Annotated in this window: 434 protein-coding genes, 7 tRNA genes and 2 pseudogenes (2 of these 443 cut by a window edge); 246 read left to right on the forward strand and 197 right to left on the reverse strand. The window is 53.5% G+C overall.

Annotated features, from left to right (window positions below):
• Positions 1 to 649: the 3' portion of an ATP-dependent Clp endopeptidase proteolytic subunit ClpP gene (gene clpP, locus RHJ80_RS10670; RefSeq protein WP_149819305.1), read on the forward strand. It extends 41 nt beyond the left edge of the window; the window shows 649 of its 690 coding nt (coding positions 42–690); its start codon lies beyond the left edge, outside the window; its stop codon occupies positions 647 to 649.
• Positions 650 to 681: 32 nt separating this feature from the next.
• Positions 682 to 2004 (forward strand): ATP-dependent protease ATP-binding subunit ClpX, encoded by a 1323-nt coding sequence (gene clpX, locus RHJ80_RS10675; RefSeq protein ID WP_302677609.1) that lies wholly within the window; start codon positions 682 to 684, stop codon positions 2002 to 2004.
• Here clpX and RHJ80_RS10680 read toward each other — a convergent pair.
• Positions 2001 to 2720, reverse strand: coding sequence for an SDR family oxidoreductase (locus RHJ80_RS10680; protein ID WP_310800957.1), 720 nt, complete (start codon positions 2718 to 2720; stop codon positions 2001 to 2003). The two genes, clpX and RHJ80_RS10680, sit on opposite strands and share 4 nt — an antisense overlap.
• A 163-nt stretch (positions 2721 to 2883) precedes the next feature.
• Between RHJ80_RS10680 and RHJ80_RS10685 the strand changes: the two genes are divergently transcribed.
• The 5 genes from RHJ80_RS10685 to RHJ80_RS10705 all read left to right on the forward strand — a co-directional run bounded on the left by RHJ80_RS10685 (position 2884) and on the right by RHJ80_RS10705 (position 11916).
• The gene (locus RHJ80_RS10685; protein ID WP_310800958.1) at positions 2884 to 7581 is read left to right on the forward strand and encodes a translocation/assembly module TamB domain-containing protein; all 4698 of its coding nucleotides are present in this window, start codon (positions 2884 to 2886) and stop codon (positions 7579 to 7581) included.
• Positions 7582 to 7669: 88 nt separating this feature from the next.
• On the forward strand, positions 7670 to 9952 hold the full coding sequence (locus RHJ80_RS10690) for a cache domain-containing protein (protein WP_310800959.1): 2283 nt from the start codon (positions 7670 to 7672) through the stop codon (positions 9950 to 9952).
• Between the two features lie 9 nt (positions 9953 to 9961).
• The gene (ubiE, locus tag RHJ80_RS10695; protein ID WP_310800960.1) at positions 9962 to 10639 is read left to right on the forward strand and encodes a bifunctional demethylmenaquinone methyltransferase/2-methoxy-6-polyprenyl-1,4-benzoquinol methylase UbiE; all 678 of its coding nucleotides are present in this window, start codon (positions 9962 to 9964) and stop codon (positions 10637 to 10639) included.
• 196 nt (positions 10640 to 10835) lie between these two features.
• The gene (locus RHJ80_RS10700; protein ID WP_310800961.1) at positions 10836 to 11327 is read left to right on the forward strand and encodes a universal stress protein; all 492 of its coding nucleotides are present in this window, start codon (positions 10836 to 10838) and stop codon (positions 11325 to 11327) included.
• A complete protein-coding gene (locus tag RHJ80_RS10705) occupies positions 11284 to 11916 on the forward strand; it encodes a tRNA isopentenyl-2-thiomethyl-A-37 hydroxylase MiaE (RefSeq protein WP_310800962.1) in 633 nt (210 codons plus the stop codon). The genes RHJ80_RS10700 and RHJ80_RS10705 overlap by 44 nt, the downstream gene beginning before the upstream one ends.
• Before the next feature lie 2 nt (positions 11917 to 11918).
• Here the strand turns inward: RHJ80_RS10705 and RHJ80_RS10710 are convergent, their stop codons facing one another.
• Positions 11919 to 12608 (reverse strand): hypothetical protein, encoded by a 690-nt coding sequence (locus tag RHJ80_RS10710; RefSeq protein WP_310800963.1) that lies wholly within the window; start codon positions 12606 to 12608, stop codon positions 11919 to 11921.
• Between the two features lie 198 nt (positions 12609 to 12806).
• Here RHJ80_RS10710 and rpe point away from each other — a divergent pair, with 198 nt between their 5' ends.
• The gene (rpe, locus tag RHJ80_RS10715; RefSeq protein WP_206200153.1) at positions 12807 to 13502 is read left to right on the forward strand and encodes a ribulose-phosphate 3-epimerase; all 696 of its coding nucleotides are present in this window, start codon (positions 12807 to 12809) and stop codon (positions 13500 to 13502) included.
• Here rpe and thiO read toward each other — a convergent pair.
• Complete coding sequence (thiO, locus tag RHJ80_RS10720; RefSeq protein ID WP_310800964.1) at positions 13499 to 14605, reverse strand: glycine oxidase ThiO; 1107 nt, start codon at positions 14603 to 14605, stop codon at positions 13499 to 13501. The genes rpe and thiO overlap by 4 nt on opposite strands.
• Positions 14606 to 14781: 176 nt before the next feature.
• Between thiO and RHJ80_RS10725 the strand changes: the two genes are divergently transcribed.
• The 7 genes from RHJ80_RS10725 (at position 14782) to hmpF (ending at position 24909) form a co-directional block, all read left to right on the forward strand.
• On the forward strand, positions 14782 to 15291 hold the full coding sequence (locus RHJ80_RS10725; RefSeq protein ID WP_310744543.1) for a TIGR02652 family protein: 510 nt from the start codon (positions 14782 to 14784) through the stop codon (positions 15289 to 15291).
• 2 nt (positions 15292 to 15293) lie between these two features.
• A complete protein-coding gene (gene thiL / locus RHJ80_RS10730; protein ID WP_310744973.1) occupies positions 15294 to 16280 on the forward strand; it encodes a thiamine-phosphate kinase in 987 nt (328 codons plus the stop codon).
• A gap of 221 nt (positions 16281 to 16501) precedes the next feature.
• Complete coding sequence (locus RHJ80_RS10735; protein WP_310744544.1) at positions 16502 to 19921, forward strand: phycobilisome rod-core linker polypeptide; 3420 nt, start codon at positions 16502 to 16504, stop codon at positions 19919 to 19921.
• 250 nt (positions 19922 to 20171) lie between these two features.
• The gene (rpaB, locus tag RHJ80_RS10740) at positions 20172 to 20915 is read left to right on the forward strand and encodes a response regulator transcription factor RpaB (protein ID WP_149821735.1); all 744 of its coding nucleotides are present in this window, start codon (positions 20172 to 20174) and stop codon (positions 20913 to 20915) included.
• A gap of 18 nt (positions 20916 to 20933) precedes the next feature.
• Positions 20934 to 21734, forward strand: coding sequence for a hypothetical protein (locus tag RHJ80_RS10745; RefSeq protein ID WP_206200157.1), 801 nt, complete (start codon positions 20934 to 20936; stop codon positions 21732 to 21734).
• A 5-nt stretch (positions 21735 to 21739) separates the two neighbouring features.
• Positions 21740 to 22936, forward strand: a complete 1197-nt coding sequence (locus RHJ80_RS10750; protein WP_302678286.1) for a homocysteine biosynthesis protein — start codon at positions 21740 to 21742, stop codon at positions 22934 to 22936.
• Between the two features lie 287 nt (positions 22937 to 23223).
• Positions 23224 to 24909 carry a pilus motility taxis protein HmpF gene (hmpF, locus tag RHJ80_RS10755; protein WP_310800965.1) on the forward strand — a complete coding sequence of 562 codons (1686 nt, stop codon included), beginning with the start codon at positions 23224 to 23226 and terminating at the stop codon, positions 24907 to 24909.
• A gap of 3 nt (positions 24910 to 24912) precedes the next feature.
• Here hmpF and RHJ80_RS10760 read toward each other — a convergent pair whose 3' ends face one another.
• Positions 24913 to 25965 carry a tetratricopeptide repeat protein gene (locus RHJ80_RS10760; protein WP_302677594.1) on the reverse strand — a complete coding sequence of 351 codons (1053 nt, stop codon included), beginning with the start codon at positions 25963 to 25965 and terminating at the stop codon, positions 24913 to 24915.
• Between the two features lie 181 nt (positions 25966 to 26146).
• Between RHJ80_RS10760 and RHJ80_RS10765 the strand changes: the two genes are divergently transcribed.
• Entirely contained in the window at positions 26147 to 28141 is a 1995-nt protein-coding gene (locus RHJ80_RS10765; RefSeq protein ID WP_286625052.1) for an elongation factor G, read from the forward strand.
• On the opposite strand, the gene RHJ80_RS10770 is transcribed toward RHJ80_RS10765, so the two are convergent.
• A complete protein-coding gene (locus tag RHJ80_RS10770; protein ID WP_206200162.1) occupies positions 28138 to 28986 on the reverse strand; it encodes a glycosyltransferase family A protein in 849 nt (282 codons plus the stop codon). The genes RHJ80_RS10765 and RHJ80_RS10770 overlap by 4 nt on opposite strands.
• Before the next feature lie 100 nt (positions 28987 to 29086).
• Here RHJ80_RS10770 and RHJ80_RS10775 point away from each other — a divergent pair.
• Together RHJ80_RS10775 and RHJ80_RS10780 are read left to right on the forward strand one after the other, a co-directional pair.
• Positions 29087 to 29159 (forward strand) — tRNA-Glu (locus tag RHJ80_RS10775).
• Between the two features lie 96 nt (positions 29160 to 29255).
• A complete protein-coding gene (locus RHJ80_RS10780) occupies positions 29256 to 30419 on the forward strand; it encodes a pyridoxal phosphate-dependent aminotransferase (RefSeq protein WP_310800966.1) in 1164 nt (387 codons plus the stop codon).
• Here the strand turns inward: RHJ80_RS10780 and RHJ80_RS10785 are convergent.
• The 3 genes from RHJ80_RS10785 to RHJ80_RS10795 are packed head-to-tail and all read right to left on the reverse strand — an operon-like array spanning position 30416 to position 33323.
• The gene (locus RHJ80_RS10785; RefSeq protein ID WP_310800967.1) at positions 30416 to 31018 is read right to left on the reverse strand and encodes a Uma2 family endonuclease; all 603 of its coding nucleotides are present in this window, start codon (positions 31016 to 31018) and stop codon (positions 30416 to 30418) included. The genes RHJ80_RS10780 and RHJ80_RS10785 overlap by 4 nt on opposite strands.
• Before the next feature lie 44 nt (positions 31019 to 31062).
• Positions 31063 to 31959, reverse strand: a complete 897-nt coding sequence (locus RHJ80_RS10790; protein ID WP_310800968.1) for an ROK family protein — start codon at positions 31957 to 31959, stop codon at positions 31063 to 31065.
• Complete coding sequence (locus RHJ80_RS10795) at positions 31956 to 33323, reverse strand: LCP family protein (protein ID WP_310800969.1); 1368 nt, start codon at positions 33321 to 33323, stop codon at positions 31956 to 31958. Before RHJ80_RS10795 ends, RHJ80_RS10790 begins: the two co-directional genes overlap by 4 nt.
• Positions 33324 to 33514: 191 nt before the next feature.
• Here RHJ80_RS10795 and obgE point away from each other — a divergent pair, with 191 nt between their 5' ends.
• From obgE to dnaN, 5 genes are all read left to right on the forward strand, one after another.
• Positions 33515 to 34525: a GTPase ObgE gene (gene obgE / locus RHJ80_RS10800; RefSeq protein WP_310800970.1), complete on the forward strand. Its 1011-nt coding sequence runs from the start codon at positions 33515 to 33517 to the stop codon at positions 34523 to 34525.
• A gap of 38 nt (positions 34526 to 34563) precedes the next feature.
• Positions 34564 to 37092: a CHAT domain-containing protein gene (locus tag RHJ80_RS10805; protein ID WP_310800971.1), complete on the forward strand. Its 2529-nt coding sequence runs from the start codon at positions 34564 to 34566 to the stop codon at positions 37090 to 37092.
• A gap of 2 nt (positions 37093 to 37094) precedes the next feature.
• On the forward strand, positions 37095 to 38366 hold the full coding sequence (locus tag RHJ80_RS10810; RefSeq protein ID WP_315863379.1) for a HAMP domain-containing sensor histidine kinase: 1272 nt from the start codon (positions 37095 to 37097) through the stop codon (positions 38364 to 38366).
• A 66-nt stretch (positions 38367 to 38432) separates the two neighbouring features.
• Positions 38433 to 40001: a murein biosynthesis integral membrane protein MurJ gene (gene murJ / locus RHJ80_RS10815; RefSeq protein WP_206200170.1), complete on the forward strand. Its 1569-nt coding sequence runs from the start codon at positions 38433 to 38435 to the stop codon at positions 39999 to 40001.
• 96 nt (positions 40002 to 40097) lie between these two features.
• Positions 40098 to 41207 carry a DNA polymerase III subunit beta gene (gene dnaN / locus RHJ80_RS10820; protein ID WP_310800972.1) on the forward strand — a complete coding sequence of 370 codons (1110 nt, stop codon included), beginning with the start codon at positions 40098 to 40100 and terminating at the stop codon, positions 41205 to 41207.
• Here the strand turns inward: dnaN and RHJ80_RS10825 are convergent.
• Positions 41204 to 41836 (reverse strand): CPP1-like family protein, encoded by a 633-nt coding sequence (locus RHJ80_RS10825; RefSeq protein WP_149819363.1) that lies wholly within the window; start codon positions 41834 to 41836, stop codon positions 41204 to 41206. The two genes, dnaN and RHJ80_RS10825, sit on opposite strands and share 4 nt — an antisense overlap.
• Positions 41837 to 42454: 618 nt before the next feature.
• On the opposite strand from RHJ80_RS10825, the gene bchL reads away from it, so the two are divergent.
• Genes bchL through RHJ80_RS10840 form a run of 3 tightly spaced genes read left to right on the forward strand, consistent with a single transcriptional unit; the run spans position 42455 to position 45141 of the window.
• Positions 42455 to 43300, forward strand: coding sequence for a ferredoxin:protochlorophyllide reductase (ATP-dependent) iron-sulfur ATP-binding protein (gene bchL / locus RHJ80_RS10830; protein WP_149819367.1), 846 nt, complete (start codon positions 42455 to 42457; stop codon positions 43298 to 43300).
• Positions 43301 to 43344: 44 nt separating this feature from the next.
• On the forward strand, positions 43345 to 43725 hold the full coding sequence (locus RHJ80_RS10835; protein ID WP_206200172.1) for a DUF5331 domain-containing protein: 381 nt from the start codon (positions 43345 to 43347) through the stop codon (positions 43723 to 43725).
• 33 nt (positions 43726 to 43758) lie between these two features.
• Positions 43759 to 45141: a ferredoxin:protochlorophyllide reductase (ATP-dependent) subunit N gene (locus tag RHJ80_RS10840; RefSeq protein WP_310800973.1), complete on the forward strand. Its 1383-nt coding sequence runs from the start codon at positions 43759 to 43761 to the stop codon at positions 45139 to 45141.
• 53 nt (positions 45142 to 45194) lie between these two features.
• Here the strand turns inward: RHJ80_RS10840 and RHJ80_RS10845 are convergent, their stop codons facing one another.
• The 7 genes from RHJ80_RS10845 to RHJ80_RS10875 form a co-directional block, all read right to left on the reverse strand.
• Positions 45195 to 47489 (reverse strand): AMIN domain-containing protein, encoded by a 2295-nt coding sequence (locus RHJ80_RS10845; protein ID WP_310800974.1) that lies wholly within the window; start codon positions 47487 to 47489, stop codon positions 45195 to 45197.
• Between the two features lie 94 nt (positions 47490 to 47583).
• Positions 47584 to 48306: a pilus assembly protein PilO gene (locus tag RHJ80_RS10850; RefSeq protein ID WP_310800975.1), complete on the reverse strand. Its 723-nt coding sequence runs from the start codon at positions 48304 to 48306 to the stop codon at positions 47584 to 47586.
• On the reverse strand, positions 48303 to 49004 hold the full coding sequence (locus RHJ80_RS10855; protein WP_310800976.1) for a PilN domain-containing protein: 702 nt from the start codon (positions 49002 to 49004) through the stop codon (positions 48303 to 48305). The genes RHJ80_RS10850 and RHJ80_RS10855 overlap by 4 nt, the downstream gene beginning before the upstream one ends.
• Positions 49005 to 49015: 11 nt before the next feature.
• Positions 49016 to 50095 carry a type IV pilus biogenesis protein PilM gene (gene pilM / locus RHJ80_RS10860; protein ID WP_225901572.1) on the reverse strand — a complete coding sequence of 360 codons (1080 nt, stop codon included), beginning with the start codon at positions 50093 to 50095 and terminating at the stop codon, positions 49016 to 49018.
• A 273-nt stretch (positions 50096 to 50368) separates the two neighbouring features.
• Positions 50369 to 50950 (reverse strand): L,D-transpeptidase, encoded by a 582-nt coding sequence (locus RHJ80_RS10865; RefSeq protein WP_310800977.1) that lies wholly within the window; start codon positions 50948 to 50950, stop codon positions 50369 to 50371.
• A 29-nt stretch (positions 50951 to 50979) separates the two neighbouring features.
• Positions 50980 to 51411 carry a hypothetical protein gene (locus RHJ80_RS10870; protein WP_310800978.1) on the reverse strand — a complete coding sequence of 144 codons (432 nt, stop codon included), beginning with the start codon at positions 51409 to 51411 and terminating at the stop codon, positions 50980 to 50982.
• Between the two features lie 170 nt (positions 51412 to 51581).
• Positions 51582 to 52811: an acetate kinase gene (locus RHJ80_RS10875; protein WP_310744549.1), complete on the reverse strand. Its 1230-nt coding sequence runs from the start codon at positions 52809 to 52811 to the stop codon at positions 51582 to 51584.
• Positions 52812 to 52933: 122 nt separating this feature from the next.
• On the opposite strand from RHJ80_RS10875, the gene RHJ80_RS10880 reads away from it, so the two are divergent.
• Positions 52934 to 54631 (forward strand): phospholipase D-like domain-containing protein, encoded by a 1698-nt coding sequence (locus RHJ80_RS10880; protein ID WP_310800979.1) that lies wholly within the window; start codon positions 52934 to 52936, stop codon positions 54629 to 54631.
• A 27-nt stretch (positions 54632 to 54658) separates the two neighbouring features.
• Here RHJ80_RS10880 and RHJ80_RS10885 read toward each other — a convergent pair whose 3' ends face one another.
• Together RHJ80_RS10885 and RHJ80_RS10890 are read right to left on the reverse strand one after the other, a co-directional pair.
• Positions 54659 to 55171 carry an adenine phosphoribosyltransferase gene (locus RHJ80_RS10885; protein ID WP_310800980.1) on the reverse strand — a complete coding sequence of 171 codons (513 nt, stop codon included), beginning with the start codon at positions 55169 to 55171 and terminating at the stop codon, positions 54659 to 54661.
• 49 nt (positions 55172 to 55220) lie between these two features.
• Positions 55221 to 56525 (reverse strand): NCS2 family permease, encoded by a 1305-nt coding sequence (locus RHJ80_RS10890; protein ID WP_310800981.1) that lies wholly within the window; start codon positions 56523 to 56525, stop codon positions 55221 to 55223.
• Positions 56526 to 56920: 395 nt separating this feature from the next.
• On the opposite strand from RHJ80_RS10890, the gene RHJ80_RS10895 reads away from it, so the two are divergent.
• The 7 genes from RHJ80_RS10895 to RHJ80_RS10925 all read left to right on the forward strand — a co-directional run bounded on the left by RHJ80_RS10895 (position 56921) and on the right by RHJ80_RS10925 (position 64926).
• Positions 56921 to 58630, forward strand: a complete 1710-nt coding sequence (locus tag RHJ80_RS10895; RefSeq protein WP_310800982.1) for a hypothetical protein — start codon at positions 56921 to 56923, stop codon at positions 58628 to 58630.
• Positions 58631 to 58647: 17 nt separating this feature from the next.
• The gene (locus RHJ80_RS10900) at positions 58648 to 59439 is read left to right on the forward strand and encodes a prepilin-type N-terminal cleavage/methylation domain-containing protein (RefSeq protein WP_206200185.1); all 792 of its coding nucleotides are present in this window, start codon (positions 58648 to 58650) and stop codon (positions 59437 to 59439) included.
• A complete protein-coding gene (locus RHJ80_RS10905; protein ID WP_310800983.1) occupies positions 59417 to 59923 on the forward strand; it encodes a GspH/FimT family pseudopilin in 507 nt (168 codons plus the stop codon). Before RHJ80_RS10900 ends, RHJ80_RS10905 begins: the two co-directional genes overlap by 23 nt.
• 12 nt (positions 59924 to 59935) lie before the next feature.
• Complete coding sequence (locus RHJ80_RS10910) at positions 59936 to 60583, forward strand: prepilin-type N-terminal cleavage/methylation domain-containing protein (protein WP_310800984.1); 648 nt, start codon at positions 59936 to 59938, stop codon at positions 60581 to 60583.
• A gap of 186 nt (positions 60584 to 60769) precedes the next feature.
• Positions 60770 to 61276, forward strand: a complete 507-nt coding sequence (locus RHJ80_RS10915) for a DUF6790 family protein (RefSeq protein WP_310438535.1) — start codon at positions 60770 to 60772, stop codon at positions 61274 to 61276.
• A gap of 120 nt (positions 61277 to 61396) precedes the next feature.
• Positions 61397 to 64699: a carbamoyl-phosphate synthase large subunit gene (gene carB / locus RHJ80_RS10920; RefSeq protein ID WP_310800985.1), complete on the forward strand. Its 3303-nt coding sequence runs from the start codon at positions 61397 to 61399 to the stop codon at positions 64697 to 64699.
• Entirely contained in the window at positions 64693 to 64926 is a 234-nt protein-coding gene (locus RHJ80_RS10925) for a DUF370 domain-containing protein (RefSeq protein WP_149819402.1), read from the forward strand. Before carB ends, RHJ80_RS10925 begins: the two co-directional genes overlap by 7 nt.
• Before the next feature lie 14 nt (positions 64927 to 64940).
• On the opposite strand, the gene RHJ80_RS10930 is transcribed toward RHJ80_RS10925, so the two are convergent.
• The 5 genes from RHJ80_RS10930 to RHJ80_RS10950 form a co-directional block, all read right to left on the reverse strand.
• A complete protein-coding gene (locus RHJ80_RS10930; RefSeq protein WP_206200189.1) occupies positions 64941 to 65432 on the reverse strand; it encodes a spore coat U domain-containing protein in 492 nt (163 codons plus the stop codon).
• Positions 65405 to 67669: a fimbria/pilus outer membrane usher protein gene (locus RHJ80_RS10935; protein ID WP_310800986.1), complete on the reverse strand. Its 2265-nt coding sequence runs from the start codon at positions 67667 to 67669 to the stop codon at positions 65405 to 65407. Before RHJ80_RS10935 ends, RHJ80_RS10930 begins: the two co-directional genes overlap by 28 nt.
• Positions 67670 to 67679: 10 nt before the next feature.
• A complete protein-coding gene (locus tag RHJ80_RS10940; RefSeq protein WP_310800987.1) occupies positions 67680 to 68450 on the reverse strand; it encodes a fimbria/pilus periplasmic chaperone in 771 nt (256 codons plus the stop codon).
• A gap of 1 nt (position 68451) precedes the next feature.
• The gene (locus RHJ80_RS10945; RefSeq protein WP_206200192.1) at positions 68452 to 69027 is read right to left on the reverse strand and encodes a spore coat U domain-containing protein; all 576 of its coding nucleotides are present in this window, start codon (positions 69025 to 69027) and stop codon (positions 68452 to 68454) included.
• A 182-nt stretch (positions 69028 to 69209) separates the two neighbouring features.
• Complete coding sequence (locus tag RHJ80_RS10950) at positions 69210 to 69749, reverse strand: spore coat U domain-containing protein (protein ID WP_206200193.1); 540 nt, start codon at positions 69747 to 69749, stop codon at positions 69210 to 69212.
• A gap of 448 nt (positions 69750 to 70197) precedes the next feature.
• Here RHJ80_RS10950 and RHJ80_RS10955 point away from each other — a divergent pair, with 448 nt between their 5' ends.
• The 6 genes from RHJ80_RS10955 to RHJ80_RS10980 all read left to right on the forward strand — a co-directional run bounded on the left by RHJ80_RS10955 (position 70198) and on the right by RHJ80_RS10980 (position 73409).
• Positions 70198 to 70584: a hypothetical protein gene (locus RHJ80_RS10955; protein WP_302678312.1), complete on the forward strand. Its 387-nt coding sequence runs from the start codon at positions 70198 to 70200 to the stop codon at positions 70582 to 70584.
• A 116-nt stretch (positions 70585 to 70700) separates the two neighbouring features.
• Complete coding sequence (locus RHJ80_RS10960) at positions 70701 to 71012, forward strand: IS630 transposase-related protein (RefSeq protein WP_399384605.1); 312 nt, start codon at positions 70701 to 70703, stop codon at positions 71010 to 71012.
• A 318-nt stretch (positions 71013 to 71330) separates the two neighbouring features.
• Positions 71331 to 72341, forward strand: coding sequence for a sulfate/molybdate ABC transporter ATP-binding protein (locus tag RHJ80_RS10965; RefSeq protein WP_206200194.1), 1011 nt, complete (start codon positions 71331 to 71333; stop codon positions 72339 to 72341).
• Between the two features lie 70 nt (positions 72342 to 72411).
• A tRNA-Gln gene (locus tag RHJ80_RS10970) sits at positions 72412 to 72483 on the forward strand.
• Between the two features lie 17 nt (positions 72484 to 72500).
• A complete protein-coding gene (locus RHJ80_RS10975) occupies positions 72501 to 73283 on the forward strand; it encodes an HAD family hydrolase (protein ID WP_310800988.1) in 783 nt (260 codons plus the stop codon).
• A gap of 54 nt (positions 73284 to 73337) precedes the next feature.
• Positions 73338 to 73409: transfer RNA gene (locus RHJ80_RS10980), tRNA-Lys, on the forward strand.
• A gap of 6 nt (positions 73410 to 73415) precedes the next feature.
• Here the strand turns inward: RHJ80_RS10980 and RHJ80_RS10985 are convergent.
• From RHJ80_RS10985 to RHJ80_RS11005, 5 genes are read right to left on the reverse strand one after another with little or no spacing between them, the layout of a single operon-like run.
• A complete protein-coding gene (locus RHJ80_RS10985; protein WP_206200196.1) occupies positions 73416 to 74261 on the reverse strand; it encodes a PspA/IM30 family protein in 846 nt (281 codons plus the stop codon).
• 51 nt (positions 74262 to 74312) lie between these two features.
• Positions 74313 to 75092, reverse strand: a complete 780-nt coding sequence (gene fabI, locus RHJ80_RS10990) for an enoyl-ACP reductase FabI (protein WP_206200197.1) — start codon at positions 75090 to 75092, stop codon at positions 74313 to 74315.
• Positions 75093 to 75149: 57 nt separating this feature from the next.
• A complete protein-coding gene (locus tag RHJ80_RS10995; RefSeq protein ID WP_149819425.1) occupies positions 75150 to 76223 on the reverse strand; it encodes an aromatic ring-hydroxylating dioxygenase subunit alpha in 1074 nt (357 codons plus the stop codon).
• A gap of 39 nt (positions 76224 to 76262) precedes the next feature.
• The gene (locus RHJ80_RS11000) at positions 76263 to 77306 is read right to left on the reverse strand and encodes a photosynthesis system II assembly factor Ycf48 (RefSeq protein ID WP_310800989.1); all 1044 of its coding nucleotides are present in this window, start codon (positions 77304 to 77306) and stop codon (positions 76263 to 76265) included.
• The gene (locus tag RHJ80_RS11005; protein ID WP_310800990.1) at positions 77296 to 77631 is read right to left on the reverse strand and encodes a rubredoxin; all 336 of its coding nucleotides are present in this window, start codon (positions 77629 to 77631) and stop codon (positions 77296 to 77298) included. The genes RHJ80_RS11000 and RHJ80_RS11005 overlap by 11 nt, the downstream gene beginning before the upstream one ends.
• Positions 77632 to 77976: 345 nt before the next feature.
• Between RHJ80_RS11005 and sfsA the strand changes: the two genes are divergently transcribed.
• The gene (sfsA, locus tag RHJ80_RS11010) at positions 77977 to 78702 is read left to right on the forward strand and encodes a DNA/RNA nuclease SfsA (protein WP_310744555.1); all 726 of its coding nucleotides are present in this window, start codon (positions 77977 to 77979) and stop codon (positions 78700 to 78702) included.
• Here the strand turns inward: sfsA and RHJ80_RS11015 are convergent.
• Both RHJ80_RS11015 and RHJ80_RS11020 read right to left on the reverse strand, forming a co-directional pair.
• Positions 78699 to 79052: a VOC family protein gene (locus RHJ80_RS11015; protein WP_310800991.1), complete on the reverse strand. Its 354-nt coding sequence runs from the start codon at positions 79050 to 79052 to the stop codon at positions 78699 to 78701. The two genes, sfsA and RHJ80_RS11015, sit on opposite strands and share 4 nt — an antisense overlap.
• Complete coding sequence (locus tag RHJ80_RS11020; RefSeq protein ID WP_206200202.1) at positions 79052 to 79588, reverse strand: phycobiliprotein lyase; 537 nt, start codon at positions 79586 to 79588, stop codon at positions 79052 to 79054. Before RHJ80_RS11020 ends, RHJ80_RS11015 begins: the two co-directional genes overlap by 1 nt.
• Positions 79589 to 79772: 184 nt before the next feature.
• Here RHJ80_RS11020 and RHJ80_RS11025 point away from each other — a divergent pair, with 184 nt between their 5' ends.
• From RHJ80_RS11025 to RHJ80_RS11035, 3 genes are read left to right on the forward strand one after another with little or no spacing between them, the layout of a single operon-like run.
• Entirely contained in the window at positions 79773 to 80096 is a 324-nt protein-coding gene (locus RHJ80_RS11025; protein ID WP_206200203.1) for a DUF2605 domain-containing protein, read from the forward strand.
• Positions 80097 to 80132: 36 nt separating this feature from the next.
• Entirely contained in the window at positions 80133 to 80414 is a 282-nt protein-coding gene (locus RHJ80_RS11030; RefSeq protein WP_149819439.1) for a DUF2973 domain-containing protein, read from the forward strand.
• Positions 80383 to 81591 (forward strand): GTPase, encoded by a 1209-nt coding sequence (locus RHJ80_RS11035; protein WP_310800992.1) that lies wholly within the window; start codon positions 80383 to 80385, stop codon positions 81589 to 81591. Before RHJ80_RS11030 ends, RHJ80_RS11035 begins: the two co-directional genes overlap by 32 nt.
• Here the strand turns inward: RHJ80_RS11035 and RHJ80_RS11040 are convergent.
• The 5 genes from RHJ80_RS11040 to RHJ80_RS11060 form a co-directional block, all read right to left on the reverse strand.
• Positions 81588 to 83864 (reverse strand): ComEC/Rec2 family competence protein, encoded by a 2277-nt coding sequence (locus RHJ80_RS11040; RefSeq protein WP_310800993.1) that lies wholly within the window; start codon positions 83862 to 83864, stop codon positions 81588 to 81590. The two genes, RHJ80_RS11035 and RHJ80_RS11040, sit on opposite strands and share 4 nt — an antisense overlap.
• 110 nt (positions 83865 to 83974) lie before the next feature.
• Positions 83975 to 84265, reverse strand: a complete 291-nt coding sequence (locus RHJ80_RS11045; RefSeq protein ID WP_302678315.1) for a DUF1816 domain-containing protein — start codon at positions 84263 to 84265, stop codon at positions 83975 to 83977.
• 179 nt (positions 84266 to 84444) lie between these two features.
• Positions 84445 to 85125 (reverse strand): 16S rRNA (guanine(527)-N(7))-methyltransferase RsmG, encoded by a 681-nt coding sequence (gene rsmG, locus RHJ80_RS11050; protein WP_310800994.1) that lies wholly within the window; start codon positions 85123 to 85125, stop codon positions 84445 to 84447.
• Complete coding sequence (locus tag RHJ80_RS11055; protein ID WP_310744558.1) at positions 85112 to 85420, reverse strand: hypothetical protein; 309 nt, start codon at positions 85418 to 85420, stop codon at positions 85112 to 85114. Before RHJ80_RS11055 ends, rsmG begins: the two co-directional genes overlap by 14 nt.
• Before the next feature lie 163 nt (positions 85421 to 85583).
• Entirely contained in the window at positions 85584 to 87344 is a 1761-nt protein-coding gene (locus RHJ80_RS11060; protein ID WP_310800995.1) for an iron uptake porin, read from the reverse strand.
• Positions 87345 to 87653: 309 nt separating this feature from the next.
• Between RHJ80_RS11060 and radC the strand changes: the two genes are divergently transcribed.
• Positions 87654 to 88403, forward strand: a complete 750-nt coding sequence (gene radC / locus RHJ80_RS11065) for a DNA repair protein RadC (RefSeq protein WP_302677555.1) — start codon at positions 87654 to 87656, stop codon at positions 88401 to 88403.
• Between the two features lie 43 nt (positions 88404 to 88446).
• On the opposite strand, the gene RHJ80_RS11070 is transcribed toward radC, so the two are convergent.
• On the reverse strand, positions 88447 to 89352 hold the full coding sequence (locus RHJ80_RS11070) for a polyphosphate kinase 2 family protein (protein WP_310800996.1): 906 nt from the start codon (positions 89350 to 89352) through the stop codon (positions 88447 to 88449).
• A gap of 203 nt (positions 89353 to 89555) precedes the next feature.
• Here RHJ80_RS11070 and RHJ80_RS11075 point away from each other — a divergent pair, with 203 nt between their 5' ends.
• Together RHJ80_RS11075 and RHJ80_RS11080 are read left to right on the forward strand one after the other, a co-directional pair.
• Entirely contained in the window at positions 89556 to 89975 is a 420-nt protein-coding gene (locus tag RHJ80_RS11075; protein WP_206200210.1) for a hypothetical protein, read from the forward strand.
• Positions 89976 to 89988: 13 nt separating this feature from the next.
• Positions 89989 to 91164 (forward strand): hypothetical protein, encoded by a 1176-nt coding sequence (locus tag RHJ80_RS11080; protein WP_310800997.1) that lies wholly within the window; start codon positions 89989 to 89991, stop codon positions 91162 to 91164.
• 7 nt (positions 91165 to 91171) lie between these two features.
• Here RHJ80_RS11080 and RHJ80_RS11085 read toward each other — a convergent pair whose 3' ends face one another.
• The 7 genes from RHJ80_RS11085 to RHJ80_RS11115 form a co-directional block, all read right to left on the reverse strand.
• On the reverse strand, positions 91172 to 91753 hold the full coding sequence (locus tag RHJ80_RS11085) for a DUF1997 domain-containing protein (protein WP_310800998.1): 582 nt from the start codon (positions 91751 to 91753) through the stop codon (positions 91172 to 91174).
• Between the two features lie 72 nt (positions 91754 to 91825).
• Complete coding sequence (locus RHJ80_RS11090) at positions 91826 to 93469, reverse strand: iron ABC transporter permease (protein WP_310800999.1); 1644 nt, start codon at positions 93467 to 93469, stop codon at positions 91826 to 91828.
• A gap of 53 nt (positions 93470 to 93522) precedes the next feature.
• The gene (gene nadC, locus RHJ80_RS11095; RefSeq protein ID WP_206200214.1) at positions 93523 to 94389 is read right to left on the reverse strand and encodes a carboxylating nicotinate-nucleotide diphosphorylase; all 867 of its coding nucleotides are present in this window, start codon (positions 94387 to 94389) and stop codon (positions 93523 to 93525) included.
• Positions 94379 to 95398 (reverse strand): anthranilate phosphoribosyltransferase, encoded by a 1020-nt coding sequence (gene trpD, locus RHJ80_RS11100; protein ID WP_302678320.1) that lies wholly within the window; start codon positions 95396 to 95398, stop codon positions 94379 to 94381. Before trpD ends, nadC begins: the two co-directional genes overlap by 11 nt.
• Before the next feature lie 38 nt (positions 95399 to 95436).
• Positions 95437 to 95790, reverse strand: a complete 354-nt coding sequence (locus RHJ80_RS11105; protein WP_310453513.1) for a hypothetical protein — start codon at positions 95788 to 95790, stop codon at positions 95437 to 95439.
• A 96-nt stretch (positions 95791 to 95886) separates the two neighbouring features.
• Entirely contained in the window at positions 95887 to 97383 is a 1497-nt protein-coding gene (locus RHJ80_RS11110) for a cobyric acid synthase (RefSeq protein WP_310801000.1), read from the reverse strand.
• Positions 97383 to 99062 carry an alpha/beta fold hydrolase gene (locus RHJ80_RS11115; RefSeq protein WP_310801001.1) on the reverse strand — a complete coding sequence of 560 codons (1680 nt, stop codon included), beginning with the start codon at positions 99060 to 99062 and terminating at the stop codon, positions 97383 to 97385. Before RHJ80_RS11115 ends, RHJ80_RS11110 begins: the two co-directional genes overlap by 1 nt.
• A gap of 370 nt (positions 99063 to 99432) precedes the next feature.
• Between RHJ80_RS11115 and RHJ80_RS11120 the strand changes: the two genes are divergently transcribed.
• On the forward strand, positions 99433 to 100182 hold the full coding sequence (locus RHJ80_RS11120) for a DUF928 domain-containing protein (RefSeq protein WP_310801002.1): 750 nt from the start codon (positions 99433 to 99435) through the stop codon (positions 100180 to 100182).
• On the opposite strand, the gene RHJ80_RS11125 is transcribed toward RHJ80_RS11120, so the two are convergent.
• The 3 genes from RHJ80_RS11125 to RHJ80_RS11135 form a co-directional block, all read right to left on the reverse strand.
• Positions 100174 to 101022, reverse strand: a complete 849-nt coding sequence (locus RHJ80_RS11125; RefSeq protein WP_310453514.1) for a fatty acid desaturase — start codon at positions 101020 to 101022, stop codon at positions 100174 to 100176. The two genes, RHJ80_RS11120 and RHJ80_RS11125, sit on opposite strands and share 9 nt — an antisense overlap.
• A gap of 107 nt (positions 101023 to 101129) precedes the next feature.
• Entirely contained in the window at positions 101130 to 102512 is a 1383-nt protein-coding gene (gene hemN, locus RHJ80_RS11130; RefSeq protein WP_302678321.1) for an oxygen-independent coproporphyrinogen III oxidase, read from the reverse strand.
• Positions 102513 to 102550: 38 nt separating this feature from the next.
• Positions 102551 to 103282: a biliverdin-producing heme oxygenase gene (locus RHJ80_RS11135; protein WP_310801003.1), complete on the reverse strand. Its 732-nt coding sequence runs from the start codon at positions 103280 to 103282 to the stop codon at positions 102551 to 102553.
• A gap of 274 nt (positions 103283 to 103556) precedes the next feature.
• On the opposite strand from RHJ80_RS11135, the gene acsF reads away from it, so the two are divergent.
• A complete protein-coding gene (acsF, locus tag RHJ80_RS11140) occupies positions 103557 to 104621 on the forward strand; it encodes a magnesium-protoporphyrin IX monomethyl ester (oxidative) cyclase (protein ID WP_310801004.1) in 1065 nt (354 codons plus the stop codon).
• A 2-nt stretch (positions 104622 to 104623) separates the two neighbouring features.
• On the opposite strand, the gene RHJ80_RS11145 is transcribed toward acsF, so the two are convergent.
• Positions 104624 to 104926, reverse strand: coding sequence for a DUF3181 family protein (locus RHJ80_RS11145; RefSeq protein WP_149819480.1), 303 nt, complete (start codon positions 104924 to 104926; stop codon positions 104624 to 104626).
• Between the two features lie 328 nt (positions 104927 to 105254).
• Here RHJ80_RS11145 and RHJ80_RS11150 point away from each other — a divergent pair, with 328 nt between their 5' ends.
• The 4 genes from RHJ80_RS11150 (at position 105255) to RHJ80_RS11165 (ending at position 111440) form a co-directional block, all read left to right on the forward strand.
• Entirely contained in the window at positions 105255 to 107663 is a 2409-nt protein-coding gene (locus RHJ80_RS11150) for a dynamin family protein (protein WP_310801005.1), read from the forward strand.
• Positions 107664 to 107750: 87 nt separating this feature from the next.
• Positions 107751 to 109247: a dynamin family protein gene (locus RHJ80_RS11155; RefSeq protein WP_310801006.1), complete on the forward strand. Its 1497-nt coding sequence runs from the start codon at positions 107751 to 107753 to the stop codon at positions 109245 to 109247.
• 160 nt (positions 109248 to 109407) lie between these two features.
• Entirely contained in the window at positions 109408 to 110349 is a 942-nt protein-coding gene (locus tag RHJ80_RS11160) for a diguanylate cyclase regulator RdcB family protein (RefSeq protein ID WP_310801007.1), read from the forward strand.
• Between the two features lie 2 nt (positions 110350 to 110351).
• Positions 110352 to 111440 carry a patatin-like phospholipase family protein gene (locus tag RHJ80_RS11165; protein ID WP_310801008.1) on the forward strand — a complete coding sequence of 363 codons (1089 nt, stop codon included), beginning with the start codon at positions 110352 to 110354 and terminating at the stop codon, positions 111438 to 111440.
• 30 nt (positions 111441 to 111470) lie between these two features.
• Here RHJ80_RS11165 and RHJ80_RS11170 read toward each other — a convergent pair whose 3' ends face one another.
• The gene (locus RHJ80_RS11170; RefSeq protein ID WP_149819488.1) at positions 111471 to 111890 is read right to left on the reverse strand and encodes a photosystem I reaction center subunit II PsaD; all 420 of its coding nucleotides are present in this window, start codon (positions 111888 to 111890) and stop codon (positions 111471 to 111473) included.
• Positions 111891 to 112270: 380 nt separating this feature from the next.
• Between RHJ80_RS11170 and RHJ80_RS11175 the strand changes: the two genes are divergently transcribed.
• Positions 112271 to 112915, forward strand: a complete 645-nt coding sequence (locus tag RHJ80_RS11175; protein ID WP_310801009.1) for a YqiA/YcfP family alpha/beta fold hydrolase — start codon at positions 112271 to 112273, stop codon at positions 112913 to 112915.
• Here the strand turns inward: RHJ80_RS11175 and RHJ80_RS11180 are convergent.
• The gene (locus tag RHJ80_RS11180; protein WP_310801010.1) at positions 112884 to 113864 is read right to left on the reverse strand and encodes a methyltransferase domain-containing protein; all 981 of its coding nucleotides are present in this window, start codon (positions 113862 to 113864) and stop codon (positions 112884 to 112886) included. The genes RHJ80_RS11175 and RHJ80_RS11180 overlap by 32 nt on opposite strands.
• A gap of 232 nt (positions 113865 to 114096) precedes the next feature.
• On the opposite strand from RHJ80_RS11180, the gene ribBA reads away from it, so the two are divergent.
• Complete coding sequence (gene ribBA / locus RHJ80_RS11185; RefSeq protein WP_225901720.1) at positions 114097 to 115740, forward strand: bifunctional 3,4-dihydroxy-2-butanone-4-phosphate synthase/GTP cyclohydrolase II; 1644 nt, start codon at positions 114097 to 114099, stop codon at positions 115738 to 115740.
• A 54-nt stretch (positions 115741 to 115794) separates the two neighbouring features.
• On the opposite strand, the gene RHJ80_RS11190 is transcribed toward ribBA, so the two are convergent.
• From RHJ80_RS11190 to RHJ80_RS11200, 3 genes are read right to left on the reverse strand one after another with little or no spacing between them, the layout of a single operon-like run.
• On the reverse strand, positions 115795 to 116373 hold the full coding sequence (locus tag RHJ80_RS11190; protein ID WP_302678331.1) for a 4'-phosphopantetheinyl transferase superfamily protein: 579 nt from the start codon (positions 116371 to 116373) through the stop codon (positions 115795 to 115797).
• A 10-nt stretch (positions 116374 to 116383) separates the two neighbouring features.
• Positions 116384 to 116821, reverse strand: a complete 438-nt coding sequence (locus RHJ80_RS11195) for a hypothetical protein (protein WP_225901575.1) — start codon at positions 116819 to 116821, stop codon at positions 116384 to 116386.
• Between the two features lie 60 nt (positions 116822 to 116881).
• Positions 116882 to 117916, reverse strand: coding sequence for a Gfo/Idh/MocA family protein (locus tag RHJ80_RS11200; protein ID WP_149819497.1), 1035 nt, complete (start codon positions 117914 to 117916; stop codon positions 116882 to 116884).
• A gap of 143 nt (positions 117917 to 118059) precedes the next feature.
• On the opposite strand from RHJ80_RS11200, the gene queC reads away from it, so the two are divergent.
• The 5 genes from queC to RHJ80_RS11225 all read left to right on the forward strand — a co-directional run bounded on the left by queC (position 118060) and on the right by RHJ80_RS11225 (position 123036).
• The gene (gene queC / locus RHJ80_RS11205) at positions 118060 to 118761 is read left to right on the forward strand and encodes a 7-cyano-7-deazaguanine synthase QueC (protein WP_206200233.1); all 702 of its coding nucleotides are present in this window, start codon (positions 118060 to 118062) and stop codon (positions 118759 to 118761) included.
• 125 nt (positions 118762 to 118886) lie between these two features.
• Complete coding sequence (gene dnaK, locus RHJ80_RS11210; RefSeq protein WP_206200234.1) at positions 118887 to 120803, forward strand: molecular chaperone DnaK; 1917 nt, start codon at positions 118887 to 118889, stop codon at positions 120801 to 120803.
• Between the two features lie 205 nt (positions 120804 to 121008).
• Positions 121009 to 121173 (forward strand): hypothetical protein, encoded by a 165-nt coding sequence (locus tag RHJ80_RS11215; RefSeq protein WP_011057571.1) that lies wholly within the window; start codon positions 121009 to 121011, stop codon positions 121171 to 121173.
• Between the two features lie 10 nt (positions 121174 to 121183).
• Positions 121184 to 121483 carry a TMEM165/GDT1 family protein gene (locus tag RHJ80_RS11220; protein WP_206200235.1) on the forward strand — a complete coding sequence of 100 codons (300 nt, stop codon included), beginning with the start codon at positions 121184 to 121186 and terminating at the stop codon, positions 121481 to 121483.
• A gap of 125 nt (positions 121484 to 121608) precedes the next feature.
• The gene (locus RHJ80_RS11225; RefSeq protein ID WP_310801011.1) at positions 121609 to 123036 is read left to right on the forward strand and encodes a mechanosensitive ion channel domain-containing protein; all 1428 of its coding nucleotides are present in this window, start codon (positions 121609 to 121611) and stop codon (positions 123034 to 123036) included.
• Between the two features lie 5 nt (positions 123037 to 123041).
• Here RHJ80_RS11225 and RHJ80_RS11230 read toward each other — a convergent pair whose 3' ends face one another.
• From RHJ80_RS11230 to RHJ80_RS11250, 5 genes are all read right to left on the reverse strand, one after another.
• A complete protein-coding gene (locus RHJ80_RS11230; RefSeq protein WP_310801012.1) occupies positions 123042 to 123416 on the reverse strand; it encodes a YraN family protein in 375 nt (124 codons plus the stop codon).
• 5 nt (positions 123417 to 123421) lie between these two features.
• Complete coding sequence (locus RHJ80_RS11235) at positions 123422 to 124702, reverse strand: glutamyl-tRNA reductase (RefSeq protein WP_310801013.1); 1281 nt, start codon at positions 124700 to 124702, stop codon at positions 123422 to 123424.
• Between the two features lie 103 nt (positions 124703 to 124805).
• Entirely contained in the window at positions 124806 to 125771 is a 966-nt protein-coding gene (locus RHJ80_RS11240) for an Rpn family recombination-promoting nuclease/putative transposase (RefSeq protein WP_302677531.1), read from the reverse strand.
• A 3-nt stretch (positions 125772 to 125774) separates the two neighbouring features.
• Complete coding sequence (locus tag RHJ80_RS11245) at positions 125775 to 126728, reverse strand: Rpn family recombination-promoting nuclease/putative transposase (RefSeq protein WP_310801014.1); 954 nt, start codon at positions 126726 to 126728, stop codon at positions 125775 to 125777.
• Between the two features lie 36 nt (positions 126729 to 126764).
• Positions 126765 to 128066, reverse strand: coding sequence for a valine--pyruvate transaminase (locus tag RHJ80_RS11250; RefSeq protein ID WP_206200242.1), 1302 nt, complete (start codon positions 128064 to 128066; stop codon positions 126765 to 126767).
• A 145-nt stretch (positions 128067 to 128211) separates the two neighbouring features.
• Between RHJ80_RS11250 and RHJ80_RS11255 the strand changes: the two genes are divergently transcribed.
• The 12 genes from RHJ80_RS11255 to uvrC all read left to right on the forward strand — a co-directional run bounded on the left by RHJ80_RS11255 (position 128212) and on the right by uvrC (position 141579).
• Complete coding sequence (locus tag RHJ80_RS11255) at positions 128212 to 129498, forward strand: efflux RND transporter periplasmic adaptor subunit (RefSeq protein ID WP_206200243.1); 1287 nt, start codon at positions 128212 to 128214, stop codon at positions 129496 to 129498.
• A gap of 9 nt (positions 129499 to 129507) precedes the next feature.
• A complete protein-coding gene (locus tag RHJ80_RS11260) occupies positions 129508 to 129927 on the forward strand; it encodes a VOC family protein (protein WP_315863380.1) in 420 nt (139 codons plus the stop codon).
• A gap of 55 nt (positions 129928 to 129982) precedes the next feature.
• On the forward strand, positions 129983 to 131476 hold the full coding sequence (locus tag RHJ80_RS11265; protein WP_206200244.1) for a leucyl aminopeptidase: 1494 nt from the start codon (positions 129983 to 129985) through the stop codon (positions 131474 to 131476).
• Positions 131458 to 132300, forward strand: a complete 843-nt coding sequence (locus RHJ80_RS11270) for a methyltransferase domain-containing protein (RefSeq protein ID WP_310801016.1) — start codon at positions 131458 to 131460, stop codon at positions 132298 to 132300. The genes RHJ80_RS11265 and RHJ80_RS11270 overlap by 19 nt, the downstream gene beginning before the upstream one ends.
• Positions 132301 to 132324: 24 nt before the next feature.
• On the forward strand, positions 132325 to 133059 hold the full coding sequence (locus RHJ80_RS11275) for a 16S rRNA (uracil(1498)-N(3))-methyltransferase (protein WP_310801017.1): 735 nt from the start codon (positions 132325 to 132327) through the stop codon (positions 133057 to 133059).
• A gap of 56 nt (positions 133060 to 133115) precedes the next feature.
• The gene (rpsL, locus tag RHJ80_RS11280) at positions 133116 to 133520 is read left to right on the forward strand and encodes a 30S ribosomal protein S12 (protein ID WP_149819523.1); all 405 of its coding nucleotides are present in this window, start codon (positions 133116 to 133118) and stop codon (positions 133518 to 133520) included.
• Between the two features lie 71 nt (positions 133521 to 133591).
• Entirely contained in the window at positions 133592 to 134062 is a 471-nt protein-coding gene (gene rpsG, locus RHJ80_RS11285) for a 30S ribosomal protein S7 (protein ID WP_149819525.1), read from the forward strand.
• A gap of 74 nt (positions 134063 to 134136) precedes the next feature.
• Positions 134137 to 136212 carry an elongation factor G gene (fusA, locus tag RHJ80_RS11290; protein WP_206200247.1) on the forward strand — a complete coding sequence of 692 codons (2076 nt, stop codon included), beginning with the start codon at positions 134137 to 134139 and terminating at the stop codon, positions 136210 to 136212.
• A gap of 17 nt (positions 136213 to 136229) precedes the next feature.
• Positions 136230 to 137459 (forward strand): elongation factor Tu, encoded by a 1230-nt coding sequence (tuf, locus tag RHJ80_RS11295; protein ID WP_149819529.1) that lies wholly within the window; start codon positions 136230 to 136232, stop codon positions 137457 to 137459.
• Between the two features lie 99 nt (positions 137460 to 137558).
• A complete protein-coding gene (gene rpsJ, locus RHJ80_RS11300) occupies positions 137559 to 137873 on the forward strand; it encodes a 30S ribosomal protein S10 (protein ID WP_149819531.1) in 315 nt (104 codons plus the stop codon).
• 30 nt (positions 137874 to 137903) lie between these two features.
• Positions 137904 to 139679, forward strand: coding sequence for a PDZ domain-containing protein (locus tag RHJ80_RS11305; RefSeq protein WP_310801018.1), 1776 nt, complete (start codon positions 137904 to 137906; stop codon positions 139677 to 139679).
• A 13-nt stretch (positions 139680 to 139692) separates the two neighbouring features.
• Positions 139693 to 141579 carry an excinuclease ABC subunit UvrC gene (uvrC, locus tag RHJ80_RS11310; protein ID WP_310801019.1) on the forward strand — a complete coding sequence of 629 codons (1887 nt, stop codon included), beginning with the start codon at positions 139693 to 139695 and terminating at the stop codon, positions 141577 to 141579.
• A 52-nt stretch (positions 141580 to 141631) separates the two neighbouring features.
• On the opposite strand, the gene RHJ80_RS11315 is transcribed toward uvrC, so the two are convergent.
• The 4 genes and pseudogenes from RHJ80_RS11315 to RHJ80_RS11330 all read right to left on the reverse strand — a co-directional run bounded on the left by RHJ80_RS11315 (position 141632) and on the right by RHJ80_RS11330 (position 143847).
• Positions 141632 to 141703: transfer RNA gene (locus RHJ80_RS11315), tRNA-Gly, on the reverse strand.
• Between the two features lie 53 nt (positions 141704 to 141756).
• Positions 141757 to 142089, reverse strand: a complete 333-nt coding sequence (locus RHJ80_RS11320; RefSeq protein ID WP_310801020.1) for a P-II family nitrogen regulator — start codon at positions 142087 to 142089, stop codon at positions 141757 to 141759.
• A 40-nt stretch (positions 142090 to 142129) separates the two neighbouring features.
• Positions 142130 to 143175: pseudogene (locus tag RHJ80_RS11325) on the reverse strand (sodium-dependent bicarbonate transport family permease).
• Positions 143176 to 143514: 339 nt separating this feature from the next.
• Positions 143515 to 143847, reverse strand: a complete 333-nt coding sequence (locus tag RHJ80_RS11330; protein WP_315863381.1) for a YnfA family protein — start codon at positions 143845 to 143847, stop codon at positions 143515 to 143517.
• A gap of 54 nt (positions 143848 to 143901) precedes the next feature.
• Between RHJ80_RS11330 and RHJ80_RS11335 the strand changes: the two genes are divergently transcribed.
• The 5 genes from RHJ80_RS11335 to RHJ80_RS11355 all read left to right on the forward strand — a co-directional run bounded on the left by RHJ80_RS11335 (position 143902) and on the right by RHJ80_RS11355 (position 148802).
• On the forward strand, positions 143902 to 144891 hold the full coding sequence (locus tag RHJ80_RS11335) for a succinate dehydrogenase/fumarate reductase iron-sulfur subunit (protein ID WP_310801021.1): 990 nt from the start codon (positions 143902 to 143904) through the stop codon (positions 144889 to 144891).
• A gap of 57 nt (positions 144892 to 144948) precedes the next feature.
• Complete coding sequence (locus RHJ80_RS11340) at positions 144949 to 145107, forward strand: chlorophyll a/b-binding protein (RefSeq protein ID WP_206200252.1); 159 nt, start codon at positions 144949 to 144951, stop codon at positions 145105 to 145107.
• A 3-nt stretch (positions 145108 to 145110) separates the two neighbouring features.
• The gene (locus tag RHJ80_RS11345; RefSeq protein ID WP_206200253.1) at positions 145111 to 146184 is read left to right on the forward strand and encodes an ABC transporter ATP-binding protein; all 1074 of its coding nucleotides are present in this window, start codon (positions 145111 to 145113) and stop codon (positions 146182 to 146184) included.
• Between the two features lie 94 nt (positions 146185 to 146278).
• Positions 146279 to 147250: a solanesyl diphosphate synthase gene (gene sds, locus RHJ80_RS11350; protein WP_011057594.1), complete on the forward strand. Its 972-nt coding sequence runs from the start codon at positions 146279 to 146281 to the stop codon at positions 147248 to 147250.
• 190 nt (positions 147251 to 147440) lie between these two features.
• Positions 147441 to 148802 carry an LCP family protein gene (locus RHJ80_RS11355; RefSeq protein WP_302678341.1) on the forward strand — a complete coding sequence of 454 codons (1362 nt, stop codon included), beginning with the start codon at positions 147441 to 147443 and terminating at the stop codon, positions 148800 to 148802.
• Here RHJ80_RS11355 and RHJ80_RS11360 read toward each other — a convergent pair.
• Positions 148799 to 149455 (reverse strand): ATP-dependent Clp protease proteolytic subunit, encoded by a 657-nt coding sequence (locus RHJ80_RS11360; RefSeq protein ID WP_310438546.1) that lies wholly within the window; start codon positions 149453 to 149455, stop codon positions 148799 to 148801. The genes RHJ80_RS11355 and RHJ80_RS11360 overlap by 4 nt on opposite strands.
• A 106-nt stretch (positions 149456 to 149561) precedes the next feature.
• Here RHJ80_RS11360 and RHJ80_RS11365 point away from each other — a divergent pair, with 106 nt between their 5' ends.
• From RHJ80_RS11365 to RHJ80_RS11395, 7 genes are all read left to right on the forward strand, one after another.
• Positions 149562 to 150401: a prohibitin family protein gene (locus RHJ80_RS11365; RefSeq protein WP_206200257.1), complete on the forward strand. Its 840-nt coding sequence runs from the start codon at positions 149562 to 149564 to the stop codon at positions 150399 to 150401.
• 130 nt (positions 150402 to 150531) lie between these two features.
• Complete coding sequence (lysA, locus tag RHJ80_RS11370; protein ID WP_310801022.1) at positions 150532 to 151884, forward strand: diaminopimelate decarboxylase; 1353 nt, start codon at positions 150532 to 150534, stop codon at positions 151882 to 151884.
• Positions 151885 to 151904: 20 nt separating this feature from the next.
• The gene (gene cdaA, locus RHJ80_RS11375; RefSeq protein WP_310453607.1) at positions 151905 to 152783 is read left to right on the forward strand and encodes a diadenylate cyclase CdaA; all 879 of its coding nucleotides are present in this window, start codon (positions 151905 to 151907) and stop codon (positions 152781 to 152783) included.
• Between the two features lie 16 nt (positions 152784 to 152799).
• The gene (gene uppS, locus RHJ80_RS11380; protein WP_310801023.1) at positions 152800 to 153555 is read left to right on the forward strand and encodes a polyprenyl diphosphate synthase; all 756 of its coding nucleotides are present in this window, start codon (positions 152800 to 152802) and stop codon (positions 153553 to 153555) included.
• A 58-nt stretch (positions 153556 to 153613) separates the two neighbouring features.
• Complete coding sequence (gene upp, locus RHJ80_RS11385; RefSeq protein WP_310438548.1) at positions 153614 to 154276, forward strand: uracil phosphoribosyltransferase; 663 nt, start codon at positions 153614 to 153616, stop codon at positions 154274 to 154276.
• Between the two features lie 3 nt (positions 154277 to 154279).
• Positions 154280 to 155185 carry a homoserine kinase gene (gene thrB / locus RHJ80_RS11390; RefSeq protein ID WP_310801024.1) on the forward strand — a complete coding sequence of 302 codons (906 nt, stop codon included), beginning with the start codon at positions 154280 to 154282 and terminating at the stop codon, positions 155183 to 155185.
• A 52-nt stretch (positions 155186 to 155237) separates the two neighbouring features.
• On the forward strand, positions 155238 to 156308 hold the full coding sequence (locus RHJ80_RS11395; protein ID WP_206200262.1) for a RuBisCO accumulation factor 1: 1071 nt from the start codon (positions 155238 to 155240) through the stop codon (positions 156306 to 156308).
• Positions 156309 to 156315: 7 nt separating this feature from the next.
• Here the strand turns inward: RHJ80_RS11395 and RHJ80_RS11400 are convergent, their stop codons facing one another.
• Together RHJ80_RS11400 and RHJ80_RS11405 are read right to left on the reverse strand one after the other, a co-directional pair.
• Positions 156316 to 158544, reverse strand: coding sequence for an AAA family ATPase (locus RHJ80_RS11400; RefSeq protein WP_310801025.1), 2229 nt, complete (start codon positions 158542 to 158544; stop codon positions 156316 to 156318).
• A gap of 16 nt (positions 158545 to 158560) precedes the next feature.
• Complete coding sequence (locus RHJ80_RS11405) at positions 158561 to 159691, reverse strand: polysaccharide biosynthesis/export family protein (protein WP_310801026.1); 1131 nt, start codon at positions 159689 to 159691, stop codon at positions 158561 to 158563.
• Between the two features lie 111 nt (positions 159692 to 159802).
• Here RHJ80_RS11405 and RHJ80_RS11410 point away from each other — a divergent pair, with 111 nt between their 5' ends.
• On the forward strand, positions 159803 to 160525 hold the full coding sequence (locus RHJ80_RS11410; protein WP_302677513.1) for an ABC transporter ATP-binding protein: 723 nt from the start codon (positions 159803 to 159805) through the stop codon (positions 160523 to 160525).
• A gap of 27 nt (positions 160526 to 160552) precedes the next feature.
• Complete coding sequence (locus RHJ80_RS11415; protein WP_310438552.1) at positions 160553 to 160837, forward strand: DUF427 domain-containing protein; 285 nt, start codon at positions 160553 to 160555, stop codon at positions 160835 to 160837.
• Here the strand turns inward: RHJ80_RS11415 and RHJ80_RS11420 are convergent.
• Together RHJ80_RS11420 and glmM are read right to left on the reverse strand one after the other, a co-directional pair.
• Complete coding sequence (locus RHJ80_RS11420) at positions 160791 to 161723, reverse strand: methylenetetrahydrofolate reductase (RefSeq protein WP_302678348.1); 933 nt, start codon at positions 161721 to 161723, stop codon at positions 160791 to 160793. The two genes, RHJ80_RS11415 and RHJ80_RS11420, sit on opposite strands and share 47 nt — an antisense overlap.
• Before the next feature lie 55 nt (positions 161724 to 161778).
• Positions 161779 to 163149, reverse strand: coding sequence for a phosphoglucosamine mutase (glmM, locus tag RHJ80_RS11425; protein ID WP_310801027.1), 1371 nt, complete (start codon positions 163147 to 163149; stop codon positions 161779 to 161781).
• Positions 163150 to 163336: 187 nt separating this feature from the next.
• Between glmM and rfaE1 the strand changes: the two genes are divergently transcribed.
• The gene (gene rfaE1, locus RHJ80_RS11430; RefSeq protein WP_310801028.1) at positions 163337 to 164359 is read left to right on the forward strand and encodes a D-glycero-beta-D-manno-heptose-7-phosphate kinase; all 1023 of its coding nucleotides are present in this window, start codon (positions 163337 to 163339) and stop codon (positions 164357 to 164359) included.
• Here rfaE1 and RHJ80_RS11435 read toward each other — a convergent pair.
• A complete protein-coding gene (locus RHJ80_RS11435) occupies positions 164356 to 166041 on the reverse strand; it encodes an N-acetylmuramoyl-L-alanine amidase (protein ID WP_310801029.1) in 1686 nt (561 codons plus the stop codon). The two genes, rfaE1 and RHJ80_RS11435, sit on opposite strands and share 4 nt — an antisense overlap.
• Before the next feature lie 551 nt (positions 166042 to 166592).
• Between RHJ80_RS11435 and RHJ80_RS11440 the strand changes: the two genes are divergently transcribed.
• Both RHJ80_RS11440 and RHJ80_RS11445 read left to right on the forward strand, forming a co-directional pair.
• Entirely contained in the window at positions 166593 to 166817 is a 225-nt protein-coding gene (locus tag RHJ80_RS11440; RefSeq protein WP_149819579.1) for a replication restart DNA helicase PriA, read from the forward strand.
• 68 nt (positions 166818 to 166885) lie between these two features.
• Positions 166886 to 167164, forward strand: coding sequence for a hypothetical protein (locus tag RHJ80_RS11445; protein ID WP_149819581.1), 279 nt, complete (start codon positions 166886 to 166888; stop codon positions 167162 to 167164).
• Here RHJ80_RS11445 and RHJ80_RS11450 read toward each other — a convergent pair.
• Together RHJ80_RS11450 and RHJ80_RS11455 are read right to left on the reverse strand one after the other, a co-directional pair.
• Complete coding sequence (locus tag RHJ80_RS11450; protein ID WP_310801030.1) at positions 167161 to 168363, reverse strand: anion transporter; 1203 nt, start codon at positions 168361 to 168363, stop codon at positions 167161 to 167163. The genes RHJ80_RS11445 and RHJ80_RS11450 overlap by 4 nt on opposite strands.
• The gene (locus RHJ80_RS11455) at positions 168364 to 168537 is read right to left on the reverse strand and encodes a hypothetical protein (RefSeq protein WP_149819585.1); all 174 of its coding nucleotides are present in this window, start codon (positions 168535 to 168537) and stop codon (positions 168364 to 168366) included.
• Positions 168538 to 168810: 273 nt separating this feature from the next.
• Here RHJ80_RS11455 and RHJ80_RS11460 point away from each other — a divergent pair, with 273 nt between their 5' ends.
• Both RHJ80_RS11460 and RHJ80_RS11465 read left to right on the forward strand, forming a co-directional pair.
• The gene (locus tag RHJ80_RS11460; protein ID WP_149819587.1) at positions 168811 to 169116 is read left to right on the forward strand and encodes a DUF3155 domain-containing protein; all 306 of its coding nucleotides are present in this window, start codon (positions 168811 to 168813) and stop codon (positions 169114 to 169116) included.
• Between the two features lie 245 nt (positions 169117 to 169361).
• A complete protein-coding gene (locus RHJ80_RS11465; RefSeq protein ID WP_310801031.1) occupies positions 169362 to 170207 on the forward strand; it encodes a transglutaminase family protein in 846 nt (281 codons plus the stop codon).
• Here the strand turns inward: RHJ80_RS11465 and cax are convergent.
• Both cax and RHJ80_RS11475 read right to left on the reverse strand, forming a co-directional pair.
• Entirely contained in the window at positions 170204 to 171271 is a 1068-nt protein-coding gene (gene cax, locus RHJ80_RS11470) for a calcium/proton exchanger (protein WP_206200275.1), read from the reverse strand. The genes RHJ80_RS11465 and cax overlap by 4 nt on opposite strands.
• A 97-nt stretch (positions 171272 to 171368) precedes the next feature.
• Positions 171369 to 172808: a DUF3084 domain-containing protein gene (locus RHJ80_RS11475; protein WP_206200276.1), complete on the reverse strand. Its 1440-nt coding sequence runs from the start codon at positions 172806 to 172808 to the stop codon at positions 171369 to 171371.
• A 102-nt stretch (positions 172809 to 172910) separates the two neighbouring features.
• On the opposite strand from RHJ80_RS11475, the gene xth reads away from it, so the two are divergent.
• Positions 172911 to 173696, forward strand: a complete 786-nt coding sequence (gene xth, locus RHJ80_RS11480) for an exodeoxyribonuclease III (protein ID WP_310743072.1) — start codon at positions 172911 to 172913, stop codon at positions 173694 to 173696.
• On the opposite strand, the gene surE is transcribed toward xth, so the two are convergent.
• The gene (gene surE / locus RHJ80_RS11485) at positions 173682 to 174485 is read right to left on the reverse strand and encodes a 5'/3'-nucleotidase SurE (protein WP_206200278.1); all 804 of its coding nucleotides are present in this window, start codon (positions 174483 to 174485) and stop codon (positions 173682 to 173684) included. The two genes, xth and surE, sit on opposite strands and share 15 nt — an antisense overlap.
• 173 nt (positions 174486 to 174658) lie before the next feature.
• Here surE and RHJ80_RS11490 point away from each other — a divergent pair, with 173 nt between their 5' ends.
• The 11 genes from RHJ80_RS11490 (at position 174659) to RHJ80_RS11540 (ending at position 187119) form a co-directional block, all read left to right on the forward strand.
• Positions 174659 to 174895, forward strand: a complete 237-nt coding sequence (locus tag RHJ80_RS11490) for a hypothetical protein (protein ID WP_149819600.1) — start codon at positions 174659 to 174661, stop codon at positions 174893 to 174895.
• Between the two features lie 182 nt (positions 174896 to 175077).
• Positions 175078 to 175659, forward strand: a complete 582-nt coding sequence (locus RHJ80_RS11495) for a thioredoxin family protein (RefSeq protein ID WP_310801032.1) — start codon at positions 175078 to 175080, stop codon at positions 175657 to 175659.
• A 118-nt stretch (positions 175660 to 175777) separates the two neighbouring features.
• Positions 175778 to 177811 (forward strand): BamA/TamA family outer membrane protein, encoded by a 2034-nt coding sequence (locus RHJ80_RS11500; RefSeq protein WP_206200280.1) that lies wholly within the window; start codon positions 175778 to 175780, stop codon positions 177809 to 177811.
• An 11-nt stretch (positions 177812 to 177822) separates the two neighbouring features.
• Complete coding sequence (gene lpxC, locus RHJ80_RS11505; protein ID WP_302677502.1) at positions 177823 to 178680, forward strand: UDP-3-O-acyl-N-acetylglucosamine deacetylase; 858 nt, start codon at positions 177823 to 177825, stop codon at positions 178678 to 178680.
• 62 nt (positions 178681 to 178742) lie between these two features.
• On the forward strand, positions 178743 to 179204 hold the full coding sequence (gene fabZ / locus RHJ80_RS11510) for a 3-hydroxyacyl-ACP dehydratase FabZ (RefSeq protein ID WP_149819609.1): 462 nt from the start codon (positions 178743 to 178745) through the stop codon (positions 179202 to 179204).
• 12 nt (positions 179205 to 179216) lie between these two features.
• The gene (lpxA, locus tag RHJ80_RS11515; protein WP_206201699.1) at positions 179217 to 180023 is read left to right on the forward strand and encodes an acyl-ACP--UDP-N-acetylglucosamine O-acyltransferase; all 807 of its coding nucleotides are present in this window, start codon (positions 179217 to 179219) and stop codon (positions 180021 to 180023) included.
• Between the two features lie 27 nt (positions 180024 to 180050).
• Positions 180051 to 180512, forward strand: a complete 462-nt coding sequence (locus RHJ80_RS11520) for a tRNA (cytidine(34)-2'-O)-methyltransferase (RefSeq protein ID WP_149819613.1) — start codon at positions 180051 to 180053, stop codon at positions 180510 to 180512.
• Positions 180512 to 181012 (forward strand): gamma-glutamylcyclotransferase family protein, encoded by a 501-nt coding sequence (locus tag RHJ80_RS11525; RefSeq protein WP_310801033.1) that lies wholly within the window; start codon positions 180512 to 180514, stop codon positions 181010 to 181012. Before RHJ80_RS11520 ends, RHJ80_RS11525 begins: the two co-directional genes overlap by 1 nt.
• Positions 181009 to 182262: an HlyD family efflux transporter periplasmic adaptor subunit gene (locus RHJ80_RS11530; RefSeq protein ID WP_310801034.1), complete on the forward strand. Its 1254-nt coding sequence runs from the start codon at positions 181009 to 181011 to the stop codon at positions 182260 to 182262. Before RHJ80_RS11525 ends, RHJ80_RS11530 begins: the two co-directional genes overlap by 4 nt.
• Positions 182263 to 182265: 3 nt before the next feature.
• Positions 182266 to 184473 carry a glycosyltransferase gene (locus tag RHJ80_RS11535; RefSeq protein WP_310801035.1) on the forward strand — a complete coding sequence of 736 codons (2208 nt, stop codon included), beginning with the start codon at positions 182266 to 182268 and terminating at the stop codon, positions 184471 to 184473.
• 402 nt (positions 184474 to 184875) lie between these two features.
• Positions 184876 to 187119 (forward strand): glycosyltransferase family 2 protein, encoded by a 2244-nt coding sequence (locus RHJ80_RS11540; RefSeq protein ID WP_310801036.1) that lies wholly within the window; start codon positions 184876 to 184878, stop codon positions 187117 to 187119.
• On the opposite strand, the gene RHJ80_RS11545 is transcribed toward RHJ80_RS11540, so the two are convergent.
• The 3 genes from RHJ80_RS11545 to RHJ80_RS11555 form a co-directional block, all read right to left on the reverse strand.
• Positions 187116 to 188369 carry a hypothetical protein gene (locus RHJ80_RS11545; protein ID WP_310801037.1) on the reverse strand — a complete coding sequence of 418 codons (1254 nt, stop codon included), beginning with the start codon at positions 188367 to 188369 and terminating at the stop codon, positions 187116 to 187118. The genes RHJ80_RS11540 and RHJ80_RS11545 overlap by 4 nt on opposite strands.
• A 218-nt stretch (positions 188370 to 188587) precedes the next feature.
• Positions 188588 to 189172 carry an RdgB/HAM1 family non-canonical purine NTP pyrophosphatase gene (gene rdgB, locus RHJ80_RS11550; protein ID WP_310801038.1) on the reverse strand — a complete coding sequence of 195 codons (585 nt, stop codon included), beginning with the start codon at positions 189170 to 189172 and terminating at the stop codon, positions 188588 to 188590.
• A 3-nt stretch (positions 189173 to 189175) separates the two neighbouring features.
• Complete coding sequence (locus tag RHJ80_RS11555; protein WP_310453618.1) at positions 189176 to 189829, reverse strand: retropepsin-like aspartic protease; 654 nt, start codon at positions 189827 to 189829, stop codon at positions 189176 to 189178.
• Positions 189830 to 189891: 62 nt separating this feature from the next.
• On the opposite strand from RHJ80_RS11555, the gene RHJ80_RS11560 reads away from it, so the two are divergent.
• Positions 189892 to 190476: a Uma2 family endonuclease gene (locus RHJ80_RS11560; RefSeq protein ID WP_310801039.1), complete on the forward strand. Its 585-nt coding sequence runs from the start codon at positions 189892 to 189894 to the stop codon at positions 190474 to 190476.
• A 1-nt stretch (position 190477) separates the two neighbouring features.
• On the opposite strand, the gene RHJ80_RS11565 is transcribed toward RHJ80_RS11560, so the two are convergent.
• From RHJ80_RS11565 to speA, 8 genes are all read right to left on the reverse strand, one after another.
• Positions 190478 to 190882 carry an NIL domain-containing protein gene (locus RHJ80_RS11565; protein ID WP_206200291.1) on the reverse strand — a complete coding sequence of 135 codons (405 nt, stop codon included), beginning with the start codon at positions 190880 to 190882 and terminating at the stop codon, positions 190478 to 190480.
• A gap of 1130 nt (positions 190883 to 192012) precedes the next feature.
• The gene (locus RHJ80_RS11570) at positions 192013 to 193530 is read right to left on the reverse strand and encodes a CapA family protein (protein ID WP_310801040.1); all 1518 of its coding nucleotides are present in this window, start codon (positions 193528 to 193530) and stop codon (positions 192013 to 192015) included.
• A 96-nt stretch (positions 193531 to 193626) separates the two neighbouring features.
• The gene (locus RHJ80_RS11575; RefSeq protein WP_206200294.1) at positions 193627 to 194097 is read right to left on the reverse strand and encodes a CBS domain-containing protein; all 471 of its coding nucleotides are present in this window, start codon (positions 194095 to 194097) and stop codon (positions 193627 to 193629) included.
• Positions 194098 to 194099: 2 nt separating this feature from the next.
• Positions 194100 to 194531 carry a chorismate mutase gene (gene aroH, locus RHJ80_RS11580; RefSeq protein WP_149819637.1) on the reverse strand — a complete coding sequence of 144 codons (432 nt, stop codon included), beginning with the start codon at positions 194529 to 194531 and terminating at the stop codon, positions 194100 to 194102.
• Between the two features lie 30 nt (positions 194532 to 194561).
• Positions 194562 to 195386 (reverse strand): signal peptide peptidase SppA, encoded by an 825-nt coding sequence (gene sppA / locus RHJ80_RS11585; protein ID WP_149819639.1) that lies wholly within the window; start codon positions 195384 to 195386, stop codon positions 194562 to 194564.
• A gap of 60 nt (positions 195387 to 195446) precedes the next feature.
• Complete coding sequence (locus RHJ80_RS11590; protein WP_310801041.1) at positions 195447 to 196565, reverse strand: S-layer homology domain-containing protein; 1119 nt, start codon at positions 196563 to 196565, stop codon at positions 195447 to 195449.
• Positions 196566 to 196614: 49 nt separating this feature from the next.
• On the reverse strand, positions 196615 to 197001 hold the full coding sequence (locus RHJ80_RS11595; protein ID WP_206200297.1) for a hypothetical protein: 387 nt from the start codon (positions 196999 to 197001) through the stop codon (positions 196615 to 196617).
• An 8-nt stretch (positions 197002 to 197009) separates the two neighbouring features.
• Positions 197010 to 198923, reverse strand: a complete 1914-nt coding sequence (gene speA, locus RHJ80_RS11600; RefSeq protein ID WP_206201700.1) for a biosynthetic arginine decarboxylase — start codon at positions 198921 to 198923, stop codon at positions 197010 to 197012.
• Positions 198924 to 199079: 156 nt separating this feature from the next.
• On the opposite strand from speA, the gene accC reads away from it, so the two are divergent.
• The 7 genes from accC (at position 199080) to RHJ80_RS11635 (ending at position 204678) form a co-directional block, all read left to right on the forward strand.
• The gene (accC, locus tag RHJ80_RS11605; RefSeq protein ID WP_286625194.1) at positions 199080 to 200441 is read left to right on the forward strand and encodes an acetyl-CoA carboxylase biotin carboxylase subunit; all 1362 of its coding nucleotides are present in this window, start codon (positions 199080 to 199082) and stop codon (positions 200439 to 200441) included.
• Positions 200441 to 201511 carry an undecaprenyldiphospho-muramoylpentapeptide beta-N-acetylglucosaminyltransferase gene (gene murG, locus RHJ80_RS11610; RefSeq protein WP_310801042.1) on the forward strand — a complete coding sequence of 357 codons (1071 nt, stop codon included), beginning with the start codon at positions 200441 to 200443 and terminating at the stop codon, positions 201509 to 201511. The genes accC and murG overlap by 1 nt, the downstream gene beginning before the upstream one ends.
• A gap of 10 nt (positions 201512 to 201521) precedes the next feature.
• Positions 201522 to 202016, forward strand: coding sequence for a low molecular weight protein-tyrosine-phosphatase (locus RHJ80_RS11615; protein ID WP_206200300.1), 495 nt, complete (start codon positions 201522 to 201524; stop codon positions 202014 to 202016).
• Entirely contained in the window at positions 202016 to 203041 is a 1026-nt protein-coding gene (gene purM / locus RHJ80_RS11620; protein ID WP_310801043.1) for a phosphoribosylformylglycinamidine cyclo-ligase, read from the forward strand. Before RHJ80_RS11615 ends, purM begins: the two co-directional genes overlap by 1 nt.
• A 79-nt stretch (positions 203042 to 203120) precedes the next feature.
• Positions 203121 to 203795: a Uma2 family endonuclease gene (locus RHJ80_RS11625; RefSeq protein ID WP_310801044.1), complete on the forward strand. Its 675-nt coding sequence runs from the start codon at positions 203121 to 203123 to the stop codon at positions 203793 to 203795.
• A 28-nt stretch (positions 203796 to 203823) separates the two neighbouring features.
• Positions 203824 to 204486, forward strand: a complete 663-nt coding sequence (locus RHJ80_RS11630) for a Uma2 family endonuclease (RefSeq protein ID WP_310801045.1) — start codon at positions 203824 to 203826, stop codon at positions 204484 to 204486.
• A 3-nt stretch (positions 204487 to 204489) separates the two neighbouring features.
• Positions 204490 to 204678: a nucleotidyltransferase substrate binding protein gene (locus RHJ80_RS11635; RefSeq protein WP_206200303.1), complete on the forward strand. Its 189-nt coding sequence runs from the start codon at positions 204490 to 204492 to the stop codon at positions 204676 to 204678.
• 114 nt (positions 204679 to 204792) lie between these two features.
• Here RHJ80_RS11635 and RHJ80_RS11640 read toward each other — a convergent pair whose 3' ends face one another.
• Positions 204793 to 205860 carry an AI-2E family transporter gene (locus RHJ80_RS11640; RefSeq protein ID WP_310801046.1) on the reverse strand — a complete coding sequence of 356 codons (1068 nt, stop codon included), beginning with the start codon at positions 205858 to 205860 and terminating at the stop codon, positions 204793 to 204795.
• A 175-nt stretch (positions 205861 to 206035) separates the two neighbouring features.
• Here RHJ80_RS11640 and RHJ80_RS11645 point away from each other — a divergent pair, with 175 nt between their 5' ends.
• The gene (locus RHJ80_RS11645; RefSeq protein WP_399384608.1) at positions 206036 to 206716 is read left to right on the forward strand and encodes an NnrU family protein; all 681 of its coding nucleotides are present in this window, start codon (positions 206036 to 206038) and stop codon (positions 206714 to 206716) included.
• Between the two features lie 73 nt (positions 206717 to 206789).
• Positions 206790 to 208676, forward strand: coding sequence for a chloride channel protein (locus RHJ80_RS11650; protein WP_310801048.1), 1887 nt, complete (start codon positions 206790 to 206792; stop codon positions 208674 to 208676).
• Here the strand turns inward: RHJ80_RS11650 and cobA are convergent.
• From cobA to RHJ80_RS11665, 3 genes are all read right to left on the reverse strand, one after another.
• Positions 208650 to 209417 (reverse strand): uroporphyrinogen-III C-methyltransferase, encoded by a 768-nt coding sequence (gene cobA, locus RHJ80_RS11655; protein ID WP_310801049.1) that lies wholly within the window; start codon positions 209415 to 209417, stop codon positions 208650 to 208652. The two genes, RHJ80_RS11650 and cobA, sit on opposite strands and share 27 nt — an antisense overlap.
• A 53-nt stretch (positions 209418 to 209470) precedes the next feature.
• Positions 209471 to 210112, reverse strand: coding sequence for an L-threonylcarbamoyladenylate synthase (locus RHJ80_RS11660; RefSeq protein WP_310801050.1), 642 nt, complete (start codon positions 210110 to 210112; stop codon positions 209471 to 209473).
• Between the two features lie 89 nt (positions 210113 to 210201).
• Positions 210202 to 210642: a DUF29 domain-containing protein gene (locus tag RHJ80_RS11665; protein ID WP_302677472.1), complete on the reverse strand. Its 441-nt coding sequence runs from the start codon at positions 210640 to 210642 to the stop codon at positions 210202 to 210204.
• Between the two features lie 139 nt (positions 210643 to 210781).
• On the opposite strand from RHJ80_RS11665, the gene RHJ80_RS11670 reads away from it, so the two are divergent.
• Positions 210782 to 211186, forward strand: a complete 405-nt coding sequence (locus RHJ80_RS11670; RefSeq protein WP_149819669.1) for a hypothetical protein — start codon at positions 210782 to 210784, stop codon at positions 211184 to 211186.
• Between the two features lie 296 nt (positions 211187 to 211482).
• Positions 211483 to 212733, forward strand: coding sequence for a hypothetical protein (locus tag RHJ80_RS11675; protein WP_302678368.1), 1251 nt, complete (start codon positions 211483 to 211485; stop codon positions 212731 to 212733).
• A gap of 6 nt (positions 212734 to 212739) precedes the next feature.
• Here the strand turns inward: RHJ80_RS11675 and RHJ80_RS11680 are convergent, their stop codons facing one another.
• The gene (locus RHJ80_RS11680; RefSeq protein WP_206200310.1) at positions 212740 to 214143 is read right to left on the reverse strand and encodes a BCD family MFS transporter; all 1404 of its coding nucleotides are present in this window, start codon (positions 214141 to 214143) and stop codon (positions 212740 to 212742) included.
• A 309-nt stretch (positions 214144 to 214452) separates the two neighbouring features.
• On the opposite strand from RHJ80_RS11680, the gene RHJ80_RS11685 reads away from it, so the two are divergent.
• Together RHJ80_RS11685 and RHJ80_RS11690 are read left to right on the forward strand one after the other, a co-directional pair.
• On the forward strand, positions 214453 to 215664 hold the full coding sequence (locus RHJ80_RS11685; protein ID WP_206200311.1) for an MFS transporter: 1212 nt from the start codon (positions 214453 to 214455) through the stop codon (positions 215662 to 215664).
• A gap of 78 nt (positions 215665 to 215742) precedes the next feature.
• The gene (locus RHJ80_RS11690; RefSeq protein WP_310801051.1) at positions 215743 to 216279 is read left to right on the forward strand and encodes a DUF2062 domain-containing protein; all 537 of its coding nucleotides are present in this window, start codon (positions 215743 to 215745) and stop codon (positions 216277 to 216279) included.
• Here the strand turns inward: RHJ80_RS11690 and RHJ80_RS11695 are convergent.
• Both RHJ80_RS11695 and RHJ80_RS11700 read right to left on the reverse strand, forming a co-directional pair.
• Positions 216239 to 216970, reverse strand: coding sequence for a peptidylprolyl isomerase (locus tag RHJ80_RS11695; RefSeq protein ID WP_206200313.1), 732 nt, complete (start codon positions 216968 to 216970; stop codon positions 216239 to 216241). The genes RHJ80_RS11690 and RHJ80_RS11695 overlap by 41 nt on opposite strands.
• A gap of 49 nt (positions 216971 to 217019) precedes the next feature.
• On the reverse strand, positions 217020 to 217934 hold the full coding sequence (locus tag RHJ80_RS11700) for an FtsQ-type POTRA domain-containing protein (protein WP_310801052.1): 915 nt from the start codon (positions 217932 to 217934) through the stop codon (positions 217020 to 217022).
• A gap of 127 nt (positions 217935 to 218061) precedes the next feature.
• On the opposite strand from RHJ80_RS11700, the gene RHJ80_RS11705 reads away from it, so the two are divergent.
• Together RHJ80_RS11705 and hisB are read left to right on the forward strand one after the other, a co-directional pair.
• Entirely contained in the window at positions 218062 to 218682 is a 621-nt protein-coding gene (locus RHJ80_RS11705) for a hypothetical protein (RefSeq protein ID WP_206200315.1), read from the forward strand.
• A 6-nt stretch (positions 218683 to 218688) separates the two neighbouring features.
• A complete protein-coding gene (hisB, locus tag RHJ80_RS11710; RefSeq protein WP_206200316.1) occupies positions 218689 to 219321 on the forward strand; it encodes an imidazoleglycerol-phosphate dehydratase HisB in 633 nt (210 codons plus the stop codon).
• Here hisB and RHJ80_RS11715 read toward each other — a convergent pair.
• Entirely contained in the window at positions 219318 to 220145 is an 828-nt protein-coding gene (locus RHJ80_RS11715; protein WP_206200317.1) for a pentapeptide repeat-containing protein, read from the reverse strand. The two genes, hisB and RHJ80_RS11715, sit on opposite strands and share 4 nt — an antisense overlap.
• Before the next feature lie 110 nt (positions 220146 to 220255).
• On the opposite strand from RHJ80_RS11715, the gene ftsH3 reads away from it, so the two are divergent.
• From ftsH3 to menD, 3 genes are all read left to right on the forward strand, one after another.
• Positions 220256 to 222094, forward strand: coding sequence for an ATP-dependent zinc metalloprotease FtsH3 (gene ftsH3, locus RHJ80_RS11720; RefSeq protein ID WP_206200318.1), 1839 nt, complete (start codon positions 220256 to 220258; stop codon positions 222092 to 222094).
• Positions 222095 to 222149: 55 nt separating this feature from the next.
• Positions 222150 to 222220, forward strand: a tRNA-Gly gene (locus tag RHJ80_RS11725).
• 162 nt (positions 222221 to 222382) lie between these two features.
• Complete coding sequence (menD, locus tag RHJ80_RS11730; RefSeq protein WP_310801053.1) at positions 222383 to 224071, forward strand: 2-succinyl-5-enolpyruvyl-6-hydroxy-3-cyclohexene-1-carboxylic-acid synthase; 1689 nt, start codon at positions 222383 to 222385, stop codon at positions 224069 to 224071.
• An 11-nt stretch (positions 224072 to 224082) separates the two neighbouring features.
• On the opposite strand, the gene RHJ80_RS11735 is transcribed toward menD, so the two are convergent.
• Positions 224083 to 224442, reverse strand: coding sequence for a hypothetical protein (locus RHJ80_RS11735; RefSeq protein ID WP_206200320.1), 360 nt, complete (start codon positions 224440 to 224442; stop codon positions 224083 to 224085).
• 437 nt (positions 224443 to 224879) lie between these two features.
• Between RHJ80_RS11735 and RHJ80_RS11740 the strand changes: the two genes are divergently transcribed.
• A complete protein-coding gene (locus RHJ80_RS11740; protein ID WP_310801054.1) occupies positions 224880 to 227642 on the forward strand; it encodes an SMC family ATPase in 2763 nt (920 codons plus the stop codon).
• On the opposite strand, the gene RHJ80_RS11745 is transcribed toward RHJ80_RS11740, so the two are convergent.
• Positions 227639 to 227776 (reverse strand): hypothetical protein, encoded by a 138-nt coding sequence (locus RHJ80_RS11745; protein ID WP_024125599.1) that lies wholly within the window; start codon positions 227774 to 227776, stop codon positions 227639 to 227641. The genes RHJ80_RS11740 and RHJ80_RS11745 overlap by 4 nt on opposite strands.
• Before the next feature lie 325 nt (positions 227777 to 228101).
• Here RHJ80_RS11745 and RHJ80_RS11750 point away from each other — a divergent pair, with 325 nt between their 5' ends.
• Both RHJ80_RS11750 and RHJ80_RS11755 read left to right on the forward strand, forming a co-directional pair.
• The gene (locus RHJ80_RS11750; protein ID WP_310801055.1) at positions 228102 to 228842 is read left to right on the forward strand and encodes an FHA domain-containing protein; all 741 of its coding nucleotides are present in this window, start codon (positions 228102 to 228104) and stop codon (positions 228840 to 228842) included.
• Between the two features lie 207 nt (positions 228843 to 229049).
• Complete coding sequence (locus tag RHJ80_RS11755) at positions 229050 to 229376, forward strand: 2Fe-2S iron-sulfur cluster-binding protein (protein WP_181495070.1); 327 nt, start codon at positions 229050 to 229052, stop codon at positions 229374 to 229376.
• Positions 229377 to 229505: 129 nt separating this feature from the next.
• On the opposite strand, the gene glmS is transcribed toward RHJ80_RS11755, so the two are convergent.
• Positions 229506 to 231386 (reverse strand): glutamine--fructose-6-phosphate transaminase (isomerizing), encoded by a 1881-nt coding sequence (gene glmS / locus RHJ80_RS11760; RefSeq protein WP_310801056.1) that lies wholly within the window; start codon positions 231384 to 231386, stop codon positions 229506 to 229508.
• Between the two features lie 39 nt (positions 231387 to 231425).
• On the reverse strand, positions 231426 to 231731 hold the full coding sequence (locus RHJ80_RS11765; RefSeq protein WP_310801057.1) for a hypothetical protein: 306 nt from the start codon (positions 231729 to 231731) through the stop codon (positions 231426 to 231428).
• Between the two features lie 347 nt (positions 231732 to 232078).
• On the opposite strand from RHJ80_RS11765, the gene RHJ80_RS11770 reads away from it, so the two are divergent.
• Entirely contained in the window at positions 232079 to 233572 is a 1494-nt protein-coding gene (locus tag RHJ80_RS11770) for a UDP-N-acetylmuramoyl-L-alanyl-D-glutamate--2,6-diaminopimelate ligase (protein WP_310801058.1), read from the forward strand.
• Positions 233573 to 233613: 41 nt separating this feature from the next.
• Positions 233614 to 235086: a helicase C-terminal domain-containing protein gene (locus RHJ80_RS11775; RefSeq protein ID WP_310801059.1), complete on the forward strand. Its 1473-nt coding sequence runs from the start codon at positions 233614 to 233616 to the stop codon at positions 235084 to 235086.
• Here the strand turns inward: RHJ80_RS11775 and larE are convergent.
• Entirely contained in the window at positions 235058 to 235870 is an 813-nt protein-coding gene (larE, locus tag RHJ80_RS11780) for an ATP-dependent sacrificial sulfur transferase LarE (protein WP_302679171.1), read from the reverse strand. The genes RHJ80_RS11775 and larE overlap by 29 nt on opposite strands.
• Before the next feature lie 153 nt (positions 235871 to 236023).
• Between larE and psb30 the strand changes: the two genes are divergently transcribed.
• Complete coding sequence (gene psb30, locus RHJ80_RS11785; RefSeq protein WP_149819710.1) at positions 236024 to 236164, forward strand: photosystem II reaction center protein Ycf12/Psb30; 141 nt, start codon at positions 236024 to 236026, stop codon at positions 236162 to 236164.
• 19 nt (positions 236165 to 236183) lie between these two features.
• Here the strand turns inward: psb30 and recJ are convergent, their stop codons facing one another.
• A complete protein-coding gene (recJ, locus tag RHJ80_RS11790; RefSeq protein ID WP_310801060.1) occupies positions 236184 to 238472 on the reverse strand; it encodes a single-stranded-DNA-specific exonuclease RecJ in 2289 nt (762 codons plus the stop codon).
• Between the two features lie 136 nt (positions 238473 to 238608).
• Between recJ and RHJ80_RS11795 the strand changes: the two genes are divergently transcribed.
• On the forward strand, positions 238609 to 240198 hold the full coding sequence (locus RHJ80_RS11795) for an iron uptake porin (RefSeq protein ID WP_310743833.1): 1590 nt from the start codon (positions 238609 to 238611) through the stop codon (positions 240196 to 240198).
• On the opposite strand, the gene RHJ80_RS11800 is transcribed toward RHJ80_RS11795, so the two are convergent.
• Positions 240195 to 241139, reverse strand: coding sequence for a GTP-binding protein (locus RHJ80_RS11800; RefSeq protein ID WP_206200329.1), 945 nt, complete (start codon positions 241137 to 241139; stop codon positions 240195 to 240197). The genes RHJ80_RS11795 and RHJ80_RS11800 overlap by 4 nt on opposite strands.
• A 109-nt stretch (positions 241140 to 241248) precedes the next feature.
• On the opposite strand from RHJ80_RS11800, the gene RHJ80_RS11805 reads away from it, so the two are divergent.
• Together RHJ80_RS11805 and RHJ80_RS11810 are read left to right on the forward strand one after the other, a co-directional pair.
• Positions 241249 to 241989 carry a DUF561 domain-containing protein gene (locus tag RHJ80_RS11805; RefSeq protein WP_206200330.1) on the forward strand — a complete coding sequence of 247 codons (741 nt, stop codon included), beginning with the start codon at positions 241249 to 241251 and terminating at the stop codon, positions 241987 to 241989.
• Complete coding sequence (locus RHJ80_RS11810; protein ID WP_310801061.1) at positions 241967 to 242971, forward strand: RsmB/NOP family class I SAM-dependent RNA methyltransferase; 1005 nt, start codon at positions 241967 to 241969, stop codon at positions 242969 to 242971. The genes RHJ80_RS11805 and RHJ80_RS11810 overlap by 23 nt, the downstream gene beginning before the upstream one ends.
• Here RHJ80_RS11810 and RHJ80_RS11815 read toward each other — a convergent pair.
• Positions 242875 to 244002 (reverse strand): hypothetical protein, encoded by a 1128-nt coding sequence (locus RHJ80_RS11815; protein WP_302678381.1) that lies wholly within the window; start codon positions 244000 to 244002, stop codon positions 242875 to 242877. The two genes, RHJ80_RS11810 and RHJ80_RS11815, sit on opposite strands and share 97 nt — an antisense overlap.
• A 38-nt stretch (positions 244003 to 244040) precedes the next feature.
• Between RHJ80_RS11815 and glgP the strand changes: the two genes are divergently transcribed.
• The 18 genes from glgP (at position 244041) to RHJ80_RS11905 (ending at position 267659) form a co-directional block, all read left to right on the forward strand.
• Positions 244041 to 246632 carry an alpha-glucan family phosphorylase gene (gene glgP, locus RHJ80_RS11820; protein ID WP_310801062.1) on the forward strand — a complete coding sequence of 864 codons (2592 nt, stop codon included), beginning with the start codon at positions 244041 to 244043 and terminating at the stop codon, positions 246630 to 246632.
• Between the two features lie 12 nt (positions 246633 to 246644).
• Positions 246645 to 246950: a nucleotidyltransferase domain-containing protein gene (locus RHJ80_RS11825; protein WP_206200334.1), complete on the forward strand. Its 306-nt coding sequence runs from the start codon at positions 246645 to 246647 to the stop codon at positions 246948 to 246950.
• On the forward strand, positions 246944 to 247426 hold the full coding sequence (locus tag RHJ80_RS11830) for a hypothetical protein (protein ID WP_310744596.1): 483 nt from the start codon (positions 246944 to 246946) through the stop codon (positions 247424 to 247426). Before RHJ80_RS11825 ends, RHJ80_RS11830 begins: the two co-directional genes overlap by 7 nt.
• Before the next feature lie 59 nt (positions 247427 to 247485).
• Positions 247486 to 248616 (forward strand): efflux RND transporter permease subunit, encoded by a 1131-nt coding sequence (locus RHJ80_RS11835; RefSeq protein WP_310801063.1) that lies wholly within the window; start codon positions 247486 to 247488, stop codon positions 248614 to 248616.
• Positions 248613 to 249467, forward strand: coding sequence for a hypothetical protein (locus RHJ80_RS11840; protein WP_206200338.1), 855 nt, complete (start codon positions 248613 to 248615; stop codon positions 249465 to 249467). The genes RHJ80_RS11835 and RHJ80_RS11840 overlap by 4 nt, the downstream gene beginning before the upstream one ends.
• Positions 249468 to 249479: 12 nt before the next feature.
• The gene (gene rppA, locus RHJ80_RS11845; RefSeq protein WP_310801064.1) at positions 249480 to 250166 is read left to right on the forward strand and encodes a two-component system response regulator RppA; all 687 of its coding nucleotides are present in this window, start codon (positions 249480 to 249482) and stop codon (positions 250164 to 250166) included.
• Positions 250159 to 251511 (forward strand): two-component system sensor histidine kinase RppB, encoded by a 1353-nt coding sequence (gene rppB, locus RHJ80_RS11850; protein WP_310743093.1) that lies wholly within the window; start codon positions 250159 to 250161, stop codon positions 251509 to 251511. Before rppA ends, rppB begins: the two co-directional genes overlap by 8 nt.
• A gap of 52 nt (positions 251512 to 251563) precedes the next feature.
• Positions 251564 to 251890 carry a hypothetical protein gene (locus tag RHJ80_RS11855; protein ID WP_310743094.1) on the forward strand — a complete coding sequence of 109 codons (327 nt, stop codon included), beginning with the start codon at positions 251564 to 251566 and terminating at the stop codon, positions 251888 to 251890.
• A gap of 69 nt (positions 251891 to 251959) precedes the next feature.
• On the forward strand, positions 251960 to 253090 hold the full coding sequence (locus RHJ80_RS11860) for an efflux RND transporter periplasmic adaptor subunit (RefSeq protein ID WP_310801065.1): 1131 nt from the start codon (positions 251960 to 251962) through the stop codon (positions 253088 to 253090).
• 124 nt (positions 253091 to 253214) lie between these two features.
• Positions 253215 to 255680, forward strand: a complete 2466-nt coding sequence (locus RHJ80_RS11865) for an ATP-binding cassette domain-containing protein (protein ID WP_310801066.1) — start codon at positions 253215 to 253217, stop codon at positions 255678 to 255680.
• Between the two features lie 160 nt (positions 255681 to 255840).
• Positions 255841 to 258027, forward strand: coding sequence for an amylo-alpha-1,6-glucosidase (locus RHJ80_RS11870; protein ID WP_302678388.1), 2187 nt, complete (start codon positions 255841 to 255843; stop codon positions 258025 to 258027).
• Between the two features lie 78 nt (positions 258028 to 258105).
• Entirely contained in the window at positions 258106 to 260823 is a 2718-nt protein-coding gene (locus RHJ80_RS11875) for a bifunctional acetate--CoA ligase family protein/GNAT family N-acetyltransferase (protein WP_310801067.1), read from the forward strand.
• 61 nt (positions 260824 to 260884) lie between these two features.
• Entirely contained in the window at positions 260885 to 262021 is a 1137-nt protein-coding gene (locus RHJ80_RS11880; RefSeq protein ID WP_310744600.1) for a 5-(carboxyamino)imidazole ribonucleotide synthase, read from the forward strand.
• A gap of 12 nt (positions 262022 to 262033) precedes the next feature.
• The gene (locus RHJ80_RS11885; RefSeq protein ID WP_310801068.1) at positions 262034 to 263569 is read left to right on the forward strand and encodes a hypothetical protein; all 1536 of its coding nucleotides are present in this window, start codon (positions 262034 to 262036) and stop codon (positions 263567 to 263569) included.
• A gap of 1 nt (position 263570) precedes the next feature.
• Positions 263571 to 263864 carry a DUF2103 domain-containing protein gene (locus RHJ80_RS11890; RefSeq protein ID WP_310801069.1) on the forward strand — a complete coding sequence of 98 codons (294 nt, stop codon included), beginning with the start codon at positions 263571 to 263573 and terminating at the stop codon, positions 263862 to 263864.
• Positions 263865 to 263867: 3 nt separating this feature from the next.
• Positions 263868 to 264875 (forward strand): ABC transporter permease, encoded by a 1008-nt coding sequence (locus tag RHJ80_RS11895; protein WP_310801070.1) that lies wholly within the window; start codon positions 263868 to 263870, stop codon positions 264873 to 264875.
• 132 nt (positions 264876 to 265007) lie between these two features.
• Entirely contained in the window at positions 265008 to 265370 is a 363-nt protein-coding gene (locus RHJ80_RS11900; RefSeq protein WP_310801071.1) for a single-stranded DNA-binding protein, read from the forward strand.
• A gap of 54 nt (positions 265371 to 265424) precedes the next feature.
• Entirely contained in the window at positions 265425 to 267659 is a 2235-nt protein-coding gene (locus RHJ80_RS11905; RefSeq protein ID WP_310801072.1) for a transglycosylase domain-containing protein, read from the forward strand.
• Here the strand turns inward: RHJ80_RS11905 and RHJ80_RS11910 are convergent.
• Complete coding sequence (locus RHJ80_RS11910; RefSeq protein ID WP_206200349.1) at positions 267656 to 268726, reverse strand: ABC transporter ATP-binding protein; 1071 nt, start codon at positions 268724 to 268726, stop codon at positions 267656 to 267658. The genes RHJ80_RS11905 and RHJ80_RS11910 overlap by 4 nt on opposite strands.
• Before the next feature lie 267 nt (positions 268727 to 268993).
• Positions 268994 to 269461: a DUF4079 domain-containing protein gene (locus tag RHJ80_RS11915; RefSeq protein ID WP_206200350.1), complete on the reverse strand. Its 468-nt coding sequence runs from the start codon at positions 269459 to 269461 to the stop codon at positions 268994 to 268996.
• Between the two features lie 251 nt (positions 269462 to 269712).
• On the opposite strand from RHJ80_RS11915, the gene RHJ80_RS11920 reads away from it, so the two are divergent.
• Positions 269713 to 270648 (forward strand): DUF1517 domain-containing protein, encoded by a 936-nt coding sequence (locus RHJ80_RS11920; protein ID WP_310801073.1) that lies wholly within the window; start codon positions 269713 to 269715, stop codon positions 270646 to 270648.
• Between the two features lie 3 nt (positions 270649 to 270651).
• On the opposite strand, the gene RHJ80_RS11925 is transcribed toward RHJ80_RS11920, so the two are convergent.
• Both RHJ80_RS11925 and purC read right to left on the reverse strand, forming a co-directional pair.
• Positions 270652 to 271635, reverse strand: a complete 984-nt coding sequence (locus RHJ80_RS11925) for a glucokinase (protein WP_310801074.1) — start codon at positions 271633 to 271635, stop codon at positions 270652 to 270654.
• A 13-nt stretch (positions 271636 to 271648) separates the two neighbouring features.
• Positions 271649 to 272380, reverse strand: coding sequence for a phosphoribosylaminoimidazolesuccinocarboxamide synthase (purC, locus tag RHJ80_RS11930; RefSeq protein ID WP_310801075.1), 732 nt, complete (start codon positions 272378 to 272380; stop codon positions 271649 to 271651).
• A 140-nt stretch (positions 272381 to 272520) separates the two neighbouring features.
• Here purC and RHJ80_RS11935 point away from each other — a divergent pair, with 140 nt between their 5' ends.
• On the forward strand, positions 272521 to 273327 hold the full coding sequence (locus tag RHJ80_RS11935; protein ID WP_310801076.1) for a helix-turn-helix domain-containing protein: 807 nt from the start codon (positions 272521 to 272523) through the stop codon (positions 273325 to 273327).
• A 10-nt stretch (positions 273328 to 273337) separates the two neighbouring features.
• Entirely contained in the window at positions 273338 to 276829 is a 3492-nt protein-coding gene (locus RHJ80_RS11940; protein WP_310801077.1) for an AAA-like domain-containing protein, read from the forward strand.
• On the opposite strand, the gene RHJ80_RS11945 is transcribed toward RHJ80_RS11940, so the two are convergent.
• Positions 276826 to 277146, reverse strand: a complete 321-nt coding sequence (locus RHJ80_RS11945) for an MgPME-cyclase complex family protein (protein WP_011057339.1) — start codon at positions 277144 to 277146, stop codon at positions 276826 to 276828. The genes RHJ80_RS11940 and RHJ80_RS11945 overlap by 4 nt on opposite strands.
• 132 nt (positions 277147 to 277278) lie before the next feature.
• Between RHJ80_RS11945 and RHJ80_RS11950 the strand changes: the two genes are divergently transcribed.
• From RHJ80_RS11950 to RHJ80_RS11980, 7 genes are all read left to right on the forward strand, one after another.
• Positions 277279 to 278184, forward strand: a complete 906-nt coding sequence (locus RHJ80_RS11950) for an Rpn family recombination-promoting nuclease/putative transposase (RefSeq protein ID WP_310801078.1) — start codon at positions 277279 to 277281, stop codon at positions 278182 to 278184.
• 3 nt (positions 278185 to 278187) lie between these two features.
• Complete coding sequence (locus tag RHJ80_RS11955; protein WP_310801079.1) at positions 278188 to 279093, forward strand: Rpn family recombination-promoting nuclease/putative transposase; 906 nt, start codon at positions 278188 to 278190, stop codon at positions 279091 to 279093.
• Between the two features lie 3 nt (positions 279094 to 279096).
• Complete coding sequence (locus tag RHJ80_RS11960; RefSeq protein WP_310801080.1) at positions 279097 to 279978, forward strand: Rpn family recombination-promoting nuclease/putative transposase; 882 nt, start codon at positions 279097 to 279099, stop codon at positions 279976 to 279978.
• Between the two features lie 3 nt (positions 279979 to 279981).
• Positions 279982 to 280887, forward strand: a complete 906-nt coding sequence (locus RHJ80_RS11965; RefSeq protein ID WP_310801081.1) for an Rpn family recombination-promoting nuclease/putative transposase — start codon at positions 279982 to 279984, stop codon at positions 280885 to 280887.
• A gap of 3 nt (positions 280888 to 280890) precedes the next feature.
• Positions 280891 to 281832 carry an Rpn family recombination-promoting nuclease/putative transposase gene (locus RHJ80_RS11970; protein WP_310801082.1) on the forward strand — a complete coding sequence of 314 codons (942 nt, stop codon included), beginning with the start codon at positions 280891 to 280893 and terminating at the stop codon, positions 281830 to 281832.
• 129 nt (positions 281833 to 281961) lie between these two features.
• On the forward strand, positions 281962 to 282699 hold the full coding sequence (gene fabG / locus RHJ80_RS11975) for a 3-oxoacyl-[acyl-carrier-protein] reductase (RefSeq protein ID WP_206200359.1): 738 nt from the start codon (positions 281962 to 281964) through the stop codon (positions 282697 to 282699).
• A gap of 25 nt (positions 282700 to 282724) precedes the next feature.
• The gene (locus tag RHJ80_RS11980) at positions 282725 to 285454 is read left to right on the forward strand and encodes a valine--tRNA ligase (protein WP_310801083.1); all 2730 of its coding nucleotides are present in this window, start codon (positions 282725 to 282727) and stop codon (positions 285452 to 285454) included.
• A 148-nt stretch (positions 285455 to 285602) separates the two neighbouring features.
• On the opposite strand, the gene RHJ80_RS11985 is transcribed toward RHJ80_RS11980, so the two are convergent.
• The 3 genes from RHJ80_RS11985 to RHJ80_RS11995 are packed head-to-tail and all read right to left on the reverse strand — an operon-like array spanning position 285603 to position 287851.
• Positions 285603 to 285959 (reverse strand): ribulose bisphosphate carboxylase small subunit, encoded by a 357-nt coding sequence (locus RHJ80_RS11985; RefSeq protein ID WP_206200361.1) that lies wholly within the window; start codon positions 285957 to 285959, stop codon positions 285603 to 285605.
• A gap of 30 nt (positions 285960 to 285989) precedes the next feature.
• Positions 285990 to 286370 carry a RuBisCO chaperone RbcX gene (rcbX, locus tag RHJ80_RS11990; RefSeq protein WP_206200362.1) on the reverse strand — a complete coding sequence of 127 codons (381 nt, stop codon included), beginning with the start codon at positions 286368 to 286370 and terminating at the stop codon, positions 285990 to 285992.
• Positions 286371 to 286423: 53 nt separating this feature from the next.
• Positions 286424 to 287851 (reverse strand): form I ribulose bisphosphate carboxylase large subunit, encoded by a 1428-nt coding sequence (locus RHJ80_RS11995; protein WP_149819787.1) that lies wholly within the window; start codon positions 287849 to 287851, stop codon positions 286424 to 286426.
• A 412-nt stretch (positions 287852 to 288263) separates the two neighbouring features.
• On the opposite strand from RHJ80_RS11995, the gene ylqF reads away from it, so the two are divergent.
• Both ylqF and RHJ80_RS12005 read left to right on the forward strand, forming a co-directional pair.
• Entirely contained in the window at positions 288264 to 289112 is an 849-nt protein-coding gene (ylqF, locus tag RHJ80_RS12000; RefSeq protein ID WP_310801084.1) for a ribosome biogenesis GTPase YlqF, read from the forward strand.
• A 28-nt stretch (positions 289113 to 289140) separates the two neighbouring features.
• On the forward strand, positions 289141 to 290658 hold the full coding sequence (locus RHJ80_RS12005; RefSeq protein ID WP_310801085.1) for a hypothetical protein: 1518 nt from the start codon (positions 289141 to 289143) through the stop codon (positions 290656 to 290658).
• Between the two features lie 13 nt (positions 290659 to 290671).
• Here RHJ80_RS12005 and bchI read toward each other — a convergent pair whose 3' ends face one another.
• Positions 290672 to 291739 (reverse strand): magnesium chelatase ATPase subunit I, encoded by a 1068-nt coding sequence (bchI, locus tag RHJ80_RS12010; RefSeq protein WP_310801086.1) that lies wholly within the window; start codon positions 291737 to 291739, stop codon positions 290672 to 290674.
• Between the two features lie 341 nt (positions 291740 to 292080).
• On the opposite strand from bchI, the gene RHJ80_RS12015 reads away from it, so the two are divergent.
• From RHJ80_RS12015 to rsmI, 3 genes are read left to right on the forward strand one after another with little or no spacing between them, the layout of a single operon-like run.
• The gene (locus RHJ80_RS12015; RefSeq protein WP_206200366.1) at positions 292081 to 292566 is read left to right on the forward strand and encodes an RNA-binding protein; all 486 of its coding nucleotides are present in this window, start codon (positions 292081 to 292083) and stop codon (positions 292564 to 292566) included.
• 18 nt (positions 292567 to 292584) lie between these two features.
• Complete coding sequence (gene cbiT, locus RHJ80_RS12020) at positions 292585 to 293187, forward strand: precorrin-6Y C5,15-methyltransferase subunit CbiT (protein WP_310801087.1); 603 nt, start codon at positions 292585 to 292587, stop codon at positions 293185 to 293187.
• Positions 293187 to 294032 carry a 16S rRNA (cytidine(1402)-2'-O)-methyltransferase gene (rsmI, locus tag RHJ80_RS12025; RefSeq protein ID WP_310801088.1) on the forward strand — a complete coding sequence of 282 codons (846 nt, stop codon included), beginning with the start codon at positions 293187 to 293189 and terminating at the stop codon, positions 294030 to 294032. Before cbiT ends, rsmI begins: the two co-directional genes overlap by 1 nt.
• On the opposite strand, the gene cofG is transcribed toward rsmI, so the two are convergent.
• From cofG to RHJ80_RS12050, 5 genes are all read right to left on the reverse strand, one after another.
• Positions 294013 to 294960 carry a 7,8-didemethyl-8-hydroxy-5-deazariboflavin synthase subunit CofG gene (gene cofG / locus RHJ80_RS12030; protein WP_302677417.1) on the reverse strand — a complete coding sequence of 316 codons (948 nt, stop codon included), beginning with the start codon at positions 294958 to 294960 and terminating at the stop codon, positions 294013 to 294015. The genes rsmI and cofG overlap by 20 nt on opposite strands.
• A 58-nt stretch (positions 294961 to 295018) precedes the next feature.
• Positions 295019 to 295252 carry a hypothetical protein gene (locus tag RHJ80_RS12035; RefSeq protein WP_149819801.1) on the reverse strand — a complete coding sequence of 78 codons (234 nt, stop codon included), beginning with the start codon at positions 295250 to 295252 and terminating at the stop codon, positions 295019 to 295021.
• An 11-nt stretch (positions 295253 to 295263) separates the two neighbouring features.
• The gene (locus RHJ80_RS12040) at positions 295264 to 295509 is read right to left on the reverse strand and encodes a ferredoxin-thioredoxin reductase variable chain (RefSeq protein WP_302677416.1); all 246 of its coding nucleotides are present in this window, start codon (positions 295507 to 295509) and stop codon (positions 295264 to 295266) included.
• A 119-nt stretch (positions 295510 to 295628) separates the two neighbouring features.
• Positions 295629 to 296621, reverse strand: coding sequence for a CHAD domain-containing protein (locus RHJ80_RS12045; protein WP_206200371.1), 993 nt, complete (start codon positions 296619 to 296621; stop codon positions 295629 to 295631).
• A 203-nt stretch (positions 296622 to 296824) separates the two neighbouring features.
• Positions 296825 to 297427 carry a superoxide dismutase gene (locus RHJ80_RS12050; protein ID WP_149819807.1) on the reverse strand — a complete coding sequence of 201 codons (603 nt, stop codon included), beginning with the start codon at positions 297425 to 297427 and terminating at the stop codon, positions 296825 to 296827.
• Between the two features lie 192 nt (positions 297428 to 297619).
• Here RHJ80_RS12050 and RHJ80_RS12055 point away from each other — a divergent pair, with 192 nt between their 5' ends.
• From RHJ80_RS12055 to folP, 3 genes are read left to right on the forward strand one after another with little or no spacing between them, the layout of a single operon-like run.
• Positions 297620 to 299098 (forward strand): phosphoglucomutase/phosphomannomutase family protein, encoded by a 1479-nt coding sequence (locus RHJ80_RS12055; protein WP_310801089.1) that lies wholly within the window; start codon positions 297620 to 297622, stop codon positions 299096 to 299098.
• A gap of 35 nt (positions 299099 to 299133) precedes the next feature.
• A complete protein-coding gene (locus RHJ80_RS12060; protein ID WP_310801090.1) occupies positions 299134 to 300567 on the forward strand; it encodes an MFS transporter in 1434 nt (477 codons plus the stop codon).
• On the forward strand, positions 300564 to 301406 hold the full coding sequence (gene folP / locus RHJ80_RS12065; protein ID WP_310801091.1) for a dihydropteroate synthase: 843 nt from the start codon (positions 300564 to 300566) through the stop codon (positions 301404 to 301406). The genes RHJ80_RS12060 and folP overlap by 4 nt, the downstream gene beginning before the upstream one ends.
• Here the strand turns inward: folP and RHJ80_RS12070 are convergent.
• Complete coding sequence (locus tag RHJ80_RS12070; RefSeq protein ID WP_206200374.1) at positions 301403 to 302002, reverse strand: hypothetical protein; 600 nt, start codon at positions 302000 to 302002, stop codon at positions 301403 to 301405. The two genes, folP and RHJ80_RS12070, sit on opposite strands and share 4 nt — an antisense overlap.
• Positions 302003 to 302164: 162 nt before the next feature.
• On the opposite strand from RHJ80_RS12070, the gene RHJ80_RS12075 reads away from it, so the two are divergent.
• Positions 302165 to 303124, forward strand: coding sequence for an ARPP-1 family domain-containing protein (locus tag RHJ80_RS12075; protein WP_302678413.1), 960 nt, complete (start codon positions 302165 to 302167; stop codon positions 303122 to 303124).
• A gap of 3 nt (positions 303125 to 303127) precedes the next feature.
• Here the strand turns inward: RHJ80_RS12075 and RHJ80_RS12080 are convergent, their stop codons facing one another.
• From RHJ80_RS12080 to RHJ80_RS12090, 3 genes are read right to left on the reverse strand one after another with little or no spacing between them, the layout of a single operon-like run.
• Entirely contained in the window at positions 303128 to 303598 is a 471-nt protein-coding gene (locus RHJ80_RS12080; protein ID WP_206200376.1) for a hypothetical protein, read from the reverse strand.
• Between the two features lie 11 nt (positions 303599 to 303609).
• On the reverse strand, positions 303610 to 303903 hold the full coding sequence (gene gatC / locus RHJ80_RS12085) for an Asp-tRNA(Asn)/Glu-tRNA(Gln) amidotransferase subunit GatC (RefSeq protein WP_302678414.1): 294 nt from the start codon (positions 303901 to 303903) through the stop codon (positions 303610 to 303612).
• 10 nt (positions 303904 to 303913) lie between these two features.
• Positions 303914 to 304435 carry a photosystem I assembly protein Ycf3 gene (locus tag RHJ80_RS12090; RefSeq protein WP_149819824.1) on the reverse strand — a complete coding sequence of 174 codons (522 nt, stop codon included), beginning with the start codon at positions 304433 to 304435 and terminating at the stop codon, positions 303914 to 303916.
• Positions 304436 to 304713: 278 nt separating this feature from the next.
• Here RHJ80_RS12090 and RHJ80_RS12095 point away from each other — a divergent pair, with 278 nt between their 5' ends.
• Genes RHJ80_RS12095 through RHJ80_RS12105 form a run of 3 tightly spaced genes read left to right on the forward strand, consistent with a single transcriptional unit; the run spans position 304714 to position 307331 of the window.
• Entirely contained in the window at positions 304714 to 305568 is an 855-nt protein-coding gene (locus RHJ80_RS12095; protein ID WP_302678415.1) for a universal stress protein, read from the forward strand.
• Between the two features lie 15 nt (positions 305569 to 305583).
• Entirely contained in the window at positions 305584 to 306207 is a 624-nt protein-coding gene (locus RHJ80_RS12100) for a DUF4129 domain-containing protein (RefSeq protein ID WP_310801092.1), read from the forward strand.
• Positions 306204 to 307331, forward strand: coding sequence for a DUF4350 domain-containing protein (locus tag RHJ80_RS12105; RefSeq protein WP_310801093.1), 1128 nt, complete (start codon positions 306204 to 306206; stop codon positions 307329 to 307331). Before RHJ80_RS12100 ends, RHJ80_RS12105 begins: the two co-directional genes overlap by 4 nt.
• A gap of 5 nt (positions 307332 to 307336) precedes the next feature.
• On the opposite strand, the gene RHJ80_RS12110 is transcribed toward RHJ80_RS12105, so the two are convergent.
• Complete coding sequence (locus RHJ80_RS12110; protein WP_310801094.1) at positions 307337 to 307663, reverse strand: 2Fe-2S iron-sulfur cluster-binding protein; 327 nt, start codon at positions 307661 to 307663, stop codon at positions 307337 to 307339.
• 189 nt (positions 307664 to 307852) lie between these two features.
• On the opposite strand from RHJ80_RS12110, the gene psbB reads away from it, so the two are divergent.
• The 4 genes from psbB to RHJ80_RS12130 all read left to right on the forward strand — a co-directional run bounded on the left by psbB (position 307853) and on the right by RHJ80_RS12130 (position 312325).
• Complete coding sequence (psbB, locus tag RHJ80_RS12115) at positions 307853 to 309385, forward strand: photosystem II chlorophyll-binding protein CP47 (protein WP_206200382.1); 1533 nt, start codon at positions 307853 to 307855, stop codon at positions 309383 to 309385.
• Positions 309386 to 309404: 19 nt separating this feature from the next.
• Positions 309405 to 309503: a photosystem II reaction center protein T gene (locus RHJ80_RS12120; RefSeq protein WP_011057371.1), complete on the forward strand. Its 99-nt coding sequence runs from the start codon at positions 309405 to 309407 to the stop codon at positions 309501 to 309503.
• A gap of 146 nt (positions 309504 to 309649) precedes the next feature.
• Positions 309650 to 311056: a histidine phosphatase family protein gene (locus RHJ80_RS12125; RefSeq protein ID WP_310801095.1), complete on the forward strand. Its 1407-nt coding sequence runs from the start codon at positions 309650 to 309652 to the stop codon at positions 311054 to 311056.
• Between the two features lie 3 nt (positions 311057 to 311059).
• Entirely contained in the window at positions 311060 to 312325 is a 1266-nt protein-coding gene (locus RHJ80_RS12130) for a dihydroorotase (protein ID WP_310801096.1), read from the forward strand.
• Here RHJ80_RS12130 and fumC read toward each other — a convergent pair.
• From fumC to RHJ80_RS12150, 4 genes are all read right to left on the reverse strand, one after another.
• The gene (gene fumC / locus RHJ80_RS12135) at positions 312277 to 313680 is read right to left on the reverse strand and encodes a class II fumarate hydratase (RefSeq protein WP_310801097.1); all 1404 of its coding nucleotides are present in this window, start codon (positions 313678 to 313680) and stop codon (positions 312277 to 312279) included. The genes RHJ80_RS12130 and fumC overlap by 49 nt on opposite strands.
• 232 nt (positions 313681 to 313912) lie before the next feature.
• Positions 313913 to 319645 carry a DEAD/DEAH box helicase gene (locus tag RHJ80_RS12140; RefSeq protein WP_310801098.1) on the reverse strand — a complete coding sequence of 1911 codons (5733 nt, stop codon included), beginning with the start codon at positions 319643 to 319645 and terminating at the stop codon, positions 313913 to 313915.
• Between the two features lie 2 nt (positions 319646 to 319647).
• The gene (locus RHJ80_RS12145; RefSeq protein ID WP_310801099.1) at positions 319648 to 321000 is read right to left on the reverse strand and encodes a hypothetical protein; all 1353 of its coding nucleotides are present in this window, start codon (positions 320998 to 321000) and stop codon (positions 319648 to 319650) included.
• A gap of 17 nt (positions 321001 to 321017) precedes the next feature.
• Positions 321018 to 322682, reverse strand: a complete 1665-nt coding sequence (locus tag RHJ80_RS12150) for a hypothetical protein (RefSeq protein WP_310743857.1) — start codon at positions 322680 to 322682, stop codon at positions 321018 to 321020.
• Between the two features lie 686 nt (positions 322683 to 323368).
• Here RHJ80_RS12150 and RHJ80_RS12155 point away from each other — a divergent pair.
• Both RHJ80_RS12155 and hisH read left to right on the forward strand, forming a co-directional pair.
• The gene (locus RHJ80_RS12155; protein WP_310438607.1) at positions 323369 to 323980 is read left to right on the forward strand and encodes a cation diffusion facilitator family transporter; all 612 of its coding nucleotides are present in this window, start codon (positions 323369 to 323371) and stop codon (positions 323978 to 323980) included.
• 65 nt (positions 323981 to 324045) lie between these two features.
• Complete coding sequence (gene hisH, locus RHJ80_RS12160) at positions 324046 to 324663, forward strand: imidazole glycerol phosphate synthase subunit HisH (protein WP_399384610.1); 618 nt, start codon at positions 324046 to 324048, stop codon at positions 324661 to 324663.
• Positions 324664 to 324712: 49 nt separating this feature from the next.
• Here the strand turns inward: hisH and RHJ80_RS13225 are convergent, their stop codons facing one another.
• The 9 genes from RHJ80_RS13225 to RHJ80_RS12200 form a co-directional block, all read right to left on the reverse strand.
• The gene (locus tag RHJ80_RS13225) at positions 324713 to 324805 is read right to left on the reverse strand and encodes an IS630 transposase-related protein (protein WP_206201705.1); all 93 of its coding nucleotides are present in this window, start codon (positions 324803 to 324805) and stop codon (positions 324713 to 324715) included.
• A 279-nt stretch (positions 324806 to 325084) separates the two neighbouring features.
• Positions 325085 to 325453, reverse strand: coding sequence for a DUF2887 domain-containing protein (locus RHJ80_RS12165; protein WP_310801101.1), 369 nt, complete (start codon positions 325451 to 325453; stop codon positions 325085 to 325087).
• 30 nt (positions 325454 to 325483) lie between these two features.
• Positions 325484 to 326143: a Na(+)/H(+) antiporter subunit B gene (locus RHJ80_RS12170; protein WP_149819856.1), complete on the reverse strand. Its 660-nt coding sequence runs from the start codon at positions 326141 to 326143 to the stop codon at positions 325484 to 325486.
• Positions 326140 to 326670 carry a DUF4040 domain-containing protein gene (locus tag RHJ80_RS12175; RefSeq protein ID WP_206200390.1) on the reverse strand — a complete coding sequence of 177 codons (531 nt, stop codon included), beginning with the start codon at positions 326668 to 326670 and terminating at the stop codon, positions 326140 to 326142. Before RHJ80_RS12175 ends, RHJ80_RS12170 begins: the two co-directional genes overlap by 4 nt.
• A complete protein-coding gene (locus RHJ80_RS12180) occupies positions 326663 to 326941 on the reverse strand; it encodes a monovalent cation/H(+) antiporter subunit G (protein WP_181496944.1) in 279 nt (92 codons plus the stop codon). Before RHJ80_RS12180 ends, RHJ80_RS12175 begins: the two co-directional genes overlap by 8 nt.
• Positions 326942 to 326955: 14 nt before the next feature.
• On the reverse strand, positions 326956 to 327216 hold the full coding sequence (locus RHJ80_RS12185; RefSeq protein WP_181495024.1) for a hypothetical protein: 261 nt from the start codon (positions 327214 to 327216) through the stop codon (positions 326956 to 326958).
• Positions 327213 to 327602: a Na+/H+ antiporter subunit E gene (locus RHJ80_RS12190; RefSeq protein ID WP_310801102.1), complete on the reverse strand. Its 390-nt coding sequence runs from the start codon at positions 327600 to 327602 to the stop codon at positions 327213 to 327215. The genes RHJ80_RS12185 and RHJ80_RS12190 overlap by 4 nt, the downstream gene beginning before the upstream one ends.
• Positions 327599 to 329023: a cation:proton antiporter gene (locus RHJ80_RS12195; RefSeq protein WP_206200392.1), complete on the reverse strand. Its 1425-nt coding sequence runs from the start codon at positions 329021 to 329023 to the stop codon at positions 327599 to 327601. Before RHJ80_RS12195 ends, RHJ80_RS12190 begins: the two co-directional genes overlap by 4 nt.
• A gap of 9 nt (positions 329024 to 329032) precedes the next feature.
• Entirely contained in the window at positions 329033 to 329374 is a 342-nt protein-coding gene (locus RHJ80_RS12200; RefSeq protein WP_149819866.1) for a cation:proton antiporter subunit C, read from the reverse strand.
• A gap of 312 nt (positions 329375 to 329686) precedes the next feature.
• Here RHJ80_RS12200 and RHJ80_RS12205 point away from each other — a divergent pair, with 312 nt between their 5' ends.
• From RHJ80_RS12205 to RHJ80_RS12215, 3 genes are all read left to right on the forward strand, one after another.
• Positions 329687 to 331288 carry an NAD(P)H-quinone oxidoreductase subunit 4 gene (locus RHJ80_RS12205; RefSeq protein WP_310438608.1) on the forward strand — a complete coding sequence of 534 codons (1602 nt, stop codon included), beginning with the start codon at positions 329687 to 329689 and terminating at the stop codon, positions 331286 to 331288.
• A 127-nt stretch (positions 331289 to 331415) separates the two neighbouring features.
• A complete protein-coding gene (locus RHJ80_RS12210) occupies positions 331416 to 331643 on the forward strand; it encodes a Calvin cycle protein CP12 (RefSeq protein WP_011057657.1) in 228 nt (75 codons plus the stop codon).
• An 11-nt stretch (positions 331644 to 331654) separates the two neighbouring features.
• Entirely contained in the window at positions 331655 to 332518 is an 864-nt protein-coding gene (locus RHJ80_RS12215; RefSeq protein ID WP_310801103.1) for a fructosamine kinase family protein, read from the forward strand.
• 84 nt (positions 332519 to 332602) lie between these two features.
• Here the strand turns inward: RHJ80_RS12215 and RHJ80_RS12220 are convergent, their stop codons facing one another.
• The 4 genes from RHJ80_RS12220 to RHJ80_RS12235 form a co-directional block, all read right to left on the reverse strand.
• Positions 332603 to 333484 (reverse strand): DUF4388 domain-containing protein, encoded by an 882-nt coding sequence (locus tag RHJ80_RS12220; RefSeq protein ID WP_310801104.1) that lies wholly within the window; start codon positions 333482 to 333484, stop codon positions 332603 to 332605.
• 22 nt (positions 333485 to 333506) lie between these two features.
• Positions 333507 to 334097, reverse strand: coding sequence for an ATP/GTP-binding protein (locus RHJ80_RS12225; RefSeq protein ID WP_310801105.1), 591 nt, complete (start codon positions 334095 to 334097; stop codon positions 333507 to 333509).
• Positions 334098 to 334114: 17 nt separating this feature from the next.
• A complete protein-coding gene (locus tag RHJ80_RS12230) occupies positions 334115 to 334510 on the reverse strand; it encodes a roadblock/LC7 domain-containing protein (protein WP_310801106.1) in 396 nt (131 codons plus the stop codon).
• 91 nt (positions 334511 to 334601) lie between these two features.
• Entirely contained in the window at positions 334602 to 335156 is a 555-nt protein-coding gene (locus RHJ80_RS12235; protein ID WP_149819878.1) for a protoglobin domain-containing protein, read from the reverse strand.
• 197 nt (positions 335157 to 335353) lie between these two features.
• Here RHJ80_RS12235 and lepB point away from each other — a divergent pair, with 197 nt between their 5' ends.
• Both lepB and RHJ80_RS12245 read left to right on the forward strand, forming a co-directional pair.
• Entirely contained in the window at positions 335354 to 336001 is a 648-nt protein-coding gene (gene lepB, locus RHJ80_RS12240; protein ID WP_310801107.1) for a signal peptidase I, read from the forward strand.
• Positions 335998 to 337737 (forward strand): FAD-dependent oxidoreductase, encoded by a 1740-nt coding sequence (locus RHJ80_RS12245; RefSeq protein WP_310801108.1) that lies wholly within the window; start codon positions 335998 to 336000, stop codon positions 337735 to 337737. The genes lepB and RHJ80_RS12245 overlap by 4 nt, the downstream gene beginning before the upstream one ends.
• Here the strand turns inward: RHJ80_RS12245 and RHJ80_RS12250 are convergent.
• The 3 genes from RHJ80_RS12250 to rpsN all read right to left on the reverse strand — a co-directional run bounded on the left by RHJ80_RS12250 (position 337734) and on the right by rpsN (position 340091).
• The gene (locus RHJ80_RS12250; protein WP_206200397.1) at positions 337734 to 339371 is read right to left on the reverse strand and encodes an acetolactate synthase large subunit; all 1638 of its coding nucleotides are present in this window, start codon (positions 339369 to 339371) and stop codon (positions 337734 to 337736) included. The genes RHJ80_RS12245 and RHJ80_RS12250 overlap by 4 nt on opposite strands.
• An 86-nt stretch (positions 339372 to 339457) precedes the next feature.
• Complete coding sequence (locus RHJ80_RS12255; RefSeq protein ID WP_206200398.1) at positions 339458 to 339745, reverse strand: 4a-hydroxytetrahydrobiopterin dehydratase; 288 nt, start codon at positions 339743 to 339745, stop codon at positions 339458 to 339460.
• A 43-nt stretch (positions 339746 to 339788) separates the two neighbouring features.
• On the reverse strand, positions 339789 to 340091 hold the full coding sequence (gene rpsN, locus RHJ80_RS12260) for a 30S ribosomal protein S14 (RefSeq protein WP_011057663.1): 303 nt from the start codon (positions 340089 to 340091) through the stop codon (positions 339789 to 339791).
• A gap of 98 nt (positions 340092 to 340189) precedes the next feature.
• Here rpsN and cysS point away from each other — a divergent pair, with 98 nt between their 5' ends.
• Together cysS and pyrE are read left to right on the forward strand one after the other, a co-directional pair.
• Complete coding sequence (gene cysS / locus RHJ80_RS12265; RefSeq protein ID WP_302678434.1) at positions 340190 to 341656, forward strand: cysteine--tRNA ligase; 1467 nt, start codon at positions 340190 to 340192, stop codon at positions 341654 to 341656.
• Positions 341657 to 341670: 14 nt separating this feature from the next.
• The gene (pyrE, locus tag RHJ80_RS12270) at positions 341671 to 342240 is read left to right on the forward strand and encodes an orotate phosphoribosyltransferase (RefSeq protein WP_310801109.1); all 570 of its coding nucleotides are present in this window, start codon (positions 341671 to 341673) and stop codon (positions 342238 to 342240) included.
• Here the strand turns inward: pyrE and purB are convergent.
• From purB to ftsH, 4 genes are read right to left on the reverse strand one after another with little or no spacing between them, the layout of a single operon-like run.
• On the reverse strand, positions 342237 to 343532 hold the full coding sequence (gene purB / locus RHJ80_RS12275) for an adenylosuccinate lyase (RefSeq protein WP_310801110.1): 1296 nt from the start codon (positions 343530 to 343532) through the stop codon (positions 342237 to 342239). The genes pyrE and purB overlap by 4 nt on opposite strands.
• Positions 343533 to 343584: 52 nt before the next feature.
• Entirely contained in the window at positions 343585 to 344673 is a 1089-nt protein-coding gene (locus RHJ80_RS12280; RefSeq protein WP_310801111.1) for an LOG family protein, read from the reverse strand.
• 31 nt (positions 344674 to 344704) lie between these two features.
• On the reverse strand, positions 344705 to 346849 hold the full coding sequence (locus RHJ80_RS12285; RefSeq protein WP_310801112.1) for an ATP-binding protein: 2145 nt from the start codon (positions 346847 to 346849) through the stop codon (positions 344705 to 344707).
• A 14-nt stretch (positions 346850 to 346863) separates the two neighbouring features.
• On the reverse strand, positions 346864 to 348792 hold the full coding sequence (ftsH, locus tag RHJ80_RS12290) for an ATP-dependent zinc metalloprotease FtsH (RefSeq protein ID WP_310743119.1): 1929 nt from the start codon (positions 348790 to 348792) through the stop codon (positions 346864 to 346866).
• Positions 348793 to 348928: 136 nt separating this feature from the next.
• On the opposite strand from ftsH, the gene RHJ80_RS12295 reads away from it, so the two are divergent.
• The gene (locus RHJ80_RS12295) at positions 348929 to 350728 is read left to right on the forward strand and encodes an aspartate kinase (RefSeq protein ID WP_310801113.1); all 1800 of its coding nucleotides are present in this window, start codon (positions 348929 to 348931) and stop codon (positions 350726 to 350728) included.
• Positions 350715 to 351629, forward strand: a complete 915-nt coding sequence (locus RHJ80_RS12300; RefSeq protein WP_310801114.1) for a DMT family transporter — start codon at positions 350715 to 350717, stop codon at positions 351627 to 351629. The genes RHJ80_RS12295 and RHJ80_RS12300 overlap by 14 nt, the downstream gene beginning before the upstream one ends.
• Here the strand turns inward: RHJ80_RS12300 and RHJ80_RS12305 are convergent.
• Positions 351619 to 351978, reverse strand: coding sequence for a hypothetical protein (locus tag RHJ80_RS12305; protein ID WP_206200407.1), 360 nt, complete (start codon positions 351976 to 351978; stop codon positions 351619 to 351621). The genes RHJ80_RS12300 and RHJ80_RS12305 overlap by 11 nt on opposite strands.
• 78 nt (positions 351979 to 352056) lie before the next feature.
• On the opposite strand from RHJ80_RS12305, the gene prmC reads away from it, so the two are divergent.
• Positions 352057 to 352932, forward strand: a complete 876-nt coding sequence (gene prmC / locus RHJ80_RS12310; RefSeq protein WP_206200408.1) for a peptide chain release factor N(5)-glutamine methyltransferase — start codon at positions 352057 to 352059, stop codon at positions 352930 to 352932.
• Here the strand turns inward: prmC and RHJ80_RS12315 are convergent.
• Entirely contained in the window at positions 352929 to 353192 is a 264-nt protein-coding gene (locus RHJ80_RS12315; protein ID WP_149819902.1) for a DUF3493 domain-containing protein, read from the reverse strand. The genes prmC and RHJ80_RS12315 overlap by 4 nt on opposite strands.
• 107 nt (positions 353193 to 353299) lie before the next feature.
• Between RHJ80_RS12315 and RHJ80_RS12320 the strand changes: the two genes are divergently transcribed.
• Positions 353300 to 353878 carry a M23 family metallopeptidase gene (locus RHJ80_RS12320; protein ID WP_206200409.1) on the forward strand — a complete coding sequence of 193 codons (579 nt, stop codon included), beginning with the start codon at positions 353300 to 353302 and terminating at the stop codon, positions 353876 to 353878.
• A gap of 19 nt (positions 353879 to 353897) precedes the next feature.
• On the opposite strand, the gene RHJ80_RS12325 is transcribed toward RHJ80_RS12320, so the two are convergent.
• Positions 353898 to 353971, reverse strand: a tRNA-Asp gene (locus RHJ80_RS12325).
• 63 nt (positions 353972 to 354034) lie between these two features.
• Here RHJ80_RS12325 and RHJ80_RS12330 point away from each other — a divergent pair.
• Complete coding sequence (locus tag RHJ80_RS12330) at positions 354035 to 354421, forward strand: HEAT repeat domain-containing protein (RefSeq protein WP_310801115.1); 387 nt, start codon at positions 354035 to 354037, stop codon at positions 354419 to 354421.
• On the opposite strand, the pseudogene RHJ80_RS12335 reads toward RHJ80_RS12330, so the two are convergent.
• Positions 354374 to 355178: pseudogene (locus tag RHJ80_RS12335) on the reverse strand (IS630 family transposase). The gene RHJ80_RS12330 and the pseudogene RHJ80_RS12335 overlap by 48 nt on opposite strands.
• A gap of 131 nt (positions 355179 to 355309) precedes the next feature.
• On the opposite strand from RHJ80_RS12335, the gene RHJ80_RS12340 reads away from it, so the two are divergent.
• Positions 355310 to 355642 (forward strand): endonuclease domain-containing protein, encoded by a 333-nt coding sequence (locus RHJ80_RS12340; protein WP_206200410.1) that lies wholly within the window; start codon positions 355310 to 355312, stop codon positions 355640 to 355642.
• A gap of 198 nt (positions 355643 to 355840) precedes the next feature.
• On the opposite strand, the gene RHJ80_RS12345 is transcribed toward RHJ80_RS12340, so the two are convergent.
• Complete coding sequence (locus tag RHJ80_RS12345) at positions 355841 to 356383, reverse strand: single-stranded DNA-binding protein (RefSeq protein ID WP_310801116.1); 543 nt, start codon at positions 356381 to 356383, stop codon at positions 355841 to 355843.
• Between the two features lie 73 nt (positions 356384 to 356456).
• Between RHJ80_RS12345 and RHJ80_RS12350 the strand changes: the two genes are divergently transcribed.
• From RHJ80_RS12350 to RHJ80_RS12360, 3 genes are read left to right on the forward strand one after another with little or no spacing between them, the layout of a single operon-like run.
• On the forward strand, positions 356457 to 357755 hold the full coding sequence (locus tag RHJ80_RS12350; RefSeq protein WP_310801117.1) for an FAD-dependent oxidoreductase: 1299 nt from the start codon (positions 356457 to 356459) through the stop codon (positions 357753 to 357755).
• 38 nt (positions 357756 to 357793) lie between these two features.
• Positions 357794 to 358369, forward strand: a complete 576-nt coding sequence (locus tag RHJ80_RS12355) for a DUF3365 domain-containing protein (RefSeq protein ID WP_310743121.1) — start codon at positions 357794 to 357796, stop codon at positions 358367 to 358369.
• 12 nt (positions 358370 to 358381) lie between these two features.
• Complete coding sequence (locus tag RHJ80_RS12360) at positions 358382 to 358858, forward strand: DUF3122 domain-containing protein (RefSeq protein ID WP_310801118.1); 477 nt, start codon at positions 358382 to 358384, stop codon at positions 358856 to 358858.
• Here the strand turns inward: RHJ80_RS12360 and RHJ80_RS12365 are convergent.
• The 3 genes from RHJ80_RS12365 to RHJ80_RS12375 are packed head-to-tail and all read right to left on the reverse strand — an operon-like array spanning position 358855 to position 361871.
• Positions 358855 to 360330 (reverse strand): anthranilate synthase component I, encoded by a 1476-nt coding sequence (locus tag RHJ80_RS12365; RefSeq protein WP_399384613.1) that lies wholly within the window; start codon positions 360328 to 360330, stop codon positions 358855 to 358857. The two genes, RHJ80_RS12360 and RHJ80_RS12365, sit on opposite strands and share 4 nt — an antisense overlap.
• Positions 360228 to 361130, reverse strand: a complete 903-nt coding sequence (locus RHJ80_RS12370; RefSeq protein ID WP_310801120.1) for a CbiQ family ECF transporter T component — start codon at positions 361128 to 361130, stop codon at positions 360228 to 360230. The genes RHJ80_RS12365 and RHJ80_RS12370 overlap by 103 nt, the downstream gene beginning before the upstream one ends.
• A 9-nt stretch (positions 361131 to 361139) precedes the next feature.
• Positions 361140 to 361871 carry a PspA/IM30 family protein gene (locus RHJ80_RS12375; RefSeq protein WP_302678449.1) on the reverse strand — a complete coding sequence of 244 codons (732 nt, stop codon included), beginning with the start codon at positions 361869 to 361871 and terminating at the stop codon, positions 361140 to 361142.
• Between the two features lie 238 nt (positions 361872 to 362109).
• On the opposite strand from RHJ80_RS12375, the gene RHJ80_RS12380 reads away from it, so the two are divergent.
• Positions 362110 to 362424, forward strand: coding sequence for a pentapeptide repeat-containing protein (locus RHJ80_RS12380; protein WP_310438619.1), 315 nt, complete (start codon positions 362110 to 362112; stop codon positions 362422 to 362424).
• Here the strand turns inward: RHJ80_RS12380 and RHJ80_RS12385 are convergent, their stop codons facing one another.
• Positions 362425 to 363525, reverse strand: a complete 1101-nt coding sequence (locus RHJ80_RS12385) for a histidinol-phosphate transaminase (RefSeq protein WP_310801121.1) — start codon at positions 363523 to 363525, stop codon at positions 362425 to 362427.
• Between the two features lie 114 nt (positions 363526 to 363639).
• Here RHJ80_RS12385 and RHJ80_RS12390 point away from each other — a divergent pair, with 114 nt between their 5' ends.
• Positions 363640 to 364581 (forward strand): DnaJ C-terminal domain-containing protein, encoded by a 942-nt coding sequence (locus tag RHJ80_RS12390; protein ID WP_149821452.1) that lies wholly within the window; start codon positions 363640 to 363642, stop codon positions 364579 to 364581.
• A 1-nt stretch (position 364582) separates the two neighbouring features.
• Here RHJ80_RS12390 and panB read toward each other — a convergent pair whose 3' ends face one another.
• On the reverse strand, positions 364583 to 365368 hold the full coding sequence (gene panB / locus RHJ80_RS12395; protein ID WP_190278113.1) for a 3-methyl-2-oxobutanoate hydroxymethyltransferase: 786 nt from the start codon (positions 365366 to 365368) through the stop codon (positions 364583 to 364585).
• Positions 365369 to 365484: 116 nt separating this feature from the next.
• On the opposite strand from panB, the gene RHJ80_RS12400 reads away from it, so the two are divergent.
• Together RHJ80_RS12400 and RHJ80_RS12405 are read left to right on the forward strand one after the other, a co-directional pair.
• Positions 365485 to 367008 carry an AAA family ATPase gene (locus tag RHJ80_RS12400; RefSeq protein WP_310801122.1) on the forward strand — a complete coding sequence of 508 codons (1524 nt, stop codon included), beginning with the start codon at positions 365485 to 365487 and terminating at the stop codon, positions 367006 to 367008.
• Positions 367009 to 367053: 45 nt separating this feature from the next.
• On the forward strand, positions 367054 to 368340 hold the full coding sequence (locus RHJ80_RS12405) for a homoserine dehydrogenase (RefSeq protein ID WP_255521468.1): 1287 nt from the start codon (positions 367054 to 367056) through the stop codon (positions 368338 to 368340).
• Here the strand turns inward: RHJ80_RS12405 and cysW are convergent.
• From cysW to RHJ80_RS12435, 6 genes are all read right to left on the reverse strand, one after another.
• The gene (gene cysW, locus RHJ80_RS12410) at positions 368337 to 369176 is read right to left on the reverse strand and encodes a sulfate ABC transporter permease subunit CysW (protein ID WP_302678453.1); all 840 of its coding nucleotides are present in this window, start codon (positions 369174 to 369176) and stop codon (positions 368337 to 368339) included. The two genes, RHJ80_RS12405 and cysW, sit on opposite strands and share 4 nt — an antisense overlap.
• On the reverse strand, positions 369163 to 370014 hold the full coding sequence (gene cysT, locus RHJ80_RS12415) for a sulfate ABC transporter permease subunit CysT (RefSeq protein ID WP_206200424.1): 852 nt from the start codon (positions 370012 to 370014) through the stop codon (positions 369163 to 369165). Before cysT ends, cysW begins: the two co-directional genes overlap by 14 nt.
• On the reverse strand, positions 370014 to 371060 hold the full coding sequence (locus RHJ80_RS12420) for a sulfate ABC transporter substrate-binding protein (RefSeq protein WP_310801123.1): 1047 nt from the start codon (positions 371058 to 371060) through the stop codon (positions 370014 to 370016). The genes cysT and RHJ80_RS12420 overlap by 1 nt, the downstream gene beginning before the upstream one ends.
• Positions 371061 to 371145: 85 nt before the next feature.
• A complete protein-coding gene (locus RHJ80_RS12425) occupies positions 371146 to 371472 on the reverse strand; it encodes a hypothetical protein (RefSeq protein ID WP_190278112.1) in 327 nt (108 codons plus the stop codon).
• A 123-nt stretch (positions 371473 to 371595) separates the two neighbouring features.
• Entirely contained in the window at positions 371596 to 375576 is a 3981-nt protein-coding gene (locus RHJ80_RS12430) for a magnesium chelatase subunit H (protein ID WP_310801124.1), read from the reverse strand.
• A 128-nt stretch (positions 375577 to 375704) separates the two neighbouring features.
• Positions 375705 to 376370 (reverse strand): ABC transporter ATP-binding protein, encoded by a 666-nt coding sequence (locus tag RHJ80_RS12435; protein ID WP_310801125.1) that lies wholly within the window; start codon positions 376368 to 376370, stop codon positions 375705 to 375707.
• A gap of 25 nt (positions 376371 to 376395) precedes the next feature.
• Between RHJ80_RS12435 and RHJ80_RS12440 the strand changes: the two genes are divergently transcribed.
• Positions 376396 to 377283 (forward strand): Sll0314/Alr1548 family TPR repeat-containing protein, encoded by an 888-nt coding sequence (locus RHJ80_RS12440; RefSeq protein WP_226971971.1) that lies wholly within the window; start codon positions 376396 to 376398, stop codon positions 377281 to 377283.
• Here RHJ80_RS12440 and RHJ80_RS12445 read toward each other — a convergent pair.
• Positions 377280 to 378269, reverse strand: coding sequence for an FkbM family methyltransferase (locus RHJ80_RS12445; protein WP_310801126.1), 990 nt, complete (start codon positions 378267 to 378269; stop codon positions 377280 to 377282). The genes RHJ80_RS12440 and RHJ80_RS12445 overlap by 4 nt on opposite strands.
• A gap of 389 nt (positions 378270 to 378658) precedes the next feature.
• Between RHJ80_RS12445 and RHJ80_RS12450 the strand changes: the two genes are divergently transcribed.
• Complete coding sequence (locus RHJ80_RS12450; RefSeq protein WP_206200430.1) at positions 378659 to 379399, forward strand: TerC family protein; 741 nt, start codon at positions 378659 to 378661, stop codon at positions 379397 to 379399.
• On the opposite strand, the gene ndk is transcribed toward RHJ80_RS12450, so the two are convergent.
• A complete protein-coding gene (gene ndk / locus RHJ80_RS12455) occupies positions 379374 to 379826 on the reverse strand; it encodes a nucleoside-diphosphate kinase (RefSeq protein WP_302677370.1) in 453 nt (150 codons plus the stop codon). The genes RHJ80_RS12450 and ndk overlap by 26 nt on opposite strands.
• A gap of 55 nt (positions 379827 to 379881) precedes the next feature.
• On the opposite strand from ndk, the gene RHJ80_RS12460 reads away from it, so the two are divergent.
• A complete protein-coding gene (locus RHJ80_RS12460) occupies positions 379882 to 380679 on the forward strand; it encodes a PhzF family phenazine biosynthesis protein (RefSeq protein WP_310744626.1) in 798 nt (265 codons plus the stop codon).
• On the opposite strand, the gene cobO is transcribed toward RHJ80_RS12460, so the two are convergent.
• The 4 genes from cobO to RHJ80_RS12480 form a co-directional block, all read right to left on the reverse strand.
• Positions 380676 to 381278, reverse strand: a complete 603-nt coding sequence (gene cobO / locus RHJ80_RS12465; protein WP_206200433.1) for a cob(I)yrinic acid a,c-diamide adenosyltransferase — start codon at positions 381276 to 381278, stop codon at positions 380676 to 380678. The two genes, RHJ80_RS12460 and cobO, sit on opposite strands and share 4 nt — an antisense overlap.
• Before the next feature lie 3 nt (positions 381279 to 381281).
• A complete protein-coding gene (locus tag RHJ80_RS12470; protein ID WP_302677368.1) occupies positions 381282 to 382229 on the reverse strand; it encodes an RNA polymerase sigma factor, RpoD/SigA family in 948 nt (315 codons plus the stop codon).
• 355 nt (positions 382230 to 382584) lie between these two features.
• Positions 382585 to 384420, reverse strand: a complete 1836-nt coding sequence (locus RHJ80_RS12475; protein ID WP_310801127.1) for an SPFH domain-containing protein — start codon at positions 384418 to 384420, stop codon at positions 382585 to 382587.
• Between the two features lie 71 nt (positions 384421 to 384491).
• The gene (locus RHJ80_RS12480) at positions 384492 to 384812 is read right to left on the reverse strand and encodes a hypothetical protein (protein WP_206200436.1); all 321 of its coding nucleotides are present in this window, start codon (positions 384810 to 384812) and stop codon (positions 384492 to 384494) included.
• Positions 384813 to 385161: 349 nt separating this feature from the next.
• Between RHJ80_RS12480 and RHJ80_RS12485 the strand changes: the two genes are divergently transcribed.
• Together RHJ80_RS12485 and RHJ80_RS12490 are read left to right on the forward strand one after the other, a co-directional pair.
• Entirely contained in the window at positions 385162 to 386703 is a 1542-nt protein-coding gene (locus RHJ80_RS12485) for a bifunctional pantoate--beta-alanine ligase/(d)CMP kinase (RefSeq protein WP_310801128.1), read from the forward strand.
• 58 nt (positions 386704 to 386761) lie between these two features.
• A complete protein-coding gene (locus RHJ80_RS12490) occupies positions 386762 to 387115 on the forward strand; it encodes a hypothetical protein (RefSeq protein WP_310801129.1) in 354 nt (117 codons plus the stop codon).
• 44 nt (positions 387116 to 387159) lie between these two features.
• Here RHJ80_RS12490 and RHJ80_RS12495 read toward each other — a convergent pair whose 3' ends face one another.
• Positions 387160 to 387381, reverse strand: coding sequence for a DUF4327 family protein (locus tag RHJ80_RS12495; RefSeq protein ID WP_024123956.1), 222 nt, complete (start codon positions 387379 to 387381; stop codon positions 387160 to 387162).
• A 268-nt stretch (positions 387382 to 387649) separates the two neighbouring features.
• On the opposite strand from RHJ80_RS12495, the gene RHJ80_RS12500 reads away from it, so the two are divergent.
• The 4 genes from RHJ80_RS12500 to recF are packed head-to-tail and all read left to right on the forward strand — an operon-like array spanning position 387650 to position 391205.
• Complete coding sequence (locus tag RHJ80_RS12500; RefSeq protein WP_310438630.1) at positions 387650 to 388858, forward strand: amidohydrolase; 1209 nt, start codon at positions 387650 to 387652, stop codon at positions 388856 to 388858.
• Positions 388859 to 388865: 7 nt separating this feature from the next.
• Entirely contained in the window at positions 388866 to 389519 is a 654-nt protein-coding gene (locus RHJ80_RS12505; protein WP_310801130.1) for a response regulator transcription factor, read from the forward strand.
• Between the two features lie 47 nt (positions 389520 to 389566).
• A complete protein-coding gene (locus tag RHJ80_RS12510; protein WP_310801131.1) occupies positions 389567 to 390055 on the forward strand; it encodes a DUF427 domain-containing protein in 489 nt (162 codons plus the stop codon).
• A 10-nt stretch (positions 390056 to 390065) separates the two neighbouring features.
• Positions 390066 to 391205 carry a DNA replication/repair protein RecF gene (gene recF / locus RHJ80_RS12515; RefSeq protein WP_206200442.1) on the forward strand — a complete coding sequence of 380 codons (1140 nt, stop codon included), beginning with the start codon at positions 390066 to 390068 and terminating at the stop codon, positions 391203 to 391205.
• Here recF and RHJ80_RS12520 read toward each other — a convergent pair.
• Both RHJ80_RS12520 and RHJ80_RS12525 read right to left on the reverse strand, forming a co-directional pair.
• Positions 391144 to 391530, reverse strand: coding sequence for a hypothetical protein (locus RHJ80_RS12520; protein ID WP_206200443.1), 387 nt, complete (start codon positions 391528 to 391530; stop codon positions 391144 to 391146). The genes recF and RHJ80_RS12520 overlap by 62 nt on opposite strands.
• A 7-nt stretch (positions 391531 to 391537) precedes the next feature.
• Positions 391538 to 391843 (reverse strand): cell division protein SepF, encoded by a 306-nt coding sequence (locus tag RHJ80_RS12525; RefSeq protein ID WP_149821405.1) that lies wholly within the window; start codon positions 391841 to 391843, stop codon positions 391538 to 391540.
• Between the two features lie 237 nt (positions 391844 to 392080).
• On the opposite strand from RHJ80_RS12525, the gene RHJ80_RS12530 reads away from it, so the two are divergent.
• The 5 genes from RHJ80_RS12530 to RHJ80_RS12550 all read left to right on the forward strand — a co-directional run bounded on the left by RHJ80_RS12530 (position 392081) and on the right by RHJ80_RS12550 (position 395292).
• Positions 392081 to 392857 (forward strand): energy-coupling factor ABC transporter permease, encoded by a 777-nt coding sequence (locus RHJ80_RS12530; RefSeq protein WP_310801132.1) that lies wholly within the window; start codon positions 392081 to 392083, stop codon positions 392855 to 392857.
• Positions 392850 to 393155, forward strand: a complete 306-nt coding sequence (locus RHJ80_RS12535) for an energy-coupling factor ABC transporter substrate-binding protein (protein WP_206200444.1) — start codon at positions 392850 to 392852, stop codon at positions 393153 to 393155. The genes RHJ80_RS12530 and RHJ80_RS12535 overlap by 8 nt, the downstream gene beginning before the upstream one ends.
• 7 nt (positions 393156 to 393162) lie before the next feature.
• Positions 393163 to 393951 (forward strand): cobalt ECF transporter T component CbiQ, encoded by a 789-nt coding sequence (gene cbiQ / locus RHJ80_RS12540; protein WP_310801133.1) that lies wholly within the window; start codon positions 393163 to 393165, stop codon positions 393949 to 393951.
• 1 nt (position 393952) lies between these two features.
• Positions 393953 to 394813, forward strand: a complete 861-nt coding sequence (locus RHJ80_RS12545) for an ABC transporter ATP-binding protein (protein ID WP_310743128.1) — start codon at positions 393953 to 393955, stop codon at positions 394811 to 394813.
• Positions 394814 to 394929: 116 nt separating this feature from the next.
• On the forward strand, positions 394930 to 395292 hold the full coding sequence (locus RHJ80_RS12550) for a response regulator transcription factor (RefSeq protein ID WP_206200447.1): 363 nt from the start codon (positions 394930 to 394932) through the stop codon (positions 395290 to 395292).
• A gap of 2 nt (positions 395293 to 395294) precedes the next feature.
• Here RHJ80_RS12550 and RHJ80_RS12555 read toward each other — a convergent pair whose 3' ends face one another.
• Both RHJ80_RS12555 and RHJ80_RS12560 read right to left on the reverse strand, forming a co-directional pair.
• Positions 395295 to 396557: a phospholipid carrier-dependent glycosyltransferase gene (locus RHJ80_RS12555; protein WP_310801134.1), complete on the reverse strand. Its 1263-nt coding sequence runs from the start codon at positions 396555 to 396557 to the stop codon at positions 395295 to 395297.
• Position 396558: 1 nt separating this feature from the next.
• The gene (locus RHJ80_RS12560; RefSeq protein ID WP_310445732.1) at positions 396559 to 397713 is read right to left on the reverse strand and encodes an HhoA/HhoB/HtrA family serine endopeptidase; all 1155 of its coding nucleotides are present in this window, start codon (positions 397711 to 397713) and stop codon (positions 396559 to 396561) included.
• A gap of 128 nt (positions 397714 to 397841) precedes the next feature.
• On the opposite strand from RHJ80_RS12560, the gene RHJ80_RS12565 reads away from it, so the two are divergent.
• Positions 397842 to 398702, forward strand: a complete 861-nt coding sequence (locus tag RHJ80_RS12565) for a prephenate/arogenate dehydrogenase (protein WP_225901722.1) — start codon at positions 397842 to 397844, stop codon at positions 398700 to 398702.
• Here the strand turns inward: RHJ80_RS12565 and RHJ80_RS12570 are convergent.
• From RHJ80_RS12570 to RHJ80_RS12585, 4 genes are all read right to left on the reverse strand, one after another.
• On the reverse strand, positions 398679 to 399170 hold the full coding sequence (locus RHJ80_RS12570; protein WP_310801135.1) for a phosphate-starvation-inducible PsiE family protein: 492 nt from the start codon (positions 399168 to 399170) through the stop codon (positions 398679 to 398681). The genes RHJ80_RS12565 and RHJ80_RS12570 overlap by 24 nt on opposite strands.
• Positions 399171 to 399172: 2 nt before the next feature.
• Positions 399173 to 399928 carry an MBL fold metallo-hydrolase gene (locus RHJ80_RS12575; protein WP_310801136.1) on the reverse strand — a complete coding sequence of 252 codons (756 nt, stop codon included), beginning with the start codon at positions 399926 to 399928 and terminating at the stop codon, positions 399173 to 399175.
• A gap of 10 nt (positions 399929 to 399938) precedes the next feature.
• Positions 399939 to 401423, reverse strand: a complete 1485-nt coding sequence (locus RHJ80_RS12580; protein ID WP_310801137.1) for a serine/threonine-protein kinase — start codon at positions 401421 to 401423, stop codon at positions 399939 to 399941.
• Positions 401424 to 401522: 99 nt separating this feature from the next.
• Positions 401523 to 401595, reverse strand: a tRNA-Thr gene (locus tag RHJ80_RS12585).
• Positions 401596 to 401836: 241 nt separating this feature from the next.
• Here RHJ80_RS12585 and RHJ80_RS12590 point away from each other — a divergent pair.
• The 5 genes from RHJ80_RS12590 (at position 401837) to RHJ80_RS12610 (ending at position 406640) form a co-directional block, all read left to right on the forward strand.
• Entirely contained in the window at positions 401837 to 403081 is a 1245-nt protein-coding gene (locus tag RHJ80_RS12590) for a protein kinase domain-containing protein (protein WP_310801138.1), read from the forward strand.
• Between the two features lie 31 nt (positions 403082 to 403112).
• Positions 403113 to 403784: a DUF1614 domain-containing protein gene (locus tag RHJ80_RS12595; RefSeq protein ID WP_206200455.1), complete on the forward strand. Its 672-nt coding sequence runs from the start codon at positions 403113 to 403115 to the stop codon at positions 403782 to 403784.
• 69 nt (positions 403785 to 403853) lie between these two features.
• On the forward strand, positions 403854 to 404306 hold the full coding sequence (gene ndhN / locus RHJ80_RS12600; protein WP_149821379.1) for a photosynthetic/respiratory NAD(P)H-quinone oxidoreductase subunit N: 453 nt from the start codon (positions 403854 to 403856) through the stop codon (positions 404304 to 404306).
• 130 nt (positions 404307 to 404436) lie between these two features.
• On the forward strand, positions 404437 to 404697 hold the full coding sequence (locus RHJ80_RS12605; RefSeq protein ID WP_310801139.1) for a TM2 domain-containing protein: 261 nt from the start codon (positions 404437 to 404439) through the stop codon (positions 404695 to 404697).
• A gap of 137 nt (positions 404698 to 404834) precedes the next feature.
• A complete protein-coding gene (locus tag RHJ80_RS12610) occupies positions 404835 to 406640 on the forward strand; it encodes a DNA polymerase III subunit gamma/tau (protein WP_310801140.1) in 1806 nt (601 codons plus the stop codon).
• On the opposite strand, the gene RHJ80_RS12615 is transcribed toward RHJ80_RS12610, so the two are convergent.
• Entirely contained in the window at positions 406561 to 407019 is a 459-nt protein-coding gene (locus tag RHJ80_RS12615) for a DUF309 domain-containing protein (protein WP_310801141.1), read from the reverse strand. The two genes, RHJ80_RS12610 and RHJ80_RS12615, sit on opposite strands and share 80 nt — an antisense overlap.
• Before the next feature lie 71 nt (positions 407020 to 407090).
• On the opposite strand from RHJ80_RS12615, the gene psb29 reads away from it, so the two are divergent.
• The 4 genes from psb29 to ruvC are packed head-to-tail and all read left to right on the forward strand — an operon-like array spanning position 407091 to position 410176.
• Complete coding sequence (gene psb29 / locus RHJ80_RS12620) at positions 407091 to 407759, forward strand: photosystem II biogenesis protein Psp29 (protein ID WP_310801142.1); 669 nt, start codon at positions 407091 to 407093, stop codon at positions 407757 to 407759.
• Positions 407746 to 408492 (forward strand): HAD family hydrolase, encoded by a 747-nt coding sequence (locus RHJ80_RS12625; RefSeq protein ID WP_310801143.1) that lies wholly within the window; start codon positions 407746 to 407748, stop codon positions 408490 to 408492. The genes psb29 and RHJ80_RS12625 overlap by 14 nt, the downstream gene beginning before the upstream one ends.
• Positions 408493 to 408503: 11 nt before the next feature.
• Positions 408504 to 409691, forward strand: a complete 1188-nt coding sequence (locus RHJ80_RS12630) for an NAD(P)/FAD-dependent oxidoreductase (RefSeq protein WP_310801144.1) — start codon at positions 408504 to 408506, stop codon at positions 409689 to 409691.
• A gap of 5 nt (positions 409692 to 409696) precedes the next feature.
• Positions 409697 to 410176 carry a crossover junction endodeoxyribonuclease RuvC gene (gene ruvC / locus RHJ80_RS12635; RefSeq protein ID WP_206200461.1) on the forward strand — a complete coding sequence of 160 codons (480 nt, stop codon included), beginning with the start codon at positions 409697 to 409699 and terminating at the stop codon, positions 410174 to 410176.
• Here the strand turns inward: ruvC and RHJ80_RS12640 are convergent.
• A complete protein-coding gene (locus tag RHJ80_RS12640; RefSeq protein WP_310801145.1) occupies positions 410126 to 410395 on the reverse strand; it encodes a hypothetical protein in 270 nt (89 codons plus the stop codon). The genes ruvC and RHJ80_RS12640 overlap by 51 nt on opposite strands.
• Positions 410396 to 410507: 112 nt before the next feature.
• Between RHJ80_RS12640 and RHJ80_RS12645 the strand changes: the two genes are divergently transcribed.
• Positions 410508 to 412553 carry a flavin-dependent dehydrogenase gene (locus RHJ80_RS12645; RefSeq protein ID WP_310801146.1) on the forward strand — a complete coding sequence of 682 codons (2046 nt, stop codon included), beginning with the start codon at positions 410508 to 410510 and terminating at the stop codon, positions 412551 to 412553.
• A gap of 28 nt (positions 412554 to 412581) precedes the next feature.
• Entirely contained in the window at positions 412582 to 413007 is a 426-nt protein-coding gene (locus tag RHJ80_RS12650; RefSeq protein ID WP_255451674.1) for a hypothetical protein, read from the forward strand.
• A gap of 14 nt (positions 413008 to 413021) precedes the next feature.
• Here the strand turns inward: RHJ80_RS12650 and RHJ80_RS12655 are convergent, their stop codons facing one another.
• Positions 413022 to 413531, reverse strand: coding sequence for a hypothetical protein (locus RHJ80_RS12655; RefSeq protein ID WP_310743872.1), 510 nt, complete (start codon positions 413529 to 413531; stop codon positions 413022 to 413024).
• A 281-nt stretch (positions 413532 to 413812) separates the two neighbouring features.
• On the opposite strand from RHJ80_RS12655, the gene RHJ80_RS12660 reads away from it, so the two are divergent.
• The gene (locus tag RHJ80_RS12660) at positions 413813 to 414271 is read left to right on the forward strand and encodes a PepSY domain-containing protein (protein WP_310743873.1); all 459 of its coding nucleotides are present in this window, start codon (positions 413813 to 413815) and stop codon (positions 414269 to 414271) included.
• Between the two features lie 157 nt (positions 414272 to 414428).
• On the opposite strand, the gene RHJ80_RS12665 is transcribed toward RHJ80_RS12660, so the two are convergent.
• Positions 414429 to 414917, reverse strand: a complete 489-nt coding sequence (locus tag RHJ80_RS12665; protein WP_310801147.1) for a HEAT repeat domain-containing protein — start codon at positions 414915 to 414917, stop codon at positions 414429 to 414431.
• A gap of 247 nt (positions 414918 to 415164) precedes the next feature.
• On the opposite strand from RHJ80_RS12665, the gene RHJ80_RS12670 reads away from it, so the two are divergent.
• On the forward strand, positions 415165 to 415785 hold the full coding sequence (locus RHJ80_RS12670; protein ID WP_310801148.1) for a MarC family protein: 621 nt from the start codon (positions 415165 to 415167) through the stop codon (positions 415783 to 415785).
• Between the two features lies 1 nt (position 415786).
• Here the strand turns inward: RHJ80_RS12670 and RHJ80_RS12675 are convergent, their stop codons facing one another.
• A complete protein-coding gene (locus RHJ80_RS12675) occupies positions 415787 to 417064 on the reverse strand; it encodes an ATP-binding protein (protein ID WP_310801149.1) in 1278 nt (425 codons plus the stop codon).
• On the reverse strand, positions 417027 to 417707 hold the full coding sequence (locus tag RHJ80_RS12680; RefSeq protein ID WP_310743876.1) for a response regulator transcription factor: 681 nt from the start codon (positions 417705 to 417707) through the stop codon (positions 417027 to 417029). The genes RHJ80_RS12675 and RHJ80_RS12680 overlap by 38 nt, the downstream gene beginning before the upstream one ends.
• 68 nt (positions 417708 to 417775) lie before the next feature.
• Here RHJ80_RS12680 and RHJ80_RS12685 point away from each other — a divergent pair, with 68 nt between their 5' ends.
• Positions 417776 to 418198, forward strand: a complete 423-nt coding sequence (locus tag RHJ80_RS12685) for a gamma-glutamylcyclotransferase family protein (RefSeq protein WP_310743877.1) — start codon at positions 417776 to 417778, stop codon at positions 418196 to 418198.
• Here the strand turns inward: RHJ80_RS12685 and aspS are convergent.
• On the reverse strand, positions 418195 to 420000 hold the full coding sequence (aspS, locus tag RHJ80_RS12690) for an aspartate--tRNA ligase (RefSeq protein WP_310743878.1): 1806 nt from the start codon (positions 419998 to 420000) through the stop codon (positions 418195 to 418197). The genes RHJ80_RS12685 and aspS overlap by 4 nt on opposite strands.
• Before the next feature lie 260 nt (positions 420001 to 420260).
• Between aspS and RHJ80_RS12695 the strand changes: the two genes are divergently transcribed.
• The 3 genes from RHJ80_RS12695 (at position 420261) to RHJ80_RS12705 (ending at position 423606) form a co-directional block, all read left to right on the forward strand.
• Complete coding sequence (locus RHJ80_RS12695; protein WP_206200467.1) at positions 420261 to 420497, forward strand: hypothetical protein; 237 nt, start codon at positions 420261 to 420263, stop codon at positions 420495 to 420497.
• An 83-nt stretch (positions 420498 to 420580) separates the two neighbouring features.
• Positions 420581 to 422329 carry a mechanosensitive ion channel family protein gene (locus tag RHJ80_RS12700; protein ID WP_310801150.1) on the forward strand — a complete coding sequence of 583 codons (1749 nt, stop codon included), beginning with the start codon at positions 420581 to 420583 and terminating at the stop codon, positions 422327 to 422329.
• A complete protein-coding gene (locus RHJ80_RS12705) occupies positions 422329 to 423606 on the forward strand; it encodes an NAD(P)/FAD-dependent oxidoreductase (RefSeq protein WP_310801151.1) in 1278 nt (425 codons plus the stop codon). The genes RHJ80_RS12700 and RHJ80_RS12705 overlap by 1 nt, the downstream gene beginning before the upstream one ends.
• Here the strand turns inward: RHJ80_RS12705 and RHJ80_RS12710 are convergent.
• Genes RHJ80_RS12710 through RHJ80_RS12720 form a run of 3 tightly spaced genes read right to left on the reverse strand, consistent with a single transcriptional unit; the run spans position 423540 to position 425447 of the window.
• A complete protein-coding gene (locus tag RHJ80_RS12710; protein ID WP_310800286.1) occupies positions 423540 to 424301 on the reverse strand; it encodes a BMC domain-containing protein in 762 nt (253 codons plus the stop codon). The two genes, RHJ80_RS12705 and RHJ80_RS12710, sit on opposite strands and share 67 nt — an antisense overlap.
• A complete protein-coding gene (locus RHJ80_RS12715; protein WP_310801152.1) occupies positions 424301 to 425065 on the reverse strand; it encodes a pantothenate kinase in 765 nt (254 codons plus the stop codon). The genes RHJ80_RS12710 and RHJ80_RS12715 overlap by 1 nt, the downstream gene beginning before the upstream one ends.
• Entirely contained in the window at positions 425046 to 425447 is a 402-nt protein-coding gene (locus RHJ80_RS12720) for an AbrB family transcriptional regulator (RefSeq protein ID WP_206200471.1), read from the reverse strand. The genes RHJ80_RS12715 and RHJ80_RS12720 overlap by 20 nt, the downstream gene beginning before the upstream one ends.
• A 423-nt stretch (positions 425448 to 425870) precedes the next feature.
• Between RHJ80_RS12720 and RHJ80_RS12725 the strand changes: the two genes are divergently transcribed.
• The 3 genes from RHJ80_RS12725 to RHJ80_RS12735 all read left to right on the forward strand — a co-directional run bounded on the left by RHJ80_RS12725 (position 425871) and on the right by RHJ80_RS12735 (position 429722).
• Positions 425871 to 427007: an ABC transporter permease gene (locus tag RHJ80_RS12725; protein WP_302677340.1), complete on the forward strand. Its 1137-nt coding sequence runs from the start codon at positions 425871 to 425873 to the stop codon at positions 427005 to 427007.
• Between the two features lie 47 nt (positions 427008 to 427054).
• Positions 427055 to 428230 (forward strand): SpoIIE family protein phosphatase, encoded by a 1176-nt coding sequence (locus RHJ80_RS12730; RefSeq protein ID WP_315863382.1) that lies wholly within the window; start codon positions 427055 to 427057, stop codon positions 428228 to 428230.
• Positions 428231 to 428303: 73 nt separating this feature from the next.
• On the forward strand, positions 428304 to 429722 hold the full coding sequence (locus RHJ80_RS12735) for a hypothetical protein (protein WP_310801153.1): 1419 nt from the start codon (positions 428304 to 428306) through the stop codon (positions 429720 to 429722).
• Here the strand turns inward: RHJ80_RS12735 and RHJ80_RS12740 are convergent.
• The 3 genes from RHJ80_RS12740 to RHJ80_RS12750 all read right to left on the reverse strand — a co-directional run bounded on the left by RHJ80_RS12740 (position 429719) and on the right by RHJ80_RS12750 (position 432388).
• A complete protein-coding gene (locus RHJ80_RS12740; RefSeq protein WP_302677337.1) occupies positions 429719 to 431341 on the reverse strand; it encodes an MBL fold metallo-hydrolase in 1623 nt (540 codons plus the stop codon). The two genes, RHJ80_RS12735 and RHJ80_RS12740, sit on opposite strands and share 4 nt — an antisense overlap.
• Positions 431342 to 431373: 32 nt before the next feature.
• Positions 431374 to 431508 carry a hypothetical protein gene (locus tag RHJ80_RS12745; RefSeq protein WP_255451743.1) on the reverse strand — a complete coding sequence of 45 codons (135 nt, stop codon included), beginning with the start codon at positions 431506 to 431508 and terminating at the stop codon, positions 431374 to 431376.
• Positions 431509 to 431572: 64 nt separating this feature from the next.
• Positions 431573 to 432388: an FAD-dependent thymidylate synthase gene (locus RHJ80_RS12750; protein WP_310801154.1), complete on the reverse strand. Its 816-nt coding sequence runs from the start codon at positions 432386 to 432388 to the stop codon at positions 431573 to 431575.
• Positions 432389 to 432524: 136 nt separating this feature from the next.
• On the opposite strand from RHJ80_RS12750, the gene RHJ80_RS12755 reads away from it, so the two are divergent.
• From RHJ80_RS12755 to RHJ80_RS12790, 7 genes are all read left to right on the forward strand, one after another.
• A complete protein-coding gene (locus tag RHJ80_RS12755; protein ID WP_310801155.1) occupies positions 432525 to 433160 on the forward strand; it encodes a Uma2 family endonuclease in 636 nt (211 codons plus the stop codon).
• Between the two features lie 302 nt (positions 433161 to 433462).
• Positions 433463 to 434161, forward strand: coding sequence for an alpha/beta hydrolase (locus RHJ80_RS12760; protein WP_310801156.1), 699 nt, complete (start codon positions 433463 to 433465; stop codon positions 434159 to 434161).
• A gap of 3 nt (positions 434162 to 434164) precedes the next feature.
• On the forward strand, positions 434165 to 435499 hold the full coding sequence (locus tag RHJ80_RS12765; protein ID WP_310801157.1) for a GGDEF domain-containing protein: 1335 nt from the start codon (positions 434165 to 434167) through the stop codon (positions 435497 to 435499).
• Between the two features lie 91 nt (positions 435500 to 435590).
• Complete coding sequence (locus tag RHJ80_RS12770) at positions 435591 to 438782, forward strand: efflux RND transporter permease subunit (protein WP_310801158.1); 3192 nt, start codon at positions 435591 to 435593, stop codon at positions 438780 to 438782.
• Between the two features lie 58 nt (positions 438783 to 438840).
• Positions 438841 to 439638, forward strand: a complete 798-nt coding sequence (locus RHJ80_RS12775) for an ATP-binding cassette domain-containing protein (protein ID WP_310801159.1) — start codon at positions 438841 to 438843, stop codon at positions 439636 to 439638.
• 174 nt (positions 439639 to 439812) lie between these two features.
• Positions 439813 to 440457, forward strand: a complete 645-nt coding sequence (locus RHJ80_RS12785) for an FHA domain-containing protein (protein ID WP_302677331.1) — start codon at positions 439813 to 439815, stop codon at positions 440455 to 440457.
• A 42-nt stretch (positions 440458 to 440499) separates the two neighbouring features.
• Complete coding sequence (locus tag RHJ80_RS12790; protein ID WP_310801160.1) at positions 440500 to 441918, forward strand: protein kinase domain-containing protein; 1419 nt, start codon at positions 440500 to 440502, stop codon at positions 441916 to 441918.
• Between the two features lie 4 nt (positions 441919 to 441922).
• Here the strand turns inward: RHJ80_RS12790 and RHJ80_RS12795 are convergent, their stop codons facing one another.
• From RHJ80_RS12795 to RHJ80_RS12810, 4 genes are all read right to left on the reverse strand, one after another.
• Entirely contained in the window at positions 441923 to 443062 is a 1140-nt protein-coding gene (locus tag RHJ80_RS12795) for a DUF4335 domain-containing protein (RefSeq protein WP_310801161.1), read from the reverse strand.
• Complete coding sequence (locus tag RHJ80_RS12800; protein WP_310801162.1) at positions 443062 to 443664, reverse strand: DUF3038 domain-containing protein; 603 nt, start codon at positions 443662 to 443664, stop codon at positions 443062 to 443064. Before RHJ80_RS12800 ends, RHJ80_RS12795 begins: the two co-directional genes overlap by 1 nt.
• A 9-nt stretch (positions 443665 to 443673) precedes the next feature.
• Positions 443674 to 443877, reverse strand: coding sequence for a DUF751 family protein (locus tag RHJ80_RS12805; protein WP_149821311.1), 204 nt, complete (start codon positions 443875 to 443877; stop codon positions 443674 to 443676).
• Positions 443878 to 443971: 94 nt separating this feature from the next.
• Positions 443972 to 444610, reverse strand: a complete 639-nt coding sequence (locus RHJ80_RS12810; protein WP_149821309.1) for an HD domain-containing protein — start codon at positions 444608 to 444610, stop codon at positions 443972 to 443974.
• 27 nt (positions 444611 to 444637) lie between these two features.
• On the opposite strand from RHJ80_RS12810, the gene RHJ80_RS12815 reads away from it, so the two are divergent.
• The 3 genes from RHJ80_RS12815 (at position 444638) to RHJ80_RS12825 (ending at position 447404) form a co-directional block, all read left to right on the forward strand.
• Entirely contained in the window at positions 444638 to 445144 is a 507-nt protein-coding gene (locus RHJ80_RS12815; protein ID WP_310801163.1) for an SMI1/KNR4 family protein, read from the forward strand.
• A gap of 133 nt (positions 445145 to 445277) precedes the next feature.
• Positions 445278 to 446624 (forward strand): AAA family ATPase, encoded by a 1347-nt coding sequence (locus RHJ80_RS12820; RefSeq protein WP_310801164.1) that lies wholly within the window; start codon positions 445278 to 445280, stop codon positions 446622 to 446624.
• A gap of 3 nt (positions 446625 to 446627) precedes the next feature.
• On the forward strand, positions 446628 to 447404 hold the full coding sequence (locus tag RHJ80_RS12825) for a hypothetical protein (RefSeq protein ID WP_310801165.1): 777 nt from the start codon (positions 446628 to 446630) through the stop codon (positions 447402 to 447404).
• A gap of 193 nt (positions 447405 to 447597) precedes the next feature.
• Here the strand turns inward: RHJ80_RS12825 and RHJ80_RS12830 are convergent, their stop codons facing one another.
• From RHJ80_RS12830 to RHJ80_RS12855, 6 genes are all read right to left on the reverse strand, one after another.
• Entirely contained in the window at positions 447598 to 448095 is a 498-nt protein-coding gene (locus tag RHJ80_RS12830) for a chemotaxis protein CheW (RefSeq protein ID WP_310801166.1), read from the reverse strand.
• The gene (locus tag RHJ80_RS12835) at positions 448088 to 450877 is read right to left on the reverse strand and encodes a hybrid sensor histidine kinase/response regulator (protein ID WP_310801167.1); all 2790 of its coding nucleotides are present in this window, start codon (positions 450875 to 450877) and stop codon (positions 448088 to 448090) included. Before RHJ80_RS12835 ends, RHJ80_RS12830 begins: the two co-directional genes overlap by 8 nt.
• A 2-nt stretch (positions 450878 to 450879) precedes the next feature.
• Positions 450880 to 453693: a methyl-accepting chemotaxis protein gene (locus RHJ80_RS12840; protein WP_310801168.1), complete on the reverse strand. Its 2814-nt coding sequence runs from the start codon at positions 453691 to 453693 to the stop codon at positions 450880 to 450882.
• A 33-nt stretch (positions 453694 to 453726) separates the two neighbouring features.
• A complete protein-coding gene (locus RHJ80_RS12845; RefSeq protein ID WP_310801169.1) occupies positions 453727 to 454269 on the reverse strand; it encodes a chemotaxis protein CheW in 543 nt (180 codons plus the stop codon).
• A 2-nt stretch (positions 454270 to 454271) separates the two neighbouring features.
• Complete coding sequence (locus tag RHJ80_RS12850; RefSeq protein WP_149821479.1) at positions 454272 to 454634, reverse strand: PleD family two-component system response regulator; 363 nt, start codon at positions 454632 to 454634, stop codon at positions 454272 to 454274.
• Positions 454635 to 454700: 66 nt separating this feature from the next.
• Entirely contained in the window at positions 454701 to 455936 is a 1236-nt protein-coding gene (locus RHJ80_RS12855) for a response regulator (RefSeq protein WP_310801170.1), read from the reverse strand.
• A 268-nt stretch (positions 455937 to 456204) separates the two neighbouring features.
• Here RHJ80_RS12855 and RHJ80_RS12860 point away from each other — a divergent pair, with 268 nt between their 5' ends.
• The 4 genes from RHJ80_RS12860 to RHJ80_RS12875 are packed head-to-tail and all read left to right on the forward strand — an operon-like array spanning position 456205 to position 459271.
• Positions 456205 to 456969 (forward strand): hypothetical protein, encoded by a 765-nt coding sequence (locus RHJ80_RS12860; RefSeq protein WP_310801171.1) that lies wholly within the window; start codon positions 456205 to 456207, stop codon positions 456967 to 456969.
• 33 nt (positions 456970 to 457002) lie between these two features.
• Complete coding sequence (locus RHJ80_RS12865; protein WP_310801172.1) at positions 457003 to 457809, forward strand: hypothetical protein; 807 nt, start codon at positions 457003 to 457005, stop codon at positions 457807 to 457809.
• Between the two features lie 29 nt (positions 457810 to 457838).
• Complete coding sequence (locus RHJ80_RS12870) at positions 457839 to 458561, forward strand: hypothetical protein (protein ID WP_310801173.1); 723 nt, start codon at positions 457839 to 457841, stop codon at positions 458559 to 458561.
• 29 nt (positions 458562 to 458590) lie between these two features.
• Positions 458591 to 459271 (forward strand): hypothetical protein, encoded by a 681-nt coding sequence (locus tag RHJ80_RS12875; protein WP_310801174.1) that lies wholly within the window; start codon positions 458591 to 458593, stop codon positions 459269 to 459271.
• A gap of 55 nt (positions 459272 to 459326) precedes the next feature.
• Here RHJ80_RS12875 and RHJ80_RS12880 read toward each other — a convergent pair whose 3' ends face one another.
• Positions 459327 to 460321, reverse strand: partial view of an iron uptake porin gene (locus tag RHJ80_RS12880; protein ID WP_310801175.1) — the 3' portion only. The gene runs 817 nt beyond the window's last position; the window shows 995 of its 1812 coding nt (coding positions 818–1812); its start codon lies off the right edge, out of view; its stop codon occupies positions 459327 to 459329.

A 460321-nucleotide genomic window follows, 5' to 3' on the forward strand; every position in this document is an offset into this window, starting at 1 on the left:
GCGCTCTCCAGCGCTCAACCTGCCGCCTACCCATGCCAATATTGTGCCGATGGTGGTTGAGCAGTCGGGGCGGGGTGAACGAGCCTTTGATATCTACTCGCGACTCCTGCGGGAGCGGATCATCTTCCTAGGGGGGGGTGCGGGCGATCGCCGCGGCATTGATGATGCGGTTGCTGACTCCATCGTGGCACAGCTTCTATTCCTTGATGCCGAGGATCCGGAAAAAGACATTTACCTGTACATCAACTCACCGGGTGGCTCGGTTACAGCCGGCATGGCCATCTACGACACCATGAAGCACATTCGCCCCGATGTGTGTACCCTCTGCTTTGGCTTGGCCGCGAGTATGGGTGCCTTCTTACTGTCTGGCGGTACCCCCGGCAAACGGATGGCGCTGCCCCATGCGCGGATCATGATTCACCAGCCCCTCGGAGGTGCCCAGGGTCAGGCAGTGGATATTGAAATCCAAGCGCGGGAAATTCTTTACCACAAGCGCAAGCTCAATGAACTTTTGTCACAGCACACGGGGCAACCCATCGAGCGCATTGAAGCTGATACGGAGCGGGATTTCTTTATGTCCGCTGAAGAGGCCAAGGCCTACGGTCTGATTGATCAGGTGGTGACGCGGCAGACCCTCCCTAGCCACTAAGTACACCCTACGTGCAACCCTAGAGGTTCCCTATGGCCAAATATGATACCCACCTCAAGTGCTCCTTTTGTGGTAAGTCACAGGAACAGGTGCGTAAACTCATCGCCGGCCCTGGGGTCTATATCTGTGATGAATGCGTAGAATTGTGTAATGAAATCCTCGATGAGGAATTGGCCACCGTTCCCAATGCGGCGGCTCCCCGTCGAGAGGCTACACCGTCGCGATCGCCCCGCAGCACACCCCGCAGTCGGCCCCTCAGCCAAGTGCCCAAGCCTCGGCAAATCAAGGAATTTCTTGATAAGCACGTGGTCGGCCAGCATGAAGCTAAGAAAATCCTTTCAGTTGCGGTCTATAACCACTACAAGCGCCTGAGTCTTTTGGATGGTGATCAGCGGGGCGATGACAACGTCGAACTGCAAAAGTCCAATATTCTCCTGATTGGCCCGACGGGTTCTGGCAAGACCCTCTTAGCTCAGACATTGGCGAAGCTCCTCGATGTTCCCTTTGCCGTTGCCGATGCCACTACCCTCACGGAAGCCGGCTATGTGGGGGAAGATGTGGAAAATATCCTGCTGCGCTTGCTGCAAACCGCCAATATGGATGTGGAGGAAGCACAACGGGGGATTATCTATATTGACGAGATTGATAAGATTGCCCGCAAAAGTGAAAATCCCTCAATTACCCGTGATGTGTCCGGGGAAGGGGTACAGCAGGCACTGCTGAAGATGCTAGAGGGGACGATCGCCAATGTGCCGCCGCAGGGGGGGCGCAAGCATCCCTACCAAGACTGCATTCAAATTGACACGACGAATATCCTCTTTATCTGTGGGGGCGCCTTTGTTGGTTTAGAGAAAACCATTGAGCAGCGGGTGGGCAAGAAGGCAATGGGCTTTGTCCGCGATGGCGAACCCCTCCCCAAGGAAAAACGCTCTGCGGATATTCTCAAGCAACTGGAACCCCACGATCTGGTGAAGTACGGCATGATTCCAGAGTTCATTGGCCGTATTCCCGTGGTGGCCGTGCTAGAGCCGTTGGATGTGGCCGCCTTGGCAGAAATTCTTACCCAACCTCAAAACGCGCTCCTGAAGCAGTACCAAAAACTCATGCGCATGGACAGTGTGGAGTTGCGCTTTGAACCGGCGGCGGTAGAGGCGATCGCCCAAGAGGCCTACCGTCGTAAAACCGGTGCCCGTGCCCTGCGCGCTATTGTTGAAGAGATTATGCTGGACGTGATGTACGAACTGCCTTCCCGCAAAGACCTGCGCGAATGTACCATCACGCCCGAAATGGTGGAAAAACGCTCCACGGCTGAACTACTCCTGCATCCTTCTTCGCTGCCTACGCTTTCTGCTTAGAAGAAGACGTGGCTATCGGGCATCAAGCTCAACTCAAGGGGAACCGCATGGAGATCCGTTTCTAGGGTAGCGCGAATCAGACGGGCAACGGTGGCCGGTCGCAGCAGTTTCTGGCGATCGATTTTGAGGCTGACGGCATCCCAAAAGGGCGTATCCACACCGCCAAAGTAGAACAGACTAAAGCGAATACCATAGCGCTTGAGTTCTTCGGCCATACACTTGCTGAAGCCCACGACTCCAAATTTCGCAGCACAGTAGGCTGACCCCATCGCCATTGAATGTTTACCGAGGATACCGACAACGGTGCAGATGTGTCCCTGTTGTTGCTCTTTCATGAGTTCGGCAGCCTGTTGGCTGGTGTAAAAGCAACCCTTAAGGTTGAGATCCAACATCTGATCCAGTTCAGCCGCAGTAATTTTTTGATAGGGCTTGAGGAGGCCAGCCCCCGCCGCGTTGATCAATACATCGAGTCGTCCCTGCTCACTGCGGATGGCTTGCATTAATTCGCTCACTTGCGCCGGCTGGGTGATGTCACAGGGCTGAATTTGTACGGTGACTGAGGAGGGAAGCTGCTCTACCAAAGCTTGCAGGCGATCGCTCGAGCGAGCCGCTAAGACCAACTTGGCACCCGTTTCTTGGAGTTGCTCAACAACGGCTTGACCAATGCCACCTGTGGCACCCACCACTAACACCACACGATCTGCTAAGACACTCATTTTGTTACATTTCTTTACGTTCATCCTTTTATCCTAGCGTTTCTTGAATTGCCCAGAACCTACCCATCGCTTGGGCAATCAAATTTAGAAAGACGAGCCTTTGTTCTGCGTATTAGGATTGAGCTGTTAAGCGTCTTGCCTAGGTGTGACGGAGTTGGGATGAATGACGCAGCAACCACAACCCCCCTTTACCCTTTGGTCTCGTCAGTGGGGATGGAGAATGATTGCCTTGGTGGTGCTCGGTGGAACGCGGGCGTGGTGGTTTGTGCACTATGAATTGGCTCCTGAAATTGCCCAACAACTACAACAGCGTCTCAATCGGCCAGTGGAAATTGGCGGCGTTGAGCACGTCGGGCTGAATGTTGTTCGTTTTGGCTCCTCAGCGGTTCCCAGCTACACGTCAGAAGATGGCACTCCCGAGTTGGACAACGCGCTAATCAATGGCATTGAAGTCGCCTTTAATCCATGGCAGCTTCTGACAGGTCAAAAACTAGATCTCGATGTGACTCTCCACCAACCCCAACTCACGGTGGTTCAGGATGCCCAAGGGCGGTGGTGGCGCACAGAAGTTCAGCTGCCAGAGGAGGAGCCGAGCTTTTTTCAACTGAATCAAATCAGGGTGAAGGTGCGGGATGGCTCTGTGCTGGTTCAACCCTTTCGGCGTCCTGCCTACCTGCTGCACCAAATTCATGGCGGATTGACCCTGACGCCCGATCGCCAGAATTTTGCCCTCGAAGGTCAAGCGGAGGGACAACTGGCCGGGGGTGGCCAATGGCGATTGCAGGGGGACTGGAACCAACCCCAAGAATCAGGACAACTGGATTTGCGCTTCAGTAAGATTCCCCTTGGGCTCGGGAATGAGATTCTGCCAGAGACCATTCGTGTCCAAGGCGGCCAATTGGAGGGGCAATTACGGGTTCGTCTGCCTTTACCAGAAACCCCCGAAGTCACGGGTCAAATTTGGTTGCGGGATGGTACTTTACGCACGGCCTTTGTGCCCCAAGACATCAAGGGATTACAAGCCCATGTGCAATTGCAGGGCAATCAGGCAAAGCTGCACTATTTGCGCGGGGCGATCGCCAATGTCCGCTGGCAGGCTCAAGGCACCGTCGGTCTCCGAAGCGGCTGGAACATTGAAGCGCAAGTGCCGAGGTTTGATCTCGCCCCTACCTTAACGGCCTTGCAGATTACGCCACCGGTTCCCCTGCGGGGTCAAGTGGAAGTTCCCACCCTTCGCGTGCAGGGGGATCTGGAGAATCCCCAAGTCATGGGTGAACTGCGCAGCCAAACGCCGCTCCAAGTGGATCAACTGCAACTGCAACAGGTACGGCTGCCGTTTATGGCGTCCCTTGAGCAAGGGGTTAGGCTGATGGAGGTTCGCGCCCAGTTGGTGGATGGCGGTGAGGTACAGGCAACGGTTGGGGTAGAACCCACGGGCGAGTTTCGTGGCCAAGCACAAGTGCAGCAGGTGAATCTGCAGGCGATCGCCCGCCGCTACGATGTGGCTCCGCCCGTGTCCCTAGGGGAGGGGTTTGCACAACTGGACTTTGGTGGTAATCTGCGTACCCCAGAGGCTTGGCAGGCCAATGCCGCCTTTCAACTACCGACGGCTCAGTATCCACTGCGGGGCACCGCCCGTCTGACGCAAACTCAACTGCTCGTTCCGGAGTTTCAAATGCAGTTTTTAGGGGGGCGTCTGCGGGGTCAAGTGCAAGCCGCCGCCGGTCAGTGGCAGTTGCAGGCTCAGGCTGAGAATATTCCCCTACGGCAGTTGAATCAAGAGTTACAAGGTCGTCTCAGTGGGCAGGCGATCGCCCAAGGACGGGTGGATCAACTAACGCTACCAGCGATTCGAGCTAGTGCCAATCTGCAAGTGGATCAAACCCCCACGGGTGATCCGCTGATTGCAGTTGTGAACTGGGATGGTCAGCAATTGCAAGTCCAAGAAGCCACCCTCGGTGCGATCCGCGCCCAAGGCACTATTGGTGTTGATTTAGCGGCCTTACAACCCACTGACATTCAATTGGGCATCCAAGCCAGAAATCTCCCCCTGAGTACCTTAAGCACTTTCTTGGAACCGAATCTCCCCGTTCCCCTCACCCTTGCAGGTACCACGTCCTTTCAAGGCCAACTCACAGGCCGCCTCGATAGGCTCCAGTTTCAGGGGGCACTGCTCACCCAAGGATTGGCGGTGAATGATTTGCGCTTTGCCCCTCAACTCACGGGCACGGTTACCTTGAGCCAACAACAGGGGGCAGCCCTCAATTTACAGGGGGGGGGCGATCGCTTGGCATTTCGTTTGGATGCCGATGGCTTACCCCGCTCACTGCTGGTTCAACGGCAACAGGCGCAACTGATCGGCCAGCGCCAAGGGGAGAGCTTTGATCTGCGTCTGCAGCAGTTTCCTGTGGAATCCCTGCGGTTACGGCTCCCGGAACTCCCCGAAAAAGCCATTCTCGCAGGAGTGGCCTCAGGCAATCTCCAGTTGCAAAATTGGACGAGGGGGCAGGGTAGTTTTACCGTAGAGCGACCGGGGTTAGGGGCATGGCGGGGCGATCGCCTGCAAGCGCAATTCCGTCTGAGTCGCGATCGCCTGACGATTCAATCTGGCCTTTTTACAAAAGGGGAAAGTCGCTATCAATTCACTGCCGATCTCCAGCCTCAACAATTGGGGGCGCAGTTGACGATTGCCCAAGGCAATTTAGCGGATTTAACGGGACTCGCCATCGTCCTCGGGATTGGCCAACCCACCGCTCGGGGGACTGCCGCAGATTTGGGCACACCCACCGCAGGGGAAGGTCTGCAAGTCTCACTGCTCACACAAATTCGCCGCCTTGCCGAAATTGAGATGCTACAAGCCCAAGCGGCTTTGGTGCGGCGGCCGGAGCTGCTGCCCCCCTTGGAGCAACTTCAGGGGACTTTTAATGGCCAAATCAATCTGAGTCAAACCCCGCAGTCGGGTCTGGTGGCCAGCTTTGATCTTAAGGGCGCCAATTGGCAGTGGGGAAATTACGCAGTTGATCAGTTTCTGAGTCGCGGTCGCTTTGCCCAAAATCAACTGGTGCTGACAACCCTCAATCTGCTTGTGAATGGTGGGCAATTAAACGTCAATGGCATTCTTGGCGGTAACCAGCAAAATGCCCAACTGCGGTTAGAGCAATTCCCTGTGAGTCTTGTGGCAAGTCTTTTGCCGCCGGGGGTGGATGTGGAAGGTAAGGTGAATGCCCAAGCGGTGTTGACTGGCTCATGGCAGCAGCCCATTCTCGCCGGTGAGGCGACCCTTGCGGAGGGTCGGTTGAATCAACGTCCCTTGGAGGCAGCGAATGCCACATTCCGCTACGCCCAAAATCGTCTTGCCCTTCAGGCGATCGCCCGCTTGGATACGCCAGAACCGCTCATGGTGACAGGTTCGGTTCCCTTGATCTATCCCCTTGACCCGCGACCCGTGGTGGATCCACAGTTAGCCCTAGATGTGAGTGTCAAGGATGAGGGATTGTCGTTGATCAACCTCTTTACCGATCAGGTGCAATGGCAACAAGGAAGGGGAGTTTTCCAAGCCCAACTGCGGGGAACGTGGGCGGAGCCGATGGTGAATGGCGTCCTGAGTGTGGATGATGCGGTGATTAAAACTCCCGCCTTTGAGGAACCGGTGACTAATCTCAGTGCGCGGGTGCGCTTCGATCGCGATCGCCTGCGGGTGGATGGCATTCAAGGTCTCTTTAGCCAAGGGCAAATTACTATGGCAGGGGTGTTACCGATTCAGACGCCCTTGGTCCCCGATGATCCTGATGCTGCGACCCCCCTCACCGCGTCCTTGCGACGCTTGCAAGTGAATGCCGGCAATATCTATCGCGGCACCGTAGATGGCACCCTCGTGATTACGGATACGCTCCTGAGTCCTGATTTGGGGGGCAGTGTCCACCTCAGCCAAGGCCGTTTGGATTTAGGTGCCATCAATGGTTTGGTCAATGGCAATGGGTTAGCCACTCCTGCTGACAGTCCCTTTGAACCCCTAGCTTTTGATAACTTGGTAATTAATATCTCAGATGCCTTGCGGGTGACGCGATCGCCCGTTCTCAACCTAACGGCCACTGGCAGTTTAACCCTCAATGGGGGTCTCGATAGTCTCCAGCCTGACGGCAAAATTCGCCTCACAGGCGGGCAACTGAATCTGTTCACCACCCTCTTTTTGCTCCAGCGGCGAGCGGATAACTATGTGCTCTTTACCCCCGCCAATGGCTTAGATCCCGAACTCAACCTCACCCTTGCTGCCACTGCCACTGAAGTTTATACCCCCGGCACCGTGACGCGACTCTCCGATGCGGGTTCCCTCACAGCCACCAGTCTGGGAACATTGAACACCATTCGGATCACTGCCCGCATCAATGGTCGTGCCAGTCAATTGCAAACCAATTTGCCTGCGGTGCTTGAGCTATCCAGTACCCCTTCGCGCAGCACGACCGAACTCCTTGCCTTGATGGGCGGTGGTTCAATTGCGGATCTCAACCAAGTGGGGGGAGAAGCGGCGGTGGCCAGTCTTGCCGGATCAGCTCTTTTCAACAACCTACAGGCATTGATTGATCAGGCCACGGGTAACCGCACTTCCTTTCGGATGTTTCCAGCCGTCGTGCCCCCCGATCGCCAGGCCCAAAGCCAAGCCCCAACCCTTGCCCTAGGGGCTGAACTGGGTTTTCAAGTGAACAGTTTTACCTCGGTTTCCCTCTTGCAGTTGCTCACCGCTCCCAGTGATCCGACGCGGTTTAACCTTGGGTTTCAGGTGACAGAGCAGATTCGCCTTGGCGGACAGGTGAGCACCAGTGGTCAGGGCACAGGCTTTATTGAATTCCGTTACCGTTTTTAAGGTCGTCTAAGATCAATGTACTGCCAGCAACGCTCAAGCTTGGAAAGTAGCAATTGCGGCAGTTGCAGTAGCCTCGGTATCAATCTTGATGAAAAATTCCGCTAGAGCCTTATCTCAACGATTCTCGACCGCATGGCAGCGGTTAAGTCTGCGTTGGAAATTTACCTTGGCCTTGGCTCTTGTGGCGCTCTTTCCAGCCGTGATTATTACCGAAGCCCTGATTCAGGTCAGTAATCATAACTTCGATCGTCAACTTGAGCAGCAACTGCGCTCTAGCTTGCAGGATTTGCAGTGGGAAATTGATAACTTGGCCTATGAGTCTCGCATTCAAGCCCTCTTGATTGCCAATGGGATGTATGTGCAGCACGTGGGTCAACCCCTCACCCGTATGATGAATCCCTCCACTATCCGCGATCTGCTTGAGGAGGTGGATCCCACTGAGCGTCCCATGAATCTGATGCTGGTGAGCGATGCTAGTGGTCAGGTACTCGCCCAGCAAACAATGGTCTTGGCTAAAACGGGAGAGGCACTCCTCGACTTGACCCCCGAAACCCATTCCTACTATCGTCTCAGCTCACATCAAGCCAGCAGTATTGCTCACTTACCGATGTTTCAAGTGGCTCGCGATCGCCAGCAGATGATTAGCGGTCTGGTGCTCCTCAGTCGTGAGCAGTTACAAGAACTGGGCTTAGCCCAGCAGGCCAAGATCACATTGCGTCCTCAACCCATTGCAACTCTACCCGCCAAGCAACAGCCAGCCCCTGTGGGTACCTACCCCATTGCCGACGGCAATATTGGCTTACTGGCCTTTGCCGCAAAGCCTCTCTATGAAAACAACCAATTTCAGGGGCTAATTCTGACGGGCATTTTACTCAACAATATGCCGGATCTTGTGGATGCCACCACAGAATGGTCCACGGTAGATACGGTGGCAACAATTTTTGCCCAAGATTTGCGGATTGCCACCAATGTACCTTACACCGATGGTCAGACTCGCGCCCTTGGTACCCGCGTTGCTCGCGAAGTGGCCACTCAAGTGCTCAATCAGGGCAAAACGTTTTTCGGCACAACTGACATTTTGGGTTCTCCCTATGTAACGATCTACAGTCCATTGCAGGACTTTCGCCAGCAGCTCGATTTGCCGCATCCACCGCCCATTGGTATCGCCTTTGTGGGGAAGTCCCAAGCGTGGATTCATACCATGACCACCCAGAAACGGTTGGTGGCCTTTGCCATTACCCTTGGTGCCCTGTTGTTGGCCAGTGTTTGGGCCTATCTCACGGCCAATGCCATTGTCAAACCCATTCAATCCTTGGCGACTTCGACCCGCCGCGTGCAGGCAGGCGATTTGACGACACTGGTGCAGGTGCACTCCCTTGATGAGGTGGGAGAACTGGCCAATGCCTTTAATGCCATGATGCGCCAGTTGCGGATCTCTTTTGAGGAGTTAGCCCAGAAAAACCACTCCCTTGAGCAGATTCGTGATGAACTGCTTGAGGCCAATGAACAGTTTGAGGCGGTACTCAATGCTGTACCGGGTACGATCTCGTGGATTAATGCCGAGGGCATCTATAAGGGGGTGAATCGCAAGTTGGCAGAAACCTTGAATTTGCCACCAGAGGCGTTTATTGGTCGTCCCTTGGGCTTTTTGCGTGAGGATAGAGAGTTGGCAGCCTTTATGCAGGAGTTTGTGGATTCTCCCGATCAATTTGCCTCACGCGTGATCTCCGTTAAGCGCAATGGTCAAACCGCATTTTACCTCGTGGCTTTGCAAAAATACATGCAGGGTACCCATACGGTTGCCGTCGGTATTGATATTAGCGATCGCATTCGCGCCGAGGAAGCACTGCGCATTGCTGAGGAAAACTACCGCAGTATTTTTGAGAATGCCCTTGAGGGGATTTTTCAGGCGTCAACAGAAAATCGGTTTATTCGGGTCAATGCCGCCATGGCCAGAATTTTTGGCTTTGACTCTCCTGAAGAAATGGTGCAGAGCGTCACCAGTATTCGCGACCAAATCTATGTGGCACCCAGCACCCGCGATGAGATTCTGAATCATTTTGCGACTGGAGGAACAACGGGACATTTTGAATTCAAGGCCTATCGGCGCGATCGCCAGATCATCTGGGTCGAATTGGATATGCGGGCGGTCTGGGATGCCGAGGGCAAGATTCTCTACTATGAAGGATTGGTGCAGGACATTACTGAGCGCAAACAGCGTGAGCAAGCGATGCAACAGCAAATCGAAGAGCTAAGGGTGGAAATTGATCACGAAAAACGGCGGCAGCAGGTGGCAGAAATTACCGAAACGGAGTACTTTCAGCAATTACGCCGTGAGGCGAACTATTTGCGTCAGCGTCGCCAGCGCTAAGGCTAAACCATGACCGATATCCAAGCCCTGTTTGAGCGCATTGCCCCCCTCTACGATCGCCTCAATGATCAACTGAGCTTTGGCCTTCACCATGTCTGGAAGCAAATGGCCGTGGACTGGCTCGAACTGCCTGCAGGGGCAACGGCTTTGGATCTCTGCTGTGGCACGGGGGATTTGAGTCGTGTGCTGGCGCGGCGGGTGGGGCGGCAGGGGCGGGTGGTGGGGTTGGATTTTGCGGCAGCACCCTTGGCGATCGCCCGTCAACGCAGTTGCCATTACCCGCAAATTGAATGGCTGCAAGGAGATGCCTTAGCAGTCCCCTTTGGGGATCAAACATTTCAGGGCATCACGATCGGCTACGGGCTACGCAATGTGGCAGATATTCCCCAAGCTCTCAGGGAAATGTTTCGGCTGCTGGTTCCCGCTGGGCGAGTCGCCATTCTTGACTTTAGCCATCCCCAAACCCCCGCACTCCAGCAATTTCAGCAATGGTACTTGCAACAGTGGGTCGTGCCCACCGCCCGTCAGTATGGCTTGGCCGCAGAGTATGACTATTTGTGGCCGAGTATTCAGGCTTTCCCCAGCCCAGCCACCCTCTGTGATCTAATTCAAAACGTGGGTTTTCAGCACGTGAAACACTATCCCCTCTTGGGCGGGCTAATGGCGATTACTGTTGCGCAAAAGTAATCTATGTTACAAAATGTAGGTTTTAGCCCCGTGGGAATCTTCTAAGCTAGAGATAGAGCCTTTTTCTATTTTTTGATGAACAGTTGAGGAGTCAGGAGTGAGATTCGCTTTTAGGAATAGGAATGGGTTTGGGCAGTCTTGAGCAGGACTCCATGACTGTGAAAAAGGCGGTAGGCAAATTGGAGGGCAGGGCGTTATGTACAAAAAAATTCTCGTTGCAGTGGATGACAGTGAACTGGGAGAACAGGTCTTTCAAACGGCGCTGGATTTGGCACAGCACTACCAAGCCCGCATGATGCTGATTCATGTCCTTTCACCCACCAATGAATCCTATCCTGACCCCATCTTTACCACCCCCTTGGCCTCCGGGGTCTATGTGGGACTCCACGAGGAAGTGATGCGTGCCTATGCGGAGCAGTGGGAAAACTTTGAGCAAAAAGGCTTGGATATGCTGCGCAACCTCGCCCAAATTGCCACTGAAAAAGGGGTGCCCACAGAATTTACCCAAGCCTTAGGGGATGCGGGTCGTGCCATTTGTGATCTGGCCAAAGATTGGGAAAGTGATTTGATTGTGCTGGGGCGGCGGGGTCTCAAGGGCTTGAGTGAATTTTTCCTCGGCAGTGTCAGCAATTATGTGCTCCACAATGCCCCCTGTTCTGTGCTCACCGTCCAGCGCCGCCGTGATTGAGACGCCCGTTCGCATTAAGTTCCTTGTGCAACCTACCCGTCCTGAGTGGGTAGAGCAGGCGATCGCTCACTTGGATACGATTTTGCTCGATCACTCCCACTGTGAGCGCAAAGCGGCTGGCGTAGCTATCAATCTCATGTTTCGCTATCCTTCCCACAAGCGATTGGTAGATGCCCTCACCGATATTGCCCAAGAGGAACTCGAGCACTTCCGTCAAGTCAATCAGCAACTGGAACGCCGCCACATTGCCCTTGCCCCCCTCAGTGCACCCCCCTACGCCTCTCGCTTGAATGCCACTGTCCGCCCGCAGGAACCCCAGCGCTTCTTGGATACCCTATTGGTTTGCGCATTGATTGAAGCTCGCAGCCACGAACGATTGCAACTGCTGGCTCAGCACTGCCCGGATCAGGAACTGGCGGAGTTCTTTGCTAGCTTAGTCACCTCTGAGGCACGCCACTATGGCACCTATTGGTACTTGGCCTATGAGTCCTTTGGCCAAGAGGTGGTGGCAGAGCGATTGCAGCAGTTGGCTGTCCTTGAGAGTGAGATTCTCAGCACGCCCTACCCCTTGCCGCGGATTCACAGCTAGCCCTAGATTGCTGGTGGTGTTGCCCCTTGCGCAGTGGTGGGCTGACCGACCGTAAGGCGCACCGTTTGACCAAATTGTTCTAAAACCACTGCGGGTGTGGTGTCATAGGCATCAATCGCACGCACAAGTACATTGCCAGCGATCGTATCCCCCACCTGCACCGTACGGGTGACATTCTCTTTGGGTGAGCGAATAATTGCCTGTAGGCGACCATTTACGGCAGCCACACCAAAAACCTTCACCGCTTGGGCATCCACTGGAGGCGGCAGGGGTGATGGGGTGGGTGGAATGGCGGCAGCGGGAGTACCTGTTCCATTAGCAGCTGTTTGAGGAGAACCGTTACCCGCATTACCCGTAGCGGCGGGCGCACCGTTTGGCGTTTCACCCTTGGGAGCTTCGTTCCTGTTGGGGGGAAGCAGCGGGGCGAAGGGATTGGCACGACCGACATTTGCCAGTCCCTCAACATAGGTTTTAGGGTTGGTAGGAGGAATTAATGCCGCAACCGCAGATGCGGTGACACTGGGGGGTTCGGGTTCAAGGTCTGGGGCAGCTGCTGCCGGTGGCGCCACCGGTTGATCGGGTTGATTGGTGGCGTCTGTTTCAACTTCAGTGACGATAAAGCCACAGCCGCTCATGCCTGAGGCCAGCAACCCAATGGCAATGGTGATGATCGTGGCGCGCTGTTTCAACATTTGGTGTCTCACCTTTGGCTGATGATATTGGTGGTGCAGACGAACTCTATTCTTGCCTACTATAAAATGTACCGTTGGTCTGCAGTGGCTATGCATAGGCACTTGCCAAAGTGGTCTTGGTGGTGGAGAGTTGCTGTGGGGGCGATCGCTCGGTACACTGAAAAACAATTGTAACGTTATTTACGGAATGAATCGGTCATGAGTGCTAAGCCCGTCGTGATTGCTCCCTCCATTCTCTCTGCGGACTTCAGTCGTTTGGGTGAAGAAATCCAAGCGGTGGATCGGGCGGGAGCCGACTGGATCCATGTCGACGTCATGGATGGTCGTTTTGTTCCCAATATCACGATTGGGCCATTGGTTGTTGAGGCAATTCGCCCCTTGACCCAAAAGCCCCTCGATGTGCACTTAATGATCGTTGAGCCAGAAAAATACGTGGCGGATTTTGCCAAAGCGGGGGCGGATATTATCTCTGTCCATGCGGAACACAATGCCTCGCCTCACCTGCATCGCACCCTCTGTCAAATTCGGGAACTGGGCAAGCAAGCAGGTGTCGTGCTCAACCCCTCTAGCCCTCTTGAACTCATTGAGTACGTCCTTGATGTCTGTGATCTCGTGCTGATTATGAGTGTCAACCCTGGCTTTGGGGGCCAGAAATTTATTCCAGCGGTTTTGCCAAAAATTCGGCGACTACGGCAACTGTGCGAAGAGCGCGGTTTAGACCCATGGATCGAAGTGGATGGCGGTCTCAAGGCGGACAATACGTGGCAAGTTCTCGAAGCCGGTGCCAATGCCATTGTGGCCGGTTCAGCGGTCTTCAAGGCACCGGATTACGCAGCAGCGATCGCGGGCATCCGCCATAGCAAACGTCCTAGTCCTGAGTTGGTGACGGCCTAGGCACTGGCTGCCGACGGAGTTTGAAATCGCTGCCACGAAAAGGCTTTCAGGTGGCGATCGCCCGTCCGATGCAAAATCAAGTTGGCCATCAGCTTCGCTGTAATCGGGGCAAGTAAAATGCCATTACGGTAATGCCCCGTGGCCAAGTAAAGATTCGCCGCTGGCCCTTCCCCCAAAATCGGTAAATCATCGGGGGTGGCTGGACGATAGCCCCACCACGTATCAATCACCTCGTAACTGGCCAACTCTGGAATAACGGCGGTGGCACGATTCAGCAGTGCTTGCAGGCCAGCAACCGTAGTTCCCTCTTGGAAACCCACATCCTCACTGGTGGCACCCACCACCACTTTGCCAGAGCGACGCGGCACGAGATAGAGTTGATCGCCAAAGATCACATGGTTCAGTAGGGGTTGCCCCGGCGGTTTTAGGGCTAACATTTGCCCCTTGCGGGGGGTGACGGGTAGGGGAAGTAGGCTTTGTGCCCATGCGCCTGTGGCCAGAATGTAAATCCCCGCAGACCAACGCCCGCGATCGCTCTCCAAGGCTGTAATTTCCCCTTGGGGGGCTTGCTGAAACCGCTGGACACTAATGCCCTCAATCACTTCGATTCCTAGAATGCGAGCGGCACTCACCAAGACCTTAGCCAAGTTGCGCGTATTCACCTGCCCATCTTGGGGAAACCACCAAGCCCCTAGCACACTCTCCGCAAAGCCCGGTTGATAGTTCCCAAGTTCAGATGCATCGAGCCAGCGGCTGTCGGGTTCCATAGGGTGGGCGCGATCGCGCTGCCGCTCATCGGTCACGGGTGCCAAAATACCACAGGGCCAGTAGCCCGCATCCATGCCCGTCAGTTGCTCAAGCTTATCAATCCAACTGGGATAGAGATTGCGGCTCGCCGTACACAAATTCCACATGGCGCCTGCGGGCAAGCCTTCTGCTTGGGGGGCTAACATTCCCGCTGCGGCATGGAGCGCTGCTTCCCGAAACTGGCGGCTGAGAACGGTGGGTCGTGCCCCCCGCAATGCCAATTCGATGGCGATCGCCAGCCCCATGGTGCCGCCACCAATAATCAAAATGTCCCGCTGTTCATCCCCAAGGATCATTCTTGACGCTTCAATCCCAATTTACACATTTCTTTATCTTGGCATCTGCCACCCCTTAAGGGTAGCCCAAACCACCCACTTGAGGGGGAACGGCGCCTTGTTTTCCGCTCCTGAAGTCAACTCGTTATAATAAGGGCGATCGCGGTGGATTTGCTGCCGCTGTGTGGTAACTGTCCATGATCTCATCCGGCTCTCACTACCCGATCTTTGGTCCTGAAATTCGTTGTCCCCACTGTCGGCAAGTCATTCCCGCCCTGACCCTCACCGATACGTACCTGTGCCCGCGCCACGGTCCTTTTGAAGCCGATGCCAAAACGGGGGAATTAATGCACCTGCAATCCGGCCGCATTTGGCGCCTCTGGGACGGCGAATGGTATCGCCAGCACACCCACCCCGACGGGATTCGCTTTGAAATTCACGATGCCCTCGATCGCCTCTACACCCAAGGCTACCGTGCCACCAAAGTCATTATTGCCGAACGCTATCGCGACCTCTTTTGTGCTTACCTAGAGCGGAACACACCTTGGCGTGGTGCCACCGATCCCCAAATGCTGCGCCTCTTTGGTTTGCCCGTAGAGTTTAGCCCCCCCGCTAGCCAAGAGGAGCGCTGGGATGTGATTAACTTTGATCTCGAAAAAGAACCCGGCGCCCCCATTCGCCCCCCCTATTTTCGGATGTTTGATTAGTGATGCTCACCCTCGCCGACTGTGGCGAACTGGAATTGATTGAGCGCCTGCGCCCCTATTGCCACAGGGAATTGATTGGCGATGATGCCGCGGTTTTGTCGCTACCCCCCGGTGAACAACTGATTGTGAGTACCGATGTCTTGGTTGAGGGGGTGCACTTTAGTTTAGGCATGACCGATACCCCTGTGACCATGACGCCAGTGGATGTGGGCTGGCGATCGCTGGCCGCCAATTTATCCGACCTTGCAGCCATGGGGGCATTGCCCTTGGGGTTAACGGTGGGTCTCGCGGCACCGCGCAACTGTCCTGTGGCAACAATTGAGGAGATTTATCAAGGCATGGCCGCCTGTTGTCAGGCCTATGGCACCAGCATTATCGGTGGTGATACCTGTCGCTCTAGCGTTCTCAGTCTCAGCATCACCGTCTTGGGCAGTGCGCCGCCAGAACGGATTATTTATCGCGATCGCGCCCGGGTGGGGGATGTCATTGTCGTGACGGGGGTTCATGGTGCCTCCCGCGCTGGTCTCGAGTGCCTTTTGTATCCGCAGTGGGCTAGTACTGTGTCCGCAGAACTACGGCAAGCGTGGATCCAAGCCCATCAACGCCCTCAACCTCGATTGGATATTGTGCAATGGCTGCGCCAACAGGTGCCCCCGCCGCGTCTGGCTGGCATGGATAGTAGTGATGGCCTCGCGGCAGCTGTCTTGCAACTCTGTCAAGCCAGTGGGGTGGGTGCGATTCTTTGGGCAGAGCAAATTCCGATGGTGGGCTATAGCGATCGCCCGCAGGCCTTGAACTGGGCACTCTATGGCGGTGAAGATTTTGAACTGGTGTTGTGCCTTGCCCCAGACTTGGCTCAAGAACTTTGTAGGGCAGCGGGTGAGCAAGCCGCCATTGTTGGGGAAATGATTCCTGAAAAGAGAGTGCAACTCAAGCTCAATGGTGAATTATTGCCCCTGCAGCCCGATCAACTTTTTCAGCACTTTTAGGCGATCGGTTGAGTGGGCGAATTAGTTGCCTGAAGCAGGCATGGGTGTTGAGGTCGGGCACCGCCGTCAAGGAATATTACAAAAATTCATAAAGCTTAGGGGCGATCGCCGATAAATCCCCATAAATTTATACATTTCTTAAAAAAATACCGAGCTACCCCCGAATCGTTCTAATCTAAGTTAGCGCGTTAACTAAAAGTAAAGGGAGCCTCTTAGTAACCATGGTTGTCAAAGCAAGTGGTGGAAGCTCGGTTGCCCGCCCGCAACTTTATCAAACAGTCCCCGTTTCAACGATTATTCAAGCCGAACAGCAGGATCGCTTCCTGAATCGGGGTGAGCTGGATGAACTCGCTGTTTATCTGCGCTCTGGGGCAAAACGCCTTGAAATTGCCACCACCCTCACCCGCAACGCCGACATCATTGTTTCCCGTGCTGCCAACCGCATCTTTGTCGGTGGTTCCCCCATGGCCTTCCTCTCCCGTCCCCAAACTGCAGAAGCCCCCCAATTCACCACTGGGGCAAGGGGCGAAGCCATTGACATGAAAGAAGCCATGAAGTTGGGAACCGCAACCTATGTGGACACCCGTGGTGGATTCCTAGAGGGCTTGCGCTCCGTCTTTAGTGCCTCTGGTGGTGGTGCACCCGTGGGCTTCAAGCCGATCAACATTGCCCGCTATGGCCCTGCCCGCATGGAAAAATCCCTGCGCGACTTGGATTGGTTCCTGCGCTATACCACCTATGCCATTGTGGCTGGCGATCCCAACATTCTGGCGGTGAATACGCGCGGCTTGCGGGAAATTATTGAGGCTGCTTGCTCCACTGATGCCACCATTGCTGCCCTACAGGAAATGCGGCGGGCGGCTCTTAGCTACTTTGAAAAAGACGCCGAAGCCAAGGGCATTGTGGAAACCTACTTTGAAGTTCTGATCAACGAATTTATTGCCCCTGCCCCCTCCGATAAAGTGCGGCAGCGCAACTCCACGGATCTTCAAGGTCTGCAACTACCCCAGATTTACTTCAATGCCGCCGAACGCCGTCCCAAATTTGTGATGAAGCCGGGGCTATCCGCTGCCGAGAAAAACGAAGTGGTCAAAGCCGCCTATCGGCAAATCTTTGAACGCGACATCTCCCGTGCCTACGGCTTGGGCATCTCTGACCTAGAATCCAAGGTGAAAAATGGCTCCATCTCGATGAAGGAGTTCATCCGCCAACTGGCCAAATCGCCCCTCTATCGCAAAAACTTCTACGAACCCTATATCAACAGCCGTGCCCTCGAACTGGCCTTCCGCCATATTTTGGGTCGTGGGCCTTCGAGCCGTGAGGAAGTGCAAACCTACTTTGCCATTATTTCCAAAGGGGGTCTTCCAGCCTTAGTGGATGCCCTTGTGGATTCCAAGGAATACAGCGACTACTTTGGTGAAGAGACGGTGCCCTATCTGCGGGGTCTGGGTCAAGAGGCTCAAGAGTGCCGCAACTGGGGTGCCCAACAGGATCTCTTCAAGTACAGTGCTCCCTTCCGTAAAGTCCCGCAATTCATCACCACCTTTGCCGCTCAGGATCAGCCGCTGCCGGATCAACACCCCTACGGTGCGGGCAACGATCCCTTGGAAATTCAGTTTGGCGCCATCTTCCCGAAAGAGAAGAAAAATCCCAATGCTCGCCCCCAACCCTTCAACAAAGACACCCGCCGCATTCTCATTACGCGCGGGCCAGGGATCAACAATCAGGTGAGCAATCCCGCAGCGCGTGGGGTCGCCCCCGGCAGCCTAGGGCCAAAAGTCTTCAAACTGGATCAGCTTCCCAGCATCAATGCCCGCATTGGCAAACGCTCGATCGCCACGGGCGGCGACAGCGTCAAATTTGCTGAAAGTTCGACCCAGCGGGTGATTCGTGCCGCTTATCTGCAAGTCTTTGGCCGCGATGTCTATGAAGGGCAGCGCCAAAAAGTGGCCGAGATCAAACTGGAAAATGGTGAAATCTCTGTGCGTGAATTTGTGCGGATTTTGGCCAAGTCAAACCTCTTCCGCAGCCTCTACTGGACACCGCTGTACGTCACGAAGGCGATTGAATATATTCACCGTCGCCTCTTGGGTCGTCCCACCTATGGTCGCCAAGAGATGAATACCTACTTCGACATTGCCTCGAAGAAAGGTCTCTATGGCTTAGTGGATGCGATCATTGACAGCCAAGAGTACAGCGAAGCCTTTGGCGAAGATACGGTTCCCTACGAGCGCTACATTACGCCCCAAGGTCTGGCTCTGCGATCGCTCCGCACTGGCACGATTGGTGAAACTGGCGTACCCCCTGAAAAAGAAGAAACACCTCGCTTTGTCGAACTGGGGGCGGTGACCGAACTGCGAACCGAGCCAGCAATTCAGTTCCGTGCCAATCAAGGGGTGAGCAAGCGCCGCGACCAAACCAAGGTCTTTAAGCTCACAGATCTCAATGACAAGCAAAATCTGCAACTAGTGATTCAGGCGGCCTATCGTCAGGTCTTTGAGCGGGATGTGGCGCCCTACATTGTCCGCGATGAATTTACTGCCCTTGAATCGAAGCTCAGCAACGGCGAGATTACCCTCAAGGAGTTTATCGAGGGCTTGGGTTGCTCGGAACTCTATCAGAAGGAGTTCTACACCCCCTACCCCAACACCAAGGTGATCGAACTGGGCACCAAGCACTTCTTAGGTCGAGCGCCCCTTGATCAAGCGGAAATTCGCCGCTACAACCAAATTCTGGCCACCCAAGGCTTAAAGGCCTTTGTCCAAGCCCTCGTCAGTAGTGCTGAATACGCTGAAGCCTTTGGTGAGGATACGGTGCCCTATCGTCGCTTCCCCACCCTGCCGGCGGCCAACTTCCCCAACACTGAGAAATTGCACAATCAACTCACGAAGCAAAGTGATGCGATTGTCGTGCCCAGCTTCGCACCCGTGAAACCTCGCCTCGATAACACGAAGCTGCCGCTCCTCAGTCGGGCGATCGCCGAGCAAGAGGCCAAAGCGCGTCAAGCGGATCCCAGCAAACCCCGCTTTATCGAATTGGGACGCTCCTTCCGCAATGGCGATGGTCAATCGGTGGAAGTGGGGGTCGGTACCAGCCGTCGCCGTCCTGCTCGCATTTTCCGCATGACCGTGGGTGCCCCTAGTGCTGAAGTGGAACTGCTGATCAATGCCATCTACTGCCAAGTGATGGATGTCTTCAGTGGCCAAGTGCCCAGCCAGTTCCGGCGCCCTGATCTCGAGAGCCGCCTGCGCAACGGTGAAATTACCGTCCGCGAGTTTGTGCGTACCTTGGCCAGCTCGGAGATCTATCGCAACCGCTTCTACACCCCCTATCCCAACACCAAGGTGATTGAATTCCTCTTCCGTCACCTCCTCGGTCGCGCCCCGGCCACCCAAGCGGAAATTCGCCAATACAACAAAATCTTGGCGGATCAAGGCCTCAAGGCTGCTGTCGAAACGATGGTGAATAGCCCTGAGTACAGCCGCTACTTTGGCGAAGATGTCGTGCCCTACAAACGCTTCCCCACCCTGCCAGCGGGCAACTACATTGGCAGTGTCAAGGCCGATGCCGACTTGGTGAAGCAGTCTTGGTCAAGCCTCTCGCCCTCGTTGGTGGGGATTCAGCCAAGCCACCGCGACTAGGGAACGCTGCCACTAACCACTGGTGAATCAATACACTAGCGGATGCTCTTGTAGGGGTGTCCGCTTTTTTTCTCGACAAGACCACGTTAAAATATCTTAAAGATTCTCAATTCTGAAAAATCGGCAAAATCCTGTCCTAGTCAGGGCTGGGAGTCTTTCTATAGCCAGTAAAAAAATGATAGAGTACAAAAAATTCACATTTTAATTTCTTATCCATTACTGTTCTCATTGAGTAGGAGTGTCCGTTACTTTGGAGAGCCACAAAGAAAAGATACTCGTTGTTGATGATGAAGCGAGTATTCGCCGCATTTTAGAAACTCGGCTGTCAATGATTGGCTATACTGTCGTCACTGCTGCCGATGGCGAGGAAGCCCTGACCACATTTCGGCAGGAGCAGCCAGATTTAGTAGTGCTTGACGTGATGATGCCCAAACTCGATGGCTATGGCGTCTGTCAAGAACTGCGCAAAGAATCCGATGTCCCCATCATTATGCTCACTGCCCTTGGCGATGTCGCCGATCGCATTACAGGGCTGGAACTGGGCGCCGATGATTATGTGGTCAAGCCCTTTTCCCCCAAGGAGTTGGAAGCCCGCATTCGCTCGGTGCTGCGACGCATTGAGAAAACTAGCACCTCTGGTATCCCTAGCTCTGGGGTGATTCAGGTGGGCAATATTCGCATTGATACCAACAAGCGCCAAGTCTATAAGGGGGATGAGCGCATTCGCCTCACGGGTATGGAATTTATGCTCTTGGAATTGCTGGTGGGACGCTCGGGGGAACCCTTCTCACGGGGAGAAATTCTCGAGCAGGTGTGGGGCTACACGCCAGAACGCCATGTGGATACGCGGGTGGTGGATGTCCACATTTCCCGCTTGCGGGCTAAGCTAGAGGAAGACCCCAGTAATCCAGAATTAATTTTGACAGCACGGGGAACAGGCTATCTCTTTCAGCGGATTACTGAACCGGGAGAAGCAAGCAACAAAAATTCCTAACTGGCTTGAGGGTGAGCCATGCTTCAAAAACGCTGGCGCTGGTCAGAAGCTGTGGGTCTGGGTCTGACGGTTGTGGCCCTGAGCATTATTGCCTTTATGCAGCAGGATGCCCTGCGTCAGTTACAGGCTCAAACGGGAGAACAATTCACCGATGCCGAATATGAGCGCCAGAATGCCCAGACCATTACACAGATGCGGCTTTTGGCCAACCTACCCGCCTTTGGTTTTGACAATTTAGTTGCCGATTGGGCGTTTTTGCAATTTCTCCAGTTTTTTGGTGATTCCGCTGCCCGCCAAGTCACGGGTTACGACGATGCACCTGCTTTCTTTGCGGTAATTATCGCTAAAGACCCCCGCTTTGCCCCAACCTATCCCTATCTTTCAACGGCAATTACGGTGTATGCAGGACAGCCGCAAACCTCTGTGGCCTTGATGGATCGGGGTCTGGCAGCGATGGATCCTGCCTATCAACCGACAGCTTACTTGGCATGGGTATTTCGGGCGATGGATGAATTGCTCTTTTTGGGCAAGGGGCGAGCGGCAGCAGAGTCCTACGATCGCGCGGCGGCTTGGGCAGAAATGAATCCAGATCCACAAGTCCGTGCCGCAGCAGAGTATTATCGCTCGTTGGCACAAACCCTACGGCGGGATCCCGATAGTCGGATGGCACAGATCAATGCCTGGATTTGGGCACTGGTGAATGCGGTCAGCGATCGCTCGCGACAAACGGCCATCGAGAATATTGAACGTCTAGGAGGTAAGGTCTCACGGCTGCCTGACGGCACTTGGCAAATCCGCCATCCTGAAGATCTGCGGTAACGCCTGTGGAACGCACGATTGCCGAAATCAATGAAAAGATTACAGCAGGCAAAGCCACCGTTTGGACATTGGCAGAACTCAAAGCCCGCCTTGAAAGCTTGAGCATTGCGGAAGCAACGCGCCAAGTGGATGTGATCACGACGGGCACGTTTGAACCCATGGAATCGTCTGGGGCGATGATTAACTTGGGGCCGACGGATCCACCGATTAAACTGCGGCAGTGTTGGCTCGATGGCATTCCTGCCTACAGTGGTTTTGGCGCCGTCGATCTGTACTTGGGGGCAGCCCAATCGCTGGATCCCAATTCCGAAGCGGGCGAAGCCGACAGTCTGCGGGAGCGCGGGGGGGGCCATGTCATTGCCGATTTGATTGCGGGTAAAGCCATTCCCCTACGGGCAGTGGGCTATGTCACGGATTGTTATCCCCGCGCCAGTTTAGAAACGGTGATTAGCAAAGAGACGATCAATCAGTTCTATCTCTATAACCCCCGCAATCTTTATCAAAATTTTATTGTCGGTGTCAATGGGGGCGATCGCCCGCTCTATACCTACCTTGGTCCGCTGCAACCGCAACTGGGGAATGCTGTCTATGCCTGTGGCGGTGCCCTTTCACCTCTATTGAATGATCCCTACTTGCGACTGGTGGGGATTGGCACGCGCATTTTTCTCGGCGGTGGCATTGGTTATGTGGCGTGGGAAGGCACTCAACACTTCCCCTTGCAAAAACGGTTGGCCAACGACACCCCCATTGGTCCAGCAGCCACCCTTGCCCTGATTGGTGATGCCAAACAGATGGATCCCTTTTGGGTGCGGGGCTGCTATTTCAAACATTACGGTGCCTCCCTGATGTTGGGAGTGGGCGTGCCCCTGCCCGTCTTAGATCAAGACGTTATTGCCCGCTGTGCCATTCGTGATGAAGACGTGGTTGCCCCAATTATTGACTTTTCAATTCCCCGCCGCGTGCGTCCCACCTTTGGCATGGTCAACTATGCTCAACTCAAGTCAGGCAAAATCAAAATTGAAGGCAAAACTGTGCGCACTGCTCCCCTGACGAGTCTTTACTTTAGTCAGCGCATTGCCGAAGTCCTCAAAGACTGGATCCACAGTGGTCGTTTTACCCTCACAGAACCCGTTGCCCCCCTGCCGCGCGATCGCGTCTTTTTGCCACAGCAACCTTGGATGCCCGCTGCCAGCGATGATTAATGACATTAATGACTTTTGGCGGGTAGCAACCCTCCTTTCGCTATAATGACCAATAGTTCAACCACCTTGGCCTTGGCAATTCTCCAGTCCCCGACCGAGTGATTCAGGCCACTGCTGAACACTTGCCGATGGGTGTTTAATAAAAATATAGGGTTCTGGATTCCAGCGATCGCGGACAGACGAAAAGTTGCATCCTTCATTCACTTAATTTCGTCATGCGTATTATTACGGTTGTTGTATGTTCTAGTTGTGTGTCAGTCTCAGCGTTAGGGTAGAGGTCAAGGGCTGTGCAGTATCTTGCCGAGGTGATTAAAAAAACGGGTTTCATGGGGACGAAATCCGAGTTGAAGTTGTTGATGCGTGAGCAGTCGGGCTACTGGCACCCTGTCCCCCAAAACGAAGAAACGATTCCCTTTGACAACAGTCGTGACTACGGCAATGGTGTGTTGGTCTTTGTTGAAATGGCCGCCAACCGCCAGATTCAAAACGTGGATGAAGCAACGCGCCGTCTCACCGGTATCTTGCACGGCTTCACACGGATGCGTGAGCGCTTCCAAAGTCAAGAGGAAGAAATTGAGGGCTGGAAGCAATCCCTCTCCTATCAAGCAGAAGCTCTCAATCAACGGGAACAGGAATTTGAGCAGCGCAGAGAAGAACTCCAAGAACTAGAGGCGCAACTGGCCGGCGCTGAAGAGCAGCTAGCACAACTCAACAAATTGCGAGAAGAATTGACCGCCGAGGAACAGCGGATTCAAGCAGAGCGCCAAGCCCTTGAAAATTTACGCCACCAAGTGCACCAAGAGCAGCAGCGCTGGGAACAACTTAAATCAAGCCACAGCGTTGGCCTATCCCCAGAGCAAATTCGCCAAGTGGACTCGATTTTGCGGCAGTTGGCAGAGACCCTCAACAGTGGTGGGCGTCCTCAAATCGCGGAATGTTTTCAAATTTTAGACCAGCAGCAGGCCTTGCTGAGTCAATACTGGCAGCAACTGGAGCAACTGGAGCAGGAGCTGAGTCAACGGCAAGCTGCCCTAGAGGAACAACTGCAAGCCTTCCATGCAAAGGAGGAGACGTGGCGCACCGCCCAAGAACAATTTTGGCAAGACAGTCGGGCGATCGCCCTGCAGGAGGAACTCTGCCGCTACAAACAGTCCGTGCTTGAAAAAGAACGTCACCTCCTTGCCCAACAGGAGGAAATGATCCAGCAAATGCGCCAAGCCATGGTCAGTGATCTCACAGAGGCCGTGGATGTGAATGCCCTGATGAAAATGCCCATGGAGGAACTCGAAAAAGAAGTCGCCAACCGCGGTAATGACCTCAAACGTGCCTCTGCCTTTGTCAACGATCAAGAAGAAGAGCTAAAAATGGCTCTGGAGTCCTTAGCAGAACTGGAGCAAAAAGTCAAAGACGCCAGTGATTTCGATCGCCTGCAACTGGCAGGAGAACTGGAGGACGAACGCCAGCGCTGTAATCTGCTCAATCAGGCGCTTGAAGGACAGCGGCAAAATATCCGTGAAAAAGAAGCGATCTACAAAATCCACAAACAAGTGCTAGAGGCGCGCAAAGATCTCGCCTCCCAACAGGGCATTAGCCTCATTCCCATCCTCAGTGAACTGGAGCGCCAGTTTCAAGAGTACAGTGTGGCTGTCAATCAACTCGCGGAAGAATTGCAGCAGGCCTATACTGATCTCGAAAGTCTGCGCCATGACCTTGAAGAGCGCCGCAAACTGCAACAGCAGCAAAAAGATCAACTCAGTCAAGAAGAACAGGCACTGATTGAAGAGCAACGGTTACTCGCTGCCAAGCGCGGCCAAGCGAATCTACTGCGGGAGATTTTACAGCCCGTTCAAGATCGCCTCAATCACCTGCGCCAAGGCCTAGAGGGACTAAACCAAAATATCCTCAATGGCCGTCCCAGTGCTCTCATTTCTGAATTGCAGCAGGTCGTCATGAATCTAGGGCAGGGGGCTTAGTCGCTAATTGCGCTGCCGCATCGCGTCTCGGACTTTGGTTTCTCCTGCGCGGTTATTTTGCTCACGGTACAGTTTCAAAGCCACTTGATAGGCACTGCGAGCCTCCTGCCGCCGCCCTTGCGCTGCCAAGGCTTTGCCCAAGCGATAAAATCCCTCGGGATCTCTAGGGTTGATCTGCGTAGCTTGACGATAAATTGCCGCCGCTTCAAGGGGGTTGTTCTGCTGCATTAACAACTCGCCAAAGCTAAAGTAGGTGGCTAGCCGTTCGGGTTGCAAAGTGATTAGGCGGCGATAGGTTTGAATGGCTCGCTCGGGTTGATTCGCCGCAACGGCCAGTTCAGCCACCTGTTGTAGCAGATCCGCATCCCGCTGACCCAAGTTAGCGGCGCGATCAATCGCTTGCCAGCCATTGCTAGGATCGCCGGCGGCCAGAAGTGCCATCCCCAAGTTGAGTTGAATCGAGGCATTGCCGGGGGCAAGGCTTGCCGCCTGTTGCAGACTACTGAGGGCTTCAGGAATATTGCGTTGTTGGAGCAGCAAAACGCCTAATCCCTTTTGAGCCGCCCAATTGCGGGGGTCAAGACTGAGGGCGGAGCGGTAGGCCTGTATAGCGCCTTGGGGATCCCCCATGCGGGCGAGAATCACCGCCAGTCCTTCGTAGGATTGGGCATTACGGTTATTCAGGCGAATGGCTTGGCGGTAGGCGGCAGCAGCCCCGTGGTTTTCCCCCATCATCCCCAGACTGTAGCCGAGGGCATAGTAAAAATCAGCGTTTTGTTGATCCAGCTCAATAGCGCGTTGGTAGGCACGGGCGGCTTCGGCAAATTGTCCCTGCTGGGCATAGATGTAGCCAATGGCAGAATGCACGCGGGGATTACGGCTCTCGCTCTGGAGCAGTTGCTGATAAATGGCCAAGGCTTGGGCATAGTTTCCTGCTTCCACTAGCCGTCGCCCTTCTTGCATCAGCGTGCTGACTTGGCTATTGGCGTGTACTGGCGATGCCATCCAAAGGCCAAGACTGGCAATACTAGCCCACAAAAGGGAATTGAAGCGCATCGTGAGTGAGTCCTCCTCGCAAACATTAACCCCAACTTAACGGTTGTTTACAGCTCTCTTAAGAGATACTGCAAATTCCGCCAAGGGCGATCGCCAAGGGTTAAGAGATCTAGTTAAGGCAAACTAAGGCTCTATTCTGGACAATTTTGACCCGAATGGCAAATCAAAAGGTAGGTGTGCGATGGCGAGACGATGCAACATTGCCCTTGTGGGCAGCTACAACAGTGGCAAAACAACCCTTGCAGAAAGCATTTTGCGCCTTACCCACGCCACGAGCAGTAAGGCCAGTAGTCTTCTAGATACCAGCCCTGAGGCTCGCGATCGCCAAATGGGGGTAGAACTGAATGTCGTTCATACCCAGTATGGAGACTTGGAGCTGACGCTTCTCGACTGTCCCGGCTCGGTGGAATTGCTGCAAGAAACCCTCAATGCCCTCGTGGGGGTGGATATGGCGATCGTTGTCTGTGAACCCCTGAGCGATCGCGCCTTTACCCTAACCCCCCTGTTCAAATTCCTCGATGACTGGCAGATTCCCCATATTCTTTTTGTCAACAAGATGGAGCGCGCCCATGACCCCTACATGGAGATCCTCGCGGCCTATCGCCAAGTTTCCAGTCGCCCCTTGGTACCCCACCAGTACCCCATTTGGCAGGGGGATGATCTCTTGGGCTACATTGACTTGGTGACGGAGCAGGCCTATCACTATCATGCGGGGGCAGCGGCGGATTTAGTTCCCTTTCCTTCGGAATTACAAGCCGTTGAACAGGCGGCGCGGGCGGAGCTACTGGAGGCTCTAGCCAACTATGATGACCACCTTTTGGAAGAACTCCTTGAGGATATTGCGCCGCCAGAAAGTGAAATCATGGCGGATCTGCGCTGGGAGTTGGGAGCCGATTTAATTGTGCCCGTCTTTTTTGGCAGTGCGCAAACGGACTACGGTGTGCGCCCCCTATTGGCAGCCCTTGATCGCGAAGCACCCGATGCCACAGAAACTGCTGCCCATCGCCAGATCAATGGTGAAGAACCCCTCGCCCAAGTGCTGAAGACCTTCTATCTACCCCAAGGAGGCGGCAAGCTCTCCCTCGTTCGGGTCTGGCAGGGTACCTTGACCGATGGTATGAGCTTGAATGGGGTGCGCGTGGGGGGTATCTACCGTGCCCAAGGTACACAACTGGAATCCTTGGGACAAGCCACAGCGGGGGACATCGTTCTCTTGGCGCGGCTAGAGGGCATTCGTACGGGTGAGACCCTCAGTATCAATGGTCAGGCGGTGCCTTTGCCCTGTGCCCCCCAACTAGAACCCGTCTATGCCTTGGCCATTACCCCCAGTAAACGCAGTGATGAGGTGAAGCTCACCAGCGCGCTGCAAAAACTCCTTGAGGAAGATCCGGCGCTGCGCTGGGAACAGCATGGCGATACCCATGAAATTATTCTCTGGGGACAGGGTGACATTCACTTGCAGATTGCCCTTGATCGCCTGCGCCGCAAATATAACCTACCGATGCAAACCCATCTCCCCCAAGTCCCCTACAAGGAAACCATTCGCCGCAGCACGAAAAACAGTCATGGCCGCTATAAACATCAAACCGGTGGCCACGGCCAGTTTGGCGATGTCTACCTCGATATTGCTCCCCTAGAACGCGGCAGCGGCTTTCAATTTAGTGAAACCATTGTCGGCGGCGTTGTGCCCAAGCAATATATCCCCGGTGTCGAGCAAGGGGTGCGGGAATTTCTCAACCAAGGACCGTTGGGATTTCCGATCGTGGATGTGGCGGTGACCCTCACCAATGGCTCCTATCACTCCGTGGATAGCTCTGAGCAGGCCTTTCGCCAAGCGGCTCGCCTCGCCATGCAAGCGGGAATTCCCCAGTGTGAACCGCAACTCCTAGAACCCATCATGGCAGTCCAAGTGTGGATGCCCCAAGCTTTTACGGCTAAGGTGATGCAGGCGTTGACGGGGCGGCGCGGTCAGGTTTTGGGCTACAGCAATAAGGAGGGTTGGCCCGGCTGGGAACAGATTGAGGCTTATTTACCCCAAGCAGAAATGCATGACTTTGTGGTGGAGTTGCGATCGCTGACAATGGGCACAGGTGGCTTCCATTGGCAATTTGACCATCTTCAAGAAGTACCGGAGAAACTGGCCGCGACGATTGTCCAGCGCCACAAAAAAGCCTAGGCTACCAGTTGAGCCGCCTTGGCCTGCAATTCCTGAAGTCGTGTGGCCATAATCTGCTGAATCTGCGCCTCCTGCTGGCGATCGCTCGCATCCAGATCATCAGCCACGGTGCCGGGAGCCGCTTGGAATTTCTTGAGTTGACGGTCAAAGAAACTATTGGGAAAGCGGCGGTACTCAACGGTCTGCTGCTGGAGGTGGGCAGTGTGGCAAAACTGGTGCAGCCAATGGGCATAGGCCACATCCTCAGCCCCATAGCGAAATTGGCGAAACACCTCCTCTTCGGGAAAGCCGCCAATAAACTCATGGACTTCGCGGCGCACGGCGAGATTGAGCACCAGCGTTTGCTCGAGGCTTTTGTGCCAGTAGGGATGCAGGCGATCGCGACAATAGACCCCCGTGCGTACCGCCCCAAAATACGCTGGGGCATAGGGTGCGGGTAAAGGCTGATTCAACACCGATAGGGCTAAAAACAGATGCTCAGGGCGGTAGAGATCATCGGCATCACAGAAAAAAATCACCTCCCCTTTGGCCAAGCGCACCCCCATGTTCCGCGCTGCCGCAATCCCAATATTCGTCGGCAAGCCCACCAATTGTAGGGGCACGGCATTCGGCCATCCTGCCGTCGCCACATCACAGGTGTGATCCGTTGAACCATCGCTGATCAGGATGAATTCCCCCGCAGTGGCGTAGGGGAAGTGCTGTTGGAGGTAGCGGCAACTGGCGGCAATGCTCTCAAGGGTTTCCCGAAAGACCGTTTCTCCCCGCTGGGTCACCACATTGTAGGCGGGCATCACAATCGAGAAGGAACGTAGGCCAGCAAGTTCCACAGCAAGTCCCTCAGTCACTCGCCCTCATTTTCTCCCTAGGAGCGGCTGCGATGCAAAAATTTCCCGAGGGGTTGACAAACGCTCAGGGCATTCGCTACATTAACTAATGCTGAGTCTTGCCCCCATCGTCTAGAGGCCTAGGACACCTCCCTTTCACGGAGGCGACGGGGATTCGAATTCCCCTGGGGGTATCCTCCATTGGCAACCTCAACGTGAACGGTCGATATTTGATTCGCCGCTCCCCTGCCAAAGTGCCACAATACGGAAAGTAGTGCAGGAGACAAAGGATGGACTGGGCAACGCGGGTGATGCGGGTCACGCCGTCGGTAACGCTGGCGATTGATGCCAAAGCCAAGGCAATGCGCGCAGCGGGAGAGGATATCTGTAGCTTTAGTGCGGGCGAACCCGACTTTGACACCCCTGCCCACATTCGTGAGGCGGCAAAAGCAGCGCTCGATCAAGGCAAAACCCGCTATGGTCCGGCGGCAGGGGAACCGGCCTTGCGGCAGGCGATCGCCACCAAGCTCAACAACGACAACCACCTGCCCTATCGCGCCGAAAATATCCTAGTGACCAATGGCGGCAAGCAAGCCCTCTTTAACCTGATGCTAGCCCTAATCAATCCCGGCGATGAGGTGATTATTCCTGCCCCCTACTGGGTGAGCTATCCAGAAATGGTGCACTTGGCCAGTGGCACGCCGGTGATTGTGACAACCACTGCGGAAACCGGCTATCGGATTACCCCTGCCCAGCTAGAGGATGCCATTACCCCCAAAACACGGCTCTTTGTCCTCAACTCCCCCAGCAACCCCACGGGCATGGTCTATACCCCCGAGGAAATTCGCGAACTAGCGGCAGTCATTGTGCGGCATCAACTGTGGGTGATCTCCGATGAGATTTACGAGAAGATTCTCTACGATGGGGCTGAACACCTGAGCATCGGTGCTGTCAGTGAGGCGGCCTTTGAGCGAACCATTGTCTGTAGTGGCTTTGCCAAGACCTATGCGATGACAGGTTGGCGTGTGGGCTATCTGGCAGGGGCAACCGATGTCATTAAAGTCGCCACGAAAATTCAGAGCCACAGCACCTCAAATGTCTGTACCTTTGCCCAATACGGTGCCCTTGCGGCTCTAGAGGGAAGTCAAGCCTGTGTGGCCGAAATGGTGGCCGCCTTCCGCGATCGCCGTGCCTGTATCTATGAACGCATTTCTGAGATTCCTCGCCTGCGCTGTCTCAAACCCCAAGGCGCCTTTTATCTCTTTGTGGATATTAGCGAAACGGGTTTAAGTTCCGTAGAGTTTTGCGATCGTCTGCTGGAGGAAGAAAGAGTGGCCACGATTCCCGGTAAAGCCTTTGGCATGGATGATCACATTCGCCTCTCCTACGCCACAGATTTGGCCACCATTGAAAAAGGCCTGACGCGACTGGCAAAATTTGTCGAGCGGCTCTAAATCCACAACTGCGCCATCGGTAGGAGAAACCCCGGCATCACCTCACTGCAATCAACCACCTCAGGGGAGTCCAAAACCACCACTTCCGCTTGGGGACGATAGAGTTCCACTTGACGGTCTTGGGAATTGATCAGCAGCCCCAAGCGCACCCCCAGTCGCCGATACTCCTGCATTTTGGCGCGTAAGCGGTCAATCGCATCCGAGGGCGATCGCAACTCAGCAACGAAATCCGGCACGATGGGGATAAAGCCCGTCAGATCAACGCCCTCTAGGCGGGGGCTAGCAATCCAAGAGACATCTGGGGAGAGTTTGCCGCCCCCCAAAGCTGTAAAGTCATAGCCCGTTGAGGAATCAAAGGCACGCCCCAGTTGCGTTTGCCGGTTCCAAAGCCCCACTTCCACAATCAGCTCAAAATTTTGGGCACCCGTTTGCCCCCCCGTTGGCGGCATGACAATCAATTCTCCAGCCTTGGTCAATTCTAGGCGCAGATCAGGATTATCGCGGCAGAGCTGATCAAACTGCTCTGGGGTCACCTGCACCGTTGCATTGCGGACATTGAGCAGCAGCGGCGAGCTGTCCACGGGTGTCGTAGAAGTCATAACAGTTGGTTCAAGCCGAATAACTTGATCCTAGCGAAGGCGACTTAGAGATGGTCTTTGACGTATTTCCACGCTAGTTTGGCTGCACCGACGATGCCCGCGTGATTGCCAAGGGTGGCTCGCAAACAGTGGAGGTTATTGCGGGAGGTGGGCAGCACCCGCTCTTCCAATTCAGCAATCATCGAGGGAAAAAAGAGGTCACTGGCGGCACTAATCCCCCCACCAATAATCACTGCTTCGGGGGTGAGGACATACACAAGGCTCGCAATGCCAGCGGCTAATTCACGGCCATAGCTTTGCCAGAGGGCGATCGCCTCAGGGTTACCATTGTTGGCCCGCTCTGCCATCTCATGGGGTTCACAGCCCCAGCGCCGCCGCAGGGCTTGGGCAGAAACATGTTGCTCAAGGGAACCGCGATTGCCACTGTTGCAGGGAGGCCCTGTGTAGTCGAGGGTAATCAGCCCCAACTCGCCGGCGGCGCCATCCCGACCGACAAAGAGATCGCCATTGAGGATGATCGCACCGCCGACCCCCGTCCCCAAGGTCAGCAAAATTAGATCCTCAAACTGACTCCCTGCCCCTAGCCATGCTTCTCCGAGGCCGGCACAGTTGGCATCGTTACCAATCACGGTGGGCTTGCCCGTCAACTGTTCGAGGCTGTCGCTAATGGGCACTTCATACCAGTCAAGGTTAATCGCACGGCGGGCAATACGACCAGTGGCATCCACAGGCCCCGGTATCCCCATCCCGATCGCCAGCGCCCGATCCTCCCCATCCAGTTCTTTAATCCCCTGCACAATGGCTTTAATCACCCGTTCTGGAAAGGGGGGCTGAGGGGTCGGCAACGTCAGGGCATTGAGGCAATCTCCCTTGGGACTAAAGCGCCCCATTTTGATGGCAGTGCCACCAAGATCAACACCAATCACGTAGGGTTCACTCACAGAGATTTTGTGGGTCTCAATTGCAGGCGATCGCGGGCATCGTCGCCCAGTTGAATCGTTACATCCGATGCTAACACACCTGTACTCTCCACCCGCACTTCACCAAATCCCAGCAATAGCTGCACCCGCCGCGCTGCCGCCAAATCCCCCTGTTGAGCAATGATCCGTGTCATCGGGAGCGGTTGGGGCAATGGCTCTGCCACCAAAGGATCAGGGTAACCGGCGGTTTGCAGTTGCTGACTCAGACGCATGACCAATGATTCTGGCAGGGTGGTATTTTGAATCGCAATGCGCACCTGGGCAGGGGGGGTCAAACCCGTCTCGCGCGGATCAGCCGTGGGAGTATCGCGGAAATAGTGATCCGTCAGCCAAGCAATCCGTTGGTAATCGGGCAACCAATAGCTCACTTCCACTTCATCGGTGCTGCCATTAAAGTTCCCCGGCAGCATCAGAAACTCCACCCGCGATCGCGGCAAGCTAGTGAGGAATTGCCCCAAGCTCATCAGTTCCTCAACCGTTAAATTGGTATCCAAGTTTTCGCGAATAATACTGAGAAGCTGGGGGGTACGGGCAAGGGTTTCGGGGCGAGCCGTTTGCTCCATTAGTGTCCGCAAAAACATCTGTTGTCGCTGCACGCGGCCAATATCGCCAAGGGCATCGTAGCGAAAGCGCAGAAATTGTAGGGCTTGGTTGCCATTTAGGTGTTGTCGTCCGGGCTGCAAATCAATGTAGAGGCGCTGACTGTCATCCCGATAGCGCATGGCTGTGGGTACATCCACTGTCACCCCCCCAAGGGCATCAATGAGTTTCTCAATGCCTTGAACGTTAATGCGCAAATAGCGATCGATGGGCACATCCCCCAGCAAATCACTCACGGTTTCCGCCGCCAGTGCGGGTCCACCGAGGGCATTGGCTTCGTTAATTTTGGCGTCCCCTCGGCCGGGGATAAAGGTCAGCGTATCGCGGGGAATTGACAACACCACTAACCGTTGCTGCACTGGGTCAAAACGCACGAGTAGCAGTGAGTCCGATAGCCCTTCAACGGAATTCACTAGGGCATGGTAGGTAAGGTTGGGGTCAGGCGGTTCATCTAAGTCGGAGGTTAAAACCTTGGAGCCAATGAGCAGTAAATTCAAGGGTTGATGGAGCCTTGCCCCTGTCCAGCGATCGCCCCGTTGAAACACCTGCCACTCCCGACTGCTGAGCGATCGCTGCATAAGCGGTGTACTCTGACTCAATAGCCCCCAGAGTGCCCCCAAGCTGCCGGAGATTAAGGCAACCCCTAGCCACAACACCAGTCGCCAAAATAAACCCCCTTCTTCAGGCGGAGCGGGTCGTCGTCGGTGTTGCCATCGAATAAACACTATTGCCTCGGCACACTAAAATTCCCTTAAGCCTACCATATAGCCCTTTTCTCCTATGACGTACATGAAGCGTCTTCGATACGGAGTTTCACCCTTTGGAGCCGGTGTCATCCCTGTAAAAAGAACTGTCAACAAGGTGGCAGGATACAATACTCAGATACCCAACCTATACGCAACCGATTGCGGCCAAAATGCAATTTATTGACCTTGCCGAAATTCATGTCAAAGCTGGAAAGGGGGGCGACGGCATTATTGCCTTTCGCCGTGAAAAATACGTGCCTGCGGGAGGCCCCTCAGGGGGGAATGGTGGCAATGGTGGGTCAGTCATTCTCAAAGCGGTACCCCACTTACAAACGCTGCTGGACTTTCGCTATGCCCATGTCTTCAAAGCGGACAATGGCCAACGGGGCGGGCCGAATAACCGTACGGGTGCCTGTGGTGCAGATTTAGTGATTGAAGTGCCCTGTGGCACCATGGTTTGGGATGCCGAAACCGAGGAATTGCTGGGAGACCTCACCACCCCCGGTCAAACGCTGCTGGTGGCTAAGGGGGGCAAAGGGGGTTTAGGGAATAAGCACTTCCTGAGTAATCATCAACGGGCACCAGACTATGCCCTACCGGGGCTAGAGGGGGAAGAACGGCATCTCCGGCTAGAACTCAAACTACTGGCGGAAGTGGGCATTATTGGCCTGCCCAATGCCGGTAAATCCACCCTAATTTCGGTGTTGTCGGCAGCGCGACCGAAAATTGCCGATTATCCCTTTACAACCTTGGTGCCCAATTTAGGTGTGGTGCGCCAACCCAATGGTGATGGAACCGTGTTTGCTGATATTCCCGGTCTCATTGCCGGTGCCCATGCGGGGTTGGGGTTGGGGCATGAGTTTCTCCGCCATATTGAGCGTACCCGTCTGCTGCTGCACTTGATTGATGCCACGGCTGAGGATGTGGTGGCTGCTTACCAAACCATTCGCGATGAGCTAGTGGCTTATGGTCACGGCTTGGGCGATCGCCCGCAAATTATTGCCCTCAACAAAATTGATGCCCTAGAACCTTCCCAAATTGCTGCAGTTCAAGACACCCTTACTGCCTATACCGGTCAACGGGTTTTTGCCATCTCTGCGGTGGCGCGTCAGGGGTTAGAGCCTCTCTTAGATGCCATTTGGCGGGAACTGGGGGTGAGCGTTTCCCATCAGTATTCTTGATTGTGACGGGTGCTGTTGAGGAACCACCGAGGAAAAAAATGAACACCAGAAGAGGCCTTGTCCGGGGCGCGATCGCCCTTGGAAGTAGTCTGATTCTTGGTCTGTGTTCGCCAACTCTAGCCCAGCCATCCCCCCAGCAATTTCAGGAACTCGCCAATCAAATTGATCAACTGCGGGAACAAGGTAATATGCAGGCTGCTATTCCCCTAGCAGAGCGCTTTGTGACCTTAGTGGAAAATACACTGGGCAGCAACCATCCCCTTTTGGCAGCCAGTCTCAACGAATTGGCAAAGCTCCATGTTGAGCAGGGAAATTATGCAGCAGCCCTCCCCCTCTATCAGCGGGCATTGACTATCTACGAGCGTGCTGGCGGGTCAGATCAACCAGAGGTGTCTGCAACACTCAATAACTTGGCCAATCTTTACCGTGCCCAAGGGAACTATGATACTGCGTTGCCAGTGTTTCAGCGGGCATTGGCGATCGCCACCAAAAACCTAGGGTCAAATCATCCCGAAGTGGCGGTGATGCTGAATAATATGGGTGTCGTCTACACCCAGCAAAAAAACTATGCCCAAGCCCATCGGCACTATCAGCAAGCCTTAACAATTTTTGAGCGCACCTTAGGCAAAAAGAATGCCTATGTGGCAACTGTTCTCAATAACCTAGCCGACCTCTATCGCGCCCAAAAAAAATACGCTGCTGCCTTGCCGCTGTACCAACGTGCCCTGCAAATTCGTGAACAAACCTTGAGTGCAGGCCATCCTGACATCGCTAACAGCTTGAATAATTTGGCAACCCTCTACTTCGATCAGGGCAACCATGGGGCAGCGCTTTCCCTCTATCAACGGGCGCTGGCGATCGCCCAATCCCGCCTTGGGGAAAGCCATCCCCATACCGCTGCTGCGCTAGGAAACCTTGCTGCGGTCTATTGGCAACAGGGAGATTTGAGGCAGGCCCTTGCCCTACTGAACAATGTTCAAGAAATCGAAGAAAAGAACCTCACTCAAAATCTGGTCGTTGGCGCCGAGGATTACAAGCGTAGGTATCTGGCTACCTTTGAAGACACGACGAATGCCATTCTCACGCTGCACCTGCAGAGCCTGCCCCAAGATCCTGAGGCCACTGCCTTGGCTCTGACAACACTTTTGCGCCGCAAAGGGCGACTACTGGATTTTCTCAGCCAAAATCAGGCGCGGCTCCAACAGGAACTGTCTGCTGCAGACCAATCAAAGCTGCAGCAATTGATAACCCTGCGAACCACCCTTGCAAGGATGGCCTTTGCGGCAGCAGAACCCGTTGCTGCTTCCCAACTGCAGCAACTGCAGGCGCAGGCCGATGCCCTAGAGTCGGAGTTGAGTCTGCGCAGTCCTGCCTTTCGCGAACTCACTGAACCAGTGACAATTGCTGCTGTGCAACGGGCCATTCCTGCCAATGGGGTGCTAATTGAGTTTGTGCGCTATCGCCCCTATGACTTTAGCAAGCGGCAGTTTAGTGAGCCGCGCTATGGGGTCTATGTGTTGCCGGCTAGCGGCTCACCCAAAGGCAAAGACATTGGTTCTGCAGCCGAAATTGATGCCCAAATACGCCAGATCCGTTTGCGGTTGGCTGACCCCCGTTTGCCCAAATCCGAAGTTCAACGGGCAGCTCAGACTTTGGCAGCGCAGTTAATCACACCCATTCTGCCATGGATTGGGGCGGCCAGCCATTTGCTCATTGCCCCCGATGGTGAGCTCAACACCATTCCCTTTCAGGCGCTTGTGGATGCCCAAGGGCGCTACTTGGTGGAATCCTATCTCATTACCTTGCTCACCTCAGGACGAGAACTGTTGCGTTTGCAATCCGAATCAGAGTCTACCGCTGTGCCTTTGATTGTGGCTGACCCCAGTTTTGATCATTCCTTTGGCAATGCCGTCGCTTCCCCGCCGCTGCGCTCCCTTGACTTGCGGGGGTTGGCCTTTGCTCCTTTGCCGGGGACAGCCCAAGAAGCCCAAGCCCTCAGGGCACTCCTACCCCAAGCACGGCTATTGGTTCAAGGGGCGGCCACCGAAGCAGCGGTTAAGGCGGCGAAGTCCCCAAAAATTCTCCACTTGGCTACCCATGGCTTCTTTCTAGCCCCATCAGGAAACAGGGATATTCTGGAAAACCCCCTCTTGCGATCTGGGTTGGCCTTAGCGGGATTTAACCAACGCCAGAGTGGTTCAGATGTGGATGATGGTGTCCTTACTGCTTTGGAAGTGACCGGCATGAACCTCAGCGGCACAGAATTAGTGGTGTTATCGGCCTGTGATACGGGACGGGGGGAGGTGGTCAACGGTGAAGGGGTCTATGGTCTGCGCCGCGCCTTTACCATAGCCGGGGCGCGATCGCAGGTGAGTACCCTATGGAAAGTGGATGATCAAGTAACCCGCGATATGATGGTGGCCTTTTACCAAAATCTGCGCCGAGGCATGGGGCGCACAGAAGCCCTGCGGCAAGTCCAGCTTCAGCGACTCAAGGATGAATCCCCCTACTATTGGGCGGCGTTTGTTTCCAGTGGTGATTGGTCTCCCTTAGTATTGCCCCGATGACGATGGTTCGTGCCATTCAATACCGCCTTGCCCTGTGGTATGTGGGGGTAACGGCACTCCTGCTCCTCATCTTTGCCACGGGGTTCTTTTTCTATGTGCGGGGAACGCTGATCGAGCGCATTGATGACACCCTCAGCCACGTTGTTGAGGTGGTGAGTCGTTCCCTGATTATTGACACGGGCACGGCGGAAGCCATTGATTGGCAAACCAGTTTAGGCAGTAGTCCCCTTGCGGCACTGGAGGAGGATCACATTGACCTAGAGGGGTTTACTCCGGATCAGCAGTTGGCTTGGAGCACGTTTTCAGAACCCCTTGATCTGCCCTTGCATCTGAATCGGACAGCAGAAACGGTGCAGGTGGGGGAGGATCGCTGGCTACGGCAGATGACGGTGGCCTTAGTGGTGGGCGATCGCCTACTGGGCTATTTGCGGGTCAGCCATCCTTGGTTCGAGGTGACCCAACCGAGTCAAGCCCTACTCTGGGATCTCTTGGTTGGTATGACCATCACGCTGACACTGGTGAGTATTAGTGGCTGGTTTTTGTCACGGCTGGCGATCGCCCCCCTGCAGCAGTCCTATGCTTATTTGAAGCAATTTACCGCTGATGCTTCCCATGAATTGCGCAACCCCGTGGCCCTCATTCAAACCAATGTCCAGGTTGCCTTAGCCACTGCGGATCCAGAAACCCAACGCCAACAACTCCTAGTCATTGAACGCCTTAGTCGCCGCCTCAGTCGCTTAGTGGATGATTTGCTCTTTCTAACTCGTCAAGATAGCGGCATGATTCCCCTGCAGGCCCAGCCCTGTCACCTTGATGCCCTGCTTTTGGGGGTGATTGAGGAGCAAACGCCCTTGATTGAGCAAAAACACCTCCAACTGGCGTTGGAGCTTGCGGATCCCCAGACCTCAGAGACAGAGGCCTATCGTCTGTGGGGCAACCCCGATCACCTGAGTCGCTTGTTAACGAATATCCTCAGTAATGCCGTGCAATATACCCCTGCCGGTGGTCAGATTCAAGTGAGGTTGGATCAGCAGGGCAAATTCTACCGCCTGGTGATTGCCGATAATGGACCGGGGATTCCCGCCAGTGAACTGCCCCGCCTGTTTGATCGCTTTTATCGCCTTCAGGGCACAAAGTCCGAAGGGACGGGTTTAGGGCTGGCGATCGCCCAATCCATTGTCAAAGCCCACCGCGGTCAGATTCAGGTGACTAGCGAAGTCGGTCAAGGCACCTGCTTTACGATTCTGCTGCCAGCGGAAATAAAAGAGATCTAGATCACTGGTACGATCATCGCCAGAGTTATCCCCAAATCCGCCAGTTTTATTAGGATTGCCACCACTGTGGAAAAGAAATCGCGTTCGCTTGCCCATGTTGCCACCATTGTTGCCGTTGCAACGCTGTTGAGTAAAGTCGCGGGACTGGTTCGCCAGCAGGCGATCGCCGCCGAATTTGGTGTTGGCGCCGCAGTGGATGCCTACAGTTATGCCTATGTGATTCCGGGGTTTCTCTTTGTGCTCTTGGGGGGGATCAATGGCCCGTTCCACAGTTCGATCATCAGTGTGGTTCTCAAGCAACCGCCCGAAAAAGCCGCGCCCCTCGTGGAAACCATTACCACCGTTGTGGGTGCCCTATTACTGGTGCTGACCGCCATTTTGATGGTGCTGGCTGACCCCTTAATTCAACTCATTGCCCCCGGTGCCAGTCCAGAGATTCAAGCTTTAGCCGCAGAGCAGTTTCGGATTATGGCACCCTTGGCCGTGCTCTCGGGTTTGATTGGCATTGGCTTTGGTACCCTCAATGCTGCCGATCAGTACTGGTTGCCCTCGATGAGTCCCTTGCTGTCTAGTTTGGCAGTGATTATTGGCATTTGGTTCTTTGCCGATCAATTTGGCCCAGCAGTGCTCGCTTGGGGAACCCTAGCGGGAGGGGTACTGCAATGGCTTGTACAAATTCCTGCCCAATGGCAAGCCGGCATGGGTACATTGCGATTACGTTTTGATCTCAATCGTCCTGAGGTGCGGGAGTTAATTCAACTCATGGGGCCTGCTACCCTATCCTCGGGAATGCTCTTGATCAGCGTCTATATCAGTCTCTTCTTTGCCTCCCAGTTGCCTGTGGGGGCTGCGTCGGCCTTGAGTTACTCCCAACTCCTCTTTCTAACGCCCTTAGGGATTCTCTCCAATGTGATCCTTGTGCCCTATATGCCCATTTTTTCAAAGTTGGCACAACCAGAACATTGGCCGGATCTCAAGGAACGCATTCGCCAGAGTTTGGTACTCACTGCCTTGAGTATGATGCCCCTCGGTGGCATGATGGCAGCTTTGGCATTGCCGGCAGTGCGGGTGGTCTATGAGCGGCGTGCCTTTGATTTTCAGGCCTCCCAACTGGTGGCGGCGCTACTATTGGTTTATGCCATTGGTATGTTTTTCTACCTTGCCCGCGATGTCATTGTGCGGGTCTTTTATGCCCTAGAGGATGGCCGCACACCCCTCTACATCACCCTCTGGGGATTGGGATTTAATGCCCTGTTTTGCTTTTTCTTTACCCAAGCCTTTGGTGCTGTTGGGTTGGCAATGGCCACGGTTGGGGTGAATACCGTATCGTTTATTGCCCTGACTTGGATTTTGCACCGTCGTTTGGGGGGGCTACCTTGGGGGGAGCTAATTGTGCCGTTGGTGGGAATTGCCCTAGCCAGTGTGCTCAGTGGTGGGGCAGGTTGGGGTGCCCTCAAAGGACTGGAATTGCTCTGGGGGCGGGAAGGCTTGGGGGTGCAACTGTTGCAGTTGGCGATCGCCGGCAGTGTCAGCCTGATTGTTTTTGCAGCGGCTATCTCGCCCCTAAATCTACCGGAGCTAGAGTTTTTCCTGAGCAAAGTACGGCGGTTTTTGCCCAAGCGATACCAGTCATAGATTGCATAGTATGCTAGTAGATCGGCCAATAACGAGCCGCGTTTTTTCTTCTCTCCGTTGCCTCTCATCCCATCTGCCTCTGCCGTGGAGTACACCATGAAAGTTGTTTGTTCACAATCAGTTCTCAGTAGTAAGCTCGCCCCCCTGAGTCGCGTTGCCCCGAGCAATCCGTCGCACCCGATTTTGGCGAATATTCTCCTGCAAGCTGAAGGTGGCCGCCTCGGACTCTCCGTCTTTGATCTCAGTTTGGGGATGCAAATCTGGCTGGATGCAGAGGTCAAGGTGCCGGGGGCAATTACTGTTTCTGCTAAGCTCTTTAGTGAGATGGTGGCGCGGATGCCCAATCGCGATATTGAGATTACGGCGGAAGATACGCGGGTGATCCTCGACTATGGCAGCGGTTTCTTTGAGATTCAGGGGATGAGTGCCGAGGAATTTCCTGCTCTGCCCACGTTAGAGGATGTGACACCTGCAACCTTGACCGCAGAGGCATTGCGGCGGGGACTTCAGGGGAGTTTGTTTGCGGCGAGCACTGATGAAACCAAGCAAATTCTCACCGGGTTGCATGTGACCTTTGAGGTCGATCGCCTTGAGTTTGCAGCAACCGATGGTCACCGCCTCGCCGTTACGCTGACTGAACAGCCTGTGCCGGAAGCCCTCTCGCCGATTACAATTCCGGCAAAATCCCTCAAGGATCTAGAGCGGCTGATGGCAAAACAAGACGGGGATGTAGCGCTGCGCTGTGACCCGACTCAAGTGGTGTTTGATATTGGCAACGATGCTCGCATTACCAGCCGTCTGTTGGAGGGGCAGTATCCCAATTACCGCCAACTCATTCCCAAAACCTTTGCGCGCCAAGTCACGGTGGAGCGATCGACCCTAGCAGATGCCCTAGAACGGGTGGCAATTCTTGCGGCTCAAAAGAATAACGTCGTCAAAATCAACATTGATGCCGAGGCTCAAGAACTCAAACTCTCGGCTGAGGCGCCGCAATTGGGCAGTGGCGAAGAGAATGTACCGGCTCAGATTTCTGGGGAGTCGATGGAGGTGGCCTTCAATGTCAAATATCTTCTCGAAGGACTGAAGGTGATGAATAGTTCAGAGGTGCAACTGCAACTCAACGGCGAAACCCAGCCTGCGATCCTCCTCCCCCTTGGGGAAGCCCAGATGAAATACTTGGTGATGCCGATTCAAATTCGCAGTTAGCGCAGGAAATTGCTGGTGAGCCAAAAGGTGACGAAAACGCCAATGCCCACCAGTTGATCCACATTGAGGAAGACCCCCGGCAGACCAAGCTGGTAAATGCCCACGGCGATCACTGCGCCCAATATCAAGGCAAGGAGGGTGATCAAAAAGGCACGGCCAAGGCGTTGTTCCTTGCGTTGCAGCCACACGAGGTTAAAGCCAACCCCCAGTGACAGCACCAATGCCAAGGTATCGGGATTGGCCTGAGACAGCCCGATCGCCATCAGAACGGCATAGACCGTTGAGGTAATGGCAATGCCCCGCAGGTTGGGGGTGTCCAACTGTTGCTGCCACCACTGAAGGGCGGGATGATTCGCAATGCGATTGGGCTTAGCTGGCGCCGGTTCATTGAGTTGCTCAGCATAGCGAATGCGCTCAGGCACTTTGATTTTGCCCTCTTGGCGTTGCCGCAGCCGATCCATCAAAATGGCATCGTAGGCTGCTTCAATTTCGGTACGCTGCCGTTCATCCCCCGGATGAGCCGCTAATAGCGCATCCCGTGCTTCCTTGATTTGCTCGAAAGAAGCGTCTTCCGGCACTTGCAGCTTTTCGTAGGGGTTGTCACTCATGGCAAATTGATCTTTGTTCATTGGCCATTCTTACGGGCGGTATCAACAGCGGACTGAAGGCTACCCTACAGCTTAACGATGCCGCACCTTTCCAAGGAGCTAATTTTGCTCGTTCAGAGAGATGGCAGAGAAAAACGCTGTAGCACAATCGCCTTCCCTCAAATTCTAACCACTTCCTAGGGAAAACGAGAGAAAGTAGCGCTCAAAGGGATACAACCGCCTAAATTGTAACAAATCATTTACTTTCGAGATTTTTAATAATTCTTTACAACGATGCGGGCGATCGCCCCCTAGGAGAAACGTTTCTTTTTTCAAATGTTTTTTGGCGCGATCGCTGGGCAGGTCAATTTTAGCCTTGGGTGCAATCGGTCAGGGAATGACTTGGCGGGGGGAGTTTTTGTATTTTTGTTTAATTTAACTAAAAAACTAACAGCAAAAAATTTAAAGATAACTTCTCAAAGAACCGCCAGTTTCCTGAGAGACTTCCAAAACTTGAAAAAGCGTTTGCTCATCCTCAAATCAGCTGAAATTTTATTACAAAAAGATTATTTTTCTAACCACTGCCGCTTCTAGCGATCGCTGGCCGAGAATAGCAGTTAGGTCATCGTGTCGCTCCATTACTTAGGAGGCAAGGTCAACGTGAAACTCGCAGTGTACGGTAAAGGCGGAATTGGCAAATCCACCACCAGTTGCAACATCTCAGTGGCGCTGGCGCGGCGGGGCAAGAAAGTCCTGCAAATTGGCTGTGACCCCAAACACGACAGCACATTTACCCTGACAGGCTTTCTGATTCCCACCATCATTGACACGCTCCAAGCCAAGGACTACCACTACGAGGATGTCTGGCCAGAGGATGTGATCTACAAAGGCTATGGCGGTGTGGATTGCGTCGAAGCGGGTGGCCCCCCGGCTGGGGCAGGCTGTGGCGGCTATGTCGTCGGTGAAACGGTCAAGCTCCTCAAGGAACTCAATGCCTTCGATGAATACGATGTCATCCTCTTTGACGTTCTGGGGGATGTGGTCTGTGGTGGCTTTGCAGCCCCCCTTAACTATGCCGATTATTGCCTGATTGTCACCGATAATGGTTTTGATGCCCTCTTTGCGGCGAATCGCATTGCCGCCTCCGTCCGTGAAAAAGCGCGCACGCACCCCCTGCGCCTCGCGGGTCTCATTGGTAATCGCACCAGTAAGCGGGATCTCATTGAAAAATATGTGGAAGCCGTGCCCATGCCCATCCTTGAGGTGCTGCCGTTGATTGAGGATATTCGCGTGTCACGGGTCAAGGGCAAAACCCTCTTTGAGATGGCCGAAAGCGATCCCAGTCTCAACTATGTCTGTGACTACTACTTGAACATTGCCGATCAAATTTTGGCGCGGCCTGAGGGGGTGGTGCCCAAGGATGCCCCCGATCGCGACCTTTTTGCCCTGCTCTCCGACTTCTACTTGAATCCCCAAGGGTCAGAACGGTCACTCGCAGCGGTCTAAAACTCCCCTAGAATACTCCACGGATCCCCTTCGCTGGAGTGAGTATGAACCCTGAGCAATTACGGCAAAGCGCACGCAGTAAGTGGCTGGCCTACTACCAAGAAAACCGCCATTGGATTGTCCGCTTGGCGATTTGGAGTACCTATCGCGGTCAACGGCGCCCCTCCTCAAGTTTTATTTTGGGGGTGCTGACGGCTTTGGAACCGCGCTTACTGGATGCTCTACCCGTCATTGTCGAACTCAGCAACGATCCCGATCGCATTATTTCTGCCTTGGGCTTGAACTTCAACCCCGACGAAGAACTGACCAACGGCGATAACCCTGCTCAACTGCTCCCCGAACCTCGCTTACTACCCCCTAAGCCCTTTGTCAGTAATCGGGCTGAAGAACACGGTGAGGAGGCTGCTCAAAGTCATCAAACCTAGTTCCAATCGTTTCTAAATTTGGAGGCTCTCCCTATGACTGCGACTGCTCCCAATGCCCTCAACTTTGAGTGTGAAACGGGCAATTACCACACCTTTTGTCCCATCAGCTGTGTGGCTTGGCTGTACCAAAAAATTGAAGACAGTTTCTTTTTGGTCATTGGCACCAAGACCTGTGGCTACTTTTTGCAGAATGCGATGGGGGTGATGATTTTTGCGGAACCCCGCTATGCCATGGCGGAGCTAGAAGAGGGAGATATTTCGGCGCAACTCAATGATTATGAAGAGCTAAAGCGCCTCTGCCTCCAAATCAAGCGCGATCGCAACCCCAGTGTCATTGTCTGGATTGGCACCTGCACCACGGAAATTATCAAAATGGACTTGGAGGGACTGGCGCCCAAGCTCGAAGCCGAAATTGGCATTCCCATTGTTGTGGCTCGTGCCAATGGTCTGGACTATGCCTTTACCCAAGGGGAAGATACGGTGCTAGCAGCCATGGCCGCCCGTTGTCCCACGCCCACAGCGGTGAGCGATCCAGAGGAACGCAACCCCATCCAGCGCCTTCTCAACTTTGGCAAGAAAAAAGAGGATCTCCAAGCTGAATCCCACCAGTACCACGACCACCCACCCCTTATTCTCTTTGGCTCCCTGCCCGATCCCGTGGTGACCCAACTCACCTTGGAATTAAAAAAACAGGGCATCAAGGTGTCAGGATGGCTGCCTGCCAAACGCTATACCGAATTGCCAGTGATTGATGAGGGCTACTACGTTGCTGGTGTGAATCCCTTCCTCAGTCGTACCGCCACTACCTTGATTCGCCGCCGCAAATGTCAACTCATTACGGCCCCCTTTCCCATTGGCCCTGATGGTAGCCGCGCGTGGATCGAACAGATTTGTACCACTTTTGGGATTCAGCCCCAAGGCCTAGCGGAGCGCGAAGCCGAAACTTGGGAAAAACTGAGCGACTACCTTGAATTGGTGCGAGGCAAATCGGTCTTTTTCATGGGGGATAATCTCCTAGAGATCTCCCTAGCGCGGTTTTTGATTCGCTGTGGTATGCGGGTACTAGAAATTGGCATCCCCTACATGGATAAACGTTACCAAGCAGCTGAGCTAGAACTCTTGACGAAGACTTGTGGCGAGATGGGGCATCCCCTCCCCACCATTGTTGAAAAACCCGATAACTACAATCAACTTCAGCGGATTAAGGCGCTCCAGCCCGACCTTGTGATTACGGGTATGGCTCATGCCAATCCCCTCGAAGCCCGTGGCATCAGCACCAAGTGGTCTGTGGAATTCACCTTTGCCCAAATTCACGGCTTTGGCAATGCCCGTGACATTCTAGAACTCGTTACCCGTCCGCTGCGGCGCAATCAAGCCCTTGCAGGGTTAGGTTGGCAAAAAATGGTGACCCACTAAAAAATGAATCCCCTCTGAACAGACTCAGAGGGGGCAATCCCTACGCAGACGTGTTAGGGTTGCCGTGGAGGTTGGAGAATCTGGTTTTGCAGGTTAGGCGGCATACTCCCCGGTGTTGGCGAGTACTGATAGCCGAACCCCGCATTCTGGGTATCATCAACAATCTTCGGCGTCACCATCACCACCAGTTCATTGCGTTGACGCTGGTTAGCTTCCCGCCGGAACAACCGCCCCAACAGGGGAATGTCTCCTAGGATTGGAATCTTAGTCACCAACGAGCGATCTTGATCTTGGATGATGCCCGCCAGCATCAAGGTTTGGCCATCCCGCAAGCGAATCCGCCCCGACTCCATCCGCCGCTGTGAGATCAGTGTCCCCGTCGAGGGGTTAGTAACCCCCGGAAAGACGACTGCATAGGTGCCACTGGGAACACTCACTTCAGGCGAGAGTTGCAGCGTAATGAAGCCATTATCGTCAATTTGATCGACGGTGACATTAAAAATAACACCCACAGGTCGCAGGATTGGGCGAATCTGTTGAGTCGCGATCGCCCCGCCGCCGCCAGTGGCTTGTTGATCAGCAGTGGATTCAATGCCAGAGAAAATTTCTTGGGTCAAATTGACTTGCGCAGCACTCCCCTCCTGAATGACAAGGGTTGGATTCGTCAAAATTGTGGCGTTACCGGTTTGGATAGCCAACTGAAGCTGGCCAAAGAAGTTACTGAGGGCTTGTCCTACACCTAACCCCGGCACAGCAAACCCCGGTACCCCGACTCCAGGTAAAACAAACTGTTGCGGTGGTGCGGTTTGATCGTTGACGATATTACCAGCACCATCCACCGTCACAGTCCGCTCTGGCCCCAGTAAGAATCGCTGCGGCGGGAAGGCGACGGGGGGTTGAATCACCTGACCACCGGGTACGCCACCGGGGAGTGTCCCCCGTTGCAGGGTTAGCCCTGTAGCATCAAAAATTGCCCCAAAGAGGGAGGAACCAAAGTTGGTGACTAGGTCAGCGTTGGCGGTACGACCCCGCAACAGGTTCACATCAATAAACTTGACATTAACCATCACCTGCCGCTTACGGATGTCAAATTGCTGAATCAATTGCGTAGCAATTTCTACCTTGCGGGGGGTGCCAATCAATGTAATAGTGTTGGTGCGGGGGTCACCCACCACCTCTAGTCCCCGCAGGAGTGAGCTTCGACAAATTTGATCATCAACGCCCCTCGCTGCTTCTGGTACTTGCAGCTGCTCACAGCCGGTTGGCGCCTGAGATGGACCAGTATCTGGCAAGTTTGCACCATACATTTCCAAAAGCTGCACTGCCCCTAGTTGCAGGTCACCCTCACGGGTACTGGTTGTACGGTTGAGAGCGGTTTGGGCGGTTGTTGCAGCTTGGGCACCCCTAGTTCCGCCCCCGATGGTGCCGCCGGTTGCGGCAAGGGAGCTAATTTCCCGTGTCGTTGAACCCGCCCCAAAGACCCGCATCTGATTAAGGCGGATGGTGCGCACGATGCGGTTCTGGGCATCGGGGGGTAAGGCTTGACCCACAAAGATAGTGCGGCCTTGGCGATTGGCTTTGAGATTGGTAACCCGCAGCACATAGTTGAATACGTCTTGAACGGATTCATTCTCGATATCGAGGGAGATGGTGACGCCGCCCGCTTCGCCATTGCCTTCCGGAAAGACAACGTTCATATTGGCGGCACGAGCCAGTAGGGAAAGAACCTCCCGTACTGGAGCCTCCCGCAGCAGTAGGCGGGGAATCCGTTCATTGGTGCCCAGTTGAATCACGTCGGGGTCAGCATTGACTGGGCTAATCAGTATATCGCCAACAGGCGGTGGCACTGGGCGCGGTAGAAAAGGCGGCACCGCACTAGGGCCGGGGGGCATGGCCATGGGTTGACCACTGGGGGCAACCTGAGGGCCCGCGGGGCTTTGAGCCGTAATGAAGTTAATTTGCAGGCCATCGCGTCCTTCGCGGATGACTTCACCAATGGGAGCAGCACTAATGCCATTCACGGTGACGCGGATGGTTTTGGCGTCCAGTTGCACCACCTCGACGGAGGAGATACCGGGGGCGGGGTTGTCTTGGCGGAAGGCACCCCCTTGGGGCAGGCGCAGTTGGCTATTGGGAATATCTGCGATGGAGGCATTGCCGCGATTGACGGTGAAAACTGCTGGCCGTAGATTCCCCTGCACGTTGAAGAGGAGTTGAATGCCGTTGGGCGCTGTTACCAGACGAACTCCCGTGATTTCCGTTGCTGTGGCCCAAGTGGGGGTTTGACTGGCAGCAACAAGGGCGGTTGTGGCCACCCCTAAGCCGAGACGATGTAAAAGCTGACTCACGATGCTTGACTCCTCACGAATGCCACCAAATGTATGAAAAGAGAATGCAACTCACTCCCAAGACACTCTACGCTGCTTTTTAGCTTGCCATGCGCTATTGCTGCTGTTGTTGTTGCGGTTGTCCTTGCTGCTCACCTCCTTGGGGTGGGGGGGCCAAAGCGGCAATTTCCTCAGGGGTTAGGGGTACATAGGCCATGAGCTTAAATGTGGTAATCACTTCGCCGGGCTTATCAGCAACGAGTTCCATCGTCAGGTTGTTAATCACGAGGAAGTTCTGCTGCTGGTCAATTTTTTGCATGATCTGCAAAATGCTGGGAAATGGCCCTTGAATCGTAACGTTGGTTACCTGTTGTTTTAGTTTGGCATTTAATTCGGGGCCAAGGGAGCCATCTTGGACAATTCCTGAAGCTGCACTATCGGGTTCAAATGTGGTCAGTTGGGCGCCGCTGGTCAAGATCAGGCGGTTAATGTCAAGGAGGAGGGTGTCTAGGGCTTCCTGTGTCGCAAAGAGCGATCGCACGTCACGATTTTGCCGCTTGGCACGCTCTAGCCCCGCTACCACATCATTGAGTTGCTTCAGGATCACTTCCCGCTGGGAGAGGTCATTTTCCTGCTGGGCAATTTCCTCCTGTAACTTGGCCGCTTCCTCCAGTTTGGGGGCAATGAGAAGACTCCCCAAGTAAACCGCTGCTCCCAAACCTACCAAGGCAATAAGGACACCACTGACGACGGGTGTCAGGGTAATGCCAAAGACCGTCGGATAATTGGGTGCGGGTTCCTCAATCGGCGGGCCGCCAAAATCGCCAGTTAGGGTCATTCCTGTACCACTCCTTTTTCTTTGAGAAATTGAATGCGCGCCACCAGTCCTTCAACCCCATTGGCAGCCAGTTCATTGAGAAGTTCCGAGGCTGGCACGCTGGCGATCGCCGTCTTGATATTGAAGGAAACCCTTGCGGTTGTCTCTTCCTCACCCTGTTGATTTGCCCGTTCCGCCTTCACCAACTGAGTGGCCTTGCCATCAAAGAAGGGAGAGCGATTTTGCAAGAGCAAAAGAAAGTCACTGACTGCATCAAAGGAGACGGCTGTGCCTTCAATCGTTAGCTCTTGGCCTGTTTGTCCGCCTTGGGTAATCCGTCGAATTTGTACTTCCCCTGGCGTTTGAGTTGCCATATTGCGCATCACCGCCGACCAAGGTTTGACCTGATTAAACACCGTGGCTAGGGCTTTGGTTTCTGCGGCAATCTGTTCCTGCTCTTTTTTAATTTCATCCATGCGTTGCAGGTCTGGAGAAATGGCTGCGAGGCGATCCTGAATGCTTTTTTGTTTAATCGTCAGTTGTTGCAGCCAGAGGTTGGCACCCACCGAGCCGAGGAGAGCTAGCCCCACAAAGAAGAGGGCAGCGACACCACCGATAATAATCGGCACATTACTCATTCCTGCCGCTGCGGTTGTGGTAGCAGCCATGCCCCCCACTTCGGGACGTTCTTTAAGGAGGTTAATCTCAATTGAGTACATCGGGGATGCTCCTAAGCGCCACGCAGACCAAGACCAATCACCGTGCCGAGGGCAGGGCGTTTTTCGAGGGGAATCTCTTCCGGGGTTTGCAGTCCCAGCAAACTAATGGGGTCAACCAAAGTGGTGGCATAGTTGAGCCGCTGACTAAAAAACTCATCCACTTGACCAATACTGGCACCGGGACCGGCAAGCAGCAACTGCGAGACCTCTAGACTTTCCCCTTGGTTGAGGTAAAAGTCAATGGAGCGGCGGATTTCGTCTGCTAGATCGGAGAGCACTCGCAAAATAGCGGCACCACTGGGGTTGAGTGCTCCGGTCACATCCATCGGCTCTAGGGGAACGGTCAGATTCTCAATCAGGTCAACGCCCATCGAAGGCGGCAAGTTCATGGCGCGGCTAATGGCTTCTTGCATCCGTTCTTTGCCAATGGGCACTTTGCGGTTGAACTGGGGAATGCCATCTTTGACGATGCTAATTTCTGTGCCCTCGTCGCCTATATCAATAATCGCTGCTGCTTCGCCCACAAACTGCTGTAGTGAATCCCGCAGGGTACGCATGAGGGCAAAATTGGTCACTTCAAGGGCGGTGAGTTGTAAACCGGCTTGGGTAAAGGCATTGATATAGGCATCGGTCACTTCGCGGGGCGTGCCCACGAGCAAAATTTCTACCCGCTCAATGCCATCTTCATCAAGGGAGGTTCCCAGCTTTTGATAGTCAACATCGGCCTCTTCACGGGGAAAGGGCAGGTACAGTGGGGCTTCCTGCATGAGAACCACTTCCCGCAATTCGTAGTCGGGTAATTCCGCAGGCAGGCGAATCAGGCGAATCACGGCTTCATTCATGGGAATGGCACTGATCACCTCTTTTTGTTTGATGCGCTTATCCTCAATCCCTTGACGGATGGCATCGGCGACGGCGGTGGTGTCAATGATGCGGCCTTCTTCAATGGCGCCTTCACTCAAGGGCACTGAGGCCATAGCGGTCATTTTCAGACCCTGCTTTTGCCGCTGAAGCTGTACGATATTGACCCGCTCTGGGGTGAGTTCAATCCCCAAGCCCTGCTTTGGTTTTGCAAATAGATTTCCCAGCACAATATCACCCACCAGTGAACGGTCAAGTTTGCATTAGCGAGATGGTGTGAAGAGTGAATTTCAGAACGAGGCCACACCCTAACCTGACAGGGTTATGGAAACACCTGTGTTGCTAAGGCGATCATAACCAATGTGCATCGGCTCTTTCCAATGCATTGGTATGGTTTGCAAAGTGGCTTTATGCAAAACTTGAGCGATCGCTCTTGGGGAAAGTCACCAGCGATCGCCAAATAATGATAAATGATGATATTAGTTTTTCTTGATTAAAATCAATTAAGGCCGAACAATCACTCGTGTGCCCACCTCAATTTTTTCAAAGAGGGCGCGAATATCATCGTTGCGCATCCGCACACAGCCATGGGAAACGGCTTGGCCAATCAAAGATTCATTCGTTGTGCCGTGGAAGCCAGCATAGTTGTTATTTCCCATGGGGGCAAAGACAATCAGGCGATCGCCCAAAGGGTTGCGACCCCCCGGCGGAACCAAAACCCCCGTAAAGGGATTACGCCATTGGGGATTGACGACTTTGTGCAGCACTCTGAAATTACCTTGGGGCGTTTCCCAGCCCGGCTTGCCCACGGCCACGGGATAGCTAGCTAATACTTGATCACCTTCATAGAGAAAGACGCGGCGCTCCCGCAAGCGCAAGACAATTTTGCGTTCCAAAGCGGGTAGAAACGGAGTTGCCTCACCAAGGGGGGGAAGTGCCAAGAGCGCTAAGGTGGTCGGCAAGTACGGCTCTGACTCAGAGGCACGGCTCACCTTCAATTCTTCAGCACCCACAGCAGCCATAGGCAGGGTGGCGATCGCCCCCAGTGCTAAACCAAAGGTTTTTCCTCTGACCCAGCCCAACATGAGAACAACTCCGATCTCTCTCAGGATGTTTAGAACAGAATTTGTGTTGGCGGTGCCGGCGGTGGTGCTGCGGGGGGAATGGCAGCCGGACGCGGAGCCGGTGCTGAGCCACCCACTTGAGGCACTCGAATGGGGGTTACCGCGACATACTCAGGGGCAGGCACGATGGCGGCACAGATGATTTTGGCGGTGGGCACACTGGCCTTTGGATCCAAAATCACTGCCACATCCAGACCTTCAACAATTTCCTTGCGGAAGGGGCGCTGACGGTGCTTGCGATCAAACACCACCACAATCTCTTCACCCCAAGGTTGCCGCAGGGTGACATTATCCCCATCAATGTTGGTGACAACGCCCCGCACAGCCTTCACCTGCTTGGCTTCGGCGGGAGAAAGTAAAACAGGGGTACAGGTTGCCATTGCGGCCAAGGCAACAAGAGCGGTACGACGCAGATTCAACACAGTTCAACTCCTGACGTTTTTTTTGTCTTTGGACGATTTAAAGATTGAATACTGAAAACTGAATACTGAGGAGTGAATAATTACCCGCATTCTACGTACGCCAACCTTGGGGCGTCAAGGCTAGAGCATAAATCTTGATGTTTTCTTATGTTTTCTTCAGCAAATTCAGCTTACAGAAGCTGTATGCAGGCGCGAGCGATCGCCCAATCCTCTTGGGTCTGAACCACGAGAACCCGTACGGGAGCAGTTGGCAGCGCAATGTCGCGATCGCCTTTACCCTCTTCGTTAGCTGCGCTATCTAACTCAATTCCCAACCAACCTAGCCCTCGGCAGACATCGCGGCGCACACCGGCGGCATTTTCACCAATTCCTGCTGTGAATACCAACGCATCGAGACCACCAAGAGCCGGCAGAAGGCTCGCAGTGCCCCGTTGCAGGGAGTAGATAAAACAGTCATAGGCCAACTGCGCTTGGGTATTTCCCTGATCAATGGCCGCCAAAACCTGTCGCAAGTCATTACTGACCCCAGAGACGCCCAATAGACCCGATTGGCGATTCACCAGACGATCGAGTTCTTCAACTGTCTTGCCCCGCCGCAGCAGATAGAGCAAAATCCCCGGATCAATGTCGCCACAGCGCGTCCCCATCATCACTCCCGCCGTGGGGGTAAAGCCCATTGTGGTTTCAACGGAAACGCCGCCCTTGACCGCCGTCAGGGAACAGCCATTGCCGAGGTGACAGGTAATTAGGCGCAACGCTGCTAAGGGACGCTGCAATAGGGTGGCCGCCCGTTCACTGACGTATTGATGGCTAATGCCGTGGAAGCCATAGCGTTGAATTCCCGCGGTGGTCAATTCATAGGGAATAGGGTAGGTGCGCGCCACTGCCGGCAATTGCCCATGGAAAGCGGTGTCAAACACAGCAACTTGGGGTGTTTGGGGACAAATGTCGGCCATTAATTCCATTCCCAGTAAGTTGGCTGGATTATGGAGCGGCGCATATTCACTAAATTCGGTAATTGCTGCTTTCACCTGCGCATCCACGCGCACCGCTGCTTGGTAACGGCTACCCCCATGAACCACGCGATGACCAATGATCGTAATCTCTGCAAGGCTTTCTAGGAGCGTTGTCGAGCCATTGGTGAGGGTGTCTAGGAGCGTTTTGAGCCAGTCCCGTAGGCCTGCAATTCCCCCCTCTGGATGGGTTAGGCTGGCTTCGTAGCGCTGGTCGGCAGTTGTGACCTTGAGCCGCGCCACCGTTGGGTCTTGTCCCCAATCGAGCAGGCCTTGCCAAAGGGGAGCGGGGGGTGTGGCAGCCATTGCCGCCATTTCAGGTGCTAACCGATACAAACAGGCTTTGAGGCTACTAGAGCCAGCATTTAACACCAGCACCGTGATCATGGCAGGCCTGCAAAAGCATCGCCTCTATCCTAGCCAAGCGCCCGTGGCAACCGATGCAGCGCAGAACACCTTGAGGCGAAAAAGATAGCCCTAGAATTGGGACAAGCATTGGGGAAGTCAGCGTGTTTTGGCAAAAGCTTAAATGGCGGCGACACGGTGTGTATCTGCTGTTGTTTCTATTGGGGCTGTTGATTGCGGCTGTGGTGCTCACTCAATTGCGATCGCACCCAATTCTCCGCCCTGCCCTAGACCCGCTGCCTCAACATCCGCAAATCGCGGTACACATGAATCACTCCCAAGCCCACAGTTATCAAGAACCCTATCGCCCCTATACCCGTGAAGGGGAAGACCTTGAGGCAATCATGATTGAGCAGATTGCCAAGGCACAAAAGACGATTGATGTGGCGGTGCAGGAGTTTCGCCTACCCAATCTGGCCAAGGCCCTAGTAGCACGGCAGCAGGCGGGAGTGCGGGTACGAGTGGTGATGGAAAATACCTACACTGCGCCTTGGGCAACCTACAGCCCTGCGCAAGTGAGCGCCATGGATCCGAGAATGCGGGAGCGCTACAACGACTGGAAAGCCCTCGTGGATACCAATGGCGATGGCCAACTCAGTGCAGCGGAACTCAGCGATCGCGATGTGCAGACGATTCTCAACGAGGCCAAGATTCCTTGGATTGATGACACTGCCGATGGCTCTAAAGGCAGTATGCTCATGCACCACAAGTTTATCGTTATTGATAATCGCCAAGTCATTGCCACTACTGCCAACTTTACCCTCAGTGATGTCCATGGCGACTTGGGACGACCCGATACCCGTGGCAATGCCAACTCCCTCTTGGTGATTGATAGCCCCGCCGTGGCACGCCTATTTACTGAGGAATTCAACATTATGTGGGGGGATGGTCCCGGTGGTCAGCCCAACAGTCGCTTTGGGGTCAAAAAGCCAGTGCGTCCCCCTCAACGGGTGGTGGTGGGCGATGCCATGGTCACGGTGCGCTTTTCACCAACCCCGCGATCGCAACCCTGGGCGGCCTCTACCAACGGCCTCATTGGTCAAACTCTGAATCGCAGTCGCCAAAAAATTGATATGGCGCTCTTTGTTTTCTCCGATCAGGAGTTGTCCTACGTGCTTGAGGAACGCCACAACCAAGGGGTGAAGATTCGCGCCCTCATTGACTCAGGATTTATCTACCGTGACTTTAGCGAAGCCCTCGATATGATGGGGGTGGCGATGGCCAATACTGCCCAAGCCCGTCAAGGCAACTGTTACTACGAAGCCGGCAACCGCCCGTGGCAAAAGCCCATTCAAACGGTGGGCACCCCCCTCCTACCAGAGGGCGATAAGCTGCACCACAAGTATGGCGTGGTTGACGATCGCACGGTGATTGTGGGTTCCCACAACTGGTCCGAGGCGGCCAACCGCGGCAATGATGAATTCTTGCTGGTCATCGAGCATCCTACGGTTGCAGCTCACTACGAACGGGAGTTTGAGCGCCTCTATAGCAATAGTCGTTTGGGTCTGCCGCAGCATATTCGCGATCGCATTCAGCAGCAGTTGACCGCCTGTGGTGGTAAGATTGCCACCCGACCTGCCCCCTCTTCAGGAAATCGTGCCAGCACGCCGACTACACGGGTGAACTTGAACACGGCCACCGCAGAGGAACTGCAAACCCTACCGGGCGTCGGCCCCAAACTGGCGGCTGAAATTATCCGTGCTCGCGAGCAAAAGCCCTTTCAATCCTTGGCCGATCTAGATGCTGTCCCCGGTGTCGGGCCGAAGCTCCTCGAACGCTTGCGCGATCGCGTGACGTGGTAACGCCCTAGTCAGTCACACTTAATAAACCTAATAAGTTACAAGGGTGGTAATCGGCACATCGGGCAACTTTTGTCGTCCCCCCAAGTCCGTCAGCTCGACGATAAAGGCAAAGCCATGGAGTTCAGCTTGCGCTTTTTGGATCAGACCCGCCGCTGCTGCCGCTGTGCCTCCAGTGGCAATCAAGTCATCAACAATGAGCACCCGCCGACCTGGCTCTACAGCATCTTGGTGCATCTCGAGGCGATCGCGCCCATACTCTAGCTCATACTCCACCGCATAGACCGGCGCACAGAGTTTACCCGGTTTGCGCAAAGGGATAAAGCCAGCCCCCAAGCGATAGGCCAAGGGAGCGCCAAAAATAAATCCCCGTGACTCGATGCCAGCCACATAGTGAATGCCCTCGTTGGCGTGTTTTTCCGCCAATTGATCAATGACGTAGCGCAGCCCCGCCTGATTTTGCAGCAGTGTTGTTAAATCCCGAAACAAAATGCCCGGCTTAGGGAAGTCTGGGACATCGCGAATCAGGGATTTGAGATCCATAGGTAGTGTGTTTCCAATCAGTTCAGAAGCATACTATCTTAGATCTTGTCTAACGCCAAAAGTAGTGGGCAATAAAGATAAGCGCCAATCCCCAGAGGGCAGGATGCACTTCCCGCCCTTTGCCTGCCGCCCATTTCACGATTGGATAGCTAATAAATCCCACTGCTAGCCCCTCACTGATGGAGTAGCTCAAGGGCATTACCAACACCACTAAAAAAGCAGGAATCGCTTCCGTGAGATCAGACCAGGGAATGTCTGGGAGCGATCGCGCCATAAAGACACCGACAAGCACTAGCGCTGGTGCCGTGGCAAAACTGGGAATCGCGGTTGTGATCGGCAAAAAAAACAGTGAGAGCAAAAACAATCCGCCAACCATTAAAGCCGTCAGTCCTGTCCGGCCGCCCACGGCAATTCCGGCTGCCGATTCAATATAGGTGGTCACGGTGGAAGTGCCAAAGAGGGCGCCAACAATTGTCCCCACCGCATCTGCCATAAAGGCTCCCAAAGCGCGGGGGAAATGTCCCTGCTGATTGAGAAACCCCGCCTGTACCCCCACCGCCGAAAGAGTGCCTACGGTGTCAAACATATCGGTAAAAAGCAGTACCAAGGTGACCAAGAGAAAAGACCCCAACTGCTGCGGTTGCAATTGTCCAAAACCCGCCAAGGCTTGACCAAAGAGATGGGACGGCCATTGCGGCCATTGGATCAAGCCCGTCGGCCAAGAGGCAGCCCCCACTAGCCATGCAGCTAAGGCGGTGATCATCACCCCCCAAAAAATCGCCCCCCGCACCCCCTTAGCACAAAGAAAGGCTGTCAAAAGAATCCCAAGGGCAGCGAGGATGGGTGGCCATGTGTCAAAGGTGGTGAGTTTTGTTTTCGTAGCGGCATCAGCGATGATAATTCCCGCATTGCTAAGGCCAATGTAGGCGATAAATAGTCCCACCCCGGCAGCGATCGCCACCTTCAAGGACATGGGAATCATATTTACAATCAGCGATCGCACCCCCGTCAAGGTGAGCAGCACAAAAACAATGCCCTCTAAGAGGACAGCACTCAACGCCAATGGCCAAGGCAGCCCCATTTGCCCCACCACCGCAAAAGCAAAAAAGGCATTGATGCCCATGCCGGGGGCCAACGCAATCGGGTAATTTGCCCAAGTCCCCATCAGCATGCTACCCACTGCCGCAGACACGGCGGTTGCAATCACCAACTCCGCCTGCAAATCTTGTGGTTGCTCGCGAAAAATGGCATTGGAAAGAATTTGTGCATTGACGGGCAAGATGTAGGCCATCGTTAGAAATGTTGTCAGTGCCGCCAGTGCCTCGGTAGGGAGTGAGGTGTGTGCTTGCTGCAAATTACACCAATCCCTAAAGCGTGAGTACCCATGTCTCCTCAAGAGGTTGCTCCTTTGTGCGAGAGTTATTCAAGTTTATTTACGCTTTTATTTACGCTGAAGCCCAGTATGAGTGAATTTGATAAGGCTTGGACTTGTCCCTAACAGAGAGATTCGCCACTTCATATACTGGAGTACTCTTGAAATGGAGCCTTTTGGGGAAAGGTATAATTAGGGAGCAGGACATGGATGTGAGCGAGATTACATCACCTCTCTCAAGTTTGCGGTTAAATTATATCAACTGTGTATAAAAGCCAAAAGTTGAGGGCATATTCAACTCAGCATCAGCAGCAACGAAGTTCTCGTAGTCAAGATATATTGATAGAGCAAAGGTTGGGGCAATAGAGGACAGGCCAATGATGAAAAAACTGGTGCGCTCACTGAAACGTCGCTATCCCCGTCCGGGGTATCGGCGGCGGCAGCGGGGGTTTACTCTGCCTTTGGTCTTGGGCATGGGACTGATCATGATCGTGGTTGCCCTAACCCTGCTCTCGCGATCGCAACTGGATGTGACCACTGCCAGCCTGCAAAAACAAACCCAGCAGGCCTTTGCGGTGGCTGAAGGCGGTATGGCTCGTACCCTTGGCTTACTCAATGGCAACTACCAGATTCTGCTGCGCCGCACCTATAACCCCGCTAACAATACGAACTTTAATCCTGCCCGCCCCTACCTGATCAGTCGCGCAGCGGATGCAACAAAAGTGGGTCAGCCCAATACCACGGGTTTGAATGTTCCTGCTGTAAATGAATGGACAGCGGCGAGCCTTGATTCTGATGCGCCCCCCTGCTTTACCCTCGATAACCTAAGTACGATTGTCCTCAACGGCACAATTGGCACCCCTGTGCAGGGCAATTACCGTATTCTCTCCTATCTCTACGATGCGCCAACGCAAACAGGACACCTGTTGATCGAAGGTCGCTTGCCCAATAACTCGCCGGCGAATGCCTTCATCTTGCAAAAGATGGTGATTACGGATCGCAGCGTGCCCTCCAACTTCCCTGGCCTGCTGGCACAAAGCATTAACCTCGGCAACAATGATGTCTTTGGCACTGTCAACGGCAACGTGATCTGCACCAATCCTGCCAACTGTGTGGTTCCCCAAGCCCAGTGCCGAAATGGCCAGCCGACCCAACAGGGACTGCGCAGTGCCATCGGAGCGCTCAATAACGCGATTATTGAGGGGACGATCGCCATCAACAAGATTAACCTACCGCCTTTTCCTGAAGCACCCAATGCGGTGGGTGATAGTGTTCCCCTGACTACGCTACCCAGTTGGTTGCCATCCAGTCAAATTACCGACTTTCAGCAAGCCCTGCAAGCGGCAGGCGGCTACAGTGAAGGTGCCTACGCCAACTTTCCGATTCCAGGACAAGGCCGAAATCCTCCCCAAGACTCACAGGACATTACAGGTAGAACAACTGACCAAAACTTTCCCCGTCCGGGCGATCGCCCCTACGTTGACCCTGACCCCAACATTCCCTTCTTTATCCCTGATCCCCTACGCCCCGGGGAGCGAATTGTCAACCCAGAGAAAGTCTATTACGCCTATCGCATTCGCAACATTAACCTCAGTGGTAACGAGAGGGTGACATTTAATACGACGAACTATGCCATTCGCCTCTACGTCAGTGGCAACATCTCCCTCAGTGGTAATGCAGGGATTGACAACACCTGTAGCCCCAATAGTTCCACCTGCGGTACCGACGCTAATATGGGACTTCCCAGTGGTGTCGGCACGCCCGATCGCCTACGCATCTATGGCAATCCCCCAGACCCAACCAATGCGATACCTGACCAAGAATTCACCCTTAGCGGTGGCTCCACAGTAGGAAGTGTCTTTGTCTATGCGCCTGATGCGAAGGTAGGCATCAATGGCGGCAGTCGCGAGCCAGATATCTTCGGTGCAGTTTGGGCAAAAACGTGGAATGGTTCTAGCTCCAACAATGCTGAAATCAGGGTGCCCGATCGCCTACCGGAAGCCTTGGGAGGCAACTATGCCAATGCTTCAATTGTTGTGGCACGCACCACCGAAGCGAGCAACTGGAACCGCCTAGCCCAGTACTAAATTCGGAGGTAATGTTGATGACTCGTCGTAAGTTCTATTTCCACTGGCTGGTGCAGCAACGTTCCCAAGGCTTTACCCTTGCGGAGGTCTTGGCTTCCATTCTGGTGATTAGCCTCTTTACCCTAGCGGCGATGCAGGCCATTGTTGTCGCTGCCTTTTTCCAAGCGGATGCCCGTAAATTTGCCGAGGCCAGTCACTGGATTCAAGATGATCTGGAAAATATCAAAATTGTTGCCTACGATCTCTGCCAAACCAAGTTTGCCCAACGCAAGCTGGCAGCACCCGCCCAAGGCAATGACACCACCTTAACACTGGCACTCATTCAATCGGGTGAAAGTGACTACGATCAAGCCATGCCCCCAGAGTATCGCACCGGGGGTGCCTGTCCAGTAACTTCACCCACGGATGGGTTTCGAGTGGGCGATCGCGTTCTCATTGGTTCGGACTCGGGCACACGCCGTATTGTCTCTATGTCAGCCAACACGATTACCTTGGACTCGCCAGTAGGGGGCTATCGGGGGGCGGGTACTCGTGTCTATGCCCGCTGTCGGATTCAAGCCAATGAAACCAATGGCATTGATGGTGGCTTTGGTGCCTACCTGCAAACCTTGATTCCGCCGATGAACAGCAGCAATAATAGTCGCCCCATTGTCAATGACACGTTTACGATGACGCGCACACCCACCACCCGTGCTGAGGCACCTTTCCAAACCCTAGAACTGGCCTATTCTGTGCGCAATAGTAACAACCGCGTCGTTGCTCAACTATCAACCGAGGTGGTGCCCAATGCGTTTTTCCGCTGTCCGTGAGCAGGGCATGACCCTGATTGAAATCCTGATTGTCCTGACGGTGGCAACGATTTTAGCGGTGGCTGTCACGCCGAGCTTTCTCTATTGGCTAGAAACGCAGCGGGTCAACCAAGCTCTTGAAAGCTTAGAGGGGGCACTACGGGAAGCGCAGCGGGAGGCAATGCGGCGCAATCAAGCCTGTCGAGTGACGATTAACACAGGCACCAATCCCACTATCGCGGGGGATCCACCCCAATGTCTGCCCAATGGCTCCCGCCAACTGGAAAATGTAACCCTGCGTCGAGGAACGGGTGCTGCGTCTATACGGTTTGGCTTTCAGGGGCGCACCAGTAGTACAGGCACGATTGTGATTGCCTCCATAAGCCATCCAACCCTACAGCGCTGTTTGGTGGTGTCCTTGGGATTGGGGATTATGCGCACGGGCAATTACCTTGCAACGGACACCACGGGTGCAACTGCCGATAACTGTCAAGCACGCAACTAGAGGGGCACAGATATGCAGGGTTGGCGCAGAAGCGATCGCGGCTTTACATTGACGGAGTTACTGGTGGCGGCTGCCGTTGGCAGTATTGTTGTGGCCATGAGTGGTTGGGCAATGGTGGCTATCCTGCAAAACAATCGTCGTGTTGAAGAGCAGGCAATTACCCGCATGAACCTGAGCCGCGCCCTCGACTTTATCTCCGATGATATTCGCTCAGCCATTCGCATTTCAACCACGGCACCCCCAGATTGGGTCATTCCCAGTGGTGGCTACCAATTGGTGATGTTTGTGGAAAAACCAGCCGACAATCTCGAGGAGCAGGACAACGGCACTTTGGCCAGCACAACCCGTGTGGCCTATTACACCCGTCCCAAGACAAGCAATGTGGTGTGGCGAGGCCCGATGATTCTCTATCGCCAAAAAATTGGTGACTCTACCCCCAATGCGTTGATTGATGGCATTGCCAACACGAGTCCCAACTGCACCAATAACTTGCCGGGCGCTGTTGACAGTGGCACCAACAAAGGAGGGTTTCGCGTCTTCGTTCAGCACAATCGCAATGTCAAGCTCTGCATTGCTGGTTTGGTGGAGTCAACGGGTACGGTTTACCAAGCAGAAACCCTTGCCGCCGTGCGATCCGGATCTGCGACCCCCACTCCCTAGCGGCAGCAGCATTCCTTGAGAGGTACTTTTGGGAACACTGATAGCTTCTCCTCTTCACTCGGATAGAATAGGCTCAAAACGGTGAAAGTTCCTAGGGAACGGGATGACCTCCCCTTTACTTTACGTACCCCCTGTTTGACAAAAGGGTCATCGTTTTTCTATTGCTGCTGTTATAGGGAGGCAACCATGATTTGGCTTTTTTATAGTCTGATGACTATTCTTGGCATTGGTCTGCATTTGTGGCGACAGCCTCACCAGCGTACACGGGCAGGGATCATCCATGTCAGCTTGCTGTACCTACTGGTTATTTTTGTGGGAATTGGGGGGGTGATGAGTGCGTTGGTGCATACGTTTGATGCTGCAGCGACGGCTCGCAAAATTGGCTGGTTACCGGGGAGTCCTTTCCAATTTGAGGTCGCAATGGCGAATCTGGCCTTTGGGATGCTTGGCCTGCTCTGCATTTGGCAACGAGGATTGTTTTGGTCAGCAACAGGGATTGGTTTCTCGGTCTATGTGTTGGGATGTGCCTATGGCCACTACCAACAGATGTTGCTGGGAAATTTTGCCCCCTACAATGCTGGCTGGGGGATTTGGCTTTACGATGTTGGCGTACCGTCGTTGATCTTGACATTGCTGTGGGGCCGCAGTCGCTGGAATGTGTCCCACCCTCATAGGAATGTGAGTAAATCCTAACACCAATCGCCCTCAGAGCTGGTGACCTAGTGATTTTCAACTTAACAGAACAGGCGCGATCTCAAGGGGGAGTGTAGGATAGGGAAGGCGTGATTGAAATCCTTTGGCTGCGTTGTCCCTATGCCTCGTCGTACCGATATTTCAAAAATTCTCATTATTGGTTCGGGTCCGATTGTCATTGGTCAAGCCTGTGAATTTGACTATTCGGGAACCCAAGCCTGTAAGGCGTTGCGCGAGGAAGGGTACGAGGTGATCCTGATTAACTCCAACCCCGCCACCATCATGACGGATCCCGAGACCGCCGATCGCACGTACATTGAACCCCTCACCCCGGAAATGGTGGAAAAAGTCATTGCCGCCGAACGCCCCGATGCCCTACTGCCGACCATGGGCGGACAAACGGCGCTGAACTTGGCGGTGGCTCTGTCAAAATCGGGAGTGCTGGATCGCTATGGCGTGGAGTTGATTGGTGCCAAATTACCCGCCATTGAAATGGCCGAGGATCGCAAGCTCTTTAAGGAGGCAATGCAGCGCATTGGGGTGGGGGTGTGCCCGTCGGGCTTGGCCAATACCCTCGAGGAGGCGCGGGCGATCGCCCAAGAGATTGGGGTTTATCCCCTGATTATTCGACCGGCCTTTACCTTGGGGGGCAGCGGTGGTGGCATTGCCTATAACCAAGAGGAATTTGAAGAACTTGCTGCCGCTGGTCTGGAGGCTAGCCCGGTCTCGCAAATTCTCATTGAGCAGTCCCTGATTGGCTGGAAAGAATATGAACTAGAAGTCATGCGGGATATGGCCGATAACGTGGTCATTATCTGCTCCATTGAAAACGTGGATCCCATGGGTATCCATACCGGGGACTCCATCACTGTCGCACCAGCGCAAACCCTGACGGATAAAGAGTATCAGCGGCTGCGGGATGCTGCCATCAAAATCATTCGGGAAATTGGCGTAGAAACGGGCGGATCAAACATTCAGTTTGCCGTTAACCCCGAAACAGGGGAAGTGATCGTGATTGAAATGAATCCCCGTGTCTCGCGCTCCTCAGCACTCGCTTCTAAGGCAACTGGCTTTCCCATTGCCAAAATGGCGGCGAAATTGGCTGTGGGCTACACGCTGCCGGAAATCCCCAACGACATTACCAAGAAAACCCCCGCTAGCTTTGAACCCACGATTGACTACGTGGTCACCAAAATTCCCCGCTTTGCCTTTGAGAAGTTTCCCGGCTCGCAGCCGGTGCTGACCACCCAAATGAAGTCCGTTGGTGAAGCCATGGCCATTGGCCGCACATTCCAAGAGTCCCTGCAAAAAGCCCTGCGATCGCTGGAAACCGGACGCGCCGGCTGGGGGTGCGATCGCCCCGAAAAACTCCCCAGCCTTGAGCAACTGCGGGGGAAACTGCGCACACCCAATCCCGATCGCATCTTTGCCATTCGCCACGCCTTCCTCTTGGGGATGACCGTTGAAGAGGTTTATGAACTCACCGCCATTGATCCGTGGTTCCTGCGGCAGCTGCAGGGACTCCTAGAAACGGAAAAATTCCTCAAGCGCAGCAAACTAGAGCAACTCACCGCTGATGATCTCTGGCGGGTCAAGCAGCAGGGCTTTAGTGATGCCCAAATTGCCTACGCCACCAAAACCACCGATGATCAGGTGCGTGCCTATCGCCAATCCCTCGGTGTTGTTCCCGTCTATAAAACCGTGGACACCTGTGCCGCCGAGTTTGAGGCCTACACCCCCTACTACTACTCCGCCTATGAGCGGCCGGTGGAGCAAATTAACCCCGATACCGGCGATGTTGAATTACTGCCCCCGCAATCGGAAGTGCTGCCCCCCCGCAAGCCGCGGGTAATGATTCTTGGCTCTGGCCCCAACCGCATTGGTCAAGGGATTGAATTTGATTACTGCTGCTGCCATGCTTCCTACGCGCTGCGGGCGGATGACTATGAAACAATCATGGTCAACTCCAACCCTGAAACGGTTTCCACGGATTACGACACCAGCGATCGCCTCTACTTTGAACCCCTGACGAAGGAAGATGTCCTCAACATTATTGAGGTGGAGCGCCCCGTCGGCATTATTATTCAGTTTGGCGGTCAAACGCCGCTGAAACTCGCCTTACCCCTCCAGCAGTACCTCGAAACCCATGGCGATCGCCTCGGAACGCAAATCTGGGGCACCTCGCCCGACTGCATTGATATTGCCGAAGACCGCGAACGCTTCGAGAAAATCTTGCGGGAGCTGAATATCCCCCAACCCCCCAATGGCACCGCTCGCAGTTACGCCGAAGCCCTGAGTATTGCCCAGCGCATTAGCTACCCCGTAGTGGTGCGCCCCAGTTATGTGCTCGGCGGTCGCGCCATGGAAATCGTCTATTCCGATGCCGAACTGGAACGCTATATGAACGAAGCCGTGCAGGTGGAGCCAGAGCGACCAATTCTCATTGATAAGTATCTGGAAAACGCCATTGAAGTGGATGTGGATGCCATTGCTGATGCCAGCGGTACCGTGGTGATTGGCGGGATTATGGAACACATCGAGCAAGCGGGAATTCACTCTGGGGATTCTGCCTGTAGCTTGCCCACCCAATCCCTTTCTCCTACCGTGTTGGCGACCATTCGCAGGTGGAGTATTGCCCTCGCCAAGGCCCTCAAAGTGGTGGGGCTGATGAACCTACAACTGGCAGTACAAGGGGAGCAGGTCTATATTTTGGAGGCCAACCCGCGGGCATCCCGTACGGTGCCCTTTGTCTCCAAGGCGATCGGCATTCCCCTTGCTAAAATGGCTGCCCGCCTGATGTCAGGCAAAACGCTTGCAGAACTCAATTTCCTCGATGAGAAGATTCCCAACCATGTCGCTGTTAAGGAAGCGGTTCTGCCCTTTGAAAAATTTGCCGGTACCGATACGGTGCTAGGACCTGAGATGCGCTCCACCGGTGAGGCGATGGGGATTGACATGACCTTTGGTGCTGCCTATGCCAAGTCTCAACTGGCGGTCAATCAAAGGTTACCTTTGAAAGGAACCGTTTTTGTATCGATGAGCGATCGCGACAAGGCAGCGATTGTGCCCGTGGTGCAGGAGTTGCAGTCCCTCGGCTTTCGGATTATTGCCACCGAAGGAACCCGCAATGCTCTGCTTGAGGCGGGTCTGAGTAATATTGAACTCATCCTCAAGCTCCATGAAGGGCGTCCCCATGTCCTCGATGCGATTAAAAATGAGCAGATTCACCTGATTCTGAATACGCCTTCGGGTCAGGAAGCCCGTACCGATGCCCAATTGATTCGTCGCACCGCCCTTGCCTACAAGATTCCAATTGTGACGACGATCGCCGGTGCCAAGGCAACGGCTGCCGCCATTAAAACCCTGCAAACCTCAACCCTCGGGGTACGGGCACTTCAGGACTACCATCGGGCGGAATGCTAAACATTGGTTTTGGCAACTATGTCTCGCCGCAGCGACTGCTGGCGATCGTCAGCCCCGACTCTGCCCCGATTAAACGCCTGATTCTCGAAGCACGGCAGCATCATCACCTCATTGATGCCACCCACGGACGGCGGACTCGTGCCGTACTGGTCTTGGATGGGGAGATTGTCGTTCTCTCGGCGCTGCATCCGGAAACCTTGGTGGCGCGACTCAACCCACCCCCCTAGACGCCTCTAAAACATCAAAAAATAATCGTCACCCGCAGTGAGTCGGTGTAGAGGCCGGGGGCAACCCACTGCTGGGCAGGAATGCGACCGTAGATCGTCAGTGTATTGAGGACATTGTTGCCGGGAATAAACGGCCCCCGTTGCTGTGTGCCCCCTGTGCCATCGCCCCAAATGATACTGCGATTAGCATCAAGATAGAGGTTATAGTTCAGGCGATCGCTCCCACTGCTCATTTGTCGCGGTGTAAAACTATTGCTGCTCCCTTGGCTCAGTTGAACCGTTACGGGGCGGTTATTAAAGCGACCAGCCCCACCCCCCACACAGACAAATTGGACTTGACCAGTGGTATCCAGAGGAATGGGCGAAAAAGGATCATAGCTCCCAAAGTTCAAACCGGTCACACTTTGAAACTGACAACCCGTCCCCTGAGCCTGTGCGGCTGCCCAATACCCAAGGCAACTGAGGCCAGTGATGCATCCTATCGTGGCGAGTCGGGCAACGAACATGAGACTTCCCCTACATCAGTAAAGAGATCGTCACTGGGTGGCAGTGTCAGTTGGAACGTACAGCGCAGTTGCTCGTAGGTCACTTCAGCAGTGTAGGTTCCTGCTTCTAGGGTATCAAAGTAAAATTCTCCCCTTGGCGAGAGGGGCGATAGGATTGTTTCCTTGTTGCGTTCTAGGGTGAGTTGTCCCAAATTGGGAATGATTCGCTCACTGCCCCGCAAAATCACCACTCGTCCGACATAGTTGCGACTGGGGCGGACATCAAAGCGGGCGATCGCTCCCCCACGAAAAGGCGGTGCAATCAGTAGCTCGGTGCGGCCAATGGCAAAATCAATGGGAATATCCTGATCCTCGATCCGCAAGGCATTGCCGTAGTAGGGCAGCAAGTCTGGAATCAAAATTTTACCGCGACGATTCGTGCGACCAATTTCCTGATTGCTTAAGTAGGTGCGCACACCCCCCACATTGGGCACATCCACCAAAACAAAACTTCCCTGCACCGGTCGCGTGGCAAAAACTTCACCGCCAATTGTGACGAATCCCCCTTCCACCACCACTTGCGCCTGTCCTGTATCCCCTGCCTGCGCGTAGCCAATTTGGTAGCGGCTCCAAGGGGCATTGTAAGAAAATGTGCCACTGACAAAGGCCCGCTCATTGGCCTGAAGCACCTGTCCCTGATAGCCATAGCCGACGCCCACCGGGAGCGATCGCGAGACGTTGAGGAAAGGAACCCCCTGATTTCCCTGTTGCAGCCAGCCAGTGTTAAGTGTCACTGCATTGTTCAGAAAGTAGTTAAACGTCACACTGATTTGGTTCACTGGCTGATCACTGCCAGAAAGGAAGCGCGAACCTTGCAGGTATAGACTGAGATTGCGGCGGAGTTGCACTTGAGCGAGAATCGTTGCCTGTTGCCGCACCACTTGATCGCGGGGATTGGTAAAAAAGTACTGACCACTGATTGTTACCCGCGACCCCAGATTCAGAGTGGCATTGGCAAAGCCCTCTAACTGCGGGCGATCGTCCCCCAAACCCAAGCCAGTATTGACATAGTTGCCACTGAGGAGGCGCACCCCACCACCAAAGGCCAGCCACCGCCCCGGATAGTTGTAGCCAACAGCAATCCCACTCCCCAATTTTCCCTCAGTGGTACTCACCGCCGCCGCCACATCCAGCGTGCCAATGGGAATCGCCGTACTCAGGTTCAAGCCCGCATTCAAAAGATCGCCATTGCCTTCCAGACGTGCCCCTAGGGTCAAGTTATTCAAAATGCCCTGCCGATAGGCCGCCAAAAATTGCACCTGATCTCCGTAGCTGAAATTCTCCGTGCCAAAATTTTCCCGCTCGGCACCGGCAGCCACAATAAACTCCGATAGCCCAGGGCGCAATAACGTAAACGACTGGACAAAATTACGGCTAAAGACCTGTTGATTGCCCTCAGCATCCTTTATCACAATTCGCAAGCGATTAAAGCCCCCAAAGGCGGGCAAATTTTTGAGAATAAACGGCCCCGGCGGTAACGTCACCTGCCGAATCAGCAAGTTATTCAGGTAAATTTCTGCGCTGCTGGGGGTGGTTACCTCACCCCGAAAGTCAAAGGCGGGTTGGCGAATCAGGTAAGGGCTAAGGCCAAAGTTGCGTTCCCAAACAATGCCCCCCCAAAGGCCACCCCCGCCCAACAGGTCACTGCTGATAAACGCATCCCCTAGGGTCAAAGTTGTGGGATGGCGCCGATGATCCAATCTGAAAGCGGTGAGTCCCCGTTGCAGGTTGCCATCGGCAGTCAACCCCAGCGTTGAGGTGAGGGCATTGCCACCAAAGCTAATCGCCACTTCACTGGCAGCCGTCAGTTGTTCAAAGTTATTCCAAAAAACGCCATAGTTCAGGTAGGCACTTAAGGGTTGGCTATAGCGAATCCCCGGCGGTTCATTACTCGGTTTAAAGTCAATGACCGTTTGTGGCAGTTGGGCTGCTCCCACCTGTAACCGTAGCACTAAGTTGGCATCATCCCGCTGGAATGTAATCTGCGGTGCCAACGACTGCAAGGAGACGTGCTCAATGCCTTGGATGATTTCGCGGCGACCGCCAATCTCCCTCAGACCGGCATTCACTAGATCCTGCAAAGGGATGAGCACATCATCGCCACGCACCAAAACAATCACATCCCCCTTGGTAACGCGATTCACCTCAAGGGTATAAATGGCAGAGACTTCTGCTTGGGCAGAGACTGGAGCAGCCATCAGGAGGCTACTAAGCGCAAACGCCGTTGGGAGTAGAAATTTCAGTTGTAAGGGAGGGGTTGGTGCCCACAGACTGTAATTTGACTTGGCGCACTTGGGCACAGTTGGTTTGTGGTAGAGGAATATTCCTAAAGGGGCGATCGCGATCGGCCAAAACATACACAGAATCTAGCGTCCGCTCGAAAACAACCGTCCCCCGCTCATTCAGCCCCTGTACGGTTATGCCAAGGGTTTGAATGTGAACATTACCACGATTGCGGAGTACAAAACTTAATTTGCCCCCTTCAACCCGACCATTCAAAATTTCGCCTTGGCGCTGGATATTGGCAGGTTGGACAAAAACGGGCAGGCTAAAGGTCTTGATAATGCGAATGGCAGCCCCTTGGGTTTCTGGCACATTGGCTGGGGGCAATTCTGTCACTAGGAGGCGATAGGTTTGCTCTTCAGTGGTTGCCGGTTGCCGTACCCCAACCCGTAAAGTCCGCTGTTCTCCTGGCGGTACCGACAGCAAGACAGGGAAAGCCACGACATTGCCATCGCTTTCCGTTAGCTCCTCTTGGCCATCGGCGGTTTGCTGCCAGCGGCGGACACTAATCTCAAAGTTAATCGGCACCTGCCCCGTATTGGTCAGGGTCAACAATGCCGTTCGCTGACGCGGTGAGAGAAACACCTGCACCGCATTCAGATAAAACTCCGAGGATTGTGCTCCCACCCTTGAAGCCATGCCAAGGGCAATGACTGTGGCCAGCAGGGCAAACCGCCACCCCAATAGAAAGCGCACGCTAGAACGAGACAGTGACTTGAACCGTATCAATATAGGCACCGGGTTTTAGCTGATCTAGAGTACCGGACGGTAAGTTATCTGCTGCGAGAATCCGACCGTAGATGGGGAAGTTTGCAGGAGATGCATTGGGTGCTGTGTACTCGACAGCATTACTGAGATCACAGCCCCAAACTTCACTTCTCGCAGCATCTTTGTATAATCCATAGGGAAGACGAGCATCCGCATTGGCCATCTGGCGCAGAGGAGCAGTACAAGAAGAGCTCGATGAAGCGTTGCTTCCTTCGTCCAGCTTAATAGTCGCTTGAGTCTTAGGTAAGCACTTGACACTCACTTCACCTTGGGCATCCAAGGGCGTTGTTGCGTGGGCACCCAATGGATCATAGGTACCAAAGTTGATATTTTGAGTACCCGTAATTTTGCAGGCTGGGTTGACGTTTGCTTGAATTTGGATATTTGTGGTTTGGGGCGAAGTTTGGGCTTTGGCAGCCTGTGCCATTAACAGAGGCAGTACGCCCCCCGCCGCAGTAAGAAATAGACCGAGAAAAATCCGTTTGAGCAGGAATGAGAAAGTCATCGTCAAACCCCCTTATGAGAACAGCAAAAAGTTTAGACCCCAATTTTTGATGTTACTCTAATACTGAATGTAGCAAACCTTTAGGGATAACTCGCGGTGAGCTTGCAACACATACTAGCAGTAACAATACTACAGCATCCCCCCCTTGCCTACCGTGATTTCACGGAGGTTTTATCTTTCCTTTAGAAAGAAACAATAATCTGAACCGTATCGATATAAGTACCCGGTGTCAGTTGATTCAGAGTCCCTAAAAGTGCAAGAGCTTGACCCGATGGGATGCGACCGTACACGATAATGTCTTTGACGCTAGCATTGGTCGCACTGTAGTCCACATCATTCAGGAAGTTACAGCCCCAAATGTCAAGAGGGGAGTAAGAACTATCCCGATACAAAAAATAAGGAAGGCGAGCGGAGCCAGAAGCCATACGCCGCAGCGGTACAAGACAACTGGACAAAGCAGCAGGATAACTCCCCTGATTCAGCCGAATGGTTGCTTGGGTGCCCGGTAAGCATTGCACACTCACCTGACCTTGGGCATCTAGCGCTTGGGTGTAGTGGGTACCGAGGGGATCATAGGTGCCAAAGTTAATATCCTGAACACCCTTAATCACACAGGCTGCCTTCACCGTCGCCTGAACGTTGATGTTACTGGTTTGAGGTGAAGTTTGAGCATGGGCGCGCTGAGCCGTTAGGAGTGGCAATAGACCACTGGCAGCAGTCAAAAATAAACTTATTGGGTAGAGCTTTAGCCTCAGAAAACAGGGGTGATGCATAAGACTCTTCTCCCAACAGTTCATCAGTATTTTAATTGCTAGAGTGAACCCTACAAATTGCTAATTATGAATTTGGAGAGCACTCAGTCATGACTTGTAGGCCAAGCTTACGCAAGCCTAATGTGAAGGTGTGCGGCGAATTCACAATTGCAGCCGTTAGAGGGACACTGTCAATCTTACACCACTTACAGGACTTATGAACAGAGAATTTTAACTACGCAACAAAAGTTAATCTAAAGATTGGCACCCCCAAGCGTCAGGATCATCGTTGATGGGATGCGATCGCCATCGAAGGCAGTCTCAAAAATATTTTTGTAATGTTGATTGACCCCATTTTACTTGAGTGTATGCTAGTGCCTAGGAAAATTTTGTAGCCCTTTGATTTGGAGTGATTGCTGTGTTGCCAGACTTGCCAAGTTTTGATGCTTTGCTTCAGAGTTTGCGTAATATTGACACCCTAACCGAGTGGGAAATGGCGGTTCTGGGCATTATTGTCATCGTGGTTGGCATTTCTCTAGGGAACTGGGTCTGGCCAAGGATTTTGCAGGGGCTATTTATTCTTCTGTATCTTGGTGTAACTGCTATTCCCCTATTTTTGGTGGCGAACGGTATTCTACACGAGTGGCAAGATGTGGTCTTTAGCTGCTTAGTTATCGGCTTTTTGGGGTCAATCCCGTTACTCCCCTTTTTTGCTATTTCCAGTATTCAGCGAAAAATAGATGGCCTCAAGCAACAGGTGAACACACCACCTGCATCAGCTCCTATTAATTTCGAAAGGGAGTGAGATATTTTCAAGAGGGATAGGCTATACTCAAAGCGTCATGAATCTTACTCACGAACATGAGCTATAGCTTGGACTGACGAGAGCGGGTTGTCTCCTATATCCAGCAAGGTGGCAAAATCAGTGAAGCGACTCAAATCTTTCAGGTGAGCCGCGCCACTATCCATCGCTGGCTGAAGCGAGACGACTTAGCCCCCACAGTTGTCCCCCGTCGTCCTTGGAAACTGGATTGGGCGGCCTTAGCAGCCGATGTTGCTGCCCATCCCGATGACCGTTTAATCGACCGTGCCCAGCGATTTGGCGTCCAAGTTTCCACCATTAGTTATGCCCTCGCCCAGATGGGCATCACCCGCAAAAAAAACAGATGCGTTACCAAGAAGGGTGTGAAGAAGAGCGACAAGCGTATCAACAGCAGCTCAACACATGGGTAGAGAGCCATGGGGAGGAAACGGTGGTGTCTATCGATGAGAGGGGGTATGCAGGGTCAAACAGTTCGATTGATGAGGTGATTCGCAAGTATTGTGCTGGATAATGTCTCATTCTTTATTGGAATAGCTATATGTTTTGAGCCTCAAGGGCAATCCACGGCACCTGTATTCTACTCAGTCTTGACGGTGGGGTAGAGCGGTTGGCACAGGTGGTGCGTTGCCATGCCATTGTCTGAGTATGCGTTTGCCCTGTGGGCAAAGACACAGGGCTTCAAAACTACGGTAATCTTATAGAGAAACTAGAGTATTGCTGGCAGTGCTATGGGCATCACTATTGAAAACGTTTCTAAGTCCTTTGGCTCCTTTCAAGCGGTCAAGCAGGTGGATTTGGATATTGCCAGTGGCTCTTTGGTGGCGCTGTTGGGGCCTTCGGGTTCTGGCAAATCAACCTTACTGCGGCTGATTGCGGGTTTAGAGATGCCCGACACTGGCCGGATTCTGCTCACGGGCAAGGACGCCACCTATCAAAGTGTCCAAGAGCGTAATATTGGCTTCGTCTTTCAGCACTATGCCCTTTTTAAGCACATGACTGTGCGCCAAAATATCGCCTTTGGCCTAGAGCTGCGCAAGGTGCCCCGTGCCAAGATCAAAGCTCGGGTTGAGGAGTTGCTCGAGTTGGTGCAGTTGGCTGGCTTGGGCGATCGCTACCCCTCTCAGCTCTCTGGCGGACAACGCCAGCGGGTGGCTCTTGCCCGTGCCCTTGCCGTAGAACCCAAGGTGCTATTGCTGGATGAACCCTTTGGTGCCCTCGATGCCAAGGTACGTAAGGAACTGCGAGCATGGCTACGCCACCTCCACGATGATGTCCATGTGACAACGGTCTTCGTGACCCATGACCAAGAGGAGGCCATGGAAGTCGCGGATCAAATTGTCGTCATGAACAAAGGCCAAGTGGAGCAGGTGGGCACCCCCGCGGAAATTTACGACCATCCCGCTAGCCCCTTTGTGATGAGCTTTATTGGCCCTGTGAACGTCGTGCGCTCCCGTGTTTTTCAGCCCACCGAAGACACAGCCCCCCACTGCGATATTTTTCTGCGCCCGCGCGACATCATTATTGAGACAAGTCCCAATGGTAACACCGTCCCAGCTCGCATTCACCGCATCATTCACTTGGGTTGGGAAATTCAGGTGGAACTGCGCCTAGACGATGGGCAGGAATTGATGGCACACCTATCGCGAGAGCGATTTGACGAGCTGCGCCTTGAACCCCAACAGCAGGTCTTTATTAAGCCACGGGAGGCAAAGTCCTTTCCCCTGTATTACAGCATTTAGGCACGAAAAAAAATCAGTCCATCCCTTGAACAAACCAAGCCAAACTTGCTATGCTAACAAAGCAACGCAATGGGGTGTCGCCAAGCGGTAAGGCAGCGGGTTTTGGTCCCGCCATTCGGGGGTTCGAATCCTCCCGCCCCAGTTAGGTTTTAGACAGCAATGTCACAAATATTACCCTCATTACTGGCCTTAGATTTTGATGGCGTCCTCTGCAATGGCCTGCGGGAATATTTTCAAACCAGTTGGCAGGTATATCAGCAGGTGTGGCCTGAGCAGCCCCTTGCGCTTTCCCTAGAGGAACTAGAAAGGCAATTTGGTCAATTGCGCCCTGTGATTACGGTGGGTTGGGAAATGCCACTCCTGTTGCGAGCAATTGTTGAAGGCACCTCTACTCAAGAGATTCTCCAAAACTGGCCAAAGGTGCGCGATCGCCTACTTGCTACCTACCATCTCACTGCCACCGATTTGGGAGAACGAGTGGACGGCCTGCGCGATCGCTGGATTGCAACGGACTGGCAAAGCTGGCTGGCACTCCATGACTTTTATGACGGTGTCGTAGCCGCTTTACAACGCTGGCAGACTCAAGGTCAACCCCTCGCCATTGTCACCACCAAGGAGCAGCGCTTTGTTACCTATTTGCTGGAGCAAGCGGGCATTTCCTTTCCCCCAGCGGCGATCTATGGCAAAGAGCAACGGCAGCCAAAGCCTGTGATTCTTGAGGCGCTGCAGTCAACCTATGGCGCTCCCCTGTGGTTTGTTGAGGATCGCCTTGGGGCACTGTTACAGGTTGCGGCTACACCGGCGCTAGGGGAAACCGAACTCTTCTTGGCGACATGGGGCTATACCACTGCTGGCGATCGCGCCCAAGCCGAGGCACAACCGCGCATCCATCTCCTCAGCCGAGAACAATTTTGTGAATTTCCCCACTGGCTTTGCCCCTAACCCCTTGTCTTTCAAGGTGGTTTTCTCTATACTGGAAAAGCTGCGAAACAGCGTGGGTCGCTAGCTCAGCGGTAGAGCACTCGGCTTTTAACCGATTGGTCTTGGGTTCGAATCCCAGGCGACCCATTTGAGTTAACTATCCAGTAGGCGGCGGAGTTCTGCCATATCGTCATCAATAGATTTACTTTGAGAGGATGCACTGGGGCGTGGCGCGTCCTGCACTTCGGGGGTAGAGACGTTGATATTAATATTTAACTGACTGCTCCCACTGGAGGTCTGGGGGAGTGTCCCCGCAGAGGGGGCATCGGGCAATAAGCCCATTTGCCGCTTCATTTCTAGCAGTTCAAATTCCACATCTTGTTTGTTGGCGCTGCTTTGGAGCGCTTGGAATTTACTTTCGAGAGTATCGCCACTCAGTTCAGCGATCGCTTGGGAGCGGGCTTCCATTTGCAGGACTTTATCTTCCATACGCTCAAATGCCGCCATCGCATTGGAGGTACCCACCTTGCTGACCGCTTGATGAATCTGCTCAGAGGCTTTGGCTGCCCGGACACGGGCTTTGAGCATTTCCTTCTTCGTTTTCGCCTCAGAAATTTTGCTTTCAAGGGCGGTCAAGTTGTCCTTAAGGGTTTTTACTTGGACTGCCATTTGATCCACTTGGGCTTTAAGGGCGGCAGCGGTATCTGCAGCAGTTTTCTTACGGTTCAAGGCTTCCAACGCGAGGGCTTCATCTCCTCTACTGAGGGCAAGGCGTGCCCGCTCTTCCCACTGTTGGGAATCCTTAAGATTTTGGGCGTACTGCTGCTCTAGTCGTTTCTGAGCAGCAATGGCTTGAGCAACGGCTTGGCGCAACTTCACCAAGTCCTCGTTCATGTCAATAATTGTTTGCTCAAGGATTTTTTCTGGATCTTCAGCAGCACTGACAATGGCATTGAGATTAGAGCGAATCACCATGCCGACACGATCAAGTAAACCCATGCTTTGCCTCGTCAATAACTCGCTGACTCTACTCTAGCGCATGGCTTTTATTTACATGCCCATGATGCAGTAACCGGCGTCCACATAAAGAATTTGACCAGTGATGCCACTGGCTAGATCGCTGGCAAGAAAGGCTGCTGTGTTGCCCACCTCTGTTTGGGTCACCGTGCGCCGCAACGGAGCTGTGGCTTCCACATGGTGAATCATGTCGAGAATGCCCCCCACTGCTGAGGAAGCCAAGGTGCGAATTGGACCAGCGGAGATACCATTGACACGGATCTTCTGAGGCCCCAATTCTGCCGCGAGGTAGCGCACATTCATTTCTAGGGCTGCCTTGGCAATCCCCATGACATTGTAGTTCGGCACAACCCGTACACCCCCCAAATAAGTCAGGGTAATGATTGACCCGCCGTTGGTCATCAATGGTTTAGCGGCACGGCTGAGAGAGATCAGGGAGTAGGCACTGATGTCGAGAGCGAGATTAAAGCCTTCAAGGGAGACGGCGGAAAAGTCACCACTGAGATCTTCTTTTTGGGCAAAGGCCAAGCAATGAATCAAAATATCTAAGCCACCCCATGTGGATTGAATCGCCGCAAAGGTCTCGTCAATTTGTTGAGGTTGCTGCACATCTAGCGGCAGGAGCAACTTGGGGGCAAGGGGGGCTGTCAGTTCCTCGACCTTTTGCTTCAGCTTTCCCCGCTCGTCGGGAAGATACGTCACTGCCAGTTCAGCACCTGCTGCATGGAGCTGTTGGGCAATCCCCCAAGCAATGGAGCGATTATTGGCAATGCCGGTCACAAGGGCGCGTTTTCCCGATAGGTCTAGGAGCATAGGTACAGCCAGTGTGAATGATCTAACCCTCTGATCGTACCAGAGGGGCTGCTGCCTTTAGCGCCAGCGTAGGACTTGGGTTTTCAAGGGGTTGACAAATTCCCGTCCCTCTTGGGTGGCTTTCTCGTACTCCCGCTTAAGCTGGTAATACCATTTAGCTTGGTAATCGGCCTCTTTGATAAGCGTCAACGGTGGCTTGTACTTTAGGCCTTCGCTTTGCTTGGCCACAATGCGCAAATCTTGGTTGAGAAATTCCCGCGCTAAGGGAGCCAGTAAGGGTTTCAGGGGGGCGAGCCATGGAAAGGTCCAGTAGTAGGTGGCGGTGAGTTCAGTCTCCTGATCGTTAATGGGGGTGAGGGTAATCAGAAAACAAAAGGTGTGGCGATCGCTATAGTTGGTTTCGATGCGAATCCCCGGCAGCCGATAGATAATTTCCACCTCCGGGTGGCCGCCCAGAATATGGTGTGCCCACGACTTGCGCAGGAGGGGATGCCGCCGCATGGTAAAGCCATAGGGCGACGGATCAAAGGTTTTTGCCTTCTCAAAGAGCTTGCCCCGCTTGCGCCACCACCACGCCCCATGGACAAAGGGCGCATGGGAGGGATCCATAAAGTTAATAAACACCTGATCCAAATGTCCCGGAAAGATGAATTTTTGCACCGCTTGAGGTTGGGTCTCAGCGCTAAATCCGGGAACCAGCGGCACCTCGAGGGTCGGTTCACTGACATCACGCTCATTGGCTGGGAAAAAAATCCAGAGATTACCCTGCACCTCGCGCACCGGATAGCTCAACACACCAAAGTGCTTGAGATCCACATCGCTATCACTGGTCAGGGAGGGAATCAGTGTACAGTGGCCATGGGCATTGAAGCGCCAGCCGTGGTAGGGGCACTCCACCTCTTCCCCATCAAAGTGACCATAGTGCAGGGGAATGCCACGGTGAGGGCAGAGATTGCGCAGCGCAAAGGGCTTGCCTGAAGTGGTACGGCAGAAGAGAATAGGCTCCCCTAAAAGCACCTTGGCTTGGCAGCGACCCGGCTTGAGGTCAGCGGCTGGCAGGCCATAGTACCAGATATTGCGCAAGAAACTACTACCCTCATGGAGGGAGAATGAAGTGCTGCTGGAGTTCATAACCAGACTCAACCAGATGCTCGGCAATTATTTTCTACGTTACGCCGAAGCAGCCGTCAAGTCAGTCACATACCGCAGCAAGATCCCCTTCTGGCCAATAATGAACCCTTGATCAGGACTAAAGAAAAGAATTTTATAAAAGTTGGAGGGGACTTTTTTCACGTCCACATCCTGCTGCCACGTTTGGCCACCATCTTGGCTACACAGCAGTACCCCAGCACCCCCTGCTAGCCATACTTCATTGGGTGTGCGATAGGCCAGATCAAGGAAGCCAACACTATTGCGACGCAGGGGACTCAGCAGTTCTCCCCAGTTTTCGGAATTGTCTGGATCAGAGAAGGCAATTTTACCGCCATTGACAATCATCCAGAGCCGACCATCCGGGGTAAAGCCCATATTGTGGACACGGCGCGAGGTGGTGCGATTGTGGGGTTGCCAAGCCGTTTGTCCCGGCTGCCACGTGGAGTAAAAGCTCCCCCGCGAGGAGACAGCCACATACTCCCCAGAGGGCGAACGGTTGAGGTTGCGCATGACCCCAATGGCTTCTTGGACTAATGCTTGCCAGTTTTTGCCGCTGTCTTTGGTACGGTAAATGGCGCCTACATCGGTCATCATTTCCGCAGCGCCGCTGCCAAGGGCTTTCACGAAGCGAGGCGCACCCGGTAGTTTAGGATCGAGGGGAATTTGGTTCCAAGATTGGCCGCCATCGGTCGTGTGAAGTAAAATTGGCGGCTCACCGACAATCCAACCCTCGTTCCCTTGGAAGCTAACGCTGTTGAAGCGATAGTCGGGATTATCTAACACCAGCGTACGGGGTTCCCAAGTTTGACCACCGTCGCGAGTTTCCATCAGTGTGGCATTGGCACCCACCAACCAACCGTGATTACGGTCAATAAAGCTCATATCGAGAATGGTTGAGGTGGTTGGTAGTTGGATGGCTTCCCAAGGGTTGTAGTCCAAGGCGGGGATGGCAAGGGCAGAGGTACTCAGGCTCACCCAGATACAAACGGTCACCAGTAGCCAATGCAGGAACTTGATTCCTTTCATTTTTTGCCAATAACTGTCAATTTGTTTAGCGAACATTATAGAAACTCAACAGAAAAAGAACGGCAAGGGCAAGACCACCAAAAATGAGGATATTTTTTTGGCCGGGGGTGAGGCGATTCACACCCAAGCCGTAGTTCAGATTTTCCTTGAAGCCTGAGGGGGATCCCACAGGTCCAATGTTGCTAAATTGCTTTTTCGGAGCACTGCACACTGGACACCGCCAGTTCACGGGGAGATCAGCAAAGGCTGTCCCCGGCGGAATCGAGCGATTCTCGTCTCCCTTTAAGGGTTCATAGATGTAGCCGCAGGCACGGCACTCAAACCGATCTAAGGGCGCAACATCAGGGGTTTCGGCGGTCATACCTCAGAAATTTTTAAGATTTGCGACATACATCTTAATACTACGGGATTTAGGGGCGTTTCTTGTGATGAGGACAGGGGAGTTTTCAGGACAATACTGCGAAACTCTAAGACATGTAACGAAAGATCAGACCTCTGCAACATAAATATAAAGAAAAGATTAGGAAAGCCAGCCCTGCCAAGAAGTGATGCCATGATAAGGGTATTCAATTGAGGTCAGCCCATATAGACCTTAACCTTAAATCTCCTTTAATATTCCGTAGAATGCTGGCTTCCATATCACCAAGGGGGCTGGCATTTTACTTTTGGGGATAAAATAGAGGCTTGCGCTTTCTATGGGTCGCCTGTGACTCCCACATTGTGTTGGCACTATCCACCGCTCCAAGCAGGAATTCTCTGTCGGCGCTATCAGCGATTTTTTGCGGAGATTGAGTTGACCTCTGGCGATCGCATCACAGCCCACTGCCCGAATACAGGGCCGATGACAGGAATCTGCCAAGTGGGTGCCCCCGTTCAAGTCTCCTACCATGCAGATCCCAAGCGCAAGCTGGCCTATACGTGGGAAATGATTTTCGTTGATGGCACGTGGGTGGGGGTAAATACGAGTTTGCCGAATCGGGTGATTGCTTCCGCATTGGCGGCAGGCATCCTACCGGAACTAGCTGGGTACGGCACTCAGCAGCGAGAGGTGGCCTATGGTCAAGAGCGCAGCCGCATTGACTTTTACTTGGCGGATCATCCCCAACAGCCCCCTGCCTATGTTGAGGTCAAAAATACCACTTGGGCGCAAGGGGGGTTAGCCCTGTTTCCTGATACCGTGACCACGCGAGGCCAAAAGCATCTGCGGGAACTGCAATGGCTACGGCAAACCCAACCTGACACTCGTGTGTGTATGCTCTACTTTATTAATCGCGGTGATTGCGATCGCTTTGCGCCGGGAGACAGTGCCGATCCCACCTATGGACAACTCTTACGCGCCGCCTACAACCAAGGGGTGGAAATTTTGCCCTATCGTTTTGCCATTGAGCCAACGGGCATTCAGTTTTTGGGAACGGCCAAGCTGGTACTCTAGGACACTTGGCTGAGTTCAATCAGATTGCCATCAGGATCTGCGACAAAGATTGCGGCTCGTCCTGAGGCACTGCGCTGCAAGGGAATTTGGGCTGCCACTAGGCGTTGTTCGAGACTGGCTAAATCAGTTACGCCAAGGGCAAAGTGGGGGTTACGTCCCCACCGCTGATCTTGACAGGGATCGACCACCTGCTCCGCTGGGATGAGATGAATTTGCACCGTACCGATTTGATACCAGCGGCCGGGGAATTTCAGGGGGCGATCGACGGGGGTAAGACCTAGCAACCCTTCATAGAAGGCCGCAGCTCGCTGCAAATCCGTGACGTTAATAGCAACGTGGAGAAAGACCATCAGGAATTGGCGGGTTGCGTCACCCCTAGGCGGATTTCTGAGCAAAAGGAGGCCATGCTAAAGCCACCGAAGCGCTTGAGAATACTGGTGCGCAGGCGTAAATTGGGACTGGCAAACCAGAGTCGCTCCTCAGAGTACATGGTTTCGTATTCGGTAATCAGTGTCAGAGCACCATCACTGCCCATACTAAAGCGACCGGCCACAGGAGCTTTTTCGGCATAGCCCATTTCCCGCAGGAGCTTGCCTTCCATCCGTGACCCCTGATCCATGATCGGCACCAATACCGTCGAGCCTTCGTGCTTTTCGGTATCCCATTCCATCGTGCCGTCCCAACTGACCCGTGCACCGCACACTGCCCAAGCCGGATCCATGTCATATTGCTGACACAGGGCAATGACCGCAGGATCATCCACAGACAGTAATTCAATGGTTAACTGAGACTTGCCTGACTCAGTTTGCTTAAAGGCCAAGTGATGACTGGTACGTTGGGAAAACCAGCGGCCAGCACTTTGGGCAAAAAAGTCGCGGATGTCCATACCTGCGCACACTATGTAATGGGGACAAGATCAGTATTTTTGAGTCTTTTTTTAGGGTACACCGTCTCTTCGATTCCTTCCAAACGATCGCGCCGAGGAAAGATGCAGTCAAAGATTAACAATGTAACAATATGTAAACGAGTTTAAGATTTAAGATAGAAGTAGGTCGCCCTCATCAATCTCTATGCTGCACTCAAATTTACCTGAACCTCAACTGCTTAAGGTCTTGCTGGAGCCGCTACTCGAAGATTTTCAGTACTGGTTCACGCGATCGCGATCGCTCTTGCAGACAGAAGTGATTCCCTTCTTGAACGTGGCGGAACAGCAGGCACTCCTTGAACGGGTGGAGACGGCCCTCAGCGATGTGATTGCTACCCAAAGCCTCTTTCGGGCAACGGACGGCCAAGTGGGGGTTGATACACAGGTACTGATGCAGTGGCATACGCTCTTGATGGAGTGCTGGCAGGTTGCCCACCACTATCGCTTATCCAAATCTTGTGACGCTTAAACCATTCTCGGCGCTTGGCTTGGAGGTGCTCTCTTCATGTTGCAGTTGATCTATATTGTTGCCTTTACGGTCTTGGCACTACTGGCCATGGCTAATCTGATTCGCAGTTTGTTGACCCTCGGCATTGAATCACAACGCCAATTTTCACCGCCACGGGTGACCCATCCCGAACTGTTAGATAGCGATGGCCATGTGATTGATGAGCCCCTGTTGGTGATGCGCTCTCTCAGTGTGGAGGATGCCCGTGCCCAACTGGATGCGATCTACCGCGAATCCCCCAGCTACGGTGACGACGCCCGTGGAGAAACCCAAGCCTAAATTCTTAGGCTCCTATGGGCAGTTCCTGAGTCGCTGGTTTCAGGTGGATGCAACGGCGCTGGCGGAGGTCTTGGCTAGGGCACGGCAGGAGTTACCGGCGACGGAGGTCTTGCTGATTGGCAAACCTCAATCGGGGAAAAGTTCGATTGTGCGGGCAATGACGGGTGCCGATGCCAGTATTGTCGGGGCGGGGTTTCGTCCCCATACGCGGCAAACACAGCGCTATGACTATCCCACAGCTGAACTGCCACTGCTCACCTTCACGGATACAGTGGGCTTGGGGGAAACGCCAGCGCAAACGGCTGAGGTGGTGGCGGAATTGGATCACCTGTTGCAGCAAAGTCAACGGGCACGAGTGATTATTTTGACGGTCAAGGTAACGGATTTTGCGGGCGATCGCCTGCACCAAGTGGCAAAGGCACTGAAGAAGGCTCATCCAGAGATTCCCTTTATTTTGGCCATTACCTGTCTGCACGAGCTGTATCCCCCCAACCAAGAAAATCATCCCCCCTATCCCCCAGAGATTCCTGAGGTTAATTTGGCGATCGCCGGCCTGAAGGAACGCTTTGCTGACATTAGCGATCGCGTCATTCCCCTTGACTTTACGTTGGAAGAAGACGGCTACACCCCTGTTTTTTATGGCTTTGAGGCCCTTGCTACAACCCTAGAGGCAGTGCTGCCCAAAGCAGAAGCCCAACTGCTCCGCGAGCTGATCGCCCAATCCCATCTCAGTGATCAACTAGCTCCCCTCTATCGTCAGGTGGGGCGGCGCTACATTGCCCCCTTTGCAGTGATGGCAGGAACCTTGGCGGCAGTGCCTTTGCCCTTTGCCACGATGCCAGTCCTTGTGGGGGTGCAGGTGGTGATGGTGGTGCTGCTGGGGCAGTTGTACGGTCAGACCCTTTCGCCTTCCCAAGCCGGGGGCATCTTGACCACAATTGGTGGCGGATTTGTGGCGCGGTTGGTGGGGCAACAGTTGATTAAATTTATTCCAGGTTTGGGATCGGTGCTCTCTGCCTCTTGGGCGGCGGCCTATACTTGGGCCTTGGGGGAAGCCGCCTGTGTCTATTTTGGCGACGTGATGGGGGGCAAAACTCCCGATCCGCAGCGCATTCAGCAGGTACTCCAAGAAACATTGGCAACCGCACATTTACGCTTGCGCCAAAGCGAGTCCTAAATCAAGCCATCGTTTTGAGGGGCATTGGCCTTCAGGGAGCCATCTGCCTGCCAGCGCACTTCCCCGGCTTCTCCGACCACAAAATAGGGAATTTCTTTCTCCTTTAGATAGCGGGCGATCGCCGGATCAAGGGCATTGTGACTGAGAATAACACTGCGCGGCTTGACAATCTCAAAGAGGCGTGGCGTCAATTTTCGCCCCCACCACCAGAGAACCTGCGGTGACTCCACGGGCGTCACGGCCAGCCAATCGGCTTGCGCGGCATCGCGACTGGGATCACTGACAAAGAGCCACTGACTGTTGCCCATCTCCAAGGTCAAGATAGCCGGATCCGCCCGCAGGACAGTAATTTTCACCTGACCCAGTTGAACGGGTTGCCGCAGGGGAAGCGATTGATGGGGCACCTTGAGGGTGGTCAACATTTCCCGGTAGGCAGGATCACTCTTGGCCGTTGGCACATCCGTAAACTGGCGAATTGGGGTGATCCCATGAATCTCGCGCCAGCCCTGTTGTTGACGGTACTGGCGATCGCTGGCCACCGCCCAATCAATGCGGTTAATGCCCTCTTGAGCCAAGAAAGCCGTTAGCCCTTGGGAATCCCCCCCATTGATCACCACTGTCCCCGCTGGTTGCTGAATCACCAGTGTCGGCACCTGTGTATTGGCGAGAACCGTAGCTTGAAAGAGGGTGTTTTGGCGCAGAATAAAGGGCACGAGAACCAGAGTGACACCAAGGGTAAAGAGCAAAAACCAGCGGCGCCGCCAGCGAGGACTCAGCCACACAAGGACAATCAGGCCGTAGAGAACAACAACTTGCAGCCAACCCAGACTCCCAAGGGCGATCGTTGCCCCCGGCCACTGGCCGATGGTTTGAATCAGCCACAGGAGGAAAGCTGTGGGGTAGTAGAGGAGCCAAGCAAGCGCCGATCCCACAGGCGGAACGAGGAGGCCGACCATTGCACTGATGAAGCCGCCAACCGTCAAGAGAACCAGGGGCAGATGGGCAAGGACATTGGCCAGCAGACCATACACCGGGAAAATACCGAAGATTGCCAAAGAGAGGGGCAGTACCCAAAGGGTGGCCGCGAGGGGTACCGCGACAAGGTTGCGTAGGGGTGTTGGCAACCAATCGAGGCGATCGCTGATCGGTTGAGCACTGACAATGAGACCCAATGTGGCCAGAAAACTTAACTGAAAGCCAATGTCCTCAATCCACAGGGGATTGTAGATCAGCATGGCAGTGGCGATCGCCAGCAGAATCACGAGGGGTTGCCCCTTTTGACCATTCACCAAAGCCACCAGACCCGCCAAGCCCATCAACACAGCGCGAATTGCTGAGGGGGCAAACCCACTCAAACAGGCAAAGAGCACCAAGACCCCAGCCCCCAAACCATAGCGCCACTGCTGCGGCAGGAAACGCGCCACCGCCAAGACAACTGCCAACAAAATCGCCGTATGAAACCCCGAGGTCGCCAGAGCATGGGATAGCCCCACGCGCCGAAAGCTGTCGCGCACCTCAAAGGGAATGGCCACCGCGCGGTTCCCCAGCACCATTGCCGAGACCACAGCACCATAGCGATCGCCCAACCCTTGGGCATGGACTTGGATAATCCGCTGCCGCAGTGCCCACAACCCCCAGGGTGATCCCTGATCCAAAATCGTGACCTTGTTGCCTGCTAAGCCGGCAAAGGTGTGCTGCAATTGAAGCTGTCGCCGAAAGTTAAAGGCACGAAAAAATTCACTGCCCCCCCCACGAGGTAGATAGAGCCGCCCCGAAATCTGGATCCGTTGGCTGGGATGTAGCTTTGCCCCTTCCGCTGCTGGCAGTGTCACATAGAGGCGGCCACTGGCTCTCCCTTGCAGCACCCCACTTTGGGCCGGTACTTGACTGAGATTTTGATAACGCTCCACCCCTAGGAAAAAGCGTCGTCGCCCAGCGCGATTAGGCAGTGGTCTCGTTTCAACACGCCCCTCGACGAGCACCGTTGACGGTAGGTTCAAAGCCTCAAGCCGAGGAACCAAACCACTAATGTCATTCACACTTGGTTGGGGCGTGCGCAGCCACACATAGGCCATTGCCAAGAGGGCAACCCCGGTAGCGATCGCAAAACTTTGACTCGAAGGCAGGCGCAGCCAAATCTTGCCGCCCCAGCGCCGCCCGCTGTAAAGCATCCCTCCTAGAGCCAAGACCCCCAGCCAGCCCCACTGAAAGAGACTGAAAACACACCCCGTAATAAAGGCGATCGCCCAGAGAATCGCATCCGCCTTAGTCATCTTGCTGAACATAGCCCTGTTGGGGTTGGCATCCAGTGGCGCTGTTTAGGAGAAAACTGAGAGAGTGCACTGCCCTCAAAGGGAGAGTTTTAGAACCAGTTTTCAGGTGACTATGTCGTGCCGACACTAAGGGGCACCCGCGTCTTTTTTTCGACCTCAATGGTCACCTTTTCAGGGCGGCAGCGCATCACCGTCACTTCCAAGCCCTCTGCTCCTTCAGCCCTCAGGTCGTCAATGTAGCCCTGCTTCTCCCTTTCCGCTTCAGCTTGGGTCAAAAAAGGGCCAAAGTAGTAGGTGCAGGGGGGTGTTTTCGTGTCTATCTTGACCCACCATGCCAGACCCATGCCATTGACGAGATCGGCGAGCCAGTTTGTAAAACCTGTATTATTATCGCTAAACATTGACGGTATTCCTCCGAAACTTGCCAAATTGCCCCAACCAATCAATTCAATACATCTGTTGGTTTGCTCTCTATTTGTGTATAACTGATCCCCCCCTAAATGTGTATGGCGAAAATTCCAAACCATCAATTGTCATATTTATTTACATCAAGAGTCCCCACGAGGACAAGAGCACTCATTCAACCCTGACGCTGAAGGTAAACGCAGTGGCGCTGGGCATGGCTCAAGGGGGTGGCAAAGGCCTGAATCTCTAGGAGTTGACTGCGGTATCGCGGCAGCAGGGTTCCTAGGGTTTGGGCATCCTCTTTGCTCCACTGACCCCGGTACAGGACTAAAATGCCCCCCAACCGTAATAGGGGCAAACCGTAGGCACAACAACGACGAAGGTTTCCCACGGCTCGCATGAGCGCCAAATCATAGCGGCGGCCATGGGTTTCCGCCCGTCCCCATTCAGGGTGAATGTTCGCTAAATCAACTGTTTGGGGTAGGGATTGCAAAAACTTGACTTTCTTTTGCGTCGCTTCAAGGAGAATCACTGACCAATCGGGGCGGGCGATCGCCACCGGTACCCCCGGAAAACCACCGCCACTGCCAATATCAATGACCTGTTGAATCTTAGTTCCCCAAGGTGTTCCCCCAGTAGGCTGAAGCCATGGCAAAATCCCCCGCAACGAATCCCAGAGGTGCTTCTCCCAGAAATCAGGGACTGCCGTAATCCGCGTCAAGTTGATCCCTTGGTTGGCTGCGAGGATTGCCCTATAGAAGCGTTGGAACTGTTCCTGCTGTTGGGGTGTGGGTTGCCACTGGAGGGTCTCCTGCCAAGGGAATGGCTCAAGCAATAACGGACTAGGACTCGCCATCACCACCACTGGGCAACTCTTTCTTTGCTGTTAGCACCTCCCACGCCGCTTTGAGTCGCTCCTCAAAATCCTTGACATGGCTAGAGACGGTATCAGCATTCGACTTCAGCTCTGCGATCGCCGTTTCAAGGGCTTTTTGTACATCTGCTGGTAGGGCTTTGAGTTGAGCGGCGGCAAACCGTTGCAGAGCAGCAAGGAGAGCTTTTGCCGCTTCGGTGACCTCTTCTGGACTGACGGCTTCTGTTTCAGGTTCGGGAGTCGGGGACTCTGGTGGCGAAACTTGTTCTTCGGACATAGGGCAATGCTCCCAAGTGAGTACTCAACAACCTTAGCAATTATTTTGTGCGCCCCAGAAAAGGGCTGTACCCCTACCTTAGCAGATGCCCTTTTAGAGTGCCCTAACCCCCTAAAGATTTAAAGTGAAACCCCGCCCCATTGGGCAGGGAAGATGCAAGGCATTAGAAGCTAAATGTCGTTCGCACAACCCCCAGAAGCAGCGGTGCGTTGTTACTGTTGCTGTTGGAATTGACCACGGCAATGAGGCCAGGTGTAATTGAAATATTCCGCGAGATCGGAATACGGTACAACCCCTCGATGTGGTAGGAGTTAAAGGTTGCGCCGGGGGCACCCGCCACATTACGAACGCTAATGGTTTGTGGGGGTTGGCCGACAATCAAACCCAGAACATCGCCCTTGCGCCAGATGTCCGGTACAGCAAAGGTGGCGGCCCAGTTTAAGACTTCTGCTTCTCGCCGTGGGCCTGTGAATCCTTGTACCTGATAGACATTGGAGTAGCCGACCCAGCCTGCAATGTTGAATTTTTGAATGGGGCGATAGGTAAACTGAAAGCCAAAGTTATCGGCGGCTGCATTGGCATTACTCCCAATGGGGTTATCAGCCGATCCAATAAAACCATTGCTTCCTGTGCCGCCGGCAACACTAGTACCAAAGGAGCGCACATAGGTAAATCCGAGGGCTAAGTTTTTCACCGGCTGCCAATCCAATTGAGCCAAGGCTGCATAGGCTCCCCCAATCAAACCATTGGTATTCGGGGTATTGCGGTTGGGATTGTTGGCATTGGGCGCTTGATAGCCAAGATTGAGGACGAGGCGCGTGCCCTGTTCTTTATTTTCGAGGAGTGTGTAACGCAGGGTCAGACCGGCACTGTTGCCGCCACCAAAGCGATAGAGGGGGTTAAAGCGACCAAACCGGCTAATGGCTCCCGTTTCATCGGACTGCAAGAGGGGGTTAAAGGTAAAGACATTCTTGTCGAAATTGCCTGCTGATGCATCAAAGGCAAGGAACAGGCGGTTGGTTAGAGGGGTGCGGTAGTAGAGGTCGTCAATGGTGAATTGGCCGCCAGTGTTGGTGTCGTAGCTGAGCCGTGCCATGTTGGTACCGGTAACAGTTCCGTAGTTAGGCATATTGGCCGCCTGAATGCGCACCCGCAGGACATCCTTGCCATAGAAGCTGGTGTCAAAGTTCAGCCGAGCGCGGTAGGTAGCAACGGGATTGTCTTCGATGGTGGGACCGCGATTGGGAACAGCGTTAGCGGCAACGGCTCGGGTGCCCGTGAGGACATTGGACACACTAAAAATTGCGGAAGCGCGTAGTTTAGTGGTGGTGGAAAATTGGGTTGCTTCAAGGTTGGCAACGCGACCTTCCAGATTCGTCACCCGTCCCTTGATCACCGCTAATTCGCTACTAAACTCCTCCGCCAGCCGCTGAAGGGTGGCCAGATCTTCCTTGCTGGCAAAGCGATCGCTCATCACATCGAGGCAGGCATTCAAGGCTGCAGCCATCTCAAAGCGTGTGGCGGCACGGTTGCCGCGAAAGGTGCCATCGGGATAACCGGCAATACAGCCATATTTCTCCACCAGTGAGGCCAAGGCTTGATAGGCCCAGTCCGTGGGGCGCACATCCGAGAGTTGATTCACTGAGGTTACTTGCGGCATTGTCCGCTGTATTCCCAAAGACGGCGCGGGGGCAGGGAGTCCGGGAGCTTGAGCCTCTAAGTCCGCCACTGTTGGCACTTGTGCCACTTGCAAGGGTGATTTTACTGAATGAGTCACTTGTTGCAAGTCATCATCAAGAAATCTAGAGGCACTCACATCACTCGTATGGGGTGTGTCTTGCAACTGATTCGCAGCTAATGCCGCTGACATTCCCCAAGCAGGAGCCAAAGCTAGCCCCAGCCAGACCGCGATCGATCTCGCCATTATTCACTCCTCAATCATGATCAAAGTATCTGCAAGCCTCGATTTATAGGATATTCAAGGGCAATCGGGCGATCGCCCCCAGCACTTCTGAACAGGCAACTCTCACCTGCCCCCTAGGAAAAGTTAGGAGTAGATTCGCAATACGTTCATTGAGGCTGAACAGAGGAAAACGGTTTCTTTACTTTCTTTAGCTTGAACTACTTGCAAATAAAAGTCAACTATTTCTTGCAAATTTCTCTAAACCAGTCCCAACGCTGCCACAAGCAAATCTTGATATGCTTTTTAGCAATTCCCTTGATCGCTGCTGTCATGTCCTACTCCCTCCGTGTTGCTGATCTGCCCGTCGGCGATCGCCCCCGTGAAAAGCTACTCAGCCAAGGTGCCCGCTATCTCAGTTCCGCAGAACTGTTGGCGATTTTACTGGGGACTGGTCAAGGGGCGGGCAAACTCTCAGCCGTGGGCTTAGGACAATTTATCCTCAAACAGTTGGGGGAGCGCAGTGGTAACAGTACCGATGCCGTGAGCCTTTTACGCGACATTACCCCAGAGGAATTGATGGCCATCCCTGGTGTTGGCCCCGCCAAAGCCACGACCATTCTGGCGGCTGTGGAGTTGGGGAAGCGGGTCTTTCAGTCGCGACCGGGGGAGCAAACGATCATTGACAATCCTGCCCTTGCCGCTGCTGTCCTCAGTACTGATCTCATGTGGCAACCGACGGAACGCTTTGCCGTTCTCTTGTTGGATGTGCGCCATCGCCTATTGGGGTCTCATGTGATTACGGTGGGAACCGCCACAGAAACCCTTGTCCATCCCCGTGAAGTTTTCCGTGAAGCGGTGCGTCGCAATGCGAGCCGCCTGATCATTGCCCACAACCATCCCTCAGGAAGTTTAGCCCCCAGTCAAGCGGATCTGGATTTGACAAAACAAATTCTGCAAGCGGGACAAATTATGGGCATTCCGGTGCTTGACCACTTAATTCTCGGCAATGGCGATTACCAAAGTCTGCGGGAAACAACCTCCCTATGGCAAGAGGTTCCCCAAGGGGATGGAGCTGCCTAAGGATGTTCCCAAGCTCCTCGATTTCGGGAGGCAGTGGCAGCCGTTATTCCTCGTCGTCAGGTTCGTTTTCCAGTAATGCCTTGGCTTCCAGTAACTGCTCTTTGTGGGCTTCACTAACAATTGGGTAGTGCAGGTTCAAACTCGCCAACTTTTGATAAATGAAGTGAGCCACCATGAGGCGGGCAAACCACTTGCGATTGGCGGGAATAATGTGCCACGGTGCCCATTCGGTACTGGTGTGGCGAAAGACATCGGCATAGGCCTCTCGATAGTCGTCCCAGTGGGCGCGATCGCGCACGTCATCAATGGAAAATTTCCAATTTTTTTCCGGGCGACTAATGCGCTCCAAAAAGCGTTTTTTCTGCTCTGCTTTGGAGATATTCAGGAAAAACTTGAGGATGAGAATACCATTGCGGGTTAAGTAACGTTCGTAGTGATTAATGTCCTCAAAGCGCTCTTTCCAGATGTGCTTGGTCTTGGTTTCGGGGGGAAGTTGTTGACGGTTCAGCAACTCTGGGTGCACCCGCACCACAAGAACTTCTTCGTAATAGGAGCGATTAAAAATACCAATACAGCCTCGCTCTGGCAATGCGCGGTTGGCGCGCCACAAAAAGTCATGATCCAACTCCTCGGCACTCGGTGCCTTAAAGCTATACACCTGACAGCCTTGGGGGTTAATGCCACTCATGACGTGTTTGATCGTGCTGTCTTTGCCCGCTGCATCCATCGCTTGGAAAATAATCAGCAGCGCATAGATATTCTGGGCATAGAGAACATCTTGGTAAGCGGCTAGCTTCTTAATCCCAGCGGCAAGGAGTTCTTGGGCTTCGACTTTGCTTTTGAGGCCAGCGGTATCGGCAGGATCATAGTCCTGCCAGTGAAATTTCTCCCCCACGGGAACAATGTAGCGATCGGGGTTAATTTGGTCGAGAAAATCTTGGGGAATCATGATCAGGAGGGGTTGCGGCAGAACTGTATCCTAGCCTACATTCTCTCATTGCAGAAAAATCGAAATATCCCCCTTTCGCGGCTATCTTTAACAAATTGTATAAGTCACAGGCAAAACAGAATTCTCTTTGTATGCTGTATCAGTAGGCGAGCGATCGCCCGCCATCGAATCATTTTCTGTCGTTTGCGTTTTGGACAGCCACCGTGGCTCCGATTAAACCTCACAAACTGGATCTCGATGCAAGTTACCCCTGCCCCTGTCGTCGCCAAGGGGAGTTGATGCCGATCGCCCTCACGGAAGCTTTTGGCTGTCGGCGCTGTCAGCAAATTTTTGTCGTCCGTCCCGATGGCTATTCGATTGAGCAGTTGGCCACCACCTATCCCTACAAACGCGCATGGTATTGGACAGGATTGCAGTGGAATCAGTTGCAGCGGGGCTTCTCAGAAAGCTATTGGTATTTTGCGATTGGCCTGAGCTTCTTTTTATTGATGCCTATTCTCCTCTGGCTGCCCTTACTTCTACAATTGTCCTTAAAACCTGAAGGGCTGCTATGGATTATTGCCTCCCTGCTGATTGCACTGACACCGGCATTTCTAGTCTGGATTGCCCTCTCCCGTCGTTGAATGCGCTGCGGCCATGTTGCCTGAGCCGCTAAGGGGGGCGCGGGTCGCCAGTACACACCTCAGCCAAGCCAGCTATGCCCTCCGTCAGGACGCTCTTCGGCGATTGATTGAGGAGTTGGCAACAGCAGAACCCCTCCTGTTGGAGCAAAATACGCTCGATCTTGAATCTAGCCGCGATTTAGCAGTGTCCCAGATTGTTCTTGGCTGGCTACGGCTGACCCATGAGCGCCTGCACCGTATTCGCCAGTGGCTAGAGCACCTCTACCATGCTGCAGATCCATGGCAGCAATCATTGCCAACGCGACCCGAGCGGTTTCAGTATGCCGTGCCCTTGGGGGTGGTGGCCTTGGTCTATGAAGGGCTACCCACTTTAAGTTTGATGCTGGCGGGCATGGCCCTCAAAACGGGAAATGCCCTTGTGCTCTGGAGTGGTGAAAGTAGCCGCTATACTGCTGGGGCGATCGCCAGTCTCATCGAGGCCGCCCTCAGTAAAACCAGTCTGCCCAAAGCCACCATTCAAACCCTCTCCCTGAGTCCAACCAGTTGGCTTGCGGATCCCGTCGCTGTTGATCTCGCCCTTGTCTATGGCCGCTCCCGCTTTGTGGCCGAGCAACGCGCTGCTGCTCGCTGTCCTTTGGTCTCTCTTTCCCTTGGGAATACCTATCTGGTTTGGGATGGTTCGGTGTCGCCAGAGAGTGTCCTCAACTGTATTCAGCACAGCCACCAAGCCAATCCCGATCGCGCCCTTGCCATTGAAAAGGTCATTGTGCTCGGTAATGTCAATCCCTCCCATCTGGCATTTGTGATCAATGAACTCACCCAAGCGGGCTACAAGCAGGGGGTGGATGAGCACTTACACCGCAACTATCCCGAAATTCCCCTCGTGGACGCCAGTGAGTGGCCGCTCCCCTATCTGGATCAACGCTTGGCGTGGCACTACGAAGAGGATCTCACCGCCGCAGTGCATTGGATTCACCAGTATGGCAGCGCCGCCAGTGGGATTATTGCCAGCAGCTACGAAGACTGCCGTGCCTTTTATCAGCAGGTGCAAACTCCCCTTGTTTTTGTCAATCGTCCCCCCCAACTAGAGCGCTTGGATGCCTTGGCCATTGGTGCTGCTGCAAGGGGTTTTCAGCGGGGACTCTTTGGCCTTGGGCAATTACTCAGCACCAAGCAGGTCTATCTGTAGGGAAATTTTAGCTGGAACTGACAGGGACAGGCGTGAGCCAATCGCCACTGCCATTGGTTTCCACTTCCGTGAGCCAGCGTTGATAATCGGCGACAAGGTGTTGACTGAGGCGTTGTTTAATCGTTAACAGAACGCTCTTGAGTAAGCCATTGCCGGTGGCTTCGAGAATCGGGCGCGGTGTGAGATCCAAAGGCGGCGGAATATCCACGCCCACCTGCAAGTCAGCTAGACCAATCAAATCGGTACCGCTAGCCGTTGCTTGGGGAGACAAATAGCCTTGGAGCGCAAGGTGAAAGCGGCGATTAATGTAGTCCACGCCGCGAATTTCACAGCTGAGGGAGCGCAATTGTAAAGAGCCATCGCTATTAGCATGGACAGCCAGATCCACCGTGGGCTGCAAGCTGACCATGAGAAAGTTAAGGGGACGCATCTTGAGGCGAAAGCGATCGCTACCCAAAAATTCCACCCGTGTTGGGTCAGTCAGGGCATACACCAGCCGCTGGGGTTGGCGCAGGTAGTGCTGCAGAAGGGCCGTGGGCGTTGCAATACTGAGGCGCACAGATTGGCTGGCCTTAAATTCTAAGTACATAGCACACCTAGCGAACGTTGTTTCTAATGTAACGAATTATTAAGAAGATTGGTAAACGGTAAACCGAACTCCCTAATCTGCCCAGCGGGTTTGCCGTCCCAGCCAAATGACCGGAATGAGACCGACGACCACCAAGGCCAAAGCACTTAAGGCGGCTTCGGGAAGTCGCTCATCAGAGGCAAAGCGGTAAACCTGTATGGCTAGGGTATCAAAGTTAAAGGGGCGAATCACCAATGTTGCAGGCAATTCCTTCATCACATCGACAAAGACCATCAGGGCAGCGGTAAAAAGGCCGGGCACCATCAGCGGCAAGTGAACCGTGCGCAGAATATTCCAGGGCGATCGCCCCAATGTCCGCGCCACCTCATCCAAGGACGGACGAATCTTCACTAGGCTGGCCTCCACACTGCCCAAGGAAACCGCCAAAAAGCGTACCAAGTAGGCATAGATCAGGGCTGTGATTGTGCCACTGAGAATCAAGCCCACTTCCACCCCCCACAGGTGCTCAGTGACATCATTAATGACGTTATCTAGCCACCCCAAGGGCATGAGAATCCCCACCGCAATCACCGTACCGGGAATGGCATAGCCCATCGCCGCAATCTGTGTTCCCCAACGCACCCAAACCGTTGGCAGCAAGCGATGCCCATAGGCCAAGAGCAGGGCAATGCCCACCGCCAAAACCGCAGAGAGGGTGGCCAAAATCAAGCTGTGGCTGGCGTGTTCTAAAAATTCACGGCTGAGGTGCAGTTGTTGGTAGCTGATGGCCAAGTAGAGGAGCAACCCGCCGGGGAGTAGAAGACCAAAGAACACCGGTAGGGCACAGGCCAGCCAAGCCAAAGCCGCTCGCCAGCCTTTGAGCACGTAGGGAATGGGGCGATCGCTCCCGCGATTGTAATAGCGTGCCTTGCCCCGAGACCATTTCTCCACGAGCAGCAGGGCAAAAACAATCACCACCAAAACAGCTGCCAACTGAGCTGAGGCCACGCGATTGCCCATGCCAAACCATGTGCGATAGATGCCTGTGGTAAAGGTATCCACGCCAAAGTACTGCACAGTACCAAAATCATTCAGGGTTTCCATGAGCGCTAGGCTGGTGCCGGCAGCAATGGCTGGCCGAGCAAGGGGCAACGCCACCGTCCAAAAACTGCGCCAAGGCCCACAGCCAAGGGAACGACTGGCCTCTAAGCTACAGGTGGCCTGCTCCAAAAAGGCTACCCGCGCCAAGAGAAAGACATAGGGATAGAGAACGAGGGTGAGCATGGCGATCGCCCCGCCAAGGGAGCGGATATTGGGAAACCAGTAGTCACCGTAGCCCCAGCCCGTCAGCTCCCGTAGCCACCCCTGAATCGGACCTTCAAAGGCAAAAAACTCCGTATAGGTATAGGCCAAAACATAGGCGGGTGCTGCCAAGGGGGTTAACAGTAGCCATTGCCACCAGCGCACCCCCCAAAACTGACAGTTGGTGACCAGCCAGGCAGTACTGACACCAATGACAATCACCCCTGCTCCCACCCCCAACATTAGCCAGAGGGAGTTGAGTAAATAGTCGGGTAAAACGGTTGTGGCCAAATGGTGCCAAGTGTCACCCGTATTCACAAAGAGTTGACTGAGAATGACCAAAATCGGTACCGCAATGACCACTGCAATCAGTGACACCACTAACTCCCAAGGTTTGAGCTGCACCAACTGCGGCATTCTCATGGATTTCAACATTGGGCAACCTCCCAAAATAGGTACTGACGTTGTGGGCAAGAGGTAGAGAGGACTCAAAGAATGGTCAAACTAAAGTCTAGCCAAGGGGATCGCGTGATTATCGCACTCGTAGAAATGTAGTCCACCCCTGTCAAGGCCACTGCTCGCAAGGTTTCTAGGGTGATATTGCCAGAGGCCTCAATTTTAGTGTGGGGGGCTGCGGCGCGGATCATCGCCACGGCTTGGGTCATCTCTGGAATCGGCATATTGTCGAGCATGATCACCTCTACCCCCAAGGAGAGGGCTTCGCGCACCTGCTCTAGGCTCTCAGTTTCCACCTCAATGGCCAAGGGAAAGGGACTGGATTGGCGGACTTGTTCAACCGCAGCCGTGATGCCCCCCGCTGCCACAATGTGGTTATCCTTAATCATAATTGCATCGTCAAGGCCAAAGCGATGGTTGACACCGCCCCCCACCGCCACTGCATATTTTTCTAACAGGCGCAGTCCGGGCGTTGTTTTGCGGGTATCGACGAGTTGCGTTGGCAAGTCAGCAATTTGCTGGGCGTAGGTACGGGTGAGGGTGGCAATGCCACTGAGGCGCATCAGGCAATTGAGAGCCAGCCGTTCACCTAGGAGTAAGGTTTCTAGGGGAGCTTCAATGCGAGCAACAATTGTCGGCGCCTCACAAAGGGTGCCCTCGGCCTGCTCGTAGGTAAACACTACTGCTGCTGTCAGGCGTTGGAACACCCGCTCCACAATGGGCAGACCGGCAATCACTCCCTGACTTTTGAGACGAATATGGGCTTTTCCTTGGCGATCTTGGAGATGCAGGGCTTGGGTGGTGCGATCGCCCCGACCGATGTCCTCCTGTAACCATTGATCCAAGAGGGGATCCAAGACACACCACGGCGGCAAATAGGCAGACCCCCTAGGACTCATTGGAGAGCGTCACCAATGTCTGTAACTTGTCCCATGCGGCGCCACTGGCCAGAATCGCCTTTGCCCGATCCACCCCTTCCCACCAATCTTGAACGACTGCTGCCACGTAGAGAGCTAAGGCGGCATTGAGCGCCACCACATCCTGCTGAGCCGTTGTGCCTTTGCCCTGCAGAACTTGGGTAAGAATCTCGGCATTGGTCTGGACATCTCCTCCAGCCAGATCCCTCAGGGGGGCACTGGCGAGTCCCAAGGCTTGGGGATCAAGGACTTCTTGGCGCAGCGATTCCTCAGGGCTACTAAACATGACAAGATCGGTCATATTGCCGAGGGTGGCTTCATCCACTCCTTCGCGACCATAGAGGACAATCCCGCGTTGGCGTCCGAGACGTTGGAGGGCGCCGGCCATGGCTTCAAGATAGCGATCGCTAAAGACACCAATCACCTGCCCTGTGGGGTGGAGCGGATTCACCAAAGGACCGAGGAGATTAAAGACGGTGCGAATTTTCAGGGTACGGCGCAGGGGAGCCACGGCTTTCATGGCGGGATGCCAACCGGGGGCAAAGAGAAACGTAATCCCCACTTCCTTGAGCAAAAAGGCGGGATCGCTGTGGGCAAGATTGATCCCAAGGCACTCAAGGACATCCGCTGAACCGACGCGGCTAGAGACGGAACGATTGCCGTGCTTAGCCACTTTGACACCGGCTGCTGCGACAACAAAGGCAACCGCTGTGGAGATATTAAAGGTACCCGCGCGATCGCCCCCGGTGCCGCAGGTATCAATGAGGGGTTCGGCTAAATTTAGCGGTGCAGCGGCGGACTGCGCCAGCAATACCTTGGCCATACCCGTGAGTTCCTCAACCGTCAGCCCCTTGAACTGTAATGCCGTGAGAATGGCACCGGCGAGGGCATCGGGAATTTCTGCTGCCAGCCATCCTTGCATTAACTGGGTGGCCTGCTCTTGCGTCAGGGCTTGGCGATCGAGGAGTTGTTGGAGCAGGTCAGACCACATTGAACCTTAATTGAACCTTGGAGGAGACGAATCGAGGGTTAATTGAGTTGTTGCTGGCGCTGGCGTGCCTGCCAATAGTGCATCGGTAAGCAAAGCAGCGAAGAGGTGGTGAGCAAAAAGGCCAAGAGTGCGGTGATTTTGCACATTTGACCTAAATCAGTGCCTTCTAATGGTACAGCGATTTGCAGACCCCGCGCACCACAATAGACGAGCCAATAGACAAAGATCATGCGCCAGAGGGTTTCACCATAGGCCTCTTGGGGGGAATACTCCCGCAGGGGACATTGTTTTTCCTCTTGATAAGCTGTGTACAAGAGCCAGCTTAAGCCACTCAGGGCGGCGATCGCTGAAACAATTAAGGTTCCCACTGACCAAGAAGCAGCCACTGTCATTGTCCTTTTGCACTCCCTATCATCAGCACATCGTTCCTCAGTCTAGGGGAGTCATTTGCAAGGGATGACAATTGCTAACAATTTGAAATTTTTACATCAACATAATTTACAAATGCTCTCTAGGTTCAGGTGAGCCATCACGGCTTCTGTAAGTTGATCCAGTACAACAGTCCGTTGCTCGGCATAGTGGGGAATGGCTGTGGGTAGGGGGGGTAATTGCCGGCGCGATCGCAACCCATTTAGCCAATGGCGACGCCAAGCACCATTTTCCAATAGCCCATGCAGGTAGGTGCCCCAAAGCGTGCCCGCCGTGTTAACAAGGCCGAGTTCTGAGGCAGAAAAAAGGGGCTGCCAACCGTTGAGATCGCCTGTGTATTCACTTTGGCCTTGGTGAATTTCATAGCCCACGATCGGCTCAGGACCGGGGAAATAAATGGATTGGGTTTGTTGTTGCTGGGTACATTTGCTTACCCCCAATTGCGTGTGCAGCGGCATGAGTCCCAGTCCTTTATAGGTGCCGGGGCAGCCCTCTAAGCCCAGAGGATCGCTGATGGTGGTACCCAAAATCTGCCACCCACCGCAAATACCGAGAATGGTTCCCCCTTGGGCAGCGTAGGCTTGTAGTTGCGCTGCCATCCCCGTTTGCTGTAGGACGTGGAGATCAGCAATCGTCGTTTTCGTCCCCGGCAGGATCACGGCATCGGGTTGCCCCAAGGGACGATGGGGGGGTAGAAACTCAAGGGAGACACTGGGTTCCGCCAGCAGGGGATCGACATCGGTGAAGTTGGCAATACGCGGTAGTCGAATGACTGTAATTTTCAAGTCTGCCCCTTGGCGTTGGGGACGCGGATCCCATAGATCAAGGGAATCTTCGGCAGCGTAGTGGCGCTCGAGCCAGGGAATCACCCCTAACACCGGTACTCCTGTGGTCTCCTCTAGCCATTGCACACCACTGTCAAGGAGCGATCGCTGGCCACGAAATTTATTAATGACAATCCCCTGAATGAGCGATCGCTCAGCAGGATCAAGAAGCATCAATGTCCCGACAATGTGGGCAAAGACGCCCCCCCGATCAATATCCGCCACAAGGATCGTCGGTGCCCCAAGATACGTCGCCACCCGCATATTGGTGAGATCGCGGTGCTTGAGATTAATTTCTGCGGGTGACCCTGCACCTTCACACACAATCCAGTCAAAGCGTTGTCGCAGATCCGCCAAGGCCTCGGTAATCGCCTGCCAACCCCGCTCAAAATAGTCCCGATAGTAGTCTGCTGCTTGGGTGACCCCCGCCACCTGCCCCTTGAGAATCACTTGGGAGGTCATGTTGCCTTGGGGCTTGAGGAGAATCGGGTTCATCGCCACTTCGGGTTCTATCCCTGCCGCCCAGGCCTGCATTGCTTGGGCATAGCCAATTTCACCGCCCTCACGGGTGACGTAAGCATTCAAGGCCATATTCTGTCCCTTAAAGGGAGTGACACGGTAGCCCTGCTGCGCCAGCCAACGACAAATCACCGCTGTGAGGAGAGATTTACCGGCATGGGAGCTGGTTCCCACTACCATCAGGGATTTAGCATTCACAGTCGAGTTGATCATTACTTCGCTGCCTGTGGAACCTTTTCCAACAGTTCTGGGGCTAGGGATTGGGTCAGGTTCAGGCCATGGGTGGGCGAACTCAACGCCATTGCTGCGGCCGGTGTCAGCCATTGCCGTGCCTGTTCATCCCCTAGAAGGTGCAAGCGTAAAAAGGCTAAGCTCAATCCTCGCAGATAGGTGCGCGATCGCGGGGGCATGGCACCGACAAGGGACTGGGGCACAGGCAGCACCGGTTCATTTTGACCCGCCTCACCAATGGTTGAAAAATGGGTGGCATCGTCTATCAACACCAAGTAGCGATCGGGCGTCGTCAGCCATGTAAAGGGATAAATTTGCTCCTCGACCGCTGGGGCGATCGGATCGTCACTGGCAGCCACAAACATAACGGGAATTTTCAACTGCCTCAAGGATTCAGGACTAAAGACAGCACTGGTAATCGGGTTAACAGCAATCACCGCTTGCACACGGGGATCCTGTAGGGAATAGACCTTTGGTGGTAATGCTTGCGCTTGGCATTGGAGCAGCAGTGACACATTAAACGAGTCGAGAACACTTCTTGTGCAATGTCGCCGCAGTTGTTGAAAATCCAACGGTGCCCCCGCGAGGGCGAGAGCCGTGTAGCCGCCAAAGGACTGACCAATCATTGCCACCCGCTCCAAATCTAGCCGCCCTGCCCAAGGATAGAGTTGCTCAGGAAATGTCCCTAAACGATTGAGGACAAACGTGACATCGAGGGGGCGATCCAGAAATTCTTGAGCCGCCACCCTAGGAGTGACATGGCCTATGGCAAAGGACAGCAACTGACGGGTGGAGCTGCCCACATGCTCTAGGGCAATGACGGCAAACCCATGGGAGGCCAGATGTTGACACAAATAGCGATAACTGTAGCGATTGGCTCCCAATCCATGGGAAATGATGACCACTGAAACCCGCTGTCCCGCAGGAACGATGGGTAGATAGAGATCCGCTGCAATGGGGCGGGAATGTCCCGTCAACTGCAACCGCCGAGGCGATGCATCCACTGCTGTCCAAGGCATCTCGAGCCACCGCCAAGGCCCCGGTTGGGGCAGTGATTGCACACTGGCAGGAATAGATTCTGGCTGATTTGCGATCGCCTGTTGACGAACAACATCCAGAATTGTCTCTGTTTCGCGGATTGTATGCTGGAAGTTTTTGAGAATCGCGAGTCCTTCCTTGAGATCAAAGCGGATACTGGGGGAGGGGTAATGGCGCATCACACTCAACGCGGTCAGACCCTTGGGATCAGTGGCAGCGAGAATCAGGGCGGATCGCAGGGCACGGGCGTTTTCTTGGCGGCTTTGGGTTTCGAGAATTCGGCCCGCTTGCACCATCAATTCTTGACCAAGGGGGGAATACAGGAGTTGGGCAACAGCCACCGGCGAGAGGCGCAGCCGTTCTTGTAAGGCCAACCGCAATTGCTGCTGATGCACAGGCGGCAATAACCGTAAATAGCTGGCGAGTTCTGGGGAGGCTTGGCCAGTGGTAGCAAAGCGTTCTAAATCAGCAATGGGGAGCGATCGCTCGAAGGGGCCATAGCGAAAAATAATTCGTTCTGCTGCCGTTGCCGACAGCCCCCTTGATCCCACCAAAAAGATGCTGAGACCCGCCACAACACTGAGGGGGGGCAAGAGAAACCACTTAAGGGAGAGAGTGTTCACAGCGAGGAGTCACGCAACACCACTAGATCAAGAAATTTAGAAAAGTAGTGGGAACAGCGCTCAGCGCAAAAATTCTATAGGTACTTTCCAGTATAGAGATAGCCCTTTGCTAATATGCCTGCTGCTGACATCATGCCCGCGCCACTTCGGAACTGCTAGGGTGCTGTCCTCGTCTTGAAAACTACTCAGGTTGTGAGCCAGCGCAATACCAGTACGTGATGGACATCATCACCATCTCGTTGGCGCTATCACCCCGCAGCCCACACCCAACTCCTATGGTAGTAGTGTGGCAGGTAGGGAAATGACCAAAGATTAACGATAAGCCCCCCTAACACTTCCCGCTACCGCTTTTCATTAAGGATCTTGACCTATGAAACGCCCTATTTTCACGTCACTGCGATATTTCGTTCCTTGGAGCTTGGCCGTACTCATCCTCAATGCGGGTCTGAGTTGGGCGGGATTTACGCCCCCCAAAAACCTATCCCGGCCGGGGAATCGGGAGGGGGCAGCCACCCGCGGCGTCTGTAGAGTGCAAACAGCGGCGAACGAACCGGATTTAATCGCCCTAGTACCAGCAAGTAATATTGGTTTAACGGCAGCCAATCGTCCCACGTTTTACTGGTATTTACCCGCCAATAATTACCAAGCTCTGGAGTTTGCCCTCTTTCAGAACCTTGCCGACGGGACGCAGGTGCAAATTTACAAGCAGCAGTTTCCGATGGCCAATCGCCCGCGCCTAGACAGTATTACGTTGGCGGGTGACGTACCGCCCCTACAGGAGGGGGTGGACTACCGCTGGACGGTGAGTCTCATTTGCAATCCCCGAGATCCTGATCCATCACAGATTCGCTTTGTGGAAGGCTGGGTACGGCGGGTAACACTACCAAGGATCCCGAACAAGCAACTGCCCCAGGTCAGTCCTGTAGAACGCTATAACCTGCTGGCTAGCCATGGCCTGTGGTACGATGCCCTCGAGACATTGGTCAAACTGCGGCAGCAACAGCCAACTGACCCCAAGGTGAATGCCCTGTGGACAGAGTTAATGACCGCTGAGGAGGTTGGCCTCGATCGCCTGAGCAATTTGGCGATCGCCCACCGCAGCCGGCGCAATTTACGGTAACTTAGACAGGGCGGTGGAGGGGGGCAACTGTACCTTGGAGGCAAGCCCCAGTCCTTGGAGTGTGCGAATCACCCACCAAGTGGGATCCACTTCCCACCAGTACCAGCCGGCCTTGGCCACGTGGGGATAGGCATGGTGGTTATTGTGCCAACCTTCGCCGTAGGTGAGGAGGGCTGCCCACCAAAGATTGCGAGAGTTATCATCGGTCTCAAAGCGACGATAGCCCCACTTGTGGGTGGCGGAGTTAATCAACCACGTGCTGTGCCAGAGGAAGACCGCCCGCACAAACATCCCCCACAGCAGCCATGACCAACCCCCAAGGCCATAGAGGAGCAAAGCAAGGGGCACTTGCAGCAGCAAAAAGTAGCGATCCAGCCAGCGGTAAAAGGGATGCCGCACCAAGTCTGGGGCAAAGCGGGCATACTCCTCAGCCTCAAAAAATTGGTGATGGGGATAGACCAGCCAGAGCATATGGCTCCACCAAAAGCCCCGCCGCGCTGAGTAAGGATCTTTGACTTCATCTTCGGTGTGGGCATGGTGCAAGCGGTGACCGGCCACCCAAAAAATGGGACCTCCCTGCATGGCCAAGGCACCCAAAACAGCAATGATGTATTCCAACCACTGGGGCACTTGAAAACTGCGGTGACTCAGGAGGCGATGGTATCCCAAGCAAATGCCGATGCTGCCAAAGAGCCAGTGGAGAAAGATGGTGACCGCCAAGGCTGACCAAGAAAAAAAGAAGAGAGCAACCGCGGCCAAGACATGAACCGTCGTTAAAAAAAGCACAAAGGCCCAATTGAGGCGGGCAGTTTCAGGTTGGAGTTCTAGGGATGATGACATGGGCACTCCTCAACACCGTGTGCAGATTTAGACGCAAGTTGAAATCAAGTTGTAATCTAGAGAATCTGAGCCACCAAGACAATCCTCAGGGCAATCCTCGGCTGAGCCTAAATGGCCTTAGAAAATGTCTTACCAGATTTGTGTTGCAGGTAGGTATCAAAGACGGCAGCCACATTGCGGATGAGGAGTCGGCCTACGGGGGTGACCTCTAGGCGATCGCGCCCTAAATGAATCAGGCCATCGGCAGCCAAGTCCTGGAGTGCGGCCAACTCTGGAGCAAAGTAGGCATCAAAGTCCAGCTGGAACTGGCGAGCGATCGCCCCCTTGTCCAAGGTAAATTGGCACATCAGTGCCATGATGATGGTGCGGCGCAGCAGATCCTCAGGGCGCAGTTGAATCCCGCGTTCTGTAGCCAATTGCCCCGCCGCAATGTCACTAAAGTAGGTGGCTAGATGCTTCTGATTTTGGGCATAGGCCTCCTGCAACATGCTAATTGAGGTCAGACCAAAGCCAATCAAATCTGCAGGGGGCAGGATCGTATAGCCCTGAAAGTTGCGTTTGAGCGTTCCTGCTGCTTGGGCGATCGCCAGCTCATCCGTGGGCTTGGCAAAGTGATCCATGCCAATGTACTGATAACCTTGGCTAGTTAGCGTTTCAATGACCCGCTGCAAAATGGCCAGTTTGGTCGTGCCATCGGGTAGGGTAGCAGGGTCAATTCGCTTTTGGATGGGTTTCAAATTGGGAAGATAGGCAAAGTTAAAGACCGCAATGCGATCGGGGTCAAGGCGCACTGTTTTGGCAATTGTGGTTTCAAAAGATTGCACCGTTTGAAAAGGCAGGCCGTAGATCAGGTCAATGTTGACACTCTCAAACTCAGCAGCGCGGATCCACTCCATCACTTGAAAGAGCCACGCCTCCGGCTGCACCCGATTGACAGCCAGCTGAACTTGAGGATCAAAGTCTTGCACACCAAAGCTAATGCGGTTGAAGCCCAGATCGCGCAAGCGAAAGAGATACTCGCGGTCGATATAGCGGGGATTGACCTCAATGGAAATTTCGGCATCGTTGGCAAATTCAAAGTGGTGGGTGAGCGTCCGCCACAGGGATTCCACTTGGTCAATGGTGAGATAGTTGGGGGTACCGCCGCCCCAATGCATTTGAATCACTGGACGAGTGCGATCCAGCCGTGCCGCCACTTGGGCAATTTCCTCTGCTAAGGCATCCAAGTAGGTTTTGGCAATCGTTTGGCTTTGGGTGACGATGACATTGCAGCCGCAAAAATAGCAGGCGGTTTGGCAAAAGGGAATATGCACGTATAGGGACAGAGGCAGATGCCCTGCGTTACTCCGCAGCAGTTCCCGCTGGAAACAATGGCTATCAAAGTCAGCAGTAAACTCGGCAGCCGTGGGATAGCTGGTATAGCGGGGCAAGGGGCGATCGTATTTTTGCAGCAATGCCCCATCAAATTGAATTGGCTGAACCACACTCATGGATGTTTGCAAGCTCCTAACAAGATCAACAGTGGGCCTTAAACGGCAACAGCTTCAGGACGGGATTGCTCCCGCCGACTGGGCTGATTCTCAATCACCACGGACTGCCACATCTGATCGCCAATGGTGGCTTTTAGCTCTGACTCTAGGGCGTGCATGAGGTGGCAGTTGAGGGTAAAGGCAAAGTTGGCTTCCTTGACAATGCGGGCGATCGCGACCTCATCGAGGCTGAGGCTATCCAAGGTTTCCCGATACCGCTGCTTAAAGGCTTTCTTGTCTTCTGGGGTCGGCAGGGCTGGAAACTCGTAAAAGGCGGTGCCCTTGCCTGCGGGGAGCGCTAACTGGGAACGCACAATTTTACTCAGAGCTTGTCCCCCAGAGAGATCCCCCATATAGCGGGTGTAGGAATGGGCAATGAGCAACAGAGGATCACTTTGGGCGAGGTCATGAATGCGACTGAGGTAAACGCGAGTGGCTGTGAGGGGGGTAATCTGATCGCGCCAATTGTCGCCGTAGTAGAAGGCCAAGTCTTCGGCCAGTTGGCCACTGCGGTTCAGTTCGGGAAAATACATCGCCCGCAGGCGATCGCCCGTAGCACTGGCTAAGGCAGCTTCGAGGTCGGTGTACACAAAGTAGAGATTGGCCAAGAACTGGCGGAAGAGGCTCGGCGTAATCAACCCGCGGACAAAACATTTCATGAAGGCGGTGTGTTCGGCCAAGGTGTGAGCCTCAGCAGTTCCTTCCCGCAGCGCAAGGGAGAGCACGGTCATACCTGTAACTCCTGAAATCAATTTTTAACAATCTTTTTTGAGATGAGTTCATCCTGCCAACGGCGAATGGCCGTGGGCTGAATAGGGGCAGAAAGGCAAACTAAGGGTGAGTATTACTTTTTGACCATATGGGTGTCAAGTGAAACTTCAAAAAACATTACAAAACTGCCTACTTTTGCAAAATCGTCAAGACGGTTATTGACCGTCCTGAGGGATATAGTATAGTAAAACGGTATGACCTACATAGGTTTAGTTCTATAGGAGTGAAAGGCTTATGGTGGCGATCGCCCCCAATCCCGATGCGAGTCAGAGCGTTAAAACCATTCGTGAAAACCTTTTAACCCCCCGCTTTTACACAACAGATTTTGAACACGCAGCAAAACTTGACCTGAGTCGCCAGCAGGAACAACTCGAAGCAATGTTGGCGGAAATGCGGGCAGACTACAACCGCCATCACTTTGTCCGCGACGACGCCTTCAAAGGCACATGGGACACCTTGGATGCAGAGACCCACAAAGCCTTTATTGATTACCTTGAGCGCTCCTGTGTCTCTGAGTTTTCAGGGTTTTTGCTCTTTAAGGAACTCTCGCGCAAGCTGAAGAATCGCAACCCCCTCTTGGCGGAAATCTTTCACCTCATGGCACGGGATGAAGCGCGGCACGCAGGGTTTCTCAACAAGGCAATGATGGATTTTGGCCATGGCATGGACTTGGGCTATCTCTCTAAGGCGCGCACCTACACGTTTTTCCCCCTGCCATGGGTGCTCTACACCGTCTATCTATCGGAGAAAATTGGCTACTGGCGCTACATCATCATCTACCGTCACCTAGAAAAGCACCCCGAACATTCCTTCTATCCCCTCTTTAACTACTTTGAAAGTTGGTGCCAAGACGAAAACCGCCACGGCGATATTTTCAAGGCCTTGATCCACTCCCAACCCCAATTGATTCAAGGCTGGGGTGCCAAACTATGGATGCGCTTTTTCCTGCTGACGGTGTTTGCCACCCATACGCTGACGGTGCATGAGCGTGCCAAATTCTATGAAGCCCTTGGCCTTGATGCCACGGAATTCGATCGCGAGGTCATTGCCAAAACCAATGAGACGGCCGCTCGCACCTTCTCGGTGGTGCTCAATGTCGATCACCCTGACTTTTATCCGCGGCTGCAACGCTGTGTCGAAATCCATAAAAAACTCCAAGCCATTGAAGCCAGCAAGCAACCCAAGTGGCTGAAGGCCTTGCGGAAGCTTCCTCACCAGTTGGCGATCGCCGGCCACCTGTTACGCCTGTATCTCTTGCCCCCCGTCAATGCCCAACAGGAATGGGGCACCGTGCACTAGGGCTAAAGCTCCTCTTGGCGAAAACGGTTGAGCAGTTCTACCAGCAGCTCTTGGTTGGCCTTGGGAATCAGGCGATCGAGGGAAAGGGACTGCTGACCCCCGCCAAGGGGAACTGAAACCTCTTGCAAGACACTCGTGACCTGTGCCGAATTAACCTCCCCCTGCTCTAGGAGGGGCAAAAAGGCTTCGGCGAGGGGGGTTGCCAGCTTGGCATCAGCGAGATACAGATGCCATTTGGCCACATCCATATAGATATCACGGCCAATTTCAGCCGCAAGACGTTCAATTAAGGGGGTACGACTCATTTAGATCACCGCTTTTTCATTCACTCTATTTGTACCAGTCAAGGGGGGCGATCGCTAAAACAGACCGATCATGGGATAGTAATCGGGAAAACACCTGTGGACAAGGATCAGGCTCACCCATAGAAGGCTAATCATTAATTTTTGTTAAGAACTAAAACCCTAACGGTCTTTTCCCTAAGTCCTGAATGCGCTCAAAGCAGCCAAAATCAATGTTTACAGGGAGCGTGTCCTTTTTCTTTTAGGAAAGAGCTGTAGATTACAACAGTTTTTATTCTTTGTGCTACCATAGGCTTCAGTCCTCTTTTAATTGCTCTTAATTGCTGATTGTATGGCTACGGCTATCCCCCCCGGCATTCCCCAAGACATTCAGCCAAGTGAGACCCTACTAGAAAACTTGCGCCAGGATGTCATTCATTTGCTGAAACAGACCGTTGGCATTGTTGAATGCTACAACAGCCTCCATAAAACAGCAGAGAGGGATTCATCTCAAGAAAAAACAGAATTTTCAGGTACAGCAGCGATTCGGCAAGCCCTCACCAACGTTGAGGAAATGGCTCTACGCATGTCCGTGGTCGCCCCCATGAAAGCTGGCAAATCCACGATTATCAATGCAATTGTCGGTCAACCGCTTTTGCCTGCCCGCAATACTGCCATGACCGCTACTGCAACGGAAATCGTTTTAGATACAAACTACCCTGAACCTGTTCTCTTTGTCCCCGAAGAAACCCTCACTTTATTCAAAAAGGCAGCGGTGAAAATCCGCCAAGAATACAATAGGAATCGTGACAACGTTAAAGCTAAGTTACAGAAATATCCTCATCTTGACACCACATTTGAAAACATTATCAGGAATGACGGCACTTTGTTCAAAGAAGAAACAACAGGTGTCGAAAGTGTGCGTGAAGCCCTGCAACTAATGAATGATTTGGTACGTTTAGCCAGCCAAATAGTTCCTGCCTACAACCCTGTAAAGCGGATGCGGGAGCTACCCCAGATCAGAGTAGCACCTTTTACCTCTGAAGGCGAGGCTATCAACACCGCTTTGGGCAACCTTGTGATTATTGACACTCCAGGTCCTAACGAAGCAGGCGAGAACTTAGAAATCAAGAATATTTTTGCTGAACAACTTGAGCGTAGTAGTCTCATTTTGGTTGTCCTAGACTTTACCCAGCTCAAGACCGAAGCGGCTAAAAGTGTTCAAGAAACCGTTCAGGCAATTGCTGAGATTCGTGGTGGAACTGAAAATATCTATGCCCTCGTAAACAAAGTTGATCAACGACGCAGAGGGGATATGACTCCTGCAGAAGTGCGGGAGTTTGTGCAGCAGGAATTTAGAATTCCTAGCTCTCATGTTTTTGAGCTATCTGCCCAACGAGCCTATTGTGCTGCTCGTTTCCTGAAGCAGCATGACTTAGGAGAAGACTGGCGGACTCGACCTGAAGCCAGAGATTTGGCAAGAGAAATTCTTGGGGATGACTGGGAAGAAGACTTAGAAGATATTGACAAAGATGCGTTTACTAAGAAAGCTAGAAAGCAGTGGTATGAACGCTCAGGATTTTATCAGTTTTTCACTAAAGTGATTAGTGAACTCATTAAAATTGCTGCACCGAAAGTAATCAGAGAATCTCTAAACATCACTCACGGCTTTATTCATAAGCTTCTTGAAGACATTAATTTGCGAAAAAGAAGCTATCAAGCAACCCTAGGTATACTTGAGGATGAAATTAAGCAACTAAATCAAGATATTAAGAAAATTGAAAATTCGGCTAATCTGTTGAATATTATCGAGGAGTATCAAAAAGAAATTAAGAATCAGATTGCCAGTGAAGTCTCTGAATTGAAGAACAAGGCAAGAGCAGACGTTAGTCATCTTTTTTCTCAAAAAGAGTATGAGCAGGCTGATGTTCTCAAAAAAGTAATGCTTTTTCTCGCAGACTTTGCACACAAATTAACCAACGACAAGTCTCGTGAGGATCATTTAAGGATTCCTTTTAGCTCAAGGCATGACGCTGAAGATTTTCAGGGAAAAATATTTAACCTAGTTTCACAAGAAGCAGAAAAGTTTTTTGGTGATACCCAGAAAAAGATTGAAAAATTTGTAGGAGAAAAAATCCTTGGATTAAAGAAAGAAATAGAGGAAGAAACTCAGCCTATCCTAGAAAAAGCAAGAGAACGACTCCAGATGACTTTTAATGTGCAATTAAGCCTTCCTGATTTTCAGGTTTCAAAGGCTAGTTTTGGCAATTCTGAACTTCGACCCGAAGCTTTAACTAGGACTGTCAACAAAGTTCGAAAAGTGGAAAAGAGATTTTGGTGGTACTGGTTTTGGCTAATTCCTAAGGAAGTGGATGAAATTTATACAGAGACTATTCAAGAATATGTAGTCTATCTCAATAAAGTCGTTGAGGAAATCAATCGACAAATAGACACCCAAGCGAATCAAATAGAACAAGAGGTTAATAATTATTTAGAAAAAGGTTTTAAAGTAGAAGCAGAACAATACATCGAGTATCTCAGTAGCTATCTCAAGGATTATCGAACAACCCTGATTGAGAGCCAAGAATATCAGAGAAAGTCTGCTGTTGAAAAAGAAGAAGTGATGAAGCAACTAGAGCAGCTCGAGGAGGATGCTCAAAAAGCGAAGTGTGATATTCCAATTTATTCGCGTCGAGTAGAGGAAGTTCTGGAAAATTATGGTTCTTCCTGCGATTCACCAGCAAATTCCTCTAATCAGTGATTAATTCAGCTTTCCTTACCGTACAGTGTCAGCACTTTTTATCTTTTGTGCTAACCTAACCACCAGTACTCCCTGACTGCTGATAATATGGCCACGGCTATCCCCCCCGGCATTGCCCAAGACATTCAGCCAAGTGAAACTCTAGTAGAAGACTTGCGCCAAGATGTCATTCATTTGCTGAAACAAGCCGTTGACATTGTTGAACGCTACAACAACCTTCATAAAGCAACAGGCACAGAATTTTCAGGTACACTAGCGATTCGACAAGCCCTCGCCAACGTTGAGGAAATGGCTCTACGCATGGCCGTGGTCGCTCCGATGAAGGCAGGAAAGTCTACGATTATCAATGCAGTCGTCGGTCAACCCCTCCTACCGGCTCGCAACACGGCAATGACGGCTACTGCAACAGAAATCATTTTAGACCCTAATATTGCTGAACCTATTCTGATGGTTCCCGAAGGGCTGGTCAGTTTATTTCGCGAGACTGCTGATCATATTCACTGGAAATGTCAAACAGATCGCACAGGCGTTGAGAAACTATTGCGCGAGCGATATCCTCATTTGACCCGCACACTAATCAACATTATTAGCAACCCCTTCCTATTCGAGCGACAGATAAAAGGCGTTGAAAATATCCGCACAGTTTTGCATCCCATGAATGACATCGTGCGTTTAGCGAGTGAACTTGTTCCCAACTGTAATGTCATAAAACGAATGCAGGAGTTGCCTCAAATTAGGGTCGCGCCCTTTACCCTTGAGGATCAGCCCATCAATACGACAGTGGGCAACCTTGTCATTATTGACACTCCAGGTCCTAACGAAGCAGGCGAGAACTTAGAAATCAAGAATATTTTTGCTGAACAACTTGAGCGTAGTAGTCTCATTTTGGTTGTCCTAGACTTTACCCAACTCAAGACTGAAGCGGCTAAAAGTGTTCAAGAAACCGTTCTGGCAATTGCTGAGATTCGTGGTGGAACTGAAAATATCTATGCCCTCGTAAACAAAGTTGATCAACGACGCAGAGGGGATATGACTCCTGCAGAAGTGCGGGAGTTTGTGCAGCAGGAATTTAGAATTCCTAGCTCTCATGTTTTCGAGGTATCTGCCCAACGAGCCTATTGTGCTGCTCGTTTCCTGAAGCAGCATGGCTTAGGAGAAGACTGGCGGACTCGACCTGAAGCCAAAGACTTGGCAAGAGAAATTCTTAGGGATGACTGGGAACAAAACTTAAAAGAGATTGACAAAGACGCGTTTACTAAGAAAGCTAGAAAGCAGTGGTATGAACGCTCAGGATTTTATCAGTTTTTCACTAAAGTGATTAGTGAACTCATTAAAATTGCTGCACCGAAAGTAATCAGGGAATCTCTAAACATCACTCACGGCTTTATTCATAAGCTTCTTGAAGACATTAATTTGCGAAAAAGAAGCTATCAAGCAACCCTAGGTATACTTGAGGTTGAAAAAGAAGTGATGAAGCAACTAGAGCAGCTCGAGGAGGATGCTCAAAAAGTGAAGTGTGATATTTCAATTTATTCGAGCCGAGTAGAGCAAGTTCTGATCAGCAGTATTGAAGGTGAATACTGAGTTGACAAATTATTAAATTTTATTGCGGATTCAACTTTCCTTACCGTACAGTGTCAACACTTTTTATCTTTTGTGCTAACCTAGCCCCCAGTACTTCCTGACTGCTGATGATGCCGATTTATTTAAGTCGATTAAAGTAATTTTTTGCGTTGTAGATTCTATGAATTACTTAACCATTGAAGAGCGAATTCCTCTTGCCAATGATCAGCTACTGATTGATCTAGCTAACAGCATTCACACCAATCAGTCTTTGATAGCATATCGCGCCAATCGAGGTTTTTTGGGTAGGCTACTGGATAGTTTAACAGGTCGCACTTACCAGCAAGATACCCTTCTTGCCCAAAACTTGACCCGAGGACAGGAAGCATTACTGAGCATTACCAATGAACTGATTGAAAAGCTGCAATTTACTGAGTATGCCCTTGTCACTACCCAACACTCCCTCCGAGAAACTCGTGAATGTCTTGTCACTACTCAGCACTCTCTTCGAGAAACTCGTGAGGGGCTTAATCACAACACGCAGGCATTGAATAGTTTATTGAATAGTTTAATTGAGACCTGCGATCGCAAGTTTCAAGAGCAAGAGAAACGTATTGCTACCCTTGAACGGCGAGTGACGGCACGGGAAGATTTCGATCGCATTTTCTCTCTCTGGCGAAGTGGCCAAAGCTATCACGATCTCCCTTGGGCTATCCAAATCCTATTTTTAGCCCGCGAAATCTACAACAGTTCCATTGCCTACCTAGAACTTGAACAACAAGTCACTTATTATCGCGACCTACTGGTGAATGAAATTTTGGCGCACCAGCGGCACTACTTACCCAAGCATTTCTTCAGTACCGCAACGCTGCTAAAAGTAACTCGGCAAGCAACAGCACAAGAGGATACAGAGATCGTTTACGACATTCTGGCGAGTTGCCGCTATTCAGACTCCTATCCCTTGCTGCACAATATGTCAACACTATACTGCCAACAGCAGCCTTCCTTTGTCCTTCAGCACCCTCCTTATACCCTAGATGCTAAAGAAGTCATTCAGCGGATTGTTCATGAAACTGCCGCTGCAACGTTGCATTCCCTCCAGTCTCTGAAATCCAAGGAGTGATTATGCTAAACACTGGTTCAAAAGTTGGTTTAGTCCTCACGGGTGGTGGTGCCAAAGGTGCTTACCAAGTGGGGGCACTGCGCTACCTCGCTGAACAGGGATTTGAACCGCACATTATTGCAGGTACCAGTATCGGTGCCCTCAATGGCGCCATCATTGCCAGCTATCCCCAGCAATTGGCTCGGGGTGTGAGCAAGCTCGAGGAGATTTGGCGTGAGATTGGTGCCGCCAATATCATCTCCGCCAACCCCAACTGGCTCAGCATTCTCATCAGCTATGGCATCCAATCTGCCTTACCTGAATTTGGGGGATGGATCAATACTTTTTTGACAGTGACGGGGATTCTCCCCAAATGCTATTCCTTCTTTGACCCGCGCCCGATCGAAGAACTTGTGCACTCCTATGTAAACTACAACCAACTGAAACGGGGTACGGAGCTTTGGGTAACGGTTTTTCCCTCATTGCAAATTCCGGGTCTGGGCTATAACCTGTTGATGACATTGATTGACATGTGTCGCGTTTGGACAGGCACAAAAGCTGAGTGGCTGCGGGCACAGGATATGGATGACCCAGAGACGTTATTGAACTTGCTGCTGGCGAGTGCGGCCGTTCCTTTGGCCTTTCCGCAGCGACAGGTCAATGGTCAAACCTATGTGGATGGGGCACTTCAGGATAATGTGCCCTTGGGAGCGTTGGCGCAGCGGGGCTGTACCCATGCCATTGTCATTCACCTTGAGGATGGGGTGCCCTGGAATCGTTATGACTTCCCTAATTTGACAATCATTGAGATTCGACCACAGACAGTGCTGAATACTTCAAACACGGTTGTACTGGGGAGTCTAGAAAGCTTGCTCGATTTCCGGAGCGATCGCATTGCCGCCCTGCAAGCACAAGGGTATGCCGATGCCAAGGCAGCCATTGAGCCGATCCTCACCCTTGTGCAGAACCTGAGAACCCTGCGCCAAACCCATGGGGAGTTAAAGGCTTCTACGGCAGCACTCTTGAATCCCGATGAGTTAAAAACCTCTACAGCAGCACTGCTCAATCACAACGTTACTTTAAAATCAATACCCCCCATGGTTGATCCATAGGGGGTCATCAGGAGATAGCTCAGCACCGACCTATGGATCGTAGGGCTTCTTGCCGGTGAACTTCAGTTGCGAAGGATTGGGATTTTGGCCAATGGAGCGGGGCACTGAGTTGACGGCTTCACGCCCTTGGTTCACCTTCTCAGGGAAAACACCATCCTTGGGATGGATCAACACCGTTTCACCATCGGGGAAAATGCGGTAGATTTTGTAGTCATTGATTTTGCGGGGACGCAGTTGCTGAGCGGCTAGGGCAAGGCACTGCTCCTTACGGGCAAGGTAAACAAGATTTTCCCCTTCACGCATAACCGCAGCCCCAGCCGTCGGCATTTCAAAAACCTGCTCTTTGGGGCTTGTCCAGGTGATGGCGTATTTCTCTTCGGTGTCCGCTGCGCTGAGGAGGCCGCCAGTGCTGCCACCATAGAGCGGGGGTTGCCCAGTGAGTGTTGTCATGCGTTCGATCCTCAATCTCTCACGTTTTCATTCTTAAGATCGGCCAGATACAACCCTTTTCTTGGATATGGGAACCATAAAGGGGATGCAATCCTCTCCCATAGGGGCTTTCGCAGTTTTGAGCGTTTGCCCTCCTTGCGAAAAGGGCTGTAGCCAGATTCAACGGCATCGTAGCATTGAAATCGCGGTGTTGATGCGAGTTGTGAGAAACTGTAACAGTTCCTTCAAAATAAGGAATTGTTGTTGAGCTGTTTGATCAGTATTCTGAATTATTTTCAATGATCACCCTTGAACAACCTATGGCTAAAGGGCTAATTTGTTAAGATTATTGACAAAGTGCGACAAAAATATGTCCGCTCCTCACAAGGGATTATTGAGCAATGCAATATCTCTACCTCCATGGATTTGCCTCGTCGCCGCGCTCAAGTAAAGCTCAGTATTTTCGCGATCGCTTTGCGGAACTCGGTCAACCGCTACTCATTCCTGATCTCAATCAGGGGGATTTTTTTCATTTGACCTTAAGTCGTCAAATTGACCAAGTAGAAGCGCTGCTCGCCCCAGAGGAACCCGTCACATTGATTGGCTCCAGTTTTGGTGGCCTGACGGCTGCTTGGCTAGCCGAAAAGCATCCCCAAGTGGTGCAACTGTTTCTGCTGGCACCTGCCTTTGAGTTTGCGATCCATTGGCTGCCGCGCTTGGGCGATCAATACCGCCGCTGGCAAGAAACGGGTGTGCTGGAGGTGTATCACTACACGCAAGAGCGCCTGCTCCCCCTTAGCTATGGTTTTGCCAAGGATTTACTAGAGTACGACGATCGCCAGCTGCAGCGGCCTGTGCCTACCCTCATTTTCCATGGTCTTCAGGATGAGGTGATTCCCATCGAAGCCAGTCGTCGCTACTGTGAAGGCCGCCCTTGGGTGAGTCGGGTGGAATTGGACAGTGATCACGCTCTCAAGGATGTACAGCCGGCCATTTGGGGCATGATGTACCCGATTATTTCTCGGCAGTTGAGTTTAGAGCAATAGCGGGAACTTCGGCTCGCACAGCGCGAAACATGCCAAAGCGGCACAGTCCCATGCCAAAGGCAAGCCGCATCAACAGAAAGGTGGGTACTTCCCGCAAAGATTTCACTAGCCCCGGTAGGCCAAAGCGAATCAGCCCCTCTGGTCGCACAATTCCCTGCCAAATTGAATCTAGCCACGAGGGGAGCGTTTCCTGTGTCCAGTCAGCAGTGATCACCTCTCCAGCCACTAAACCCGTTGCGGCAAGGGCTTCGGCAAAGCCTTCAATACTGGCAAAGGCGGGGTGTGCCCATTGATCCAAGAGCTGCCGCATAATGAGCCGCTCCCAGAGGTTCAAGGGGTGCTGGCGATCGTCCCTTTGGTTCCAATCGGCAACCACAAGAATCCCCCCCGGCTTTAGGACACGGAGTAATTCCTTAGCAAACTGCTGTTTATCGGGCATGTGGGGGCCGGCCTCAATTGACCAAACCACGTCAAAGCTGGCATCTGGAAATGACAAGGCTAGAGCGTCATCCACCTGAAACTGCACGTTGAGATCCGCAGGAGTGAGTTCCCGCGCCCGCCGTACCTGTTCAGGGCTGATTGTAATTCCCGTCACGTGAAAGCCATAGTCACGCGCTAGCATACGACTGCTCCCGCCAATGCCACAGCCCACATCCAAAACCGTTGTCCCCGGCGGCAGGCGATCGAGACCCGCCCAGCGCACCATTTCATGGACAAAGTCTACCTTGGCTTGGCGAAAATCCTTGCGACGGGGGGGCGAACCATAGTGGCCAAGGTGAATATGCTCACCCCAGTAAAATTCAAGAATGCCGTCATTGGTCCAGTCGTCATAGGACTCGGCGACAGAGCGGACAGACTCGTACTTGCGAGGAAACAGGAGATAAAGCGCTAACCCTAGGAAGACTAACGCGCCAACAATGATAACCAGTATGAGCAATAGATGAGACATGCAGCAGATTGGCTGGTGAAACCTTTCACTATGATGACGAGGTTTTTAGCATTTCCACAAGGGAAAGAGCCACAGATGGGTTTTCGTGGGAGATCGTACGCTGTTCAATACTATCTTGAAAAGTTGGTGTAATCCTACCTGCTAGTGCTGCGGGCACCCAATCCTCGTGAAAAAGGCTGTAACTTAATAATAAGAAGCCTTAAAAATTCTGGAAGGAACTGCCTTGGCGGATGTGCCTGTGTTTGACTCGATTGAATCTGCGTTGGATGCCCTGCGGCGGGGTGAAGTTATCGTCGTGGTGGATGATGAAAATCGTGAGAATGAGGGGGATCTCATTGGTGCCGCTGAGCGTGTGACCCCAGCCATGATTAACTTTATGGCGGTTCATGCCCGAGGACTGATTTGCCTCGCCATGGAGGGCGATCGCCTCGATGAATTGGATTTGCCCTTAATGGTAACAACAAATACCGATAGCAACCAAACTGCCTTTACGGTGAGTGTTGATGCCGGTGCCCGTTGGGGCGTGACCACAGGCATTTCCGCCGAAGACCGTGCCCGCACCATTCAAGCCCTTATTGACCCGACGACCCAGCCTCAAGATTTACGTCGCCCCGGCCATGTCTTTCCCCTGCGATCGCGCCCTGGGGGGGTTCTCAAGCGAGCCGGCCATACCGAAGCCGCCGTCGATCTGACACGGTTGGCAGGTCTCTACCCAGCGGGGGTCATCTGTGAGATTCAAAATCCCGACGGCACCATGTCGCGGCTGCCCCAACTCATTGAATATGCTCGCACCCACCAACTGAAGATTATTAGCATTGCCGACTTAATTAGCTATCGTCTCCAGCATGAGCGTTTTGTCCGCCGCGAAGCTGTGGCCAAGCTACCGACGGAGTTCGGTGAATTTCAAATCTATGGCTATCGCAATTCCCTCGATCAATCGGAGCACGTCGCCATTGTCAAAGGAGATCCTGCCACGTTTAGCGAGCAACCCGTGCTGGTGCGCGTTCATTCTGAATGTTTGACGGGCGATGCCCTCGGTTCACTGCGCTGCGATTGTCGGATGCAACTGCAAGCGGCTCTGAAAATGATTAACGCGGCAGGACGCGGTGTGGTGGTTTATCTGCGCCAAGAGGGTCGTGGCATTGGCCTAGTCAACAAGCTACGTGCCTATTCCCTGCAAGATTTGGGAATGGACACCGTGGAAGCTAATGAGCACCTCGGCTTCCCAGCGGATTTGCGTAACTATGGCGTTGGCGCCCAAATGCTCAATGACTTGGGAGTGAAGCAGATTCGCCTGATTACCAATAACCCCCGTAAAATTGCTGGCCTCAAGGGCTATGGCCTCGAAGTGGTGGATCGGGTGCCCCTGCTGATTGAAGCGACGCCCTACAACACCCCCTACTTGACGACTAAGGCGGAGAAACTGGGGCATCTACTGCTACAAACTTACCTGATCACAGTGGCCTTTCGCTGGCAGGAGTCGCAATTAGATGCGGGCGATCGCTATGAGCGGTTGGAAAAAATACGTCATCTGGCCGCAGGCGTCCATTTGCTAGTGCGCGAAGAAGCTCGGCCCGTTGCGCAGGCCATCTTTGGACATCCTGACCTGATTGTTCACTTTGGCTTTGACCAACCCCATGTGGCCGATCGCCAGTGGTATCAGCAGCCAGAACATCCCTATGTCTTGGCGGTGCAAACCCTGCTGCGGCAATTTTGCCAATGGCCAACCCTGAAGGGATTTGAGTTTCTCGTGGCCACCGGCAGCGATCCAATGCTCAACCTACCGATGGATCTCGATCGCCAAGCCTACACCCAACAGCCCCCCAGTGAGTGGCAACCTCATCTCATCTATTCATGGTCAGCAGTAGCAGGTTAAAGCGTCGATGAATATCTTGGAGCATCTACGCCGTTTTCAAGTGTGAACATTCATTTATCCCACTACTTCTGGCCAAAAAAAGACACACTGGAGCGGCGTTGGCGTTAGCACAACAACACTGGCAATGGCGCGATCGCCCACGGGGAAACTGACTGCCCAATGTTCTAAAGGCTGAGCCGCCGTCCGCTGCCATACCCCGATCCCCTGAGCCTTGAGCCACGCTTCATAGTATGTCCAAGCCTGTAGAAACGAGCGATCGCTCCCCTCTAATATCCTTTGTTGCAGAGCCGCCCCAAAAAACCGCCGACTAATGGCTGAACGCTGAGGACAGGGGCGCAATATTTCTACATCTACCCCTACAGCCGCCCGGCCACTCACGGCCAACACCGCTAAGTTACCACTATGGCTCCAGTTAAATTCCAAAGCATCCAAATAGGGCTTACCCCCAGCAGTACGCGGTAGAGGCTTCTCGCCAAGATTCGGCTGATAGCGTCGTAAATAGGCGCGCAGGGTAACCTCACGGGGCACATCAGGGGGAAGCGTTAACCACCAAAGATGCAGCGCATGGGAATACAAGGTGAGATTATCGTGTGGCGCCTGCCATTGAGGGGCAACAATCGGGGGTAGGGGCAAATCCCACACATTAGAGACTGAGGCGTTTTTTTAGTGACAATAGGTGAGTGCGGGGATTAATGGGGCTGCGGGGCAGCGGTAACTCAAAATTCGGCCAATTGGGCAGACTGGCACAGGGACAGTGTACAGGGGGTAACCCATGACAGGGTAGAGGCACAGGCATTTGGCAGCGGGCACAGGGGGTAATGTCCCAACAGTCGCTCAAGAGTTGCGTAATCGTCTCCGCCGTGTCCTCAAGAAAGCAGTCTCCTGCCTGACCAGAGATCACATAGACCCAGCAGGCCTCAAAAGCTTGACTGTAGCGATCGCCCTGAAGGACAGGTTGCGGCAGCACCGTATGCGCTCCGCCCCAAATACACAGTCGTTTGCCCAGCTGAAACCAGTAGGCAAGATAGGACTTCACCTTTGCTTGGGCTGCCAAAAAGGCACAACCTTCCAGATCCGTCATTGACACAACCCTCGCTGCTGTACTTACTACCCTAGCGCAAGGAAACGAGGGCGATGCGTGCTAACGAATCAGTGCCGCCAAGGAAGCATCCAACTGTCCCCAACTGTGGCCATCAAGGGCTAACTGCTCAATGAGACTGGCCAAGCGCAACGCTTTGAGTGCCTGCTCCCCACCCACCGAGGGAGGTTGACCACCACGAACACAGTTGACGAAGTGCTCCAACTCGGCATGGAGGGGTTCAATATTGCTCGTATAGACCTTCTCAATGAGACCGTCTTGGCGGTAGAGAACTTGGCCATGATCGGCACTGCACGATGCCGTGGTTTTGCGGTGAATAAGAATCTCGTTTTTTAGGAAATCTGCCTCCGTGAGGGAATTTTTGCAGTGGGCAGCAATGCGTCGTTGTTTGCGGTGGGTGACTTTACTGGCCGTGAGGGTGGCAATAATGCCGTTGGCAAAGCCCAATGTGGCGGTCACGTAGTCCAGATACCCAGAGTTGGCAGAGCGACTGCCGGCGGCCGTTAGGCGCACCACAGGGGAATTGGTGAGTTCCAATAGCAAGTCAATATCGTGGATCATTAAGTCGAGAACCACTGAGACATCATTAGCGCGATCGGAGTAGGGACTCATGCGATCGGCTTCAAGGGCAAGGATTTCCTCAGTGCGCAGAACTTTGCTCAGTTCTTGAAATGCAGGGTTAAATCGCTCAATATGTCCGACTTGGAGGATGCACTGGCACTCCGCTGCTGCGTTGACGAGCGATTCTGCTTCGCTAATACTGGCGGCAATCGGTTTTTCCACCAAGACATGTACCCCGTGGCGCAAGCAGGTAATGCCCACTTCATGGTGGAGACGGGTGGGCACGGCAATACACACCGCCTCAACGTGGGGCAGTAAATCCACATAGTTTTCAAAAAATTTCACCCGATATTTGCTAGCGGTATCAATGCCCCGCTCCAGATTCACGTCAGAGATGCCCACAAGTTCGACATCTTTGAGTAAACTCAAAACACGGGTATGGTGCTGACCCATGTTGCCAACACCGATAACGCCAATGCGCAGTGGTTCGGGCTGGGGACGGACGGCAGAACTCATGTCTAGTTATTTCACTCCTCTACGCAACCGGGGAAAGGCTTGGTGTTGGCGATCGCCCGCCGTAAGTAGCAACTCACAGAATGAACATTTTCAGAAAGATGCTACCACAGCATTGCCAAATGTAAAGGTTTTGATAGACAGCTATGATGACGACACCAAAGGCCGTCGTGTTGCTCTCAGGGGGGTTAGACTCCAGCACGGTGTTATTTCGTGCCAAGGCACTGGGTTATGCTTGCTATGCCCTTTCCTTTGACTATGGGCAGCGCCATCGGCGGGAATTAGAAGCCGCGATCGCCATTGCCACCGCCGCCGGCGTGATTCAGCATCAAATGGTCTCCTTGAATTTGCAGTTGTGGGGCGGCTCTGCCTTGACTGATTTAACGATTGACTTGCCTCGCGATCGCGATCTGGCTACCATGAGCCAAGAGATTCCCATTACCTATGTCCCCGCCCGCAATACGATTTTCTTGAGTGTTGCCCTTGCCTATGCCGAAGCCCTAGGGGCGCAAACGGTTCATATTGGCGTCAATGCCCTCGATTACTCTGGCTATCCCGACTGTCGGCCTGATTATATTGCTGCAATGCAGGAGGTCTATCGCTTGGGTACCAAGCAGGGGCGTGAAGGCCAGCCCATTGAAATTGTCACCCCCCTCATTGAACTCCACAAAAAAGACATCATTCGTCTGGGGAATGAGTACGGCGTTCCTTGGGAAAAAACATGGTCCTGTTACAGCGATGGCCAACAGGCCTGTGGTCGCTGCGATGCCTGTCGATTGCGTTTAGCGGCCTTTGCCGAATTAGGGCTTGTGGATCCTTTGCCCTACGCGGCTGACCACCCTGTGTAGGTTCGGTAAATCCCCCTTTTGCAGAGAGCGGGAGCGATCGCACTATAGGAAGGAGAGAGGGTTAAGCCCAATATGGGTGCTGTGCCCCGCATCGAAGTTAGCCTGCAAAGGGAGTTTTCGTCGCTATGGCAAAAGTTGTCGGAATTGATCTGGGGACCACCAACTCCTGTGTGGCCGTCATGGAAGGGGGCAAGCCCACGGTTATTGCCAATGCTGAAGGGTTTCGGACAACGCCCTCCGTTGTTGCCTACACCAAAAATGGCGATCGCCTCGTGGGTCAAATTGCCAAACGGCAAGCAGTGATGAACCCCGAAAATACTTTCTATTCTGTGAAGCGCTTTATTGGCCGTCGCTTTGATGAGGTGACCCACGAAGCCACCGAGGTCTCCTACAAAGTTTTGAACGTCAATGGCAACGTCAAGCTGGATTGCCCCGCCCTTGGCAAACAGTTTGCCCCCGAAGAAATTTCTGCTCAAGTCCTGCGCAAACTAAAAGAGGATGCTAGCAAATACCTTGGCGAGGAAGTCACCCAAGCGGTGATTACTGTGCCCGCCTACTTCAACGACTCGCAGCGCCAAGCCACCAAAGACGCTGGCAAAATTGCCGGTCTTGAAGTGCTGCGGATCATCAACGAACCCACCGCCGCTTCCTTGGCCTATGGCCTAGATAAAAAAGCCAATGAAACCATCCTTGTCTTTGACCTTGGCGGTGGTACCTTTGACGTGTCCATCCTTGAAGTCGGTGATGGCGTTTTTGAAGTGCTCGCCACCTCCGGGGACACCCACCTTGGTGGTGACGACTTTGACAAGAAAATTGTGGACTACTTGGCTGAATCCTTCCGTGCCCAAGAAGGCATTGACCTGCGCAAAGACAAACAGGCGCTGCAACGGCTGACAGAAGCGGCAGAAAAAGCCAAGATTGAACTTTCCAGCGTCATGCAAACGGAAATTAACCTGCCCTTCATTACTGCAACGCAGGATGGGCCTAAGCACCTCGACATGACGCTCACCCGCGCCAAATTTGAGGAACTCTGCTCTGACCTCATTGACCGTTGTCGCGTACCCGTTGAGCAAGCCCTCAGGGATGCCAAACTCAGCAAAGATCAAATTGACGAAGTGGTACTGGTGGGTGGCTCTACCCGCATTCCCGCCATCCAAGAGCTGGTCAAACGGCTATTGGGCAAAGACCCCAACCAGACTGTGAACCCCGATGAAGTCGTGGCGGTGGGTGCCGCTATTCAAGCTGGGGTGCTGGCAGGGGAAGTGAAAGACATTCTTCTCCTTGATGTCACACCGCTGTCTTTGGGGGTGGAAACCCTTGGCGGCGTGATGACGAAAATTATTCCCCGCAACACCACGATCCCGACGAAAAAATCCGAGGTCTTCTCTACTGCGGTTGATGGTCAAACCAATGTGGAAATCCACGTCCTGCAAGGGGAGCGGGAAATGGCCGCCGATAACAAGAGCCTCGGCACCTTCCGTTTGGATGGCATTCCGCCGGCACCCCGCGGTGTGCCCCAAATCGAAGTCACGTTTGATATTGATGCCAACGGTATTCTCAACGTCACCGCTCGCGACAAAGGCACCGGCAAACAGCAGTCCATTAGCATCACCGGCGCCTCAACGCTGCCTAAGGATGAAGTAGAACGCATGGTGCGCGAAGCGGAAATGAATGCCGCTGCTGATAAAGCCAAACGCGAGAAAATCGAGACCAAAAACCAAGCGGAACAACTCTGCTACCAAGCGGAGAAACAACTATCCGAATTGGCTGACAAAGTCTCCACCAGCGATAAAGACCGCCTCACCGCCCTCATTGCTAACCTGCGCTCGGAAATCGGCACTGAAGCCGAGAAGAAACCCATTGAATCCATTAATTTTGAACGGGTGAAATCGCTGATGCAGGATCTGCAACAAACCCTCTACAGCGTCGGCTCCAGTGTTTATCAAAGTGCGCAGTCCAGTGATGGAACTGGCTCCAGCAGCAGCGGTAGCAGTGGTGGTGGTGACGAAGTGATTGACGCTGAGTTTTCGGAAACCAAGTAGTCCCTTAAATTCGCAACTTTCTGCCAGAACAAGACTCCTCCTCCCCCTAGGTGAAAGCTTAGGGGGTTTCTCATTTTTGTGAGGGGGTATAGTCACAGTTTTTTCGATCACAGGCTTCTTGTGCTAGGGGAAAAATTCCGATAGAATAAAGTTTCTGTCCTTAATTTTTGTTGAGTGCTGAGACCACCCCACCATTGAGGTAAGCATGGCCAAACGCCGCAATCCCAAGAAAGAAAAAGCTCTTCGTAACCAAGCCTATGCTCGCAAGTTTCGCAAGCGTTCTTCGGGTCGCTACAGCCGCCGCCTAAATACGGAGAATCGCCCAGAGACGAAAACCACCGAGACGGTTGAGGAAATGACGGACGCCTAGAGGGCAGTCGGTGATTAAGCGCGCGTTGCCATGGCGAGAGTTCGGGGTTGCGTTTTTAACCGTTTTTTTGGCTGAATTTGCCGATAAAACTCAAATTGCTGTATTTTTCATGGCTGCCCGCGCTGCCTCCCCTTGGTTGGTGTTTTTGGGAGCAGCTTTGGCCTTAGTAACCACTAGTTTGATTGGGGTATTGATTGGTCGCTGGCTATCACAGTACCTCTCGGAACAGCGATTACAAACGCTGACGGGTGGTAGTCTCTTGGCGATCGCCCTTTGGCTATTGTGGGATATGCTGCACCCAAGCCTTTGATGACCAAAATATCGCCACTTAATGGCGCGAGAAAGTTCCTTCAGTTGACGATCGCCCCCTGCTAAAGTGAGGGGGTTAGCTTAGGCACTGTCTAAGTTTGTGAACCCCTGAGGAGACTGTGGAGAATGCCATCCCAAGTCATTGAACTGTGGTCATCGTTCGTTAGTATTGCCGATGCACCGTTGTTTCGCCTTGGGCGGGAAACGATTTCCCTGCGTTGGCTGTTTCAAGTGGTGCTGTTGCTCATCCTCGTTGCCATTTTGGCGCGCTTTTTCAAGGGGGTGCTGAAAAATCAACTCCTACCCCGCCTTGGTTTGGATTTAGGCAACCGTGAGGCCATTTCCACTGTGATGAGTGGTGCCGGGGGAGCACTGGGCTACATTATTGTTTTGCAAGCAGTGGGGATTAATCTCGATTCCCTAGCGGTGATTATTGGTGGCTTGGGGGTGGGGATTGGTTTTGGTTTGCAGGATGTCACCCGCAATCTCATCAGTGGCCTGACGCTCCTGATTGAGCGCAAAGTGCGTGTCGGTGACTTTGTGGAAATTGAAAACATCAGCGGCTACGTTCAGGAAGTCTCGATGCGAGCCACGGTGATTCAAACCTTTAACGGTTCAAATGTGGTGGTGCCCAATACCTACCTTGCCGATAGTCCGGTGCTGAATTGGTACTACGAAACCCATCGCGGTCGTATTGATATTCCCATTGGGGTGGCCTATGGGACAGATCCAGTTTTGGTGACGGAAGTCTTGCTCAATATTGCGCATTCTGAACCAGATGTCCTCAGGGAGCCAGCCCCGCGGGTGATTTTCCGTGAATTTGGCGATTCTGCCCTTAAGTTTGAACTCTGGGTATGGACGGATGCCATTGAGCGGCGAGTGTTCATCAAGAGCAGTCTCAATTTCAAGATTGATTATTACTTTCGGCAGCATAATATCTCGATTCCTTTCCCGCAACGGGACATCTGGATCCGCAATGCGCCAGCGCTCTCTCCCCTCAGTGAGCCAGCCGAAACGGTAGGTATGCCCTTGGCACCGGCAACGCCCTCCTTAAAGTCGCTGCTTCAGCAGGTGAGCTATTTTCAGTGCATGAATGACTTGCAATTACGCTTTCTCATCGAATCGGGCTACCGCAAGCACTTGGCAGCGAAGGAAATTTTGTTCCGTGCTCAGGAGGCAATCAGTAACTTCTACATCGTATTGCAGGGGCAGATGGCGGCGGTCTATGAAGAGAATGGCGAACTCAAGCCGATGATGACGTTTAACCCGGGGGAGCACTTTGGCGAGCTACCACTGATGCTGGGGGTGGCCTGCCCAACAACGATGATGGCAATGACGGATACGGTCTTGTTTGTCCTACCACGGGAGGGATTTGAACAGTTGCTAAAAGAACATCCTTCCCTTGCTGATGATATTGCCGTGGCGATCGCCCGCCGTCAGGATGTGCTGGCGCAACATCAACAGGAGCTTCAGCAACTGAGTCGCCAAGAGTCGGATCAAAGTCGTCCGATTACCTGGATTCGCGATCGCCTGCAAAAACTCCTGAGTTGGTAAAGTCCTCAACCGGTGGCGTCCAGCGTAAATGCGTGCTCCAAGTATTGATGCAGCCGATAGGTACCTGCTTGGTATCGCACCAAGGCCACATCGAAGCGACAGGGATGATCCTGCCACTGGGGCTGACGTTCTAGGAAGGCTTGGGCGGCCAAAATGAGTTTGCGTTGCTTGCTAGGGGAAATCGCACCGAGGCCATCATAATCCCAGTTGCGGGAACAGCGGGTTTTCACTTCGACAAAGCGCACCACTCCCCGCGGATCACAGGCAACAATATCCAGCTCACCCCAAGGGCAAGACCAGTTCTGAGCCAAAATTTGACACTGCTGGGTTTGTAGCCACGCGGCAACTACCGCTTCCCCGCGATCGCCCACGTGGCGCATAGGCCCTAGGCTTCAATGGGTTCGAGATTAAACAAGTCTTGGAGGGTCTGCATAGCGCGTTGACGACTTTCTAAATCCCGCTGTGATTGCAGTTGCACTGTTGGATCATGGAGAATCTTGTTAATAATCGTGCGCGTCATTGCTTCAATGACCCCTTGGTGCTTATCACCAAACTCACTGCCTAAGCGGGAGAGGGCTTTTTCCAGCTCTTGGGTACGGATCGCTTCCATTTTTTGGCGCAGACTGCGGATGGTGGGAATCGTTTCTAGGGCGTGCCACCAAGCCAAAAAGGTCTCTAATTCTTCCTCAAGGATACCCTCGGCCTCTTGCGCCAATTGGCGTCGCGCCTCTTGGTTTTGGGCGACGACTGCTTCGAGATCATCCACATTAAACAGTTGTACGGAGGCCAATTCCGTCACGTTGGCATGGACATTGCGGGGCACGGAAATATCAATGATTGATAGGGGGCGATCGCCCGTGAGCACCGACCCTAAATTCTCGCGATCCAAGAGGGGTTGTGTCGCTGCTGTACCCGTAAAGACCAAATCCATTGCTGCCACAATCGGCAGTAGATCTGTCATCGTAAAGAGTTCAAAGCGTACTTCGGGAAACTGCTGCGCCAGTTCCTTGGCCCGTTCCAAGGAGCGGTTGATAATGCTCATTTCTTTCACCCCTCGGGCAATCAGGTGTTGCACCACCAAGCGGGACATTTTGCCCGCACCGACAATGGCAATGCGGCAGTTCTGGAGATTTTGCAACCGCAGGTCGGCGAGTTCCACCGCCGCTGAGCTAATGGAGACCGCCCCCGTCCCAATGCTGGTTTCTGTGCGTACCCGTTTACCGGCCGCGATCGCCCCCGTAAAGAGGCGATTGAGAATAGACCCAATGGACTTGTACTGCTGCCCTAACTGATGACAGCGCTTCACTTGGGAGAGAATTTGCCCCTCGCCAATCACCAAGCTATCCAGACCCGAAGCCACCCGCATGAGGTGCATCACCGCATCCTGATGCAGCAGGATAAAGAGGTAGGGACGCAGTTGGGGCAGGGGAATATGACTCCACTCACTGAGAAACTGATGCACTTCCCGCACGCCCACCTCAGTGTCACTAGTAACAATGTAAATTTCTAAGCGGTTACAGGTGCTAAGGATGGTCGCTTCCTGAATATGGGCGTAGCCGCATAGATGTTGCAGTGCCCGCTCCCGCACATCCTCTGGCACACTCAATTTTTCGCGCACATCCACAGGGGCGGTTTTGTGACTCAAGCCAATGACAGCAATATTCATAGGAATCGGTTGACGTTCGGCTGCAACTCCATCAATTGTTGTATCAGGATTCTTGAGCCTCCTTCACGCTTGTTTGCAAGTCTTTACTAAAGGAGGATTCTCCCTAACCGAGATTCCTGAGCCAGTCCCTCAGGTCTTCCAGGGTCGCAAAGTCAAGGAGTGCCTCTGCCAAAGTCTCAATCTGGGTGGATGGGAGTTGGCGAATTGCTGCTTCAAGGTCAGCCGGTAAATCCCCAAACCGTCGCCTGAGGAAGCGCAAAACAACCAGTGCTTCTCCCTGCTGTAATCCCTGTTGCAATCCCTGTTGCAATCCCTGTTGCAGTCCCTGTTGCAATCCCTGTTGCAGTCCCTGTTGCAGTCCTTGCTGTAATCCTTGCTCCAATCCCTGCCGTAAGCCCCGTTGTAACCCTTCCTCTTGTGCCTCGGCATAGACCTCTTGGTAAAACCGTGTCCGCTTCAGCTCCTCCGTCGTAAACCCCAGCATGCGCAGCACCTCCTCCCGACTCAGCTTGGTGAACTTGTACAGCACAATGGTAGTGATTAACTCTATTATGGCTTCCAAGTTTGGCGCTCTTTCGGTCTGGCTGCGCTGGGCAAGTAATCGGGCGACTCTGGGCATCTCTGCCTCTGGTACCACCATCAACTGCATCAGGGCAAGGCTCAAGGGCAATTCCGCTGGTGACCCCAGTTCATTCAAATACACCCGCCGCAGGCGATCACTCTTGACCAACACGTCATAGGGTTCAAAGGAAACTTGTTCGGCTTGGCGATGGGGATAAATGACCACCGCTTGCCAATCAGAGAAAGTTTGGCGGTATAGGCGCAGATAGAGAAAAATCTCAGCAAAGAGACGTTCGTAGAGGGTGTTATCGCGCTGAAACTGAACTTCACAGAAATAGACGGTTCCTGAGGGGTCAGGAGGCAGAAAGACGCCATCAATGCGAAAGGCCGTTTGCTTCAGCTCCACAGAGTCAAAGCGGTAGCCCTGCGGGGGATTGATTCCCAAAAGGTCAAACAGTGTCTGGGGCAGCTGGGCAAACAGTTGGTAAAAGAGAGAGTCACGGCGCATGGGCTAGGGGGAGCGCTCTAGCCACGCAGAGACGTGTTCAAGGTCAGTGAAGTCAAGGAGAGCTTCTGCCAACGCTTCAATCTGATGGGGAGGGAGCTGGCAAATGCGCTCTTCAAGACTAGTTGGTAAATCGCCAAACCGCCGTCTTAACTGCCGCAAGACAACAAGTACCTCTCCCTGCTGTAATCCCTGCTGTAATCCCTGCTGTAATCCCTGTTGCAATCCTTGTTGCAGTCCCTGTTGCAGTCCTTGCTGTAATCCTTGCTCCAATCCCTGCCGTAAGCCCCGTTGTAACCCTTCCTCTTGTGCCTCGGCATAGACCTCTTGGTAAAACCGTGTTCGCTTCAGCTCCTCCGTCGTAAACCCCAGCATGCGCAGCACCTCCTCCCGACTCAGCTTGGTGAACTTGTACAGCACAATGGTAGTGATTAACTCTATTATGGCTTCCAAGTTGGGCGCTCTTTCGGTCTGGCTGCGCTGGGCAAGTAATCGAGCGACTCTGGGCATCTCTGCCTCTGGTACCACCATCAACTGCATCAGGGCAAGGCTCAAGGGCAATTCCGCTGGTGACCCCAGTTCATTCAAATACACCCGCCGCAGGCGATCACTCTTGACCAACACGTCATAGGGTTCAAAGGAAACTTGTTCGGCTTGGCGATGGGGATAAATGACCACCGCTTGCCAATCAGAGAAAGTTTGGCGGTATAGGCGCAGATAGAGAAAAATCTCAGCAAAGAGACGTTCGTAGAGGGTGTTATCGCGCTGAAACTGAACTTCACAGAAATAGACGGTTCCTGAGGGGTCAGGAGGCAGAAAGACGCCATCAATGCGAAAGGCCGTTTGCTTCAGCTCCACAGAGTCAAAGCGGTAGCCCTGCGGGGGATTGATTCCCAAAAGGTCAAACAGTGTCTGGGGCAGCTGGGCAAACAGTTGGTAAAAGAGGGAGTCACGGCGCATTGAGAAATGAGGAAGTACTCACCCATGAAGGAGGGCTTAAGCGAGGACATCAGAGTAGGAGCGGCTAGGGAACTCTTGATACACCTGTGTAATGGTGGCGGCTAGTCGTTGCATGCCAAGGGCAATTTCCTCATCACTGGCAGTGAGACTAATACGCAGGCACTCCTGTTTGTGGCGCCACGGCTCGGTCAAGCCGGGGAAAAAGGAGCTGCCGGGAACCACAATCACCCCTGCTCGCTTCAGGTGTTGATATAATTCCCAATCTGTCATGGGTAAATCCCGTAGCCATAGCCACGCGAAAATCGCCCCCTCACCGCGATGCAAAAACCAAGGAAGGTCGTTGGGCAAAGCAGTTCGTAGGGTTTCTTCGAGAACTGTCAACTTGCGCTGATAAAAGGGACGAATGACATTGACGGATACTTCGGCTAGGGCACCATTGGCAATGGCTAAGGCCGCGATCGCCTGACCGTAGCGCGAGGCATGAATACAGGCATTGGTTTGAAAGGCTTCGAGAACACTCAAAATCTCGCGATCGCCAATAGCAATCCCCACCCGCTCCCCCGGCAGTCCTGCTTTTGAGAGGCTGAGGCAGTGGACAATATTGCCGCCAAAAACGGGTGCTAGTTCCGTAAAGTTCAAGCTGGGATAGGGGGGGCCATAGGCAGCATCAATCAACACTGGAACGCCATAGGGGACAGCGAGATCAGCAATTTGCCGCACCTCGACATCCGTGAGCACATTTCCCGTCGGATTGCAGGGACGAGAGAAGATGACGCATCCAGTCGTCTCATCAATGTGGAGTTGTTGAAAGTCGGGACGATACTTAAAGGTGTGATCCGCTTCAAAAATCTCAAGGCGCGGACGATAGGCAACAACGGTATCAGGGGTAAAGCTGACGCCACCATAACCCGTATATTCTGGACTCAAGGGGAGAACGACTTTCTTTAATTCACCGTTGGCGCTAAAGCCCCCAAAAGCATTGGCAGCAAAGAAGTAGATGGCCTGACTGCCGGGGGTGACAAGGACATTGCGCTCCGTCAGGTTCAAACCATAGCGGCGATTAAAATCATCGACAACGGCAGCAATTAGCGGTTCATACCCTTGGCTTGTGCCGTAGCGGCAGACCACTTGGCCAAATTCTGGGCTGGCCATTAGCTCGTGGGTACAGTCGCGCCATAGTTGCTCCACCTCAGGGACAATGAGGGGATTACCTGCACTCAGGTTAATCAGGTCTTGACCGCGATTCAGGCGCAACGTCTCAATAATATCCTTCATGATTGCCCGAACTCCCGTCAGTTGGGACATTTGCTGGCCAATCTGGGAGAGTGCAGGATTCATAGGCAAAGGACATAGACAGTATTGGTTAGGATAGCATCTGCGCTTCTATTAAGGGACAGATGGAACCAATAGACACGGTCAATGCTGCTATTCGGTGGGTCACTGTAACATAACGTTAGAATAGGCCAAGAACTGTAAGGCATTCATGGCAGCGTTTATCCCCTTTGTTGGTAAACCTTCTTCCCCTTGGCGATCGCTCGTGATTGGGGTGATTGCTGCTGGTTTGATTGGCAGTGGTGGCCTACTGCTGTGGCGATCGCGCCAAACGCCCCTTGATCTCGATCGCTACACCGTACCCGTTCAAGACAGTCGCGATTTAGTCGCTCGCATTGCTGCCACGGGCAAAGTGGTGCCTGTGCAAACCGTCAATATCAGTCCAAAACGGGCAGGTCTTCTCGCCGAACTCTACGTCGAGCAGGGCGATCGGGTCAAGGCGGGTCAAATCATTGCCCGTATGGATAACCGCGATGAACAGGCGCAACTGGCTCAAGCCCAAGCCAACCTCGCCGATGCCATTGCCCGTCGCGATCGCGTGGTTGCCGGTAACCGTGCCGAGGAAATTGCCCAAGCCGAAGCCCAAGTGCGAGCAGCCGCCACCCGTGCTCAATTGGCAGAAGAACGCCTGAAACGCAATGAATTGCTCGCGGCTGAGGGTGCGATTCCCCGCGATACCCTTGATGAACTAAAGGCAAACCGGGATAGCGCGATCGCCAACCTGAATGAAGCTCAAAAGCGCCTGCAACTATTACAGCGGGGTTCCCGCACTGAAGAGATCCGTCAAGCGGAAGCGGCCGTGGCTGCTGCCCAAGCCCAAGTCCAAGCCGCCCGTGCTGCCCTCGAAGATACAGTGATTCGCGCTCCTTTTACGGGGATTATTACCCAGAAGTACGCCAATCCGGGAGCCTTTGTGACACCCACCACCACCGCCTCTGCCACGACCTCTGCCACTTCCACCTCAATTGTGGCCATTGCCCAAGGCCTAGAAATTCTTGCCGAAGTCCCAGAAGTGGACATTGGCCAAGTGCTTGTGGGGCAACCCGTTGAAATCCGTGCCGATGCCTATCCGGGGGAAACCTTTGAAGGACGAGTACGCTTAGTGGCACCCGAAGCCGTGGTGGAGCAAAATGTCACTTTCTTTCAAGTGCGGGTCTCCCTTGTTACTGGGTTGCAGAAGCTGCGTTCTGGGATGAATGTGGACTTAGATTTTCTGGGACAAAAAATTAACAACGCTCTGCTGGTGCCGACGGTGGCCATTGCCGTTGAGCGCGGTCAAACGGGTGTTTATGTTGTGGGTGAAGACAATCAGCCAAAATTCCGCCCCGTCACCATTGGCAGTAGCTGGCAAGATCAAACGCAAATTATCAGCGGCCTGAGGGCGGGTGAGCGGGTCTTTATTGATTTTCCGGAACGGCTGCGGCCAAAACAGGAGTAGTCTATGGGCTTGCACCACGTTTCCATCCGCACCGCCAATATTCAGCGGGCGATCGCCTTCTATGAATGCCTAGGCTTCACAATGGATGTCCGCTTTACCACGGGCTATACCCTTGCCTGTTGGCTCAAGGGCTGGCACACCCGCCTTGAACTTCTGCAAGTCCCTGAACCCCACCCTGCTGCTGACCCTTTTCACGATGAGCACTATGTTGGCTACTACCATCTTTCCTTTGATCTCAGTGACTATCCTGACCCCCTTGAAACATGGCTCAATCAGGTGGCGCAAACGTTGCAGGCACAGAATTTACCCTTTGAGCTACTGCTGAAGCCCACTCAGCAAGTGATTGGGTCGCACCTCTATCACGTCGCCTTTATGCGTGACTGCGATGGCTTGCCCCTTGAATTTTTGCAGTGTCTGGGTTCCTGCTGAGGCCTAAACGCCGATAAAATAAGGGGGTTGAGAGATTTTTGGGTCGTAGATAGGCATGCAACTGCAAACAATTACTACAGTCATTCCCGACTGGTCGGGGGACTTACTGGCGATCGCCGTCTTTCAAACGGAAGGCACCCTCACCCTCACCGACCCCTACACGACCCTTGATCAACGCCTCAACGGTCTATTGCAGGAACTGATCAACGAAGGGGAATTTCAAGGCAAGTCCGGTACCTCCCTTCTGATGCGCCTATTGCCCAACTTCCCCATTAAAAAGCTTCTCCTTGTGGGCTTGGGGAATCGCGATGACTTTAACCTAGAGACCCTGCGCCGCACTGCTGCGACCATTGCCCGTACGGCTCGCCGTGAACGTGCAAAAACATTAGGCATGGCACTGCCCCATGAGACTTTAGAGGCGGCGGATGCTGCCCAAGCCATTGCCGAAGGAGTTCTCCTTGCCCTCCACAGTGATGTGCGTTTTAAGTCGGATCCCGAAGCTCGTAAACTCCTGCCCTATCCAGAATCCGTCAGCCTGTTGGGTTTAGGGGAGCAAGCAGCGGCCTTGACCCGTGCCCAGCAGATTTGTGATGGGGTGATTTTGGCGCGCGAACTCGTGAATGCCCCGGCCAACGAAGTGACGCCTGTCACCCTTGCGGAAACGGCTCAGCAATTGGCGGCTACCTACGGCCTCACGGCAAAAATTTTGGAGCGCGATGAGTGTGCCGCCTTGGGTATGGGTGCCTTTTTGGGAGTGGCCCAGGCATCTGATCTACCGCCGAAATTTATTCACCTCACCTACACTCCCGCCGGAAATGTCCAGAAGAAAATTGCCCTCATTGGCAAGGGGTTAACCTTTGATTCCGGTGGCCTCAACCTCAAGACCCAAGGAGGCATTGAAACCATGAAAATGGACATGGGGGGAGCCGCAGCCGTTTTGGGAACCGCCAAGGTCATCGGTCAACTCAAACCCGCTGGCATTGAAGTTCACTTTATTATTGCTGCCACTGAAAACATGATCAGTGGCCGTGCCCTGCATCCGGGGGATATTCTCACCGCCTCCAACGGTAAGACCATCGAGGTCAACAACACCGATGCTGAAGGCCGCCTCACCCTTGCCGATGCCCTGGTCTATGCCGAAAAACTAGGCGTAGATGCCATTGTTGATTTGGCAACGCTGACCGGTGCCTGTATTGTTGCCTTAGGGGATAATATTGCCGGTCTTTGGAGCAACAATTCAGAATTGGCGCAAGCTCTGCAAAAGGCCAGCGATCGCTCCGGTGAAAAGTTCTGGCAAATGCCCCTTGAAAATAAATACTTTGAGGGTATGAAGTCCCAAGTGGCCGATATGAAAAACACTGGTCCGCGATCGGCCGGATCAATTACCGCCGCCCTATTCCTTCAGCAATTTGTCGATCACACCCCTTGGGCACACCTTGACATTGCTGGCCCTGTCTGGACAGAAAAAGAGGATGGCTACAATAATCCCTGTGGGACGGGCTACCCTGTGCGCACATTGGTGGAGTGGCTATGCAGTCTCAGTCCCTAAAACTAGTTAATGTTGGTTGTGGTCAAACTTTCCATCCAGAGTGGCTTAACTTTGATGTGGCACCAGCGGTGGCGGGCGTAAAACGCTGGGATATTCGCCGAGGTTTACCTTTTAAGGAAGAAGAAGTCGATGCTGTTTACTCTTCCCACGTTCTCGAGCACCTGAGTTGCCAAGAAGCAGAAAACTTTCTACGCGATGCCTATAGAGTATTGAAGCCGAATGGTGTTCTGCGGATAGTAGTTCCCGACTTAGAGCAAACCACTCGTGCCTACTTAGCTGAACTCGATGCGTTACGAGATGGCAGGCAAACAGAACCTGCCAACTATGAATGGCTTAAATTAGAGCTTTTAGATCGACTCGTTCGCCATCACAGGGGTGGCGCAATGGCGGCCTATCTCCTAAATCCAAATATTCCCAATCCTGACTTTGTCCGATCTCGCATTGGCCAAGAAGCTGAAGATTTCTTCAAGGTAGTTCAACAACCGCAAACAGCTAAGAGCTTTCTCAAAAAAATACTGAGACCACTGCGTCATCCCCGTGAGTTACTCGCGAAAATTTTAGTTTGGCCAATTCTTGGAAAACGAGGAGTGGATGCCCTTAGTGTGGGGCTGTTTCGCTTAAGTGGTGAAGCGCATCTGTGGATGTACGATGGCTACTCTCTCAAACTCTTGGTTGAAGCTTGTGGTTTTCACGACTGTCGTGTAGTCTCTGCTTTTGAGAGTTGCATTCCAGACTTTTCCCGTTACAACTTAGATGTGGTTGATGGCCAAGTGCGCAAACCCGACTCTCTGTTTATGGAAGCTACTAAGCCTGTCAGTGCTTAAAGAGTTTGACGAGACTCTCATTACATGCGATCGCCCCAGCGGTTAGTCGTCTCACCCTCACAAATCCAAGACCGACAGGTGTGGCTCACTCCTGAGCAAGTCCACTATCTCCGCCATGTCCTGCGCTTAAAAGATAACGATGTCATCTCGATTTTGGATGGCCAAGGACAGCGATGGCGGGGCACGCTTGGTGTGAATGGGCAGACTGTCGAATTATTGGAAGCTGAAAAGCAAGAGACGGAGCTCAGTGTAGAAATTATTCTCTGTCTAGCTCTACTGAAGGTGGCAAACTTTGAGCAAGTGCTGCAACAGGCAACGGAATTGGGGGTCAAGCGTATTATTCCGATTCAAACAGCGCGATCGCTCCTGCAACCCAGTGCCAATAAATACCAGCGTTGGCAGCGCATTCTCCAAGAAGCCGCCGAGCAAAGTGAGCGTCTTTATGTGCCTACCCTCAGTGATCCCCTCTCCGTTGCCGAAATGGTCAGCCTCACCTCCAAGGGCTACATTGCCAGTTTGAATGCCTCACAGCTCCTGTGGGACTGCTTGCCCCAAATGAATCTATCTCAGCCAATTTATCTGGCGATCGGACCCGAGGGGGGATGGACAGCCTCAGAAGTGGAGCAAGTTTTGGCCGCTGGTTGGCAAGCATTTTCCTTGGGGCGGCGTACCCTGAGAGCCGTCACCGCCGCGATCGCCAGCCTGACCTTAGTGAGCCATTACACTGAGAGGCACTGCGCAACGGCACAACAGCATTGACAACGCCACGGCTACCTCGATACACTAGAAGTTCGGTGAAATTAACGTAAGCAGCAATGCCCACCATCCAGCAACTGATCCGCCAAGAGCGGGAACTGTTGAAAAAGAAAACAAAATCTCCTGCCCTCAAAAGCTGCCCCCAACGGCGTGGGGTGTGCACACGGGTCTATACCACAACCCCCAAAAAGCCCAATTCTGCCCTGCGCAAAGTGGCACGGGTACGTCTCACCTCTGGCTTTGAGGTCACCGCCTATATTCCGGGAATTGGCCACAACTTGCAGGAGCACTCTGTGGTCATGATTCGCGGCGGTCGGGTTAAAGATTTGCCCGGTGTGCGCTACCACATTATCCGTGGCACGTTGGATACCGCTGGCGTCAAAGACCGTAAACAAGGTCGCTCCAAGTATGGTGCCAAGCGTCCCAAACCCGGTGAGGCTGCTGCTACCGGCAAGAAGAAGTAATTTCCGTTCTCCTATCTCCTTGAGTCCACCCTTGAAATCTTAAACTTCACTAGAGCAAACAGCAAACACCTATGTCTCGTCGCACTCGCGCTCAAAAACGGCCTACTGCCCCTGATCCCGTCTATAACAACGTGCTGGTGAATATGTTAATCCAGCGGATTATGCTCAATGGCAAAAAATCCCTTGCCAGCCGCATTGTCTATGACGCGATGAAAACCGTACAGGAGCGCACCGGCGAGGATGCTCTGCAAATTTTTGAACGTGCAGTAAAAAATGCAACGCCCCTAGTGGAAGTGAAAGCCCGCCGTGTGGGGGGTGCCACCTACCAAGTGCCGATGGAAGTTCGTCCCGATCGCGGCGTCGCCTTGGCTTTGCGCTGGTTAGTGCAATTTTCCCGCAAACGAGCCGGTCGTTCGATGTCCGCCAAGCTGGCCAATGAATTGATGGATGCCGCCAACGAAACCGGCAGCACCATTCGTAAACGGGAAGAAACCCACAAAATGGCAGAAGCCAACAAGGCCTTTGCCCACTATCGCTACTAAACCGTCACACGGTTCAAGAGTTGGATACAATTATTTAAGAATTCTAACGTAATGCAACAAACAAGGAGGTAGCTGTGGCACGGACGACCCCGCTAGAGCGAGTGCGAAACATCGGGATTGCCGCTCACATTGATGCGGGTAAAACAACCACAACTGAACGTATTCTTTTCTATTCCGGTGTGGTGCACAAAATTGGCGAAGTGCACGAGGGTACCACGGTTACCGACTGGATGGAACAGGAGCGGGAGCGGGGCATCACCATTACAGCCGCCGCCATCAGCACCTCTTGGAAAGACCACCAGATCAATATTATTGACACTCCCGGCCACGTGGACTTCACGATTGAGGTGGAGCGCTCCATGCGGGTTCTCGATGGGGTGATTGCGGTATTCTGCTCCGTCGGTGGTGTGCAACCCCAGTCAGAAACCGTGTGGCGGCAAGCCGATCGCTACAGCGTCCCGCGCATCGTCTTTGTCAACAAGATGGATCGCACTGGGGCAAACTTCTACAAAGTCTATGACCAGATTCGCGATCGCCTGCGGGCAAATGCTGTGCCGATTCAGTTGCCCATTGGTGCTGAAGATCAGTTCAAAGGCATCGTTGATCTGGTGCGGATGCGCGCCAAAATCTACAAAGACGACCTTGGCAAGGAAATCGAAGACACTGAAATTCCTGCCGAGATGACTGAACTGGCGGAAGCGTATCGCACCAAGCTCATCGAGGCAGTTGCCGAAACCGATGATGCCCTCATGGAAAAATACTTTGAGGGGGAAGAACTCACAGAAGAGGAAATCCGCGCCGCCCTACGCAAAGGGACGATCGCTGGCACCATTGTGCCGATGCTCTGTGGCTCCGCCTTCAAAAATAAAGGCGTGCAATTGCTCCTTGATGCCGTGGTGGACTATCTGCCAGCGCCCATTGACATTCCAGCGATTAAAGGTCATCTGCCCGATGGCACAGAGGTAGAGCGGGCTGCCGACGATGATCAACCCCTAGCGGCATTAGCCTTCAAAATCATGTCGGATCCCTATGGCCGCCTCACCTTCGTGCGCGTTTATTCTGGTGTTCTCAAAAAAGGCAGCTATGTCCTCAATGCCACTAAGGGCAAGAAAGAGCGCATTTCTCGTTTGATTGTGCTCAAAGCCGATGAGCGGATTGAAGTAGATGAACTGCGAGCCGGCGATTTAGGAGCTGCCTTGGGTCTGAAGGAAACCTTCACGGGGGATACCCTCTGCGATGAAAGCTCGCCCGTGATTCTTGAATCGCTGTACATTCCAGAGCCAGTGATTTCCGTGGCTGTGGAACCCAAAACCAAGCAGGACATGGAAAAACTCTCCAAAGCCCTGCAAGCCCTCTCTGAGGAAGACCCCACCTTCCGCGTCAGCGTTGATCCTGAAACCAACCAAACCGTGATTGCGGGCATGGGGGAACTGCACCTCGAGATCCTTGTGGATCGGATGCAGCGGGAGTTCAAAGTGGAAGCCAATATTGGCCAACCCCAAGTGGCCTACCGCGAAACGATTCGCAAACCTGTCCGTGCCGAAGGCAAGTTTATCCGTCAAAGTGGCGGTAAAGGCCAGTATGGTCACGTTGTGATTGAAGTAGAGCCTGCCGAACCCGGTACTGGGTTTGAATTTGTCTCCAAAATTGTTGGTGGTGTCGTCCCCAAAGAGTACATTCCACCTGCTGAGCAGGGGATGAAGGAAGCCTGTGAATCGGGGATTTTGGCAGGGTACCCAGTGATTGACCTCAAGGTCACATTAGTGGATGGCTCCTACCACGAGGTTGACTCCTCAGAGATGGCCTTCAAAATTGCTGGCTCCATGGCCATTAAAGAGGCAGTAATGAAAGCCAATCCGGTGCTGCTGGAGCCAATGATGAAGGTCGAGGTCGAGGTTCCAGAAGAATTCCTTGGGACAGTGATGGGAGACCTCATTTCCCGTCGCGGTCAAATTGAGGGACAAACCGTGGAAAATGGCATTGCCAAAGTGACGGCAAAAGTCCCTCTCGAACGGATGTTTGGTTATGCCACTGACATTCGCTCGAATACCCAAGGTCGGGGAATTTTCTCGATGGAATTTAGCCATTACGAGGAAGTCCCCCGTAATGTGGCTGAGGCGATCATTGCCAAAAATAAAGGGAACGCATAGTCTATACGAGGAACAACATGGCACGCGCTAAATTTGAACGAACCAAACCCCACGTTAACATCGGTACGATTGGTCACGTTGACCACGGTAAAACCACACTGACCGCAGCCATCACCATGACATTGGCTGCCCAAGGGAAAGCCCAGGCTCGCAAATACGATGAAATTGATGCTGCCCCTGAGGAAAAAGCCCGTGGGATTACCATCAACACGGCTCACGTGGAGTATGAGACTGAAAAACGTCACTATGCCCACGTGGATTGCCCCGGCCACGCTGACTATGTGAAAAACATGATCACGGGTGCCGCCCAAATGGACGGTGCTATTCTCGTGGTGGCCGCTACTGATGGTGCGATGCCCCAAACCAAAGAGCACATTCTCTTGGCTCGTCAGGTGGGGGTGCCCAGCATTGTTGTCTTCCTGAACAAAGTGGACATGGTGGACGACGAAGAACTGCTGGAGCTGGTGGAACTGGAACTGCGGGAACTCCTCAGCGAATATGAATTCCCCGGTGACGAAGTGCCCATCATCCGTGGTTCGGGTCTAAAAGCCCTTGAAGCCATGACCGCCAACCCGAAAACCCAACGCGGTGAAAATGAGTGGGTCGATAAAATCTACGAGCTAATGGATGCCGTGGATAACTACATTCCTACCCCTGAGCGGGATGTGGATAAGCCCTTCTTGATGGCTGTAGAAGACGTGTTCTCCATCACCGGTCGGGGTACCGTGGCCACGGGTCGGATTGAGCGGGGTCGCATTAAGCTCAACGAAACCGTTGAACTCGTGGGTCTGCGGGAAACTCGCACAACGACGGTCACCGGTATTGAAATGTTCAAGAAGAGCCTCGAAGAGGGGATTGCCGGTGACAACGCTGGTTTGCTCCTGCGCGGTCTGAAAAAAGAGGATGTGGAACGGGGAATGGTGATTGCCAAACCCGGCTCCATTACGCCCCACACCCAATTTGAGGGTGAAGTGTACGTGCTCACTGAAAAAGAGGGTGGCCGTAAAACCCCCTTCTTTGCCGGTTACCGTCCGCAGTTCTATGTGCGTACCACCGATGTGACCGGTACGATTACCTCCTTCACCGCTGATGATGGTAGCGCCGCTGAAATGGTGATGCCTGGTGACCGCATCAAAATGACCGTGGAACTGATCCAGCCCATTGCCATTGAGCAGGGGATGCGCTTTGCCATCCGTGAAGGTGGCCGGACGATTGGTGCGGGTGTTGTCTCCAAAATCCTGAAGTAGTTGATCTTATGGCCGCTAGCCTTTCTGTGGTGTTGGCGGCCTTTTTTGTCTGAATTTTGTCGGATTGTCTCTGAACCTTGACAAGTAAGGAAGATTCCTATGGCTGCTCTACAACAGAAAATTCGTATTCGCCTTAAGGCCTTTGATCATCGCTTGCTCGATACTTCCTGCGATCGCATTGTCGATACTGCAAAAAGAACCGGCGCTTCCCCCGTTGGCCCAATTCCCCTACCCACTCGCCGTCGAATTTACTGCGTTCTGCGATCGCCCCACGTGGACAAGGACTCACGGGAGCATTTTGAAACCCGTACCCACCGTCGCATACTCGACATTTACCAACCTTCACCGAAAACGATTGATGCCCTGATGAAGTTGGACTTGCCGGCGGGCGTAGATATTGAAGTGAAATTGTAAGCGTCGCCAAAGTTCACTACACTGAGGGGTATGACGCATACGATCATTCATCCTTCCCCCTCTGAGTCTTCTCTTCAGCCCCCTGCCATGGCCTACAGAATCAACTGCCAGCAGGGGCACACTCATCTTTTATGGGTAACGCTGCGGCTAACGGCACCGCAAACCGATGTTCTTGATCTGCACTTACCGGTGTGGACGCCCGGTTCTTACCTCGTGCGCGAATATGCGCGGCATCTTCAGGACTTTACGGTAACGGCCGCTGACGGCACTCCTCTTGAGTGGTGGAAGTGTTCTAAAAATCAGTGGCAGGTGGCTTGCACCCCCGGTCAAGAACTGGAAGTGCGCTATGCCATCTATGCCCATGAACTCTCGGTACGCACAAACCACTTTGATAGCAGCCATGCCTACTTCAATCCGGCAGCGGTCTGCCTCTATGTACCAGAATATCGCGATCAGCCCCTAACAGTAACGATTGTGGCACCGCCGGGCTGGCGGGTGACGACTCCGCTTGAACCCTTTGGCGAGGATGGCTTCACCTTTTGGGCAGCAAATTACGATCTGCTGGTGGATAGCCCCTTTGAGGTGGGTACCCACCCTGTTTATGCCTTTGAGGTGGACGGTAAACCCCATGAATTGGCGGTGTGGGGCAAGGGCAATTTTGAGCCGCAGCGGGCGATCGCCGATATGCAGCGGATCATTGCCACCGAGGCAAGTCTCTTTGGCGGCCTGCCCTACGATCGCTATGTCTTTATTTTGCACCTTACCCACAAGGGCTACGGCGGTCTGGAGCATCTCAATAGCTGCTCGTTGATCTTCCATCGCTTTGGCTTTCAGCAAGCGGAGCAGTATCGCCGCTTCCTCTGTTTAGTGGCCCATGAGTTTTTCCACCTCTGGAATGTCAAGCGCATCCGCCCCCAAGCCTTCGAGGTCTTTGACTACGACAGTGAGAATTACACCACCAGCCTTTGGTTTGCAGAGGGAGTGACCAGTTATTTCGATCAACTGATTCCCCTATGGGCAGGATGCTTTGATGCAGAGGCCTATCTTAAACTACTGAGCGAAAGCCTCAATCGCTACCTACATACCCCCGGTCGTTGGGTGCAATCCCTGAGTGCTGCTAGTTTTGATGCTTGGATTAAGCTCTATCGCCCTGACGAAAATAGCATCAATTCGCAGATGTCCTACTACCTCAAAGGGGAGTTGGTGGCACTGTTGCTGGATTTGCGGATTCGCCTTAATTTTAATCACCAGCGATCGCTCCTCGATGCCCTGCGGCGGTTGTGGCAGCAGTATTGCGAGACAGGTCAGGGCTATACCCCCGATGAGCTGTGGGAAACGATTGAAACCGTTGCCGATGAAAACTTGGCGGCATGGCGCGAGCAGTTCATTGAGGGAACCGTAGAACTCCCCCTTCAGGAGTGGTTGGGCAAAGTCGGGCTGGAACTAGTTCCCCAAGACGCGCTGCCCTATACGGGACTTCAGTTCAAGCAGGAACACGGCGCTCTGCAAATCAAGGCAGTGCTGCGGGACTCCCCGGCTGAACAGGCAGGCTTGGTGGCTGGGGATGAAATCATTGCCCTCAATGGGTGGCGCGTCAAGGCGGAGGACTGGTCAGAGCGATTGCGGGAATACTCAGTGGGAGAGACGATTCACTTGACATGGTTCCATGATCAGCAATTGCACTCAGGAACATTGATGTTGGGAGACCCTCAGCCCCGCTATCAGGTGCAGTGCCGTGCCGATGCCACGCCGAGTCAGCGGGCACATTTGGAGGCTTGGTTAGGAGCCACAGCGGCAAAGCTCTAGGGGAGGTGGCAGCATGCTTCAGCCCTTGATTCAGGATCGCGATCGCTTGGAACAGATCTTGCGGCAACTGCCCTTGACTCCCGGCGTTTATTTTTTCAAGGACAAGACGGATCAAATTCTCTACATTGGCAAGTCCAAACGCCTGCGATCGCGGGTGCGCTCCTATTTTCGTGAGCCAGCCCAACTGGGGCCGCGCCTTGAATTAATGGTCTATCAGGTGGCGGACATTGAATTCATCGTCACCGATACGGAAGCCGAGGCCCTTGCCCTCGAAGCCAATTTAATCAAGCAGCATCAGCCCCACTTCAACGTTCTCCTCAAGGATGACAAGAAATATCCCTACGTCTGTATTACGTGGTCAGAACCCTACCCCCGCATTTTCATTACCCGCAAACGCCAATTGGGTAATGTCGGCGATACTCGCAGTGATTCCCCCAAGGATCGCTACTATGGCCCCTATGTCGATAGCTTTCGCCTGCGCCAAACCCTTGCCCTTGTGAAGCGGCTTTTTCCGCTGCGGCAACGTCCCCGCCCCCTCTTTAAGGATCGCCCTTGCCTCAACTACGATATTGGTCGCTGTCCGGGGGTCTGCCAAGCCCTGATTTCACCGCAGGAGTATCGGCAAACGCTGCACAAGGTGGCCATGATCTTTCAGGGACGCACAGGGGAACTCGTGGCACAGCTCCAAGCACAAATGGCGCAAGCGGCGGCGGATCTGAATTTTGAACTGGCGGCACGACTACGGGATCAAATTCGTGGCCTTGAGCATTTAGGAGTGGATCAAAAGGTGTCCTTGCCGGACGATACGGTGTCACGGGATGCCATTGCCCTTGCCCTCGGCGATCGCCATGCTGCCATTCAACTCTTTCAAATTCGTGCGGGTCGCTTGGTGGGACGCTTGGCCTTCGTTGCCGATGCCCAAAGTGGCACTGTGGGCACGATTTTGCAACGGGTGCTTGAAGAACACTATGCCCAAGTGGATGATGTAGAAATTCCCAGTGAAATTTTGCTGCAATATCCCCTACCTGAGGCGGATCTGCTGCGCACATACCTGAGCGAAAAGAAAGGCCGCGCCGTCACCCTCACTGTCCCCCAGCGGCAGGCAAAAGCAGAACTCATTGCCATGGTGCAACGCAATGCAGAATTAGAATTGGCACGCATTCAACAGGCCAGCGATCGCACCCAAATGGCTCTTGAAGATTTAGCCCAACTCCTTGGCCTTGACACCCTGCCCCACCGCATTGAGGGCTACGACATTTCCCACATTCAAGGGTCTGACGCCGTGGCCTCACGGGTTGTCTTTATTGATGGCTTGCCCGCCAAGCAGCACTATCGCCACTACAACATCCGCAACCCTGAAGTAAAACTTGGCCACTCCGACGACTTTGCCAGTCTTGCCGAGATTCTCCGCCGCCGCTTTGCCCCCTACCTTGAGGGCAAGGGTGACCCTCCAGAGGCTGATGACTGGCCAGATATTGTCCTCATTGATGGCGGCAAGGGGCAACTGTCCGCCGTGGTTCAGGTGTTGGAGCCACTCCTAGACGATCTCACCCTTCTCAGCTTGGCCAAACAGCGGGAGGAGATTTTCCTACCCCACCACCGCCAGCCTCTGCCGACCGATCCAGAGCAACCGGGGGTGCAATTGCTACGCCGCGTCCGCGATGAGGCTCACCGCTTTGCCCTGAACTTCCACCGTCAAAAACGCGCCCAACGCCAACGGCGATCGCAGCTTGATCAAATTCCCGGCTTGGGCTATCAACGCCAAAAGGAACTCCTCGCCACCTTTCGTTCCATTGACTACATCCGCATAGCCACGCCCGAACAGTTGGCGCAGGTACATGGGGTCGGCCCCCGTCTAGCGGAAAAAATTTACCGCTATTTTCATGCTGATACCGATTAGCAAAGAGCTAAGTGCTTTTCAAAAGAAGAGGGCGATCGCTTGCTATTTCAAAAGCGGGTAACGCGATTCGAACGCGCGACATCAACCTTGGCAAGGTTGCGCTCTACCACTGAGCTATACCCGCAACAGATTCTTAGCTTAAAAAATTAGGGGGCGTCTTGTCAAGCCCCAGAAATTTCAGCAACCCTCAGGACCACAAAAGCTGTGGGCGTACAACACTTCGGCATCGTAGATGTAAGCAATGCCTGCATAGTCGTTGAAAAACTCGACTGCCACCCGATCCACAATTTTTTCGGCCATTTCCCGTGTCTGGGTGAGTACCTCAAACTTGATATTGGCTTGGGTATCGGAAACGCTGGGTTGACCAGAGGAGCGCACATTGCGACTCCCTTTGCCGCCGGTTTCCATCACGGTGTAGCCAGTCGCCCCGGCCTCATCAATGATTTGGGCAATTTTTTTCAAGAGAATCTTCTCGGTCACAATCACGAGCTGCTTTGCTGGCTTGGCCATTCTGAGTTCCTCCTTGAGTGAAATTGGCGCGTTTGGGTCACTAGCTGCCGCCCATGATTGCTTGGACAAGGCCAAGGTAAAGCGGAATTCCTAGGCCGATGGCAATGGGAGTCCCGATCGCGGTGGAAGCACCAATATAGGCGGAAGGGTTAGCGGAGGGAATCCCTGCCCGTAATGTTGGCGGCCCAGAAATATCGGAACTAGAGCAGGCAATCACGGCTAGAATCACCACACCCCCAAGGCTAAAGCCAGTGACATAGTGGGCAATCATTCCCAAACCAAAGGCAATCAGGCCATGAACGAGGGGCGCCACCACGGCATAGACCACATACCATGAGCAACTTTACGCAACTCACCCAAGCGTGACCAAGCCTCCATCCCCATAACGAGCATCAACACCGAGAGTAAACCGCGAAACAGAGGGTTGTAAAAACTCTCATAGACACTGTCGGGACGGGTAAAGATGCCCAAAGCAACACCCAGCAGCAGTGCCGAAAGGGCTGCTCCTTGCAGACTTTCTTTGACAATCGGCCAGATTCTGACTCGTTTGCTTTGTTGACTGCGGTACTCACTGGCACTGCTGGGGTACTCACTCGTGCTCCCAGCATAACCTGTGGCGCTCCTTGCACCCGCATAGGCACCAACGGCACTGAGGGAAGCCGGCGCCTTTTTCTCCTGTTTTTTCTTGAGGTAAATGCTGGCAACGACAATGGCTGTCACCAGAGCCGGAATATCCATGAACGGATACAGTGCGGCTGCCCAAGGTTCATAGCTAATTTTCTGCGCCTCCAGAGCCGTTAGCGCTGCTGCCATGGTCGAACCACTCACAGCCCCAAATAAACCTGCGGTAGCGATCGCGTCCACGGTTTTGACCTTCGGAAGCTTTGCTAAGGTATAACGGCCAATAAATACAATGAGAATCCCCATCGCCACAGCAAAGAGTGCTGGCAAGAGCATCTCCTGTAGGTTGGAACTGCGAATCGCAATCCCACCGCTGAGGCCGACTTTCATTAGCAACATAAAAATAATGAACTTATAGATGGCATCGGGAATCTGAAGTTGACTGCCCAGCGCTGCAATGACCATGCCCCCCAGCAAGAAGCCAAGGGTAGGCGACTGTAATTGCTTGACAAAATCTTGCAAAAACTGACCGAGAAAATCCACAGTACTATTCCTCCTTAATTATTAGGGGCTATCCATGGGGCTGTAGATGTTGAAGTTGATAGAAGACTATTTGGGCGATCGCCACCCCTGCATCCGTCGGTCAACGGCGCAAATATAGTCTTTTATCTATTCAAGCTTTTTGATTTGCTTGCCTTACTCTATAGTAAATTCTTCAGTAACACACACATTTAATAAACATTACTTTCAAATAGATTAAATAAGCCCAGCTTATAGAGTGACCTTGGGGCGATCGCGACGCTGTCAATGGCTTCTTGGCGCGTACATGATAATCAGCGTTCCTAGGAGGGCAACCCCAGCACCGAGCAAATCAAACTTATCGGGGCGCACCTTATCAATTCCCCAACCCCAAAACAGAGCCACCAGCAGGAAAATGCCACTATAGGCAGCCTGAACACGACCGAAATGCGCAGGTTGCAGCGTCGGTACCATGCCATACATAAAAAGGACGATCGCCCCCGCTAAGGCATACCCAATGCTTTTATGCTCCCGTAGCCACAGCCAGACAAGATAGGCTCCCCCCAGCTCTAGGAGGCCTGTGATCAGAAAGTAAAGTAGGGATTTTGCAACTTTCATCATCGCCGCAGTGCTTGCTATACACTGGAAACTACACTGGGCTGACGCCAGCATATGACAATTCAGTTGACGATTCGTCGCCAAGCACCCAACAAGAGCGCCTATTGGCAAACCTTTGAACTAGAGATTGATCCTTCCCTCACCATTCTTGATGCCCTCATTCAAATCAAGGGATACCACGACGGTAGCCTCAGCTTTCGCAAGAATTGTCGAAACACCATCTGCGGCAGTTGCGCGATGACCATTAATGGTCGTTCTGCCCTTGCCTGTCAACAAAGTATTCGCGCCGAGTTGGCCAATAGTCCTGTGCCCAACCAAATTGCGATCGCTCCCTTGGGGAATTTGCCTGTCCTCAAAGACCTTGTCGTGGACATGAGCGATTTTTGGCAAAAACTTTCAGCCGTTAATCCTTATGTGAGTACAGCGGCACGGCAAGTGCCTGAGCGGGAGTTTCTGCAATCCCCCAGCGATCGCGCCAAACTCAATGCCTCTGGCAACTGTATTCTCTGTGGTGCCTGCTACGGTGCCTGTAATGCGGTGGAAGTGAATCCCGACTTTGTTGGCCCCCATGCCCTTGCCAAAGCAGCTCGCCTTGTGGCTGATACCCGCGATAGCGAAACTGACCAACGCCTAGACCAATACAACACTACCACCAGTGGCGTGTGGGGCTGTACCCGTTGTTTTAATTGCAACACCGTGTGTCCCGTGGGCGTACAACCCCTCGATCGCATTAGTGAGATCAAGCAGGCCATTTTAGCCCGCTCAACAGGGGCAAGCCGCAATGAAGAGCGACCCCTCCGCCATCGGCAAGTGCTCTTGGAACTGGTGAAAGAAGGCGGCTGGGTGGATGAGCGACAATTTGGCCTCCAAGTAGTGGGCAATCGTTTTCGAGATCTCAAGGGTGTGGCAAGCCTTGCTCCCTTGGGCTGGCGGTTATTGCGACGGGGTAAGTTTCCGCTGCGATTTGCAAAGTCTGCTGGTCAAGCCCAAATTAAGGCAGTGATCACCGCCCTACAGCAGAAACAGCCGTCTTCTAAAATGTGAGTACAAAGTGAAGGCTCTATGCCAAGCTAAAGAAGTTGTTTTGCATACCTAAACACCATGAGTGAACCAACACCTGATGATTTGACCCCGCAATTTGGTTGGTCGCGCTATGCGGAGCTGATCAATGGCCGCTTTGCCATGGTTGGCTTTATTGCCCTGCTGGTGCTGGAGTGGGTCACTGGCCAAGATTTCTTTACGTGGGTGGGCTGGCGATAGGTTGTGGCGGCAACACTGCGCTTAGAGGGAGTCACGCGGCGATTTGCTCCAGGAGTGGGAATTGGTCCACTCTCTCTAACTGTGCCCGCAGGGGCGCTTTGGGTGATTGTCGGGCCTTCGGGTTGTGGTAAATCTACCCTGTTGCGGCTTATTGCTGGCTTGGAGCAGCCCACCAGTGGGGAGATCTCCATTGGCGATACCTGTGTCAATGGCCTGAGTGGGCGCGATCGCGATGTGGCAATGGTCTTTCAGAACTATGCCCTCTATCCCCACATGACCGTGGCCGAAAACCTTGGCTTTGGTCTGAAAATGCGCGGTGTTGATCCGGCCACACGGCAGCAACGGATTCTTCAAGTGGCTAAGCTACTGGGGATTGAGTCCCTGCTGCAGCGCAAACCCCGTCAACTCTCCGGTGGTCAGCAACAGCGGGTGGCCTTGGGAAGAGCCTTGGCGCGATCGCCCCAAGTGTTTCTCCTCGATGAACCCCTCTCCAACCTTGATGCCCAATTGCGGGAACAAACCCGTGCTGAACTGAAACAATTGCATCAACAACTGGGCATTACCACCCTCTATGTCACCCATGATCAAGTGGAGGCCATGACCCTTGGCGATCGCATTGTGGTGCTGGATCGCGGTCAAATCCAGCAAATTGGCACCCCTGCTGATCTCTACGACAAACCCGCCAATACCATGGTGGCGCGATTTTTGGGCACTCCGCCGATGAATTTACTGCCCGCTCGCTGGGATGGCAGCCGCCTGTGGCTAGCGCAGCAGCCCTTGCCCTGTCCAGACACCCCCCATTGGCCGCTAAAAAGTGAACAACCCCTCACCGTGGGCATTCGCCCAGAGCATTTGTCTATCAGTGAGAAGGGCTTGGGGGCGATCGCCACCCTCGTTGAACCCCTAGGCCGCGAAGCCATTGTCCGCTGTCGCCTCATGGATAGTTCCCAAGAACTGCTGTGGTTAGCCCCTAATCACCAAATCCCTCAAATGGGTGACCCTCTCCAGTTGCAGGCTCGTCATCTTTATCTGTTTGACCCTACGAGCGGGGTGGCTCTCAATTTTGAGCCTAGCTGAAAATTCATCGGAACCCTTACCCAAGATTGGAGGGTTCGCTTAGAATACAACTAGGATTCTGTAAAATTTCGTAACTTCTGCGGCCAGCCCGTCCATGACTTCGGTAACCTCTCTTTTTTCACCTGTCGAAGCGGATCTCTGTGTACTAACGGAGAACCTGAAGGCACTAATTGGAGCACAACACGCCGTACTCTCTGCTGCCGCCGAACATCTTTTTGCTGCCAGTGGAAAGCGCATTCGACCCGCCATTGTCTTTTTGGTGTCGCGAGCCACGCTGCCCGATCAGGGGATTACCCCGCGGCACTGCCGCTTAGCAGAAATTACGGAAATGATTCATACCGCCAGTCTCTTTCATGATGATGTGGTGGATCAAGCGCAACTACGGCGCGGTGTGCCCACGGTTAACAGTGTTTTTGGCAATCGGGTGGCTATTCAAGCAGGAGACTTTCTCTTTGCCCAAGCCTCTTGGTACTTAGCGGATTTGGATAACCTGCAAGTGGTGAAGCTCCTCTCCCAAGTGATCAAAGACTTTGCTGAAGGGGAAATTCGCCAAGGCTTTAACCGCTTTGACACCAGCATTACCCTAGACGACTATCTACTGAAAACCTACTACAAGACGGCTTCCCTCATTGCCAACAGTGCCAAGGCGGCAGCGGTTCTCAGTGAAGCGCCGCCAGAAACCATCGAGGCCATGTACACCTACGGCAAAAATTTGGGTCTAGCCTTTCAAATCGTCGATGACATCCTTGACTTCACCCGCTCCACCGCAGAACTAGGGAAACCCGCTGGCTCAGATCTGCGGGATGGCAACCTAACTGCACCGGTTCTCTTTGCCCTACCCAAAGCGCCCTACTTGCATACCCTCATTGAGCGAGAGTTTAGTGAAGAAGGGGATTTGGAAACCGCCCTCAACCTAGTGCGCCAAAGTGGTGCCATTGAAGACGCCCGCAATTTAGCCAAGGAATATGCCCAAGCGGCTCTACCGGCGCTTGAAGTGCTGCCTCCGTCGGAACCGCGTCAGGCCCTCAGCCAGTTAACAGATTATGTCCTTGAGCGGCTCTACTAAGCTGCCAGCGGCAAAATTTCCAATGCCCAGCGCATAAATCTCAGGAATGGGCCGAAAAATAGAAACAAGCCTTGCTTGGGGCAGTTCAATAGGTATAAGTGCGGGATCAGTAATCAATCCCCTACACTAAAGACAGGGATTGCGTCCACCCGACTAGCCCACGATTGGTTTTTATTTCGGGAGTGAGTTTGTGGCAAGAGGCGTTCAACAGCGTAAATCGGTGAGTTCTACTGTGGGTGGTCGGGGAAGGCAAAAAGTATCTCAAAAAAGCAGGGGTCAGCGATCGCGCCCTTCGCCATGGCGTACCCTAGGCTGGATTGCTGCCTTTAGTGGTGTGTCCTTGGTTTCTGCCTTTGCGGGCATGACATTTGTTTTGATGTCACCCTTTCAGGGCACGAACCATCGTGGCCAACGGGATCCCTCTTGGCTGGAAATGATGACACGGGGGTTCCAGTATGGCATGAGTCGGCCAGTGAACCTCTTGGTACTGGGGGTGGATAATGTCTTGGATGCCCCTGAAGGTTCTCCGAAACGGTTCCGTGGTCGCACGGATACGATGCTGCTGGCGCGGTTTAACCCTGAAAATGGCACGATTACGGTCTTGAGTATTCCCCGTGATACCCGTGTGGAAATTCCCGGACATGGCATCGACAAAATTAATGCGGCCAATGTTTATGGAGAGGTCGATCTAACGGTGCGGGTGGTCAGCGAAATCCTCAACTATACCCCCATTGATCGCTACATTCGCATTGATACAGATGCATTTCGAGAATTGGTGGATCTGGTGGGCGGTGTCGAGGTCAACGTGCCCAAGCGGATGGTTTATACCGATCACACCCAAAAACTTTACATTGATCTTCAACCGGGGCTGCAAACCCTGAACGGGGAGCAAGCAGAGGGCTTTGTTCGCTTTCGTTACGATGAACTGGGGGATATTGGTCGTGCCCAGCGGCAGCAAATGCTGATCAAGGCGCTGCAAAAGAAACTGGCCAATCCCGTCATGCTGACCCAGGTGCCGAAAATCTACAGCGTCCTGCAAAAATATGTGGATACGGATTTAACCTTTGCCGAACTGATGGCGATCGCCCAATTTAGTTTGCGCATTGAGCCAGACAACCTGCGTTTGATTCTGCTGCCGGGACGCTTTAGTGGTGATGGCTATGAGGTCAGCTACTGGCTTCCTGACTATGACCGCATTGATCGGGTGGTTGCTGAGCACTTTAGCGATCGCCCCTCAAAGCTGGTTGACCATACGTGGCGTGAAACAGGGACGCTACGCATTGCGCTGCAAAATGCCTCCGGTAGCAGTGACGCTGCCCAAGACATGGCGGATTTCCTCGCCCACCACGGCTATACCAATGTGATCATCAGTGAAGAGTGGTATCAGCAAACCCCCGAAACAGAGATTGTGGCACAGCAAGGGGATATTGGGGCTGCGCAAATGATTCGTTCTGTCCTTGGCATGGGGCGAGTATCCGCCAACTCCACGGGGGTGCTGTCTTCGGATATTACGATTCGCATTGGCCGCGACTGGGCAGCCGTCTTGCACTAGGTGAGAGTGGCGGGCAGTTTCTTGGTCACCGCTTCGGGTTCGAGGATGCGGTCAATAATGCCGTATTCCTTGGCCATTTGCGGCGTCATATAAAGCAGCCGATCCATATCGCGGGTAATGCGTTCGGGGGGTTGACCGGTATTTTGCGCCAAAATCTCCACCATCATTGCCTTATTGGCCAGAACCTCCTTGGCACGAATTTGAATATCGGTGGCCTGTCCTTGGGCATAGCTCTTGGTTTGGTGCAGAACAATCGTGGCGTGGGGTAAACTGGCTCGATACCCCTTTGTCCCCGCTGAGAGCAACATGGCGGCCATCCCCATCGCTTGACCAATGCAGATCGTATGCACAGGGGGCTTAATGTAGCGCATGGTGTCGCAGATGGCAAAGGCTTCTGTTTCAAAGCCAATGGGTTCGCCATCGTAGCGGGAGGTTCCCGTCGAGTTAATGTAAATGCGGATGGGTTTTTCGGGATCGTCGTATTGCAGATAGAGCAGTTCGGCAATGATCAGTTCCGTAACCGCTGGCACCAAAGGCATGCCGAGATAGACGATCCGCTCCTTCAACAGCAGTGAAGGGAGATCGGGGGGTGGGGTGCGATAGTAGGCATCACCATAGTAGGCCGCTTGGGCAGCAGTAAGGGGCAACCGCATAGGACGCTCAGCAAATGACAGACTATCTGTACTCTAGCAAGGAATTGCCTTCCGGATCGGCGGGAAGCACCGCCTATAATCAAAGCAGAAATTCAATTCTTGGGTCATGAATCAACTCCTCAGTTCGCGGCTCACCTCCTCAGTGGTGGCGATCGCCATTGTCTTGCTGGTTGTCCTTTTGAATGCCGTGGTGATTATTAATCCTGGCCAAGCAGGGGTGCTGAGTATTTTGGGTAAAGCTCAGGATACTCCCCTCCTCGAGGGCATCCACTGGAAACCGCCGTTTATTGCCAGTGTGGATGTCTATGACGTAACTGTACAGAAGTTTGAAGTGCCAGCGGAAAGTGCCACCAAAGATTTGCAGGACATTACCGCCAGTTTTGCCATCAACTTTCGCCTAGACCCCATGGCCATCGTGGATGTGCGCCGCACCCAAGGGACCCTAGAAAATATCGTCGCCAAAATCATTGCTCCCCAGACCCAAGAGGCCTTCAAAATTGCTGCTGCCCGTCGCACGGCGGAGGAGGCTATTACCAAGCGGGATGAACTTAAGGAGGATTTTGATCATGCCCTTGGCGATCGCCTAGCCAAGTACCACATTCTCGTACTGGATACCAGTGTCGTTAACCTTGACTTTTCGGAGGAATTTTCCAAGGCCGTCGAGGATAAGCAAATTGCTGAGCAGCGGGCACAACGGGCGGTCTATATCGCCCAAGAGGCGGCTCAACAGGCGCAAGCGGAAATTAACCGTGCCCAAGGGAAAGCGGAAGCCCAACGCCTCCTTGCCGAAACCCTCAAAGCTCCGGGTGGCCAGTTAGTGCTGCAAAAGGAAGCGATCGAAGCATGGCGTGAAGGCGGTGCCCAAGTGCCCCAAGTGATTGTGATCAACGGCCAAGAAGGGCTACCCCCCTTTTTCCTCAATTGGACAGGAACAGCAGCAAAATAGCTGAGGGACGGTTCGATGAACTACAGGCTCAGCAGAGACTCAACAGATGAAGGGAGCGATCGCCCAAATCCCCCTAGAATTGAGAATAGCGATTTGTCCTTTTATCTTTGATTTCTCGCGATACTGACCCATGATCTCCACCCCTCTTGCTGCCAATCAACAAATTTTACCCCTGACTGCGCAAACCAATGCCCGAGGCCATCTCACCATTGGTGGGTGTGATGTGGTGGAGTTAGTGGCTCAGTTTGGCTCTCCCCTCTACATCCTTGATGAATTCACCTTTCGCACCGCCTGCCGTCAATACCAAGACACCCTCCAGCAGACCTACGGTGGTGAATTTTTGGTGCTCTACGCTTCAAAGGCTTGGAACTGCTTGGCCACCTGCGCCCTTGCCTACAGTGAAGGCTTGGGGATTGATGTGGCCTCCGGGGGTGAACTCTACACTGCCTTGAGTGCCGGCGTCCCCGCCAGCCACATTTACTTCCACGGTAATAACAAGGCCCCCCAAGAACTCCTCTATGCCCTTGAGGTCAATTGCACGATTGTTGCCGATAACTGGCTAGAACTAGAGCGCCTTGCTGCCTACGTTGAGGAGCATGATCTCTCGACCCCACCGCGCGTCATGTTGCGGTTGACACCGGGGATTGAATGCCACACCCACGAATATATCCGCACTGGACATCTAGACAGCAAATTTGGCTTTGACCCGCAACAGTTTCCAGAGTTGCTTCAGTTTGCTAAGGCGCATCCCGAACTGGACTGGGTCGGACTCCACGCCCACATTGGCTCACAGATTTTTGAGGAACAACCCCATTTAGACCTCTGTGATGTCCTTGTGGATTGGCTGGCTCAAGCCCGTGAAGCGATGCTACCCATGCGCGAACTGAATGTGGGGGGTGGTCTTGGCATTCGCTACATCGAGTCCGATAACCCACCGGCGATCGCCCACTGGACAAAGGCCATTAGTCATCAACTGAGCCAAGCCTGTCAGCAACGCCATCTTCCCTTACCCAAACTCATCTGTGAGCCGGGTCGCTCCATCGTTGGACCTGCGGCAGTGACGGCCTACACGGTGGGCAGCCGTAAGGTGATTCCTGAGCTACGCACCTATATCGCTGTCGATGGGGGGATGTCCGATAATCCACGACCGATTACCTATCAGGCGCAATATACAGCCCTGTGTGCCAATCGCATGACCACTGCCGCCACAGAAACCGTGCGTGTTGCCGGTAAGCACTGCGAATCGGGCGATATTCTGCTGCCCCAAGTCACCCTACCCCCCCTGCAAGCCAATGATATTTTAGTGGTGGCCAGTACGGGTGCCTACAACTACAGCATGGCCTCCAACTACAATCGTGTGCCCCGGCCGGCGGCGGTGGTGGTCTGTGAGGGGGAAGCCAACCTGATCCTGCAACGGGAAACCTACGCTGATTTGGTGGCCCATGATGTCTTGCCCCTGCGATTGAGCACCCCCGCCCCCTAGGAGGTGACGAACACGATGGGATGATAAGCCTCCTAGGTAACTTGTCGTGGCTGCTGCTGTCCTCGCAGACACTGGCCAAGGTGCGAACAGTCGTGGATGTGGTTTTGGTCTTGACCCTAACCTACGCTATTTTGCGGGTTGTGGCCGAGCGGCGAACCCTCTGGATGATACGGGGCTTTATCTTCCTCCTTTTGGCAACCTCCCTCAGTCGTGCCATTGAGCTACAGTTTTTGAGCTTTGTGCTGCACAACTTAGTGATTGGCTCTGCGGTGGCCTTAGCCGTTATTCTGCAATCGGAAATTCGCATTTTTCTGGAACAGTTGGGACGAGGACAGTTTTTCGGCTTTATGCAGCCCGTGGCCGAGTCGAGCCTGACCAATGATGCCGTTGATTTGATTGTGACGGCCGTGAAGGGATTATCTCAAGATCGTACGGGGGCACTCATTCTGCTGGAAACCCATACAAAGCTCAGCCCCCAAGATTTTACCCATGCAGGGATCGCCCTCAATGCCCGCCTTTCACCGGAACTCATTACCTCAATTTTTCAGGTGAGTTCCCCCCTGCACGATGGCGCAATTTGGGTGCGGGGGGCTGAAGTGATTGCGGCAAAGTTGATCCTGCCCCTTTCGGATCGCACGGGGCCTTGGCAGTTGGGCACTCGCCATCGCGCCGCCCTAGGGATTACCGAACGCATTAGCCACTGTGTCTGTGTAGTGGTCTCTGAGGAAACGGGGTCAATTTCCCTTGCCTTTAAGGGGGAGCTTCAACGTCCCCTCACAAGCAGTAAACTAGGGGAATTGTTGCGGCAATATGTGCAGGATCAAGGGACGGGAACTTCACAACCCCGTCAACGTCGGCACAGCTTAAAATTTTGGAAGACTGTATGGCCACTGCGCTAATTTCCGCCAATAGGATATGTCCATGACGCTACAGCCCCATTCACTCATTGAGTTACCCGAAGATCTAGATCGCGATCGCCTACCTCGCCATGTGGCGGTGATTATGGATGGCAATGGCCGCTGGGCAAAGCAGCGCAATTTACCGCGAATTATGGGACACCAACGCGGGGTGGACACCCTCAAGGATCTGCTGCGCTGTTGCAAAGATTGGGGCATTGAAGCCCTGACCGCCTACGCCTTCTCCACAGAAAACTGGGGGCGCCCCCTGCCGGAGGTGGATTTTCTGATGACCCTCTTTGAGCGAGTGTTGCGGCGGGAACTGGCGGAAATGGTTGCCGAGGGCGTGCAAATTCACTTTGTGGGTGACTTGGCGTGTTTGCCGAACTCCCTACAAGCGGAAATTGAGCGAGCGATGACCGCTACGGCCAATAACCAAAAAATTAAATTTGTGGTGGCAACCAACTATGGTGGGCGACGGGAAATTATCCACGCTTGCCGTTCGATTGCAGCCCAAGTGAAAGCGGGACGCCTGGACCCCGCCGATATTGATGAGGTACTCTTTGAACGCCATTTGTACACGGGCGGCCTACCGGATCCCGATTTATTGATTCGCACCAGTGGCGAGATGCGCGTCAGTAACTTTTTGCTGTGGCAGGTGGCCTATTCAGAAATTTACGTCACCAAGACCCTCTGGCCGGATTTTGACCGCGCTGCTTTCCATGAGGCGCTCCGGGATTACCAACAGCGACAGCGGCGATTTGGCCGTGTCTAAAGGGGACGATTTCAGTGGAGAATAGGAAAGCTCGCCGGGTACGTATTGGAGCGATACTGTGACCCCCCAATTGCGCATTTATGTCCCCCCTCATCCCCTCATTCAACATTGGCTAACGGTGGCTCGCGATCGCAACACGCCCACCCCTCTGTTTCGCGTAGCCATGACGGAGCTAGGTCGCTGGTTGGCCTATGAGGCGGTACGGGAATGGTTGCCAACGGTGGAAACAGTGGTTGAAACGCCCCTTGCCCCCTGTGCAGCGCTGGTGGTGAATCCGCAAGTACCCGTCGTGGTGGTACCCATTCTGCGGGCGGGTTTGGCCTTGCTCGACGGTGCCCAAGGGGTCTTACCGACAGCAAAGACGTACCACTTAGGGATTGTGCGGGATGAGGCCACCCTTGAACCCAGTTGCTATCTCAATAAGTTGCCCCCGCAGTTTGACCCGCAAACCCGTGTCCTGATTAGTGAGCCGATGCTGGCAACGGGAGGTTCAATCATGACAGCAATGCAGGAACTGGTGCAGCGGGGGATTGACCCAGCCTTGGTGCGAATCATTTCCGTGGTCACTGCGCCGCCAGCTTTGCAGAAACTCGGTGCCCATTTTCCCGCAGTGCAAGTCTATGCAGCCACGATTGATGAGACAGTGAATGAGCAGGGCTTTATTGTGCCTGGCTTAGGGGATGCGGGGGATCGCGCCTTTGGTACCGGGGAGGAAGTGTAACCGATGATGACAGTGGTGACTGTGCCAGCAACAACGGCTAATTTGGGTCCGGGGTTTGATTGCTTAGGAGCCGCTCTGACCCTCACCAATACGTTCACCTTTTCCTTGAGCGATCGCCCCCATGTCAATGTGCGGGGCACTGAGGCAGCCGGTGTCAGCAGTAGCTCCGACAATTTGGCCTATCGTGCCTACCACCGTCTCTATCAATATCTAGGGCGTGAAGCCCCACCTGTGTATTTAGAGATTGATCTGGGGGTTCCCCTCGCACGGGGCCTCGGCAGTTCAGCAACCGCAATTATTGGCGGCTTAGTAGGGGCAAATCGGCTGGCGGGCTTTCCCCTCAGTCATACCGAGGTTCTGGAATTGGCCATTGAAATGGAAGGCCACCCCGATAATGTGGTGCCGGCCTTGCTAGGGGGCTGTCGTCTTGCTGTCCAAAGGAGTGCAGGGGGATGGCATTGGCTAGAGATTCCTTGGGATCAGGATGTGGTGCCGATTGTGGCGATTCCAGACTTTGAGCTAGCCACGGAAACAGCGCGGCAAGTGCTGCCCCCCCACTGTACCTACGGTGATGCAGTTTTTAATATCAGTCACCTTGGTGCTCTGCTGCGGGGTTTGGAAACGGGTCAACGGGAGTGGCTGCAACTGGCCTTGGGCGATCGCCTGCATCAACCCTACCGCCAAAGTCTGATCAAAGGCTATACCGACCTCCACAGGGCGGCTCTTGAGGCGGGTGCCCACGGTTTGGTCATTAGTGGCGCAGGACCCACGCTTTTAGCCCTCGGGGATCCCGTTACCGCTTCCGCCATTGCCACTGCCCTCAAGGAGACTTGGGCAAAGTTTGATGTGCAGGCACGGGTGGAGGTGCTGGCCATTCAACGCCAAGGGACAACGGTGCGCGATCGCTAGGCAATCTTAGGCAATTGTATAGCATGCTTCCCTGTCAATAGGAGGTGATTAAATGAGTCAAGAACAGGATGCCCTGACAACGGAAGTGCTGCAACGCCTACGCCGCAAGGAGGGCACTTGGCAGGATTGGGGAGCCGGATGCCAGCAACTGCAAAAACAAGGGCTATCTCCCCAAGCGATTTTTGAGGCCACGGGCATTGAACCCATCCACCAAAATCAACTGATCATTGCCCTGCAAGTGAGTCAGAGCCTACGGGACGCCCCTGAATCTGTGCGTGCCTATTTTCAAACGCGGGGCAGCGATCTGCTCTATGAACTGCGGGTCTTATCAGCGGGCGATCGCCTTGCAGCAGCCACACTCATTGTTGAGAAACAACTGGATGTCACTGCGGTTCATGAGGTCTGCCGTGCCCTCAAGGCCGTGAGCTATCAAAAGGATGAGAGTGCAGGTTTTGGTGAGAGTGTGGGCGATCGCATTGGTCGCTACTATTGGCAACTGGCGCGGCAGCAACGCGATTTGGCCCAGCGATCGCGCCTCATTGCCCAAGGCTTTCGCTTTGTTGAATCCGCCACAGGTCGCCAAGCGCTTGAAAAACTGCTGACGGACTTTACCGTGGTTCCCGCTGCTAGCCAACCCCGACTCCCCCTTTACCGCTTGGATTCCGCTGAAGACCTGCCCTACCTCGTTCCGGTCGCAGGAACAGCCCCGCTCGCTGCTGCAGCCTTTAATCAAGTGCCCCAGTTAACTTCTACAGGCGCCTTGCAATTAGTCGCTGTTCCTCAACCCATGACCCTCGTGGCTCTCCCCAGTTGGCAGGTTCTCCTGAATGCTGTTGACCCAGTCGCGGTGCTTTGGCCAGTGGCAGACCTACCCGCAGAATTACCGCCCACGCCTGAGGGACTCCCCATTGAACAAGTGCTCCTGATAGTGGATCGTGGTCTTCCAGAATGGGATCGCGATCGCTATCTGTTGATTGCACCTGCGGCCAGCGATCCTGTCCAACTGGCTTGGTTTCCTGAACCCCCTACAGCGCCAATTCTTGGCCAACTCCTGCTCGTCTTACGCCCCCCCCAAGTGCTGGATGAGAGTATCAACAAGGAACTTTGGTTCTTTGAGGAATAGCTTAACTTTAGGCGAGATTCACCACAACGCCCAGAGCGCTACCACGCCCCAAACTGTAATCTGCCAAGGCTAGTCGTACAGGCTGCTGGGGTGCTTTCAGATTCACTACCACAAGGGTCTGATCCACCAGTCCCGACCAGAGTTTGGCATCAGCAAAGTTGGCCAAGGGGGGTGTATCCACAATCACCAGATCAAAATAGTTTTTCAGGTGAGCCATGAACTGTTTGAGCGTGTCTTGGCTGAGGAGCCGCATCGGCTGTTGCCGCAACTCACCAGCGGTTAAAATTGCCAGACCGCGCCGCGCCTGAGCAACGCTATACCAGTGCCGCCGATGAATTAACCAATCCGCCAAGCCCTGTTCATTCGTCAGGCCGAGATAGCGGTGAATCTGGGGTCGCCGTAAATCCCCATCAATCAGCAGAACCCGCTGCCCCGTGCCTGCGGCAGCAAGGGCAAGATGCAGAGCAACGGTGGTGCGCCCATCAGTGGGTAGGGCTGAAATCACGGCTAACGAATGCCCCAAACCCACGGCCTGGAGGTTGGCAAACACATGGTGAAAGGTTTCCTGAAACTTCACCCATTCCCCGACAAAGGGTAGGACTTGAGTCACCTGCCACAGCCCTGAATTGCCCTTCACCGCGCGCTCTAAGCGGAGATTGGTTTGGGGGGTTGCCTTGGGAATTTTGCCAAGGAGGGGCAAGCCGAGGGCATCTTCCACTTGGGCTGGACTGACAAACGTATTGGCGGCTGCATCTGCAACATAAGTAGCCAGAACCCCCAACACAAGGCTGGCGATCGCCCCTAGCACCAACAGCAGTAAGCGCGGGAAGGTGGGTTGGACAGCGGGATTCTCTAAATCCGTCAACACCTGCCACGCAAAGTGATTCTGCGCCAGTTGTAGTTGCACTGCCTGTCGGGCTTGATTGAGCATCTCAAGGGAGAGGTTGGCCGTCCGAATCTGATGTTCAAGGCGATCAATGGCGGGGAGTTGGCTACTCAGTTGTTGTAATTGTTGGGCAACCGCCGCTTGGGGAGCCGCAAGCTCAGCATCATAGCGCCGCTGGTTTTCGTATTCAATCCACGCCGTAATGTAGTTGGTAATCAGCGTTTGTGACACTGTTCCCTGAAAGCCTAGGGCCGTGGGGTTGTCCACTTGATATTGCTCACCAATCACTTGGCGGGCGATCGCCTGCAATTGCTCCACCAAAACTCGCCGCTGTTCCTCAAGAGCTTGGATAACGGGTGTCCCTTCCCGAAAAATGGCTAGATTCTTGGCAATTTCTTGATCCAGTTCTTGAATGCGTGCCAGTTGTTGCTGATAAGCAGGGGAGGTACTTAAGTTCGCTGCTGCTAGGGCTTCTGCGGGTGTCATCTTGAGTTGTTCTTGAAACCCTTGAAAACGACCGTAGGCTTCCACGGCCTTCAGGCGAGCCGCTTGGCGCAGGCTATGGATTTGGCGATACTGTTCTGTTAAAAAGCGCAGTTGTTCTGAGGGTTGCAGGCTCGTGCCTTGGGGTTGGCTGGCTTGGAGTTGCTGCTGGAGTTGCTCTAATTCTGTAAGGTGCTGATTGATGTCTTTGTCCAGTTGCTCTAGGGTGCGATTGAGTTGTTCTTGGCGATCGCGCTGACTGTAGTCAACAAACGCCTCTGCCACGGCCTTTAATACTGCGGTCACGATTTCTGGCTGGCGATCGCGATAGGCCACTTCTAGCACTTTTGTTTGGGTCGGCAGTTGCTCTGTGGCGGAACTAACCACTGGTCGAATTTCCAGATGCTCAGCTAAGACCCGCGTGGTCAGATGGGGATACTGCTGTTGTAGTTTCTGGGCAATGGGAGCTAGTACTTTGTCACTTTCTAGAACGAGAATCTGTGACCCCACATCCACTGGAGGGGGTGTGGTTGGCGGCGGGGAGGGGAGGGTACTGGCAATGCCATCACGGGGGGTCAGGGTTGGCGCAGGCTGTGGTTCCTTCACTGGTTCCATCAGGAGGCGAAAATAGGCCTCGTACATTTCGGGTTGCCAGAAAACATACCCCCCCATGACCAAGAATGAGAGTAAAACCGTTCCTGACAGTAGTCGCCACCGTCGCCGACAGCGATCGCTAAAAGCTTGCAGCCCACCCTTTTGAGAACTCTTTCTGGTGCTGAACCGTGATGGATTTCGCTGGCGATCGCCCGCAGGACGCGCTTCGCGATCAACGACCCGTAAATTGGGTATCTTTTGTGGGAGCGACATCAGTAGTACGCCATTCCTAATCAAATATGTTAACTAAGTTGAGGAACACTCCTAAGGTTCCTAAGGCGCCGATAGGACGCAGGGCATTCCCAATCGTATCCCCCACCTGCGTCAGCGCTGACCGTTCCACCACAATCACATCCCCCTGTTGCAACACAGGATTATTGTTGGCATTGGGTTGAGCCGCCAAGCTAAAGGGAATCCGTCGCCGACTGACCGTACCATCGCGATTCAGCCGCACCAGCGTCACCCTAGACATATTGGCACGTTGCACATTGAATCCGCCAGCCGCCCCAATTCCCTGAGTGAGCGTGGCATTCGCTGGCACTTCCACCAAGCCCGGTCGCAATACTTCGCCCACAACCTGCACCCGAATCACCTGTGGCGAAAACGTCGCAGAGGCCACCCGTACGGCTTCAGCCGCATTCACTTCCTTCGCCTTGGGCACCACAATCACATCATCACTGCGCAGCGTGATATCTTGGTTCGCATCCCCCGACTGAATCATCTCCCAAAGATTAATTCTGGTTACGGCTGTTTGGCCATTCCCCAGTTGGCGGCGTATCTCAATGTTGCGAATATCCGCCTCTTGGGTAATTCCACCGCTTTGAGCGAGGACTTGGCTCAGGCGAGGCCATGTTAAGCCACCGGAAAGGCCGATACCGGGGGCAGAAGCTGATACAGAAGTAAAAGGAACAACATAGGAGCCTGGACGGCTCACCTCACCTGCCACTAAAATCTTCATGGGGCGCGGCGTCTGCAATGTAACCGTTACTGCTGGAAAGCGCATGACTTTACTATAGGCGTTCAGAATCACCTGCTCCGCTTGGGGGAGAGTTAAGCCGCCCACCATGACGCGCCCTGCCAAAGGTAGGGTGACTGAGCCATCGAGATTAACAGTGAATTGTCGCTGACCAGTAACACTGGCTGGCAGGTTGACCACTTCAATGAAAAGCACATCCCCTGCACCCAGGAGATAGTCCTGAAGGGGGTTAATGCTGGTAAAACTATAGGAGCTTGGGCTGACGGGCATGGGTTGAGCAGTGGCCGAGCGGGGTACCATCAGTGTTGCCCCAAGGGTGAATCCACTGGCGATCGCCAGGGTGATGACGGTGTTGTGTAGCCTTGGCAATGATTTGCACCCCATGGTTCATTCTCCTCACTCACTTGTTTGTTCTACCATACGCCATCTATTCGCCACCAAGGTTATGAAAAAAGGCTTTAGAATGAGTGCAAATGGCCTTGTCACCTCATTGTAATGCTGAACCCGCCGCTCATTTGCCTAGAACAGATTTCTAAAGTGTATGGCCAAGGGGAAACGGAAGTTCACGCCCTTAGGGAGGTGAATCTCAACATTCAGCGGGGAGAGTACTGTGCAATTATGGGGGCTTCGGGGTCAGGGAAGTCCACAATGATGAATATTATTGGCTGTTTAGATCGCCCGACCTCTGGCCGCTACTTTCTCGATGGCCAAGATGTGGCACACCTCAGTGATGATGAACTCGCCCATATTCGCAATGCCAAGATTGGTTTTGTCTTTCAACAGTTTTACTTGCTGGGGCAGCTAACGGCACTGGAAAATGTGATGCTACCCATGGTCTATGCCCAAGTTCCCCCCAAGGAACGGCGCGATCGCGCGATCGCTGCATTGGAACAGGTGGGGTTGGGTCACCGCCTTGAGAATCGTCCCAATCAACTCTCGGGAGGACAGCAACAACGGGTGGCGATCGCCCGCGCCATTGTCAATCAGCCGCTACTCCTGCTCGCCGATGAACCTACCGGTGCCCTTGATAGCCACACCACGGCGGAAATTCTTGCTATCTTTGGGCAACTCAATGCGGCCGGCATGACGGTAATTATGGTGACCCATGAACCCGATGTGGCGGCTGTCACGCACCGCATTATTCAGTTTCGTGACGGTCAAATTCGTTCCGATCGCCCCAATGTGCCTAGCCCGCTGACGGCACCTGCTTTATCTTAAGAAGGGGAACGACTGAGAAAAAAAGCAATGGCAAAAGCAGTTTGGAAAGGCGCGACCTTGGCCGAGAGCGATCGCTATGAAGTGGTCGAAGGCAATGTTTATTTTCCGCCAGAGGCACTCAATCCGGCCTATTTTCAGCCCAGCGATACCCACACCGTTTGTGGTTGGAAAGGCACAGCCAGCTACTACCACGTTGTTGTCAATGGTGAGGTGAATCGTGATGCGGCATGGTACTACCCCGATCCCAAGCCGGCGGCAGCCAATATCAAGGGCTATGTGGCGTTTTGGCGCGGGGTGCAGGTGACGCGCTAAGGGGAGCAATTCCCGCTCGGTTGAGAATTTCGGGAATCAAATCCTCACGGCGCACCGCCATTAAGTGCACCCCCTGGCAGAGTTCCCGCGCCTGTTGTACCTGCTCGGCAGCAATAGTTATCCCTTCATCGAGGGGATCAGCGGCAGCGGCAAGGCGATCAATAAGGTGCTGGGGAATCAGTGCACCGGGCACAGCGCGATTGATAAACAGGGCATTTTTGGCCGACTTGAGGAGAAAAATTCCAGCAAGAATGGGTCGCCCACAGCCCGCCGCAATCTGATCCATAAACTTGGCTAGCCGCTCAAAGTCAGTAATTAACTGCGTTTGGAAAAATTGAGCACCCGCTGCCAATTTGCGTTCAAACCGTTGTTGCAGTCCTGACCAACTGGCAGACTGAGGATCAACCGCTGCCCCGGCAAAAAATTGCGTCGCTCCATCGGCTAGGGGGCGATCCTCGCTATCCACCCCTTGATTCAGTTGGCCAATGACGCGCAATAGCCGCACAGACTCCAAATCAAAGACGGGTTTGGCTTGGGGATGATCGCCTGCTTTGACGGGGTCGCCCGTGAGTGCCAAAATGTTGTGCAAACCTAAAGCAGCAATGCCCATGAGATCCGCTTGCAGGGCAATGCGGTTGCGATCGCGACAGGCGATCTGGCAAATGGGTTCAAACCCCTGCTGTTGCAACAAATAGGCGGCTGCCCAAGAACTCATGCGCAACACAGCGCGACTGCCATCGGTGACATTGACCGCATGAACCCGCCCCTTGAGATGGGCTGCTTGGCGCAACATCGTACTGGCATCCCTACCCTTAGGGGGGCAAACCTCTGCGGTGATGAGAAACTCACCCTGCTCACAGGCAGCTTGAAAACGCGAGACTGACAAGGAAATGGCTAGAGCGCGACTAGGCAATTATCATACAAGCTAGTGACGCCTGTTCCTAGGCCGCTAAATAAGCAGTCACCGTCTGCACCAAGGTCTCTGTCCAATAATCAGCAACACTTTGCTGCTCGGCTTCCACCATGACGCGGATAACGGGTTCTGTCCCAGAGGCACGTACCAAGACTCGCCCGCGATCGCCCATATCCAGTTGCGCTTTGGTAATCATCTGTTGCAAAGGCTCACATTCTTGCCAGTGGAGTCGTCGCTGTCGATCGTCAACACGGACATTGCGGAGAATTTGCGGGTAGGCGGTAAAACTTTGGTCTCGCAGTTGTGCCAAGGATAGACGGGAATCCTGAACTAGGGTTGCTAAATGAACCGCTGTGAGCAAGCCATCCCCCCCCACCCCATAGTGACGGCAGAGGATGTGTCCCGACTGTTCTCCCCCCAGCATGGCACCGTGGCGCAGCATCTCTGCATGGACGTATTGATCGCCCACTGCTGCCCGCACCAGTTGTCCACCCCGCGCTTGCCAAGCTCGCTCAAAACCGAGATTCGACATCACAGTGGCGACAATCAAATCCTTGGGGAGTTGTGCCTGCGACTGAAGCCGTTGTCCCCAGAAGTAGAGAATGTGATCGCCATCAACCACCCGCCCTTGGCTATCCACCGCCAGCACGCGATCGGCATCGCCATCAAAGGCAAACCCCATAGCGGCACGGGTTTCACGGACAGCCTGTTGTAATGGTTCTAAATGGGTGGAACCGCAGTTGACATTAATGCGATCGCCATCGGCGCGATCGTGGAGGGCAATCACCTCAGCCCCTAGGGCATGGAACACCGTCGGTGCCACCGCCACCGCAGATCCCCAAGCCAAATCCAACACCACCCGCAGTCTCCGCAGCGGTTGACGATCCTCAAGGGGCGCTTGCACCGCATGGCGATAGCGCTGAAGCAATTCGGGACGATGATGCAAATGCCCCCAGTGCTCCGTATGGGGCAAGGATAGGCCAGCATTTAGGTGGGCTTCAATTTCTTTTTGCAGATCAGAGCTGAGCTTGCTGCCATCGCTGCCAAAAATTTTAATGCCGTTATCGGCGGGGGGATTGTGACTGGCGGAAATCATGGCGCCACCGATGGCTTCTGTGGTGGCCGTTAGGTAGGCAATACAGGGGGTCGGGCACAGGCCCACATTCCACACTTCAAAACCAGCGGCGGTTAAGCCGGCGGCCAAGGCTGTGGCCAACATATCACTGGAGTTGCGGGAATCTTGACCAATGATAAAAGGGCGTTGGGGTGCATCCGTCCTTTGTCGCAGCACTTCTCCCACCCAATATCCCAAGCTCAAGGCCAAGTTGGGGGTTAGCAACTCCCCTGCCCGCCCACGAATGCCATCGGTGCCAAACCGAATCAGCTGCTGCCCAGTCATAGTTGATTCCTCACGCCACACCAATACTCCCTCCCTATTTTCTAGTCGATTTCCTGAGCTATGCAGGAGACGATTCTTAACATTTATTTACCATTTCTGGACGATATCCTCTCTGTGAACCTTGCCCTGCGCATGGGTGTCCCCCCACAGGAGTATTCTGGATCAGCGGGAATTGAGGCAAAGCCAAATGTTACCACCCGACCTGCGCCAGCAATTGCAATCGTCCCAAGGGCGACTCCTACACCTTTTGGAGTCCTTTTCCTCAGCACGGGTACTGGTGGTGGGGGATCTCACCCTCGATGAATTCCTCACGGGTCAGGTGGAACGCCTCTCGCGGGAAGCCCCTGTTCTGATTTTGCGCCATGAATTTACTCGCCAAGTGCCCGGCGGCGGTGCCAATGCCATCTACAATTTGGCCAAGTTGGGTGCTCAGGTGCAGGCGGTTGGTCTGGTGGGTGTAGATCCGCAGGGGGAGGCGCTTTGTAGCATTTTTCAAGGGGCAGGGATTGATACGCGGGGCATCTTTAAGGATGGCGATCGCCCCACCGTGACGAAAACCCGTATTTCTGGCCATGCTCGCCAGTCGGTGACGCAGCAAATTGTGCGCGTGGATCGCAAGTCCGATGATCTGCCTGTCCCAGCCCTTCAGGAGGCGCTAGCGGCCTTTATTCGTCAGCAGGTGGGGACTGCCGATGCCGTGGTTTGCTCCGACTATGGCGATGGTGTCTTTACACCCCCTGTGATTGCGGCTGCCCTAGAGCATGAGCGCACGATTGTTGATACCCAACGGGATTTAGCTCGCTATCGCGGTGCTTTCCTATTTACGCCAAACCTGCCAGAAGCAGAGGCAGCGGTGGGCTACCCAATTCGCACAGAGGCGGAGGTACTGCGAGCTGGGGAAGACCTGCTGGAGTTGACGGCGGCTAAATATATGCTGATTACGCGGGGGGATGCTGGTATGAGTCTCTTTAGTCGCGAGGCGGCGCCCTACCATTTACCCGCCTTTAACCGTACGGATGTCTTTGATGTCACTGGCGCAGGCGATACCGTTGTTGCTGCTTTAACCCTTGCCCTTGTGGCGGGTGCCAGTCTTTGGGAGGCGGCAGTTTTAGGCAATTTGGCCGCCAGTATTGTCGTACGTCAGTTTGGCACAGCCACCACATCCACTGCCGAGATGGCGGCAGCCCTTCACCATTTGCTGGAAGATTAATCCCGCGTCGCCTGCTGTAACCACTCCAGAATGCCTTGGGCAAGGGTGCGGGCAAGCTCAGCTTGGGCTTGGGGGTTAACAATCCACTCAAACTCCTCCGGGTGAATCATAAAGCCCAGTTCCAGCAGCACCGCAGGGGCAATTGTCGGACGAGTCAGGGCAAGGTTATTCCAAAACACACCGTACTGCTGCCGCCGCAGTCGCTGACTGAGATACCCCTCTAGGAAAACGGCAAGGTCATGGCTTTGGGGATGATACCAAAAGGCGCCAATCCCTTGGGTATTACGGGCATCGCCAGCATCGGGGAGAGCATTGTAGTGCAAGCTGAGGGCAAGGGTGGGTTGGGCTGATTCAATGGCGAGAAGGCGATCGGGCAAGTCCAGATCAATATCCTCTGTGCGCGTCAAAATGACTGTTGCCCCAAGGCGTTCTAGCTCGGGTGCCAGTTTTTGGGCCAGTGCCAATGTGACGACCTTCTCTGGGGTACCATCTGGGCCGCGTGCTCCCAAGTCCTCAGGCCCGCCATGGCCGGGATCAAGGAGAATTTTAATCCCCCGCAGGGGTTGTGTCCCCCGTTGGAGTTGGGGTGGATGACGCAGTTGCAGCACCAGCCGATTGCCTTCATAGGCCACACGATAGCCCCACTGTTGGCGATGATGCAGCGTCAAGCGATACTCCACCCGGTCTTGATCAAGGGGGTACCAGTCAAGGCGCTGGATGACGGGATCGGCATCGAGGCGAATGATGTCGGTTTGGGGAATCGTGTTGTGGAGCGTCAGGGTGAACTGGCGATCGCCCTGCTGAATCGAAATCGGTACGGGCACATCCAAAGGAAAGCTGATTTCTGTCCAACCCGCAAGCTGACGGCTGGTAATACTGCGGATGGTGGCTGTTGTCGGCAGAGCACTGGAGAGGAACCGCACTTCATTGGCGCGGATCCAACCCCCATAGTCCAAATGCAGCCAATCCCCCGTTTGTCCGCGTACCTGTGCGCGTGTTCCCACTGGCAGGGGCGTCAGCCGTGAATAATCAGTGCTAGGGCCAGTGCGGGCTACCCCCCCAAGGGAGCGGGTGACTTCCACAACTGGTAATTGCGTTGGCTCAGCCACACGAATGCGGGCACCGGGTTGGCGCTGGCCTGCAAATTGCCATTGAATCGGGCCATAGTCGCCCACTTCGGTGAGCTGGAGGCAATTGCGATAGAGAGAAGGGCGAGCAGTGACCACCTCCGCTTGATGAATCAGCGCAGCCAGATTAGAGGGCAGTTGCACTTGGGGCGGTAGGGGTTCTAGGGGCAGAATGCGCTGACCCACTTGGACTTGCACGGCGCGATCGCTGGGGGCAGCAGCGGTAAAGCAAACAATTTCATTGGGCAGGCGCACTAAATCGGCTGTTGGCTCTAGGGGTTGTAGGGTGGTCGGTACTTGGGGCACCGTGCGGGTGATGGCAAAGTCAAGGCGTTGATCTCCTGCTTGCAGGGTGATGTGATTCAATCCGGGTTGCAGGGGAAGACTGGGGGCAAAGTGTCCCGCTGGCGAGCGATCGCCAACGACCTGCCCATTGAGGGTAACGACAACTTGCGGCGGTGCTGTACCAATAAAGAAAATCCGGGGTGCGCTTGTAGTGTGCTCTCGCGGCGGATAAACCACCTGCAGAGAACCCTGTGCTACTGCTGAGGTCATTGAGCCAACGAAACATCCACTTAATAGACCAAGGCTGAACCACTTCACTGGCTACCCCCATGCACTCAACTTCTTAATATTTTCTTCAGATTATTACTATTGAGTTGTCAATGATCAGAGTTACAAACCATTACATTAAGTAAACATCGCTGAATAGAAATGCAAGTAAGGTAGATGCCTTTCTTTTCCAAAGCAGGGAGGGCGTAAAGAGAATGTAATACTTTTCGAGGGCAGTTTTGCCTAGCTTGATCTTCTTCAATCTTTGTGAAAAGGGCTGTAATAAAGGTCAATCACCTCTCAGAAAAGCGAAGCAAGTTTCTCTAAGGCCATTTGTAGAATTCCTTGATCCCCGTCGAATTAGCATATTTTTTAACATTGGGATCATTGCCATCGCTAGAAAATCCATCCATAATAAAAAGTGTCCTCTCATAAACTCCCTTAATGTTGCGCAATACTATTTGTTGAGTTTTGTTGTTTTGAAACGCAGATTTGCGCAACGCCTTTTATCACAAGTTCCTACACGCCAAAAAGAATTTAAGGATTATTTAACTATGGTTACCATGCAAACGATTCACTGTCCTCACTGTGGTAAATTAGCCCTTCGCCAACGCTATGGCTCCGTGAGTCACACCCAGTGTCCCCACTGTGATTACGTCCTAACGATGTGCGATCGCACAGGACGGGTGTTAGAGGCCTACACGCCTGAAATTACCCATGTGGGTCAGTATGGCGCCAACCTCACCTGCACCATAGAGCGAACACGGGCACTGTGCTAGCAAGAATTCATTAGAAGAATCTAAAGATTGATGAGGAAAATCCTGAGAGTTGTTAAGATAGTTTACATATGGCTATCTTACTTCTACTGGTACTGGCATTGGTGCTGTGGTCGGTGCGACTCCTCCACGGTGCCTATCGCCTCCGGGATTTTTCCTTACTGCTGGCCAGTGGCCTCGTGGCCATCTCAGCGGGAGGCGTGATTTTTGTCTATAGCCTGATGAATGGCTGTGTCGGCTATCTCAGTCAAGGGCAGCCCATTCCTGAATCCGATGCGCCTGTCATTATGTCTGATGTGGCCTACTTTGAGAGTGCCTCTGGAGCAACGACCCCAACCTTTAGCCCCTAGGTCTGACTCACGATCCAAACGTAGGCGATCGCCAGCGTCAACACTGTGAGCGGTGCACCAAAGCGCAAGTGCTGCCAAAAGGAAAACCGCTGTCCTGAGCTAGCAGCGGCCTCAACTGTAATTAAATTAGCCACAGCACCAAAAAGCGTAAGATTGCCCGCGAGGGTACTTGTGGCTGCCAGTAGGTACCAGAGTTGATCGGCACCTTTGGGGATAAACTGTGCGAGCAGCAGCACCGTGGGCACGTTAGAAATTAAATTTGACAGCAGTGCTGTAATCACCACGAGGGGCAAGGGCTGATTTACCCAAGGGCGCAAAACAGCTAATAAATCAAAGTTTTGAATACAGCGGGTAAGAATAAATAGACCCGCAAACAGAACCAATAGTGACCAATCCACCTGAGCAAGGATGCGCTCTGGCTTCACCCGACGGGTGACCAGTAAAGCTGCTGCCGCCAAAAGAGAGGATTCTGCCAAGGGAAAGCCGAGCAGAAAGGCCAAAAACATCAGCCCAGAGACAATCAGTGTCTTGTGCAGTAACCCTTTTTGCACCTGCACCGGTTGGAGCGTAGCCAATGTACAGGGTTGGCGCGATCGCACCTCCGGATAGAGCCACCCCAACCAAGCCACTTGCAGCCCTAACCCCAGCACTGCGACGGGAACCATCACTTGGGCAAACGGCAGATATCCTAACTCGGAAAACGATCCCACGAGGATATTTTGGGGGTTGCCGCTGAGGGTGGCCACAGAACCGATATTCGTTGCCGCTGCGATCGCCAGCAGATAGGGCACTGGATTTAAGCCCAAAACATGGGTAATGCGCAGGGTTAAAGGCGTCGTCACAAGGGCAAGGGTGTCGTTGAGAAAGACCGCCGATAGCATTCCCGTCGCCACAGCGAGAAACACCAACAACCCCAAGGGACTGCCACTAAAGCGCACCACCGTCACCATCGCTATTTGAAAAAAGCCGCTCAAGCCCAGATAAGCATTGACAATCATCATGCTGAGCAAGAACACGATGGTTTGGGGATCAATGGCTTGCCATGCAGTGGGTAGATCAATCGCCCCTAAGGCAATCAAAAGAGCCGCACTCACAAGGGCGATCGTTGCGCGATTCATACATAGCCCCGGCACCCCCCCAAGGGCTAAGGCACCGTAGCTGAGGGCAAGGATCAGAAGTTGCAGGAGAGACCGCAGCACCTACTGTTGGGTTTGAATTTTCTTGGCCTCTAGGGCATCGAGCAATTCCCCAAGCGCCGCCATGTCATCACCGTCATATTCTCGCTTCCACAACAGTTGGGAAATTTGGTTTTCAATGGCTGAGGTTAACACTTGGGTTTCGAGCACCCGTTGCACTAAGCGTTGGATCATCATAGGGGTTCAGCAGCTTAGACAGTCGTTCTCTAGGGTAGCCCATTGGCTGTGGGGCAAATGGAAGGAACCACTTTCTCAAGTGGCACAATTTGCTATAGTGGGGTCACTGGGATCAGCAAAGCGTTGATCCTAAGCTGGGGATCGTTGTCCCGTCAATAAATCGTGTTTCGATAAATTAAGGAAAGTTGAAATTCTAGGATACACCAGATATACTAAAGGGCGACTTTTGTAAACTCAATAACAGTTCTTTGAAGGCAAAGGAGGTAAGGCAACTTGGCCAGAAGACGGAAGCGGAAGAGCCGGCGGCGTCTCGAAGGACGCAAAATCCTTGAGTGCGTACCTCAATATAGCATCGAAAGTGGCGAAGATAAACCTGTGACAGCGGCACGAAAATTTATTCAAGCCAAGGGGATCACCCCACCCGCTTTACTTCTTGTTAAGCGGAATGAGCACACCACCGATCGCTACTTCTGGGCAGAAAAGGGCTTGTTTGGTGCGCAGTACGTTGAAGAAAACCACTTTTTATTCCCTAGCCTAAGGGAACTGGCAGAAGAGAAAATGGCAGCCACGACTCGTTAGGCTGTTTTTTTTACAAACATCTGTTTTATTGAGGAGTCAGGATCTGTTCTTGACTCTTTTTGCTTTGGTAGTGAGAGGAGCTAGGGTGTGGTCTAAAGATTTGATCTTTTTACGCCATTTACTTATGGCAATTTGGAAACTGTCCCCTACAATAGAAATAGCGGAGACGCACGTTTCCGTTCACTCCTCACACCACACCCCGCCTGGACAGTTATTGGTTCGGGCGGCTTCCTTTTAGATAGGAAATGGAATACCGCATTTATCATCAAACTAGCTACACCTACAGCGCCCCTGTTGCCCTTGCCCCCCATGATTTACGCTTGATCCCGCGTAGTGATGGCCACCAACGCCTGCGATCGATCTCCCTCCAAATTTTACCAACTCCCCAAGGCCAAAGTACTGTCCTCGATGTCCATGGCAATCACATTCAACGCTACTGGTGGTCACCACAGCCCACCACCTCCCTGATGATTCAGGTCACCTCTGAAGTAGAAACCTATTGCGACAACCCCTTTAACTATCTGCTTGACTCGTGGGCAGTCACCCTCCCTTTTAACTATCCGCAGCGACTGGCAACTAGCTTGCATCCCTATCTATCACCGTCAGTGGATCCTGTTGCCTATGAATTGGCTTGGCAAATTTTAGCCAGTGGCGATGGTAGTGTCCTCACATTTCTCAGTGACCTCAATAACAAAATTTACCGTACCTGTCAGCACCAAATTCGTGAAACCGGTGCCCCTTGGCCCCCCTGTGTGACTTGGGCAAAACAAATGGGTTCCTGTCGCGATACGGCCGTCTTGTTTATCCATGCCTGTCGGGCTGTGGGCTTAGCGGCGCGGTTTGTCAGTGGCTATCAGGAAGGAGACTTGGATAATCCTGAACGGCACCTCCATGCTTGGGTAGAAGTGTATTTGCCGGGGGCAGGCTGGCGCGGCTATGATCCCACCCACGGCCTAGCGGTGAGCGATCGCCACATTGCCCTTGTGGCTGCCGCTGATCCGACGGATGCTGCCCCCATTCAAGGTACCCTGCGGGGACAAGGGGTGACCTCAACCATGACCTATCAACTACAGATTCAGCGCCTCTCCTAGGTATGGAAGAAAAAGGCGGTGCCGAGAATCCCATAGGTGGCCAACAGCAGCGCCCCCTCCAGCCAGTTGGAGCGGCCATCTAGGCTAATCACATTAGCAATCACGACCGCAATAATCACCGTCACCACTTCAAAAAGACTAAAGTTTAAATCCATCGGCTGACCAATAAACTGGCCAATCAGCACCAGCACAGGTGCCACTAAGAGCGCCACCAAGAGGGATGAACCCAAGGCGATGGACACGGACAAATCCATATTGTTTTTCAGGGCAACCCCCACCGCAGTCACATATTCCGCTGCACCGCCCACCAACGGCAAGAGGATGACCCCAGTAAATAGGGGCGTTAGACCCAAGCCCTCCGTTGCTGCTTCAACTGCGCCGACAAAAATTTCTGACTCAAAGGCTACGCCAATCGTGGCAATCATTAGAACCGTGATCCACAGGGGCAGGTTCGGCTTTTCATGGTGCCCCGCTTCGTCCCCCAGTTCCACCTGACTGACATCGTAAAGATAGCTGTGGGTTTTCAAAGAAAAGAGTAACGTTAGTCCATAGACCAGAATCAGAATGATTGCGGCCACCACTGACATTTTGGAAATTGCGGTTGGCGGCACACTGCTAGAGGTGTAAATGACCATTGCCGGTAGGAGAATCGCGGCGATCGCCACCGTCATCGAGGAAGCATTCACCCGTGCCACCACTGGGGCAAAGGATTGCTCCTTGTAGCGAATGCCCCCCAGCAGCATGGATAACCCCATCACCAGCAAAAGGTTCGCCATCAGGGTGCCCGTAATACTGGCTTTGACAATATCTACTAAACCCGCTCGCAGCGCCACAATAGCAATAATCAGTTCCGTTGCATTCCCAAAGAGGGCATTCAATAGGCCACCGATCGTCGGCCCCGTGGCAAGTGCCACCTCCTCTGTTGCGGTGCTCAACCAAATCGCCAAGGGCACGATCGCCAGTGCTGCCAAAATAAAGACGGTGAGGGCACCCCATGCCAGTTTTTCAGCAGCAATGGAGAGGGGGATAAACACCAAAAAACCAATCGAAACCAGTCGCTTCATGGGGGCACCCCTTACATGGTGAACGGAGAAAAATCTCCTCTATCCTAGCCTGCGGTTTGATGAATCCAGCCCAATTCGCGGGAAATGATGCTGATGCCTAACCACTGCGCAGGATCACCCGCTGATTTTGACGGGCGACAAGGGAAAGGGTGAGAGGGCCAGCGGTATAAACAGAGGTGGGGGTAACTGCACTAATATCAATCGTCCCTTGGTGATCTTTGAGGTCGAGGACAAATTTCACCAGTTCAATTTGGCGAAAGGAGCCAACACTGCCAGTGACCGGATCGGGGAGGACACCCGAGGCGATCGCCCGCTGATTACTGACCGTAAACAACTGATCCAAGCGTTGCAAAATTTGCTCATCGGTCATCTGGCTCGGATCCAAGGAAATGGTAGCCAGATTCTCACCCTCGCGGAAAACCTCCTGATTGCGCGCCACTTGGGGCACTACAAGAATGTTACTTTCCCCCTGTAGATAATTGGCCGCAGCTAAAATGCGCACCACATAGGGCTGGCCATCACTAATTTGGCTGCGCAGGCGGTTCACGTCTTCGGTGGTAATTTGAATCACCTGATCCGTCGGTTTGAGGTTCTGGGGACGATTCAGGACAATGGCATTGCGCCGCGCCTCCCGCAGGAGTTCTTCAATAACTTGGGTGGCCTGAGCCGGATCCTTGACATGTTGAATCACCGCAGAGGCCAAGACTTGCCCCGTGCGAATGGCGATCGTCCCCCGCCGTAATCCTAGCAAAAGGATGCTCACGTTTTCCTCAAGGCGTTGGCGACTGGCCTCAAGGGCAGCAATTTCCTGCTGAAGCGTGCGCTGTTGATTGCGTAACACCTGCTGCTGCTGATTGGCAACGGCCAGTTGATCCTGAATGCGATCAATCTCTGCTTGGAGACGATCCTTTTGACCTTCCACCTCGGCAAGGCGCTGTTGAGCCGTGCGAATGGCAGTTTCTAGGGCTGCTTTTTGGCTAGCCACATCCTCGAGGCGGCCTTGGATGGCTTGTCGCTCCCGTTGCAAACGCTGAATTTCTTGCCGCAGGCGTGCCCCTTGGGCTTCAAAGTTTTCGAGGTCTTTTTGGGCTTGGGTGTAGCGGTCTTGAAGTTGCTTGAGTTCTGCTTCTGTGAGGGTTTGACGATTGACGGCCTGCTCTAGGACTTGGTTGGTTTGACTAAGGCGTTGGCGAATGTTGGCCAGTTCAATTTGGGATTGTGCCAGTTCCGCCTCAATTTCATCCTTTTGGGCACGGGTTTCGGCGAGTTCTTGTTCAGCCGCCGCTTGTTGACGGCGAATCGTATCAATGCGCAGCACGCCATCGCGCAATTCACGGCTGAGGGCAAAGAGGATGGCAAGGGTGGAGGCAGAAATTAAACTCCCTGTGAGAATGGTAATCAGGACAGCTGTCTGTCGAGGCCGCAAATTAAACCAGCTCAATCGGGCTTTGCCCACTTTTGAGCCAAGGCGATCGCCCACCGTCGCGATCGCGCCCCCAAGAATAATCACGGCCAAGACCAGAACATACCCAGCCATATTTCGGGTACTGCTGCCACTCCCCAACTATACTTTCTACAGTATGTGCCGATGCTGCCCCCTATAACGGTTTGGGCAAATCACTTTGACCGAAATCAACCGATGCCAAAAATTGCTACTTGGAACGTCAACTCAATTCGCACTCGCCTTGACCATGTGTGCCACTGGTTAGACACCACTGGAGTGGACTATCTCTGTCTTCAAGAGACCAAAGTCACAGATGCTGAGTTCCCGCGTCAGCCCTTTCTGGATCGTGGGTATCAAGTTTATTGTAGTGGCCAAAAGGCCTACAACGGGGTGGCCATTCTCAGTCGTCAGCCTCTTGCGGGTGTAGAAGCAGGCTTTGCCCCCCAATTACCCAGTCACAGTGAGTTGGATACGCAAAAACGACTGATTCGCGCCCAATTAGCTCCTGATGTCACCTTGGTAAATGTCTATATTCCCAACGGTGGAGAGTACGACAGTGAGAAATACCACTATAAGCTGCACTGGTTAAAAACCCTCCATGTCTATCTCGAGCAGCTCACTGCCCAAGGGGAGGTGATTCTCTGTGGTGATTTTAATATTGCCCCAGAAGATAAAGACCTTTTTGATGCCAGCGATCGCGCCACAAAAGTGGGAGCCACCGATGCCGAACGCAACCTTTTAGCGGCCATTCGCGACCTTGGCTTCCACGATGCCTTTCGCCACTTTACCGAGGAGCCTGGGCACTACTCTTGGTGGGATTATCGGGCGGGTGCCTTTCGCCGCAATCATGGCTGGCGTATTGATCACCTCTACCTTACCCCCGCTGTCAAAGCCCGGGCCTGCAACTGTCACATTGATATTGCCCCGCGGCGCTTACCCAAGCCCAGTGATCATGCACCCGTGATCCTAGAGATTGAATAGAGGCTGTACAGTGGGTTGGCGCAGCCACTCGGTTAAACTCTGCACCCCTTGACCGTAGGTGAGATCAAAGGTCAACGGCGTAATACTAATCAGATTTTGGGCAATGGCTTCCACATCCGTGGGGGCTTGATTGGGGTCTTGGGGATATTCTTCAACCACTTCACCAGCGAGCCAGTAGTAGGTTTTGCCGCGAGGGTCAATGCGCTTCTGGAACAGGTCATGGTAGCGCCGAATCCCCTGTCGTGTAATGACAACGCCAGCAATTTCACTGGCAGGCAGCGCCGGTACATTCACATTGAGGAGCATCTTTGGGGGCAGGGGGGCGGTTTCCAGCGCCTTGAGGAGACGACTGGCAAAGTCAGCGGCTGGCTGAAAGTCATGAACTGTGAAACTGGTGAGGCTAATGGCAATACTGGGAATTCCCTCAATCACCCCCTCCATGGCAGCAGACACCGTGCCGGAGTAAAGAATATCCGTGCCGAGGTTGGAGCCTTGGTTAATCCCAGAAACAACAAAATCTGGGGGTTCCTCTAGGAGGGCACCAAGGGCGAGTTTGACACAGTCAGAGGGGGTACCGGAGCAGGCCCACGCCTTAATACTGGGGTGAAAGCGATCGCTAACGACTTCGGCGCGAATCGGATCAAAGACCGTGAGGCTATGCCCTGTAGCAGAGCGTTCGCGATCCGGACACACAACCACGACTTCATGGCCAGCGATCGCCAGCGTATCTGCTAACGCCCGAATACCGGGGGCAAAGACCCCATCATCATTAGCAATGAGTAACCGCATTTCCTGCCCCCTGAATCGTGAAGTATTGGCAAAACATTACAGTTGATTGCAAATCGCAACACCCTCCCTGAGAAATGTTAACCTCTAAAAGGGTTAAGTGACGCACCCCACCCTGCCGAACAGTTTGAACGCACCATTCCTGACATGACCGCTTTTGGGGATTGACAGGATCTATGGAACGCCTACTGAACCATCAGTTGAAGGAGAACACTGTGTCTGTGCATCAAAGTCATCCGCTACTCCGCGAAGACCTCAGCGAATACGTTGCCCATTTGCAACTGCACATGGCACTCCAAGCGCGCAATTTGGTGCCTGCCCTGAAACACACCAGCGACAGCCGCGAGCAACTTCTCCATCAAACCCAAGCCACCTTTGAGAAGCACGTCTCCCGTCAAAGCTATATTGGCTAAAGCAATTTTTCTCTGTGCTCAAAAATTAAAACCGATGATATCTAAGCAGGAGTGATCTTGCTGCTTTTTGCGTTCGTTGGGGGAGTTGCTCCTCTCACCACTTTGAGGAACGATCGCAACAGAGTACACTAGGGACGATATTGCTATTTGTAACACTCTTGCCAGCGTTCTCAGGAGGTTTTATGGCGCGGACAGAGTCCACGATGCTTGCCCTTGGTACTGTTGCTCCCGATTTTCAGCTGCCCGATGTGGTGAGTGGGCAAACGATTTCCCTCAGTCGCTTTGCCGATAAGAAAGCCCTACTGGTGATGTTTATTTGTCGCCACTGCCCCTACGTAAAACACGTCCAAGAGGAACTGGCGAAGCTGGGGCGCGACTACAAAGACACAGACTTAGGGATTGTTGCCATTAGTGCCAATGACGCTGCCAACTATCCCGATGATGCCCCAGAGTCCCTGAAGGCGATGGCCACTGAACTAGGGTTTACATTTCCGCTTTGTTACGACGAGAGCCAAGAAACGGCCAAGGCTTACACGGCAGCCTGTACACCCGACTTCTTCCTCTTTGATGGCGATCGCAAGCTTGTGTATCGTGGACAGCTCGATGATAGCCGCCCCCAGAATGGCTTACCGGTGACTGGGAAAGACTTGCGTGCAGCCATTGATGCCGTGTTAGCTGGTCAAACCCCCAGCGAAGATCAAAAACCGAGTCTCGGCTGTAATATCAAGTGGAAAGCGGGGAATGAACCCGCCTATTACGGCTAATGTTGGAAAGGCAAAGAGAGGGGCACTTTTATTGCCACTTCTGAGTCATTAACCTACTGTTATAGGAATGCCAATGGGTTTGGCTGTGTTGACGCGATTTGTTTTTTAGGTGTGAGCAGTGAATAACCAACTTTTTTCGCCAGTGCGAATGCAGCCAATGGGGGCTGCCCTGAAAACGGTAGCAGTGGCAATGGCAACCGTGGCGATCGCCCTCGGTTCTTTGCATCCCAGTCGTGGCCAAGAAGCCCCGCCGCCTGAAAACCAACCTGCGGAAACTCCAGCATCCCCAACGCCACCAGCGGCAGAGCCTGTGCCTGAAAGCCCTCCCGCAGCAACCCCAGCACCGCCCACCCCGCCACCTGTGAGCCAGCCCCCCGCTGATGAACCTCAAGTTCTCATTGCCGAAGTGGTGGTTGAAGGCGCCACACCCGAACTTGAGCAATTGGTGTATCAAGTCATTCGCACTCGCCCTGGCAGTACCACCACCCGCACGCAACTACAAGAGGATACCAACGCCATCTTTGCCACGGGCTTTTTTGCTGATGTCAATGCCGTCCCCAGCGATACTCCCCTCGGTGTGCGGATTACCTTTGTCGTGCGCCCCTATCCAGTACTGCGAGCCGTTCAAGTAGCGGGCAACCAAGTGCTCACCCCAGAAAAAGTCAACGAGATTTTTGCACCGCAAATTGGTCGCACGCTCAATCTAAGAGAGCTACAGTCTGGCATTGAGCAAATCAACCGGTTCTATAGGGACAATGGCTATATCTTGGGGCAGGTGGTTGGTACACCCCAAGTCGATCCCGATGGGGTTGTGACATTGCAGGTGGCTGAGGGTGTGGTTGAACAGGTCACCTACCGCTTCCTGAATAAAGAAGGAGAGCCGACAAAACAGCGTACCCGTGACTTTGTGATCAGCCGTGAAATGGACACCCAGCCCGGCGTGGTTCTCAACCAAAATACCGTGCAAGCAGATTTGCGACGCCTTTTTGAATTGGGACTCTTTGAGGATGTGCAAGTTGCCCTTGAACCCGGTCAAGATCCCCGCAAGGTTAACTTGATTTTGAATATCAAAGAGCGCAATACGGGCAGTATTTCTGCTGGGGCGGGCTATAGTTCCGCTGCGGGGCTATTTGGCACAGTGGCATTCCAACAAAACAACCTCTTTGGTCGCAACTGGAAATTTGGTGTTGAAGCCCAAGGGGGGACGGAAGGGGAGTTTCTCTTTGACATTAACTTTACCGATCCTTGGATTAAGGGGGATCCCTATCGCACCTCCTACACCGTGAGTGCCTTTAACCGCCTGACAGTGCCCACCACCTTCACCAACGGCCCAATTGATGTTCGCTTGCCCAATGGTGACTTTCCGCGGATTAACCGCTTGGGGAGTGCCGTTTTCTTTACGCGACCCTTTACGAAGGATCGGGATCAGATACGCACCGCTTGGACCGGTTCCTTGGGGCTGCAATATCAGCGGGTTACCTCCCTAGACAGTGGTTTTAGCCGCTTTAATACGGATGCTTCAGGCAACTGCTTAACCTTTCCAGACAATGGTGTTTGCCGTGGTTTTAATGACCTGTTTACGGTGCAGGCGGCAATTCTGCGAGACCTGCGCAATGATCCGCTGCGGCCAACGAGTGGTCAGGTGATTCGCTTAGGGGTGGATCAGTCAATCCCTGTGGGGGCAGGCAACATCTTAATGAACCGGGTGCGCGGCAGTTATAGCTTCTATATCCCCGTGAAGTTTCTGCGCATTGAGGGGCCACAAACCCTTGCCTTCAATATCCAAGCGGGCAACATTTTTGGCGATTTGCCTCCCTATGAATCCTTTACGATTGGGGGTGCTAACTCAGTACGTGGTTGGGAAGAGGGGGCGATCGGCTCCGGGCGCGCCTTTGTGCAAGGAACAATAGAGTATCGGTTCCCCATTTTTAATATTGTTGGTGGCGCCCTCTTTGTGGATGGAGCCAGTTTGCTCGGTACCCAACGCAGCGTACCCGGTCAGCCGGGGATTGTGCGCGGTAAACCCGGAGAGGGGCTAGGCTACGGGGCAGGGCTGCGGGTGAATACCCCCCTAGGCAATATCCGCATTGACTTTGGCTGGAACAATGAAGGGGGCAGTGCCTTCAGCTTTGGCATTGGCGAGCGCTTCTAGGAGAAATACCCATGGTAACGACCTCTGTACCAACGGCACCGACTGCAACTGCACAGCAAACTCTTGGAAAGGCTGCCCAATGGTCAGGGGTAGGTTTGCATTCTGGTCAATCAGTTGAAGTGACCTTGAAACCCTCACCCGCCAACACGGGGCGACAGTTTGTGCGCCTTGATCTGGAGAGACAGCCCGTGATTCCTGCTCAGATTGATGCGGTTCAATCCACTCAGTTGGCAACGGAGTTGGTCGCCAATGGCGCCAGTGTGCGCACGGTTGAACATCTCTTGGCAGCGCTGGCGATCGCTGGTATTGATAATGTCAGGATTGAGATCACAGGCTCTGAGGTGCCGGTGCTCGATGGCTCGGCGCAACCTTGGTTAGAAGGCATTCAAAGGGTCGGTGTTGTCCCTCAGGAGATTCCTCGGCCAGCAGTCATCTTGAAGGAACCTGTCACCATTTACGAAGGAGCAGCCTTTGTCAGTGCCATTCCTGCTCCTGAGCTACGCCTCACCTATGGCATTGACTTCCCCTATGCGGCGATTGGTCGCCAGTGGTGTAGTTTTACCCCTTCAGAACTAGCGGTGGCCGTTGCCCCTGCCCGTACCTTTGGTTTTGCTGAACAAGTGGAGTATCTGCGCAGCCAAGGCCTGATTCAGGGGGGCAGTTTAGAGAATGCTCTGGTGTGCAGTGCCAGTGGTTGGGTCAACCCGCCGTTACGCTTTGCCGATGAACCCGTTCGCCACAAATTACTCGATCTTTGGGGAGATTTAGCCCTCCTAGGGACACCCCCCATCGCGCATTATGTCGCCTATCGGGCGAGTCATCATCTGCATACCCAATTGGCACGGGCGATCGCCCAACAGATGGTTTAGTCGGCAACCATTCTCCCCTATGATTTGTGTATGTCTTTGATGTGAAGCTGGCCCCTATCCCTATGCCAACGTTGACTGACTCCCCACCCACCACTGTGCTGACGGTTACTGATCTTCAGCAGTTGCTTCCCCATCGCTATCCCTTTCTGCTGGTGGATCGGATCATTGACTATGTTCCAGAAAAGTATGCCGTGGGGCTGAAAAACGTCACGATCAACGAACCCTTTTTCCAAGGGCACTTTCCCGGTCGCCCAATTATGCCGGGGGTGCTCATTGTGGAAGCCCTTGCCCAAGTGGGAGGGGTTGTCCTGATGCAGATGAACTGGGCAAAGGATAAGCTTTCCGTGTTTGCGGGCATTGATAAGGTGCGCTTTCGCCGTCCCGTCGTCCCCGGCGATCAGTTAATCCTGCGGGCCGAGCTTCTTGTTGTCAAGCAGCAGCGCATCGGCAAAATGCAAGGACGGGCTGAGGTGAATGGTCAATTGGTCTGTGAGGGCGAGATGATGTTCTCGCTGGTGGACTAGTCACAATCAATGATGCAAACACTGATCCATCCTACTGCTGTCATTCATCCCAGTGCCGAGCTACATCCCACAGTTCGGGTCGGCCCCTATGCCGTGATTGGTGAACAGGTGCGCGTTGGTGCCCATACCGAAATTGGTGCCCACGTGATTATTGAAGGGCCAACGGAGGTGGGTGTAGGTAATCGTATCTTTCCGGGAGCGATCATCGGCACGGCTTCTCAGGATCAAAAATATACGGGTGCCAATAGTGCCCTACGTATTGGGGATTACAACACCATTCGCGAGTTCGTGACGATCAACCGTGCCAACGGCGAAGGGGATGCCACAATTATTGGTAACCACAATCTGTTGCTGGCCTATGTCCATGTGGCCCATGATTGTGTGATTGAGGATCAGGTGGTAATTACGAATGCGGCCTCGATCGCGGGCCATGTTTGCATTGAATCAAAGGCTCGCATTGGCGGTATGGTGGGCATTCATCAGTTTGTCCATATTGGTCGCTTGGCAATGGTGGGAGCCATGGCACGGGTAGATCGGGATGTGCCCCCCTATATGCTGGTGGAAGGTCATCCGGCGCGGGTTCGTGCCCTCAATCAAGTGGGGCTGCAAAGAGCTGGGGTGACGGAGGCAGAAATGCGCAACCTCAAGGAAGCCTTTCGGATTCTTTATCGGCGGGACTTGCCCCTTGCCCAAGCGATCGCCCAATTAGCAACCCTACCCCCTTCTGAGCATTTAGAGCATCTACAGCGCTTTTTAACCTATGCCCGCGAAGAGGGACGGCGCGGCTTAACCCCCAGTGGCCGGGCGACAACGGATTAAGTCTCTAGTTGCCACCGACTCAACGCCATGCCTGCTGTGGTGCTTGTCCATCCCCAAATTCCCCCGAATACAGGCAATATTGCCCGCACCTGTGCTGCCACCCACACACCGCTGCATCTGATTGAACCCTTGGGCTTTGAACTCAGCGATCGCTACCTCAAGCGAGCTGGTCTTGATTACTGGCCCTATGTCACCTTGCACTGCCACCCCGACTGGCCGACGTTCCTCAAAACCACCCATAGCGGGGGGCGTCTGATTGCCTTTGAGCCTTCAGCCCAACAGATTTACTGGGACTTTAGCTTTGCTGAGAGTGATTGGCTGATCTTTGGCAGCGAACCCGATGGCATCCCCGCCGAAGTCTTAGCGACCTGTGACGCCTTTTTGAAAATTCCCATGTGGCAGCCGGCGGTGCGCAGTTTGAATCTCTCGGCTTCGGTGGCGATCGCCCTCATGGAAGTTTACCGCCAACTCTATTCCTCAACTGCTTGATGACCGAATCACTCCCCCTTGATGATTCCCATATTTTAGACAACGGCTGTATCTGGTACTTTGCCTACGGCAGCAACCTCTGTACCGCCCAAAAAAAACGTCGCATCGGTACCGTCCCCACTGCTGAAGTTGCTGAACTGCGGGGCTATCGCCTTGTGTTCAATAAACGCAGTAATGATGGCACTGGCAAAGCAAATGTTGTCCCTGATCCTCACCGTTCTGTTTGGGGTGTGATTTATCGCTGCACAGAAGCAGACATTGAACGCTTAGATTTTTACGAAGGTGTTAAGTGGGGACATTACCGCCATGAATTTGTTAGAGTCATAACGTCCACGGGTCAGGCGATAACAGCTCTGACTTATGTGGCAGGGGAGGATTTTATTGATGAAACCCTGTGGCCTTCAGCCGACTATTTAGAGACAATTCTCCAAGGGGCAAAGGAGCATGGGTTTTCTGTTGAGTATGTTGCTGAGCTGTGGCAGTGGAAAAACCGAATATGAATACCTCATCATCTTCCCGTGCAGTTGCCACCAAACCCCCACAAACTGAGAAACGGCGCCGCATTTTTCGGATAGTGCGGATTGGCTTGGGGGTGACGCTCATTGGCTTAGCTGTGTATGTCCTGTGGTGGCGACAGCGCAATGTGGTCAGTCGTGTCGGCTACCTCAATGGCACAGTGATTACCCTCTATGCCACGATCCCCGGCACCCTAACCCTAGAAGACTTGCGCCCCGGCGAACGCCTGAATGCCGGTACGGAAATTGGGACGATTCGCAACGATCGCAATCCCCAACTGGAAACCGATCGCCAGAATCTTGAAACTCGACTCAATGTCGCCCTTTCCCAGCAGCAGGGACTGCAACAGAAACGCAACAGCCGTATGGCTCTGATTTCTCAACTCGATCGCTATCAGCAGAGTCAGCAAACCCTTGAAGTTCGCTTTGCCCAAGAGGCAGTGCAGCGTACCCTAGGGGAACTGCGCCAAGCCCAAGAAGCTCTGGCCATTGCCCGCATTGAAGCCGATCGCTATACCAGCTTAGTGGAAACAGGGGCTGTGGCGCGCCAACTCGCCGATGAAGCCATTTCCCGTGCCAAGCAAGCAGCGAAATTTGTTGAGAGTAAACAGGCCGAACTGCGCCGCCAACAAACAGCCCTACAAGCGGCTCGCCAAGGATTGCAACTGGATGCTTCGCGTACCTTTAGCTTTCCCCAAATCCGTCTCATTGATTTAGAAACTGAACTGATTGATATTGATGTTGAACTTTTGGCAGTGGCCACAACGATTGCCGAGCTACGCCGTGAAATTGCCAATATCAAACAGCAACTCTCCCTGCAACGCCTTGCCCCCGTGAAAGTACCGACGACCGCAGTGGTTTGGTCAGTGATCCACAAAACAGGGGATTTGGGTATTCCCCTGACCGCAGGGGATCCGATCGTTAAAATTCTCGACTGTAGCGATGTTTGGGCAACGGGCTTGGTGGCGGAGCGGGATAATCCTCGCCTGCGGGTGGGTCAGGAAGCAACAGTGCGCTTATTGGATGGGAGCGATCGCCGGCTAACGGGGATTGTCCGTGCCATTCGCGGCGGGCCAGGTAAAGTCGAAGTGGGTGAAAATGTGGCTGTGCCCCCTCCCGATCTAGTGCGCAATGAACTGGCGGTTGATGTTCAACTCTACAACCTACCAGAGGACTTAACCGCTGAGCGTTTCTGTGGTGTGGGTCAAAGTGTCGAAGTGGTGTTTGGAACCTAAATCATGCGCCTCAAGTCGTTGCAAGCCGATGGCTGGCTCTTGCTCTTAGGCATTCTCGCCCTCCTAGGGGTACTGCTGTGGCAAGTGAACTGGCGGGATTTACTACCGAATCTTGTCGGTTTTTGGCAGGGCGGACAAGCCATCATGCGCCCCCAAGGAACCACACTTGAGGCTTTACTGCTGCCGGCGTTTGTCTGGTTGGCAATCACGTTTCTCCTAAAGGAACTCTCCCCTAAACCGACCTTCTGGTCACGGCTGATTGTCAGTGTGGGTCTTGCCCTATTGGGGATTCGCTATGAACTCTGGCGCCTGTTGAATAGCCTCAACTTGGATGATCCCCTCAATGGCACGATCTCCGTCGTTCTCTTTTTGGCAGAATTGCTGACAGTTCTCAATAGTGTGGCCTTTTTCTTTCACTGTATTTTCTCCATTGACCGCACACCCGCAGCCGATCGCCTGAGTCAAGCCGTGATTCGGGGGGAGTATTTGCCTTGGGTGGATGTGATCTTACCGACCTACAACGAAGGGGTGGATATTTTGCGGCGTTCAGTCATTGCCTGCCAAGCCATGGACTATCCCCACAAGCGCGTCTACTTGCTGGACGACACCCGACGGCCGGCGGTGCGTGCCCTAGCTGCAGAACTGGGCTGTGAATATCGCGATCGCCCCGACAACCGCCATGCCAAAGCTGGCAACATTAACCATGCTCTACCCACGCTCACGGGGGAGTTGATTGCCGTCTTTGATGCGGACTTTGTGCCGAGTCGCAACTTTCTCACCCGCACGGTGGGTTTTTTCCAGGATGCGAAAACGGCAATGGTACAGACCCCCCAACACTTTTTCAATGAGGATCCAGTGACTGTGAATCTAGGGCTAGAGGGGATTCTCAACAACGAGCAGACGCTGTTTTTCCGCTTTATTCAGCCCAGCCGCGATTACTGGGACTCTGTGGTGTGCTGTGGCACCTGTTTTGTGATTCGCCGCCGTGCCCTCGATGAAATTGGTGGCATTCCCACAGACAGTATCACCGAAGACTACATGACAACCATTAAGCTGCAAAGCCTTGGCTATCGCGTCAAATACCTCAATGAAGCCTTGGCGGCGGGGATGTCCCCGGAGACGATTAGTGCCTACATTAACCAACGGCTGCGCTGGGGGCAGGGCACACTGCAAATGCTCTTTTTGGGGGGCAACTTTTTCACTGCCCCTAATCTGCGGTTAACGCAGCGCCTCTCCCATTCCTTGAGTGTCATCTACTGGTTTCTTTCCATTCCGCGGGTGATCTTTCTTTTGGCACCGTTGGCCTTTTTGCTCTTTGGTATTGCTCCCTTGCGAGCAACGGTGAACGAGATTCTTTACTTTTACTTTCCCTACTATCTGGGGAATATCATGGCCTTTTCATGGCTCACCGAAGGTCGCCGCTCCGCTTTTTGGTCGGATGTCTATGAAACAATTATTGCCTTTCCGATGGCGATCACGGTGATTCGCACCCTCATCAATCCGCGGGGCAAAACGTTTAAGGTAACGCCCAAGGGGATTGTGGATCCCCACCGCATCAATGTTAATTGGCCACTCATTCGCCCCCTGCTGGTGATTGCCCTTTTGACGATTGGGGGCTTGATTTGGCGCAGCTCTTCCCTTCAAGAGACGAATGTCAATCCCGATAGTTTGGCGGTGAACATGGTCTGGTCAATCTATAATTTGTCACTTTTGTTGGTGTGTATGCTGGTGGCCATTGATGTACCGCAGCGCCGTTTTACCCGCTTCCTGCGGACTGAACCCTGCGAACTCATTGTTGGGGGCGATCGCTATGTCGGGCAAACTGTGGATATTTCTGAAGAGGGCGCCCGCTTACAAATCCGCCGCTGTGACACTTGTCAGGAAAACCATGCTTCACCGCAGGGATTGCGAACCTACAGTGCCCAATTTCGCCTCTTGCCTCCTAGCGAACTCGCAGATCTATGGCTCTCGGCAGAGCTGCGCTGGCATGATCAGGAGCGCCTGATTCAACTTCAGCAGGGGGCGAGCAGCAACCCTGTCGAAATGCGCATTCGCTTTGTGGATCTATCCTTGGCAGAGCACCGTCGTCTCATCCCCTACCTCTACTGCCAACCGGGACAATGGGATGAAATTCGTGTGCCTGAAATTAAGACCGCTTGGGCAATGATTCAAAGTGTCTTTCGCCTGCATCCCCTTGCCGAAAGTCGCTAGCCCATTGTTGAATTTTTGCTTTAATTTTTCGGTATAGGCTTAGTTTTGCTAAAGCATTGGGTACACTAGAGGTAAGTTCCCTAAATGGATTAGCACCATGGTGAAAAATTACATCTGTCCCATTCTTGCCAAGCCAAAGCGGCCATATTTTTTAGCCTACGAATTCGCTGCAATTATTCTAGGCAGTCAGAAATTTTGCTGATAATTAGTCTTGCATGTAGAAGCATTGTTATTCATCAAATCAATTAACACGACTGCTACATCCAAGATTCATTGATCAAAGCATTGAAAATAGTTGAAATCTAAAGAGTTGCTCACCCGATCGTAATTTTGAGGTCGTGGCGTTGTTCAACTCTGAGTGAGTACAGGATGTAGAGCTTCATCCCAACTGACTGTGTTCCCATGAAGCTACTTGAAACTAACAACCTATCCCCTAGGGTTTCTCAGCCATCGAGGCCGCCTACGCCACAGGCACCTGCGCGATCGCGACGTATTAGCCCTGATCTGTGGCTTTTACTGTTGGGCAGTGGCGCATTTCTGGCCGTCCTGCTGAGTCAACTGGATTGGCAAAACTTTCTACCCAACTTAGTCGGTCTTTGGCACGAAGGGAAAGCGCTGCTGCGGGCTGACGGCACGACGCTTCAAGCACTCCTATTGCCCACACTAGTCTGGATTGCCATTACGTTCTTCCTGAAGGAGATTTCCCCCAAGCCCAATTTTTGGTCGCGTTTAATTGTGGGTTTGGGGCTGACCCTGTTGGCACTGCGGTATATCCTCTGGCGTTTTTTTAACAGCCTCAACCTAGATGATCCCCTCAATGGCACGATTTCGATTCTGTTATTTATCGCTGAACTACTGACCCTAACAAATACCATTTGCTTTTTTGCCCTGTGTATCTTTTCCAAAGACCGCAGCCCTGAGGCCGATCGCCTAAGCCAAGCTGTGATTCGGGGGGAGTATTTGCCTTGGGTGGATGTGATTCTGCCCACCTACAACGAAGGGGTGGACATTTTGCGGCGTTCAGTCATTGCCTGCCAAGCCATGGACTATCCCCACAAGCGCATCTACTTGCTGGACGATACCCGACGGCCGGCGGTGCGTGCCCTAGCTGCAGAACTGGGCTGTGAATATCGCGATCGCCCCGACAACCGCCATGCCAAAGCTGGCAACATTAACCATGCTCTACCCACGCTCACGGGGGAGTTGATTGCCGTCTTTGATGCGGACTTTGTGCCGAGTCGCAACTTTCTCACCCGCACGGTGGGTTTTTTCCAGGATGCGAAAACGGCAATGGTACAGACCCCCCAACACTTTTTCAATGAGGATCCAGTGACTGTGAATCTAGGGCTAGAGGGGATTCTCAACAACGAGCAGACGCTGTTTTTCCGCTTCATTCAGCCCAGCCGCGATTTCTTTAACGCCGTTGTGTGTTGTGGCACCTGTTTTGTGATTCGCCGCCGTGCCCTCGATGAAATTGGCGGTATCCCCACCGACAGTATCACCGAAGATTACCTCACCTCGCTCTATTTGCAGGGGCGTGGTTATCAGATCAAGTATCTGAATGAAGCCCTCTCAGCAGGAATGTCACCAGAAACCATCAGCGCCTATATTAACCAGCGATTGCGGTGGGGACAAGGTACCCTGCAAATACTGTTCCTCAAGGACAACTTTTTTACCATTCCTAACCTAAACTTCCTGCAGCGTTTTTACCATAGCCTTGGCGTGCTCTATTGGCTGCTGTCGATTCCCCGCGTTATTTTTTTGCTGGCGCCCTTGGCCTTTTTACTGTTTGGGCTGGCGCCGCTGCGCGCCACAATTAACGAGGTAGTGTACTTTTACTGTCCCTACTATTTGGGCAATATCATGGCCTTTTCTTGGCTCACCGAAGGCCGCCGCTCCGCCTTTTGGTCCGATGTTTATGAAACCATCATTGCCTTTCCCATGGCCATCACAGTGATCCGCACCCTGATCAGTCCTAGGGGCAAAACCTTCAAAGTCACGCCCAAGGGGATTGTGGATCCCCATCGCATCAATGTTAATTGGCCAGTCATTCGTCCCTTGTTAATCATTGCCGCTCTAATGATGTTTGGTCTCATTCGGCGGAGTTCGCCTTTGCAAGAGACGCTGGTCAATCCCGATAGTTTGGCCATTAACATGGTCTGGTCTAGCTACAACTTTCTCTTGATTTTGGTCTGTGCTCTGGTGGCCATTGATGTGCCGCAGCGACGACATCCGCGGTTCCTGCGTTCTGAACCCTGTGAACTCATCGTTGGGAACAACTGCTATGGCGGGCAAACGGTTGACCTGTCTGAGGAGGGGGCACGAATACGCCTCAATAGGTTGCCGGCGGAGGTATTAGATGACCCCCGAGGGGAACTGCACTTTCTGGCACCGAGCCCTTTGGTCTACCTGCGCTTACCGATCCAACTGCGGTGGTCAAGAATGGTGGCGTTAGGAAAAAACGCCACGGCTGTAGAGATTGGGGTGCAGTTTCTTCCCTTTTCTTTGCCAAAGCAACGTCGCTTTATTCGTTATCTTTACTGTCAACCCGGCCAATGGGATGAAGTTCGTGTGCCTGAGATTAAAACCGCTTGGGCGCTGCTTCAGAGTGTCCTTCGCCTGCATCCCCTCGCCGAGAGCCGCTAACCATTGAGGAGGGTGAGGAGATTTTGAATCGCCATACTGGTAGCGCGAATGACTGCATGGATATTGGCATTTTTGGGTTCCACTTGTAGCAGATAGGCCAAGCTGGATTGGAGATACGTCAGCGCCATCTGAATGTTGGGATCAATGTGCTGGTAGGTTTGGGGCGGGTAGGGCTGACCATAACTGGGATGGGCATAGCCAACGGCGTGCTCGTAGTTGGCCGCTGGATACCCTTGGGAATAGTCATAGTTGGGGTGGGGATAACCCACAGAATGCTCATAGTTGGCCGCTGGATACCCTTGGGAATAGTCGTAGTTGGGGTGGGGATAACCCACGGAATGCTCGTAGTTGGCCGCTGGATACCCTTGGGAATAGTCATAGTTGGGGTGAGAATAGCCGACGGCGTGCTCGTAGTTGGCCGCTGGATGGTCTTGGGTGGCTTCAACCGGTTGTGCAGGCTCAGAGGGGGTTGAAACTGTTGCTGCAACTGCAGGTACTGGTGGCGCTGACGGCAAAATGACGGCGTGATCTTCTTCCTTCTCCGGTTCGCCAGCAGGGGAGGCAATTGGCGTTGATGGGGTGCCACTGGCCTTGGCAGCCATAATTTCCGTGGACTCGAGGATTTGGGTGGGGGCGCTGTCAATGTCTCCCATGCGTTCTCCCCGTTTGTAGGCACTGATCTGACTGGGACTCTCGGCGGTGTCTTTTTCCTCTTTTTTTAGCCACACCAGAAAGTCAGAGGCACTGTAGGTGGCTTCCCCGCCCAAGGTACGAATGGCAACAAAGCCATTGGCCGCATTGACGCTTTGAATGGGATACCAAGTGCCCCGATAGAGAATCATCGCATCCATCCCAAGGGAGTTACCCCCTGTCAGAGCGCCGCGTCGCTTACCCCGTGCCCAGCGGTCTTTCCACAGCACTCCCGCTTCCGTGTATTGGATCACATAGCCTTCGGGAACGGTGCGATGTTCGTAACGTAAACATCCGGGGGTTTGAGCCACGCCGACTTGGAAGATCTCATAATCTACCATTACCTCTTGAATCAGAGGCCGATAGGGGGAGGCATCTCGTACTTCAATGGCAAGGGTTGGGGCATCGGTCTTGACACGAGCAACAATGCCATCCCTGTAGGAAATTAACTGAACTTCATCAAAGGTGGTTTCGACGCGCAGGTGCCGATTCGAGAGCATTCGCGAATTTTTCTGAATCAAGTCTTTAATAAATTGGTCTATTAATTCGCGATCGCCCATAGTTTTTGCTTTGAATCACGGCAAGAAGACTGCCACTGGGCCTAAGGGACGTGCCCCCTTCCTTTCATTATATTCCCTATGAACTTCTTTCTATGAAGGGCATTGCTGAATGCAACTTTGCGACGCTAGACCCGTTCTTGCATAGTGGCCACAGGTTGGTTGAGGAACACTATTGGCGTCAGTGTAGGACAAAAAGCTTGCTGCCAACAACCGTGAATCTACGGATGAAAGGTTTGCAAATACTCCCGCAGCCGCTGCAATGCCTGACCCCGATGACTGACCTGTTGCTTTTCAGTGGGACTCATCTCGGCAAAGGTACGCTGCTGACTGGGCACCCAAAAGATAGGATCGTAGCCAAACCCCCCCCGACCGCGGGGCGCCGTTAAAATCTCGCCTGCACACCGTCCTTCGGTCGTAACGGCAATCGTGCCATCGGGACGCGCGAGGGCAATGACACAAATAAATTCAGCGGCGCGATCGCTGACACCGGCCATTTCCCGTAATAGACGCTCAATACGCTCAGCATCCGTCGCACCGTAGCGAGCCGAGTAGATCCCCGGTGCCCCCTCAAGGGCATGAACGGCTAGCCCCGAGTCGTCGGCGATCGCCCACGTTCCCAGCTCCTGAGCGGCAGTGGTGGCCTTCAAACAGGCGTTGCCCACAAAGGAATCCGCAGTTTCAGCAATCTCAATCGTGGCTGGCAGGGGCAGCAACTCCCCAATCCATGGCTGTAACCAGCCTTGAAACTCTCTGACTTTACCGGCATTGTGACTGGCTAAGACCGCTTGGGCGAGAATGGGCATTTCCTAAGGACGACGCTGCAACTGAATATGATCTTGCCGCAAACTGACATCAAAGTGCTGGAGAAAATCCTGCCCCAATAGGCCAATGGTCATTTCAGGCCCAGCGACAGCAACGGGCACTTGCTTCCGATGAAAACCGCCGACGCTGATGGATTGGACATAGACCACTGGCAGCACCACTTGACCATTCGCGGTATGAAACAGGCGATTATCCACCACTTGAGCGGGGGTAATGCCTAAAGCGCGTGCCATCGATCGCGTAATCACTGTCATACTGGCGCCTGAATCCACTAGCATCTCAAACCGTAACCGTTGATTAAACATCACTGGGATAACGGGAATTCCTCCCTGCCGCCGCAGAATCGGTACGATGCCACTGGGCTGGGTGATCACTGTTGCCATGGGCGGAGCAGGGGTTCGGGGAAGTTGTTGCAGCCGCACCAATTCTTGACGATAGCTAGTAAGGGCTGGCGCCTGTTGGGGATGGGCACGAATGACCTGATCGAGAATTTGCACCGCTGTTGCCCAGTCTTGGCTGGCGATCGCCCGATAAAAACTTTCTGGCAGTGCCACCGCAGGCACCCCCTTGGCCGGGGCAATCAGGAGCATCATCCCCGCCAGCGTTGCCAGTGCCCAATATCCGTGTTGTTGGGTCATAATTTTCTTCGTACCCTAGGATCAATAGTAGCGAGATAAGCGTTGGCTATTCTAGGCTGCCAATGAGCACGCAACCTTCGCCACAACTGAGTCCTGAAGACTATCTGCAACGGGAAACCCAAAGTGGGGTCGTCAAGCACGAATACATCAACGGTCAGATCTACGCAATGGCAGGGGCAAGCGATGCCCATGTCACCTTAGCCTTAAATTTGGCAACTCTGCTACGACCAACGGTGCGCCAACGGGGCTGTCGTCTCTACATTTCAGATATGAAAGTGCGTCTGGAGCAGCGAAATTGCTTTTACTATCCGGATCTTTTTGTTACCTGCGATCCACGGGATCGGCAAACCTCTCTCTATAAATCTTTCCCTTGCTTGGTGATTGAGGTGCTCTCTCCTTCAACAGAGGCCTTTGATCGCGGCGATAAGTTCCTTGACTATCAAAGCCTTGAGACGCTAGAGGAATACGTGCTGGTCAATACTCGTCAGCAGCGGCTAGAGACCTTTCGTCGCAGTACCTCGGGCTTATGGGTTTGGCAGGCCTATTCCCCGCCACAAAATTCGGTTGAACTCAAGAGCATCGCTTGGCAAGGCCACTTGTCTGATATCTATCAAGACGTGACCCTTGAGGAGGAGTTGAGGAGTTGAATTAAAAGTTGGTGTGAATCGCCTCCATCGGACACGCGGTCACACATTGCTCACAGACAATGCAACGGGAGCGGGTAAATTGGAGTTGAAACGTCTCTGGATGGAGCGTCAGCGCCTGAGTGGGGCATACCCCCGTACAGAGGCCACAGTGGACACAGGCCTGCTCATCAATCACAATTTCACGGCTGGCAAGGGAAACCTCAATATTCTGTTGCCGCAACCATTCTAGGGCGGCCTCCATTTGATCAATGTCCCCAGCCAACTCTAGAACCAGTTTGCCCACTTGGTTAGGTGCCACTTGGGCGCGGATGATATTGGCAGCAATGTTAAAGTCCTTGGCTAGGCGATAGGTGACGGGCATTTGAATTGTCCGTCGAGGGAATGTCAATGTGACTCGCTTTTTCACTGGTTGAAGCTTTGCATCGCAGTACAGCCCTTTCCACAAGTATCGCACACTCGCAACGCTGTGAAAGTTAGTGCACAGCCCTTTTCATAGGAATTGAAAATGAAAAACCACTAAATTTTGTTTACTAGTCTATAAACCTAAAAGCCATCTCCAAGGTGAAATTGTTATCCTGCTAGATAGGGATGAGATAGAGAATTTTTATCAAAATTTAATAAATTATTAAAAATGAACATCGCAAAGAAAAACGAATCTCAAATCAAGCTAGAAGGTTCATCCGTTGCTGATGAAATGGCTCTTTTATGGATGCTTGCTGGCTTGATAATCATTTTCTTAAAATTATACTTTTCTCCCATCCTTTCAGTACAGTTGAGTTGTCAGCGCACTGAAACGAAAGATATGACCGCCACTGCCCAGTGCTGAGTTAAAGAATATTGGTTTTGGGGATTGTATAAACGAAATGAAATGTTAGTTGAATACGTCTCAGGGAGTAACATTGAAATCAAAGAGGAAATAGTTCGACGTGGTCACCGACGGAAATATTGCGCTTCTTGGAGCCTAGAGGATCATGGGGGTTCCTCTGTTGGTGGATGGGGTGGGGGAGATTGTGGTGCGATGAAAGCGGCACAAGACTGATTATCAAGATTCCTGTAGTCTAATCGAGAAACCTAGACGTATACCTATAGAAACCGTGATTGGTTACCGAGTGCAATTATATCTATTTTGACTTTGCCTTTGACGGTTAACTTCTTAGCAGTCTCTTATCAGCGATTCTACTATCCTCGTATGTCAGAGTTGTTGAAATATAAGGAAACATTAATCATTGATCGATCTACAAGAAAGATTATATGGGAGAGTCCGAAAACCAAATTTCGCAGAGAATATGACTTTCCCGATATAGAGGCAATGATTGTCCAAAAATATGTCGAAGTGATACAAGGCAGGCATGGCCGTTCTTGGGAACAGAATCATTTCAAGATTTACTTCACTCTTAATGTGCCGGGGCCTCCTCGCAGAGTGCCTCTTTATCAAGGGTGTAACGATGCCATAGCCGAATCCCTTATTACACAAATTCCTAAGTTTCTACCGGTCAAAATTGAGCACCAACAGTTGTCTCACCGACCAGAGGAAGACTAGGATTGGGAATCGGTGCTGACAATTTCACCGAGGCGTTCAATCTGCAAGGGAGTGTTGGGAAAGTCGGCTTGGGTTAAACGGCGAATCAGTTGCACACTGGCAAAGTTTTGATCAATGTGGGGAATCCCCTTGGCATCGAGGCGTACAGGAATGACTTTACCTTGAAGGAAGCGGCCAGAACCGTCGAGTTCAACATCTAGGATTAAGGACTTGCCAAGGGTGCCGTGACTGCTCAGGGTCTGATAGCCGACAAAGTTCCCTAGGGAATAGGCAATGAGGCGGCCTTTATACAATTCAAGGGCACGGGGGACATGGGGGCCATGACCTAAGATTAAATCGGCACCGTTATCAATCATGGTGCGGGCAAACTGAACCACATTGCCGCGGTCTTCGCCATAAAAGTACTCGGTGCGATCGCGGGTGTGAATTTGATCGCTGCCTTCGGCGCCACCATGGAAACTAACAACCACAATATCACCGTTTTGCTTGGCCTTCTGTACAAGAGCGGCACCGGCCTTGAGGTCTTGAATGCGATTTTGGCCGTAGTAGGTGGCAAAGCCAATAAATGCGGTTTTCAGGCCATTGACTTCGAGGTAGGTAATTTGATTGAGATCACCAATGGCGGTCATGCCAGCGGCGTTGATGTGGCGAATCGTATCGCGAAATCCCTGCTCATTAAAGTCGTAGCTGTGGTTGTTGGCAATGTTGAGGACATTGAAACCAGCTTGGCGCAACACCTGTGCATAGCTGGGCGGTGAGCGAAAGGCAAAACTACGACCACTACTGGTGTTTTTGAAGGGATGGGGATGATCGGTGAGGGTACTTTCATAATTGCCAAAGAGGAGATCTGCCCCCTGAAGATAGGGTTTCACTTGGGCAAAGAGCTTTTGTGGATCCGCAGGCAAGCGGTTATTCGGAAAATTGGTGCCAAGGACAATATCGCCAACGGCCTTAATCCGCAGCCGGCGATCGCTCGGGGTGGGTGGGGGGGGCACAAGGGGAACGTCGGGTTCAGGGGTTGTAATGGCTGGACTGGGTTCCGCACTCGGCGGGGCATCGACACTGAGTTGATTTTGCAGGGTAAGGGCAACGGCACTCGTGCCCGCGATCGCCAGTAAACTGAGGGCAAAAGCACTGACCGCTTGATGGGATGGCGTGGTGGCAGGTGTTGTTGGATTTGAGCTTGCCTGCACAGACGGCGCCGCTGGTAAGGTCTCCTGTAAGTCAACGGTCTGTGTCCATTCTGGCCATTCTTCGCCAAGGAGCCGAGCATGGAGCCGTACACGTAGAACGCCTTGGGGCGCCAATTGCTTGAGGCCTCGGCAAACAAACTGAACGCAGACTTGGGGAGGGAGCGATCGCGCCGCTTCAAACATAATTTGTAAACAGTCACCCCGTCGCCGAACGAGGGCACGCACTCCCTTGGCCTGAAGCGTGCGGTTCATCAAATGGGCAATGGCCTCTGCTTGACCCTGCCGTGCCTGCTGCCAAATCAAATCAAGGGAAGCGGTCATGATCAAAGAACCCTCAGGCGATCGCGAGCGAACCTGTGGTTATTCTATGGGAAGTCACCAATCTTGAAAGTTAGTGTCAGGCCAATTTGACAAACGTCACGCAGAAGTTTCTTGGGTATGCAGGGCGCGCAACAGATCATGACGGCTAATAATGCCGACCAATTCTCCTTGGGCATTCAAGACCGGCAGGCGACTAATGTGGTGATTCACCATGAGGCGAGCCGCTTCGGCAATGGGGGCATCCACCCCAATAGTGTGGGGGTTAGGGGTCATCACATCCTGCACCTGTTGGCCAAGGGTTTTCTTGAGGTGTTGATGAAAGGATTCTGGAGACTCAAAGTAAATGATGCTGCCGAGGAACGTAATGTACAACGGTGGCTCGAGAGGCGCTTCGCGCACGATCAGGTCAGCTTCAGACACCAAGCCCACCAATTTGCCCTTATCATCCACCACGGGGAGGCCGCGCACCTGTTTTTCTTCCATCAGGCGAACTGCCTCAGAAATCGGGGCATCGGCACGAATGGTAAAGGGGTTGGGGGTCATGTAGTCACGGACAAGAGCGGTCATAGTTAACCTAGGGAATGAGAGGACAGATGGAGGGGATGGTAGTCGCCGTGCATTGCCAGATCGGGACGGAGGCTCTGGGCATGGCGCAGGTAGGCATGGTAAATCGGTTGATCGGGGTTGGGGGTGTTGAAGTAAATCAAGCAGCGGATACAGCGGGGTAAGCCTCCCTCCACATGCATTTGTTGAACATCGAGGAGAGGAATGTTGCGCCAATGGGGACATTCCCGGGCGATCGCCGCCGGAAAGATTTGATCGAGGTCACGGGTCACAGAGAAGGTCACACTAATCACTTCCGAGAAATCGAGGGCATTGCGCCGCTCAATCTCGCCGAGGAGTTCCAAAACCGCCTCACGGATTGCTGGAATTGAATTTTCAGTGGCGGTAGTTGCTCCACGAATTGCTCGGACGCGCCAGCCCACAGTGTGCTCCTCCATCAAGATATCCGCAAGGGTACTGTATCCAGCTTAGGGGCGATAGAGCCATAGGGGAAGTCCATTGGTGGCCATTTCAAATTCCAACCAGTCGAGACCCGCTTGCCACGGAAAGGGGAATCGTTCCTGCTGACGCGGAAACAGCCGAGCCAAGGGCGACTTGGGTTCTTCGATGGTTTGCACCTTGGTTTTGTCGGGGTCAAGTCCTGCCAATTCCGCTAGCCAGCGACGGGCATCCTCCTCGGTTCCCAAGCGATCCACCAGTCCGAGAGCAAGGGCCTGTTCACCGGTAAAGACACGGCCATCGGCAAAACTGCGTACCGTTTCCACATCGAGGTTACGGCCTTCGGCCACGGTTTGGACAAATTGGTGATAGCTGGTGTCAATGAGGTCTTGGAGAATGCGGATTTCTTCCTCAGTGAGGTCGCGATCGAAAGCAAGAATGTCCTTGTAGGGGCCAGACTTGATCACCTTGAATGAGACCCCCACCTTGTCGAGGAGCCGTTGCAAATTGTTGCCCCGCAGGATGACGCCAATACTGCCCGTAATGGTGCCGGGGTTGGCCATGATGTGCTGTGCCCCCATACCGATATAGACCCCGCCAGAGGCAGAGATATTGCCAAAACTGGCAACGATTTTCATTTTCGACTGCAAACGCTTGAGGGCCGCATAGATTTCTTGGGAATCCCCCACGGTTCCGCCGGGACTGTCAATGCGCACCAGTAGTGCCGGATAGCCCCGTTCTTCAATGGTTTTCAGGGCTTTGAGGACACGACGGCGAGTACCCCCAGCGATCGCCCCCGTAATTTCGAGGCGGGCAATTTGACGATGGTAACCACGGGATAAGGGCCAAGGCATAGGCAGCAATCAGTTCAGCAAATCGTAACAATTGACTCGGATTTCTAATCTAGCAAGGTTCTAGGAGGCAGAGGGCGGTGCTTGCTTCACCATCGCTGCTGAGAGTCCCTCGGTACCGTTGCCGATATACCACAGGGCTGCTGCGGCTTCGGCGCGGGTGACGGGTTTTTGGGGCTGGAGCAAGAGGGTTTCTCCCCAAACGCGGCGAATGTTTGAGAGATCCCCCGCGAGATAGTCAGCGGCCACGGCATTGACGGCGGGCGGAGCAATCCGTTGACTGTCCTTGAAGCCCCATGTTTGCTGAATGCGGTCAATCGTGCTGGGACTGAGCCGCCCCTGTTGATCGAGGGGCACTTTCCACTGCAACAGCGTTTCGCGAGTAAGGGGAGCATTGGGGCGAAAGAGGGTACTAGTATCGCCGGTGAGGGGGCTGGGCAAAAATCCTGCCATCGCCAGTCCCTGAATATAGGGAAAGTCGGGATGATCACGGGGCACATCTTGGAAAATGGGTGTGTCGTTGCGGCTGCCCAAGCGGATTTGGCGTGCGGGGCGATCGGCATAAAAGCGGTTGTAGGTGGTCACCAACCAACGCACAAACTGAGCACGACTGATGGGGGTATTGGGTTGCAGGCGATCGCCCGTGGTGCTGAGAACCCCCAGTTCTGCCAAGTCACGAATGGCCGGCTGTAGGGGGGCAGGGGCGTCCTCTAGATCAGCGAACGTTTGGGGGGAGGAATGGGTGGGCTGGGGAGACGGTGTGGCCGTGGTGCTATTGACGGCTGTGTAGGCCACGGTGAAGGTTGTCAGGTTATTTTCTGGCACCGTGTTGATGGTGACGCTCACTTCCAGTTCAGCACTGCGCCCCTTGAGGGTGATCGTATTGTCGGCTACCTGTTGCTCCACCAGTTGCCAGCCCGACTGTTGAAATTGTTGGCTATAGAATTGCTGGATGGCGATCGCCGGCGCGGGTGCTTGCCAGCGGGTTTCCGTCGTCTGGGGTGACCCCGCTTGCGGCTGATTGGCTACAAGCATCGCATTAGGAAACCGTAAATTCTCTGGTAGCGTTGTCGTCGGTTCTGGCGTGGGTGCCTTCCCTGCCCATTGATCAGCATTGGGGTCAGCAGCAAACCAACTTTGTAGCCCACTGCCCTCACAACTGCTGAGAAGCAGGGCACTCAAGAATAAGATCCATCCCAATTGGCGCGATCGCTTCAACGTTCTTCGACCCTCAGCTTGCTACCGTTTCACTCAGCACTGATTTCAACCGCCATAGGAGGAAAGTCTGCCCCAACTCTAGAGGCAGTGGTGTTACCCCCTCAATACAGGACTGTACCCAGCCCTCTCCCCACGACCATTCTTGCCAGCCCTCAATGGCCTGCCGCAGCACCAATACCAGTCGCTCTGCTGTGAGTAGTTCCACGCGATGTTCCAGTTTTAACCACAGGAATTCACTGGTGAAGGTATCCCCCACTTGCAGGCGATCGCCCGTCGTCTGGATCTGTAGGGGCCACAACCACCGCCGTAACTGTGCTGGCTGCGTCAAATACTCCCGCAGTTGGTCTGCCGTGGCCGGCACCTCAATGCGCAAATGGCTTGACTGAAATGTTCCCAGCATCGCTTTCCCTAAGAGGATAGATACGTGTAGCTGCGCAAACTCCGCTCATAGTTTTCTAGCAGGTGCTGCGCTTCTGCCAATGTAATTTGCTGTTCTGCCAGCGCTGCCTCAGTGCGACGGCGAATTTTTTCTAACAGGGCATCCCCTTGGTACTGCACATAACCGAGGACTTCTTGCATTGTATCGCCCCGCACCAAGTGCTCAATTTCATAACCCTTGGGAGTTAGACGGATATGGACGGCATTCGTATCCCCAAAAAGATTGTGGAGATTGCCCATGATTTCCTGATAGGCACCGTTGAGAAAGAGACCAAGGTAGTAGGGTTCCCTTGGGCGAAAGGGATGGAGTTCCAAGACCGATTTCACATCCCGCAGGTCAATAAATTGGTCAATTTTGCCGTCGCTGTCGCAGGTCAGATCTGCAAGGATGCCCCGTTCTGTGGGTTCTTCATCGAGGCGGTGGATTGGCATGATTGGAAACAGTTGATCGATCGCCCAGCTATCAGGCACCGACTGAAACACCGACAGATTGATGTAGTAAATCGAAGCCATGATTTTCTCAAGATCTTCGAGATCGTCGGGCACATATTCCTGCTGGCGAGCAATGCCGAGGATTTTGGCACAACAGGCCCAAAAGAGACTTTCTGCCCGTGCCCGCTCTGGCAAACTCAAGTAGCCAAAGTTAAAGAGACTGATGGCCTCCCCCTTGAATTGCAGGGCGTCGTTGTAGGCCTCTTGGTAGTTGTTCTCATCAATTGTTTGGTAGGTATCGTAGAGGTTGCGGATAATCAGGTGCTCGTCCTCCGTGGCGGGTTCGGGGGTAATTTTGGGCACTTCACTGACCCCCAAGACATTGAAAATCAATACCGATTGATGGGAGGCAATGGCGCGGCCACTCTCACTGATGAGAATGGGATCGGGAATGCCCCGCTGCCGACAGGCGTCCTTAATGCCGGCCACGACATCACTGGCGTAGTTTTGCATGCTGTAGTTTTTCGAGGCATGGAAATTGGTTTTGGAGCCGTCGTAATCCACCCCTAAGCCACCGCCCACATCAAGGTATTGCATATTGGCACCGAGGCGCACCAGTTCACCATAAATTTGCCCCGCCTCACGAATCGCATCCTTAATGACGCTAATGGCAGAAATTTGCGAGCCAATGTGAAAGTGCAACAGTTGCAGGGAATTGAGCATCCCCGCTTCTCGCAGTTGTTCGACTGCCGTTAAAATCTCTGGCACGGTGAGACCAAACTTGGCGCGATCGCCCGCAGAAGTGCCCCAGCGCCCCACCCCTTGGGTACTGAGTTTTGCCCGCACGCCCACAATGGGTTCAATGCCCAAAGCCTGACTGACAGCAATCACTTCCGCGACTTCTTCGGGCTGTTCAAGGACAATGATCGGGGTGTGGCCAAGGCGACGCGCCAGAATAGCCGTTTCAATGTAGCCGCGATCCTTATAGCCATTGCAGATTAGCAGTGCCCCCGGTGTATTGAGCATGGCCAAGGCAATCAGCAATTCCGGTTTTGATCCTGCCTCTAGGCCAAACTGATGGGACTGGCCAAAGCGCACGAGGGCTTCAATGATGTGGCGTTGTTGATTGCACTTAACGGGAAAGACCCCCTTGTAGGCTCCCTGATAGCCATAGCGGGCAATGGCGCGGGCAAAGCAGGCATTCAGTCGCTCAATGCGATCCTCAAGGATATCGGAAAACCGCAGTAGCAGGGGGAGGCCAATGTTGCGCTGTTGGAGCGCCTGCACCAATTCATAGAGATCCAATGACCCACCGCGATCGCCCTTGGGAGAAACGGTGACATGACCCGCAGCATTAATTCCAAAGTAGGGTTCGCCCCAGCCCTGAATGCGGTAGAGCTGCTCGCTGTCCTCAATTGTCCAATTACTGGTTTTCGTAACGGTCAAGGCCATCGTGGGTGACACAGCAGCCATAGTGCGCTCCCAAATAAAACCCTGCTGATCCTAACTTGTTTTTGCCAGTGGCACCAATGCAATTGCCGTCGCCTTTTCGGAAGCGTTCGGCTGGCATGGTAGCATTAGGGATCGCTTCCCCTACCGTTGACCGCCATGGCCTTTACGAAAATTTTGATTGCCAATCGTGGCGAAATTGCACTGCGGATTCTGCGTACCTGTGAGGAATTGGGCATTGCAACGGTTGCCGTCTATTCCACCGTAGATCGCCATGCCCTGCATGTGCAATTGGCCGATGAGGCGGTGTGCATTGGCGAAGCCCCCAGTAGCCGCAGCTATCTCAATATTCCCAACATTATTGCTGCTGCCCTCACCCGCCATGTCTCGGCGATTCACCCAGGCTATGGCTTTTTGGCGGAAAATGCCCGCTTTGCCGAGATCTGCGCCGACCACAAAATTACCTTTATTGGGCCGAGTCCCGCTGCCATGCGTGCTATGGGGGATAAATCCACCGCCAAAGCGACGATGCAACAGGTGGGGGTGCCGACAATTCCCGGCAGTGATGGACTGGTGCAAGATGAGGAAACTGCTCGGGCGATCGCCCGCAAAATTGGCTATCCCCTGATGATTAAAGCCACGGCTGGGGGGGGTGGCCGGGGGATGCGCTTGGTGCGCTCTGCTGAAGATTTAGGACGAGCCCTCAGTGCCGCCCAAGGGGAAGCGGAAGCCGCCTTTGGCAATGCCGGCGTCTATCTGGAGCGGTTTATTGAAAATCCCCGCCACATTGAGTTCCAGATTCTGGCGGATAGCTATGGCAATGTCATTCACCTTGGGGAGCGCGATTGCTCTGTACAGCGGCGTCATCAAAAGCTCCTTGAGGAGGCGCCTAGCCCTGCCCTCACCCCCGAACTGCGTGCCAAGATGGGAGCTGCTGCTGTCACTGCCGCCAAAGCCATTAACTACGTCGGTGCCGGCACCATTGAATTTCTCCTCGACGGCCAAGACAACTTTTACTTTATGGAAATGAATACTCGCATTCAGGTGGAGCACACCGTCACAGAAATGATTACGGGGCTGGATCTGATTGCCGAGCAAATTCGCATTGCCCAAGGGGAACCCCTCAGCTTGACCCAAGAGCAGGTTGAGTTGCGCGGACACGCGATCGAGTGCCGCATCAATGCCGAAGACCCAGAGCGCAATTTCCGTCCCCATCCCGGTCGTATTAGTGGTTACTTGCCCCCCGGTGGCCCTGGGGTGCGCATGGACTCCCATGTTTATACCGACTATGAAATCCCCCCCTACTATGATTCGCTGATTGGTAAATTGGTGGTGTGGGGGAGCGATCGCCCCGCTGCCATTGCCCGCATGAAGCGTGCCCTAAGAGAATGTGCGATTATGGGGGTGCCGACCACCATTCCCTTTCATCAGCAGGTGATGGACACACCAGAGTTTCGCAGCGGTATTGTCTATACCAACTTTGTCGATAAGCTCATGACCACATTGGGCTGGAATGTTTAATGCTTGGGCAAAGGAAACTACTGATTGCAGCGAGTGGTACCGGCGGGCATCTCTTTCCCGCACTAGCAGTAGCAGAAGAGTTACCTGAATATGACATCCATTGGTTGGGGGTGCGCGATCGCCTTGAACAGAAATTAATTCCGCCCCAGTACCCCCTGCATACGATCAACTTCGGTGGTGTCCAAGGCAAGACCCCTTGGGCAAGGCTGCGCCCCCTCTGGCAATTTTGGGGAGCTTTTTGGCAAACGCGCCAGTTGTTAAAACAGGGACACTTCCAAGGGGTGTTTACCACCGGTGGCTACATTGCAGCACCAGCTATTTTAGCGGCTCGCAGTTTGGGGCGTGTCGCCCTGCTCCATGAATCCAACGCCCTACCAGGCAAAGTCACCCGCTGGCTGGCGCCTTGGTGTACGCTGGTTGCCTTGGGTACCCCCGCGAGTTTAGCCTACCTCAAATCCAAACGGCTGAACCTACGGGTCACGGGCACCCCGGTGCGTCCCGATATTCTCCATCCCGGCGACTTGGAGTTGCCGATTCCCAAGGAGGTACCCCTGATTCTAGTGATGGGGGGGAGTCAAGGGGCAGTGGCCATCAATCGCCTTGTACGGGAAACGGTTCACCGCTGGCTCGAGGCGGGGGCTTGGGTGGTGCATCTCACGGGCAACAATGATCCCGATGCCCAAAGTGTTCAGCATCCCCACTATCTCGTCTTTCCCTTCTTTGAACCCATGGGATCCCTGCTGCACCGCGCGGATATCGTCATTAGTCGAGCTGGCGCCAGTGCCTTGGCGGAACTAACCCTCACAGGAACCCCAGCGCTGTTGATTCCCTATCCCTATGCGGCTGAAGATCACCAAACGGTGAATGCTGAAGTGCTGGTGAGTGCCGGCGCTGCTGAAATGATCCCGCAGTCGGCATTGACGGGCGATCGCCTCGGACAGATCATTTTAGAATGGCTAGGGCAGCCGCAAAAATTACAAGCCATGGCCGAGAATGCCCGCCAATTGGCGATGCCCAACAGCAGTCAGCAGGTTGCTGATCTCATCCGTACCTTGATTCCCGCCCCCTAGGAAATGTCCTATGCCCATCCGTCTTCTTTTTGTTTGTCTTGGTAATATCTGTCGCTCCCCTGCCGCCGAAGGGATCATGCAAGATCTGATCAAAAAGGCAGGTTTAGAGTATGAGATTCAGTGTGACTCTGCCGGCACCAGCAACTTTCACGTTGGCGATCCACCGGATGCCCGCATGGTAATGACGGCACGGCAACGGGGACTGCACTTGACCCATCGAGCGCGCCAATTTCATGCCGCCGACTTTGAGGAATTTGATCTGATTTTGGCGATGGATCGGGAAAACTACTATGATATCTTGCGCCTTGACCCCGAAGGGAAATACCGCGATAAAGTGCGGTTAATGTGTGATTTTTGCCGTCACCACGATGCGAGGGAAGTGCCCGACCCCTACTACGGTGGCCGTCAGGGGTTTGAGAAGGTGTTGGATCTGCTCACCGATGCCTGTGAAGGCCTCCTAGAGTATCTCAAGGCTCACTACCCCCAACTACAGGAGCAGCATTGATGGACTACCGCAGTGCCGGTGTAGATGTGGCCGCTGGCCGTGCCTTTGTCGAGCAGATTCGCCCCTTGGTGCAACGCACCCAACGACCGGAAGTAGTGGGACGACTGGGAGGCTTTGCTGGGCTATGTCAAATTCCCAAGGGCTATCGTCAACCTCTTTTGGTGTCGGGAACTGATGGAGTGGGCACGAAGCTAAAACTGGCTCAAGCCCTCGATCGCCACGATACGGTTGGCATTGATCTGGTGGCCATGTGCGTCAATGATGTCCTCACCTGTGGTGCTGAGCCGCTCTTTTTCTTGGACTACATTGCCTGTGGTCGTCTGGCGCCAGAGATGATGACCGCTGTAGTGGCGGGTATTGCCCAAGGGTGTGAAGCGGCGGGTTGTGCCCTCTTGGGGGGGGAGACAGCGGAAATGCCGGGATTCTATGCCGAAGGGGTCTATGACCTTGCGGGGTTCTGTGTTGGTGTCGTTGAGCAGGATCAGGTGCTAGATGGCACGCAGGTGCAGGTGGGGGATGTGGTCTTGGGATTGGCCAGTTCTGGGCTGCACAGCAATGGCTTTAGTTTGGTGCGTAAAATTGTTAGCGATCGCCAGCTCAGTTGGCAGGATACCCCCCTTGGCTCCACCCCCCTTGGCGAGCTGTGCTTAGAACCGACGCGCCTCTATGTCCAACCCATTCGTGCTGCTTTGGCGCAAGGGATTCCCATCCACGGCATGGCTCACATCACCGGCGGTGGTCTGCCGGAAAATTTGCCCCGCTGCTTGGGTCAAGGGCAATCCGCACAACTGGATCCTCAGGCTTGGCCGATTCCGCCACTCTTCCACTGGCTAGGGGAAATGGGAGGGGTCAGTTTGGGCGAACTTTTCAACACTTTCAATATGGGGATTGGGTACACCGTGGTTTTACCGCCGTCAGCGGTTGCAGCGGCGCAGGCCTGCTTTGCCGAGTGGGGGGTTGAGAGTTGGCCAATTGGCACCGTTGTTGCGGGCACCAGTGAGGTACTGGGATTACCTGCTGCTTAGTTGATGCGCATGTACCATTCACCATTTCGCTGACGCCTAGAATAAAGGTGCTGGCTGCTATCACGGACGGTTGCGAAAAATGACGGCTCCTCTCCTCACCCTTGAAAGTGGCGATCGCCTGAGCCGCGAGGAATTTGAAGACCGCTATGAGCACTCTCCCCACATTAAGAAGGCTGAACTGATTAACGGAGTGGTGTTTGTGGCCTCACCAATTCGGGTTAGAAACCACGCTCAACCCCATAGCAACATCCTTGGCTGGCTCTTTCACTACAGCATTGAATTTAGCGGCTTCATGGTTTGCGATAACGCCACAGTCCGGCTTGATAACCAAAATGAAGTCCAACCCGATGTGCTATTGCGCCTTGAGGCATCGGCGGGGGGTCAGTCGCGCATTAGTGCTGATGACTACATCGAAGGGGCACCGGAGTTAGTGATTGAAATTGCCTCTAGCAGTGCCGCCTACGATCTCCACGACAAGAAAGACCTCTATTGCCGTTTTGGCGTCAAGGAATATCTGGTGTGGGTGGTCTCAGAACAGGCCTTCTACTGGTATCACCGCGAGCAGGGGAGCTACGTTCAGCAACAGCCCGATCGCGAAGGAGTGCTTCGCAGTCAAGAGTTTACCGGTCTCTGGTTGAATTTGCCTGCCCTTTTACAAGGGAATATGAAAAGCGTAATGATCACATTACAACAGGGGCTAGCTTCCCCTGAATGCCAACGGTTTGCTGAAGCCTTAAAGCGGCAATCACAATAAATTTAGCGTTGCCCCCGGAGGCTACGGAATGACTCAATTGGTTAATATCATCCCCCTTGAAAGTGGCGATCGCCTAACCCGCGAGGAATTTGAATACCGCTATGAGCACTCTCCCCACATCAAAAAAGCGGAACTCATCAATGGAGTCGTGTTTGTGGCCTCCCCAATTAGAGTAAGAAAGCACGCTCAACCTCACGGACACATGGTTGTGTGGCTGGGTACCTATGCGACACTGATGCCCAGTTTGATGATGTGTGACAATGCTACTGTACGGCTGGATGACAGCAATGAAGTGCAACCTGATGTGCTATTGCGCCTCGAAGAATCGGCGGGGGGACAATCACGCATTAGTGCCGATGACTACATCGAAGGGGCACCGGAGTTAGTGATTGAAATTGCCTCTAGCAGTGCCGCCTACGATCTCCACGACAAGAAAGACCTCTATTGCCGCTTTGGCGTCAAGGAATATCTGGTGTGGGTGGTCTCAGAACAGGCCTTTTACTGGTATCACCGCGAGCAGGGGAGCTACGTTCAACAACAGCCCGATCGCGAGGGAGTGCTGCGTAGTCAAGAGTTTGCCGGCCTCTGGCTGAACTTGCCGGCCCTTTTACAAGGGGATATGAAAAAGGTGATGCTCACATTGCAACAGGGGTTGTCAACAAGAAGTGATCACCCCCTCAGTGAAGGATAGATCATGGAACGCTGGCAGTGGCGACTCAAGAGTTATAAAAAAGCGTTTCAGAGGCTTCAGGAAAGGGTGGAACTGTGCCGTACTCGCCCCTTGAGCAATATAGAAAAGCAGGGAGTGATTCAAGGATTTGAGTACACGTTTGAACTGGCGTGGAACCTGCTCAGGGACTATAGCTATTCCAATCAAGAATGAGATATTATCCAGCACAATAACTGTGAATGCGTCAGGACACCTTTGTGAAGGTCAGCGTCAAGGCAAAACGTTTGAGAGCAGGATGGGACGATGACTACCTCGCTCATCTCCTTGCTACTGCCTGAGTATGCGTTTGCCCTGCGAGGATTTCGGAGCAGCCTCACTGCTTGCCTGTAAGGCTTTGAGATCTAGCAAACTGACGATCGTCCCCGTAATCGGAATGGCAAGGAAAATACCGACAATTCCTGCGACTGTTGCCCCTACTAGGAGGGAAAAAAATAAAACCACTGGATTCAGGTTGACGGTGTTGCGCATGACACGGGGCATGAGAATATTTTCTTCCACCTGTTGCAGCAGAATACAGCTAATCAGCACTTGTACACTCAGGGCAATACTCTTGGGCAGCAGGATCAAGCAGATGAGGGAAATGCCCATCGTTGAGCCAATCCCTGGAATGAGATCCAAGCCACCGGCGATCGCCCCAAGGGCAAGGGCATAGGGGGCACGTAACACCAGCAAGACAAGGAATGTGGCGGTACCAAAGAAGAGAGAGAGAAGCAAACGGCCACTAAAGAAGCCCAAAAAGTTCCGCTCTAAGGCTTGGGGCACGCGATCGCGCCACGGATCAGGCAAAAAACTCAGTAGGTACTGCCATAGCCGTTCCCCCTCTAGCAGCATAAAGAAGGTAATCACAGCCAGAATAATGCCGCTGAGCAACAGCGCAAAGACAGACTGCAACTTGCCAAAACCAAACTGCAGACCCGCAAGGGCAAAGTTGCGTAATTCTGACTCCAGTTGCTGGAAATTGATGTCTAGATTCCATCGCGCCAGAAACTGCTGCATCCTCTCAAGGGAGTCAATCCACAGATCAATTTGGCTGGGCAAATTGGTGATCAAGTCCTGCAACTGGCCAATGATCGCCAACCCAAGGGTAATCCCCAAGCCGATTAGAATTGCCAATGTCCCGAGAAACACAATGGTAACCGCCAAACCATGGGGCAAGTAACGCTTGAGCCAGCCCACGGGATAGTTGAGTAAAAACGCCAGAATGGCTGCAAAAAGAAACATCAGTAAGACGTAGGCAAAGTAGTGCAAAAGTTGCACGCCAATCCAGCCAAGAGCAAAGAGCAGCAGCAGGCGCAGTAGGCGGCGGTTTTCGAGGCGATCGAGCCAATTGAACATAGATTGATGTCAGATGCCCTCAACGCCTTGACTATAGCTCATAGGCTGCGTTTTGCGGCTCAGTTACATTACTTTACAAAGCGTCTGACCCTTTGGGATCATGGGATGGGGTTTTAATCGTACGGAGTAGATCGGCGTGGATCAGCACAGTTGGCAAACCAGTTCGCAGTGGATCATGGTGGGGTTATTGCTCTTGTTTGCGATCGCCCACAGTGGATTGGCAAGCTTACGTCCTTGGGCTGAAAAACGCGTCGGTGCCCGCCTTTATCGCATTTTTTTTGCCTTAGTGAGTCTACCCTTAGCGACAATCTTGATTCTCTACTTTTTGGCCCATCGCTACGATGGCGTTCAACTGTGGCAACTCCAAGGGGTGCCGGGGATGGGTGCTCTGGTGTGGAGCCTCTCGGCCCTCTCGTTTCTCTTTCTTTATCCGGCCACATTTAACTTGCTAGAGATTGCCGCTGTGCAAAGGCCAGAGGTACACCTCTACGAAACGGGGATTATTCGCATTACCCGCCACCCGCAGTTATGGGGACAGGTGATCTGGTGTGTGGCGCATACGCTGTGGTTGGGCACGTCCTTTACACTGCTGACCTCCCTTGGGCTGATTGCCCATCACTGCTTTGGGGTTTGGCATGGCGATCGCCGCTGGTACGCACGGCATGGAGAAGCGTTTACTGCCCTGAAAGCCCGCACCTCAATCATTCCCTTCAAAGCCATTTGGCAGGGCAAGCAACAACTGGTGTGGCAAGAATTTTTGCGCCCCGCCTATGGGGGAGTAGCCATCTTTGTCGGTTTGCTGTGGTGGCTACATCCTTACTTTTATCATGTCACGCCGCAAATTTTGCCCTTTTAGCTTCTCCATTGGAAATTCCGCATAATTGAAGATGGAGCTATTTTAAGCAACTTTTTCTCACCGCTTTGCAACAGTGTCCTCCCCATCCTCCCCTCCTTCTCTGACTGCTGAATCTCGCCTCACTCGACTTTTCAATCAATTACAACCGCCCCCGGAAACCGTCGTACTGGTCTTGGCAGTACTCATTGGCGGTAGTGCAGGGCTGAGTGTGCTGCTGTTTCGTTACCTGATTGAGACAATTCATCACATGGCCCTTGAAGACTTGATGGGGCTTATTGGTCGATGGGGCGCTTGGACACTGGCCTGCGTTCCGGCCTTGGGAGGCTTGCTGGTGGGGATCATCCGCTGGTTTGTCCAAGAGTTTAGTCCCAACCTGATGTCATTGATGGGTGCTGTAGAAGCAGGCAAGGAAATTCCCTTCATTCGCCCCATTGCCAAAACCCTTGCGGCGGCGATTTCCCTTGGTACAGGTGCGTCCCTTGGTCCAGAAGGCCCCAGTGTGGAAGTGGGTGCCAACATCGGCATTCTCTTGGGTCAAGCGCTGAAGGTTTCCCGAGAACGGCAAAAGTTGCTCCTCGGTGCAGGGGCGGCGGCAGGGTTGGCAGCAGGCTTCAATGCCCCGATCGCTGGCGTGTTCTTTGCCCTAGAGGTGGTATTGGGCACCACGTTTGAAACAACGGCTGTGAGTGTGGTGCTTTTGGCTGCTGTGATTTCTGCCCTGATTACCCAAATTGGCTTGGGGTCACAACCCGCCTTTGATTTGCCCACCTATGAGGTGCGCAGTTCCCTTGAGTTGCCCTTGTATTTGGGCTTAGGACTGTTGGCCTACGGCGTTGCCATTGTCTATACCCAGTTACTTCAGTGGCTCCCCCAAGTCTTTCAGGGGAAGATTCCACCCATGCAGTTTTTAGGTCGTATTCCCCTAGCGCTGCGTCCCCTAGTGGGTGGCCTCTGCGTTGGCCTTGTGGCTCTGCATTTACCGCAAGTGCTGGGCATTGGCTATGAAACGGTGGAAGCAATTCTCAGGGACGTGAACCTCTCCCTTGGTTTGTTGTTGGTATTGCTGCTAGCCAAAATGGTACTGACAGCAGTGAGTCTTGGCAGTGGCTTGGTGGGGGGCATCTTTGCACCAGCCCTATTTCTGGGGGCTTCTCTAGGAGCTGCCTACGGTAAGGTGTTGCCGATCCTGCTACCCATGTTTGCCAACAGTATTGCTGCACCAGCAGCCTATGCCACAGTGGGAATGGCAACTGTCCTCGCGGCAAGTGTCAATGCTCCCTTAACAGCTATTTTGCTGCTGTTTGAAATGACGCGGGACTACCGCATTATTTTGCCCTTGATGGCAGCGGTGGGCTTAAGTGTCTGGTTGGTGAATAGTTTGAGTGTTCAAAAACGGGGCGAACTGCCCGCATTGGCACCCAGCGCTCAGACCCAGAAGGAGGAGCAGGAGGAAAGTCCCCCCAATCTTTCTGTGGCGGAAGCCATGCAATCGGAGGTGCTGTTTCTGAGCGAAGCAATGCCTGTGGTTGAAGCTGGCTTACAACTGATTGAAAAAAAAGCCTACTGTGCCTTTGTGACCGATAATCAGCAGGACTTGATGGGGTTGATCACCCTTGGGGATATTAATCGGGTGCTGACCCGTTGGGAAACTGATCAGGAAACAACGGCCTATCAAACGCAAACGGTGGGGAGTGTCTGTACGCGGGAGCTATTGCTTGCCTACGGTGATGAACCCCTGAAGGACGCCCTCGATCGCATGGGGGCGCGGGATTTGAGGCAGTTACCCGTGGTGGATCGCAACAATCCGCAACGGGTTTTGGGACTGCTCACCAGAGAGAATATCCGCCTTGCCTATTCTCTGGATCAAACGCGACGTAAGCTTTTGCCCTATTTGGAGCAGGCGATGCTGTCGCTGCCCCTAGAACCCGCTGTTTCAGATCTGGTGGAAACCTCCCATTAGCTGGGAGCGCAGGTGAATGACCTCACCAATCACAATCAAGGCAGGCGTTTGAATCTGTGCCTCGTCATAGGTGGCGATCGCTCGCTCTAGGGTTGTCACCACCACCCGTTGTTGCGGTGTTGTCCCTGATTCAATAAAGGCCAAGGGCGTCTGGGGCGATCGCCCCCCTGCCAGGAGTTGCGGCACAATTTCCCGCAGATGATGGAGTCCCATGTAAATCACAATCGTATCCACCGCCGTAGCCAGAGCCGACCAATTTACACGCGGTTGATAGCGACCAGCAGCCTCATGGCCCGTGACAAAAACCACCGAAGAACTAAAATCCCGATGGGTGAGGGGAATGTGCGCATAGGCAGGTGCAGCCACCCCACTGGTGACCCCCGGCACCACTTCGACAGTAATGCCAGCCTCGACAAGGGCAAGACACTCTTCACCCCCTCGGCCAAAGACAAAGGGATCACCCCCCTTGAGGCGCACAATCACCGCATGGCGCTGAGCCAAGTCAATCAACAGGCGACAAATCTCCGCTTGGGAGAGGGTATGGTTGCCCCGCCGCTTGCCCACATGAATTTTTTCCGCTTGGGGGTTGATCAAGTTAAGAATTTCGGGGCTAATCAGCGCATCGTAGAGCACCACATCCGCCCACTCCAGTAGCGTCTTGGCACGCACCGTCAGTAGCCCCACATCGCCGGGACCTGCGCCCACTAAATATACTTTGCCAATTAATTGCGATGAACTCATTCTTGAATCAAACCTTGTATAACGGTTTCTATCTGCTGAAAAGCTGGAGTGGCTCACTCAACAGTCACCAGTTCTGCTGGCAGCGCTTCCCACCCTTGTCCCTTGCGTACCAGTAGCGGGGGGTCAACGGTGAGATCAAGGATACTCGACATTTGCTGTCCGGGGGGTTCGCCGGTATCAATCATCAAATCCACCCGTTTGTCAAAGGCATCGAAGAGATCTGCGGTATTCACGTAATACGTCTCGTCGTCGGGCAATCGTGCTGAGGTGGAAATAATCGGATTACCCAAGGCGGTCAACAGCGCTTGGCTCACAACGTGGTCAGGTACACGAATCCCTGTGGTTTTGCGTTTGGGATTTTGGACAAGGCGGGGCACCAGTTTGGTAGCGGGGAGCAAAAAGGTGTAGGGGCCTGGGATCAGGCGACGCATGAGGCGATAAGCGGCATTGCTGACATAGGCATACTGGGCAATGTTGGAGAGGGAAGAGCACAAAAAAGTGACGGGTTTATCGTTGGAGAGTTGCTTGAGTTGGCGTACCCGTTGCACCGCTCCTTTGTGGTTCATGTCGCAGCCAATGGCATAGACGGTATCCGTGGGGTAGAGCATGACTGCCCCTTCCTTGAGGGCCTCAACAATTTGGGCGATCGTGCGGGGCTGGGGGTTAACCGGATGAAGCTCAAAAATCGCTGCCATTCAAAGATCCGCAAGGGCACTGCCGCTATAACGTAGTTTTAGTTTAACGGCAATAGCACGGGCGAATGCACCTCATCTAGTGTTTTGAGCTAAGTGTCCGTTTCGGGGAGCCAACTCTGGGTCAAAACCCTCTCTAGGGGATAAGGGCAGGTTTCAGGAAAGGTGCTCAGCGGTAAACCCGTTTGCTCTGCTGCTTGGCGGCGAGCGCGTTCATAGCTTATGGCAAGTTGGCTGGCCGGATAATCCCGCAAGCTCGGACTATCAGCTATGGTCAGCTCAATTTGAGTGCGGGCATCCGTGATCGAATCCAACCAACTATCGGATCGGCGCTGGGGTTGATATTGCCACTTTAAGAGGTGTAGCAGCAGACGAGTTAACTGGCTATTGATGGCGCGCCGTTCACTTTTGCCCAAGTCCTCTACCTCAGCAATGAGATGGGGCAGATCCAACTCTTGCCATCGTCCTTCTCGCAATAATGCCACTGTTTCTGCAATCCACGCACTGTAATCTTGGTCGTACTGCTGCTTCATTGTTCCTAGATAAGGCGTGCCAGCATGATTCTTAGATGCAATTTTCAGAATAGCGGAACTACAAGACGGTACTCGCGGTCTTTAGCTCTAGCACTATGTGGAGTACAGTACACTAGATTCGGTTAGTGGATGGTTCTCAATGAAAAACTCCTTGCGCTATCTCCTGTTTGGCTTGGGTGTGGGGCTGGCGATCGCCCTTGTGCCCCGTTTACCTGTTTTGCACTCTCCCGATATGGTCATGGCGCAGGGAACCAGTCAGACCATTTCCCCCCAAGGGCTGGCGAACCACCTCAAGAAAATCAATGCCAAGATGTACGGTGCCTACTGGTGTCCCGCTTGCATGAAGCAAAAAGAACTCTTTGGCAGCGCTTTCAAAAGTATCAACTATATTGAGTGCGATGCCCGCGGTACCAATGGCCAGCCAGAACTGTGCAAGCAGGCCAATATCCGTGCCTACCCCACATGGGAAATCAACGGTAAACGCTATGAGGGGGTCTATCCCCTAGAGGGTCTAGCTCAGCTTTCGGGGTATCAGGGGCGCTAATGCTCGCGAAGCCTAAAAACTCTTTATGAGGAGAGAACTTGGCACCAATTTTTATCGTCGGTTGTCAATTGATTGTCTTGTTGTTTATCATCAAAAAGTAGTAGGGTGTTTGCGCTAGTCAGCGATCAAAGATACCTAAGTCATTCTTGTGATTAGGATCACGGGAAAAACGTGCTTTCGATCACCAGTTAACGATATGTTGCCTTCTATGATGCAGGTATGTTAGACCCTCTCAATTGTGCCCCTGAATTCCAGCACGGTCGGTAGCGGCGTGGCTTAGGAGCGCATTATCCCCTATGAATACTTGGATAAAGACAAACGACTACCAACTGATTTATGAACACTTGCTGGAATGCGTGCAGCACGAGAGTCCACAGCAAGTCATTGAGCGGTTTCGTGCCCTTTTTCTCATGGGCTATACCTATCCCGATCGCCAGATTCAAGAAGTGATGGATCGGATTGTGACGGGGGCACGGGTGGCAGATAATTTTCGTCCCTTTATGAACCGCTGCTGCCACATTTTGATTAACCGCTGGCAGTCGCGTCCTTTGCTCCAAGGGGCAGTTCCCGAATTTCTGGCTATGCTGCAAACGCCTGTGGCGATGCCGGCGGGGGGTCTGAGCCGGGCACCGATTGTGCGTAAGCTGCGGCTGCTCCTCAAGGATTATTTAGAGAGTGAAGCCTTTCAGAAGCTCCAGCGCATGGTGCAATTTCTGCAAGAAGATGCCCAAGACGTTTCACAGATTCAGCAAAATAGCGATCGCCCCCTTGCTACCTTAATTCGCCGCTATCCCTATCTCTATAACCACTGCTTGGTGGGCGATGACACGACACCCGAAGACCTGCGCTACATTCAAGACTTTCAGCAAAAGGCCACTCAGCAGTTTGAAATGAACCTGAGTCAATACCTCACGAGTGAGTTTCGCCGTGCTCAGGGGCATAACAATATCCCACTGGTGAAAAATCCCACGTTGCTCTCTGCTGAGGAAGTCAGAACCTCGATTCAACATTTTGTCGGTAAGGTGGATGGCCGCCACACCTATCGCGACTTGGCCAGTCAATTTGGACAGCGGCTGCAACGCCTGAAATCCACCCGCGACTTTCGGGATGCCTTCTTCCACTACTTGACGGACACCACAGCGGATGTGGGGCGGGGTCGCTTTCGCCAGCGCTTTTACCAGTATTTGGAAACGCTGCCCCTCTTTCAGCAGCCACAACCTCTGAATGAATTTACGATTGTGCGCACCTGTAGCCAGACCCTCAACTACTTAGTGGTGGATAGCGCCCAAAATCCTAACCATCTGGTTTTTGTTGACTTGCTCAATACCATCGGCACGGCGGCAACGATTGGCTTATTGCTCAAGGTTGTGCTCCTCAGCAAGAAAGTAAAACCCTACCTTGAAAAACGCTTTGCGATCCTGTTTAACCACTATCAGTCCTTTAGTCGCGGCAAGGTACGCTGGCTGGTGAATTGCCTAGAGCATTTTAATATCGCCCATGTCACCCACTTTGGTAAGTTGGATTTTTCCTTCTTTGCCCGCTGGTAGGTGACTCTATTCCAAGTCCTCAGCCAAGACCTTGGCGATCGCCACCTGAGATTGTTGGCGAAATTGACTGACATCCACTCGTTTCAGAAGCAAGACAGCGGCCAGCATTCCCAGCATCGGCAGACAAAAGACAAATCCATAGGCGAGGATCGGCACGCCAAACAGTTGACGCCCAATATCAAGGGCCGTTCCGCCGACAACAGTCGCTGATCCCCGGGCAATAGCCTGCGCTAAGCCCCAAGCGCCAATAAATGTCCCCGCTGTTTCCGCCGCCGTTAAGTCCAGCATGAGACTGAGGGCACCCGTTGTTGTCACCCCAGCGGCAATGCCAAAGAGAAAGAGTTGCAACTGAAAGAGCCACACCTGCTGCGTGACGCCTGAGATGATCAAGAGCAAGAACATCAAGGCCACCCCCCAACAGCCATAGGTGGTGGTGCGGATCTTGCCGAGGCGGGGCACAATCAAAAATCCGGTGAAACTTAGACCCACAAGGGTACCCATGCCCCAGTAGGCATTCAAGCGGGTGGTTTCGGCGATCGTCATGCCAAAAACTTCACCGCCAAAGGGTTCCAGAATCGGTTCCTGAATAAATAAACTCAGGGTCATCAGGACAAGGAAGAGAAAAAAGCGCCACGTTTGGGAGTTGGCCGTGAGAATTTTCAGGGCGCGACCAAGGGTAATGTTTTCCGGATTGTCACAGGCACGGCTGCGCACATGGTAGCGGGAATACTTGGCCTCAACCCCCCAGGTGCTGGCGATCGCGAGGGCAAAGACCACCGTCAAAACCACCAAAAAGAGGCGATTAACACTTTGTTGCAGCAGTTCAATGGGGGGGTCTAGCTCCAACTGCCGCAGCAGCACACTACTGAGAATGGCACCCGCCACAATGCCCACGGTCAACATGGACCAGACAATGCCCACCAATTTGCCCCGATCTTCCTCTTCGGAGACATCCACGAGCAGAGCCGCAAAGGGGGTCGAGCTACTACTGACACAAATGCCATAGGCGGCAAAGAGCAATCCCAATAGGCCAATCCACCCTTGGGTGATGAGACTCCAGCCCGCTTGATCTAAACTCTGCCCCACCTGCCAGATCACTTGAACAATCGCGTAGGTGACCAACGTAAAGGCCAAAGCCCCACCCCAGACATACCCCGTGCGATGATAGCCGCCAATGGGATGGGCATCGGAGAGCTGACCAAACCACACGCGCACCGGTGAGACAAATTGATGCATGGCGATCGTCAGCGTCACCAATGTGGCCGGCACCGCCAGTTCTTTAATCAGGATGCGGTTGAGCACCCCCAACACCAGAATCGACATCATCCCCAGTGCCATCTGAAACAGACCCAAGCGAAACATGACCCACAGGGGCAGCGGCGGGGGTGCAGCGGCAGAACGAGTGGCCATACCTCACTCAACTCACATCACTGATAGAAGATGATAAATGATTTTCAGGGCAAATTTAGATTGCCATCAAGAAGGAAATCGTCAATGATACAACTAGGGCAATCAGTGTCAAAAAGAGCGATCGCTTCAAAGATTCCGTATAAGCAGACATGGGTGGCATCACCTCATCAGTAGGATGTTTTGGGCTGTGTCCAATCGATGGGAAAAGGACTGTATTGTGTTAAGTTGTAGTCTTTTATTGTACTGCCTTTTTCTGGGGGTCAAAACCGTACAGGGCAGGCATCCATCACTTGAGGACGTATCACATCAATGGGGATCAACCTACGCTCACCATTATTCATTGTTTTACTCACAATTGTCATCGACCGTTTGGGTGAGAGTCTGATTTTCCCCATTTTGCCCTTCCTCGTGGAGCGATTTAACTTTGATGCGTTGAGCTTGACGCTGTTATTTTCTGCCTTTGCTGCTGCCCAATTCATTGCTGCTCCCCTTTTGGGTGCCCTCTCGGATCATTGGGGACGTCGCCCGGTGTTGCTGATTTGCATTGCCGGTACGGCCCTGTCCTACATTCTCTTTGCTGTGGCGACGGTTCCTTGGCTGCTCTTTGTCTCGCGGATTATTGATGGTCTCACGGGGGGCGTGGTTTCAACGGCTCAGGCCTATATTGCCGACACCTCTGCTCCAGCAGATCGGGCTAAGAACTTTGGTTTAACGGGGGCAGCCTTTGGCATTGGCTTCATTTTTGGGCCGGCCATTGGCGGCAGTCTAGCAGCCATTGATCTCAAGTTGCCGATTTGGTTTGCAGCGGGCTTGGCACTGGTGAATGTCATCTTGGCCTATTTCATCTTGCCAGAGTCATTGCCCGCAGCCCAGCGATCGCCCCTGACCCTAAAGAGCTTTGCCTTGCAGCAACAGTGGTTGGAGCTATTCAATCAACGCACCCTCCAAGCCTTACTCATGGCCTTCTTTATTTTCAACTTTGCCTTTGCTGGCTTTACCAGTATCTTCGTCCTCTTCTTGAAGCGGCAATTGAGTTGGGGACCTGCCCAAGCGGGGATCATTTTTGTGATTATTGGCGTGGTGAGTACGATTGTGCAGGCGGGCTTGATTCGCTCATTGATTCCTCGCTTTGGTGAGCAGCGCTTGAGCTTGGGGGGATTGCTCCTAGTGGCCTTGGCCTTGTTGGGGATTGCGGCGGTGCCCAGTGCGGGCGGCTTTAGTGCGCCCTTGCTTTATGGGTGTGTGGTGGGTTTGGCCTTTGGCGTGGGAATCATGTTGCCCTCGCTGCGAGGGGTGATCTCCAATCGGGTGCGAGATCAAGATCAGGGGAAAATTATTGGCGCTAGCCAATCACTCCAAAGTGTGGCGGGGATTGCTGGACCGGCATGGGCAGGGTGGGTCTTCGATCGCTGGGGTGGGGTGGCGCCCGCTTGGCAAAGCAGTGTGATGATGGCGATCGCCCTTGGCTTTTTGGCGCTGGGATTGGGCAAGCCCAAGGATGCGACCCCTAGCACTCTCTAAGCAAAATATGTCAAACTGCTAAGCAAAGACCTTTATTCGCCCATTTTTTCAACCTTTGAACCCTCTCGACGCTCACCTATGATGCGGTTGTCTTTTCCTCAGCCTTCTCGACAGCCCCGTTGGCTCCATGCTTGGCGACGATCGCTCCGCTATCACTATTTGCGCTTGATGCGCTCCCACAGTAGCACTGAGAGTATTGCCCGTGGCCTTGGGGCAGGGGTCTTTGCTGGCATGCTGCCCCTGTTTGGGGGGCAAATACTTATTGCCGTCACGGTGGCCCTCCTTGTGCGCGGCAACAAGCCCTTGGCTGCCCTTGCCACTTGGGTGAGCAACCCCTTCACCTATGTCCCCCTGTTTTGGTTTAACTTTCAGGTGGGTTGGTGGCTGATGGGGCAGCCTGCCCTATCTTTTGGTGAGTGGCAATCTTGGGAAAAGCTCCTCGAACAGGGGGGGCAAATGGCAACGATTTTGATTTTTGGCAGTGTTTGGGTGGGCGTGGTTGCCGGACTCCTCACCTACGCCCTGTGTTTGCGACTGCTACCCACCCTGCGACAACGCTTTCGGCGGCGTTCTGCTATGGCTGCTGTAAATTTTCCAAACCGGCCACAACCTTAGCGGATTGCAGGCGATCGCCCTGTTGGATCCTGTCCACCACGTCCATACCATCGGTGACATAGCCAAAGACGGCATAATTGCCATCCAGAAAATCCAGTTGATCAAGGGCAATATAAAACTGGGCTGAGGCCGAATCGGGGAGTTGCGATCGCGCCATGGCCACCGCACCGCGCGTATGATTGAGAACGGGTGAGACTTTGCCCGCTTGGCTATAGGTGGGGGTGTCACTGCCCTGACCGAGAATTTCTAGGGGAATGTAGCGGGGGCGATTGGTCGCGGGGTCAATGAATGAACCCGTGCCGTAGAGTTGCGGCGACACACTGGGGTCTTTGCTCTGGGGATCCCCGCCTTGAACGACAAAGGGTCGGGGTTCACGGACAACGCGGTGAAAAATGGTGCCATCATAGACCCCCCGCTGCACTAAATCCACAAAATTGCCAGCGGTAATCGGGGCAGCATCCCCCTTCACTTGAATCGTAATCGGGCGATCGTTGACTGTCAGTACAACCGTTGCATCGCCATTGAGTCGAGGTAAATTGGCCATAGGGGTTGGGCTTTGTGCTCCTGGAATTGAACTGGTGTCAGCCACTGAGGAGAGTGACGCGCAACTCACCAGCAGAAGCACACCGAGCACCATCACCAACTGTGGCAGAAATCGGGGCAATCTTGTGCCGAACTTCAGGGGTTTCATTGACCAGCCACTCCAAGCTAACCGTTCTATTATGCCGTGCCCTTGCGCCTTAATGACTGCGGGGAAGGGGTTGCTGTGTTGGCTGCTGCCGCAGTTGCACCAAGGGTTCATCGGGGTTCACCAAGTCAATAAAGACCATTTGGCGGGGATCCAAGTACTGAGGTAACTGCTTGAGGCTGGCTAGGGCACTGAGTTGTTTCTTCAATGTGGGACTATGCCACTGCACCACCCCAAGATGAACCGGCGCGAGGGGGGTTTGGACAATTAGATTCTGTTCATTGCGCCAATCTAAACCCGTAATCGGTAAATCCTGCTGCTGGAGAATCTGGTGAATTTGCTGCCACTGCTGCTGGCGATCGCCATCCACAGCCAATGTTTGCGGGCGCGGTGCATCCTTAACGGGTACAAAATACCCCTGCAATTGGAGTGTGGGCATTGGCTTCACGGCACTGGCTTGATAGCTACTCAGGGGGGCAACAAATCCGAGGCCATCCACCAACCAGCGACTGGCAGGCCCTTGCAGCTGCCCGGTTGCACTTATTACCCAGCATTGATTGCAGGTGGCGACTGCGACAGGCTTGCGTTCTTGGACTTCGACAATCAGTGTCGGCGGAAAGAGTTGGCGGGCGATCGTCACCCGTTGCAGAGGCAGCGTCGTTTCTAAGGCATGAATGATCTCCTGTGGCCGCAAACGCAGCAGTGACTCCGGATACTCAAGGGGCAATTGTGCCTGCAACGCTTCCGTTTTCAGCAGTTGATTGCCGCGAATCACCACTTGCTCCGGGCGGCGGATAACCCAGTCCGGCAGCGTCAGTCCCCAAACCAGTCCCCCTGTTAAGGTCAAGAGGACACTGGTACGCCAAAGCCCTGCCAGTTGCCGCCAGCGGCGTTTACTTTGCAATTGGCGGCGCCGTTCCCGAATGGCATCATGAGCCGTTGTCCCCTGAGGGGTGGGATTTACCATGGCCACGGCCTCAGTCTTGAGGAAAATTGGAACTTAGGATCCTGCACGGGCTGTCATTACTTGGTGATAAGATACGCGATGTTGATTGTCCGCTTGACTGCCTCTATCTTAGTAAAGGCTTCGCACCATGCCCCTGAATACATTTGCTCACTGCTCAAGATCATCGCTGCTCCTCGGGGTGTTACTACTGGGGGTACTCCCGCGGGCGGTGTTTGCTCAGAATCAATCTTCTAGCCCCAATGTCCAGATTGTGAATCCCACACCCCCACCCAGCTCTTCAATCTATACCCTTGAGGGGGGCAAGCGCTTGATGGATGAGGCTGCCGCCGCAGTCAATAGCCAAAATTATGCCGTCGCCGCTCGCAAGCTCTTAGAAGCCCGTACGGTGATGAACCAACTCTCGAACTTTTACCAGTCCCTCAACTCTAGCTTTTTGGGGATTGATACTGCGGCTGCCGATAGCAACCGTCGCCGTGCCCTAGAAGCAGCACAACTGCGCGATCAAGCGACTTTTCAACTGGCTTTGGTCTATCGCGCTAATAACCAACCTGAGCTTGCCGTGCCCCTTTTGGTAGAAATTATCCGCAGCCAAAACCCCACCCGTGAACTGGGACAAAAGGCCTATCAGCAATTGCTAGAATTAGGTTTTGTGGATGTGCCCTTTCCGCGTACGGGGGCAATTCCTTCCGGAACGCCTGCGGCGAGTCCACCGCCAGCCACCTCTGCCAATCCCCAACCGCGTCAGTAACGCTTCATGAACGACTCTCTCCTCAGTAATGGCCACGCGCCTCGGTTGCGCCAAGCCACGGTCGATCGCCAGACCAAAGAAACTAGCGTTCACGTTGAACTGGTTCTCGATGGCAATGGTCGAGCGGACAATCACACGGGGATTCCCTTTCTCGATCACATGCTGGATCAGCTTTGCTCCCACGGCCTTGTGGATTTGCGGGTGCAGGCCACAGGCGACACCCATATTGACGACCACCACACCAATGAGGATGTGGGCATTACCTTGGGGATGGCACTCGATCAAGCCTTGGGCGATCGCCGGGGGATTCATCGTTTTGGTCACTTTGTGGCCCCCCTTGATGAAAGTTTGGTGGAAGTTGCCCTAGACTTCTCGGGGCGTCCCCACCTTAGCTATGGGTTGCAGATTCCCACGCAGCGGGTGGGCACCTATGATACGCAACTGGTGCGGGAGTTTTTCGTTGCTTTGGTGAACCATAGCCGCATGACGCTGCATATTCGCCAATTGGATGGCATTAACTCCCACCACATTATTGAAGCGACCTTCAAAGCCTTTGCCCGTGCCCTACGCATGGCGATCGCCATTGACCCGCGCCGCAGTCAGCACATTCCCAGTTCTAAGGGGGTGATCCAAGCTTAGGTGTGGACGTGCCCATCGGGCATAATCGCTCCCGTGAGGCGTGCCCCGGTCAGTTTCACTAGGAGGCGATTGCCTTGGCTCATCTTTGCTCCCCGTAAATCGGCACCCCGCAGATCAGCCCCACTCAAGTCAGCACCAATGAGATTAGCCTCTTGCAGGTCGGCATAGCTGAGATCTGCTTGCAGCAAATTGGCGCGAAAGAGATTGGCGTGGCGCAGGTTAGCACGGTGGAGAATCACGCGGTGCAAAAAGGCATCACTGAGATCGGCATAGCTGAGATTGGCATGGCTGAGATTGCGCCCCTCAAAGTCCTTTTCGCTCAGGTTGGCTCCCTGTAAATTCACCCCCGACATATCCTTGTGGGGAGGCGTCGTGCGGGGTGGTTCTGGGGGCGGGGGCGCGGCTGTGCGTTGGCGCTGATAGGTGCCGTAGGTGTGGTTGTGGTGTTGGCTATAGGTCTGGTGCGTCGTTTGCTGCGGCTCACGGGGCGCATGATAGCTGCGATAGGTGTAGGGATTGGATTGATAGCGTGGGGGTGGCGGCGAGGAACGATAGGTTTGCCGCTGGCTAGCAGTCCGCTGGGAGGTTTGGCTGCCGTGTCGGGCAATATGCTGCCGCAGTTGATCCCGCGCTTCATTAAACTGCTTAATTTTCTCTTGTGCCTTCTCGATTAGCCGTGTGTTGTCCTTCGGGATGCGATCGGGATGCCAAATAAACACCAAATCCCGATAAGCTCGGTTCACTTCCTCGAGGGTTGCCCCCGGCTCCAACTCCAGTACCCGGTAGCAGGTGTCTAAATCGAGCATTTTCTGACGGCTTATCATGGATATTGATGATCTTAACCACGGGACTGCTCACCTAGGGTTGCGAAAGAATGCGTTAGTATGAACTTATGTAAAGACTTTTCACTTTTCCTAGCGGAGGATGGCGATCGGTGAATAAACAATGGCGAAACGCAGGTTTATACGTTCTTCTTGCAATCGTGGTGCTGGCCTTGGCCACTGCCTTCTTTGATCGCCAACCCACGACCAAACAGACATGGCCCTACAGTGAGTTCATCCAACAGGTCGAAAATCAGCAAATCACCAAGGTCAGTATCACCCCTGACCGCTCGCAAGCTCAAGCTATAACCCAAGATGGCACGCGCGTGCTCGTCAATCTTCCCAATGACCCTGAACTCCTTGACATTCTCACAACTAACAATGTGGACATCGCTGTCTTGCCCCAAAGCAACGATGGCTTCTGGTTCCGCGCCCTGAGCAGCTTGCTTGTTCCCATTGGTCTTTTGGTACTGCTCTTTTTCCTACTGCGGCGTGCCCAAGCAGGTCCTGGCAACCAAGCGATGAACTTTGGTAAGTCCCGGGCACGGGTACAGATGGAACCCCAAACCCAAGTGACCTTTAATGATGTGGCTGGGATTGATCAGGCCAAGCTGGAACTGGGTGAAGTGGTGGAATTCCTCAAGTACGCCGATCGCTTTACCGAAGTGGGCGCCAAAATTCCCAAGGGGGTTCTCCTTGTCGGGCCTCCCGGAACGGGTAAAACCCTGCTTGCGCGGGCAGTGGCTGGTGAAGCGGGCGTTCCCTTCTTCTCAATTTCCGGTTCTGAGTTTGTGGAAATGTTCGTTGGGGTGGGTGCCTCACGGGTGCGCGACCTCTTTGAACAAGCCAAAGCCAATGCCCCTTGTATTGTCTTCATTGATGAGATTGATGCCGTCGGTCGCCAGCGCGGTGCTGGTCTGGGGGGGGGCAATGATGAACGGGAGCAAACCCTCAACCAACTGCTGACGGAAATGGATGGCTTTGAGGGGAATACGGGCATCATTATTATTGCTGCAACGAACCGTCCGGATGTTTTGGATGCAGCACTATTGCGTCCGGGGCGTTTTGACCGTCAAGTGGTGGTGGATCGTCCGGATTACAAAGGTCGCCTCGATATTCTCAAGGTTCATGCCCGTGGCAAAACCCTCGCTAAGGATGTGGATCTCGATAAAATTGCCCGCCGTACCCCCGGCTTTACCGGTGCGGATCTCTCGAACTTACTCAATGAAGCGGCCATTCTGGCAGCTCGCCGCAACCTGACTGAAATCTCCATGGATGAGATTAACGATGCCATCGATCGCGTCCTCGCTGGGCCTGAGAAAAAAGACCGTGTCATGAGCGATCGCCGCAAGAAGTTAGTCGCCTACCATGAGGCGGGTCATGCCCTTGTCGGTGCCCTGATGCCCGACTACGATCCCGTTCAAAAAGTGAGCATCATTCCCCGGGGGCGGGCAGGCGGTCTGACTTGGTTTACTCCCAACGAGGATCAGATGGATTCGGGTCTCTATAGCCGTGCCTACCTGCAAAACCAAATGGCCGTTGCCCTTGGGGGTCGCATTGCGGAAGAAATTGTCTTTGGTGAAGAGGAGGTGACAACCGGTGCCTCAAACGACCTGCAACAGGTGGCACGGGTGGCTCGCCAAATGGTTACCCGCTTTGGCATGAGCGATCGCCTAGGACCTGTGGCCTTGGGACGGCAAACCGGGAATGTCTTCCTTGGCCGCGACATTATGGCGGAACGGGACTTCTCCGAGGAAACGGCTGCCACCATTGATGACGAAGTGCGCAATCTCGTCGAGCAAGCCTATCGCCGTGCCAAAGAGGTCTTGGTGAACAACCGCCATGTCCTTGACCAAATTGCCCAAGTGCTGATTGAAAAAGAAACGATCGATGCTGAGGAACTCCAAAGCATCTTGGATCGCAACGATGTGAAGATGGCAACGATTCCCTAGGCTTGCCCTTTGCGATCGCCCCAAGGGTCGTGCTAATGTAGTATTCCTTGGGACTGCGGGCATGGTTTAATGGTAAAACCCTAGCCTTCCAAGCTAGAGACGCGGGTTCGATTCCCGCTGCCCGCTTAACACTCAACTCCTTGAAGAACCTGCATTTTGGCGTATTGCAAAGACTCTGGGATGCTCTTTCAAAGTCTCAAAATAGGCTCAAACTGGATTTAGCACCCTATTCTATTGGTGGCCTATGGCTCAGCTACTTCGGCTAGGATAGCGCTTCTGGATTGATGAATGATTCTCACTGAAAATCTCAATGTCCTCTGGGCGAGCGTCCTCTTTGAAACCCTCTATCGCTTAGGACTGCGGACAGTCGTTCTCTCGCCGGGATCACGTTCTGGACCATTGGCGATCGCGGCTGCTGCCCATCCCCATCTTGAGGCCCTGCCGATTCTTGACGAACGCTCGGCAGCTTTTTTTGCCCTTGGCCTTGTCCAACAGCAGGGACGACCCGTTGCCCTTGTCTGCACTTCAGGTACTGCTGCGGCCAATTTCTATCCCGCGATTATTGAAGCAAGCCTTAGTCATTTACCGTTAATTGTGCTGACCGCCGATCGCCCCCCCGAATTGCGCTTTTGCCAAGCGGGACAAGCCATTGATCAGGTGCATCTCTATGGTCATGCCGTACGTCACTATCGCGAACTAAGTCTGCCGGAACTTGCTTTGCTGCCCTACCTGCGGCAAACCCTCTGCCATAGCTGGCAAACTGCCCTCTGGCCAGATCCAGGCCCAGTCCATTTGAATATTCCCCTGCGGGATCCCCTTGACCTGCGCCCTGAGGCCAATTTTCATGGGGCACTTCCTGAAAACTTCTTTGATCAGGTGCAGCCCTTTGTGCCGCCTCGGGTTGTCACCGCTCTCCCTTGGCAAACATGGCAACAGATGCAGCGGGGGTTGATTATTGCGGGACCCAGTCATGGGGTGGAGCCTTTGGCGGAAGCGGACGCGATTGATCGCCTGAGTCGGTTTCTGCAGTGGCCAGTGCTTGCCGATGCCCTCTCCTACGCACGGGGACTGCCCCACGGCATTACCCATTATGATCTGCTGCTGCGAAATGGCCACCTACGGGAATCCTTGCGTCCTGAAGCAGTGATTCAACTAGGGCCGCTACCCACCAGTAAAGCCCTGCGGGAATGGCTCAGTGCCTGCGATCCCCTGATCTGGTGCCTTGACCCCACGGGCGATAACAACAATCCCCTCCATGGCCGCTGTCAAACGGTGGCGATCGCCCCCCAAGCGGTGGACTGCCCCCCCGACCCCCTACCCCCCAACCCCTACCTCAAGGACTGGCAAGACCACGATCAACGAGTACATGAGCAACTGAAGCGAACCTTGGAGGCCATTGATTGGTTCTGTGAGGCCAAGCTGATTTACCATCTGCCGCAGTGGTTGCCATCGCAAACGGCGATTTTTGTGGCCAGTAGTATGCCCGTGCGCGATGTTGAGAGTGTTTGGCGGGCGAGCGATCGCCACCATCGTTTTTACTTTAATCGAGGCGCCAACGGCATTGATGGCACATTATCTAGTGCCCTTGGGGTTGCCCATCGCGGTCAGCCCACCCTCTTGATCACGGGGGATTTGGCCTGCTTGCACGATACCAATGGCTGGCTGATCACGCCCCAGTTTCAAGGGTGTCTAACCGTACTGCTGATCAATAACAACGGCGGTGGTATTTTTGAGCATCTAACGATTCGGCGGTTTGATCCACCCTTTGAGAGCTTTTTTGCCACCCCCCAAGCGGTCAATTTTGCCCAGCTTGCAGCGGCCTACGGCATTCCCTATCACTGCTTACAGGACTGGGCGGATGTGAAAACCCAACTTTCCCTTGCCCCTTGGCCAAAGGTACGACTTTTGGAATTTAAGAGCGATCGCCAGCAAAATGCCCAATGGCGCCAGCAGGTACTGGCTCACCTCACAATTTAACTTGCGGTACCTCAGTGGCTATGGATGTGGTGGGAGAGCAACTGCTCCTCTAGCGCCGCAATCTGATTGTAGGCCGCTGTGAGTTGTGCCGTCAGCCGTTGAATTTGCACCTCTGGACTCAGGGGGCGATCGCCACTGAGGTTGCGTGTTTGGCTATAGTCATCATCCACCAGAATATCCTTGTGTTCTGGAGTACTCACCAAAGGACGCGGTTTGGGCAGAGGATTCTGCTCAGTAGGGGTTACGGGCAGAGGCTTGAGCCGCCCCTCCTCTAGGGCCTTAGAAACCTTTTGGTTGAGTTGTTCAACGATCTGGTAGAGGGCATCAATTTTGTTACTCAGAACCAGAATCTGTTTATGTAATAAATCCACAGGTCAAATCCTCTCGTGGTGGAATGCTGTAGTTGTCAACTCAACTGCCTCTAGGGAAAATAGCGGTGCGAGGCATCACCAACCCTAGGCACTAGAAATACACTTGATAGAGTAGGCATTTCCCCAAGCGTAGGATGCCTAGCGTCAGGAGCATCGAGTGCGGAGACCAAGCTTGCCGAGAAACAAGGGTATTACTATAGATCCAGCCTAGGGAAAGTCACTCGCCAATGGCAACTTTTTCAAAAAGACTTAAGACCAAGTAAACTTTTGTAAAAGTATGGATTGTTTTATCAATGCAGAACACCTGCCGACAAGCAATATTCTTCAGGAACTTCACACTTGGCTGAGCGAGGGTAGCTAGCTTCTGGTCTCTCACTTGTTGTTTGATATGGGTTGATCAACGTTCTATCAACTGCCCTAGCCTTTGGAGACAGACGGTGGAAATTCAGCGACTAACCCTAAAAAACTTTAAGACCCACCGCGATCGCACGTTTGAGTTTCTGCCCGGTGTGAATGTCATCTGTGGCGAGAATGGTGCGGGCAAAACCAGTATTTTTGAAGCCATTGCTTGGGTGCTCTTTGATGCCACCTCGGGCTATGGCAGTGGCTTTAATAAGGCGATTATTCGTAAGGGCGCTAAACGTGCCGAAGCCGCGGTTCACTTTATCTCAGCGGTGGATGGTCGCTCCTATCTGGTGCGGCGCAATACGCAAACGGGGTACGCGATTTATGACCCCCAAGTGGGAGACCTCGGTCTTTCGTTGCGTGAAGATGTGCAGGTGTGGTTGCAGGAGCACCTTGGTATCCGCAGTGCCTTTCCGCTTCGGGATCTCTTTGAGCAGATCATTGGCATTCCCCAAGGGATGATCACGGCGGATTTTCTCAAGCCACCCGCCCAGCGGCGGCAAGTTTTTGAACCCATTTTGCAGGTGAGTGATTATCGCCAAGCCTTTGACAATGCCCTTGCCCTCGTGAATTTTTCCCAAGAGCAGGTGGTGTCCCTAGAGCGGCAGTTGGCTGTGCAAAAACAGGAACTGGCCACGCGATCGCAATACGAACAACAGGCAACCGCCTTGGCAGCGGAGCTAGAGCGCGATCGCCAGCAGTGCGAGGAATTACACCAACAATGTCAGGCCTTGGCTGCCGAAAAACAGCAATACGAAGCTGCTGTTGAAACGCTGAACCGTCTTGCGCAAACCTGTCAGCGCCTCGAAGCCCAACTGCGTCAGCAGGAGGAACTCTGTCGCGATCGCCAGCGCCAGTTGGCCGCAGCTCGCAATAGCCAAGCCCAGTGCCAGCAACTGCAATCCGACTATGATCGCTATCGGCAGCAAGAGAGCCGCTACCAAGAACTTGAGCAGCAACTACGGGGACGAGCTGCCCTTGAGCAGAACATTCGCAAGCTAGAGCAGCAGCAACAAAAGCTGGCCACCCAATTAGCTAGTATTGAAAGCCAACGCCAAGCGATCGCCACCATTGCTAGTCAACTTGCTGCCCTTGAACCCCAAATTGCTGCTGCCGACGCCCTCGATGCCGAAATTGTCCCCCTTGAGGCGCGCTACCAACAAGCCCAGCAGGCGGATCAAGAACTGCGCCACCTCAAGCAACAAGCGGCAACGTTGCAAGCCCGCCTTGAGGAAATGGCGCAACAGGTGCAAGCCCTAGAGCAACAGCGTCCCTTAGCCGCCACCTTGAGCGCTAAACAAGCAGAACGGGAGCGACTCCAAGCCCAACTCAGCCACGCCACCGCCGCCCATGCCTTTGCTGCCACCCTTGATCCCATTCTCAATACGGCTCAGAGCCACGCTACGGCAACCGATCCCCTTGTCACAGCGGCCATGACAAGCCTCACAGCGGCACAGCAATTTTCCCTCGTTGCCACCGCCATTCAAGAGGGGCTAGAAGCACTTCAGCAGCTTCAGCAGAATTATCACTGGCTTTTGGATCAACTCACGGCACTGCGACAAACCCTCACGGATCCTGCCGCTATTCCCGCCCTCAACCAAACGTTAAAACAGTTAGAAACTGACATTGCCCGTGCTGCCGCAGCAGAACGATCCCTCTTGCAAGCCCAAGCCCTTGAGGAGGAACGCAGCCGTTTGGCAGCAGAGCTTAAGCAGTTGGGCGATCGCCAGCAAACCGTAGAACCCCTAAGCAAAGAACTCACTGATTTAGAACGCCGCTTGAACGAGTTACGGGAAGAACGCGCCAACCTTGGCCAACCCCATGCCCAGCGCCAACTGTTACTGGAGCAGCAGGCAGCAGCCCCCCAACTGGAAGCCGACTACGCACGTTTGGGTACCGAACAGGCCACCCTACAAGCTCGCCTCACCCCCCTCTATGAGGAACGCCAACACTATGCCACCCTTGAGGAACAGCGGCAACAGCTTAGCGATGAGCTAGCTAGACTACGTCCCAGCTATGATACCTATCTCCAACACCAGCAGCAGGCCGCCCAAGTAGAAAGCTATGAAGCTGCCCTGAGAACAGCTATGCAAGCCGCCAATGAGTTGAAAGCTGCCCTTGCCAAAGCCCAAGCAGAGTACAACGCCCAAGAGCAAGAGGTCGATTTAGCCGCTCTGGAAGTCGTGCGCGATCGCTACGAAAACCTACACCGCGAGTATCAACGGCTCCTTGGTGCGATTCCTGAAAAAGAAAAGCAGTACCAAAGCTGCCTTGCCACCCTCAAGCATCTTGATGAAGTCGCCACCGAACAGGAAAAGACACTGCAAAAGCTCGTAGCGGCACAGAAACACCACTCCCTGATTGAGACGGCCCGCGACATTTTCAAAAAGAGTGGCCCCCGCGTCAGTGAAGCCTATCTGCACACCGTTTCCAGCGAAGCCGATCGCCTACTGCGCGAACTCCTCAATCGTCCTGATGTAGCACTCCAGTGGACATCGGACTATGAGATTCAGGTGAATGAAGGCGGCTACTGGCGACCCTTCAAAAGCCTCTCCGGCGGTGAGCAAATGTGTGCGGCCCTTGCGGTGCGCTTAGCCCTGCTGCGGGTACTGGTCAACACTGACATTGCCTTCTTTGATGAACCGACCACCAATATGGATCAGGTGCGCCGCCAACAACTGGCCGAGAGCCTGAGCAATCTCAGAAGTTTTCATCAACTTTTTGTGATTAGCCACGATGAAACCTTTGAAGCCCTCACCGAGCACACGATCCATCTGGAGCGATCGCTCCCTTAGGCGTAGGCCGTGTGGAGTGCCCACCAAATGAGTGCCGCAATAAAGCCAAGAATCAAAACGGCAGAAATCGCGATCATCGCTGGGCTGTCGGCACCATCAAACTTCATAATGCCGCGATTAAAATCCGTGGCCATAGGAATAAACTCCAAGCACCATTGAATCCACAGTAACCAAATTAATTTTAGGCTGCTTTTCTGGCAGTGGGGTTGGGGATAACGACTTGTTACGATTTGTGGCGCTCCCTAAAAACCCTCTTAAATGTGATCAATATCACAGCAGCCCTAGGTGAAACAGGCAAAGGTAGAAGTAAGCACACAGCCTAGACCACTTGTTGAAGTGTCACGTTTTGTAACGTTTTGTAACGTTGCTCCTGCCCTAACTCAAGATGAAGGGGGGAGGATTCAGATTTGCAGAGGGGATGATTTCTTGAGGGCTGTTGAAACACGGGGGATAGAGATAATGAATAGCCTGCAACAGGAACGTCACGTCTTAATTTTGAATACCGTGGGTGGCCGGCGGGCGATCGCCCTTGAGGCAGCGGCCTACTCCCTTGGGCGCGATGAGAGTAATGCCATTGTGATTGACTTTGAAACCGTTTCCCGCCAGCACGCTATTCTCCTGCGGGTACCTGTCCCCGGTACCACCAGCTATCGCTATCGTTTGGTGGATGGCAATGCCAATGGTAAGCCCAGTACCAACGGCACCTTTGTCAATGGCAAGCGCATCAGTAGCCATGAATTGCAGCACGGCGATGTGATTCTCTTTGGTCGTAAAGCCAAGGCTTCCTATCTCATGCTCTCGATGGCGGATACCGAGTTCAGCCAATATCTGCAATCCATTGCCTTCCAAAGCATTAAATCCGATCTGCGGGGTGCCAAGGAAACCCTTGTGGGTATGGAGCTAAGTGGCGAACTGCGGCGAACCCCGAGCCGTGAATTGGTGGCAGCGGCAGCCACGCAGTTACATCCTGAAGCCGAACCCGCAAAAGAGACCTTGGCCAGTGAGAGCGACAGGGAGGCGCAGGGGAACAACAAAGAAACCGTCCATGAAAAAGAGAGCCAAGGCTCAAAAACCAGCCTCGTGGGTCTAGGGGCGATCGCCCTTGTGGTTGTTGCCATTATCGCAGGAGCCGTCTGGCGATCGGGCTTCTCCCCCAGTCAACCGCAGGGTACACCACCTGCCACTCAAACCCGCAACTAGCTCAACCCAGATCCTGCATTGCTTTGATAAATAGTTTCAAAGTATAAACAATTCCGTATAACAGTCGTTCCCCTGAGTCCCTTTGCTAAAATGAAAGCAATATGGAATGCGTTCTACAACTGCCTGTGGGGTTGCGATCGCTCTAAAGCCATGGGTTAAGCGGACAAGCAGACAGGCATTTCAAAAGCCAGTTTTAGGAGAGCTTGAATGACAAAGCGGGATCATAGCAAAGTTTATAGTGTCACACTGGTCAATGAAGCAAAAGGCTTGAATAAAACCATTCGTGTTCATGCCGACGAGTACATTCTTGATGCTGCCGAAGCTCAGGGCATTGCTTTGCCCTACTCCTGCCGCGCCGGTGCCTGCGTCAACTGTGCTGGTCGGATCATCAAAGGGACGGTGGATCAGTCGGATCACTCCTTTTTGAAGCCCAAGGAGTTGGATGCTGGATTTGTGCTGCTGTGTGCGGCCTATCCCACATCCGATTGCGTGATCTCAACCCACGAAGAAGATAACTTACTGAACTTGACTTAATCTTTTAGTTAATTTCGTCATTATTATCGCTCAAAAATTAAGTACCCCCTAGGAGCAGAACCACAAGTTTTTCTATGTGGTCTTTTATCTTTTATTAGTTATTGGCATTGCCGTCGGTGTAATACAAGGTTATTCAACGGTTACTGACTTGGCGAGGTTGCGGGGTTGATCGACATCTAAGCCACGGCGGGCAGCAATGTGATACGCCAACAGTTGCAGGGGGATCACCGTCAGGATGGGGGAGAGAAGCTCATCGACCTCGGGTACAGGTAAAAGGTTATCGAAGGTGTGCTGGGCTTCGGCCTCGTCGAGGGGGGTGACACCAATGAGGCGGGCATCGCGGGCACGGGCTTCTTGGGCATTGGAGAGGACTTTCTCAAAGACACTGCCGGGCATGGCGATCGTGACCACCGGTACTTTGGCATCGAGGAGGGCGATCGGGCCATGTTTCATCTCACCCGCAGGATACCCCTCGGCATGGATATAGCTAATTTCCTTGAGTTTGAGGGCACCTTCGAGGGCAATGGGAAAGTTGATGCCGCGTCCCAAAAAGATAAAGTCTTGGGTCTCGGAAAAGTCATGGGAGAGAGCTTCAATATAGCGTTCTTGGCTTTCTAAAATTTGCTCCATCTGGGCAGGCAATTGGCGCAAGCCAGTGACGAGTTCCGCCAAGCGGGAGCGATCGCAAGACTGCCGCTGCCATGTCAATTCTAGGGTCAGCAGATAGAAGGCCATCAACTGGGCAACGAATGTTTTTGTGGCGGCTACGCCAATTTCAATACCGGCACGGGTATCAATAATGTGGGGCACCAGATGCCCTAGACTGCTTTCCGGGCGATTGGTAATCCCCAGCAAACGAGGTTGGAGAGCGCCCGCGAGTCCTTGGCGGCGTTTTAGCTCCATCTCTAGAGCGGCAAGGGTATCGGCTGTTTCCCCAGACTGGGTGACACCAATGGTCAGGGTATGGGGTAGCAGGGGCGGCGGCGCGTAGCGAAACTCTGAGGCATATTGCACACTGGTGGGAATCTGGGCGATTTGCTCAAGAAGATATTTGCCCACAAGGCTGGCGTGCCAACTGGTGCCACAGGCAACAATTTGAATGTGCTGCAGATTTTCGAGGAGGCTGGGGTCTAGGTGCAACTGCACCGGGCTAAAGGAACTGTTCTCATCCCAATCGGCTCGCAAATAGTCCTCTAAACAGGTGCGCACCACCCCCGGCTGCTCATAGATTTCCTTGAGCATGTAGTGCTTAAAGCCCTGCTTCTCCACCATGACGGGGTTCCAGTTGAGGGTGCGAGGGGTTTTGCGTAGGCGATGTCCCGCAAAGTCATAGACTTCAACCCCTGTGGGCGTCAACCGAGCCAGTTCGCCATTTTCCAGCGGCAATACAGCACGGGTATAGGGAATGATCGCTGGGGTATCGGAGGCGCAGAAGAATTCCCCTTGGCCAAAACCAATCACAAGAGGAGCTTGCTGCCGGGCCACGATCAATTCATCGGGATAATCTGCACAGATAACGGCGATCGCAAACGCCCCTTCCAATTGATGCACAGCTTGGCGCACCGCTTCTAGGAGGCCATTGGCGGTGGGGGTCTCAGGCAACGCTTCGGCAATCAGGTGGGGAATGACTTCTGTATCGGTTTCGGAGCGGAAAATGTGCCCCCGCGCTTGGAGTTGCTCCCGCAGTTCACGGTAGTTTTCAATGATGCCATTTTGCACCACGGCTAGGCGATCGCGGCTGTCGCGATGGGGGTGGGCATTGTGTTCCTCTGGTTTACCGTGGGTCGCCCAACGGGTGTGGCCAATGCCAACATGGGCAACAATGTCGAGCTGTTCAACTTTTTCGGCTAAGTTGTGGAGTTTGCCCTTGGCGCGGACACAGAGGAGTTCGCCCTCATTGAGTGTGGCAATGCCAGCGGAATCATAGCCCCGATATTCCAGCTTTTGCAGCCCCTGAAGCAGGACTTGGGCTGCTCGCTGTGGGCCAATATAACCAACAATGCCACACATAATTGATAGACCTCGTAAGCTGAGAGAAACAGGAGTGCTCTAACGACGGCTGGCAAATTGCGGCAGTTCCACCTGTGACCGTTTGAGGGGGAGTCGCGAACGGGAGGCAAAGCGTTCTTTGGTGAATTCAGCTTGCCACGGTTGAATGCCAATGGGTTGAATCGAACGCGGATGGGAAACTGCTGGCATGGTGATCGCGTCTAAGGGTTTCGAGGCGGTTCTGGAGGGAACCTGAACGCGGTAAACTGTCCTGTGCCAAGAGGTTTCAATCTGGCGGCGAGAATTGGCGATCGCTTGCCATTCTTGATCATCCATGTTCCAGTCTGTTTTGTGCCACTCACTCATCACCCAACACCCACACCTTAATGACATGTTATTATTCGGATTTTTATGAACTAGATTATCGGAATTTTAACAAAAGGCAAGCTTTGGGCAAAAATTGTCACAGGATGCTAGGGGGACAGCCTGTAACTCCCGTCACCTGCTGTGTTGAGCAATTACGCCAATCCGCTAGGGTTCATGCGCTTTCAGTGCAACTCAAGACACTTCACAAACTGGTACGTGCCTAGGCTGCATCTCCTCTCGCAGAATTCCTCATCCATACAGTGGGGTCGTTCATTGCCGTATCTTTTACAGCCAAGTGCCGTAGTGCCACAATACCCTAAACGGCCTATCACTGGAGATGCACAGCCATGAACCTACGGGAACTCCTAACGGCGGCAGAGATTACGCCGAGTTTTGAGCATCCTGCCCTCGATCAAGAGGTGAAGTCCCTGAGTACGAATTCTTGGGAGTGTCAGCGTGGCTCGTTGTTTATTGGCATGCCTGGCACGCGGGTGGACGGGGGCAATTTTTGGCCAAGTGCCTTGGCAGCGGGGGCGATCGCGGCTGTGGTGTCTCCGCAAGCCAAACCCCGTGAGGGAGATGCCTGTGTGATTGTGGTGCCCGATATTGAGCGTGCCTGTGGTCGGCTCGCGGCTGCTTTTTATCATTACCCCAGCCAGCATCTCAGCCTGCTAGGGGTTACGGGTACCAACGGCAAAACAACCACCACCCACTTGGTGGAACATCTCCTCAACAGTGTGGGCTATCCAACGGCACTCTTGGGAACGCTCTACAGTCGCTGGCCGGGACACTGTGAGATTGCCAGTCATACCACGCCCTTTGCGGTGATCCTTCAGGAACAATTAGCGGCAGCAGTCGCAGCGGGCTGTCGGTTTGGGGTGATGGAGGTGAGTTCCCATGCCTTGGCGCAGGATCGGGTGTGGGGCTGTCAGTTTGAGGTGGCGGCTTTTACCAACTTGACCCAAGATCATCTGGATTATCACCGCGATCTGGAGGACTATTTTGCCGCTAAGGCCAAGCTCTTTACTGCTGACTATCTCAAGGGTCGAGCAATTCTCAATGGCGATGATCCCTTTGGCCAGCGACTGGCTCAACAGTTGCCGCGCGATCGCTACTGGACCTATGGCCTCAGCGAAGATGCCGATTTTTGGGCTGAGCATCTCACCTATCGTGTCAATGGCGTGACGGGCACGGTTCATACCCCTATCGGTAGCGGCACCCTAGACTCGCCGTTGGTGGGACAGTTTAATGTGGCCAATGTGCTGGCCGCGATCGCCATGGGGGCAGCGGTAGGACTCCCCCTAGAATCGATGCTGAAGGCGATTCGTGATTTTGCGGGGGTACCGGGGCGGATGGAGCAGGTGCGCATTAGCCCAGACCAAGAGATTACGGTTCTTGTGGATTATGCCCATACCCCCGATAGCCTTGAGAACTTGTTAAAAGCTGCCCGTCCCTTTATTCCCGGTAAGCTAATCTGTGTCTTTGGCTGTGGGGGCGATCGCGATCGTACCAAGCGTCCCCAGATGGGAGCCATTGCCGCTCGCCTTGCGGATCAAGTGGTGGTGACATCCGATAACCCGCGCACCGAGGATCCCCGCCGCATTCTTGATGACATCCTTGCTGGTATCCCACCGCAAACGCCGCTGATCGTTGAGGCCGATCGCCGTCAAGCGATTCTGCAAGCCATTCTGAGGGCAGCGCCGGGTGATGGCGTGATCATTGCTGGCAAAGGTCATGAGGACTACCAAATTCTGGGCACTGAAAAAGTCCACTTCGACGATCGCGAGGAAGCCCGTACTGCCCTCGAACAGCGACGCAAACAACAACTGAATCAAGGCTAACGTGCCACAATAGGGGATTGTTGTTCCACAGCGAGCAGATTGTGATTGAGGCAGAGGTTCACCGCCAATTACGGGCATTTTTACGCAGCAGTGGCGATCGCCGGTGGCCTCACCATCTCACCTTGGCGCGGCTGGTTGCCCGTGCCCTACGGCTGCAGCGGGGGTGTTTACTTCAAGTCACTCAGCGGGCAGTGTTGCACCATCGCTATGGCCTGAGTTATCTGCTGCCGCTGCTGTTGTATCCTGAACCGGCCCTGCTCGTCGTCCCCCAAGAGCGACTGACACGACTACTGCACCAAGAAATTCCTGAACTCCTCACCTTCCTTGCGGTTGCGAAACCGATTCAGCATAGCCCGTACCCGCAGCCAGCCTTTGAGGGGGTGCTTGTAATGAGCCTCGAGGACTGGTGTCGCCACGCCACCGCCCATCCCAACGTTGTCACGATCATTGATGGCATTGAAGCCTTGCCCCAAATTGCCCAGCAGCAGATGACCTGCACCATTACCACCAGCGATTGGGAGCACCTGAAACTCGCGATTCCCAGCGCCGTTGGTGCGATTCGCCAAGTCTATGCCCAGTTGGTGCAGCACCTCTTTCAGCGGCCTCAGAATCCCTACGGCGACTATCTGCTCACCCCTACAGAACAGCAACCGCTCCTTGAACTCCTGCATCAATGGCCGCAGGCGCTGCCTCCCCAATGGTCGCAATTGCGGGACTACCTCAACCGCAGTGACACGGTGATTTGGGGACGGCGCCACCCCACGGTGGGGTACTTCAGCCTCCAAGGACACCCCCTCAGTTTCCGCGCCTATTTTAAGGATCTTTGGTCGCAAGCGCCTTTTGTCCTCATCGGCAGCGGCCCCGATACAGACTCCCCTCTAGCCTATGTGCAGCAGGAACTAGGGATTCCGCCCCAAACGACGATTAAATTTGCCAGCGATCGCCACAGTGAAGCGATTACCCTTGCGATCTCCGAAGACTTACCTCTCCCCAACACCCCGGAATTTGCCCCAGCCGTCCTGCGGCGTCTCTACGATCTCATTGGCACGATTGGCCATCGGCGGGCGGTGATCCTTGTGAGTGATGTGCCGCTGCGGGAACAGTTGGCCACCCAATTGGCTGCCCTCTACGGTTCACGGGTACAGGTGGAGACCCCCAACCTCGACACGAACACGATTTTAGTGACGGGGGAAGCCTTTTGGCTGCGTCATGGGGCGCAGTTGCCCTGCCCGGCGCTGTTTGTCTTGACCACACTGCCCTTGCCCTCGCCGGAAAAAGCGGTGGTAAGTGCCCGCATTGAATGGCACAAGCAGCAAAAACAGGATTGGTTTCGCCAGTATCTCTTGCCAGAGTGCTTGACGATATTGGATCGCGCCCTTGCCCCTGTGCGTCAGGATGAAACGCTGGTGGCGATTTTGGATCGGCGGCTCACGGAGCGCAGCTATGGCCGGGAAATTCTCCAGAGTCTCAGTCCCTACAACCGCGTTAGCGATCGCGCCCAATCACCGCGTTGAGTTTGCCACTGCGAAAGCCCTCCAGATCCAAGGTGACATAGGTAAAGCCAAGGGACTGAAAGTGGTTCACCAGCTTCTCCAGATCCGTCATCGTCACAAAGTGGGCAATCTGCGCTTGGGGCACCTCAATGCGCGCCGTATCGCCATGACTGCGGACGCGGCACAGTTCCCAGCCCTGCTTGCGCAGGTAGTATTCGGCATGGCCCACCCGTTGCAGTTTGGCAAGGGTAATTTCCTCACCGTAGGGAAAGCGCGAACTCAGGCAGGGTTGAGCAGGTTTATTCCACCACGGCAGACCCAAGGATTTGGCAATTTCGCGCACCTCTAGCTTGGTAATCCCCACCTCGGCAAGGGGCGATCGCACCCCCCGCTCTTTGGCCGCAGCAATGCCGGGGCGATAGTCTTGGAGGTCATCAGCATTTACACCATCGAGAATGTAGTCATAGCCCCACGCCTGTGCCAGTTCCCGCAGGCGATCGTGGAGTTCACTTTTGCAGAAATAACAGCGATTCACCGGGTTCGTGGCGTAGTTGGGATTGTCCAGTTCATGGGTTTCAATGAGTTCATGGCGAATGCCGATGGCCGCCGCCTGAATGCGGGCATCCTCTAGATCCGCTGGAAAGAGCGAGGGGGACACCGCCGTGACTGCCACCGCGCGATCGCCCAAGACATCCTGAGCAACTTTGGCCACAAGCGTACTATCAATGCCGCCAGAGTAGGCAATCAAGGCTTGATCGAGTTCGCCAATGAGATCCCGTAAGGCCGCTAGTTTGTCCACGCCCATCACCGACCAATGTTCCGAGAATTCTGCTCCTACAGTGTAGCTTAGGGATAGACGCAGCAAGCTCAAGCGCCCATTAAGCAAATGCTGCGAGTGCTCCCCCCTGCTCTAAAATAAAATCACGAACTGATAACCGCTGATTGCTCGGGAGAACCTATGGGAATTTTCAATGGCATTATTGAGTTTCTTAGCAATATCAACTTTGAAGTGATTGCCCAACTGACCATGATTGCCATGATTGGCATTGCAGGGCCGGCAATTATCTTCCTATTGGCTGTGCGGCGCGGCAATTTGTAGGCCATTGTTTTGCCAAGAATTAGGAAGTCTCCCACCTTTGCGCTAGCCGTGCCAAATCCTTAGCTTGCAGCTGATACCAGCGTTGCAATCGTGTTAGTTCTGCGGTAATGCTCAGGGTGGGGGCAAATCCTTCACAGCCATAGCCCAAATGGCGCAGGATCGCTACAAGCGTACAGGGAGCAATCCAATAGGTTTGACTCAAGGCTAAAAGATTCACCTTAGTCTGTTCTTTGAGGTCATTTTGAATTGAGAGGATGAGGGTTGTCAGCGGAGCGATCGCCGGTCGTTGGCACCCTACATAGACCATTTCTGGTTGGGCAATGGCCAAGAGCCAACGCAAGTGGGTGGCAGAGGGCGGCAGTGACCAGAGAATGAGGGTGCGACAGCGATCGCGGGGGCGATCGTAGTGAATGATTGCCGTGGTTAAGTTCGGGGGGACCTCAGGACGGCCATAACCATAGAGCAAGACATTGTCCCGCAACTGCGGCAGGAGCGTTGTCAAAGGCGGTAGGGGTTGCCAATGGGGAAGCGGGTGACTGGGTGGATCAGGGATGTGCCACGCCAGTGAGGGTTTGACCCCCTTGAGTTCCAGTTCCAACTGGGTTTCGCCATTCCAAGTGTGGGCTGTGAGGTGATAGGCAATATCGACCGTGGTGGGCAACGGAAAAAATTGTCCCCAGCGCCAAGCCTTAGCGGTCATCTGCCGCCCATTCTGCTCTAGGGTGAGTTGCAGATGTTCCCCCTGCTGACCCATGGGTGCTTGTTCGAGAATCTTGACCCCGCGACTACAGAAAATTGGCTGCGGATTCTCACTGCCAAAGGGTTGCAGTTGCTCCACTTGGGCGTAAAAGTCCCACGTCAGCTGCTCAAAGGAGACTTCGGCGTCAAGGGTAACAAGGGGACGCAGATCCTCTGGTTTGAGACAGGTTTGGGCAAAGGCTCGCAGGCGATCGCGCCAAGTCGCTAAATGCTCTGCCCGTAGGCTAAACCCCCCGGCTGCCCTATGACCGCCATATTTCAAGAGCAGATCCTTGGTCGCTTCAAGGGCCTCAAAGACATGGAATTCGGGAATACTGCGAATTGAGCCGCGAATGGTTGTCTCATCTTCATAGGTGCCAATAAACACCGGTACGCCGTAGCGCTCCACGAGCCGCGAGGCAACAATGCCAATGACCCCATGGTGCCAGTCGGGCTGGACGATCACTAAGACCCACTCCTGTTGGGGATCAAAGCCCGTCTCTTCAAGGTGGGCGATCGCCTGTCTCTCAATCTCAGCACAGAGTTCCTGACGGCGACGGTTCGTTTCCTCACAGAGAGTGGCCAGTTCCAGAGCACGCTGCGGATCCGCAGTGGTCAGCAGGTCAATCACCACTTGGGGATCACCAATGCGGCCAATGGCATTGATGCGTGGTCCCAGCCGAAACCCTACCGCTGTGGGCTTGAGGGCGGTATTCTGGGCTGGCAAACAACCCGCCATCTGCATCAGCGCTTGCACCCCCACAAGAGAAGAGGTGGGAATTGTTTGTAACCCCTGCTTGACCCAGCGGCGATTCACCCCCATCAAGGGCGCCAAATCCGCGATCGTGCCAAGGGTACACAGTTCCCGCAAAGGCCGCACCAGTTCGCGCCAGTTGCCCAATCGCTGCGCCAAGGACAAAGCAAGAGTATAGGCCATTCCCACCCCAGCGAGGGTATGGTAAGGGGATGTTGGCGGCACCAGTTTTGGATTGAGAATGGCATGGGCAGGGGGCAGTTGCTCCGGCACATCGTGGTGATCCGTCACGATCACCGTCAGTTCCAGTTCCCGTGCCTTGAGAATGGGCTGGTGGGCAGCAATGCCGTTGTCCACGGTGAGAATCAGTTTCACACCGCGCTCGTAGCAGTCTTGAACAATCCGCTCATTAATGCCGTAGCCTTCCTGCATGCGGGAGGGAATTTCATAGTCAATGTCGGCTCCCAAATGGCGCAGCGCACGCAACAGCAGAGCGGTACTGGTCATGCCATCAGCATCGTAATCGCCACAAATGGTCATTTTGTCACCGCGGGCGATCGCCTGCTGCAGGAGTTCCACTGCCAGATCAAGGTCGGGAAAGACCGTTTGCGGTGGCGGTAGCGCTAGAGTTTCCGGTTCGAGAAAGGCCTGTACCGCTTCTGGAGTCGTCAGACCCCGCCGCAGATAAATTTCCGCTAGTGATGCGGGGCAACCCAAGGCCTGCCTCAAGGCGTCACAAGACTCGAGATCAATGGGTGGCAAGAGCCAACGTTGCTGGGGAAGGGCACCCATAATGCGGCGGGGGGAGATAGGCAAAGCGATAACCCCAATGCTAACTTGAGCGTGGCTTCGGTTGACAGACCGAAAAAATAGAATAATAATCGTTACCATTCTCATTTAGCCTTGGTGAATTCCCGAGGCCGTGTCTTGGTGTGAGGTAAGGAGGTCAGTGATGGAAAAATCCCTAACAACGGTTATGGTGGCTGCCATTCACCTTGCACTACTCAGTCCAGCCGCTGTTGCTGAACCTAGGATGCCCGCTCCCGCCAGCATCGGACAGGTGACCTCTGTCTCCCAACTGTCTGACGTGCGCCCCACCGATTGGGCCTATCAAGCCCTTGCGTCCCTTGTGGAAAAGTACGGCTGTATTGCTGGCTATCCCGATGGCACCTTTCGGGGCAACCGTGCCCTGACGCGGTTTGAAATGGCGGCTGCTTTGAATGCCTGCTTGGATGTGATTAGCGATCGCTTTGCCACCAAGGAAGATTTAGCCACCTTGCAACGGCTTAGGGAGGAGTTTGCCGCCGAACTGGCCACCCTACGCGGACGGGTGGACAACCTCGAAGCCCGTACTGCTACTCTGGAGGCCACGCAATTTTCAACAACCACCAAGCTCTCTGTGGATGCCGTGATGGCCTTTCAAGCCGGTGGCAATACTCGCCAAGTCGTTGACCCCATCTCTGGGAATACGTTCACTGGGGGCAGCTACAATCCGACGGTGATTAGCAAGGTGGAGATTAACCTCAATACCAGTTTTCGCGGTACGGATTTACTGACCACGACCCTCGAAGTGGGTAACAACGGGTTAGATACGTTTGGGGCAACGGGGATTGGTACTGACGGCTTGATTGCCGGTGGCGCTGCCGATTACAGTGGCGTTGGCGCAAATGTGGAATTATCTCGACTGTTCTACAGCTTCAAGCCCACAGAGGATTTAACGATTGGTGTTGGGCCGCAATTTTATCCCAGTGATATTGTGGATACCAATAGCTATGCCAACGATTCTTTCACGGATTTTAGTTCCAATTTCTTTATCAACAACCCGCTGATTGTGCCCTACGCCGTCAATGATCCCGGTGGGGCGGGTGTCAGTATTGAATGGAATCCGGGAGGCGGATTCTTCACACTGCGCGGTGTTTATGTGGCCGCTGCAGCGGGAGCACCGACGGGTATCCCTACGGGAGGAGGTCTTTTTGGCGATCCCTATCAGGGAACCGTGGAACTGGAGTTTGCCCGTGCCTTTGGTGCCAATGAACGGAACAACTTTGCGGTGCGCCTGCAATATACCAACTCCTCAACCCTGAATATTTCCCAGAATGCCGGCGGTGTCAATGTGGAACTCACCCTCGGTAAGTTTGGCCTCTTTGGCCGCTATGCTTACTCCGATATGAAACTCTATGGCGATGGAGCAACGATTAATGGCTTGGGGCCATTTACTGTGGATCCGGGGGTCTTTGTCATTCCCGCTGGTGGCCAAGTGAAGACCACTGCGCAAACATGGATGGCGGGTTTGGCCTATCGGGACTTGTTGGCGGAAGGATCATTGCTAGCAGCGGCGGTGGGTCAGCCCTTTATTAACTCGTTGGCATCACAACCCGGGATCAATGATGCTACCCAAACCAACTATGAACTCTTTTTCCGCTATCCCCTCAGCGACAATATCTCAATTACGCCTGTGTTTATGGCAATCACCAATGCCAACAATAGCGCTACCAATAGCCCCATTTTCCAAGGGTTGATCCGCACCACGTTTAGTTTCTAAATCAGACACGCCCTAAAGGCTTGGCGGAGCTGGTGCTCATCAAGGTTACGGCCAATAAAGATGAGTTCATTGCGCTGATGGCCAAGGGGGCGATCGAGGGGACGACCATCAAAGAGCATATGCACCCCCTGAAAAACAAAGGGCTGGGGCTGCTCCGCGAGGTGCAAAATCCCCTTCATGCGGAAAATATCGGGGCCTTGGGTTTGCAGCAACTGGCTCAGCCACGTTTGCAGCTTAGCGCCATCCAATTTGCCCTCAGCAACAATGGCCACAGAACCCACAGATTCATCGTGTTCATGGTGATCTTCGCCAAGAAAGTCTGGGTCGAGTTCGAGGGCCCGCTCAAGGTCAAAGCCCCCCACATCGAGGATGTGCTCCATGGGGATGGCGGCCTGCTGGGTGCAATACACTTTGGCCAAGGGGTTCATGGCATGAATGCGATCGCGCAACTGGGCGAGGTCTGCTTCGCTTACCAAGTCCGTTTTATTGAGCAAAATCACATCGGCAAAGGCAATTTGCTCTTGGGCTTCGTCCGCTTGCCAGTGGTAGTGAATGTGCTTGGCATCCACCACGGTAATCACGGCATCTAGGTGAGTTTGGCTGCGGATGTCCTCATCCATGAAGAAGGTTTGAATGACGGGTGCGGGATCGGCAAGCCCCGTGGTTTCAATAACAAGGTGATCAAACTTGTGCCGCCGCTTCATCAGGTTGCCAATGATACGGATCAAGTCGCCGCGCACCGTACAGCAAATGCAGCCATTATTCATCTCGAAAATTTCTTCATCGGTATTGACCACCAGTTGATGATCAATGCCCACTTCGCCAAACTCGTTGACAATCACAGCGACCTTCTTGCCGTGTTCGTGGGTGAGAATGCGATTGAGGAGTGTGGTTTTACCGGCACCCAAGTAGCCAGTGAGCACTGTAACGGGAACGGTCATAGGCTGGACAACAGCTAGAGACTCTTTGAGCCTATCAAATATCCGTTACAGTCGTTGTGAAAAGGGCTGTAGGATAAAAAAATGCACAACTACGGAAAGTTTCAAGTCTATGCTGCATCCGCGTTTAGCCGCTGCCTTTGAGCAGCGTTCTGTTCTCAAGATTATTAGTGGCCTCAACAATTTTGATCGCGATCGCGTGCGGGCGGTGGTGACTGCTGCCGATCAAGGGGGTGCCACTTTTGTGGATATTGCTGCCGATCCTGAGCTGGTGCGCCTTGCCAAGGAACTGACGACACTGCCGGTCTGTGTGTCTGCGGTGGAGCCATTACAACTGCTAAATGCCGTTGCTGCTGGTGCCGATCTGGTGGAAATCGGCAACTACGATAGCTTCTACGCCCAAGGGCGGGTGTTTAGCGCTGAGGAAGTGCTGGTATTGACGCGCCAAACTCGCGAGTTGCTGCCCCAAATCATGCTGTCGGTCACAGTGCCCCACACGCTGCCCTTGGATCAACAGGTTGCCCTCGCTGAGGCCTTGGTGGCCGCCGGCGCCGATGTCATTCAAACCGAAGGGGGAACCAGTAGCCAACCCCACCACAGTGGCACGTTGGGTCTCATTGAAAAAGCAGCCCCGACATTGGCGGCAACCTACGAAATTTCCCGCGCCGTTGCGGTGCCGGTGCTGTGTGCTTCGGGGCTTTCGACAGTGACGATTCCCTTGGCGATCGCTGCTGGGGCTGCGGGTGTCGGGGTCGGCTCTGCCGTCAACCAACTCAATAGTGAAGTGGCCATGGTGGCCAGTGTGCGTGCCCTCGCCGAAGCAGTCAAAGGTGCCATCGCCCTCCACCGCTAAGCCTGTGGTGAAGCTCTCCCGATTGGCTGTGGCCTGTGCTAACCGTCTCTTTGAGACTGCCGGCGATCGGGAGCGTTTTTTAGAGGCTCTCACCACTCCCCCGCCCTACCCTGCCACGGTGCTGTGGTGTCGCGAGCCAGCGTCTCCCTTACCCTTTGAGCCATTGCCGCCACTTTCTTGGCAGCCCCCTTGGGTGAGTCGCTTTGCCCCCGGCAGCCGTACCGGTCAACACCCTCTCCATGAGGCCGGGGCTTATTATTGCTTGGATAGCTCATCGGTGTTTGCGGCGGTTCCGCTGCTGACGCTGCCCCAAGAGCCGTCATTGGTGATTGATGTGTGTGCGGCGCCCGGCGGCAAGAGCCTCTTTGCGTGGCGATCGCTGCAACCCCGCTACCTCATCTGTAATGAAACCATTGGCAAACGGGTGGGGATGCTGATTAGCAATCTCAAACGCTGTCGAGTGCATCCAGTGGGCGTCACCGCTTGGGATAGTGAAGTGCTGGCTGCTGAGTTCCAAGGCGCTGCTGATGTGGTGATTGTGGATGCTCCCTGCTCTGGGCAATCGCTGCTGGCCAAGGGGCAAAAAGCTGAAGGGTGTTTCCATCCATTGACCATTCGCCACAACCAACGGCGGCAAAAACGTATTCTCGCAACTGCAACAGCCCTAGTGCGTCCGGGGGGATGGCTGCTCTATAGCACCTGCACCTTTGGTCAGGATGAAAATGAGGATGTGGCGGCTTGGCTGATGGCAAGGTTTCCGCAGTGGGTTCCTCAACCTGTGGCGGCGCTGGCGGCCTATCAATCCCATCTAGCAGCCTTTCCCTGCTATCGGCTGTGGCCCCACCAAGGGGAAGGAGCGGGCGCCTTTACGATCCTCTGGCAGCATCAGGGGTCTGGGGAAGCCAATCCTTTACCGCAATTGGCTGAAGGTTGCGCCTTGGGCGATCGCTGGCGCTGGCAATCGAATTCCCAACCGGCATAGGTAATGGCAGCAACGGCATTTTGATCTAAACACCGCCCGAAAATGCGACTACCGGCGATCGCGTCCTGACCCATTAAGGTAGCTCCCAGCAGTTGTCCTTGGCGGTTGATCACCACTTGACCCAAGCTCTGACCCTCGGAACTAAACTGCTGAATCTCCCACAGTTGAACGGGTTCCCTGAGGCGTTGCTGGGCTTGCCGCGCATTCCAACCGACGCGGGCAATGGGAACAGGTAGGGCAATCCACCACGGTTGACGGTAGTAATCAAGGGGCAGGGATTTTCGCTGCAAAATCTGGCGGGCGATCGCAAAGGCTTCAAAGTAGGTCAGGGAGGGCAAATGGTACCCCCGCTGCCAACCGCCACAGGCATAGACTTGGGGATGACTGGTGCGCCCTTGGGAATTGATCCGCAGCCACCCTTGAGCATCTCGCTGGAGGCGGTGCAGGTTCAAAGGAGTTGGATCGGGGGCTTTGCGCCTTCCCAGTGGGGGAACCCCTAGACCGAGGCCACTCAGGGCAGCATGCAGGCGATCGTTGAACCACGCATCTTCTGTGGCCACAAGCGGCAGACCTTGTGCATCGGGATGCGAGGCTTTGCCAGACCAGTGGTGCCAACAGGCCAGCTCAATCCTGCTGAGGGCGTCCATATCCTGAGCATCCATTGCCGCAGGCGCATCAAGGAGGAAATAGCCTCGCGCATAGAGGCGATCGCCCCCCACCTGAAAATGACAGCGGGGCTGCCAGACAAATTCCCCCGCCCCTGTGATCACATCGACCCCCACCAATTCCAAGACCCTAGGGGCATAGCGGCGCTGTCCGTGGCTGAGGTGAGCTTGAAAGTGCTGCCACTGCTGAGTATCCAATCTTTGGGGGGGAAACTGCGACAGCCACCAGCGTTGCCACTGCCATTGCCACTGCGCATCAGCGGCTGGGATTACTAGGCCAATCCGCCCCAAGGCCGCACACCGATAGGCAATGTCCAATGCCAAAGGACTCGCCGCCACAATCAGCAAATCATACTCAAAGCGCATAGGAAATTAAGATAGAAACGACGACACTGGCAGCTCCTATGAAGCCCATCCGCACGTTTAACGTTCGTCCTCACTTGCCGCAACGTTTGGAACCCCTGCGGGAACTGGCCTACAACCTCTACTGGACGTGGAACACGGAGGCGATCGCCCTCTTTCGCCGTCTCGACCCAGAACTGTGGGAGCAAACCAACCACAATCCTGTCGCCCTTTTGGGACGCATTCGCCAAGATCGCCTCTTGGATGCGGCTGCCGACAACGGCTTTTTGGCACAGATGGAGCGGGTGATCAGCCAATTTCAAGAATATGTCCAGCCTGTGCAGACGTGGTACCAGCAAACGCGCACGGACGCGCCTCCCGGCGAGTGTATTGCCTATTTTTCCCTTGAATTTGGCTTGACAGAGTGCCTGCCGATCTATTCGGGGGGCTTGGGGGTCTTGGCCGGAGATCACCTCAAATCTGCTAGTGACTTGGGACTCCCTTTGGTGGGGGCGGGGCTGCTCTATCAAAAGGGCTACTTTTCGCAGTACCTCAGTGCCGATGGCTGGCAGCAGGAACGCTATCCCAGCAACGATTTTTATACCCTGCCCCTCAAGCTGGTCACTACTGGCCAAGGTCAAGAGCATCGGATTCGAGTGGACTACCCCAATCGAGAAGTCCAAGCACGGGTTTGGCAAGTTCAGGTGGGTCGGGTTCCCCTTTATCTTTTAGACACAAACCTGCCAGAAAACAGTACCTACGATCAGCAGATCACCGACTACCTCTATGGCGGCGATATGGATCTGCGCATCCATCAGGAGATGCTCCTAGGCATTGGTGGCGTGCGTCTGCTCCACAGCTTGGGGTTGCGACCAACGGTTTATCACATGAATGAGGGGCACTCCGCCTTTTTATCCCTAGAGCGCATTCGCCAACTGATCACCGAAGAGCAGCTTACCTACGATGAAGCCTTGCAGGTGGTCAAGGCCAGCCAACTCTTTACCACCCATACCCCCGTGCCTGCGGGGATTGATCTGTTTCCTGCCGATAAGGTGACGTACTATGTCGGCCACTATGCGGAGGCCTTTAACCTTTCGCAGCAGGAGTTTCTCTCCCTTGGCCGTGTGAATCCGGGGGCTTTTCAAGAACCCTTTAGTATGGCGAACCTAGCCATTCATACCGCCAGTTTTGTCAATGGGGTGAGCGCGCTCCACGGTGAAGTCTCCCGCCAAATGTTCCAAGGCCTGTGGCCCAATCTGCCGCCGACGGAGGTGCCGATTACCTCGATTACCAATGGCGTCCATGCTCGCAGTCGCGTTTCTGAACCATTGCAATACCTGCTGGATATTTACCTTGGGCCGCAGTGGTCTGATGCGCCCTTGGCGGATCCCCTCTGGTCGCGGGTCAGCAGTATTCCCGATGAGGAGTTGTGGCGTATCCATGAGATTTGCCGCTATCAGTTGGTGATGTTTGTGCGATCGCGCCTACAACGGATGCTTGAAGAGCAGGGCGCCTCTAGTGCTGAATTGACGCAAGCGGCAGAAGTGCTGGATCCAACCGCCTTGACCATTGGCTTTGCCCGTCGCTTTGCTACCTATAAACGCGCCACTCTCTTTTTGCGGGATGTGGAACGGCTGCGGCGAATTTTATTGGGATCAGTACCGGTGAAAACGGGGGTGAAGCAGCGGCGGCCGATTGTCCAGTTTGTGATTGCGGGCAAGGCGCACCCCAAGGATAACCCCGGCAAAGAACTGATTCAGGAAATTATTCACTTTACGCGCCAAGAGGGCATGGCCAACCACATTGCCTTTATCCCGGATTACGATATGCACGTAGCAAAAATGATGGTGGCAGGCTGTGATGTTTGGCTGAATACCCCTTTGCGGCCTCAGGAGGCCTCCGGCACCAGCGGCATGAAGGCGGCCATGAATGGCTTACCCAATCTGAGTACCTTGGACGGTTGGTGGGACGAGGCGGACTATGTGAAAACGGGTTGGGCGATTGGCCACGGCGAAACCTATGACGATCGCCACTATCAAGATCTGGTGGAAGCCAATGCGCTCTATGAACGGTTGGAGCGGGATGTCATTCCCCTCTTTTACGATCGCGATGAAAATGGGGTGCCGCGCGGCTGGGTGCAAAAAATGAAGGCAGCCCTTGCTCTCAATACGCCTCAGTTTAACACCGCGCGAATGGTGCGCGAGTATGCCCATCGGGGCTATTTCCCCGCCAGCGATCGCTACTTTACTCTCAAGGAAAATAACTATGCTGCAGCCAAGGAACTGGCACGCTGGAAAGCCCATATCTTTGAACACTGGTACTCAATTCAGATCATCAGTGTTGAAACCTCGGCTGAGCACAACCTCGAAGTCAATGAAATAGTTGAAGTCAAAGCTGTGATTGCCCTCGGTGCGCTCTCCCCCAATGACGTACAGGTGATTTTGTTCCAAGGGCGGGTGAATGACGCCGGTACCCTAGAGGAGGCTTGTCCTACCCTGATGACGTTTGTGGGTACCACCCCTGAAGGCTATAGCCTGTACACCGCCGAGATGAGCTACGACACGAGTGGCCACCAAGGCATTGCCCTCCAACTGCTACCGCGCCACGTCTATCTGAGTCATCCCTATGAAATGGGACTGGTCTTGTGGGCTTAGGAGAGAATCAGGTTGCGATTAACGGATCAGCAAGTGCAGCAAATTTGCCAGATAGTGGCGGCGCTGGTGGGTAGCGAGGCTGAGGTGTGGTTGTTTGGTTCGCGGGTGGACGATCGCCTGAAGGGCGGCGATGTGGATTTATTGATCCGGCTGTCTCACCCCGTTGAGAATCCTGCCCTTGTCAGTGCTCGACTCAGTGCCAAAATCAGCCGCGCCATGGCAGGTCGTAAAGTGGACATTCTCCTCTGGGCACCCAATCTCCAGCGGCAGCCGATTCACGATTGGGCCCAACAAACGGGAGTTCGCCTTCAATGTTGAGTCCTCAACTTCAGGAACGCCTACATCACCTCTGCCAACTGGTGGAGCGAGAAGTGGCACACCTACAGGTGACGGATCAACGCCTCTTTCAGGAGCCATTTACGGCACGGCGGGCAGCACAATTGGAGGAGGATATTGACCTAGCGGAGCGGGTGGATGCTTTTGTGGCACGTTTTGGTCGCCTTCAAGATACCCTAGGGAGCAAGCTGTTGCCCGCCTATCTGAGTGCCTTTGGCGAACCAGTGGCAACTTTTTTGGAAAACCTTGACCGTGCTGAGCGACTCGGCCTTGTGCCTGATGCAGACGCTTGGTTTACTATGCGGCAACTGCGCAATCAAATGGTTCACGACTACATTCGAGATGCAGCCATTTTAGCCACGAGTTTGCAAGCTGCCCACGAGTTTGTTCCTGTCCTGATTGAAACTGCAACTCGGTTTTGCCAACGAATAAAGCACCAATCGTCCGGCAACTCCTAGCTTTTCATCTTTATTTCATGTGCCTTTGCCAAAATCAGCCTTAGTAACACACTGTGGTAATGCTGAATCGAATTCTTTGGTGGTCAATTGTCCAACGTTGGTTGGTGGTGCTCGGGGCAATCGCCCTGACGATTTTCGGTATTTTTCAACTGCGGCAAATGCCCCTTGATGTACTGCCAGAGTTTGCGCCCCCCCAAGTGGAAATTCAAACGGAGGCACCGGGCCTAGCACCAGAGGAAGTGGAATCGCTGATTACGCTGCCCATTGAAAGTGTCGTCAATGGTACGGCAGGGGTCGAAACTGTGCGCTCTGCCTCGTCTCTTGGCTTATCTGTTGTCAAGGTAGTTTTTAGTTGGCAAACGAATATCTATCAAGCACGGCAACTGATTACCGAGCGGTTGCAGGAGGTGCGCGATCGCCTACCACCTAATGCCTCACCCCAAATTTCACCGATTACCTCCCTGATTGCCACGATTTTGATGTATGCCCTTGCCCCCAAGGTGCCCACTGCCCCAGATGCCACCTCCCTCATGGAACTGCGACAGCTTGTGGATCAAAAGGTGGTGAATCGCCTCTTGGCAGTGCCGGGGGTGTCCCAAGTGATTGCCTATGGTGGAGATGTGCCCCAGTATCAGGTGCTGGTTGATCCTGATCGCCTCGCCGCACAACAGGTCTCCTTGCAGGACGTGGTGGCGGGGGTGAGTGGCGCCAATGAAAATGCAGCGGGTGGGGTCATTGTCACTCCCGATCAGGAGTTAATTGTGCGGGGCATTGGTCGGGCAACATCAGTCGCTGATTTAGCGGTGGCGTTGGTGGCGCACCGCAATGGCCAACCAATTCGCGTGCAGGATGTGGCAACAGTCACGAAAGGGCCTGCCTTAGCGCGGGGAGATGGCAGTGTTAATGGACAGCGAGCAATTATCCTTAATATTGACTTCTATATCCAAGAGGGGGAAGACCATATTCCCGTGGGTACTGCTACCGTTACTGCTGATATTGAAACGCCAACGGGCGATCGGGTCACTCTACCGATGACCTATACCCCTAGGGACAAACACTACACCGCACGGCTAGCCAATCCCGTGGCAGGAGACTATCGTATTGTTCTCCTTAGCACCATCAATGGTCAACCCATTAACAGTCGTTTTCGCTTTCGTTATGAACCCAATCAGGGAGGAAAACAAGAATGATGCTACCACGCTTTATCCAACCCACCCTCTTGGGACTGGCCATGCTCTTGAGTGGGGCGATCGCCACCCTTGGGATTGCCCAGCAACGGCAAATGCCTATGCTTCATGACCACCATCACCTGCACCACAGTCCCAACCATGAGCACGCAGACGGCTCTGCTACGACCCATATGGAACTGCTGAATGCGCCCGCACCTACGCCTCAACAACCAACCACCTTTACGTTGGCGATTCGCACCCACACTGGTGAAGCAGTGACGCAGTTTGAGCGTTTTCAAGAGGCGCTAATGCACCTGATCATCGTCAGTGATGATTTTCAAGTGTTTCAGCACCTGCATCCCCGCTATCTGGGTGAAGGTCAGTTTCAAGTCACAACCACATTGCCCCAAGGGGGAGGCTACACCCTCATTGCCGATTATAAACCCGCTGGCGCTGACGAAACGGTGGCGATGATCCCGATCGCGGCTGAAGGAACGCCGCCCGCATCGAGTACGCCAACCTCTCAAACCACCCAAGTGATTGGCACAACGGCAGTCGAACTAAAACTCCCTCAACCCCTCAAGGCTGGATCAGCGGTGGAAGTGGCCTTTCGCCTACGGGATGCTGCCACCCAGCAACCCCTTAGGGATCTGCGCCCCTACCTTGGCGAAGCAGGGCATCTGGTGATTTTGCGAGACACGACTCCCCTCGAACCTGCTGATTATCTCCATGCCCATGCCGTGGATCATCAACCTAAGGAGGTGATCCGTTTTATGACCCAGTTTCCTGTGCCCGGACGTTACAAGCTCTGGGGACAGTTCCAGCGGGGTGAGCAAATTGTTACTGCTCCCTTTTGGGTGACGGTGAATTAGGGGATTGCACGGATGAAGGTGTTGCTGCTTGAAGATGAACCGGATTTAGGAGCCGCCATTCAGCGGGTGTTGCAACGGGAAGGCTATGTGGTGGACTGGGCGCAGGAGGGGGAACTGGTTTGGGCCTACGTTGAGCAGTTGCAGGTGGACTACAGTGTTGCGATTTTGGATTGGATGGTTCCTCGGCTGTCGGGGTTGGAGGTTTGTCAGCGACTGCGTATCCACCACTACACGGTGCCCATTTTGTTGCTGACGGCACGGGATGGCCTCAGCGATCGCGTTCAGGGATTAGATGCGGGGGCAGATGACTATTTGATTAAGCCCTTTGCAATGGCTGAGTTGCTGGCGCGGCTGCGGGCTTTACTGCGGCGATCGCCCCAATTCCAACCCCAGCAATTGTGTCAAGGGGCATTAACGTTAGACTATGGTACCTTCACCCTGAGAAATAGGGCGGGTACTGAGGTGCAGTTAACCGCTAAGGAATTCCAGACCTTGGAATACCTCATGAAACGCCCCCAGCAGATTCTCAGTAGCGACCAACTGATGATGCAGCTTTGGGAAGTGGGCAGTGAACCCAGTAGTAATGTAGTGGCAGCACAAATTCGCCTGCTGCGCCGCAAACTCGCCCTCCTTGGTCAAGAGCACTGCATTGAAACCGTCCATGGGTTAGGCTATCGCTTTGTTGTCGATCATGGTTGATCATAAGCTCTTCCGCCACAGCCGCAGTCGTCTTGCCCTCTGGTATGCCCTCACCATGAGCGCTATTCTCAACGGCATGGGCTGGGGAATGTACGCCATCATCAGCCATTTTCAGGCACAAACCCTCCGGCAGGAGATGGCCTCCGTTGCTGGCACTCTTCACGATCAGTTGGAGGCAAAGCTCACTCACGCAGGTCAGTTTAATACCACTGTGCTGGCAACACTGCCGGGGCTATGTCGCGCGACTCAACCCTGTGCCCATCCCCCCCTTGATCCTCAGCGGCATGTGTTGGGTCTGAGTCAACAATCCCGCTACTATTTGGTGTTTTGGAGCGGGCAGGGTCAGCCCATCGGCTACCTAGGCGTGCCTCCCTTTGTGGAGTTTCCGCCCCAAGACTGGCAAATTATGGTGGCGACGGATGGCCAACGCTATCAACAGCACCGCGTTTTCCTAAAAACGGTGACGGGTGCACCTTGGGGGTATTTTGTCCTTGGGCGATCGCTCCAATTGGAGGATCAGCGATTGACGATGCTGCGCTGGTTACTGTTGACTGGACTGCCTTTGGGCATGACACTCATTGGTTTTGCCGGTTGGCACTTAGCAGGGCGAGCGATGGTTCCCATTTACCAAAGCTATGTGCGCATGGAGCAGTTTACCGCTGATGCGGCTCACGAACTGCGCACTCCCGTTGCCGCCATTCGCGCCACTTTGGAGGCCTTGGCGACGGATCCAGATCCTGCTCCAGAGGTCGTGGCACAAACCTTGAATGCTCTCCAGCGCCAGAGCCATCGCCTTACGGATTTGGTGCAGGATTTGCTGTTGTTGTCGCGGCTGGATCAAACTGAGAGATTGCCAATGGCAGAACGCTGCTGTCTGACCGAACTCATTAGTGAGGTGGTGAATGAACTTGTGGTCTTGGCGATCGCCGGCGGCATTGATCTCCATTGGCAGGAAGGCATGGCTCCCCAACTTTACGTGTGGGGGATTCCCAGTCAACTGAGCCGCGTCATTCGCAATCTGCTGCAAAATGCACTCCAATATACACCCGCAGGCGGGCAGGTAGAGGTAACGCTACACCAACAGCACCAAGAGGCGGTATTCACCGTCACTGACTCTGGTATCGGTATCGTAGCAGCGGATCAGGAGAAGATTTTTGACCGCTTCTATCGCGTTGCTAGAGATCGCGGGCGGCAACAGGGCGGAGCAGGGTTGGGATTGGCAATCGCCCAAGCAATTCTCCATCACCATCGCGGACGGATTCAGGTTAAGAGCGACTTGGGTCAAGGCAGTACGTTTACCGTATATTTGCCACTATCAACAAAAACCGACCCTCAATTTCATTAGCATTTCATCGGCTGCCGTCAAAATAAGTCATGGCTCGCTTTGAGGCGCAGAAATGTTGAAGTGGTTGCGATCGCCCCTTGTTTTTTTGGTACTGTTGTTGCCCCCTGCGGCCTACAGTCATGCTGGGCATGGAAACGAGTTTCACGCCCCCACAGCGGGGACTGGGCCGACGGCAGTCGAGGTGGACGCGACTACCCAAGAGCAATTGGGGCTGCGGTTAGAAACGGTGCAACCCCGTCCGCTGGCTGCCATTTTAGAGGTGACGGGTGAACTGGTGGCGTTGCCCAATCAGCAGGCCGTAGTAACCATGCCCGTACGCGGTACCCTACTGCGGTTGCTGGTGCAGCCGGGCGATCGGGTTCGTGTCGGCCAGCCCTGAGCCATTCTGGCTAGCCCTGAACTGGCGGAACTGCGAACCAGTGCTTTGGATCGCCAAAGTGAAGCCCTCATGAGTGTACGGGCGGCGGAAGCAGATCTGCGCTTTGCCCAGCAAAATTTCCAACAACAGCAACGGATTGCCGCTGCTACCTTCCGCGAAGCGCAAGTCAAAGTCCAAGCGGCGCAAGAACGCTTTGATCGCGAACTATTGAATGCCGGTGCCATTGCCCGGCGAGCTTTTTTAGCCACAGAAGAGGAGTTAGCAGCCGCCCAAGCCCAACTTGCCCAAGCCCAAAGTCAACTCCCCCCTGCTGAAGCCTATGCCCAACTGCAACGCGCCCAAGCCCAAGTGGCGGTAGCTCGCGATCGGCTACACCTCAGTCAACAGACCTACCGCACCCGCCTGCAACAATTGGGCACAACCGCCAATGCCGATGGCAGTGTCACGATCACAGCTCCCATTGCTGGTACGGTGGTAGAGCAAAGGATTACTCCCGGCGAGGCCAGTGAAGATGCTGGTAAACCCCTCCTCAAAATTGTCAATGGCGATCGCCTCCAAGTTGTTGCTTACCTTACAGAAGCACAGCGAGCACAGGTGGCTGTGGGTCAAGCTCTAAATATCACTGTTGCAGGACTTCCCAATCGTGTTTTCCGCAGTCGTATTGAACTCATTGATAGTGTCGTTGATCCCGCCACGCAGCGAGTTGCGGTACGCGCCAGCTTGGCTAATTCCAGCCAAGAACTCAAACCTGGTAGCTTTGCGACTGTCCAAATTTTTGACGATCGCCAAACCCGCAATGCCGTGATGATTCCCCAGTCCGCGATCGTGGAGCCAGTCGATCAGCCCCCCCTTGTGTTTGTGCAGAATGGTACTGCCTTTGAAGCTGTCGAAGTGACCCTTGGCCAGCGAGTTGGCGATCCGGTAGAAGTAATTAGCGGTCTTTATGGGGGCGATCGTATTGTTACCCAAGGTACGATGCAACTCTATGCCCAATCTCTGCGGGGGGATACCTCAACCGCTACTTCAGACACAAAACCGGAAACAGACTCTCCACCGTGGATTTGGTTGGGGGCGGCTGTTGGGGCGATCGCTCTATTTGGGGCAGGTCTAGGTTGGCAAGCCTATCGAACACAACGGCTGAATTCCGCAGCTCATACCGAACCCTCTCAATCTTCTACCCCCACGAAGGTCAACCCTTAGAAATCGCAAAATGCCACTCGGTCTTCTCCATTCTGAGGGGTTTGTGCGTCACGAGGACAGGGTGTCTGCCAAACTAGGCAAGATATTAGTTAGAGTTTTGAACACCTTGAACAGGCAGATAGTGATGCGATCGCCCCCCCCAAAAACGATTGTTGATCTCCCCACCGTCACCCTCACCCTCGAAAGTCAGGGGAAAATGTTGACCTATTCCCTGACCCAACCGGAGCATCGCCTCGGACGCGATTACCAATGGGCAGATTTAGTAGTGCCCGATGATCCACTGTGGTCAGTGATTTCCAGCCGCCATGCGGTTTTTAAGCAACAGGGGGCAACCTACTACCTCTGGGATGGCGATGGCCATCAACGCCGCAGTACCAATGGCACCTTCTACAACCGACGCCGCATCGGCATTGAAGAGGGCTTTGCCCTTGGGGAAACCCTACGCTTAGAAATTGGCCAAGACCCGAAAAACAAAGTGCAATTGCTGGTGCAGATCCAGTTTTCGGGCACGGCCAGTCCACCGCCTTTGCCGCAGCAGCGCCGCCTTGTCCTCAAAACCCTCAAAGAATGGCCGCTGACTTTAGGGCGCGAAGCCAGCAACAGCTATCAGCATTGGCAACTGGATGCCCCCACGGTGTCTTTGCGCCACGCCAGTATTGATCGCACCAGTGCCGGCCTCTACGTCCTACGGGATTTGGGCAGCAGCAACGGCACCTATGTCAACGCCAAACTCCTCAAAGACCCCTACACGCTGCGCAATGGCGATCAAATTCGCATTGGCCCCTTTGTCCTGCTCTACCGCCACGAGACCCTAGAGATTACGGATCAGGGCAGCCACATTCGCATTGATGCTTGGGGATTGGAACGATGGGTGAAAACCCCAGCGGGCGATCGCTCCCTCTTGCAAGAGGTCTCCTTTGTGGCGGAGCCGACGCAGCTTGTGGGTATTGTCGGTGGCAGTGGTACGGGGAAATCCACCCTCTTGAAAGTGTTGATGGGGCTGGCTCCCCTTCAGGCAGGACAGGTGCTACTCAATGGTCTCGATCTGCATCGCAATCTTGCCACCTACCGTCACCAAATTGGTTATGTACCCCAAGATGATATTGTCCACGCCCGCCTCACGGTCGCCGAAGTCCTGAACTATGCGGCGCAACTGCGCTTACCAGCGGATACCGATGCCCAAAACCGCAAAGCCGCCATTCAGCGAGTTCTTGAACAGGTGCAGTTAACGGGAACTGAAGATCAACTGGTGGCGAGTCTCAGTGGCGGTCAGCGCAAGCGGGTGAGTATTGCCGTTGAGCTATTGGCCAACCCCAAGCTCTTTTTCCTTGACGAACCCACCTCGGGTCTGGATCCGGGGCTAGACTTTTTGTTGATGCAGTTGCTGCGGCAATTGGCAGATGAAGAACGCACGATTGTCTTGGTGACCCATGCTACGAGTCATGTGCATTTGTGCGATCGCCTGCTGGTTCTAGGCTCGGGTGGGCGTCTTTGCTATTTTGGCCCTAGCGATCGCGCTTGTGAATTCTTTAGCCCTGATCGCCCCCTGAATTCCGTGGCTGAAATCTATGCCCTCTTGACTCCCGAAAATAGTGCCGAATGGAGTCAAAAATTTCGCCAATCCACGGACTATCAACGCTACCTTGCCAGCCACCTCAGCATGGGGCACCACTATGAGAGCACCAGTGTTTTGGGGGGCGAAAACCGTGCCAGTGCCGAATCCCCTCCCCAACAGCCAGCACCCCCTCACCTCTATCAATGGCGGGTGTTGTGTCAACGCCAGTGGCAACTCCTGTGGCGCGATCGCCTCAGCCTTGTCTTGAATCTGATCAGCGTCCCCATTGCCCTGCTGCTCACCCGCTTTGCTATTGATCGCTCCCCCTTTGTCCCCCAAGATCCCCCCGGCCTGCTGCAAGCGGCTCAAGCCCTGCGCATTCTCTTTGTCTTTACCTGTGCCTGTCTTTGGGTGGGACTCTCCGGCTGGGCGCAAGCTTTGATTACAGAGGTGGCCATCTACCGCCGCGAACGTCTTGCCAATCTCAGTCTCTGGGCTTACATGGCAGCCAAACTCACCCTTGGTAAGGGGATGGCTTTGGTACAAACACTGCTCATTACCCTTGTGGCACTGTTGGCCTTTGGTCTGCCGCAGGGTGCCCTCCTCCCTTGGCCGGTGGGGTTTGGCATCACCACCTTCCTGACCCTAGTGGCCAGTCTCTGTTTAGGATTACTAATCTCTGCTGCCGTGAATAACAGTGATCAAGCCAGCAAGATTTTACCGCCATTGCTCCTACCGCAAATTATTTTTGCTGGCGTCCTCTTTAAGCTCACGGGCGTTGCGACTGTCCTCTCTTGGCTGACGATTGGCCGTTGGACAATGGGTGCCTATGGTGCCTTGATTGACGTGAATGGCATGGTACCGCCGCCCCTCGATTTTGGCCTTTTTGAACCCCCTCCTCAGCCCTTTGATCCAACACCTGTCTATGCCCCCACCTGGGGCAACCTGCTGCTGAATTGGGGACTGCTGATCCTCCACAGCCTCATTTACACGAGCGTGGCCACCTATTTGCAATGGCGCAAAGCGCCACCTTAAGGCCATCGGGGGTTGATCTTCCAACCAGAGGCAAGGTTCAACCGCATATTGACTCATTACAATTGAGCATATTTACTTATTGCAATTATGGCTGTCCTGCGAGATGATCTAACAAATGACCCAAAATTGTTCCTATTGAACATAGACTGCTGCCGCACCCATGGAGAGCGATGTTGTTTCCCTGTATGGGCGCGATTATATCCCCATTGTCGCCCCGCCCCCGCCGGCTACTAAAATTCGAACTCACCCGAAAACGGTTCCGGTGCTCAAGGACGACGATGTGCTGCTCATTTGTGATGAGTTGGGCAATATCTGTAATGACGAGCAGCAAACGGCTATTACAGGTTTATTTTGTCAGGATACCCGCTTCCTCAGTCAGGCGGAATTGCGCGTGGGGGGCGATCGCCCGATTCTGCTGAGTTTTCATTGTACAGGTAGCCATGCGCTCAAGGTGGTGTGCACCAATCCCAAGCAACCTTCTCTGCCCGCGGAGGCCTTAGCAATTGAACGATTCCTAGTGGTGCGGGGTGCCCTCTTTGAAACGATTCTCATCACCAATCATCAGGCGCAGCCGGCCAGCGTGGAGATTCGTTTAACCTTTGCGGCAGACTTTCAAGATTTATTTGAAATTCGCCAATACGGCGGTGGTCGCCCACAGCGGGGAAAAACGCTGCAACCCGTCAGTTGTGAATTGCGCCACACCAAAGGACGGGCGGATCTGTGCTTTGCCTACCAAGGGCTTGATGGCGCCCTTATGGAAACCCAAGTGCAGTTCTTGGGCACCCCTCCGGATCGTCTTGATGACACCACCGCCCTCTGGCGTCTCAAGCTAGAACCCCAAGGCTACCACAGCATTCACTATTGCATCCGCCCCTTTACCAATGGGGCACCCACAGCCCATGTCCCTGTGCCTTCATCCCTAGCGGCTGCCGATCAAGCGGCTCAACAGGAGCGGCAACAGTGGTGGTCAGACTGCACGGAAATTGTCACCTCAAATCCGCAGTGGAATCGCATCCTACGGCGGGGGATGGCAGATCTCTATATGCTCTTGCAGTCCTTTGGCCATGGCAAGGTGCTGACGGCTGGCATTCCTTGGTTTGCCACCCTGTTTGGCCGTGACTCGATCATCTCAGCCATGCAGACACTGATCCTGAATCCAGCGATCGCCCGTGATACGCTGCGCACCCTTGCCCATTACCAAGGGAAACAGGTCTGTCCTGAGCGTGATGAGCAGCCGGGGAAAATTCTCCATGAACTGCGCTTTGGCGAGATGGCGCGCAACCGCGAGATTCCCCATACCCCCTACTATGGTACGGTGGATGCCACCCCCCTGTGGCTGATGCTCTATGCCGACTACTACGCATGGACGGGCGATCGCACCACGGTCGAGGCGCTCTGGCCCCATGCCCTTGCGGCAATGAACTGGGTGGATCAACAAATGGCCGCCACGGGCTACCTCACCTACGATCGCCAAGCAGCCAAAGGCATTGACAACCAAGGCTGGAAAGATTCTGGCAATTGTATCGTCAACCGTCGCGGTCAACTGGCTCACAGTCCCATTGCCCTCTGTGAAGTTCAAGGCTACGTCTATGCCGCCAAAACCCGTCTGAGTGCCCTCGCTCGAGACTTTGGCTATGGCGAGTGGGGCGATCGCTGGCGGCAGCAAGCAACGGATCTCAAAACTCGCTTTAACCGCGACTTTTGGCTTGAACCGGAGGGATTTTATGCCCTAGCCCTCGATGGCGAGGGTCGCCCCGTTGATAGCCTCACGTCCAATGCAGGTCAGTGCTTGATGACAGGAATCTGTGACCCCGAAAAAGCCCAACGGGTCGGACAACGTCTGCGGCTGCCGGATCTATTCAATGGTTGGGGCATTCGTACCCTCAGCAGCACCTCCCCTGCCTACAATCCCATTGGCTATCACTTGGGGTCGGTCTGGCCCCACGATACGGGTCTGATTGCCTTGGGGCTGCGCGCCATTGGTGATAGTGACTTTGCCCTGACCTTGGTGGATACCCTTTTTGATATGGCCTGTCGGCAGCCAGATTTGCGCCCACCAGAACTTTTCTGTGGCTTCGATCGCCAGACCTATCCCCAACCGGTGCAATATCCCGTGGCCTGCTCTCCCCAAGCTTGGGCAACGGGCAGTCTGTTTCAATTCATTCAGATCATGGCTTGGCCGCTGGTGGATGTGCCCCAAGGCAAGTTTTTGGTGCATCAGCCCCTGTTGCCCAACAGTATCGAGGAACTCCACCTCCGTAATTTGCGGGTCGGTGACACTCGCTTTCACCTGCGGCTTTGGCGCACGGGCGAGAAGGGCTGTGACTGGGAAGTACAGCCGGCGTAACGAATCGTAACTCGGGACGATCGCCCTCGCTAGAGTAGAGGTGGCTCAATTCCCAACCTCTGTAACGCAAGCAACGGCATGACCCGAACCACCGCCTACGACATTTGGCGCGCTGGTCATCAACCCCTGCGCCCCCTCTTTGCCCCCAAAAGTGTTGCTGTCATCGGTGCCAGTGAAAAAGAAGGCAGTGTTGGCCGCACCCTTCTCTGGAATCTGATTCAAACCCCCTTTGGCGGAACGGTTTTTCCCGTCAACCCGCGCCGCAGTTCGGTGTTGGGCATCAAGGCCTATGCCCGTGTGACGGCGATCCCCGAAGCGGTTGATCTCGCAGTCATTGCCACCCCTGCGGCTACAGTACCAGCGGTGGTTGCCGAGTGTGCAGCAGCGGGTGTGAAGGGGGCAATTATTGTCTCGGCGGGATTTCGGGAAGTGGGGGCGGCGGGTCTTGCCCTCGAAGAAGAGATTTTAACCATCGCCCGTCAGGCGCGGATGCGCATTATTGGTCCCAATTGTCTGGGAATAATGTGTCCGCCCACGGGGCTGAATGCTACCTTTGCCGCGACAATGGCGCGATCGGGTCATGTCGGCTTTCTCAGTCAAAGTGGCGCCCTGTGCACTTCGATTTTGGACTGGAGTTTGCAGGAGAATGTCGGCTTTAGTGCTTTTGTTTCCATTGGCACGATGCTGGATGTGGGCTGGGGCGACCTCATTTACTACCTAGGCGATGATCCGCAAACCCGCTGCATTGTTATTTACATGGAATCTCTGGGGGATGCGCGATCGTTCCTCTCCGCCGCGCGGGAAGTGGCCTATGTCAAGCCGATTATTGTCATCAAAGCAGGACGCACTGCCGCCGCCGCTCAGGCCGCCGCTTCCCATACCGGGGCATTGATGGGATCCGATGCAGTGGTGGATGCGGCCCTAGAACGCTGTGGGGTGCTGCGGGTGGAAACCATTGAAGATCTGTTTGACATGGCCGAAGTCCTCGACAAGCAATCGCGCCCCAAAGGCCCCCATTTGACGATTCTCACCAATGCCGGTGGACCTGGGGTCTTGGCGACCGATGCCCTGATTCGGGCGGGTGGTCAACTGAGTCCCCTCTCTGGGGATACCCTCAAGGCACTGAATCAAGTGCTCCCCCCCGCTTGGAGCCACGGTAACCCCGTGGATATTTTGGGGGATGCCACTGCGGATCGCTATCTCAAAGCTCTGCAATACTGTGAAACCGATCCAAATAGTGACGGTTTGCTGGTGGTACTGACGCCCCAAGCCATGACCGATCCGCTGGCGATCGCCCAAGGTCTTGCTACCTATGCCAAAAACCGTCCCAGTGGTGCCAAGCCGATTCTGGCCAGTTGGATGGGGGGCACAACGGTCAAAGAAGGGGAAGCCATTCTCAATCAGGCGGGCATTCCCACCTATGCCTATGCCGATACTGCTGCCCGCATCTTTAGTTATATGTGGCGCTATAGCGATCACCTGCAGGCGCTTTACCAAACCCCCTCGCTGCCCTTAACCACCACCCCCCCGGATCGGAATGCTGTCAGTCAACTCTTTGAGCACGTGCGCAGTGAGGGGCGTACCCTATTGACGGAGTGGGAAGCCAAGGCGGTTCTTGCTGCCTACGGCCTACCGGTGGTGGAAACCTGTATTGCCCGCAGTGAAGCAGAGGCAGTGGCTGCTGCCGATCGCCTAGGGTATCCTGTAGTTCTCAAGCTCTATTCGCCCACAATTACCCACAAAACGGATGTCGGGGGTGTTGCCCTCAATCTTCCCGATGCGGCTGCGGTCATTACCGCCTACCAACAGATTGAGAAAAATGTCACCACTGCTGCTGGCGCGGATCATTTTGCTGGTGTCACCGTGCAGCCGATGATCCCATGGAAGGGGTTTGAACTCATTTTGGGCAGTTCCACCGATGCTCAGTTTGGGCCGGTGATTCTCTTTGGTACGGGGGGACAGTTGGTGGAAGTCCTCGAAGACACCGCGATCGCCCTTCCCCCCCTGAACACCACCTTGGCACGCCGTCTGATTCAGCAAACGAAAATCTCCCGTGCCTTTGCCGGCGTGCGGGGTTGGCCAGCCGTCAACCTTGCCCTATTAGAAGATCTGCTGGTGCGCTTTAGCCTGCTGGTGGTGGAGCAGCCGTGGATTAAGGAAATTGACATCAACCCCCTCTTGGTGGCACCCCCGGATCGCCTGATGGCCTTGGATGCCCGCATTGTGCTCCACAAAGAGGAAAGCACCTTTGTCAAGCCTGCGATTCGTCCCTATCCCACCCAATACGTCAGTCCCTGGCAGTTGCGCGATGGTACCCCAGTGCTGATTCGACCGATTCGGCCAGAGGATGAACCCCTAATGCGGCAGTACCATGCGACCCTCTCGGAGCAGAGTGTCTATTTGCGCTATTTCCACCTGATGAAGTTGTCGCAGCGGGTTGCCCACGATCGCCTAGTGCGCATCTGTTTTGTGGACTACGATCGCGAGATGGCTCTGGTGGTGGAGCATCAAGGCGCCAGTGAACCGCAAATTATTGGTGCGGCTCGCCTCAGTAAGGATCACTTTAGCAATACAGCCGAGTTTTCGATGTTGATTAGCGATCGCTGGCAGCGGCAAGGCCTTGGCACTGAATTACTACACCGCTTGATTCAAATTGGCCGCGATGAGGGGCTAAGTGCCATCCACGCCTATGTTCTCAAGGATAACGAGGGGATGATTCGTATTTGCCGCAAATTGAACTTTGAGTTTGCTGCCGGTGATGATCCCAGCGTTTGGTTTGTGCAGCTGGATCTCTAGGGGGCAATCCAAGGGGCATTGAGATAGGACAATAGTTTCCGTTGAGTCTATTGCGGAAAGAGTGAACAAGGTAACTCAGATCGGTGTTATTGGTGGCGGTCAGTTGGCTTGGATGTTGGGGCTGGCGGCCAAGGAAATGGGACTCTCGCTGTGGGTACAAACGTCTGCGGCAACGGATCCAGCCGTCGCGGTTGCTGCGGGGGTCTGCTATGGGGCGATCGCCGATGTGGCAACGACAGCGCAACTGGCTAAGCAGGTTGATGTGATTACCTTTGAGAATGAGTTTGTCGATCTCGAGGGGTTGCAGCGCCTTGAACAGCAGGGGATTTGTTTTTATCCCCGCCTTGCCTCCTTGGCTCCCCTCTTGAACAAGTACCAGCAGCGCCACTTTTTGCAACAACTGGGGATTCCTGTACCCGCCTTTGGCTATTTGGGCGATCGCCCGCCCAGCATTCCCTGTGTGATTAAAGCCTGTCGCCACGGCTATGACGGCCAAGGCACATTTGTCATCTCCGATGAGCAGGCATGGCAGCAGTTTCAGCAGCGTTGGCCAGAAATTCCGCCCCAAGGGTTTTTGGTGGAAGCCTTTGTGCCCTATGTCAAAGAACTGGCGATCATGGCAGCGCGATCGCCCCAAGGAGACATTGCCCTATACCCCGTGGTGGAAACGCAGCAGGTGGCTGCCATCTGTCGCTGGGTGATTGCCCCTGCCCCGGTTGACCCCCAAGTGAGTGAGCAAATTCAGCAGATTGCCCGCCAAATCCTAACGGCACTTGATGCTGTGGGTATTTTTGGCATTGAGTTTTTCCTCACAGCCACGGGTGAGGTACTCGTGAATGAAATTGCGCCCCGCACCCACAATTCTGGGCATTACACCATTGATGCCTGCGTCACGAGTCAATTTCAGCAGCACTTGCGCGCCATTAGTGGCCAGTCCTTGGGCAGTCCCGCCATGCAGGTACCGGCAGCGGTGATGGTAAATCTCTTGGGCTTAGCCGAACCGCAGGTTGACTATGGGGCAAAATGTCAGGCCTTGGCGGCTCTCCCCCACGCGAACCTTCACTGGTATGGTAAAAGTCAAACCTACGCGGGTCGCAAGTTGGGTCATCTTACAGTGCTGTTGGCAGAACCAGCGGCAGCCCTACCCATGATCCAGCACATTGAAGCCCTCTGGTATAGTACGCCTGTTGCTGTGTGACCGTTCCTGCTAATGCGTTCTCACTCCTTCCCTCAGCCCCTTGATCGCGCTGCTTTGAGTGTGTTCCTTGTGGCGCTGGTGCTGACCCTTTTGCTGTTGTGGGGGGGCGATCGCACCCAGGCCCAAGTGCGGGACTTTACGTGGCAAGACCGCGATGTGGGCGCCGACGATCGCGCCTTTATCCTCGCCTTTAATCGGCTGATGGATTGGTCATCGGTGGCGGCGCATCTCAAGATTGAGCCACCCCTTGAGGGCAAGGCCAGTTGGTCGGGTCGTCGTTTTGCCTACACGCTGACACAGCCGATTCCCTACGGTCAAACCTTCAAAGTCTCCCTCGAGGATGCCGTTTCTGTGCCCCAAGGGAAACCGATCAAACCCTTTCAGGGACAGTTTCGCAGTCGCGATCGCGTGCTGGTCTATCTTGGCTCCGGGGTCGAAGAGGGGCGCCTCATCCTCTATAACCTGACGCTGCAACGGAAGATATTCCTTACACCTGCCAATCTACGGGTATTTGACTTTCAGCCCTATCCTGCTGGCGATCGCATTCTCTTTAGTGCCGGTCAGCGCGGCGAGCAAATGGGCTTTGACCCTCAACTGTACACCGTGACTACCGGGCTATACTTCAATGCCCCCGATACGCCGCGGCGGCAACCTCGACCTGCCGGTGAAATTTCCCTGATCCTCGACAACAGCGAGTATCAAAACCTGCGCTTTCAGTTGGCCAATGATGGCAGCAAAATCGTGGTTCAGCGGGTAAATCGTCTCCAGCCTGCGGATAGCTCCCTGTGGCTCCTCGATGAAAATTTTCAGCCTCGGCGGCTCAACCAAGCGGCTGCCGGTGATTTTCGCATTGCCCCCGACAACCAGCATTTAATCATTGCCCAAGGGCAGGGGTTAGCGATTGTGCCCCTAGAAGCCGGCAATGGTGAGAGTGACTTTGACTTTTTGCCCCAGTATGGCATGGTGCTGGACTTTAGCCGCGATGGCCGGCAAGTGGCAGCGGTGAAGTTTAACCCCAATTTCTCGCGATCGCTCTATGTGGTGGACATCTTTGGCGAGCATAGGGAACTGCTAACCATCAATGGCTCAATCATTGCCGGCCAATTTGACCCCAAGGGGGAATTTCTCTATGCCATCCTCACCCGCATTGAAGGGGAAGGCTCTTACCGCGAAGTTCCCTATCTTGCCCTCTTTGATCTGAAAACCAAGGAACTGTTCAAGCTCAAAGATTTTGACCCGCAGCAGGAACTCTACCTCAGCTTGGCACCCGATGGCCGTACCTTGGCCATTGACGCTGTTGAGGGACGGGAAATGCCCGATGTGGTGGATAATAGCGATCTGTATAGCGAGACTGCCCCTGTCAACCCCAGTCCCAGTGATCTGGCAGAACTGCCCACTGACCCCCAAGCACCCCCCCCGCCACCGCGTCAACTTTCCCCCCAACAACATCAAATTTGGCTTTTCCCCCTAGAATTAAATCAAGATAAAATTGTCGTTGGGATGCCAGAACCTTTGGCACCCGGCTTGCACGCACGGTGGTTACCCTAACATGGCAGCAGGAACGGGTCGGGTCGTCCTCAATCACTCCACTCACATTGAAGGTCTCATTCCCGTCTTGGAAAAATTGGCCAAGGTGGCAGGCATTAGTACCCTCACGCCCGGTGTCATTGCTTCCGTCAAAGGGAAATCCCCCCATCTGCATCTACGGGTGTCGGTACCGATCAAGGGCGGATTTAAGCTGATTGCGCGGCGAGGCAAAACGGTGCAGGAGGTGTTTGTCATTACCCAACTGAGTGAAGCAGAACTCAAGGCTGCTATTGATGCCGTGCTGGCTTCCAAATGATCCATGCTCAAATCCATTGGCCAACGCTTTGAACCCCTTGGGAATGACACCAGCCGCCTTGTTCTCAAACGCTTGGGAGAAGCGATCATCACGCTGCTGTTGGCCTCGGCGTTGAGTTTTGCCATTATGCAGTTGGCACCGGGCAACTATCTGGACAATCTCAAGGCGGATCCCCAAATTTCTTTGGAACGCTTGCAGGAATTGGAGCGGCAATTTGGCCTTGATAAGTCGCCCGTGGAGCAATACTTGCACTGGCTGTGGCAGATGATTCGCTATGGCAACTTCGGTACCAGTTTTGTGTATCAGCGATCGGTGGCATCGCTATTGTGGGAGCGGGTACCCGCCACCCTCCTGTTGTCCGTAAGTTCCATTCTGCTCACCTGGGGATTAGCCATTCCCTTAGGTATTTGGGCAGCGGTGACGCAAGATCGTTGGAGCGATCGCCTGCTGCGGGTCATTAGCTACATTGGCCAAGGATTTCCCAGTTTTATTACGGCTCTGTTGCTCCTGTTTCTGGCGCAAAGTACGCCTTTGTTTCCCGTAGGGGGCATGACTAGTTTGTTTTACGACGACCTCCCTTGGTGGGGCAAAGTTCTGGATATTGGCTGGCACCTGATTTTACCGACTATCGCCCTCACCCTCACCAGTTTTGCGGGTTTACAACGGTTGATGCGGGGTAATTTACTAGATGTGCTGCGGCAAAACTACATTCAAACGGCACGAGCCAAGGGACTCCCAGAATCGCGGGTGATCTACATCCATGCCCTGCGCAATGCCGTGAACCCCCTCATTACCCTGTTGGGTTTTGAATTTGCCAGCCTCCTCAGTGGTGCTTTTATTGCCGAATTTTTCTTTAACTGGCCAGGTCTGGGGCGCTTAATTTTACAGGCGGTAACTGCCCAAGATATTTACGTGGTCATGGCCAGCCTGATGATGGGGGCAGTGATGCTGATTATTGGCAACCTCCTAGCGGATTTACTGCTCAAATGGGCTGACCCCCGCATTCGGTAACCCCGCAGAACCCAATTTTTACAAAAATCTATAGAGAGGCAACAGCTGAGCAAGGCGCTGGCTGGGCTTTGAGGCAGTAGCACCAATGGAACCATGTACAATGGGGCAAAGAGCAATCTGAGGCAGTTGGCCATGAGTCTAAACGTGGTTCATTTGGTGGGTCGTGTTGGTGGTGATCCCGACGTTCGCTATTTTGAGTCGGGGAGTGTGAAGTGTCGGCTGACATTGGCCGTGAATCGCCCCACCAAGGACGATCAACCCGATTGGTTTAACTTGGAAATTTGGGGAAAAACCGCTCAGGTGGCTGCTGATTATGTGCGCAAAGGAACGCTGTTGGGTATCAAGGGCAGTCTCAAGTTCGATCGCTGGCAAGACCGCAACACGGGGGCCGAGCGCTCCTCGCCGGTCATTTTAGTTGACCGAATGGATATTCTCAGTTCCAAGCGGGATACGGATCCCAGTGCTGTGCCAGCGGGCTATGTGCCAGAAATGTAGGGATACAATTAGGTTGTCAGTGCGTCCAATATCATTGTCCCTATAGCTGCTGCCATGCCCAATCCTGCCCGCGATCTTTGGCAGTCCATGACTCAAACCGTCACCCAAGCGGTACAGACGGTACACTCTCGCTTTGATTGGCAACAGGTCTCCCTGCGGGAAAATGCCCGCACGCCCGAACTATGGGTGGAGTTCAAAGGTCAACGCCAAGTCTTTCCCTTGGTGGGCGATCGCTACATTCTTGGCCGCAGTCAGAGCCGCGCCGATATTATTGTCGATGCCGAAATTGTCAGTGGCACCCATGCCCGCCTCAAACGCCTCACCCCCACAGGGGTCTTTCAAATTCAGGATTTGGACTCCACCAATGGCCTCTATCGCCAACGCAAGCGACTGCAAACGGCTGAGCTACACCATGGCGATGTGATCACCCTTGGACCACCGGAGGTGAAAGGCGCCGTTACCCTCCGCTTCCACAATCCGCCCCCGCTATGGGTTGCGGTTCTCACCTACAGCATTTGGGGAATTATGGGCATCAGCGCCCTTGGGATTGGCTTGCTGAGTGTGGAAGCCAACAAAGTGGCGGTGCGTCCCCTGCCACCCCTTGAGCAAGGCCCGATTATTCTCCTTGATCGCCAAGGGGAACTGATTAATCCAGTCGAAGATCGCCCCCACCGCGAACTGCAACGGCTCAATGAGTTTTCCCCTTACTTAGTCCATGGGGTCTTGGCCTCTGAGGATGCTCGCTACTACTGGCACTTTGGTGTTGATCCTCTGGGCATGGCGCGAGCAGTAGTTACCAACCTATTAACCCGCCAAACACGCGAAGGAGCAAGTACCCTCTCCCAACAACTGGCGCGCACCCTCTTTCGTTCCCATGTGGGGATGGATGAGAGCCTCGGCCGCAAGTGGCGCGAAATGGCGGTTGCCCTCAAGTTGGAATTTTTCTACAGCAAAGATGAGTTGCTCTTGGCCTACCTCAACCGTGTCTATCTGGGTATGGGCAATCGTGGCTTTGAGGATGCGGCGCAATTCTACTTTGATAAGCCTGCCAAAGACTTGACACTCAATGAGGCCGCCACCCTAGTGGGGATTCTGCCGGCACCGAACCGCTTTAACCCGGTGCGCGACTACGATGCGGCGGTGGATTATCGCAATCGGGTCATTTTGCGCATGGTGCAGCAGGGCTACATCAGCAAAGAAGAGGGCGATCGCGCCCGTCGCTCCCGCATTGAAATTAGCCCAAAGGCACGAGAATTGCTCACTGCCCAACGTTTTCCCTACTACATCGACCATGTCTATCAGGAACTGGCTCAACTCCTTGGCGATGAACTCGCCCAAGAGGGCAACCTGATTGTGGAGACAGGCCTAGACCCCCGCTGGCAAGAACTGGCCGAAACCAGTCTGCGCAATTTTATCACCAGCACTGGCAGCGCCTATGGGGTTCATCAGGGGGGACTGATTACCCTGCGGCCGAGGGATGGTCTGATTCTTGCCCTCGTGGGTGGCGTGGATTACCAAAAAAGCCAGTTTAACCGTGCCACCCTTGCCCTGCGTCAACCGGGCTCCACATTCAAGGTGTTTGTCTATACCGAAGCCCTCCTGCAAGGCCATAGGGCTGGTGAAACCTTTTCCTGCGCGCCCGTCTTCTGGCAGGGGCAACAGTTCGAGGGCTGCCGTGGGGGGGGTGGTGCCATGGATTTAGCCACCGCCTTAGCCCTTTCGGAAAATCCGATTGCTTTACGTCTTGCCCAAGCCGTTGGTTTAGAAGCCACGATTCGATTGGCCAGAGCAATGGGGATTACGACGCCTCTGCAAGCGGTGCCCGGCCTTGTTCTCGGTCAAAGTGAGACGACCCTCCTTGAAATGAGTGGTGCCTTTGCTGTGTTGGCCAATGAGGGAGAACGGATTCCGCCCCATGCCATTCTCTCGGTGCGCGATGGCGGTGATTGTAAAAGTACAAACGACTGGCAGACCTGTCGCCTGATCTATGCCGCGAGTGATGAAAGGCCTCAACGGGTGCTCGATCCAGCGATCGCCAATGAAATGACGCATTTGCTGACAGCTGTTGTCAGCCGGGGAACGGGTCGTGCCGCTGCCATTGGTCGTCCAGTCGCTGGCAAAACCGGCACTACCAATGATGGTCGCGATCTTTGGTTTATTGGCTATGTGCCCACTGCCGATGTTCTCACCGGAATTTGGCTGGGCAATGATGATAATAGTCCCAGCCAAGGCAGTAGTGGGTTGGCTGCTGCTCTTTGGGGCGAATATATGGGGCGTGCCCTAAATTAGAGTTCCTTGGGAAAGAAACGCACCGCTTGCGCGGCCACTTTCACAGGGGTACCAACGGGTAAATTCACAGCAAGGGGCTGGCGGGCATGGAAATCTTGACCGGAGGGCAGTTGAATGCAGTAGCGATACTCGCGACCAAGGAACTGGCGATCGCGAATCACAAAGCAGCTGGTTGCCGCAGTGTCTGGCTGCAATTGCACATCCTCTTCCCGAATCATCACCTCCCCTTCCCTCTTGGGGAGTGCTTCCGGCAGGGGAAACACGCCAACATCCGTGAGCACTTGAGAACCTTCAGCACAGGCGGGCAAAAAGTTGGCTTGGCTAATAAACCCAGCCACAAATCGCGAGGCCGGGCAGCAATAAATCTCCTCCGGTGTGCCCACCTGTTCAATTTTTCCTTTGCCCATAACGGCTAAGCGATCCGACAGACTCAGGGCTTCCTCCTGATCATGGGTCACAAAAATTGCCGTTGTCCCTGTGCCCTTGAGAATTCGGCGTAACTCTTCCCGCAGTTGCAGCCGCACTTGGGCATCCAGATTACTCAGGGGTTCATCCAGAAGAATCACCGCTGGTTGGGGGGCGATCGCCCGCGCCAAGGCAACTCGTTGCTGTTGGCCACCCGACAATTCATGGGGATAGCGCTTTTTCAGATCCGCCAGCTGCACTAGAGCCAAAACTGCTGCCACCCGCTCCTGAATTTGCTGCTTGCTCAGGCCTTGTTGTTGCAAACCAAAGGCAATATTCTCCGCCACCGTCAAATGGGGAAACAGGGCAAAGTCCTGAAAGACCATGCCCAAAGACCGTTGCTCAGGGGGCACAAAGACATTGGCCGCGGCCACACAGCGATCGCCTACCCTAATTTCCCCGGCATCGGGCGTGTCCAGACCCGCAATTAAGCGCAGTAAGGTTGTCTTGCCACAGCCTGAGGGTCCTAATAGACCCAGAATTTCCCCCTCCTGAACCCAGAGGCTGACATCGCGAATCGCAGCAAAGCGGCCAAAGGATTTATGTAAGTGCTCAACTTGGACGGCTGTTTGAAGCGTTGGCATTAGGGGAAGTGTGGTCATGATCACCCAGAAAGCGAACTGTCTGCAATCAGTAAAGCGAAGGAGCACCCACTGCATTAGGAATTATTTGCAGTACAGCCCTTTTCTAAAATATCGAGTACGTCAGGTAAGTGAAATGCTCACCCACACGTGCTTTCGCAGTGCTAAGCATATTCATCCCTGTGAAAAGGGCTGTAACTAGTGCTCCTCATATTCTGGCACAAAAGTCCTCGCTTGTTGCAGAGATTTTGCAATTGCTATGCTCGCTGCCTAGGTTGCCATCCGCATCTAACTAGCATTGAGAATGCGTTGCACAATTTGCAGACCCGTCACCGCCTGCCAACCAAAGAGGATCACCAGAAACAGGTTGAGGGTCATGTGCAGGGCTCGAGCCGTCTCACTGCCCTTTTGCATAAAGGGAACTAAGCTAGCGGAAAGGGCAATCAGAGCCGTCATGGTCAGACCCACAATCAAGTGGGGCCCGACAAAGAGCTTGCCATTATTGATATAGGTCACAGCCATACCGCCAATCGTGCCCATCACCATTAGGGCGAGTAAGATGGCGCCAACTTGGTGGTGTTTGACGTTCACCTTGGCTTGGATCAGCGCTTTCTTTTCCTCGCCACTGAGGGAGCGCAGGCGACGGGTTTGAATCCCTAAATACATGGCATAAAGTGTGAGCGCAAAAAGAATCCACATCAGCACCGGGTGGGCAAAGGTAATCACCGGCTTAAGAGGCTCAGGAATTTCAATCATTGTTTTCGTGAACAGAACTCGGCAGGCAAAGCATTCATCGAAAGTTTGCTTTTCATATCGTAATACAGCCCTTTTCTAAAATATGGCCTACACCAAGGGGGCGCGAGGCTTCCGTAATTTTGACTGCTGCCAGCGTGTTCCATCCCCGCGAAAAGGGCTGTAGGGTTTACCCATCTGTTCTAAAGATGACAAAACGTTAGACTGAGAGCAGGACCTCTCCTTCGGTGTGTCAATCCTTGGGAACACGATTTATGATGAAAACTTTTTGGCAACGTCTCAAATCTGTCACCGCCATTGTGGCAGTGGGGGTATTGATTGCCCATCTTGTCCTTGATAGTGGTGCCGCATGGGCCGCCCGCAGTGGTGGACGGGTTGGGGGTGGCTCCTTTAGTCGTCCGGCGCCCACCCGTTCCTACGGTGCCCCCCGCAGTGATTACGGCGGCTATGCTCAGCCCGTTCCAGTCTATGGCGGTGGTTTTGGCTTTCCCTTCCTGATTCCCTTCTTTGGTTTTGGCGGTGGCTTTGGCGGCCTATTCACGATCATTATGATTGGTGTGCTGGCCAATATCTTGATCTCCACCTTCCGCAACTTCCGCAATAGCAGTGATGAGTCAGAGATATACCAAGAGAATCCTGTTGTCTCGCTACATACGCTGCAGGTGGGACTCCTCGCCCAAGCTCGCGAACTCCAAGAGGAACTCAATCAACTAGCCCTCACTGCCGATACCGCAACGCCCGAAGGTCTCACCAAAGTGCTGCAAGAGGCAACGCTTGCTCTGCTGCGCCATCCCCAATACTGGGTCTATGCCCATGCCAGTAGCCAAGAAACCAAGCTGTTGCAAGCGGAAACGGCCTTTAACCAACTGGCGCTTGCGGAGCGCAGTAAGCTGAGCGCTGAAACCCTCTCCAATTACCGCCGTGAGATTAAGCAGATGGCGATCGCCCCTGTGGTGAGCAATGATGTGGGTGAATATATTGTTGTAACTTTGGTGGTGGCTGCCACGGGTCGCTTGAAACTGCCCGCAGTCAATAATGACCTAGAGCTACGGCAAGCGCTGCAACAGTTGGGAGGCATTGGTAGCGATCGCCTACTGGCGGTCGAATTGCTCTGGCAACCCCAAGCCATTGGTGACACCCTCACTGCCGATGAGTTGCTAATGGCCTATCCACAACTGAAGCACCTCTAACCCCTAGGCCCCCTGAGCGGCTAAATGTACCGCGCCCCGCAATCCCACCTCTGGATTCGTAATCACTGCAACGTACAACTGCTCCATCAGGGGGCGAAATCGTCCCTTACTCACAAACCCTTGGCGAAACGTGCCATCGGTCATTTTCGGCAGAATTTTGGGGGCAATCCCTCCGGCAATCAGCACCCCCCCCAAGGGCAAACTTTTCAGGGCAAGGTTGCCAGCCTCTGCCCCATAGGCATCCACAAACATCCGTAAGGCTTCTGCACACAGAGGATCCCCCTCAAGGCCGTATTGACTGATCACGGCGGCGCGATCCTCCACTTCTGCCATGGCTGCTGCAACCACTGCTGATTCGGGAGCAAAGTGGACACTCTTGAGATACTCGTAAATTGCCACTAGCCCCGCGCCAGAAACCACCCGTTCCACAGAAACTCGCTCGTAGGTTTGCCACAAATAGCGCAATAGACCCATTTCCTGTTCATTGCGGGGTGGAAAGTCGGTGTGGCCACCCTCTAGGGGCATCACTTGGTAGCGATCGCCCTGCCAAATCATCAGTGCTTCCCCCAAGCCAGTACCCGCTCCCAATAGGGCAATAGGCGCTTGGGGACGCCGCGGCCGCTCCTGAAGGACAACAAAATCCGTCGGCGGTAATACTAATGCACCATAGGCTACGGCTGCAAAATCATTCAGCAGCGTCACGCAAGGGATCTGCAATGCCGTTTCTAATGCGGCACCACTGACCCGCCAGCCCAAATTGGTGACCTGAGCCACTTGGTCAATCACAGGCCCCGGAATCCCCAGACAAGCCCGCTGTGGATGGGCAGGACTCTCCTTGAGGAACGTTTGCAAAAGAGTTGTCAAGTCAGAGAAATCGCGGCTGGCGTACTTCGTCCTGTGAAGCAAATGCCAATCACTGCCCACCACATCCCATAATTCGATGAGAGTTTTTGTGCCACCCACATCGGCGCCAAGTACAACGGTCATTGCCCACCCCTTGCTAACTCACGCTATGGGCTAACACTCGCTGCATCACGAGGGCGTAGGCATCCTCAATGGCGCCCAAATCTTGGCGAAAACGATCTTTATCGAGAATGCGCTTCTCAGGATCACTTTCATCCTGATTCCAGAGGCGGCAACTGTCGGGACTAATTTCATCCGCCAACAGAATCTCCCCTGTCGAACTGCGGCCAAACTCCAGCTTAAAGTCCACTAGGGTAATGCCACACTCCGCAAAAAAGCGACTGAGATGGGTATTGACGGCCAAGGCCATTTCCTTGATCGTTGCAACTTCCTCATCTGTAGCAATCTGCAATAGGCGCAGGCGATCGCCTGTAAGGAGCGGGTCACCAAGATCATCATTCTTGAGGTAAAACTCCACCAAGGGGGGATTGAGTTCTAATCCCAAGGGCAATCCCGTCTGCCGACAAAGGCTTCCCGCTGCCCGATTGCGCACCACCACCTCAAGGGGAATAATCTCTACTCGCCGAATGTGCATCTTGTTTGGCGCCACTTGGGCAATAAAATGGTTGGGGATGCCCTGAGCCGCCAGATACTGAAACAAATGGCTGGCGATCGCGCAGTTCATCACTCCCTTGTTTTGGATCGAGCCGCGCTTCTGAGCATTAAAGGCGGTGGCATCATCCTTGAACTCCGCCAGCAAGATGTCTGGATCCGCTGTGGCATAAATAATCTTTGCCTTGCCTTCGTACAAGGGAGAGAACTGAGTCATAAAAAGAGGTGCGTCTAAAAGCCAGATCTAGCCTAGCAAAGGCAGTCCCCCAATCCACAGCAGCTTGCTATAGGATAATCCCAATGGCTAAACCCCTCTTCGGCAAATTGGCATAGACTGACGGCAGGAGATAGATAGCGATGCCTCACTTCAGTAATCAACAGGCAGAAAAACTGGCAGAAATTGGTGCCTTCCTCCGCGAAAAGCGACGGGAAGTGGGTCTAAGTCTTGAGGAGTTGGCCGCCAAAACGTTGGTGCGCCAGTCAATCCTTGCAGCCATTGAAAATGCCAACCTTGAGGAGTTGCCCGAACCCGTCTATACCCAAGGATTTATTCGCCGTTTTGCCGATGCCCTTGGCCTTGATGGCAAAAGTATTGCCGCCAATTTTCCAACAGTGGCTGACCCTGTGGAGCGCCCCGATAAACCCAGTGTTCCCAGGGGCGATATAGGTTGGCAGTTGCGCCCAATTCACCTCTACCTGATGTACTTTGCCCTCGTGGCAGCAGCAGTGGCTGGGTTGGCCTATCTCTTTCGTCCTCAAGCCCAAAGCATCACCGATTTAGCCCCCGCACCGACCCCTACCGCGTCCCCCAGCCCCACACCCACCCCCACAGCAGCGGCAACACCGACGCCCAGCCCCACGACCCCTGAAACGGTTGAGGTCAAGTTGTCCCTCTCCGATGCCTCGTGGCTCGAGGTGGAAGCCGATGGTCGAGTTGTCTATGCCGGTATTTTGGAGTCGGGAACAGAGCGCAGTTGGCAAGCCAAGGAACGTTTAATTGTCCGCACGGGGAATGCTGGCGCTGTCAAGGTGAGTGTCAATAATGGTCCGTCCCAACCGATGGGGCAACTGGGAGAAGTGACAGAAAAAGAATTTCTTGCTAGTCAGGCCACTTCAGAGAGGGCAACCACGTCAACAGCACCGGAGCGTACCGTTTCCAACTAGGTCACCCTCAATGGATGCAGCAACCACCTATCAAGTGGGGGGCAGTTTACCGACCACATCGGCAGTCTATGTCCGACGGCAAGCGGATGCGGATCTGTTGGCTGCCCTGACCGCTGGTGAGTTTTGCTATATTCTCAATTCGCGGCAAATGGGCAAATCCAGCTTGCGGGTGCAAGTAACACAGCAATTGATCACAATGGGGTACCGCTGTGCTGCCCTCGACATTACCAAAATTGGCAGCCAAAATATTCAACCCGAGCAGTGGTATGCCAGCTTTGTGGGTGCCCTCATTCAGGGATTTCAGTTAACTGATGTGGTCTCCTTGCGCTCTTGGTGGCGCGATCGCCAGCTGGTGTCACCCATTCAGCGCCTCAGTGATTTCGTAGAAACAGTGCTGCTTGCCCACACCCGTGAACCCCTTGTCATTTTTATTGATGAAATTGATAGTTTGTTGAGTCTGCCCTTTTCCACCGATGATTTTTTTGCTTGGATCCGCGCTTGTTACAACCAACGGGCAGATTATCCCGAATATCAGCGCTTAACCTTTGCTCTCTTTGGCGTGGCCACCCCCGATCAACTGATTCAAGATAAGCAACGCACCCCCTTTAACATTGGTTGTGCCATTGATTTACAGGGATTTACCCTTGCGGAAGCCACCCCCCTACTCAAGGGCATTGCCCATCTTAGCGACAACCCCGATCAACTCTTGGCGGAAATTCTCAACTGGACGGGCGGCCAACCCTTCTTGACCCAAAAACTCTGTCGCCTGCTGCAACACCACGGGTCATTTATGCCGGCCTCAACCCTATCCCACCAGCTAGCGCAGTTTGTCCAAGAGCATATCCTTCAGGATTGGGAGCGGCAAGATGAACCCGAACACCTCAAGACCATTCGCAATCGCTTGCTGGCCGATGAACAGCGCATCGGTCGTCTCTTGGGTCTCTATCAGCGCGTTTTAGAAACGGGGGGTATTCCCCTTGATGGCAGTAGTGAGCAGCGAGCCCTCGCTCTAACGGGATTGGTGTGCCAGCGCCAAGGCAAATTGCAGGTGTTTAACCCCATCTATGCCCAAGTTTTTGATGCCCAGTGGGTTGAGCAACAGTTGGCACAACTGCGCCCCTACAGTGAGGAGTTCCAAGCATGGCTGCGCTCTGGGGGCAGTGATAGCTCCCGTCTCCTGCGGGGACAAGCCCTTGAGGAAGCGTTGATCTGGGCCAGTGGCAAAAGCCTCAGTGATCTGGATTATCAGTATCTTTCTGCCAGTCAGGAGGCCAACCAGAAAGCGATTCAAGACACGTTACTGCTCGAGCGCCAAGAAAAGGAGACGATCAGTGCTGCCAACCGCATTCTCGAGGCAGCTCGCCAAAAAGCCAGTCGTCTGACCCGCCGCGCCCTCATGGCTCTTGGTATTGTTTCTGTGATTTCTCTGGGGGTAGCGGCAATTTTGGCAAAAACCTATGCAGATCTACAAGCCTCCCAAGAAAGTCTAGCCCTTGAGCAAACCAGTAATGATCTTCTGGAACAGTTTCAAGCCCAAGAGTTACCCGCCCTTTTAGCAGGTATTGAGGCAGGACGCCACTTAAAACGACTGGTGGGCGATCGCCCCCTGAGTCAATACCCTACGACGCGCCCCCTCTTTGTGCTTAATTTTCTCCTCGATCACATTCAAGCCCGCAACCAATGGCAGAGTGACAATACCCCCCTGATGGCGGCCTTTTTGACGGCTGATGGTCAGCAGTTCAGCATTAGTGAAAGCGGCGTTGTCGAATTTTGGCGAGTGAACGGCGAGCGACTGAGTGCCCAGTCTTTGGAGATTGGCAATGTCAAACTGGCACGGATCAGCCCTAGGGGCGATCGCGTGGGTCTGCTCAATAATAAGGGCGAAATTTCCCTGTGGCGTGTCGAACCGCAAAAACTTATCTTTGAACGGCGTTTGCCTGCCTTACCGATCAATAACTTTCGCTTTAGTCCAGAGGGGCAGGAGTTGGCGGCCACCACAACTACAGGGGATATGCTGCGTTGGAGCCTTGAAGGGGAATTACTGGCCACTATTCCCACCCCTAGCCAGAGTATCAATAGCTTGAGTTATGCCATCAGGGGCGATCGCTTGGCCACTGCCGATGAAGAAGGCTGGATTCGGGTTTGGTCTCGTCAGGGGGAACTGCTCCAAGCATGGCAAGTCCAAGCCGATCTTCCCGTTCCCCAAACCAGTTTGACCTATCTCAGCAATGGCCAACTGGCGACGGTAGGCAAAGATGGCACCCTCCGCCTTTGGAACACCAAGGGGCAACAAATCAATCAATGGCGTGTCAGTGCAGCCCCAGTGTATTTTGTGGGTACGTCTCCTGTGGGCTATCGTCTATTGACCCTGAGCACAGATAACACGATGCGTCTGTGGCAGCCAACGGGTGAACTGATTGCTGAGTTGGGGAGTCATGAACGCCTGATCAATACCGTCAGCTTTAATCCAACGGGGTCAGTGCTCCTCAGTAGCGATCGCGGGGGGCAAATGACGCTGTGGTACCTCGATCATCACCGCACGGAACACTGGTTTGCCGATCAAGAGAGTATTTGGACAGTGGCCTTAGATCCCCAAGCAGCCACAGTAGTCACGGGGGGCAAAGATGGTCGCGTCAAGTACTGGCAACGGGATGGCACGCTCCTTGCCACAACCCCAGTTCTCGATCCTCAAGGCATCAACCAAGTGCTCTTTAGTCCCAGCGGCCAACGGGTGGCGATCGCCACCAAAGGGGGAAAATTAGTGATCTGGAACCTTGCGGATCGCTCCCAGCAAATCTGGCAACTGCCCATCGAGGCTACCCTCTACACCGTGTCCATGGATCCCCAACGACGGTACTTAGCCGCAGGCGATGAAAAAGGCACCATTTATCTTGTTGACCTCCAGCGGCCAGAGAACATTCAAAAGCGCAAAAGTGAAGGGGAAATTTGGAGCCTCAGCTTCCATCCGACACTCCCGCTGCTGGCGAGTACGGGGTCTGCGGGCACAATTGAGGTCTGGAATTTTGAGGGCGATCGCCTTGCCTATCGCCTGAACCCTGATGCAGGATGGCTGGCTAGCCTTGAATTTAGTGCCAACGGCCAATTCCTAGCGGCGGCTGGCGAAAGTGGCTCCGTCTATTTGTGGTCAATTCACGGCAAGAATGCCCCCAGCAACCCCCGTGTGTTTCGTGCTCACCAGCGCAGTATTGTCAGTCTCGGTCTTAGCCCCAATGGTGAAATGATTGCCACCGCCTCCCCCGATCGCAGTGTGCGGGTTTGGAACCAAAGAGGCCAGCTCATTACACTGATTGATCGTATTTCTGCCATTCCCTACAGCGTTGATGTGAGTGGCCAAGACGAACTTTATGTGGCGATTGGTACCGAGGATGACGAGGTCTTGATTAGCCCGCTGGCCACCCTAGGACAGTTATTAACCAGCGCCTGTGACTGGCTCAAGGACTACCGTCAACAAAATCCCGATGTTGCTCAAGCCTGTCCCTAAACGCTTGCAAGGGAAGCAAGGGGATTCGGAACCTCCTCGCTGGTGAATTGCCCCATCAGCACATACTCCAAGCGCAGCTTCAGCCACTGAATAAATTGCTGGTTGGTGGAGATAATGGCTGCGGCGGGCTGTGGACAACGCGCCTTCTGTTCAGCAAACTGGGGCTGCTCTAAAAACGCCGGCTCGGGCACCAGCCAAAAATCAATCTCTTTGCCTTGCTCCCGATAGTGACGCTGTCGCTCGCGAAACACTTCCTCAAGGGGTTCTTCCTCAGTCAAAAACTTTTTGCTTGCGAGAATGTAATAGTACGTCGCCATAGGGATCTATGCAAAACCACAACATATTCTATACAGTCCTCAGCTTAGCATAGGGGGAACCCCTGCCTCCATAACACTCTAGTTCTGAAGTTTTCTGAGGTTTCTGGTCGGAGCGATCGCTCTTCCTCGCCCATGCACCGCGACTCCCTCTTTTACCAACTGTTTGCCCAGTTACCCCAAACCCTCTTTGACCTTTTGGGCATAGACACCCCTCAGGGGTATCGTTTTGACTCAGTCGAGTTGAAGCAAACCGCCTTTCGCATTGATGGCGTCTTCGTGCCCCCTGACCCCTCGGGAATAGTCTATTTTTGTGAAGTGCAGTTTCAGCGGGACAACACCTTCTACGAACGATTCTTTGCTGAAATCTTTCTCTACTTGCGTCTGTATCGCCAGACCTTCTCTGATTGGCAAGCGGTGGTTATTTATCCCAATCGCCAAACAGAACAAGAGTGTTTTGAGCCGTATCAATTGTTAGTGAATAGCGATCGCCTGCGTCGGGTCTATTTGAATGAACTCGGTTCACTTGAGGCGCTGCCATTGAGCCTAGCCCTGATGCAGCTCACAGTGTTACCCGAAGCAGAAATGCCGACAGCAGCACGGTTGCTGGCAGAACGCACTCGCATAGAGGCGGTTCCAAGGCCAGAAGTCATAATGGAGTTAATCACAACCATTGTGCTCTACAAGTTCACCAAGCTGAGTCGCGAGGAGGTGCTGCGCATGCTGGGGTTTACCACTGAGGAACTAAAGCGGACGCGATTTTATCAAGAGGTTTATGCTGAGGCACGAGAGGAAGGGCGACAAGAGGGGCGACAAGAGGGGCGACAAGAGGGACGAGAAGAAGGACGGCAAGAAGGATTGCAGCAAGGAGAAGCAGCCGTTGTCCTGCGGCAGTTAAGGCGGCGGTTTGGTAGTGTGCCCAATGACCTTGAAAAACGCATTCGTCAGCTCTCTCCCGATCAAATCGAAGCGTTGGCAGAAGCACTTCTAGACTTCACTGACCGAGAGGAAGTGTTTGCGTGGCTAGAGCGCTCCCCCTAGCCCATGCACCGCGACTCCCTCTTTTACCAACTGTTTGCCCAGTTACCCCAAACCCTCTTTGACCTTTTGGGCATAGACACCCCTCAGGGGTATCGTTTTGACTCAGTCGAGTTGAAGCAAACCGCCTTTCGCATTGATGGCGTCTTCGTGCCCCCTGACCCCTCGGGAATAGTCTATTTTTGTGAAGTGCAGTTTCAGCGGGACAACACCTTCTACGAACGATTCTTTGCTGAAATCTTTCTCTACTTGCGTCTGTATCGTCAGACCTTCTCTGATTGGCAAGCGGTGGTTATTTATCCCAATCGCCAAGCAGAACAAGAGTGTTTTGAGCCGTATCAATTGTTAGTGAATAGCGATCGCCTGCGTCGGGTCTATTTGAATGAACTCGGTTCACTTGAGGCGCTGCCATTGAGCCTAGCCCTGATGCAGCTCACAGTGTTACCCGAAGCAGAAATGCCGACAGCAGCACGGTTGCTGGCAGAACGCACTCGCATAGAGGCGGTTCCAAGGCCAGAAGTCATAATGGAGTTAATCACAACCATTGTGCTCTACAAGTTCACCAAGCTGAGTCGCGAGGAGGTGCTGCGCATGCTGGGGTTTACCACTGAGGAACTAAAGCGGACGCGATTTTATCAAGAGGTTTATGCTGAGGCACGAGAGGAAGGGCGACAAGAGGGGCGACAAGAGGGGCGACAAGAGGGACGAGAAGAAGGACGGCAAGAAGGATTGCAGCAAGGAGAAGCAGCCGTTGTCCTGCGGCAGTTAAGGCGGCGGTTTGGTAGTGTGCCCAATGACCTTGAAAAACGCATTCGTCAGCTCTCTCCCGATCAAATCGAAGCGTTGGCAGAAGCACTTCTAGACTTCACTGACCTAGAGGAAGTGTTTGCGTGGCTAGAGCGCTCCCCCTAGCCTATGCGCCGTGACTCCCTTTTTTATCAACTCTTTGCCCAGTTACCCCAAACCCTCTTTGACCTTTTGGGCATAGACACCCCTCAGGGGTATCGTTTTGACTCAGTCGAGTTGAAGCAAACCGCCTTTCGCATTGATGGCGTCTTCGTGCCCCCTGACCCCTCGGGAATAGTCTATTTTTGTGAAGTGCAGTTTCAGCGGGACACTACCTTCTACGAACGATTCTTTGCGGAAATCTTTCTCTACTTGCGTCTGTATCGCCAAACCTTCTCTGATTGGCAAGCGGTGGTTATTTATCCCCATCGCCAAGCAGAACAAGAGTGTTTTGAGCCGTATCAATTGTTAGTGAATAGCGATCGCCTGCGTCGGGTCTATTTGAATGAACTCGGTTCACTTGAGGCGCTGCCATTGAGCCTAGCCCTGATGCAGCTCACCGTGTTACCCGAAGCAGAAATGCCGACAGCAGCACGGTTGCTGGCAGAACGCACTCGCATAGAGGCGGTTCCAAGGCCAGAAGTCATAATGGAGTTAATCACAACCATTGTGCTCTACAAGTTCACCAAGCTGAGTCGCGAGGAGGTGCTGCGCATGCTGGGGTTTACCACTGAGGAACTAAAGCGGACGCGATTTTATCAAGAAGTGTATGCTGAGGCACGAGAGGATGGATTACAGCAAGGATTACAGCAAGGACTACAGCAGGGACTACAGCAAGGAGAAGCAGCCGTTGTCCTGCGGCAATTAAGGCGGCGGTTTGGCAGTGTGCCCAATGACCTTGAAGAATGCATTCGTCAGCTCTCTCCCGATCAAATCGAAGCGTTGGCAGAAGCACTTCTAGACTTCGCTGACCTAGAGGAAGTGTTTGCGTGGCTAAATCGCTCTTCCTAGCCCATGCGCCGCGACTCCCTCTTTTACCAACTGTTTGCCCAGCTGCCCCAGACCCTCTTTGACCTTTTGGGCAGAAACATGCCTCAGGGGTATCGTTTTGACTCAGTCGAGTTGAAGCAAACCGCCTTTCGCATTGATGGCGTCTTCGTGCCCCCTGACCCCTCGGGAATAGTCTATTTTTGTGAAGTGCAGTTTCAGCGGGACAATACCTTCTACGAACGATTCTTTGCTGAAATCTTTCTCTACTTGCGTCTGTATCGCCAAACCTTCTCTGATTGGCAAGCGGTGGTTATTTATCCCCATCGCCAAGCTGAACAAGTGTCCTTTGAACCCTATGAGGTGTTGGTGAATAGTCATCACCTGCGTCGGGTCTATTTGAATGAACTCGGTTCACTTGAGGCGCTGCCATTGAGCCTAGCCCTGATGCAGCTCACAGTGTTACCCGAAGCAGAAATGCCGACAGCAGCACGGTTGCTGGCAGAGCGCACTCGCATAGAGGCGGTTCCAAGGCCAGAAGTCATAATGGAGTTAATCACAACCATTGTGCTCTACAAGTTCACCAAGCTGAGTCGCGAGGAGGTGCTGCGCATGCTGGGGTTTACCACTGAGGAACTAAAGCGGACGCGATTTTATCAAGAGGTTTATGCTGAGGCACGAGAGGAAGGGCGACAAGAGGGGCGACAAGAGGGGCGACAAGAGGGACGAGAAGAAGGACGGCAAGAAGGATTGCAGCAAGGAGAAGCAGCCGTTGTCCTGCGGCAGTTAAGGCGGCGGTTTGGTAGTGTGCCCAATGACCTTGAAAAACGCATTCGTCAGCTCTCTCCCGATCAAATCGAAGCGTTGGCAGAAGCACTTCTAGACTTCACTGACCGAGAGGAAGTGTTTGCGTGGCTAGAGCGCTCCCCCTAGCCCATGCACCGCGACTCCCTCTTTTACCAACTGTTTGCCCAGTTACCCCAAACCCTCTTTGACCTTTTGGGCATAGACACCCCTCAGGGGTATCGTTTTGACTCAGTCGAGTTGAAGCAAACCGCCTTTCGCATTGATGGCGTCTTCGTGCCCCCTGACCCCTCGGGAATAGTCTATTTTTGTGAAGTGCAGTTTCAGCGGGACAACACCTTCTACGAACGATTCTTTGCTGAAATCTTTCTCTACTTGCGTCTGTATCGTCAGACCTTCTCTGATTGGCAAGCGGTGGTTATTTATCCCAATCGCCAAGCAGAACAAGAGTGTTTTGAGCCGTATCAATTGTTAGTGAATAGCGATCGCCTGCGTCGGGTCTATTTGAATGAACTCGGTTCACTTGAGGCGCTGCCATTGAGCCTAGCCCTGATGCAGCTCACAGTGTTACCCGAAGCAGAAATGCCGACAGCAGCACGGTTGCTGGCAGAACGCACTCGCATAGAGGCGGTTCCAAGGCCAGAAGTCATAATGGAGTTAATCACAACCATTGTGCTCTACAAGTTCACCAAGCTGAGTCGCGAGGAGGTGCTGCGCATGCTGGGGTTTACCACTGAGGAACTAAAGCGGACGCGATTTTATCAAGAAGTGTATGCTGAGGCACGAGAGGATGGATTACAGCAAGGATTACAGCAAGGACTACAGCAGGGACTGCAACAAGGATTGCAACAAGGACTACAGCAAGGATTGCAACAAGGACTACAGCAAGGACTACAGCAAGGAGAAGCAGCCGTTGTCCTGCGGCAATTAAGGCGGCGGTTTGGCAGTGTGCCCAATGACCTTGAAGAATGCATTCGTCAGCTCTCTCCCGATCAAATCGAAGCGTTGGCAGAAGCACTTCTAGACTTCACTGACCTAGAGGCAGTGTCTGATTGGCTCGATCGCTCCGCCTAAGAATACTGCCTCGCGTGTTGATCTATTTGGGTTGACATGCCCTAGACCCAAGAGGGGTAACATCGGCTGTTAAAATTTGTGATGGACTATCCATACGTGCAGCATTTTTGCCCTTAGGAGAGAACTGATTTGAGCGAAGCAGCCGTTGCCATTGTCACTGGTGCCTCACGGGGAATTGGTCGGGCGATCGCCCTCGAACTGGCGAAAGAAGGAGCCACGGTAGTGGTTAACTACGCCCGTTCTGCTGAAGCTGCCCTTGAAGTGGTGCAAATGATTGAACAGCAAGGGGGAACAGCGATCGCGATTGCTGCCGATGTATCTATCCCTGAGCAGGTCGATACCCTTGTGGCCAAAACGGTGGACACCTATGGCCGCGTCGATGTGCTGGTCAACAATGCCGGCATTACCCGCGACACGCTGCTGCTGCGCATGAGCCTCGAGGATTGGCAGGCGGTGATTAACCTGAACCTGACGGGGGTCTTCCTGTGTACCCGTGCGGTGAGTAAACTGATGCTCAAGCAAAAGCGGGGACGAATTATCAACATTGCTTCGGTAGCCGGGCAAATGGGCAACCCTGGCCAAGCCAACTACAGTGCTGCCAAAGCAGGCGTGATTGGGTTTAGCAAAACTGTGGCCAAAGAACTCGCCAGTCGGGGCATTACCGTGAATGCCGTTGCCCCCGGTTTTATTGCCACTGAGATGACCGCTGGACTCAAGGCAGAGGACATTCTTAAATTCATTCCCCTAGGGCGGTATGGCGAACCCACAGAGGTGGCAGGGATGGTGCGCTTTTTGGCCTTGGATCCGGCAGCCGCCTACATTACGGGGCAAGTCTTCAATGTGGATGGTGGTATGGTGATGGCCTAGGCGCCTTGGAGTAGTGCAGCAACCCATGACCGACGCGATTACCCTCCCCAGTCAATACGATCCCAAGCAAACCGAGGCCAAATGGCAACAGCTTTGGGAAAGCAGTGGTGTCTTTCACGCCGATCCCAACCACCCTGGCAAGCCCTATTGCATTGTCATTCCGCCTCCGAATGTCACCGGCAGTTTGCACATGGGTCACGCCTTTGAGCACGCCCTGATTGATGTGCTGATTCGCTATCACCGCATGATTGGTCGCAACGTCCTCTGGCTGCCGGGGACAGACCATGCCAGTATTGCTGTTAGCACGATTTTGGATCAACAGTTGCACGCGGAGGGCACCAACCGCTTTGCCTTGGGACGAGAGGCCTATCTCCAGCGGGCTTGGGCGTGGAAGGAGTCATCGGGCAATACGATTGTCGGCCAAATTCGTCGCTTGGGACTGTCGGTGGATTGGTCGCGCGAACGCTTCACCATGGACGAGGGGTTGTCGCGGGCGGTGCTGACCGCCTTTAATCGCCTCTATGAAGCAGGGCTGATCTATCGCGGTAAGTATTTGGTGAACTGGTGCCCCGCCAGTCAATCGGCAGTCTCGGATTTAGAAGTGGAAAACCGTGAAGTACAGGGGTATCTCTGGCATTTTCGCTATCCGCTGACGGATGGCTCAGGATATTTGGAGGTGGCGACGACCCGGCCAGAAACGATGCTGGGAGATACAGCGGTGGCGGTTCACCCTGAGGACGATCGCTATCGCCATTTGATTGGCAAAACGCTGCGGCTTCCCCTGATGAATCGGGAAATTCCCATTATTGGCGATCCCTTAGTAGATCCGACCTTTGGCACCGGCTGTGTGAAAGTCACCCCAGCCCACGATCCCAATGATTTTGTCATGGGGCAACGCCATCACCTACCCATGATTAACCTGATGAATAAGGATGGCACCCTCAATGAGAATGCTGGCGAGTTTGCAGGTCTGGATCGCTTTGTGGCGCGTAAACAGGTGGTGGCTCGCCTAGAGGCAGAGGGCTTTTTGGTACGGGTGGAGGACTATAAACACACCGTTCCCTATAGCGATCGCGGCAAAGTCCCCATTGAACCGCTCCTCTCTACTCAATGGTTTGTGAAAATTCGTCCCCTCGCGGATGCCACCCTCAAGGCACTGGATAAAAAGCACTCCCCCCGCTTTATCCCCGATCGCTGGGCAAAGGTCTATCGCGATTGGCTGGTGAACTTACGGGATTGGTGTATTTCACGGCAACTGTGGTGGGGGCATCAAATTCCCGCTTGGTATGTGGTCAGTGAAACCGAAGGCGAAGTGCGCGATGACACGCCCTTTGTGGTGGCCATGGATGAGGCCGCTGCCCGCGCCAAGGCGATCGCCCAATTTGGCAAGGAGATTCAGCTCCAGCAGGATCAGGACGTACTGGATACGTGGTTTTCCTCTGGTCTATGGCCCTTTTCTACCCTCGGCTGGCCCGATGATACGCCAGACTATCGCTGCTATTACCCCAACACCACCCTTGTGACCGGGTTTGACATCATCTTTTTCTGGGTGGCGCGGATGACTATGATGGGGCAGTACTTCACGGGTAAAATCCCCTTCCGCGATGTCTATATCCACGGCTTGGTGCGGGATGAAAACAACAAGAAAATGTCCAAGTCTGCCAACAATGGCATTGACCCGCTGATCTTAATTGAAAAATACGGTACTGATGCGCTGCGCTATAGCTTGGTCAAGGAAGTGGTGGGCGCCGGTCAGGATATTCGCTTGGCCTACAACCGCAAAACCGATGAATCGGCAACCGTCGAGGCGGCTCGCAACTTTGCCAACAAGCTCTGGAATGCCTCTCGCTTTGTGTTGCTGAATCTAGAGGGACAAACCCCCAGCCAGTTGGGGACACCACAGCGGCGGGACTTGGCGGCCAGCGATCGCTGGATTCTCAGTCGCTACCACACGGCCATTCAAACCACCCGCGAACGCATTGAAAGCTATGGCCTTGGGGAGGCGGCTAAGGGACTCTACGAATTCATCTGGGGGGATTTTTGCGACTGGTACATTGAACTGGTGAAACCCCGTTTGCAAGGGGAAAACGCCAAAGCTAAGCGCACGGCGCAACAGGTGCTAGCCACGGTTCTCGATGGTATCCTGAAGCTGCTCCATCCTTTCATGCCCCACATCACCGAGGAAATTTGGCACACGCTGCATCAGGTGGGAGACAGTGAAGTTTTAGCGGTACAACCCTACCCGAAAGTGAATCGCCGCGCCATTGACCCTGACCTTGAAGCCCAATTTAGCCTTTTGATTGAAACCATCCGCACCCTGCGCAATCTGCGGGCAGAGGCAGGGATTAAGCCGGGATTGTATATTACGGCCTTGATTGAGGCCAGTGCTGAGGAAGCACCGATCTTTGAGGCTGGGGCGGCAGATATTCAACACCTAGCGCGCCTTGAGTCGCTAACCATTGGCACCGGCCTGCAAATTCCGCAGCAGGTGTTTAGTGGTGTGGTTGGCAAAAGCGAGGTGCTCATTCCCCTAGCGGGGGTCGTGGATGTGGCGGCCTTGGTGGCCAAACTCCAGCAGGAGGGCGATCGCCTGACCAAAGACATTCAATCTTTAACGGCTCGCCTCAACAACCCCAATTTTGTTAACAAAGCCCAACCAGAGGTGGTGGCTACGGCTCAGGCGCAACTGACCGCTGCCCAACAGCAACTCGCGATTATTCAGCGCCGACTCCAGTCGCTAAGTGCCGATGCCTAAACCCAACCCTGATCAGTAGAAAACAGCACCGCAAGCAGTTGAAGCCTACTTGTGTGATCGCTCGCCTCGTTAAGGCGCAATAAAAAATAGGGGGGTCGTTCCCCCCTGAGCTGCAATTTAACTGCAATGGACTGAGAAAATCTCAGCCTTAGTAGCGATAGCCGCCGTAACCGCTGTTGGCCTGATTGGGCTTGTAGACAATAAAGCCCATCACTTGGCACTGCTTGATATTGTCAAAGGCCACCACCCGGATAAAGCAGTTAGGATACTCCGAGCGGCACTGCTGCACCTCGTTGAGCACCTCTTGGGCATTGGTGCAGTTAAACAGGGGCAGCTTCCACATCGTCCAGTAGTGGATCTCAGCATCAGAGGTTTCGTTGAACTCTACGCAGGGGTGGTAACCCTGATCAATTGCGTACTGGATTTGCCGCATAATTTGGGCATCACTGAGGGGAGGCAGGTAGGAGAAAGTTTCGTAACGACGCTCTTTGGGCAGTGTTTTCATAGGTTCCTCAATTGGTTCACAGTCAACAAATTATTCAGGAGTTTCTGGATGGCTGCTCTCAACATTGGCTTCCGACACTTGGGTCATCCGCTCCAGTTGTTGACAGCGTTGTTGCAAGTTGGCCTGCTGGATGCCCGCACGTAACATTTCTGGTAGATAGTCCGCCACCATTTCCGCGAGATGTTCACGTACCGTGAGGATGCGAAAACCGAGATCGGGCTGTTCGCGAAAGAGGGCTTCCAAGTAGCGTTCGCCATCTTGGACACTTTCTTGACTCGTGAACTGGTGTAGCCAGAGCGATCGCGGTGGATCGGTTTCGGCCAGTTGCCCAATCACGGTTCGCACGGCCTGATAGGTGAGATAACTCATCAGGGTTTTGGTGGTTTGCTTCGCAATGTGCTTGACATCCATAGACCTACGGGGAAATCGTTGCCGTAGCTCCGATTGAACCCCAACTGCACCACCTAGATCGTGTCTTGCGCTTCAAACTCGAACTTGATTTCTTTCCAGAGTTCGCAGGCAGCAGCCAGTTCTGGACTCCAGCGAGCGGCTTCGCGGATGATGTCGCTGCCTTCGCGCATCAGGTCACGACCTTCGTTGCGGGCTTGGATGCAGGCTTCAAGGGCGACCCGGTTCGCAGTTGCCCCCGGTGCATTCCCCCAAGGGTGACCAAGTGTGCCGCCCCCAAATTGCAGCACAGAATCATCACCAAAAATGTCCACCAGTGCGGGCATGTGCCAGACGTGAATGCCACCAGAAGCCACCGCCATCACTCCTGGCATCGAGGCCCAGTCTTGGGTGAAGTAAATGCCACGAGAGCGATCCTGCTCAATGTAGTTTTCCCGCAACAGATCGATAAAACCAAGGGTGATGGCTTTATCCCCTTCCAGCTTACCGACAACGGTACCGGTGTGGATGTGGTCACCACCAGACATCCGCAAGCACTTGGCCAAGACCCGGAAGTGGATGCCGTGGTTTTTCTGACGGTCAATCACAGCGTGCATAGCGCGGTGAATGTGCAGTAGCATGCCATTGTCACGGCACCATTTGGCCAAGGTAGTGTTGGCAGTGAACCCCGCGGTCAGGAAGTCATGCATGATGATGGGCATTTCCAGTTCTTTGGCAAACTCTGCCCGCTTCAGCATTTCCTCGCAAGTGGGAGCGGTTACGTTGAGATAGTGGCCTTTGATTTCGCCAGTTTCGGCCTGGGCTTTGTGAATGGCATCGGCAACGAAGAGGAAGCGATCGCGCCAGCGTTGGAAGGGCTGGGAGTTGATGTTTTCGTCATCTTTGGTGAAGTCCAGACCACCGCGCAGACATTCATAAACGGCACGGCCATAGTTTTTCGCCGACAGACCTAGTTTCGGCTTGATCGTGCAGCCCAAGAGGGGACGACCATATTTATTCAATTTGTCGCGCTCCACTTGAATCCCGTGGGGTGGCCCTTGGAAGGTTTTCAGGTAAGCCACCGGAATCCGCAGGTCTTCTAGACGCAGCGCTTTGAGGGCTTTGAAACCAAACACGTTCCCCACAATGGAGGTCAGCATGTTGGTGACGGATCCTTCTTCAAAGAGATCCAGCGGGTAGGCAATGTAGGCGATGAACTGATTATCTTCACCCGGCAGGGGTTCGATGTCGTAGCAGCGACCTTTGTAGCGATCCAAGTCGGTCAGCAGGTCGGTCCACACGGTGGTCCATGTCCCTGTCGAGGATTCTGCGGCAACGGCGGCGGCAGCTTCCTCAAAGGGCACGCCCGGCTGCGGGGTCACACGAAAGGCCGCTAGAATATCAGTGTCTTTGGGAGTGTAATCAGGGGTGTAATAGGTCAGGCGGTAGTCTTTTACCCCTGCCTGATACCCAGCTTTCTGGGATTTGGATTGCGTATAGGCCATAGACGTTTTTCCTCTTTAACAGTTACTGTGCCGAATAGAGCAATCTCTACGGGCAACCTTTGCAATGGGTAGTGTGAACGCTACGATTCCCCCAAAATGGGGCAAAATTGAGCAATGCAAAACTCAGCGAGATGATGCAACCATCCGCAAGCCTGTGATATCGTCGTAGGTCTTATGCTTAGCATCAGCTTAGTTGATACCCAATGCAATAACTTTTGCTTTGGAGATTCTTAATTATTCTATAGGTTTGGGTTATCAATCTTTAGAGTTGTTTATAGGTTTCTAATCAGAGGCGCACAACTATAGTGCTCTATCTATTCAAAAACGATTGAGGATTATCTGAAATCAATTGAATGGCATTCATGGGGGGCGATCGCTCTATTGTTTTTGAAAAAAAGGGGGTGGAATTTCTATGAGTCCGATCATTCAATGGTATCCCGGCCACATTGCTAAGGCAGAACGCGCCCTTAAGGAACAACTGAAACAGGTGGATGTGATCTTGGAAGTGCGGGATGCACGGATTCCCCTTGCCAGTTACCATCCCCAAATTCGTCAGTGGGCCAGTGGCAAACAATGCCTCTTGGTGCTCAATGGCATGGACAGGATTAGCGATCGCGATCGCCAAGAGTGGCTCACTTGGTTTGAATCGAAAGGGGAAACCGTCTTTTTTACCAATGCCCAGCGGGGGGAAGGCATTCGCCGCCTCCAACAGGCAGCGGTTCAGGCGGGTGCCGCCATGAATCAACGCCGTCAACAGCGGGGCATGCAAGTAAGAGCCGTACGGGCTGTGGTTCTGGGATTTCCCAATGTGGGCAAGTCAGCACTGATCAATCGCCTCTTGCAGCAGCGGGTGGTTGAGAGTGCCGCTCGGCCGGGGGTAACCCGGCAACTGCGCTGGGTGCGTTTGTCTCCCACCTTGGAACTTTTGGATGCCCCTGGGGTCTTGCCGATGAATTTTAAGAATCAAGAGGCGGCGGTAAAACTGGCCATTTGCGATGACATTGGCCAAGCTGCCTACGACCCTTGTCGCGTGGCACCAATTCTTGTTGAGCTACTGCACCAGTTGGGACAGGCCGATCGCCTCAGCGATCGCTATGGTCTAGCCGTCACCGACACGGGTGAAACCTATCTTCATGATCTCGCCACTAACCGCTACCATGGTGACTTAGAACGGGCAGCCCGACAACTGTTGCAAGACTATCGCCGAGGGTACTTGGGGGCGATCGCCCTTGAGCGTCCCCCTTTGCAAGATAATATGTAAGTATTTCTGCAATTTTAATTGCTGTGCCATGAAAACACTGATGATTACTGTGGGCAACCGACAGGTGGGCTGGCGGTGCAAAGACGGTATTGTGCGCAATTTTGGAGCTGATGGTGATCCTGCCCGTAAGGGGAATGCGCCACCTCACCTGAGTGAGTTGTACGAGGAATTTGGCATCCAACGGGGTTTTCATGATCCTGAGGCAAAGCACCGCCACAACGTGCGCTATTTAAGTGAAATCGTTTATCGGCATTGTCAAGCTAAGAATGACTTTTCACCCGTGGTTTTGCTGCTGGATGAGCAAATCTTGGCAGCACACTATGCCACGCCAACGGAACCTGCGGAGGTGATTCTCTGGGGAACCGATCAGCCAGAGTTGGTCGGCTGGCAATTTTACGCCATGGATACTTGCTGGTTGGCAGAATTGATGGCGGGGGCGATTCGGCAGCGCTATCCCCACCTCAACGTCACGGTTTGGAACTGTCCGGTTGATGTGAATCAGAGGCAAGCCCTGTGGGACTTCACGGAAAAGCAGTTAGAGCAATATATTAAGCGTCTGCCAGAGAACGCGGCTGGCAATTGGCAGTTGCAAATTCAAACAAAGGGGTCTGTCCCTCAAATGGCAGATGCTTTGAACATGATTGCGGCAGTTCTCATGCGTCAGTATCCCGTTAGGAAAATTATCCCGACAGAGCCAAAACCGTTCTTTGATCCAAGCAATCAGTCTGCTCGCAGTGCTGAATCTCTTGAAGAGGTGTCTTTAGGTGAGGTCTTTTGGCCACTGGAACGCCAGCGGATTGCCACAGCATGGAAACGGGGCGACTTTACGGCTGCAAAGGCACTCCTTGAAGCCCATCGCGATCGCCATGAAGCGCTCTATCAGTTGGCCGATTGCCTTGCCTTAGCAACAAACTGGAGTATTCAAGATTTTCTCAAGGGAATTCAGGGGGAACGCTGGCTGGATCAAAAGCCTACGAAAGCAGTGACTCACAAAGCTCAACGGCAGCAGTGGCGCGAGGCGACGGTCAATCGTTGTCCCAATAGTGAAACGGCCACCAGCAAGTTCTTGAAAATTTGGGAATTTGAGCTATTGATTGATCTGAGCTTGCAGCAGGCGAACTATACCCTCGCCTTTATGCAATTTGCCCAGATGCTTGAACGGCTCCTGTTTTGGCGATGCGAACAGGAAGATTGGCGCACGCAGGGGCACTTAGGTGAGGAATTTTTGCAGGAGGGCAACTATCGTGATCCGACATTGGGGGTGCTGTGGCGAGCCTGGGCAAAAGCGGAGCAGCGATCGCCCGCTGATGACCTTGTTAAAAAGCTGGAGACGGTCAATGAATATCGCAATGGCGTTGTTCACCGCAATCGAGCGATCGGCCGTAAAGAGTTGACTCAGTTGGCCGGTGTTTCCCCAGAGACATCCCCAGCAGAAATTCATCAAGGGCTGTTAAATGTCCTTTGCCAAGTTCTCAATCAAGAACAAATGCCAGAAAAAGGGGTGGCGCGATCGCTCTACGAGTGGGGACTAGAGCAACTGAAGTAATCCCAATCCCAGCCTAAGCAGCAATCTCCACGCCAAAGACCTCTTGGAAGACTTTGCCCACCTTGTAGCCGGAGTCAATTGACTCAAGGGGATCCTTGCGCAGACGGTGCCGCAGACACAGGACAATCACTCGTGAAATATCCTCGACGGTCACATCGCTGCGTCCCTCAAAGGCAGCCAAGGCCTTGGCAGCGCGGTTGGTGACAATGTCTCCCCGCAGGCCATCCACATCTAGCTCGGCACAGACTTGGGAAATTTTCACCCGCAGTTCGTAGTCAATTGTGACACTCGGCAAGAGGGCTTGGGCAGCAACTAGCTTAGCTTGCAGCGCTTCCTGTTGAGCTTGGTATTTGGCCAAAAAGGCTTCGGGGTTTTGATCAAATTGCGATCGCTGCTCAACAATTTCTACCCGCAGGGTGGCATCCTTAACGGTGCGAATCTCGGCGTGCATGCCAAAGCGATCCAGCAGTTGCGGTCGCAGTTCCCCTTCTTCGGGGTTACCAGAGCCAACTAAGACAAACCGTGCTGGGTGACGAATTGAAATACCTTCGCGCTCAACGGTATTCCAGCCGGAGGCAGCGGCATCCAGCAGCACATCCACCAAATGGTCGTCGAGCAGGTTCACCTCATCCACATAGAGAATGCCGCGGTTAGCCCTCGCCAAAAGACCCGGTTCAAACGCTTTCACCCCCTCCGCTAGGGCTTTTTCAATATCAATGGTGCCGCAAACCCGATCCTCGGTTGCCCCCAAGGGCAGATCCACCATCGGCACTTTTTTCTTAATGGTGTGAAGGGGTTCACCCGCCGCCACCGCCACCTTGACAGCGTCACTCATCAAATCTGGATCGCTGGGGTGACTATTAAAGGGATCATCGGCCACCACCTCAATTTCCGGCAGCAGATCCGCGAGGGCGCGAATGGTGGTTGATTTGCCCGTGCCGCGATCGCCCATAATCATCACCCCACCAATTTTGGGGTCAATGACATTGAGCAACAATGACAGTTTCATTTCGTCCTGACCGACAATTGCCGTAAAGGGAAAAACAGGCCGACGAGGGACAGCAGTCGCAGTCACAGGCATCACATCGCAAAAACAGCATTGATTATTGTGCCACATTGGGCTTGCGCTGCCACAGCAAAATTTTTCCGCAAAATCCTAGCCCTAGGTGGAGGAACTGTGATACCCTAAGTAGGAACAATTAAGGAGCTAGGCGCTCTCATTGCTTTTGCTCCATTACGTCCATGCAGGTTCTCAATTAGCAACAATCGCTGTGAACCCATCCAGTTATTTTACACCACTAATCAAGGCAGGGGCTTTGCGTACCCTTGGGGGACGTAGACCTCAGTTGCGAGCGGTTTCTCACGCCCGACTGTCCATTTTTGAATCGTGTTGTTTTTAAGCTGCCGAAGGGAGGTTTCTTTATGTCCGTGCGTTTATATGTGGGCAATCTGCCGCGTGAACTGAGCCGCGAAGAGCTAGAAGCCCTATTTAACCAAGAAGTGGGCGAAGTGGGCACCACCAAACTAATTACCGATCGCAAGACTGGTAAGTGCCGCGGTTTCGGCTTTGTCACCGTTGAATCCGAGGAAGTGGCGGATCAGGTGATTGAGAAACTCAACGGCTACACCTTTAAGGACAATCCCCTCAAGATTGAGAAAGCCAACGAGAAGCCCAAATCTGAAGCTAAGGAAAATAAGGAAAAAGAAGAAACAGTGGCCGAAAAGCCCACTCCCAGCAACCGCAATAATCGCAAAAATAATAAAAACAATGGGCGGCGTACCCCAGCCAATTCGGCGCCGGCTGAATATAGCTCCATGGATACCGAGGCGGCTCAACCGGATCCCCGCTGGGCAGATGCCTTAGCACAGCTTAAGGAACGGCTCCTCGCCCAAAGCAGCAACGCTTAAAGGTTTTAGGCAGTTTCTATGACGGCGGATCCCTGGCCATTTGTGACCCCGGGTATCCCCGATGATCTCTTTGAGCGCTTACCAGGTATTCCCCTCACCCAACGGGAAACGCGATTATTGATGCTTTCCTATTTGCGGCTTGAGCCGGACTCTTGTCTTTGGGATGTGGGCGCGGGCACGGGTACGATCGCTGTTGAGGCAGCACGCTTGGCGAAGCGGGGACAGGTGATTGCCATTGAACGGGATGAGGAAGTCGTTGATCTGATCCAACGCAATTGCGATCGCTTTGGCGTCAAAAATGTGCAAATTGTTGCTGGTTCGGCTCCAGATTGCTTTCCCCAGTTACGTCGCACCCCGCAGCGCATTTGTCTCGAGGGGGGGCGCCCGATTAAGGAAGTTTTGCTGCAAGCGTGGGAGTATCTTGCGCCCGGTGGTCGCTTGGTGGCGATCGCCAGCAGTTTAGAAAATCTCTATGCCCTCTCTGAAGGGTTCGCGACAGTCCAAGCCCGCAGCCTAGAGGTGGTGCAATCGGTCATCAATCGCCTAGAAACGCGGGGCGGCCACCAAATTTTTGCAGCAGTGGAACCGATCTTTATTCTCAGTGGCGAGAAAATTTCCTAATGGGCAGCGGGCAACTGTGGGTGGTGGGTACCCCCATTGGCAATCTTGAGGATATAAGCGCTCGTGCCCTGCGCATTCTCAAGGCGGTGGATCTCATTGCTGCGGAGGATACACGCCACACCGGCCGCCTGTTACAGCATTTTGGCATTACTACACCCCAAATCAGTCTCCATGAGTACAATACTCAACAGCGCGTGCCCCAACTGCTTCAGCGCCTAGAGGCGGGTCAACAGATTGCCTTGGTTAGCGATGCAGGGTTACCGGGGGTGTCGGATCCCGGTTATGAATTGATCACGGCCTGTATTGCCGCAGCCATTCCGGTCACACCGATTCCCGGCGCGAATGCTGCCTTAACAGCCTTAATGGCCGCAGGATTACCGATGAATCGCTTTTGTTTTGAAGGGTTTTTGCCGACTAAGGGGCGCGATCGCCAGCAGCGATTAGCAGCACTGAAACAGGAAACGCGCACAATTCTTCTCTACGAAGCCCCCCATCGCTTGCTGCAAACGGTAACAGAGTTACGTCAAATCTTGGGGAGCGATCGCCCCCTCGTCCTCGCCCGCGAACTCACGAAGCGCCACGAAGAATTTTGGCGGGGAACCCTCGGCACTGCCTGCACTTATCTACAGGAGCATCCCCCCCGTGGCGAATACACACTGGTTTTAGGCGGTGCCCCTGAACACTCTGTGGCCGTGAATCCCCATCATCTCGCGGACGAATTAGCGACACTTCTCAGCCAAGGCCTTTCCCTTACCCAAGCCAGCCGTCAACTGGCAGATCTCACAGGGCTTTCGCGGCGCGACATCTATCAACTGGGACTCCAGCTCAAACAGGCATCCCCTTGACTTTCCCCCTCAATGGCGGCGGCAACCCATCCACAAACTGGGGATAGACGGGGAGTCGTGGCACTAATTCCCATCCCCACGCCTGTAATTGTTCCCTTAGGGCTGTCACATCGGTATGGGGATAGTCGGGATTGACATGATCCAAGGGAACGATGCCCCCCAAATCGCGAGCGCCCGCGTTTAGGCACGCCCGAAAGACCTCTGGATCTGTGACGAGATTCGCAGGAATTTGAATCGTGATGTCTTCAGGCAAGAGCGATCGCGCCCAGTGTACCACGTTCGGTAATTGCCTCAGATCAAAGGGGGGCAACGCTGCTTCCTGTTGCTGGCCGGGACTGTGGGGCTGCAAAATCACCTCCTGAATATGTCCCCACCGCCGATGACACTCAGCAATGGCCGTGAGCGTTTCTGCCCAATCCTGCGGCTCTTCACCAATGCCCAAGAGCAAGCCCGTAGTGAAGGGAATACCCAGTTCCCCGGCCTGTTCCAGTTGGTGTAAACGCAGTTGCGGATCCTTGCTAGGGGCATGGCGATGGACGCTTTGCAACAACTTCGGTGTTAATTGCTCTAGCATCAGTCCCATCGAGACATTCACCGCCTTGAGAGCGGCCATTTCTGCTCGATTGAGGGGACCCGCATTGGTATGGGGCAGAAATCCCTGATCCAAGGCTAAGGCGGCTAGATCATAGAGACGCTCTAACCATTGGGAACGCTGGGGACTGTTGGGGGCAACTTCGCCACTGAGAATCAAAATTTCTCGCACCTGTTGGGGGTCAAGCCCTGCCAACTGTTGAGCCGCCGCCTCTAAACTCAACCAACCACTCGTGCCAATATCCTGACGGAAGTTGCAGTAGGTACAGCGATTAAAACACTCGTACGTCGGTACAAGAGTAAAAGCTGGACTATAGGTGATGGTGCGATCGCTCATGGAGACTCACGAAAAAGTGCTCTTATCTCAGCACCACTGCGTTCAAGGAGATAATTTCTCAATAACGGGCGATCGCGAACACGTAGAGGGCATGGCCTGCCAATAACGTTAACCACACCAGCGTTACCGTTGGCATAAAGGGTACTGCCGTGGGTTGCACCTGATGCCAAAACCAGCCACCAGAGTTAAAAGCAGCAAAAAGGGCAACATGAACCGCAAAATTCATGCGATCGTCCAAACGGCGATAGCTCGGATCACGGCGATCGGGCTTACGGGGCCAACGGGGAGGCATATAGAGCGTACCTAAATCACTTCCAGCTCGTCGGGGTGCAAATGAGCAATGAACTTGGGACTAAACCGCACCTGAATCGGGTAGTTGGGACTAATGGGACGGCCCTGCCAGTCGCTGAGAATGGCGAAAATCTCCCCCTCCATTCCTTGAATGTCAAAGGGCTGATTGCGGTGATCAGGGTGGTGATAGACGATGGTAGGGGTCTTAACGCGTACCCGCAGGCCTACACTTAGGGTTGGTTGCTCTACAACGCTCATTTGCTTGTTGTTCTCCTGGACCGGCAAGGGTTTTATTTTTATCGTTGCATACAGATCGACAAGGGCGATCGCCCTAGGACAATTGAACATCAATTGTTACCATTGCCGCCCGACCTCTGTCAGTTGGCAGAGGAGATCATCGGATGACCGAGGGAGTTGCCATTGGCGCTTATTGTCATTGGTGGCATGAGGAGTAGAGAGCGCACTTGATGGCGTTTTTCGGGGCTGAGGTATTCCTGCTGGACGGAGCGCCAAGTTTGCCACTGGCGTGTTTGCTCAAGGGCAATCATTTCTGCGAGGCAAGGAGAGGCTTGGCGAAGATTGAGTCCAAGTTGGGTACGGAAAAAGTCATGGAGGACAACGCCATCGTGAAGTGTGCCTAGGAGTTCTTGCAACTGAGCAAAGGCATCTACCTGTTCAGTGAAGGTGTCTCCATAGACACTGCTAAAGAGTTCCATTTGGTAGCGTACCCGCTTGGTTTGCTTGCGTAGATCGTGGAGATCTTCACCCGCTGTTTGCAGCCACTGGGGCGGGTTACTCACCGCAAGGAAAAGGGGGCGATCGCCCTGCCATTCAATGGCCACTTGCCACCCCGGATGCAGCAACAGTTGACACACCAAGGGCAACAAAATATCTGGGGCAATCAGTTCTGTGGGTAAGTTAGCAATCTCACGATATTGAGGGGCAGCTAGCCATTCTTCTAGCCCCTGTTGCAATTTGCGATAGCGATCGCTGCGCAGCAATTGAAGGGCTTTTTGTAGCAGTTCTGTCCGTTGCTTTTCGAGTTTTTTGATCAGTTTTGCCAGTTGTTGTTGCTCAGGGCGAGGTAGGTGAGGGTAATACTGCTCCTTGAGCGCCAGCATCATCACATCCAAATCCCGTACGGGACTGAGACTGCCGGCGATCGCCCGCACCCGTTGAATGGAGACTCCCTTGGGCAAACGTACGGTATTACAAAACACTTCCAGAGCCGTTCGCAGGCGGCGCAAACCTACCCGCATCTGGTGAATTGCCTCAACGTCGCGATCGCGAATCACCCCCGGCTCGTGTTTGCTAATTTTGCGGTAGTACTTTTCAAAAGCGGCGTACGCGATATGCCCTAGGGTTTCCATAAGACCCCCTCCCTGCTCAACGCCTAAAGGAATACCACTATTAAATTAACGTTTATTAACCAAGGTTACTTTTATCTTAATTTTAACTTAACCATAGTTGTGGCCGAATCATGGCTCAGCAAAAAAAGCCCCGCTCGATCAGAACGGGGATCAGTAAAATCAGTGAAGTAATTCAGTAAGAGCGGAACAAAAAATTGGGAAACTTAGGCAGCCGCTAGATTTTTAGCAACAAAGTCCCAGTTCACCAGTTGGTTGAGGAAGTTATCAATGAAGTCTGGACGGCGGTTTTGGTAGTCGAGATAGTAGGCGTGCTCCCAAACATCAATCGTCAGGAGGGGCACTTGACCGTGAACCAAGGGGTTTTCGGCATTGGGGGTTTTGGTCACTTTCAGCGTACCCGCTTCGAGCACCAACCATGCCCAGCCGCTACCAAATTGGGTCGCCGCTGCATTTTTGAACTGGGACTTGAACTCATCGTAGCTACCAAAGGCACTGTTGATCCGGGCGGCCACATCACCCGTAGGAGCGCCACCGCCACCGGGCTTGAGGCTATTCCAGAAGAAGGTGTGATTCCACACTTGAGCCGCATTGTTGAAGATGCCCACCTTGGCAGCATCGCCATAGGTCATGCGAATGACATCTTCAAGGGATTTGTCAGCGAGTTCCGTATCTTGAGTCAGTTTATTGAGGTTGTCCACGTAGGCTTTATGGTGCTTGCCATAGTGAAATTCAAAGGTTTTCGCAGACATCCCATAGGGTTCAAGGGCACCCGGATCAAAGGGAAGGGGTTCTTGTACAAATGCCATAGTGCTCAATACCTCTCTAAAGGTGATGCAGGTTTAGGCTACTAGAGATCAGTCATCGCCAAAAGGCACCTAGCAGCAGTGCCCATCGCCTAATTAACAATTCGCAATAATTATATCATCCTCCTTTCCGCTTCAGAAAAGAGCTGTCTCGCAGCATGATATGTTCAGAGGGGTTCTTGGGTCTTGGGTTCTATGGTTGCTTCTGTCCTTCGCCTCGATCAGGTTTTGATTCCTGAGGATGCCCCGATTCGCTTTGGTACCGATGGCTGGCGCGGCATCATTGGCGCTGAGTTTACTTTTAACCGTTTGCTGCGGGCAGCCAAGGCAGCGGCGGCAGTGCTCCATCAAACCTATGGCAAGGGCACAACGCCTCGGATCATTGTGGGCTACGATCGCCGGTTTTTAGCGGAACAGTTTGCCGCAGCCGTTGCCCAATTACTGGCGAGCCAAGGCTATGAGGTGTGGCTTTCAAATTGTGCGGCGCCAACCCCCGCCTTTAGTTGGGCTGTCAAAGCCGAGGGAGCCATTGGCGGCTTGGTAATGACGGCAAGTCACAATCCCGCCATCTATGCGGGACTGAAGGTGAAGGGCGCCTTTGGTGGCTCCGTACCCACGACCGTCACCCAAGCCATTGAAGCGCAGTTAGCTCAGGGAGAGCCGCCACCCGTGGGTGAGGCCAAAACAGACTATCAAGCCTTTGATCCGTGGCCCAGCTATTGTGCGGCCTTGCGCACTCATGTTGATTCAAGACCCATTCGTGAGGCGATCGCCAGCGGTAAGCTGCGGATCTGTGCCGATGTTATGCATGGGGTGGCCGCAGGAGGGCTAGAGCGCTTGTTGGATTTAGCGATACCAGAGTTTCGGCGCGATCGCGATCCCCTCTTTGGGGGAGGTGCTCCTGAACCCATTGGCCGTTATTTAACCGCAACCCAAGAGCAACTGCGACAACAACACAGTGCCACCCCAACAGTGTGTTTCGTCTTTGATGGTGATGCCGATCGCCTAGCAGTCATTGATGGCGAGGGGGTGCTGTACACTGCCCAAGAAATTATTCCCATCTTGATTGATCATCTGGCACAACACAGTAGCTACCGAGGGGCGGTGATCAAATCCATTAGCAGTTCTGATCTGGTGGCGCGAGTGGCCGCCCACCATGGTTTAGCGGTGATTGAAACGCCCATTGGCTTTAAGTACATTGGCGATCGCATGCTGGCAGGGGAAGCTGTCCTCTTAGGTGGTGAAGAATCGGGGGGAATCGGCTATGGCCATCATCTTCCTGAGCGAGATGCCTTACTCTCAGCACTGTACCTACTACAAGCCCTAGTGACATCTGGCTTGAGCGTAGGGGAATACTATCAACAGTTGCAGGCAACCACGAACTTTTACAGTGCCTACGATCGCGTTGATCTCACCCTCGCGTCCTTAGCGCAGCGACAACAACTAGAAGCAATCCTAGCAGCGCATCCCTTCACCCAGATTTTGGATAGCCCCGTGAGCCACTGGGAGAGCATTGACGGCTACAAGTTTCATCTAGCTGATGGCGGTTGGTTACTGATTCGCTTTAGCGGCACCGAACCCCTGCTGCGCCTCTACTGCCAAGGGAAAACGCCTGAAGAAGTGCAGCGCATTTTAGAATGGGCAAGTCAATGGGCAGTTGCAGTGGCAGGCTAATCGTTAAAAAAAACAATCGTAATGGACAACGCATCATGCCACTAGACCCATCCAGCCCAAATTCCCCTGCCACCAGTGCCCGTTCGCCCCTTTCCCTATGGACAAAACTTGCCTTTGGCGCCGGTGATCTCGGAACCGCCATCACGGCCAATTTACAGGTGTTTTTCCTGATGGTGTTCTTGACCAATGTGGCTGGCCTCAATGCGGGCTTGGCAGGCAGTGTGTTGATGATTGGCAAAATCTGGGATGCCATCAATGATCCGATCATCGGCTACCTCAGCGATCGCACCCCTGTGGGCAAGTGGGGACGCCGCCACATCTGGATGATCCTAGCAGCCCTTCCCTTTGGCATTTGCTTTTTCTTGAACTGGTGGGTACCAACGACGGATCAAGGGTTGCTCTTTGGCTACTACGTTCTCATGGGTCTCCTCTTTAACACGTTTTACACCGCAGTCAACCTACCCTACAGCGCCCTAACACCAGAACTGACAGAAGACTACAACGAACGCACTAGTCTGAATAGTTTTCGCTTTGCCTTTTCCATTGGCGGCAGTATTGGCTCGCTGCTGTTGGCGCAAATTCTCTTCCAAGTCATTCAGGAACCCAAAACTCAGTACATTGTCCTGGGGGGCATTGCCGCTGTATTATCTGTGCTGCCCATCTATTGGTGTGTCTGGGGCACACGGGAACGGGTACGGGAGTTTGAACGGCATACCCCCAGCAGTGGCCAAAGCCCTTTACCCTTGAAGACGCAACTGCGGTTGGTCTTTAGCAATCGGCCCTTCCTATTCGTGATGGGCATTTACCTCTGTTCTTGGCTGGCGGTGCAAATTACTGCCTCGCTGATTCCCTTTTTTATTGGCGATTGGTTGCAAATGTCCCCCGCTGAATATACGCAAGTGGCGCTGGCGGTGCAATCGACGGCGATGATCATGCTTTTTGTTTGGAGTGCCGTGAGTCGGCGTATTGGCAAGAAGGCGGTCTATTACATGGGCATGGCACTGTGGATTATTGCCCAAGCTGGCTTGTTTTTATTGCAGCCGGGACAAACAACGCTGGTCTATATCTGCGCGATTCTGGCGGGGTTTGGGGTTTCAACGGCCTACCTTGTCCCTTGGTCAATGATTCCCGATGTGATTGATCTCGATGAACTCAACAGTGGCCAGCGGCGGGAGGGGATCTTCTATGCCTTTATGGTGCTACTGCAAAAAATTGGTCTTGCCTTGGGGTTATTTCTCGTCGGTCAGGCCTTGCAGTGGGCAGGCTACCTCTCCAGCGTTGCCGGTGAACCGCGCCCCGTTCAGCCCCCCTCGGCACTGTTGGCAATCCGCATTGCCATTGGACCTTTGCCGACTTTTTTTCTCATTATTGGCATTGTTTTGGCCTACCTCTATCCGATTACGCAAGTGGTACACCAAGAGATTCTCTTAAAGCTGCACGCTAAACGGCAAGGAGAGGCTAGTGCATGAAGGGCTGGTACGTGGGCGATCGCGCTTTTGTTTGGGGGGAGCGCACCTACATCATGGGGATCTTAAATATCACCCCCGACAGTTTTAGCGATGGCGGTGACTTTTTTAATCCCGCCAGTGCCGTTGCCCATGCCTTTGAGATGGTGGCGGCAGGGGTTGATGTCATTGATATCGGCGGTGAGTCCACCCGTCCGGGCGCCAGTGAAGTGCCCATTAGTGCTGAGTTAGCGCGGGTGTTGCCCGTGATTGAGGGCATCCGTCAGCAGTCGCAGATTCCCATTTCCATTGATACCACCCATGCGGTGGTGGCGCGCGCAGCCGTCGAAGCCGGTGCCAATATTGTCAACGATGTCTCCGGCGGGCAGGCGGATCCGGAAATGTTTGCCACGGTAGCGGCATTGGGGGTGCCCTATATCCTCATGCATCGGCGGGGAACGCCAGCCACCATGCAGCAATTAACGGACTACGGGGATTTGATTGGTGATTTGCTTCACTATTTTCAGGAACAAACGCAGCGGGCAGTTGCCAGCGGCATTCCCCCCGAGCATCTGATGATTGATCCCGGTATTGGCTTTGCCAAAACCACGCCCCAGAATCTCACCCTTTTACGAGAACTGCGACAATTTCACAGCCTTGGCTATCCTCTCCTGCTGGGGCCATCGCGCAAACGCTTTATTGGTGACGTGCTGAACCTGCCCAATCCTAAAGACCGGGTTTGGGGTACTGCAGCGGTCTGCTGTCATGCCATTGCCCAAGGGGTCGAGATGGTGCGTGTCCATGATGTGGCGGCCATGGTGCAGGTGTGTCGGATGGCCGATGTGCTCTGGCGATCGCCCTAGGGAGACTCAAGCCACTTAAGGACACCCACCGCTATGAGAAAAAGACTCGCCAAGCCCTCTAAATAAGGGCCAAAGCGCAAGGGGGTTTGTTCGCGGAGTTGCTGCCCCAACCAAAAGCCACTACCAATGCAGACCCAACTGGTTACTGTACTCGCTATCACAGCACTAGCGATCGGTAACTGTGCCAAACCCGCAGCTACCCCTGTAGCAAAGTTCGTCAGGGTCAATGCTAAACCCAACAGCAGCGACTGGTAGAGCGTGAAGTCATAGGCATAGTCAAGAATTGGTAATAAGTTCGGCTTTGTGGTTTTAGAGGGATGATTCAAGTTGAGCCAGACTCCCCCCAGTGCCGATGCCCCCATGACTATTAGTAAGCCACTGCCAAGCCGCTGTGTCCAAATCAACGGCACATACTGCTGTACCCACCCACCCAACCCCATGGCCAAAAAGGTACTGCTACCCGAAAGAGCCGCAATCAGAGCATTCCCCAGCCAACTCATACGATAGCGGCGCAGACCATAGCTAACGGCCACGCTAAAGTTATCCATATTGGTGGCAAAACCAAAGAGTAGGGAGGCGATCGCGACTGGGAGCATTGGAACCTCTCAAGAATTCACCCTGAGCATAAGCGATTTCTAAGGACAAAGGCACCTGTTAATTAGGATGGTCTGGCGGGGCGATCGCAAATTTTCTGGGTGGATGCATATCCCTAACAACAGCAATGGATAACCAGATGTACACCCTTGCGAGGTGATCCCATGAATCTTCTCCAAGAACTCCTACAAACCGTTGAAATTGGCACCCCCCAAACCTTTGGTGGCATGACGCTGTTTCCTCTGCTGCGCCCGATTGTGGCAGAACCCGACTATTGGACGCTGACGGAAGCAATGAACCAAAACCTGCTGAAGATTACCGAGGTGTCTGAAGGGGGGCATGTGCCTGAACTCCTGTGCCATAACTGGAGCGATCGCTCGGTACTGCTTGTGGATGGGGAAGAACTCGTCGGTGCCAAGCAAAACCGTATTCTTAACCTCACAGTACTGGTGCCCGCCCACACTGATCTGAAAATTCCCGTTTCCTGTGTTGAACGGGGTCGCTGGCACTACCGCTGCCGTGAGTTTGCCGCTGCTGATCGCGCCTACCATGCCACAGGGCGCGCCAAGAAACTCCGCTATGTTACAGAGTCGTTGAAACGCAGGGGAAGCCGCCTTGCTGATCAGGGGGAAATCTGGGCGGATGTCGATGACCATCTGCTTTTCTTTGCTTGCAAGTCCGCCACCGATGCCCTCGCTGATGTTTATGAAAAGGAAGCCCACTCCCTCGATGAGTACGTCCAAGCATTTCGGGCGATCGCCCAGCAGATTGGTGCGCTTTTCGTCGTGCACGGTCAAATTTTGGGCTTGGAACTCTTTGACTTCCCTGCTACCTTTGGCAAACTGCTCCCCAAATTCAGCCGCAGCTACGGCCTTGAAGCCCTGAAACCCTCTCTTTCTCACGGTTCAGAAGTCACAACTGCCGATGCTAAAATCTTTTTGACGACTGTGGCGGCTGCAACGGCTGAAACCTTTGAGGCCTTGGCCGAAGGCACGGATGTGCGGCTCACCCATCCCGAAGTCATTGGTAGTGCCCTTGTGGCCAAGGGGCGAGTAGTGCACTTGAGCGCCTTTCCCACCGAGATCACCCAGTCCAAACGCCGGCGGTCAGGTTGGGAAATTTAAGTCCTAGGGACAATTGCTGCGCCCCGGTGCCGGCACACACAACTCCCATTCCGCATTGAAGGGTTCGTAGCCGAGAGCCACCCCCGCCCGTTCTGCTTGGTAGCGCACCTCCTCAAAGCAGTCAAAGCCATCGGGGCGCACGGCAATAATAATGTACTCGCGATCGCGCTGACGGCGGAGATTGGCCAACAAAATGGCCAGTGGCGAGGTCGGTTTGGCCAGATCTGCTGCCCGCACAAGCACCTTTCGCGGATGAATGATCACCCCCTCGCGACGGCACTCTAGATAGCGGGGGGTACGCCCGTCATTTTGGGCATTTTCCCGTGCCAAAATTTGCACATTGGTACGTTCTCGCCCAAGGCTGCTGGCACTGATGACCACCACTAACAGGATCAGCGTGCCAATGGTGCAGGCCAAGATCGAGAGGAAGGGAAATAAGTCCAGTTGTAAATGGTGGGATTGACGCCGCCGCACAGCCTGATGCCTTACATAATTTTGGGCACACGGAAAAAGTCATCCTCGCGATCCGGGGCGATCGCCAGCAAGTCCTCGCGATTTGGCCAAGGCTCCAACACGTCGGGACGGGTTACATTACTGACTTCAATCGCACGGGTCGTCGGTGGAATATCCGTGACATCCAGTTCACTCAATTGGTTCACATAGTCAAGGATGCTATCTAGTTGCTGGGTCAGGGCTTCAATTTCGCTTTCCTCAAGGGCGAGGCGAGCCAAGTGAGCCACCTTGCGCACATCCTCTGTGGTAATAACTTTTGTTGCCATGGGTAATCCCTTAGAAATAAACATCCATGCTGGAGCGACCCGTGGTCTTCAGCCAGTTTTGCGCCTCGATATAGTTATTGGGCGCCAGTTGAATCGCCCGTTTCCAGTAGTCTGCGGCGCGATCGAAGAGTTGTTCAGCCTCCTCGGAGCGCTGTTGCTCCTCTGCCTGTGTGCCCAAGTAGTGGTAGATCACCGCAATATTATTGAGGGCTTGGGGCATGCGGGGATTGAGTTCAAGGGCTTGGTGATAATACTCTAGGGCTTTTTCATGATCGCCGTTACTGGCGTGGATCAGGCCAATGTTGTAGAGAATGTAGCTGCGATCGTTGGGGTCTTCCTCTAGTTCTAGGGCTGCTTGGTAGTTCTCCAGTGCCTCAGCATACTCGCCATCGGCTTGGGCAGACATGCCATCGCGGTAATAGGCAAAGGCGGTTTTTGACTGCGAACTGGTGGGCAAGACCTTGAGAATCAGGTCAGCCATGACCGTAAAGGTTTTGTCAATAAAATTGTCGTTCCGTTGCGATCGCGGCATAGGGATTCCTTGAACGGCCTCTTGCCTAGTGTATCAAAAGCACTCCCAAGAGCGCCCCCTAGCCAATGCCTAAGATTTGTAGCGTTCCACCAAGAAGCCCCTAACCCAGACCTAAGATCGTCATACAGCCCTTTTCTTGAGATGTGGCGTGTACGAATGAGGAGAGCATCCTATCCTCCAGCAGTTTTGACTGTTTTCAGCGTGTGCCATCCTTGGGAAAAGGGCTGTAGTGGCCATCCGTGCCCTGATGCTCACCAGATGTTGGGAGTTTGAGATTTATGATTGAAAATATTCTATTGGCAGACTCAGGAACTGGACAATCCGAACAAATGCTCAAGTCGCTGATGGAGTTGCCAGCGATTCAACGCGCTGCCGTCACTGTTTTGCACGTGATTCCACCGAAAATTACTGCCGAGGAGATGGCCGAACAACGTCAAGCGGGTGCCAAACTCCTAGCGGAAGCCGTTGCCCGACTGCATCTTGACCCCGTCATTAGTGTCAATACCATGCTGCGGGAGGGGGATCCCAAAGATACCGTGTTGCACGTGGCCGATGAAATCAATGCCGACTTAATCATCATGGGATCGCGGGGACTCAAGCGCCTGCAATCCATTCTCGAAAACTCTGTCAGCCAGTATGTGTTTCAACTGTCTTCCCGACCGATGTTGCTGGTGCGCGATGACCTCTTTGTGAAGAAAATCAACCGCATCATGGTAGCGCTCAATAATTCTGCTGCAGCCAAGGCCTCCTTGGACTTAGCCGTGCGCCTAATAGAGGGGGTCAAGGGGGGCAAACTCATTCTTGCCCACGTCAATCCCGACCTCAAGGGTCATGCTGATACCCCTAGCACGGCTGCTGAAAAAGATCCGATTCTCTCGGAAGCCGCAACGGTGGCCAAGCAGCGGGGTGTGGAATACCAGTGTGTCCTGACCACCGGCAAGCCCGGTGAAGAAATCTGCCGCATTGCGGTTGACACCAATGCCGATCTCCTCGTTCTGGGTTCCCCGGATCGGCGTCCGTCCATCGCTCGCAGTTTACCCGACTTGGATCGCCTTTTGGGCACCTCCCTGTCTGACTATGTGCGGGTCTATGCCGAGTGCCCCGTGCTCTTTGTGCGACAATCGGAGGCGTAGTCTGGTCTGGCGACGGTGACCTTTTTCGATGATCTGCGCTGGCAGGGCGATCGCCAGTGGCGACAATTGGGTGAAGCCCTTGAGTACAGCTTTCTCCAACTCTTTCGCCAGCAAACGGAGCCATTTTGGCAGGACTCCCCCTCCTTAGAGGCATGGCTACGCTGGTTCTTGCAAGGGGTCTTGCTCGTTGGCCTTGGACTCGCCCTCTATTTCCTAGGGCGCAGCCTGTGGCGATGGTGGCAGCGGCGATCGCGATCCTCCTCAGCAACACTGGCTTCTACCCTTGAGGAGCGCCCCAGACCCGTACGGGAATGGTTAGAACTCGCCCAAAGCCTACAATTGGCGAGAGACTACCGAGGGGCCTGCCGTGCCCTCTACATGGCCTTGCTCTATCGGTTGCAGGAAGCGGGCTGGCTACGGATACAGCCCCACTGGACCAATGGCGACTATCTACGGGAATTGGAGCGACTCTTTCAACTGGGGGAGCGATCGCCAGCCGTACGGCGCAGTATTCAGCACCTCTTTCAAGTTCACAGTCGCAGTTACTATGGCGCCGAAGCGGTGGATGCCCAAACCCTAGCCACCTGTCAAGCCGCCTATTTTGAGGTGGAACCCTTCCTGCGGGAGCGCCAGCAATGATCGCGATCAACCGTCGCCAGTGGTTTTTCCTCGGCTTCGCTGTCCTTGTGCTGTTGGTGGTTGGTCTCCTGATTTTGGCGGTGGCTCCCAGTAGCCGCGCTGGCTCCTCCTTTGATCCCTCCCCTTGGGGCACGCAGAAATTTTATGCCTATCTGGAGCAGCAGGGGTTTGGGGTGGAGCGCTGGCAGCGGGACTATGCCAACCTCAAGGGTGAGGGGCACGTTTTCATTCAAATAAGTAGTCGTCCCATTGGCTGGTCACCGCCTCTTTTAGAGTGGCTGGCTCAGGGCAATACGCTGGTGCGCTTTTACTGGCATGGGGAACCCACCGCAGCCCCCTTTGTACAGCGCCTCTCCACTCCTCAGGGCAATGTGTTAGTTGAAACGCGCCGCCGCGTCCCCCGCCAGCGGGGCGATCGCCCCCTGCTCAAGGATGATCATGGTTCAATTGTCTATCTCAGGGAAGCCACTAGTCCCCAGACCCATGGACAACGAATCCTTGGGGTCTATCCTTGGCTGGTGGCCAATGTCTATGGCGGTGACCCCCCCCTTGCGAACTTTGCCGTTGTGGCCGAGATTTTGCAGAACGTGGTTACGCCGGGGGCAACGATTTACTTTGATGAATGGCTCCACGGCTATCGCCAACGCTCCCCAGAGGATGTGGTCAGGGAGACAGTGCCTCAAACCCTCTTCGACTACTTCAGTCGTACCCCTTGGTTGGCGGTGGGGTTGCAACTTGCCCTCTTGGTTCTCTTTTTGCTATGGCAGCAAAGTCAACGTTTTGGCCCACCCTTATTGGAGAAAGAACCCGTCTCCAGTAATAGTGCCGCCTACATTGAAGCACTAGCGGGCGTTTTGCAACGGGCACAGCAGCGGACGTTTGTTCTAAAACAGCTTCAGGATCGTCTCCGCTATGATCTGGCAAACCAATTAGGCCTTGCAACCACTGCTGCCGATCTGCCCAAGGATGCTGAACTCCTACAAGCTTGGCAACGCACCACCGGGCGATCGCCCGAACTCCTGCAAGATCTCTTCAGTGTGACCAACAGCCTCGACGATTCTCAGTTACTCAGGTGGCTAGAGCAGGCCGCCAGTGCCCTACAGGCTCTGAAAAGGGCTGTCTAAGTGATCTAGCCCTTCGGCTTTGTCTTCACACACACGGGTCCATAGACAAGGGTTTGGCAAGCCAAGCGATAATTCTCTGGCTTACGGCGGAGCTTGCGTTCTTCCACTGGTGTGCGGGGGGAGAGGTTTTCCATACCCTCGACAATCTCAACAATACAGGTGCCACACTGGCCATAGCCCCCACAATTAAAGAGCTTGCCCTTGAGGGTATAGAGGTCAACCCCCGCTTCCATTGCTTTTAAGCGCAGATTCGCGCCGTCGGCAGCAATCACTTCTTTGTTTTCGTTAACAAACTTAATATTTGTGCCCACAAATTCAGCTTTGCTTGCCATAGGAACCTACGCTAGTTACCATTCTTAATACATTCTCATTTTGGCAGAAAAACTGCCCAACCGTAGCTGAAGTTACGGGTAAATTGGCCGTTAAACTCTTAGTAGGGAAGCGGTTGTTACCGTGATCCGGCTGCTTAATAAAATTTGTTCATGCAAACGCTAAATTTTTGTATAGGAGGAGCGTAGTCAATGGGACTACCCTGGTACCGAGTCCACACTGTCCTGATCAACGATCCAGGACGGTTGATTGCCGCCCACCTGATGCACACGGCATTGGTCGCCGGTTGGGCAGGGTCGATGGCTCTTTATGAGCTAGCTATTTTTGATCCCAGTGATCCCGTTCTCAACCCAATGTGGCGGCAGGGAATGTTTGTCTTGCCCTTCATGGCACGGTTGGGGGTCACGGGGTCTTGGAGCGGTTGGAGTATTACTGGCGAAACAGGGATTGACCCTGGTTTTTGGAGCTTTGAGGGGGTTGCCCTCGCTCACATCGTCCTGTCAGGTCTGTTGTTCTTGGCGGCCTGCTGGCACTGGGTCTATTGGGATTTGGAACTCTTCCGCGATCCTCGCACCGGTGAGCCTGCCCTCGACTTGCCGAAAATGTTTGGCATTCACCTGTTCCTTGCCGGTTTACTCTGCTTTAGCTTTGGTGCTTTTCACCTGACCGGTCTCTTTGGTCCTGGGATGTGGGTCTCTGACCCCTATGGCTTGACGGGCAGTGTCCAGCCTGTGGCACCCGAATGGGGACCCGATGGCTTTAATCCCTACAACCCCGGTGGTGTGGTTGCTCACCATATCGCCGCAGGCATTGTCGGTATTATTGCTGGTTTATTCCACCTGCTGGTACGTCCACCCCAACGGCTGTACAAAGCTCTGCGCATGGGGAATATTGAGACGGTACTCTCCAGCAGTATTGCTGCCGTCTTCTTTGCTGCCTTTGTCGTTGCCGGCACGATGTGGTATGGCAGTGCCACCACGCCCATTGAACTCTTTGGGCCGACGCGCTATCAGTGGGACAGTGGCTACTTCCAACAGGAAATTAACCGCCGCGTGCAGGCCTCCCTCGCCAGTGGCGCCACCCTTGAAGAGGCTTGGTCAGCCATTCCAGAGAAACTGGCCTTCTACGATTACATTGGCAACAACCCCGCCAAAGGTGGTCTCTTCCGTACTGGCCCGATGAACAAAGGGGATGGCATTGCCCAAGCTTGGAAAGGCCATGCCGTCTTCCGCAACAAAGAGGGTGAAGAACTCTTTGTCCGTCGCATGCCTGCCTTCTTTGAAAGCTTCCCCGTCATCCTCACCGATAAGAATGGCGTTGTCAAAGCCGACATTCCCTTCCGGCGTGCCGAGTCGAAGTATAGCTTTGAGCAACAAGGCGTGACCGTCAGCTTCTACGGTGGTGAATTGAACGGCCAAACCTTCACCGATCCACCCACCGTCAAGAGCTATGCCCGTAAAGCTATCTTCGGTGAGATCTTTGAATTCGATAAGGAAACCCTCAACTCCGACGGGATTTTCCGCACCAGTCCCCGTGGCTGGTTTACCTTCGGCCATGCGGTGTTTGCCTTGCTCTTCTTCTTTGGTCACATTTGGCATGGTGCCCGCACGCTGTTCCGCGATGTCTTCTCTGGGATTGATCCAGACCTGTCGCCGGAGCAAGTGGAATGGGGCTTCTACCAAAAGGTGGGCGATGTCACCACTCGTCGCAAAGAAGCTGTCTAGTCATTCCTAGGGGACTACTATGGAAACCATCACCTACGTTTTCATCTTTGCCTGCATTATCGCGCTGTTCTTCTTTGCTATCTTCTTCCGTGAGCCTCCTCGGATCACTAAGAAGTAGTCTCTGATTCATGAGCGAATAGGTCTTCAATACTTGCCGATCGCCCCTGCGGTCGGTTTTTTGATTTTTATGTGATGCTCAAGAGATGATGCCTGCCGATTCCTGAATCTTTTGCTCTTGAAGCCACGGTTTCTGGTACAGTCTTTATGGCACGGTGGGACGGCCAAGCTTGTTGTCTGTCAATCGCTAAGGAGAAACCTCTGAGTACCCGAGTCATCATTGTCCGCCACGGTGAAAGCACGTTTAATGTCCAAGAGCGGGTGCAAGGTCACAGTGATGCTTCTTCGCTCACGGAACGCGGTCGTTGGATGGCAGCCCAAGTGGGTCTCGCTCTACAGGGCATTCCCATCCGCAAGATTTACACCAGTCCCCTGAAACGGGCAAAGGAAACCGCAGAGGGCATCCATGCTCAGCTCCAAGACCCGCAACTCAAGCCACCCCATTCCCTTGATTTACTCAAAGAGATTGCGCTGCCCGCTTGGGAAGATCTGCCCTTTGCCGAAGTGAAGGCACGGTTTCCCGAGGACTATCGCCGCTGGCAGGAAGCCCCAGAAACCTTGATGATGAAAATCACCACGGAGAGTGGCCAAACCCAGGAGTTTTTTCCGCTATTGGATCTCTACGATCGCGCGGGCATGGTTTTGGAAGCGCTGCTGACGGCTCACGAAAATGAAACGATTGTCATTGTCGGCCACAGCGGTATGAATCGTGCCCTGATTTGCACGGGTCTCGGCTTGGGGGTCAAGGGCTATTTACGGCTCCAGCAGGCCAATGGCGGCATTAGTGTCCTCAATTTCAGCAATGGCTTGCGGCAACCCGCACAACTAGAAGCCCTCAATCTCACGAGCCATCTCAATGATCCTTTTCCGCAACCCCGTTTCAAGGAGCAAACGCTGCGCATCTTTCTGGTACGCCATGGTGAAACGGACTGGAATCGCGAGGGACGCTTCCAAGGGCAAATTGATGTGCCCCTGAATGAAAATGGCCGTGCCCAAGCGGCGGCGGTGGCCGAGTTCCTCAAGGAGGTGCCCTTTCACCATGCCTTGAGTAGTCCCCTACGGCGGCCCAAGGATACGGCCTTGGCGATTTTGCAGTACCACCCTGATGTCGAGCTAGAGCTAGAACCAGCCCTTGCGGAGATTAGCCACGGGGATTGGGAGGGCAAGTTTGAACCGGAGGTGGCGGCGGCCTATCCGGGGGAACTGGAACGCTGGCGCACCACCCCGGCTCTGGTGCAAATGCCCAATGGGGAAAACCTCGAACAGGTGCGCGATCGCGTGGTTAAGGCATGGGAAGAGTGGCTGAAGCGCTGGAAAACCAATGCTCCCACCCCCCACAATGTTTTGGTTGTGGCTCATGATGCCACTAATAAGGTCTTGCTCTGCCACATTGTTGGCCTAGGCATTGAAAACTTCTGGCTCTTTAAGCAGGGCAATGGCAGCGTCACGGTAATTGACTATCCCCTCAAGGGCGGTCTGCCGCGATTGCAGGCAGTGAATATCACCACCCATTTGGGGGGCGTGCTGGATCGGACGGCGGCGGGAGCCTTGTAGGCGATGGTGTGGCGACTGTTGCAACAGGTGCGGCTGCTGGATCCGGTCAACCGCCAAGATTATCGCGCCGATGTGCTGCTGGCGGCGGATCAATTGGTGGCGATCGCCCCCCAAGAGGTACCTGCTGACGCCGAAATCATTGATGCCTCAGAATGGGTGTTGGCTCCCCCCTTGGTAGATCTCTACAGCCACAGTGGTCAGCCGGGTTATGAGGCGCGAGAAACCCTTGAGACACTCTTGGCCGCTGCCGCTGCCGGTGGGGTGCAGCATTTAACCCTCTTACCGACTACAAACCCCGTGATTGATGATCCTGCCCTTTGGCAAGGATTACAACGGCAGATACCAACCACCGCTTGGTCACAGGTCCGGGTTTGGGGGGCACTCACTCAAGGATGCCAAGGGACGGCTTTAACCGATTTAGCGGAACTGGCCGCCAGTGGCGTGGTTGGCTTTTGTGATGATCGGGGGTTGACCCATTGGCCCTTGGTGCAGCGGGCACTCACCTATGTCCAGCCCCTAGGCAAACCCGTTGCCCTTTGGCCCTTTGACCCGGCCTTGGCCGCCAATGGGGTGGCGCGGCAAAGTGGGGTAGCCACTCGTCTCGGATTGGTGGAGCAACTGGTCTGCTGTGAAACCATTCCCCTATTGGCGATTTTGGAATTGGCACGCACCGTCTCGACCCCAATTCATCTCATGCGCCTGTCAACCGCTCGCAGTGTCGAGATTCTCGCTAAGGACAAACCTGAACAGGTCAGTGCCAGTGTGTCGTGGTTACATTTGCTCTTTACGGTTGAGGATCTAGCCAGTTACGATCCGCATCTGCGCCTTGACCCGCCTCTAGGAACGGCCAGCGATCGCCAAGCCCTGATCGAAGGACTCAAAACGGGGGTTATTGAGGCGATCGCCATTGACCACACCCCCTTGCTCTATGAAGAAAAAATGGTTTCCTTTGCCGAGGCACTCCCCGGTGCCATTGGTCTCGAATTAGCCCTACCCGCCCTCTGGCAGGAACTGGTTGCCAAGGAATACTTGAGTGCCCTTGACCTGTGGCATGCCCTCAGTACGGCACCGGCGCGGATTTTGAGCATTGAGCCACCCCGCCTCGAACTGCACAGTCGCCACTTTGTGCTTTTTGATCCGACGGTGACTTGGACAGTGACGCACCAAAGCCTGCGATCGCGCGCTCGCAATACGCCCTTTTGGCAGCACTCCCTGCGGGGTCAATTAGTGCCCTTTTCACCCAGCATCAACTCTGGCCGCACCCACTGATCAAATTCCTCAGCCGTAAGATACCCCAATTCCACCGCCGCTTCCTTCAGGGTTTTACCTTCGCTGTAGGCCTTTTTCGCGACGGCTGCTGCCTTGTCATAGCCGATGTGGGGGTTCAAGGCCGTCACCAACATGAGCGATCGCTGCAAATGGCGCTGAATTTGCTCCCGATTGGGTTCAAGGCCGATTAGACAAAACTCAGTAAAGGCTTGACCGGCATCACTCAGCAGTTTGATCGATCGCAGCACATTGTGAATGATCAGGGGCTTATAAACATTGAGTTCAAAATTTCCTTGACTGCCCGCGATGCCCACTGCGGCGTCGTTGCCCATCACTTGCACACAGACCATCGTTAGGGCTTCACATTGGGTGGGGTTGACCTTACCCGGCATAATCGACGACCCCGGCTCATTAGCAGGTAAGATCAGTTCTCCTAGACCACAACGGGGGCCTGAAGCCAGCCAGCGAATGTCGTTGGCCATTTTCATCATTGCTGCGGCCAAGGTTTTCAGGGCACCACTGAGCATCACCAAGGGATCATGGGCGGCCAAGGCAGCAAAGGGGTTCTCGGCTTTGCAGAAGGGATACCCCGTCATTTGGGCTAATTCTGCCGCCACGCGATCGCCAAAACCGGCGGGGGCATTCAAACCCGTCCCCACGGCCGTACCGCCAATGGCGAGGGGATACAGATGCTGGAGTGCGTACTCAATATGGGCTTGACAGGCTGCAATTTGACTGGCGTAACCCGAGAATTCTTGGCCAAGGGTGAGAGGCACGGCATCCATCAAGTGGGTGCGGCCAATTTTAATAATGTCGGCAAAAGTGGTGACCTTTTCCTGCAATACGGCCAGTAAGTGCCGCACCATCGGCAGCAGTCGCTCCTGCAGCTCAATCACTGTGGCAATATGCATCGCCGCCGGAAAGGTGTCATTAGAAGACTGGCTACAGTTCACATGGTCATTGGGATGAATTGGCGTTTTGCTCCCCTTCACCCCCCCCGCCAGTTCAATGGCACGGTTAGCAATCACCTCATTTACATTCATATTGGTTTGGGTACCACTACCCGTCTGCCAGATGGAGAGGGGAAACTGATCATCCCAGCGCCCTTCAATGACTTCATCGGCTGCTTGCATAATCCATGCCGCTTTATCGGCAGCTAAAACCCCGAAATCGCGGTTGGCGATCGCGGCTGCCTTTTTCAGCCGTGCCATGGCATGAATAACCTCGAGGGGCATGCGCTCGTGACTGATGGGAAAATACTTTAGGGAGCGCGCCGTCTGGGCACCCCAGTAGCAGTCCGCTGGTACCTCAATGGCACCGAGGGAGTCGTATTCTAGGCGAGTTGCAATTGTCATGATTCGTCATACCGAGGGGGAGAACCCATCTCTCATCATTGCAGAAGAAGAGCCAATGCTTACCTTAGACCTATCAGAGATAGAGTGGCAACAACTGAAATAGTCTAAGTCAATATTCCGAGTCAGAGAACTTAGCGTCGGGAAATTTGGCTGGGAATGATTTAAGTTATATTGTAAAGCCGATTTTATTGCCTGATCTCTCATCAAATCAAATGAATTTACCAGTGCTCATCTAAACATAATCTCCGGGTCGTCGGAGGGCAATCAAAGGATTAGCATGTTCAATCTGATAGTTAGGGTATCGTGTTCTAGCATCTGCCACAGCTTCTATCCATTCAGGATGCCGATCGTTCCACAAGGGATGGCGGATAATTCGAATCACACTGTTGTTTCTCTGATTTTTCACAAAACCAGTTAGATTAGCAAACTGAGTAGGACTGCCATAACCAAGGTGTTGAAAAGTTGTAGAAATTGCACCAGTTACTAAACTTTGCCAAGGATTAGGGACATTCCCCCAATTAGAGGCTAAGTCTATAGTAACGGATGAGTCTCTGACCAATCGAGCCATATCCAAAGCCAATCGCCAGTCTAGGAGACCATGATAGGCAAGATTTCGATAATCCCGCAAACAGTCATTACAAGAAGTATCACAGTTTTTGCCGTGACCTTGAGAATTCAGCCAACGGTAGGCTATTGACAGAGAATTATTAGGGTCTGATTGAGCCATGACTTTCTCAAATTGATGAGGATTGGCTAAAAAATTGCAGTAGCCTGCACCATTCTCCAAACTGTCACAGAGAAACGCTTGGCCTACAACTTTGCCATCTTGAGCTAATGTACGAAATCCTGCTTGCAATTCCAGCGGATCGACATCTAAATAAGCAGAGGCGGCAATCCTGAGCCAAAAAGCGAAGGAATACCATGCCGCTCTCCCTTCTACCGTCATTGGATCAGCAAATACCCCCTCACTCCACCGGGCAATGCTTACCAAGAGAATATCACTTTTGCGGCGTGCAAGGAGTGCAATTCTATATTTCTGTCCTGAACCAGTAACACGATCGCTCCCTTCAATGGCATCGGCAACTACATAAGCTCCTGATTTGGGGTTACCGAATACTGAGGCATTTTGAAAATCGAACCCTCCCCTCCCGCCATTGTCATTGATTGAAATAATGCGATCGCTTACAGAAGAAACATTAGCGTTCAAAACTAAGATTGGATTACCAGCAGGAGAATTGATACTAACAGTGGGACGTGTAGAACGAGGTTGCCACTCAAACTGCCCATCATAATCCTCTGGTTTCAAATTCGTAAAAAAACCTTTTGGTTCTCTAGCATCCAAAGATCGTAAACTTTGTTGATGGCACACAGGGCATTCAAAAAGTTGATCTATTTTACTGCCAGTAATAGATTGATCAGGTTGATAGGGATAAACTACGGCTTGACAATTACTGCATAACCCCAGTGCTTGGTTAGGCTCAGGTAAAGGGGGCGAAAAACCAGGCTTAACATCAACGTAGTTACCATTGTTTTGAGGTACTAATTCCACAACTCCACAGGCGGTATGCACTGCTCTATCTCTTACAGTCTGAGAACCAGGCGCAAACTGACCAATCGCTATATCCAAATCACGATCGATGGTTTCTTTATTTGACCATTTGGTGTAGAGAAGCCTTACCCTAGTGGGAAAGCCAAACATAGGCAAGTATCCTGCATTTGCTAATCGCTCGCTCAAATTATTTTGAGTGTAGGTAGCATCTGCCACAATACGATCAATTTCAGGAATAAGGTCATTACGAAGATAAGTCAGAAATTGAGAGTCTTCTGTGCTTAAATCAACTTGGACTTTTAATGCCTTTAAAATAGATAGAATTTTTGACTCATTAGAATTATCCTGCAACCAAGCAATAATTTGAGGTTTGTATTTATGCCAATCGTCAACTTTGCCAAACTCACCATGCACGCTATCAGTTAGCTCCAAAGAGCTACTAATCCCTTTTTCTTTAAATGACTGTCGTAAAACTTCCTTGATCAACACTCGCCTAAAAATCTCCTCACTACGCATATCCACATAGGGTGGGGGAGGGGGATCACCCGTGATGCTCTTTGGACGCTGAAAATAAAAATCGTCATGACTTCTACCCCTACAGAAAGTAACCGCTAGAGAAACTCCTGCACTACGCCGTCCCGCCCGTCCTACCCGTTGCTGATAGTTGAATCTGCGGGGGGGCATATTAGACATCATCACCGCCAGTAATGCTCCAATATCAACACCAGCCTCCATTGTGGTCGTTACGCTTAAAAGATCAATGCCTTGAACCTTGGGAATTTCTTGACTGATGAATACATCTTGAAACCAGCGCTGGCGTTTTGGTCGCTCATCCTTATCCGTTTGTCCTGTGAGTTCTGCCGCATTCATGCGAAAAGGATTCCCCGACTGCTCCGAAAGATAAGTGTAGTAATCAAAATCCGATCTGCTTTGGCTAGGTTCAAGCCTTACTATTGGCGCATTTTCATTTTTGGAAGTATTGCATTCAGGACAAATTCCACCCGCAGGATGAAGATAAAAAGCATTACACTGGGGACAGCGATAACCAGGGCGAGTGCCATCACTATTCAATATCGTAGGAGGTACAAGATAAAGTCTGTCTGGATTGAGAGCAAGACAATTACCACTGGCTATACCTGCCTTAGAGTCAGCAAGCTGTCGTAGAACATCAGCGGAAGAAACATTAGCGATACGGTTGCAATATCTTTCAGAATAGCCGGGCAATTTTTGATTAGTCCCTTCATGGAAATAACTGGAGTACCTATGAAGTCGGCGGGTGCCTAATTGGCGAATGACAGCATCCACGACTTGAACCAAAACATCAGAGACATCCCCGACAGGTGAATAGCTAACCCACCCTTGTCCAATATTCTCAAGTACCCTAGCTACATGAATGAATATAGCGTACATCATCTCATCAGCTAATTTTGCTTCTAGGCGATCGAGATGATTAGTCTGTTCAGGAGTAATAGGAGATATTGGAACAACTGATGTGCCCCAGTTATAGCACTTAAACCAAGAATGCCATTCTCTTCCACTATCTTGTCCTACTGAGTAGTTTAGGGCACTGAAATCAGTCCCCCCTGGACAAATTCCATACTGCAATAAAGCGTCTCTTAATTTGCGCCTTAAATCCAAGAGGGGCACACGATTTGGATAGTCTCGGAGCATTCTTAGCCATTCAGTTCTAGCACTTTCATTTTGCGCACGTTGATTTCTCATCCATCGTTCAGCTTCTCTTGCGATTTCTAAATATCTATTGCTAAACTCATCTGCTTTATGGGTATCAAATGTCTCAGGAGCAGTGATAATTTTCTCATACAAAGCTGGATTGGCATTTTGGATTAAACTAGAATTAAGGGAAGGGTTTTCTGCGTAGAAATTTTTTAGATATTCTACGAAGTCTGTCCAATAATCTTTGAAAGATTGAATTAGTAGTAATCGCACCATATCTCGATAGTGATCTCGCTCCATCCCCGCCGCCAGTTTTGCCGCATCTTGACGACTATCAGAAAAAATCACCAATTTACGGGAAGACCGAATACTTTGAGGGGAAGGAGCAGGCATTTCTCTCAACAAGCCGCTTGCAATCACCTGACAAGCCTTCTGAAAACCTGTGCGATGGGTACGCAGTGGAGTTGGAAATATTTTTCCTTTGCCGTAGTCTGCATCACAACGAGGACATTTACTAGGAAAAGCGGAAGCTTCATCTGAGCGACTACCCATCACTTGATAAAGCCAACCTGGTACCTGATTTTTCCTTGGCGGTGTATTCGACTGATCAAGCATTCCAGTTACATGATCTAGTTTTGCTTTAGTCCATTTACAATTAATTCCATTGTGAGTCCATTGCTCATCTTGAGGTTGAGTTTCCCAAGGATTGCGATCATTAGGTAGGGGCCAAAAAATGCGATAGTTGCCATACTTTTGACTTAATATAACTGCATCTGGAATTCCTTCCAAGTCAGGTTGATCAGGAGTGAGAATTTCCACAGTAGTATTTCCTACCTTTCTTGTAGCTTTGTATCCGCCCACTAGGACTTCGCCACAGACTTCACAAACAATTAAATCTAAGACACGAGAACCGCAGGAGCAAGATAAACTATGGTTGGCATGAATTGCTCCTATAGTTGGTCTACTTGGTTTTGGCTGACTATTTCGTAACTCTCGATCAACGGCTGGATCAGTACAATTGGGATTAGTACAAGCCCAAAGATTTTGCAAATTACGGAAAAATAAATGACCTCTCACTGGTTGGGGCGATCGACCGTTAGCTAAGGTACTCATTCCCAATGCCATTAAAAATCCTCGCATAGCATCAGAAGTAAGCTGTCCTGGTTCTCTAGCATTCGGAAAAAGCTGATCATCTAAATCTCTTACATCAGTAGCACGAACACTACCATTGACGGCTCTACAAGCATCTCTGATAGCATCTGCCGCTTCTATTTTTTCTAGAGCTTCACCCAGTTGTCTGCGTGGGTCAGAGTCACCACTGGAAGTTCCTAAATTTTCTGCCAAAGTAGTTATGTATGGCAGTGATGATTCAAGATCAGGTGGTTGCATGGGACGAAACGGATCGGGCTGAACTGAGCGAGCAAACTGAGCAAAAACATCGCTATATTGATTGATATTTAACCGTGCTCCTTCTCTAGGCGGAGTTTGCTCCCCAGTAATAAACCTAAAGTCCCCCCGACCAAAAAACTGCCGCAGAAAGTCATTTCCCTCTTGTCCTGCTTCTAAACTAGCTGTGGTCGTTAAGATTCTCAGTTGGGGTGAATCAGCAGTTAAACCGAGGCGATGGTATAACAGGCGAAGGATGTAGGCAACTTCTGTACCCGGTGTACCCCGATAGGCATGCAGCTCATCAATAATTAAGTAGAATTTATTTTCTGAATTGCTTTCTAACCATCTCTTTGTAGCATCAAATATATTGTTTTCGATACTTCGCATCATCATGATATTCAGCATTGAATAGTTGGTGATCAAAATATCAGGGGGATGGTCTTGCATATCCCAGCGCGATCGCATTTCACCGCCATCTAATCTTGGAAAGTAGAAGGGTAAATCTGGCATGTCATTAAGCACTGATGGATCACTTGCAATACCATTTTGAAGATTTTGATATTCCTGTTCCATAGTTCGCATGATAGTTCTTAATTCATTCAACTTGACTGAATTGGTTACCTGCTCATTTCTAGGGTTTAGCCTAGTTTTTGTTCCAGGTACAGGGGTAAGCCCTGTGTAGCGTCCAAAGGTAATGCGGTTTCCTGCTCTAGTACGATCGAGCCATTCATGCACAGTAGGACTATCTAAAACTTTGCGTAATCGGCGTAATTGGTCTTCTACCAAAGCATTCAAGGGATAAAGAATCAAGGCGCGTACAGCCGCAGGACGAGTTTCATGGCTCCTTTGAGCAACCCAATCACCACGAGGATTATCAGTTTCATCCCACCAGCGTTGATTTGCAGGTTTAGCATTAGGTGCTGTCCAGCTTTGAGATTCTTTGGCTAACTCAGCTAAAAGTGGCAAGAGAAAGCACTCTGTTTTACCCGATCCTGTCCCCGTTATAACCACAATATCTCTTTGATTAACGATCGCTTCTTGTAAACTTTGCCATTGATGCTGATAAAGCTGAATTCCATCATCAAAGAGAGTTTGTCCAAGTTGGTCTAAGTCTTGATATTCTCTTGGTAAATTTCTTGCGGCCTCAGACAAGCTCATGCTTGATGAGGGATAAATTGGTACTGGCTCAACTAATGGTGGAATACTCAGGACAGGATTATGGGGATCACGAAGAAATTGCAGTCGGTGATCCCGTTCTTCGGCTAGGGCAGGATACCGCAAGGGAAATGCACTCTTGATGTAAAGTTGATAAATGCGATCAAGTCTTTGGTATGTGCCAAGTAAGTCATGCATAACTACTGCTCCGTTAGTGTAATCTTGAGAGCTTCTGAAATTTCTCTAGCTAGCCGTGAACTAATTCTATCGTAAATCAAGAAGCCATCTCGGTAGGTAGGTAACATGCCAGATGCCATAACTAAATGAGATTCATAAATCTCTGGCAACCTTTGAGCCCTAGGAATTGCCAAAGTTTTTTCTTGACGATTGTAGTAAAACTCAACATTCTGCCCAAGCGATAGAATTGCCAAAAATCTTAATCCATACCAATCACCCTGTAACCATGATTGTGTATTTTGATTGTAGAAAAAATTATATCTAAGCCGTCTAGAGTCTTTTGTCCAAAACTGATAAAATCCCGTTTCATTTTGGAAAATACAATCAATAAAGTTTGCTCCATCAAATCTCTTCAGATCAAAATTAAAAGGGAGAACACCATCAATTCTATTCAAACTATTCTGCCAATCATTAAGACTGAGAATACTTGAGGATTCAGCTAAATTAATAGAATATCCAATCTTTTGAGCTAGAATTTCAATCGTAATTTGACTGGGCAATATTAGCTTAATTCTGGGAGGTGCTTCCCCTCTTGGCTGATGTCTTTCCTTTAGTGATCCAAATTCTCTAAGCCTCTGTAAAAAGCAATGGCTACGCTGACCATGAAGTAAAAAAGTCTGATCGCTAGGTTCAGAATCAGTACCCACATGTACTAAAGAGGGCGGATTAACTTGCCATTTAGAGCCATTATCAGAGGTAGTTAAATGATTCAGTAGTTTTAGCCGCCTTAAAATGCGCTTTGGCTCATGGAGATCAAGAATTTCACAGGTTTTCTTAAAGGATTCCCATGTGCCGCTTCCTGAAGTAGATAGCCAATAAAGCAGATGTTCATGCTTAGTTGAGAATTGCCTAATTTGCTCATCACTGAGATTTTGAGTTTTAGTACTATCAACTAAGGCGAAAGGACTCTCACGAATAATTTTTTGGGATCGGTATGGAATAGGATTTGTGTAATCTTGGACATCATGTGCTGCCCCAACCATTGGTTTAATATCGTCAATAGTAAATTGGTTACGTTCCTTGCCAACAGGAAAATTAAAACATTGTTCCTTTAAGCCTTTAATAAAACTATCTACTTCAGGTGGGATATCCCCCATTTCTATGCTCTCAATCGCGATAAAAAAGTAATATTCCCCTTTTGGTTCTTTTTCGATTCTTAATAATGGTATGTACGGTACAAGATTTCTAGACTGAACTGACCTAGATATAACTTTGATTAGCTGTTTAGGTTTTAATTTCTTTGTACTTTGCTTAAATCCCATATACCATCTCACTGATCTTTGTCTACTTGTTTTCTCTTGTCTGGATTGGGTCATGATTAACTCCTTGCTGATTAAGCACTAAAACTTGTAAAATCAATTTCATCCCATGTTACAACTTTTATTAGTCCCTGAGCAGATTGCCCTGAACAGGTGGCACTAACTATAAAACTACCTTGAGTCAAATTGGGAATTGAATGCCGTTGATTAGTTGAAAAAGACTGATCAGAGTAAACCGTTTCGTTGGTAGTAATGTTGGTAATCTCTACCGCAACGGTTGGATGAAATGCAAATACTGTTACCTGTGGGAGATGATCACTGATCCATGTATTATTCTTCTTGGGTACTCTTAACCCTCCTGAAAAACTAATAGATAGCGATGTTTTCGGTTGTAGTTCATTTTTCAATTCTGCTGATTGAATAAATACTGCATCCCATGCTTTAGAAAGGACTTGACACTGATAAACTTCATACCAATCTGAGTTATCACCAAAAACTAGATATTTTGTATCACGATCGCCTTCCCATTGAATTAGGTTTTCATCTCTCAATCTTTGTAAATCTGTAAATAGTGATTCCCTGAAAAGGATAATAAACTGCTCTCCCAATTTTGGACTACTCCAGCTAGCATATACCCCTGATTCAGGGTTATCTGGATCGGGCACTAAAATCCAAAAGTCTCGCTTGGGTAAAATTAACTTCTCAGCTTGGGCATTGGGATTTATCTGATATGTTCCGCCGTTAGATATTTCTTGTCTCGACAAAGGTTGTCCGATCGGTAAATACCAGCCCGCTCTGTCTTCTCGTAAATTCCATCGTTCTCCATTGGCTTCTACTGTTAATGAACCAAGCGATCGCCCTTTTTGTTGCTTTGGATACAGGTAGTACTCAATATTTCCCAAAAAATCCTCAGTGCGATATATCCCTGCGTACAACTGGCGACTCCACTCTCTACGCTTTGTTCTACCGGTTAAGGTGTTTGGTGATCCTTCCGCCAGCCAGTCTTCGTAGGTTTCATGAATTACCTGAGCTACTGATTCATAGCGACTACGATCATCTATTAACTTTTTGAGATGCTGGGTAAATGTTGAGTATTCATTAGCCACTTTCGTAAATAATGTTTGCTCATCCCATCTTGTTTGCCATTGTTTTTCATGAAAGAGTCTTCTCAATCGATCCTTATCTGCATTACGAAGCAATGACTGGGATATTGGATAGTTAATGTATTTTCTTTGTTTACTAGAACCCTCTTCAGCTGTTGGGATAAAGCCTTTTTGAAACAACCAGCTATTCCATTCTTTCCACAAATATATTTCAGGAGCATCTTCATTAGGCCTTATTTGTAGCCCCTTTGGTCTAGATTGTCTATCCTCAGGAAGGCACAGGATTTTGCGAAACCTAGAAAAATAATTTTTCTCATCTAACTTATTATCTTCATCATCCGCCATTTCATTGGCTGCTAAAACCATAATCCCTAAAAATGCAACTCCAAGAGGGTAACCCGATTTGTCCGAATAAGACACAGTGCTTAGGTCTATTTTTTCACCTTTGACTACTCGACTTCTTACAACATTGCAGAAGCTTATAGCCCAAGATTCATGTTCACACTTTTGGGAAAAAGAACTGCCAATTTTTTCTAAGCTATCACTATCTAGGCTCAGGTAAATTTTTGTGCCGTAAGGTACATTTTGGGTAAAGTAGTTGATGAGAGCAGTATTCCAGTCAGAGTAGGTAACCATGAGACCAATATTTCTTTCATTCCTATTGGTATGTTTTTCTTGCTTTACTCTTTACTTAAGAAATGTAGGCATTGATAATGAGCAACCTTAGAAGATGGATTTGAATAATCTCTAAACGGCTGACCTGATCGACTACCTTTTAGTAAATCTTGACCAGAATAAATTAAGCTGTAGCCACGGATTGATTTAGGTCGAGAAACCCCTACAACATTTGTTCAACACGTTCAACATTATAGTCTACCTCTGCATAGCCCCAAAAGTTGACCAGTATAGAGCTTGGTGTTACTGAGTCATACAGTCTTAACGCTTGAAAAAGATGTTCTAGAAAAATTCTATGGTCAAACGATCTGATTTGAGGCAGAAATATTGAATCTTGCAACAAAAATTAACATATCAAGTGACAATCAGACCGGCTTGTCAATCAAAGTGCCAATGTTATTCCAATGTTATTATTGTATTATCGAATACCGGTTAGTACCCTAAGTAGCTGTAGCTGCTAGTTAAAGCCACTTTGCGTCAATAATTGTGACAGTTTAATTTAAAAGAATAACTCTGACCGTTGTACGGCAAGTCACATCTGCATTGACTAGCTAAACAATTGACTAGCTAAACAATTGTGCTATTCGAGGTCTGGCAACCCTATAGCTACTTCAGCCATGATATTTAGATACGTTTGGGAATAGCCCATGTCCGATTGTGGTTGCCACATCGAAGCAAGAAATGCGGCGGAGCGCAAAACCCTGCGAATTGTGCTGCTGATCAACGTGCTCATGTTTTTTGTGGAGGTGATTACTGGCGTCCTTGCCCAGTCCACTGCCTTGATTGCTGATTCTCTTGATATGCTGGCCGATGCTCTCGTCTATGGCCTCTCCCTCTATGCCGTGGGGCGATCGCTCAAGCAGAAAACCCGTGCAGCAAGTCTAAGTGGCCTGTTTCAAATAACGCTAGCCGCCCTAATTTTGCTGGATGTGATCCGTCGCTTTGTCAGCGGTAGTGCCCCAGAGGCAGATTGGATGATGGCGATCGCCCTCCTTGGGCTAGTAGCCAATACTTGCTGTCTGTATCTGATTGCCCAACATCGGCGGGGGGAGGTGCATATGCGGGCGAGCTGGATTTTTACCCAAAACGATGTCATTGCCAATGTCAGCGTGATTGGAGCAGGGGCGCTAGTGGCCGTTTTTCAGTCTCCTTATCCTGATTTGATTGTGGGGTTTGGCATCGCCAGCCTTGTGCTTTGGGGCGGGATTCGCATTATTCGGGATGCAAGGCAAGCAGGGATGAGTACCCCTGTAGAATAGGTAGGGTTACCCTTTGGGAGAGGCTTTCTGTGAGCACACCCGCGATCGCCATCATTGACTACGATATGGGCAACCTGCATTCCGTGAGTAAAGCCCTTGATGTGGTGGGGGCAACGCCCTTAGTGAGCGATCGCGCCAGTGACATTTGTGCTGCGGATGCCGTGGTTCTCCCCGGTGTCGGTGCCTTTGACCCCGCCATGACCCATCTCCACGAGCGGGAACTGGTGCCTGTCATTCAGCGGGTGATTCAGCAGGGGATGCCCTTTTTGGGGATTTGTCTGGGTCTGCAAGTCTTGTTTGAGTGCAGTGAAGAAGGCAGAGAACCCGGCCTTGGTATTTTTTCTGGAAAAGTCAAACGCTTTCAATCTGAACCCGGTCTCCCAATCCCCCACATGGGCTGGAACCAACTGACCTTGACGCAACCCACCTGTCCCCTCTGGCAGAATTTACCGCCAACCCCTTGGGTGTATTTTGTTCACTCCTACTTTGTCGCCCCTGAGGATCCAGAGTTAGTGGCCGCCACCGTCCGTCATGGTCAGCAAACTGTCACAGCCGCGATCGCCCGCACCAATGTCTTTGCTTGTCAATTTCACCCCGAAAAGTCGGGCAAGATCGGCCTGCAACTACTGCGCAACTTTGTCACTCTCGTCAAACACCAGTATAGCCATTTTAATCAAGAATGAGATATTATCCAGTCCAATAATTCCGAATCACCTCATCACACCGTTCTTGCTAGCGCATCTGTTTTTTTCGGGTGGTGCCCATCTGGTCGAGGGTGTAACTAATGGTGGAAACTTGTACCCCAAATCGCTGGGCACGGTCGATTAAACGGTCATCGGGATGCTTTGAGTCGCTTCACTGATTTTGCCGCCTTGCTTGATATTAGGAGACAACCCGCTCTCGTAAGTCCGAGCTATAGCTCATAAAGGAGTCAGGGGGCATGGGCTAAGCATAGAAATCAAGCCAATCAGACACTTCCCCAAGGTCAGTCCTGATAAAACCGCGTCCGCTTCAGCTCTTCAGTCGTAAACCCCAGCATCCGCAGCACCTCCTCGCGACTTAGTGTGGTGAACTTGTACAGGACAGTTGTTATGATTAACTCTATTATGTTAACTCTATTATGGCTTGCTGCTTCAGGTCTGTTTCTGTCTGACTCCGCTGCGCAAGTAATCGATTGGGATAAATGACCACGGCTTGCCCATCAGAGAAGGTCTGGCGATACAGACGCAAATAGAGAAAGATTTCAGCAAAGAAGCGTTCGTAGAAGGTATTATCTCTTTGAAACTGGACTTCACAAAAATAGACCACTCCTGAGGGATCAGGGGGGACAAAGACACCGTCAATGCGGAAGGCGGTTTGCTTGAGTTCAACGGAGTCAAAGCGGTAGCCCCTAGGATAGTCAATTCCGAGCAGCTCAAAGAGCGTCTGAGGCAGTTGAGCAAACAGTTGGTAAAAGAGGGAGTCGCGGCGCATGGGCTAGGGAATATATCACGGGAGCATGGATTAAAGCAGGCCGCGATAGCGAATAAATGTCAGCACTGCCGCCCACGACCCCAAAGCCACTTTCAGGGCAATGAGGATATTCAGCCAAGGAATCCAGCCACCACTGAGGAGCGTGCCAAACTGACCCGCCGGCAAGGCCACCCCCATCAACAGGCTGGCACCGCAGAGAATGAAAACAATCACGGAGATTTTTTCCCATGTGGCGGCATGGAAGCGACGATAGATGCTCTCTAGCCATTCTGGAGCTGAGGTAATGGCCACAAGTCCGATCGCCGTCCCGCCAGCAACGCCAGCCGCAAATCCACCCCCTGGACTCAGGTGCCCCCGCAAGGCCAACTCAATACACACAAGGGAGCAAATGGTGGCGCCAAATCTTGCCAAAACAATCGAGGGCTGATCATTAAAGCGGCTAACGTGGCCAAGGGGTTTTTCATTGCTGAGTAGATACTGTGCCCCCATGATGGCAAGAGTGAATACCACCACTTCAAAAATGGTATCGTACAGGCGATTGCGCAAAATCACAGCCGTAACGGCATTGGGAATGCCACTCTGGTTAACAAGGGTTTCGACAATGGGAAGCGTTGGTACCGCAGGTAGGGTGGGGATCATCAGCATTTTCACTAGCAGCAGCACTGCCGCAATGCCATAGAGCCAAATCATGTCGCTGACTCCTTTTCACTGGGCAAGGGGTAATACACGAGTTCTGTGAGATTGGTGAGCTGGGGCTTGAGGATGGTGTAAAGGCGTGCTACACGGGTCATCGTTAATAATTGAGTGGTTTCTTCAGCACATAGGGCATGAATCTCGCGATCGCGGAGCGCTATTTTAAGTTGCTCAAAGGTGGGATAAATGATTAATTCAACACGCAAATGATAGGGAGCAACGGCTTCACGAATGGCTGCCAGTAAGTGATCCAAGCTATCGCTGGAGAGTGCCGAAGCTAAGATGCCCAATCGCAGCACCAAGGAAGAGCGTACTGCAACGGCGTAGAGCATAATTGAGAGCATTGTTCCCACAAGGGCTTCGGTCAGCGCCACATCGGCAGCGCCGAGAATGGCATAGAGCAGGGCCGCCACCGCACCAATAATGCCACGAATGACAAGGGCGTGGTAGGGATTCTCCTGAAACACCAGCATCAGAGCTGTTAGAGGCAAGAGTGCAGTGACAGCAATGAGCCAGCTATCCATCAGTGTCCTCCCCTTGGGAGCAGTAGGCCAAAACGTAGCCCAGAATGGTGTTCCAGAGGGCGAGGGAGATCAACGCCAAGACCAGAAGCGGCCATTCGCGGGGAATGCGCAGTAACACCCCGATCATGATCGCCATCGAACCTAAGGTATCGGAGACTGACAAAAAATGCAGTTTATAGAGGGGCGATCGCCGACCCACCAGCGGCCATGTTCCCCACAGCCAAAGAAAGAGACCAAAACTAATACAGGCATAACTGATCCACTGTAAAATCACTGACCCCCTCCCTAAAGATTGGCGACATCCCGTAGTCGCCGCAGAATCTGCGCCAAGAGCATCAGGGCACCATTGCCCACACTAAGGATGATCACCCCCACAATGCCAATCATCCAATCATCCCGCTGCACCGACACCAGCAAGATCATAATGGCTGCCTTTGTGGCAATACTGGCAAAGGCCAACATCTTCGACCAGATGTGCTCCCCCTTCCAAGCAGCATAGAGGGGAATGCCCAGAATCAACAGCATGATGACTAAAAAGGCGGTCATTTTTCGGGTCTGCGCTCCACTAGTTGATGCACTTCAAACCAGCCCTCCTCGTCGTAGTGCAGCACGATCGTCTTGGGGGTGAAGGTAATCGTAAAAATATCCAGAAAAATCAGACCGGGGGCACGGGTAGGATCAACGGGTTCACGGACGATCGCCTCATGGCGATGGGGACGCACCATCATTTCAATTGTCTCAAGGTAGGCACGGGGAACAGCCATCGCCACTTTTCCTAGGGTACTCAGCCACTGCCGCAGTGTTGCCACCCCCCCTCGCCCTTGGGGCAGCAGGAGCGAAACCAAAATCCCAATCGCCAGATTGACCAAGCCAAAGTCCGCCGTCAGCAGCAGCCAAATCGTCAGGCGCAGGGCAAAGTTCAAATAATTCATAGCGCTAACCCCACCAAGCCAAGTAAGAGTAACAGCATCACCCCTAGAAGATGCTCTAGGCGCTCCCAAGCCCCTCGCCAAGCGGATTCCCAGCGGGAGACCCCCAAGGCCACTAGGCCACACCCCACCAAGGGCGGCAAAAAGGCGCGTAACAAACTCATGCCACTACTGTAGGCTTCCATGTAGCCGGCATTGGCCAGAAATAGCCCACCCAAGAGCACCATTGTGGCGGCACTATAGCCCATAGGGGTCTTGCTAGGATAGCGGGGCAAAAAGAGGAATTTGCTGTAAATTGTGGCGGTCAAAAAGCCAGCACCATAGAGCAGTCCCTGCTGCCACGGGTCAAGGTAACTCAGGGTCAAGGCCTTAGCGGGGAATCCAGCAAGGAAGGGCACACCGACAATACCATAACCGGCAATAATCAGGGCGATCGCCACTGGGCGCGGCAGACCCTCTTGGCGCAATTCACTAAGACGATAGTGGCACAGTTCCCCCACACTCAAAAAAAGACTGGCCTTGGCTAAGCCGTGCATTAGAGCATACAAACCCGCTGCCGGTGGGGCAATGATCACCCATCCCAGGTGGCCAAGGGTACTAAAGCTGAGCATCCGTCGTACATCATCGGCCACCAAGGCAAATATTGAGCCAAAAAAGATCGAGGCGAGGGCAAACAGCTGCACAATATCGGCAATGTTGCTATGGAGCAGACTGACGCGAGCAAGGCTAAACACCCCAGCATTTTCGACAATGCCGGCCAGGAGAGCAGCAACAATGGGAGCAGCAACGACGTTAGTTTGGGGCAACCAAAGCCCACTAATGAAAATGGCGCCCTTGGCCAACAATGCCATCAAAATTAGCGCCACAGCCTCTGGCGGTGCCTGCATCAGGGCACTAAAGGCAAAGGTATGGTTTGTCTGATAGACGAGCGCCACCCCCATTAGATAAAAGAGCATGGCCACGTTGCTCACCATCAGGTAGCGTAGGCCAATCCAGAGGGGGCGATCGCTACGGGGATAGGCAATCAACAAAAAGACAACAATCCCCAGCACCTCAATATTGACGTAGAGACTGAGGAAATCCGCTGAAATAAAGACGGTGTTGGCACAGCCGTGGAGCAGACACAGCAGCACATAGAAGAACGCTTTATAACCCTCCTGCCACGTATGTAACAGTGCTGCCAAAATGACGAGGGCATTGGTGACAATAAAGTAGCCACTGAGGGGGTCAATGCTCAGGGAAATGCCAAAGCTATCGAGTAGGACAAACGCAGTGTTGACTTGGTTAATGGTGATGCCTAAGCCGACACAGAGGGAAACAAGGGCGATCGCCAGCGGCAGACCCCGCGCTAAGGAGGGCAATAAGTAAAGCGTTAAACCCGCCACAAAGGGCAACAAAATCCAAGCGATCGCCAGCGCCGTCATTGCCGCTCCCTACAGGTACTTTTGATCAATTTCTGGGGTTTCCAACGTCGGGTTATCCCGCGCTAGCTTCATTGCTGCCACCAGCATCAGCGTTTGAATCGAAAGGCCAATCACGATCGCGGTTAAAATCACGGCTTGGGGTACGGGGTCGGCATAGGCAGCATCAAAGGCTCCGCCACGGGCAATGGGCGTGACCAGACCACTGTGGGTGGCAATGACCACAAACAAAGCCACTACGCCGGTGCTCATGACATCCATCGTCACAATCTTCATTAGCAGGTTTTTCTTGACGATCGTTGCTAGAAACCCGACGAGGATAGTGACAAAAACACTGGCTTCCAAGAAAATCATGAGACCCCACCCCCAGACACTCTGGTATTTAGAACAAACTGTAACATTCTGCTTTGCCGTTACACCTTGCCTGTTGCTATAAAACTGCACTGCCGCAACCAACGGTGAGGAACCTTAAGCCCGTCAACCCCCATCTTAACTTTATTCAGATCAATATTAATTCTTTGTAGAATAGATTTTTGTCAATAGAAGTGCCACAAACTTTATAATTTAGAAAAATGCTTAACAATTTGCAACATTTGGCAAATAGGTATATATTCTTATTCAGATGCGTGAACAGAGTACTGGACTCGTCCCTTGGGGGGTTGTCTGATGAATGTCCAATTTCCTTGGCTGACTGTACTGACACTGCTGCCTTTAGTGGCAGCCTTTTTCATTCCCGTATTGCCCGACCGTGAGGGGAAGACAGTCCGCTGGTATGCCCTAGCGATCGCCCTCCTCGAATTTGGCCTCTCGGCAATGGTTTTCTGGCAGCACTACGATGCCCAATCCGCCCAGATCCAAATGGTGGAAACCGTGCCTTGGCTGCCGCAAATCGGCCTGAACTGGTCCCTAGCGGTTGATGGCCTTGCCGTCCCCCTGATGTTGCTGACGGGTCTGGTCAACACAGTGGCAATCTTTGCGGCTTGGCAAGTAAAGCAGAAGCCGCGTTTATTTTATTTCCTGATGCTGGCGCTCTACAGTGCCCAAATTGGCGTCTTTGCCGCCCAAGACCTCATCCTCTTCTTCCTGATTTGGGAATTGGAACTGGTGCCCGTCTATCTACTCATTTCCATCTGGGGGGGAGCCAAACGCCAATACGCCGCTACAAAATTCATCCTCTACACTGCCGTTGGTTCCCTCTTTATCCTCATTGCTGGCCTCGGGATGGCCTTCTATGGGGGGGACTTTACGCTCAGCATGGCGGCCTTGGGTCTCAAGGACTATCCCTTGGCGCTGGAACTGCTGGCCTATGGTGGTTTCCTGATTGCCTTTGGTGTCAAGCTGCCGATTTTTCCGCTACACACTTGGTTACCCGATGCCCATGGTGAAGCCTCGGCGCCCGTGTCAATGGTGCTGGCAGGCGTGCTCTTGAAAATGGGGGGCTATGGCCTGATTCGCTTCAACCTGCAAATGTTGCCGGATGCCCACATCTACTTTGCCCCTGTTCTGATTGCCCTTGGGGTCGTGAATATTGTCTATGGTGCCCTGACTGCTTTTGGCCAAGAAAACCTGAAGCGGCGGCTGGCCTACTCCTCGATTTCCCACATGGGCTTTGTGCTGCTGGGCATTGGTGCCCTCAATGGCATTGGTCTCAATGGGGCGATGCTGCAAATGCTTTCCCACGGTTTGATTGCGGCTGTTCTCTTCTTCTTGGCCGGGGTGACCTACGATCGCACCCACACATTGGCCATGGCAAAAATGAGCGGGATTGCCCAATCCATGCCGAAAACCTTTGCCCTCTTTACTGCCGGCTCTATGGCTTCGCTGGCGCTGCCCGGTATGAGTGGTTTTGTCAGTGAACTGACGGTCTTTTTGGGCTTGACCAACAGTGATGCCTACTCCACGACCTTCAAAGTGGGGGTGATTTTCCTTGCCGCTGTTGGGGTGATTATTACGCCCGTCTATCTGCTCTCGATGGTGCGCCGTGTCTTTACGGGCAAACAAGCGGGCGATATGTTTGACAAACTGCTGTTGGACATCAATCCCCGTGAAACCTTCATTGCCCTGTCCCTGTTGGTGCCGATTATTGCTGTGGGGATGTATCCCAAGCTAGCCACCCAAACCTACGATGTGACCACGACAGCGATCGCTAGCCATGTCCATGCGGCTCTGCCGGCGGTAGCGCAGCACCATCTGCCCCTCTATGCCCAACTGACCCAATCCGCCCCCAGCCTAGTTAGTGAAGCAACCGTTGCCGACAGTACCCTCTAGGGGTGAGGGGTGGGGATGCACCGTCTCCAACTGGCAGTTCAGGGCATTCATTGCTAGAGTGGAGTAACGGCATTCCTGCCCTTGGGCAGATTGCATAAACTGAATACGGTGATTCAATAAAGGCTCTATGAGTAATCTCGAGAAACAAATTGAACAAGCCCGCGAGGAAGCCCACAAAATCTGTGACACCGAAGGGGCAACCTCTGGACAGTGTGCCGCCGCTTGGGATGCCCTTGAGGAACTGCAAGCGGAAGCTGCCCACCAACGCGCTGAGCAGCAAGATCACAAAACCTCCTTCCAGCAGTACTGTGATGACAACCCTGATGCTGCTGAGTGCCGCATTTACGACGACTAAGGGTTGAGGGTGTGGGTCGCTGGCAACAGTTGTGGGATCAATTTGCCGCAGCGACGGGTCAGCGGCTCCATGAGGGTAAAGCCCTTGCGGTAGGGGGCGGCAGTATCAACACCACCTATGTGTGGCAACATCCTGAGCAACCCCTCTTTGTTAAATTCAATCGCCCTGAACGGCAGGCCATGTTTGCTGCCGAAGCCAATGCCCTGCGGGCGATCGCCAAGGTTCAAGCGATTCGCGTTCCCCTTCCCCTGCTATGGGGAGTGGTTGAGGACGCGAGTTTTTTAGTGTTGGAATACTTGCCCCTCACCAGTGCCGGAGATTGGTGGCAAATGGGGGTAGAGCTGGCACAGTTGCACCTCAAGAGCACTGGCGATCGCTATGGCTGGTCGGAGAATAACACCATTGGTGCCACTCCTCAAATCAACCCTTGGTCAGACAACTGGGGGGAGTTTTTCCGCGATGCTCGCCTGCGTTATCAGTTTGATCTGGCTCGCCGTCGGGGTGGACACTTTCCCAAGGCGGAGCAGCTCCTAGCAGCCATTCCAGAACTCCTGAACCATGAGCCAACCCCTACCCTAGTGCACGGCGATCTCTGGTCGGGAAATGCTGCCTTTTGTCGTACGGGGGAACCCGTCATTTTCGACCCCGCCAGTTACTATGGCGATCGCGAGGTGGACTTGGCCATGAGTGAACTCTTTGGTGGCTTTCCTGCGGCCTTTTATGAGGGCTACAACGCCACCTATCCCTTAGCGGCTGGCTATAGGCAACGGAAAACCATCTACAACCTGTACCATATCCTCAATCACTTCAATCTCTTTGGCGGCAGTTATGGGACTCAAGCAGAGCAAATGATGGCTGCAATTCTTGACCAATAGCCGCTTACCAAGCAATTCTTAGTCAGTAAGCCTGTGCTCCACAACTTCAGGTAAGCATCGGAAGGATGTCATAAAAGGGAACAGTTAATTATCTTTTGCTTTGTTTCTTAAAAAGCTAACAATTCCATTAAGGAAGGAATAACTCAATTCGGCGCCAGCTCTATTATCACTTTCCTTATTGGACAAGCCTAGGTCAATCTGCTTAGGAAAGGTAGTTGCTGGCGGAGGAGAAATGCTAATGATTTCTTCTACTAAGCCCATCACTATAAAACAAAAACAGATTTTTTGAATCTCTAAGATGGGCAAGCCTAGCGTGTTAGCAATCTCCTGAATTGTTGTTGTGCCATCAATTTGCTCCCATACCTGCCACTCCTTTGCGCTTAACTGCACAGAGGGTGGCTCATGAACTAAAGCGACAATCGTCGAGCTCTCCGAGGGCAATTTATCCATCAAGGATGTCCAGTCGCGTAATAAACGCAGACCTGCTAGGGTAATCGCTTGGGGTGAAGCACTCAGACCGGTCATTTCAGAAAACGGCAGGGGATGACGGCCATCAAACTCGAAATAGCCTTCTTCAAGGCTAAACAGGTAAGGAACAGGCGTCAGCACTTGATGCCTGAATAGTAAACTAAGTTGCTGTGTGTCCAAGATTCCTTGGGACTTTAGGAAAATCCCCAAGGGTACATTCTGAGAATATCGATCCATCACTCGTTGAATGGTCAAAGGGTGTAATAATTTCCGCTGCTCAATCAATTGCCACAAACCTTGTTGGTTAAGTGTAGTGGTTGCTGCTACCACGTTTCCATAACGAAAAAAGAGGTAGTACTCTTGCGATTGCGGTAGCACGGTTAAAATGTTTGGCATATTGATCAACTTTATGGAGAGGCATCCTGTACGCTGCCCTTGTTCCAACAACCGAAAAACCTCTCCTAGCGAAAATTCTGAAAAGTAACCGCTAATTTTCATGGGAATCTCCTCTTGAATTCAATCACTCAAGTTGTTGTCTTTTGACCGTAGCGGTGGCATCCGGAGGAGTGATTGGTCTAGCTTGGAATCGGACATATTCTTGAATAACTGTTGTCAGCGCTGTGGCAACCGAAAAACGATCCAAGCTATTCACAAATATCATTGGTGGTCGTCTTTGGGGATCTAAATAGCCAAGGGCAACCCCAATTTCTTCCAGCGGCCAAGCGTCAGGATGATCAGCATGACTGCAGCCGATGACCATGGGTATCTGAGTGCGGTGGCGCATGAAAGCAGCGATGCGTCGAGCCATCCGAAAGTCTTGGGGACGATGGGAACTCACTAGCAAAATGAAAGCATGAGCTTTGCGAATAAGAATGTCCCACATGAAATCAAAGCGCTCTTGGCCAGGAGTACCGTAGAGATGAAGTGCCTTATCAGCACTAAACCGTAAGCGCCCAAAATCCATCGCTACTGTTGTTGTTGGCTTCAGATCAGCAACATGATCACTAGCTTTGCGATCTGTGTCTACAGCCTCAATTTCGCTAATGGTGCGAATAAATGTAGATTTACCAGCGCCTACTGCACCGGTCACTACAATCCGCATAATTTCCATTGGGTAGTGACCTCAGGCTAGAGACTAACAGTTGGACTCACACTAACGAGTTGTTGTTGCAAATCGGCAATAACGTTCTTAATCTCAAGATTGATAATCCCCAGCTTGGCTGAATCATCGGCAAGAACCAGTAAAACTGCATCTTCGGTGCAGCTAGTCAGGATGCCATAGCCACTGTTGCCTTCCACCAAAATTCGCTCAATTTGTCCTCGACTCAGTTCCCGCCCAATCCGCTCACCTAAGGAGAGCATGGCTGCTGACATGGCGGCAACACGCTCTTCATCCATGCCGCTAGGCAAGACAGCGGCAAGCGTCAGGCCATCCGGAGAAACCAGAGCTGCCCCTTGAACATTGCTGGCAGTGGCTACAAAATTTTGCAGAATTGCTTCAATTTTGACGGCGTTAATAGCCATTTTACCCCCTAGCCCAAAATCTAGCCCAAAATAAATCGAATAAATGATGGTAAGAGCAAATAGATACCAATGAAGATAAAGAAGAGAATTGCTACATCGCGGTTGCCCCTTGAGCAATTAGACGTTGAAAGAGCGCTTGTGTCCATCCGGTCTCTTGAAGAACTGCTTGGGAAGAGACTTCAAAGTAGGCCTGCTCAATAAAGGCAAGGTCAATCATGCAAATTTTGCTTAAGGCATCCCCAAGAGCCTCCGATTGATTATCTTGGCGCAGTTTTTGCCGTAGAGCGTTGACTACAACTGCCATGGCTGGTACAACATGCTGGGGTCCAATCCCAACCTTGACATGGATAAGTCCAATTCTCCAACGGCGTTCAGCGTAGCTTTTTCCCCACTGATCCATGCCAGTAAACATCTCGTAAAACCATTCCACAAACGTTTGCTTGAGGCGATGAACTCGCCCTTCGGTAGCGTTGAGAATGGCATTCATCTCTTCATCTTTGCCAAGGTAATCATAAAAGACATCTGCCATTGCGGGGGCAACTTCCTTACCCCAAGGTGCTGCTTGAGCAAGCACCGATTTGTCTTCTTCCGTCAACTGCACACGGCGAGTCATAGTTGCCATGAAGGCGGTTGGATCGATAGCCATTGGACTTTTGATTTCAATACCAAGATGACGTGAAATTGCCGACAAAAGGCTAGCATCTTTCTTGAAGCCTGTAAATACCCTGTCGCTTCTAACTGGATTCTCAAAATTGTCGGATTCTGGCTATCGGGGCGCTGTTACCTTGGTGATGGGGTATGGTGGAGTACAGGGTTGACTTACTGTTTGCGGAGTTCCTTTCTATGGCCGATGGCAAACTGCCACCCACAAATGCTTCTACCCCTGAATCAGTGACAGCCAAGACCGAAAAGACGACAGAACCTTGGTGGCTGGAGATGGCCAAAACCTTGGGGCTGGCTGCTCTCTTGGCTTTTGGTATTCGTACCTTTGTAGCAGAAGCGCGCTATATCCCCACCGGCTCGATGGAAGAAACCCTGCTGATTAACGATCGCCTGATTATTGAAAAGATCAGCTACTATTTCCATGCCCCCCATCGCGGCGACATTATTGTTTTCAATCCAACTCCGGCCTTGCAACAGGCAGGCTTTCGTGATGCCTTTATCAAGCGGGTGGTGGGCTTGCCTGGGGATCGCGTGGAACTCCGCCAAGGGCGCGTCTATATCAACAATCAACCCCTACCCGAACCCTATCTAGCTCCCTCGACATTGACCTCCGTCGATACCTGTGCCGGTATTCAGCCCTATCTGGCTCAACCGCAGGTGATTCCTGCCAACAGCTACTTGGTCTTGGGGGATAACCGCAATAACAGCTTTGATGGCCGCTGCTGGGGCGTGGTACCGCGCAATTACATTATTGGTCGTGCGGCGATTCGCTTTTGGCCCCCCGATCGTTGGGGGTTGATTACCGATCCCAAGGAACCGCAACAGTGAGGCAAACCCTGCGCACCGAGGTACTCGTTGTGGGTGGTGGCATAGGGGGGGTAGCTGCTGCTTTAACGGCGGCTCGTATGGGAGCGCAAACGGTGCTGGTCAGTGAAACGCCGTGGCTAGGGGGCATGCTCACCAGTGCTGGGGTGGCGGCGCCCGATGGCAATGAACTCATGGCGTGGCAAACCGGGCTGTGGGGTGAGTTTCTGCGGGCGATCGCCCAACGCCAAGTGGGGGGACTAGATCATGCTTGGGTGAGTTTCTTTACCTTTGATCCCAAGGTCGCCGCTGATCTTTTTGCCGAGTGGGTCAAGGCAACCCCCAACCTGACGTGGCTTGTCGGTGAACTTCCCCAAGCGGTTTTGCGCCAAGGCGATCGCGTCCTCGGGGTGGAATTGACCACCCTCACCCTCCATGCCCAAATCACAATTGACGCCACAGAACTCGGGGATCTCCTTGCCTTGGGGGAAATTCCCCATCGTTGGGGGTGGGAGTGGCAGGCAGACACCCAAGAACCCTCAGCCCCCCCAGCACCCACAGCCTTGACTCAAACCTATCCCGTTCAAGCCCCCACATGGATTGTCGTTTTACAGGACTACGGTGAGGGTGCCACTGCCCCAGAGATTCCCCCTTCTCCCCTTTGGGATGAGCACAAGTTTAACGGTGCTTGGGCAGGCTATGACCCTCTGCACTTTCTCAACTATGGCCGCCTGCCGGGAAACCGCTTTATGCTCAACTGGCCGCAGCAGGGGAATGACTATGGGGTGGGTCTGGAACGGCTGATCGGCTCTGCCCAAGAGCGACAGGCCTTTTGCCAAGAAGCACGCTGGCACGCCCAAGATTTTGCCCGTTATGTGCAGCAACAGTTGGGTCGCCGCTATGGTTTAGCGGAAGAGACGTTTCCCCAACTCCCTGACCAACTGGGGGGCGGTGCCTATGCCCTCCATCCCTATTACCGCGAAAGTCGGCGCCTGATGGGTGTCACCACAATTCACGAGCAGGATATTCTCCCCACTGCACCACCGCCCGTTGATGCCCAAGGTCACTACACGGGCATTGCCATCGGCAACTATCCGAACGATCACCACTATCCGGGGATGGAACTCCCCCTTGTCCCTAAGTCCATCCGTTGGGGCGGTCGTTGGACGGGGACGCCCTTCGTGATTCCCTATACGTCGTTGATTCCCCAGACGGTAGAGGGCTTTCTAGTGGCAGAGAAAAATATCTCGGTGACCCATATTGCCAATGGTGCCACTCGCTTGCAACCGCTGGTAATGGGCATTGGACAGGGGGCAGGGTGGTTAGCTGCCACAGCCATTCGCCAAGGGAAATCGCTGCACCAACTGGTGGGCACCCTTGATCTGAAGCCCCTGATTCAGGAGTGCCGACAGGCAATCTTTCCCTTCTTTAACCTGCCGCCGCAACATCCCGAATGGGAAGCTTGGCAACTCCAGACACTCAATACATTTGATCCCACGGTCCCCCTACCGCCGACGGTGGCGATCGCCCAACCGACACCCATGATCGTGAGCGCCGGCATGCAAACGGTTAGCGGCGAATTTGTGAAACTAGGGGAACAGGCATATCAACTCCGCACGGATCAGTGGTCTTGGCCTTTGGTAACACTCCACCCCACCGTCAACGAGCAACTGCAAACCTATCAAAGTGGGCAGCGAATCACAGTAACGGGGTTTATGAACCCCTATGCCCCTTGGATTCGGGTGGCGTGCGTGGCCTAAGTTTCGCAGCTTAGCTCCCCAAGGCGTTGATTAAAACGCAGATTCTCACTGTAGTCCACGGGGACATCAATAATGCTGGGCACAGACTGCGCAAGGGCAGTTTTCAACGTTGGGATAAAATCAGCGGTGGCTTCAATGCGATACCCCTTGAGTCCCATGCTCTCGGCCAACTTGACAAAGTCCGGGTTACCAAAGTGGACATAGGCAGATTCACCAAAGTAGCGCTGCTGCTTCCACTCGATGAGGCCATAGCCGCCGTCATTAAAGACGATGGTTGTAAAGTTGGTTCCTATGCGCAGCGCGGTTTCCAGTTCTTGGCAATTCATCATGAAGCCGCCATCGCCGGTGACTGCCACCACATGCCGCTGCGGATAGACCAATTTCGCCGCTATTGCCCCTGGTACGGCAATCCCCATTGCGGCAAAGCCATTGGAAATCAAGCAGGTATTGGGGCGATCGCAATGGTAGTGACGGGCAATCCACATCTTGTGGGCACCCACATCAGAAATGACGATATCCTCTGGCCCCATGACTTGACGCAGGTCGTAGATGAGCTTTTGCGGCTTGACGGGAAAACTCTCATCTTGGGCATATTGGCAGTAGTCCGCCACAATGTCTTGGCGCAGTTGCACGGCATAGGGGGTGGGCTTATCTTGGCGATCGGCTCGCTTGAGAATTTCATAGAGGGAATCAGAAATATCTCCCACCACCTCAATCACAGGAATATAGCTGCTGTCAATTTCGGCATGGGTGGCTGCAATATGGATAATGGGCAAGCGGCCATCGGGGTTCCAGCTTTTCGGGGAATACTCAATCAAGTCATAGCCAACGGCAATCACTAAGTCAGCATGATCAAAGCCGCAGCTAATGTAATCCCGCTGCTGGAGTCCCACCGTCCACAGGGCAAGGGAGTGCTGATAGGGAATGACCCCTTTACCCATGAAGGTATTGGCCACGGGGATATTCAGCTTTTCGGCAAAATGGGTGAGGGCAGCGGCAGCGTGGGCACGAATAGCGCCATTCCCCACTAAGATCAGGGGGTTCTCAGCAGCATTGATCAGTTCAGCGGCCTTGAGAATGCTCTGGAACGAGGCATAGGTTTTTTCGGGCGGGCTAGGCTTGAGGGGATAGCCCTCAGCTTCCATGGCGGCAATGTTTTCGGGCACATCAATGTGAACCGCCCCTGGCTTTTCATTCTGGGCAATCTTAAAGGCCTTGCGGACAATTTCTGGCGTAATGCTGGGGCGGACAATCTGGGCATTCCATTTGGTTACCGGGCTAAACATGGCCACCAAGTCCAGATATTGGTGGGACTCGATGTGCATGCGATCGGTGCCTACCTGCCCTGTAATGGCCACAAGAGGAGCACCATCGAGGTTAGCATCGGCAACACCGGTCATTAAATTCGTAGCACCGGGACCGAGAGTAGAAAGACATACCCCCGCTTTGCCGGTGAGACGACCATAGACATCGGCCATAAAGGCCGCCCCTTGTTCATGGCGGGTGGTGATAAATTGAATGGGGGAGCGACGCAGCGCTTGCAGGACATCAAGATTTTCTTCCCCCGGCAGACCAAAAATGTATTCTACGCCTTCATTTTCAAGGCATTTCACGAGTAATTCGGCGGTATTCATAAGGATGGGCGATCGCGGGCACTACTCCCTATCGTAGTTCTGTCTTTTTCGCCCAATCCTTAAATATTGGCAAATGCTGACGAAAGTTATGCCGCGGCCAGATCGGAGATCACCTTGGCCAGATCAATGTCCTTTTGGGTAATGCCGCCGGCATCATGCGTCGTAAGGCAGACCGTCACCCGATTCCAAGAAATGGATAAATCAGGGTGATGTCCGGCCTGCTCAGCGGGATCCACCAGACGATTGACAAAGGCAATGGAGCCAAGAAAATCCTTGAAAACAAATGTTTGCTCAAGGCGATCGCCCGCCAATTTCCAGCCCGCTAGGTTTGCTAGTTGTGCCTCAATATCGGCTGGAGAGAGTCGCTCTGCCATGGTTGTGCCTCAACCCTATTAGCTCTAGGGTAGCAGAGGCAATTTACCAACTGGACTTGACCACCCCCGGCAGCAACCCTTGGTGAGCCATTTCCCGCAGGGCATTGCGGCAGAGGCCAAAATCACGATAATAACCACGAGGACGACCTGTCAACCAGCAGCGATTCCGTAGCCGCGAAGGGGCACTATTGCGGGGCAACCGTTGCAGTTGACGATGGATGCTCATGATCTCTTCTTGGGTTTCGGCGCTGGCCAGTTGAGCCTTGAGTTCTTGGCGTTTGCTGGCGTATTTAGCAACAAGCCGTTGCCGCTTTTTTTCCCGTTCGATCATGCTTTTTTTGGCCATGGGGGTGTGTTTGTCCTCGATAATGATGAATTTGGTATCCTATATCCTATCAAAGAGCGATTTGCTGCTGCAACTGTTGATCCTTGCGGGGTGTTTCTGTGCCCTTACATCTGTACAACACACTGTCTCGCCGCCTTGAACCCTTCTCGCCCCTGCACCCAGAGCGGGTGACGATCTATGCCTGTGGTGTCACGGTGTATGACTACTGCCATTTGGGGCACGCCCGTTCCTATGTGGCTTGGGATGTGCTGCGCCGCTATCTCACGTTCTTGGGCTACGTGGTGCACTATGTGCAAAATTTTACCGATATTGATGACAAGATTTTGCGCCGCGCCCATGAAAACGGCGAGACGATGGCCACAGTGAGCGATCGCTACATTGCCGCCTACCACGAGGACATGGCGGCCTTGAATATCCTACCTGCCACTGCTTATCCCCGCGCGACAGAGGTGATTCCAGAAATTATTCACCTCATTCAAGGGCTACTGGATCGCGGCTATGCCTATGTGGCCGGCGGGGATGTTTACTATGCCGTGGCACAATTTCCCAGCTATGGCAAGCTTTCCGGGCGCCAGCTTGAGCAACTCATGGCCGGTGCCAGTGGCCGCATTGAGGAAGAGGAGGAGCAGCGCAAACGCCATCCCCTTGATTTTGCCCTCTGGAAAGCCGCAAAGCCGGAGGAAATGGCTGTTTATGACCCGTGGGAAGCCCCTTGGGGTAAAGGGCGCCCCGGCTGGCACATTGAATGCTCGGCAATGGTGCGACAGGCCTTTGGGGCAACGGTGGATATTCATTGCGGTGGCATGGATTTAATTTTCCCCCACCACGAGAATGAAATTGCCCAATCGGAGGCGGTGACGCAACAGCCCCTAGCCCGATTTTGGCTCCACAACGGCTTTGTTACCGTCAACACAGAGAAAATGTCCAAGTCCTTGGGGAATTTCACAACCATTCGTGATCTGCTGGCTCAGGGGGTGGATGCCATGGCCTTGCGCCTGTTGGTTTTGCAGGCTCAGTACCGCAAACCCTTGGACTTTACGCCAGAGGCACTGACCGCCGCTGCCAAGGGCTGGCAAACCCTGAAGGAGGCGCTACAGCTCAATCGGCAGCTCTCCCTGCCCGTCATTGATCCAGAGGGGGTCAAAGCTCACCCCAGTACCCAAGCCTTTTGTCAAGCTATGGATGAGGACTTGAACACCGCAGCAGCTCTAGCGGTCATCTTTGAACTGGCCAAAGTCCTGAATCGTGAGCAGCATCGCTATCTCCACGGGGGAGACTGGGGGCGATCGCCCGCTGAAATCAGCCGCGACTGGCACACCCTAGTCACTCTTGCTCAGGTTTTGGGTCTAGAGGCAAAAGCAGAGGCACAAGCTGCGTCAACGGTTGGCCTAACCGATGAGGAGATTCGAGAGTTAATTGCTGCTCGCACCGCTGCCCGCCAAGCCAAGAACTATGCGGAGAGCGATCGCCTGCGGGATCTCCTTTTGGCTCAAGGGGTCAAACTCGTGGATCAAAAGGACGGCACCACCCATTGGTTTCGCGTGCCCGCTGGCTCAACCCCCTAACTGTGGAGAACACTATGCACGATTCCCTTGCTGACCTGCGTCAGGAACTCTTGGCGCTGCTGTGCCGCGATGCCTACCGTGCCGGCGAGTTTATCCTTTCCTCTGGCCAAAAAAGCCACTACTACATCAACTGCAAACCTGTGACCCTATCAGCGCGGGGCGCTTACCTTATGGGGCGGCTCTTCTTGGCGCAGTTAGCCCCTGAAGCGGTGGCGGTGGCGGGTCTCACCCTTGGGGCGGATCCCTTGGTGGTGGCAGTGAGCGTGCTCTCCAATGTGCACGGGCAGGATCGGGCAGCGCTGATTGTGCGCAAGGAAGCCAAAGGCCACGGCACGATGAGCTTTATTGAAGGTCCCCCCTTGCCCCAAGGGGCGGTGGTCACGGTGCTTGAGGATGTGATCACGACGGGGGGGTCTGCCCTCAAGGCGGTGCTGCGGCTCCAAGAGGCAGGCTATGTGGTCAATGAGGTTCTGGCCATTGTCGATCGCCAAGCGGGCGGGGAAGCTGCCTTTGCCGCTCAAGGAATACCCCTGCGATCGCTCTTTCGGATTAGCGACCTCGAAGCCTACCTCAATGCGGTCTAAATTCCCAACCGCTGGTAAATTTCCTCGAGGTGCTTGAGGTGATGTTCAGGGTTAAAGCAGGCCTCGAGTTCCTCTGGTGTCAGGTAGCGCTGAATCTCTGGATCCCCTTTGAGGTTGGCAGCAAAGTCACCGTCCGGTTGATTCCATGCCGCATGGGCATGTTTTTGCACCAAGGCATAGGCAGCTTCGCGACTCAGCCCCTTCTCCACCAGCGCCAAGAGCACCTGCTGACTAAAGATGACACCGCCGTAGCAGTTCATATTGCGGCGCATATTTTCGGGATAGACCTGCAGCGTCTGCACCAAGTCAGTCATTTCCACCAGCATAAAGTGGCTGAGAATCGAGCTATCGGGCAAAATCACCCGTTCCACCGCACTGTGGGAAATATCCCGCTCATGCCAGAGGGCAACATTTTCAAGGGCAGCCAAAGCATTTCCCCGCAGCACCCGCGCTAGACCGGTCAGTCGTTCGGAACGAATGGGATTGCGTTTGTGGGGCATGGCAGAGGAGCCTTTTTGTCCCTTCGAGAAGAATTCCTCGACTTCAAGGACATCGGTGCGCTGAAGATTGCGAATCTCAACAGCAAAGCGCTCGAGGCTGGCTCCCAAGAGGGCAAGGGTTTGGGCATAGTCGGCATGGCGATCGCGGGAAATCACCTGTGTTGAAGCGGTATCGGGTTGGAGACCGAGTTTTTGGCAGGCGATCGCCTCCACCCGCGGATCCACATTGGCATAGGTGCCCACTGCTCCCGAAATTTTGCCTACGGCCACGGTGCGCTGCAATTGGCACAGGCGATCGCGATGGCGCAGCAGTTCCGCCAGCCAACCCGCGAGTTTGAAGCCAAAGGTAATGGGTTCGGCATGAATCCCATGACTGCGTCCCACCATCACCGTATAGCGATGTTCTTGGGCACGGTGGCGCACTGCCTGAATGAGCTGCTCCAACTGCTCTTGAATCAGCGTCAGACTGGCCACCAATTGCAGGGCTAAACCGGTGTCGAGAACATCGGAACTGGTCAAGCCAAGGTGAATATAGCGGCCGGCATCGCCAACATGTTCGTTGACATTGGTGAGGAAGGCAATGACATCGTGCTTTACCTCTGCCTCAATTTCCAGCACCCGTTGGGGGTCAAACTTGGCCTTGGCTTTGATTTCAGCGACGGCGTCAGCAGGAATATGTCCCAGTTCGGCTTGGGCTTCGCAGACCGCAATCTCAACATCGAGCCATGTTTTGAATTTGTAGGCATCCGTCCAGAGGTTCCCCATTGGGGCAAGGGTATAGCGTTCGATCATGGGCGTATGTATCTCTAAGGGTGATCAAAAACGGTCATCTGGGGGCGATCGCCTATTTGCGTTCGGGATGGCAGGTGGTTGCCGCCGTGGCAAAGCCATTGAGGCGGTAAATCAGTTGGTACAGACGGCCGTAGTCCCGCTGGTTAAAGTGCAAGATCAAGCGCGGCAGGTGGAGGGTGTGGGTCAAGGCGGGGCGGTTGATGGGTTGCTCGTCTTCCACTTCCCGTGGCAGCGGTTCAGTGCGTTCAATCTGACCCGCCACAAGAATGTCCTGAAAATCGCGATTGAGTTCTGCAAGGGCGGCATCACTAATGTCTTGGTTCAACCGCAGCACGAGGCGATCGCCCACGTAGCGGCTGGAGTGATAAACCCGGTAAAAGCCACTGAGGTAAGCCAACCCCTCCTCAACACTGGTGCAAATGCGGTAGAGTTCCTGATCTTCACGGTTAATTAGTCCCTTGGCTGCCAGTTCTTCACGAATAAATCGATCCCAATGCTGCCAGTAGGTGCCGCCGGGAATGTCCATCAAGACCAAGGGTTTAGGGGGGGCTTTGCCCGTTTGACAGAGAGTCAAGCATTCAAAGGCTTCATCTTGGGTGCCAAAGCCACCGGGAAATACAGCAATGGCATCGGTTTCCTTGAGCAAAAAGAGCTTGCGCGTAAAGAAGTACTTGAAGTGAATCAGACGCGGATCCCCTTCAATATAGGGGTTAGCCCCCTGCTCAAAGGGGAGTTCAATGTTCAGGCCAAAGGACTTATTGGAGCCTGCCCCTTTGTTGCCAGCCTCCATGATGCCACCCCCGGCACCGGTGATAATCATAAACCCCGTGGCACTCGCCGCTTGGGCAAAGGCCACCGCCATTTCATAGACTGGCGCCGTGGAGGGAGTGCGTGCCGATCCAAAGATCGAAATTTTGCGGGTATGGCGATAGGGGGCAAAGACCCGCAGGGCTTGGTGCATATCCCGCAGGCAGGAACGCAGAATCTTCCAATCTAGTCGTTCCAGTTCCTCATCGGCAATATCCAGAAAAAGTTGCAGGGCTTGGTAAATCACGTCGCCGTGGGGCACCCTATCCAAGCGACGAATTAACTGTTCAAGGTCTTGCTGTAGGCTACTTAAAGCGACTCGCGAAAGGGTCATGGCACCCTAAGAACGTTAGCACCCTATTTTATCAGGCAGCGGGATCACCTGATGCAGTGGGTAGGCTGAGGGTAAAGGTGGTAATGCCCGCTTCACTGTCGGCGCTAATTTCACCCTGCAATTGCTCCACGAGTTTTTGGGTGAGGGCAAGGCCTAAACCCGTTCCCCCCTGTTGCCACGGATCGGCATTGGGAATGCGATAAAACTTTTCAAAGATGCGCGGTAGCTCCTCACTAGGAATCTCTGAGGGATTACTCACTTGAATTTGCAGGCGATCGCCCCCGATTGGATCAAAACGGACAACAATCTGTGCGCCAGCAGGGCTGTACTTACAGGCATTGTTGAGTAACTCTGCCAAGATGCGGGCTAAGGCATGGCGGTTGGAGAGGAGGGGCGGCAACGTGGCGGGGCGCAAAATCTCAAGGGATTGCTGCCGCTGTTGCATGCGGTTGCGGAAGGGTTCGAGCACCGAGGGCAGCCAACTGTCGAGATCAATCACCTCCTGTTGAATCTGGCTGCGCCCTGCCTCTAGGCGTTGCAGATCCAGCAAATCATTGATCAATTCCGTTTCGCGGTTGCACTCATTGGCGAGAATGTCGAGGTAGCGTTTCTGGCGATCGTCGATGGCAAATTGCTTCAGCATATAGATGGCCATTTTCATATTGGCCATGGGGGTACGCAACTCGTGGGAAACGGTACTCAAGAAATCATCCTTAATGGCATTGAGCCGCTCTAGCTCCTGCATTTTCTGTTCCAGTTCGGCAGTACGGGCGCGCACTTGGCGCTCCAAATCCGCATTGAGTTCTTGTACCTGTTGGTAAAGCTGCGCTTGGTGAATGGCGAGGGCACACTGATCGGCAATGGTTTTGACGAGGCTTAAATCTTCTGGTGTCCAAGACTTGGGCAGGGTTTGTTGCCAAAGCTGGCGATCGCTTGCCAAAACGGACGTTGCCTCACTGGGTTCCCACTCCCAATCGAGGAGCGTAATTTGGCCGAGAAGTTGGCCGAGGTAAACCAAGGGAGTAATTACCAAAGCGTTGACGTTGAAGGTTCTGAGATCTGTTTGCAGCGGCTGCGGCAAATCCGTACAACTCGCCGCCAAGACCACCTGTTCACCCTTGCTGAGGGCGGGTTCAAAGAGGGCGATCGCCTGCTGGTTGAGAGCAATCAAGTGGTTGGGTAAGCTGACAAATTGAGGACGGCTGGCATAGGTAGGGCTATTGGGCGCATGGGTTTGCGTAATCAGGCAGAGGGTCGATCCCAAGGCTTCTAGGAGTAAATCAGCGGTAATTTGCAGAACTTCCGCTGCCACCATGGTGGTACGCATGGCTTGAATGATGCGGTTAATGATGGCCTCACGGCGGGCTTGGTTGCGCAGTTGTTCCTCGGCTCGCTTGCGATCGGTGACATCCATGACATAGCTGCGGATCAGCTCACTTTCATAGATGTAGTGAATGGATTGCTCGTAGATGCGCCCTTGGTACTCCACCTCCCGCACATGCACTTTTTCTTGGGTTTGCTTCATGTAGCGTGCGAGTTCCGGCAATCCCAGCAATAGAGGATGAGTCAACTTCTGTTGCTGTAGATCCCGAAACTGCATCACTGCCGCTGGATTGAGATACGTCACCCTCCCCTCTAAATCCACTTCCAAAATTGGGTTGGGCGTCAGCTCCGGATAGGAGGCCAAGCGCACTAAGGCCGCTTCACTAAAATTCTCGATATTACCTTCACTGAGGGGGACAAGTGTTGCAAAGGGATTGGTGCTTTTGGAGAGAAATCCTAAGACATCGGTACTGCGGCAAAAATCCTGAAACTCCGTATCCGTCATGTTCGTCAAGGTCAAGTAGCGGGCACGCACATCGCCGCCAAACACAATCATGTCACCGCCACGCAAATCATGGGCAACAATCCGCTGGCCATTGACCAGAGTGCCATTCGTACTGCGCTTGCCCTGCAAATCACCATCAATGAGGCGAAAAAGATGGCTATTGGTTTCAGGACTGGTCACCCGTAACAAAATCGCGTGCTGCCGTGAGACCATCTTCGAGTGAAGCACAATTGAATTCGTTGGATCGCGACCGATGGAATAAGTGGCTGCCTCTAGCAAAATAGGTCGCCGCCCCTCACTGTCTTCGAGGACTAACAGGTGGCGGACTGCCTGCCGCTCGTGGCTCACCGTTGCCTCCTTGCCTAGGACGGCTGGGCACCCTGACGAAAGGATACTGGTGTCGCTGTCACCTTCCAAGTGGGTTCTTTGACAGGTAGGGTAGTATATTGGCGCACCAAGGCACGGAACTCATCACCGTCAATGGTTTCTTTCTCAAGGAGCAGCTCCACCAGCTTATCAATGGCCACCCGATGCTCGCGGATCAGTTTGCGGGCAATCTCGTAGCAGTGCATAACAATCTCGCGCACTTGGTGGTCAATTTGCACGGCCACAGCTTCAGAATATTCAGCGCGCGGCATGAGATCTCGACCCAGAAAGACCTCGTTGCCCGGCGTTTCAAGGGCTAAGTGTCCCAAATCCGACATGCCGTAACGGGTCACCATTTCCCGCGCCAGATTGGCCACTGCTCGCAAGTCGCTACTGGCACCCACGGTGACTTCAGCATCGCCAAAGATTTCCACTTCGGCAGCGCGCCCCCCCAATAGAATGGTGATCTCATCGAGGAGCCATGCGCGGGTATAGAGGCCACTATCCACCCGCTCTTCATCAAAGATCTGCTGGGCAAAGCCGCCAACGCCCCCAGACCGGGGAATAATGGTCACTTTATTGAGGGGATCCGCATGTTTCAAGAGCGTCATCAGTAGAGCATGACCCACTTCGTGGTAGGCAATCAGCCACTTTTTCTTGCTGTCGAGGAGGGGAGTGAGCGTCATGCCAATCGTCACGCGATCAATGGCATCGTCAATTTCGGCATTGGTAATGGCCGGTTTGCGACGCCGAGCAGTGAGAATTGCGGCTTCATTGAGGAGGTTGGCCAGTTCGGCACCCGAAAAGCCGGGGGTACGGCGGGCGATCGCCTCTAGGGACACCTCGGGAGCAATTTTCTTGTGCCGCGCATGGACTTGGAGAATTTGCAGGCGTCCCTTGTAGCTGGGCAAATCAACGGTAATTTGGCGGTCAAAGCGACCCGGACGCAGGAGGGCAGCATCCAAAACATCGGGGCGGTTCGTTGCCGCAATCACAATAATGCCCGTATTCCCCTCAAAGCCATCCATTTCCGTCAGGAGTTGATTGAGGGTTTGCTCGCGCTCATCATTGCCACCGCCAATGCCGGCACCCCGTTGGCGACCGACGGCATCAATTTCATCAATAAACACCAGACAAGGGGCGTTTTCTTTGGCCTTTCTGAAGAGATCCCGCACACGGGAGGCACCGACGCCCACAAACATTTCCACAAATTCAGAACCAGAAATGGAAAAGAAGGGAACCCCAGCTTCACCGGCGATCGCCTTGGCAAGGAGCGTTTTTCCGGTTCCTGGTGGCCCAACTAGCAGCACCCCCTTGGGAATACGGGCACCAATGGAGGTAAATTTCTCTGAATTCTTGAGAAAGGTCACAACTTCCTGCAGCTCTTCTTTGGCCTCTTCAATCCCAGCCACATCGCCAAAGGTCACCCCCGTTTGTGCCTCCATTTGAAAGCGGGCGCGGGATTTACCAAAGTTGAGAATCTGCCCAGGGCCGCCGGGGGCATTACTCGCCCGCCGCAAAATCATCAGGAATAAAATCAGCAGAAAGAAGCCCAGCATCAAGTTAGAAATGACGCCAACCACTGCCCCATCACTGCTAGAGGGCACCACCCGCACCGTCGTGTCATAGCGGGTACTCACTTGGCGCAGCAGTTCTACAAGTTCAGGATTGCGATCAAAGAGCCGTACCTCCTGGGGGGGAGATTGTTCGGGTTGATCTTTACGGCGAAACTTGGCTAGCCCCTGTTCCTGATAGAGTTCGACGGAGCTGACTTCACCCGCCTTGAGGGCATTGAGGAATTGACTGTAGGAAACGGTGTTGTTATTGCTCGATTGCGCTAAACCAATGTGAGTGGGAGCTAACGAGAGACCCACGACCAAAGCCAGTTGACTCAGCCGTTGGGAAAGGCGTTGAGCGTATTTCATCGGCACCCGTTTCCGAAATTCAGTTCTAATTTCCAGTTTAACAGCGATTTTTTAGTTCCCTAGCGCCCTAGATCAGCCACAGCCAAGAATCACCGCCCTAAATATAAAATAGGACAGCATTCTCTTTAGAACGCCCATGGGACTGATTGTACAAAAGTATGGTGGCACGTCCGTCGGTAGTGTCGAGCGCATTCAAGCGGTAGCCCGCAGGGTCAAGGTAACTGTGGCAGCGGGACATCAGGTAGTGGTGGTGGTCTCGGCCATGGGCAAAACCACAGATAGCTTGGTGCAACTGGCCTATGCCATTAGCGATCGCCCCAGTCAGCGGGAAATGGATATGCTGCTTTCCACGGGGGAGCAGGTCTCGATCGCCCTGTTGACGATGGCGCTCCATGCCTTGGGGGAACCCGCCATCTCCCTCACCGGTGCCCAAGTGGGCATTGTCACCGAACCGGCCCACACCCGTGCCCGCATTCTCCACATTGAGACCCAGCGCCTCGAACGGCACCTCAAAGAAGGACAAGTGGTGGTTGTGGCCGGCTTTCAGGGGATTACTGCTGCTGCGGATTTTGAAGTCACCACCCTTGGGCGGGGTGGCTCGGATACCTCGGCTGTGGCCTTGGCGGCGGCGCTGCGGGCGGATTGCTGCGAAATTTACACCGATGTCCCCGGCATTTTGACCACGGATCCGCGACTGGTGCCCAATGCCCAACTCATGAGTGAGATTACCTGCGATGAAATGCTGGAGTTGGCGAGCCTAGGGGCAAAGGTCTTGCACCCCCGCGCCGTGGAGATTGCCCGCAACTATGGCGTGGATTTGGTGGTGCGCTCCAGTTGGACGGATGATCCCGGTACCCGTGTCATTGCACCATCGCGGCCGCCGCGTCCCGTGGAAAATCTTGAACTGGGCAAACCTGTGGATGGGGTGGCGCTGGATACGGATCAGGCGAAGGTGGCACTACTGCGGGTGGCCGATCGCCCCGGCGTTGCGGCACAGCTTTTTGGCGAACTGGCACGGCAAAATCTTGATGTGGATTTAATTATCCAATCCATTCACGAAGGTCAGACGAACGACATTGCCTTCACCGTGCAAAAGCGCGTTCTTAAACAAGCCGAGGCTGTTGCTGTGGCCTTTTATCCCCGCTTGAATCCACGGGTTGAAGAGACGGATGTGCTCGTGGATGCCGACATTGCCAAGGTGAGTATCACCGGTGCCGGGATGATTGGCCGACCGGGGGTGGCCGCTCAGATGTTTTCGGCCTTGGCGGCAGCGGGCATTAACCTACAAATGATTTCCACCTCTGAAGTGAATGTCAGTTGTACAGTGGCCGCAGCGGATGCAGGTCGAGCGATCGCTGTTCTCTCCCAAACCTTTGATGTGGAAGCCGCCACCACTGTCCCCCAAGAGACCCCCGATGCCCCAGCGGTGCGGGGCGTTGCCCTTGATCCCAAGCAGGCGCGGATTGCGATTCGCGATGTGCCCGATCGCCCCGGTATGGCGGCGGCAATTTTCCAGACCCTTGCGGATGCCGCCATTAGCGTGGATATGATTATCCAATCCCAGCGATCGCGCTCCCTCGGGGGTGTGATGACCCGCGATATTGCCTTTACGGTGGCCTCTGCCGATGCCGAGCGAGCCACGGAACTACTCAAGGGGGTTCAGAGCCAATTGGGCTACGGCGACATCCTCATAGATACGGCGATCGCCAAAGTGAGCATTGTTGGTGTGGGGATGATCCACCGTCCGGGGATTGCTGCCCAAATGTTTGCGGCCCTTGCCCGTGAAAACATCAACATTCAAATGATTGCTACCTCGGAAATTCGCGTGAGTTGTGTGGTGGCAGAATCGGAGGGGGTGCGGGCGCTGCGGGCGGTGCATACAGCCTTTGGTTTAGATGGTGAGGCTCCCGTCGTCATTCCCGATGTCGGTAAATAGACCGCCCCATTGGCAAATTGCCCTTGTCCTCGGCGTGGGCGTGTTGGCGGTTTCTACAGCTGCTGTGCTGGTGCGCTGGGGGGTTGCTGGTTTAGCCACCGATTCCCTAGGCATGACCGTGGGGTTGAGCATTTTCTTGGCCAGTGGTCGCCTCAGTTTGGCTGCTCTCTTTTTGACCCCGCAACTTTACACGTGGCCGTGGCTAGACCTGACTCGCCAAAATCTGCGTTGGGCACTGGCGGCTGGGGTTGCCCTTGCGGCGCACTTTAGCCTCTGGTTTACGTCACTGAACTACACCTCGGTGGCAGCCTCAACCACATTGGTGACCACAACGCCCATCTGGTCGGCGCTCGTCGGGTACCTTTGGCAGCGACAAACCCTTCAACCCCGTGCTTGGGTGGGCATGGCGATCGCCCTTGGTGGCAGCGCCCTAATTGGGACGGCAGAACCGACCAGTGCCGTGGCAAGGAACCCCCTACTCGGAAATGCGCTGGCGATCGCGGCGGCGTGGGCGGTCAGTGCCTACTTTATCTGTGGTCAAGCGGCTCAAAAGGCGGGTCTGGCGATTCACCACTACGCCCTTGTGGCCTATGCCACTGCTGCCTTGGTTCTCTTGCCCCTGCCGCCACTGCTGGGTCTGACTTACGGAGGTTGGCCGCTAAAGCTCTATGGCACGATTCTCCTGCTGGCTTTGATCCCCCAGTTGGTGGGGCACACCAGTCTCAATTGGGGGGTGCGTTGGCTCTCCCCTACATGGGTAACTCTTCTGGTGTTGGTAGAACCGATTGCTGCGAGTCTCTTTGCCCTGCTGCTCTTTGGTGAGGTGCCGACAACGGCAGTGATGACGGGGGGCAGTCTGGTGCTGGTGGGTTTAAGCGTAGCACTGTGGCCTAGTCCCTAGGGGGGTTCGGCGATCGCCGCCGCTGTTTGAGGGTATCCAAAGCATCCCCCAAGGCGGTAATGAGTCCCTCACGGGTACGGGCATGATTTTGCCGTTCCTCCTCTAGGGCACGCCGTAGCCGTTCATTGTCCAAGAGGGCTTCAATCAGTTGTGCCTGAAGTTCGGCAACAGAGGTTTCACTGCGCACGCGCGCCTCAATCCGTGCCCGTTCGTCCGCCCATTCCGGGGCTTCGGGATCTACAGGCGGTGGGGGCGGTTCAGGAACCAGTGACGGCAGTTCATTTGCTCGCGCCTGCGCCCGTTGCAGTTGCTCTTGCAGACGTTGAAGCTGTTCCTGAAAATCTGCCACAGTGGATAAGGCACAGTTAGAAATTCTAGGGCTATTTTGATACGAGTATCCTCAGAAAACAAGGGTCAAGATATATTCGTGAGTAGCGAGGCACTCCAAGCATGGTGGCACTGGGCACAGGCGATCATTCCAGCCCCTGAGCGCGAGAGTGGCCTACGGGAGTTAAAACAATTTCTCAGTGCCTTCACACAGTTGAGTCCCCTTGACATCACCCTGCGCCGATTTCCGCCCGAGATTCCTCTAAAACTGCCCCTTGCAGAACTCCAAGAGCGTTGGCAACGCCGCTGGCAGGAGCGGGTTCCCCTGCAATATCTCATTGGTACGGTTCACTGGCACGATCTGGAATTAGTTGTCACCCCCAGTGTGTTGATTCCTCGGCCAGAAACAGAGGAACTCCTAGAAGTGGTGGCAGTAACGGTACCCCCTTGGCAACAACAGGGGCATTGGCTGGATTTGGGTACGGGGAGTGGGGCGATCGCTATTGGCTTGGCGCGGTTATTTGCGGCGGCGCTGGTGCATGCCGTAGATTGTAGCCCTGAGGCCCTAGAGGTCGCGCAAGTCAATATTCAAAAGTACGCTTTGGGCGATCGCGTGCGTTGCTATGTTGGCAGTTGGTTTGCCCCCCTTACCCATCTGCAAGGGCAGGTGCAGGGCATTGTCAGTAATCCTCCCTATATTCCCACCCGCCTAGTGGCCACTCTCCAACCTGAGGTGCAGTACCATGAACCCCCCCTTGCCCTCGATGGTGGTGCGGATGGCTTGCAGGCAATTCGTCAGATTGTTGAGACGGCACCAGAGTATCTTCAGCCCCAAGGCTGGCTCTTTATCGAATTGATGGCAACCCAAGGGGAAGCTGTGGCAGCGCTAGCAATGGCCACCCAAGCCTATGAACGAGTGGAAATTCTTCGGGATCTCAGTGGCCACGATCGCTTTTTGCTCGCTCAAGCAGTTTAGCCGCGATCCCAGCGCCAGAGGGCAACCATCAGGGCAACCACTCCGATTTGTAATGCCAGATTCCACACCAAATCGTTACCAGCAGTGCCCGCCAATCCCTTGAGGCCAAGGATAAAGGCACCCATGAGGCCGGAAGCGGCAAAAACGGCATAGAAAACGCGCCGTAGTCCCCGATAGGGAGCGGCTGCCTCGGCTCGCAGGCGATCGCGCAGGGTTGATTGAGTCACTTCAGCCGGTTGCTGGGGTTTGTGAGTAGCCATTTTGATTTTCCCATCACCTGAAAATATCCTACGTCCCTACAATGGGGAACGGTGTGCATCAATAACGGTCTAAGGCCGTAGGCCAAAAGAGATGTGAGGAGTTTGATATGCATTGGCAGCGAATCAGTGTAGCACTGGCGATCGCCTTGGGTAGCACGGTTGCAATTCCCCAACTCAGTCAACCCTCCCAAAATACTGGTGCAGGGACACTCCGCTGGAGCGATGCTTCCTTTCCTGTGGAAAATTTCCAAGGCTATACCTCTCCCTTTGGCTACCGGCGATCGCCCACGGGGGAACCCACGACCGAATTTCACAATGGCCTTGATTTTGCTGCTCCTCAAGGGAGCTATATCCGTAATTGGTGGGTCGGGCAGGTGATTGAAGTTTCCGATCACACCGCCTGTGGCACACTGGTACGAATTCAATCGGGGGCTTGGGAACACGTTTACTGCCACATGATGGGGCGGGTTGAGCAGACCCCCCAAGGACGAGCCATGGTCGATCGCGCCGGTGGCATTTTCATCCTAGAGGGGCAGCGGGTACCCACGGGGGCACGTATTGGTCGAGTGGGCATGACAGGCCGCACCACCGGACCTCACCTTCACTGGACGCTCCGCCACCGAGGGCAATTGGTCAACCCTGCCGTGGTTCTACAGGCCATGTATGGTAGCCAAGCCCAACGATAACTTTCTGGTTAAAAACTAACGGGACTGACGGGGCTCGAACCCGCAACTTCCGCCGTGACAGGGCGGTGCTCTAACCGATTGAACTACAGTCCCAATTTTTGAGCGATTTTTAGACTATCAGGAAAATCATGGCCTTGTCAACTGGTTAAATTTGCCTTGCAGGGCGATCGCCTGCGGGGCATCAATCAACTGCGTAGCCTTGACCCCAACGATGCCTTTCGGCTCATTCAACCCCTCAGCCAAGATGAAAATTCCCGTGTCCGCTACACTGCGGTGAGTCAAATTGCCAGCCTTGGGCACGTCAATCTCAATCAAGCCCATGACCTGTTGCGCGATCGCCTGCTCCATGACAGCGAAACGGATGTCCGTGCTGCCGCAGCGGATGCGATGGCTGCCCTACAAGTTCCCTTTGCCCTTGAAGATTTAGAAACGGCCTACCACAGTACCGATGATTGGCTGTTGCAGTTTATAGCAATTCTAATCAAGAATGAGACATCATCCAGCACAATACTTGCGAATCACCTCATCAATCGAACTGTTTGACCCTGCATACATCCGCGCTCGCTTCAACGCACTAAAGTTGTGCTCAATCACATTCAAATCAGGAGAGTATTTCGGTAAAAATAACACCTCGTGACCCGCCGCTTTCACCACTGCCTGAATCGCCCCTTTTGGATGAATCGGTGCATTATCCATCATCAACAACGACGGTCTCTTTAACGCCGGCAAACAGTACTGACTCAGCCAGCTCACAAACCCTACCGCATTCAAATATCCTGAAAACAGGATTGGGGCGATGAAGTCTTTCTGGTGTCTATACCGTCCTGCGACTCAACTCTCTCTTTTCTGACGCTTCCCCGCTCGCTCTCCATCAATTCGTTGGCCTTGCGCTGACCACCCATACTCACACTCCACCCCAGAGTCAAATCCCGTCTCATCGATATAGACTACCGTTTCCTCCCCATGGCTCTCTACCCATGTGTCGAGCTGCTGTTGATACGCTTGCCGCTCTTCTTCACACCGTTCTTGGTAACGCATCTGTTTTTTTGCGGGTGATGCCCATCTGGTTGAGGGCATAACTAATGGTGGAAACTTGGACGCCAAATCGCTGGGCACGGTCGATTAAACGGTCATCGGGATGGGCAGCAACATCGGCTGCTAAGGCCGCCCAATCCAGCTTCCAAGGACGACGGGGGACAACTGTGGGGGCTAAGTCGTCTCGCTTCAGCCAGCGATGGATGGTGGCGCGGCTCACCTGAAAGATTTGAGTTGCTTCACTGATTTTGCCACCTTGCTGGATGTAGGAGACAACCCGCTCTCGTCAGTCTAAGCTATAGCTCATGTTCTTGAGTAACATTCATGACGCTTTGAGTATAGCCTATCCCTCTTGAAAATATCTCACTCCCTTTCGAAATAGCTATACGAAAAAGAATGACGCGATCGGAGGTGATTCTCTGGCAGCATCTCAAGGGCAAGCAGATGAATGGCTATGATTTCGATCGCCAACGTCCTATCGATGAGTACGTTGTTGACTTCTACTGCAAAAAGCTGAAGCTAGCGATCGAAGTTGATGGCTCATCCCACGATAGCGAAGAAGCTCAAGAGCAAGACCGCTACCGTCAGCAAAGGCTTGAAGCCTTAGGGGTTCGATTCTTGCGGTTTCGAGATGAAGAGGTGTGCCACAATGTTGAGGGAGTCCTTGAGGCGATCGCAACCTGGATAAAGGACAACGCCTCCAAAACTTTCCCTCCAGAGAGAGGCTAGGGGTGAGTCTGAGTTGGGCTGACTACGGAAGGGATGCGAAGGGAATTCTTGCCCTGTGAATTGCTGCGTGAATCTCATTTGTGACCTCTGCCCATCAGACTAAGAAGCCTCCCATGGCTCTCTAGTTCTCCTCATCCCAAACTGACGTGGGTGAGATGATGTGTTCGTGCTAAACGCTAGCTGAATCAGCGTCAATCCCTAGAAGGGTACCTCATCTAGGTTAATATCTTCGGGTTCGGGGGGTGGGGGTGCCACCTTCGGTGTGACAGGTGCAGTGGCTGCGGGTGTGGCCATGGGGGTGGTTGCCGGCTGTGCCGGATGATCCACAATATTGCCCTCAACGGTGTAGAAGCGGCTTACCACCAACTCGGCGCGTTTTTCTTTGAAACCTTCAGGGCGGTCAATGGTGTCCATTTTTAGCCGACCTTCTAAGATCAGGCGATCGCCCACTTTGCATTCTGCCTGCATTTTTTGCCCCAAATTGCCCCAAGCCACTGTTCGCAAACTCATGGGTGGCTCTTCACTGCGCAGGCTAGCAAACTGCACCACCATTGTGGCCACCGCCATCTGATTTTCTTGGGTGTAGCGCAGTTCTGGCGCTTGAATCACTTCTGCAAAGAGGACGCAACTATTCATCCGATGGGCTTCCAACAGGTCGTGTTCTTTCCAGTATAGTCCCAACGGCTGCCGCGACAAGGCCACAGGATCAATACGGCGCGACTCTGGGGTTCTCCCTACCACAGACGGCTGTAGCCAATTGTATCTTCTTATACTATCATATAGTTAATTAAATAAATTTACAGAGGATACGGTTATGGCACGGGTGGTTGTCCTTGGGGCAGGCATCGGCGGGTTGTCCACAGCCTACGAATTAAGGCACCGTTTGGGCGATCGCCATCAAGTGGTGTTGGTCTCCGATGTGGATCGCTTTACATTTATTCCAGGACTAGTGGCAGTTGCCCTCGGACACCATTCCCTCGAACGCCTGCAAGTGCCCCTAGGGATCGTGAGCCGTCGCCATGGGTTGCAATGGGTGCAAGGCAAAGTTCAGCAGATTGACCCTAAAGCTAAGAAAGTCTATTTGCCTGAGCAAACCCTTGACTACGACTATTTAGTGATTGCCACAGGGGCAGAACTCGCCCTCGATTTGATTCCCGGCCTTGGCGTTCACAGTCATTCCGTGTGTACCCCCGCCCACGCAGTTGCCGCCCATCGAGCATGGCAAGCATTCCTCAAAGACCCCAAGGACTTAGTTGTGGGTGCGGCGCCAGGAGCCAGTTGCTTTGGGCCTGCCTATGAATTTCTATTTTTGGCGGAGTATGCCCTGCGGCGTCATCGGTTGCGCGATCGCGTCAAGATTACATTCATTACCCCTGAACCCTACATTGGCCATCTGGGGATTGGTGGCTTGGCCAACAGTGATCAACTCACCCTAGACCTGATTGCACAGCGGGGCATTGAAACCATCACAAATGCCGAGATCACGGCCATTGAGCCGCATCGGATTTTGTTGCGGGATGGACGGGTAATCCCCTTTGGCTACAGCATGATTTTGCCACCTTTTCGCGGGCCAGCCTTTGTGCGTGCATCGGGTCTTGGCAATGAAAAGGGATTTTTGCCCCTGCTGCCCACCCTTCAGCACCCCGACTATCCTGAAATCTATGGGGTCGGTATTAGTGTTCACCTGCCGCCGATAGAAGTCACCCCTGTGCCTATGGGCTTGCCCAAGACGGGTCAAATGACCGAGGAGATGGCGATCGCCGCCAGCCACAACATTGCCGTTGCCCTTGGGGAATTAGCCGCTGACCCTGTAGTGCCGACCCTCGATGCCCTCTGTTTTGCCGACTTTGGTGACACGGGTATTGCCTATATTGCCGCTCCTGTGATTCCTGAGACCCTCGGGCAGAAGCGCCGCTTGGCCTACGCCATTCAAGGATTGTGGGTGAGTTGGGTCAAGGCTGTCTTTGAGCGCTACTTCCTGCTGAAAATGCGATGGGGGCTAAGTGTTCCTTGGTTTGAACAGTGGGGACTGCGGCTCTTCTTTGGCCTTTCCCTTGTGCGTCCCCTTCAACCCCCCCTAGTTTCCAAGCAGCAACCGTTCGCAAAAGTTTGATATGCAACCGTTAACAACACTGACAAGGAGTAATTTTTATGGCGCGCCTCTTTCTCATGGGTCTGTTGATGGTTTGTCTATGGCTCAACAGTTCCTCAGTCACATTGGCCAGTGTGAATCCCGATGAACTGGGGAAAGCCGTAACCGCCATTGAACAGTTGGATCAAATGCGCATTGGCCTTGCCTCTACTTTAGAAGGAAGTCCCACGGAACCCACCCTTGACACCTTTAAGGCTGTTTGTGCCCCCGTGGGCAAGAAAGCGAAGGAAATTGCTGCTGCCAATGGCTGGCAACTGCGTCAGGTAGCCCTCAAGTACCGCAACCCCAACCATGCCCCGCGCACAGCGCTGGAAGTGCAAGCCCTCAATCGCTTTGATAACAATCGTCAACTCCAAGCCTTTTGGCAAACGGATGCTGAAGGGGTGCACTACTTCCGTCGCATTGATGTCCAAGCCAGTTGCCTTGCCTGTCATGGGGCGAAAAATCGGCGGCCTGCCTTTATTCAAGAAAAATATCCCAGCGATCGCGCCTATGGCTTCCGTGTTGGTGATCTGCGGGGCATGTACGCTGTGACGATTCCGCAAATTCAACAGGCACTCCAAACCTCACCCTAGGGAGGAACTTCAATGAAACGTTGGCAGCGTTTGTTACTTGTGATCCTGCTCGTCATTCCCCTGTGGCTAGCGGTGTCCCCCAGTAGCCCTGCCATGATTCGCACCATTGAAGAGGCTCCCAATCAAGTGGTGGTGCAGTCGCGGCATCAGTTGCGCGATAATCGTGGCTTCACGTGGCAGGTGATTCTCTTTTCCCGTCGTGACCAGTTGCAATTACGCTTGGTGGGGTTTCCCGAGCAGTACCACTTTCGCCATCCCGATCCCTTGGTGCTGATCACATCGAGCGGTCAAACCCTCACAGCCGTAGATGACTTTCCCAAGGCAGACTCCGTTGCCAATGTGGGACAGTTTGACCTGTTGCCCCTCGCCTCGCAATTGCCCAAGAGTGAACCCTTGGTACTGCGTCCGCCCCTAGAGGAGCAGGGGATTGAGATTGCTGTGCCTGCGGCTGTGGTAATTGAATGGCACGCTCTGATGGAGGGAGTCTAGGAACGGGGGCTGATGGGCGTAGGTGTCCCAAGGGCAAGGAGCAGGGCTTGGGCTTTGCTCAGGGATTCTTGCCATTCCCGCTGTGGATCACTGTCGGCCACAATACCGGCGCCCACCTGTCCCCAAGTCGTCTGGCGATCGCCCGCCACCAACAGGGTACGGATGAGGATATTCAAGTCCAAATGCCCCCGCTGATCCCAGTAGCCACAGGAACCGTAGAACAAATTGCGGGGAAAGGGTTCCAAATCGGCCAAAATCGCCATGCAGCGCACCTTAGGACAGCCGGTAATCGTGCCACCGGGAAAGAGGGCGCGGATCACATCCACAGGAGACAGCCCCGGCTGCAACGTGCCGCGAACATTGCTCACCAAGTGAATCACATGGCTGTAGTACTCCAGCGTTAGGAGTTCATCCACCACCACACTGCCCCACTGGCACACTCGCCCCAAGTCATTGCGCTCTAAATCCACGAGCATCATGTGTTCTGCCTGTTCCTTGGTATTCCTAAGGAGTTCCTCGGCCTGGGCGCGATCGCCCGCTGGGGTTTGGCCGCGCGGACGGGTACCAGCAATGGGTCGGGTTTGCACCCTATCTCCCTGCACTTGCACCAAGCGTTCCGGTGAGCAACTGACAATGTAGCCCCAAGGGGTCTGCCAAAAACTGGCAAAGGGAGAGGGGTTAATCTGCTGCAGCCGCAGGTATTGTTGCCAAGGATCAACGCGCCCGTAATGGCAAAAGCGTGCCGACAGATTGGCCTGAAAAATATCCCCGGCACGAATATGGCGGAGAATCTGCCGCACCGCTGCTTGGTAGGTATCGGGTTGCCAGCCAGCGGCTAGTTCAATGCTGCCGGGGCGATTGGGCACCCAGAGAGATGGCTCAGGGGGTGTTTCCGCAAGCGCTTCTTGCAGCGCTGCCAGCTGGCTAGGGGTCGAAGCCGCCAAGTAGAGCAGATCTTCCTGATGATCCAAGACGGCAAAGGCTGCGGGTTCATACCAAAAGGCTACTGGAAAAGGGAGAGGATCAGGTTTTAGAGGGGGGAGGGCTTCAATTTCCCACGCCAACTCGTACCCCAGCCATCCCAACCAGCCACCAGTAAAGGGCAGATGGCGCACCGCTTCAGGAACCGCTTCACATTGGGGAAAGCTTTGTAGCGTCGGCAGGACTTGACCCAAGGAGAGTGGCCACTGGCGATCGCGCCGTGGTGACCCCGCACAAATGGAGTAGCGCGCTTGGGGAGTCGGGGCTTGGGCTGGGCTTTCCAGTAAAACGGCAATTGGCTCAGTCAAAAACAATTGCTGAAAAATAGCGCGACCCGTGCGACGCCGCAGCGGCAAACAGCACCATAGCCACGGCTGACAGGGGAACATCAATGGTGTGTCACCCCCAACCAACCCAAACGAACCAACCAAAATAACCCCATGCCCCCCAGAGCCAACCAATCTCGCCGCTGCAGTCGCAGATGGTGCCAGGGATTATCGTAGGTTCCCGGTTCTTGAAAGCCCCGCACCTGCATGGCACAGGCCACCTGTTCTGCCCGCAGGAGTAAATTGTCCAACAGCCGTACTGCTAAGGTGAGCCACAACTTGATGCTGCCCTTAATGCCCACCAGTCGCCAATTGATGGCACGCGTCCGCACTGAGCGGCTCAGGTTTTGCACCTCTTCTAAAACCAAGGGAATAAACCGCAGCGACAGCGTCAAGGTCAGGGCAATTTCGGCCACTGGCAGCTTAAAGCGTTTCAGGGGCTGCATCAGATTTTCCAAGCCAGCGGTGACTTCTTCTGGGGCAGTGGTCAGCAAAAACAGATGCGTGCTGTAAAGGAGCGTAAACAGGAGGGTACTCAGGCGTAACCCCAAATCCAGCGATCGCTGGGAGACTTGCAGATGAATCGGAAACTGACCCACTTGGGCACGAAACTGCCACAGGATATAACTGTAACTCGTGGGCGGAGCGGTGGCTTCCAAAGGGTGGCGGGGTTGATAGGTGACCGCCATCCCATCGGGCATCAAAGCCGTGATGACTAGAATTAAACTCCCCACCAAGAGGAGCCACAGCAGTTGCCGCCGCCACACCCGTGCGGGAATCCCCCCTAGGAGGGTCAGGAGAATTAAACTGGCCACTAGCCCCAACCGCCAACTGACATCCGCCAAAATAGGTGCCAACAGAAACGTCATCAACCATGCCAACTTAACCCGCGGATCAAGGCGGTGCAGCCAAGTCACCGGTTGTTCAAGGTATAGCCCCAAAGGGAGCGATCGCAGGAGATCCATGGAAAATAACTAGTTCTTCTTCAGTTCCCGCCGCAGGGCTTCCAACTCTGGATCGTAGGCAGGGGTGCTGCTGGGTGACAGTTGCGGGTTGGCCAATTCTGCCTTCAGCCGTGCCAAATCGTCATCCACACTGCCGGCTTCGAGGGCGGCAAACTTGGCTTCGAGGGTATCGCTATTGAGTTCAGCCACGGCTTGGGAGCGAGCCTCCATTTCCTGAACCCGTTCCTCCATGCGCTCAAAGGCGGCCATGGGGGCATTGGTGTTGAGGCTGCTAAAGGTTTGTTGCAATTGCTCTGAGGCCTTGGCTGCCCGTGCCCGTGCCACCAGCATTTCTTTACGGGTTTTCGCTTCCGCGATTTTGCTTTCAAGCTGCTGCATTTGTTTTTTGAGGGCTTCCACTTGGGTCACGGACTGCTCCAATTGCCCTTTGAGAGCCATGGCTGCATTCAGTGCTGTTTTTTTGCGACTCAAGGCCTCAAGCGCTAGTTGCTCATCCCCATGTTGCAGGGCAATTTTGGCACGGCGCTCCCACTCAGCCGCCTGCTGTTGATGTTGGTTGAACTGTTGCTCTAACCGCTTTTGGGAGGCGATCGCTTGGGCGACGGCTTGCCGCAGGGTCACCAGATTGTCCTGCATTTCAATCATGGTCTGCTCAAGGATTTTTTCGGGATCTTCAGCAGCACCCACCAGCGCATTGAGCCAACTGCGAACCACACGGCTGACGCGATCAAACAGTCCCACAGCGTTATCTCCCTATTGGTTCCTTATCTATAGCAGTATGCCACTTTCCTTAGACCCTTTGGCCACGAGTTCCAAAAACGGTCGCTGCCCTAGGCTTAAACTATAGTAAAATCATCAGAACCCTGATCCTACTTTAGTGATGTCTGCTTCTTCGGGGCGACCTTCAGACGCCTTTGATAAACACGGTTTTCTCAGTCGCTACGCCCCGGCCATTATTAATCAAAATAGAGCTGATCAAATGCTGGCAGACTATGCCAAAGGGCGGCGTGACTTTCGGCGATTGGATTTGCGCGGTGTCAACCTAGAAGATGTGAATTTGGCAGGGGCCGATCTCAGTGGCTCGGATTTAAGCAATGCCACACTGACCAACGTGGATTTGACCAATGCCAAGCTGATTGAAGTTAAGCTGATCAATGCTGAACTGACGGCTGTGCAATTGCGCCAAGCCAACCTGAGTCGCGCCAACCTGCGGGGTGCCACACTGACCTACACGTCTTTAGCCACGGCAACCCTGCGGGGAACAGTCCTGCCCAATGGCCGCTTGTCCGATTAGCTAAAGCTGGTGCAAAAAAGCTTGCAGCCGTTGCCAAAAGCGCTCCATCTCCGCTGGTGTGCCAATGGTGACCCGAATGCCGCTAGCGATCGCCCGTACAAGAGTCCCCTGACGCCGCAAGGCATCACACAGGGGCTGGGTGTATTGCGGTTCCTGCAAGCGGAAAAAGAGGAAATTGGCCACACTCGGCCATACCCGCAGTTGGGGGCAACCCTGAAGCCGTTCATAGAGGCGCTCCCGCTCCGCTAGCACCGTGGGAATCTCTGCCAGCAACGCCGGCCGATGGTCAAGGGCAACCTGCGCCGCCACTTGAGAAAACGTAGGCAGGTTATAGGGCAGACGAACCTTTTCTAAAACCGCAATCACCTCGGCATTGCCAATGGCGTAGCCCACCCGATGGGCGGCGAGTCGAAAGGCTTTGGAAAACGTACGCAGAATCAACCAGTTGGGATGCGCTGCCAAGTCCCCCACCAGTGTCTTGCCCGAAAATTCAAAATAGGCCTCATCAATCACCACTAAAATGTCCTCAGGAAGCTGCCGTAGCCAGTCCACCTCCGCTGCGGTTAGGGGGTTCCCTGTTGGGGAGTTGGGTTGCAGCATAAAGAGAACGCGCACGGGGGGAGCCGCTTGGGCAATGAGGGTATTGGCTTCAGCAATTTGCACGGCAAAGGTGTCAGGATCGCGGGGCGATCGCTGGACGGGAATCCCTAGGGTTTGGGCGAGGATCCCGTATATGGAAAATGTCGGTTCTGCCACTAGGATAGAACCGTAGCCCCCGATCGCAGTGGCCAGTAAAATCGAGCGAATTAGCTCATCGGAGCCGTTGCCCACCGCAATTTGGTGTGGGGAGATTTCAGTTGAACTGTGTTCATTGACATAGCGGGCGATCGCCTGCCGCAGCGGCCAATGGTGACTGTCGGGATAGCGATGACTGGCGAGGGTGCTGACATACTGTTGAGCTAACGCCTCCTTAAGGGCAGTGGGCAAATCCCACGGAAACTCATTGGTATCGAGGTAATCCAGTTCTAGGGGTAGGGAGTCGCTCGTGGGGGTGGAGTAGGCGCGGAGGTTGCTCAGTTCTGGACGAAGAAACGTCGCCATGCCAAGACGGTATAAAGGGATTCAACTATAATAACACTGAGCTTTTTGCCCTAATTTGCTGCCAGCCCTGACACTCAATCTTCATCTTTTGATTACGTAGAGGCGAATCTTCCTATGGCGCGTACCGACTTCAAAGATTACTACCAAATCCTCGGGGTCAGCAAAAATGCCACGGATGCCGAAATTCGGCAAGCCTTTCGCCGCCTCGCGCGCAAGTATCACCCCGACTTAAACCCAGGGGACAAAGAGGCAGAAGCTCGTTTCAAGGAAATTAACGAAGCCCACGAAGTGCTCTCGGATCCGGAAAAACGACGCAAATACGATCAATTTGGTCAGTATTGGCAACAGGCCAGTGCGGCGGGTGCTGGTGGCTTTAATGTCAATATTGGTGACTTTGGCGCTGACTTTAGTCAGTTTGGCAGCTTTGAAGACTTTATCAACGAGTTGCTGGGGCGATTTGCCACCGGCACGACCACAGGGCGTACCCGCACTTGGAGCAGCGCTGGCTTTGATTCATCGGCATTTGGCGGCAGCGATGTTGATGCGGAAGTGCAAATTAGCTTCCAAGAGGCCTTTCAGGGCTGCCAGAAATCATTCGCCATTGGTAATGAACAGGTGACTGTGACGATTCCCGCTGGTGTTAAGCCAGGGACAAAGTTGCGGCTGCGGGGCAAAGGTCAATATAACCCCTACACCCAACAGCGAGGGGATTTATATCTCACGGTACAGGTGGCGCCTCATCCCCTCTTCCGCTTTGAAGAGGATCAATTGGTGATTGATTTGCCGATCACGCCGGATGAAGCTGCCTTGGGTGCTCAAGTCACGGTGCCGACGCCCTCGGGGACTGTGGTTTTGAATGTGCCTGCGGGCACGCGATCGGGGCAATCACTGCGGTTACGGGGCAAAGGGTGGCGCAGTAGTAGCGGCATTGCTGGCGATCTCCTTGCTAAGGTACAAATTGTGCCCCCCAAATCCCTGAGTGCCCAAGAAAAAGAACTCTACGAAAAGTTGCGATCGCTGCGCACCTTTAACCCCCGTGCCCATTGGCCGCTCTAAGTTAGGGAAATTGCCGCGATTTTACAGCTTGGCAGTAGCTCTTAAGGGCAGCGATCGCCTGAGTGCCCAAGTCGGCATACACCTTAGCAAAGGGGGGCACCTGTGGACTCAAGCCCAAAACATCTGCCGTCACCAACACCTGACCATCACAGTAGGGGCCTGCGCCAATTCCAATCGTGGGAATTTTCAGCTTGGCGGTAATCTGCTGTGCCAAATCCGCAGGAATATGCTCCAAAATGATGCCAAAGGCACCTGCTTCGGCCAGAGCAAGGGCATCTGCGAGAATTGCTTCTGCCCCCTGTGGCGTCTTCCCCTGTTGTCGCCATCCCCCCAACTGATGCACCCGCTGCGGCAACAGACCCACATGACCCAGCACCGGGATGCCGGCCTCCACTAAGCGCCGCGTTGCTGCCTGCACCACGGGTGAAGCACCTTCCATTTTCACTGCCTGTACATCTGCTTCTTTGACTAAACGCCCCGCCGATCGCAGGGCCTGCTCTGGGCTTTCGTGGTAGCTCAAAAAGGGTAGGTCACACACGAGGAAACTGTGGCTGACGCCCCGCCGCACCGCCTGCGCATGGTGAATCATCTGATCAAGGGTCACCGGCAACGTGGTTTGATAGCCAAGGGCAACCATACCAAGGGAATCCCCGACAAGGATCACATCCACCCCCGCCGCATCCAATAGCCGCGCCCACAGATAATCCCAAGCCGTGAGCATGGTAATTGGCTCTCCCTGCTGTTTTTTTTGCTGGAGTTGGGGTAATGTGACGGGGCGACGCACCATAGTCAAATCCACGAGCTTCGTATCCCCATCCTCTAAAGGAACGCTCAAAACGTCAATTTAGCCACAGGCATAGAGTCTAGTGATATGATTGGGGCGCGATGTTAGCCACAATACGCATGTCTTTGCCTGCCTTTGTCGAAGCCCTATTAACCCCTGCTGCGTACCCCCATGCAGTGACCTCTCCCATTCAATTGCTGCAAACGCATATTTCCTACGTATTTCTGACGGGGGACTATGCCTATAAGGTGAAAAAGCCGGCGGATTTTGGCTTTTTGAACTTTACAACCCTAGAAAAGCGGCTATTTTACTGTCGGGAAGAGTTACGGCTGAATCGCCGTTTGGCGTCAGATCTCTACTTGGCGGTGGTGCCCATTGTGGCGGTGGGCGATCGCTATTTTGTGGCGGCTCCCCAAGACTTACCTGCGGGAGCTGAGGTGATTGACTATGCTGTGCAAATGCGGCAATTTGATCAGTCGCAACTGTTTTCGCACCTCTTTGCCGCCAACCAAGTCACCCCCCACCTAATTGAATCCCTCGGTAAAGAACTGGCTCACTTTCACCGCACGGCTGCCACCAGTCCCCACATTAGTGAATTTGGCTCCCCGCGGGCGATCGCCCAAGTGATTAACAATTGCCATGCCTTGGCGGCTCAGTTTGTCGGTCGCTGTCAATCCCCAGAGCAGTACGCGGCGATTCAGGCTTTTACTGATGACTTTTTGACGCGGCATCAGGAGTGGTTGGTGCAGCGGCAAGCCGGGGGCAAAATTCGCGAATGCCATGGGGATCTGCACCTGAACAATATCTGCCTGTACAACGGCAGGGTGCAAATTTTTGACTGTATTGAGTTCAACGAAGAATTTCGCAACATTGATGTCATTTATGACGCCGCTTTTTTGCTGATGGATCTGGAGTTTCGGGGTCGCGGGGACTTGGCCAATCTCTTCCTCAATACCTACTTGGAGTGGAGTGGGGACTACGCTGGGGCGGTGCTGTTGCCCCTTTACCTTTGCATCAGGGCCTATATTCGCGGCAATGTGAACGCCTTGGCCCTCAACGATCCCGCTATTAGCGAGGCCGAAAAGGCACAGATTCAAGCCACGGCTGCGGCCTACTATGAGGCGGCCTATCGCTACACCCAACCACGTCAAGCCAAGCTCTATGTCATGTGCGGTCTCTCTGGGGCAGGCAAAAGTACACGGGGACGGGGTCTCGCCCAAGCCGAGCAAGCCATTCAAATCCGCTCCGATGCCGTGCGTAAGCACTTGGCGGGTTTACCCCTTGACCGCCGCAGCAGTGATTTCCCGCAGGTCGATCTCTATTCTGAGGCCATGACCCAAAAAACCTATAATCAACTCTTGGCCTATGCAGAATTGTTGCTGCGTCAGGGACAAACGGTGATTTTGGATGCGAAATACGATCGCGTGGCGCTGCGCCAACCCGTGATTGCTTTAGCTGAGAAATTGCAGGTGCCCTTGGAGATTCACTTCTGTAATGCACCGCCTGAGGAACTGCGCCGTCGCTTGAGCGATCGCCAAGGGGATATTGCCGAGGCCACGCCCGATCTCATTGCTGCCCAAGTGGCGAGTTTTGAATCCTTTTTGCCTGAGGAGGAACCCTACGTTCGCCATGTGTGTGACTAGGACGAGCGCGACTGATAATAGGAACAGTGCAATAGGACGGGTCTGATGTATCACATTGGTTTACTGGGGTTGGGCACTGTTGGTGGCGGTGTGGCGCAAATTTTGGCGGATCCAGCGGGGCGCCATCCGCTGATCAAGGAACTGGCGATCGCCCAAGTGGGGGTACGGGATATCCATAAGCCCCGTGCCGTTGCCCTTGATCCCAAGCTCCTGACCACTGACTTAGAACGCATTGTGACTCATCCTGAGATTGACATTGTGGTGGAAGTCCTCGGCGGCATTGAACCGGCGCGATCGCTCATCCTCAAGGCCATTGCCCATGGCAAGCACATTGTCACCGCCAATAAGGCCGTCATTGCCCGCCATGGTGCTGAAATTTTTGATGCCGCCAATGCCCAAGGGGTCTATGTGATGCTCGAAGCGGCCGTGGCCGGTGGCATTCCTGTCATTCAAGCCCTGAAACAGAGCCTAGGTGCCAATCGTATCCACAGTGTCAGCGGCATTCTCAATGGCACCACCAACTACATCCTGACCCGCATGCAGCAGGAACAGGGGGATTTTGCCCCCATCCTTGCCGATGCCCAACGCCTAGGGTATGCCGAAGCCGATCCCAGTGCTGACATTGAGGGATGGGATGCCGCGGACAAAATTGCCATTCTGGCCAGCCTTGCCTTTGGGGGGCGGATTCGCCGCGAGGAAGTGTATTGCGAGGGCATTCGTGGGATCACGGCGGTAGATATTGCCTATGCGGAAAAACTCGGATTTCGCATTAAACTGCTGGCGATCGCCCGCCAGCTCAGTGGCCAGCCCCTAGAGGTGCGCGTTCATCCGACGCTCGTGCCCCTTGAGCACCCCCTTGCCGGCGTCAATGGCGTCTTTAATGCCATTCTCCTAGAGGCAGAGCCTTTGGGACAGGTGATGTTCTATGGTCCCGGTGCCGGTGCAGGGGCAACCGCCAGTGCCGTCGTGGCGGATTTAATCAACATTGCCGCCCTTCTCCCCCAAGGACGTGCCAGCCATCCCTTGCTCACCTGCCAGCACGATCAGTTTATGCCGCTGCTACCGATGGCGGAGGTGGATAGTCGTTTCTATGCCCGTGTCCATGCCCAAGATCATCCGGGAGTCCTAGGGAAACTGGGTACCTGTTTTGGCAACCACAATGTTAGCTTGGAATCCCTTGTGCAAATTGGCAGCCACAATGAACTGGCAGAAATTGTGATTGTCACCCACCATGTGCGCGAAGGGGAGTTTCGTCAAGCCATGGCCGAGATTGCCCAAATGACCGATATTGAAGCCGTGCCCTCGATTTTGCGCGTCCTCGGCACCTCCTAGGGATTGGGCTTGATCCCTGTTTTCCGCTCCAAAATTTCCTTAACCACGAGCGTCACAAGCGCTAGCAAGCCAAGGATCACCGCTGCCGCATAGGCGGACTCCGTATTGTAGTTTTTGTAGGCATCCTCCACAAAGAGGGGCAGGGTTTGCGTCAGACCCGCCACATTGCCAGAGACTACTGCCACAGCTCCAAACTCCCCCATCGCTCGCGCATTGGTCAACAGGACCCCATAGAGCAGTCCCCAGCGGATATTGGGCAGGGTGACTCGCCAAAAGGTTTGCCACTCATTGGCGCCTAGGGTTTTTGCGGCTTCCTCCTGCTCGGTACCGATTTCTTCTAGGACAGGGATGACTTCTCGCGCCACAAAGGGCAAACTCACAAAGGCTGTTGCCAGCACCATCCCCGGAAAAGAGAAAATAACGCGAATATCTAAAGCTTGCAGCCAGCCCCCGAACCAGCCATTGCGGCCATAGACCAGTACCAGCATCAGTCCGGCAACAACGGGGGAGATGGAAAAAGGTAGGTCAATAATGCTCAGTAAAAGGGTGCGTCCCACAAAGCGATGGCGGGCGATCGCCCAAGCGGCACAGAGACCAAAGATCGTGTTTAAGGGCACCACCACCAAGGCAAGGGCAAAGGTCAGCCACACCGCATGCAGAAAATCCGGCTCCAGCAAATTTTCCAGAAAGGGCATGACTCCCTTGTGAAAGGCTTGGAAAAGGACATTGGCCGCCGGCAGCAAAAGCACAAGGGCTAAGTAGGCGATGGCAATGACAATCAAAAGGGCATGGAGCCATGGCTTTTCTTGGGTGGGCGAGGGTTTAACGCTCCGCATAGCGCCGCCCCCACGCTTGCAGCAGATTAATCAGAAATAAAATCGCTAGGGATACCAAGAGCATCACCGTACCAATAATGGTTGCTGCCTCATAGTCATACTGCTCTAAGCTCTGAAACACCAGCACTGAGGCAATCAAGTCCCGAAAAGGAGTGTTGGAGGAAATAATCACAATTGAGCCAAATTCCCCCACTGCCCGTGAGAAGCCTAGGGCAACGCCTGTGAGAATAGCGGGCATCAAAGGTGGCAAAATCACTCGCCAAAAGGTCTGCCCATGGGTAGCACCCAGCGACCATGCTGCCTCCTCCACATCCTTTTCCATTTCAGTGAGGACGGGCTGCACCGTGCGAATCACAAAGGGTAAGGAAATAAAGAGCATCGCCACCGCCACCCCCCAGCGGCTGAAGGCAATTCTGATTCCGAAGGGCGCTAGTAAGCTACCAATCCAGCCATTTTCGCTATAGACCGTTGCGAGGGTGAGACCCGCCACCGCCGTTGGCAATGCAAAAGGTAGATCCACGACAGCATCAAAGAAGCGCTTCCCCGGAAAGGAATAGCGCACCAGCACCCAAGCAATCAGGGTACCAAAGACGCCATTGATCAGCGCTGCGATGAGGGCAGTCACAAACGTGACTTCATAGGCCGAGAGGGCGATCGCCCGCGTTGCCACCTGCCAAAAATGCAGTGGCCCAGCACTACTGGCACGGCTCAAGAGGGCAGCAATGGGTACAGCCAGCATCACGAGTAAGTAAAAGACCGTGATTCTCCAAACCCAAGGAAACTGCCAGCGCTGTTTCTGAGGAGAGAGTGACGGCGAAATGGGGTGGGTAGCGGTCATCAGGCTTGATTCTCCTGCTGAATTTGATCAAACAGGGCGCCATTAGCGAAAAATTGGGCTTGCACCTTCTCCCAGCCCCCTAAATCTGCCACGGTAAAGAGGGTGGGCACGGGTGGAAACGTCTGCTGATGAGCGGCAAGGACGGTGGCATCCACGGGTCGAAAACCATATTGGGCAAAGATCTCCTGAGCTTGGGGAGTATAGAGAAAGTCAATATAGGCCTGTGCTACCTTCCGTGTGCCATGTTTATCCACGTATTGATCCACAAGGGCGATCGGGTTTTCAATCAGGATATTCACAGGAGGAAGGATATAGGAAAGGGTCTTGCCCTTTTGGCGAGCCAAGATCACTTCATTTTCATAGTTGATCAGGGCATCCCCCTGTCCCTGTTTCAAAAAGGCATCAGTGGCTTCACGACTATCGCGGGGGAGAGCAGCCACATGGCGAAAGGCTTCAGTCACAAACTGCCGCGCCTGATCAAACGTTCCCCCTGTTTCCGTGACCGATCCCCACAGCGCAAGGAAGTTCCAGCGAGCCGCGCCAGAGGTTTTGGGATCGGCAGTCACAAATGTCACCCCCTCACGGGTGAGATCCTGCCATGTTTGCAGATTTTTCGGGTTGCCGTCACGGGTAATCAGGGCACCGACAGAAGTGGTGACAATGCTGTTGTGGGGGGCTTGGCTAGCCCAATCGGGGCGAATTAACCCTGCTTTGGCAATGCGATCGACATCTAAACCAAGGGACAAGTGGACGATATCGGCTTCTAGGCCATCAATCACCGCCCGTGACTGACTGCCCGAGGGACCATAACTCGTTCGGAAGCGCACTTTTTGTTGATGTTCCTGTTCCCATTGAGCAGCAAACAGGGGCATAACAGCCTCGTGCGCTTTTTTAGTGACCGAGAACGAAGAAAGGGTTAGATTCACCTGAGCAGGGCGACCATCGGGCAGAGTGGCCTGAAATTGACAAGCAGCGGTGAGACCACTGAGACCTACCGCTAGTAAGAACAAGCTCAACCAAACCCTAAAACGCCGCCAATTGACCATTCTGCCATCAATCTACGATAAATCGGTCGGAATACTGATGTGTAATCCATCTTAGCAGAAGGGGCGGCGATTCTGACTGGAATTCTTAAAACGTGATCAGCACCCCACTCGGATTCGCGGGAATCACATACTGCGGTTGATTGCGATGGGGCTTTTTGCGGTGATGGCGCGATCGCGGGGAGGCTGGCGGAACACTAACCACTCTTGGCTGTACCACATACACGGGTTGTGTTTGAGGGGTAGGCACCACATAGACGGGTTGGCTAGAGGGACTGGGCACCACATACACCGGCTGACGGGAACCACCAAGATTCACGTTGACATTCAGTTGAGCCGCGGCGGTATCCACAAAGGAAAGAACCGCCAAACCAGTCAAGGACGATAGGCCAACGACTTGAAGTGTCTTCAACATCGTCAACTCCTCCACAGAAAAAACGTACTGCGGGGTCTGACGCTTAAGGAGCAGGGTGGGTTCCGATCACATCGGCGTCCAAATAAAAAGGGGGAAGAGCTTCCCCCATGCTATTAACGTTGTTTACTCAACGCCCTCAATCTTGTCCTCGACCTCTTGATAGAGTTGCCGCAGCAGTTCCAGATTGGCTTCACTGGTCTCCCAGTAGCCGCGTCCGTGAAGTTCGAGGAAGGTGCTCACCATTTTGCGGAAGGAGTGGGGGTTGGTATTCAGAAGCCGCTGCCGCATCTGCTCATCGAGAATAAACGTGGCATTCGCCTCCTCATAAACCCAGTTATCCACAGCTCCTGCGGTGGCCGACCAGCCCATTGTGTTGACTAGTCGCTTCGAGATCTCGCGCACCCCTTCGTAGCCGTGGGCGAGCATCCCTTCATACCACTTGGGATTCAGGAGCTTGGTTCGGCTGTCGAGGCGAACGGTTTCCGAGAGCGTCCGCACTTGGGCATTGGCGGTGGTGGTATCGGCAATATAGGCCTTGGGTTGTTTGCCATCGCTGCGCAGTGCCGCCACCAGCTTGGTCGGATCTGAGTCAAAGTAGTGGCTGACATCGGTGAGGCTAATTTCTGAGGAGTCGAGATTCTGGAAGGTTACATCCACGGTTTTGAGGGCGGTTTCAAACAAATCCCGCGCCTGCTGCATCGTCCCCGGAGAATCTGCCGAGAAGGCAAAGGACTTACGGGAGAGATACATATCCTGAAGTTCCGACTCCTGCTCCCAAGAGCTATTTTCCACCGCTAAGTTGACATTCGCCGCGTAGGAACCGGAGGCATTGGTGAAGACCCGTGTGGCCGCTTGGCGCAGGTCAATCCCCAATTCTGAAGCCTGTTGCAGGGCGTGCTTGCGGATAAAGTTTAGCTCAAGGGGTTCATCGGCTTCGGCAGCCATCTTGATGGCACGGTCAATGAGCGCCATCTGGTTGATAAAGAGATCGCGGAAGACCCCAGAACAGTTGACGACAACATCAATGCGTGGCCGCCCCAGCTCTTCTAGGGGGATGAGTTCCACTTTGTTGACCCGTCCCAAGGAATCGGGTAAAGGACGTGCCCCCACTAGCCAGAGCACTTGAGCAAGGGACTCGCCATAGGTTTTGATATTATCTGTGCCCCAGAGCACCATGGCGATGGTTTCTGGCCATTGGTTGTTGTTTTCCGCTTTTTGCCGCGCTAGAAGGCGATCAACCACAACTTTGGCAGACTGCACAGCAGCGGCAGTGGGAATGGCTTGGGGATCCAAGGCGTGGATATTTTTGCCCGTCGGCAAGACCTCAGGATTGCGAATTGGATCGCCACCGGGGCCGGGGAGAATGTACTCGCCTTCAAGGGCTTGCAGCAGTGCCCCCAGTTCATTGTCGGCCACAATCTGCTGTAAACAGAATTCGAGGTATTCCATCAGGGGCTTGAGGGCAGCGGCATCCACTTGGGTATAGCCTGCACCATGGAGGGATTCAATCCACGGCTCTTTGCGCCCCATGTTAAAGAAGTTCAGCTTCGAGACCCGCGACACACGACCCTCGGCATCGGCTTGGGCTTGGACGAGGGCACTGACGGCAGCACGGGTCGCCTCGTTAATCTGGCGCAGCAGTTCAACATCCGCCAGTACCCCGCGATCGCTATTTTGATAAATCTCATCAATGTCCCGCCCTAGACTCTCGGCAATGAGCCTGGGCAAGCTCTTAATGCCGTCCTCAGAGCGATCCAAGCTGGCAATATTGACCAAGGTAGCCACTGCTTCTTCCGTTGTCGGCGGTTTGCCAATCACGTGCAGACCACAGGGCAGGAGGCGGCTTTCAATCTCCATTAGTTTGATATAGACCTTGCCCACGAGGGTAGCGCGCTCTTCGGCACTGAGTTCTGCCGCGTCCTTAGCGGGGAGAGCCACATCCTGATCGAGATTTACCATGCGGCACTTGTCCATGATCGTGTTGACAATCTGAACCCCCCGACCGCTATCCTTCAGGGTTTGGTAGGAACCGATGAGATCACTCAGTTCCCGCAGCCCTTTGTAGAGGCCGGCATTTTCCGCGGGGGGCGTGAGGTAACTAATCGTGTTGGCATAGCTGCGGCGTTTGGCAATGGTGGCTTCGGAGGGGTTATTGGCAGCGTAGTAGTAGAGGTTGGGAATACAGCCAATGAGATTATCGGGGTAGCAATCCCCAGACATGCCCATCTGTTTGCCCGGCATGAACTCCAAAGAACCGTGGGTGCCAAAGTGGAGCACCGCATCCGCTTGCCAAATGTGGTTGAGGAAGGTGTAGTACGCAGCAAAGCCGTGGTGGGGACTGGCGGAGCGAGAAAAGAGCAGCCGCATTGGATCCCCCTCGTAGCCAAAGGTGGGCTGCACGCCAATAAAGACGTTGCCGTAGGCTTTGCCGTAGATGAGCAGGTTTTGGCCGTCACTGTTGAGGTGCCCCGGCGGTTTGCCCCAGTTTTCTTCAAGGCGCTTGGCGTAGGGGGTGAGGCGCTCGTATTCCGGCACGCTCATGCGGTAGGCAATGTTGAGTTCGGGACTCCCCACTTGGGCGCGGGCATCGTGGAGAATTTCCTGCATCAGGGCTTCGGGACTCTCGGGCATGTCCTGCACGTCATAGCCGTTGTTTTTCAGGGCTTCCATGACTTTGTAGATGGAGCCAAAGACATCCAAGTAGGCAGCCGTACCGACGTTGCCCTTATCCGGCGGGAAGCTAAAGATGGTGATGGCGACTTTCTTTTGCACCTTGGGTTTGCGGCGCAGATTGGCCCACTTCAGTGCCCGCTGTACGATCATTTCGACGCGGTCTTGGAGGGCGATCGCCTTACCGGTCACGCCATCGCGACCGGAAAGAATAATTGGCTCAATGGCACCATCCAGTTCCGGTAGAGCAATTTGCAGCGCCACTTGAATCGGGTGCAGCCCCAGATCGCTGTCTTCCCATTCCTCAGTGGTTTGAAACACCAAGGGCAGTGCCACCATGTAGGGACGGTTGAGTTTTTTCAGTGCCGCCACAGCTTTGGGATGATCCTGCTTGGCAGGCCCCCCCACAAGGGCGAATCCCGTGAGAGAGACAACGGTATCAACAATGGGTTTCTCAGGGTTGACGGGATCGTAGAAGAATTTTTCTAGGGGCGTCGAAAAGTCCAGCCCACCAGAGAAGACGGGAATCACCCGCGCCCCTTGGGATTCAAACTCTTGCACAATGGCGACATAGTGAGCGTCATCACCGGTGACAAGGTGGGTACGCTGCAACAGCAGGCCAATGGTGGGCACGAGAGGGTCTTTGAGATCAGCGCCAATATCGCGGCGACTGTTGAACCAGTTGAGGTACTCCTTAAGATCCTCAAACATTTGCGGTGCAAGGGGGTGCCAAATACCGGTGTCGGGGTAGGTGACCGGTTCTTGGTAGCTGAGGTTGCTGTTTGGCTGACCTTTGAAGACGTAGCGATCGGCCAGCATGAGGAGGAAGTTTTCTAGGTTCTCTGGCGACCCGCCCAGCCAATACTGGAAGCTGAGCATGAAGTTGCGGGCATCCTGGGCCTTGTCAATGGGGAGGTACTTCAGGACTTGGGGCAGGGTTCGCAGGAGTTTGAGCATGGCATCTTGGAAGCCGGCACCTGACTTCTCCTTGCGCTTTTTCATGAAGTTGGCAATGACGCTCTTGGATTGGCCAATCTGAGCCAAGGAAAAGCTGCCCATTTTGTTGAGGCGCATCACTTGGGGCAGCGAGGGGAAGACAACCGCTACATCCAAGCGATCGCGATAGGGCTGAACCGCCTCGACCACCTTATCCGCTAAGTCCTCAATGAAAATCAGGGAGGCGATAAACACATTTGCCCGCGCCACGTCCTCACAGAAGGCGGCATAGTTTTCGGGATTGCGCAGTTCCTCAAGGAGATAGCCACTGATTTCAATGGCCACCTGTGGATGGGTATCGTTAATGCTGCGAACCGCTGCCGACAGCGCGCTCTGGTATTGGGCTTCAAGTACCACATACACCACTCGCAACAGCGATCGCCCATTTAACGCCGCTGGCGCGATATGTCGAATCGTGGACTTGACGTGGGTGAACATGCGTTCAAACTCCTTGTAACGATCGAGACCAAACCCCAAGGGGGATATACCTTTTGTGGTTGTAGCAGAAAATCAAGCTGGCAAGCGACTTTGCGGTTCTGTGGTAACAAATTGCAAAGTATTGCTACCTAAGTATTAAAACTTATTACAGGACTGGATCGCTGGGAAATCAAGGGCACCAGACAACCATTTTCCAGTCGCCACACACGATCGCTAATCTCCCGCAATTCAGTGGCCTCATGGGTGACCACAAGCAGGCTCCAGTGTTCCTTGAGGCGGCGCAGCACCTGTACCAATTGGCGGCGCATTGACCAATCCAGACCTGCCGTCGGTTCATCGAGCAAGAGCAGGTAGGGTTGGCGCACTAGTTGCACAGCAAGCGCGAGACGACGCTGCTGACCACCACTCAAGGATTCGGGGCGGGTGTGCAAAGGCAAATGATCGAGACCCACATCGGCAAGGGCGCGGTAAAAGTTTTCGTAGGGAATTTCTGGGTGGCCAAAGCGTAGCTCTTCGAGAATGGTACTGCCACAGAAGTAGCGATCTGGGAACTGAAAGACCAATCCGGCCAACTGTTGTAAATGATCGGGTGTGAGAACCTGATCCTGCCATCGAATGATTCCCCGACTGGGGGTGGCCAAGCCCGCTAAAATCTCTAGTAGGGTGGTTTTGCCGGATCCACTGGGTCCGATAATTAATCCCAGTTCAGCCATACCCAAGTCTAAATTAATGTCCCGCAAAATGGGCTGAGGGGTGGCGGCGGGGTGGTAGCTGAGATGGTGAACCGAAAACAAGATGCAGACTCCGGAGGTAACGACCGTGCAAACACGTCAACTGCGCCTGTGGCAACGCTTTGCTCTCTATCTTAGTGGAGCGATCGCCCCCTGGGTACTGAGTACCGCTGCCCTTGCTGGGGATCCTTTCCGTACGGGCGCTCAAGCACGACCCATTTCCGATCAAACGGAAGCTGTCTTTGTTGCCCTCTTTCGCGATGGCAACTATGTCAAAGGTAAAGAGTTACTGCCGGCGGCCTTGGAGCGCGATCGCCAAGAACCCCTAACCCTGACCTTGGCTGCTGCCATTGCCTATCTTAATGAAGACTGGGCAGGGTACAAACGCTACGCTGAGGAGACCCTGCGCGCTGCCCAAGCCCTCACGAGCCGCGATCCCCTGCGGGGAAATCTCTATCAAGCCGTGGGGCATTTCCTGATGGCCGGCTATGAAATTTCCGATGCCGGATCGGGGCCTGTGGCTGGTGCCCCCGCCGCTCTGTTGCGGGTACAGCGGGTTCTCGATCATGTGGGGCGAGCCGAAGCTGTCAATCCTCGCGATCCGGAATTGAATCTTGTTCGTGGCTTTATGGAGTGGGGTATTGCCAGTAATGTGGGCTTTGTCAGCATGGATCGGGCCATTCAAACCCTGCAAACCTACGCCGCTCCCAATTACCTGAGTTATCGAGGCTTGGCCTTGGCCTATCGCGATCGCAAGCAATGGCCGCAAGCCTTAAACGCAGTTGATCAAGCCTTGGCACTTGCCCCCAACAATCCAGAACTCCTTTATCTGAAAGCACAAATTTTGGCCGCCAGTGGCAACCGATCGCAGGCACAGCAATATTTCCAGCAAGCCCTAGCCAAACAAAGCCAATTGCCGCGAGGGATTCGCGAGGAAATTCAGCAGTTTAGCCGCCGCCTTTTGCCCCAAGGCTAGGTTGTTGGCTCAGACAGCAGCTTTAAAATTGGCAGCTTGGCAATATCCGTGCTGAGCAGAGGCTGAACCTGCTCCAAAATAGCGCAAATTTCTTTGCGGCAGTTCCACTGAGGGATTTCGCCATAGCGAAGCGTGAGTTGCGTTAAAACTTCCAGCGCATAATCAGGAAAGTCCAGTGCATCAGCAATTGCCGCCAGTTTTAGCAAGTGGCTAGGGCTCTGTAGGTGCTGGTTTTGCTGCTGTTGATTCTCATTGAGCAAATCCCGCAGGTAAATTGCATCGGCCCATAGCAGTTGACCCCCTCGCCGTTGGGAGTGAAATGGGGAAACGTAGCGCGGTAATCGGCACCAACCATCATTGGTGAGTAGGTCAAAGAGCACAAAGCCTTGAGCGCGCAAATATGCATCAATATCCCCAAAGAGGGGCTGCCCTCTGTAAACCTCCGAAAACTCAACTTCAACCATGATTGCTAAAGTACTGGCTACCAGAAGCCGCTCACCGCCTTGCAACACATCTAGATCTGCACCTTGGACATCCACTTGCAGGACATCTACGCTCTCAAGGCCTTCAGCTTGAGCAAATGCGTCAAGGGTGGTTGTTTCCACCTGAACAGTTGCCGCCACATTCAGGCTAGGATTAAATCCTTGAAATCGCGATGTGTAGCTCAAATTTGGTGGATATAAAGAACTGCAATGAATGGCGTTGGTAATGTAAAGGGTTGATTCTCCCACCTCTTTGCCCAGCGTCAGCGGATAGTGACGCTCAAACCAAGTGATTCCTTGGGCGGCTAAGGCGGTATTGGCCTCATCACAGGCGTCGGCATCCGCATCAAAACCATAAATTCTGAGATTGGGGGCAAAGATATGCCATGGAGATTGGGCATAATCATCCTCATGATAGATTTTGCGAGAGCCAACGATGCACAGCGTTAAAGAAATCGGATCGAGCTTGCCTGCCGCTTTTAGCGTATTGTTAACGAGTCCCATAGCAAAGTAAAATTTCTACGACGTCAACGACAATTCTGAATTATGCCCCAGCGAACACTGCCTTTTGCTCAATCATCGCCACCTTGGTAAAGCAAGCGATCCAAGAATTTTCACCCCCTTGGCTCCCCAAGATTTCAGTCCTCGTGATAGGTTAACGGTGAAAATGCGACAGGATGCAGGACTATGCACGCCAGAACCAAAGGGGAATCGCTTGTCCGCTGACTGGATGTGGGTAAGGCCTACCGTCAGCCCAACGGTCAGGTCACTAGCATTTTTGGTTGCGCCTACGTCTGGGTTTGAGGGTGTTCCATCTTTGGGAAAAGGGCTGTACCGCTACTATGCGACGATAAATATAAGCAGCCAAAAATCTGGAGAACTTCCCTCACCCGATGATTGATGAACTATTGGAACTCTCGCCCAACTGGGGACTGGATACCCTGTTGTTACTTGTGGTGTTGTTGGCACTGGAAGCGGTTCTCTCAGCGGACAATGCGATCGCCCTAGCGGCCTTGGTACGAGGCATCGAAGACTTAGATGCACAACGGCGGGCACTCAATCTGGGACTGGCCATTTCTTACGTTTTTCGCATTGGCCTGATTTTCACAGCGACTTGGGTCTTGCGGTTCTGGCAGTTTGAGTTGGCGGGGGCACTCTATCTGCTGTGGTTATCGGCAAAGTACTTTTTCTTTACGACCGAGCCAGAACATGAACACGAGCGGGTGATTCGTTCTTTTTGGCAGGCAGTCCCCCTATTGGCCTTAGCGGATTTGGCCTTTTCCCTCGATAGCGTGACAACGGCGATCGCCCTGTCGGATGAGCGTTGGCTGGTATTACTCGGCGGCACGATTGGCGTGATTATGCTGCGCTTTATGGCGGAGCTATTTATCCGCTGGCTAAAAGAATTTCCTCGACTTGAGGATGCGGGCTATTTTACAGTGATGCTGGTGGGTCTGCGGCTGCTCATTCGCGTGATTAATCCCCAGCTGGTACCCTCGGACTGGGTGATGATTAGCCTGATTGCCCTTTGCTTTACGTGGGGCTTTTCCAAGCGGGAGGTGGAGGAGCCAGACACCCCCCCAACCCTTCCCAAGTCAACCCATGAACCTACATCTCATACACCCAAGAGGTGAAGGCCGGCTCCCAAGGCACCAGTTCCTGCGTCTGGAACCAGAGATTGATTTCCCGCTCGGCATTTTCGGGACTGTCGGAGCCGTGAATTACATTCCGTCCCACATCTACAGCAAAATCGCCCCGGAGCGTTCCTGGCTCCGCATTGAGGGGATTAGTGGCACCAATCAGTTTGCGGGCATTGGCAATCACCCCCCGGCCTTCCCAGACCATGGCCACCACCGGTCCAGAGGTAATGAAATTCACTAGCCCCGTAAAGAAGGGCTTATCTTTGTGTTCGCCGTAGTGCTGCTCTGCCAATTCGCGGCTGACCCGCATCAGTTTGAGGCCGACCAGTGTGTAGCCTTTTTGTTCAAATCGTTGGATAATCGTCCCCACTAGCCCACGCTGAACGCCATCGGGCTTAATGGCTAGAAATGTCCGTTCCACGCAGTATGTCCTCTGCTCGATCTACAGGATTGATTTTACGGTTTTCGGGGGTCGGATGCCGCTACCACTGTACCAAGTTGATGCCTTTACCCAAGAACCCTTTCGGGGTAACCCGGCGGCCGTATGTGTCCTAGGGACGTTTTTTGAGGATGCAACCTTGGGGGCGATCGCCCGCGAAATGAATCTTTCAGAAACGGCTTTTGTCGTACCGCTGGCCAGTGGCTTTCACCTGCGCTGGTTTACCCCTGTGGCAGAAGTGGATCTCTGTGGTCATGCCACCCTCGCAACGGCCCATGTCCTCTGGCAGCATCAGGGGGTGGTAGGGGATCTAGAATTTCACACCCGCAGCGGTCTTCTGCGTGCCCAGCGCCTTGGGGATTGGATCGCCCTTGATTTTCCGCAGCAGCCCGTAATGCCCCTTGCGGATCAGCAGGTGCAAGCCTCAATCATTGCAGCGCTCGGGACACCACCCATATTTATGGGGCAAGCGGGCAGCGATCTGCTGGTGGATCTGGTCGATGCCAGTGCTGTAGCCCAGTTGAAACCCGATTTTGACCAAATTGCCCGCCTGCCTTGCCGAGGATTGATTGTGACCGCCCAGGCCAATGGCGCGGAATATGACATCGTCTCCCGTTTTTTTGCCCCCCAACTGGGCATCCCTGAGGATCCGGTCACTGGCTCGGCGCACTGTAGCTTGTATCCCTACTGGCGAGCAAAACTGGGGAAGGACAAGTTATTGGCCTATCAAGCCTCAGCGCGGGGGGGCGTGATTAAAATTCACCCCCACAGGGGCGATCGCCTGCGGCTATTGGGTCAGGCGGTTACGATTTTCGCTGGCGAACTCCTGCTTTAGAATTCAATCCCCGGCTGGGCTTTAACGCCCTGTTCGCGAAAGGGATGCTTGACAAGGGTCATTTCCGTCACCAGATCTGCGGCGTCAATCAGGGCTGGGGGAGCACCGCGTCCGGTGAGAATCACATGGGTCATTTCTGGCTTGCGGGCAAGTCCCTCGAGCACCTGTGCCACAGTTAAGTAGTCCAGCTGGAGGGCGACATTAATTTCATCGAGCAGTACCAAACGGTACTCGGGGTTGGTGATGTAGCTCAGACCCAGCTCCCAAGCCGCTTGGGCACAGGCGATATCCCGCTGGCGGTCTTGGGTTTCCCATGTAAAGCCCTCCCCCATCGCATGGAAGGCCAGTTGGTCTGACCAATGGCTAAGAACCGCTTTTTCCGCTGGCTCCCACGCCCCCTTGATAAATTGAATAATTGCCACGCGATAGCCATGCCCCAAGGAACGCAGCACCATGCCAAGTGCCGCTGTGGTTTTGCCCTTGCCGTTGCCCGTATGGACAATAATGAGACCTTTTTCACGGGTGCGCTCCGCGAGGCGTTGCGCCTGCACGGCTTTGCGCTGCTGCATTTTTTGGCGGTGCTGTTCGTCAGTGAGCATGGGCTAGCTGGCAAGGTACTCGTGAATATCGCCGCGGCGTTTGCGGAGTTTGCTGAGGGCCTCCCGCTCAATTTGCCGCACCCGCTCGCGACTAATGTTGAGCAGTTCGCCCACTTTGGCAAGGGTGAGGGGCTGGCCGTTTTCTAGGCCAAAGCGTAGGGAGAGCACATGGCGTTGCTGCGGGGTCAGATCCGCCATCAGCCGTTCAAGGTCACTGCGCAACGAGGATTGAGCGGCAAACTCCTCCGGTGAAATGGACGGATCCTCGAGCAATTCCCCCAACTCCGTATCCTGATTATCGCCGACACGGACATCAAGGGAGAGGGGCTGTCGCGCCCGTTCAAGATATTCCCGCACTTGGGCAGGGGTTAATTCCAGTTCTGCCGCCAGTTCATTAATCGTGGCAGCGCGACCGAGGCGTTGGGACAGTTGTCGCTGGGCTTTTTTGATTTTGTTCAGCTTTTCGGTAATGTGGATGGGCAGACGGATCGTGCGCCCCTTTTCAGCGATCGCCCGTGTAATGGCTTGGCGAATCCACCAGTAGGCATAGGTGGAGAAACGATACCCCTTGGTGGGGTCAAATTTTTCTACCCCCCGCTGCATCCCGATTGTGCCCTCTTGGATTAGATCAAGCAGATCCACATTGCGCTTGATGTACTTTTTGGCAACCGAAACCACCAGCCGCAGGTTGGCCTCCACCATTTTGCGTTTGGCGCGCTCGCCATTTTCGATAATTGTCTCTAATTCTGCTTCACTCATGTTGGCGGCGGCGGCCCATTCAGCACGGGTGGGTTCACGGTTGAGTTCTGCCGCGAGCTTTTCGCGAATCTCGTTCATGGCGGTAAGCTGCTGCACCTGTTTACCGTAGATCACTTCCTGTTCGTGGGTGAGCAATGGCACACGGCCAATCTCCCGTAGGTAAGTGCGCACTAAATCTTTTGAAGTATCCATAGTCCCTATCGCTCGTTCTCAAGGTTGACAGCAGTGATTCGTCCAAGGCCTAGGAATATCGTTTTCTCTATAGGATGGGCGATCGCCCCTGCTAAAGATCGCGGCCAAGCCAACGGTGCTTTAACAGCGTTTTCGTAGATACGTTACATATATTAAGAATCTTAACATTTCTAAATCTGTTCATCGGAATACTAACACCGACCTTTGGCGGTTCTTAATCTTTTTTTTATATTTACCCCATTGAAAAATCTCTATGAATTTTGAAAATACAGATGGAGTTAATAAATCTTTGGTTCACGCCTCAGACCTACTGAAGAGTTATCCATTCTTGCGGCTAGGGGTATGCAGTCGCGTCTTAGGAATGAGACGTATTTTCTTGGAGTAGGGATTTAATTTGTGCTAACAACTGCCCCAGTTTCCCCTCCTCAAAAAGGGCATTGATCAGGGCTAGCCCGCTGGTGGATAGGAGCAGTTTATTGAGATCAGCAGGGGTGCCCCCGTTGGCAAAGGTATAAATTTTGGCATCGCCAATCACCCCCGGTTGCGGGGCAAGGGCTTGGAGAACTTGTGGCAGTTGCGGTGCCAGTTCTGGCCAGAGGGCTGTAATCACTTGAGCTGTCAAGTTAGCGTTGCTAATCACATTTTTGGCCGCGAGCATGGCCTCCATCCCTTCAGCTTCAGCAAGGGCTTTATCACGGTTGGCCGCCGCAAGGGTGCGAATCGCTTCCGCCTCCAGTTCCGCTGCCTGTTGGGCAATTTCCGCTTGCCGCCGCCGCCGAAAGGCATCAATTTCCACAACGTTTTGCTCTAGCACCCGTTTTTCAGCCGCTTCCCGCTCTGCGGCAATAATCGCTAGGTTTTTCTGGCGATTGGCTTTTTCCACTTCGATGGCGGTGGTGACCGCAGATTCTGCCCGTGCCCGCTCGGCTTCGGCAATCAGACTTTCTTTTTTCTTGGTGGCAACGGCGATCGCCACATCCTCTTGGGCAAGACGCGCTTGACGCTCGGACTCCGCAATGGCCACCTGTGCTTGCAAACGGTTGGCCTCCACCTGCTGCTGGCGACTGATCTCGGCGATTTCTGCCTCCTGCTGTTGCTGGGCTTGCGTTACCTTCAGGAGTTTATTTTTTTCCTCCAGTTCAATGCTGGCCTCGATTTCCTTCTGTTGGATGGCAAGTCTTTTGCGGATTTCTTCTTCCTCAACCGCTTGGGCTTGGAGCAACTTTGCCCGCTGAATCGCGGCTGCCTCTGCTGCTTTGGCCTCCTCAATTTCCCTTTCCCGCTGCGCTTTTAGGGCTTCCACCTTCAGGCGTTGGCTTAACAGTGCCGCTTCTTTTTCCTCTTCAATTTGCAGGGAGCGTTTTTGGGCATCCAGTTCCTTTTGTTCGATCGCGACCCGGGTTGAGAGTTCGACTTCCCGCTTTTGTTGAATCGAGCGTTGAATCGTTTCTGTGCGCAGCCGCACCCCCTGAGCATCAAAAAAGTTGTTTTCGTCGTAGGTGTCACTCTCTTGGACTTCTGAGATGGCAATGTTGTTGAGGGTGAGTCCAACTTTTTGCAGATCCTGCTGCATCAGGTTGAGTACCTCTTGGGCAAACCCCAGTTTGTCGGAGTCAATTTCAGCCAAGGACTTGTGTTTTGCAGCTGCGCGAATGGCATCGTCCGCCCGTTTTTCAAGGGCATTCTTGATGTCTTCGGGGGTAATGCGGTTATTTTGGGAAAGGCGAGCGGCGGCAGTGAGGACATCCTCTTCGGTGGCATTGATGCAGACATAAAAGGTGACCCGCATATCAGCCCGCAGATAATCTTGGGTACGCACCGCCAATTTGCCCGTTCGCTCTACGTCAATGGAGATTTCCCGCAGCGGTACCCGTGTCAACTCATGGAACCCCGGCAGGGCAATGCAGCCACCATTGAGAATGACTGTTTTTTTCTTAACAAAAATCCCCCCCGTGCGCACAAAGGCTTCGTTGTTGGGGGTAATGACATAGACGCGCGTGTAAGCCCAAATGCTCAGGAGCAGTAAAATCACAATGCCGGCAATCACACCGGGAAAAAAGAGCGGCCCACCCAGATTACCCATGACAATGGGGGGAGACTCCGCCAGTACTGTGGCTTTGGTTTGGGTGCGGGGAGGTGCTGGCAATTCTGGTGTCGGTAATGCCTGCAAAAATGTCAGCCAGTAAAGCATAGAACTGCCCCCTCAGCGTTAATTTCAGTGTGGCATTTTGGGGGCGATCGCCCGCTATTTTTAAGGGTTCTTTAATTCGCTGGAGCCACTTCAGTGGTTGAGGCCACGGCGGCATCTTTGCGCTTTTTCTTCTCTGTGACTGTCACAGGTCGCATTTCAATATGATTGAGTAGTGTCGTGACAAAGGCAAAGAGCAAAAAGGGCAAGGTTAAGACCAAAATTAGCCCCCCGACCAGAAACGCCTGCACGGGATTGTTGTAGAGGGTGAGGGATGCGGCCAAACCAATAAAGATCACAATCAGCCAAACAATGACTTGGCCATAAATATCCCCGAAGGTGAGGGTGCAGACGAAACGGTATTTTTGTAAGCTGTTTTGTAGTTCATTGGCCATAGGGGCTATCCTCGCGGCGTATGCTGAACAGTTCCAGTTAAAAAATAAGCTTTTGGCTCAGGGGGAGTAAAACGGAGGTTGCGTGACAGGGTTGGCAAGTACAGAGAAACGAAGGTACCTGAATTTTAGAAAACCTGCCCCCAAGATTAAAGCCCTTGCAACAAATGTACAAACTTTGGTTAGAAAAAGCGGGCACGGGCATTGGACAGCCCTTTTCTAACATTGGGATCCACCAAACCCGCCTCTCTGATCGTGGCTTTCAGAAGCTGGCGTGTCTTCTCTCGGTGTGAAAAGGGCTGTAATATGACAGATTGTATCAAAACTGCACCGATCGCCCCCGAAGCACTCTATGGGTAAGTTTTACCGTTTGACCACCACGGCGGGTTTACAGGCTGCCCTTGGCACATTACCTCCCGCAACCACCCTTGGTTTTGTGCCGACAATGGGGGCACTGCATGGGGGGCATGCCGCCTTGATCCAGCGGGCACGGCAAGAGTGTGATGTGGTCGTTGTCAGTATTTTTGTCAACCCGCTTCAGTTTGGCCCCCAAGAGGATTTGGAGCGCTATCCCCGTGCCCTTGAGGCGGATACGGCACTTTGTCAGCAGTTAGGGGTGGATCTGCTCTTTGTGCCCAGTGTGGCTGAACTGTATCCAGCGGGGATGGAGAGTCTCACGGTAGTTGAGCCACCAAGGGAGTTAACGGAACGCCTCTGTGGGCGATCGCGCCCCGGCCATTTTCGCGGGGTAGCAACAATTGTGCTGAAGCTCTTGCACTTGGTGCAGCCCGATCGCGCCTATTTTGGCCAAAAGGATGCCCAGCAGTTAGCAATTATTCGCCGCTGTGTGGCGGATTTGAATCTGGACGTGGAGATCATTGGCTGCCCCATTGTCCGCGATGCCGATGGCCTTGCCCTCAGTTCCCGTAATCAATACCTCAGTGCAGGCGATCGCGCCACCGCCTTAGCCCTAAGTCAGAGCCTAGAGGCAGCGACTGTTGCTTTTCGTCAAGGTTGCTTTGCTGCCAGCGATCTCTTGGAGCAGGTTCACAACCATCTGCGCCAGTTTCCCCAGTTGCGCCTCGACTATGCCGAGTTGGTGCATCCCCAGACCCTTGTGCCCTTGGAACGCATTGAGACCGTGGGGCTATTGGCGATCGCGGGTTGGGTGGGGCAAACGCGCCTCATTGACAATTGCCTATTGGATCGCCGCCTGCCGATTCTGGCCGTGGATGGCCCTGCCGGCGCGGGGAAGTCAACCGTGACGCGACTGGCAGCCCAAGCCCTAGGGTTGCAGTACCTTGACACCGGTGCCATGTATCGAGCAGTAACTTGGTGGTGCTTGGAAAATAACATTGATCTCAGGGATGAGCCAGCCGTCGTAGAGGCGATCGCCCATTGTCAGTTGCGTCTTGAGAGCAGCGATCCCCCTCAACCCACACGGGTGTGGATCAACGATTGCGAGGTCAGCCAAGCGATTCGTTCCCTAGAGGTGACGCAGCGAGTGTCCCAAATTGCCGCCCTGCGGGGTGTGCGACGACTCATGGTACAACAACAGCGGGCGATCGGAGCCAATGGGGGCATTGCTGCCGAAGGTCGTGATATTGGTACCCATGTCTTTCCCGAGGCAGGCTTGAAAATTTTCCTAACGGCCTCGCCCGAAGAGCGTGCCCAGCGCCGCTGGCAGGAGTTACAACAACAAGGACAATGCGACCTCTCCTACGAGGAATTGCTCGCTCAGATTACCGCTCGCGACACAGCGGATCAGCAACGCACCTACGCCCCTTTTCGCAAAGCTGCCGATGCCATAGAAGTCTGTACGGACAACTTGGGGATCGAGGAGGTGGTGAGTAAAATTGTGCATCTCTACCGCAGTCGCTTTCCTCAACCTTGATGAGCAAGGGAGATTTCCCGTACAGTAGCAGAGGAGAGTTCACGCCGAGCACATTTCTATGGATCGCAATCCCCTCGATCTTGTACAACAACTCTACTACACCGGTATTGGAGCGGCTGCTGCTGCCATTGAATCCCTACAGGATGAGGCCAAGCGCCAAGAATACCTGACGCAACTGCGGGTGGATGCCCGCCAATTGGCCACCGTCTGTGCTGAGAAAGGCCGCCTCACCGAAGCGCAAGCACGGGAACTGATTCAAACCTTCATTGCCCAACAGCAGCAACCCTCTTCGACCCCCGAGCCTGCTCCTCGCGAGAGTGCTGACTTAGCCGCAGATATTCAAACGCTTCTCGAAACGCTGCGCGCCATTCGCCAAGACCTACAGCAGGATTCTCAGGCACCCACGTCCTAGGATTTGCGCATTATTGGGAAGTCGGTGCCCTTAATGATTGCTCTTTAGTCGTTGTCCCAGCACTCACGACCAATGAGGTCGCCAATGCGATCGCGCAGCATAAAATCACAGCGCTCTAGCTCTGCCTCAATGAGGGGCCACTCCCGAACGGGCACAAACTGGCAGAGGGTGTAAATGGGCTGCTGCCGACTCACCACACCTTTGGCCACCAGTCGTCGTGCTTCATCTTTGACGAGTTCGATGGAGTATTGAAGGGATTGAACCATAACATCCTCGTTTGGCTGAAGAGACCCTAGGATTCAGAATTGGCAAAGTGTAATATCCAATACTGAACTATTTTAACTTTTGCCCTAGGGAGCTACCTGTCATAATAACAAATGTTTCCTAAGTCAGGGGGTTCTGATCAAAAAATCCTACTACTGGTGGAAGCGAGTGGCGCGTCACCTGTTCTTGAGGTTACATTGACTGTCACTGCCCCAGAGCATCGTTTATCCTAGAGAAAGGCAATGCTAAACAAAATCTAAAGACTGCCCCATGGCTTTCCATCTTCCCCAATTGAGCTGCCAACTGCGTCCAGAGGTGGCTGCCCTCCAAACCGAACTTGTGCAGTGGCGACGCTATTTGCACCAACGACCAGAATTGGGCTTTCAAGAACACCTGACGGCGGCCTTTGTCAGTGAGAAACTACGGCAATGGGGCATTCAGCATCGCACAGGTATTGCGGAAACGGGAATTGTGGCCGTGATTCCGGGAGCGCGACCGGGGCCAGTGCTGGCGATTCGCGCCGATATGGATGCGCTGCCAGTGCAGGAGGAAAACGATAAGCCCTACCGCTCTCTCCATGAGGGGAAAATGCACGCCTGCGGGCACGATGGTCACACAGCGATCGCCCTTGGGACTGCGAAATACCTTGCTGAGCACCGCGATTTTGCTGGTACGGTCAAAATCATCTTTCAACCAGCGGAAGAAGGCCCCGGTGGGGCTAAACCCATGATTGAAGCGGGAGTTCTCGATGCCCCGAAAGTGGATGGCATTATTGGCCTGCACCTCTGGAACTTTCTGCCCGTTGGCACGGTGGGGGTGCGTAGTGGGCCGTTGATGGCGGCAGCGGAATTCTTTGAGTGTGAAGTACACGGCAAGGGGGGACACGCCGCTTTACCCCAATTTACGGTGGATACGGTTCTCGTTGTTGCCCAGATCATTACGGCCTTGCACACTATCGTTTCGCGCAATGTGGATCCCCTAGAGACGGCCGTGATCTCTGTGGGGGCAGTACATGCGGGCACCGCCAAGAACGTGATTGCCGATACCGCGACCTTTCGGGGAACAGCGCGATACTTTAAGCCAGAGTTGGGGGACTGGCTACCCCAGCGCATTGAACAGGTGATTGCGGGTATCTGTCAGAGTCATGGCGCCACCTATGACTTTCGCTATGAGCGGATGTATCCCCCCACGGTGAACGATCCCAAAATGGCAAAATTGGTGCGCTCTGTGGCTGAATCGGTTATCGAGGTGCCTGCGGGAATCACCTCCCACTGCCAAACCATGGCGGCTGAGGATATGTCGTTTTTCCTGCAAGCGGTTCCGGGTTGCTACTTCTTTTTGGGGTCAGCCAATGGCACACTGGGGTTAGATTTTCCCCACCACCATCCCCGCTTTGATTTTGATGAAACTGTTTTAAGTATTGGGGTTGAGCTGTTTATCCGCTGTGTGGAGAAGTATTGTGGTCTAGTGGAGACCTAAATTTCCTATGTCCCTCACAGTGCTTATTGCCGATGATGATCCGGGCATCCGCCTGTCAGTAAGCCGTTTTTTAGAGTCTGAAGGGTATTGCTGCCTCACAGCAGGAGATGGTGCCCAGGCTCTCGAAATGATCCACCGCTATCAGCCCCATCTGCTGATTACGGACATTGCCATGCCCAACATGAATGGCTATGAGTTGGTGCGGCAGGTGCGCCAGCATCCTTCATTGCGCTTACTACCGGTAATTTACCTCACCGCACGCACAGAGCTAGAGGAGCGGATTCGCGCCTATCGCACCGGGGGCGATGTCTATCTTTCCAAGCCCTTTGACCTCAATGAGTTGGCAGCGGTGGTGCGTAACCTGTTGGATCGGGCGCAACTGGTACAAATCGAATGGCAGCAACGACAGCAACCCTTTGCGGCGCCGAAAACACGAACCCTCAGCGTTGATCTCACCCAACGGGAAAAGGAAGTGCTAGGGTTACTCGTGGCTGGACTCTCCAATGCCCAGATTGGCGATCGCCTGCACTTGAGCGCCCGAACGATTGAAAAGCACGTCAGTAGCCTTTTTCAAAAAACAGCGGTTCACAATCGAGCTGAGCTGGTGCGACTGGCCATTGAACAGGGCTTAGTGGAGCGACAAGCCAGTTCCCAAGCTTGAGCCATAGCTGTTAGGGTCAAGGAAGAGTGTTGAGGATCTGAAACGCGATGCAACGGATTCCCCCTGCCCCCGGCCAAGAATCGGTTTGGGACTATCCCCGTCCGCCCCGTGTTGAACCCACCTCAAAACACCTGCGGGTGGTCTTTAATGGTGTGGTGATTGCCGACACCCAGCGGGGACAGCGGGTACTAGAAACCAGTCATCCCCCAGTGTATTACTTTCCGCCAGAGGATGTACAGGTGCAGTATCTGCTGCCCTCAGCACGGCAAACCTTTTGCGAGTGGAAAGGACAGGGCGCCTACTACCACGTCAAGGTGGGCGATCGCCAAGCGGATAATGCAGCGTGGTACTATCCCAAACCTACCCCTGCCTTTGCACCAATCTGCAACTACATTGCCTTCTATGCTGCTTTGATGGATGAATGCACCGTGGATGGTGTGGTGGTGATTCCGCAACCGGGGGGCTTCTATGGCGGCTGGATTACTCCGGACATTGTCGGCCCGTTTAAGGGGGCACCGGGGACTTGGGGCTGGTAAGGGCTGCTAAGTGTTTCTCAAATCACTCCATCTGCGCCACTTTCGCAACTACAGCGAGCAATCGGTGACGTTTGCTGCGCCAAAAACCATCGTTGTTGGGGACAATGCCCAAGGCAAGTCCAATTTGCTAGAGGCTGTGGAGTGGCTGGCCACACTGCAATCCCATCGCACCCATCGCGATCGCGACCTTATTCAGCAGGGACAAGAGAGTGCCCAAATTGAAGCCACCCTAGAGCGCCAAGGCGTCCCCCTTGATCTGGCGGTGAGTTTGCGCCCCCTCGCAGGCCGTGTCCTACGGGTGAATGGCTGTACCGTTAAGCGCACGGCGGAATTTCTGGGGCAACTCAATGCGGTGGAATTTTCCTGCTTGGATTTGGAACTGGTGCGGGGCACACCGGCCATTCGCCGCAACTGGTTGGATCGGATTTTGGTGCAATTGGAACCCCTCTATAGCCAACTGCTGCAAACCTACCAAAAAGCCCTGCGCCAACGGAATGCTCTCCTCAAGCAGGCAGGCAGCCAAGGATGGGATGAAGCCCTCTGGCAGGCATGGAATCAGCAATTGGTGATCAATGGCACCCGCATTATCCGCCGCCGACAGCGCCTCATTGAACGCTTGGCTCCCTTGGCACAGGATTGGCATCGCGTGTTGAGTGGCGATCGCGAGACACTCACCTTGACTTATGAGAGCCATGTGCCCCTTGGGGATGGCACTTCTGAAGTGATTGTGGCTGCCTTTAATGAGGCCTTGGCCGCTCGCCGCACTATTGAACTGCTGCAAAAAACCAGTCTGGTGGGACCGCACCGTGATGATGTGGGCTTGTGCCTCAATGAGCAAAGTGCCCGTCAATTTGCTTCCCAAGGGCAGCAGCGCACGCTGGTATTGGCGCTGAAACTGGCGGAACTGGCTCTTGTGGAAAGTGTGGTGGGCGACACTCCCCTTTTGTTGTTGGATGATGTCCTCGCCGAATTGGATTTGCAGCGGCAGGGAATTTTATTAGAGGTGATGGGCGATCGCTACCAAACGCTGATTACCACCACCCACCTTGCCCCCTTTGCCACCCCTTGGCGGCAACAAGCACAAATTCTTAAGGTGACGGCGGGGACGATCGCAAGCGTGCCTGACACTGCTGCTGAAACCAGTGACTAATCTGGGAAACGGTTAGCTCAGCAATGGGCACCCCCTCCCTTGCAGCAATTTGCCGCAGTTGCTTGAGGGCACTGATTAAAATTTGGCCATACCATGTCATAAACCCCCCTTGGCGCTGCTCCTCCGCTTGCAACTGGGGATCGGCAGCAACAAGTTCATAGACTTGGGCTTCCGTCAGGTCTTCGAGGGGGTTTCCCTCAGTCTTAGCTCGCAAATAGCGCTGGGCATACACCGCCACTCGAATGGCAAAGCGATCTGCGGCCGGTAAGAGCAGTTGATCAATCTCTTGACACTCACTGACGGTGAGCAGATCTGCAGGATTCATGAACGGCTTAGGCCAGTCCAGCGGGTGTCGGTGCTGCTGTGGATTCTTGGATATTAATCACGTTGGGCGTAAAGAGAAAGACACCATCCCCAAGGCGCGATTGATGGCCATTGATGGCATAGGTACTACCAGCGGCAAAATCAGAAATGCGCTGTGCCTCGGTGACATCGAGGTGCTCTAGGTTGAGAATCACTGCCTTGTCAGCCCGCAGCGCTTGAACGATCAGGGTCGTATCACTGAGGGACTGCGGCTTGATCACCACTACTTCATAGCCACTACTCAAGGAATGACCAAAGGCAGTCAGTTCACTCATGACAACTCCCCCCTGGGAACATAGCAACAGTACCTACGATTCAATAATGACATTAGACTTCATCCTGTTATACCGACTACATCAAAATTTATGCAAATTCCAGCCTTACAGTCTTGGCACTGCGTGAATTTTTGAGCAGGCATAGCTCTTTCTAATATCGGTTGCAGCCCCCACTGGGCATAGGCAAGTTACTGGTTGCGCACTAGAATAGGCGCACTTAGGTTTAGGAATGTCTCAATGATCAAAAGTAGCCAAGCGAAGCGATATGGCTCCCTTGGGGCGATCGCCCTTCTGAGCGCGTATCTCGTGGTCGCGAGTCCTCACCCCGCCTTGGCGATGCACATTAGCGAGGGGTTTTTGCCCCTTGGCTGGGCAGTGGGCTGGTGGCTGGTTTTTTTACCCTTTTTGGCATGGGGACTATGGGCACTGCGACAACAGATTCAACAGCAACCAGAGTCAACCCTGCTGATTGCCTTAGCCGGTGCCTATGCCTTTGTCCTCTCCTCGTTGAAGATTCCTTCCGTTACGGGTAGCTCTTCCCATCCGATGGGGATTGCCTTGGGAGCCGTTCTCTTTCGGCCACCGCTGATGGCCGTGCTGGGGACATTGGTGCTGCTCTTTCAAGCCCTGCTCCTTGCCCATGGCGGCCTGACCACCCTAGGCGCTAATGGCTTTTCGATGGCGGTGGTGGGACCTTGGTTGGCTGGGTTGACCTATTGGGGGATGTCCCGTGCCACGGCTAAGCCAGCGATCGCGATTTTTGGTGCTGCTCTGATCAGTAACTTGGCCACCTACTCGGTGACTTCTTTACAATTGGCATTGGCCTTTCCCGATAGTATGGGTGGGGTGGCGACGGCTTTTGCCAAGTTTGCGGCGCTCTTTGCTGTGACGCAGATTCCCCTAGCGATCAGTGAAGGGTTACTCACGGTGTTGGTGTGGAACTGGTTGACCACGTACTGCACAGCAGAATTGCAAACCTTAAAACTCTTGCCTGGAGGGGAATCCAATGAATAAAAAAACAGTGGCGTTCCTATTGGGCGGCGCAATTCTCCTAAGTACACTTCCCCTACTGCTGGTTAAGGGTGACTTTGAAGGTGCCGATGCCCAAGCCGAAGCGTTAATCAGCGAGGTGGCACCAGACTTTGAACCTTGGGCAGAGCCATTGTTTGAACCGCCCAGTGGTGAGATTGAATCCCTGCTGTTTGCTGTGCAAGCAGCTCTGGGGGCGGGGGTCATGGGGTTTATCTTGGGTCAGTACCGCGAACGCCATCGCCAAAGGGCAACCGCTGCCTCAAAATCGCAACAGTCCTGAGCAGTCAATGCACCATCACCTCGATACCTATGCCTATACCAATGGTCTGCGGCATTTGCACCCTGAACAAAAGTTGATTTTTGCGATCGCCAGCCTGTTATTGACGTTTTTTGCTCGCCCCCTTGTCCAGAGTTTGCTTTGGCTGTGGCTGAGCCTTTGGATTCTCGGCTATGCCCGCATTCCGTGGCGGGTTTATTTCACCCTCTTAGCCACAGTTGCTGCGTTTTGGCTGGTGAGTTTGCCAGGGTTAGTGGTGCAAATCATCCCGACGGAGACTTTACGGGCTTCGGGGCAAGTGGTTCTCAGTGACATCTCCCTAATGGGCTGGTCGTTCTTTATCAGTGCCGAGAAATTGCACCAAGGCTTAACCCTAGGACTGCGGACAATGGTTGCCAGCACCTGTTTACTATTGATTTTATTGACGACCCCCTTTCCAGCCCTGTTGAGTGTGGCCGAGCGCTGGCGGGTTCCCCATTTCATCCTCGATATTCTGATGTTGATGTACCGCTATATCTTCACCCTCTTAGAAACCGCTTTCACGCTGCAATTGGCGCAGCGGGCACGGGGCGGCTATCAACGGCGATCGCGCTGGCTCGTTAGTGTGAGCCTGTTGGCGGCTCAACTCCTGCAGCAGTCTCTGTACCGCTATGAACAGGTGAACCTTGCCCTGCTCAGTCGTGGCTTTCAGGGGCAGTTTCGGGTATTGCGTCCCCAGTCCTATGCCTATTCGCAACGGTATGGCCTTGAAATCGTCATTGGTGGCGGTGCCCTCATTCTGCTGAATGCAATCACCTGAGATGTCTGTGCCGCTACTGGAATTTCATCAGGTTGGCTTTCGCTATCCCAATACCACTACCCCCGTGCTGCAAAACTGCTCCTTTACCCTAGAGGCGGGACAGAAAGTTGCCCTTTTGGGGCTGAATGGCTCAGGCAAATCAACGCTCTTTTATCTGACAGCGGCCCTCTATCGGCGCGATCGCGGTGAAATTTACTGGCAAGGGCAACGGCTCGTCCATCAACCAGAGCGACTGCGGCAGTGGCGTCAACGCATTGGCTTGGCCTTTCAAGACCCCGAACAGCAACTGGTGGCAGCCACCGTGGCGGAGGATATCTCCTATGGGCTGTACAACTTAGACCTACCCAGCGCCGAAATCGAAGCGCGTTTGTACCAAACCCTAGAGGACTTTGATTTAGTGGAGCTTGCCGATCGCCCCCTGCATCATTTGAGTTTGGGGCAAAAACGGCGGGTGGCACTGGCTGGAGTAATGGCCTTAGCACCGACGCTATTACTGCTCGATGAACCCACCACCTATCTCGACTATCAGCAGCGGCAGCAACTGGAGCAGGCCCTAGAGAACATTCACCAGCAGGGAACCACGATTATGATTGCCACCCATGATCTTGATTTTGCCTATGGCTGGGCCGACTGGATCATGGTGCTGGTCAATGGTCAGGTCACCGTGAGCGATCGCGCTTCCCATGTCTTTGGGCAGTGGCCGACCCTTGCCCCTGAATTGGGAACGCCTACCCTACTGCACCTGTGGCAACAATTTCCGCCCTTTTGGCGTCGCCAGCGACCCTTGCCCCGCACCCCCTTAGCCTTGAGTCAAGAATTGGCTGCTCTCTTTCAGGAATTCCAAAGGAGCGATCGCCCCTAAAGACCAAGGTGCCGATGTTCAGGACTCCGGTGAAAATGATAAGCTAGGCGATGGGTAGAATATCCAACTGTTCACTAATTACCAGCGTATTATTTGCGGCATCAGGCAGAACCTTTATGGCCACAATTATGGTTGTTGATGACAGCCCCACCCTGCGGGCAATGATTGTTCAGCTGATGAAAGAGCAGAACTACGACGTTGTTGAGGCTGAGGATGGTATCGAGGCCCAAGAAAAGATCAAGGCTCAATGTCCTGATTTGGTGATTCTGGATGTGGTGATGCCGCGCATGAATGGTTACGAACTGTGCCGCTGGATTAAGGGTGAAGCGGCTTGCCAAAGTGTGCCCGTGATCATGTGCACCACCAAAAGCGAAGAGTTTGATATTCACTGGGGTAAAAAGCAGGGGGTGGATGCCTACATCACCAAACCCTTTGATCCTGCAGAACTCATTGCCACTGTTAAACAACTCCTAGGATAGTCCTAAATCCAAGACGGCAACCACATCCGCCTCAAAAAGTCTTGGGGCGTCAGGGGTAGTCCTAAATACAGGGGGAGCCAGTAGAGGAAGCCCCCAACAACGACCCCTAGGACGGCAATGCCTGCCCAGCGTGCCCAAGCTCCCCAATCGCGGCTGGCTTCCCAGACCAAGGCCAAGGCCATAAAGCTATAGAGGGCAGCGGGGAGGGAGTGATAGATAAAGACACAGCGGCTCACCAGTGCCCAGGGCAAAAGATTGGCAGCATAGTTTAAGAGCACAAAACGGCCTGCGGTTGTCGTCAATCTAAGGGGGATAAGAGCCAACGTGGCCAAGGTGCCCAGCCACAGAAGAGGGGGATTAAAGAGGGCATAGACGGCATAAACCCATTGGGTATCTGCCAGTGGTAGGGGCGGGCCAATGACGGGCACGGGTTCACTGAGGGTTTGCACCCGCTGAAAAAAGTAGCTCATGGGGCGCAGCAGGAGCGGCCAAGACCACCACGGCGAACAGTAGGGATGGGCAGTACTGGCAACACTGCGGTGAAAGTTAAACATTTGGCGATGGAGGTCAAGTAGGCTCTGGTGGGGATGAAACTGGAGATGGGGTAGCCAGAGCAGGGTATAAACCACAAAGGCGACAACGGGGAGTAGCAGGCACATCTGCCACCACTGGTAAGTGGTCTTCCATTCAGCAGGCAGCGGTAACCTCTGCTGGAGAAGCCAGAAAAGCCCTACCCCCAACAGGAATCCCAAGCCACTCCACTTCACTGCCCCACAGGCGCCAAAGGCAATGCCTGCGGCCATCAGCCAGAGCGATCGCGCCCTTCCTTGGTAGCGCAACCCCCATAGCCAGAGAATCTGTGCCACCACCCCAAAAAGGACAAGGGAGATATTGATGAGAGCATAGCGAGACTCCACCAAAAAGAGGCCATCGAGGGCAACAAAGAGTCCCGACAACAACGCCACGGGCGATCGCCGCGTCAGGAGATAGGCCAACACTGCCACCGCTATGGGAAGCAGTGATCCCATCAGGGCATTCAACCAGCGATAGCCCCAAGGGTGAAAGCCGCCCCCCAGCCAAATGCTCAGGGCAATCAGGTATTTTCCCAAAGGCGGATGGGCATCAAAGAAAGGAACACCGGCGAGATAGTTGCGGCCAAAGCGGGCAAAATAGACCTCATCAAATACCAGTGTGGGAAAGCGAGTCAGCCCCCAAAAGCGGGTGGCAAGGGCAAAGAGCCACAGCAGCAGTAGCCCCAAGGGCATCCTAAGCCGCTCCCTGCAACTCCGCTGTCCGCACTGCAATCCGTTGGCTGCGATCGCCCCGTTGAACGGTCAGGTTGAGAACTTGCCCCACAGCGGCACTATCAACAATCCCCTGCAACTGATCGGCACTGGTAATCGGTTCCCCATCCACGGCTGTAATCACATCCCCCCAGCGCAGACCAGCTTTTGCCGCCGGTGTATTGGGCAACACTTGCAGGACAAGAACGCCATTGACCTCTGGCAGAATCACTGGTGAGTTGGGATTAGCATTGTTTTCCTTGGCCATTGCTGGCGTGAAGGTGGTCATTTGAATGCCAATGTAGGCGTGTTGAATTTTTTCACCGCGAATCAGGCGCTCTTGCAGGGCTTTGGCCTTATTAATTGGAATCGCAAAGCCAATCCCCATGGCATCGGCACGAATGGCAGTGTTAATGCCAATCACTTCTCCCTCTTCGTTGAGCAACGGCCCCCCAGAATTGCCGGGGTTGATGGCCGCGTCCGTTTGAATAAAATCAAGGCGCTTATCGGGGATACCCACTTGGGCGCTGGAACGGTGGAGTGTACTGACAATGCCCAATGTGACGGTGTTATCAAGGCCAAGGGGATTCCCGACGGCGATCGCCCAATCCCCCACTTTCACGTCACTGGAATCGCCGAGGGGCGCAGTGGGTAGGGGTTCGGTGACCCCTTTGAGTTTGACGATCGCTAGATCAGATACCTCATCGACGCCGCGCACCTCGCCCTCAAAAACGCGGCCGTCTTTTAGGCGCACCGTCACCGTATCTGCTTGACTCACCACATGGGCGTTGGTCATGACAATGCCACTGGGATCAATGATGAACCCCGACCCCTGACCCCGCAGCCGATCCTCTTGGGGGGGCAAGGCTAAACCGGGGAAAAATTGGCGAAAGAAGGGATCACTCAAGAGGGGATCCGCTGGGCGCACAATCGTGCGTTCGGTATCAATGCGAACAACCGCATCGCCAACCCGCTCCACTGCGGCTGCCACAAAACTATGGTGAGCTGCTGCTGCCCACACCGGTGTACCGCTACTGAGGCACCAAACAAGGGCAAGGCCAAGGCAGCATTTGAGGGTCTGCTGAAGCAAATGGGCAAGGCGTTTCATCATTGGTGGCCTAAAGCGCAACAGAGTCATTTCTGATTGTATCGAAGCCCCCCCTCTGGCTGTGAATCCAAAGCACAAATCTGCATAGGAGGGGAATGTCCCTCAGAACAAGAATCAATGTCACAATCGTAAAGGTATTCAAGTTTAGGGGCACTATGCTGCGGATTGGCATCGTCGGGCTGGGACTCATTGGTGGTTCACTGGGCATTGATCTGCGGGCAAAGGGGCACTATGTGGTTGGGCTGAGTCGGCGTCCTGAAACCTGTGAGCGGGCGATCGCCAAGGGTGCCATTGACTGGGGCAGTACGGAGCCAGAAATTTTGCGTGCCCTTGATCTGGTGTTTCTCTGTCCCCCCATTGGCAGCATTCTCAGTGTCGCCTTGGATATTACCCCCTACCTCAGTCCAGAAACAGTGCTGACAGACGTGGGATCCGTCAAGGGAGAAATTGTCCCCGCCCTCGAAAAACTCTGGCCTCGCTATGTCGGTGGGCACCCGATGGCCGGTACCGCAGAATCCGGCATTGAAGCGGCGCAAGCCCATCTCTTTGACAATGCCCCCTATGTTCTCACCCCAACCCTCTACACTGACAGTGCGGCCATTGACTGTGTGGCTGGTGTGGTCAATGATCTCGGCGCCAAGCTACTCTATGCCACCCCCTCGGATCACGATCGCGCTGTTGCTTGGATTTCCCACCTTCCCGTCCTCGTGAGTGCAGCACTGATTCTTGCGAATGCCCAAGAAGCCAATGAGCCGATTCGGAAGCTTGCCCAGCAGTTGGCTAGCTCCGGCTTTCGCGATACCAGCCGTGTTGGCGGCGGCAATCCAGAGTTGGGACGGATGATGGCGGAATATAACCGCGCGGCGTTGCGCCACTGCCTGATCCACTACCGTGCCACCCTTGATGATCTGATTCGCCAAGTGGAGCAGGAGGACTGGGAGCGGCTGCAAACCACCCTAGAACAGGCGCAAGCCTACCGCGAGCAGGTCTATCCCTCAGGGACGCCGCCGGTAGTTTAAACGACGCACAATCCAGTAACTGGCAGACAAGGCCAAGATGGCGATCGCCAGCCCCAAGAGCTTTGCCACCGTTTCCGGTTGGCCAATATCCAGAATGATAATTTTGCGGGCAATGGCAATTAGAGACGTGACAATTACTAGCTCAACGATTTGCGACGAGACGTGGGTTTTCAGGTAGGCGGTGATATTTTCAAGAATTTCCAGAGCCACAAGCACATTGAGAAAGAGGCCAAAGATTTTCACCAGTTCAAGGCTAAACTGTCCCAAGGGGGGTGAGAATAGCTCCACGGTCAAAATCCGCCCCAAATCAATAATGGCGACGATGACCACCAGCAGCATCCCGATCGCCAGCACCCGAGTCGCCATCCCCTCAATTTGACTGAGCAACTGCAAAAACCGCTGATTGTCCTGAAGTAGAAGAATTACCTCTTGCCAAAAGAGAATCAAAGGCCGTAGCCAGCATCGCATCCCTAGACCTCAGCCAGAAGAACAAGGGGAGTGTAGGCTACTGGTTCCACCAAACGAGTGTTGAGGCCTAGCCGCTGAAACGCCACTTGCAGTTCCTCAAGGGTGCCTTTGACCGAGAGCAGTCGCGGTAGCCATCCCTGAAGACGGAGGGTACCATTGCCAGCAGTGGTGATCATCACCTTGGGCTGAAGCCATTGTCCCAATTCCAATGCCGTTTTGCCCCCCTTGAGAATCGCACCCACCATGGGTAAACAGACATCCAACAGCGGCGTAATCACCACATCCACCTTGCCGTAGGTGCGCAGCCACGAATCATGACAGCCGTGGGGTTCATAGTAGAGACTTTGAGTGCCCCAGCGCACAATGTAACCATTTTCCTGTTGACGAGGGCCGATACTGGCGCCCTTGGTGGCTTGGATTGTGAGATCGCGGTACGTGTAGGTTTGGTGGGGGCTAAGGGCAATCACTGTTTCAAAGCCAAGGCCTTGGGCAACTTTGGCAGCACTGGGGGAGGCAATGACCGGTAGGGCGCGATCGCAGGTGCGGAGGGTAGGTTCATGGCAGTGATCCGGTAGCCCTTGGGAGAGCAAAATGACATCCCCATCGGTTGGCATGGCACAGGGGCGCGATCGCTCCGCCTGAAACAGCCAAGGCGTGTTGCCAAAAGTCAGTGCCTCCACAAACCATGGATCAACCAAAATCCGCGTATGACCTAACTTCCACAACCAAGTATTGCTCTCCAACCACGTTAACTGCATTGCCCCGCTCCTACAGTAACCGCGCCAAGATATTGTAAATTAGCAAAAAAATGTTGCCCATAACCATGCAACCCAACCCCACTAAACCACAAATGAGCAGCGCTGTCACACCCCCTAGGCCTGCTTGCAAGAGGGGGACAAAAAAAAGAACTGCCCCTGAAATGACTGCAATGATCAACTGCTCCCAGTGTTCAATCCAGCGTTTGTACTGCAAAAACACCAAAAAGGCAAATAGAGCACCAATCAACCCCGCACTCACACCAACAGGCAACTGCCAAGCGGTCATCAAACTAAAAATCATCAACCCCAAGGCCGTCATTTCAAAGCCCGTAAAGCCAGCACCAATGAGAATTTTCAATGCCGGTAAGGGAGGCGCAGGCTGGCGGGGCGGTTTTGCTTTCGGACGTGGTGTGCTGGTCGGTGGCATCACCGGTCTAGGTGAAGGAGGGGGTGCCGGTTGTGACACTACGGGTGGCGGGGAAGGGGGTGCTACTGTTACTGGTTGTGGCGGTGGGGCGGGGGTAGAGTAAGCATTTAAGTCCGCTAAGACCTCTGCCGCTGATTGGTAGCGATCGCTAGGCGCCGGTTGTAGCATGCGATCGAGAATGGCTTGCAGTTGTGGACTGACTTGGGCATAGGAATGCCAATGCCAGCGGTTGTTATAAGCGTCGAATAGCTCACTGGGATCTTTGCCGGTCAGCAATATGATACAAGTCACTGCTAAGGCATAGAGATCTGAACTGGGATAGACCCGTTCCCCCCGTGCTTGTTCCGGTGGCGCATAGTATTGGGTATAAATACCCGTAAAGTGTCCTTGTTGTCCCCCCGCTTGGGAAATCTGCTTCACCGCACCAAAATCCAGCAGATAGAGCCGCCCTTGGCCGGGAAACTTTGTCTTGCTGGGGTGCTGGCGCATAATATTTGAGAGCTTAATATCACGGTGGATCGAGCCGTGGTCATGGACGTACTGCAACACGGGTAGGAGTTCCCGCAGCACCTGCCGCACCTCTTCCTCACTAAAGCATCCCTTTTGAGCCAGTTCATCCTCGAGGGTTTCGCCGTCAATATATTCCTGTACCAAGTAGAAATACTGCTCTACCCCTTGTCCATCCACACTGGGGACTTCTTCAGCAAAAAATGCTAGTAAATCAGGAATCTGCGCATGCTGCCCCAGTTGGTCGAGAACTTCACCCTCTCGCTCAAAGAGTTCCTGAGCTTTTTGCCGACTCTGGGGATCGGACACGTTGGGACGAAATTGCTTAATCACACACTCACGCCGACCAGGGGTATCCAAATCCCGTGCTAGATAGGCCGCCCCAAACCCCCCCTGACCCAGAACCCGCTCTGCAACGTATCGTCCTCGTAGAATCAAGGGCATCCCACAGGTCGTACAAAATCTCTCCGCCACGCGACTGTAGCGTTTGTTGGGGTTGTCTAAGTCTGGAACATCGTTTTGGGGACAACGACAGTGGGGACGGGTGCAATAGACAAGCATGGCAAGGGTAGCAAGATCGTTTCCTTGATCATCATAGTGCCGTCATGGCAGGCAAGGCTGAGCCAAAGACCCAATACTTTTTGGGCGAACACTGAGTAAAGCTGATGGTCGGACTCGAACCGACGACCTACTGATTACAAGTCAGTTGCTCTACCAACTGAGCTACACCAGCACTACCCCTAGTGTACTACGCTTTGGCAGTAGTGAGAAATCCGAGACTATAGTCTCTTTCATAAACAATTGCGCACTGCCAAGCCAGATAGACAGTCTAAAATAAGGCTGCATGCTCAGTTAGAACAGTTAGCCTTGGCATCTTGAGCTGTTTATGATTTATTGCAAAACACTGCAGACATCGGCAAAGTGTAGGAAAATAGGCTAAATCTCGATGAGTTTGCTGTGGCAGTTCCACACCCGTGATTATTCTGCACCTGTTAGATCCTTGGAAACGCACCCCGGTCAAAACATGGCGTTTCCCGATTAAAACAACTATTCGTATTGGTCGTGCCGCAGATAACGATGTGATTCTCAATGATATTCTCATTAGTCGCTATCACGCTGAACTGTGTTGCTATCGGGATCCAGAAAATCTCGGGCGTTGGTATCTCAAAAGTTTGGGGGCGATCGGGACGTTTGTTGATGGTCGCCTTGTTGATGAGAGCAAACTTGCCAGTGGCAGTCTCATTCAGCTAGGCCCCACAGGCCCAATTCTTGAATTCCATGAGCAAACCTTTCGCCGCAGTGCGCCCACCCTCAGTGAGTGTACCCATGCCGGTAATATGCCGGGGAATCTGTTTTGCATTCACTGTGGTCAACCCCTCAATGTGCAGCGCACCGTACGCAACTATCACATCCTGCGCCTTTTAGGGCATGGCGGCATTGGCACAACCTACTTGGCCTGTGAAGCGCAACCCTCCGGGGGATGGACTGGCAAGGTACCGGAGGTGCGGGTTCTCAAGGAACTGCGGTCTGATATGAAGGACAATGAAAAGGCACAGGAACTCTTTGAACGGGAAGCTCGCATCTTACAGCTCCTTGACCATGCAGGGATTCCCCGCTTTTATGACTTTTTCGTGGAAGATGGTAAAAGCTATTTGGTGATGGAACTCATTCATGGCATTGACCTAGAGCGCTGGGTACTGCGCAATGGCACGGTGCCGATTCCTCAGGCGGTGCAGTGGATGATTCAAACCTGCGGTGTCTTGGACTATCTGCACAATCAGGATCCACCCGTGATTCACCGGGATCTCAAACCCAGTAACCTACTGGTGCGATCGCGCGATAACCAAATTGTTTTGATTGACTTTGGGGCGGTCAAAGAACTGGGGCATTCCCCCGGTGGCACCCGCATTGCCGTGGAGGGCTACAGTGCTCCGGAACAGATGATGGGTCAACCCACCATTCAGTCGGATCTATTTGCAGTGGGCGCAACCCTAGCTTTTTTGCTGTTGGGGGATAGTCCGATTCGTTTCTATCACCACCGTGATGGCTTTCATCGCCTTGATGTTTCGGATCGCCCCGAGATTCCCGATCCCTTGAAACAGGTGTTGCACCGCGCTACGGCTCCTCTGTTGCCCGATCGCTATCCTTCCGCGATTGCTTTGGCCAAAGCGCTGAGGGAGACTCTGGCGGCAGTGTCCCAGGCGTCCTCCCACGTTTGAGTCCCAAGTTTTAAGGTCATTTTGCGTTTCTATGATTTATCTGCCTGTTACTGCTCTACTTTTTGTGCTGCTGTTACTGTCGCTGCCTTTCCTTTGGCTAGCGATCGCCCTCGATGCTGTACAAGTGGCCGTTGCCAAGTTGGGCTTTTCACCTACTGCTGCTTCGGTCTTACTGCTGCTTGTGATTCTCGGCAGCACGATTAATATCCCCCTCTATGAGCGGGTTTCTACGGTGGCCATTGTTCCCGACTTTGAAGAACTCTGGCTCAGTCGGTTTTGGGGCATTCCCCTGCGCAAAATTGAGCAAAAGACGATTGTGGCGCTGAATGTGGGGGGCGGCTTGATCCCGACGGTGCTAGCCCTCTATCAATTTACCCGCGTCAGTCCCTTGGCAATTCTCTTGGTGACGGCAATTGTGGCCGCTGTCAGTTACTACTCTGCTCAGGTGGTACCGGGGATTGGTATTCAAATGAATGCCTTGGTCGCGCCCCTAACAGCAGCAATGACAGCCATTTTGATTTCTGGGGGCGTGGCGGCGGCACCCATTGCCTTTGCCGGAGGTGTGCTGGGAACCCTGATTGGTGCAGATTTACTCCACCTACGGGAAATTGAGCGGATGTCGGCGGGAGTGCTGAGTATTGGTGGTGCGGGTGTTTTTGATGGTATTGCCTTATGTGGGCTATTTGCCCTGCTATTAACTTAGGCATACCCGCAGTAGGAATGACCGTGATAAAGTGCTGGATGGAATGCTAAAACCTGTGAGAAAGGATCTATGGGTCTGCTGGCTGGCTATCAATTTGTCAAAGATTTAGAATCCGCTGGGGCATTGGCACTCTTTGTTCCCCCGGAGGGTGGTTTTGAGGGTCGTTATCAACGGCGACTGCGTTCCAAGGGCTATACCACCTTGCACATGAGCGCACCGGGTTTGGGGGATTTAGCAGCCTACCTGACCCAAGCGCACGGGATTCGTCCGGCTCACACGGGCAAGGAAGACATTCGCGTTTATTTCCAGCCCCCCCTAGTGACCTACCACTTGGAAAACCTGCCCCCCAATGCCAAGGGACTGGTGCTTTGGCTGATTGATGGCAAGCGGCTCTCAAGGCAGGAATTTGCCTACTTGGCACAGTTAACCCAGACCCTACCGAAGTTCAAAGTGGTGGTGGAAGTGGGGGGCGATCGCACTGTGCGCTGGGAACCCCTTGCTGATTGGGTCGCTGCCGCTTAAGACCAGACACGTCTTGCGTCAATCAATAAACTGCCTACTCACCCCTTGACGGTCCCCCTGAAACCCTGAAGCATATAGGCCAAGAGAGCGCGATCGCGCTGTATCAAAAATAACCATTGGGGAAGGGACAATGACCTCGAATCCCGATATTTCAGGGAAAAAAATTGCAGCCGGCATTTGCGGTATTCTCTTGGGTGCCCTGGGCATTCACAAGTTTGTTCTCGGCTACAACACGGAGGGCTTGATCATGCTACTGGTGAGTCTTTTGACCTGTGGCCTGCTTGCCCCTGTCATAGCCATTATTGGCCTCATTGAGGGCATTATTTACCTCACCAAGAGTGATGAAGAGTTTTATAGAACGTACATTGCGGGTAAAAAAGGCTGGTTCTAGGGGCTAGGGCTGGTTCCATTGGGGGAGACTGAGGGGCGATCGCCGACAGCGAGCCTATGGCCATCGTTGGCCTGTTAGAATAACATGCGCGGCATTTACCCACCAGCGTCTTCTGGCATATCCATTGCAGCCCAGCAGTGACCTACGAACCCCTGCATCACAAATATCGTCCCCAACGCTTTGCAGATCTAGTGGGTCAAGGGGCGATCGCCACCACGCTTACCCAAGCCCTACTCAAGGAGCGCATTGCCCCTGCCTATCTTTTTTGTGGTCCTCGCGGCACGGGTAAAACCTCTAGTGCCCGTATTTTGGCTAAGTCCCTCAACTGTCTGAGGAGTGCCAAGCCTACCCCCGATCCCTGTGGCCAATGCGAAGTTTGTCGGCAGGTGGCCAATGGCACCAGCTTAGATGTGATTGAAATTGATGCTGCCAGCCACACCGGGGTGGACAATATCCGCGAACTGATTGAGAAGGCACAATTTGCCCCAGTACAGTGTCGCTACAAAGTTTATGTGATTGACGAATGCCACATGCTCAGTGTGTCGGCCTTCAATGCCCTCCTCAAAACCCTAGAGGAGCCGCCGCCCCATGTGGTCTTTGTCCTTGCCACCACAGATCCGCAGCGCGTTTTGCCAACAATTATTTCCCGCTGTCAGCGCTTTGATTTTCGGCGGATTCCCCTAGGGGAGATGGTTGCCCACCTTCAGCACATTGCCGATAAGGAGCAAATTGACATTGAGCCGCAGGCCTTGACCCTGGTGGCACAATTGTCCCAAGGGGGACTGCGGGATGCTGAAAGCTTGCTGGATCAGTTGAGCTTATATCCTGAACGGATCACGGTAGAACATGTATGGCAACTGGCCGGGGCAGTACCAGAACAGGATCTGCGGCAATTGCTGGGGGCGATCGCCCGTCGGGATGCGGTGGCGGTTCTTGAGCACACCCGCCAATTACTGGAACGGGGTCGCGATCCGCTGACAATTCTGCAAAATCTGGCCAGTCTCTACCGTGATTTGCTCTTGGCGAAAACCGTCCCTGAACGGCAGGACTTGGTAGCCCTGACAGCAGAAACTTGGCAGGCTTTGATTGCCGTTGCTGAGGGATGGTCCGTTGAGGAGATTCTGCATGCCCAACAACATCTGCGCACCTGTGAAAGCCAAATCAAACAGAGCAGTCAACCCCGTCTCTGGCTGGAAATTAGCATTCTGGGGTTGATGACGGAAACGGCACCCCAATCCAGTGTGCCCAATGTAGCGCCTACTGCCATTCCGAAGCTCACGATTGTCTCGCCCCCTCAGCCTGACCTCCCAGCGATTGCGGCACCCCCCAAGGAGTCAGAGTCACCAGTCAAACATATTCAAATTAAAGACACGAAAGACACGGTTGCTCCAGCTCCTGAACCCAAGCCAACCCCTGAACCGCGGGCAGATCATACCGAACCTGTGTGGGAACAGGCACTACAGGTCTTGCAGCAGATGCAAATGAGCACCTATGCTCTGCTCTCGCAGCATGGTCACCTGCGACAAATGAGCGATCGCGAGGTGCACATCGGCATTGTTAATCAAACACTGTTAAATCTGACGAAGAATAACCAAGCCAAAATTGAAGCCGCCTTTTCCCAAGTTCTAGGCCGCCGCATCAAAGTCGCCTTTGAGATTGCCCCCCTACCCCACAAAACCACGCCTGCGCCAAAAGCCAAGGAGCCGCCGCACTCCGCTGTCGTCATTCCCTCTCAACCACAGGAAGAACCACCGCCACCCCCCATAGAACCAACCTCTACTCCACCCCCGCCCCCTCTCACCACTGCCCCGGATCCTGTGCGTGAATCTGCCGAAAAACTGGCACGATTCTTTAACGGGGTGGTTATTCGCTTACCCGATGAGGGAGAAAGTCCAGACACCCCAATTGCTGAAGCGTCTGAAGAGGATGAGCTTGAGTTTTAAGGGCTGTCGGGGTCTGGGCTTGATCGAGGGATTGCGCAACAGCAAGATGCAATTGAATTTTTGGCTCTGAGTCAAGGGGGGTCTGAAGCTGCGCCTGTAACGCCGCCACTGCCGTCAAAAAGGCTGTCAAATCTAGGCCGCAAAAGTTCGGATCACACTGCTCTAGACGACGCCGCCCTTCTGCCAAAAGCAAGATCGCCCCCCGCTGGTTGCCCCGACTCAGGTGATAGCAGGCCACGGCAATTTGTAGCAGACCTTGGTAAAACGTGCGCTCAGGTTCACTGGCCTCTAACCAGAGGGCTTCGAGGGTGTCATGGCAGGCATAGAATTCGCCGCTGTTGAATTGAGTGATGGCTAGGGCAAGCTCAGGACGCATCATTGATTGGGAAAGCGCAATGGGCGATAATAGTAAAGAATCATGACATTTTTTAACGAATATCGGCAGAGCTTGTGCAAAATCCTCGAACTGTCTCTGATACCAAACGCGCCTTTTATGCGGCTCACACGCGACCGATTCACTCAATCTACCGTCGCTTTATTGAAGAACTGCTGGTCGAAATCCACCTGCTGCGCGTCAATGTAGATTTTCGCTACTCTCCCCTATTTGCCCTTGGGGTCGTGACCGCCTTTGACCAGTTTATGGAGGGGTATCAGCCTGAGGGCGATCGCGCCAGTATTTTTCATGCCCTCTGCGGGGCTGAGGAAATGAACCCGCAACAGCTTAAGGAGGATGCCGCCAGTTGGCAACAGTACCAAGGCCGCCCCTTGAGTCAAATCCTCGATGAACTCAACAGTGGTCAACCCAGTGCCCCCCTCAACAGCCTCAACCACGAGGGCAAATATAGCCGCCTCCATGCGGTGGGACTGTATGCCTTCCTTGAGGAGCTGGTGGGGGATCTGACAACGAATCTCAACGAGACACTGGATCAACTGGCTCCCGTCATTAAGCTGCCGATCGAGAAAGTCAAGCGCGATCTCGAACTCTACCGCAGCAACCTCGACAAAATCAATCAGGCTCGCAGTCTGATGAAAGAACTTGTGGAGCAAGAACGCAAGCGCCGTGCTCAGGAGACCTCTCCCCCACCCGCTGTAGATGCTAGTTCCGATGCACCGGCCTGATCTGCCCCAACTCATTACCCTCGATGCGGTCGGCACCCTCTTTGGCCTACGGGAATCCGTGGGTACCGTTTATGGTCGCTTTGCTGCTGAAGTCGGGGTTCAGGTTGATTCAGCCGCATTAGATGTGGCCTTCTTTAAGGCCTTTAGGGCTACCCCGCCCTGCGCTTTCCCTGATCTTGAGGCTTCACAACGGGCAGAGGCAGAATTGCGGTGGTGGCAAGGGGTTGCGGCAGAGACATTTCGCCGCGCGGGCGTCTTGGATCAATTTGCTGATTTTGATACGTTTTTTGCTCCAGTCTTTGCCTACTATGCCACGGCTGAACCTTGGTCTCTGTATGAGGATGTCTTGCCTGCGTTGAAGGAGTGGCAAGCTCAGGGCATTCCTCTGATGGTGGTGTCGAATTTTGATAGCCGTCTCTATGGGGTGCTAGAGGCCTTGGGGTTAGCCCCTTTTTTCAAGGAGGTGTGGATTTCCAGTGAGGTGGGGGCGGCGAAACCGAATCGGCTGATCTTTGAGCGGGCGGTGACCCCCTATGCGACCTCTCAGGTTTGGCACATTGGTGACAGTTGGGAGGATGATGTCCTCGGTGCCCAAGGTGCTGGTCTGCAAGCGATTTGGCTGCGGCGCGATCGCCCGCTCTTGCCGGATCCAAGTATCAAGGAGACCCGAGCAGTGCCACAAATTGCTGACCTCTCAGAGGCGCAAGTTATACTGAGTGGGAAAGCGTCATAACGGAATCAGCGGTGACAAGCCAAATTTGTATTCTAGGGGGTGGGTTTGGCGGCCTTTATACCGCCCTCCGCCTTGCCCAATTTCCTTGGTCTGCGCCTCCAGAGATCACCCTTGTGGATCAGAGCGATCGCTTTGTCTTTACTCCCCTCCTTTACGAATTAATTACAGGGGAGCTACAGGCGTGGGAAATTGCCCCGCCCTTTGTTGAGTTGCTCAAGGAGACCCCGGTCGTCTTTCATCAGGGAACCGTGAGCGCTGTGGATCTCAAGGAAAAAACGGTGCACTTGACTGAGGGCACCCCGCTCACCTACGACAAACTGGTTCTCGCCTTGGGGGGGGAAACCCCTAAAAACAGCATTCCCGGTGTTGCAGAGTATGCCTTGACCTTCCGAATTCTCAGTGATGCCTACCGTCTCGAAGAAGCGTTGCAACGGCGGGAGCGCTCCGATCGCGATCGCATCCGCGTGGTGGTGGTCGGTGCTGGTCCCAGTGGCGTGGAATTGGCCTGTAAGTTGGCAGAGCGCTTAGGTAGCCGCGGGCGCATTCGTTTGGTGGATCGCAACACCGAGATTCTCAAGTCTTCTCCAGAATTTAATCGCAAGGCAGCTCTGCGTGCCCTTGAAGAGCGGGGGGTTTGGATTGATTTGGAAACAACCCCGGTTGCTGTCACTGCGGATCAGATTTCCCTGCAATACAAAGACCGCGTGGATGAGTTGCCCGTTGATATTGTCTTGTGGACGGTGGGTACAGCGGTTTCGCCGGTGATTGCTGCCCTTGATTTGCCCAAAACCTCCACGGGGCGCCTGCAGGTGATGCCCACATTGCAAGTCGTTGATCATCCAGAGATTTTTGGCCTTGGGGATGCCGCGGATGCGGTAGATGAACAGGGACAACCGATTCCCCATACGGCACAGGCGGCTTTTCAACAGGCGGATTATGCGGCTTGGAATCTTTGGGCCAGTCTGAGCGATCGCCCGCTACTGCCCTGTCGTTATTCCCATCTCGGTGAGATGCTCACCCTCGGAACTGATCGCGCCGCCTTGGCAGGGCTAGGACTGACCCTCGATGGCCCTCTGGCCTACTTGGCACGGCGACTGGCCTACCTCTACCGCATGCCCACCCTTGAACATCAACTGAAGGTGGGGCTGAACTGGATGGCGAAACCAATTTTGGATCTGTTGACCGGCACCGTGAACTAGAACGTGTGCGCATCCTTGGCCTAGACCCCGGCCTTGCTACCCTTGGCTATGGCTGTATTGAGGTGCAGAACAACACCTGCCAAGTGTGTGATTTTGGTGTGATTACCACTCCTGCGGATATGCCCGCGGGCGATCGCCTCCAGAGTCTCTACAGCGATCTGCACACGTTAATTCCTGCCCTCCAACCAGATTTAGTGGCTTTGGAGCGCCTCTTTTTCTACAAAATGAGCCATACGATTGTGGTTGCTCAAGCGCGGGGCGTGATTCTTTTAGTCCTGAGTCAACTGCACTGTCCCCTAATGGAATTCACCCCTCCCCAAGTGAAGCAAGCCCTCACCGGCTATGGCAATGCCGCGAAAATAGACGTTCAACAGGCGGTGCAACGGGAACTCAATCTCAGCACGCTGCCCAAGCCCGATGACGCTGCCGATGCCCTAGCGATCGCCCTCACGGCCAGTCGTCACTGCCCCTGCCTCGACACTTGACCAAGCCATTGCCACTGCTTCACTGAGCCATTGGCGCGTTTTTTGATCCAAAAGATCATCGTCTGCGAGTACCCATTCCTGCACCTGCGCTAGACTGTGGCCTTCGGCACGGCAAATCGTAATCACGCCGGCGATCGCTGCCGCCACCACCTCTTCACTGACAGGCTGCTGGCTGAGGGCTGCTATTTCTTCGAGACTCCTTGGAATGGGATAATGCATAGGGCAACAGGGTAATTCTGAGAAACCGTAAACTCTCTTAAACTGTTTAGTACAGTGAAGTTTACGCCAAATCGTGCCGTTGTCAAGCTCCTTAGCGGACTTTTGAAACAAAATGCAAGAACTGTTATACCTTGAGGTGCCCACTCCCGATACCGCAGCGGTGATTCACTGGCTGCACCACACCTTTGAGCCGCGCATTGGCACCATTGCGCCAAAACCGACCGGGGGTTGCTGGCAGGTTCCTGAGGCGCCCACGGAACTGGCCATTTTCCTGTGGAGCTTGCAGCGAACCACATACCTCAAGGTGATGCGCTGGGGAAAGCGGCCTTTCCCTCAGGAGCGTGCCTGTCTCCAACACCTTCAACAGCATTTGCGTTTGGCCTTTCCACTGCAATCTGAGGCGCTTCCCCCTTGGCCGGCTGGCAAGACAATTTTTGAAGCTTTGGCCGATCGCTATCCGCTGACCGTAAAATACTTCCAACGCATGCCCCAAGGTGAGGCGGATTTAGAGCGGGTTTATTGGTGGGAGCAACGCTGGCGCCAAGGGGTACAACAGCCCACGCCCCCGGTTCCTGTTTTGCACACTGCAACGACACCCTGTGATCCCCCTCGCTATGACCTAGTTTATGTGGGGGGTGCCTTGGGGGTGATCCACGCAGCAGTGATGGCGCGGTTGGGCTATCGGGTTCTGGTGATCGAGCGGTTGCCCTTTGGCCGCATGAATCGGGAGTGGAATATCTCCCGCATGGAATTTCAGAGTCTGATTGATTTGGGCTTGTTTACGACTGCGGAGTTTGAGAGCCTGATTGCCCGCGAGTACCGCGATGGCTTTAACAAGTTCTTTGATGCCACTAGTCCTCCCCATTGTCGGGCACCCGTACTGCACACCCCGACGGTTCTCAATATTGCCCTTGACTCGGCCAAATTCCTGCATCTGTGCGGTGAGAAACTGCGCCAAGCGGGGGGTGAGATTTGGGATTGGACGGAATTTGAGACAGCGATGATTCATCCCAATGGTGTGGTTCTGCAAACCCAGCACCGCCAAACCCAAGAACAGCGACAGGCGATCGCCCGTGTCCTCATTGATGCGATGGGCACCGCCTCCCCCATTGCCCGTCAACTGAACGGCGGTCGTGCCTATGATAGCGTCTGTCCGACGGTGGGGGCGATCGTCAAGGGCATTGTCCCAGAGGTTTGGGATGGCAACTATGGCGATGTTCTCTTTAGCCACGGCGATATTTCGCGGGGACGGCAACTCATTTGGGAACTGTTTCCGGGAGCGGGGGAAGAGCGCACCATTTATCTCTTTCACTACCACCACATCCAGCCAGAGTTTCCCGGCTCTTTGCTGGAACTGTACGAGGACTTTTTTACCATCCTGCCGGAGTACCGCCGCTGCGATCTCGATCAACTCACTTGGGTCAAACCCACCTTTGGTTACATCCCCGGCTACTTTAGCCACCACCGGGGCGATCGCGCGGTGGCCTTTGATCGCGTCTTGGCCATTGGCGATGCCGCCTCACTCCAGTCTCCCTTGGTGTTTACTGGTTTTGGCTCCCTGGTGCGCAACCTGCCCCGCTTGACGGATCTACTGGACACCGCCCTGCGTCATGACCTTGTGCAAAAGCAATTCCTCAACCAAATTCGCGCTTATCAGAGCAATACAGCGGTGACATGGCTCTTTTCACGGGGAATGATGGTGCCCAGCGATCGCCCCCTGCCCCCAGAGCGCGTCAATGCCACGTTGAACACCTTTTTTGGCATCCTCGCCCAGGAATCCCCCGAATTGGCCGATCGCTTTATCAAAGACCGCGCTGGCTGGCTGCCCTTTAACCGTATGGCACTGCGAGCTGCTTGGCAAAACCCCGGCCTCCTTTGGTGGATCTACGAAATGGTGGAGGTTGGGGATCTGCTGCGCTGGCTGCAAAGCTACCTCAGTTTTAGCTTGGATGCCCTGTACCATGCCCTCTTTGGCTTTTGGCTGCCCCCCTTGGTGCGCCGTTGTCAACCGTGGCTAGAACCCATGGCACCACAACTTTGGTTTTGGCTCTTGGTGCAAAGCTATGCCCTGAGCTACTCTGTGGGGCAACCCCGCCTTGAGCGTCCTTTGGCACCGCTGCCAACCCCTAGAGTTGATCAAGCGGTTTCCCCTCGTTAACCTTGGGAACAAAGGTGTTGCGGAGAGAATGACGGTGAATGCAGCAGAGCAGGCAGTGACCGTGCAGATGGCCAGCAAATTGGGGGCGATCGTCCACCTCTTTAAGCAGTGCAATGCGGATCTGCGGGCAGACCTGCACCCTTGGGCCGATGACCCCCATACCCGCAACCTAGTGGATCCCGATTCAATTGACATTGGTTTTCACCTACCGGGCTGGAGTCGCCGCTGGCAAGCCCGCAGTTTGCTTCTGCAAATTCGCCTCTATTGCGATCCAGACTCTCCCCAGCGCCGTGCCATTGGTCTAGACATCGTGGGGTTTAGCTATATGAGTGAGCAGTGGCGGTTCAGTAGTATTGGTCAGGGGGTTTTTAGTGGCAACAATTTGCCTAGCGAAGATCTACAAAACCAACTGCGCGCCATTAGCCATGAGATTATTGCCCTATTGAACACTTGATTTTGGCCATTGGATCAATCGTCAAAGACCTCCTCAAACACCTCGTGAACATACTTTCCAGCCGTACGCACAACACCCACTCCCACGATTACCGACAACACGAGGGCTAGCCCCACCAACCACTTCTCCCTGAGGAACTGCCAACCCTCCTTTAGGGAAAAGCGATGTCTTGGCGTCAGTGGCTCTAAAATTTCTAGGGCAACTGGATGCTGTAAATACTCTTGGATGCGTTCTAGCTCACCAATGTATAGACGGCGATGTTGGCGATCGAAGAGCAATCCATGCCGGGGCGCCCGTTCCCCTGCCGTCAGTTGATAGGACAACAGGCGGGGTTGTATCTCTGGATGTTGGCAAAATAATTGCCATCCTTGCAGATTTGCTGTGCCCACTGTCTGGCCATCGGTGTAGCAGGGATACCCCAGTTGTGGCTCCCAATACAGACCCAGCCAACGGGATTGTGCAGGCAGCGCTAAAGCACGTTCAAACTGTGCTGGTACTGGAATAGGCAGAACTTCTAAAGTCATCGGTCTATTCCTCTTCCTTGGGATAGCTTTACTATAGGAACGAACTGTCAAGAACTTGATAAGAAATGCAGACTACAGCCCTTTTCTGAAGTATGCGGTCAGCGGCTACCCTAGACTAGTTTCCCCAGTGTTGAGCACGTGTCATTGTTGCCAACAAGACTCTATTAGGCATTAGGTAGGTTCAAAATTGCCTTTTGATCTTGACGACTTCTTGACAATTCCTCCCTACTGTGGGAATTGTTCCGCCTCAGGAACAGTGAACTGAACTTGGAGACTCTACGATGAAAGACTCAATAAAAGTTTTAATGACACTAGGAGTGCTCTCAGCGATCGCCATTGGTGGCAGTGCAATGGCACTGAAAACGCAGCGTCATATTAGCTATGCTCTGGTGGCACAAACAGATCAAAAGGGTGGGTATGACGAGAGCGATCGCTATGAAGCGAAAAATACGGCTGAAGAAATGCAAGAGGAAGCCCAATACCGTAGCCTTGCTAAAATTAGCCCCCAACAAGCTCAACAAATTGCAGAAGCGGCTCAAGGCCAAAAGGCAATACGGGTTGCCCTAGGGGCAGAAAACGGTAGCTTGGTTTATGAAGTGCGCTTTCCCAATGCTGAGGTCAAAGTGGATGCCGGTAATGGGCGTATCCTCAGAACGGAACTAGCGGGTCAAGAGGAAAATGACCTTCATGAAGCTCCCTTGGGTGGCAGTATCCAAGTCCCCAATTCTGATCGTCCATAGCAATAATGGCAACCATCCTTAAGGTTCTCTGAATTTTACTCAAATTACCAAGCTGTCTAGGGTAGATTAACAGGCATAAATATCTACCCTAATTTTTTGCCTAAAGATGGGTTTGTGGTGAAAAGAGTATAGCAACTTCAAGGGGAACGCCAATCCATTAGGAACATGTTTCACGGGTGACTTGAGTTAGAGTGGCCGCTGCTTCTTCACGAATGACTCGCGCAGGATGATCCAATAACATTTGCAAGGCTGTGGTTTTCTCAGGAGAGTCAGGTAGCTTTCTTAAGGATCGAACGATTTCCATAGCTTGCCAAACGTCAATGGAGTAGGTTGAAGCACATTCGGCAAGGGGAATGGTCGTTTTGGGATTACTGCGATTGCCAAGGGTAATAATTGAACCGATGCGGGCTTCGGAGTTGGGATGCTTTAGGGCATTGATCAGTCGATCTTCGTAGGAGGGATGCTCCTGTTCCCACTGGTGAATGTTGACACCGCATACAGGACAGATTGAGTCGTCCGCGGCAATCTCCGCAAAACATGCTGGACAAAAATAGGCGTGATCCATCTTTTTATCCCCCAAGGGATACTCCCAATATACGCCCAATCCCAAAAGTGAGACCAGTTGAATGTGTCGTCGGCTGATCATGTGTCACACCAAGCCTGTTAGACTCAAACATAAGATAGTTACATCTTCCGAAGCATTGAAACCCTTCTTTGGCTCCACGGGTGAGTCTGTCATTCACTTTTGTTCGTACCACTGACTACAGTCCTGATATTAGCAATATGGAATACGTAAAGGGGATGTAATCCTCTCTCATAGGGGCTTCCGCAGTTTTGAGCTTGTTCCATATGTGAAAAGGGTTGTATTTCGCTTTAATTTAGCAGTACCAATCATGGTTAACACCCTCTTTTCTTTTATGTTCGGCATATTGACAGCCCTCTTTCCGATTGCGAATCCAATTGGGGCAATTCCTATTTTCTATAGTTTGACTGCTAGAAACACTACGAAATATCGCCTGCGACAAGCACGAAAAATTACCTTTAATGTTTTTGCTGTCTTAGCAATTTTTTTCTTGGTGGGCAAGTTTATTCTCAGCTTTTTTGGAATTTCCCTAGCAGTAGTGCGAATTGCTGGTGGGTTGATTGTGGCACATACAGCTTGGCAGATGGTTGCTCCTCAACCGCGTCTGACCAATCAAGAGCAACTGGAGGCAGTGGACAAAGAAGATATTTCCTTTACACCTATGGCAATGCCCATCATTAGTGGGCCGGGCGCGATTGGTATTGTGATTGGTTTTTCAACCCGCTGCCATCAATGGCCAGAGTATCTTGGTTGTGTTCTGGGAATTACTCTGTTTAGCTTTATCACCTACTTTTGCTTAATTCTAGGGGAGCCTTTGATTAAGGGCTTGGGCACAACAGGCATAGGGGCACTCAATCGGATTTTGGGCTTTTTGATTTTAGCGATCGCGGTGCAGCTCATTGCAGATGGCGTGATCACCTTTATCAAATAAGTTAATGACTGAGGGGGAGCCTGACAGTAAATGAGGTGCCCTGACCCACTTGACTCTTGACATCAATGCTGCCACCGTGGCTCTGGACAACTGCTTGGACAATGGATAGGCCTAACCCTGCTCCTCCATCCACATAGTGACGGGAGGGATCTGCTCGCCAAAAGCGCTCAAAAATTTTACTAAGGTGCTCAGACGCTATACCAATGCCCGTATCAGCGATAGTCACGTGAATATGGTGCATGAGACGCTTGGCAGTCACACTGACTTTGCCCCCTTCAGGAGTGTAGCGCAGCGCATTTTGTAAAAGATTGGTGAAAGCCTGTATGAGAGCCGCCTCATCCCCCCGCAGCAGCAGTTGGGGATCGGTACTAAACTCTAAGCTAATTTGCTGCTGCTGTGCCTGTAGTTTATACAGTTGAATTAATTGCGCTAAGGTCTCTGCGAGGTTGATCGTCCGCATGGCCATCGGTCGTTGACGATCAGTTCTTGCCAGAATCAATAAGTCATCAATGAGGCGGGTCATTTGATCCGTAGCGCTGGCGATCGCCCCTAGGACTTCCCGATCCTCTGGTCGCATTCCTTCATCGTACTTAAGGGCAACTTCAGCATTACTGGAAATGGCCATCAAGGGACTGCGGAGTTCATGGGAGGCATCAGCCGTAAACTGTCGCAACCGCTCAAAACTGGCTTCAATAGGCTGCATGGCTTGGCGATTGAGCCACAGACTACCCATAGCACTGAGGAGGAGTCCTATCATGACCCCTGCCATGAGACCAGTATCCAACTGCCAAACGGTCTCATTAAATTCATCCAATTCTTGACTAATGCGGATGTAGCCAATGATTTCGTTGGTTGCTTGGTGCAAAATTGGCAGTGTGACTAACTGCAAAGGGGGATCATGGGTGTGAATAGCTACTGAAACCTTTGGATTGAGCGGTATGTAGGGAAGTTCTTCGCCCTGTTGCTTGAGAAGTCGGCCGTGGGCATCAAACCACTCTAAGGTTGCTGCTTGCTTCTTTAGCTCATGGGGCAAACCGTGCTCCTCAATCTTGAGCTGACCATTCTCAATATCAGCATTAGCAGCCGCACCTTGGGCAATGGCAATGAGACGATTGGTGAGTTGCTCCCTGAGATTGTGAACAAAGACCACGCGCACAGCGATCGCAAACCCGCCAAGGACGACTGCAAACACGAGGAGATTAAAGAACAGTAAGCGGCGGCGAATATGGGTAAACATTGGGCTAGACGTGGGGGGGCACAAAACGATAGCCAACGCCATAAACCGTTTCAATCAATTCTTGGGGGCAACCTGCTGCCTTCAGCTTATGCCGCAGATTGGTGATGTGGGTTTTGACGGTGCCTTCACCAGCCTCTTGATCGAATGTCCAGAGTTTATCTAGGAGGGCTGTGCGACTAAAGACCTGCCCCGGATACCGCAGAAAATGCTCTAGGAGTAGATATTCCTTGGGGGTCAGAGAGAGCACCGTTTGATCGTACGTCACCACCTGACTCGCCGGATCCAGTTGCAGTGCCCCGTAACATAGCACAGGGGGTTTCAGTTCACGACTGCGGCGTTGCAGTGCCCGAATCCGTGCCGCCAGCTCTTCCAACTTGAAGGGTTTGACAAGGTAATCATCAGCACCTGCATCTAGGCCAATGACTTTATCAGTGGTCGTATCCTTGGCCGTCAACATCAAAATCAGTGCCTGACAACCTACCGCCCGCAACCGTTGACAAAGGGCGATGCCATCTAGGCGTGGTAGCATTAAGTCCAGCAAAATGAGGTCATAGGCAGTTGCTTGGGCATAGTCCCAGCCACTCAGGCCATCCTCAGCAATATCAACAGTGTGGTGTTGATGTCGTAAATCCTTCGCCAAAGGTGCTGCAATGCGGGGGTCATCTTCAACAATGAGAATTTTCATTGCTCTTGCCCTTACTAAATTGGCTAGGCTTAAATTGTATTGTGGCTAAAATCAACCCTCATTGACGAGTGACGACCCTGCGCCTTTTTGTCTATGGCACCCTTAAACCCGGCTATCAACCCCATGAAATCCTCTGTCGGCCTTGGCTGAGTGCCCATCAATCAGCGCTGGTGAGAGGTCGCCTTTATCACCTACCGATGGGGTATCCCGGTCTGACGGCTGAGGAAGGTTGGGTGCAGGGGGAGTTACTGATCTTTCATGATCCACCTCCCAGCGTATTGGCGCGGCTGGATGCCTTTGAAGGCTACCATCCGAACTTGGCTCCCGAAGTAAATGCCTACCATCGCCAACAGGTGCCAGTGTATGACTTGAATCATCAACCTTTGGGCACAGCATGGGCTTATATGATGAGCACTGAGCGGGTGCGGGATGTCAACGGCGAATGGCTGCTAGAGGGGGTGTGGAATCGGCCAACAGACCTACGTGCCTAGACTTGGGTTTTAGCAGTGGTTTTTGCGGGCTTGGCGGAAGCCACATGGAGTTCCTTGAGTTGCTGTGGCTCAACACTGCTGGGGGCACCGGTAAGAAGGCAACGCGCCTGTTGGGTTTTCGGGAAAGCAATGGTGTCGCGAATGGAGTCTTCGCCGGCAAGGAGCATGACTAAGCGATCTAGGCCATAGGCAATACCCCCGTGGGGAGGGGTACCAAATTCAAAGGCCTCGAGAAGGAAGCCAAATTTTTCTTGGGCAGCCGTCTCATCAAGGCCGATGGTTTCAAAAACTTGCCGCTGCAATTCCGGTTGATAAATACGCAGACTGCCGCCGCCCACTTCGTAGCCATTGAAGATCAGATCGTAGGCTTGGGCACGGGCAGTTTTGAGATCCTCAAGGTCGGCGGGATGGGGTGCCGTAAAGGGATGGTGCAAGGCCTCAAGGCGCTTTTCTTCGGCATTCCACTCAAACATGGGGAAATCCACCACCCACACCAGATGGGTTGCCGTCGGATCAATGAGGTCAAATTCACGGGCAATGGTCTGGCGCAGGCGATCAAGGGTTTTATTCACCGTTGCCGTATCCCCTGCCCCAAACAGGAGGAGATGCCCCGGCTCGGCACCCGTGCGCTCTAAGAGCGTGGCTTTCTGCTCTGGGGAGAGGTTATCCTTGATGGCACCAATGGTGTCAATCTCGCCGTTGTCGCGAACGCGGATATAAGCCAGCCCCTTGGCGCCGGCAGTGGTGGCCTCTTGGAAGAGATCGCCGCCGGGTTTAATGCGCACGTTGGAGATGCGGTCGTTACCATTGGGAATCGGCAAAATTTTCACCACGCCCCCTTGGGCGATCGCGCCACTAAAAACTTTGAAACCAGAGTCTTTCAGAATATCGGAGACATCCACCAGTTCAAGGCCATAGCGGGTATCGGGCTTATCGGTGCCATAGCGATCCATGGCCTCTTGGTAACTCAGGCGGGGAAAGGGGCGCGGCAGATCAATGCCCTTCACGGTTTTGAAAATGTGGCAGATGAGTGCTTCGTTGAGATCAATAATTTCATCCTGATCCATGAAGCTCATTTCCATGTCCAGTTGCGTAAATTCTGGCTGGCGATCGGCCCTTAAGTCCTCATCGCGAAAGCAGCGGGCAATTTGGTAATAGCGATCGCACCCCGCCACCATCAACAACTGCTTGAACAATTGCGGCGATTGAGGGAGGGCAAACCATTCTCCCGGATTCACGCGACTGGGCACTAGATAATCGCGAGCCCCCTCCGGCGTCGAGCGGGTGAGAATAGGAGTTTCCACCTCAATAAAGCCCGCCTCATCCTCGAGGAAGCGCCGCATGGCTTGGACAACGCGATGGCGTAACTGCAAATTCCGTGCCATCCGTTCCCGCCGTAGATCAAGATAGCGGTAGCGCAGCCGCACCTCTTCCCGCACTGGCTCATTCTCGGTGCTGGAGATGGCAAAGGGCAGTTGCTGGCGCACCGTATTGAGGACATCAATGTGATCGGCGTAGATCTCGATGTCGCCCGTGGCCAATTTTGGGTTCACCGAATCCGCAGGGCGCTTGCTGACACGGCCAACAATTTTCACCACATACTCACTGCGCAGGCGATCGGCTTGAGCATAGGAGTCGGGAGTGCGCTGGGGATCACTGACAATTTGGACAATGCCGGAGCGATCGCGCAAATCAATAAAGATCACGCCGCCATGATCACGCCGCCGATCCACCCAACCGTAGAGGGTGACGGTTGTTCCGACATCCGTTAGCCGAACATCGCCACAGTAGTGTGTGCGCATAGACCCCAATGATTTGTGAGTATGTTGGTAAAGCCTTACTATTTTAGCGGTTCACCGCCCTACCGTTAGCGGAGCATCCCCAAAGAATCACAGGTTTGCAGGAGGGCTGCACTTTAGAAATCGCAACAGAAGTTTGCAGGACTTCATGTGGATTCCCTAACTTTAGTTGCAGCTTCAGCAGATTGCGCCCCAATTTCCGAGGGGCAACGTATGGTAGTAGATAGGTAAAATCTAAAGAAAACCTTAAAAGGAGGGCAAGTATGACCCCCTCTCTCCTCCGGCAGTTCTGGCACTTTGTTGAGCAAGTACAGGTGGGACGATTGTTGAGTATGGATGATCACGCCCTACAGGGGTGGCTGGTGACGCAGTTTAGTGACGTTTATCCTTTAGAGCATAACCAGCGCTATCATCTGGAACGCTACATTTCCTCGCGTCTCTCGTTAATCCGCGATGTGGCAAGGGAGCAGGTGCTGCAAGCTAGGGTCGACTGCCCCTAGGGAACCGTGAACTGAGTTCAGCCTTCAAAAGGTGAGAGGATAGTCCTAGTTCGTGTTGCCGTGCAGAATATCAGTACGTGCGAATGATCAACGGGTATCAGCGATTATGGCGGTGGGGAGCGATCGCCCTTGTGACCTTCTTGCTAGCCATTCTCTCTCCTTGGCCAAGTGTGGCTCAGCTCGCCGTACCCGGCATCAGTCAAACCGCAGTCACCCCCCCACCTCCCGGTGTTACCCGCATTGGTGAGCTGGAAATTGCCGATGTTCGCTTCGATGGCAGCACCCTTTTTACCATTGCTGCGCCGACGGTGCGCGATCGCACTCATCCCAGTGAGGCCATTCCCGTTGAAGTGCGCGCTGAACTCATTGAGTCAAATCTACGGCGCGTCCTCCATAGTGCTATCCGCCAGCGACGGCGATCGCCCGAACTTGTAAACATTGGTGTGGCTCGCCTCAATAATGTGTTAGTCATCAGTGCCCGCATTGGCCAAGCGGAACGCACCACTCGCCTCCTGACGGTGACAGAGGCCGACAGCGACTACCATCAACTGCCCCCTGAAACCCTTGCTCAGCAGTGGCGAGACATTTTGCAACAGCAGATGAACCGAGCGATTCAGGAACGCACCGACACAGCCCTGATGTCGCAAATTCAGGAGGCTGTCTTGATCTTTATCAAGGTGGGTGCAGGTAGTTTCGTCATTTTAATTGTGCAACGCTTCTTGATCCGCCAACGCAAGCATCTACAAGGGCAACTGGACACAGTGACCACTCAAACGACGGAACCGGAGTGGGTTTTGCCGCTTCTGCCCCATCTGCGGCACCACTTTTTTCTCAAGCAGCGCATCAAGCTCATTAGTCTCGTTCGGTATCTACTGTTGTGGGGACAAGTGGCTTTGTGGCTACTCGGCCTAGCGGCAATTCTACGCCTCTTCCCCATGACCCGCTGGCTGAGTTCCCAAGTCTATGGCTTGCCGATTCTGTGGATGGTGGTCTGGTTTGGCACGGGGCTGCTGAATCAATTTGCTGACTTGGCCTTTGATCGCATTCGTGTTTTCTGGGAGCAAAATAATCTCCTCAAGTTTGCTGATACCCAGCGTAAAACCCTGCGGATTAGTACCACTGTGGAAGTGATGCGCGGCTTTAAGACCGTTGTCATTTATTTGATTCGACTAGTGGTTATCTTGGGTTCCTTAGGGGTACCTGTTTCCTCCATTCTCGCTGTGGGGGGCTTTTTAGCCTTGGCCATTTCCCTAGGGTCACAGAACTTGGTGAAGGACATTATCAATGGTCTGCTCATTGTCTGGGAGGATCAGTACGGCATTGGCGATGTGGTGGAAATTGAACCCTACTCCGGCTTAGTGGAAAATCTCAATTTGCGCATTACTCAGTTGCGCAATGCCGAGGGTCAGCTGATTACAATTCCCAATAGTACGATTACCAAGGTAGCCAACCTGACCCGCACTTGGTCACGGGTTAATCTCGAACTGTGGGTGGATATTGAAACCAATCCCGATCGCCTGTTGTCGTTGCTGAATGACTTGAGTATCCACTTTTACGAAGAACCGGAGTGGCAACTGAAGATGCTGGAGCGGCCAGAAGTTCTAGGAATTGATCAGATTACCGCCAGTGGCTTACTCGTGCGCATTTGGATTAGGACCCAACCGGGACAACAATGGGTCGTGGGGCGGGAGTTTCGGCGGCGGGTGCTCAACCTGATGGCCACAGAGGGGATTGCCGTGGGTCGACTGCATCAACAGCTGCATTTGGCGCGCGATCGCAACGGCAAAAACGACAACGATGAACATACCTATCCTTCTCCTTTGGAATCTTGATGGCAGGTCAGCGCATTTTGGTCATCGGCGGTGGTGCCGCTGGATTTTTTGGAGCGATCGCCTGTGCGGCGGCTAATTCTCGCAATCTCGTCACGATTTTAGAAGCTGGGGCAACGCTGCTGAGCAAAGTCCGCATCTCTGGTGGTGGTCGCTGCAATGTCACCCACCACTGTTTTGATCCAGCGCTATTGGTGCAGCACTATCCCCGTGGTGGCAAGGCCTTGCGGGGTGCCTTTAGTCGCTTCCAACCCCAAGACACGATCGCTTGGTTTGAGGCGCGGGGGGTGAAGTTGAAAACCGAAGCCGATGGGCGAGTCTTTCCCGTCAGTGATGACTCAGGAACCATTATTGACTGTCTGGTGCAAGAAGCAACGGCTCTGGGCATTCGCCTCCGTACCCGCGCAGCGGTGAAGGAGATGGTGAAAGTCGGCAATGAGTTTCAAGTCACAGTTGCTCAGCAGCCTCAACCCCTTTTGGCCGATCGCGTCCTTCTGGCCACCGGCAGTAGTTCCCAAGGCTATCGCTTGGCGGCACAATTGGGACACACCATTATTCCCCCCGTCCCTTCGCTGTTTACGTTTCACATTGATGACCCGCTCTTGCAGGAGCGCTCAGGCCTCAGTGTCGAACCCGTGGAAGCAACCCTCAAACTGTTGCAGCAGCCGCCCTTAACCCAAACCGGTGCTATTCTCGTTACCCATTGGGGCTTGAGTGGCCCTGTGGTCTTGAAACTCTCGGCATGGGGGGCGCGTGCCTTAGCGGCGCAGAACTATCGCGGCACCTTGGTGGTGAATTGGCTCCCCCATCTGTCACTGCCGCAGATTCAAGGGGAGTTGGCAGCCTGTCGTAGCCATACCCCGAAGCGAGCGATCGCTAGCCATTGTCCCTTTCCGCTGCCGCGCCGCCTCTGGAGCTACTGGACAACCAGCGTGGGGATTCCGGCTGAGCAAACTTGGGCACACCTCAGTAAAAAACAACTGCTGGCTCTGGCGGAGGCCTTGCACCGAGGTACCTTCGCGATCGCTGGCAAGGGCGCCTTCAAAGAGGAGTTTGTCACCTGTGGTGGGGTGGCTCTCAAGGAAGTGGACTTTAAGACCATGGCCAGCCGCTGCTGTGAGGGGCTATTCTTTGCGGGCGAAGTTCTCGATATTGATGGCGTGACGGGGGGCTTTAACCTGCAAAGTGCGTGGACAACGGGCTGGATTGCCGGTCAGGGATTGGCAGAGGGTTCGACGGGCACCGTTTCGGCAGGCGCTTCCACGGCCACACTCTCTTGAGCCGCGCCTTGGAGGGCAAGGGGTTCGGTTTCTTTTTGCTTGAGCGTCAGCGGTAGCCGCAGGGGCTGGAGTTCTCGCTGGAGAGCCGGTGCCAAGGGCAACGATTGATCCAAATCCTCAAGGGGACGGGGTACCAACATCACTGCATGGAGTTCACCAATGCGATCGGCTTCTGCCATCCCGGCCTCAAGGGCGATCGCGGTATTGGAGGCCGTGCCGCGAATAATGGCCGTACATAGACCGGCGCCAATGGTTTCGTAGGCCGTTAGGATCACATCTGCCGCCTTGAGCATGGCATCCGCTGCCCCCACCATGGCTGGAAATCCTCGCGTTTCCAATAGGCCAACCGCGTGGCTACTGAGGCGATGGCCGCGACTTTTAGAGGCAATCTGGGCGAGGAGACTGCCAATCGGAAGAATTTTCTCTAGGTTGGGGTCAGGCCGGGGAATGACTAAGGTACTGAGTTCTTGACCAAACTGCTGCGCCCGCTCAGCGCCCTCTTCCACAGCTAGACGCACATCGGCAATTCGCCCGCGCACGATCGCGCTACAGTGGCCACTGCCAATTTTCTCATAGCCCACTAGGAGGACATCGGCGGATTTGAGCATGTGATCGGCAATGCCCACTATCGCCGGAAAGCTCTGGGCTGAAACCAGTCCCAAGGCTAAATCCGTAAAGTCATCCCGTCGCTCCATTAGCGGAAGTCGTCAATCCTGTTCATCGGGTGCATTTCTATCTTAACGGTTGGGTTGCGGAGGGCGCGGATCCCCCAAAAAACCAGATGATCATCTTCATGCCAGCGATCGGCATCTAAAAATGTCTTTAACAGTTCACTGAGAAAGGGTCGATCGCCCCCGGTCACAATCACCGTACCTTGGGGAAACGCCTGAAAAAAGGCGCCCAGATAGGCGTGTAACATGGCGGCAGTACCGTAGTAAAGACCGCTTTCAATCGCTGTGGTAGTAGTGGTTCCCCAACGGGGGGGTGGGTCTGGGGGAAGCGTCACATAGGGTAACGCTGCCGTATAGTCCGCCAGTGCTCGTGCCATTAACCCAACACCCGGGAGAATCACACCGCCCGCAAATTCACCGCGATCGTTGGCTAGGGTCAGCGTTAATGCAGTTCCCGCATCCACCACACACACTGGTGCCCCATAAACCTGAAGCGCTCCCCAGAGGGCAAGGGCACGGTCAATCCCTAGGGTGGGGTACATCCGAGGAATGGGAATATCCTCGAGGGTGAAGGCGATCGCCGTCGGATAGACTTGGTGCAAGGACACAGAACCAACACTCGCACCCCAGCAGGGGAGGTTGGGATAGTCTTGGGCAGGATTAAAGGCAAATTCCTCAGGGGTGAGGTGCCAAGTGCGGCTGAGGTGTTCACCCGTAAAGAGTGCCCAGTGCTGCCGACTATTGCCAATCATTAGGGCGAACCATTGATTACTCTGTGGGGGCACCATCCACTTCTTCTGGATCGATGAGATAGAGATGAATATGTTTGTATCCCTGCTTAATTTTGAAGGTATCCCCCGGCTTTAGGTTCATGGCTTTGGTATAGGCAGAACCAATGACAATCTGACCATTTTGGTGCACCTTCACTCGATAGGAGGGCGATCGCCCCCGTCCTGATTGACCATTGACGTCTTTTTCTGATGACTGGACTTCTAGTCCGCCGGCAGCGAGTACCGCTTCGTAAAATTTCCCTAAGTTAACACGCACCTCACCAGATTTTGTGACGCGATAGTAGCCACAGAGCTTTGCGGCTTCTTTACGGGATGCAGAACCCAGTTCACTTAATCGCTGCAAGAGTGCTTTACCAGTTAGGGGCTTTGGTTTTTCCATTCGCTCTATATTTCCTCTGTCAGAACACTATTCAAATGAATAAAGCAACTCAATTGTTCTTTAATCAACAGGTACCCACACTAGAGAGAAAAAGGGGGTCTGCGAGAATGATCTGACTAGAAATCATTAGACTTATATTAAGCTACCACTTTGTTTGAAACACAAAGTATTCTTTTTAACAATATGTTAGTTTGAAGCAATCAGTATAATCATATAGTGATACCGAATCTATTTAACAAGAAAAGGAATTTGATGTTAGTTTGTTAAGTTTTATTTATCACTTATTGATTTTTGAGTCAAACTTATCTATAGCATCATGCCTCTCTAAAAATAGGGAAGACATGTCGGCATTGAGTCTGTCAGAGCAGCCCTAGGATAGAAAAAAGGCTGTATAGTGGCTGTACCCTAGCGGATGAGTGACGAATGACCCCTTGGCAAGCGTTGCGGCGCAACCCCTTAGTGATGGTCAGTTTGGGGGTGTTGCTGACGTTGTACCTGCTGGCGATCGCCGCGGATTTTATTGCTCCCTACAGTCCCTATACCTTTCAAGTGGAGGGTGCGCTGCTGCCCCCTACCCGCATTTACTGGCGCACCCCCAACGGTCAGTGGCTTGGCCCCCATGTCTATCCCACCCGCTTGGGGCCTGTGAACTTGGAAACAGGGGAACGTCCTCTGATTGTAGACTGGCAGGAACCGTCGCCGATTCGCCTCTTTGTCAAGGGCAGCCCCTATCGCTTCTTGGAAATTACCCTGCCCCTACCGACTCGCTGGAGTCTCACCAATCCACAAATTGAACCACGTACGATCTTTGCCGGGTTCCCCAGCGATCGCCATCTCTTTGGCACGGTGGGTAAGGGCTATCTGAATCTGTTGGGCACGGATGACCAAGGACGCGATCAGTTCAGTCGGCTGCTCTTTGGTGCCCGCATTAGCCTCAGTATTGGCCTAGTGGGGGTGGCGATCGCCTTCCCGATTGGCATTCTGGTGGGGGCAATTTCTGGCTACTTTGGCGGCTGGCTCGATGCCGTTTTGATGCGGGGCGTTGAGGTGCTGATGACGCTGCCGACCATCTATCTGCTGGTGGCTTTGGCGGCAGTACTCCCCACGGGACTCAGTAGTGGTGAGCGATTTTTGCTAATTACCGTAATCACATCCTTTGTGAGTTGGGCGGGGCTAGCACGGGTGATTCGCGGTCAGGTGCTGGGGATCAAAGAAATGGCCTTTGTCCAAGCGGCGCAGGTAATGGGGGGGCGATCGCTCTATATTATTGTGCGGCACATTATTCCCCAGACAGCAACCTACGTGATGATTGCCGCAACGCTCTCGATTCCCAGCTTTATTGTGGCGGAATCGGTACTCAGTCTCATTGGTCTAGGCATTCAGCAGCCGGATCCCTCTTGGGGCAATATGCTCTCGTTGGCAACGAATGCCTCAATCTTAGTGTTGCAGCCATGGTTAGTCTGGGCACCCGCCACACTGATTGTACTGACGGTGCTGTGTTTCAACATTGTTGGCGATGGCCTGCGGGATGCCCTTGATCCGAGGCAAACCCCAAAATAGCCAAGAGCCTTGGGATACACTAGGGGGAGATTTTGCAGGCTGAAGCTATGAGCGGCGATCGCCAGCCCTATCGAATTCTCGTCATTGATGATGACCCTACTAGCCGACTGCTGCTGCGCAAAACCCTAAAGGATCTGGGCTACCAGGTCTCGGTTGCTAGCCATGGCCGCGAGGGAATCGCGATCGCCACCGCTGAGAAACCCGCCCTGATCATCTGCGACTGGATGATGCCCGAACTGGACGGCCTAGAGGTGTGCCGTCAAATCAAGCAGGATCAGGAACTCTCCCGCAGTTTTTTTGTGCTGCTGACCGCCAAGGGGGAACTGGAGGATCGCATTCAGGGCTTGGATGCTGGTGCGGATGAATTCTTATCCAAGCCCATTGACCCCAATGAACTGCGGGCACGGATTCAGGCGGGTCTGCGCCTTTATCAACTTAACCAAGATCTGCTCAAGCAGAAACAACTCCTTGAGGCGGAACTGCACGAGGCTGCGGATTATGTGCGATCGCTCCTACCGGCTCCCCAAGAAGCCCCCTGCAAAATTAACTACTACTTTTTGCCGTCGAGTCAGTTGGGCGGCGATTGCTTTGACTTTTTTGGGGTGGGCGATCGCTATTTAGTGCTCTACATTCTCGATGTTTCCGGCCATGGCTTGGGGGCGGCTCTGCCTTCGGTCTCCGTCTTGAACCTCCTGCGCAGCACCACGCGAGAGCAAACGAGCGGCACATTTGACTATCTGCACCCTGCCCAAGTCCTCGAAGCCCTCAACAATGGCTTTCAAATGACGGATCAGCACGAGAAGTATTTCACGATTTGGTACGGCGTGTACGATCGCCAAACACGGCAGTTGACCTATGCCAGTGGTGGACACCCGCCGGCACTACTCCTCACCCCTGAGGCTGATGGCTGGCGAGCAACTCTCCTCAAGACACCGGGCATTCCCATTGGCATGTTTGCTGACATGGCCTTTAGCCAAGCCACGATTGAAGTCCCCCCTTCGGCAGTTCTCTACCTCTTTAGTGACGGCATCTATGAGTTTGAAACAACCGACAATCGGGTTTGGGGTCTCGAAGCCTTTAGGGAGTTGCTCATTGCTGCCCACACCCAAGACCCTGTGCCGGCGCTGCCCCAGTTGATTGCCCAAGTGCAGAGCCATGCAGCGCCCGATGCCTTTGGCAGTGATGATGTTTCATTGGTGCAAGTGGCCTTTCCATCGGCTTAACTTTGCATCTGAGATTGCATAATGTGGCCTTTTCTGTGCAATATCCTAAGCAGTGGGAGAGTGAAAATGAGCTATGGGCGGATGGGAGTTTTTACTGCAAAAGGAGGGCGATCGCGCTTGGTTGCCCCTAGAACCACCCTCGGCGGAAGTTTTGGAGGGCAGTTACCGCTTGATGGCGCGCTGTCCGGTTGCCGAAACCTCGGTGGAAGTGCAAATTACCCATCTTTACGATGATCAGGGGGTGCCCAAGCAGCGCTACCAACGCCGCACCCACCGCAGCAGCTCCACAGGACTCATGGGTATTCTGCCCTTTACGTATTTGCAGGCGGGGCGTTGGGAATTTCAATGCCGTGTGGCCCAAGAGGGGGTGCTGGATGCAGAGGTGTTTGCGATCGCCCTTGATGTCCTTGCCCAAAGCGAAGAGTGGGATTTGCCGGCACCAGAAACCTTGCCTGCGGTTCCAGAGCAACCAGTGAAAGCTGCCGACCCCCCTAAGCCGCAAGCACCCTCCCCTGCTGAGCTGCCCACGACGCTCATTGAGCTGCCCCAAAGTGCCTATACGATCTTTGCCGATGAAATGCTGGTTTTAGAGGGCACAGTTGCCGTTCCCGGTACGGTGGTGATTCGTTTGCGCAATCCCGTCACCCGCGATGTGGTGCAGGAGCACTCAGTGCCCGCGATCGCCCGCGAGGGGAAATGGGGGTTTCATTGTACACTCACCCCCTTGGCCGATTATCCAGTCATGGTGGGGGAAGCCCGCCTCCTGCCCAACCAACCCCTAGAGCACAGCGATCTTCGCCAAGTGCAAGCCTTTATGGTCACGGTGTTACCGGCACCGGAGATTCCTGCCGTCTCTGCGCCCCGCCAACCCGCCCCATCTAAGAGCGAAACACCCGCTGGCCCGCAGTTGCCCATCTTAGGGGATAGGACTCTCGAACCTGTGCCAGTGAGCGGCTTTTCCTTACCGCCCCAACTGAAGCCTGTAAAAGCCCCTGTTGTCGTGGATTTGCCTAGCTTTTGCCAGCCCCTATCTGCCGTTACCGTACCGCCGTCTCGGGATTTGCCCATTGATCGCCAAGAGCGATTTTGGTCGCGATTGCAACAGTTAGCGGAATTAGCGCCCCCCGTTGAACCCACACCGCCAGTATCCACAAATCCTGAGAGTCCCTATCTATTGACCCCCCCCCAGCTCCTGCTGTCACCGGAGCCACTGGTATCGCCGCTGCACCTCAAGGTGAATTTGCCGGCAACACAACGGGGTTGCTCTGTGAAGGTGTGGATCACCAATGGCGAAACAGGAGAGTTAATTGCTGGCCCCCGCTGGCTCGTGGAGTTTGATTTTTATCGCTATGGGGACTACTGGCAAACCGTGCTTCACATTGACGTGCCCGCGAGTGTGCGTTCCATTGCCCTGATGGCGATCGCTATTGACCCCAAAACAGGCGCGGAAAGTCCGACGGTCACCCTGCGGCGGCAGCTCCAAGGGGCCTAGCTTTCGGGTTCGGGTTGTGTTTCTGCCCGCTCAAAGGCTGGACAATAGCCCTCTGGTGCCACTTTGAAGTTGTAGAGCGCAGAAGCCTCATTCCAGCAGCGCTGACCCCGATAAAATTGGCAATTAAAACAGCTCTCCTGATCGGGGGCGATCGGGGTCGATGTTCCACCCAGCACTTCCTTGGGGGTCATGCCGCGAATCAGCAACTGCTCCCCCTGCCATGAGGCAAGGACAAAGCCCGTATCCGCCAACCGTCGCCAGCGTGGATCTGTGGTAATAGAAGCGGGTAGGCGAATCATCGCTTCATCGTTCCACTCACTCACCTCCCCCTCATAGGCCAGTTGCACCAACGAACTCGGCGTCGAAAGCGTCAGTTGGCCAATGGGAAATTGAATCGTTGAGCCACTGGTGGGGGTGTGCAGATGGTAGCGGTTGCTCAATTCATTCAGGCTGGCTAAATCGGCAAGGTAGTTGGGGTCGCCGTGGATAAGCACCACATGCTGCGGGCGAATATTGTGAATCAGTTGCGTCGTTGCAGGGCCATCGGCATGGAGGGAAAGTAAAAACGTATCCACCTCTACATTGGGCAAGCTGGCTAAGGTAGGATCACCGCCCCGAAAAGGCTGACCATAGCGCAGACGTGGATAGAGTACGAGCCAAGGCCGTTTCCCCTGAGCTAGGTAGGGACGCAGGTCTTGATCCTCCTCCACAAGGACAATGGTGGGGGCTGCGCCTCGAATTTGCGCCAAATCGCTTAAGGGCTGCACTTGGGGTTTGACCCGCTGATCCCAAAAGAGGGACTGGTGTTGGGCAAAATTTTGAATGGCCGTGGGTAAATGGGGCAAAACCGTGAGGTAGGCATCACAGCCGCGAGCGATCGCTGGCGTGACCCAAATTTGAATCGGCTGTCCCGTAAAAAGATGATGACTGCGCAGTAGGATGAGAATTTCTTGAGCGGTACCGAGGGGCGGCAGCGGCAGTAGGACATTGTAGCCTTGATCAACCGCCGTGCGGATGCGTTCTGCCAGTTGGTTTTCCTGTTGACGGCGGTGGGGATGACGCGCGGTGCCCAAGCTGGCCTCAATGATCAGCACATCCGGCTGCAATCCTCGCAGATCCGCAAGGGGTAGTCCTTCCGTAAAGCGAGTATGGGACAGGAAAAAATCCCCAGTATAGACCACGCTCAGGGGCGGTTGCTCTGGGTTGGGGTCTTGGTAGGTGAGGGCAAAAACAGCAGCCCCCGGTAAATGCCCTGCAGGAAAGAGTTCGGCGGTCAGGCCATCCCCAAACTCAACGGGCGATCGCCAAGGCAAAGCACGACAGAAAGGGGGAACCGTTTCATCCGGCCAATTGAGGGGCAAAAGCTGGGTCGTGACCTCACTGGCATAGATGGGAATATGGGGAAAACGGCGATGGAGTGCCAACAGACTCTGGGCATGATCCGCGTGGGCATGGCTACAGAGCACCAAATCAAAGGGATGCTGTTCAATTTCATCAAGGGGCAAAACATCAAGGGACGGCACACCACAGTCCAGCAAAATCCGATAGGTGCCAATTCCTAAGCCAATGCACACCCCCTCATCTGCGTGACCCACCCCATAGTTGAGGCACTCGATCATGAATGACGAACAGTCACCCTCCTTGGTTAGCTTTAGTGAGCAGAACCGTTGCCGTGGTAGTTATCGGTGTCGTAGAAGCCATTGCGGGTGCCAAAGACCAAACACAGCACAATAAACACCGGCGTAATGGCCAGTAGAATGGGTTTCACGTTAATAGCAACGTCCATGGCTGCACTCCTCGCTCTTGTCAACTCAGTCAATGGTGTCTTCTGCTACTCAGTGTATCGTGGATCATTCGCGGGCATGTGCTGATTTTCTCTCCTCAAAGTAACGCAACTGCCGCCAACCCACAAAATTGGCATAGGGCTGGCGATCGCCCATGCATTCAGCCACGTGTTCTAGGGGAGACAAGTGTTTCGGTTCTGCCCCCGCCAAGCGTTGATAAAGCGCCAGATCAGAGGCGGGGTCACTGCGTTGGCCATCCCGCAGATAGTAGGACACCCGTGCACAGCGAGCCACGGACATGTACTTACACTCCTCAAGGCTATATTGCTCGCGCTCACTGGGATCGATATAGGGAAGGTGCCAATCCCCCACCGCCACGGGTGTCGGTTCATGGGTTTCCAGCAAATGCTGAATCAGCTTAGCCAAGGCTTGCATTTCGGGCTGGGCATCGGGGTGGTTGCGCAGGCGCAAAAAGTTTTCCCACTCCGTGCTACTCACCACCGTTTGCATCCACATCCACGGCTCCAGCATGCGGTTCACCACCTGCTTGTGAATGCCTAGTTCATGGAGTTGGCGTGCCCCCTCAAGAACCGCGAGGCGGGTTTTCAGCCAGATTTCCTTGGCAGCCTCCTTATGTTCACTTTCTTGGCGCGCCTGCATCCCCCGCTGGTTTTTTCCCCAATGGTAGGGAATGACCGGGTTGTGTTCGACTTGCTCCATCATTTTGGCCACAGGCACCGCTCGCGAACTAGCGGAATTACGGGAAAACACGCGATGGGTGAGCAGTTCACTATGGATAAAACGCGGGTACGTCAGTTGCAGCGTCACCAAGCGCACCCCTGCTGGCGAAATTGAATCGGCAATCACACGCCCGTCTTGCATCTTTGTCTCGTCTGAATCTCTGCCTTTTCTAGGCTAGTGCAAGGGGAACACCGTCCGCGCGATCCGCAACCGCAAAGCGCGTCAACCTTGATGCTGTGGCACAGTGGAACTAGACCTGTTGTGGATATACCTTCCCATGTATGCGGTTGTTTCTCCAGCCAAAATTATTCTTCCCCCTGGCAGTGTCCTACGCATGCCCGGTACGTGGCAAGATTACTGTTGCCTCCGCAACAGCCGTGGCGATGGTTCGATTCCCCGCATCAAGTTTCGTCGGGGGGAAATTTTGCTCATGAGTCCCTTACCCCGTCATGGCCGCGAAGCGAATATCGTTGCCGATGTTATCAAAATTTTGCTGGATAGTGAGGAGCGCAATTACGAAGCCTTTACGCCGATCACCATGGAGATTCCTGAGATGGGTGGCATTGAGCCTGACTATTGCTTCTATATTGACAACTGGACGGCAGCCGTCGGCAAAGACCGTATTGATTGGCAAACTGATCCGCCACCCGACTTGGTGATTGAAATTGATGTCACCACCTATACGGCGGCTGAGGACTACCTTCTTTATCGTGTTCCTGAAGTGTGGCTCTTTACGTCAACGGGCTTGAGCATTTATGCTCTCGATGGCCAGACCTATGTCCCTCGATCCAAAAGCCGCTATTTTCCAGACATTAACTTAGTAGCGTTGATGAGTGCTGTCCTCGAAGAGGCGGCAACCCAAGGCACAGGGGCTGCGCTGCGACGGCTGCGGCAACAGTTTTCTAGTCAATAGGGAATTGTTAAAGATTGCTTTCTCAAGGAAAAAGGGGGTTGCTAGATCACCTAGGACGATTCCTCGTAGATGCTATGCTTTTTGTAGCATTGCCCTTAAGGTTTCTAACTGAATTCATCCCCTAAAAATTAAAAAATTTTAACTAATTGGCTCATTAGTGCGAAACTTCTATACCAATGACACACCAAGTTGCTTGTGTTCCCGAGTCTCTCAAGCCATACGTCCAGATTGACCAGTGGGGGACAGTTCCCGTTGTTCTAGGACACGGTTTTGGTACCGATAAAAGCGCTTGGGATTACCTAATGCCTTTCTTGCCTGAGGGCTTCACCTATATTCGCTATGATCTTGCAGGCTGTGGCTCCGATGAAGACACGTTGCGCCGCTACGACCTGCAAAGACACAGTCATTTGTATGGTTATGCTGACGATCTCATTGAATTACTAGATAGCCTTGGTGTCCAATCCTGCATATATGTTGGTCATTCCGTCAGTTGCATGATTGGCGCAATTGCCGCGATCGCCAGACCTGACTTGTTTCGACGACATATTTGGCTCAACCCCTCCCCTTGCTATCTCAAAGATGAGAATTATCCCGGCACCCTCACCCCCGAAGACCTACAGGTCATTTATGACGCCATGGTCACCAACTACCAAACATGGGCTGCGGGTTTTGCCCCCCTGATGTTTGGCGTGACCGAGGATCACCGGCTAGCTGATTTTGCTAAAACCCTCTTTCGATTGCAGCCCAGCATTGCCTTGCGCACACTGCAGGTCATTTTTGATTCTGATACAAGGGCGTTTGTGGGCAAAGTCTTTCAACCCGTGCACCTCATTTTCAATCGTGACGACTTTGTGGTTCCCCAACCTGTGGCACTGTGGCTGCAGGGGAAACTGCCACATAGTACACTTGATTGGATCGAGGCGCGAGGCCATCTCCCCCACATGACTCATCCTGAGGCCGTTGGCCCTTTACTCAAAAAATATATAATCCATTCTGATTAGGGCATGCGCAAAAGTTTGCACGAATACCCACCCCGCCAATTTCTCCCTACTCCCGATGCCATTACCGCATTTTGTCATCTAGTTGCTAATTGGTCTCAGTCTGAGCTTGTCTTAGCGCTCACTGTCAATGACCAAGGCCATCGGGCACAAGTTATCACCACAACCAGCACCAGCCGATTTCCCAACGTCGAAATTATTGCTCCGTGGCAAGATTTGGTTGAGGGGGCTGTCATTGATATCACGCCTTTTCTAAAACTGCCTTCTATCTTTTTCTGCCTTTTGGATAAGGTTGAGCGAATCGTTTATATTCCCTGCGGTGAGCCAGAGCAGTGGCGGCAAGGGTTGCTATTGGTGAATCCCGTAGAGGGGCTGCTGTGCCAACTCGCAGAACAAAAAGGCTACATTGCAGCTCTTTACCGGCAACTGTTGGCTCATCATCGCCAACGGCAAAACAGCTTCATCTTTGAAGTGCAATTCCAAGATATTTTCGACACCGTGCCGCTGGGCTTGGTTTTGATCAAGGGGGATGGCTCTACAGCGATGGTCAATGCCTATGCCAGTCAATGGTTGCAACTGCCAGCCGGAAGCCATCCGGTTCAGATTGTTGCCGAGCACATGAAACAAGCACGCCAGAGATGCGATAACCGCGATGAGTTAACCAGAATTTTTCAAGGGCTGAGTGCCGATGCCAACTTTAGTGCAAAGGGGGAGTGTCTGATGGGCGAGAAAACCTTCCTCATTGATACCCACCCCGTGCGAGGCGACAGTCGGCTAGGGCGTGTGTGGATCGTTTCTGACATCAGTGATATGCGCCAGCGAGAGCAAGCACTTTTGGCCTTGGCTTGGTTGGATCCCTTGACTGGGGCGTTTAATCGCCGCTTTCTGTTGAGTCGGGTTGAGGCTTATCAGTCCCAAGCAGCGACAGGGGACGCGCTGCTAACCGTCATGATTTTCGACATTGATCACTTTAAGCGCATCAACGATACCTATGGGCATGATCAGGGCGATGTGGTTCTGCGCACATTGGCGGCAAGGACAAAGCAGGTGATAGAGGCCTGTAAAGATAGTATTTTGGTTCGCTGGGGAGGCGAAGAATTTGTGCTGTTGTTTTTTGCCACCAATGAAGACCATGCTAAATCCGTTGCCGAGGAACTTTGCGTCGTGGTGAGAAGCCAACCAATTGAACTAGGGGATCAGCAGTTTTTGACTGCAACCATTAGTTTGGGTGGCACGCTTTTTCGACCCGGTGAACAGGTGCTCAGTGACTCGATTCCTCGCGCGGATCAAGCCTTGTATAAGGCGAAACATGGGGGGCGCGATCGCTGGGTTTGGGCATGACACTTTACCCCACTGACTGGGATGAAAGCTCAGAAACGATTTGTTAGAGTAGCGGTGTCTAAAGGATGACTTGTACACCAGTTAAACTTGTATGACCTCCCCACGGTTTAGTTTTAGCGGCTTGGCGGTGACCCGCCACATCGGCACCCTGATGCTGACCCTGACTGTCATTGTGTTGGCGGTCTTTATTCTCATGCGGCTGCAAGTGGATTTGTTGCCGGCGATTACGTACCCGCGCATTGGGGTACGGCTGGATATTCCGGGCGTGGTGCCTAGTGTTGCTGTTGAGGAGGTGACCAAGCCCCTTGAGGAAGCCCTGAGTCGCACGGAGGGGGTGGTGCAGGTCTATTCCCAAACCCGCGAAGGTCAAGTCAGTATTGATTTATTTTTTGAACCCGGTGGCGATGTCGATCAAGCCTTAAATGAAGCCACTGCTGCTTTTAACCGTGCCCGCAGTAGGTTGCCGGATATTATTGAGTCGCCGCGCCTCTTTAAGTTTGATCCGTCGCAATTGCCGGTCTATGAGTTTGCCCTAACCTCAGAAACCCTCAGTGGCCGTGAGTTACGGGTCTTTGCCGACGAAGATTTGGATCGAGAGCTGAGTGTTGTCCCCGGCGTGGCGGGAGTCGATGTCTCTGGGGGGACAACCGAAGAAGTGCGAATTCTTGTGGATCTGGATCGATTGCAGGCCACGGGGGTGGGGCTAAATCAAGTTTTAACTGCTTTGAGCGATCGCAACCAAGATGTCTCAGGGGGACGCATTCGCGGCCAAACGGCAGAACCCCTAACCCGTACAGTGGGACGGTTTCGCAATGCCGGTGAAATTGAGGAGGTGATGCTGACGGGTGCCAATGGTCAGCGGGTCTATCTGCGGGATGTGGCGCAAGTGGTGGATGGCAGTGCCGAGCAACGGGTATTTGTGACTCTCAATGGCCAACCTGCCGTCAAAGTCAGTATTCTTAAGCAGCCGGAAGCCAATACGGTGGAAGTGGCTGATGGTATCAAGCGCCGTTTAGCCGAGTTACAGGCAGCCAATCTCGTGCCCCGCGATGCGCAGATCATTCCTGTCCTTGATGAGTCGGTTTATATCCGCAACTCCTTGAATAATGTGATCACGGCAGGCCTGACGGGAACCCTGTTGGCGGCGATCGCGGTGCTGCTGTTCCTTGGCTCGGTGCGGCAAACCCTGATTATTTTGCTGGCCATTCCCCTGTCAACGATGGCCGCGATGTTGCTGATGGGGCTATTTAACTTCTCCCTCAATGTGTTTAGCTTGGGTGGACTCGCCCTTGGGGTTGGCATCGTTGTGGATAACGCCATTGTGATGTTGGAAACCTTGGCGGATATTGACCCCCACCACATGAGCCAAGAACAGTACCTTGAGGAGGTAAAACGGCGTAGCCAAGGCATCGAATCAGCGCTTTTGGCCTCTACCCTCACTAACTTGGTCGCTATTTTGCCCTTTTTGTTGCTGGGGGGCTTGATTGCGCTGCTCTTTAATGAGTTGATTCTAACGATTAGTTTTGCGGTTGCCGCATCGCTGCTGGTGGCACTCACGGTCGTGCCGGCCTTGGCCTCCCGCCTTTTGGGGGTGCCGGTGCAAAATCGCCTACGGCAGGTCGCGTTTATTCGCCTTTTTAATGAAAAGTTCCTCTGGCTGACGGGGCGGTATGAATGGGCCTTGGGGCAGGTGCTACGGGCACGCTGGCTGGTGGTGGGGCTGGCGATCGCCCTTCTAGGGGGAGGCAGTTGGCTTTTGGCTCAGCAAATTCCCCAAGAACTGCTGCCGCGCATTAATACGGGTCAAGTCAACCTCATGGCCATTTTTCCACCGGGAACCCCCCTGCCCACCAGTCGGCGGGTCATGGCGGCAGTGGATCAGATGCTGATGGCACAACCGGGCACAGAGGCCGTCTTTACCACAACGGGGGGTGCCCTCTTTGGCACGAATACAATTGCCAATCCGCTGCGAGCTAATAGCAACATCATTCTACGGCGTGGGGTGAATGTGGATCGCTACATTACAGAAGCAACAAAAGCCCTTGATCAACTTAACCTCGTGGGGGTGCGGCTGCGCTTGAGTCCCGGCCAAGTGCGCGGCATTATTCTCACCAACTCACCTGTACGCGGTGCCGATGTGGATGTGATGCTGCGGGGCAGTGATGAGCAGACCCTCAACCGCTTTGGTCGCCAAGTCCTCCAAGTCCTTGATGAAAAGGCCACATTGGTGCGCTTTCGTCCCGATGTAGATCCTCGCCAGCCAGAAATTGCAATTCTGCCGGATTGGGAGCGCGTCAGTGAACTGGGGCTGAATACCCTCAACCTTGGCCAGACGATTCAAACCGCCTTGGAGGGGTTTGTGCCCACCCGCCTGCAACGGGGCGATCGCCTAGTGGATATTCGTGTCCAACTGGACAGTGAAAGCATTCAAACGCCCGCTGACCTGACAACGATTCCCCTTTTTACCGCCAATAACCGTCCCCTCCGCCTTGGGGATGTCGCTCGCATCGAACCCAGTCAAGCCCCCGGTGAAATCCGCCGCATTAACCAGCAGCAGGTCTTTATGCTAGCGGGCAATCTTGTTGAAGGCGCTAGTCTCAGTGCTGCCCTTGCTCAGGTGAATGACATTCTCAACGATCTGGAGTTTCCGCCGGGGGTGTCCCTGATGCCAAGTACGGCGGCTCAAGCCAATCAGCAATTGCAACAGGCCTTAGTGGTCTTGGGTAGTTTGGCGGCCTTTCTCGTGTTTGTGGTCATGGCGGTACAGTACAATTCGCTGCTTGACCCCCTAGTGATTATGTTTACCATTCCCTTGGCCTTGGCCGGTGGCATTTGGGGCTTGTACCTGACACGGACGGCCATTGGCGCCACGGTCATTGTCGGTGCCATTTTGCTTGTGGGGATTGTCGTCAACAATGCCATCATCATGGTGGAGTTGGCGAATGAGATTTACCGACAGGAGGGCTGTAGCCGTAGCCAAGCCATTCGCAAAGCTGCCCCTGCCCGTCTGCGCCCGATTATGATGACCACGATTACAACGGTGGTGGGGATGTTCCCCTTGGCATTAGGGCTAGGTGAAGGCTCAGAATTTTTGCAGCCCCTTGGCATTGTTGTGTTTTCTGGCTTGGCTGTGGCAACACTGCTCACCCTCTTTCTTATTCCCTGTTTTTATGTGATTCTGCACGGCTTTGAGCGTATCGCCCAGCGCAGTCTTCCTGAGCCATTACCAGCACCAGTCGTTCCCCCCACGAGTCCCTCCCCTGAGGAGCTTCAGGAACGCTAAGCTGTAGGCCAACATTACTGTTTAGAGTGGTAGTGACGCCTCTGCCCAAGTCCTGCCGATGACTGCTGTTGACCCGCTTGCCGTTGGCCAACATACTCTCCTTGAGGTACGCCAACTGAGCGTGTTTTACCGCAATCAACCGCTGCTCAGCGATGTCAGCCTCACGATTCAGCCGCGCCAACTGGTGACCTTGATCGGTGCCTCTGGGTCTGGCAAGAGCTTACTGTTAAGCTGTTTGAACCGCTTTATTGAACTTTTTCCGCATCTCCATGTGACTGGCGAAATTCACTATCGGCAGCACGCCCTCAAGGAGTGGCATGCATCGCAACTGCGCTCTCGTATGCCGATGATTTTCAGCAGACCGAGTCTCTTTCCAAAATCAATCTATGAAAATGTCGCCTTTGGTGCTCGGGTGCATGGCTATCAAGGGGATCTCGATGCCCTTGTGCAATCTTCCTTGGAACAGGTGAATCTGTGGCAAACTCTGAAGAATCATTTGGGCGAGCCGGCACTAGAGCTATCCCTAGAGCAGCAACAACGCCTTTGTCTGGCGCGGGCGATCGCCCTGCAACCGGAGATTCTGTTACTGGATGACCCCTGCAGGGGGCTTGATACTACTGCGACCCGCCGCATGGAGGAGTGTCTGTGCCACCTCAAACAAACCTACACCCTGATCATGGCAACCCATCACCTACGACAAGCAGCGCGGATTTCCGACTGGACAGCCTTTTTAGCCCTGCAAACCAATCCTCAGGGACAGACAGTGGGTCAACTGATTGAGTACGCTCCCACGCGCTTACTTTTTCAAAGGCCACAGCATCCCTTAACCTGCGATTATGTCAGTGGTCGTTTCTAATCATTCTCACTGAGCAGCAGTTTGGCAATGAACCCGTATAGAATTGGGGTGTAAAAGCTAACCTAAATATAGAGGCAGCTAGCTTTTTTAGCTTTACTCTGGGAAGTAGAGAGAAACGATGGGTACCTTAATCTTAGGTTGGTTGGATCGGCAGTGGCATAGGACATCATTTCTATGATGATCTGTTCCGAGTGTTTCCATCCCAATCCCGTTGGTGCTGTTCAATGTGAAGCGTGCTTTTCGCCCATGCCCAGTATGACTCCTTGTCCAAATTGCGGTGCCCCAGTTCAACCAGACGCTAGTTTTTGTGGCCAGTGTGGTTTCAATCTGCGTCGCCTTGCCGTCAGTGCACCCCCAATGCCAGAGGTAATGCAACACACAGCCAGTGCTGCACCAACCGTGGAAGCCGTTGCCCATCAAGGCCGCCTGACAACGCTACCCCCGCCGCCCCCACCACCGGCCCATGTCTTCTCCGTTGAGATTGCCACCATTGAAGCCAAGCTGATTCATGTGCAAACTCGCACAGAACTGCAAATTCCCACAGGGCGTCCCGTCATTCATATTGGCAAGCCCAATGATCGGATTCCCCCCGATATTGATGTGGCTGGCTTTCCCAACTCAGAAATTGTCTCCCGTATCCACGCAGATCTGCGGATTGAGGGGAATGCCCACTATATTGAAGATGTGGGAAGTGCTAATGGAACTTACATTAACAATACTCCCCTTTATCCGGGCAATCGTCACCGCCTACAATCGGGCGATCGCATTGCCCTAGGCAAGGGGGATTTAGTCACTTTTATCTATGAACGCATCTCCTAGTTCTTTAGAGTGTATTCAGGTACGAAGAGGCGGTTAGACAACGTGATTACATTGACATTACTCCATCCCGTTCAAGCCACCCCAGTCCAAAGCTGGACCTTTGAGAATGAAAATGTCATCCGTATTGGCCGAGCAGTCGATAATCACGTCGTGCTCTATAGCGCGGTGGTGTCGCGTCACCATGTGGAACTCCGTCGTAATGGCTTGCAATGGGAAGTGGTCAATCTTGGCACCAACGGCACCTATTTGGATGGCAAACGTATTCAACAGGCAACCTTGATGGATGGTGGCATCCTGCGTTTGGCTCGCTCTGGACCCAATATTCAAATTCGCCTCGGTTCTGATCAGCGTCCCGCCACTCCCAATGCCCGCATGGAAACGGTGCCCGAAGGTCGCTTGGTGGATGTTGAGAAGGGCACCTATTCAGGGGAAGAAGAAGCCATCGGTACAGCCGCCGAACCCACCTCCCGTGCTGAAGAAAGCACCCCCACCACCAGTAGTAGCAGTGCCACCGCCCAAGAGGAGGAAGAGGCTGAGTTTGCGGTGACAGGCCAACTACCGGTTCATTTACTCAGCGAGTGGCGTGCTCCCCCCGATTGCCAGCACAACCATGCCCAAGAGAACGATGTTTTTTGCATTGACTGCGGTGTGCCTCTGCGCGTCTGGAAAACCCTCGGCAACTACCAGATTATTCGTGCCCTTGGTCAAAGCAACATTTATTTGGGCTGGCGCAGTGGCTTAACGGCGGTGATTAAGGGACATAGTCTTGCGGCGTCACGCAACGAAATCCGTGCCTTTCAGCGCCAAGCGCGGCAATTGTGCAAAATCGAGCATCCGGTCTTACCCCAGTTTTGGGAGGCCTTTCAGTGCGGCAGCGATTCCTACTTGGTCTCAGAAATGATCTATGGCCAATCCCTAAAACAGCGGATTCAGGATCAAGGGCCAATGAACGTGATTGAGGTCAGTCGTTGGCTGATTCCTGTGTGTGAATTGCTTGAGGTGCTGCACCAGCAAGACCCCCCTGTGTTGCATTTACACATTCGTCCCTCCAATCTCATTCATCCCTACGTTAAACGGGAAACAACAGAACTCGTGCTTGTGGGCTGGGGCAAAGCATCCGTCTTAACCTCTGACTCAGGGACATTTATTGGGACAGTGGGCTATTCGGCGCCAGAACAGCAGGAGGGAAAACCCGAACCCGCTTCCGATCTATTTGCCTTGGGGGCAACGATGGTGTACTTGCTCACGGGCTATGAACCGGAAACCTATTTCCGCTGGGGCACCCGTGAATATCGTCTCTATGCCGAGGACATTCCCCATTTGGATCCACTGATGGTGGATTTAATTAACTGCTTGACCCATCCTGATCTTCGGGAACGCTATCCCAACGCCGCCGAAGTCAAGAAACGCTTGCAGGAAATTGCGACGATTACCCCCGTCGTCTCTTCAAGTGCCTCATAGAACATCAATTTTCACCAAACACTTGCACGCTTCCAGAGGGCATCAACACTAACCGCAGTAAAATCGGGCGATCGCCCCCCAAGGGACTCGCTAGAGGACTTTCCCGCAGTGGAATGGGCGTGCGATCAATAAAGCGAACGGCTGCACCATTGAGGGGCAGCGCTTGAGCAAGGGTGCCATCGGGGTTGAGCACAATGCGGTATTCCAAACTCGTGTCTAAACTAGCCGGTGGGCGCCAACGGTCTTGAAAATAGGTTTTCACCTCCCGCAGGGTGGTTGCAGGGACGGGGGTGGTTTCGGCTGGAGGGGTGATCATTGGGGCAGGTTCAATACCGGCGGGCGCGCGGCCAGCGGGAGCTTGCACCACCACGTTATTTTGATCAGGGGGTTGCGGGGGAGGTGCCTCTTGGGCAACAGGGGGCGGGGGTGGCACGATCGCTGGGGGCGGCATTTCTGGCGGTGAGGGCAGCGGCACAAGGGTAGATGTTTCAGGGGCAGCTGGCGGCGGGCTAGGTAGGGGAGCCAGTTGTGGGGTTTCCGCAGGTTCTGGCAATTCTGGCAAAGGGGATGGCATCGCTAGGGGAGGCAAGTTAGGTTCCTCACGGGTGGCCTCAGAGGAAGTGACGACCATTGAAGCGGGAGGGATGAGCCAGCGTTGGGTAACAAGGGTGAAGGCAGCAACCACACCCACGGCCACCGCTGCACTTTTGACCCAGATTGGGATTTGAGCAACAGTTGATTGGGCGCGCTCCACCAGTTCCGGCAACGGCTCCATCACGGCAGACCAGTCATCAAGAACCGTCACCAAATCGTATAGTTCTGTCAGTTGCAGAAGAATTACCCGCCCATCGGGTAGATGGAGTTCATGTTCGAGGGGCGATCGCGATCGCAGGACAAAGCCCTCTGCGGTTACTTCTGTCGGTATTTGGTGATGACTCAGGAAAGCCTCAATATACTCGTTGACTAGGGTTTTGAGTTGATAGAGCTGGCGATCGTTGCCCTCAAAGCAGAGTTTTTCTCCGACAGCCAGTGTAAAGTGGAGCGATCGCACCGGCGCACGGCGCAGCTTCTGACTGAAGGGCAAAAATTCAGCAGCAACATCCAATTGGCAGGTGGGTTGAGAGTAGCTGAGGGTGGTACTCATTAGACATCGGAATGGGGAAACAGGGTGGGCAATTCAGGAGCTGGTGCAGGTATTGGTTCAGGTTCCACCAACGATAGTGAGGGGGGCGCGGGAGTAGTGCGTTCTAGCAGGGTGATCCAAAGGCGACGTGCCCCTTGGGGCGTACTGTAAAAGAGCAAATCCACGAGTAAATCTAAGGCTAGTTGTGCCAATTCACGACCGTCGCTGCTGTTGTCGGCCATTCGCTCTTGATACAAATTGATGAAGCGGTCAATGTAATCCCCGAGAATGGGTTCTAAGTGGGGCGGGCGACCTTGACTCGTCTGCTGTTGCCAGCGTTCAATGGCGGTGCGGATGGTTTGCTGGTGTTGCTGCGCTAAGCGGGTGCAGATCAAAGCCAAGGCACGGGCTTCATCCACATCCAATTTGCGTCGCCCATTACGACCTCGCCGCAGGGGACTTGATTGCCGCAGTCGCCATAACCCCACGCGATCGGGCAAATAGGCCTCAAACCCCATGGCTTCTGCCAATGCTAGTACCTCTGCCGAACCCACATGAGCCAAGGCTTCGAGACTCAGCAAAATCAGGTCAATTTGTGCCTTGATGGGCAGGGAAGAGGTCATCGTGCCACCTTATGCAGCGGTTAAACCCAACATTGCGCGTAACGTCAATGCCACAAATGTGAGGAGTCCCACCATGAGGCCAATAAGGGCGATCGCGCTCAGCGGACGCTTCAAAAGAGGCACCAATGGCTCAACGACATTCCACACTACGCCCAATAGAACCGTAACAAAATACCGTTGGTAGCGCAGGACATTTTCCCAAAAGCCATCCATTGATTGATGCTCCTAACTTGGTGACGCCAGTGGGCTTGAAATTGCTTTCATGATACTACTCCTGCGGAGACTCTAGGGAAGCACCACCCTTGGCCTATACCATAGGCACATAACTAGACGGCAGCACAAAGCCCTCCCGACTCACAACGGCACGGGTCAGTTCTTGGTAGGTGTGTTGCAACTGCTCTAACAGGCCTAGAGGAATAAGATGAGCACCCTCAAAGGCAGCAATCAACTCGCGGTAGTACCAAAGAACCCCCTCTCGACCCGCCCGAAAACGTGCCCAAACATCACCACCAATGTTGCCATAGTCTCTAAGAATGCACAGTAGGTTGTGCAATTTATCACTGGCGGAGACCAGTTGAGTGTCGCGATCGGCAGTGGTGCCCTGTTGGATGTGTTTGATATAGGCTAGTTTGCGAGTTGCCCAAGGCAATTTTGCATCTCCTTCTAGGGTATTGGCCACTGAATCAGAACAGGCGCGGACAATTGCAGCAACGCGATCGCCATAACGCTCACGAATAGCCTCTAGGGTCAGCAGTCCCCCTTGATCTTCAACAGCATCATGGAGCAAGCTGGCGATCGCCACATCCTCATCGGCACCATACTCAAGGGCGATCATTGATACTGCGACTAAGTGGGAAATATAGGGCACATTTGATCCCTTGCGCGTTTGTTCACGATGCAGAACAGCGGCATACTCCAAAGCATCGAGATAACGTAGAGAGGGCATCTGCTTCACCTCAAGCATCTATTGCTATTGTGCGACAGCTCTTTTCTGAAATGTGGCGTACATGAAGGGGATGCGATTCTCTTCTGTACCAGTTTTCAGAGTTTTGAGTGTCTTTGGCAGCAATACGAACTCGATCAAGACATTGGCCGCAGTTGCCAAGACCCTGATTTCTTTAGCATTTCCTTTTGGAAGAGTCGGGTGGCTTCCCAAGTTATTTTTATCAAAGGGGCGGTGAAACCGTTGATTTATCATCCCCACTGGATTCCAATTACTTGTATGAATGGTGACATTCTGCGATACATTGACCTTGACCCCGCGCCCACAGGGACGATCGGGCAGATGATCGAGGTTTGTGACGAAAACTGTAGCTATGAAGTTCTTGCTAATTCCTTTGAAGAGTTACTCAGTCACGATGCTCAGCAGTTGATCGCAGGTGACTATCAATTCAATCCAGAGTATGAAGAAGTCATGCTTCAAACCCCCAAAAATATACTGGAGTGGGAAATGCCAGACTGGCTGGCACGCTTGGCTTAAGGGAGAATCACCATGCACTTATCATATTTAGATCACATTATAAAAATTTGTTAACAAATTGAATTGCTTATTGTTGTCAAGGATAATTTTGTTGGATGTGCCTCTGAGCGCGCTCCCTGCATAGCGGCTTCCCATGGGTAATGAAGCAAATACGGAACAGAAAATTATCCTACCGTTGCTCAAGCAGTGGGGCTATCAGTCTTCTGAGTATCAAGCCAAACCTCGAATTGGAAAGGGCTACCCTGATTTTTTGGTGACCTTACCGATGGCGGGCGATCGCCCCCTGAACTATCTGATCATTGAGGTGAAACCCCCAGCGCAGTCCCGGCTGACGGGTGGCCAGCAATTGAGGTATTACATGGAAGCAGCGCAGGCTGTTTTTGGGTTACTCACCAATGGCCGAGAATACCACCTTTTGTATCAAAATCCCCTTAGAGAACCACTTCAGCCGGTGACATGTGCTTCAGGGATCCTCGATAAACAAACCATTCAGAAACTGACTAAAATTTTACACCGCTCTGCAGCCGCTGCTCTAGTGACTGCCTTAACCCAGCAAAGGCTCAAAGTCTATCATTATTTTGAAAAGGCACTTGCAAAGAGTTTTTCTATCTCCTCAACCGCTTCTCAGGAGTCACCCATGATTATTACCGTCTTTAATCACAAGGGGGGCGTTGGCAAAACAACGCTAACCCTCAATCTTGGTGCTGCCTTTGCCACGATGGGTAAGCGAGTTCTCTTGATTGATATTGACCCACAGTCCAACTTAACCATTGGCGTCGGCATTAACCCCCTCAAAGATGTAGAAGAGCAAGGCAAGAAGGATATTGCTGACCTATTGCTAGAGCCAAAGGTTGGCCTAGAAGATGTGGTCTATCAAAGAGCTTGGGGCAACCTACACCTTGACATTGTTCCCGCCCACATTCGCCTAGCTGACAAGGAACCCGCACTCATCAGCACGATTGATATTGATCGGGTATTACAACGAAAACTCAAAAATCATGGCTATGACATTGTGCTGATTGATCCACCACCCGCCTTTGGTAAAGTCAATGCCATTGCTTTGATGGCGTCTGATGGGGTACTCATACCGACGCAATTTGCCCCCTATCCTATACGGGCAATAGAGTACGTTCTAGCCCGCCTTGAGGCCATGAGGGATGCCATGGAAACTCCGCCTCGACCCCTTGGAATCGCTGTGAGTATGTATAATCGTACAACATCGGCAGCTAACTATGAGATGAAAGAGAAGTTGTCGAATATTCTTGAAAAAGCAGCCAATGGAAGACAGACCGTGCAAATTCTACCCGAATCAACATGGATTGCACACCGAGTTGTGATGTTGCGAGCCACAGAGTCTCAGCAACCGATATTTAGTAGAAAATTTTATGAAGAATTAGATCGATCAGATAAAGAATCGATTGATGATTTAACGACTTCATTTGAAAATTTAGCTCGCTATCTTTCTACTCAGGCATCATAGAGTATGAGTCACTCCAATCGCATCTCAAAGCACCTCGGCTTACATCAGACACATCAGGGTCAGATTCATATTGATTATCTGACAGTACCAGAGACCTACCCCAAAGACTTATTCTCTGCTTCACCACAACTGATCCGTGAAGACTTAGACAAATATAAAACCAACCTCATCCCCCTCATTATTCGTCCAGTCACTACACCAGAAGGTGAGACAGCGTATGAAGTGGTCTTTGGCAAGGAGATAGTTGAATTTGCCCGTGAATTGGGTATCCATCAATTATGGGCATCAAGAATTGAGCTTGAAGATGAAGAAGTTCTAACCTTCCAAGAAAGATTCAAATCTATCTTGCAAATAAATTCTAAAGATGATGGCTCTTATTCACAAAAATCAGAGAGAAGTAACTTAGTTGATCAAGATTCCCAATCAGCTATGAAATTATTTTCTGAGTTACAGAAGAGCTTAAATGACCAAAATAAGGCTATTGTAAATTTTCTAGAAAAAATTTTCCAAGAATTGGATGATCTGAAAAGAAAATTTAGTGAATTGCAGCAGTATATCTCTAAAGAGACAAAGACTAATCCCAATCCACAAAAATCTGTGCGCATCAACTCCTATAAAAACGCTAAGAATCTTGCCAAGAGTGTTCCGAGGTTAGAGCTTAAAGAAGCCGAAAAAATTATTCAAGAAATTAAACAGGGTAGAAAATTTAAGTCTATTGATGAACTGAAGGCAATCGCACTATCAGGCCGTTGGGATGAAGTTAGCATCTCATTTGGGTAGAGCTTTCTGCAATACAGCCCTTGTAGTTATTGGATAACCCGCGGAGGCATGCAGGGTCAAACTGTTCGATTGATGAAGTGATTCGCAAGTATTGTGCTGGATGATATCTCATTCTGTATTGGAATAGCTATAAAAGTCGGTTTCATACAGCGTGGTCATGGCTGGTGCGCCTCCATCTAGAAATGCAGGCAGGTTATCGCGTTTTTAGGGTGTGCAGAACCTGCTCAATATCAACGATAAAGATCGGGGGTAGCTCCTGATCTTCTTGACTACTGACCATGAGGGAACTGACGTTGTGAATACTCCCCCAGTGGAGATAGTTACTGGGAATGGGATGAATGGCATCCCGTGGAATGCGCTCAATCACGGGGGGTTCTATGAGGGGCAGGCCAAGCCATTCCCCTGCTAAGCGGGGCTGGAGAATGAGCAAAAATTTTAGCTTCTGGGTTTCTGAGGTTGAGAGGGGATCATCAAAGAGACAGCAGCCAATATCAATGACTAGAATTTCGTGATTTTCATAGGTGACAAGGCCAATCCCCCGCTGGTGGGGATCGCCATGAATAGGTGGTAAAGGAATGACCCGATAGGCCTGTGCCATGGGCACGGCAAACTGCTCTTGACGCACGATAAAGGTCAGGAACTGCTCTAAAACAACGGGTTGGCTTTGGCGGCGACGGCGGCTTTTAAGCATGGCGGATCAACTGATCAAGGGTGGCCAAGAGGTCACTTTCGCGGAAGGGTTTGCTAAAGTAGGCAGCTGCCCCTAGACGTTCTGCCAGTTGGCGATGTTTTTGACCCGTGCGGGAGGTGAGCATCATGACGGGGGTGTTTTGGCACTGGGGAATGCGGCGAATTTGAGTGAGGACGCCAAAGCCATCGAGGCGGGGCATTTCAATGTCGCAGATAACAGCGTTGACGTGTAGCCCCCCTTGGAGTTTATCAATGGCTTCCTGACCATCTTTGGCCTGCTCAACCCGATAGCCGGCTTTTTCGAGGGTACTGGCGAGAAAACGCCGCACGTTCACTGAATCATCAACCACAAGGACGGTGTCTTGGCTAGGGGCAACGGGGCTAGCCACAGGGGCATGAGAACTCTCTTGTTCTGACCAATTAAAGAGGGCAAGGGGATCGAGTAGGGGGACAATGCGGCCATTCCCTAAAATTGTGCAGCCACTAAAACCCTTGGGCAGGGCTAATTCGCCTTCGACTTGGCGAATGGTGACTTCCTGCTCGCTCCAATAGCGATCGACCCGCAGGGCAAGGGCACTATCCCCTTGACTGACAATCATCAGGGTTGGTTCGTTAATCGTCGGTGCGCCCTCCATTTCCACGGGACGATAGGGGCGCTGAAAGTGGAAAATCTGGGTGAGGTCAATTACAGGAATGAGATAGCCTTCCCAGTCAATTAGGGTTGAGCCAAGGGTTTCGATGGGCGGGTAGCGATCGCCCAGCACCATTTCCTCGATTTCTTCGGTGGGTACCGCCAAGAGCATGCCAGCGGCCTCCACCAAGAGCACCCGTACCACTGAGAGGGTGTAGGGAATTGTAATTATAAATCGCGTGCCTTGGCCAGGGGTACTGTGGATCTGGATGTCCCCACGAATTTGCCGCAGATTGGTGCGCACTACATCCATGCCAACACCGCGCCCGGAGAGGCTGGTCACCTGTGAGGCCGTTGAAAAGCCCGGCTCAAAAATCAGTTGCCAAAGGTCGCGATCGCTCGCGGTTTCCAACCAGTCGCGGGCTAAGCCCAATCGCCGTGCCGTTTGCCGAATTTTCTCTGGATTTAGGCCTCGGCCATCATCCGCCACAGTAATAACGGTTTGGTTGCCGCGATAGGCCGCCTTTAGGGTAATGGTTCCCGCTGCGGGCTTACCAAGGGCTTGGCGTTCCTCTGCGGGTTCTATTCCGTGATCAAAGGCATTGCGGACAAGGTGCAAGAGGGGATCCGCCAACACACTCAACACCGTGCGGTCAATGAGAACGTGGCTGCCCTCAATCTCTAAGTTGACATTTTTACCATGCTCGCGACTCAATTCGCGGATTAGGCGAGGATAGCGGTTGGCCAGATCCGCAAAGGGGCGCATCCGCACTTGGGTAAACCGAGCTTGAAGTTGCTTGGCGGTGCGGTTGAGATCACGGCCAGTGCGTTCGGTGTCCTCTAGGCTCAATTCCAAATCGCTGGTGATTTCCTGCACTTGGACAATGGTTTCCATCACCTCTTGGGAGAGCAGATGCACATCGGTATAGCGATCGAACTCGAGAACATCGAAGCCATGCTGATTTTGGGGATTAAAGTGATGGGGGGCACTGACACGGTCATACTCTGTGCGCAGGCGAAAGTTGGCACGCTCAAGGGCACGCACTTTTTGCTTGAGACCCACTAGCAGATCATGGAGGCGTTCCCGTTGTAAATCCAGACCATTACACTCAATGAGCAATTCCCCGATCAGATCACTCAGTTGATCCAACTGATGCCCCGGCACCCGCACGGTCATTTCCTTGGGTTCTTGGGGCTGGGGAGTTACTGGGGTGGTCTCAGCCTCTGGCGCAGGGGAAGGGGCTGCTGTAGGGGTGGGTGGGGGGGACAATAAATCACCTAAGGAGAAGGTCTCCACTTCAGCACTGGCAAAGTCCTCGACCCCTAATTCTTGATTGAGGTTGGCCAGCGGTAAATCAATAATGGTTTGATCCTCGTCCTCTTCTTCGTCAGCGGTTTCCGGGATTTCCAAGCGGGTGGGCAGAGCCTCCAGTTGACCAGTCATCACGAGGGCTTGACAGCGGCGCCATTGCTGCACAATGTGGGCACCCGCTGCGCTGACATCACAGTTGGGTTGCTCCAGATAGGCACTGACGGAGGCACAAAACTCAGCAAATTGAGGCAGTTCGAGCATTTGTCCGAGGCCTTCCAGTTCTTGGGCGGCGATCGCCAGCTCCTCTCTGAGGCAAGGTTGGCCGGGGGTGTCCAGAACAGTTTCCAAGCGTTGTAGGCAGGCTTCCACCTCGGTTTCAAAGAGAACCACCCGCATCTGCTGGCCATCATCGCCACTGAGGAGCGTCAAATCATCCTCCGCCGTGGGATCGCCCAAGCGTCCGTGCAACTCATTCAAAAGTGGCTCGACTTGGGTGCGCCACCAGCCCTCATTGGGGTTCACGCCTTGGCGATGGAGGGTAATGACTGCTTGCAGTTGATCCACTGCTTTGAGCAGGAGGTGTTGCACTTCGACATCGTCGCAGGGGCGCGATTTCAAGACCTTGAAGAAATCCTCAAGGCGATGCGCCAGTTCACTGAGGGACATAAAGCCCATCATCGCTGCCCCCCCTTTAATGGAGTGAGCCGCCCGCAGTACAGCATCAATCATCCCCGGCTGGTGGGAGAGTTCCAGTATCCCTGCTTCAATCGTTTGCAGGTAGTCCTGCGCCTCTTCCAAAAACTGGAGGCGAATCGTTTCCTCGACGCCGGGTTCGGGCATGGTTATCCCTCAGCAGTCACCTTAAAGATGTTGACGGAGTTTTGTAGCTCCTGAGCCATATCCACAGTAGCTTGCAGAGACTCGGAAATCTGTTTGGAGGTTGCCGACATCCCCTCTGAGACTTTGGCGAAATCGCGCATCAGCGTGTTCACCGTATTGGCGGTGCGGGCTTGGGAGACGGTGGCTTGGGAAATGGACTGCACCAACTCGTCAATGTGCTGCGACACCTGCACAATTTCTTGGAGATTCTGCTTGGTTACCTCCACAAGGCGGGTGCCTTCAACCACCTGAGCCGTACCTGTTTCCATGGCACTCACCACCTCATGGGTTTCCTGCTGAATTGTTTCTACGATGTGCTCAATTTCGCGAGTTGCCGCTGCCGATCGCGCCGCTAGTTCACCCACCTCTTCGGCAACCACGGCAAAGCCGCGGCCTTCTTCACCGGCACGAGCCGCCTCAATACTGGCATTGATGGCCAAGAGGTTGGTTTGTAGGGCAATCTGGTTAATCAGCGAAATCACCTTGGAAATCTGTTGCGAGGATTCGCCCAAGCGTTTCACCTTTTTGGCGGTTTCGGCCACGGTTTCCCGCAGGTGGAGAATGCTATCAACGGTGGCATCCATCGTTTCACCACTGGTCACGGCTCGCTCTGAAGCTTTGCGGGCCACTTCTGCCGCTTCGTTGGCGCTGTTGGCCACGGATTCAATGGAGGTGGACATGGCCTCAACCGCTTCCAGCATCCGCTTCACTTTCTTGGCTTGCCGCAGCGATTCTTCTGCCAGCTCAGTCATGGCTGTCTCATCCGCCAAGAGGGCGGTGTTCACTTTTTCCGTGGTGGCTTTCACTTGCACCACCACGTCCCGCAGACTCTCAATGAGGGAGTTGAAGATGTCGGCAACGGTACCAATTTCATCGGCGGTGATGTCGGCCCGTACCGTCAGATCCCCTTGGGAGGCCGCCTCGACTTCGGTGAGCAGGTTAATCAACTGCATTTGAATGCGTTCCGTACGCTGCTGTTGCTCCTGGGCAAGGCGTTCTGCTTCTTTTTGGGCAGCGGTGGTCTGCTCAAGGAATTTGCTGCGCTCCAGCACCAGTCCGGCTTGGTTGGCCAACTGGAGGAAAGCATCAATTTCGGGCTGCTGCCACTGACGCGGCTCACTGCACTGGTGGGCAATTAAAAGCGCGACCAGTTTTTTCTCCACCAACACGGGAACGACTAAGTTGGCTCGCACCTTCAGGGGAGCAAGTTGTTTGAGGTGGCACTCCGTCAGACCCGCGTTGAGAATGTCTGCTGTGGCTTGCACGCGCCCTTTGGTGTAGGCATCAACCCAATTTTGACGGAAGCAGGGATCGTCAATCACCTGTTCGAGGGCTTGAGGCCAGCCGACGGCTACAGACTCGGCAACGACTTTGCCGACATAGTTCTCGTCAAATTCATAGAAGATCACGCGATCGCACCCCAAAAGATGGCGCCCCTCATTGACCAGATTATCGAGAATTTGCTGGCGATCGCTCTGCTGGGTTAAATGGAAAATACTATCGCGCAATTGTTGTGCCCGCCGAGCCGCCTGTTGGGCTTCAGTGAGGGACTGTTCTAGCCGTTCAGCCATCTGGTTAATCGTGCGGTTGAGGGTTGCCAGTTCATCATCCCCCTCCACCGGCAGACGGGTTTGGAGATCTCCTTCACCAATTTTCGTCACCGCCTTGGTGGCTCGCAGCAGGGGTTGAATCTCGCGATCGCTGAGGTAGATGGCGATCGCCCCCGCCACAATTGCCGTCACCACCACCCCCGAAAGGAGTGTCCATGTCAGGTTTTGTAGGGGTTTAAGGGCATAGTCTTGGCCGGTGCCGAGGACAAGGGAGGCAAAGGGTTGAGAAACAGTAGTGTAGCTGAGAACTTGGGACTCGCCATCAGAGCGGCGCCGTTCTGTTAGCGTACTTGCTGAGGTATTGTCCCTAGACTGAGCCAGTTTGGGAAAGACTTCCTCTAGGGATTTACCCTGCAATGCTGGAATAGAGGCAGCAAAGATCGTTCCCCCCGGCTCTACGAGGTAAAAACTCTGCTGCTGAGCGCGATCATAGGTTTTCAGAAATTGCTGAATACTGCTTTTGGGTACCCGCAACCGCAGCACCGCTATAATTTGCTGGTTTTGAGGATTAATCAGCGGTACCGCTAAAAACATCCCCAAGGGGCGTTCTGGCAGTGACAGCGTTGGCTCAACGGTTAAAACCGCGCCCCGCGTTTGGATCGCGAGCTTAAAGTACTCTTGATTTTGGAGAATATTGTTGGCGAGACGATTTCCCGCTGAGGATTGAGCAATAACCGTTCCTTGGCCATTGTTGGCAATGATCGCGGCGCTGTCATAGGCCACGTAAGCATCAAGGAACTGATCGAGAACGGCTTGCAGTTGGGCGCGATCGCGCTGCTGAATTTCACTGCTATAACGATTATTCAAAACCGAAGCCAAGACGCGCGCATCCCCTCGGCGATCGCGCAGATAGTTATCAAATTGGAGTGCAGCACTACTGGCTTCCTGCTGCTGGAGTTGCAAGACCTGCTCCATCAGTTGTTGACGCGCCACTTCATTTGCCGCCAAGCCCACACCAATCATCGGCAGTGTTGCAAGGGCAACGGCACTGGTAATCAGTTTCGGACGTAAGCCCCAAAATTTGCGGGGTGGGGGGGGTGGGGATGCAGGTTGCTCAGGGGATTTGCCGTTGGTTGTGGCTTTTTCCTCCTCTAGGGGAGGGAGTTGGTAGTTCAATACCGACGGTGGCAAGGGAGGAATATCAAGGGAGGGTTTGGCAGTGGTCATTGTTGGCACATCCTAACAGCATTAACAGCAGGGCTATCCGACATCAACAGCAAGAACACTTGAGCAAGACCTTTCGGCGATCGCTGCCCCATCAAGGATAAAGAACAACTCCTCTCCTAAGCGACAGCAGCCCTTGAGGTAGGGAACCAGCGCCGCGCTCACTGTACCCACAGGCGATTGAATGGCTCCCTCGGGAAGACGGACGATCCCCTGTACCTCCTTGAGCGCCAATCCTAGGTATCCCTTGGGGGTGTGCAGCAACGCGATCGTCAACACCGAAATATCCGCACCCAGTGGCTCCAAGTTGAGCAAGTGGGCTAAATCCAGCACCCAAACAATGCGGTTACGAAAGTTCAGCAGTCCCATCACCACTGCGGCCATATTAGGAATCACCGTGAGCTGTTGCGGTGGGATCACCAACACCTGCTGAATCTCAGTCATCGGCAGCAATGCCGTTAATTGGTCGTGGATAACCAAACGCAAATAGGGCGCCCCTTGGGGGCGATCGCGTAGTGTACTCTTTGGGTAATCGCCCCGCCCCTCACCATCCTTCAACCAAGGTGCTGCCCCAAGCATCGCTACACCACCACCGACTTCAGTGCCCGCAGTAGATCCTCACGGCTGAAGGGCTTCGTGACATAGGCATCTGCCCCCTGCTTCATTGCCCAAAGGCGGTCTAGCTCTTGGTTTTTCGACGTGCAGACAACAATGGGGAGCTTTTCTGTTTCCGGATTTTTCTTGAGACTGCGGCAAAGTTCAAAGCCGCTCATCCCTGGCATCACCACATCCGTCACCACCACATCGGGCTTGTACTGCGTGACTTTTTCTAGAGCCTCCTTGGCATCGGTGGCCGCAATGACGGTATAGCCAGAGTCCTTAAGAAACGAGGTAATCAGTGCCATTTCCGAGGGGGTATCTTCCACCACTAAAACCGTCGTCATGTCATCTCCCAAATGTCAATTCAAATAATCGATTACTGTCAATATACTGCCCACAGGTTGCCTGTACTACGTCAAGTACTGAAACACCATTTTTAAGAGTTCCGCCTGAGTAAAGGGCTTGGTCATATAGTCCGTCGCTCCCACGAGGCGAGCCTTGGCGCGGTCAATGAGGCCCGTGTTACCCGTGACCATAATGATCGGCACTGACTTAAAGCGTTCATGGTTGCGAATGACTTTACAAAACTTATAACCATCAATGTTGGGCATCCCCACGTCCAGCAGGATCAGATCTGGATTGAGGCGCATCACCTCCATCAGGGCTTTTACAGAATCATTGAGGGCAATGACTTCAAAGGCATCATCCGCCAAAAACCGCTTAATTTCATTGAGCATGGTCGGACTATCGTCAATGCAGATGATCCGATAGGTACGGTTTGGCACTTTTGAGGTAAAAAAGCCACTGCCCAAATCGCCACTCTCCTCTGTAACGGTGGGTGTGGTTTCCTGCCACAAACTGGCATCAAAACTGGGCAGCAAATCAAAGGGGTGTTGCGGCTCACGAACGACTACGGCTCCTTTATCAATCAAGGGTAAGAGGCTACGCACCAAGGCAATTTCATTTTGGTTCATGAGCACGGCCAAGTGGCGGAAGCTAAACCCCCGCAACATCGACCCCAAGCGTTGCTGCTGCTCTGGGGTTAAATTGACTTGCGCACCACTAAAGAAGTAGGGGCGCTGAAAAGGCGAGACAATTTTGTGGCCAAGGCTGAGCCACTGCTGAATTCGGGATTTGCACTGCTGAATCAGTCGGGTGGCGTCAAAGCGGCTGACAATTGGCACTTCAACATAGGGCACAAGTTGATGGTGACCGCTCTTGAGATATAAGAACGACTCTAGGACTTCAACGATCAGCCCCTCGACTAGGCGGCTGAAGTGCTCTGGGGTAATGATGTCTTGAGTAAGCAACCAGCGCAGACTCTCATATTCATAGATCGGGGTGGGGGTGTTGGCCTGTTCCCATTGCCGTCGGACTTGGGCACGTAACTCGCGATCGAGGGCAGGAACACTTTGGCTGAGTTGCCGCAAATGGCGCTCAAAGCGATCGCCCGGTTCAATCGTGTGGGTAGCATAGACAATACTTCCCTGATCAAAGTAGAGAAACCACTGCTGCCCTTGAACGCTCACCCTGAAGCAACCTGTGCCTCCTGAAGTGCTGAGTTGCTGGAGTAATCGTTCCGGCTGAAGCGTTTCTGTAAACTGTGGTGTTCCCCCGCCACTAAAACCGCGATCTGATGTCATCATATTAACCTCCAAGCTGCTACCCCCACCGAAGTTTCGTCCTACTCCGGCAGCAGCCAGCGATATTTGACAATAAAACCAATTGAGATGTTTTCCTCTCCTTAAAGTGAGAGATGTGCTTCAGAATACTGGTGTGTTGATTATATTAAGCGGTATCGGCGAAAAAATGAAAGAAAACTTCAGAAAAGTTAATGACCTTCACAAAGGATAGTAAAGCAGATCCGTTGTCTCAAAAATAATGATGCCTCTCCTCTCTGAACCATAATTATCTATGACCTCTACACTTGAAGAAAAGCTACGGACGGCGTTCTCGCCAGAACAGGCGCACCTACTGGCGGAAGTGATCCGTGAGGCCTATGACGACTTGGTGAAGGCCAAAGACTTTAACGAACTAAAGGCGATTGTCGCGGATCTGGCTCAAGCCCAGAAGCGCACGGAAGAACGGCTCGAAGAACTCGCGGCAGCTCAGAAGCGGACTGAGGAACGAGTTGAAGAACTCGCGGCAGCCCAGAAGCGGACGGAAGAACGGGTGGATCAACTGACCGTTACCGTTGCCGAACTGGCACAAGCCCAGAAGCGCACCGAAGAACGAGTGGATCAACTGGCGGCAGCCCAAGAGCGCACCGAGAGAGCAGTGAAACAACTCGCACGCCAAGTGGGTGGACTTAGTGAAGCCTTGGGTGGGTCGCTGGAAGACCTCGCCCTTGAGGTGGTGCCCGAAATTCTGGAATATCGCTGGGGCATGGAAATTGAGTTCTGTGACCGCGACACCCTCCCCCTGCGCAATGGGGAGTATGAATTTGATTTAGTGATTCGGGGTCAGGTGGCAGGGCGACCAATCCTGGTACTCGGGGAAGTGAAAAGTAACATCACCGAATCAGAGGTGGAGCGATTTTTGAATCTTGTCGCTCAGGTGGAAGCGCCCGAGCAGGTTCGTCCCCTCTTTTTTGGCTATCGCGTTGAGCGTGCAGCTAAAGCGTTGATTCGCGATCGCAACGCGGTAATGGTCACCACACGCGGCAGGTACTTTCCCTAAGTAGAATGGGGATATGACCGATCAACACTGACAATGACCTCTGCACTTGAAGAAAAGCTACGGACGGCATTCTCACCAGAACAAGCGCACCTACTGGCGGAAGTGATCCGTGAGGCCTATGACGACTTGGTGAAGGCCAAAGACTTCAATGAACTGAAAGTAATTGTGGCCGATCTGGCTCAAGCCCAGAAGCGCACGGAAGAACGGGTCGATCAACTGACTGTCACCGTTGCAGAACTGGCTCAAGCGCAGAAGCGGACGGAAGAACGGGTAGAAGAATTGGCGGCAGCGCAGAAGCGGACTGAGGAACGAGTTGAAGAACTCGCGCAAGCTCAAAAACGAACGGAAGAACGGCTCGAAGAACTGGCGGCAGCTCAGAAACGAACAGAAGAACGAGTGGATCAACTGGCGGCAGCCCAAGAGCGCACCGAGAGAGCAGTGAAACAACTCGCACGCCAAGTGGGTGGACTCAGTGAAGCCTTGGGTGGGTCGCTGGAAGACCTCGCCCTTGAGGTGGTGCCCGAGATTCTGGAATATCGCTGGGGCATGGAAATTGAGTTCTGTGACCGCGACACCCTCCCCCTGCGCAATGGGGAGTATGAATTTGATTTAGTGATTCGGGGTCAGGTGGCAGGGCGACCAATCTTGGTACTCGGGGAAGTGAAAAGTAACATCACCGAATCAGAGGTGGAGCGATTTTTGAATCTTGTCGCTCAGGTGGCAGCGCCCGAGGAGATTCGCCCCCTCTTCTTTGGCTATCGCGTTGAGCGTGCAGCTAAAGCGTTGATTCGCGATCGCAACGCGGTAATGGTCACCACACGCGGCAAGTACTTTCCCTAGAATGGGAATATGGCTAATCAGCACTAGCAATGACCTCTGCACTCGAAGAAAAACTACGGACAGCGTTCTCGCCAGAACAGGCGCACCTACTGGCGGAAGTAATTCGCGAGGCCTATGACGACTTGGTGAAGGCCAAAGACTTTAACGAACTAAAGGCGATTGTCGCGGATCTGGCGCAAGCCCAGAAGCGGACGGAAGAACGGGTGGATCAACTGACTGTCACCGTTGCAGAACTGGCTCAAGCGCAGAAACGGACGGAAGAACGGGTAGAAGAACTGGCGGCAGCTCAGAAACGAACAGAGGAACGAATGGATCAACTGGCGGCAGCCCAAGAGCGCACCGAGAGAGCGGTCAAACAACTCGCACGCCAAGTGGGTGGACTCAGTGAAGCCTTGGGTGGGTCGCTGGAAGACCTTGCCCTTGAGGTGGTGCCCGAAATTCTGGAATATCGCTGGGGCATGGAAATTGAGTTCTGTGACCGCGACACCCTCCCCCTGCACAATGGGGAGTATGAATTTGATTTAGTGATTCGGGGTCAGGTGGCAGGGCGACCAATCTTGGTACTCGGGGAAGTGAAAAGTAACATCACCGAATCAGAGGTGGAGCGATTTTTGAATCTTGTGGCTCAGGTGGAAGCGCCCGAGGAGGTTCGCCCCCTCTTCTTTGGCTATCGCGTTGAGCGTGCAGCCAAGGCGTTGATTCGCGATCGCAACGCGGTAATGGTCACCACACGCGGCAAGTACTTTCCCTAGAATGGGAATATGGCTAATCAGCACTAGCAATGACCTCTGCACTCGAAGAAAAACTACGGACAGCGTTCTCGCCAGAACAGGCGCACCTACTGGCGGAAGTAATTCGCGAGGCCTATGACGACTTGGTGAAGGCCAAAGACTTTAACGAACTAAAGACGATTGTCGCGGATCTGGCGCAAGCCCAGAAGCGGACGGAAGAACGGGTGGATCAACTGACTGTCACCGTTGCAGAACTGGCTCAAGCGCAGAAACGGACGGAAGAACGGGTAGAAGAACTGGCGGCAGCCCAAGAGCGCACCGAGAGAGCGGTCAAACAACTCGCACGCCAAGTGGGTGGACTCAGTGAAGCCTTGGGTGGGTCGCTGGAAGACCTCGCCCTTGAGGTGGTGCCCGAAATTCTGGAATATCGCTGGGGCATGGAAATTGAGTTCTGTGACCGCGACACCCTCCCCCTGCACAATGGGGAGTATGAATTTGATTTAGTGATTCGGGGTCAGTTGGCAGGGCGACCAATCTTGGTACTCGGGGAAGTAAAAAGCAACATCACCGAATCAGAGGTAGAGCGATTTTTGAATCTTGTGGCTCAGGTGGAAGCGCCCGAGGAGGTTCGCCCCCTCTTTTTTGGCTATCGCGTTGAGCGTGCAGCCAAGGCGTTGATTCGCGATCGCGACGCGGTAATGGTCACCACCCGCGGTAAATACTTCCCGTAAAAAAATCCCCCTCCACAGGGGAGAGGGATCTAGGGTGAGGGCAAATTCACCCGCTCTAGAACGTGAACGTAGTCCGAATCACGCCTTGCAGAATCGGCTGACCAGAAATAACCCCACCCCCATTGGTATTGTTGGGGTTGATAATCGCTGTGAAGATAGGCGTGATGCTGATGTTGTCACTGATGGGGAATTTGTAAAAGGCCTCAATGTTGACCTGATTGGCATTGTTAATGACACCAAGACTAGGTGCACTGTTGATAAACGGCGCACCCGCTGCTGCCGCCAGTACTGAACCTGGCACCAGCAAGTCTTTGTAGCCAATACCCGCCATAAAGTTATAGGCCATCATGCCAGCGGCAGGGGCACCAAAAATAGAAAACGGTAGGGGCGAAACATTGGGGAAGTAGCCATTGGGAATCCCTGCTACCCCTGCACGGCCAAAGATGCCCAAGCGACCCAGATTGAGCTCAAAGTTGATGCCCCCCGCTTGCGCCTCAATGCCATAGGTTTTGGAGTAGGTACCTTGAAGCTTCACCGCATAACTGTTGCGACCATTGCCAAAGGTGTTGGCATACTCCAACTCCAAGGAAGCTTGGTAGGGATCACCCGCAAACCCACCCCCCGGACTTGGAGGGGCAATGCCAGAATTAGCTCGTCCTGGCTCTGCCGCAAGATACAATGCCCGCACAGTAAAAGGACCTTCATTGGGGTTCCACTGGATAGCAACCCCTGCACCCCCTAGGTAGTTCATGGCGTAGGGCACAATGAAGGGGTTGTTGAGGAAGAAGTAAGTGCCAAAGTCACTGGTAGGAGAGTTCGCCCAGCTATTGGTGTCAATGATGTCGCTCGGATAGAACCGTGTCCCTGCAGTAATGGTGATATCTTGGGTGGGCTTAAACGTATAGGCTAGGCGGTATAGCTCCACATTCGGACCAAAGTTCGACCAGTAGTACTGGCTGGGGCTAAAGTAGGGAAGTGGCCCATTAAATGTATTGCCAGCTCCGAGGGTCGAGTTTATTTGCAAACCCAGACCATAGGTGCTAATGGCAT

Source organism: Thermosynechococcus sp. QS41, from assembly GCF_031583515.1.
In the GTDB taxonomy this organism is placed as follows: domain Bacteria; phylum Cyanobacteriota; class Cyanobacteriia; order Thermosynechococcales; family Thermosynechococcaceae; genus Thermosynechococcus.

Bases quoted from the DNA above. Each gene is read 5' to 3' on its own strand.
- RHJ80_RS12450 (WP_206200430.1), top strand. From the start codon at position 378,659: ATGATTGATGAACTATTGGAACTCTCGCCCAACTGGGGACTGGATACC.
- rppB (WP_310743093.1), top strand. From the start codon at position 250,159: ATGGTTGATCATAAGCTCTTCCGCCACAGCCGCAGTCGTCTTGCCCTC.
- RHJ80_RS12150 (WP_310743857.1), bottom strand. From the start codon at position 322,682: ATGGTTACCTACTCTGACTGGAATACTGCTCTCATCAACTACTTTACC.
- RHJ80_RS11855 (WP_310743094.1), top strand. From the start codon at position 251,564: ATGTTGAAGTGGTTGCGATCGCCCCTTGTTTTTTTGGTACTGTTGTTG.
- cbiT (WP_310801087.1), top strand. From the start codon at position 292,585: ATGACGGCGGATCCCTGGCCATTTGTGACCCCGGGTATCCCCGATGAT.
- RHJ80_RS11660 (WP_310801050.1), bottom strand. From the start codon at position 210,112: ATGGCAGCGATTTTTGAGCTTCATCCGGTTAACCCCCAGCCCCGCACG.
- larE (WP_302679171.1), bottom strand. From the start codon at position 235,870: ATGGGCGTGGACAAACTAGCGGCCTTACGGGATCTCATTGGCGAACTC.
- RHJ80_RS12730 (WP_315863382.1), top strand. From the start codon at position 427,055: ATGAGCGGCGATCGCCAGCCCTATCGAATTCTCGTCATTGATGATGAC.
- RHJ80_RS11475 (WP_206200276.1), bottom strand. From the start codon at position 172,808: ATGGCTGGGTATGTTCTGGTCTTGGCCGTGATTATTCTTGGGGGCGCG.
- cobA (WP_310801049.1), bottom strand. From the start codon at position 209,417: ATGAGTTCATCGCAATTAATTGGCAAAGTATATTTAGTGGGCGCAGGT.
- RHJ80_RS11335 (WP_310801021.1), top strand. From the start codon at position 143,902: ATGACAATTCAGTTGACGATTCGTCGCCAAGCACCCAACAAGAGCGCC.
- RHJ80_RS12125 (WP_310801095.1), top strand. From the start codon at position 309,650: ATGGCACGGTGGGACGGCCAAGCTTGTTGTCTGTCAATCGCTAAGGAG.
- RHJ80_RS11985 (WP_206200361.1), bottom strand. From the start codon at position 285,959: ATGAAAACACTGCCCAAAGAGCGTCGTTACGAAACTTTCTCCTACCTG.
- RHJ80_RS12250 (WP_206200397.1), bottom strand. From the start codon at position 339,371: ATGAATACCGCCGAATTACTCGTGAAATGCCTTGAAAATGAAGGCGTA.
- RHJ80_RS11215 (WP_011057571.1), top strand. From the start codon at position 121,009: ATGGCCAAACGCCGCAATCCCAAGAAAGAAAAAGCTCTTCGTAACCAA.
- RHJ80_RS12195 (WP_206200392.1), bottom strand. From the start codon at position 329,023: ATGACGGCGCTGGCGATCGCTTGGATTTTGTTGCCCTTTGTGGCGGGT.
- RHJ80_RS12380 (WP_310438619.1), top strand. From the start codon at position 362,110: ATGCTGGCAGACTATGCCAAAGGGCGGCGTGACTTTCGGCGATTGGAT.
- RHJ80_RS10905 (WP_310800983.1), top strand. From the start codon at position 59,417: ATGCGTTTTTCCGCTGTCCGTGAGCAGGGCATGACCCTGATTGAAATC.
- RHJ80_RS11030 (WP_149819439.1), top strand. From the start codon at position 80,133: ATGTTGCAGTTGATCTATATTGTTGCCTTTACGGTCTTGGCACTACTG.
- purM (WP_310801043.1), top strand. From the start codon at position 202,016: ATGGACTACCGCAGTGCCGGTGTAGATGTGGCCGCTGGCCGTGCCTTT.
- RHJ80_RS10685 (WP_310800958.1), top strand. From the start codon at position 2,884: ATGACGCAGCAACCACAACCCCCCTTTACCCTTTGGTCTCGTCAGTGG.
- RHJ80_RS12875 (WP_310801174.1), top strand. From the start codon at position 458,591: ATGACCTCTGCACTCGAAGAAAAACTACGGACAGCGTTCTCGCCAGAA.
- RHJ80_RS12865 (WP_310801172.1), top strand. From the start codon at position 457,003: ATGACCTCTGCACTTGAAGAAAAGCTACGGACGGCATTCTCACCAGAA.
- RHJ80_RS11180 (WP_310801010.1), bottom strand. From the start codon at position 113,864: ATGTCTCATCTATTGCTCATACTGGTTATCATTGTTGGCGCGTTAGTC.
- RHJ80_RS11000 (WP_310800989.1), bottom strand. From the start codon at position 77,306: ATGTTCGCTAAACAAATTGACAGTTATTGGCAAAAAATGAAAGGAATC.
- rsmI (WP_310801088.1), top strand. From the start codon at position 293,187: ATGGGCAGCGGGCAACTGTGGGTGGTGGGTACCCCCATTGGCAATCTT.
- purC (WP_310801075.1), bottom strand. From the start codon at position 272,380: ATGACTCAGTTCTCTCCCTTGTACGAAGGCAAGGCAAAGATTATTTAT.
- RHJ80_RS11535 (WP_310801035.1), top strand. From the start codon at position 182,266: ATGCGCCTCAAGTCGTTGCAAGCCGATGGCTGGCTCTTGCTCTTAGGC.
- RHJ80_RS12535 (WP_206200444.1), top strand. From the start codon at position 392,850: ATGAATAAAAAAACAGTGGCGTTCCTATTGGGCGGCGCAATTCTCCTA.
- RHJ80_RS11745 (WP_024125599.1), bottom strand. From the start codon at position 227,776: ATGGCCACGGATTTTAATCGCGGCATTATGAAGTTTGATGGTGCCGAC.
- RHJ80_RS11435 (WP_310801029.1), bottom strand. From the start codon at position 166,041: ATGACCTCAGCAGTAGCACAGGGTTCTCTGCAGGTGGTTTATCCGCCG.
- dnaN (WP_310800972.1), top strand. From the start codon at position 40,098: ATGAAAGTTGTTTGTTCACAATCAGTTCTCAGTAGTAAGCTCGCCCCC.
- lepB (WP_310801107.1), top strand. From the start codon at position 335,354: ATGGCCGATGGCAAACTGCCACCCACAAATGCTTCTACCCCTGAATCA.
- RHJ80_RS11165 (WP_310801008.1), top strand. From the start codon at position 110,352: ATGCTAAACACTGGTTCAAAAGTTGGTTTAGTCCTCACGGGTGGTGGT.
- RHJ80_RS12405 (WP_255521468.1), top strand. From the start codon at position 367,054: ATGTATCACATTGGTTTACTGGGGTTGGGCACTGTTGGTGGCGGTGTG.
- psbB (WP_206200382.1), top strand. From the start codon at position 307,853: ATGGGACTACCCTGGTACCGAGTCCACACTGTCCTGATCAACGATCCA.
- RHJ80_RS12560 (WP_310445732.1), bottom strand. From the start codon at position 397,713: ATGACTCTGTTGCGCTTTAGGCCACCAATGATGAAACGCCTTGCCCAT.
- cofG (WP_302677417.1), bottom strand. From the start codon at position 294,960: ATGAGCGATCGCACCATCACCTATAGTCCAGCTTTTACTCTTGTACCG.
- RHJ80_RS11560 (WP_310801039.1), top strand. From the start codon at position 189,892: ATGAGCACGCAACCTTCGCCACAACTGAGTCCTGAAGACTATCTGCAA.
- RHJ80_RS12710 (WP_310800286.1), bottom strand. From the start codon at position 424,301: ATGGAGCGACGGGATGACTTTACGGATTTAGCCTTGGGACTGGTTTCA.
- RHJ80_RS11545 (WP_310801037.1), bottom strand. From the start codon at position 188,369: ATGGGCGATCGCGAATTAATAGACCAATTTATTAAAGACTTGATTCAG.
- RHJ80_RS12760 (WP_310801156.1), top strand. From the start codon at position 433,463: ATGCCTTTCTTGCCTGAGGGCTTCACCTATATTCGCTATGATCTTGCA.
- RHJ80_RS12045 (WP_206200371.1), bottom strand. From the start codon at position 296,621: ATGGAAACCCTAGGGCATATCGCGTACGCCGCTTTTGAAAAGTACTAC.
- RHJ80_RS12525 (WP_149821405.1), bottom strand. From the start codon at position 391,843: ATGAGTGAACTGACTGCCTTTGGTCATTCCTTGAGTAGTGGCTATGAA.
- menD (WP_310801053.1), top strand. From the start codon at position 222,383: ATGATTCTCACTGAAAATCTCAATGTCCTCTGGGCGAGCGTCCTCTTT.
- rpe (WP_206200153.1), top strand. From the start codon at position 12,807: ATGAGTGCTAAGCCCGTCGTGATTGCTCCCTCCATTCTCTCTGCGGAC.
- RHJ80_RS12155 (WP_310438607.1), top strand. From the start codon at position 323,369: ATGTCCGATTGTGGTTGCCACATCGAAGCAAGAAATGCGGCGGAGCGC.
- RHJ80_RS12340 (WP_206200410.1), top strand. From the start codon at position 355,310: ATGACGCGATCGGAGGTGATTCTCTGGCAGCATCTCAAGGGCAAGCAG.
- panB (WP_190278113.1), bottom strand. From the start codon at position 365,368: ATGGTGCGTCGCCCCGTCACATTACCCCAACTCCAGCAAAAAAAACAG.
- RHJ80_RS12140 (WP_310801098.1), bottom strand. From the start codon at position 319,645: ATGCATGACTTACTTGGCACATACCAAAGACTTGATCGCATTTATCAA.
- RHJ80_RS11125 (WP_310453514.1), bottom strand. From the start codon at position 101,022: ATGTCATCATCCCTAGAACTCCAACCTGAAACTGCCCGCCTCAATTGG.
- RHJ80_RS11695 (WP_206200313.1), bottom strand. From the start codon at position 216,970: ATGAAACCCCTGAAGTTCGGCACAAGATTGCCCCGATTTCTGCCACAG.
- RHJ80_RS11675 (WP_302678368.1), top strand. From the start codon at position 211,483: ATGAATACTTGGATAAAGACAAACGACTACCAACTGATTTATGAACAC.
- nadC (WP_206200214.1), bottom strand. From the start codon at position 94,389: ATGAGTCCTAGGGGGTCTGCCTATTTGCCGCCGTGGTGTGTCTTGGAT.
- RHJ80_RS10765 (WP_286625052.1), top strand. From the start codon at position 26,147: ATGGCGAGACGATGCAACATTGCCCTTGTGGGCAGCTACAACAGTGGC.
- RHJ80_RS12615 (WP_310801141.1), bottom strand. From the start codon at position 407,019: ATGATGCGTCCTGAGCTTGCCCTAGCCATCACTCAATTCAACAGCGGC.
- RHJ80_RS12665 (WP_310801147.1), bottom strand. From the start codon at position 414,917: ATGATCAGCCGACGACACATTCAACTGGTCTCACTTTTGGGATTGGGC.
- rfaE1 (WP_310801028.1), top strand. From the start codon at position 163,337: ATGTTACCACCCGACCTGCGCCAGCAATTGCAATCGTCCCAAGGGCGA.
- RHJ80_RS10975 (WP_310800988.1), top strand. From the start codon at position 72,501: ATGTCACAAATATTACCCTCATTACTGGCCTTAGATTTTGATGGCGTC.
- RHJ80_RS10840 (WP_310800973.1), top strand. From the start codon at position 43,759: ATGACTGCGACTGCTCCCAATGCCCTCAACTTTGAGTGTGAAACGGGC.
- RHJ80_RS12850 (WP_149821479.1), bottom strand. From the start codon at position 454,634: ATGACGACGGTTTTAGTGGTGGAAGATACCCCCTCGGAAATGGCACTG.
- sppA (WP_149819639.1), bottom strand. From the start codon at position 195,386: ATGCCTTGGCCCTTATCCCGTGGTTACCATCGTCAAATTGCCCGCCTC.
- RHJ80_RS12570 (WP_310801135.1), bottom strand. From the start codon at position 399,170: ATGCGATGCTGGCTACGGCCTTTGATTCTCTTTTGGCAAGAGGTAATT.
- RHJ80_RS11015 (WP_310800991.1), bottom strand. From the start codon at position 79,052: ATGGTCTTTCTCCACGTTGCTATTAACGTCACGGATTTGCAGCGAGCT.
- RHJ80_RS12650 (WP_255451674.1), top strand. From the start codon at position 412,582: ATGACGGTGAATGCAGCAGAGCAGGCAGTGACCGTGCAGATGGCCAGC.
- RHJ80_RS11970 (WP_310801082.1), top strand. From the start codon at position 280,891: ATGCACCGCGACTCCCTCTTTTACCAACTGTTTGCCCAGTTACCCCAA.
- RHJ80_RS12480 (WP_206200436.1), bottom strand. From the start codon at position 384,812: ATGGCCAATGAACTACAAAACAGCTTACAAAAATACCGTTTCGTCTGC.
- RHJ80_RS12795 (WP_310801161.1), bottom strand. From the start codon at position 443,062: ATGAGTACCACCCTCAGCTACTCTCAACCCACCTGCCAATTGGATGTT.
- RHJ80_RS11900 (WP_310801071.1), top strand. From the start codon at position 265,008: ATGAGTCTAAACGTGGTTCATTTGGTGGGTCGTGTTGGTGGTGATCCC.
- RHJ80_RS10725 (WP_310744543.1), top strand. From the start codon at position 14,782: ATGATCTCATCCGGCTCTCACTACCCGATCTTTGGTCCTGAAATTCGT.
- RHJ80_RS12800 (WP_310801162.1), bottom strand. From the start codon at position 443,664: ATGACCTCTTCCCTGCCCATCAAGGCACAAATTGACCTGATTTTGCTG.
- RHJ80_RS12315 (WP_149819902.1), bottom strand. From the start codon at position 353,192: ATGGCTACTCACAAACCCCAGCAACCGGCTGAAGTGACTCAATCAACC.
- RHJ80_RS12605 (WP_310801139.1), top strand. From the start codon at position 404,437: ATGACCTCGAATCCCGATATTTCAGGGAAAAAAATTGCAGCCGGCATT.
- hisH (WP_399384610.1), top strand. From the start codon at position 324,046: ATGGGCAACCTGCATTCCGTGAGTAAAGCCCTTGATGTGGTGGGGGCA.
- RHJ80_RS11040 (WP_310800993.1), bottom strand. From the start codon at position 83,864: ATGACTAAGGCGGATGCGATTCTCTGGGCGATCGCCTTTATTACGGGG.
- RHJ80_RS10910 (WP_310800984.1), top strand. From the start codon at position 59,936: ATGCAGGGTTGGCGCAGAAGCGATCGCGGCTTTACATTGACGGAGTTA.
- RHJ80_RS12320 (WP_206200409.1), top strand. From the start codon at position 353,300: ATGCATTGGCAGCGAATCAGTGTAGCACTGGCGATCGCCTTGGGTAGC.
- uvrC (WP_310801019.1), top strand. From the start codon at position 139,693: ATGCTTCAGCCCTTGATTCAGGATCGCGATCGCTTGGAACAGATCTTG.
- lysA (WP_310801022.1), top strand. From the start codon at position 150,532: ATGATCTCCACCCCTCTTGCTGCCAATCAACAAATTTTACCCCTGACT.
- purB (WP_310801110.1), bottom strand. From the start codon at position 343,532: ATGATCGAACGCTATACCCTTGCCCCAATGGGGAACCTCTGGACGGAT.
- RHJ80_RS12495 (WP_024123956.1), bottom strand. From the start codon at position 387,381: ATGGTTCAATCCCTTCAATACTCCATCGAACTCGTCAAAGATGAAGCA.
- RHJ80_RS11245 (WP_310801014.1), bottom strand. From the start codon at position 126,728: ATGCGCCGTGACTCCCTCTTTTACCAACTGTTTGCCCAGCTGCCCCAG.
- RHJ80_RS11540 (WP_310801036.1), top strand. From the start codon at position 184,876: ATGAAGCTACTTGAAACTAACAACCTATCCCCTAGGGTTTCTCAGCCA.
- RHJ80_RS12225 (WP_310801105.1), bottom strand. From the start codon at position 334,097: ATGGAAATTATGCGGATTGTAGTGACCGGTGCAGTAGGCGCTGGTAAA.
- RHJ80_RS11965 (WP_310801081.1), top strand. From the start codon at position 279,982: ATGCGCCGCGACTCCCTCTTTTACCAACTGTTTGCCCAGCTGCCCCAG.
- RHJ80_RS10945 (WP_206200192.1), bottom strand. From the start codon at position 69,027: ATGACTTTCTCATTCCTGCTCAAACGGATTTTTCTCGGTCTATTTCTT.
- RHJ80_RS11055 (WP_310744558.1), bottom strand. From the start codon at position 85,420: ATGTCCGAAGAACAAGTTTCGCCACCAGAGTCCCCGACTCCCGAACCT.
- ylqF (WP_310801084.1), top strand. From the start codon at position 288,264: ATGAGTCCGATCATTCAATGGTATCCCGGCCACATTGCTAAGGCAGAA.
- RHJ80_RS11575 (WP_206200294.1), bottom strand. From the start codon at position 194,097: ATGACCGCTCTTGTCCGTGACTACATGACCCCCAACCCCTTTACCATT.
- RHJ80_RS12255 (WP_206200398.1), bottom strand. From the start codon at position 339,745: ATGGCAGAGCGACTCTCTCCAGCCGATATTGAGGCACAACTAGCAAAC.
- RHJ80_RS11490 (WP_149819600.1), top strand. From the start codon at position 174,659: ATGGAACGCCTACTGAACCATCAGTTGAAGGAGAACACTGTGTCTGTG.
- RHJ80_RS12550 (WP_206200447.1), top strand. From the start codon at position 394,930: ATGGCCACAATTATGGTTGTTGATGACAGCCCCACCCTGCGGGCAATG.
- RHJ80_RS11200 (WP_149819497.1), bottom strand. From the start codon at position 117,916: ATGAGTTCTGCCGTCCGTCCCCAGCCCGAACCACTGCGCATTGGCGTT.
- RHJ80_RS12360 (WP_310801118.1), top strand. From the start codon at position 358,382: ATGAAACGTTGGCAGCGTTTGTTACTTGTGATCCTGCTCGTCATTCCC.
- rppA (WP_310801064.1), top strand. From the start codon at position 249,480: ATGAAGGTGTTGCTGCTTGAAGATGAACCGGATTTAGGAGCCGCCATT.
- RHJ80_RS11670 (WP_149819669.1), top strand. From the start codon at position 210,782: ATGAAAAACTCCTTGCGCTATCTCCTGTTTGGCTTGGGTGTGGGGCTG.
- RHJ80_RS10680 (WP_310800957.1), bottom strand. From the start codon at position 2,720: ATGAGTGTCTTAGCAGATCGTGTGGTGTTAGTGGTGGGTGCCACAGGT.
- RHJ80_RS11135 (WP_310801003.1), bottom strand. From the start codon at position 103,282: ATGACCGTGCTCTCCCTTGCGCTGCGGGAAGGAACTGCTGAGGCTCAC.
- RHJ80_RS11020 (WP_206200202.1), bottom strand. From the start codon at position 79,588: ATGGACATCCGCGACTTTTTTGCCCAAAGTGCTGGCCGCTGGTTTTCC.
- RHJ80_RS11400 (WP_310801025.1), bottom strand. From the start codon at position 158,544: ATGTCGCTCCCACAAAAGATACCCAATTTACGGGTCGTTGATCGCGAA.
- RHJ80_RS12785 (WP_302677331.1), top strand. From the start codon at position 439,813: ATGATGATCTGTTCCGAGTGTTTCCATCCCAATCCCGTTGGTGCTGTT.
- RHJ80_RS11160 (WP_310801007.1), top strand. From the start codon at position 109,408: ATGAATTACTTAACCATTGAAGAGCGAATTCCTCTTGCCAATGATCAG.
- RHJ80_RS11840 (WP_206200338.1), top strand. From the start codon at position 248,613: ATGATGCTACCACGCTTTATCCAACCCACCCTCTTGGGACTGGCCATG.
- cysW (WP_302678453.1), bottom strand. From the start codon at position 369,176: ATGCGGAGCGTTAAACCCTCGCCCACCCAAGAAAAGCCATGGCTCCAT.
- RHJ80_RS12420 (WP_310801123.1), bottom strand. From the start codon at position 371,060: ATGGTCAATTGGCGGCGTTTTAGGGTTTGGTTGAGCTTGTTCTTACTA.
- RHJ80_RS11440 (WP_149819579.1), top strand. From the start codon at position 166,593: ATGGTTACCATGCAAACGATTCACTGTCCTCACTGTGGTAAATTAGCC.
- RHJ80_RS11495 (WP_310801032.1), top strand. From the start codon at position 175,078: ATGGCGCGGACAGAGTCCACGATGCTTGCCCTTGGTACTGTTGCTCCC.
- RHJ80_RS12170 (WP_149819856.1), bottom strand. From the start codon at position 326,143: ATGATTTGGCTCTATGGCATTGCGGCAGTGCTGCTGCTAGTGAAAATG.
- RHJ80_RS12660 (WP_310743873.1), top strand. From the start codon at position 413,813: ATGAAAGACTCAATAAAAGTTTTAATGACACTAGGAGTGCTCTCAGCG.
- rcbX (WP_206200362.1), bottom strand. From the start codon at position 286,370: ATGGATGTCAAGCACATTGCGAAGCAAACCACCAAAACCCTGATGAGT.
- uppS (WP_310801023.1), top strand. From the start codon at position 152,800: ATGTCCATGACGCTACAGCCCCATTCACTCATTGAGTTACCCGAAGAT.
- RHJ80_RS12870 (WP_310801173.1), top strand. From the start codon at position 457,839: ATGACCTCTGCACTCGAAGAAAAACTACGGACAGCGTTCTCGCCAGAA.
- RHJ80_RS12105 (WP_310801093.1), top strand. From the start codon at position 306,204: ATGATCGCGATCAACCGTCGCCAGTGGTTTTTCCTCGGCTTCGCTGTC.
- RHJ80_RS11240 (WP_302677531.1), bottom strand. From the start codon at position 125,771: ATGCGCCGTGACTCTCTCTTTTACCAACTGTTTGCCCAGCTGCCCCAG.
- RHJ80_RS12575 (WP_310801136.1), bottom strand. From the start codon at position 399,928: ATGCAGTTAACGTGGTTGGAGAGCAATACTTGGTTGTGGAAGTTAGGT.
- xth (WP_310743072.1), top strand. From the start codon at position 172,911: ATGCCAAAAATTGCTACTTGGAACGTCAACTCAATTCGCACTCGCCTT.
- RHJ80_RS10850 (WP_310800975.1), bottom strand. From the start codon at position 48,306: ATGACCCTAACTGGCGATTTTGGCGGCCCGCCGATTGAGGAACCCGCA.
- clpX (WP_302677609.1), top strand. From the start codon at position 682: ATGGCCAAATATGATACCCACCTCAAGTGCTCCTTTTGTGGTAAGTCA.
- RHJ80_RS12775 (WP_310801159.1), top strand. From the start codon at position 438,841: ATGACTGCTGTTGACCCGCTTGCCGTTGGCCAACATACTCTCCTTGAG.
- surE (WP_206200278.1), bottom strand. From the start codon at position 174,485: ATGCGGTTACTCATTGCTAATGATGATGGGGTCTTTGCCCCCGGTATT.
- RHJ80_RS11595 (WP_206200297.1), bottom strand. From the start codon at position 197,001: ATGCTGGGAACATTTCAGTCAAGCCATTTGCGCATTGAGGTGCCGGCC.
- glmM (WP_310801027.1), bottom strand. From the start codon at position 163,149: ATGACTGGGCAGCAGCTGATTCGGTTTGGCACCGATGGCATTCGTGGG.
- RHJ80_RS11090 (WP_310800999.1), bottom strand. From the start codon at position 93,469: ATGTTGAAATCCATGAGAATGCCGCAGTTGGTGCAGCTCAAACCTTGG.
- RHJ80_RS12370 (WP_310801120.1), bottom strand. From the start codon at position 361,130: ATGGATCTCCTGCGATCGCTCCCTTTGGGGCTATACCTTGAACAACCG.
- RHJ80_RS12165 (WP_310801101.1), bottom strand. From the start codon at position 325,453: ATGCGCCGCGACTCCCTCTTTTACCAACTGTTTGCTCAACTGCCTCAG.
- RHJ80_RS12060 (WP_310801090.1), top strand. From the start codon at position 299,134: ATGCCACTAGACCCATCCAGCCCAAATTCCCCTGCCACCAGTGCCCGT.
- folP (WP_310801091.1), top strand. From the start codon at position 300,564: ATGAAGGGCTGGTACGTGGGCGATCGCGCTTTTGTTTGGGGGGAGCGC.
- glgP (WP_310801062.1), top strand. From the start codon at position 244,041: ATGAAGCCCATCCGCACGTTTAACGTTCGTCCTCACTTGCCGCAACGT.
- RHJ80_RS12280 (WP_310801111.1), bottom strand. From the start codon at position 344,673: ATGACCCTTTCGCGAGTCGCTTTAAGTAGCCTACAGCAAGACCTTGAA.
- RHJ80_RS12470 (WP_302677368.1), bottom strand. From the start codon at position 382,229: ATGGATACTTCAAAAGATTTAGTGCGCACTTACCTACGGGAGATTGGC.
- RHJ80_RS12510 (WP_310801131.1), top strand. From the start codon at position 389,567: ATGCAACGGATTCCCCCTGCCCCCGGCCAAGAATCGGTTTGGGACTAT.
- RHJ80_RS11905 (WP_310801072.1), top strand. From the start codon at position 265,425: ATGCCCAATCCTGCCCGCGATCTTTGGCAGTCCATGACTCAAACCGTC.
- RHJ80_RS12720 (WP_206200471.1), bottom strand. From the start codon at position 425,447: ATGGAAAAACCAAAGCCCCTAACTGGTAAAGCACTCTTGCAGCGATTA.
- thrB (WP_310801024.1), top strand. From the start codon at position 154,280: ATGATGACAGTGGTGACTGTGCCAGCAACAACGGCTAATTTGGGTCCG.
- acsF (WP_310801004.1), top strand. From the start codon at position 103,557: ATGGTGGCGATCGCCCCCAATCCCGATGCGAGTCAGAGCGTTAAAACC.
- RHJ80_RS10915 (WP_310438535.1), top strand. From the start codon at position 60,770: ATGATTTGGCTTTTTTATAGTCTGATGACTATTCTTGGCATTGGTCTG.
- RHJ80_RS11415 (WP_310438552.1), top strand. From the start codon at position 160,553: ATGGCAAAAGCAGTTTGGAAAGGCGCGACCTTGGCCGAGAGCGATCGC.
- RHJ80_RS11755 (WP_181495070.1), top strand. From the start codon at position 229,050: ATGACAAAGCGGGATCATAGCAAAGTTTATAGTGTCACACTGGTCAAT.
- RHJ80_RS11995 (WP_149819787.1), bottom strand. From the start codon at position 287,851: ATGGCCTATACGCAATCCAAATCCCAGAAAGCTGGGTATCAGGCAGGG.
- RHJ80_RS11945 (WP_011057339.1), bottom strand. From the start codon at position 277,146: ATGGCGACGTACTATTACATTCTCGCAAGCAAAAAGTTTTTGACTGAG.
- RHJ80_RS11405 (WP_310801026.1), bottom strand. From the start codon at position 159,691: ATGGGGTGCAAATCATTGCCAAGGCTACACAACACCGTCATCACCCTG.
- RHJ80_RS12530 (WP_310801132.1), top strand. From the start codon at position 392,081: ATGATCAAAAGTAGCCAAGCGAAGCGATATGGCTCCCTTGGGGCGATC.
- RHJ80_RS11395 (WP_206200262.1), top strand. From the start codon at position 155,238: ATGAGTCAAGAACAGGATGCCCTGACAACGGAAGTGCTGCAACGCCTA.
- ubiE (WP_310800960.1), top strand. From the start codon at position 9,962: ATGACCGATATCCAAGCCCTGTTTGAGCGCATTGCCCCCCTCTACGAT.
- RHJ80_RS12110 (WP_310801094.1), bottom strand. From the start codon at position 307,663: ATGGCAAGCAAAGCTGAATTTGTGGGCACAAATATTAAGTTTGTTAAC.
- RHJ80_RS12500 (WP_310438630.1), top strand. From the start codon at position 387,650: ATGGCTTTCCATCTTCCCCAATTGAGCTGCCAACTGCGTCCAGAGGTG.
- carB (WP_310800985.1), top strand. From the start codon at position 61,397: ATGCCTCGTCGTACCGATATTTCAAAAATTCTCATTATTGGTTCGGGT.
- RHJ80_RS12055 (WP_310801089.1), top strand. From the start codon at position 297,620: ATGGTTGCTTCTGTCCTTCGCCTCGATCAGGTTTTGATTCCTGAGGAT.
- pyrE (WP_310801109.1), top strand. From the start codon at position 341,671: ATGCACGATTCCCTTGCTGACCTGCGTCAGGAACTCTTGGCGCTGCTG.
- RHJ80_RS12460 (WP_310744626.1), top strand. From the start codon at position 379,882: ATGCCGCTACCACTGTACCAAGTTGATGCCTTTACCCAAGAACCCTTT.
- ftsH (WP_310743119.1), bottom strand. From the start codon at position 348,792: ATGAAATACGCTCAACGCCTTTCCCAACGGCTGAGTCAACTGGCTTTG.
- RHJ80_RS10855 (WP_310800976.1), bottom strand. From the start codon at position 49,004: ATGTACTCAATTGAGATTAACCTCCTTAAAGAACGTCCCGAAGTGGGG.
- RHJ80_RS11800 (WP_206200329.1), bottom strand. From the start codon at position 241,139: ATGACCGTTCCCGTTACAGTGCTCACTGGCTACTTGGGTGCCGGTAAA.
- RHJ80_RS11195 (WP_225901575.1), bottom strand. From the start codon at position 116,821: ATGACGGATCTGGAAGGTTGTGCCTTTTTGGCAGCCCAAGCAAAGGTG.
- RHJ80_RS11885 (WP_310801068.1), top strand. From the start codon at position 262,034: ATGCGTTCTCACTCCTTCCCTCAGCCCCTTGATCGCGCTGCTTTGAGT.
- RHJ80_RS11225 (WP_310801011.1), top strand. From the start codon at position 121,609: ATGCCATCCCAAGTCATTGAACTGTGGTCATCGTTCGTTAGTATTGCC.
- RHJ80_RS11025 (WP_206200203.1), top strand. From the start codon at position 79,773: ATGCTGCACTCAAATTTACCTGAACCTCAACTGCTTAAGGTCTTGCTG.
- RHJ80_RS11340 (WP_206200252.1), top strand. From the start codon at position 144,949: ATGAGTGAACCAACACCTGATGATTTGACCCCGCAATTTGGTTGGTCG.
- glmS (WP_310801056.1), bottom strand. From the start codon at position 231,386: ATGTGTGGCATTGTTGGTTATATTGGCCCACAGCGAGCAGCCCAAGTC.
- RHJ80_RS11860 (WP_310801065.1), top strand. From the start codon at position 251,960: ATGAGTGTACGGGCGGCGGAAGCAGATCTGCGCTTTGCCCAGCAAAAT.
- RHJ80_RS12075 (WP_302678413.1), top strand. From the start codon at position 302,165: ATGAATCTTCTCCAAGAACTCCTACAAACCGTTGAAATTGGCACCCCC.
- RHJ80_RS11085 (WP_310800998.1), bottom strand. From the start codon at position 91,753: ATGTACTTAGAATTTAAGGCCAGCCAATCTGTGCGCCTCAGTATTGCA.
- cysT (WP_206200424.1), bottom strand. From the start codon at position 370,014: ATGACCGCTACCCACCCCATTTCGCCGTCACTCTCTCCTCAGAAACAG.
- RHJ80_RS11680 (WP_206200310.1), bottom strand. From the start codon at position 214,143: ATGGCCACTCGTTCTGCCGCTGCACCCCCGCCGCTGCCCCTGTGGGTC.
- RHJ80_RS12355 (WP_310743121.1), top strand. From the start codon at position 357,794: ATGGCGCGCCTCTTTCTCATGGGTCTGTTGATGGTTTGTCTATGGCTC.
- RHJ80_RS11770 (WP_310801058.1), top strand. From the start codon at position 232,079: ATGAACCTACGGGAACTCCTAACGGCGGCAGAGATTACGCCGAGTTTT.
- RHJ80_RS11960 (WP_310801080.1), top strand. From the start codon at position 279,097: ATGCGCCGTGACTCCCTTTTTTATCAACTCTTTGCCCAGTTACCCCAA.
- RHJ80_RS11410 (WP_302677513.1), top strand. From the start codon at position 159,803: ATGCTGAACCCGCCGCTCATTTGCCTAGAACAGATTTCTAAAGTGTAT.
- RHJ80_RS12765 (WP_310801157.1), top strand. From the start codon at position 434,165: ATGCGCAAAAGTTTGCACGAATACCCACCCCGCCAATTTCTCCCTACT.
- RHJ80_RS12485 (WP_310801128.1), top strand. From the start codon at position 385,162: ATGGGTAAGTTTTACCGTTTGACCACCACGGCGGGTTTACAGGCTGCC.
- RHJ80_RS12015 (WP_206200366.1), top strand. From the start codon at position 292,081: ATGTCCGTGCGTTTATATGTGGGCAATCTGCCGCGTGAACTGAGCCGC.
- RHJ80_RS11465 (WP_310801031.1), top strand. From the start codon at position 169,362: ATGGAATACCGCATTTATCATCAAACTAGCTACACCTACAGCGCCCCT.
- RHJ80_RS11705 (WP_206200315.1), top strand. From the start codon at position 218,062: ATGCCCCTGAATACATTTGCTCACTGCTCAAGATCATCGCTGCTCCTC.
- RHJ80_RS12295 (WP_310801113.1), top strand. From the start codon at position 348,929: ATGGGACTGATTGTACAAAAGTATGGTGGCACGTCCGTCGGTAGTGTC.
- RHJ80_RS12645 (WP_310801146.1), top strand. From the start codon at position 410,508: ATGCAAGAACTGTTATACCTTGAGGTGCCCACTCCCGATACCGCAGCG.
- RHJ80_RS10995 (WP_149819425.1), bottom strand. From the start codon at position 76,223: ATGAACTCCAGCAGCACTTCATTCTCCCTCCATGAGGGTAGTAGTTTC.
- RHJ80_RS10895 (WP_310800982.1), top strand. From the start codon at position 56,921: ATGATGAAAAAACTGGTGCGCTCACTGAAACGTCGCTATCCCCGTCCG.
- RHJ80_RS10700 (WP_310800961.1), top strand. From the start codon at position 10,836: ATGTACAAAAAAATTCTCGTTGCAGTGGATGACAGTGAACTGGGAGAA.
- RHJ80_RS12700 (WP_310801150.1), top strand. From the start codon at position 420,581: ATGATCAACGGGTATCAGCGATTATGGCGGTGGGGAGCGATCGCCCTT.
- RHJ80_RS11070 (WP_310800996.1), bottom strand. From the start codon at position 89,352: ATGATTCCCCAAGATTTTCTCGACCAAATTAACCCCGATCGCTACATT.
- RHJ80_RS11685 (WP_206200311.1), top strand. From the start codon at position 214,453: ATGGGGATCAACCTACGCTCACCATTATTCATTGTTTTACTCACAATT.
- RHJ80_RS11110 (WP_310801000.1), bottom strand. From the start codon at position 97,383: ATGATCAACTCGACTGTGAATGCTAAATCCCTGATGGTAGTGGGAACC.
- RHJ80_RS10865 (WP_310800977.1), bottom strand. From the start codon at position 50,950: ATGTTGGGCTGGGTCAGAGGAAAAACCTTTGGTTTAGCACTGGGGGCG.
- RHJ80_RS11105 (WP_310453513.1), bottom strand. From the start codon at position 95,790: ATGACAGTGGCTGCTTCTTGGTCAGTGGGAACCTTAATTGTTTCAGCG.
- RHJ80_RS11365 (WP_206200257.1), top strand. From the start codon at position 149,562: ATGAATCAACTCCTCAGTTCGCGGCTCACCTCCTCAGTGGTGGCGATC.
- RHJ80_RS12845 (WP_310801169.1), bottom strand. From the start codon at position 454,269: ATGCTTGGGGCAGCACCTTGGTTGAAGGATGGTGAGGGGCGGGGCGAT.
- RHJ80_RS11870 (WP_302678388.1), top strand. From the start codon at position 255,841: ATGGAGAGCGATGTTGTTTCCCTGTATGGGCGCGATTATATCCCCATT.
- RHJ80_RS12640 (WP_310801145.1), bottom strand. From the start codon at position 410,395: ATGCATTATCCCATTCCAAGGAGTCTCGAAGAAATAGCAGCCCTCAGC.
- rpsJ (WP_149819531.1), top strand. From the start codon at position 137,559: ATGGCTGCTCTACAACAGAAAATTCGTATTCGCCTTAAGGCCTTTGAT.
- RHJ80_RS12750 (WP_310801154.1), bottom strand. From the start codon at position 432,388: ATGCAAGACGGGCGTGTGATTGCCGATTCAATTTCGCCAGCAGGGGTG.
- RHJ80_RS11145 (WP_149819480.1), bottom strand. From the start codon at position 104,926: ATGAGTCGTACCCCCTTAATTGAACGTCTTGCGGCTGAAATTGGCCGT.
- RHJ80_RS11330 (WP_315863381.1), bottom strand. From the start codon at position 143,847: ATGAAAGTTGCAAAATCCCTACTTTACTTTCTGATCACAGGCCTCCTA.
- RHJ80_RS12120 (WP_011057371.1), top strand. From the start codon at position 309,405: ATGGAAACCATCACCTACGTTTTCATCTTTGCCTGCATTATCGCGCTG.
- tuf (WP_149819529.1), top strand. From the start codon at position 136,230: ATGGCACGCGCTAAATTTGAACGAACCAAACCCCACGTTAACATCGGT.
- obgE (WP_310800970.1), top strand. From the start codon at position 33,515: ATGCAATTTATTGACCTTGCCGAAATTCATGTCAAAGCTGGAAAGGGG.
- RHJ80_RS12050 (WP_149819807.1), bottom strand. From the start codon at position 297,427: ATGGCATTTGTACAAGAACCCCTTCCCTTTGATCCGGGTGCCCTTGAA.
- RHJ80_RS12625 (WP_310801143.1), top strand. From the start codon at position 407,746: ATGCACCGGCCTGATCTGCCCCAACTCATTACCCTCGATGCGGTCGGC.
- rpsN (WP_011057663.1), bottom strand. From the start codon at position 340,091: ATGGCCAAAAAAAGCATGATCGAACGGGAAAAAAAGCGGCAACGGCTT.
- RHJ80_RS11320 (WP_310801020.1), bottom strand. From the start codon at position 142,089: ATGGCCAAGCCAGCAAAGCAGCTCGTGATTGTGACCGAGAAGATTCTC.
- RHJ80_RS12505 (WP_310801130.1), top strand. From the start codon at position 388,866: ATGTCCCTCACAGTGCTTATTGCCGATGATGATCCGGGCATCCGCCTG.
- RHJ80_RS12205 (WP_310438608.1), top strand. From the start codon at position 329,687: ATGAATGTCCAATTTCCTTGGCTGACTGTACTGACACTGCTGCCTTTA.
- RHJ80_RS10785 (WP_310800967.1), bottom strand. From the start codon at position 31,018: ATGACTTCTACGACACCCGTGGACAGCTCGCCGCTGCTGCTCAATGTC.
- RHJ80_RS10985 (WP_206200196.1), bottom strand. From the start codon at position 74,261: ATGGGTTTACTTGATCGTGTCGGCATGGTGATTCGCTCTAATCTCAAT.
- RHJ80_RS11795 (WP_310743833.1), top strand. From the start codon at position 238,609: ATGGAAAAATCCCTAACAACGGTTATGGTGGCTGCCATTCACCTTGCA.
- RHJ80_RS12300 (WP_310801114.1), top strand. From the start codon at position 350,715: ATGTCGGTAAATAGACCGCCCCATTGGCAAATTGCCCTTGTCCTCGGC.
- RHJ80_RS12350 (WP_310801117.1), top strand. From the start codon at position 356,457: ATGGCACGGGTGGTTGTCCTTGGGGCAGGCATCGGCGGGTTGTCCACA.
- RHJ80_RS11060 (WP_310800995.1), bottom strand. From the start codon at position 87,344: ATGGCGAGATCGATCGCGGTCTGGCTGGGGCTAGCTTTGGCTCCTGCT.
- RHJ80_RS12520 (WP_206200443.1), bottom strand. From the start codon at position 391,530: ATGAATCCTGCAGATCTGCTCACCGTCAGTGAGTGTCAAGAGATTGAT.
- RHJ80_RS11940 (WP_310801077.1), top strand. From the start codon at position 273,338: ATGGATGCAGCAACCACCTATCAAGTGGGGGGCAGTTTACCGACCACA.
- bchI (WP_310801086.1), bottom strand. From the start codon at position 291,739: ATGCCTGTGACTGCGACTGCTGTCCCTCGTCGGCCTGTTTTTCCCTTT.
- RHJ80_RS10705 (WP_310800962.1), top strand. From the start codon at position 11,284: ATGCCCCCTGTTCTGTGCTCACCGTCCAGCGCCGCCGTGATTGAGACG.
- RHJ80_RS11175 (WP_310801009.1), top strand. From the start codon at position 112,271: ATGCAATATCTCTACCTCCATGGATTTGCCTCGTCGCCGCGCTCAAGT.
- hisB (WP_206200316.1), top strand. From the start codon at position 218,689: ATGAACGACTCTCTCCTCAGTAATGGCCACGCGCCTCGGTTGCGCCAA.
- RHJ80_RS11005 (WP_310800990.1), bottom strand. From the start codon at position 77,631: ATGACCGCCGAAACCCCTGATGTTGCGCCCTTAGATCGGTTTGAGTGC.
- RHJ80_RS12670 (WP_310801148.1), top strand. From the start codon at position 415,165: ATGGTTAACACCCTCTTTTCTTTTATGTTCGGCATATTGACAGCCCTC.
- RHJ80_RS10925 (WP_149819402.1), top strand. From the start codon at position 64,693: ATGCTAAACATTGGTTTTGGCAACTATGTCTCGCCGCAGCGACTGCTG.
- RHJ80_RS11570 (WP_310801040.1), bottom strand. From the start codon at position 193,530: ATGACCGCTTCCCTTGATTTGATTTGGCAGCAGGCACGGCAGGGTCAA.
- RHJ80_RS12200 (WP_149819866.1), bottom strand. From the start codon at position 329,374: ATGATTTTCTTGGAAGCCAGTGTTTTTGTCACTATCCTCGTCGGGTTT.
- RHJ80_RS11925 (WP_310801074.1), bottom strand. From the start codon at position 271,635: ATGACCGTTGTACTTGGCGCCGATGTGGGTGGCACAAAAACTCTCATC.
- rpsG (WP_149819525.1), top strand. From the start codon at position 133,592: ATGTCTCGTCGCACTCGCGCTCAAAAACGGCCTACTGCCCCTGATCCC.
- RHJ80_RS10745 (WP_206200157.1), top strand. From the start codon at position 20,934: ATGCTTCAAAAACGCTGGCGCTGGTCAGAAGCTGTGGGTCTGGGTCTG.
- RHJ80_RS12770 (WP_310801158.1), top strand. From the start codon at position 435,591: ATGACCTCCCCACGGTTTAGTTTTAGCGGCTTGGCGGTGACCCGCCAC.
- rpsL (WP_149819523.1), top strand. From the start codon at position 133,116: ATGCCCACCATCCAGCAACTGATCCGCCAAGAGCGGGAACTGTTGAAA.
- rsmG (WP_310800994.1), bottom strand. From the start codon at position 85,125: ATGGCGAGTCCTAGTCCGTTATTGCTTGAGCCATTCCCTTGGCAGGAG.
- cobO (WP_206200433.1), bottom strand. From the start codon at position 381,278: ATGCTCACTGACGAACAGCACCGCCAAAAAATGCAGCAGCGCAAAGCC.
- RHJ80_RS10900 (WP_206200185.1), top strand. From the start codon at position 58,648: ATGACTCGTCGTAAGTTCTATTTCCACTGGCTGGTGCAGCAACGTTCC.
- fabZ (WP_149819609.1), top strand. From the start codon at position 178,743: ATGCCAACGTTGACTGACTCCCCACCCACCACTGTGCTGACGGTTACT.
- RHJ80_RS12445 (WP_310801126.1), bottom strand. From the start codon at position 378,269: ATGGGACTCGTTAACAATACGCTAAAAGCGGCAGGCAAGCTCGATCCG.
- RHJ80_RS12810 (WP_149821309.1), bottom strand. From the start codon at position 444,610: ATGCCCTCTCTACGTTATCTCGATGCTTTGGAGTATGCCGCTGTTCTG.
- RHJ80_RS11920 (WP_310801073.1), top strand. From the start codon at position 269,713: ATGATGAAAACTTTTTGGCAACGTCTCAAATCTGTCACCGCCATTGTG.
- RHJ80_RS10930 (WP_206200189.1), bottom strand. From the start codon at position 65,432: ATGTTCGTTGCCCGACTCGCCACGATAGGATGCATCACTGGCCTCAGT.
- RHJ80_RS11665 (WP_302677472.1), bottom strand. From the start codon at position 210,642: ATGAAGCAGCAGTACGACCAAGATTACAGTGCGTGGATTGCAGAAACA.
- lpxC (WP_302677502.1), top strand. From the start codon at position 177,823: ATGGTAACGACCTCTGTACCAACGGCACCGACTGCAACTGCACAGCAA.
- RHJ80_RS11910 (WP_206200349.1), bottom strand. From the start codon at position 268,726: ATGACCACACTTCCCCTAATGCCAACGCTTCAAACAGCCGTCCAAGTT.
- RHJ80_RS11630 (WP_310801045.1), top strand. From the start codon at position 203,824: ATGACTCAATTGGTTAATATCATCCCCCTTGAAAGTGGCGATCGCCTA.
- RHJ80_RS12675 (WP_310801149.1), bottom strand. From the start codon at position 417,064: ATGGCGTTGGCTATCGTTTTGTGCCCCCCCACGTCTAGCCCAATGTTT.
- RHJ80_RS12840 (WP_310801168.1), bottom strand. From the start codon at position 453,693: ATGACCACTGCCAAACCCTCCCTTGATATTCCTCCCTTGCCACCGTCG.
- RHJ80_RS12175 (WP_206200390.1), bottom strand. From the start codon at position 326,670: ATGGATAGCTGGCTCATTGCTGTCACTGCACTCTTGCCTCTAACAGCT.
- RHJ80_RS12040 (WP_302677416.1), bottom strand. From the start codon at position 295,509: ATGAGCGTTGTAGAGCAACCAACCCTAAGTGTAGGCCTGCGGGTACGC.
- RHJ80_RS11360 (WP_310438546.1), bottom strand. From the start codon at position 149,455: ATGCGGTTGCCCCTTACTGCTGCCCAAGCGGCCTACTATGGTGATGCC.
- RHJ80_RS11150 (WP_310801005.1), top strand. From the start codon at position 105,255: ATGGCTACGGCTATCCCCCCCGGCATTCCCCAAGACATTCAGCCAAGT.
- RHJ80_RS12755 (WP_310801155.1), top strand. From the start codon at position 432,525: ATGTATGCGGTTGTTTCTCCAGCCAAAATTATTCTTCCCCCTGGCAGT.
- RHJ80_RS11230 (WP_310801012.1), bottom strand. From the start codon at position 123,416: ATGCGCCACGTGGGCGATCGCGGGGAAGCGGTAGTTGCCGCGTGGCTA.
- ndhN (WP_149821379.1), top strand. From the start codon at position 403,854: ATGGGTCTGCTGGCTGGCTATCAATTTGTCAAAGATTTAGAATCCGCT.
- sds (WP_011057594.1), top strand. From the start codon at position 146,279: ATGACTTCGGTAACCTCTCTTTTTTCACCTGTCGAAGCGGATCTCTGT.
- RHJ80_RS12130 (WP_310801096.1), top strand. From the start codon at position 311,060: ATGGTGTGGCGACTGTTGCAACAGGTGCGGCTGCTGGATCCGGTCAAC.
- RHJ80_RS11555 (WP_310453618.1), bottom strand. From the start codon at position 189,829: ATGACCCAACAACACGGATATTGGGCACTGGCAACGCTGGCGGGGATG.
- RHJ80_RS11690 (WP_310801051.1), top strand. From the start codon at position 215,743: ATGATGCGGTTGTCTTTTCCTCAGCCTTCTCGACAGCCCCGTTGGCTC.
- RHJ80_RS11830 (WP_310744596.1), top strand. From the start codon at position 246,944: ATGTTGAGTCCTCAACTTCAGGAACGCCTACATCACCTCTGCCAACTG.
- RHJ80_RS12430 (WP_310801124.1), bottom strand. From the start codon at position 375,576: ATGTTCACCCACGTCAAGTCCACGATTCGACATATCGCGCCAGCGGCG.
- RHJ80_RS10690 (WP_310800959.1), top strand. From the start codon at position 7,670: ATGAAAAATTCCGCTAGAGCCTTATCTCAACGATTCTCGACCGCATGG.
- thiO (WP_310800964.1), bottom strand. From the start codon at position 14,605: ATGATCCTTGGGGATGAACAGCGGGACATTTTGATTATTGGTGGCGGC.
- RHJ80_RS12545 (WP_310743128.1), top strand. From the start codon at position 393,953: ATGTCTGTGCCGCTACTGGAATTTCATCAGGTTGGCTTTCGCTATCCC.
- fabI (WP_206200197.1), bottom strand. From the start codon at position 75,092: ATGCTCCTAGACCTATCGGGAAAACGCGCCCTTGTGACCGGCATTGCC.
- RHJ80_RS10810 (WP_315863379.1), top strand. From the start codon at position 37,095: ATGGTTCGTGCCATTCAATACCGCCTTGCCCTGTGGTATGTGGGGGTA.
- RHJ80_RS12805 (WP_149821311.1), bottom strand. From the start codon at position 443,877: ATGGATGGCTTTTGGGAAAATGTCCTGCGCTACCAACGGTATTTTGTT.
- RHJ80_RS11250 (WP_206200242.1), bottom strand. From the start codon at position 128,066: ATGAATCCTGCACTCTCCCAGATTGGCCAGCAAATGTCCCAACTGACG.
- RHJ80_RS11120 (WP_310801002.1), top strand. From the start codon at position 99,433: ATGAAACGCCCTATTTTCACGTCACTGCGATATTTCGTTCCTTGGAGC.
- RHJ80_RS10710 (WP_310800963.1), bottom strand. From the start codon at position 12,608: ATGTTGAAACAGCGCGCCACGATCATCACCATTGCCATTGGGTTGCTG.
- RHJ80_RS12580 (WP_310801137.1), bottom strand. From the start codon at position 401,423: ATGCTTGTCTATTGCACCCGTCCCCACTGTCGTTGTCCCCAAAACGAT.
- RHJ80_RS11235 (WP_310801013.1), bottom strand. From the start codon at position 124,702: ATGAATATTGCTGTCATTGGCTTGAGTCACAAAACCGCCCCTGTGGAT.
- RHJ80_RS11765 (WP_310801057.1), bottom strand. From the start codon at position 231,731: ATGAGTGAGTGGCACAAAACAGACTGGAACATGGATGATCAAGAATGG.
- RHJ80_RS12835 (WP_310801167.1), bottom strand. From the start codon at position 450,877: ATGCCCGAACCCGGCGTCGAGGAAACGATTCGCCTCCAGTTTTTGGAA.
- RHJ80_RS11890 (WP_310801069.1), top strand. From the start codon at position 263,571: ATGGCAGCAGGAACGGGTCGGGTCGTCCTCAATCACTCCACTCACATT.
- RHJ80_RS12220 (WP_310801104.1), bottom strand. From the start codon at position 333,484: ATGAAAATTAGCGGTTACTTTTCAGAATTTTCGCTAGGAGAGGTTTTT.
- RHJ80_RS10965 (WP_206200194.1), top strand. From the start codon at position 71,331: ATGGGCATCACTATTGAAAACGTTTCTAAGTCCTTTGGCTCCTTTCAA.
- RHJ80_RS11155 (WP_310801006.1), top strand. From the start codon at position 107,751: ATGGCCACGGCTATCCCCCCCGGCATTGCCCAAGACATTCAGCCAAGT.
- RHJ80_RS10780 (WP_310800966.1), top strand. From the start codon at position 29,256: ATGGACTGGGCAACGCGGGTGATGCGGGTCACGCCGTCGGTAACGCTG.
- RHJ80_RS11530 (WP_310801034.1), top strand. From the start codon at position 181,009: ATGAATACCTCATCATCTTCCCGTGCAGTTGCCACCAAACCCCCACAA.
- RHJ80_RS11625 (WP_310801044.1), top strand. From the start codon at position 203,121: ATGACGGCTCCTCTCCTCACCCTTGAAAGTGGCGATCGCCTGAGCCGC.
- RHJ80_RS12145 (WP_310801099.1), bottom strand. From the start codon at position 321,000: ATGACCCAATCCAGACAAGAGAAAACAAGTAGACAAAGATCAGTGAGA.
- RHJ80_RS11950 (WP_310801078.1), top strand. From the start codon at position 277,279: ATGCACCGCGACTCCCTCTTTTACCAACTGTTTGCCCAGTTACCCCAA.
- RHJ80_RS12490 (WP_310801129.1), top strand. From the start codon at position 386,762: ATGGATCGCAATCCCCTCGATCTTGTACAACAACTCTACTACACCGGT.
- RHJ80_RS12070 (WP_206200374.1), bottom strand. From the start codon at position 302,002: ATGCTCCCAGTCGCGATCGCCTCCCTACTCTTTGGTTTTGCCACCAAT.
- aspS (WP_310743878.1), bottom strand. From the start codon at position 420,000: ATGCGCACACACTACTGTGGCGATGTTCGGCTAACGGATGTCGGAACA.
- RHJ80_RS12855 (WP_310801170.1), bottom strand. From the start codon at position 455,936: ATGATGACATCAGATCGCGGTTTTAGTGGCGGGGGAACACCACAGTTT.
- RHJ80_RS11750 (WP_310801055.1), top strand. From the start codon at position 228,102: ATGAATAGCCTGCAACAGGAACGTCACGTCTTAATTTTGAATACCGTG.
- RHJ80_RS12210 (WP_011057657.1), top strand. From the start codon at position 331,416: ATGAGTAATCTCGAGAAACAAATTGAACAAGCCCGCGAGGAAGCCCAC.
- RHJ80_RS12035 (WP_149819801.1), bottom strand. From the start codon at position 295,252: ATGCCTCCCCGTTGGCCCCGTAAGCCCGATCGCCGTGATCCGAGCTAT.
- RHJ80_RS12190 (WP_310801102.1), bottom strand. From the start codon at position 327,602: ATGAATTATTTGAACTTTGCCCTGCGCCTGACGATTTGGCTGCTGCTG.
- RHJ80_RS12740 (WP_302677337.1), bottom strand. From the start codon at position 431,341: ATGATCGAGTGCCTCAACTATGGGGTGGGTCACGCAGATGAGGGGGTG.
- RHJ80_RS12090 (WP_149819824.1), bottom strand. From the start codon at position 304,435: ATGCCGCGATCGCAACGGAACGACAATTTTATTGACAAAACCTTTACG.
- RHJ80_RS10875 (WP_310744549.1), bottom strand. From the start codon at position 52,811: ATGATCACGGTGCTGGTGTTAAATGCTGGCTCTAGTAGCCTCAAAGCC.
- RHJ80_RS10805 (WP_310800971.1), top strand. From the start codon at position 34,564: ATGAACACCAGAAGAGGCCTTGTCCGGGGCGCGATCGCCCTTGGAAGT.
- RHJ80_RS12095 (WP_302678415.1), top strand. From the start codon at position 304,714: ATGATTGAAAATATTCTATTGGCAGACTCAGGAACTGGACAATCCGAA.
- RHJ80_RS12235 (WP_149819878.1), bottom strand. From the start codon at position 335,156: ATGGCTATCGATCCAACCGCCTTCATGGCAACTATGACTCGCCGTGTG.
- RHJ80_RS11080 (WP_310800997.1), top strand. From the start codon at position 89,989: ATGTTGCCTGAGCCGCTAAGGGGGGCGCGGGTCGCCAGTACACACCTC.
- RHJ80_RS11445 (WP_149819581.1), top strand. From the start codon at position 166,886: ATGGCTATCTTACTTCTACTGGTACTGGCATTGGTGCTGTGGTCGGTG.
- RHJ80_RS12230 (WP_310801106.1), bottom strand. From the start codon at position 334,510: ATGGCTATTAACGCCGTCAAAATTGAAGCAATTCTGCAAAATTTTGTA.
- dnaK (WP_206200234.1), top strand. From the start codon at position 118,887: ATGGCAAAAGTTGTCGGAATTGATCTGGGGACCACCAACTCCTGTGTG.
- RHJ80_RS12680 (WP_310743876.1), bottom strand. From the start codon at position 417,707: ATGAAAATTCTCATTGTTGAAGATGACCCCCGCATTGCAGCACCTTTG.
- RHJ80_RS11835 (WP_310801063.1), top strand. From the start codon at position 247,486: ATGCTGAATCGAATTCTTTGGTGGTCAATTGTCCAACGTTGGTTGGTG.
- aroH (WP_149819637.1), bottom strand. From the start codon at position 194,531: ATGGAGGAGCACACTGTGGGCTGGCGCGTCCGAGCAATTCGTGGAGCA.
- RHJ80_RS11520 (WP_149819613.1), top strand. From the start codon at position 180,051: ATGCCTGCTGTGGTGCTTGTCCATCCCCAAATTCCCCCGAATACAGGC.
- RHJ80_RS12385 (WP_310801121.1), bottom strand. From the start codon at position 363,525: ATGGCGACGTTTCTTCGTCCAGAACTGAGCAACCTCCGCGCCTACTCC.
- RHJ80_RS11935 (WP_310801076.1), top strand. From the start codon at position 272,521: ATGCCTCACTTCAGTAATCAACAGGCAGAAAAACTGGCAGAAATTGGT.
- RHJ80_RS12400 (WP_310801122.1), top strand. From the start codon at position 365,485: ATGTCTTTGCCTGCCTTTGTCGAAGCCCTATTAACCCCTGCTGCGTAC.
- rdgB (WP_310801038.1), bottom strand. From the start codon at position 189,172: ATGCCCATTCTCGCCCAAGCGGTCTTAGCCAGTCACAATGCCGGTAAA.
- RHJ80_RS12830 (WP_310801166.1), bottom strand. From the start codon at position 448,095: ATGCTTAAAAGCCGCCGTCGCCGCCAAAGCCAACCCGTTGTTTTAGAG.
- RHJ80_RS10735 (WP_310744544.1), top strand. From the start codon at position 16,502: ATGGTTGTCAAAGCAAGTGGTGGAAGCTCGGTTGCCCGCCCGCAACTT.
- RHJ80_RS11265 (WP_206200244.1), top strand. From the start codon at position 129,983: ATGCAACTGCAAACAATTACTACAGTCATTCCCGACTGGTCGGGGGAC.
- RHJ80_RS10935 (WP_310800986.1), bottom strand. From the start codon at position 67,669: ATGGCTGCTCCAGTCTCTGCCCAAGCAGAAGTCTCTGCCATTTATACC.
- RHJ80_RS12820 (WP_310801164.1), top strand. From the start codon at position 445,278: ATGGGTAATGAAGCAAATACGGAACAGAAAATTATCCTACCGTTGCTC.
- RHJ80_RS11645 (WP_399384608.1), top strand. From the start codon at position 206,036: ATGGTGGGGTTATTGCTCTTGTTTGCGATCGCCCACAGTGGATTGGCA.
- RHJ80_RS12705 (WP_310801151.1), top strand. From the start codon at position 422,329: ATGGCAGGTCAGCGCATTTTGGTCATCGGCGGTGGTGCCGCTGGATTT.
- RHJ80_RS11305 (WP_310801018.1), top strand. From the start codon at position 137,904: ATGACGCATACGATCATTCATCCTTCCCCCTCTGAGTCTTCTCTTCAG.
- RHJ80_RS11045 (WP_302678315.1), bottom strand. From the start codon at position 84,265: ATGTTTAGCGATAATAATACAGGTTTTACAAACTGGCTCGCCGATCTC.
- RHJ80_RS12695 (WP_206200467.1), top strand. From the start codon at position 420,261: ATGACCCCCTCTCTCCTCCGGCAGTTCTGGCACTTTGTTGAGCAAGTA.
- speA (WP_206201700.1), bottom strand. From the start codon at position 198,923: ATGGCCTTGACCGTTACGAAAACCAGTAATTGGACAATTGAGGACAGC.
- RHJ80_RS11895 (WP_310801070.1), top strand. From the start codon at position 263,868: ATGCTCAAATCCATTGGCCAACGCTTTGAACCCCTTGGGAATGACACC.
- RHJ80_RS12735 (WP_310801153.1), top strand. From the start codon at position 428,304: ATGGGCGGATGGGAGTTTTTACTGCAAAAGGAGGGCGATCGCGCTTGG.
- cax (WP_206200275.1), bottom strand. From the start codon at position 171,271: ATGAAGCGACTGGTTTCGATTGGTTTTTTGGTGTTTATCCCCCTCTCC.
- lpxA (WP_206201699.1), top strand. From the start codon at position 179,217: ATGCAAACACTGATCCATCCTACTGCTGTCATTCATCCCAGTGCCGAG.
- RHJ80_RS12715 (WP_310801152.1), bottom strand. From the start codon at position 425,065: ATGGTGCCCCCACAGAGTAATCAATGGTTCGCCCTAATGATTGGCAAT.
- queC (WP_206200233.1), top strand. From the start codon at position 118,060: ATGATGACGACACCAAAGGCCGTCGTGTTGCTCTCAGGGGGGTTAGAC.
- RHJ80_RS12185 (WP_181495024.1), bottom strand. From the start codon at position 327,216: ATGACCGCCTTTTTAGTCATCATGCTGTTGATTCTGGGCATTCCCCTC.
- RHJ80_RS10835 (WP_206200172.1), top strand. From the start codon at position 43,345: ATGAACCCTGAGCAATTACGGCAAAGCGCACGCAGTAAGTGGCTGGCC.
- RHJ80_RS12725 (WP_302677340.1), top strand. From the start codon at position 425,871: ATGACCCCTTGGCAAGCGTTGCGGCGCAACCCCTTAGTGATGGTCAGT.
- cbiQ (WP_310801133.1), top strand. From the start codon at position 393,163: ATGCACCATCACCTCGATACCTATGCCTATACCAATGGTCTGCGGCAT.
- RHJ80_RS11270 (WP_310801016.1), top strand. From the start codon at position 131,458: ATGCAGTCTCAGTCCCTAAAACTAGTTAATGTTGGTTGTGGTCAAACT.
- RHJ80_RS10885 (WP_310800980.1), bottom strand. From the start codon at position 55,171: ATGGATCTCAAATCCCTGATTCGCGATGTCCCAGACTTCCCTAAGCCG.
- RHJ80_RS11635 (WP_206200303.1), top strand. From the start codon at position 204,490: ATGGAACGCTGGCAGTGGCGACTCAAGAGTTATAAAAAAGCGTTTCAG.
- trpD (WP_302678320.1), bottom strand. From the start codon at position 95,398: ATGTGGTCTGACCTGCTCCAACAACTCCTCGATCGCCAAGCCCTGACG.
- RHJ80_RS11915 (WP_206200350.1), bottom strand. From the start codon at position 269,461: ATGATTGAAATTCCTGAGCCTCTTAAGCCGGTGATTACCTTTGCCCAC.
- RHJ80_RS11275 (WP_310801017.1), top strand. From the start codon at position 132,325: ATGCGATCGCCCCAGCGGTTAGTCGTCTCACCCTCACAAATCCAAGAC.
- RHJ80_RS11455 (WP_149819585.1), bottom strand. From the start codon at position 168,537: ATGATGATCCAACGCTTAGTGCAACGGGTGCTCGAAACCCAAGTGTTA.
- RHJ80_RS12425 (WP_190278112.1), bottom strand. From the start codon at position 371,472: ATGTTGAAGACACTTCAAGTCGTTGGCCTATCGTCCTTGACTGGTTTG.
- thiL (WP_310744973.1), top strand. From the start codon at position 15,294: ATGCTCACCCTCGCCGACTGTGGCGAACTGGAATTGATTGAGCGCCTG.
- RHJ80_RS11805 (WP_206200330.1), top strand. From the start codon at position 241,249: ATGCTGCATCCGCGTTTAGCCGCTGCCTTTGAGCAGCGTTCTGTTCTC.
- murG (WP_310801042.1), top strand. From the start codon at position 200,441: ATGCTTGGGCAAAGGAAACTACTGATTGCAGCGAGTGGTACCGGCGGG.
- RHJ80_RS12825 (WP_310801165.1), top strand. From the start codon at position 446,628: ATGAGTCACTCCAATCGCATCTCAAAGCACCTCGGCTTACATCAGACA.
- radC (WP_302677555.1), top strand. From the start codon at position 87,654: ATGTCCTACTCCCTCCGTGTTGCTGATCTGCCCGTCGGCGATCGCCCC.
- RHJ80_RS11715 (WP_206200317.1), bottom strand. From the start codon at position 220,145: ATGATAAGCCGTCAGAAAATGCTCGATTTAGACACCTGCTACCGGGTA.
- RHJ80_RS11865 (WP_310801066.1), top strand. From the start codon at position 253,215: ATGCGATCGCCCCCCCCAAAAACGATTGTTGATCTCCCCACCGTCACC.
- gatC (WP_302678414.1), bottom strand. From the start codon at position 303,903: ATGGCAACAAAAGTTATTACCACAGAGGATGTGCGCAAGGTGGCTCAC.
- psb30 (WP_149819710.1), top strand. From the start codon at position 236,024: ATGGGAATTTTCAATGGCATTATTGAGTTTCTTAGCAATATCAACTTT.
- RHJ80_RS12390 (WP_149821452.1), top strand. From the start codon at position 363,640: ATGGCGCGTACCGACTTCAAAGATTACTACCAAATCCTCGGGGTCAGC.
- fumC (WP_310801097.1), bottom strand. From the start codon at position 313,680: ATGACAATTGCAACTCGCCTAGAATACGACTCCCTCGGTGCCATTGAG.
- RHJ80_RS11955 (WP_310801079.1), top strand. From the start codon at position 278,188: ATGCACCGCGACTCCCTCTTTTACCAACTGTTTGCCCAGTTACCCCAA.
- RHJ80_RS10760 (WP_302677594.1), bottom strand. From the start codon at position 25,965: ATGCGCTTCAATTCCCTTTTGTGGGCTAGTATTGCCAGTCTTGGCCTT.
- RHJ80_RS12475 (WP_310801127.1), bottom strand. From the start codon at position 384,420: ATGCTTTACTGGCTGACATTTTTGCAGGCATTACCGACACCAGAATTG.
- accC (WP_286625194.1), top strand. From the start codon at position 199,080: ATGGCCTTTACGAAAATTTTGATTGCCAATCGTGGCGAAATTGCACTG.
- RHJ80_RS11525 (WP_310801033.1), top strand. From the start codon at position 180,512: ATGACCGAATCACTCCCCCTTGATGATTCCCATATTTTAGACAACGGC.
- RHJ80_RS12745 (WP_255451743.1), bottom strand. From the start codon at position 431,508: ATGGACGTTGCTATTAACGTGAAACCCATTCTACTGGCCATTACGCCG.
- RHJ80_RS11640 (WP_310801046.1), bottom strand. From the start codon at position 205,860: ATGTTCAATTGGCTCGATCGCCTCGAAAACCGCCGCCTACTGCGCCTG.
- RHJ80_RS11255 (WP_206200243.1), top strand. From the start codon at position 128,212: ATGGCAGCGTTTATCCCCTTTGTTGGTAAACCTTCTTCCCCTTGGCGA.
- RHJ80_RS12595 (WP_206200455.1), top strand. From the start codon at position 403,113: ATGATTTATCTGCCTGTTACTGCTCTACTTTTTGTGCTGCTGTTACTG.
- RHJ80_RS12555 (WP_310801134.1), bottom strand. From the start codon at position 396,557: ATGCCCTTGGGGCTACTGCTGCTGTGGCTCTTTGCCCTTGCCACCCGC.
- RHJ80_RS10825 (WP_149819363.1), bottom strand. From the start codon at position 41,836: ATGAACAAAGATCAATTTGCCATGAGTGACAACCCCTACGAAAAGCTG.
- cdaA (WP_310453607.1), top strand. From the start codon at position 151,905: ATGATAAGCCTCCTAGGTAACTTGTCGTGGCTGCTGCTGTCCTCGCAG.
- RHJ80_RS11615 (WP_206200300.1), top strand. From the start codon at position 201,522: ATGCCCATCCGTCTTCTTTTTGTTTGTCTTGGTAATATCTGTCGCTCC.
- RHJ80_RS11875 (WP_310801067.1), top strand. From the start codon at position 258,106: ATGACCCGAACCACCGCCTACGACATTTGGCGCGCTGGTCATCAACCC.
- RHJ80_RS11170 (WP_149819488.1), bottom strand. From the start codon at position 111,890: ATGACAACACTCACTGGGCAACCCCCGCTCTATGGTGGCAGCACTGGC.
- RHJ80_RS12005 (WP_310801085.1), top strand. From the start codon at position 289,141: ATGAAAACACTGATGATTACTGTGGGCAACCGACAGGTGGGCTGGCGG.
- RHJ80_RS11980 (WP_310801083.1), top strand. From the start codon at position 282,725: ATGACCGACGCGATTACCCTCCCCAGTCAATACGATCCCAAGCAAACC.
- RHJ80_RS12860 (WP_310801171.1), top strand. From the start codon at position 456,205: ATGACCTCTACACTTGAAGAAAAGCTACGGACGGCGTTCTCGCCAGAA.
- RHJ80_RS11815 (WP_302678381.1), bottom strand. From the start codon at position 244,002: ATGCGCTTTGAGTATGATTTGCTGATTGTGGCGGCGAGTCCTTTGGCA.
- hemN (WP_302678321.1), bottom strand. From the start codon at position 102,512: ATGAGTGTGGTTCAGCCAATTCAATTTGATGGGGCATTGCTGCAAAAA.
- RHJ80_RS11700 (WP_310801052.1), bottom strand. From the start codon at position 217,934: ATGGTAAATCCCACCCCTCAGGGGACAACGGCTCATGATGCCATTCGG.
- RHJ80_RS12655 (WP_310743872.1), bottom strand. From the start codon at position 413,531: ATGACTTTAGAAGTTCTGCCTATTCCAGTACCAGCACAGTTTGAACGT.